General features: G+C 68.3%; 270 protein-coding genes, 1 other RNA gene and 1 pseudogene. 122 read left to right on the top strand and 150 right to left on the bottom strand.

Annotated elements, in window-relative coordinates; genetic code table 11:
- A partial coding sequence (locus ACJ8AT_RS20340) for a tetratricopeptide repeat protein (protein WP_407739429.1) occupies positions 1–1,804 on the top strand: 1,804 nt, incomplete at its 5' end.
- 138 nt (positions 1,805–1,942) lie between these two features.
- Here the strand turns inward: ACJ8AT_RS20340 and ACJ8AT_RS20335 are convergent.
- The 7 genes from ACJ8AT_RS20335 to ACJ8AT_RS20305 form a co-directional block, all read right to left on the bottom strand.
- On the bottom strand, positions 1,943–3,001 hold the full coding sequence (locus ACJ8AT_RS20335) for a hypothetical protein (protein WP_407739428.1): 1,059 nt from the start codon (positions 2,999–3,001) through the stop codon (positions 1,943–1,945).
- Between the two features lie 35 nt (positions 3,002–3,036).
- Positions 3,037–3,924, bottom strand: coding sequence for an ion channel (locus ACJ8AT_RS20330; protein WP_407739427.1), 888 nt, complete (start codon positions 3,922–3,924; stop codon positions 3,037–3,039).
- Between the two features lie 79 nt (positions 3,925–4,003).
- Positions 4,004–4,615, bottom strand: a complete 612-nt coding sequence (locus ACJ8AT_RS20325) for a DUF4136 domain-containing protein (protein WP_407739426.1) — start codon at positions 4,613–4,615, stop codon at positions 4,004–4,006.
- Between the two features lie 158 nt (positions 4,616–4,773).
- Positions 4,774–5,874, bottom strand: a complete 1,101-nt coding sequence (locus ACJ8AT_RS20320; RefSeq protein WP_407739425.1) for a citrate synthase — start codon at positions 5,872–5,874, stop codon at positions 4,774–4,776.
- A gap of 77 nt (positions 5,875–5,951) precedes the next feature.
- The gene (locus ACJ8AT_RS20315) at positions 5,952–9,107 is read right to left on the bottom strand and encodes an efflux RND transporter permease subunit (protein ID WP_407739424.1); all 3,156 of its coding nucleotides are present in this window, start codon (positions 9,105–9,107) and stop codon (positions 5,952–5,954) included.
- A 9-nt stretch (positions 9,108–9,116) separates the two neighbouring features.
- A complete protein-coding gene (locus tag ACJ8AT_RS20310; protein ID WP_407739423.1) occupies positions 9,117–10,292 on the bottom strand; it encodes an efflux RND transporter periplasmic adaptor subunit in 1,176 nt (391 codons plus the stop codon).
- Positions 10,280–11,737 (bottom strand): TolC family protein, encoded by a 1,458-nt coding sequence (locus tag ACJ8AT_RS20305; RefSeq protein WP_407739422.1) that lies wholly within the window; start codon positions 11,735–11,737, stop codon positions 10,280–10,282. Before ACJ8AT_RS20305 ends, ACJ8AT_RS20310 begins: the two co-directional genes overlap by 13 nt.
- Before the next feature lie 237 nt (positions 11,738–11,974).
- Here ACJ8AT_RS20305 and ACJ8AT_RS20300 point away from each other — a divergent pair, with 237 nt between their 5' ends.
- The 6 genes from ACJ8AT_RS20300 to ACJ8AT_RS20275 all read left to right on the top strand — a co-directional run bounded on the left by ACJ8AT_RS20300 (position 11,975) and on the right by ACJ8AT_RS20275 (position 17,285).
- Positions 11,975–13,066: an endonuclease/exonuclease/phosphatase family protein gene (locus ACJ8AT_RS20300; RefSeq protein WP_407739421.1), complete on the top strand. Its 1,092-nt coding sequence runs from the start codon at positions 11,975–11,977 to the stop codon at positions 13,064–13,066.
- An 83-nt stretch (positions 13,067–13,149) separates the two neighbouring features.
- Positions 13,150–13,593, top strand: coding sequence for a hypothetical protein (locus ACJ8AT_RS20295; RefSeq protein ID WP_407739420.1), 444 nt, complete (start codon positions 13,150–13,152; stop codon positions 13,591–13,593).
- A gap of 65 nt (positions 13,594–13,658) precedes the next feature.
- Complete coding sequence (locus tag ACJ8AT_RS20290) at positions 13,659–14,249, top strand: RNA polymerase sigma factor (RefSeq protein WP_407739419.1); 591 nt, start codon at positions 13,659–13,661, stop codon at positions 14,247–14,249.
- Entirely contained in the window at positions 14,239–14,949 is a 711-nt protein-coding gene (locus ACJ8AT_RS20285; protein ID WP_407739418.1) for a hypothetical protein, read from the top strand. The genes ACJ8AT_RS20290 and ACJ8AT_RS20285 overlap by 11 nt, the downstream gene beginning before the upstream one ends.
- 69 nt (positions 14,950–15,018) lie before the next feature.
- Positions 15,019–16,500: an ABC transporter substrate-binding protein/permease gene (locus ACJ8AT_RS20280; RefSeq protein WP_407739417.1), complete on the top strand. Its 1,482-nt coding sequence runs from the start codon at positions 15,019–15,021 to the stop codon at positions 16,498–16,500.
- Positions 16,497–17,285, top strand: coding sequence for an amino acid ABC transporter ATP-binding protein (locus ACJ8AT_RS20275; RefSeq protein WP_407739416.1), 789 nt, complete (start codon positions 16,497–16,499; stop codon positions 17,283–17,285). The genes ACJ8AT_RS20280 and ACJ8AT_RS20275 overlap by 4 nt, the downstream gene beginning before the upstream one ends.
- Before the next feature lie 15 nt (positions 17,286–17,300).
- Here the strand turns inward: ACJ8AT_RS20275 and ACJ8AT_RS20270 are convergent, their stop codons facing one another.
- Together ACJ8AT_RS20270 and ACJ8AT_RS20265 are read right to left on the bottom strand one after the other, a co-directional pair.
- The gene (locus ACJ8AT_RS20270) at positions 17,301–17,750 is read right to left on the bottom strand and encodes a hypothetical protein (RefSeq protein ID WP_407739415.1); all 450 of its coding nucleotides are present in this window, start codon (positions 17,748–17,750) and stop codon (positions 17,301–17,303) included.
- A 1-nt stretch (position 17,751) separates the two neighbouring features.
- Positions 17,752–19,608: a cytochrome c3 family protein gene (locus ACJ8AT_RS20265; protein ID WP_407739414.1), complete on the bottom strand. Its 1,857-nt coding sequence runs from the start codon at positions 19,606–19,608 to the stop codon at positions 17,752–17,754.
- A gap of 479 nt (positions 19,609–20,087) precedes the next feature.
- Between ACJ8AT_RS20265 and ACJ8AT_RS20260 the strand changes: the two genes are divergently transcribed.
- Both ACJ8AT_RS20260 and ACJ8AT_RS20255 read left to right on the top strand, forming a co-directional pair.
- The gene (locus ACJ8AT_RS20260; protein WP_407739413.1) at positions 20,088–26,882 is read left to right on the top strand and encodes a S8 family serine peptidase; all 6,795 of its coding nucleotides are present in this window, start codon (positions 20,088–20,090) and stop codon (positions 26,880–26,882) included.
- Between the two features lie 210 nt (positions 26,883–27,092).
- Positions 27,093–27,476, top strand: a complete 384-nt coding sequence (locus ACJ8AT_RS20255; protein WP_407739412.1) for a hypothetical protein — start codon at positions 27,093–27,095, stop codon at positions 27,474–27,476.
- A 67-nt stretch (positions 27,477–27,543) separates the two neighbouring features.
- Here the strand turns inward: ACJ8AT_RS20255 and ggt are convergent, their stop codons facing one another.
- Complete coding sequence (gene ggt / locus ACJ8AT_RS20250; RefSeq protein ID WP_407739411.1) at positions 27,544–29,421, bottom strand: gamma-glutamyltransferase; 1,878 nt, start codon at positions 29,419–29,421, stop codon at positions 27,544–27,546.
- A gap of 129 nt (positions 29,422–29,550) precedes the next feature.
- On the opposite strand from ggt, the gene ACJ8AT_RS20245 reads away from it, so the two are divergent.
- Positions 29,551–29,985, top strand: coding sequence for a putative toxin-antitoxin system toxin component, PIN family (locus ACJ8AT_RS20245; protein ID WP_407739410.1), 435 nt, complete (start codon positions 29,551–29,553; stop codon positions 29,983–29,985).
- Between the two features lie 20 nt (positions 29,986–30,005).
- Here the strand turns inward: ACJ8AT_RS20245 and ACJ8AT_RS20240 are convergent, their stop codons facing one another.
- Both ACJ8AT_RS20240 and ACJ8AT_RS20235 read right to left on the bottom strand, forming a co-directional pair.
- Entirely contained in the window at positions 30,006–31,334 is a 1,329-nt protein-coding gene (locus tag ACJ8AT_RS20240) for an NAD(P)/FAD-dependent oxidoreductase (RefSeq protein ID WP_407739409.1), read from the bottom strand.
- A 153-nt stretch (positions 31,335–31,487) separates the two neighbouring features.
- Positions 31,488–32,564, bottom strand: a complete 1,077-nt coding sequence (locus ACJ8AT_RS20235) for an MBL fold metallo-hydrolase (RefSeq protein WP_407739408.1) — start codon at positions 32,562–32,564, stop codon at positions 31,488–31,490.
- Between the two features lie 168 nt (positions 32,565–32,732).
- Between ACJ8AT_RS20235 and ACJ8AT_RS20230 the strand changes: the two genes are divergently transcribed.
- Both ACJ8AT_RS20230 and ACJ8AT_RS20225 read left to right on the top strand, forming a co-directional pair.
- Positions 32,733–33,197, top strand: coding sequence for an SRPBCC family protein (locus ACJ8AT_RS20230; protein WP_407739407.1), 465 nt, complete (start codon positions 32,733–32,735; stop codon positions 33,195–33,197).
- Positions 33,178–33,531, top strand: a complete 354-nt coding sequence (locus ACJ8AT_RS20225; protein WP_407739406.1) for an ArsR/SmtB family transcription factor — start codon at positions 33,178–33,180, stop codon at positions 33,529–33,531. Before ACJ8AT_RS20230 ends, ACJ8AT_RS20225 begins: the two co-directional genes overlap by 20 nt.
- 53 nt (positions 33,532–33,584) lie before the next feature.
- On the opposite strand, the gene ACJ8AT_RS20220 is transcribed toward ACJ8AT_RS20225, so the two are convergent.
- On the bottom strand, positions 33,585–34,043 hold the full coding sequence (locus ACJ8AT_RS20220) for an SRPBCC family protein (RefSeq protein ID WP_407739405.1): 459 nt from the start codon (positions 34,041–34,043) through the stop codon (positions 33,585–33,587).
- Positions 34,044–34,085: 42 nt separating this feature from the next.
- Positions 34,086–35,342, bottom strand: coding sequence for an MFS transporter (locus ACJ8AT_RS20215; RefSeq protein ID WP_407739404.1), 1,257 nt, complete (start codon positions 35,340–35,342; stop codon positions 34,086–34,088).
- 112 nt (positions 35,343–35,454) lie between these two features.
- Here ACJ8AT_RS20215 and ACJ8AT_RS20210 point away from each other — a divergent pair, with 112 nt between their 5' ends.
- The gene (locus tag ACJ8AT_RS20210) at positions 35,455–36,072 is read left to right on the top strand and encodes a nucleoside deaminase (protein ID WP_407739403.1); all 618 of its coding nucleotides are present in this window, start codon (positions 35,455–35,457) and stop codon (positions 36,070–36,072) included.
- A 54-nt stretch (positions 36,073–36,126) separates the two neighbouring features.
- Complete coding sequence (locus tag ACJ8AT_RS20205; RefSeq protein ID WP_407739402.1) at positions 36,127–37,029, top strand: LysR family transcriptional regulator; 903 nt, start codon at positions 36,127–36,129, stop codon at positions 37,027–37,029.
- Positions 37,030–37,077: 48 nt separating this feature from the next.
- On the opposite strand, the gene ACJ8AT_RS20200 is transcribed toward ACJ8AT_RS20205, so the two are convergent.
- Together ACJ8AT_RS20200 and ACJ8AT_RS20195 are read right to left on the bottom strand one after the other, a co-directional pair.
- The gene (locus ACJ8AT_RS20200) at positions 37,078–38,034 is read right to left on the bottom strand and encodes a TolB family protein (RefSeq protein WP_407739401.1); all 957 of its coding nucleotides are present in this window, start codon (positions 38,032–38,034) and stop codon (positions 37,078–37,080) included.
- Between the two features lie 56 nt (positions 38,035–38,090).
- Complete coding sequence (locus ACJ8AT_RS20195) at positions 38,091–40,526, bottom strand: helicase-related protein (RefSeq protein ID WP_407739400.1); 2,436 nt, start codon at positions 40,524–40,526, stop codon at positions 38,091–38,093.
- A 147-nt stretch (positions 40,527–40,673) separates the two neighbouring features.
- On the opposite strand from ACJ8AT_RS20195, the gene ACJ8AT_RS20190 reads away from it, so the two are divergent.
- Positions 40,674–42,107, top strand: a complete 1,434-nt coding sequence (locus ACJ8AT_RS20190) for a serine hydrolase (RefSeq protein WP_407739399.1) — start codon at positions 40,674–40,676, stop codon at positions 42,105–42,107.
- An 81-nt stretch (positions 42,108–42,188) separates the two neighbouring features.
- Here ACJ8AT_RS20190 and ACJ8AT_RS20185 read toward each other — a convergent pair.
- Positions 42,189–42,458: pseudogene (locus ACJ8AT_RS20185) on the bottom strand (LysR family transcriptional regulator); the annotation flags it as partial.
- A gap of 221 nt (positions 42,459–42,679) precedes the next feature.
- On the opposite strand from ACJ8AT_RS20185, the gene ACJ8AT_RS20180 reads away from it, so the two are divergent.
- Positions 42,680–43,186, top strand: coding sequence for a hypothetical protein (locus tag ACJ8AT_RS20180; protein ID WP_407739398.1), 507 nt, complete (start codon positions 42,680–42,682; stop codon positions 43,184–43,186).
- A gap of 113 nt (positions 43,187–43,299) precedes the next feature.
- On the opposite strand, the gene ssrA is transcribed toward ACJ8AT_RS20180, so the two are convergent.
- Positions 43,300–43,660: a transfer-messenger RNA gene (gene ssrA, locus ACJ8AT_RS20175) on the bottom strand.
- A gap of 188 nt (positions 43,661–43,848) precedes the next feature.
- Between ssrA and ACJ8AT_RS20170 the strand changes: the two genes are divergently transcribed.
- Genes ACJ8AT_RS20170 through ACJ8AT_RS20160 form a run of 3 tightly spaced genes read left to right on the top strand, consistent with a single transcriptional unit; the run spans position 43,849 to position 48,730 of the window.
- Entirely contained in the window at positions 43,849–45,195 is a 1,347-nt protein-coding gene (locus ACJ8AT_RS20170; protein WP_407739397.1) for a M16 family metallopeptidase, read from the top strand.
- Positions 45,195–46,814 (top strand): M16 family metallopeptidase, encoded by a 1,620-nt coding sequence (locus tag ACJ8AT_RS20165; RefSeq protein WP_407739439.1) that lies wholly within the window; start codon positions 45,195–45,197, stop codon positions 46,812–46,814. Before ACJ8AT_RS20170 ends, ACJ8AT_RS20165 begins: the two co-directional genes overlap by 1 nt.
- A 41-nt stretch (positions 46,815–46,855) precedes the next feature.
- Positions 46,856–48,730 carry an OmpA family protein gene (locus ACJ8AT_RS20160; RefSeq protein WP_407739396.1) on the top strand — a complete coding sequence of 625 codons (1,875 nt, stop codon included), beginning with the start codon at positions 46,856–46,858 and terminating at the stop codon, positions 48,728–48,730.
- Positions 48,731–48,750: 20 nt separating this feature from the next.
- Here ACJ8AT_RS20160 and ACJ8AT_RS20155 read toward each other — a convergent pair whose 3' ends face one another.
- Positions 48,751–49,344 carry a TlpA family protein disulfide reductase gene (locus tag ACJ8AT_RS20155; protein WP_407739395.1) on the bottom strand — a complete coding sequence of 198 codons (594 nt, stop codon included), beginning with the start codon at positions 49,342–49,344 and terminating at the stop codon, positions 48,751–48,753.
- Positions 49,341–50,411, bottom strand: a complete 1,071-nt coding sequence (locus ACJ8AT_RS20150) for a CFI-box-CTERM domain-containing protein (RefSeq protein WP_407739394.1) — start codon at positions 50,409–50,411, stop codon at positions 49,341–49,343. The genes ACJ8AT_RS20155 and ACJ8AT_RS20150 overlap by 4 nt, the downstream gene beginning before the upstream one ends.
- 113 nt (positions 50,412–50,524) lie before the next feature.
- Between ACJ8AT_RS20150 and ACJ8AT_RS20145 the strand changes: the two genes are divergently transcribed.
- The 3 genes from ACJ8AT_RS20145 (at position 50,525) to ACJ8AT_RS20135 (ending at position 52,569) form a co-directional block, all read left to right on the top strand.
- On the top strand, positions 50,525–50,827 hold the full coding sequence (locus ACJ8AT_RS20145) for a hypothetical protein (protein WP_407739393.1): 303 nt from the start codon (positions 50,525–50,527) through the stop codon (positions 50,825–50,827).
- A gap of 93 nt (positions 50,828–50,920) precedes the next feature.
- Positions 50,921–52,144, top strand: a complete 1,224-nt coding sequence (locus tag ACJ8AT_RS20140; RefSeq protein ID WP_407739392.1) for a S1C family serine protease — start codon at positions 50,921–50,923, stop codon at positions 52,142–52,144.
- A gap of 143 nt (positions 52,145–52,287) precedes the next feature.
- Positions 52,288–52,569 carry a vegetative protein gene (locus tag ACJ8AT_RS20135; RefSeq protein WP_407739391.1) on the top strand — a complete coding sequence of 94 codons (282 nt, stop codon included), beginning with the start codon at positions 52,288–52,290 and terminating at the stop codon, positions 52,567–52,569.
- Positions 52,570–52,607: 38 nt separating this feature from the next.
- Here ACJ8AT_RS20135 and ACJ8AT_RS20130 read toward each other — a convergent pair whose 3' ends face one another.
- A complete protein-coding gene (locus tag ACJ8AT_RS20130; protein ID WP_407739390.1) occupies positions 52,608–53,342 on the bottom strand; it encodes an RNA methyltransferase in 735 nt (244 codons plus the stop codon).
- A gap of 51 nt (positions 53,343–53,393) precedes the next feature.
- On the opposite strand from ACJ8AT_RS20130, the gene ACJ8AT_RS20125 reads away from it, so the two are divergent.
- The 4 genes from ACJ8AT_RS20125 (at position 53,394) to ACJ8AT_RS20110 (ending at position 63,839) form a co-directional block, all read left to right on the top strand.
- The gene (locus ACJ8AT_RS20125; protein WP_407739389.1) at positions 53,394–53,978 is read left to right on the top strand and encodes a hypothetical protein; all 585 of its coding nucleotides are present in this window, start codon (positions 53,394–53,396) and stop codon (positions 53,976–53,978) included.
- 42 nt (positions 53,979–54,020) lie between these two features.
- Positions 54,021–54,977, top strand: coding sequence for a phosphoribosylaminoimidazolesuccinocarboxamide synthase (locus tag ACJ8AT_RS20120; protein ID WP_407739388.1), 957 nt, complete (start codon positions 54,021–54,023; stop codon positions 54,975–54,977).
- A gap of 116 nt (positions 54,978–55,093) precedes the next feature.
- Positions 55,094–58,672, top strand: coding sequence for an Ig-like domain-containing protein (locus ACJ8AT_RS20115; RefSeq protein WP_407739387.1), 3,579 nt, complete (start codon positions 55,094–55,096; stop codon positions 58,670–58,672).
- A gap of 130 nt (positions 58,673–58,802) precedes the next feature.
- Entirely contained in the window at positions 58,803–63,839 is a 5,037-nt protein-coding gene (locus tag ACJ8AT_RS20110) for an Ig-like domain-containing protein (RefSeq protein WP_407739386.1), read from the top strand.
- A 66-nt stretch (positions 63,840–63,905) separates the two neighbouring features.
- Here the strand turns inward: ACJ8AT_RS20110 and purB are convergent, their stop codons facing one another.
- The 6 genes from purB to ACJ8AT_RS20080 all read right to left on the bottom strand — a co-directional run bounded on the left by purB (position 63,906) and on the right by ACJ8AT_RS20080 (position 70,754).
- A complete protein-coding gene (purB, locus tag ACJ8AT_RS20105) occupies positions 63,906–65,219 on the bottom strand; it encodes an adenylosuccinate lyase (RefSeq protein ID WP_407739385.1) in 1,314 nt (437 codons plus the stop codon).
- Positions 65,216–66,154 (bottom strand): ABC transporter substrate-binding protein, encoded by a 939-nt coding sequence (locus ACJ8AT_RS20100; protein WP_407739384.1) that lies wholly within the window; start codon positions 66,152–66,154, stop codon positions 65,216–65,218. Before ACJ8AT_RS20100 ends, purB begins: the two co-directional genes overlap by 4 nt.
- The gene (locus tag ACJ8AT_RS20095; protein ID WP_407739383.1) at positions 66,151–68,316 is read right to left on the bottom strand and encodes a protein kinase domain-containing protein; all 2,166 of its coding nucleotides are present in this window, start codon (positions 68,314–68,316) and stop codon (positions 66,151–66,153) included. The genes ACJ8AT_RS20100 and ACJ8AT_RS20095 overlap by 4 nt, the downstream gene beginning before the upstream one ends.
- A gap of 95 nt (positions 68,317–68,411) precedes the next feature.
- Entirely contained in the window at positions 68,412–68,870 is a 459-nt protein-coding gene (gene dut / locus ACJ8AT_RS20090) for a dUTP diphosphatase (RefSeq protein ID WP_407739382.1), read from the bottom strand.
- Between the two features lie 63 nt (positions 68,871–68,933).
- Positions 68,934–69,944: a M23 family metallopeptidase gene (locus ACJ8AT_RS20085; protein ID WP_407739381.1), complete on the bottom strand. Its 1,011-nt coding sequence runs from the start codon at positions 69,942–69,944 to the stop codon at positions 68,934–68,936.
- A 9-nt stretch (positions 69,945–69,953) separates the two neighbouring features.
- The gene (locus ACJ8AT_RS20080; protein ID WP_407739380.1) at positions 69,954–70,754 is read right to left on the bottom strand and encodes a hypothetical protein; all 801 of its coding nucleotides are present in this window, start codon (positions 70,752–70,754) and stop codon (positions 69,954–69,956) included.
- Between the two features lie 140 nt (positions 70,755–70,894).
- Between ACJ8AT_RS20080 and ACJ8AT_RS20075 the strand changes: the two genes are divergently transcribed.
- The 4 genes from ACJ8AT_RS20075 to ACJ8AT_RS20060 all read left to right on the top strand — a co-directional run bounded on the left by ACJ8AT_RS20075 (position 70,895) and on the right by ACJ8AT_RS20060 (position 78,835).
- The gene (locus ACJ8AT_RS20075) at positions 70,895–72,274 is read left to right on the top strand and encodes a serine/threonine-protein kinase (protein ID WP_407739379.1); all 1,380 of its coding nucleotides are present in this window, start codon (positions 70,895–70,897) and stop codon (positions 72,272–72,274) included.
- 123 nt (positions 72,275–72,397) lie between these two features.
- On the top strand, positions 72,398–73,777 hold the full coding sequence (locus ACJ8AT_RS20070; protein ID WP_407739378.1) for a serine/threonine-protein kinase: 1,380 nt from the start codon (positions 72,398–72,400) through the stop codon (positions 73,775–73,777).
- 39 nt (positions 73,778–73,816) lie between these two features.
- Positions 73,817–74,767, top strand: coding sequence for a hypothetical protein (locus tag ACJ8AT_RS20065; protein WP_407739377.1), 951 nt, complete (start codon positions 73,817–73,819; stop codon positions 74,765–74,767).
- Positions 74,768–74,869: 102 nt separating this feature from the next.
- Positions 74,870–78,835, top strand: coding sequence for a serine/threonine-protein kinase PknK (locus ACJ8AT_RS20060; RefSeq protein ID WP_407739376.1), 3,966 nt, complete (start codon positions 74,870–74,872; stop codon positions 78,833–78,835).
- A gap of 48 nt (positions 78,836–78,883) precedes the next feature.
- On the opposite strand, the gene ACJ8AT_RS20055 is transcribed toward ACJ8AT_RS20060, so the two are convergent.
- The 11 genes from ACJ8AT_RS20055 to rimP all read right to left on the bottom strand — a co-directional run bounded on the left by ACJ8AT_RS20055 (position 78,884) and on the right by rimP (position 93,225).
- Entirely contained in the window at positions 78,884–82,066 is a 3,183-nt protein-coding gene (locus tag ACJ8AT_RS20055; RefSeq protein WP_407739375.1) for a protein kinase domain-containing protein, read from the bottom strand.
- 120 nt (positions 82,067–82,186) lie between these two features.
- Positions 82,187–84,355: a polyribonucleotide nucleotidyltransferase gene (gene pnp / locus ACJ8AT_RS20050; protein ID WP_407739374.1), complete on the bottom strand. Its 2,169-nt coding sequence runs from the start codon at positions 84,353–84,355 to the stop codon at positions 82,187–82,189.
- 375 nt (positions 84,356–84,730) lie between these two features.
- Positions 84,731–85,000 carry a 30S ribosomal protein S15 gene (rpsO, locus tag ACJ8AT_RS20045; RefSeq protein ID WP_224245426.1) on the bottom strand — a complete coding sequence of 90 codons (270 nt, stop codon included), beginning with the start codon at positions 84,998–85,000 and terminating at the stop codon, positions 84,731–84,733.
- Between the two features lie 127 nt (positions 85,001–85,127).
- Positions 85,128–85,454 (bottom strand): hypothetical protein, encoded by a 327-nt coding sequence (locus ACJ8AT_RS20040; protein WP_407739373.1) that lies wholly within the window; start codon positions 85,452–85,454, stop codon positions 85,128–85,130.
- Positions 85,455–85,465: 11 nt separating this feature from the next.
- Entirely contained in the window at positions 85,466–86,335 is an 870-nt protein-coding gene (truB, locus tag ACJ8AT_RS20035) for a tRNA pseudouridine(55) synthase TruB (protein WP_407739372.1), read from the bottom strand.
- A 34-nt stretch (positions 86,336–86,369) separates the two neighbouring features.
- Entirely contained in the window at positions 86,370–86,729 is a 360-nt protein-coding gene (gene rbfA, locus ACJ8AT_RS20030) for a 30S ribosome-binding factor RbfA (protein WP_407739371.1), read from the bottom strand.
- Positions 86,726–87,298 (bottom strand): DUF503 domain-containing protein, encoded by a 573-nt coding sequence (locus tag ACJ8AT_RS20025; RefSeq protein ID WP_407739370.1) that lies wholly within the window; start codon positions 87,296–87,298, stop codon positions 86,726–86,728. Before ACJ8AT_RS20025 ends, rbfA begins: the two co-directional genes overlap by 4 nt.
- A 79-nt stretch (positions 87,299–87,377) precedes the next feature.
- Positions 87,378–90,554, bottom strand: coding sequence for a translation initiation factor IF-2 (infB, locus tag ACJ8AT_RS20020; RefSeq protein WP_407739369.1), 3,177 nt, complete (start codon positions 90,552–90,554; stop codon positions 87,378–87,380).
- 101 nt (positions 90,555–90,655) lie between these two features.
- On the bottom strand, positions 90,656–90,961 hold the full coding sequence (locus ACJ8AT_RS20015) for a YlxR family protein (protein ID WP_407739368.1): 306 nt from the start codon (positions 90,959–90,961) through the stop codon (positions 90,656–90,658).
- Positions 90,962–90,981: 20 nt separating this feature from the next.
- Positions 90,982–92,679, bottom strand: coding sequence for a transcription termination factor NusA (gene nusA, locus ACJ8AT_RS20010; protein WP_407739367.1), 1,698 nt, complete (start codon positions 92,677–92,679; stop codon positions 90,982–90,984).
- 60 nt (positions 92,680–92,739) lie between these two features.
- Positions 92,740–93,225: a ribosome maturation factor RimP gene (gene rimP, locus ACJ8AT_RS20005; RefSeq protein ID WP_407739366.1), complete on the bottom strand. Its 486-nt coding sequence runs from the start codon at positions 93,223–93,225 to the stop codon at positions 92,740–92,742.
- A gap of 210 nt (positions 93,226–93,435) precedes the next feature.
- On the opposite strand from rimP, the gene ACJ8AT_RS20000 reads away from it, so the two are divergent.
- The 6 genes from ACJ8AT_RS20000 to ACJ8AT_RS19975 all read left to right on the top strand — a co-directional run bounded on the left by ACJ8AT_RS20000 (position 93,436) and on the right by ACJ8AT_RS19975 (position 99,659).
- A complete protein-coding gene (locus tag ACJ8AT_RS20000; RefSeq protein ID WP_407739365.1) occupies positions 93,436–94,242 on the top strand; it encodes a carbon-nitrogen hydrolase family protein in 807 nt (268 codons plus the stop codon).
- Positions 94,243–94,317: 75 nt separating this feature from the next.
- Positions 94,318–94,785: a FecR domain-containing protein gene (locus ACJ8AT_RS19995; RefSeq protein ID WP_407739364.1), complete on the top strand. Its 468-nt coding sequence runs from the start codon at positions 94,318–94,320 to the stop codon at positions 94,783–94,785.
- Complete coding sequence (locus ACJ8AT_RS19990) at positions 94,782–95,675, top strand: LysM peptidoglycan-binding domain-containing protein (protein WP_407739363.1); 894 nt, start codon at positions 94,782–94,784, stop codon at positions 95,673–95,675. The genes ACJ8AT_RS19995 and ACJ8AT_RS19990 overlap by 4 nt, the downstream gene beginning before the upstream one ends.
- Before the next feature lie 19 nt (positions 95,676–95,694).
- On the top strand, positions 95,695–97,401 hold the full coding sequence (locus tag ACJ8AT_RS19985) for an HD domain-containing phosphohydrolase (protein ID WP_407739362.1): 1,707 nt from the start codon (positions 95,695–95,697) through the stop codon (positions 97,399–97,401).
- 77 nt (positions 97,402–97,478) lie between these two features.
- Positions 97,479–97,817, top strand: coding sequence for a DUF971 domain-containing protein (locus ACJ8AT_RS19980; protein ID WP_407739361.1), 339 nt, complete (start codon positions 97,479–97,481; stop codon positions 97,815–97,817).
- Between the two features lie 21 nt (positions 97,818–97,838).
- Entirely contained in the window at positions 97,839–99,659 is a 1,821-nt protein-coding gene (locus ACJ8AT_RS19975) for a protein kinase domain-containing protein (protein WP_407739360.1), read from the top strand.
- Between the two features lie 490 nt (positions 99,660–100,149).
- On the opposite strand, the gene ACJ8AT_RS19970 is transcribed toward ACJ8AT_RS19975, so the two are convergent.
- The 9 genes from ACJ8AT_RS19970 to ACJ8AT_RS19930 form a co-directional block, all read right to left on the bottom strand.
- A complete protein-coding gene (locus ACJ8AT_RS19970) occupies positions 100,150–100,650 on the bottom strand; it encodes an imm11 family protein (protein WP_407739438.1) in 501 nt (166 codons plus the stop codon).
- An 84-nt stretch (positions 100,651–100,734) separates the two neighbouring features.
- Positions 100,735–101,451 carry an AHH domain-containing protein gene (locus ACJ8AT_RS19965; protein WP_407739359.1) on the bottom strand — a complete coding sequence of 239 codons (717 nt, stop codon included), beginning with the start codon at positions 101,449–101,451 and terminating at the stop codon, positions 100,735–100,737.
- A 319-nt stretch (positions 101,452–101,770) separates the two neighbouring features.
- Positions 101,771–102,424, bottom strand: coding sequence for a glutathione S-transferase family protein (locus ACJ8AT_RS19960; protein ID WP_407739358.1), 654 nt, complete (start codon positions 102,422–102,424; stop codon positions 101,771–101,773).
- A 49-nt stretch (positions 102,425–102,473) separates the two neighbouring features.
- Entirely contained in the window at positions 102,474–103,619 is a 1,146-nt protein-coding gene (locus ACJ8AT_RS19955) for a sterol desaturase family protein (protein ID WP_407739357.1), read from the bottom strand.
- A gap of 39 nt (positions 103,620–103,658) precedes the next feature.
- The gene (locus ACJ8AT_RS19950; RefSeq protein ID WP_407739356.1) at positions 103,659–104,177 is read right to left on the bottom strand and encodes a ClpXP protease specificity-enhancing factor SspB; all 519 of its coding nucleotides are present in this window, start codon (positions 104,175–104,177) and stop codon (positions 103,659–103,661) included.
- A gap of 30 nt (positions 104,178–104,207) precedes the next feature.
- Positions 104,208–104,693, bottom strand: a complete 486-nt coding sequence (smpB, locus tag ACJ8AT_RS19945; RefSeq protein ID WP_407739355.1) for an SsrA-binding protein SmpB — start codon at positions 104,691–104,693, stop codon at positions 104,208–104,210.
- A 12-nt stretch (positions 104,694–104,705) separates the two neighbouring features.
- Complete coding sequence (gene panC / locus ACJ8AT_RS19940; protein ID WP_407739354.1) at positions 104,706–105,560, bottom strand: pantoate--beta-alanine ligase; 855 nt, start codon at positions 105,558–105,560, stop codon at positions 104,706–104,708.
- A 5-nt stretch (positions 105,561–105,565) separates the two neighbouring features.
- Positions 105,566–106,480: a 3-methyl-2-oxobutanoate hydroxymethyltransferase gene (gene panB / locus ACJ8AT_RS19935; protein WP_407739353.1), complete on the bottom strand. Its 915-nt coding sequence runs from the start codon at positions 106,478–106,480 to the stop codon at positions 105,566–105,568.
- Between the two features lie 151 nt (positions 106,481–106,631).
- A complete protein-coding gene (locus ACJ8AT_RS19930; protein ID WP_407739352.1) occupies positions 106,632–107,279 on the bottom strand; it encodes a deoxynucleoside kinase in 648 nt (215 codons plus the stop codon).
- Positions 107,280–107,392: 113 nt separating this feature from the next.
- Here ACJ8AT_RS19930 and ACJ8AT_RS19925 point away from each other — a divergent pair, with 113 nt between their 5' ends.
- A complete protein-coding gene (locus tag ACJ8AT_RS19925; protein WP_407739351.1) occupies positions 107,393–107,665 on the top strand; it encodes a hypothetical protein in 273 nt (90 codons plus the stop codon).
- A 55-nt stretch (positions 107,666–107,720) separates the two neighbouring features.
- Here ACJ8AT_RS19925 and ACJ8AT_RS19920 read toward each other — a convergent pair whose 3' ends face one another.
- From ACJ8AT_RS19920 to ACJ8AT_RS19895, 6 genes are all read right to left on the bottom strand, one after another.
- A complete protein-coding gene (locus tag ACJ8AT_RS19920) occupies positions 107,721–109,283 on the bottom strand; it encodes a hypothetical protein (RefSeq protein ID WP_407739350.1) in 1,563 nt (520 codons plus the stop codon).
- Positions 109,284–109,496: 213 nt separating this feature from the next.
- Positions 109,497–110,339, bottom strand: a complete 843-nt coding sequence (gene rsmA, locus ACJ8AT_RS19915) for a 16S rRNA (adenine(1518)-N(6)/adenine(1519)-N(6))-dimethyltransferase RsmA (RefSeq protein ID WP_407739349.1) — start codon at positions 110,337–110,339, stop codon at positions 109,497–109,499.
- A gap of 11 nt (positions 110,340–110,350) precedes the next feature.
- The gene (gene tsaD / locus ACJ8AT_RS19910; protein ID WP_407739348.1) at positions 110,351–111,349 is read right to left on the bottom strand and encodes a tRNA (adenosine(37)-N6)-threonylcarbamoyltransferase complex transferase subunit TsaD; all 999 of its coding nucleotides are present in this window, start codon (positions 111,347–111,349) and stop codon (positions 110,351–110,353) included.
- 42 nt (positions 111,350–111,391) lie between these two features.
- Positions 111,392–114,220, bottom strand: coding sequence for a response regulator (locus ACJ8AT_RS19905; protein WP_407739347.1), 2,829 nt, complete (start codon positions 114,218–114,220; stop codon positions 111,392–111,394).
- A 152-nt stretch (positions 114,221–114,372) separates the two neighbouring features.
- Complete coding sequence (locus tag ACJ8AT_RS19900) at positions 114,373–119,670, bottom strand: DnaJ domain-containing protein (protein ID WP_407739346.1); 5,298 nt, start codon at positions 119,668–119,670, stop codon at positions 114,373–114,375.
- A 33-nt stretch (positions 119,671–119,703) separates the two neighbouring features.
- Complete coding sequence (locus ACJ8AT_RS19895; RefSeq protein ID WP_407739345.1) at positions 119,704–120,207, bottom strand: tRNA (cytidine(34)-2'-O)-methyltransferase; 504 nt, start codon at positions 120,205–120,207, stop codon at positions 119,704–119,706.
- Positions 120,208–120,224: 17 nt separating this feature from the next.
- On the opposite strand from ACJ8AT_RS19895, the gene ACJ8AT_RS19890 reads away from it, so the two are divergent.
- Both ACJ8AT_RS19890 and ACJ8AT_RS19885 read left to right on the top strand, forming a co-directional pair.
- A complete protein-coding gene (locus ACJ8AT_RS19890) occupies positions 120,225–120,608 on the top strand; it encodes a DUF192 domain-containing protein (RefSeq protein ID WP_407739344.1) in 384 nt (127 codons plus the stop codon).
- Between the two features lie 114 nt (positions 120,609–120,722).
- Complete coding sequence (locus ACJ8AT_RS19885) at positions 120,723–121,487, top strand: Stp1/IreP family PP2C-type Ser/Thr phosphatase (RefSeq protein WP_407739343.1); 765 nt, start codon at positions 120,723–120,725, stop codon at positions 121,485–121,487.
- 19 nt (positions 121,488–121,506) lie between these two features.
- Here ACJ8AT_RS19885 and ACJ8AT_RS19880 read toward each other — a convergent pair whose 3' ends face one another.
- The 3 genes from ACJ8AT_RS19880 to ACJ8AT_RS19870 form a co-directional block, all read right to left on the bottom strand.
- Positions 121,507–122,304, bottom strand: coding sequence for a hypothetical protein (locus ACJ8AT_RS19880; RefSeq protein WP_407739342.1), 798 nt, complete (start codon positions 122,302–122,304; stop codon positions 121,507–121,509).
- A gap of 122 nt (positions 122,305–122,426) precedes the next feature.
- Positions 122,427–123,455, bottom strand: a complete 1,029-nt coding sequence (locus tag ACJ8AT_RS19875) for a sugar phosphate nucleotidyltransferase (protein ID WP_407739341.1) — start codon at positions 123,453–123,455, stop codon at positions 122,427–122,429.
- 10 nt (positions 123,456–123,465) lie between these two features.
- Positions 123,466–124,506 carry an aminoglycoside phosphotransferase family protein gene (locus ACJ8AT_RS19870; protein WP_407739340.1) on the bottom strand — a complete coding sequence of 347 codons (1,041 nt, stop codon included), beginning with the start codon at positions 124,504–124,506 and terminating at the stop codon, positions 123,466–123,468.
- A 293-nt stretch (positions 124,507–124,799) separates the two neighbouring features.
- Between ACJ8AT_RS19870 and ACJ8AT_RS19865 the strand changes: the two genes are divergently transcribed.
- Positions 124,800–126,167, top strand: a complete 1,368-nt coding sequence (locus ACJ8AT_RS19865) for a cystathionine beta-synthase (RefSeq protein ID WP_407739339.1) — start codon at positions 124,800–124,802, stop codon at positions 126,165–126,167.
- 22 nt (positions 126,168–126,189) lie between these two features.
- Here the strand turns inward: ACJ8AT_RS19865 and ACJ8AT_RS19860 are convergent, their stop codons facing one another.
- From ACJ8AT_RS19860 to grxC, 3 genes are all read right to left on the bottom strand, one after another.
- Positions 126,190–127,578 (bottom strand): serine/threonine-protein kinase, encoded by a 1,389-nt coding sequence (locus ACJ8AT_RS19860; protein WP_407739338.1) that lies wholly within the window; start codon positions 127,576–127,578, stop codon positions 126,190–126,192.
- A 948-nt stretch (positions 127,579–128,526) separates the two neighbouring features.
- Positions 128,527–129,165, bottom strand: a complete 639-nt coding sequence (locus tag ACJ8AT_RS19855; protein ID WP_407739337.1) for a hypothetical protein — start codon at positions 129,163–129,165, stop codon at positions 128,527–128,529.
- Positions 129,166–129,413: 248 nt separating this feature from the next.
- Positions 129,414–129,689, bottom strand: coding sequence for a glutaredoxin 3 (gene grxC / locus ACJ8AT_RS19850; protein WP_407739336.1), 276 nt, complete (start codon positions 129,687–129,689; stop codon positions 129,414–129,416).
- A 140-nt stretch (positions 129,690–129,829) separates the two neighbouring features.
- On the opposite strand from grxC, the gene ACJ8AT_RS19845 reads away from it, so the two are divergent.
- Complete coding sequence (locus ACJ8AT_RS19845) at positions 129,830–130,231, top strand: hypothetical protein (RefSeq protein WP_407739335.1); 402 nt, start codon at positions 129,830–129,832, stop codon at positions 130,229–130,231.
- A 75-nt stretch (positions 130,232–130,306) separates the two neighbouring features.
- On the opposite strand, the gene ACJ8AT_RS19840 is transcribed toward ACJ8AT_RS19845, so the two are convergent.
- A complete protein-coding gene (locus ACJ8AT_RS19840; RefSeq protein WP_407739334.1) occupies positions 130,307–131,452 on the bottom strand; it encodes a cystathionine gamma-synthase in 1,146 nt (381 codons plus the stop codon).
- Between the two features lie 62 nt (positions 131,453–131,514).
- Positions 131,515–132,204 carry a UdgX family uracil-DNA binding protein gene (locus ACJ8AT_RS19835; protein WP_407739333.1) on the bottom strand — a complete coding sequence of 230 codons (690 nt, stop codon included), beginning with the start codon at positions 132,202–132,204 and terminating at the stop codon, positions 131,515–131,517.
- On the opposite strand from ACJ8AT_RS19835, the gene ACJ8AT_RS19830 reads away from it, so the two are divergent.
- The 3 genes from ACJ8AT_RS19830 to ACJ8AT_RS19820 all read left to right on the top strand — a co-directional run bounded on the left by ACJ8AT_RS19830 (position 132,203) and on the right by ACJ8AT_RS19820 (position 135,485).
- Positions 132,203–133,195 carry a class I SAM-dependent methyltransferase gene (locus ACJ8AT_RS19830; RefSeq protein WP_407739332.1) on the top strand — a complete coding sequence of 331 codons (993 nt, stop codon included), beginning with the start codon at positions 132,203–132,205 and terminating at the stop codon, positions 133,193–133,195. The genes ACJ8AT_RS19835 and ACJ8AT_RS19830 overlap by 2 nt on opposite strands.
- 153 nt (positions 133,196–133,348) lie before the next feature.
- Entirely contained in the window at positions 133,349–134,959 is a 1,611-nt protein-coding gene (locus ACJ8AT_RS19825) for a hypothetical protein (RefSeq protein WP_407739331.1), read from the top strand.
- A gap of 25 nt (positions 134,960–134,984) precedes the next feature.
- The gene (locus ACJ8AT_RS19820) at positions 134,985–135,485 is read left to right on the top strand and encodes a hypothetical protein (protein ID WP_407739330.1); all 501 of its coding nucleotides are present in this window, start codon (positions 134,985–134,987) and stop codon (positions 135,483–135,485) included.
- A gap of 108 nt (positions 135,486–135,593) precedes the next feature.
- Here ACJ8AT_RS19820 and ACJ8AT_RS19815 read toward each other — a convergent pair whose 3' ends face one another.
- Positions 135,594–136,367: a hypothetical protein gene (locus tag ACJ8AT_RS19815; RefSeq protein WP_407739329.1), complete on the bottom strand. Its 774-nt coding sequence runs from the start codon at positions 136,365–136,367 to the stop codon at positions 135,594–135,596.
- Between the two features lie 251 nt (positions 136,368–136,618).
- Between ACJ8AT_RS19815 and ACJ8AT_RS19810 the strand changes: the two genes are divergently transcribed.
- Positions 136,619–137,200, top strand: a complete 582-nt coding sequence (locus tag ACJ8AT_RS19810) for an RNA polymerase sigma factor (protein WP_407739328.1) — start codon at positions 136,619–136,621, stop codon at positions 137,198–137,200.
- Positions 137,187–137,441 (top strand): zf-HC2 domain-containing protein, encoded by a 255-nt coding sequence (locus ACJ8AT_RS19805; RefSeq protein WP_407739327.1) that lies wholly within the window; start codon positions 137,187–137,189, stop codon positions 137,439–137,441. The genes ACJ8AT_RS19810 and ACJ8AT_RS19805 overlap by 14 nt, the downstream gene beginning before the upstream one ends.
- 32 nt (positions 137,442–137,473) lie before the next feature.
- On the opposite strand, the gene ACJ8AT_RS19800 is transcribed toward ACJ8AT_RS19805, so the two are convergent.
- Positions 137,474–138,205 carry a DUF1499 domain-containing protein gene (locus ACJ8AT_RS19800; RefSeq protein WP_407739326.1) on the bottom strand — a complete coding sequence of 244 codons (732 nt, stop codon included), beginning with the start codon at positions 138,203–138,205 and terminating at the stop codon, positions 137,474–137,476.
- A gap of 41 nt (positions 138,206–138,246) precedes the next feature.
- Positions 138,247–138,702 carry a hypothetical protein gene (locus ACJ8AT_RS19795; protein WP_407739325.1) on the bottom strand — a complete coding sequence of 152 codons (456 nt, stop codon included), beginning with the start codon at positions 138,700–138,702 and terminating at the stop codon, positions 138,247–138,249.
- A 91-nt stretch (positions 138,703–138,793) separates the two neighbouring features.
- Between ACJ8AT_RS19795 and ACJ8AT_RS19790 the strand changes: the two genes are divergently transcribed.
- The 4 genes from ACJ8AT_RS19790 to ACJ8AT_RS19775 are packed head-to-tail and all read left to right on the top strand — an operon-like array spanning position 138,794 to position 142,136.
- On the top strand, positions 138,794–140,080 hold the full coding sequence (locus tag ACJ8AT_RS19790) for a class I SAM-dependent rRNA methyltransferase (RefSeq protein ID WP_407739324.1): 1,287 nt from the start codon (positions 138,794–138,796) through the stop codon (positions 140,078–140,080).
- Positions 140,081–140,128: 48 nt separating this feature from the next.
- The gene (locus tag ACJ8AT_RS19785) at positions 140,129–140,626 is read left to right on the top strand and encodes a YkgJ family cysteine cluster protein (protein ID WP_407739323.1); all 498 of its coding nucleotides are present in this window, start codon (positions 140,129–140,131) and stop codon (positions 140,624–140,626) included.
- Positions 140,623–140,967 (top strand): hypothetical protein, encoded by a 345-nt coding sequence (locus ACJ8AT_RS19780; protein WP_407739322.1) that lies wholly within the window; start codon positions 140,623–140,625, stop codon positions 140,965–140,967. Before ACJ8AT_RS19785 ends, ACJ8AT_RS19780 begins: the two co-directional genes overlap by 4 nt.
- A complete protein-coding gene (locus tag ACJ8AT_RS19775) occupies positions 140,964–142,136 on the top strand; it encodes a glycerate kinase (protein ID WP_407739321.1) in 1,173 nt (390 codons plus the stop codon). Before ACJ8AT_RS19780 ends, ACJ8AT_RS19775 begins: the two co-directional genes overlap by 4 nt.
- Positions 142,137–142,163: 27 nt before the next feature.
- Here the strand turns inward: ACJ8AT_RS19775 and ACJ8AT_RS19770 are convergent, their stop codons facing one another.
- Entirely contained in the window at positions 142,164–143,135 is a 972-nt protein-coding gene (locus ACJ8AT_RS19770) for a nicotinamidase (protein ID WP_407739320.1), read from the bottom strand.
- Between the two features lie 103 nt (positions 143,136–143,238).
- Between ACJ8AT_RS19770 and ACJ8AT_RS19765 the strand changes: the two genes are divergently transcribed.
- Positions 143,239–145,935 (top strand): ERAP1-like C-terminal domain-containing protein, encoded by a 2,697-nt coding sequence (locus tag ACJ8AT_RS19765; protein WP_407739319.1) that lies wholly within the window; start codon positions 143,239–143,241, stop codon positions 145,933–145,935.
- Between the two features lie 30 nt (positions 145,936–145,965).
- On the opposite strand, the gene ACJ8AT_RS19760 is transcribed toward ACJ8AT_RS19765, so the two are convergent.
- From ACJ8AT_RS19760 to ACJ8AT_RS19745, 4 genes are all read right to left on the bottom strand, one after another.
- Positions 145,966–147,570, bottom strand: coding sequence for a GlcNAc transferase (locus tag ACJ8AT_RS19760; protein WP_407739318.1), 1,605 nt, complete (start codon positions 147,568–147,570; stop codon positions 145,966–145,968).
- Between the two features lie 18 nt (positions 147,571–147,588).
- Positions 147,589–150,807: a fused MFS/spermidine synthase gene (locus tag ACJ8AT_RS19755; protein WP_407739317.1), complete on the bottom strand. Its 3,219-nt coding sequence runs from the start codon at positions 150,805–150,807 to the stop codon at positions 147,589–147,591.
- Between the two features lie 170 nt (positions 150,808–150,977).
- Positions 150,978–152,423, bottom strand: coding sequence for a nicotinate phosphoribosyltransferase (locus tag ACJ8AT_RS19750; protein WP_407739316.1), 1,446 nt, complete (start codon positions 152,421–152,423; stop codon positions 150,978–150,980).
- Positions 152,424–152,453: 30 nt separating this feature from the next.
- Positions 152,454–153,281, bottom strand: coding sequence for a crotonase/enoyl-CoA hydratase family protein (locus ACJ8AT_RS19745; RefSeq protein ID WP_407739315.1), 828 nt, complete (start codon positions 153,279–153,281; stop codon positions 152,454–152,456).
- 752 nt (positions 153,282–154,033) lie between these two features.
- On the opposite strand from ACJ8AT_RS19745, the gene ACJ8AT_RS19740 reads away from it, so the two are divergent.
- From ACJ8AT_RS19740 to ACJ8AT_RS19730, 3 genes are all read left to right on the top strand, one after another.
- Positions 154,034–154,672, top strand: coding sequence for a DUF6310 domain-containing protein (locus ACJ8AT_RS19740; RefSeq protein WP_407739314.1), 639 nt, complete (start codon positions 154,034–154,036; stop codon positions 154,670–154,672).
- A gap of 1 nt (position 154,673) precedes the next feature.
- Positions 154,674–155,435, top strand: a complete 762-nt coding sequence (locus tag ACJ8AT_RS19735; RefSeq protein WP_407739313.1) for a DUF5953 family protein — start codon at positions 154,674–154,676, stop codon at positions 155,433–155,435.
- 684 nt (positions 155,436–156,119) lie between these two features.
- Positions 156,120–156,866, top strand: a complete 747-nt coding sequence (locus ACJ8AT_RS19730) for an energy transducer TonB (protein WP_407739312.1) — start codon at positions 156,120–156,122, stop codon at positions 156,864–156,866.
- Between the two features lie 10 nt (positions 156,867–156,876).
- On the opposite strand, the gene ACJ8AT_RS19725 is transcribed toward ACJ8AT_RS19730, so the two are convergent.
- Genes ACJ8AT_RS19725 through epmA form a run of 3 tightly spaced genes read right to left on the bottom strand, consistent with a single transcriptional unit; the run spans position 156,877 to position 159,274 of the window.
- Entirely contained in the window at positions 156,877–157,542 is a 666-nt protein-coding gene (locus ACJ8AT_RS19725) for an inorganic pyrophosphatase (protein ID WP_407739311.1), read from the bottom strand.
- Entirely contained in the window at positions 157,539–158,273 is a 735-nt protein-coding gene (locus ACJ8AT_RS19720) for a lysophospholipid acyltransferase family protein (RefSeq protein WP_407739310.1), read from the bottom strand. Before ACJ8AT_RS19720 ends, ACJ8AT_RS19725 begins: the two co-directional genes overlap by 4 nt.
- Entirely contained in the window at positions 158,270–159,274 is a 1,005-nt protein-coding gene (epmA, locus tag ACJ8AT_RS19715) for an EF-P lysine aminoacylase EpmA (RefSeq protein WP_407739309.1), read from the bottom strand. The genes ACJ8AT_RS19720 and epmA overlap by 4 nt, the downstream gene beginning before the upstream one ends.
- Before the next feature lie 30 nt (positions 159,275–159,304).
- Between epmA and ACJ8AT_RS19710 the strand changes: the two genes are divergently transcribed.
- The 4 genes from ACJ8AT_RS19710 (at position 159,305) to ACJ8AT_RS19695 (ending at position 164,272) form a co-directional block, all read left to right on the top strand.
- A complete protein-coding gene (locus tag ACJ8AT_RS19710) occupies positions 159,305–160,996 on the top strand; it encodes a chromosome segregation protein SMC (protein ID WP_407739308.1) in 1,692 nt (563 codons plus the stop codon).
- 89 nt (positions 160,997–161,085) lie between these two features.
- A complete protein-coding gene (locus ACJ8AT_RS19705) occupies positions 161,086–162,588 on the top strand; it encodes an RAD55 family ATPase (protein ID WP_407739307.1) in 1,503 nt (500 codons plus the stop codon).
- Between the two features lie 2 nt (positions 162,589–162,590).
- Positions 162,591–162,956 (top strand): response regulator, encoded by a 366-nt coding sequence (locus ACJ8AT_RS19700; RefSeq protein WP_407739306.1) that lies wholly within the window; start codon positions 162,591–162,593, stop codon positions 162,954–162,956.
- A 47-nt stretch (positions 162,957–163,003) separates the two neighbouring features.
- Positions 163,004–164,272, top strand: a complete 1,269-nt coding sequence (locus ACJ8AT_RS19695; RefSeq protein WP_407739305.1) for an alpha-amylase C-terminal beta-sheet domain-containing protein — start codon at positions 163,004–163,006, stop codon at positions 164,270–164,272.
- 29 nt (positions 164,273–164,301) lie between these two features.
- Here ACJ8AT_RS19695 and ACJ8AT_RS19690 read toward each other — a convergent pair whose 3' ends face one another.
- From ACJ8AT_RS19690 to ACJ8AT_RS19665, 6 genes are all read right to left on the bottom strand, one after another.
- Positions 164,302–165,165 (bottom strand): transglycosylase domain-containing protein, encoded by an 864-nt coding sequence (locus tag ACJ8AT_RS19690; protein ID WP_407739304.1) that lies wholly within the window; start codon positions 165,163–165,165, stop codon positions 164,302–164,304.
- A 21-nt stretch (positions 165,166–165,186) separates the two neighbouring features.
- Positions 165,187–165,810, bottom strand: a complete 624-nt coding sequence (locus tag ACJ8AT_RS19685; RefSeq protein WP_407739303.1) for an alpha-ketoglutarate-dependent dioxygenase AlkB — start codon at positions 165,808–165,810, stop codon at positions 165,187–165,189.
- A 112-nt stretch (positions 165,811–165,922) separates the two neighbouring features.
- Entirely contained in the window at positions 165,923–166,984 is a 1,062-nt protein-coding gene (locus ACJ8AT_RS19680; RefSeq protein WP_407739302.1) for an SPFH domain-containing protein, read from the bottom strand.
- Positions 166,985–167,170: 186 nt separating this feature from the next.
- Complete coding sequence (locus ACJ8AT_RS19675; protein WP_407739301.1) at positions 167,171–167,971, bottom strand: ABC transporter permease subunit; 801 nt, start codon at positions 167,969–167,971, stop codon at positions 167,171–167,173.
- Positions 167,972–167,973: 2 nt separating this feature from the next.
- Positions 167,974–168,891: an ABC transporter ATP-binding protein gene (locus tag ACJ8AT_RS19670; protein WP_407739300.1), complete on the bottom strand. Its 918-nt coding sequence runs from the start codon at positions 168,889–168,891 to the stop codon at positions 167,974–167,976.
- Entirely contained in the window at positions 168,888–171,152 is a 2,265-nt protein-coding gene (locus tag ACJ8AT_RS19665; protein ID WP_407739437.1) for an ArnT family glycosyltransferase, read from the bottom strand. Before ACJ8AT_RS19665 ends, ACJ8AT_RS19670 begins: the two co-directional genes overlap by 4 nt.
- Before the next feature lie 499 nt (positions 171,153–171,651).
- Between ACJ8AT_RS19665 and ACJ8AT_RS19660 the strand changes: the two genes are divergently transcribed.
- Both ACJ8AT_RS19660 and ACJ8AT_RS19655 read left to right on the top strand, forming a co-directional pair.
- Positions 171,652–173,004: a hypothetical protein gene (locus ACJ8AT_RS19660; protein ID WP_407739299.1), complete on the top strand. Its 1,353-nt coding sequence runs from the start codon at positions 171,652–171,654 to the stop codon at positions 173,002–173,004.
- Positions 173,005–173,016: 12 nt separating this feature from the next.
- Positions 173,017–173,916, top strand: coding sequence for a hypothetical protein (locus ACJ8AT_RS19655; protein ID WP_407739298.1), 900 nt, complete (start codon positions 173,017–173,019; stop codon positions 173,914–173,916).
- Between the two features lie 26 nt (positions 173,917–173,942).
- On the opposite strand, the gene ACJ8AT_RS19650 is transcribed toward ACJ8AT_RS19655, so the two are convergent.
- Positions 173,943–175,463, bottom strand: coding sequence for a rhomboid family intramembrane serine protease (locus tag ACJ8AT_RS19650; protein ID WP_407739297.1), 1,521 nt, complete (start codon positions 175,461–175,463; stop codon positions 173,943–173,945).
- 251 nt (positions 175,464–175,714) lie between these two features.
- Here ACJ8AT_RS19650 and ACJ8AT_RS19645 point away from each other — a divergent pair, with 251 nt between their 5' ends.
- Both ACJ8AT_RS19645 and ACJ8AT_RS19640 read left to right on the top strand, forming a co-directional pair.
- Positions 175,715–177,430, top strand: a complete 1,716-nt coding sequence (locus ACJ8AT_RS19645) for an FHA domain-containing protein (RefSeq protein ID WP_407739296.1) — start codon at positions 175,715–175,717, stop codon at positions 177,428–177,430.
- Positions 177,431–177,501: 71 nt separating this feature from the next.
- On the top strand, positions 177,502–178,095 hold the full coding sequence (locus ACJ8AT_RS19640; protein WP_224245346.1) for a response regulator: 594 nt from the start codon (positions 177,502–177,504) through the stop codon (positions 178,093–178,095).
- Positions 178,096–178,107: 12 nt separating this feature from the next.
- Here the strand turns inward: ACJ8AT_RS19640 and ACJ8AT_RS19635 are convergent, their stop codons facing one another.
- The 3 genes from ACJ8AT_RS19635 to ACJ8AT_RS19625 all read right to left on the bottom strand — a co-directional run bounded on the left by ACJ8AT_RS19635 (position 178,108) and on the right by ACJ8AT_RS19625 (position 180,524).
- Entirely contained in the window at positions 178,108–178,884 is a 777-nt protein-coding gene (locus ACJ8AT_RS19635) for an enoyl-CoA hydratase/isomerase family protein (protein WP_407739295.1), read from the bottom strand.
- Between the two features lie 15 nt (positions 178,885–178,899).
- Positions 178,900–179,112: a biotin/lipoyl-binding carrier protein gene (locus ACJ8AT_RS19630; RefSeq protein WP_324956689.1), complete on the bottom strand. Its 213-nt coding sequence runs from the start codon at positions 179,110–179,112 to the stop codon at positions 178,900–178,902.
- Between the two features lie 62 nt (positions 179,113–179,174).
- The gene (locus ACJ8AT_RS19625; RefSeq protein WP_407739294.1) at positions 179,175–180,524 is read right to left on the bottom strand and encodes an acetyl/propionyl/methylcrotonyl-CoA carboxylase subunit alpha; all 1,350 of its coding nucleotides are present in this window, start codon (positions 180,522–180,524) and stop codon (positions 179,175–179,177) included.
- A gap of 155 nt (positions 180,525–180,679) precedes the next feature.
- On the opposite strand from ACJ8AT_RS19625, the gene ACJ8AT_RS19620 reads away from it, so the two are divergent.
- Complete coding sequence (locus ACJ8AT_RS19620) at positions 180,680–181,057, top strand: hypothetical protein (protein WP_407739293.1); 378 nt, start codon at positions 180,680–180,682, stop codon at positions 181,055–181,057.
- Between the two features lie 122 nt (positions 181,058–181,179).
- Here ACJ8AT_RS19620 and ftsZ read toward each other — a convergent pair whose 3' ends face one another.
- From ftsZ to mraZ, 18 genes are all read right to left on the bottom strand, one after another.
- Positions 181,180–182,409 carry a cell division protein FtsZ gene (ftsZ, locus tag ACJ8AT_RS19615; protein WP_407739292.1) on the bottom strand — a complete coding sequence of 410 codons (1,230 nt, stop codon included), beginning with the start codon at positions 182,407–182,409 and terminating at the stop codon, positions 181,180–181,182.
- A 346-nt stretch (positions 182,410–182,755) separates the two neighbouring features.
- The gene (locus ACJ8AT_RS19610) at positions 182,756–196,813 is read right to left on the bottom strand and encodes an Ig-like domain-containing protein (RefSeq protein WP_407739291.1); all 14,058 of its coding nucleotides are present in this window, start codon (positions 196,811–196,813) and stop codon (positions 182,756–182,758) included.
- 243 nt (positions 196,814–197,056) lie between these two features.
- Positions 197,057–198,289 (bottom strand): cell division protein FtsA, encoded by a 1,233-nt coding sequence (gene ftsA, locus ACJ8AT_RS19605; protein WP_044198530.1) that lies wholly within the window; start codon positions 198,287–198,289, stop codon positions 197,057–197,059.
- 45 nt (positions 198,290–198,334) lie between these two features.
- Positions 198,335–199,189 carry a cell division protein FtsQ/DivIB gene (locus tag ACJ8AT_RS19600; protein WP_407739290.1) on the bottom strand — a complete coding sequence of 285 codons (855 nt, stop codon included), beginning with the start codon at positions 199,187–199,189 and terminating at the stop codon, positions 198,335–198,337.
- Positions 199,190–199,320: 131 nt separating this feature from the next.
- The gene (locus tag ACJ8AT_RS19595; protein ID WP_407739436.1) at positions 199,321–200,214 is read right to left on the bottom strand and encodes a D-alanine--D-alanine ligase; all 894 of its coding nucleotides are present in this window, start codon (positions 200,212–200,214) and stop codon (positions 199,321–199,323) included.
- A 47-nt stretch (positions 200,215–200,261) separates the two neighbouring features.
- On the bottom strand, positions 200,262–201,194 hold the full coding sequence (murB, locus tag ACJ8AT_RS19590) for a UDP-N-acetylmuramate dehydrogenase (RefSeq protein WP_407739289.1): 933 nt from the start codon (positions 201,192–201,194) through the stop codon (positions 200,262–200,264).
- A 2-nt stretch (positions 201,195–201,196) separates the two neighbouring features.
- Positions 201,197–202,624: a UDP-N-acetylmuramate--L-alanine ligase gene (gene murC, locus ACJ8AT_RS19585; RefSeq protein ID WP_407739288.1), complete on the bottom strand. Its 1,428-nt coding sequence runs from the start codon at positions 202,622–202,624 to the stop codon at positions 201,197–201,199.
- Positions 202,625–202,626: 2 nt separating this feature from the next.
- Positions 202,627–203,772, bottom strand: coding sequence for an undecaprenyldiphospho-muramoylpentapeptide beta-N-acetylglucosaminyltransferase (gene murG / locus ACJ8AT_RS19580; protein WP_407739287.1), 1,146 nt, complete (start codon positions 203,770–203,772; stop codon positions 202,627–202,629).
- On the bottom strand, positions 203,769–204,926 hold the full coding sequence (ftsW, locus tag ACJ8AT_RS19575; protein ID WP_407739286.1) for a putative lipid II flippase FtsW: 1,158 nt from the start codon (positions 204,924–204,926) through the stop codon (positions 203,769–203,771). Before ftsW ends, murG begins: the two co-directional genes overlap by 4 nt.
- 10 nt (positions 204,927–204,936) lie before the next feature.
- Complete coding sequence (murD, locus tag ACJ8AT_RS19570; RefSeq protein ID WP_407739285.1) at positions 204,937–206,304, bottom strand: UDP-N-acetylmuramoyl-L-alanine--D-glutamate ligase; 1,368 nt, start codon at positions 206,302–206,304, stop codon at positions 204,937–204,939.
- Positions 206,305–206,316: 12 nt separating this feature from the next.
- Positions 206,317–207,495 (bottom strand): phospho-N-acetylmuramoyl-pentapeptide-transferase, encoded by a 1,179-nt coding sequence (mraY, locus tag ACJ8AT_RS19565; RefSeq protein WP_407739284.1) that lies wholly within the window; start codon positions 207,493–207,495, stop codon positions 206,317–206,319.
- On the bottom strand, positions 207,495–208,898 hold the full coding sequence (murF, locus tag ACJ8AT_RS19560; protein WP_407739283.1) for a UDP-N-acetylmuramoyl-tripeptide--D-alanyl-D-alanine ligase: 1,404 nt from the start codon (positions 208,896–208,898) through the stop codon (positions 207,495–207,497). Before murF ends, mraY begins: the two co-directional genes overlap by 1 nt.
- Positions 208,899–208,922: 24 nt before the next feature.
- Positions 208,923–210,446: a UDP-N-acetylmuramoyl-L-alanyl-D-glutamate--2,6-diaminopimelate ligase gene (locus tag ACJ8AT_RS19555; protein WP_407739282.1), complete on the bottom strand. Its 1,524-nt coding sequence runs from the start codon at positions 210,444–210,446 to the stop codon at positions 208,923–208,925.
- Between the two features lie 51 nt (positions 210,447–210,497).
- The gene (locus ACJ8AT_RS19550; protein WP_407739281.1) at positions 210,498–212,519 is read right to left on the bottom strand and encodes a penicillin-binding transpeptidase domain-containing protein; all 2,022 of its coding nucleotides are present in this window, start codon (positions 212,517–212,519) and stop codon (positions 210,498–210,500) included.
- Entirely contained in the window at positions 212,516–212,917 is a 402-nt protein-coding gene (ftsL, locus tag ACJ8AT_RS19545; protein ID WP_407739280.1) for a cell division protein FtsL, read from the bottom strand. Before ftsL ends, ACJ8AT_RS19550 begins: the two co-directional genes overlap by 4 nt.
- Positions 212,914–213,819: a 16S rRNA (cytosine(1402)-N(4))-methyltransferase RsmH gene (gene rsmH, locus ACJ8AT_RS19540; RefSeq protein ID WP_407739279.1), complete on the bottom strand. Its 906-nt coding sequence runs from the start codon at positions 213,817–213,819 to the stop codon at positions 212,914–212,916. Before rsmH ends, ftsL begins: the two co-directional genes overlap by 4 nt.
- Positions 213,820–213,830: 11 nt before the next feature.
- Positions 213,831–214,214, bottom strand: a complete 384-nt coding sequence (locus ACJ8AT_RS19535) for an STAS domain-containing protein (protein WP_407739278.1) — start codon at positions 214,212–214,214, stop codon at positions 213,831–213,833.
- 47 nt (positions 214,215–214,261) lie between these two features.
- Positions 214,262–214,711, bottom strand: coding sequence for a division/cell wall cluster transcriptional repressor MraZ (gene mraZ, locus ACJ8AT_RS19530; protein ID WP_407739277.1), 450 nt, complete (start codon positions 214,709–214,711; stop codon positions 214,262–214,264).
- 312 nt (positions 214,712–215,023) lie between these two features.
- On the opposite strand from mraZ, the gene ACJ8AT_RS19525 reads away from it, so the two are divergent.
- On the top strand, positions 215,024–215,650 hold the full coding sequence (locus ACJ8AT_RS19525) for a hypothetical protein (RefSeq protein WP_407739276.1): 627 nt from the start codon (positions 215,024–215,026) through the stop codon (positions 215,648–215,650).
- Between the two features lie 105 nt (positions 215,651–215,755).
- Positions 215,756–216,475 (top strand): PilZ domain-containing protein, encoded by a 720-nt coding sequence (locus ACJ8AT_RS19520; RefSeq protein WP_407739275.1) that lies wholly within the window; start codon positions 215,756–215,758, stop codon positions 216,473–216,475.
- On the opposite strand, the gene ACJ8AT_RS19515 is transcribed toward ACJ8AT_RS19520, so the two are convergent.
- From ACJ8AT_RS19515 to ACJ8AT_RS19505, 3 genes are all read right to left on the bottom strand, one after another.
- Positions 216,472–218,277, bottom strand: coding sequence for an acyl-CoA dehydrogenase family protein (locus ACJ8AT_RS19515; protein WP_407739274.1), 1,806 nt, complete (start codon positions 218,275–218,277; stop codon positions 216,472–216,474). The two genes, ACJ8AT_RS19520 and ACJ8AT_RS19515, sit on opposite strands and share 4 nt — an antisense overlap.
- A 147-nt stretch (positions 218,278–218,424) precedes the next feature.
- Positions 218,425–219,252: a hypothetical protein gene (locus ACJ8AT_RS19510; protein ID WP_407739273.1), complete on the bottom strand. Its 828-nt coding sequence runs from the start codon at positions 219,250–219,252 to the stop codon at positions 218,425–218,427.
- Complete coding sequence (locus tag ACJ8AT_RS19505) at positions 219,249–220,193, bottom strand: phosphatidate phosphatase App1 family protein (RefSeq protein ID WP_407739272.1); 945 nt, start codon at positions 220,191–220,193, stop codon at positions 219,249–219,251. The genes ACJ8AT_RS19510 and ACJ8AT_RS19505 overlap by 4 nt, the downstream gene beginning before the upstream one ends.
- 158 nt (positions 220,194–220,351) lie before the next feature.
- Here ACJ8AT_RS19505 and ACJ8AT_RS19500 point away from each other — a divergent pair, with 158 nt between their 5' ends.
- From ACJ8AT_RS19500 to ACJ8AT_RS19485, 4 genes are all read left to right on the top strand, one after another.
- Positions 220,352–222,553 (top strand): serine/threonine protein kinase, encoded by a 2,202-nt coding sequence (locus tag ACJ8AT_RS19500; protein ID WP_407739271.1) that lies wholly within the window; start codon positions 220,352–220,354, stop codon positions 222,551–222,553.
- Between the two features lie 131 nt (positions 222,554–222,684).
- Positions 222,685–222,888, top strand: coding sequence for a hypothetical protein (locus ACJ8AT_RS19495; RefSeq protein ID WP_407739270.1), 204 nt, complete (start codon positions 222,685–222,687; stop codon positions 222,886–222,888).
- A gap of 70 nt (positions 222,889–222,958) precedes the next feature.
- Complete coding sequence (locus ACJ8AT_RS19490; RefSeq protein WP_407739269.1) at positions 222,959–223,906, top strand: CarD family transcriptional regulator; 948 nt, start codon at positions 222,959–222,961, stop codon at positions 223,904–223,906.
- A gap of 63 nt (positions 223,907–223,969) precedes the next feature.
- Positions 223,970–224,482, top strand: a complete 513-nt coding sequence (locus tag ACJ8AT_RS19485) for a hypothetical protein (protein WP_407739268.1) — start codon at positions 223,970–223,972, stop codon at positions 224,480–224,482.
- A 2-nt stretch (positions 224,483–224,484) separates the two neighbouring features.
- Here ACJ8AT_RS19485 and ACJ8AT_RS19480 read toward each other — a convergent pair whose 3' ends face one another.
- Together ACJ8AT_RS19480 and ACJ8AT_RS19475 are read right to left on the bottom strand one after the other, a co-directional pair.
- Positions 224,485–225,069: a serine O-acetyltransferase gene (locus ACJ8AT_RS19480; RefSeq protein WP_407739267.1), complete on the bottom strand. Its 585-nt coding sequence runs from the start codon at positions 225,067–225,069 to the stop codon at positions 224,485–224,487.
- Entirely contained in the window at positions 225,059–225,673 is a 615-nt protein-coding gene (locus tag ACJ8AT_RS19475) for a hypothetical protein (RefSeq protein ID WP_407739266.1), read from the bottom strand. Before ACJ8AT_RS19475 ends, ACJ8AT_RS19480 begins: the two co-directional genes overlap by 11 nt.
- Before the next feature lie 157 nt (positions 225,674–225,830).
- On the opposite strand from ACJ8AT_RS19475, the gene ACJ8AT_RS19470 reads away from it, so the two are divergent.
- Complete coding sequence (locus ACJ8AT_RS19470) at positions 225,831–225,965, top strand: hypothetical protein (RefSeq protein WP_407739265.1); 135 nt, start codon at positions 225,831–225,833, stop codon at positions 225,963–225,965.
- Between the two features lie 79 nt (positions 225,966–226,044).
- On the opposite strand, the gene ACJ8AT_RS19465 is transcribed toward ACJ8AT_RS19470, so the two are convergent.
- Positions 226,045–226,467, bottom strand: coding sequence for a hypothetical protein (locus ACJ8AT_RS19465; protein WP_407739264.1), 423 nt, complete (start codon positions 226,465–226,467; stop codon positions 226,045–226,047).
- A 43-nt stretch (positions 226,468–226,510) separates the two neighbouring features.
- The gene (locus ACJ8AT_RS19460; RefSeq protein WP_407739435.1) at positions 226,511–227,056 is read right to left on the bottom strand and encodes a hypothetical protein; all 546 of its coding nucleotides are present in this window, start codon (positions 227,054–227,056) and stop codon (positions 226,511–226,513) included.
- 394 nt (positions 227,057–227,450) lie between these two features.
- Here ACJ8AT_RS19460 and ACJ8AT_RS19455 point away from each other — a divergent pair, with 394 nt between their 5' ends.
- From ACJ8AT_RS19455 to tesB, 6 genes are all read left to right on the top strand, one after another.
- Positions 227,451–229,844 carry an ABC transporter permease gene (locus tag ACJ8AT_RS19455; RefSeq protein ID WP_407739263.1) on the top strand — a complete coding sequence of 798 codons (2,394 nt, stop codon included), beginning with the start codon at positions 227,451–227,453 and terminating at the stop codon, positions 229,842–229,844.
- Positions 229,845–230,022: 178 nt separating this feature from the next.
- On the top strand, positions 230,023–230,916 hold the full coding sequence (locus ACJ8AT_RS19450; RefSeq protein WP_407739434.1) for a hypothetical protein: 894 nt from the start codon (positions 230,023–230,025) through the stop codon (positions 230,914–230,916).
- Positions 230,916–232,748, top strand: a complete 1,833-nt coding sequence (locus tag ACJ8AT_RS19445; protein ID WP_407739262.1) for an ArnT family glycosyltransferase — start codon at positions 230,916–230,918, stop codon at positions 232,746–232,748. The genes ACJ8AT_RS19450 and ACJ8AT_RS19445 overlap by 1 nt, the downstream gene beginning before the upstream one ends.
- 114 nt (positions 232,749–232,862) lie before the next feature.
- Entirely contained in the window at positions 232,863–233,453 is a 591-nt protein-coding gene (locus ACJ8AT_RS19440) for a hypothetical protein (protein WP_407739261.1), read from the top strand.
- Between the two features lie 96 nt (positions 233,454–233,549).
- Entirely contained in the window at positions 233,550–234,758 is a 1,209-nt protein-coding gene (locus tag ACJ8AT_RS19435) for a cytochrome P450 (RefSeq protein WP_407739260.1), read from the top strand.
- A gap of 14 nt (positions 234,759–234,772) precedes the next feature.
- Positions 234,773–235,642: an acyl-CoA thioesterase II gene (gene tesB, locus ACJ8AT_RS19430; protein ID WP_407739259.1), complete on the top strand. Its 870-nt coding sequence runs from the start codon at positions 234,773–234,775 to the stop codon at positions 235,640–235,642.
- 63 nt (positions 235,643–235,705) lie between these two features.
- Here tesB and ACJ8AT_RS19425 read toward each other — a convergent pair whose 3' ends face one another.
- Together ACJ8AT_RS19425 and ACJ8AT_RS19420 are read right to left on the bottom strand one after the other, a co-directional pair.
- Positions 235,706–236,575 (bottom strand): DUF3865 domain-containing protein, encoded by an 870-nt coding sequence (locus ACJ8AT_RS19425; RefSeq protein WP_407739258.1) that lies wholly within the window; start codon positions 236,573–236,575, stop codon positions 235,706–235,708.
- A 66-nt stretch (positions 236,576–236,641) separates the two neighbouring features.
- On the bottom strand, positions 236,642–238,066 hold the full coding sequence (locus ACJ8AT_RS19420) for a B12-binding domain-containing radical SAM protein (protein ID WP_407739257.1): 1,425 nt from the start codon (positions 238,064–238,066) through the stop codon (positions 236,642–236,644).
- Positions 238,067–238,491: 425 nt separating this feature from the next.
- Here ACJ8AT_RS19420 and ACJ8AT_RS19415 point away from each other — a divergent pair, with 425 nt between their 5' ends.
- The 4 genes from ACJ8AT_RS19415 (at position 238,492) to ACJ8AT_RS19400 (ending at position 244,527) form a co-directional block, all read left to right on the top strand.
- Positions 238,492–239,709, top strand: coding sequence for an acetyl-CoA carboxylase biotin carboxylase subunit family protein (locus ACJ8AT_RS19415; RefSeq protein ID WP_407739256.1), 1,218 nt, complete (start codon positions 238,492–238,494; stop codon positions 239,707–239,709).
- A gap of 18 nt (positions 239,710–239,727) precedes the next feature.
- Entirely contained in the window at positions 239,728–240,960 is a 1,233-nt protein-coding gene (locus ACJ8AT_RS19410; protein WP_407739255.1) for an MFS transporter, read from the top strand.
- Between the two features lie 62 nt (positions 240,961–241,022).
- On the top strand, positions 241,023–243,254 hold the full coding sequence (locus ACJ8AT_RS19405) for a DUF5916 domain-containing protein (protein ID WP_407739254.1): 2,232 nt from the start codon (positions 241,023–241,025) through the stop codon (positions 243,252–243,254).
- A 40-nt stretch (positions 243,255–243,294) separates the two neighbouring features.
- Positions 243,295–244,527, top strand: a complete 1,233-nt coding sequence (locus ACJ8AT_RS19400) for an acetyl-CoA carboxylase biotin carboxylase subunit family protein (RefSeq protein WP_407739253.1) — start codon at positions 243,295–243,297, stop codon at positions 244,525–244,527.
- A gap of 12 nt (positions 244,528–244,539) precedes the next feature.
- Here ACJ8AT_RS19400 and ACJ8AT_RS19395 read toward each other — a convergent pair whose 3' ends face one another.
- Both ACJ8AT_RS19395 and ACJ8AT_RS19390 read right to left on the bottom strand, forming a co-directional pair.
- Positions 244,540–246,219 carry a metallophosphoesterase gene (locus tag ACJ8AT_RS19395; protein ID WP_407739433.1) on the bottom strand — a complete coding sequence of 560 codons (1,680 nt, stop codon included), beginning with the start codon at positions 246,217–246,219 and terminating at the stop codon, positions 244,540–244,542.
- Between the two features lie 111 nt (positions 246,220–246,330).
- Positions 246,331–246,597 carry a hypothetical protein gene (locus ACJ8AT_RS19390; RefSeq protein WP_407739252.1) on the bottom strand — a complete coding sequence of 89 codons (267 nt, stop codon included), beginning with the start codon at positions 246,595–246,597 and terminating at the stop codon, positions 246,331–246,333.
- Positions 246,598–246,996: 399 nt separating this feature from the next.
- Between ACJ8AT_RS19390 and ACJ8AT_RS19385 the strand changes: the two genes are divergently transcribed.
- The 3 genes from ACJ8AT_RS19385 (at position 246,997) to ACJ8AT_RS19375 (ending at position 250,797) form a co-directional block, all read left to right on the top strand.
- Entirely contained in the window at positions 246,997–249,639 is a 2,643-nt protein-coding gene (locus ACJ8AT_RS19385) for a choice-of-anchor A family protein (RefSeq protein WP_407739251.1), read from the top strand.
- 83 nt (positions 249,640–249,722) lie between these two features.
- Positions 249,723–250,109, top strand: a complete 387-nt coding sequence (gene gloA / locus ACJ8AT_RS19380) for a lactoylglutathione lyase (protein WP_407739250.1) — start codon at positions 249,723–249,725, stop codon at positions 250,107–250,109.
- 145 nt (positions 250,110–250,254) lie between these two features.
- Positions 250,255–250,797, top strand: a complete 543-nt coding sequence (locus ACJ8AT_RS19375) for a hypothetical protein (protein ID WP_407739249.1) — start codon at positions 250,255–250,257, stop codon at positions 250,795–250,797.
- A gap of 24 nt (positions 250,798–250,821) precedes the next feature.
- Here the strand turns inward: ACJ8AT_RS19375 and ACJ8AT_RS19370 are convergent, their stop codons facing one another.
- Together ACJ8AT_RS19370 and ACJ8AT_RS19365 are read right to left on the bottom strand one after the other, a co-directional pair.
- Positions 250,822–251,583: an SDR family oxidoreductase gene (locus ACJ8AT_RS19370; protein ID WP_407739248.1), complete on the bottom strand. Its 762-nt coding sequence runs from the start codon at positions 251,581–251,583 to the stop codon at positions 250,822–250,824.
- Between the two features lie 34 nt (positions 251,584–251,617).
- Complete coding sequence (locus ACJ8AT_RS19365; protein ID WP_407739247.1) at positions 251,618–251,749, bottom strand: hypothetical protein; 132 nt, start codon at positions 251,747–251,749, stop codon at positions 251,618–251,620.
- Between the two features lie 246 nt (positions 251,750–251,995).
- Between ACJ8AT_RS19365 and ACJ8AT_RS19360 the strand changes: the two genes are divergently transcribed.
- Positions 251,996–253,210 (top strand): hypothetical protein, encoded by a 1,215-nt coding sequence (locus tag ACJ8AT_RS19360; protein ID WP_407739246.1) that lies wholly within the window; start codon positions 251,996–251,998, stop codon positions 253,208–253,210.
- Positions 253,211–253,240: 30 nt separating this feature from the next.
- Here the strand turns inward: ACJ8AT_RS19360 and ACJ8AT_RS19355 are convergent, their stop codons facing one another.
- Genes ACJ8AT_RS19355 through ACJ8AT_RS19340 form a run of 4 tightly spaced genes read right to left on the bottom strand, consistent with a single transcriptional unit; the run spans position 253,241 to position 257,615 of the window.
- Positions 253,241–254,395, bottom strand: a complete 1,155-nt coding sequence (locus ACJ8AT_RS19355; protein ID WP_407739245.1) for a carboxylate-amine ligase — start codon at positions 254,393–254,395, stop codon at positions 253,241–253,243.
- Positions 254,392–255,399 (bottom strand): RimK family alpha-L-glutamate ligase, encoded by a 1,008-nt coding sequence (locus ACJ8AT_RS19350; RefSeq protein WP_407739244.1) that lies wholly within the window; start codon positions 255,397–255,399, stop codon positions 254,392–254,394. The genes ACJ8AT_RS19355 and ACJ8AT_RS19350 overlap by 4 nt, the downstream gene beginning before the upstream one ends.
- Positions 255,396–256,346 carry a hypothetical protein gene (locus ACJ8AT_RS19345; protein WP_407739243.1) on the bottom strand — a complete coding sequence of 317 codons (951 nt, stop codon included), beginning with the start codon at positions 256,344–256,346 and terminating at the stop codon, positions 255,396–255,398. The genes ACJ8AT_RS19350 and ACJ8AT_RS19345 overlap by 4 nt, the downstream gene beginning before the upstream one ends.
- Before the next feature lie 60 nt (positions 256,347–256,406).
- Positions 256,407–257,615, bottom strand: a complete 1,209-nt coding sequence (locus tag ACJ8AT_RS19340) for a S8 family serine peptidase (RefSeq protein ID WP_407739242.1) — start codon at positions 257,613–257,615, stop codon at positions 256,407–256,409.
- A gap of 92 nt (positions 257,616–257,707) precedes the next feature.
- Between ACJ8AT_RS19340 and ACJ8AT_RS19335 the strand changes: the two genes are divergently transcribed.
- The gene (locus ACJ8AT_RS19335) at positions 257,708–259,258 is read left to right on the top strand and encodes a hypothetical protein (RefSeq protein ID WP_407739241.1); all 1,551 of its coding nucleotides are present in this window, start codon (positions 257,708–257,710) and stop codon (positions 259,256–259,258) included.
- Positions 259,259–259,265: 7 nt separating this feature from the next.
- Here the strand turns inward: ACJ8AT_RS19335 and ACJ8AT_RS19330 are convergent, their stop codons facing one another.
- Positions 259,266–260,471, bottom strand: coding sequence for an acetyl-CoA carboxylase biotin carboxylase subunit family protein (locus ACJ8AT_RS19330; RefSeq protein ID WP_407739240.1), 1,206 nt, complete (start codon positions 260,469–260,471; stop codon positions 259,266–259,268).
- Between the two features lie 174 nt (positions 260,472–260,645).
- On the opposite strand from ACJ8AT_RS19330, the gene ACJ8AT_RS19325 reads away from it, so the two are divergent.
- From ACJ8AT_RS19325 to ACJ8AT_RS19310, 4 genes are all read left to right on the top strand, one after another.
- Entirely contained in the window at positions 260,646–261,095 is a 450-nt protein-coding gene (locus tag ACJ8AT_RS19325; protein ID WP_407739239.1) for a hypothetical protein, read from the top strand.
- A 110-nt stretch (positions 261,096–261,205) separates the two neighbouring features.
- Positions 261,206–261,823, top strand: coding sequence for a hypothetical protein (locus tag ACJ8AT_RS19320; RefSeq protein ID WP_407739238.1), 618 nt, complete (start codon positions 261,206–261,208; stop codon positions 261,821–261,823).
- A 379-nt stretch (positions 261,824–262,202) separates the two neighbouring features.
- The gene (locus ACJ8AT_RS19315) at positions 262,203–263,996 is read left to right on the top strand and encodes a protein kinase domain-containing protein (RefSeq protein WP_407739237.1); all 1,794 of its coding nucleotides are present in this window, start codon (positions 262,203–262,205) and stop codon (positions 263,994–263,996) included.
- A gap of 143 nt (positions 263,997–264,139) precedes the next feature.
- The gene (locus ACJ8AT_RS19310) at positions 264,140–266,053 is read left to right on the top strand and encodes an N-acetylmuramoyl-L-alanine amidase (RefSeq protein WP_407739236.1); all 1,914 of its coding nucleotides are present in this window, start codon (positions 264,140–264,142) and stop codon (positions 266,051–266,053) included.
- Between the two features lie 62 nt (positions 266,054–266,115).
- On the opposite strand, the gene ACJ8AT_RS19305 is transcribed toward ACJ8AT_RS19310, so the two are convergent.
- The gene (locus ACJ8AT_RS19305; protein WP_407739235.1) at positions 266,116–266,619 is read right to left on the bottom strand and encodes an SRPBCC family protein; all 504 of its coding nucleotides are present in this window, start codon (positions 266,617–266,619) and stop codon (positions 266,116–266,118) included.
- Between the two features lie 1,077 nt (positions 266,620–267,696).
- On the opposite strand from ACJ8AT_RS19305, the gene ACJ8AT_RS19300 reads away from it, so the two are divergent.
- Positions 267,697–268,497, top strand: a complete 801-nt coding sequence (locus ACJ8AT_RS19300; RefSeq protein ID WP_407739234.1) for a DUF6602 domain-containing protein — start codon at positions 267,697–267,699, stop codon at positions 268,495–268,497.
- Between the two features lie 101 nt (positions 268,498–268,598).
- On the opposite strand, the gene ACJ8AT_RS19295 is transcribed toward ACJ8AT_RS19300, so the two are convergent.
- Genes ACJ8AT_RS19295 through ACJ8AT_RS19285 form a run of 3 tightly spaced genes read right to left on the bottom strand, consistent with a single transcriptional unit; the run spans position 268,599 to position 272,794 of the window.
- Positions 268,599–269,783 (bottom strand): iron-containing alcohol dehydrogenase, encoded by a 1,185-nt coding sequence (locus ACJ8AT_RS19295; protein ID WP_407739233.1) that lies wholly within the window; start codon positions 269,781–269,783, stop codon positions 268,599–268,601.
- A gap of 32 nt (positions 269,784–269,815) precedes the next feature.
- Complete coding sequence (locus tag ACJ8AT_RS19290) at positions 269,816–271,273, bottom strand: glutamine synthetase family protein (protein WP_407739232.1); 1,458 nt, start codon at positions 271,271–271,273, stop codon at positions 269,816–269,818.
- A gap of 30 nt (positions 271,274–271,303) precedes the next feature.
- Complete coding sequence (locus ACJ8AT_RS19285) at positions 271,304–272,794, bottom strand: aldehyde dehydrogenase family protein (RefSeq protein WP_407739231.1); 1,491 nt, start codon at positions 272,792–272,794, stop codon at positions 271,304–271,306.
- Positions 272,795–272,913: 119 nt separating this feature from the next.
- Between ACJ8AT_RS19285 and ACJ8AT_RS19280 the strand changes: the two genes are divergently transcribed.
- The 4 genes from ACJ8AT_RS19280 (at position 272,914) to ACJ8AT_RS19265 (ending at position 275,938) form a co-directional block, all read left to right on the top strand.
- Positions 272,914–273,651: a glutamine amidotransferase gene (locus tag ACJ8AT_RS19280; RefSeq protein ID WP_407739230.1), complete on the top strand. Its 738-nt coding sequence runs from the start codon at positions 272,914–272,916 to the stop codon at positions 273,649–273,651.
- 12 nt (positions 273,652–273,663) lie between these two features.
- Complete coding sequence (locus tag ACJ8AT_RS19275; RefSeq protein ID WP_407739229.1) at positions 273,664–274,128, top strand: hypothetical protein; 465 nt, start codon at positions 273,664–273,666, stop codon at positions 274,126–274,128.
- Between the two features lie 14 nt (positions 274,129–274,142).
- A complete protein-coding gene (locus tag ACJ8AT_RS19270; RefSeq protein WP_407739228.1) occupies positions 274,143–274,613 on the top strand; it encodes a hypothetical protein in 471 nt (156 codons plus the stop codon).
- 95 nt (positions 274,614–274,708) lie between these two features.
- On the top strand, positions 274,709–275,938 hold the full coding sequence (locus tag ACJ8AT_RS19265; RefSeq protein WP_407739227.1) for an AI-2E family transporter: 1,230 nt from the start codon (positions 274,709–274,711) through the stop codon (positions 275,936–275,938).
- 11 nt (positions 275,939–275,949) lie between these two features.
- Here the strand turns inward: ACJ8AT_RS19265 and ACJ8AT_RS19260 are convergent, their stop codons facing one another.
- Both ACJ8AT_RS19260 and rho read right to left on the bottom strand, forming a co-directional pair.
- Positions 275,950–276,264: a hypothetical protein gene (locus ACJ8AT_RS19260; protein WP_407739226.1), complete on the bottom strand. Its 315-nt coding sequence runs from the start codon at positions 276,262–276,264 to the stop codon at positions 275,950–275,952.
- Between the two features lie 18 nt (positions 276,265–276,282).
- Positions 276,283–277,902: a transcription termination factor Rho gene (rho, locus tag ACJ8AT_RS19255; protein ID WP_407739225.1), complete on the bottom strand. Its 1,620-nt coding sequence runs from the start codon at positions 277,900–277,902 to the stop codon at positions 276,283–276,285.
- 477 nt (positions 277,903–278,379) lie between these two features.
- Between rho and ACJ8AT_RS19250 the strand changes: the two genes are divergently transcribed.
- The 10 genes from ACJ8AT_RS19250 to ACJ8AT_RS19205 all read left to right on the top strand — a co-directional run bounded on the left by ACJ8AT_RS19250 (position 278,380) and on the right by ACJ8AT_RS19205 (position 292,440).
- Positions 278,380–279,810 carry a hypothetical protein gene (locus tag ACJ8AT_RS19250; RefSeq protein WP_407739224.1) on the top strand — a complete coding sequence of 477 codons (1,431 nt, stop codon included), beginning with the start codon at positions 278,380–278,382 and terminating at the stop codon, positions 279,808–279,810.
- The gene (locus ACJ8AT_RS19245) at positions 279,807–281,153 is read left to right on the top strand and encodes a hypothetical protein (protein WP_407739223.1); all 1,347 of its coding nucleotides are present in this window, start codon (positions 279,807–279,809) and stop codon (positions 281,151–281,153) included. The genes ACJ8AT_RS19250 and ACJ8AT_RS19245 overlap by 4 nt, the downstream gene beginning before the upstream one ends.
- Positions 281,154–281,383: 230 nt before the next feature.
- Complete coding sequence (locus ACJ8AT_RS19240; protein ID WP_407739222.1) at positions 281,384–282,670, top strand: hypothetical protein; 1,287 nt, start codon at positions 281,384–281,386, stop codon at positions 282,668–282,670.
- Positions 282,655–283,941 carry a hypothetical protein gene (locus ACJ8AT_RS19235; protein ID WP_407739221.1) on the top strand — a complete coding sequence of 429 codons (1,287 nt, stop codon included), beginning with the start codon at positions 282,655–282,657 and terminating at the stop codon, positions 283,939–283,941. Before ACJ8AT_RS19240 ends, ACJ8AT_RS19235 begins: the two co-directional genes overlap by 16 nt.
- Before the next feature lie 445 nt (positions 283,942–284,386).
- Entirely contained in the window at positions 284,387–286,402 is a 2,016-nt protein-coding gene (gene ligA, locus ACJ8AT_RS19230; RefSeq protein ID WP_407739432.1) for an NAD-dependent DNA ligase LigA, read from the top strand.
- Positions 286,403–286,415: 13 nt separating this feature from the next.
- A complete protein-coding gene (locus ACJ8AT_RS19225; RefSeq protein WP_407739220.1) occupies positions 286,416–286,700 on the top strand; it encodes an acylphosphatase in 285 nt (94 codons plus the stop codon).
- On the top strand, positions 286,697–287,143 hold the full coding sequence (locus ACJ8AT_RS19220; RefSeq protein WP_407739219.1) for a DUF3052 domain-containing protein: 447 nt from the start codon (positions 286,697–286,699) through the stop codon (positions 287,141–287,143). The genes ACJ8AT_RS19225 and ACJ8AT_RS19220 overlap by 4 nt, the downstream gene beginning before the upstream one ends.
- A gap of 537 nt (positions 287,144–287,680) precedes the next feature.
- Positions 287,681–290,455 carry an Rne/Rng family ribonuclease gene (locus ACJ8AT_RS19215; protein WP_407739218.1) on the top strand — a complete coding sequence of 925 codons (2,775 nt, stop codon included), beginning with the start codon at positions 287,681–287,683 and terminating at the stop codon, positions 290,453–290,455.
- A gap of 126 nt (positions 290,456–290,581) precedes the next feature.
- Complete coding sequence (locus tag ACJ8AT_RS19210) at positions 290,582–291,961, top strand: YhjD/YihY/BrkB family envelope integrity protein (RefSeq protein ID WP_407739217.1); 1,380 nt, start codon at positions 290,582–290,584, stop codon at positions 291,959–291,961.
- A gap of 134 nt (positions 291,962–292,095) precedes the next feature.
- Positions 292,096–292,440, top strand: coding sequence for an HU family DNA-binding protein (locus ACJ8AT_RS19205; protein WP_407739216.1), 345 nt, complete (start codon positions 292,096–292,098; stop codon positions 292,438–292,440).
- Positions 292,441–292,446: 6 nt separating this feature from the next.
- Here ACJ8AT_RS19205 and ACJ8AT_RS19200 read toward each other — a convergent pair whose 3' ends face one another.
- From ACJ8AT_RS19200 to ACJ8AT_RS19155, 10 genes are all read right to left on the bottom strand, one after another.
- Positions 292,447–294,537 carry an FHIPEP family type III secretion protein gene (locus ACJ8AT_RS19200; RefSeq protein ID WP_407739215.1) on the bottom strand — a complete coding sequence of 697 codons (2,091 nt, stop codon included), beginning with the start codon at positions 294,535–294,537 and terminating at the stop codon, positions 292,447–292,449.
- Positions 294,534–295,580 (bottom strand): EscU/YscU/HrcU family type III secretion system export apparatus switch protein, encoded by a 1,047-nt coding sequence (locus ACJ8AT_RS19195; RefSeq protein ID WP_407739214.1) that lies wholly within the window; start codon positions 295,578–295,580, stop codon positions 294,534–294,536. Before ACJ8AT_RS19195 ends, ACJ8AT_RS19200 begins: the two co-directional genes overlap by 4 nt.
- The gene (locus tag ACJ8AT_RS19190; RefSeq protein WP_407739213.1) at positions 295,577–296,371 is read right to left on the bottom strand and encodes an EscT/YscT/HrcT family type III secretion system export apparatus protein; all 795 of its coding nucleotides are present in this window, start codon (positions 296,369–296,371) and stop codon (positions 295,577–295,579) included. Before ACJ8AT_RS19190 ends, ACJ8AT_RS19195 begins: the two co-directional genes overlap by 4 nt.
- Positions 296,368–296,637 (bottom strand): flagellar biosynthesis protein FliQ, encoded by a 270-nt coding sequence (gene fliQ / locus ACJ8AT_RS19185; RefSeq protein ID WP_407739212.1) that lies wholly within the window; start codon positions 296,635–296,637, stop codon positions 296,368–296,370. The genes ACJ8AT_RS19190 and fliQ overlap by 4 nt, the downstream gene beginning before the upstream one ends.
- Positions 296,638–296,641: 4 nt before the next feature.
- Positions 296,642–297,367, bottom strand: coding sequence for a type III secretion system export apparatus subunit SctR (gene sctR, locus ACJ8AT_RS19180; RefSeq protein WP_407739211.1), 726 nt, complete (start codon positions 297,365–297,367; stop codon positions 296,642–296,644).
- Positions 297,368–297,785: 418 nt separating this feature from the next.
- Complete coding sequence (gene sctQ / locus ACJ8AT_RS19175) at positions 297,786–298,937, bottom strand: type III secretion system cytoplasmic ring protein SctQ (protein ID WP_407739210.1); 1,152 nt, start codon at positions 298,935–298,937, stop codon at positions 297,786–297,788.
- A 33-nt stretch (positions 298,938–298,970) separates the two neighbouring features.
- Positions 298,971–299,501 (bottom strand): hypothetical protein, encoded by a 531-nt coding sequence (locus tag ACJ8AT_RS19170; protein WP_407739209.1) that lies wholly within the window; start codon positions 299,499–299,501, stop codon positions 298,971–298,973.
- Between the two features lie 20 nt (positions 299,502–299,521).
- Complete coding sequence (locus ACJ8AT_RS19165) at positions 299,522–300,322, bottom strand: flagellar M-ring protein FliF (protein WP_407739208.1); 801 nt, start codon at positions 300,320–300,322, stop codon at positions 299,522–299,524.
- Positions 300,323–300,333: 11 nt separating this feature from the next.
- A complete protein-coding gene (locus ACJ8AT_RS19160; RefSeq protein ID WP_407739207.1) occupies positions 300,334–300,819 on the bottom strand; it encodes an ATP-dependent helicase HrpB in 486 nt (161 codons plus the stop codon).
- A 10-nt stretch (positions 300,820–300,829) separates the two neighbouring features.
- Positions 300,830–301,333, bottom strand: a complete 504-nt coding sequence (locus ACJ8AT_RS19155) for a hypothetical protein (RefSeq protein WP_407739206.1) — start codon at positions 301,331–301,333, stop codon at positions 300,830–300,832.
- Between the two features lie 242 nt (positions 301,334–301,575).
- Between ACJ8AT_RS19155 and ACJ8AT_RS19150 the strand changes: the two genes are divergently transcribed.
- A complete protein-coding gene (locus ACJ8AT_RS19150) occupies positions 301,576–301,899 on the top strand; it encodes a PilZ domain-containing protein (RefSeq protein ID WP_407739205.1) in 324 nt (107 codons plus the stop codon).
- Positions 301,900–301,911: 12 nt separating this feature from the next.
- Here the strand turns inward: ACJ8AT_RS19150 and ACJ8AT_RS19145 are convergent, their stop codons facing one another.
- Positions 301,912–302,310, bottom strand: coding sequence for a response regulator (locus ACJ8AT_RS19145; protein WP_407739204.1), 399 nt, complete (start codon positions 302,308–302,310; stop codon positions 301,912–301,914).
- 83 nt (positions 302,311–302,393) lie between these two features.
- On the opposite strand from ACJ8AT_RS19145, the gene ACJ8AT_RS19140 reads away from it, so the two are divergent.
- The 3 genes from ACJ8AT_RS19140 to ACJ8AT_RS19130 all read left to right on the top strand — a co-directional run bounded on the left by ACJ8AT_RS19140 (position 302,394) and on the right by ACJ8AT_RS19130 (position 305,188).
- On the top strand, positions 302,394–303,524 hold the full coding sequence (locus ACJ8AT_RS19140; protein WP_407739203.1) for a tetratricopeptide repeat protein: 1,131 nt from the start codon (positions 302,394–302,396) through the stop codon (positions 303,522–303,524).
- A 24-nt stretch (positions 303,525–303,548) separates the two neighbouring features.
- A complete protein-coding gene (locus ACJ8AT_RS19135) occupies positions 303,549–304,835 on the top strand; it encodes an adenylate/guanylate cyclase domain-containing protein (protein WP_407739202.1) in 1,287 nt (428 codons plus the stop codon).
- Positions 304,836–304,957: 122 nt separating this feature from the next.
- Entirely contained in the window at positions 304,958–305,188 is a 231-nt protein-coding gene (locus tag ACJ8AT_RS19130) for a hypothetical protein (RefSeq protein ID WP_407739201.1), read from the top strand.
- 68 nt (positions 305,189–305,256) lie between these two features.
- Here ACJ8AT_RS19130 and ACJ8AT_RS19125 read toward each other — a convergent pair whose 3' ends face one another.
- From ACJ8AT_RS19125 to ACJ8AT_RS19085, 9 genes are all read right to left on the bottom strand, one after another.
- A complete protein-coding gene (locus ACJ8AT_RS19125) occupies positions 305,257–305,628 on the bottom strand; it encodes a hypothetical protein (protein WP_407739200.1) in 372 nt (123 codons plus the stop codon).
- Between the two features lie 165 nt (positions 305,629–305,793).
- Entirely contained in the window at positions 305,794–306,543 is a 750-nt protein-coding gene (locus ACJ8AT_RS19120) for an SH3 domain-containing protein (RefSeq protein WP_407739199.1), read from the bottom strand.
- Complete coding sequence (locus tag ACJ8AT_RS19115) at positions 306,540–308,396, bottom strand: BatD family protein (protein ID WP_407739198.1); 1,857 nt, start codon at positions 308,394–308,396, stop codon at positions 306,540–306,542. Before ACJ8AT_RS19115 ends, ACJ8AT_RS19120 begins: the two co-directional genes overlap by 4 nt.
- Positions 308,380–309,363 carry a tetratricopeptide repeat protein gene (locus ACJ8AT_RS19110; RefSeq protein ID WP_407739431.1) on the bottom strand — a complete coding sequence of 328 codons (984 nt, stop codon included), beginning with the start codon at positions 309,361–309,363 and terminating at the stop codon, positions 308,380–308,382. Before ACJ8AT_RS19110 ends, ACJ8AT_RS19115 begins: the two co-directional genes overlap by 17 nt.
- Positions 309,364–309,377: 14 nt before the next feature.
- On the bottom strand, positions 309,378–310,436 hold the full coding sequence (locus tag ACJ8AT_RS19105) for a VWA domain-containing protein (RefSeq protein ID WP_407739430.1): 1,059 nt from the start codon (positions 310,434–310,436) through the stop codon (positions 309,378–309,380).
- Complete coding sequence (locus ACJ8AT_RS19100) at positions 310,436–311,446, bottom strand: vWA domain-containing protein (RefSeq protein ID WP_407739197.1); 1,011 nt, start codon at positions 311,444–311,446, stop codon at positions 310,436–310,438. The genes ACJ8AT_RS19105 and ACJ8AT_RS19100 overlap by 1 nt, the downstream gene beginning before the upstream one ends.
- Positions 311,421–312,467, bottom strand: coding sequence for a hypothetical protein (locus ACJ8AT_RS19095; protein ID WP_407739196.1), 1,047 nt, complete (start codon positions 312,465–312,467; stop codon positions 311,421–311,423). Before ACJ8AT_RS19095 ends, ACJ8AT_RS19100 begins: the two co-directional genes overlap by 26 nt.
- Positions 312,464–313,345: a DUF58 domain-containing protein gene (locus tag ACJ8AT_RS19090; protein ID WP_407739195.1), complete on the bottom strand. Its 882-nt coding sequence runs from the start codon at positions 313,343–313,345 to the stop codon at positions 312,464–312,466. The genes ACJ8AT_RS19095 and ACJ8AT_RS19090 overlap by 4 nt, the downstream gene beginning before the upstream one ends.
- A gap of 35 nt (positions 313,346–313,380) precedes the next feature.
- On the bottom strand, positions 313,381–314,370 hold the full coding sequence (locus ACJ8AT_RS19085; protein WP_407739194.1) for an AAA family ATPase: 990 nt from the start codon (positions 314,368–314,370) through the stop codon (positions 313,381–313,383).
- Positions 314,371–314,568: 198 nt separating this feature from the next.
- On the opposite strand from ACJ8AT_RS19085, the gene ACJ8AT_RS19080 reads away from it, so the two are divergent.
- The 4 genes from ACJ8AT_RS19080 to ACJ8AT_RS19065 are packed head-to-tail and all read left to right on the top strand — an operon-like array spanning position 314,569 to position 317,159.
- On the top strand, positions 314,569–315,492 hold the full coding sequence (locus tag ACJ8AT_RS19080) for an alpha/beta fold hydrolase (protein WP_407739193.1): 924 nt from the start codon (positions 314,569–314,571) through the stop codon (positions 315,490–315,492).
- A 14-nt stretch (positions 315,493–315,506) separates the two neighbouring features.
- Complete coding sequence (locus tag ACJ8AT_RS19075) at positions 315,507–316,232, top strand: hypothetical protein (RefSeq protein ID WP_407739192.1); 726 nt, start codon at positions 315,507–315,509, stop codon at positions 316,230–316,232.
- Between the two features lie 13 nt (positions 316,233–316,245).
- Positions 316,246–316,881: a hypothetical protein gene (locus tag ACJ8AT_RS19070; RefSeq protein ID WP_407739191.1), complete on the top strand. Its 636-nt coding sequence runs from the start codon at positions 316,246–316,248 to the stop codon at positions 316,879–316,881.
- A gap of 47 nt (positions 316,882–316,928) precedes the next feature.
- A complete protein-coding gene (locus ACJ8AT_RS19065; RefSeq protein ID WP_407739190.1) occupies positions 316,929–317,159 on the top strand; it encodes a hypothetical protein in 231 nt (76 codons plus the stop codon).
- Between the two features lie 695 nt (positions 317,160–317,854).
- Here ACJ8AT_RS19065 and ACJ8AT_RS19060 read toward each other — a convergent pair.
- Entirely contained in the window at positions 317,855–319,273 is a 1,419-nt protein-coding gene (locus ACJ8AT_RS19060; RefSeq protein ID WP_407739189.1) for a serine/threonine protein kinase, read from the bottom strand.
- Positions 319,274–319,405: 132 nt separating this feature from the next.
- Here ACJ8AT_RS19060 and ACJ8AT_RS19055 point away from each other — a divergent pair, with 132 nt between their 5' ends.
- From ACJ8AT_RS19055 to ACJ8AT_RS19030, 6 genes are all read left to right on the top strand, one after another.
- Positions 319,406–320,413, top strand: coding sequence for a hypothetical protein (locus tag ACJ8AT_RS19055; RefSeq protein WP_407739188.1), 1,008 nt, complete (start codon positions 319,406–319,408; stop codon positions 320,411–320,413).
- A gap of 98 nt (positions 320,414–320,511) precedes the next feature.
- The gene (locus ACJ8AT_RS19050) at positions 320,512–322,146 is read left to right on the top strand and encodes a hypothetical protein (protein WP_407739187.1); all 1,635 of its coding nucleotides are present in this window, start codon (positions 320,512–320,514) and stop codon (positions 322,144–322,146) included.
- A gap of 218 nt (positions 322,147–322,364) precedes the next feature.
- Positions 322,365–324,050: a phospholipase D-like domain-containing protein gene (locus ACJ8AT_RS19045; RefSeq protein WP_407739186.1), complete on the top strand. Its 1,686-nt coding sequence runs from the start codon at positions 322,365–322,367 to the stop codon at positions 324,048–324,050.
- A gap of 119 nt (positions 324,051–324,169) precedes the next feature.
- Complete coding sequence (locus ACJ8AT_RS19040) at positions 324,170–324,706, top strand: MarR family winged helix-turn-helix transcriptional regulator (protein ID WP_407739185.1); 537 nt, start codon at positions 324,170–324,172, stop codon at positions 324,704–324,706.
- Between the two features lie 27 nt (positions 324,707–324,733).
- The gene (locus tag ACJ8AT_RS19035) at positions 324,734–325,984 is read left to right on the top strand and encodes an HlyD family secretion protein (protein ID WP_407739184.1); all 1,251 of its coding nucleotides are present in this window, start codon (positions 324,734–324,736) and stop codon (positions 325,982–325,984) included.
- A gap of 30 nt (positions 325,985–326,014) precedes the next feature.
- The gene (locus ACJ8AT_RS19030) at positions 326,015–327,556 is read left to right on the top strand and encodes a DHA2 family efflux MFS transporter permease subunit (protein ID WP_407739183.1); all 1,542 of its coding nucleotides are present in this window, start codon (positions 326,015–326,017) and stop codon (positions 327,554–327,556) included.
- 313 nt (positions 327,557–327,869) lie between these two features.
- Here the strand turns inward: ACJ8AT_RS19030 and ACJ8AT_RS19025 are convergent, their stop codons facing one another.
- The 4 genes from ACJ8AT_RS19025 to ACJ8AT_RS19010 form a co-directional block, all read right to left on the bottom strand.
- The gene (locus ACJ8AT_RS19025; RefSeq protein ID WP_407739182.1) at positions 327,870–328,655 is read right to left on the bottom strand and encodes a class I SAM-dependent methyltransferase; all 786 of its coding nucleotides are present in this window, start codon (positions 328,653–328,655) and stop codon (positions 327,870–327,872) included.
- A 61-nt stretch (positions 328,656–328,716) separates the two neighbouring features.
- Entirely contained in the window at positions 328,717–329,160 is a 444-nt protein-coding gene (locus ACJ8AT_RS19020) for a CBS domain-containing protein (RefSeq protein WP_407739181.1), read from the bottom strand.
- 110 nt (positions 329,161–329,270) lie between these two features.
- The gene (locus ACJ8AT_RS19015; protein WP_407739180.1) at positions 329,271–330,017 is read right to left on the bottom strand and encodes a ZIP family metal transporter; all 747 of its coding nucleotides are present in this window, start codon (positions 330,015–330,017) and stop codon (positions 329,271–329,273) included.
- Between the two features lie 43 nt (positions 330,018–330,060).
- On the bottom strand, positions 330,061–331,677 hold the full coding sequence (locus ACJ8AT_RS19010) for a mechanosensitive ion channel family protein (RefSeq protein WP_407739179.1): 1,617 nt from the start codon (positions 331,675–331,677) through the stop codon (positions 330,061–330,063).
- Between the two features lie 177 nt (positions 331,678–331,854).
- Between ACJ8AT_RS19010 and ACJ8AT_RS19005 the strand changes: the two genes are divergently transcribed.
- The 3 genes from ACJ8AT_RS19005 to ACJ8AT_RS18995 all read left to right on the top strand — a co-directional run bounded on the left by ACJ8AT_RS19005 (position 331,855) and on the right by ACJ8AT_RS18995 (position 335,833).
- Entirely contained in the window at positions 331,855–332,238 is a 384-nt protein-coding gene (locus ACJ8AT_RS19005; RefSeq protein WP_407739178.1) for a PleD family two-component system response regulator, read from the top strand.
- The gene (locus ACJ8AT_RS19000; RefSeq protein ID WP_407739177.1) at positions 332,238–333,770 is read left to right on the top strand and encodes a multiheme c-type cytochrome; all 1,533 of its coding nucleotides are present in this window, start codon (positions 332,238–332,240) and stop codon (positions 333,768–333,770) included. Before ACJ8AT_RS19005 ends, ACJ8AT_RS19000 begins: the two co-directional genes overlap by 1 nt.
- Positions 333,771–333,916: 146 nt before the next feature.
- On the top strand, positions 333,917–335,833 hold the full coding sequence (locus ACJ8AT_RS18995; RefSeq protein WP_407739176.1) for a LysM peptidoglycan-binding domain-containing protein: 1,917 nt from the start codon (positions 333,917–333,919) through the stop codon (positions 335,831–335,833).
- A 39-nt stretch (positions 335,834–335,872) separates the two neighbouring features.
- Here ACJ8AT_RS18995 and ACJ8AT_RS18990 read toward each other — a convergent pair whose 3' ends face one another.
- Positions 335,873–336,190, bottom strand: coding sequence for a hypothetical protein (locus tag ACJ8AT_RS18990; protein WP_407739175.1), 318 nt, complete (start codon positions 336,188–336,190; stop codon positions 335,873–335,875).
- Between the two features lie 889 nt (positions 336,191–337,079).
- Between ACJ8AT_RS18990 and ACJ8AT_RS18985 the strand changes: the two genes are divergently transcribed.
- The coding region (locus ACJ8AT_RS18985; RefSeq protein WP_407739174.1) for a hypothetical protein at positions 337,080–337,403 on the top strand (324 nt) is incomplete at its 3' end.

Below are 337,403 nucleotides of genomic sequence, written 5' to 3'. Positions count from 1 at the left end.
CGGCGCGGAGTTGCTGCGGCTCTGCAGTGTCAAAGGCTCCCAGGAGGAGCTTCGCGAGGTATCACGCGCCGTTCAGGGCCACGCGCTCACAATGACGCTGCTCGGCAACTACATTGCGGATGCGCTGGATGGAGATGTCCGCCGGTGGCGCGAGGTTCCACTGGGAGCGACAGAGACCCGCCCCGGCGAGCGCGCCCAGCACGTTATGGAGGCATACGACCGATGGTTCGAGCCAGGTCCAGAGCGTGCAATCCTGAGAATCGTAGGGCTGTTTGATCGTCCCGCGAGCGCTGGGTGCATTGCAGCGTTGCGGAAGGAACCTGCCATCAGAGGCTTGACCGACGCACTCGTAGCGCTCACGGATACGAAGTGGAAGCTCGCAGTGAACCGCTTGAGCAGGACGGGGCTGCTCGCCCCCACAGGGAAGAGCGATGACGGCTCACTCGACGCGCATCCATTGGTGCGCGAGTGCTTTGGCACAATGCTTGAACGCGAGAATCCTCAGGGGTACCGAGCCGCACACCGGCGGCTGTATGAATACCTGCGCGACACTACGCCGGAGCTTCCTGACACGTTTGATGGACTGCAACCCCTCTACCAAGCCGTCTCGCACGGGTGCAGAGCCGGACAGCATGAGGAGGCGCTGGACGGAGTGTTCTACCCGCGTATTCGCCGATACGACCAGCATTACAGTGTCACCGTGCTCGGCGCATTCGGAGCCGATCTCGCGACACTCGCAGGGTTCTTCGAGGGCGACTGGAGGCGGCCCGTAGCATCCTTGACAGAGGCAACTCGGTCGTTCGTGTTGAGTGAAGCTGCTTTCAGCCTTCGAGCGCTTGGGCGGCTGCGCGAAGCAGGTGCCCCGTTGAAGTCATCTCTGGACATGTGTGTCGCCCTGTCCCACTGGGTAAATGCAGCCAATGCTGCCTCCAACCTCGCCCAGCTGCATGCCTCCAGCGGGGCACTGCACGAGGCACTATCTATGGCGAAGCGCACCGTGGAACTTGCGGACCGCGCTGGAAAAGATGAATGGCCATGGCGCGTACTCAGCCGTTGCACACTGGCCAACGTCTTTTGCCACCTCGGCAACCCAGAGAATGCCCGCCTTCTGTTCGAGGAGGCTGAGCGGATGCAGATCAAGCAGCAGCCTCAGCTTCCCTTGCTGTACGCCCTCCAGGGGCGCCAGTTCTGTGAATTGCTGCTTGACCTAGGTGAGCCTCGGGAGGTCGAGCGGCGAGCGACACAGACGCTGGTCTGGATGAGAAAAGAGCGTTGGCTCCTCGACATCGCCCACGATCACCTTTCACTTGGCTGCGCTTTGGGGATGCTTGAGCAACGGGAGAATGCCCGCCCACACTTCACCCAGGCCATCGACATGTTACGGGGCGCTGGAGCGCTGGAGTTCCTCGCCTCCTCCCTTGTCTTGCGCGCGGCCTTCCTTCGCGAGGCCGGCGACCGCGACTCCGCCCGCCGAGATACAGACGAAGCGCTTGGGCTTGCAAGACGCTCTGAGTTGCGGCTTGTCGAGTGCGATGCCTGCCTCGAACAGGCCCGGTTAGCACTCGACGCGAACGACCCGGCAGCCGCGCGGGCCGCGTTTGAATCGGCGCGCTCTTTGGTGGACAAGTGCGAGTACCACCGCCGCGACTGTGAGCTAGCGCTTATTGAGGCCCGCCTCGCCCTGGCAGATGGGAATCGAACAGCGGCGCAGGTGGCCTATGAACGAGCACGAGCAGTAGCTACTGCGGAGAAACTGCGCGCGTGCGACAAAGAGCTGGCGGCGGTAGCAGCGGCGGTGGTGTGACATGTGTCGCTGCTGGAATCCCTGCTTTTCTGTGCTACCTGCCGGGTTCCTCTCCCGTTGCTTCGAGGGGATGCGCTTAGCGTTTCACCCTCCATACGGGGATTGAATACTCACTGGATACAGGAGCAGTTCCTGGGCTCAGTAAGCCCAGGCACCGAGGGAGAACGCGTGTGTCACTTTGTGGTTGAGCCACAGCGTCAAGAGCGCCACGGGCCAGCGCAGCCACGCGGGCCGCTCGGCGAACCAGTCTCCCACCCGGAAGAGGACGGGGAACAGCACCGCGCCGAAGCGGAACGCATTGCCCAGGTCCCCCTGCGGCAGCATGACGACGAGCGACAGCAGTCCATAGAGCGCCAGGGGCCGGCTCTGGCGGATCAGCGCCACGGCTCCCGCCAGCCACACGGCGGCGAAGAGATCCCTCAGCGCCAGCCACCACCCGGCCTGGTGCCACTCGTTGCCGAACCAGAGCCCTCGCACCGCGCCCCACAGGGAGTCCACGTGGTGCCAGTTCTGCTGGGCGTGCATGTGCGCGAGCGGATCCCCCACGGAGCGCCATTGGTAGAAGAGCAGCCCTCCGAACGCCGCCAGCCCCACGACGCTCACGACCGTGAACCGCGCGAGCCGGCCCCACCCCTCGCCGGGAGTCCTCGCCACCAGGAGCGCCGCGGTGATCACCACGAAGGCTCCCTGGTTGCGCGTCCACACGCAGAGGGCCGCCAAGAGCGCCGCCTGCCACACGCGCCCCTCCCAGGCGAAGGCCAGCGCTCCCAGGGACAGCAGCAGGAACAGGCCCTCGGTGTGGTGAGAGTGCAGGGCAAAGCTGGCCGGGCTGTAGAGGAAGAAGAACCACCCCCAGGCCGTTCGCGGCTCGATCGGAGAAGGAGCCGCTTGCCGGGCCCCTCGCCAGGAGACCCACGCGGCGAACGCCAGCAGGCAGAGCGAGGACAGCACGCAGCCCACCAGCGCGGGCGGCACCTGCCCCCCCAGCAAGCCGCGAAGCAGGCCCACCGTGCCTGGGTAGAGGGGGAGAAATGCCCGTAGGGCTGGATCTCCGTACCCCTCCGTGATGATGCGCGTGTAGAGGTGCGAGTCCCAGCGATCGAGGACCTCGAGCAGCGGGAAGCCTCGGCGAGCGGCCGTCAGCGCCCACAGCCCGAAGTGGTGCGCCAGCATCAGCGCCGTGAGCCCCAGCGCCACCCGTGGCCGCGGAGCTCCACGAGGAGGCGCGGGATTCACGAGGCTCTCGGGTACGGGAAGTCCGTGGTCGGCTCGGTGGGCAGGGTGTCGTGGAACTTGCTGAGATCGAGCAGCATGTTCCCGTCATCCGTCTCGGACAGGACGTCCGCGAAGCGCATGCCCCAGTGGATGTCGTTCGTGAAGTAGCGGTGGCTGGCGTGGATGGCCTGCATCGTCGTGTCATCCGTCCCCAGCACCATGACGTGGATCTCTACCTCCTGGGCCTGGACCGACTCGGGGGTCTGGCCATGCAGCGGGCTGTTCCGATCGATGACGTGCATCGCGCTCCACGAGCGAGACAGCGAGAGCGCCTTGTCTCTCACCAGCTTGAGATCATACGAGCGATAGAACGTGCCGCCCTCGGCGGTGCGCTCCGTGCGCATGAGCACGAGATGGATCTGCGCGTTGACGATCTGGTTCCCGCGCTCGTTTCCGAACCGGAACATCAGCGTGGGGACACCGTTCGATGGAGAGATGACCGCCGTCCGCGTGAACATGATCCGGGCCCGCGAGAGCGAGAACTTCGCGAACACCAGCCCCGTGGCCAGCGCGGTGAGCAGCAACCCCACGAGCGATTCGGTCACCACGAGGACGTTGGCCACCCGCGTCTCCGGATACATGGCGCCGTAGCCAATGGTGCCCATCGTCTGCACGCTGAAGAAGAAGGCGTCCGCGAACGAGCCGGGCGCGGCATGCGAGATGCCTCCGGTGGCCAGGTAGCCCAGCGCGAAGGCGGCGTTCGCCACCAGGTAGAAGGCGCTGATGACGACGAACGTCCACCTCCAGGGCATCTGGAGCAGCGCGTGGTAGAAGTCGCGCAGGGGCGTGGGTCGGTGGCCGACGACCTTGATCTGGTAGCCGGCCCCCGGGATGGTGACTTTCACGGACCTGTTCTTCACCCGCGAGAGTCTCGGGTCTGGACTCGGCCGGCGGCAAGCGCCGCGTGTCCCTGAGGGCCGCCCGCTAGTGCCGCGCCTTGGGCGGGTAGTCCTCCAGGGACTTGGCCACGGCTGTCTGGATCGTCTTCTCGGACACGGGCCGCTGGATTTCCTCCTCGGCGAACGCCCTCCAGACGGCCTGCTTGGTGCGCGCGTCGACGAGATCGATCACCAGCGAGCCTTGGTTGACATCGTGCTCGATCCACCAGTCTTCGTACCCCAGCGCCCACATCTCGGGGCCCCAGGCGAAGCCATAGTCCGAGTACATGGTGGGCCCCACGTTCTCCCACTCCTGCCGCGTCCGGGCTCCCGCCACATAGGTGACGTAGAGATCCGGCGAGGCCTCGTTCTCGGTGAGGCCCTTGGCGGTCAGATCCCGGCGGATGGCATCTTCGATGCGCTGGCGCCCCGTGGCTTCGGCCGCGGAGTCCGGCGGGCTCACCTGGCTGACGATCCGGCCCGGGCGAATGGCAAAGGTGTGGTACGCGGAGAAGTCCGTCGCGGCCTGATAGTCCGTGCGCACGGTCGGCCCGGAGGCACAGGCTCCCAGTCCAAGGGCCAGCCCCGCCACGAGGGCCACCAGCAGCCCCCTCCCGTTGCTCGCCCTGCCGTGGGCTGCTCCCCGCTCTTGCTCCATGGTGGTTCTCCCTCTCGCAGGCACGCTCCACTGCATCGCACTCCGAGAGAAAAGTAGGGTGGCGGCCACGGAGTGGGACCTGCGGCGAGGAGGAGCAGCAGAGCGCTCCCCTCCTCGGCAGGGCCAGTACCGAATATCCGGGAGCAGAGCCGGCACTCTCAGCCCGGCATCGGCCCCACGTAGCGGGACGCGGGGCGGATGAGGCGTCCGGTCGCTCGCTGCTCGGCGATGTGCCCCAGCCACCCGGCGGCCCGGCCGCAGGCGAAGGCGGGCGAGAACATCGTCCGGTCGAGCCCCACCGCGTCGAGCAGCACGGCGGTGTAGAACTCCACGTTCGCGCGCAGCGGGCGGTCCGGGTAGCGCTGGCGGAGGAGCTCCTCGGCCGCGCGCTCGACCGCTCGCGCCAGGGCGAGCCGCTCGGTCCGCAGGCCTCCGCGCTCGAGCCGCTCGATGGCGCGCTCCAGCACGGCCGCGCGAGGATCTCTCACCCGGTAGATGCGGTGCCCCATGCCCATGATGCGGCGGCCGGCCTTCAGCTCCGCCTCGAGCCACGGCGCGGCCTGCTCCGGCCGGGCGATCGCATCCAGCATGTCCAGCACCGGCCCCGGAGCGCCTCCATGGAGCGGCCCCTTCAGCGCCCCCACCGCGCCGACCACGGCCGACACGGCATCGGAGCCCGTGGAGGCAATCACCCGCGCGGTGAACGTGGAGGCATTCAGTCCATGATCGGAGACGGTGACCAGGTACGCATCGAGCCCGGCGGCTCGCTCGGGCTGGGACTCACCGGTCAGCATGCGCAGCAGGTCCGCCGCGTGGGACAGCTTCGGATCCGGCCGCACCGGTGCCAGCCCACGCCTGCGCCGGGCCCACGCGGCCGCGAACACGGCGACGGCTCCCGTGAGCAGCAGGGACGTCTCCAGCTCGCTGCCCGGCTGCGCCGGGACATGCGCCACCGAGGCCCGGAGCGCATCCATCCCATCCTCCGCCGCGAGCGCCTGGCCCAGCCCGTCCAGCCACCCGAAGGCTCGCACCCGCGCCTCGCCCAGGCCAGCCTGAAGCGACCCAGGGAGCGGCTCCTTCGCGTATGGCGCCCAGAGCCTCGCGCACACCTCTTCGAAAGAGATGGCTCCCGCGAGCGACTCCACCTCGCTGCCGGCGATGATCAGCCGGCCCTGCTCGCCATCCACCTCGCTCAATCGAGTCTCGGCGACCACCACCCCTTCGAGACCCGCCTGCGCTGCTGCCTGCGTCGTGCCCATGCTTGGCTTCCTCCGTCATGAGGATTAAGCGCGGGCCACGGGCCTCGAAACTCGATTCGACAATCGACATGGGCCGCTCAGGCCTGCTGGGGGGCCGGGCCCTGGCCGCCGCCCTTGCTGTACTCCCGGCGCTTGAGCAGCCGCGAGCGCGCCGTCTCCATCAGCGTGTACAGCACCGGGATGAAGATCAGGTTCACGAAGGTGGACAGCAGCATGCCGCCGAACACCGCCGTCCCCAGCGACTTCCGGGACGCGGCGCCCGCCCCCGTGGCCAGCACCAACGGCACCACGCCCAGCAGGAACGCGAACGAGGTCATCAGGATGGGCCGCAAGCGCGTCTGAGCCGCTTGGACGGCGGCCTCCACCACGCCGCGGCCCTGCTCGCGAAGCTGCTCGGCGAACTCGACGATCAGGATGGCGTTCTTGCTCGACAGGCCCACCAGCATCACCAGGCCCACCTGACAGAACACGTCGTTGGCCAGCCCTCGTAGGTTCTGCAGCCCCAGCGCTCCCAGCATCGCCACCGGCACGCCCAGCATCACCACGAGCGGCAGCGCGAAGCTCTCGTACTGCGCCGCGAGCACCAGGAACACGAAGACGATGCCCAGCGCGAAGATGGTCAGCACCTTGCCGCCCGCTTCCTTCTGCTCTCGGGAGAGCCCCGTCCACTCGAAGGAGAAGCCAGCGGGCAGGCCCTGCCACGCCACCTGCTCCATGGAGGTCAGCGCATCGCCCGTGCTGGCCCCGGGCGCCTGCTGGCCGTTGAGGGTCGCCGAGCGGAAGAGGTTGTAGTGCTGGATGCTCGCCGCGCTGGTGATGGGCCGCACCTTCACCAGCGACTCCAGGGGCACCATCTGCCCCTGCGCCGAGCGCACATAGAAGGACTTGATGTCCTGCGGCTCGTTGCGGAAGGGCACCGCCGCCTGCACGTAGACGCGGTACACGCGGCTGGCGAAGGTGAAGTCATTGACGTACTGGCTGCCCAGGTACACCGACAGCGTGGAGTATACGGAGTCCAGCGACACGCCCAGCGCCTCGGCCTTCTCGCGATCCATCTGCACGTCCAGCAGCGGAGTGCTCGCCGTGTACGAGGAGAACACGCCGCTCAGCCCGGGCGAGCGGTTGGCCTGGCCGACGAGCTGCTGGGTCACCTGCGCGAGCTGCTCCAGCGTGTGGGTGCCCTGCTGATCCTCGAGGATGAACTCGAAGCCGCCCACGCTGCCCACGCCGCGGATCGTCGGCGGCTGGAAGGGCAGCACGCGCGCTCCGCCCACCGAGAGCAGCTGCCCGCGCAGCCTGTCCACCAGCGCGCCCACGCCCTGCTCCGCCTTCTTGCGCTCGTCCCACGGCTTCAGGTTGATGAAGAGCGTGCCGGTGTTGGAGCCCGCGCCCAGCAGCGAGAAGCCGCCCACGGTGAAGATGTCCGACACCTCGGGCTGCTTGCGCAGCACCTCCTCCGTCTGCAGCAGCACCTGCCGGGTGTAGTCCAGGGATGTGCCCTCCGGCCCCTGCACCGCGACGATGAGGTAGCCCTGGTCCTCCGCGGTGATGAAGCCCGAGGGAGTGGAGCGGTACAGCAGCACCGTGATCACCAGGCACACGGCGAAGGCGGCGAGCACCGCCCACCGGAGCCCCCCCAGCAACCGCCCCAGCAGCCGCCCATAGAAGTTGCGGAAGGCCTCCAGCGAGTGGTCCACCCAGCGGGCCGCCCGCCACTTCTCCCCCTCGTGCGCGCGCAGCAGCCGCGCGGCCAGCGCCGGAGACAGCGTGAGGGCCACCAGCGCCGACAGGCCGATGGAGAAGGCCAGGGTGAGCGCGAACTGCTTGTAGATGGAGCCCGTGGTGCCGGGGAAGAAGGACACCGGGACGAACACCGCGGACAGCACCAGCGCCACGGCCACCACCACGCCGGCCACCTGCCGCATGCCCCGGTGGGTGGCCTCGCGCGGATCCACCTTCTCCTGCTCCATGATGCGCTCGACGTTCTCGATGACGACGATGGCATCATCCACCACCAGGCCCGTGGCCAGCGTCAGTCCGAACAGCGTGAGCGTGTTGACCGAGAAGCCGAACAGGTTGACGAAGGCGAAGGTGCCCACCAGGGACACCGGCAGCGTCGTCGCCACCACCAGGACGCTCCGCCAGCCGTGCAGGAACACGAAGACGACGAACACCACCAGCAGGATGGCCTCCCCGAGCGTGCGCAGCACCTCCTCGATCGAGGCCTGCACCGCGCGGGTAGTGTCGAAGGCCGACTGATAGGTGAGGCCCGGCGGGAAGGTGGCCTTGAGCCGCTCCAGCTCCTTCACCACATCGTCGCGCACCTGCAGCGCGTTGGAGCCCGGAAGCTGGAAGATGCCCAGGCCTACCGCCTCGCGCCCATTGAAGCGCAGCAGCTGCCCGTAGTTCTCCGCGCCCAGCTCCGCGCGGCCCACGTCCCGCAGCCGCACCAGCGATCCGTCCGCCCCACGCTGCACCACCAGCTCGTTGAACTCCTCGGGCGAGGTGAGCTGTCCCAGCGCCCGCACGGTGAACTGATAACTCTGGCCCTCGGGCGCTGGCTGCTGCCCCACCTGCCCGGCGCCCACCTGCAGGTTCTGCTCGCGCAGCGCCGCCACCACGTCCTGTGGGGTGAGTCCTCGGCGCGCGAGCTGCGTCGGATCCAACCACAGCCTCATGGCGAAGCGCCGCTCGCCGAAGATGCGCACGTCCCCTACTCCCTTCACGCGCAGGAGCGCATCTCGCAGGTAGACGTCCGCGTAGTTGCTGATGAAGCCCCGGTCGTAGCGGTTCTGGCTGTCGTACAACCCGAACGCCGCCAGGAGCTGGGACTGGGTCTTGTTGATGGTGATGCCCAGCGCATTGACCTGGGCCGGCAGGCGCGCGGAGGTGGTGGCCACCCGGTTCTGCACATCCACCGCGCCGATGTCCACGCTGTACCCGGGCTCGAAGGTGACGGTGATGGTGCTGGTGCCGTCGTTGGTGCTGGACGACGAGACGTAGCGCATGCCCTTGATACCGTTGACCGCTCGCTCGATCACCGTGGTGACAGCGCTCTCCACCACCTCGGCGGACGCGCCCAGGTACGTGGCGGTCACCGTCACCTGGGGCAGGGACAGATCCGGGTACTGCTCCACGGCCAGCCCGGAAATGGAGATGGCGCCCACCAGGGTGATGAGGATGGACACCACGGCGGCGAAGATGGGGCGTCGGATGAAGAAGTCAGTGAACATGCGCGCCCCTCACTGCCCTGCGTCCGAAGGACCGCTCGTGCCCGCATCCGCGGCCCCGCCCAGGCCTGTGCCCCGAGCACCCCTGGGCGCCGCGGGCTTGGGCTCCACCGGCTGTCCGTCCCGGAGCAACTGCACTCCGCTGACGGCCACTTGCGTGCCCTCCTTCAGGCCGTTCACCAGCTCGTAGGAGTTGCCCTCCACCCGCCCCAGCGTCACCGGCTGGCGCTGCACCACGGTACCGCCATCGCCCGGCACCACCGTGAAGGCGAAGGCCTGGCTGCCGAGCTGCGACACCGCGTAGGTGGGCAGCAGCAGCGACTGGTGCGTCTCGTACACCACCCGCGCGCGCACGAGCTGATCGGCGCGCAGCCCCACCGTGTTCTCGAAGGCGGCCTTCACCTCCACGAGCTGGGTGTTGCCCGTGGGCGTGGGGGCCACGAAGAAGAGGGGAGCGCTCACCACTGGCTCACCCTCCTCGTTCAGCAGCTCCACCACCGTGCGCCCGAGTTCGATCTGCGCGGCGCGCTCCACGGGCACCTGCACGGACACCTCGAGGGCCTGGCTGTGGTCCACGCTGGTCAGCGTCGTCTCCGGGGTGACGTAGTCGCCCACCTTCACGGGGATGTCGCCCATCACTCCCGCGAAGGGCGCGCTCACCTCGTAGTAGCCGAGCTGGACCTGCTCCGACTGGATCTGCGCCTCGGCGGCGTGGGCGGTGGCCTCGGCGGAGGCGGCCTGTGCCACGGCCTGATCATAGTCCTGACGGCTCATCAGCCCTTCCTTCAGGAGCTGTGCGGCCCGCTCGCGCGTGCGCCGGGCATACTCGCGGTTGGCCACGGCCGAGGCGCGCTGAGCCTGCGCCGCTTGGAGTCCCGCGCGCTCACGCCGGGGATCCACCACCAGGAGGACTTGACCCTGCTTCACCTGCTGGCCAGGCCGCACGCGGATGGATTGCACGGTGCCCGCCACCTGCGGACGCAGCGCCACGCTGCGCCGGGAGATGAGCTGCCCCAGGTACTCCTGGGTGTCTCTCACCTCCCCGGGCTTCAGCGCGATCACCTCGACGGGCAGAGCGCGATCGGCCCCCTGGCTCCCCTGCTGTGGCGCCTCCGCGGCCTTCTTGCCCCCGCACCCGATCAGGGCCAGGACTACCAACCCCACTCCCCCCACTCTCACCAATCGCATGCTGCCTCCGCCAGGAATGCCGCCACCTGCGCCTGCTGGAGCTGGAACTCGCGCAGCACCACCTGCAGCTCCGCCTGCCGCAGCGCGCCCGCGGACTGCACCAGCTCGAGACTCGTCCCTGTTCCCACCTCGAAGCTGCGCCGGGTGAGCCGATCACTCTCCTCGGCCAGATCCCGCGCCCGCACGGCGATGTCTCGCCCCGCCTGGGCCACCTCCACGTCGCGCCGGGCCTGGATCACCTCCACCGTCACCGAGCGCTCCCGCCCCGTGACATCCTGCCGCGCCACCTCCAATTGGGCCCGCGCCTGCCGCAGCCGCCCCTCGCGCGCGCCCCCGTCCCAGAAGGGCAGCACGAGCGCCGCGGCGAGGTTCCAAGAGGGCACCTGCGCCGTGCCCGGCCCCACCGTGATGGCCGTCGTGGAGCTCTGCAGCGCCAGCGTCGGGGCGTACTCGGTCTGCACCTGGGTGACCCCGCGCTCGGCCACCGTGAGGCGAGAGCGCGCCGCCGCGAGATCCGGCCGGTTGTCCAGCGCTTCGAGCTGGCGGCAGTCCCTCCGGGCCTGGGCGAACACCGCCTGCAGCGGCGCACTCTGCGCCAGCCCCACCGCCTGCGGCAGCCCCAGCGCCAGCCCGAGCGCCTCGCGGGCCTTGCGCAACGTCTCATCTCCGGACACCACCGCGCCGCGAGCGGTCTCCGCGTCCTGCTGCACGCGCACCACGTCGAGCTGCGTGCCCGCGCCCAGCTCGAACCGGCGCTGGGTCAGGGCCAGCCGCTCCAGCGCGGTGCGCAAGTTGACGCGATTGACCTCGGCCAGCCGCTCCGAGGCGACCACCGACACGAGCGCGCTGGCGAGCTGGCTGGTGAGCTGCCTGCGCGTCTCCGCCAGGGACCAGGAGGCGGCGCGCTCCGACTCGCGCGCGGTCCCCAGCGCGGTGTAGGCGCTGTAGTTCAGCACCGACACCGAGATGTTCAGCATGCCCACTCCCAGCGGCGCGGTGGGCGTCGGGCCCCCTCCTCCCGCCGCGCCGCCGCCGACACCGCTGATGAAGGGCGCAGAGCCCGGGTGGAGCACGTTGTACACCACCGAGGCCGTGCCCTGGACAGAGGGCAGCAGCGCGGCGAGCGCGACGCGCCACTGCCCCGCGGCGGACTCCAGCTGGGCCAGCGCCACCTGCAAATCCGTGGAGCGCTGGCGCAACAACCCGAGCGCCTCCGCCCACGAGGAGAGCTGGAGCGGTGCGGGCGGCACCGAGGCGAGCAGCGGATCCGACACCTGGGGCTGAAAGGGCGTGGACGAGGCAGGCAGCTCCGGCGGCAGGGCCGGAGGCGCGGCGGGGCTCCCAGGAGCGGGAGCCTGCGCTGCCCTCGGACCGGCCTGTGCCGTCAGCACCTCGGGCAGAAATCGAGCGGGCAACAGCAGGGCTGCGAGCAGCAGGGCGTTCATAAGGGCTGGCTTAGAGGTAGGACCCCGCCCCGCTGCCTGCCACACCCGCCAGGGTGATCCTCGTGCTGGCCAACAAACGCCAGGAGTGGGTGCTCAACAGTCGGTGCCCGGACGTCCGAGAGCTGTGTCCGGCGCCTGATAATTCCGCCGCGTGGGGCTCCTGGTAGATTCTCGCGCGAGGTGCGCTTCCGCACCCGCCCGCCTCGCGGGCTTCCACCTCCACCCCACTCGAGTTCCATGAGCCCCCTCACTCATCGCGGGCCCCGCCTGCTGATCTCCCTGCTCACCTGCTCCACGCTGCTCCTCACCTCCTGCGGTGACGACAAAAAGAAGCCCACCGGGCCGGTCGACGTGACGCTGATGACGCGCAACATCTACCTGGGCGCCAACATCTTCCTGCTCTCGCAGGCGAAGTCCCGGCAGGAGGTCCCCGCGATCGCCGGCCAGCTCTTCGCGACGGTGCAGGCGACGAACTTCCCGGAGCGGGCCGGAGCGCTCGCGGACGAGATCCAGGCGAAGAACCCCGCGCTGGTCGGGCTCCAGGAGGTCTCCCTCTACCGGACGCAGCACCCGAGTGACTTCTTCTCCAACGGGGCGGTGAACGCGCTGCAGGATGCGTATGACTTCCTCGGCATCCTGCAGCAGAAGCTGAAGGATCGCGGGCTGGACTACCGCGTGGCCGCGAAGGTGAAGAATGGAGACTCCGAGCTGCCAGCCGCGCTCTCGAGCGACCCGAATGATCTCACCGACATCCGCCTGACGGACTACGACGTGATCCTCGCGCGCGGCGACGTGCAGACCTCCGAGGAGGTGGAGCAGAACTACGTGCACAGCGCGCAGGTGGCCGTGGGCGGCAGCTCGGTCACCTTCACGCGCGGCTTCACCAAGGTGGCGGCGGACGTGAACGGCGCGAAGTTCACCTTCGTCAACTCGCACCTGGAGGGCCTCATGCCGGCCAACCAGGATCAGGCCCACGAGCTTGTGGATACGCTCCAGGGCTATCCCCGGCCCCTCATCCTGGTGGGCGACCTCAACACCGGCCCTGGCAGCTCGACGCCCGCCTACCAAATCATCAGCGACGCGGGCTACACCGATGCGTGGCCGGCGGCGAACTCGGGCCCCGGTCTCAGTTGCTGCTTCGGCGAGAAGGTGAAGGACCCGGACACCAGCGCTTTCGATAAGCGCATCGACCTGATGCTCTACCAGGGAGACACCCTCCAGCCCATCTCCGGCGAGGTCGTCGGCGACGAGCTCTCGGACCGCACTCCCTCCGGGCTGTGGCCTTCCGACCACGCCGGCACCGTGATCACCTTCCGCATCCAGCGCTGACGCGCTCCGAAAACACGCCGGCTGTCACACTTTCGCGCGGGGCCCGTACCTCCTGTCAGCACTCAACGCCCAGGAGGCGCACCATGCGCGCAAACATGTGGAGCCGTGTTCTCGTCGTCCTCAGCTTCTTCTCTCTCTCCGCGCAGGCCGCTCCGCCGGCCACCCATGAGTCCGGCACGCGCGTCACCGTCAAGCTCGCCGAGGCGAGCGGCCAGCTCCCGGATCCGGAGAAGCTGGTCGAGTCGCTCGCCAGCGTCGGCGGTGAGCACCAGGTCCAGGTGAAGCGCCGCCAGACGGCCGGTCAACAGGAGCTCACCGTGGACCTGTGGGGCGGCACCGTGCCCCCGGCCGACATCCCCCAGACGCTGCGGGAGGCGTTCCCGGTGCTGGCCTCGGCGGACATCCAGGTCACCTCGCTCGACGCCAAGGATCGCCCGAAGTTCGAGGGGATGGGCGAGCTGGAGCAGGACGCCCACGGAGAGCACGGCGTGGTCAAGAAGGTCGTGAAGATCATCAGGAAGGAGTAAGCCCAGGACTGGCCTGTCACGAAAATCGGCGGGACTCGTATTGAATGCCGGAGAGATCCTGGCCCATGCCCTCACTTCCCTGGCCCCTTCGCGATGCGTGGCTGTCACGGCTGGCCGTTCGCAGCCAGCGCGGGGACCGTGAGGCGTTCCGGGAGCTCTACCGGGCGCTGTACGAGCCCGTCTCGCGCTACGTCCGCCGACGCGTCCCGAGCCCCTCGGAAGCGGAGGATCTCGTGGGCCAGGTGTTCCTCCGGCTGCTCGAATCGCTCGACCGCATCGATCCACGCAAGGGCAGCGTGTTCACGTATGCGCTGTCCATGGCTCGAAATGCGCTCGTGGACGAGGCGCGTAGGCGGGCAAGCCTGGTGCCCGAGGAGGCCGCCGCCGCCCTCCCGGATACGGCCACGGGGCCGCTCGAGCGGCTGATGGGAGAGGAGAACACGCAGCGGATCCGCCTGGAGCTGGCGAGGCTGCCGGCCGAGACGCGGGAGTTGTTGATGCTGCGCTTCGGAGATGGGCTGCGCTTCGCGGAGATCGCCCAGGTGCTGCGCCTGAATGAGGCCGCGGTGCGGCAGCGCACCTCGAGGGCCGTGCGCGAGCTGCGAGCACGGTGGGACGCCGGACTGGCGGAAGGAGCGCTGGCCAATGACGGATGAAGAGCTTTCCCGAGCGCTGCGCGGCCAGGAGCCGCCAGCCAACCCGGAGCACCGGGCCCGGCTCGAGCAGGAGCTGCTCGCGGCGTACGACTCGCGGGTGGGGCAGCGCGCCAGGCGGGGCCGTTCTCCATGGCTGAGGTACGCGACGGCCGCCGTGTTCCTCGCCTGCCTGGTGACGGCCACCCAGGTGACGGCCGAGTACAAGGTGGAGGTGGGCAAGCGCATCCGCCTGCTGCTCCCCGCGGGCTTCGAGCCGCCCTCGGATCTGGGCGAGAAGGTGTCCCGAGCATTCGTCTCCGAGTCCAGCCACGTGGTGAACGTCGGGGTGATGCTCCGCCGCACGCCGGAGGGCTCGGCCTCCCTGGTGGTGGACGTCTGGGGCGACCAGCTCGTGCAGGATCGCGAAGGGCTGGAGCGGCTGCGCGGCATGCCCGAGCTCGCCGGGCTCGCTCCGGAGGTGACGAGCCTCAAGGGCCACGTGCGCGGCAACCTGCTGGGGGTGCTGGGGCACTCGCTGTTCCGCGCGGGCGCCTCGCCCGAGGAGCGCGAGGAGGCCCGGCAGCGTCTCATCGAGGAGCTCCGGCGCCAGGAAGGAGACGGAGCGGAGATCGACGTGGACGTCAGCGACGATCCCCAGCACTCGAAGATGCGCGTCCGGGTCCGCAAGCGGATGTCAGGGACTCCACCTCCTCCCGAGTAGGCACGCCCGCCGCCTTTCCCGCTCTTGCGGACGACGAGGGTGGCGCTCATCATCCGCGCCTTGACGCGTATGAGGCGCTCGATTCTCGCGACAGCCTGTCTCCTGCTGGGAGTCCTCCTGGCGGGCCTCGCCGCTGCCGAGGAGCCGCGGCCTACGCCGCCCGCCCCCGCGCCGGAACGCGCCCTGGCCCGAGTCCAGGCCGCTGGCGTGCTGCGCGTGGCCATCGACGCCACCTACCCGCCCATGGAGTTCCTGGAGAACGGCCAGCCCGTGGGCTTCGACGTCGATCTCGCGCGGGAGCTCGCCCGCCGCCTGGGCGTCACGGCGCAGTTCATCGTCATGGACTGGGACGGCATCCTCGCCGGGCTCACCTCGGGGCGCTACGACATCATCCTCTCGTCGATGAACATCACCCCCGCGCGAGAGCAGCAGGTGGACTTCATCGAGTACGCGCGCATGTCCCAGGTCTTCGTCACCACCCGGGGCCAGAGCATCCGCACGGAGCAGGAGCTGGCGGGCCACCGCGTGGCGGTGCAGACGAACACCACCTCGCAGCGGTGGGTGGAGCAGCTCCAGAAGCGAGGCGTGGAGGTGAAGGAGCTCCGCCCCTTCCCCGGCGCCACCGAGTGCTTCGCCGCCGTGAAGTCCGGGCAGGCCGACGTCATCGTCATCGACGAGCCCGTGGGCCTGTTCTTCTCCCGGCGGGACGACTCCTTCGTCATCACCGGCCAGGCGCTCGAGCCGGAGCCCATCGGCATCGCCATCAACAAGCAGGACGCGGACCTGACGGCCGCCCTCCGCAGGGCCTTCGAGGACATCCAGCGCGCAGGCGAGCTGAAGCGCCTCTCCGAGCACTGGTTTGGCGGCGAGCTGGGCCAGGCCGTGAAGCCACCCGGCTTCTGGACGTTCTCCCGGGAGGTGGTGCTGCCGCGCGTGCTTCAGGGGATGGGGGTGACGCTCCAGCTCACGCTCGGCTCCGGGGCGCTCGGCGTTGCCCTGGGGTTGATTGTCGCGCTGGCGCGGATCTCACGGCGCTCGGCCCTCCGCGCCGTGGCCCGGGCCTACATCACCCTGCTGCGCGGGACGCCCCTGCTGCTGCAGCTCCTGTTCATCTTCTTCGCGCTGCCGCTGATGATGGGAGTCCGCCTGGGGCCCATGGCCGCCGGGCTCACCGCGCTGTCGCTCAACGCCGCGGCCTACATCGCGGAGATCTTCCGGGCCGCCATCGAGTCCATCGACAAGGGGCAGATGGAGGCAGCCCGGGCGCTGGGCATGAGCCATGAGCTGGCCATGCGCCGGGTCATCCTGCCGCAGACGTTCCGGCGCCTCATCCCGCCGCTCGTCAACGAGCTGGCGGCGCTCTCCAAGGACACCTCGCTGGTCATGGTGATCGCCCTGCCGGAGATGCTCTACGAGACGAAGCAGCTCGCGGGCACGTACCTGCGCCCGGAGGTGTACGCCTGGGCGGCGGTGGGCTACCTGATCATCGTCCTCGCACTGACGGCGCTGGCCCAGCGGCTGGAGCGGCGGCTGGAGGCGCGGGGCACATGAGCGAGCCGATCATCCGCGTGGAGGGGCTGCGCAAGTCCTTCGGCGAGCGCGAGGTGCTGCGAGGCATCGACCTGGAGGTGGCCGCCGGAGAGGTCGTGGTCATCATCGGGCCGAGCGGCTGTGGCAAGTCCACGCTGCTGCGGTGCCTCAACTTCCTGGAGGCTCCCACGCAGGGGCGCATCTGGCTGCGCGGCGAGCTGCTGGGGCGGCAGGAGAAGGAAGGACGGCTCGTGCCTCGCCCCGAGGCCGAGGTGGATCGCCAGCGGGCGCACATCGGCATGGTCTTCCAGCGCTTCAACCTGTTCCCCCACATGACGGCCCTGGGCAACGTCATCGAGGCGCCGCTGCGAGTGAAGGGGCTGCCACGCGCCCGGGCGGAAGAGATCGGCCTGCGGCTGCTGGAGCGCGTGGGGCTGGCCGATCGGAAGGACGAGTACCCGGCCCGGCTCTCGGGAGGACAGCAGCAGCGGGTGGCCATCGCTCGGGCGCTGGCCATGGAGCCGGAGGTGATGCTCTTCGACGAGGCCACCTCCGCGCTCGATCCAGAGCTGGCCGATGAGGTGCTCCAGGTAATGCAGGGCCTGGCGCGCGAGGGCATGACCATGCTCGTGGTGACGCACGAGATGGGGTTCGCGCGAGAGGTGGCCCACCGCGTGGTCGTCCTGGACGCAGGCACCGTGCTGGAGCAGGGGCCGCCCTCGGTCATCTTCAGCCAGCCCTCGCAGCCCCGCACCCGGGAGTTTCTCCGGAAGGTGCTGCACGTGCGCCCGGGCGATGGGGAATGACGTCTCACCCGGCCCCTACGCGGGGCGGCGCCACACAGCGATCGTGTGGACGGCGACGGTGTAGAGCACGAACAGCGCCCCCACGGGCGCCAGGATGATGCCGAGCGAGGGGTCTCCCTCCGGGTGGGCAATGCCCCCGAGCAGGAACCCCAGCGGCATCGCGGCACTGCCCAGCATCAGCACCCGGGAGGCGATCGTCCGGCGCCCCACGCTCAGCGCCTGCGTGTCCGCCCACTGCACATAGATGAGGTTCAGCAGCCCCAGCGCCGCCCCGTGAAAGTGGGCCAGTGACCAGAGCCGCTGCCTCCACGGATCCGCCACCAGCGACACCCACCGGAAGCCCTCGAGCGTCTCCAGCCCCGACCCGAACGCCAGCGACACGAAGAGCAGCGTCCATCCGAACCGGGCATGAAGCCCGGCGCGCCCCTCGGCCGTGGGTGCCTCCGTCTTCTTCTGGGTCGTCACGTCACTCGCCTATTTGGATGGGAGGTTGTGCCGCGCGCTTCTGGAGGAGCTGCTCGACGACCGCTGGAACCGGCTCCAGCGCGGCGTCCAGCGGGACCGATGCGTCCGGGCGCGAAATATCACCCTTGTCCAGAGCCGCCCACCACTGCCGCCAGCGCTGCACCACCCGGGCCCGCTCCTCGGCGGAGGCCTGAGGCTCGAAGCGCGGCACCTGCGCCACCGAGGCCGCCAGCGCTGGCTTCGCCTCACCCGCTCGCGTCACCAGCGCCTCGAGCGAGAGCCACGCCAGGCGCCGGATGGAGGAGTAGTTGTCCTCCATGGCCTTCAGCAGGAAGGGCACGGCCCACAGCCGAGCCAGCGGCTGCGCCGTGTAGCTGCGCGTGTCTCCCAACGCCGTCGCCGCCACCGCCCGCTGCACCACGTCCCCCGCCAGGAGCGTCCGCACGCTCTCCGCCACCGCGAACGCCGGATCCGTGGGGAGTTCCTCCGGCGGTGGCTGCCCCTGCTGCTTGCGCAGGGACTCGGCCGCCCACGTCGCGCTCCGATCCGTGTGGCAGAGCGTGCACGCCTCGGGCATGTCGTAGCGCCACGCCCGCGAGGGATCCGGCGTCTGGATGCGGTGCGTGGGGTGGATCCGCATGATGCCGTACGCCAGCTTCGGCATGTGGCAGGAGTAGCAGTCGGTGCCCGAGGAGCCCTCGCGATGCCGGCTGTGCTCGGCGGCCCGGGCCACGATGTCCGCGTGGCAGCCCTGGCAGGCCGCGGGCCCGCGCTTCTCCTGGGTGATCATCCCCTTGGGGTCTCCGCCGTGCATGGTGTGGCAGTGCTGGCACGTGAGCCCGCCGCGCTGAAAGTCCTTGGACATCAGCAGCCCCTGGTACTCGTACGCGGTCAGCCGCGGCGTCCCGTCCTTCCAGAAGCGCAGCGACACATCCACCCCCTGCAGGTGGCTGTCGCGGTAGAGCGGCTGCGTGTAGCGGGAGAGATCCTCCCCCGCGGTGTACGGATCTCCCTCGGACAGGAACTGACGGATGCGATCGATCGGAGACGGCATGCGCTGCCCATGGCAGTGGCCGCAGACCTGGATCCGCCGCAGCGGCTCCAGGCGCATCGGGTCGACGATCGAGAGATCCTCCGCGCCCGAGTAGTGCAGGTAGTAGCGGCGCAGCGGGAAGCGGTTGCGCGCGGCGTGCTCCGTGCCCGGCCCATGGCAGGCCTCGCAGGAGATGCCCAGCTCCGCCACGTGGCTGTCGAACCGGGCCCGGTCCCAGTCGTAGCCCGGCCGCGGCTTCACGTTGTGACAGAAGATGCAGTTGGCGTCCCACAGCGCGCGGTGGGTGTTGAAGTCCATCCCGTCCGGATCCAGGAAGCCACCGGCCAGGTGGAACCAGCGCTTGCCCTCGATGTCCCACGCCAGCGGCAGCCGGATGTACCGGTCTCCCTCGTGCACCAGGTACTGCTGCACGCGCCGCGAGCCCACGGTGCGCACCACCTCCTGGCGCCGCAGGTGGCCCTGCCCGTCCAGCGTCTCGATGAAGAAGCGCTCGCCCTCGCGCAGGAAGCGGGACGTCACGCCCTCGAAGGTGAAGCTCACCCCGCTGAAGTCCCCCACCACCGTGGTGGGCAGCGCCTCCTGCGTCATTGTCCGGTGGAAGGTGCGGCGCCAGCTCTCGTAATGATCCGGGTGGCACGGCTGGCACGAGGCAGCGCCCGTGTACGAGACGGGCGCCAGCGGCACCGGAGTGCGCACCTCGGCGGCGGTGGCCCGGAGCGCAAGCCCAGCCACGATCGCCACAACCCCGAGGCCCAGCCCCCAGGCGACATAGGGGCTGCGGAGGCGCGCTGCCACCGGCTTCATCGCCCGATGCATAGGCGCTTCACGCTGTCGAGTCGACCTCCGTCTCCGTAGCAAGGCCGCTCGCCTGCACAGCCAGACGTCCCCGCCACCGGTCCGGGAGGGAGGCCCTCATCTCCCAGCGGATTCTCATGATCCGAGAACCGCCCTGTGGGCAGGGCCTCTTACGTCAAGAAACCGTTTTCCCCGGATCTTTCGGGACCACAAAATTTGTCGACGATTTGAAACTTCTCATCTCGTTGTGCTACCTCGTCAACAGCTCGAAGTGGGTGTTCGACATACGCGGCCACCCATTTCACCGGATCCACATCGAGCGCGTGTGGGGCTCCGCTCACCGCCGCGCTCGCATGTCGGGGCAAAACACAATGAAACAACGAGTAAACCGGCTGCCCAGCGTTGGGCTGCGAGCCGCGAGCACGCGAGTGCTCGGACTGGTCGGAATGATGTCCCTGCTCGCCTGCGAAGGCGCGGGGAATGCGCCCATGCAGCGTGAGGCCGAGGAGGCTCGCCCGAGCTCCGCGACCCATAAGGTGCAGCTCACCCAGGAGCAGGCCAAGCAGCTTGAGGAGCGCGGCGTCCACGCCGAGCTCATCGGCGACTACGGCGCCTTCAAGGTGATGAAGGTCGATGAGCAGGTGCTGGCGACGCTGCCCGCGGAGGCCCAGCGCGATGACTACAACCAGATCCTGCTGAACGCGGGTGTGATCGACACCGCGTCGGCGCACGGGCAGTCGCTGCGCGGCATCAAGCAGGACGCCACGGGCAAGCGCCTCCACATCGTGCAGTTCAACGGCCCCATCAAGCCCGAGTGGGTGACGGAGCTCGAGTCCACCGGCGTCAAGGTGGTCACGTACATCCCCAACAACGCCTACATCGTCTATGGCGACGCGCAGGCGATGACGGGCCTGCAGCGGGAGGTCACCGCCGCCAACTCGTTCATCCAGTGGGACGGCGCCTACCTGGATGACTACAAGCTCAACCCCGCCATCAACACCGTCAAGACGAAGACCTACGCCATCCAGCTGGTCAAGGATGCCGAGGCCAACGGCCCGACGCTCGATCTCATCCGCAACCTCGAGTCGCGCAATGGGACGATCCGGGAGGTGCTGGACTACGTGAACGTGGTGGCCGACCTGAAGGAGAAGGATCTCTACGAGATCGCCACCCGTCCGGACGTGCTGTCCATCATGCCGCGCCCCACGCCGAAGAAGCTCGACGAGCGGCAGGACATGATCATCTCCGGCAACCTGAATGGGAACCTCCCCACGGGCCCGGGCTACCTGCAGTGGCTGGCGAACAAGGGCTTCACCCAGGCCCAGTTCACCGCGTCCGGCTTCGGCGTGGACGTGAGCGACAGCGGCATGGACAACGGCACGCAGACGCCGAACCACTTCGGCCTGTACACGGGCGGCAGCTACAGCAGCCCCAGCCGCGTGGTGTACAACCGCCTCGAGGGCACGCCGAACTCCGGCAGCACCATCCAGGGCTGCGACGGCCACGGCAACCTGAACACGCACATCGTCGCGGGCTACTCCAACAAGACCGCGGCGCCGTTCACGGACACCACGGGCTTCACCCACGGCCTGGGCGTGGCGCCCTTCGTGAAGGTGGGCTCCTCGGTGGTGTTCGATCCGGACACCTTCACGGATCCCGTGTACGCCGACCTGCAGTCGCGCGCGTACCGCGACGGCATGCGCATCAGCACCAACAGCTGGGGCGCCAGCTCCAACCTGTACGACGCGGATGCGCAGGCGTACGACGCGCTGGTGCGTGACGCGCAGCCGTCCGGCTCCGCGGTGCCCAACGCGGGCAACCAGGAGATGGTCATCGTGTTCGCCGCCGGCAACTCCGGTTCTGCCGCCAACACGGTGGGCACGCCTGGCACCGCGAAGAACATCATCACCGTGGGCGCCTCCGAGAACGTCCGGGCCTTTGGCGCCGCGGACCTCTGCGGTATCGCCGACACCGGCGCGGACAGCGCCAACGACATCATCAGCTTCTCCAGCCGCGGTCCCGCCTCGGACGGCCGCAAGAAGCCGGAGATCGTCGCCCCGGGCACGCACGTCTCCGGTGGCGTGGCGCAGGTGGACACCCAGCGCTCCGACACCCCGGCCAACCCGAACGGCCAGGCGCTCTCGTGCTTCGACGCCGGCGGCGTGTGCGGCGGCCCCAACAACAACTTCTACCCGGTGGGCCAGCAGTGGTACACGGCCTCCTCCGGTACCAGCCACTCGACCCCGGCCGTGGCCGGCGGCGCCGCGCTGGTGCGCCAGTACTTCATCAACCAGAACGTCGCCCCGCCGAGCGCGGCGATGACCAAGGCGTACCTGATGAACTCCGCCCGCTACATGACGGGCGTGGGCGCCAACGACAGCCTCTGGTCCAACAGCCAGGGCATGGGCCTGATGGACCTGGGCATGGCCTTCGACGGCATCCCGCGCCTGCTGGATGACGAGAACCCGGCCAGCCTCTTCACGGCCACCGGCCAGACCCGCACCTTCAGCGGAGTGGTCGCGGACTCCAACAAGCCCTTCCGCGTCACCCTGGCGTGGACGGACGCGCCGGGCGCCACCTCCGGCAGCGCGTGGAAGAACAACCTGGACCTGAGCGTCACGGTCGGCGGCAACACCTACAAGGGCAACGTCTTCACCGGCGCCAACTCGGTCGTCGGCGGCACGGCGGACGCCTCGAACAACGCGGAGAGCGTGTTCCTGCCCGCGGGCACCACCGGTGCGTACACCGTCACGGTGACGGCGGCGAACATCAACTCGGACGGCGTGCCGGGCAACAGCTCCGCGCTGGATCAGGACTTCGCGCTCGTCGCGTACAACAGCTGCACCGCCGCGGCTCCTCCCGTCTCCGGTACGACCGCCGTCGCCAACGGCAACAACCAGATTGACGTGTCGTGGGCCCCGAACGGCTCTGCCTCGTACAACATCTACCGCTCCACCACCGCGGGCGGTCCCTACACCCGCGTGAATCAGCAACCCGTGACGAGCTCGCCGTACCAGGACAAGGGCGTCTCGGGCAGCACCACCTACTACTACGTGGTGCGCGCGGTGCAGTGCGCCGAGTCCGTGAACTCCAACGAGGCCTCCGCCACCGCCACCGGTCTGTGCAAGCTGCCGCCCACCTTCGCGGGCCTGACCAACGCGAACAACGGCGCGCAGTCCACCTGCACCGACACGCTGACGTGGGCCGCGGCCACGCCGATCTGCGGCGGGACGCTGAGCTACTCGGTCTACCGCAGCACCACGCCGGGCTTCACCCCGTCGATCGCCAACAAGATCGCCACGGGCATCACCAGCACCAGCTTCAACGACAACCTGAACGTGGCCATGGGCAGCACGTACTACTACGTGGTGCGCGCCACCGAGACGAGCAACGCCACCAACGAGGACACCAACACCGTCCAGAAGTCGGCCTCGCCCACCGGTACGATCACCCCGGGCGTGAACTACTTCGACGACTTCGACGGCAACCGCCCGGCGAACGCCTCCTCGTACTGGATCGCCACCACCCAGAGCGGCACCTCGGGCACGATCAACCTCACCTCGGGCTGCCACTACCAGTCGGCCAACACGTCGTACCGCTGGGGCGCTGCGGCCACCACGTGCGGCGGCACCTACCCGGTCAGCACCACGGCCACGCTGTCCCTGGGCGGCAGCGGCGCGGTGGCGGGCATCAACGGCTTCTCCATCCCGTCCACGGCCAACAACAACCCGTCGATGACGTTCAACCTCTGGTACATCATCGAGAGCGGGTACGACGGGGCCTGGCTGGTCTACAGCACCACGGGCTCGGCGGGTCCGTGGACCAACGTGGGTGACTCGGTCTCCACCACGGCGCCGTACATCACGGCGGGTGGCTACGACGGCACGCTCAACAGCAGCACCACCACGCGGATCTGGACGGGCGCGCCCGCCGCCGCGGGTGGCGCCAACGGCGCGCTGAAGCCGGTCACCGTGAACCTGAGCCCGATCGTGGGCCAGAAGGTGTGGTTCGGCTTCAAGTTCTCGGCGGACTTCACCGTCAACAAGGAGGGCTTCTACGTCGACGACGTGCGCATCCTCGCGCAGACGTACCAGACGTGCTCCACCAACACGCCTCCGCCGGGCCCGGCCGTCTCGTACACGCTCTCCGGCCTGCCCGCCACGATTGGCGCGGGTGCTCCGGTGAGCCTCACCCTCACGGCGCTGGATTCGGTCGGCCAGACGGCGACCGGCTACAACGGGACCGCCACGATCACCAGCACGGACGCGCAGGCGCAACTGCCGGCCAACGTGTCCTTCACCGCGGGTGTCGCGTCGGGCGTGAACCTGTCCTTCCGGACGCTGGGCACGCAGTCCATCACCGTGACGGATACGGCGACCCCGGCGATCACCGCCAGTGGTAGCACCAGCGTGACGCCGGGTGCTCCGGCCGCGCTGAAGTTCCTCACGCAGCCCGCCGCCAGCACCAAGGCCGGTAACACGTTCTCCCCGGCCGTGGGCCTGACCGACCAGTTCGGCAACGCGATCACCACGGGCAACATCCCCGTCACCATCGCCCTGGGCGCAAACCCGGGCAATGGCACGCTGAGCGGAGTCACCACGGTGAGCGCCGTCAACGGCGTGGCCACGTTCAACCTGTCGCTCGACAAGGTGGCCCAGGGCTACACGTTGGTCGCCAGCTCTCCGGGCCTGACCGGCGCCACCAGCGCGGCGTTCGACATCATTCCGGGAGTGCCGGCGCAGCTGGCCATCCTCACCCAGCCCTCCACCGCTCAGGCGGGCGCGGCCATCAACCCGGCGGTCCAGGTCATCCTCCTGGACAAGTTCGGCAACACCACGAACGGCAATGACTTCGTCAGCGTGGGCGTGAGCACCAACCCGACCGGCGACAGGCCGTCCGGCACTCTCACGGTGCCAGCCGTGAATGGCGTGGCCACGTTCAGCGATCTGTCGTTCCAGAAGGTGGGCAGCGGCTACACGCTCGAGGCCGCCGCGAACGCGCTGACCAGTGTGATCAGCGATCCGTTCGACATCACCCCGGCCGATCCGTACAGCGTGGTCATCACCCGCCAGCCGAGCAGCATCGTGGCCGGCGCGACGATCACCCCGTCCGTCTCGGTCACCCTGCTGGATGCGTTCGGCAACGTCGCGACGCAGGCCACCAACTCGGTGGCGGTGTCGCTGGGGAACAACCCGACGGGCGCCAGCCTGCTGGGCACCACCACCGTGGCGACCTCGAAGGGTGAAGCGACCTTCGACGATCTGACGGTGGACCGCGTGGGTGCGAACTACACCCTGGTGGTGGGCAGCGAGGGCCTCTTCACGGCCACCAGCGTGGCCTTCAACGTCACGGTGGGTTCCGCGGCGCAGCTCGCCTTCACCTCTGCCCCCACGGGCAACGTGGGCTCCAACTCGCCCTTCACCGTGAAGGTGACGGTGCGGGATGCGAGCGGGAACGTGATCACCAACGCCACGGCGCCGGTGACGCTGTCGCTGGCCAACGCGCAGGGCGCCACGCTGAGCGGCACCCTGACGGCCAACCCCGTCAACGGCGTGGCCACCTTCACGGGCCTCACCGTGGACAAGGCGGGCACGGGCTACACGCTGCAGGCAGACGCTCCGGGGCTCACCTCCGCGACGTCCTCGGCCTTCGGCGTGACGGCGGGCTCTGCCACGAAGCTGGCCTTCCTCAGCCAGCCGCTCAACGGCACGGCGGGCGCGGCGCTGGCTCCGGCCATCCGCGTGGCGGTGCTGGATGCCCAGGGCAACACGGTGCAGGCCAACGCGACCATCTCGCTGGCGCTCGCCAGCAACGCGGCGGGCGGCACCCTGGGGGGCACGAAGACGGTGAACGCCATCAACGGCGTGGCCACCTTCGATGAGCTGACCATCGCCCGCGCGGCGACGGGCTATCAGCTCGTGGCCCACACGGCGAGCCTGACGGATGCCACCAGCGTGGCGTTCGACATCGCTCCGGCGGCGAAGGCGGCGCTGGCCTTCACGGTGCAGCCTGGCTCCGCCCAGGCGGGCGCGGTGATCAGCCCGGCGGTCCGGGTGTCCATCCTGGACGGCTTCGGCAACGTGGTGGCCAACGCCACGGACGCCGTCACGGTGGCCATCGGCAACAACCCGCGCAACGGCACGCTGTCTGGCACGAAGACGGTGAACGCCATCAACGGCGTGGCCACCTTCGCGGGCCTGTCGATCAACCGCAATGGCAAGGGCTACACGCTCGCGGCGAGCGCAGGTTCGCTCGCCGGGGCGACGAGCTCGGCGTTCGACATCACCCCGGGCAATGCTCCGAAGCTGGTCTTCCACACCACGCAGACCCAGGTGGCGGCGGGAGAGACGCTGACCTCGATCGAGGTGGAGCTGCAGGACGATACGGGCCAGGTGTTCACCGCCAGCACGGACACCGTGACGCTGAGCCTCGGCGACAACGCCGCGGGCGGTCAGCTCTACGGCACGCTCTCGGCCCCCGCCGTCAACGGCGTGGCGACGTTCGACGGGCTGTCCCTGCGCAAGGCCGGCAACGGCTACACGCTGGTGGCCAGCGCCCAGGGCTTCGCGGGTGCGACGAGCACCGCGTTCACCGTGGCGCCGGGTGCGCCGGCCAGCTACGCGCTGTCGCTCGTGCCGAGCATCACCGCGGGCCAGGAGGCCTCGCTGTCCGTCAAGGCGTATGACGCGTACGGCAACCTCGCCTCCAACTACGGTGGCGCGGCGAAGGTGACCAGCTCCGACGCGAAGGCCACCTACGCGGCCAACGCGCAGTTCGTCGAGGGCGTGCTGCAGGGCTTCAAGGTGATGTTCAAGTCGCCGGGCCTGCGCAGCATCACCGTGACGGACTCGGAGAAGGCCACGCTGACGAGCACGGTGGAGCTGAACGTCACCGCGTTCGCTCAGCCGACGGTGACGGTGACGGATCCGGCGGGCGGCACCACCGTCTCCGGCAAGGTCAGCATCTCCGTCAAGGGCGCGGTGGCTCCGGGCACCACGCTGGACAAGCTCTCCATCCTCGTGGATGGCGTGGAGATCGCCAGTGGCTCGGATGAGACGGTGAGCGGGAGCTGGGACAGCAGCAAGGCCCAGTCCGGCTCGCACATCATCACCGCCGTCATCACCGACGGCGCGGGCAACATGGCGGCCTCCGCTCCGGTGGTGGTCTCCATCGACGGCGGCTGCGGCTGCGGTGCTACCTCCAACACCGAGGCCGGCGTCTACCTGGGTCTGCTGGTCCTGGCGTGGTACGCGCTGGGTCGGCGCCGGGCGAAGGTGGCCTGAGCCATGACGCAAGGCCCCGGGCGCCTGTAGCGGGCGGCCCGGGGCGGAGCGGGCGGAGAAGCATGTTCCGCCCGTTCAGCTCGGAATCCAGCAGTTGACACGAATGCGCCGGCGCGGATCCTTCCCGCCGGCGCATTTGTTTTATGAGGTGAGGAGCGCCTGGCGGGGAGGCTCCCTTCCCTGCCCTGGCTCGGAGCAAGGAGGCACGTCATGGCGTTGCTGGCAGGCAAGCTGAGCGCGTGGGCGGCGGTCCTGGCCCTCACCGCGAGCCCGACGAAGACAGACAGTGCCGCCGCGCTGAAGCAGAGAGCGGATCAGCTCGCGAGAGAGGCGCGGGCGCTGGCGAAGCCGGCGGGGTGCAAGCAGGTGGAGGAGTGCGAGGTGGCGGGCTTCGGCCACAAGGCGTGTGGCGGCCCGCGCGAGTACATCGCCTATTGCTCGCGGACGACGGACGTGAAGGCGCTGCAGGGCAAGCTCGCGGAGCTCGAGCAGGCCGAGCAGGCCTGGCAGCAAGAGGCGCACATCATGTCCAACTGCGGCCTGACGCGAAGGCCGTTGCCCCGGCTGGAGGCGGGAGAGTGCCGAGCCCGGTGAGCCTCGGCGCACCGGGCGGGCAGTGAGCCCCAGCAGGCGGGTTAGACTAATGACGTTAGCGGGGGCCTCATCGAGCCGTTCCCTCGACGACCATGGCGCTGCCTCCGCCGCGGCGCTTGGGCTCGGCGACGGCCGTGAAGGTGCCGTCCGGGTTGACGCGGATGGCCGTGACGGCGCCAATGTCGTTGAGCCCAGGAAAGGGGCTCGCGTTGCCGAAGACGTGGCCCTTCTGCTTCAGCGCCGCCGCCTCGGGCGAGGCGCGGAACTCAGGCTCGGCCTGGCTCACGCCATCAGGCGAGTTGCGCTGCGAGACTCGCGGCGCCGCGACCGCCTCCAGCAGCGTCATGTGGAAGTCCAGGTAGTTCACCAGTGTCTGCAGCACGGTGGTGATGATGGTGCTGCCCCCGGGGCTGCCCAGCGCGAGCACCGGCACCCCGTCCTTGAACACCAGCGTGGGGGTGATGCTGCTGCGGGGGCGCTTGCCCGGCTCGGGGACGTTGGCGTGCGGGGCAGCGGGGTTCTTGGGCGCATCAAAGTCCGTCAGCTCGTTGTTGAGCAGGAACCCGTAGCCCGGGACCACGATGCCGTCACCGCCCTCGAACTCGATGGTGCACGTGTACGTGACGATGTTGCCCGCCTTGTCCGCGGTGGTGATGTGCGTGGTCTCCCGGTCCGGCGCGGCCAGGTCCAGCGACGCCAGCGCCGTCTGGCTCATGGCGGCGGACAGGGCGTCCGCGGTCCGAGGCGAGCTCGGATCCTGCTGATAGGCGAAGGGGTTGCCCGCGGGCGACTCGTGCAGCGTGGCCTTCTCGGGATCGATCGCCTTGCGGCGCTCGGCTGCAAAGTCCTTGGAGAGCAGCCCGGCGGTGGGCACGTCCACGTACTCCGGGTCGGCCACGTAGACGGTGCGGTCCGCGAAGGACAGGCGCGAGGCCTCCAGGTAGCGGTGGAGGAAGTCCGCCCGGCTCATGGAGGCCGGATCATCGCCCTCGAGGATGTTCAGCGCCTCGGCCACGGCCAGCCCGCCGCTGGTGGGCGGGCCCATGCCGTAGATCGTGTAGCCCCGGTAGGTGCTCTGCACCGGCTCGCGGATGCGCGCCTCATAGTCCCGCAGATCCGAGAGCTGCATCACCCCCGAGCGCACCTTGCGCGGAGCCCCCGGCGCCATGGGCGGCTTCGCCAGCGTGTCCACGATGGCCTGGGCGATCTCCCCTTGGTAGAAGGCCTGGCTGCCGCCCTCGGCCACCCGCCGATACGTCTTCCCCATGTCCGGGTTGGTGAAGAGGGAGCCCACGGGAGTCGGCTTGCCATCGGCCGGCAGGTAGACCCGAGCCGTGCTGGAGAACTGCTTGAAGCGCTCGGCGTTGCGCGAGGTCTGCTCGAAGAAGGTCTGATCCACCTCGAAGCCGCCCTCGGCGACGCGGATCGCGGGCTGGAGCACCTCGTTCAATCCGCGCGTGCCATAGCGCGACAGGGCCGCCTCCCAGCCTCGCACCATGCCCGGCACCCCCGCGGACAGCCCGCTGGTCAGCAGCTCCGGGAAGGGGATGGGTGCGCCGTTCTCGTAGAACAGCTCCCGGTGCATGGCTCGGGGAGCCGTCTCCCGGTGGTCCACGGTGACAACACGCTTCTCGTTGGCCAGGTAGATGACCATGAAGCCGCCGCCGCCAATGCCGCAGGAGTACGGATCCGTCACCCCGAGCACGGCCGACGCGGCCACCGCCGCATCGACCGCGTTGCCGCCGCCCTTGAGGAGCTCGATGGCGGCCGCCGTGGCGCGCACATCCACCGTGGCCGCCGCGCCACCGCGCCCGGTGGCCTCGGGCGTCACGGGCGGAGTGGGAACAGGCGAGGCAGAAGCCGCCGAAGCCGAGGCCGCCTTGTCGTGCGAACAGGCGACGGACAGCAGCAATCCGGTACACACCGAGAGGAAGAGTCTGCGCATGGGGGTCCTGTCGAGATGACTGGGCCCTACCCTACCCCGCTCGCGCGCCCCGGGAAGAGGCAGATGCGGCATGCTGCAAAACCGGACATGCCTCCCCCCTCCTCGCCCCCGCTCTCATTCCCTCTGCCCGTGGTCCTCGACACCAACGTGGTCCTGGACGTGCTGGTGTTCGATGATCCTGTGACTCGCCCGCTGGGCGCGGGCCTGAGAGGAGGCGCGCTCGTCGCGTGGGCTGACGGCGACACCCTGCTGGAGCTGGAGCGAGTCCTTCCCCTGCCCGCCTTCAAGCTGGCGGAGCCAGCGCGGCGAGAGGTCTTCGCCCGCTACCGGAGCCTCGTGCGTCTCGCCCCCGAGTCGCCCTCTGCGCCCGTCCCCGAGCTGCCTCGGTGCCGAGACCGTGACGACCAGAAGTTCCTGCTGCTCACGGCCCAGGTGGGCGCCGCATGGCTCGTGAGCAAGGACAAGCGGGTCCTCTCCCTGGCCGATCGCCACGGCCTGCCGTTCGAGATCCTCACGCCCAGGCAGGCCGCGCAGCGGCTCCAGCTCGCGCGGGCCACCGAGTGAAGGGGTAACGCTCCGAGGCCTCAGTGCGCGGGGAGCTCCTGCTGGCTCCTTGGGGCCACGGCAGCCGAGGACGAGATCGGCGGCAGCTCATGGTGCACGCCGCCGGTGATGAGCCGCACCTCGCGACGCCGGGTGAAGAAGTAGTAGGTCCACTCGAGCATCACCGAGACGCGGTTGCGGAAGCCAATCAGGAAGAAGACGTGGATGCCCGCCCACGCGAGGTAGGCCGGCCACCCGCTCAGCTTGAGCTTCTCGCGGAGGGTGACCCCCACGGCCGCGCCACGCCCGATGACGGCGAACGAGCCCCGATCGTTGTAGCGGAAGGGCAGGAGCGATTGCCCTCGCAACCGGCGGAGGATGTTCTTCGCCACGTGCTTGCCCATCTGCATGGCCGCTGGAGCCACACCGGGCACCGGGCGGCCCTCCTGCTGGATCGAAGCCACGTCCCCGATGACGAAGAGGTCCTCGTGCCCCGGCACCGTCAGCGTGGGCTCCACCTTGACCCGGCCCGCCTTATCGAGCGGCACACCCAGCGAGCGCATCAGCGGAGAGGCCGCCACCCCCGCTCCCCAGAGCACCGTATGGGCCTGGATGCGGGTGTTGCCAATCTGCACGCCCGTGGCATCCACGCCCGTCACCATCGCGCCCGTGTGCACCTCCACCCCGCGCTCGGCCAGATCCCGCTGGGTACGGGCAGAGAGTGGCTCCGGATACTGGGTGAGCACGCGCGGCAGCCCCTCGACGAGCAGGATGCGGGCCCGGGTGGGATCGATGCGGCGGAACTCCTTGCGCAGCGTGATGTGGGTCAGATCCGCGAGCGCTCCCGCCAGCTCCACGCCGGTGGCGCCTCCGCCGATGACGACGAAGGTGAGCCACTCCTGCTGGCGAGCCGGATCCTGCTCGCGCTCGGCGGCCTCGAAGGCCAGCAGCACGCGGCGACGGATCTCCAGCGCGTCGTCGATCGTCTTCAACCCGGGAGCGTGCTCGGCCCACTCGGGGTGTCCGAAATAGGAGTGCGTGGCTCCGGTGGCGAGCACGAGCAGATCATAGGGCAGCTCGCCCGCGTCGCAGACAACCACCTTGCGGGCCGCGTCGATGGAGCGAGCCTCGGCCAGGAGCACGGTGGTGTTGGGGCTGCGCAGCACGGTGCGGATGGGAGCCGTGATGTCCGCGGGGCTCAACACGGAGGTGGCCACCTGGTAGAGCAGCGGCTGGAAGAGGTGATGGTTGTAGCGGTCCACGACGGTGACTTGCACCGGCGCACGGCTCAAGGCGCGCGCGGCCAGCAACCCGCCGAAGCCCGCTCCCACAATCACCACGCGCGGTTCCTGTTCCATCGAGCGTTTCATGGGAGAAAGGTAGGGAGTCCCCGCGGAATAGCAGTGGGAGTACCGCTCCAAGCTCGCACGCCGCTCAGGGAGGAATGCGCGCACCTGGCTGCCCCGCCCTACCCCTCCTCGGGCTGGCTTGTCATGGCTCGCTTCCTCGGCAGCAGACTGTCCCTATCCGCCTGTCACGGGCCGCAGGGACAGCGCTGGCGCGCCCACCTCGCGCCACCAGTGCGTGGGCTGCTCCACATGGGCAGGCTCGATGGCGGCGCCCAGCCGAGGGGTGAGCAACCGCACGCGCTGCTCGGAGGCCAGCCGCACGAGCATCTCGGCCGGCTCGTCCCACGCGTGCAGGGCCAGGTTGAAGGTGCCCCAGTGGATGGGCATCAGCGTGCCGCCCCCAAGCATCGCGTGCGCCTTGAGGGCGTTCTCCGGCCCCAGGTGGATGCCACCCCAGCTCGGGTGGAACGCGCCCACCTCGAGCATCACCAGATCAAAGGGGCCGTGCCGCTGGCGGATCTCCTCGAACTCCGTGGTCAGCCCGGTGTCGCCGCTGAAGAAGAGGCGGTGCTTGTCGGTCGTCAGCACCCAGGAGGCCCAGAGCGTGTGGTTCCGATCGCCGAGGCCTCGCCCGGAGAAGTGCTGCGCGGGCGCCGCCGTGAAGCCCACGGGCCCCACGCGGGTCTGCTCCCACCAGTCCAGCTCGGTGATCAACTCCGGTGCCACCCCGAAGGACTCGAGGCGCGCCCCCACGCCCAGCGCGGTGACGAACGGCACGCGCAGCTTCGCGAGTGCCTCAATGGTAGGGCGGCAGAGATGATCGTAGTGATCATGAGACACCAGCACTGCATCCAACGGGGGCAGCGCATCGAGGGGCACCGGCGCGGGGTGGAAGCGCTTCGGTCCGGCGAAGGACATCGGAGAGGCCCGCTCGCCCCAGACCGGATCCGTGAGGATGCGAGCGCCATCCACTTCCAGGAGCAGCGTGCTGTGGCCGAGCCATGTCACGCGAAAGCCGCTGTCCGGCTTGCGGCCCCACGTATCCAGCGGGTTCTCCAGCGGCAGCGCCCCCGGCGGCGTGCGCTGCGATCCCTTGAAGAAGTACTCACCGAGCAACGGCAGCGGGCTGCCCTGAAGGCCCGGCTTCACGGGCGCCGTGTTGCGGAAGAGACCGTCCGCGAACTGCCGGGAGGCGCGCGCTCGCTCGAGTCTCAGCCCTGCAAGAAGTCCATCGCGGCGGGAGGAAGGCATGCCTCCTGTCTAATCGCCTCGGGGCGGGGAAGAAAGCCCCCCTCGCCCCGCCTGGGAGCGCGGTGTGCCATGGCCACGAGCGGCTGTAGAGGGACTCGGGACACGCAACTTACGGGTTGCATATTGGGACGGGGCGCGGTATCTCTACATGCAACCAGGAGGTTGCACATGGCTACTTCGAGCACAGATCGGATTGAAAAGAGAATCGAGCTTCGCGCCCCCGTCGCGCGTGTCTGGCGGGCCCTCACCCACCACGAGGAGTTCGGCCAATGGTTCGGCGTGAAGATCGAGCAGCCCTTCGCTCCCGGAGCGAGGACGCGGGGGCACATCACCCACCCCGGCTACGAGCACCTCACCATGGAGGTCACCGTTCAAGCGATGGAGAACGAGCGGCGCTTCTCCTTCCACTGGCACCCCTACGCGGTGGATCCGAAGATCGACTATTCCAAGGAGCCGCCCACGCTCGTGGAGTTCGTGCTGGAGAAGACGCCCACCGGAACGGTGCTGCTCGTCACGGAGTCGGGCTTCGACGCGATTCCGCTGGCCCGGCGTGCCGAGGCGTTCCGGATGAACGAGGGCGGCTGGACTCAACAGGTGAAGAACATCGAGGCCCATGTCCGCTCAGCCGCATAGTGGCGCCGTGAGCGCCGCGAAGCTGCGCGCTCACGCTCCCGTGTTCGCGGCGCTGGGAGACGAGACACGGCTGGCGCTGGTCGCCAAGCTGTCGAGTGGAGCCTCCCTGTCCATCACCGAGCTGACGACTGGCGCCAGCGTCACGCGTCAGGCGATCACCAAGCACCTCCGGGTCCTGGAGGAAGCGGGGCTCGTCCATGGCGTGCGGCGAGGCCGCGAGAGCCGCTACCAGCTGTCGCCCGAGCCGCTGGAAGAAGCGCGCCGGGTGCTGAACCTCATCTCACAGCAGTGGGATCACGCGCTGGCACGGCTGAAGGCATTCGTCGAGGAGTGAGGGACGGCTCACGCGGGCGGCTGGGAGAGCTCAAGCCGGAGCCACGGCGCGTCCTAGCCCGCCTCGACGAGCGCCGCGAGCTTATCGAGTGACAACCGCCAGCCGAGCTCGTTGTCGGCGGGCTGTAGGCCGCGCGGGAGCCCGTCGTGCACGGCGAGGATGTCGGTGCCTCCGTCTGCGTCGATGAGCGAGATCGTGATCGTCATCTCGCCGCGCAGCGCGGGATCTGCCGTCTCGAACTCGACCACCTCGACCACCTGCTCGTTCGGCACGAGCTTCACGAAGCGGCCATGGTGCGTGTCGGTGTGCGCGCTCGTTTTGCCGGTCCCGGTGGGCGCGTCGTACGTGAGTGAGATCCGGAACGCGCCACCTTCGCGGGCGTCGAACGCATGCACATGGCTGGTCATGCCAGTCGGCACCATCCACGTCGCGACCTCGCGCGCATCGAGAAGCGCTCGGTAGACGCGTGCGCGGGGCGCATTCACGTGACGACGGATGCGGGTCGAGCTCATGCCCCGCGCCTTACCATGTGGGCCTGAAGGCCAACAGTGCCCTTACCCCTCCTTGGCGCCCTGCTGGCCTCGACGCAGCAGCAGCAGGCCGGCCACCGTCACGAAGGCCGCGGCGGACACCGCGAGCGACGTGTGAGTGTTGGTGACGCTCCCCAGGAGCCCCACCGTCACGCCACTGAACGCCCGCAACCCCGAGGCCGACATGCTGAAGAGCCCCAGCACGCGGCCGCGGATGGTGTCCGGCGCATTCATCTGCACGAGGGCCTGGGTCATGCTGCTGAAGGAGAGCTCCAGGAACCCGGCCATGAAGAGCACGACAATCGCCGCCGGATACGAGCGCATGAACGAAAACGTGAAGAGCGCGCAGCCCCACAGCAACGCAATCTTCATCGCGGAAGCGGGCGCCGTGCGCAGCCACGTCCCCCGCGTCTCGAGCAGAACGCCCGCGAGCAGTGCCCCCGCCGCATCCGCGCCCAGCAGGAGCGTATAGGCCGTGCCCGGGTCTCCATGGCCCAGGTCATGCGCGAAGCCCGGCATCTGCGCCTGGTAGCTGTTGCCGATGAAGAAGGAGGCCGCCCCCGCCAGCAGCACCATGGCCGCGACCACGGGCATCTCGCGCACCTCGCGCAGGGTCTGGACAATGTCGGCGAAGCCTCGGACGGCCCGCTTGGGGCCTGTCGTCACCCCACGGAAGTGCCGGCCATAGGGCGCGCTCATCAGCCAGAGCAGCAGGGGCAGATAGAACACCGTGTTGACGAAGATGCCCTGGGTGGGCCCGAGCGTCCGCATGATGAGGCTGCCCACGCCGGGGCCCACCAGGACGCCGAGATACCGCGCCGTCGCGTTCAGGCGGACCGCGCTGGCGAGGACGCCGGGCCCCACGATGTCGTAGAGCAGCATCTGGCTGGAGGTGCTCCACAGGACGCCCGCGCATCCATGAATCGTGAGGAGAACCATCGCGTGCCACAGCCGCAGCGAGTCCGTGACGAAGAAGTATCCCCACCCCACGGAGGCGGTGATGAAGAGCACCATCCCCGCCTGGATGAGGCGCCTGGAATCGAACCGGTCATTGAGCGCTCCCACCGGCACCGAGAACATCAGGAACGGCAGCCAGTGGGACACCACCGCGAACCCTCCCAGCGCCGCCGAGTGGAATTTCTGGAACGCCACCCAGTAGCTGATCACGTGCTCGATGTTGTCGGCCATCATCGCCAACATGAACGTGAGCAGGAAGGTTCGATAACCGGGGGCGCGGAGCGCGCTCGAATCAGGGGGGGCGGCGGCGGCAACGGAGGTCATGGATGTTCACGCACAGGTGAGCTGGAGGCCCACCTTACTTGAGCCTGCACCTTCACCTCACTTCTTGAGTATGTACTGCCCGGAAGACCGAGCACCCTCGGCAGGAGCGACCATGAACGCCGCACACCCCTTCGCCTCACACGTGCACGCGCAGCTGCCCGACTGGCTGCTGAGAGAGCTGCCCACGTACAACACGCTCTTGCCCACCGCCGAGGAGCGCGTCCGTCTCACCCACAGGCTCGCCGCGCGCAATTACAAGGAAGGCAACGGAGGGCCGTTCGCGGCGCTCGTCGTCGACCCTGCGACGGGCGAGCTGCTCTCCCTCGGCGTCAACGTGGTGTTGAGCTCGGGCCTCTCCTCCGTGCATGCGGAGGTCATGGCGCTCTCGCTGGCTCAGACACGCCTGGGCGCGTGGGATCTGGGCTCGGCGGGCGGGCGCGAGCTCGAGCTCGTCGTCAACTGGCGCCCGTGCACGATGTGCTACGGCGCGCTCATCTGGTCGGGCGTCAAGCACCTGCTCATCGCCGGAGAGGGCCCGGAGTGCGAAGCGCTCACCGGCTTCGACGAAGGCCCCATGCCCACGCACTGGAGAGCCGAGCTCGAGCGCCGCGGAATCCGCGTCACCTCCGGAGTCCTGCGCGAGGAGGCGATCGCCGTCTTCGCTGACTACGGCCGCTCGGGCTCGCTCGTCTACAACGCTCGCGGAACTGGCTCGCGCAGGCAGGACTGAGCGCGGCGTTTCGCCTGAGTCCTTGGAATTATTGGTAAGCTCTACTTCATAACCATGAACGCGGCTCCTTTTCCACAGCTCCAGGTGTTCCTCGCTGTGGCGCGCCTGCACAGCTTCAGCGGCGCGGCGCGCGAGCTCGGCGTCTCCACCTCCGCGGTGAGCCAGGCGGTGCGGCAGCTCGAGGAGCAGTTGCGCGTGGTGCTGCTCACCCGCACGACGCGCAGCGTGTCGCTGACGGATGCAGGCAGGCGGCTGGTGGAGAGCGCGGGCCCGGCGCTGAGACAGGCGCTCGCCGCCCTCACCGAGGTCTCCGCCCAGCCGGGAGAGACGGTGGGCCGGGTCCGGCTGTCGGTGCCGCGGGCCGCGGTGCCCTACGTCATCGCCCCGGTGGTGCCCACCTTTCGCGAGCGTCACCCACGGGTGGAGGTGGAGGTCGCCGTCGAGGAGCGCTTCGTGGACATCGTGGCCGAGGGCTACGACGCGGGCGTGCGGCTGAGCGAGGCCATTGAGCGCGACATGGTGCAGGTGCGCCTCACCGACGCCTTCCGCTTCGTGGTGGTGGGCGCGCCGGACTACCTGGCGCGCCACGGTACGCCCCAGCGCCCCGAGGAGCTGCTGCGCCACGAGTGCATCACCCTGCGCATACGGACCACCGGGACGCTCTACGCCTGGGAGCTGGAGCGGGACCGCAGGAGCTGGCGCGTGCCGGTGCGTGGGGGCGTGGTCACCAACGACAGCCAGCTGATGGTATCCCTGGCGGAGCAGGGCGTGGGGCTGGCGTACGCCTTCGAGCCCATGGTGGCGCAGCAGCTGCGCGAGGGGCGGCTGCGGCGGGTGCTCGAGTCCTACGCGCCCACGGTCCCGGGCTTCTTCCTCTACTTCCCCAGCCGGGCGCAGCTCTCCCCAGCGCTGCGCCTCTTCGTGGACGCGGCCAGGGAGCTGCTGCGGAAGGCTTAGGGTGAGCTCGGCGCGTTGTTGGCGCCCTTGAGCGTGCCGTTCTGGGGGTTAGAACCAGGTCAGCCGCCTGAACGCGTTGACGCGGCCCAGGGTAGAGCTGCTCTGGGCGTCGTCGTCGAGCGGCCACACGCTGGCGTCGTTGCGCAGCTCGGTGGGGCCGCCAGCGACGGGGACCACCGCGAGGGCGGAGTAGAAGGTGGTCTCGAAGGTGCCGAACGAGGTGCACGCGACCGAATCGCCGTCGGGGGAGAAGGCCGGAGACGATTCCTCCTTGTCACCGCTGGTGAGCTGCCGCAGGCCGGTGCCGTCGAGGCCCATCGTCCAGATGTGCGAGGCGAGCACGAACGCGAGCTGCTTGCCGTCCCGGCTCACCGCCACCTGGCGTGGGTCGGCCAGGCCGTTGTCGAGCCGGGTCATCGCGGTGAAGGCGGCGTTGGAGACGTAGAGGCCGGCCGCCGTGGGGGTGTTGGTCGGCCCGTCCGATGCCACGGCGATCGTCCCCGCCGCCACGATGCGCCCGTCCGGAGTCCACGAAGGATCGAAGACGCCCTTCAGGTTCGCGACGATCGTGCCATCGGGCTGCATGATCACAGTGCCGTTGGTCGCGTTGAGCTTCGGGGTGAAGCCGCGGGGGTAGTAGGTGAAGGCGATGAGCTTCCCGTCGGGCGACGGCACCGGGTTGAAGTCCCCCACCGCCGGGCCGGGCTCGAGGACCTTCGTCCGCCGCGTGCCCGCGGTGTCGCCGATCACGATCTGGTACGGCGCGGAGATCGAGTCCGCGTAGACGTAGACGAGATCGCCGTTGGGGAAGCGCCCCGGTGACGAGCCATTGAGGAGCTTGGCGTCCTTGTGGGCGTCGAAGTCGTACTGGTGGATGTCGTCCGGCGCGCCATAGACCAGCTTGCCCGAAGCGCCGGCCGCGCCTCCGCCGCCTCCGCAGGCCAGACCGAGCGCGCCCGCCACGGCCAGCGCCGTGAGGTGAAAGAACATTTGTCGTCGATGCATGGCGCGGATTGGAGCACAGAAGCGCCGGCCTCGCGAGAACCCGCCGCGAGCGAGCACTACCCCTGAGCGCCACCCTCCCCGGCCCCGCTGCGCCGAGGCTTCGGGTGCGCGCCCGCATGAGCCGGTGGCCCAGGGGCTCCACGCTGGCCAGGAGCTGTCCCTGGCGCCTTGCCTCCCCGCCGTCGCCGCCGCCTCTTCGACGGAGCGCCCGGCCCCCCGAGCGCGCGCAGCACCCGCGTGCGAACACCGCTCTCCAGACGCAGCTCTTGCAGGAGCGTGTGCACCTGCCGAGCCCCGTTCGGGTGGCGCAGCGCCTCGCTGAGCCGCTCGACGATGTCGATCCTCAACGCCACGCCACCGAGCACCTCATACCCGAAGGCGCGCGCATTCCGGCCGCCCAGCTCGGAGAGCTCGAGCACCGGCTCTCCCGGCACGCCCGGGGGTGAAGGGCTCTGCTGGAACAGGGCCGTCAGCATGCAGCGCCGCTCCAGCGCGGGCGGTGAGAGCGCCTCGGCGACGTAGAGGAAGCGCTGTCCCTCGCGGACACCCAGCGAGCTCAAGCGCTCACGGGCCTCCTCGTCCAGGAGCCGCCACTGCTCGTGCGCCTCCCCTCGGGAGATCACTCCCAGGCCTTCGGCCAGACGGTAGGCAAGGCCCCGCAGCGCCGGGGAGCGATCCGCTCCGGTGAGGGCCTCGGCTGGAAAGCCCCCCATGGCTTCGGTGACGAGATCCCTCGCCAGCGCCACCAGCCGGCGCTCGAGCTGCCGCCGCGCGCCTCCGGTCCACACCTCGGGTTCTGCCAGCGCGATCTGCGGCGAGCGCCGATCCTTGCCTCGAACCAGCCGGGCCAGCGGCTGCCCTTCGAACGAGATGCTTCCGGACGCTTCCACCTGGAAGCCGTCATGCGTCGCGTCGACGACCTGCTGGACGAACTGCTCCTCGGTCACGGCGCCGTCAGCGCCTGGAACCTCCCCCAGCAGTTGCCCCAGCTTGGCAAAGGGGCTGTCCGACCCGGCAGGAGGGTGTGCGGCGGCTCTCACGAAGCGGCGTGCGCTCCTGCGCGCGGCCCGCTGCACGAAGCGCTCCACGAGCCGCTCATGCAGGGCATCGCCCAGCGCGTCCTCGATGTGGCGGGTGCGCTCCTGCCACTGCTCGGCGTCGTGGAGCCAGCTCGACCGATGGCTGATGTACGTCCAGATGCGGATGGCCGCCAGCCGGTCCATCAGCGTGTGGATGTCCCCGGAGACATCATCGAGCGGCGACACCTGCTTGGTCAGCCACGCCTGTTCCAGCTTCCCGTCCCCCGCGGTGAGCTGAAGGAAGGTCTCCCGCAAGAGCGCGACATGCTGACCGAACAGGCCCTTGCGGAAATCCGGAATCTGGCAGACCTGCCACAGCAGCTCGACCATGGCGCGGCCGGTGGCCACCTCGCGAACGGCGGGAACGTGCGACAGCTCCCGGAGCGCATCGAAGTCATCCGCGCGCTCCACCCGGATAAAGGCATTGTGGCGAGGGGCTCGCGACAGCGAATCCAGCAGCGCCTCCGGGCTGGAGAAATCGAGCGCCTCATTGCGCCAGATGAGGCTGCGGACCGACGGGAACCGGTGTGACTCGATGGCCGTAACCACGCGCGGAGACAGCTCAGGGAGCGTGTTCAGGGTGCCGAAGCTGCCGTCATTCAAGTGGCGCCCGGCGCGGCCTGCAATCTGGGCCAGCTCGTCCGGGAAGAGCTCTCGCTGCTCAGCGCCGTCGTACTTGGAGAGCGCGGCGAAGGCCACGTGGTTGAGATCGAGGTTCAGCCCCATGCCAATGGCATCGGTGGCCACGAGGTACTGAACCTCCCCGGCCTGGTACATGGCCACCTGGGCATTGCGCGTCCTCGGGGAGAGCGCGCCCAGCACCACGGCCACCCCGCCTCGGAGGCGGCGCAGCGCTTCAGCGAGCTCATACACGCGGTCCGCGGAGAACGCGACCACGGCCGAGCGCGGAGGAAGGCTCTTGAGGGAGCGGCGCCCGGAGTAGCGAAGCTGGGAGAGGCGGGTGGCGCGCTTGACGGAGGCATGGGGGATGAGCGTCTGGAGCATGGGCCGCATCGTGTCGGCGCCGAGGAACCAGGTCTCCTTGCGCCCCCGCGCATGGAGCAAGCGATCGGTGAAGATGTGCCCGCGTTCGCGGTGGGCAGCGAGCTGGATCTCATCCACGGCGAGGAAGTCGACCGCCCGGTCGGTCGGCATCGCCTCGACGGTGCAGATCCAATAATCGGGGCGGGGCGGCAGGCGCTTCTCCTCCCCCGTCATCAGAGCGACGCGCCCCTCGCCCACCCGAGCGGTCACCCGGTCGTAGACTTCGCGAGCGAGCAGGCGCAGGGGCAGCCCGATGATGCCCGACTCATGCTCGAGCATGCGCTCGATGGCACGGTGGGTCTTCCCTGTGTTCGTGGGCCCCAGCTCCGCCACGACGACGGACGGTCGGCTGGATGGGCTGGAGTTCATTGGCGAAGTCTAACCCCAAGCACCGCCCTCCGCGTCCCACTCTGCCCCCACACGCCCGGGAGCGTCTCCCTGGCCTGCTCCGAGGCATGGCTGCTCTGCGGGCACCCGAGCGACGGTGTAGCATCCGCCGATCAGGTCCAACCCACCATGAAGAGTGAGATGAAAAGACCCATCAGCCTGACTGTTCTCGTTCTCGCCTTGTCGGTCTTTCTTTCGCCGCAGGCCTACGGAGCCCCAGACTCGCGCCCTCCTCCCACGAACGCGCTCGCGGAGAAGGTCGACAGCGTGATGGCGCCATGGAGCCGAGGCGAGACGCCGGGCGCGGCCATCATTGTCATTCAAGATGGGCGAATCGTCTTGAAGAAGGGCTATGGCCTGGCCAACCTCGCAAGCAAGAAGCCCATCGAGCCGGACACGGCCTTCCTGCTCGGCTCTGTCACCAAGCAGTTCACGGCCATGGCGGTCATGATGCTGGCCGAGCGCGGCAAGCTGAAGTACGACGATCCGCTGTCCAAGTTCTTCCCCGAGTTTCCGCCCTACGCGCAGAAGATCACCGTCAGCCACCTGCTCCATCACACAGCGGGCTTTCCGGAATACGAAGACCTCTTTCTGGAGAGCGGCAAGCTCGACAAAGACTATCCGCGGTCGGCGAAGACCCCACGGAGCAGCTTCGAGCCGATCTCCAGGGACGCCCTCGCCATCCTCGCCCGGGTGAAAGCGCCGCGCTTTGCTCCCGGCGAGCAGTATGAGTACAGCAACTCCAACTACGTCATCCTGGCGCAGCTCGTCGAGAAAGTGTCGGGGCAGTCCTTCGCGCAGTTCCTCCGGCAGAACATCTTCCAGCCGCTCGGAATGAACCGGACGCTCTTGTATGACGAGACGCGGCCCAAGGTTCAAAACGTCGCCACCAGCTACACGTTGGAGCACGGCGTCTACCGCGACATCGACTACACCCCGCTGAATGCCATCTACGGCGAGGACAACATCTTCACGACGGTCGAGGACATGTCCAAATGGGACCAAGCGCTCTACACCGAGAAGCTGGTGAAGGCCGCGACGCTCCAAGCGGCGTTCACGCCGGGGAAGTTGAATAACGGCAACGCCATCGGCTACGGGTTCGGCTGGAAGCTCAAGGAACTCCTCGGCCTCCACGCGGTCGCGCACGGCGGTGCGTGGGTTGGCTTCAGGACGCAGATCCTGCGCTTCCCGGATCAGCACTTCACGGTGGTCGTGCTTGGCAACCTGCATCAACTCGGCGTGGACGACATTGCAGCCAGGATCAGCAAGCTCTACCTGGCCGACAAAATGACGTGGCCCACCGCCATTCCAGTCGCGCCCGAGGCGATGCAGAGATGCGTTGGCCAGTATGCGCTCGGCCCCGGCTTCATCGTCGAAGTCAGCCTGGAGAAGAATGACTTGTGGTTCAAGATGCCGGACGGAACGAGAGGGAAGCTGCTGCCGGAATCCACGACGAAGTATTTCCTCGTGGGCCGAGAAGAAGAACAGGTGACGTTCAACCTGGACGAGAAAGGCAACACCGTGAGCCTCTCCGGTTTCGGGCACACCCTGAGAAAGCAATGAACCGGGTTGAAGCCCGGTCCGAGCGCCCTTGTCCTTCTTGGTCGGGCTCAGACGAGCGGGCGAAGCGCCTCCTCCAGCCTCGATGCGCAGCGTGCCCTGGGGCGTATCGCGAGACTCGCTCAGCGCCCGGTTCACCTCCCGAGCCTCGGCGACCAGGCGAGCACACTCCGCGTGGTACTGCCGCCCCACCTCGGTGAGCCGCAGCCTGCGCGTGTTGCGCTCGAGCAGGCGTGTGCCCAGCCGCTCCTCGAGCGCCGCGAGCCGGCGGCTCACCGTGGACTTGCGCAGGCCCAGGCGCTGCGCGGCGGCGGTGATGCCGCCTGCCGTGACGAGCTCGGCGAAGAGCAGCATGTCATCCAGCAGCGGAGGGCTCGGGGACACGGCGCGAGCCTATGTGCCATGCGAGCGGAGCGCGAGCCCTCCGGGAGGGCGCTTGACGTGTCGGCTGATCGCGTTCTACGACTCCCCTGCACCTGCTTGAAGCTCGAGATTCCACCTCAAGGGGCGAGGGGAACTCCCGGACAGTTGACGCGGGTCCAGCCGCAGCCCTGCCCCGACAGCTGGAGTGACCCATGCAGCTCACGCACATCCTGACCCCCGACGAGGTGCAGGCGCTCGTCACCGGCTATGCCGAGAACCGCGCCGCCCTCGCCAACTTCGCGAAGAAGCAGGCCTCTGCGGAGCTGTATCCCCCCGGAGCGGCGTTGATGAACGCCCTGGTCGACACCTTCTACGTCCAGGGTTCTCCTCCGGTGGCGCCGCCCACGATCCTCAGTGGCAAGGACCGCGAGCGCAGCATCATCTCGATCCTGGCGTCCCACTCGGCCAGCCTGCCGCTGGCGATCCACTTCTACTGGGGCCTGGGGGAAGGACTCACCGTCGCCGAGCTGGCCGAGCACCTGGTGCTGGTGGGAGGGTACGCCGGCATGGACTGCTACACCGGCGGCATGGGAACGCTGCGCACGACGCTGACTGCGCTGAAGGGCCTGTTCCAGGACGGCATCCACCCGGTCGATCCGATCACGGCGCTGGGCGCCATCCAGAGCGCGTTCTCGCTCCCGAAGCCGAACCCGTCGTAGGTGGCAGCGCCGAAGACCGCGGGCCGCATGTGGACATCCGGCTGGGCCTGGCGGCCTCGGGCGAAAAAGAAAACCCCGTGGCACCTTGGTGGCGCCACGGGGCTCGGTGCTGCTTGGAGGCGGCGGGAATCGAACCCGCGTCCGAAAGCCTTCCGCCCTTCGACCCTACGTGCGTAGTCCGCGCTTTGCTACGTCCCGAAGGCTCCCACGGACGGGATCCTCCGAGCCGGTCCTGGAAAGATCTCGCCACCTCGGGCCCAGGCACCCTCGGCAGCCAGCCCGCATTATGACGGTCCTGCCCCGCCCCACGGGCCGAGAGCGGGAGGACCGCGCGCTAAGAACTGTTGTTAGGCAGCCAGCGCGAGCTCAACGTTGTCGTTGGCTTTTGTGTCTTTGTCAGCGGTTTTACGAGTCACTAACAAGCTCGGCACGCGTCTCGGGCTTCTATGCCCCCGTCGAAACCAGGTCGCCCCCTTTTCGTTCGACGCTTCTACGTTAACCGCTGACGGGGGCGCGTCAATCCTCCTGACCACCTGTCCCCCCCGTCTCCCACACGATCCCCAACACATCGGCTCATACCTGCCTCCCCACCAGGGGGGCTGGCGCCGTAGGGTGCCCTCCCCGCCGGGTTGTCCTCCCTCTCCGGCCCATGAGGTCACCGCATGCACAGACTCTTCCCACTCCTGCTGCTCCTGCTGAGCGCGGCCCTCCCCGCCGCCGCTCAACCGAGCGCCGAGACCTTCCCCTACCCGCTCAAAGTCGATCGGCTGCCCAACGGCCTCACCGTCGTGCGCGTGCCGTTCCGCTCGCCGGGGCTCGTGGCGTACTACACCGTGGTGCGCGTGGGCTCGCGCAACGAGGTGGAGCCCGGCAAGACGGGCTTCGCTCACTTCTTCGAGCACATGATGTTCAAGGGCACGAAGAAGCACCCCGAGGGCGAGCGCGACCGCATCGTCGCCAGCTACGGCTACGACGACAACGCCTTCACCACGGACGACTTCACCGTGTACCACGCCTACGGTCCCTCCTCGGGCCTGGACGCGCTCATCGAGCTGGAGGCGGACCGCTTCCGCAACCTCGAGTACGCCGAGCCCTCGTTCCGCACGGAGGCGCTCGCGGTGCTCGGCGAGTACCACAAGAACGAGGCGCACCCGGAGCTGAAGATGGAGGAGAACCTCCTGGGCACCGCCTTCAAGGAGCACCCCTACCGGCACACCACGCTCGGCTTCTACGAGGACATCAAGGCCATGCCCGAGGCCTATGCGTACAGCCGCTCCTTCTTCGAGCGCTGGTACACCCCGGACAACACCCTGCTCTTCATCGTCGGAGACTTCGATGACGCGGCCGTCATGAAGCAGATCCGCGAGCAGTACGGCCCCTGGGAGCGCAAGCAGGCCAACGTCCCCATCCCCACCGAGCCGCCCCAGAAGGAGAAGCGCACCACCCACCTCGATTGGCCCTCGAGCACCCTGCCCCGCCATGTGCTCGCCTGGCACACGCCCGCGGCGACCCTCACCACCCCGAGCGCCGCGATCCAGTCCGTGCTCGCCGCCTACCTCGTGGGCACCACCAGCCCGCTCTACAAGGAGCTCGTCCTCGAGAAGCAGCTCGCGGAGTCCATCGGCAACGAGTCGTACCCGCACCGGGATCCGTCTCTCTTCACCCTCAGCGCCACCCTCAAGTCCGAGCAGAGCCGCAGCACCGTGGACACCGCGTTCACCCGCGCCGTGCAGGAGCTGGCCTCCGGCAAGGTGGACGCCGCCCGCGTGAAGGCCATCCAGAGCAACCTCCGCTACGGCCTGCTCATGGACCTGGAGTCTCCCGACGACGTGGCCGGGCAGCTCGCCTGGTACGCCGGCGTCTTTGGCACTCCGGACGGCCTCTCCCACCACCTGCAGAACGTCGCCAAGGTCCAGCCTGATCAGCTCGTCTCCTTCGCCAAGCGGTACCTCGTCGACACCAACCTCACCGTCCTCACCCTCACGCCGGCCGACGGAGGCAAGCCGTGATGACTCCCTTCACCCGAACCGCCCTTGCTGTCGCCTCCGCGCTGTGGCTCGGCGCCTGCGCCAGCGCGCCCCAGCCCACGCCTACCCCCGAGCAGCCTCCCGCGCCCGCCCAGCCGCCTCCGACTCCTGCGCGGGCCCAGGCTCCCGCGGCGCCGCTGCCCCCCGTGCCGGCCGTGCCGTTGAAGCAGCCCGAGCCCATGCAGCTCGTCGTCCAGGCCACTCCCGAGAACCCCATCGTCAGCTTCCGGCTCGTCTTCCACTCCGGCTCCGTGGACGACCCGAAGGGCAAGGAGGGCCTCACCGCGCTCACCGCCCACCTGCTCGCGGAGGGGGGAACTCAGAAGCTCACCTCCGCTCAGCTGCTCGAGGTCCTCTTCCCCATGGCCGCCGAGCTGGAGGTCTTCCCGGACAAGGAGTTCACCACCTTCTCCGGCCGCGTCCACAAGGACTTCCTGCCCCGCTTCCTGGAGATCTTCACCGACGTGCTGCTCGCGCCCCGGTACGATCCCAGCGAGTTCGAGCGCCTGCGCACCGACGCGCTCAACACCATCCGCAACCAGCTGCGCACCGAGAACGACGAAAAGCTTGGCCAGGTCGCGCTCGATGCGCTCCTCTACCGCGGCCACCCGTACGAGCACTTCGTGGGCGGCACCGTGCAGGGGCTCCAGGCCATCACGCTCGATGACGTGAAGGCCCACGCCCGCCGCGTCTTCAGCCAGGATCGGCTCGTCGTCGGGCTGGCCGGCTCCGTGGATGACGCCCTGAAGAAGTCCGTCACCTCTCGCCTGTCCGCGCTGCCCGCCACCGGCGCGCCCCGCGTGGAGCTGCCTCCCGTGCCCGTCGTGCCCGGCCGGGCGATCGTCATCCAGAAGCCCACGCTCTCCACCGCCGTCTCCATGGGCTACGTGACGCCGATGCGCCGAGGCGATCCGGACTTCTTCCCGGTGGCCTTCGCGCTCTCGTACCTGGGCGAGCACCGCCAGTCCCACGGTGTGCTCTTCCAGGAGCTGCGCGAGCTGCGCGGCCTCAACTACGGCGACTACGCCTATGCCGAGCACTTCATCGAGCAGCCGGGCACCACCTACAACCGCACCAACATCGGCCGCACCCAGCAGGATCTCACCCTGTGGCTGCGCCCCGTGGTCCCCGCCAACGCCGTGTTCGCCACGCACGGCGCCGTCTACTACCTGGATCAGCTCGTGCGCGAGGGCATGCCTCGCGACCGGTTCGAGCTCGTCCGCGGCTTCCTCATGAACTACACGCGGCTGTGGGAGCAGACGGATCAGCGCCGCCTGGGCTACGCCATCGACTCGCTCTTCTTCGGCACGCCCCACTTCCTCGAGGAGTACCGCAAGGCCCTCGGCGACATGACGCCCGAGTCCGTCCAGGAGGCCGTGCGCCGGCGCCTGCGCCCGGAGGCGCTCGACTTCGTCTTCGTCACCCAGGACGCGCCAGCCCTGGTCAGCACGCTGAAGGCCCAGACCGTCTCGCCGCTCGGCTACGCGTCCCCCAAGCCCGCGGACCTGCTCCAGGTGGACAAGGCCATCCTCCAGCATCCGATCCCTCTGAAACCGGACACGATCGAGCTGCTCCCCGCGAGCGCCTTCATGGAGCAGTAGCGATTTCTTTTTGATCGCCTGATCCGGGGTATAAGCGACCCATGCGAGGTCTGCTCCTCGAGCCCTCTCTCCGAGGGCTCCTGCGCCATGCCGCGATTCGCCTGGTGCTCGTGTGTGCGCTGGCTGGAAGCCTGACGGCCCGCGCCCACCACGATCCGTTCGAGCGTAGCTTCGATGCCGTCCCCGTGAAGGCCACCGCGGCCCAGGACAGTGGCATCGCGCTCGAGGGGGCTCGGCCCGCGCCCGTGGGGAGCAAGCGCGCCGCGCTGCTGCTGGATCTCAACCTGAGCATCCTCTCGCTCAAGCTGGGCGAGGAGCGGCTGGGAGATCTGATCCCCTACCGGCTGGATGCCCACGCCCTCTTCGCCTACCAGGTGCACCCTCGGGTGGAGCTGGGCGTGGACCTGCCCTTCACCCTGCTCCAGGGCGACAACTTCCAGCTGCTGCGCGACGCCCTGGCTGCTCCGGACTTCCCCGGCGCCGCCAGCGTGAGCCACTACGGGCTGGGGGATCTGCGCCTGCTTCCGCGCGTCAGCCTGCTGGATCCCGCACAGTTCCCCGTGGGGCTCGCCGTGGTGGGCGAGCTGAGGCTGCCCACGGGGGATGGCTACAGCTTCCTCGGCGAGCGCGCGGTGCTCTTCGCTCCTCGGCTCGCGGTGGAGCGCTCCTTCGGGCCGGTGCGGCTGCTCGGCAATGTGGGGTGGCGCTTCCGCTACCACGCCCAGTACCTCAACCTCCTCGTGGATGACGAGTTCACGCTCGGCGCGGGCGCGGTGGTGGACCTGCCGGACCTGGGGCGCTTCACCAACGTCCAGGCCCTGGCGGAGATGCACCTGTCCACTCCGTACTCCTCGCCCTTCAACTTCAGCCAGGCCGACTCCCTGAAGACTCCGTGGGAGGTGCTGGCGGGTGCTCGCACCCAGCTCCATGGCCCGTGGGGCCTGGCGCTCACCGTGGGCAGTGGCGTCGGCCTGCACGGCGGCTACGGCCGCGAGGCCTTCCGCGTCATGCTCGCCCTCTCCTACGAAGAGAGCGCGTCGGACTCGGACCACGACGGGGTGCCCGACAATCGCGACAAGTGCCCCAACGAGAAGGAGGACCTCGACGGCTTCCAGGATGACGACGGCTGCCCGGATCTCGACAACGACGGAGACAGCGTCCCCGACACCGAGGACCATTGCCCCAACATCGCCGGGCCCAAGGAGCTCAAGGGCTGCCCGGAGAACACGGACAGCGACGGCGACGGCATCCCCGATCACCTGGACACCTGCCCGGACAAGCCCGGCCCCAAGGAGTACGACGGCTGCCCGGATACCGACGGGGACGAGGTGCCCGACAACGAGGACGAGTGTCCGGACGTGTTCGGCCCGCCGGAGAACAACGGCTGCCCCTATGACGCGCCGCCGTACGTGGTCGTCGAGTCCGACCGCATCCGCATCAAGGGCAACATCCTCTTCGAGACCGGCCAGGCGAAGATCCGCAAGCAGTCGTACAAGCTGCTGGATGAGGTGGCCTTGGTGCTCGCCAAGAACCCCACGCTGGGCCCCATCCTCATCGAGGGCCACACGGACAACGTGGGTGCGCGCGCCCTCAACCTCGACCTGTCCAACCGCCGCGCCAGGGCGGTGTTGGAGTACCTCGTCGGCAAGGGTATCGACCGCAAGCGCCTGCGCTCGCAGGGCTTCGGCTTCGACCGGCCCATCACCACCAACGCGACGCCGCTGGGCCGCGCCAAGAACCGCCGCGTCGAGTTCCGCCTCGTGAAGTCCGAGGTGGAGACGCCGCCCCATGAGGTGCCCACGCCCTCGAATCCGCCCGCCGCTCCCAACGGCGCGGCGACGGAGACGAAGCCGGACACGAAGAAGGAGCCCGCTCCGGCGCAGGCCTCGCCGCCCGCGCCCCAGAAGCCTCACTGAGCCGCGCGCTCCTCAGCGCCTCACTGCTGCTTCAGCGCGCTCTCGATGCGGCGGCGGATGGAGGACTCGGGCATCATCCCGCGCACCGCGTCCGTCACCTTGCCGTTGCGATCCAGGAAATAGAGCGTGGGCAGCGCTTCGATCTGGAAGGCCCGCGCCATCTCGTCGTCGGCGTAGACCGCGTAGGGCGCCAGGTCCGGCAGGTTGCGCTTGACGAACTGATCCACCAGCTCTTCCTTCACGTCGTCGTCATCCCGGCTGGCCGCGACGAACACCAGCCCCTTGCCCTCGTACTCCTTGGCCAGCTTCACCAGCGAGGGCAGCTCCTCCTGGCACGGCGGGCACCACGTCGCCCAGAAGTCGAGCATCACCACCTTGCCCCGCAAGTCGCTCAGGGCCACGTTGCCCCCGCCGTAGCGCTTCATCTGGAACGAGGGCGTGGAAGCCCCCTCCGGCACCAGCTTCGAGCGGTGCGCCTCCATCACCCCGAGGTACACCAGCCCCGCAAGCCCGAACACCGCCGTGAGCACCAGCAGCGCCTTGGATGCGAAATCTCCCCCGCGCCGGGCCGGCGGCGGAGCTCCCTGGGGTGGTGTCGTCACCGGGTCCGTCACGTGTGTCCACTCCTCGTCAAGCCACGGTGCACCCGCGTCAACACGGCGCGCACTCCCGTCCTCACCCGCGGATGGTGCGCCACCCACCGCGCGAGCCCCGGACCATATCGATAGTAGCCACGAATGAACGCCCGTCCGAGCCCATGGCGGCGCAGCACGTCGTCCCGGAACGCACGGAAGGCCACCAGCTCGGACGCGCCCTCTCCGAAGGCCGCCGTCGCCAGGAAGCACGAGGCCGCCGGGCTGATCCACATCAGCCGGCCGTTGGTGATGTTCACCACCACCTTCAGCTCCCGCGCCTCCGTATAGAGGAAGGCCAGCAAGTCCCTGCGCGCCGCGGGGAACTCGGCGCCGCTGGCCTCCTCGAAGTCGATGCGCGCGCTGCTGGCGCCGCCCACCTCGTCCACCGTGAAGAGGTAGCGGTTGGAGCTGCGCTGCGCCTCCACCTCCAGCGCGCGCAGCTCACCGAAGTACGCCAGGAAGGGCGTGTTGCACGCCGGGCACACATAGCGGTGGTACGCGTGGCTCGTGGTGAACTCGAAGTCGCCGATCCGCTTGCACCCCGTGTTCGGGCACACGAGCTTCACCTTGACGTGCGGCGCCTCCCGCGGATCGTACCGGGACATGCCCGTGGCCTTGTCGAACACCGGTGGCGGCGCCGGCGCCTCCGTCACCAGGCTGCGCGTGGGGTGGGCCGAGCGCTCCAGCTCCAGCGCCTTGCGCCACGCCGTCTCCGCCTGCCCCAGCCGCCCATCCACCGTGTGGCAGAGCGCCTCGGCGTGCGCCTGGACCGCCGCCAGGATGCCGTGCGCCGCCGGGGGGACCTCGGGCAGCCACGTCACCGCGATGGCCTCGGCCAGCACCTTCTCCGCCTCGGGCAGCAGCGCCTCGGCGGCCTTGCGCGCCGGATCCTCCGCGCGCCGGTACAGCGGAGGCTCGGGGATGCGCGCGAACAGCGCCGAGGCGTCCGTCCTCAAGCGCTCCAGCGCCGCCGGCACCCCGTTGCGTTTCACGTCCATCTGCGCCGCACGCGACTGGGCGGCCTGCAAGAATTCTTCGGGCTGCAAGGCCGCGCACATTAGAGGCGCCCTGCCCCCCTGTCAGCGCCCTTTCCGCCCCGCGTTGGAAACTGGCTGCCTCCTCTCTTTCGGTGTACGAGAGGGTAGGAGGATGTAAACACATGGGTCTGCTGAAGTTCGTGGTGTGGACTGCGTGCGCGATCGGCCTGGGCGTCTTCCTGGCGAAGGGGGATGTCGAGGGGCGCTCGCCGTTGGATCACATGGAGCGAGCGTGGAAGCGCAACGTCCACCCCTCGCAGGTGGAGCGGGTGAAGGACGGGATGGACCGGGTGAAGGACGGGCTGGAGGACGTGCTGGACGAGGCCAAGGAGGCTGTCGGCCGGAAGACGGCCACGGCGCCACGCGAGCGCATCACCGCCGAGGATCGTGAGGCAGTGAACCGCCTCATTGCCCAGAAGAAGTAAGGGAGTTCTTCCCGCGGATTGTGCCCCGCTTCCTGTTCCCCTCCCCTCTCCTTAGCTTCGGATTGAGGTGGAGGGGTGGTGTGGAGGCGGTCCATGGCAAGGACGCAGGGCAGGGGCGTGCTGTTGGCGGCGGTGGCGTGCGCGCTGATGGTGGCGGGAGCCGCACGGGCGTCCGAGCCAGGGGCCGGGCGGGTATGGATCGAGGCGCGCAGCCAGGAGGTGCACCAGCAGCGCTCCACGCTCAGCCAGGTGGCGCGGGCGGCGATGCCCGCGGTGGTCTCCATCACCACCCGGCAGGTGAGCACGGACTCGCCCGAGGAGCAGAAGGGCATCGGCTCCGGCTTCATCATCCACCCGGATGGCTACATCCTCACCAGCAACCATGTCATCGAGGGCGCCGCGCAGGTGACGATCTCGGTGGACTCGCCGCGCGGCTACCGTGAGGACTTCCCCGCGCGGATCATCGGCCAGGACGAGCGCACCGACTGCGCGCTCCTGAAGATCGACACGGGCCGCCGGCTGCCGGCGCTGAAGCTCTCGTCGGCCTCGCGCGTGGAGGTGGCCGACTGGATCGTCGTCATTGGCAACCCGTTCGGGCTGGCGCACTCCGTCACGGTGGGCGTGGTCAGCTTCAAGGGCCGCACGGACGTGACGCCCAACGGGCGCAAGGGCGACTTCGACTATCTGCAGATGGACGCCTCCATCAACCCGGGCAACTCGGGCGGGCCGGTGCTGGATCTGCACGGGGGCGTGGTGGCCATCGCCAACGCGGTGAACGTGGCGGGCCAGGGCATCGGCTTCGCCGTCCCCATCGACATCGCCAAGTCCGTGCTTCCGCACCTCAAGGCCTACGGCCACGTGCGCCGGGGCTGGCTGGGCATCGAAGTGCAGGACTACTCGCCGTCCGTGGCCGCGAAGGTCGGCCTCTCGCACCCGGCCCGAGGTGTCGTCGTCACCGACGTGGCGGAGGACGGCCCCGCGGGACGAGCGGGCCTGCGCCAGGGGGATGTGATCGTCAGCATGGACGCCGAGCGCGTGGAGCGGGCGCACAAGATGCGCTGGCAGGTGGCCGCGCGAGGCGTGGGCCGTACCGTGGTGCTGCAGGTCCGCCGCGGGCAGCAGCCTCTGAAGATGCGGGTGAGGCTGGTGGAGCCGCCTCCCGAGGAGCCCGTGGCGCCCGCCGTGGCCGCCAGGAGCTCGCCTGCCCGTCAGCCCGCCAGCTCTCACCTGGAGCCAGCGCTCACCGGGCAGGATTGGGCCCAGCCGTCCCCCTCCTCGGCGCCCCTCCTGGCTCCGGACGCCGACCCGGCTCCCTGACAGCCGGGGGCCAGGGGTTGCCTCCTCGCTCGTCACCCGGCTTGCGTTCCCCTCGCGCGGGCGCTACACAGTGCGCCTTTTCTTTTCCGGGCGGCCCGCTGAGGCGACGCTCGGGATGGCACCGCAACAGAGAGGAACTCCCCATGGCTGAGGCCAAGAAGACCAATCCGCACAAGAGCTGGCCGCGCGTGGCCAAGGGCAGCGGCAAGAAGGCGTGCTCCGTCGAGGGCTGCAAGCGCCCCTACCGCGCCAAGAGCTACTGCTTCTTCCACTACAAGAAGTGGCGCCAGGGCGAGCTGCCCCACTCGCGCTACCGCACCTGCTCCAAGGCCGACTGCCGCACCAAGGTGCTCAAGGGCGGCCTGTGCGAGAAGCACTACAACGAGACCTACAAGAAGGAAGGGGCCGCGCCCGCGGCGGCCTAGCGCCGTCTCCGGCTCGTCTCACCGGGCGCCTCCCGCCTTCACGGAGCGGAGGCGCCCCGCTTCACTGCTCGTCCCAGGTGCTTGAAGGCCGTGAGCCACAGCTCCGCCTCGCGCTGGGTGAGCCGCGCTCGCAGCAACGTCCGCTCCAGCTCGTGCAGCACGTGCTCCGGCGCCTGCGGGTTGAGGAACTCCGCCGAGAGCAGCACCTCCTGCATCCGCTGGCTCAGGGCGTTCAGCGTGCCCATGCGCGCGCCCGGCTCGGGAGCCGCGGGCCCCGGCGCCTGGGCCCCCTCGCGGCCGCACAGGTAGAGGAGCACCGCCGCCGCCTGGGCCAGGTTCATGGACGGCTGCACCTCGCTGGTGGGGATGACGATCACGTCGGCGCAGTGGGCCAGCTCCTCATCAGACAGGCCGCGCTGTTCTCCCCCGAGCACCAGCGCCACCCTGCCCCGCGCGCTCTCCTGCGCCAGCCGTCGCACTGCCTCTTCTGGGGTAAGTGCCGCTCGCCCCTTGAGCTGGGTGCGAGAGGTGGTGCCAACCGCGTACACGCAGTCGGTGAGGGCCTCGGGCAAGTCCCTGGCCACGGCCATCCGGTCCAGCACGGCCTCGCCTTTGACGGCGAGCCGCTCGGCGCCTCGGAACGCATAGGTGACGGGGTCGGACAAGATGAGACGCGAGAAGCCAAAGTTGGCCATCACCCGAGCGACGGCCCCCAGGTTGTCTGGTGAGCGCGTCTGGTGGAGAACGACCGTGAGCTGCTCACCCAGACCCATGCCTCCGAGTTTATCTAGCTGCCCCGGGCGGTGATCGGTATATTCCGGCCGATGCGTCGCTGGGTTCCTGCTCTCCTGCTTTCCGTCGTCCTGACCGCCTGTGGCGGGACGGGCGCTCCCGCGCGCTCGTCGCTGAGCGCGCGTCAGGCGCTCACCAGCTCTCCGGAGGCGCTCGAGTTCGAGCCGGCCCCCACGCGGCAGGAGCTGTTCCGCGAGCTGGCCCGGCTGTCCGAGCAGGAGGAAGGCCAGGCCGCGCAAGCGCTGGTGCTGTTCCCCATCAGCCAGCACGGCGAGCTGGTGGCGGCGCCGGGCTTCGAGGCGCGGATGGACTTGCTCCAGGCGCCGGACGCGGGCGGTGTGCTGCAGCTCACGTTCGATGGGCGCACGGGTGAACACTGGCCCGAGGATCGCCGCGACAGCCTGCAGGGGCTCTCGGAGCGCGAGGCCGCCGAGCTGGTGGCGCGCACGCTGCTGACGCACTGGGGCATTCCGCAGACAGGGCCGGTGCAGGTGGACCGGGTGTCGGGCGCGCCGTACGCGGTGGCGTACGTGGACGGTATCCTGCGTATCAATCCGGCTTTCCTGTATCTGGCAGCGGCCTCAGGTCCCGCTTCCACCTCGGCGAGCGTTCAGTAGAGTCCGCGCCCTCCCGCACGTCCGCGGGGTTCGAGGCGCCTCGTGAACACGTCCGCTCTCTACGCGCAGCTCCCGAATACCCTGCGGCAGGTGAAGCTGCCGCTGCAGGGCACCCACTACCAGGGCAAGGTCCGCGACACGTATCGGCAGGGAGATCGCCTGATCCTGATCACCTCGGATCGGCTCTCCGCGTTTGATCACGTGCTGACCACCATTCCGTTCAAGGGGGAGGTGCTCAACCGGCTGGCGACGTTCTGGTTCGAGCGCACCCGGCACGTGGTGCCCAACCACGTGCTGGAGGTGCCGGATCCGAACGTGACGGTGGCGCGGGCGTGCGAGCCGTTCGCGATCGAGATGGTGGTGCGCGGCTACCTGACGGGCAGCCTGTGGCGCGACTACGAGAAGGGCACGCACACGGCCTACGGGCTGCCCTTCCCCGCCGGGCTGCGCAAGGACGAGGTGTTCCCCGAGCCCATCATCACGCCCTCCACGAAGGCGCAGTACGGCAAGCACGACGAGCCCATCTCCGAGGCGGAGCTCCTGGCGCGAGGGCTGGCGAGCCCCAGGGACTGGGCGCGGCTGACGGAGGCGGCGAAGGCGCTGTTCGCCGAGGGCCAGAAGTGGGCGCGCACGCGCGGCTTGATCCTGGTGGATACGAAGTACGAGTTCGGCAAGGTGGGTGATGACCTCTATGTCATCGACGAGATCCACACACCGGACTCCAGCCGGTACTGGGTGGCGGACGAGTACGAGGAGCGCTTCAAGAAGGGCGAGGACCAGCGGATGCTGGACAAGGAGAACATCCGCCAGTGGCTCATCCGCGAGCGGAACTTCTCGGGCCACGGCACGCCGCCGCAGATCCCGAACGACGTGCGCGTGGACCTGGCAACCAAGTACCTCACGGCCTACGAGCGGATTACGGGCACGGAGCTGAAGCTGGAGCCGGGCGACGTGCACGAGCGCATCGAGAAGAACCTGCGCGCGGCTGGGTACCTGTAAGCACAGCCGGAATGTAACAATCGGCCCCTTGTGCCGATGTCGCTTCATTCAGTTCTCAAATAGCCTGCCCCTGCGGGAGCTTGTTGGCTCAGACTTGAAGCCACATATGCCCTGCCATGGTCTCCCCAGCCTGGCAGCCCTCTCCTCGTTTTCAGCTCTCGGCGTTGCTCGCCGCCGGCTACCTGCTCTTCACCGCGTGCAGCGAGCCCTCGGGCCCGCGGCTCACCCCGTATGCCGTCCTCGGTGAGGACGTCAGCGCGGGAGCGACGCGCCTCCAGGTGACGGACTCCACGGACCTGGACGATCCGGCCTTTGGGCCGCTGCGCAGGGGGGACCTGCTCTCCATCAACAGCGCGGGCCTCTCCGAGCTCACCGTTGTCCGCCACATTGACGGCAACACGATCCAACTGGGCTCCGGCGGACTGCGGCACGGCTACACGAAGGCGGGGAACACCCAGGTGGTGCGCCTGCCGCGGCTCAGCAGCCTCGACCCCGCTGGCAGGGGCTCGGTGGTCGCCTCCGCCACCGCGACACCTCCTGCCTCCACGGTCTCCGCCATGTCCGAGAAGGAGACGGACCTGGTGCTCTCCCTCACCGAGTCGGCGGATCCCTCGCCGAACGACAGCCCTCTGACGTACACGCTCCATGTCTCCAACGAGGGCACCGATCCTGCCGACAAAGTCCGGTTCGAGTTCGGGCTGCCCGTGCACGCCACCTTCGTGAGCGTCAGCGCGGCGACTTGGAAATGCTCGCTGCCCGAGCCGGACCTGGTCGCCTGCACCCTTCCCAGACTGGAGCCGGGCACCGCTCCGGATATCACCATCGTGGTCATGCCCACGATCGACGATGGGATGCTCAACGCGTTCGCGGACGTGTTCTCGGACACGGGTGACCCCGTGGAGATCAACAACTACGTCCAGGAAGAGACGACGATCACTTTCCGCAACCTGCCTCCCGTGAACACGGTGCCGGGCGCGCAGAGCACGCGGGAGGACACCGCCCTGCTCTTCTCCTCGGCCGGTGGCAACGCGCTCTCTGTGGCGGACTCCGACGCGGGAGGCGAGCCGGTCCAGGTGACCCTCACCAGCACCCACGGCACGCTCACCCTGGGCGCCACCACGGGCCTGACGTTCTCCGTGGGCGACGGCATGGCGGATGCCTCGATGACTTTCACCGGCACCCTGGACGCCATCAACGCGGCGCTCGAGGGCCTGCGCTTCGCGCCCGATGGCAACTACAACGGCAGCGCGAGCCTGACTCTCACCACGAATGACCTGGGCCACTCCGGCGCCGGCGGTCCCCTGACCGATACCGATACCGTGCCCATCACCGTCACCCCCGTGAACGATCCGCCCTCGGCCGTGGATGACACGGCCCAGGTGACGCAGGGCTCGACGGAGAACTCCATCGACGTGCTGGCCAATGACACCTCCGCCCCCGAAACCGAAGAGACCCTCACCGTCTCTGGCGTGACGCAGGGCAATCACAACGGAACAGTGACCATCACGGACGGAGGCACCCGGATCCACTACACGCCCGCTCCGGGCTTCTCCGGCACCGAGACCTTCACCTACACCCTCAGCGACGGCAACGGCGGCACGGACTCCGCCACCGTCACCGTCACCGTCACTCCTCTGCCTCCTCCGACTCCGACGCCGACTACGACGCCCCCTCCGACGCCCACCCCGGTCGACGTCACGCCTACTCCAGTGGACTCCATTCCCACGCCGGTCGACATCAACGGGCAGCGAGTCGTGGGCGGTGGCTGTAGCGCCTCGGGCGACGGGGGTCTGCCGAGCGCCTTCTGGATGCTCCTGGCACTCGTGGGGCTCTGCCTCGTGGGACGCCCGAAGGTTCGGGCCTCCGGTCCGCGAGGTGCTCGCGCGCTGGTGGTGCTCGGAGCCGTAGCGGTGCTGGCAGCCTCTGGGGCCGCGCGGGCGCAGAGCTCCTCGGCCATCGACGTGCAGCAGTTCAAGCCCGGCCCCGGCAAAGCGGATGTCCTGGGCCTGGAGGGACCGGGCGTGCCCGGACACCTGAGCTGGAACACCGGGCTCTATCTCCAGTACGCCCATGATCCGCTGGTCGTCGTCAACCCGCGCAACAATTCGCTGATCCAGCACCTGGTGAAGAATCAGGTGGGCTTTGACTGGGTGGGCGCCATCGGCCTGGGCGAGCGCTTCGAGCTGGGCGCGTCGATTCCCATCAGTCTCCAGCGCGGCGAGTTCGACACGCAGTCCGCGGCCCCCCTGCAGCAGACGTGGAAGGGCGGCCTGGGAGACCTGCGGCTGATCCCCAAGGTGCTGCTGCTGGAAGGCGAGAGCCTGCGCCTGGGGTTCGCGGCGCCAGTGGTGCTTCCCACCGGAGGCAGCACGGCCCTGCGCAGCGAGAAGGGCGTTGGAATGCAGCCCCGCCTCGCCGCGGACTACACCTTCGACGGCGGTACCCGGCTGCTGGCCAACGTGGGCGTCAACCTGCGCAGCCGCCAGGAGCTGCTCAACCTCTCGGTGGGCAATGAGCTGAGCTACGGCCTGGGCGCCGCCATTCCGTTTCAACTCCGGGGCCATCCGATGGTGGGGCTTGCATCGGTGGCGGGGGCCTTCGGCCTGGGAGCCACGGGCGGAACGAACGAGGAGGAGATCCCGCTGGAGTTGCAGGCCGGGCTCCAGCTCCCCTTCAGCCAGAGCATGCTGGGCACCCTGGGAGTGGGCCGAGGCCTCACGCTCGGCTACGGCATGCCCGTCTTCCGAGTCTTCACCGGCGTCACCTGGGGCGCGGTGCAGGAGCCCCGCTCCCACGCGAGGGACTCGGACAACGATGGCCTGCCCGACGTGGCGGACCAGTGTCCCAACGAGCCGGAGGACAAGGATGGCTTCCAGGACGAGGACGGCTGCCCCGACCTGGACAATGATCAGGACGGCATCGCCGACGTGGCGGACAAGTGCCCCAACGATCCGGAAGACAAGGATGGCTTCCAGGACGAGGACGGCTGCCCAGACCCGGATAATGATCACGATGGCATCGCCGATGCCGAGGATCAGTGCCCGAACCAGCCAGAGGACAAGGACGGCTTCCAGGACGAGGACGGCTGCCCGGACCCGGACAATGATCAGGACGGCATTGCCGACGCGGCGGACAAGTGCCCCAACCAGCCCGAGGACAAGGACGGCTTCCAGGACGAGGACGGCTGCCCAGACCCGGACAACGACCATGACGGCATCGCCGACACGGAGGATCAGTGCCCGAACGAGCCCGAGGTCATCAACGGCGTGGATGACTCGGACGGCTGCCCGGACATCGGCGAGAGCAAGGTCCAGCTCGAGGCCAACAAGATCGTGATCCGCGAGAAGGTCTACTTCGCCACGAACAAGGACATCGTCCTGGCGCGCTCCTTCCCGCTGCTGCAGCAGGTGGCCTCGCTGCTCCGGGCCAATCCGGAGATCAAGAAGGTGCGCATCGAGGGCCACACCGATAGCCGCGCCGATGACGCCTTCAACCTGGATCTGTCCCAGCGGCGCGCGGGCAACGTGCGCAAGTATCTGGTGGAGCAAGCGAACATCGCTCCCGAGCGCCTGGACGCCGTGGGCTTTGGAGAGACGCGCCCGGTGGACACCAACTTGACCGCCGCGGGCCGCGAGAACAACCGCCGCGTCGAGTTCATCATTGTCGAGCAGGAAGGGGTGAAGCCGGCTCCGTGAATCCCGAGCAGATGGGTGCGGGCCCAACTTTCGGTGCAGACAACTTCTGGAGGAACAGCCTGGGGTGTGCGCACCTGACTGGTAGCGCTGGCCCTTGTGGGCGAAGCCACAACCGTTGCATATCCGACGTATGGCCTCCCCACCCAGGCTGTCCTCTCCCCGCGTCCGGCTACCGGCGCTGCTCGCTGCCTGCTGCGCGCTCTTCACCGCCTGCAGCGAGCCCCTGCCGGAGGCTCCCCCTCTCACGAGCCAGAAGCCGTCTCTGGCCGGAGTGGACGGCGACCTCACGGTCACCGAGGTGGGCCGGGCGCTCAATCAATATGCCATCCTCGGTGAGGACGTCAGCGCGGGGGCCACCAGCCTGGTGGTGACGGCCGCCACGGATCTGAATGCTTCGGACTTCGGCCCCCTGAGCAGTGGCGATCTGCTCTTCATCATCCAGATGCAGGGGGCGTCCATCGACATCTCGGACAGCCCGGACTACGGCACCGTCACCAACCTCAACGGCACGGGCCTCTACGAGTTCGCCGTCGTCCGCCAAGTCGTAGGCAACACGATCCATCTGGCCTGCAGTGGGCTGAAGAACAGCTACACGAAGGCAGGACAGACCCAGGTGGTCCGAGTGCCCCAGTTCCGCAGCCTCACCATTGCCGAAGGGGCCTTGGTGGTGCCCGTCCCCTGGACTGGGCAACGGGGTGGCATCGTGGTGCTCCACGTCGATGGCACCACCACCCTCTCCGGGGACATTGACGTCAGCGAGGATGGCTTTCGCGGCGGCCTGCGCCACGACTCCTCGAATATCTCCAGCAACCAGATCACCCTCTACCGCACGAGCGACGCCCAGCTCGGCGCCGCGAAGGGCGAGAGCATCGCGGGGTATGCGTCCGCCTACGCGGGCCTGGGCGGAGGCTACGGCCGTGGCGCCCCAGCCAATGGCGGTGGCGGTGGTAACAGCCACAACGCGGGTGGCGGCGGCGGCGCCAATGGCAACAACAGCCATGCCTGGCACGGGCAGGGAGTGATGCGCGACTCCGTCACCGGGGCCCAGGCCTGGCAGCTCGATCCGGCCTACCTGGCCAACGGCATGCTGACGGACGAGTCCGGAGGCGGCCGCGGCGGTTACAGCTACTCCTCTCTGGACGAGGACGCGTTCAGCAAGGGCCCGGGCGAGACCTACTGGGGCGGTAACTTCCGCGCGGAGGTCGGCGGGCTGGGCGGGCGTCCGCTGGACAATGATCCTGCCTCGCGTCTCTTCATGGGCGGGGGTGGAGGCGCGGGCGATGGCAACAACAGCGCGGCCGGCTCGGGAGGCACTGGCGGCGGCATTGTCTACCTCATCTCCACCAACGTGAGCGGCACCGGCCGCATCCGCGCCAACGGCGGACCTGGCCAGCAGGCGCTGCTCTCCAACAATGATGCGCCCGGCGGTGGAGCCGCTGGCGGCACCGTCATCGTCCTCAGCAGCAACCTCTCGGGCATCTCCGTGGAGGCCAATGGAGGCACCGGCGGCAACCAGAACATCGGCCTGAACGAGGCCGAGGGTCCTGGCGGCGGCGGCGGCGGCGGTTACATCGCGCTGAGCGGAGGCACCGTGACGGCGTCCGCCAACGGCGGAGCCTCAGGCACCACGACCTCGCCCTCGCTGTCCGAGTTCCCCGTCAACGGCGCCACCTTCGGTGCCGACGGCCAGGTGCTCAGCACGCCCGCCCTCCCCCTGCCGTGGCTGTCGTGCGCTCCGATCAATCTGGCCATCACCATCACCGACGGGCAGTCCTCCGCCCACCCGGATGCGACGGTCCGTTACACCGTGACCGTCACCAACTCCGGGCCTTCCACCGCGACGAATGCTCCCGTCTCCGTGCCGGTGCCCGCGGACACCTCGGGTGCCACGTGGACATGCGCGGCTTCGGCGGGCGCTTCCTGCCAGACGGCCGGCGGCTCGGGAGCCATCGCCACGAGCGTCACGGTGCCCCCAGGGGGCAAGGCCACCTTCACGCTGGAGGTGCACGTGAGCCCCACGTCCACGGGTCCCCTGGTCGCGACAGCCACCGTCTCCGAGCCAGCCCCACTGCTCGACGGCAACCCGGCGAACAACTCCGCCACGGACACCGACACCGTCGTGCCGGAGGCGGACCTCGGCGTCACCCTCACCGAGTCGGCGGATCCCGCGCCGAACGACCGGCCGCTGACGTACACCGTCCATATCTCCAACGACGGTCCCAACGCGGCGGCCAACGTCGAGGTCTCGTTCGGGCTCCCCTTGGATGCCACCTTCCTTAGCGCCAGCGGCGCAGGCTGGAACTGCTCGCAGCCCACGTCGGACTCCGTCCTCTGCACCCGTCCGAGCGTCGCCAACGGCGGCGCCCCGGATATCTCCATCGTGGTCATGCCCACCATCGCGAGTGGGACGCTCAACGTCTTCGCGGAGGTGTTCTCGGACACGCCGGACCCGTCGGAGAACAACAACTCCGCCCAGGAGGAGACAACGATCGCTGCCCCCAACGAGCCGCCTGTGAATACGGTTCCGGGCGCGCAGAGCACGCCGGAGGACACCGCCCTGCTCTTCTCCTCGGCCGGTGGCAACGCGCTCTCCGCCGCCGATCCCGACGCGGGAAGCGAGCTCGTCCAGGTGACCCTCACCAGCACCCACGGCACGCTCACCCTGGGCGCCACCTCGGGGCTGACGTTCTCCTCGGGCGACGGCACGGCGGATGCCTCGATGACTTTCACCGGCACGCTGGCCGCTATCAACGCGGCGCTCGAGGGCCTGCGCTTCGCGCCTGATGGCAACTACAACGGCAGCGCGAGCCTCACCCTCACCACGAATGACCTGGGCCACTCCGGCGCTGGCGGCCCCCTGACCGATACCGATACCGTGCCCATCACCGTCACCCCCGTGAACGATCCGCCCTCGGCCGTGGATGACACGGCCACGGTGACGGAGGGCACGACGGAGAACCCCATCGACGTGCTGGCCAATGACACCTCCGCGCCCGACAGTGGCGAGACCCTCACCGTCACCGGCGTGACGCAAGGCGATCAGGGCGGGACCGTGGCTGTCACGGATGGAGGCACCCGCATCCACTACACGCCCGCTCCGGGTTTCTCCGGCACCGAGACCTTCACCTACACCCTCAGCGACGGCAACGGTGGCACGGACTCCGCCACCGTCACCGTCACCGTCACCAAGCTCCCCGAACCCCCCGAGCCCATCGAGCGCCGGGTGGTAGGTGGCGGCTGCAGCACCTCGGGCTCCGGGAGTCCGCCGAGCGCGTTCTGGATGCTCCTGGCGCTCGTGGGACTCACCCGCGTGGGGCGCCAGGGCGCTCGGACGTCCGGGCCGCGAGGGGCCCGCGCCGTGCTGGCCCTCGGAGTCGTAGCGGTGCTGGCCGCCTCCGGGCCCGCGCAGGCGCAGAGCTCCTCGGCCATCGACGTGCAGCAGTTCAAGCCTGCCCCTGGCAAGGCGGATGTCCTGGGCCTGGAGGGACCGGGCGTGCCCGGACACCTGAGCTGGAGCACCGGGCTCTATCTCCAGTACGCCCATGATCCGCTGGTCATCATCAACCCTCGCAATGAAGCCCTGCTCCAGCACCTGGTGAAGAACCAAGTGGGCTTCGATCTGGTGGGAGCCATCGGCCTGGGCGAGCGCTTCGAGCTGGGCGCGTCGATTCCCATCAGCCTCCAGCACGGCGAGTTCAACGAGCAGGCCTCGGGCTCCCTGGAGCAGACGTGGAAGGGCGGCCTGGGAGACCTGCGGCTGATCCCCAAGGTGCTGCTGCTGGAAGGCGAGAGCCTGCGCCTGGGGCTTGCGGCGCCGGTGGTGCTTCCCACCGGAGGCAGCACGGCCCTGCGCGGCGAGAAGGGCGTCGGAGTGCAACCGCGCCTCGCCACGGACTACACCTTCGACGGCGGTACCCGGCTGCTGGCCAACGTGGGCGTCAACCTGCGCAGCCGCCAGGAGCTGCTCAACCTCTCGGTGGGCAATGAGCTGAGCTATGGCCTGGGCGCCGCCATTCCTTTCCAGGTGCAGGGTCATCCGCTCATAGGGCTCGCATCGGTGGCGGGGGCCTTCGGTCTGGGAGCCACGGGCGGAACGAACGAGGAGGAGATCCCCCTGGAGCTACAGGCCGGGCTCCAGTACCCCTTCAGCAAGAGCATGGTGGCCACGCTGGGGGCGGGCCGAGGCCTCACGCTCGGCTACGGCATGCCCGTCTTCCGAGTCTTCACCGGCGTCACCTGGACCGCGGAGGAGCAGACCCATTCCCGCCCGAGGGACTCGGACAACGATGGCGTGCCAGACGTGGCGGACAAGTGCCCTGACCAACCCGAGGACCGGGATGGATTCCAGGACGAGGACGGTTGTCCCGACCCGGACAATGATCAGGACGGCATCGCCGACGTGGCGGACAAGTGCCCCAACCAGCCCGAGGACAAGGACGGCTTCCAGGACGAGGACGGCTGCCCAGACCCGGACAACGACCACGACGGCATCGCTGACACGGTGGACAAGTGCCCCAATGAGCCGGAGGACAAGGACGGCTTCCAGGACGAGGACGGCTGCCCGGACCCGGACAATGATCAGGACGGCATTGCCGACGCTGCGGACAAGTGCCCCAACCAGCCGGAGGACAAGGACGGCTTCCAGGACGAGGACGGCTGCCCAGACCCGGACAACGACCACGACGGCATCCCTGACGCGGAGGACCAGTGTCCCCTCGAGCCCGAGGTCATCAACGGCGTGGATGACTCGGACGGCTGTCCGGACATCGGCGAGAGCAAGGTCCAGCTCACGGCCACCAAGATCGTCATCCGTGAGAAGGTGTACTTCGCCACCAACAAGGACGTGGTCCTGGCGCGCTCCTTCCCGCTGCTGCAGCAGGTGGCCTCGCTGCTCCGGGCCAATCCGGAGATCAAGAAGGTGCGCATCGAGGGCCACACCGATAGCCGCGCCGATGACGCCTTCAACCTGGATCTGTCTCAGCGGCGCGCGGGCAACGTGCGCAAGTACCTGGTGGAGCAAGCGAACATCGCTCCCGAGCGCCTGGACGCCGTGGGCTTCGGAGAGACGCGCCCGGTGGACACCAACTTGACCGCCGCGGGCCGCGAGAACAACCGCCGCGTCGAGTTCATCATCGTCGAGCAGGAGGGCGTGACGCCGGCTCCATAAGCCCTGGGGAGACTGTCACGGCGTCCAGCGTATCTGGGCGCCGTGACGGCGAGGCTCGACCCGGGCCTACTCGCTGCGCCCGAACACGCGGCGGAAGATGTCGTCCACGTGCCGCGTGTGGTAGCCCGTGGAGAAGCAGTCGTTGATCTCCTCAGGCGTCATCATCTTCAGCAGGTCCGCGTCCTTGAGCAGCGACTCCCGGAAGCCCACGCCCTCCTCGTACATCTTCATCGCGTTGCGCTGAACGATGACGTAGGCGGCCTGCCGATCCATCCCCTTGCGCGCCAGCTCCAGGAGAATCCGCTGTGAGTTCACCACCCCGCCCAGCAGCTCCACGTTCTTCGCCATCTGCTCGGGGTAGACGCGCAGGTTCTCCATCAGCCCCGCGAAGCGGTGCAGCATGAAGTCCGCCAGGATGGTGGCGTCCGGACCGATGACGCGCTCCACGGAGGAGTGGGAGATGTCCCGCTCGTGCCACAGCGCCACATCCTCCAGCGCGCTCACCGCGTAGCCGCGCAGCAGCCGCGCCAGCCCCGTCAGGTTCTCCGAGAGGATGGGGTTGCGCTTGTGCGGCATGGCGCTCGAGCCCTTCTGGCCCGGGGTGAAGGGCTCCTCCGCCTCGCGCACCTCCGTGCGCTGCAGGTGGCGGATCTCCACCGCGAACTTCTCGATGCTCGCTCCCAGCAGCGCCAGCGCCGAGAAGAACTCCGCGTGCCTGTCTCTCTGGATGATCTGGCTGGAGGCCGGCTCCGCGTGCAGCCCCAGCTTGCGGCACACGTGCTCCTCCACCGAGGGCGGCAGGTGCGCGAACGTCCCCACCGCGCCGGAGATCATCCCCACCGCGATGGCCTCCCGTGCGTGCTCCAGCCGGGCCCGGCCGCGGCTCAGCTCGTCGTACCAGATGGCCAGCTTGTGCCCGAAGGTGATGGGCTCGGCGTGGATGCCGTGGCTGCGCCCCATCATCACCGTGTTCTTGTGCTCGAAGGCGCGCTTCTCCACCGCCGCCATCGCCCGCGTCAGCCCCTGGAGGATCAGATCCAGCGCGTCGCGCATCGTGAGCCCTAGCGACGTGTCCAGCACGTCCGAGGACGTCATCCCCAGGTGCAGCCAGCGGGCGCTCGGGCCAATGCGCTCCTCCATGAAGGTGAGGAACGCGATCACGTCATGCTTGGTGGTGCGCTCGATCTCCTCGATGCGCGCGGCATCCTGCGGCGTGAAGTCCCCGGCGCGCGCCCGGCAGTCCTCCAGCGCCTCCTTGGGGGCCAGCCCCGCCTCGGCCATGCCCTCCAGCGCGGCGAGCTCCACATCCCGCCAGCGGCGGTAGCGAGCGACGTCGGACCAGAGCGAGGCCATCTCCTGTCGGCTGTAGCGTGGGATCACTCGAAGACCTTCACGGGAAAGTCCCGCTTGGCCGCGTACCGGAGCAATTCCATCGCGACGTCGCAGGAGGAGCTCAGCTTCCGGGTGGCGGTGAGGCTGATGGCCAGATCCATGCCCTCCGGCTGCGCCACCGCCAGCGCTCCGGGGTCCACCTTCTCGTGGACGATGCGGTTGGCGAGCCGTCCCGCCTGCTGCCCGATGGACGTGGGGCTCGGAGCGAGCGAGAGCGTGGCGCCCTCCTTCACCTGGCTGGGAGTCAGCCCCACCAGGGGGATCTTCTGCGCGGTGGAGAAGGCGATGAGCGCCTGGACCACGGCGGTGTTGGCCACCGTCTTGTCCGCCACCATCAGCAGCGCGTCCACCTTGTTCGCGGAGCGCTCGAGCACCTTCTCCACCTTGCCCTGCCCGTCCACCTCCAGCGGGACGATGGTCAACCCCACCGAGCTGGCCGCCGCCTGCGCCGTCTGCACCTGCTTGGCCGAGAAGCGCGGATCATGCAGGATCCCCACCCGCGTCGCCTTGGGCACCATCGCCTTGAGCGCTCCCAGCTCCGGCGTGTAGTCGCTCGTCAGCGCGATGCCGGTGACGTTGGGCCCCTCCAGGCCATACTTCTCGAAGTAGGGCACCATGACGAAGAGGACGGGGATGTCCTCGCCCAACGAGCGGCGCGCGGCGTTGGCCGCCAGCGGCCCGATTGCCAGCACCAGGGCCGGCTTCTGCATCGCCACCGCCTTGAAGACACGCGCGGCGGTGGCGGGGCTCTCGTCGAGCACCACCTCCTGCACATCGGCGTCGGCCTCGGCGCGGAAGCCCGCGATCACGGACGCGTACGGCGCGAGCGCCGAGGACTTCACCGCCACCACCTTCGGGCGCGCCTGGGCGGAGGCCACCACTGGCAGCAGCGCAAGCAGGAGGATGGCCCGAGCGCTCCTCACGGCTGCACCTCCGCGCAGCAGCGGAAGCCCACGTCCGGCTTCTGCTCCGTGGGGATGCCGTTGATCCGAGCCGAGCAGCGCACCGCATAGCGGCCCCGGTCGAAGGCCCCACCCTTCTGGGTCTTGTTCTCGCTGCTGCCCTCGAAGGGCGAGGCCGTCCACTCCGCCACGTTGCCGGAGAGATCCGCGACCTGGTAGGCCGAGCGGCACTGCTGGAAGCGGCCGGCTGGGACCAGCGCTCGAACCTGCCCCGAGCCATCGTCGGCATTGCAGCGGCTCGCATCGAAGGTGTTCCCGTAGGGGAAGCGCGCGTTGCCCGGCCCCTTGCACGCCTTCTCCCACTCCTGCTCCGTGCACAGCCGCTTGTGCGCGTCGTTGCAAGCCTGCACCGCCTCCGTCCAGCTCACGTTGACTCGAGGATTCACCCCGGCCTTGTTGGGGTACTCGTACTCATCGACGCAGAAGGAGCCCACCTCGACGCTCTGCAGCGGGTGCTCATCCGACAGCTTGTCCGAGTCGCTCGGATCCGCGCCCAACTTGAAGGTCCCTCCGCTCACCAGCTTCATCCCGGAAGGACAGCGGATCGCGGGAGCCATCGGATCCACCTCCGCGGACTCCGGGGGTGTCGTGAGCGGCCCTGGCCCTGGGCTGGGCGGCTCCACGGGCAGGGTTCCTCCCTGAGTGCCCGTCCGCAGCCGCTTGAGCAGCAGATAGCCACCGGCCGAACCCACCACCAGCCCGGCGATCGTCAGCAGCACCAGCCAGATGACCGGCATGGGCCGCTTCTCCACCTTCTTCCCGGAGCGGGAAGCAGCGACTCCAGGCTTCGGAGGCTGCCGAGGCGCGGGGGCCGCGAGCCCGGGCGCCCGGGGAGAATTCGCGGCCGGTGCCGGTGACGAAGAGGAGGACGGCTCTCCCGCCGAGCTCTTCCCGGAGCGCCCCTCCGCCGCGGGACGGGAATCGGGAGGCTTGCCTGTCCCATCCGGCTTCGCGGCGGGCACGGGCGGAGCCGCCATGATGGCCTCCAGCATCGCCGCATCCATTGGCTGGGTGGCGTCGACGGGCGCTTCCTCCTTCGCGGGCGGACGTGCCACCACCGGCGGCGAGACACTGGCGATGGGGAGCTGATCCGTGGGCACCGGCGGCGGGGGCTTCTCCGCGTTGCGCGCAGTGGAGGCCAGCGCCGAGTTCCCCAGGGACGGCATCGTCCGGGACGGGCGCTTCAGCGCCGCCGGGCCCTTCGCTGCGATGGCGGAGAACTCGGCGGCGAACTCGCCGGCGGTCTTGGGCCGCGCCAGCGGATTGGCGTTGAGCGCGCGCCGGTAGAGGGCCTCGAACGCGGGCGGCAGGTCCGGGTTCTTCATCAACAGCTGGGGGATGCCGTCCGCGTCCGGCATCAGCCCGGTGAGCATCTCGCCGACGATGACCGCGAGCGAGTAGATGTCCATGCGCGCGTCGATCTCGCCGCCGGACACATACTCGGGGGCGATGTAGGCCTCGGCGCGGTAGCCCTTCTGGGCCTGGACGAAGGGCGGACGAGGGATGCCCAGCGCGAGCCCATAGTCCGTTACCTTGAGCACGTCCGGCAGGACGATGACGTTCTCCGGCTTGAGGTCCGAGTGCGGCCCATACCGGTGCGCGGCATCAAGCGCGGCCCCGAGCTGGGTCAGCAGCGGCTCCACCTCCCGGAGGGTGAAGGGCTGCCCCTTGGCGCCCCGCATCTCCATCATCCGGCGCAGCGTCATGCCCTCGATGAGCTGCGCGGTGAAGTACGGCCGGTCCTGATCAAAGCCCTCCTCGTACACGCGGGACAGGTACGGGTGGTTGAGCTTCTTGCCCACCTTCAGCACCAGCGAGAACTGGGTGCGCTCCTCGGGCTCCTGGAGGAGCCGGGGGTTGATGACCTTGAGGGCGACCTCGACGTCATGCGTCGTGTCGAGGGCTCGGAAGACGTAGCCCACGGGCCCGGCGCCGACGAGCTCCCGGATGGTGAAGCGCTTGGCCAGGGTGTCCCCCGCCTTGTAGGGGGCTCCCTCGACGCCTCCCCGCTTGCGCGCGGACGCACCCGCCGCCTGCCGGGCCGCCGCGTCGAACTTCTGGCCGCAGGTCGGACAGGTATCGGTCGTATCAGGGACGTGGCTGCCGCAGCGGTAGCAGAGCACGGGGGAGGGACTCCAGCTCCTTCAGGGGCCTGGGGAGGGCGGCCCATACCTTCCTTATCCTGCTCTCTCCCAGGGCAGCAAGGAACGAGCCCATGTCATCTTCCAGTCGAGCCGAACCCACCCTCCCCCCGCGAGGTGGCGTCCAGGACGGCGACCTCCTGGATCTCGGCCGTGGTGACGGGCGCCACCACGAGCTGGGCCACCCGGTCCCCCCGACGCAGGGTGAAGGGTTCCTGGGAGAGGTTCACCAGGATGACGTGCACCTCGCCCCGGTAGTCCGCGTCAAGGGTGCCCGGCGCGTTGAGCAGGGTGACGCCGTGCTTGAGCGCCAGCCCGGAGCGGGGGCGCACCTGGCCCTCGTAGCCGGCAGGCAGCGCGAGGGCGAGTCCGGTGGGGACGGCCAGGCGCTCCAGGGGCCGCAGCGTCCGCTCTCCTTCGATGTCGGCTCGCAAGTCCATCCCGGCGGCCTGGGCCGTCTCGTAGCGAGGCAGCGGCAGCGGATCCGGCTGGTCAGGTCGCACACGGCGGACCTGGAGGGTCAGGCGAGCAGACATGGCCGCCGGGAGTAGCACGCACCCTCGCCTTCGTCAGCAGCGATATGCCGGCCTTGATCCTCCTCAGAGGTGAGAGTCGCTGGCCACGGCGTGCGGGCCGGCGTGGAAGCGCAGCGGATCCACGGGCTGCGAGGACAGCTCGAGCTGGTAGTGGACGTGCGGCCCCGTGGAGCGGCCCGTGTTGCCCGAGTGGGCGATGATCTCGCCCCGCTTCACGTGCTGGCCCACCTTCACCAGCAGCTCCGAGTTGTGGCAGTAGGCCGTCGACACGCCTCGGCCGTGGTCGATGATGAGCACCCGGCCGTTCACCGAGTCCTCGCTCGCCCGGCGCACGATGCCGTCGTCCACCACGTGGACCTCGGTGCCCTGAGGCACGCTGAGGTCCACGCCCGTGTGCATCTTCCGAGTGCCCAGCGTGGGGTGGATGCGGTAGCCGAAGGGGCTCGTGATGGGCGTGCTCTCCGGAACGGGCCATGCCAGCCCGAACGCCGTGGTGAGCGCGAGCGCCTGGGCCGCCGCCACCGTCGCGTCCTCGAAGCCGGGCGGGAGCTGTCGAGAGATCCGCTCCAGCGTGAGCGCACCGCCCTCGGCCGACACCCGATCCAGGGCATAGCGCGCGGGGATGCGCCCCGCGAACACGGCGGTGAGGCGGGCCTCCTCGCTCGGGAAGTCTCCCGAGAGGGCCTCCAGGAGCTTGCGCGCGGCGACGGGCCCCTGGGCCTCATCCAGCAGCGCCTCGGAGGACACGCCCAGCTCGGCGGCCAGCGCCAGCGCGGGCCTCTGCGCCTTCGGCTGGAGCCCCCTCAACGCGAGGTGGGTGCCATAGGCGAGCGGACCCACCTCGGCGATCGGACGCACGAGCGGTGACTCCGGCACGAGCGCGGAGGTAGTCACCCCCGAGCTGCTCACCCCATCGTAGTAGGCCAGCAGCGGGCGAGCGGTGCTCCGGGTGTGGAAGGCCCAGGCGGCGCCTCGCCGCACCAGCGCTCCGGCGGGAGTGTGGTGGTAGGCCGTCCAGAGACACAGGGCGGCCATGAGGAAGTCGAGCAGGCCGCGTGCGTTGCGAGAGAACACGGGGCCACCTCAGCGCAGGAAGGAGAGGAGGGGCGAGGCATCCAGCACCGCGGCGATCGCCAGGGGCACCGCCAGCGCCGAGCCCACCAGCCCATACGAGAGCGCCTGCAGCCGGTTGTGGACGTTCTCCTGCGAGGCGGTGTCCGCGTGCTGCAGGTTGCGCAGCACCGCGCGCCACCCCAGCGTCACGAGGATCCCCACCAGCGCCCCCAGCGCCAGGCCCCGCGCCGCCGCGTCCGCCGCCCGCTCTCCCAGCAGCTCGCGCCAGGAGAGGTACACCGAGCCCTGGAGGAGCCGCGCCACCGCGCACGCCCCCGCGAGCACCACGCCCGCCGTGGCCAGCGGGCGCGTCCAGCGAACCGTGGTGGGCTTGCGCAGCGAGCGAAGGAAGAGCTGGCGCCAGGTGGGGCGCGTGTCCTGCGCGAGGTACTTGCGCCAGGGCTCTGCCTCCGGGGAGGCCCTGGACTCGCGATAGCCGAGCGCCGGCAAGGCCAGCACCAGGTCCACGGACAGCTCCCACGACAGGGCCAGCACCCGGGCGATGAAGGTGCGCCGCTCCAGCGAGATGAGATCCACCAGCCCCTCGGAGAAGCTGTAGGCCCCCACGAGCCGGTCGAACGTGGCATCCGCCATGTCCACCAGCGACAGGAGCCGGTCATCGAGCGTGTCCGCCGCGGCATGGACTCCCACGGCGATGAGGGCCAGCAGTCCCAGCGGCATGAAGGCCCAGCGGAACCCTCCGATGAAGCGCGAGAGCCCCGAGAGCGGGCCGGAGGGCTTGGCGGGAGGCGTCAGGGGGGACAGGGACACGGAGGCTCCGGGGACGTGCTCGCGCCTTCAACGCGCGAGCCAGCCGGACGATCTTTCCCCGTTCTGCTGGCTACTCGACAGTTGATTCGCCCCGGAGGGCGATCGCCGTCACAGGCGCACCCGTCCCTACAATGACAACCATGGAAGAGACCTCCAGCTCGTCATTCTGGGCCTCGGATGGCGCTCCTCGCCTGTCGAGAGAAGAGCGGGCCGCGTGGAGAACCGGTCCTGGCTCGCTCGCGGGCGAATACATGCTCCAGACGGTCATCGGCGTGGGAGGCCACGGCGCCGTGTATCAGGCCGAGCACCGCATCCTCGGGCAGCGCGTCGCGCTGAAGGTGTTGCACTCCCACCTGAACGACAAGGAAGAGATGCTGCATCGCTTCGTGCGCGAGGCGCAGCTCATCAACCGGATCCGCCACCCCAACATCGTGGACATCTATGACTTCGGCGTGCTGCCGGACGGCAGCCCCTACTACGTCATGGAGCTGCTGCCCTCGCGGACGCTGAGTGATCTCCTGGTGCAGCGTGGCCGGCTCTCTCCCGAGCGCGCGCTGGAGTTCATGAAGCCGATCTGCGCCGCGCTGGAGGCCGCTCACCGGGCCGGCGTGGTGCACCGCGATCTCAAGGCCAGCAACGTGGCCATCGTCTCCGAGGCGCAATCCCCCGTCGTGAAGCTGCTGGACTTCGGCATCGCCAAGATCCTCCACCCCGAGCCCGGCGAGCCCGGCCTCACCACGGACGGCGAGCGCCTGGGCACTCCCCACGCCATGTCGCCCGAGCAGATCCGCGGCGGCCTCATTGGCCCCGCCACGGACATCTACTCGCTGGGGATCCTGCTCTACCGGATGCTGACCGGTGAGCACCCCTTCCATTCACCGAACCCGCTCGAGGTGGAGCAGATGCACCTGGAGGCTCCTCCGCCTCGGGCGAGCGCCCGCGCTCCGGTGTCTCCCGCCGTGGATGCCGTGGTGCTGCGCTGCCTGGAAAAACAAGCGGACCGGCGCTTCCCGAGCGTCTCGGCGGTCCTCGCGGCGCTTCAGGAGGCGGTGGCGCCACCCACCTCCGAACAGGCCGCCTCCGAGAGCCGGAGCGCTCGCGCCTTCGTCATCCATGCGGAGGGAGTGCTGGCTCCGGGAGACGAGGACGATGCGGCCTACACCACCGTCTCCGAGATGCTCGACGCGCTGGAGCAGGAATTGCGCGACGCGGGCTTCATCCTGGCCGAGCAGACAGGCATGGCCCTGCTGGGCGTGCGGCTGCTCGACGACCCTCCCCCGTTGAAGCCTTCCCTGCTGCTGGAGGTGGCCCGTGAGCTCCATCAGCATGCGCAGCAGCGGGTGGCCAACTCACGCGTGAGCGTCCACCTCTGTGCCCACATGGGTCAGGTGGAGGCACGGCAAAGCCCTGATGGCCTCGAGGTCACCGGAGGCCCCTTGGCTGACACCACAGGCTGGCTCGTGCGCGATGCCAGCGGGTTTGCCATCACACCCGACGCCCAGCGTGCCTGCGATTGCTGAAGCAGCGCTTGGAAACACAAGGTGTCCAAGAGGACCGCCTGCTCCTGTGATGGCTAGTCGACAACCAGCCCTCCCCACGGGGCCATCGCGGGTAGCTGCCTGCACATTCGTACAATGGCAGCCATGCCAGACACGTTGAGCACTCGCTTCATGCAACCGGGCGGCACCCCGCTCCTGTCGAGGGAGCAGCGGCCTGCTTGGAAGCCAGGCCCCGGCTCGCTCGCAGGTGAATACGTGCTGCAGGCCGTGCTCGGAGCGGGAGGCCATGGCACCGTCTATGAGGCCGAGCACCGCATCCTCGGGAGGCGCGCCGCGCTGAAAGTGTTGCACTCCCACCTGAGCAACAAGGGAGAGATGCTGCAGCGCTTTGTCCGCGAGGCCCAGGTGGTGAACCAGATCCGCCACCCCAACATCGTGAACATCTATGACTTTGGCCTGCTGCCAGACGGAAGCCCTTACTACGTCATGGAGCTGCTGCCCTCGCGGACGCTGGGCCACCTGCTGCAGGAGCGTGGACGGCTCGCGCCTGATCGCGCGCTGGAGTTCCTGGAGCCAGTCTGTACCGCGCTCGAGGCGGCTCATCGGGCCGGTGTGGTGCACCGCGATCTCAAGGCCAGCAATGTGGCCATCGTCTCCGAAGCGCTGCCGCCCCAAGTGAAGTTGCTGGACTTTGGCATCGCCAAGATCCTTCACCCCGAGCCCGGCGAGCCCGGACTCACCACGGATGGCGAGCGCCTGGGCACCCCCCACGCCATGGCTCCCGAGCAGATCCGTGGCGGCGTCATCGGTCCCGGCACGGACATCTACGCGCTCGGAGTCTTGCTTTACCGGATGCTGACGGGCCAACACCCCTTCCAGTCGGAGAACCGGCTCGAGGTCGAGCGAATGCATCTGGAGGATCCGCCACCTCGGCCGAGCGCCCGCGCTCCCGTGTCTCCCGCCGTGGATGCCGTGGTGCTGCGCTGTCTGGAGAAGGAGGCGCACCGGCGCTTCCCGACCGTCGCCGCTGTCGTCTCCGCGCTCCGAGAGGCCGTGACCTCCACTCCTGCCGAGCAGGCCTCCGCTGACAACCGGAGCGCGCGCGCCTTCGTCATCCATGCGGAGGGAGTGCTGGTCCCGGGAGACGAGGATGATGCGGCGTACACCACCGTCTCCGAGGTGCTCGACGCGCTGGAGCAGGAGCTGCGCGATGCGGGCTTCATCCTGGCAGAGCAGATGGGCATGGCCTTGCTGGGCGTGCGGCTGCTGGATGCGCCCCCGGCCTTGAAGCCCGCCGCGTTGCTGGCCGCCGCCCGCGGGTTCCACCAGCGGGCTCAGACGCGAGCCGCGGGCTCACGCGTGAGCGTCCACCTCTGTGTCCACGTGGGCCAGGTGGAGGCACGGCAGGGACCGGACAGCGTCGAGATCACCGGAGGCCCCCTGGCGGACACCGCGGGCTGGGTCGTACGCGATGCCAGCGGGTTCGCCACCACGCCCGAGGCCCGGCGCGTCTGCGCCTCCTGAGCACACTTCACCAAACACTCATCCCCCCGGAGGTTGTTCATGGCAAGGTATTCCTCGTGCATTCACCGGTCGCTGTTGGACCGGCAGACCTGCTTGCGTGTGCTGCCGGCGGTCCTGCTCGCGCTCCTGGCAGGTGGCTGCGGGGATCCCTCCCTGGAAGAGCCGGACGCCCCTCAGGAGCTGGCGAGCCAGGCCTCTGAGTTGAGAGAGGGCAATGGCCTGGGCTCCAACGGCCTGGGCTCCAACGGCCTGGGCTCCAACGGCCTGGGCTCCAATGGCCTGAGCCTGAGCACTTTGAACAGCGCTTCGTTCGTCGACTGGTTCAACCAGGATCCCGCCCTGGCGGATATGGTCATGTCGTACGTCACGGCGTGTGCCGTCTCCCATGGCTCCAGCCTCACCTGGACCAACCCCGTGACGAACACCACGCATAAATGGAATGGCAACCTGGGCCTGACGCCCGGCTGGGCAGGCGGCGCTCCCGCCACCGAGCTCGAGCAGCAGCTCATCACGGCCTGCCTCGCGGCTCACACCAACAAGTATGGCGTCAAGGTGAACATCTCCATCCAGGGGCTGAAGGCCAATAACTCTCCGATTCCCGTGGGGTGGGGCGAGTTCAGCATCTTCGCCCAGAAGGAGGCCTGCTTCTTCGGCAACCTCTTCCAGAATGAAGGCATCTTCGCGGGCAATGACTCATACCTGCTCAGCACGCAGAGCAGCGTCCGGGCCTGCGGGCTGGAGGTTGCGGGCGCTGGGGATCAGTGTGCGCCCATCCACCACGTGAGCAACTGCTCGGCGCTCTGCACCCCCGACTACGCACATAATTACTTCCAGACCTGCTACTACAACGGGAAGTCCTATCGGGCGTTGACCACTCGGATCAAGAAGTCGGATGTCTATGTCTGCGGCGACGGCGTCTGCCAGATCAGCGAGTCCTGCGGAACGGGCTTCACCCCGAACAACTGCAGGGATTGCGGCCCTTGCCCCTGAAGTTCTCCCCCACCTGGGCAGAATGGGCAGACTGATGGCAAACTGAATGGACACTCTACGGCTCGCGGTCGGCGGGCCGTGTCTGATTCCAGGGAGCAGCGCATGCCACGCTGCCTGACATGCGGACAGCGCTGGGAGGGAGGCCATCTCTTCTGCCTCCAGGGGGCCTCGCCTTCGAGCGAGCCTCCCGCCACGCCCAAGCCCCTGCCTGCGCTGGCCTTCCCCGGCTATGAGCTGGAGCACACGGTGGCCCAGGGCGGCTTCGGCACCCTGCTGGCGGCCCGGCGTCGGCGCGATGGCTTGCGCGTCGCCATCAAGGTGTTGCACCGCGCCCACCCACCGGCTGGGAATGCTTTTACTCTGGAGTTCGAGGCACTGCGGGCCGTCGGCCCTCCCACCGTGCCCGAGGTCTACGAGACGGGCTGGCTGGCCGACGGGCCTCCCTACTTCGTCATGCAGTTCATCCCCCATCCGCTGCTCGCCCAGCGGCTGGCGCAGAAGAATGGTCCGCTGCCCGAGGCGGGCCAGGCCGCGCTCGCCCTGGCGCAGGCGCTCGACACCGTCCATCGTCGTGGCTTCATCCACTGCGATCTCAAGCCGGAGAACATCTTCCTCGACGAAGCGAAGGGGGCGCTGGGGCTCTTCGATTTCGGCCTGGCACGGCCGTTGTCCCCGAGCCCTCCCGAGGCGGATTCCGCGCGAGGGCTCGCCCAGGCCGGCACCGCCGAGTACATGGCTCCCGAGCAGTGCGCCGGTGAGGAGGACCTGGACGAGCGCACGGATGTGTACGCGCTGGGCGTCATCCTCTACGAGATGCTCACCGGCCGGACTCCCTTCTTCGGTGCCGCGGCGGATGTCCGTCAGGCCCACCTCTCTCGCCGTCCCCCGCGCCCCTCGGAGCTGGCGCCCGTGTCCGCCACCCTCGAGGAGGTGGTGCTGCGCTGCCTGGCCAAGGAGCGCTCCCGCCGCTACGCCTCCGCCCAGGAGCTGGCCGCCGCGCTGCGGTACGCGCTCGAGCACCCCTCCGCGGCACCCTCGCATGCCTCGGGCGCGCCGGCTCGCCCTGCCGCCTCGCAGCACCGCTCCGTGGCCCTGCTCTTCCTGCGCTCGGGCGCCAATCCCCTCGCGGTGCAGAAGGCGCTGGCGCGGAGCGGAGGACAGCTCGCCTTCCGCGACGGGACCCGCTTCGCCGCCGTCTTCGATCCGGAAGCGGAGGCCAATCCCCTCCAGCGCGCCCACCTGTGCGCCGAGCACCTGTGCGCCGAGGGCGTGGCCGCCAACGCCCTGGTGGACGTGGCCTTGGTGAGGGTGCAGCGCCGCCCCCAGGGGCCCCCGCGCTACCTCACGCCGCTGTTCTCCCAGTGGGAGCGCTACCCCACGGAGGAGGATCCTCCCACCCTGCTGCTGACAACGGTGGCACTGGAGGGCCTCCCGGAGCTGAAGTGCGTGCCCATCCCCGAGCGCCAGGGCCTCTTCCGCCGGGCCCTGCCCGAAGCGGCCCGCGAGGACACCAGCGTGGTGCAGCTGGCCAACGGCGTACTGGTGGGCCGCCAGGGAGAGCTGGCGGAGTTGGTGCAGAGCGCTCGGGGGGCAGTGCATGGGCGGGCCCCGACGCTCGCCTCCGTGCTGGGAGACAGAGGCCAGGGCAAGAGCCACCTGGCCACGGCGCTCGTCCACCTCCTCCGAGAGCAGGAACCCGAGGCCCGGGTGGTCTCGCTGCGCGCGCGGGAGCCCGTGCAGGGCGATCCCGAGAGCACCCTGCGCCTGCTGCTGCACGAGGTGCTGGGGGAGTGCGCCGCCCAGCCGGAGGGAGATGGGAGCGCCTGCCGCACGCGGTGCGAGGAGCTGCTGGGAGCGCCTCTGGCGCAGGAGCTGTGGCCCTCGGTGTCCTTCTACCTGGGGTGGCGAGCCTCCGCCGACCTGCGAAGCCTGGCCGCCGCGCCGGGCGCCCTGCGCTCGCTGGCGGTGCGTGCCACGGGTGAGCTGCTGGCCGCCACTGCCCGTGTCCGCCCCCTCCTGTTCCTGCTGGATGACGCTCACTTCGCCGAGGACGTGGCCCTGGATGCGCTCGAGTACGCCACCCGCGCCGAGTCCGAGCTGCCCCTGTGGATCTGCGTGCTAGCCCGCCCCGGCTTCGAGCGCAGCCGGCCTCGCTGGGCCACGCGCGCCGCCCGCCGCACCACCTTGAGCCTGGGCCCCCTGCCCTTGCCAGAGGCCATGGAGCTCTGCCGCACCGGGCTGCGCCCCGCCGAGAACGTGCCCGCCGAGGCCCTGGAGCAGCTGGCCGAGCGCGCCCAGCGCACGCCCCTCTTCATCGTGGAGCTGGTGCGCGGCCTCAAGCGCCAGGGCATGGTGCGTCAGCGCTCGGGCGGGAGCTGGTACCTGGCCACCGACGAGCTGGACCGGATGCCGGAGCTCCGGCTGGTGGAGTGGCTGGCCCAGCACGAGCTGGGAGCCCTGCCCGCGGAGCTCGTCTCCCACGCCCGCCTGTGCGCAGTGCTCGGCGGTGACTTCACCCTCGGCGAGGTGGAGGGCGTGGTGAGCGCGCTGGAGCGCGAGGATGGGGCAGCCGACTTTCCCTTGGATGCACGCCACGCCACCCGCCGGCTGGTAGAGCTGGGGCCCTTGGTGGACCATCCCCAAGAGGGCCTGCGCTTCCGCAACGAGCTGATCCGCCAAGAAGTGGCCCGCTCCCTCCCCGAGACGCAGCGCTGGCGCCTCCACCACGCGGCCCACCTCTTCTACATGGAGGCCAGCGCCCGCGAATCGCGCTTCCTTCCCCGGCTTGCCTTCCACGCGGCCTGCGCGGGCCTGCACTCGGAGGCTGCCTCGCTCTACATCGATCTGGCCGAGTCGGCCCGCGGCCGTCACGCCTACCTGGAGGCGGAGGCCACCTACAGCCGGGCCCTGGAGCTGCTGCCGCAGACCGCCGACTCCCGCTGCCTCACCGCGCTCCGGGGCCGCGGGCTGATGCGCTACCGCGTGGGCCGCTACGAGGACTCGCTGGCGGACCTGGCCCGCGCCCGGCAGATGGCGCGGGAGCTCGGCAACACGCGCGAGGAGATCGAGGTGATGCTGGACGAGGCCACGGCCTTCGACTGGAGCAACGACTGGGTGCGCTCCGAGGAGCGCGTCCTCCAGGCGATGGCCTTGGCTACCACCTCGATGCAGGACTCGCGCATGCTGCAGGTGCGGCTGCTGCTGGGCATGGGCCGCGCGCAGTGGCGCCTGGGCCAGTGGGAGAACGCTCGGGGTCTGCTGGCAGCCGCCTCGGAGCAGGCGCGCGATCTGGGAGATGCCGGCTACGAGTCGCGCATCGTCTGCCTGATACTGCTGGGCTTCATCCTCCCCAACCTGGGCCGCATCGACGACGCCCAGCGGGTGCTGGAGGAGTGCATCACCGCGTGCACCGAGCGCGGAGACAGGCTGCACCTGGGCGCCGCCATCAACAACCGCCGCAACCTCTGGGTGGCGCTCGACAACCTTCCACGGGCACTGGAAGACCAGCACCGCTTCAAGCAGCTGGGCCGCGAGCTGGGCATGGTGGGCTGGGAGTACTTCGCCGAGCACAACCTGGGAGAGCTGCACTACCAGGCAGGAGACACCCGGACGGCCATGGCCCACATCGCCCGAGCGATGGAGCTGGAGCGGCACCACCCGGAGGTGGCACCGCGGCCCTGGGGGCTGCTGCTCTACGCGCGGGTGCTGGCCTACGAGGGCAAGGAAGTACCAGCTCGACACGCCCTGGACACCATCCGCCAGGTGCTGGCGGAGCGCCCGGGAGCGGAGTGGAGCCCCTCCGAGTCCGTCCTCCTGTCGTTGGTAGAGCTGACCACCCGCCCGGCATCGGCCGAGGAGTGGCAGGCGCTGCAAGCACGCTCGGACAAGTGCTCCGTGGAGCAGGAGCCGCTGGAGGTGCTGGAGGTGCTGGCCCTCGCGCGGCTCAAGAGGGGCGAGCGCCAGGAAGCCGTGCGGCTGCTGGAAGAGGCGCTGCGGCGCGCGGAGCACACTCCCACCATCATGCGCCCACGGCTGCGCCACAGCCTGCGGCAGGCGCTCGGCACGTAGCGGGCGGAAGCGCCAGTGCCCGGCGGTACATTCCCTGCCGTGCCGATCTCACCGCCGCGTGGCCGCTTCGGCCCTTCTGGCGATGGTCATATACCCAAGTTGGTTCGCGTCCCCCGCGATGGCCAGGTAGGTGGCTTGGAGCGATACCTCTCCCACTGTTTCCTCAAGCTCCGCCAGCGCGAGCCTTGCCTGGAGCTCAACGCTCTTCAGTCCTCCCTGCCGGGCCCGCGCGAAAAGGGCCTGGAGGTGCCGCGATGTCTCTTCCCGCTCCAGCAACGTTCCACTCCGGCTCAAGCAGCGGGCATAGGTGAGCGCCACTTCCGCCATGATGACGAAGTTCTCACTCTGGCCAGCCAGGCTGCGTGCCTGCACTATCGCTTCGCGGGCCGCGCCGAGGCTCTCTTTCGCCAACAGCGCCTGGGCCATGATTGCTCGCGCCAGCCCCTCCTTGTCAGGGGTACGTGGCTCCGCATAGGCGGCAAGCACCTGCTCCAGCACGCGGAGCGCCTCATCAGGTTTCCCCTCTTCAACAGCCACCCTGGCCAGGCTGAGTTCTGTCTCCGCCGCAAAGGCTTGAAGCCTCCGCCCTCGCCGCAGCAAGAGCGCGCGATCCAAGTGAGCGCGTGCCCGTGACAGCTCACCCTGATCGAAGAAAAGCTGACCCAACTCATACTGTGCCCAGGCTTCCGTGAATTCGTCCCCCACCGCTTCCCGGGCCGCCTGAGCTGCTTGCTCCAGGAGGTGTCGGGCTTCTTCCATCGCGCCCTGATGTCGGCGCACCATGCCGAGCTGGATGCTGTAGTGGGTGACCTCAGGGATCAACTCCAACCGCCGGTAAAGTTCCATCGCCTCGCGGATGAGCCGCAAAGCCTCGGCGAGATCTCCAAGATGGCAGTAGACCCAGGCAGCATTCGCCAGGATGTCCGCCTCGAGCTCCGAGCCCCGAAAGCTCGAGACCCGGCGAATCGCCGTGCCATAGACACTCTCCGCTTCTCTCAGCTTGCCCCGATCCACCAGCGTGATGGCACGCTGGTACATGGCACGCAACGCTCCCCCATGATTTCCGCTCTCAAGGAACAACCGCTCTGCTTCTTCCAAGAGGCTCGCGGCGTGCGTGACATTGCCAAGGTTGCGCAGCGAGCCCGATTGCATCAAGAGCGCGGTAGCTGCGATTCCCCCCTGCCCTGCCTGACGTGCCTTGTCCACCGCGACGGAGGCGTAATGATAGCTCCCAGTGAAGTCCGAGGAGAACGCCTGAGCGTTCGCTGCTGCCAGATCGATACGGGAGTCATTTCCCATGGGCGGAGGCAACCGCCGCAGCGCCTCGACCGTTGCCAAAGCGTCCCGAACCTGTCCCGCGCACACCTGGGCTGACACGAGCGCCACGCCATATTCCACCGTATCGGGGGAGCACTCCAGGAGTTGCTGATAAGCCTCGATGGCCTGAGTCCACTCTGCCTGGGCTTCGTGGTGGCGGGCGCGGACTAAGAGGCGCTCCTCGGGTGGCAAACCCTGGGACAGCTCAAAGGCACGGCGTGCGGCCACCTTCGCGCGCTCCATGAAGGACGAGCGCTGATACGCCGCTGCCAGCGCGGAGTGGGCGAGCGCGAAGGTGGGCTCCCTCTCTGTTACCTGCTCGAGCCACTTCACGGCAGCCGCCACATCATGGGCCCGCAGACAGGCCAATCCCTCAGCGTAGAGCCGTGTGACCTCGGCGCTGGCAGGCATGGTGTGACGAACCTGGTGAACCTCTTCGGAGGTGAGCGGCATCAACCCCAGCCGCTCTCGCAGGGTGGAGCCCACACGGGAGAGGAACGTCAGCAGTTCGCGCTCCGTTCCTACCTCCGTCAGCCGGATGCTCGCTTCGCCCGTCGAGCTGTCCTGCAGGCGCAGGTCCATCCTCAGGGTCGAGGACTCTCCATGCCCAAGGGCGAGATAAGTGCCCGAGAGCACCAGGTCTGCCCCAGAGTGGGCTCGGATTCGCCGCAGAGTGTCCGCGGAAAAGCTCTCACTCTCAGGCAGCGCTAGTTCCCGTCGCATCTGGGCGACTTCCTCCCCGGAGAGCAGGCGCACCTGTCCGCCAGCAGCCAACTCCGCGGACAACATCTCCGCGAACGCCGTGGACATCCACGCTGTCTCCGCGCGGGCCCAGAGGCTGTGAGGCGCAAGCACCGCCACGACCTTTCGTGTCACGGGAACCGGGGCCGGGTTGGCGGGCGCCGCTGGCCCTGGCAGGGGAGGAGCAGCGACGAAGGTGCCGCTCTTCCCCCGGAGCGCGTCGACAACCTCAGAGGCGGTGGCAAAACGCTCCCGAGGACTCTGCGCCAGACAGCGCAGGAGCACCTGGTCCCAATGCGGCTCCAACTCTGGAGCCCACGTCCGAGGAGGAGGTGGTGGCCCTTGGAGCCGTTGAAGGGCGGTGGCCATGACCGTCTCCGCGATGAACGGGAGGCGCCCGGTGGCCATCTCGTAGAGGACTACTCCGAAGGAGTAGATGTCTGAAGCCGGGGAGACGGCCTCACCTCTCACCTGCTCGGGGGCCATGTAGCTGGGAGTTCCGATGAAGCCACCCCGCCAGGACTCCGAGGTGTCTTTCCACGCCATGCCCAAAGCCAGACCAAAATCGGTCACCACCACGCGAGCGTACGTTGAGGATGGACGGGACTGAAGCAGCACCACATTGCTGCTCTTGAAGTCCCGGTGGACAATCTGGGCCTCGTGAGCTGCATCGAGCGCCGAGGCCATCTGCTCTGCCAGTGGCAGGAGCTGAGCTGGCGGTATCCGCCCATTCCGCGCCACGTACTCATGGAGGGTCTCCCCCTCCAGCATCTCCATGGTGAGAAACGTCACGGGCTGGGACTGCCGCCCGAGTTCCAGTTCGCCGCGGTGCTCGCCCAGATCGAACACCCGGCAGACATTCGGATGCGTCACGCGGCGCGCCAGACGCAACTCGTCCTTGAATCGCTTGAGCACATCCGGTCGGGAAGCCAATTCCATACGGATGGTCTTCAGGGCGACGCGTTCGCGTAGAGCGGTATCCTCCACCGCGTACACCTCGCCTTGGCTGCCCTGTGCAACGAAACGTACCACATGGTAGCGCCCGGCGACCATTGCACCGTCCAGAAAGGTCCGGCCCCGCAGGCCGGATTCCTTCCGAGTCTCATTCTCCTCTGCGTCTTCCCGGACGAAGGTACTCGTTGAGAGAGCTTCCTCGCTGGGCGGCCGCTTCATGCCAGGAGCAAACCACCAAAATGCCGGAACTGGCTACCCAGCCGAGTGGCGCCCAGAAACACGAACGCCCTCCCCACCCGGAGGTGGAAGAGGGCGCCGTGGGTGCTACCCGGCCTCGAATCAGGCCTTGGCGTTCGGCTGCGTGGGCGCGGGCGCCCCGTCACCCGTGGTGGGCGCGGCGGCCTGCTGCTGAGCGGCGGCGCGCTCGGCCATGGCCTCCTTGCGCGACAGGCGGATCTTGCCCGTCTTGTCGATGCTGACCACCTTCACCAGCACCTCGTCCCCCTCCTTCAGCACGTCCGACACGCTCTTCACGCGCTTGTCGGACAGCTCGGAGATGTGGATCAGCCCGTCGGTGCCCGGGAACAGCTCCACGAAGGCGCCGAACTCGGCGATCTTCCGCACCGTGCCCGTGTAGATCTTCCCGATCTCCGCCTCGCGCGTGAGCGCCTGGATCATCGCGATCGCCGCCTTCACCGCATCCGAGTTGGCGCTGGCGATGTCCACCCGGCCCGAGTCCTCGATGTTAATCGAGGCGCCCGTGCGCGCGATGATGTCCTTGATGACCTTGCCGCCCGGCCCGATGACGTTCTTGATGTACTCGGGACGGATCTGGATGGTGGTGATGCGCGGGGCGTACTGGCTGATCTCCTTGCGCGCCTCGGGCATCGCCTTGAGCATCTCGCCCAGGATGTGGATGCGGCCCTGACGCGCCTGCTCCAGCGCGCGGCTCATGATCTCCGTGGTCAGCCCGGTGATCTTGATGTCCATCTGGATGGACGTGATGCCCTTGCTGGTGCCGCACACCTTGAAGTCCATGTCGCCCAGGTGGTCCTCGTCACCGAGGATGTCCGAGAGGATGGCGATCTTCTCGCCCTCCTTCACCAGGCCCATGGCGATGCCCGCCACCGGCGCCTTGATGGGCACGCCCGCATCCATCAGCGCCAGGGTGCCGCCGCACACGGAGGCCATGGACGAGGAGCCGTTGGACTCCAGGATGTCCGAGACGATCCGGATGGTGTACGGGAAGCTCTCGCTCTTGGGCGCCATGTTGCGCAGCGCCCGCTCGGCCAGCGCGCCGTGGCCTACCTCGCGGCGGCCCGGGCCGCGCAGCGGCTTGGTCTCGTTCACGCTGAACGGCGGGAAGTTGTAGTGCAGCATGAAGCGCTTGAAGGCCATGCCGCCCAGCAGCTCCAGCCGCTGCTCGTCCTCGCTGGTGCCCAGCGTGGTGACCACCAGCGCCTGCGTCTCGCCACGGGTGAACAGCGCGCTGCCGTGGGTGCGCGGGAGCACGCCCACCTCGCAGGTGATCTTCCGGACCTCCGCGTGCCCACGGGCGCCGATGCGGCCCCCATCCACGGTGATCTGCCGCATGTGCTCGTACTTCAAGTCCTCCACCACGGACTTGGCGTGCTTCTCCACCGTGGGGGTGAAGGCCTCGGCCATCTGCTCCTTGAGCTTGGCGATGGTCTCCTTCTTGGCCTTGCCGAGCGCCTCGTAGCGCGCCGCCTTCTCCTTGATGGTGTAGCCCTTGACGATGCCGTCCCAGGCCAGCTCGCGCACCTTGGCCTTGAGCCCCTCGTCCACCGTGGGCGCCTTCTCGTAGGCGCGCACCTGCTTGTTCAGCTCGCGGCGCAGCTCGTCCTGGATGTCCAGCGCCGGCTGCACGGCCTGCTTGCCGAACTCGAGCGCGGCCACCATGTCCGCCTCGGTCACCTCCTCGGCGCCACCCTCGACCATGACGATGGCCTCGCGGCTCACCGCCATGACCAGGTCGATGTCACTCTGCTCGCGCTGCTTCATGGTGGGGTTGGCCACGAACTTCCCATCCACGCGGCCCACGCGGATGCCCGCGATGGGACCGTTGAACGGGATGTCCGAGACCCACAGCGCCGCCGAGGCGCCCGTAATGCCGTGGATGTCTCCCTCGTTGTCCGGGTCCGCGGAGATGACGCTGGCGATGACCTGCGTCTCGTACGCGTAGCCCTCGGGGAACAGCGGGCGGCAGGAGCGATCCACCAGACGGCTGGCCAGGGTCTCCTTCTCCGTGAGCCGGCCCTCGCGCTTGAAGTAGCTGCCGGGGATGCGGCCGGCCGAGTACAGCTTCTCCTGGTACTCCACCGTCAGCGGGAGGAAGTCGACGTCCTTCTTCTCTCGCGCGCTCACGGCCGTAACGAGCAGCATCGTGTCGCCGTAGCGGACCACGACGGAGCCGTCGGCCTGCTTGGCCATGCGGCCCACTTCAATGCTCAGCTCACTGTCGCCAATCTTGACGCTCTTCTTCAGCATGTCCTTGCCTTTGCTTCCTGAAAGGCCCCTGCCGTGCGCGGCCCCTCCCTCGCCTTTCGAGAGTGGGTCCACGCCCCGGAGGGGGCCCCGGGTGATGAGCGGTCGCCGGGCCTTGGGACAGGCGGAATCGGGCAACCGCGGTCTGACTGCATGGGGCGCCTGGGAGCGCCGGAGGGATCCTGCGAAGTTTTGATCCCTGATCGCGAGGGCCGACTTCCAACCTCAGTCAGCCCCTCCGAACGGAAACCAAAACCTCCGCCTGCACCCGCCCTTGCTCCTACCTCGCCCCGCTTCTTTCCAAACGACACCGACTGAAAACGACACCAACAAACGCGAGGGGCGCTGGTGATTGCCAGCGCCCCGGGTGCTACGGGCCTACTTGCGGATACCGAGGCCCTCGATGAGCTTGCGGTAGCGGGCCGTGTCCTTGGTCTTGAGGTAGTCCAGGAGACGGCGGCGCTGACCGACCAGCTTCAGAAGGCCCCGCCGCGAGTGGTGGTCCTTCTTGTGGGTCTTGAAGTGCTCGGTGAGCATGTTGATGCGCTCGGACAGCAGCGCCACCTGCACCTCGGGGGACCCGGTGTCCGTCTCGTGGGTCCGGAACTTCGTCACGAGCTCCGATTTGCGTTCCTGATGAAGCGACATCGTTCTCTCTCTTCGTCTCTCCCGCTCCGGTGGAACTTCCTGAGAAGCCGCGGTCCGCGGAGGGGTACAGACCGGGCATTGCCCTACTAACAGGCGGGGGGCTTATAAGCTTCACGGACCTACAGGGTCAACCTTCTAGGCCCGGTTGGTTGCTCGCTGGAGGACGGGACAGGGCGAAGACGAACACCTTGTGTCCAGCAGAGAGCGATCCCCGCCCCTGGGCCGGACTCTGAACCGAGCCCGCATCCAGCACGAGGTGCATGTAACGCCCGCCCGGTATGCCCCCATCCCCGGCCAGCAGGCTCCGGGTGCGCGGGTAGAGCCGCAGCAGGGTCTCCACCACATCCCCCATGTCGGCGGTGGAGGGCAGGCCCAGGCTGACCTGGGAGCGCCCCTCGAAGGCGTTGCGGAGCGTCGGGGCCACCACCACGGTGATATCGAAGGCTCTGGCCAAGAACGCCCCTGTCAGGCGAGCACGCGCAGATAGCTCAGCCGGCCCTTCACCACCTCGGCGACGGCCAGCAGCGCCCCGTCCGGCCCGAGCACCCGGATGCGCCCCGGCATGGGCGGGGCCTCCAGCGGCACACCATGGGTAACGCGGGCGGCGTCCGCCGCGCTCACGCGCAGGGAAGGAAGGTGGGCGAGCGCCTCGGAGATGGGCAGCAGCTTGCGCGCCACCACAGCCCGGTCCTGGGCCAGCGTGGGCAGCTCGGCCAGCGGCAGCGCCTGGGCCAGCACGAAAGGCCCGCTCACCGTGCGGCGCAGCGCCTCCAGGTGGGCCCCGCAGCCCAGCGCCCGGCCAATGTCATACGCCAGCGTGCGGACGAAGAAGCCCTTGGAGCAGCGCACCGAGAGCTTCAACCGGTTGGAGGAGAAGTCCCTCAGCGTCAGCTCGTAGACGGTCACCTGACGGCTCGCCCGCTCTATCTCCTCACCAGCCCGAGCCAGCTCGTACAGGCGCTTCCCGGCCACCCTCACCGCCGAGTACATGGGCGGAACCTGCGCGAAGGTGCCTCGGAAGGGCGCGAGCGCCTGCTCCAGCAGCGCGACCGTCAGGGGCGGCACCGGCGCCTCGGCCGTCACCTTGCCCTGAGCGTCCTGGGTGTCCGTCTCCACGCCCAGGTGCACGGTGGCCTCGTAGGCCTTGTCTCCCTCGGTGATGAGGCCCGCCACCTTGGTGCCTTCCCCCAGGCAGATGGGCAGCACGCCCGTCGCCATGGGGTCGAGGGTTCCGGTGTGCCCGGCCTTCTTCACCTTCAGCAGCGCGCGCACCTGCCGCACCACGTCGAAAGAAGTGGGTCCCGAGGGTTTGTCGATGACGAGGACGCCGTCCATGAACGCCTTACATCATGGATGCCGCGGGACGCGGTTACCAGCCCTCCTTCTGGCGGACCTCGCGCAGAAGGCGGTCAATCTTGTCCCCTTCACCCACGGACTCATCGAAGCTGAAGAAGATCTCGGGAGAGACGCGCAGGTTCACGGCGGCCGTCACCTCGCGGCGCACGTAGCCCTTGGCGGCGTCCAACCCCTTCTGCGTCTCCTCACGCTCCTGCTGGGTGCCGAGCATGGAATAGAAGACGCGGGCCACGCGCAGATCCGGAGAGACCTTGACGCCGGTGATGGTGATGTAGCCGATGCGCGGATCCCTCAGCTCGCCGCGGGCGAGGATCTGCCCAATGGCGACCTGGATCTCCTGGCCCACGCGCTCCGGTCGAGAATGCGTACTCATTTCTTCTCCCAATCCCGGGGGTTGCGCAGGTTGCGAGCGCGCGCCCGGGCTTCATCCAGCGTCAACGGGCCCCCACCCGAGGGCGCCGGCTTGCCAACGCTCTCCCGGCCTTCGTGCCGGCGATCCCAGTCCGCCATCCCCTCGGCCTCCGCCATGGAGCGCTCCGCCCGGTTCAAGCTGGCAATCAGCTCCTCGGTGCTCAAGCCCTCCGCTTCTTCTTCCGTCTGCTCGTCGTCAGCCTGGGAGGGGGCGGGCGCCACCTCGTGGGCGAAGAGCTTGTCCCCGAAGGCGAGGATCTCCTTCTCCCGGGTCATCAGCGGGGCGACGTACATCTCCTCCACGAAGTGGATGATCTTCTCCATCTGCTCATCCACGTGGGCGCGCTCGTTGCCCACGACTGCCAGGCCAATGGTGGCCTTCTGCCAGAGATCCTGGTCGGCCACCTCGGCAACCGCGACGTTGAAGCGGGCCTTCACCCGGTCGGTCACCCGGCGGAGGACCTGGCGCTTGGCCTTGAGCGAGCCGCTCTCGTGAATCTGCAGGGTGAGGCGTGCGACACAAACGAACATGAGAGACCCTCAGCCCGGCGGCGGCACATGGGCCAGCCGCCGGGGCCACCGGTGAACAACGCCGAAGGCGACGAGGGGCTTACGTCAGGCTCTGGCGCGTCTCTTCGATTTCGTAGGCCTCGATGATGTCGCCCGGCTTGAGGTCGTTGAAGTTCTCGATGCCGATACCGCACTCGAAGCCCTGAGCCACTTCCTTGACGTCGTCCTTGAAGCGGCGCAGCGACGCCATCTTCCCGGAGAACAGCTGCTTGTTCTCGCGCATGAGGCGGACGAAGGCGCCGCGCTTGATGACGCCGTCCAGCACGGCCGCGCCAGCGATGGTGCCCAGCTTCGGAACGTTGAACGTGTTGCGGACCTCCGCGCGGCCCAGCTTGCGCTCGGTGCGGATGGGCTCCAGCAGCTCCTCCATGGCCGTACGGACACCATCGATGAGCTCGTAGATGATGCTGTAGGTCTGCAGCGCCACCTGCTGAGCCTTGGCCGCGGACTCCGCGCCGGACTCCGGCTTCACGTTGAAGCCCACCACCAGCCCCTTGGAGGCGGCCGCGCGCATGACGTCCGACTCGGTGATGGCGCCCACGCCGGTGTCGATGATCTCCACCCGCACCTTCGGGCCGGTCAGCTTGGTCAGGGCCTGCTTGACGGCCTCGGCCGAGCCCTGCACGTCCGCCTTGATGACGACGCGCAGCTCCTTGGGGCCTCCGCCCGCCTTGGTCTTGGCGAAGAGCTGATCCAGCGTCTCGCGGCTGACCTTGCTGAGCTCGGTCTGACGCTCCTTCATGGCGCGGTGGTCGCCGATCTGCTTGGCCGCCTTCTCGTCCGCCACCACGTTGATGGCGTCACCCGCGGTGGGCACGCCCGACAGGCCAATGACCTCGGCGCAGTAGCCGGGCAGCACTTCCTTGACCATCTCGCCACGGCTGTTGTTCATGGCGCGCACGCGGCCGTAGTGCGTGCCGGTGACGATGGCGTCGCCCAGCTTGAGCGTGCCCTCCTGCACCAGCACGGTGGCCACGGGGCCGCGGCCGCGATCCAGCTTGGCCTCGATGATGGCGCCCACCGCCGGACGGCTGGGGTTGGAGGTCAGCTCGAGCACCTCGGCCTGGAGGACCACGTTCTCCAAGAGCAGGTCCAGGCCCATCTTCTGCTTGGCCGAGACGGGCACCATGATGGTGTCGCCGCCCCACTCCTCGGGGGTCAGCTCGTGGTTGGCCAGATCCTTCTTCACGCGGTCCGGGTTGGCGCCCGGCACGTCCATCTTGTTGATGGCGACGACAATGGGCACCTCGGCGGCCTTGGCGTGCTTGATGGCCTCGACCGTCTGCGGCATCACGCCGTCATCCGCGGCGACCACCAGGATGACGATGTCCGTCACGTTGGCGCCGCGGGCGCGCATGGACGTGAAGGCCTCGTGGCCCGGCGTGTCCAGGAAGGTGATGTCGCCGCGCGCCGTGGTGACGCTGTAGGCGCCGATGTGCTGGGTGATGCCGCCGGCCTCACCCGAGGCCACGTTGGCGGCGCGGATGGCGTCCAGCAGGCTCGTCTTGCCGTGGTCGACGTGGCCCATGACCGTGACGACCGGCGGACGGGTGCGCTCGTCCTCGGGCTTGGCCTCCAGCTCGGGCAGGTAGTCTTCGACCTCGAAGCCCACCCGGTCCACCTTCCAGCCGTAGTCGGTGGCGATGAGCTCCGCCGTGTCGGCGTCGACCATCTGGTTGGCGGTGGCCATCTTCCCCAGCCCCATCAGCTTCTTGATGATGTCCGAGGTGCGGATACCCATGCGCTGCCCCAGGTCGGACACGCTGATGCCCTCCTGGAGCTTGATGACCTTCTTCTCCTCGGCCATCTGGGTGATCTGCGTCTTCGCGCCCTTCTTCGTGGGCTTCTTCTTCTTGCCCCGGATGGGGATGTTGACGCGGCCCCAGACGAGATCCGACAGCTCCTGCTTGGAGACGGCGGTCTCGGCGGCCCCGCCACGCTTGCGCGGTGCCTTGTCCTTGTTCTTCGAGACGTCGACCAGCTCGCGGCCCCGCCCGGCGTGATCCGGGACGACCCTGAACTCGCGCACCTCGCCAATGGCCTTCTTGCCCGGCGCCATCGGGTACTGCTTCTGCTGCGTGGTGGTCGGCGTGACGCGGCGGACCTGGATCAGCGGGCGCGAGATGACGACGGCCTGCGTCGCCGTGGGGCGCATCTGACGCCCCTCCTGCTGCGAGGAAGCGTGAGGCACCCCTCCCACCATGGTGACGTTCTGCCCCGGCTGGGCCGAGGCCTGAGCCCCTCCGGCAGGCGAGGTGGGACGCACCGGACCCGAGCCCGGACCCATGGAACGGCCTTGACCGCCCGGACCCCCGGGACGGCCTTGACCGCCTGGACCCCCAGGACGGCCTTGACCGCCCGGGCCACCGGGACGGCCACCAGGACCCATGGGACGGCCACCCTGCGGCCCCCCGGGACGGCCAGACATGCCTCCCGGAGGAGGCCTGGAGATGACGGTCGCCTGCGTACCGGGCGTCCGGACTGTCGGAGGAACCGACGTGCGCGGCGGAGTCGAGGGCAAGTGAGACCTCTCCTGCGTAGGGAAGCGCTGCGGAGGAGCCGCCGGCGGCTGGGCGGCCTGGGGAACAGCCGGGGCCTCGGGACGCGCGGGAGCGGCCCTCGGAGCCTCGGCGGCAGCGGCAGGCTGCTCGGGCTGGGCAACCTGAGGCGCCTCGGCGGCGGCGGCGGGCTGCTCGGGCTGGGCAGCCTTCGGAGCCTCGGCGGCAGCGGCGGGCTGCTCGGACTGGGCAGCCCTCGGAGCCTCGGCGGCGGCGGCGGGCTGCTCGTGCTGGGCAACCTGAGGCGCCTCGGCGGTAGCGGCAGGCTGCTCGTGCTGGGCAGCCTGAGGCGCCTCGGCGGCGGCAGGCTGCTCGTACTGAGCGGCCTGAGGCGCCTCATGGGACTCAGTCTGAGCGGCGTGGGCCTCGGCGGCGTGCTGCGCCTCGTGGGTCCCATCGCCGGACGGGCCCGAGGGCGGGCCGACCTTGCGGCGCACCACGAAGCCCTTGGCCGTTACCGGCGCCGCGGCCTGCTTCGGCTTGCGCTTGTCCAGGATCTTCTGGACCGCGGCGGTAGCCTGATCGTCATCGAGCGAAGACGAGTGGCTCTTGACGTCATACCCGAGCGCCGCCAGCTCGGTGACGACCTCTTTGTTATCGAGCTCAATGCCGTGGCCCTTGAGCTCTTTCGCGATTTCGTGAACGCGCTTCTTCGACATACGTTGCTTGGCCTTCTGCTCCGCCTACTTCCGAGGGCGCAGCACCCTAATCCAAAAATGTCCGCGAATGGTCCTTAACACCCACTCCCCCACCCGACCGCTCATGGCCCCGAGCCAGACTCCCACGCCTGCCCGAGCCTCAACGGGTCAACCTTGCCCGCCTTTCCGCGGAAGGCTCGCCCGAAGGCCTTCCGTTTGAGCGCCGCCGCCAGACATCCGGCACCGCAGAGGTAGGCGCCACGTCCGGGCAACCTCCTCTCTCTGTCCACCACCACCTCGCCCCCCGGGTCCAGAGCGACCCGCGTCAACTCCCCTTGGGCCTTGCGGGCCCCACAGCCGACACAGCTGCGAACGGGCCCGTCGGGGAGCGGGCCCTGCGGCGAACCGGAATGGGACTTCGGGCTCATCCCCCCTCCGGTCCTCTAGCTTACGGCGACTTGGCGACTTCCGCGCTCCCTGTCGCGGAAGGAGGCGGCATGCCGCGCTCGGCGTTCAGCTCGGCCCGGAGCTTGGCCTCCTCCACCAGATAATTCTCGGCCGCGCTCTTGAGCTGGCGCGCCTTCTTGATTCCGACGCCCGGCACGTCGCCGAGTTTCTGCAGATCCTTCTCGTTGGCGATGTCCTCCACGGTCTTGTAGCCGGTGGACATGAGGGCCTCGATGGTCTTCTCGCCCAGGCCCCTCACGCGAGCCATGCGCTCGGCCTGACTGAGCTCGTCCGGGTGGCGGCGGGCCTCGGCGATGCGCGCCTGCTCGCGCTCATGGTCCATGCGCGACAGCTCGGCCGCGTCATCCACCATCTGCTTGCGCGCGGCCTCCTGCATCGCGGGGATGCGGGAAGGATCCAGGCCGGGGATCTGCGCGAGCACCTCGGGGCTGGCCTCGGCCACGTCCTTGGCCTGACGGAAGCCGTGGGCGTAGAGCGTCTCGATCAGCATCTCGTTGACGCCCGGCAGCGCCCCGAGCGAGCGGTTGGCGAACTCGCGCATCTCGCGCACGCGGCTCTCGCTGTTGATGTCCAGCTTCCAGCCCGTGAGCTGGGCCGCCAGGCGCACGTTCTGCCCGCGCCGGCCGATGGCCAGGGAGAGCTGGTCGTCCGGGACGATCAGCTCCATGGCGTGGTTGGCCTCGTCGATGATGACGCGGCTGACCTCGGCGGGCGCCAGCGCGGCGCACACGAAGCGAGCGGGGTCCTCGTCGTAGGGGACGATGTCGATCTTCTCGCCGCGCAGCTCCTGCACCACCGCCTGCACGCGGCTGCCCTTCATGCCCACGCACGCGCCCACCGGATCCACGTCCGAGTCCCGGCTGCTGACGGCGATCTTCGCCCGGCCGCCAGGCTCACGAGCCGCCGCCTCGATGACGACGATGCCCTCGGCGATCTCGGGCACCTCCATCTCGAACAGCTTGGTCAGCAGGTTCACCGAGGCGCGGCTCAGGACGATCTGAGGACCCTTGGACTCGCGCAGCACGTCCAGCACGTAGGCCTGGACGCGGTCGCCCGGGCGGTAGGTCTCCCGGGGGACCTGCTCGCGCACCGGCAGCACCGCCTCGGCGCGGCCCAGGTCCACGATGATGTTGCCGCGCTCGAACCGGCGGGCGATGCCCGTGACGATCTCGTTCTTGCGGTCCTTGTACTCGTTGAAGACGTTCTCGCGCTCCGCGTCCCGGGTGCGCTGAAGGATGACCTGCTTGGCCGTCTGGGCGGCGATGCGGCCGAAGCCGCGGCGGAACGTCTTCAGCCGGAGGATGTCCCCGTACTGATCGTCCTGCGCCTTGGCCTCGGCGGCGTCCTCGTCCCGGTAGAAGATCTGGAACACCAGCTCGTCCCCGGCCTCCACCTCCATGCCCTTCCTGCGGGCCTCGGCCATGAGGATCTGGTTCACGGCCTGGACCGGGTCGGTGATCTCGTCCACCACGACGATGGCCTGGAACAGCTCGACCACGCCCTTCTCCGGGTCATACTTGGCCTCGAGGTTGCGGTCCTGGCCGAAGTGCTTCTTGGCCGCGGTCTTCATCGCGTCCTCGAGGGTCGCGATCAGCACACCCCGCTCGATGCCCTTGTCCTTGGCCACCTGGTCGAGGACGAGGTTCAGATTGATGTTGGGGTTGGCTTGAGTAGGCATGGTCTTCTCCGAAAGGGTCCACGGGCCCGCCGCTCGAGGGCGGGCCCTGTATGTCGACGTCTAGAACTCGAACTCCAGGTTGGCCTTGGCGATGTCCCTGAAGGGGATGCGGAAGTTGCCCGCTCCCTCCACCTCGACCGCGATCTCCTCGCCTGCCACCTCGGTGAGCGTGCCAGTGAAGTTCTTGCGGGGCGGGTCGCCGATGGGGCCGTAGGTCTTCACTTTGACCTTCTGCCCCTTCACCCGCTCGTAGTGAGCCCGCTTCTTCAACGGGCGGTTCACCCCGGGGCTGGACACCTCGAGGTTGTACTCGTGGGGGATGAAGTCCTCCACGTCCAGCGCCGGATCCACCGCCCGGGACACCTGGGAGCACTCATCCAGGCCCACCCGGCCCCCCGGCTTGTCGATGAACAGGCGGAGCACCCACCCTTCACGCTCGCGGACGAACTCGAGGTCGACGAGCTCGAGGCCTTCGCCCGCAACGATGGGATCGAGCAGGCTCATCGCCTTCTCCTCCACCGTCTGCTTGAAGTTGCTCTCCACCATACGAACGAAACCTTGGCTCCAAAAAAAGAAAAGCGGGCACCAAGGCCCACTTTTCGAGAAACGACCTTCGAAAAATGTCGGGCGGGTCCCCTAGCACACGGCCAGACGGGGTGTAAAGGATGACGCACCCGGCCCAGCGCTGAAACAGAGCAGGTAAGGACAATGATTCCCGAGAGTTCCGCGCCTCGGGCAACGCGTTATAACGCCCCCATGCACCTCATTGCTGCCGCTCAGATGGTGTCCACGGAGGACAAGGCTCACAACCTGGATGCCGCTACCCGGCTCGTCCGGCAGGCGGCCGGGCTGGGGGCTCGCCTGGTGGGCCTGCCCGAGAACTTCTCCTGGATGGGCTCGGAGGCCGAGCGCCCCAGCGCCGCCGAATCCCTGGAAGGCCCCACGCTCGCCCGCATGGCCCAGCTGGCGCGCGAGCTGCGCATCACCCTCCTGGCCGGCTCCATCCTGGAGGCCGGCGCCCCGGGCGGCCGTCTCTACAACACCAGCGTCCTCTTCGGGCCGCAGGGCGAGCGCCTGGCCGTCTACCGGAAGATGCACCTGTTCGACGTGGATGTGGGGGACGGTGCCACCTACCACGAGTCCGCGGCGGTGGCCCCTGGCACGGAGGTGGTGGCGGCCGAGACGGAGCTGGGCCGGCTGGGGCTCTCCGTCTGCTATGACTTGCGCTTCCCCGAGCTGTACCGGCGCCTCTCCAAGGAGGGGGCCACGCTGCTGGCCGTCCCCGCCGCCTTCACGCTGATGACGGGCAAGGACCACTGGGAGGTGCTGCTGCGCGCCCGGGCCATCGAGAACCAGTGCTACCTGTTTGCCCCCGCACAGGGCGGGCGTCACTCGGACAAGCGCATCACCTATGGGCACGCGATGGTGGTAGACCCCTGGGGGCTCGTCACCGCGAGAGCCTCCGAGGGCGAGGGACTGGCCATCGCCCCCGTGGATCCGGCGCTGCTGGCTCGGATCCGTCGCAACCTGCCCTGCCTCCAGCACCGTCGCCTGCTGGACTAGCAGGTACCCTGTGGCCCTCCCCCGTGCGAGGGGGCCAGTTCCCCGGCTAGACTGCACATCCTGGAAACCTCACTTGTGAACGGACGCTGGACCTACATGCTCCTCGCCCTCGCGCTCCCGGCCATGCCCATCGGCTGTACCGCCGATGAGAAGCCGGCTGCGCCTGCCCCGCCCCCCGCTCGTGCGCCAGAGCCTCGCGCCCACCTCAAGGAGGTGCGCGGCGATGTGAAGCTCAAGCGCGCCACCGGCGACGAGTGGCTCCCCGCTCGCGAGGGGATGGGGCTCTTCGAGAATGACAAGGTACGCACGGCCTCGGGCGCGAGCGCTCGAGTCCTCTTCCCCAACGGGAGCCTGGTGAACATGGGCGAGGAGGCGCTGATCGGCATCGCCGAGACACGGCCCCGCCCCGGCCAGGAGCGTACGGATCTGACCGTGCTCAAGGGCCAGGTGGACGCGGCGCTGGAGACTCCCACCACCCAGTCGCTGTCGGTGTCCACGCCCGCTGCCACCATCCAGGCCGGAAGGGAGATCGTGTTCCGATGAGAAGTGCCCTCTTCCTCCTTGTCTGGCTCGCCGCCACTCCCTCGGAGCGGGAAGTGGTCGTCCAGGAGCGCGAGTCCCTGGCCCAGGTCGCCCAGCGCACGCTCGGAGATCCCCAGGGCGCCAGCGAGCTGAAGGCGCTCAACGGGCTGACCTCGGACGCCGTGCCCGCAGGCACCACGCTGAAGCTGCCGTCCGAGGCGGACCGCAGCAAGGCCATGAGCGCGCTGGCGGCGGCTCGCAACGCGGTGGCCCAGGCGGATCGCAACGCCGCTCGGCGCGAGGAGGCCTCCGCCAAGCTCAAGGAGGCCGAGGCCCACTTCGCCTCCGCCGACTATGACTCCGCCGCGAAGACGGCCGACAGCGCCTGGGCGCTGCTGTCCCCGGGCGCGGGCCAGCCCTCCACCTTCCGGGTGAAGGTGGACGAGGGCGGGGACACCACGGTGTCCGTGCAGACGGGGCCGCCGGTGCGGGTGCGCTCCGAGAACAAGACCCAGCCGGTGAACTCCGGCCAGATCATGAAGGTGGCGAAGGGCCAGCCACCCCCGGTCCCCGAGGCGATCCTCGCGCCGCCCCAGCCCCGCACCCCCAACGACGGCTCTCACTTCAAGTTCGTGCCCGTGAAGGGGCAGTTGGGGCCGGTGACGTTGACGTGGAGCGCCGTCACGGGAGCCAAGGAGTATCTGGTGGAGGTGCAGCCCTCGGAGGGCACACCCCTGCGCCACACCGTCAGCGCCACGCAGTGGCAGTTGCCGCCGCTGGCCGCCGGCCGTTATCGCTGGACAGTCCGAGCGCTGAACGGCAGTCAGCAATCCAACGCATCCGCTGAGCACCTCTTCGAGCTCGCCGAGGATCAGGTGAAGCTCCAAGTGGGCAAGCCCACCTGGCAGTAGCATCGGGGACGAGACCACCGTGCGCCTCTTCAAAGCCATCCTCCTGTTGATGCTGATCGCCAGCATCATCCCCACGGTGATGGTGGGGTGGCTGTCCGTCTCCCACACCCGAGAGCTGCTCGTGCGCGACGCGCAGGAGCTGGCCCAGGAGCACGTGAAGCAGCTGCGGCTGAAGCTGGGAGAGCTGCTCTCCGAGCCCACCCAGCCCGTGCTGTCGCTGGCCAACAGCGCGTTCTTCTCGCAGACGCAGACGCAGCAGCGTGCCCTGCTGGCCTCGGTGCTCATCCAGCGCCGCGAGGTGCTGGCCATCACCGTCTTCTCCGCGACGAAGGAGCGGCTGCCGGGCCTGCAGGCCTTCGCCGTGAACGACATTCCCCCCACCGCCGTGGCCGAGCACGAGGCTCGCGCGCAGGCGCTGCTGGAGGGCCTCGCCGACGTGCGCTACTCGGAGGTGGCGCACCAGGGGCCCCAGGGCATGCCCGTGCTCACCATCGCCTTCCCCGTGGGAGATCCGATCAAGGGCTACATCGCCGCGGACATCTCGCTGGCGGCCCTCCAGAAGCTGATCCAGGAGGAGCGGCTGGGCTCCAGCGGCTTCTTCTACGTGGCCGATCGCCATGGCCACCTGGTGGCGGGCGGGGCCGCGCTCGGAGACCAGACGGATGTGTCCCACCGCGGCCCGGTGGAGCACCTGCTCCAGCAGCTCGCCCAGGCGCAGAGCTCGGACACGGAGCACTTCCACGTCGGCAACTTCGGCACCGGCAAGGACGCCGTCGTCGCCGCCTACACGCTCATCCCCGGCGTGGACTGGGGCATCATCTCCGAGCAGCCGGTGCTCCAGGCCTACCGCCAGGTGGAGTCCATGGAGAAGCGCATCCTCCTGGGGCTGGGCGCCGCCATCCTCGTGGCGTGCGTGCTGGCGGCCACCTTCTCGCGCAACCTCACCCGCCCGCTGAAGAACTTCACCGCCAAGGCGCTGGAGCTGGCCAACGGCAAGTTCGGCGCCGAGGTGAACATCCGCCAGAAGAACGAGCTGGGCGAGCTGGCGCAAACGTTCAACTACATGAGCAAGCAGCTCATGGCCTACGACATGGAGAACCGCCGGCTCTACGAGAGCCTGGAGCAGGGCTACCTGGAGACCATCGTCGCGCTGGCCAACTCCATTGACTCCAAGGACGCGTACACCCGCGGCCACAGCCAGCGCGTGGGAGACGTGGCGGTGGAGATCGGCCGCGAGCTGAGCCTGCCCGAGAACCAGCTCAAGCAGCTCCAGTACGGCGGCATCCTCCACGACATCGGGAAGATCGGCATCGTCGAGTCCATCCTCTGCAAGCAGTCGCGGCTGACGGACGCGGAGATGGCCATCATGCGAGAGCACCCGGCCATTGGAGACTCCATCATCGGGCCGGTGAGCTTCCTGTCCGGGGTGCGCTCCTGCGTGCGCAGCCACCACGAGCGGTGGGACGGCAGCGGCTACCCGGACAAGCTCAAGGGCGAGGACATCCCCATGCTGGCCCGCATCGTCGCGTGCGCGGACACCTTCGACGCGTGCACCTCCACCCGGCCCTACCAGAAGGCCATGCCGCTGGAGCAGGCCATGCAGATCCTCGACAAGCTCAGCGGCGCGCAGCTGGATCCCCGCGTGGTGCTGGCCCTGCGCGGCGTGCTCCAGAAGAAGGGCGTCCGCCTGGAGGGCCACCGCCAGCCGGTGAAGCTCGCCTCGTGACGTGGCACCTCCTCCCCTGCGCGCCCGGTGAATGGTAAGCACCTCTGCGCGCTGTTCTGCCTTCGGAAGGTGAACCGTTGAGCTTCTGGGATCGCATCAAGCCCGCCCCCAAGCCCGTCTCGGCCACGGACGTCCAGCTCTCGCCCGAGGGCGCGGGGCTGTCGCTGGCCTGGGAGGATGGAGCGCGCACGGCGGCCACCGCGCAGGTGCTCCGCCAGCAGTGCCCCTGCGCCGCCTGCGTGGACGAGTGGACGAACCGCCGCACGCTGGACCCGGCCCGGGTGCCGGCGGACGTGCGCATCACCGCCCTGCACCCGGTGGGCAACTACGCGCTCACCCTCACCTTCAGTGACGGCCACGGCACCGGCATCTATCCTTGGCCCCTCCTGCGGGAGATCACCCAGCCCCAGGGCTGAAGCCACACCGGAGGGCATGCCGTGAATGAACGCTATCGGCTCGTGAGGCCCCTGGCCTCTGGAGGCATGGCGGAGCTCTTCCTGGGCATCGCTCGCGGCGCCGAGGGCTTCGAGAAGCCCGTGGCCATCAAGCGCATCCTCCCGTACCTGGCCAAGGACGAGGCCATCGCGAGCATGTTCCTCTCCGAGGCGCGGCTGGCCACGCACCTGCACCACCAGAACCTCGTCACCGTGTATGACGTGGGCACCGACGCCACCGGCCTGTTCCTGGTGATGGAGCTGGTGAACGGGTGGGATCTGGGCGTGCTGGTGCGCCGGGTGAAGCGGCAGGGCGCGCGCTTCCCGCCCCATCTGGTGGCCTTCATCGGAACGCAGGCGCTCGCCGGGCTGACGCATGCGTACCGGCGCACGCACAACGGGCGTCCGGTGCTCACGGCCCACCGCGACATCTCTCCCTCGAACATCCTCGTGTCGCGCGAGGGCGAGGTGAAGGTCACCGACTTCGGCATCGCCAAGATAGAGGGGGTCTCCAACGGCACTCAGCCCGGCGTGTTCAAGGGCAAGCCGTCCTACGCGGCGCCCGAGGTGATCACCGGCGGGCCCGCCACGGCCATCAGCGATCAGTTCTCCCTGGGGATCGTCCTCTACGAGCTGCTCACCGGTCAGCACCCCTTCAGCGACTCGACCGAGGCGCTCATCGTCGCCATGGCCATCGCCAACGGCACGCCTCCGCCCCTCACCGGCGTGCCCGAGCCGCTGGCCGAGGTGGTGATGCGCGCGCTCCAGAAGCAGCCCGAGGCGCGCTTTCCCCAGCCCGAGGCCATGGCCGAGGCGCTCGCGCGCTACCTCGCGCGGGCCGGCGAGCCCGCCTCGTCTCACTCGCTGGCCGCCTTCCTGGAGGGGCTGAAGCTGCCCCCGACCCTGCTCGAGCAGGCCCAGACCGCGGCGGCTCAGGTTTCCATCCCCACCCTGGCCTCGGCTCCTGCGCTGGCTTCAGCCGCCTCGGCCAAGCTCATGTCGCCCGGACGAGGCGTCGCACTGGCCGCCCAGTCCGCGGCTCCCGAGCCCACCCCACAGCCGCCTGCCGGTGCTCCCCCTTTGGAGCCCTCCGCGGAGTGGCTGGTTCCCGAAGGCGGGCGGGCGCTGAGCATGAGCGGGCGGCTCGTCACCCCGGCTCCCCCGGGGAGCCTCGACAATACCCAGCTTCGTTTGCAGCAGACGGCTCCGGCGGGGCTCGAGGCCCCCGCGCGTCCGCTGTCCTCTGTGGAGCCTGAGCTCTCGCCGCAGCCCACCTTCCGCTGCATGCGCTGCGAGGCGCCTCTGCGGTCGGCTCACGCGCCGTGCGATCGTTGCGCCCTGGAGCTGACGTCGCCGGGGACCGCATCGCTCGCCCCGAGCCCCAGCGTGCTGGAGACTCCCGCGGATCAGCTCCACCTGGAGACCCGGGCTCCTCGCGAGGAGACGCTCTGGGAGCCGAAGCGGCGCTCGCCATGGCTCCGCAGGGTGCTCTCCTTGGTGGCGGTGGGAGCCCTCGCGGCGGGTGGATTCCTGGCGTGGCCCTACCTCGTCCCCCTGCTGCCGCGCGCCGAGAGCGTGGTGCGGAGCGCGCTGACGGAAACTCCCTCCAAGCCTCCACCGCTGATCATCAACAGCCAGCCCGCCGGAGCCCGCGTGGTGATCAACGGGCAGGACAAGGGAACGACGCCCTTGCTGATGGACAACGACTATCCGCCAGGCCAGGAGATCACCTTCGAGGTGACGCTGCGCGGGTACAAGCCCTGGAAAGGCTCGTTCATCGGCAGAGCGCCCGGCCAGTTCGAGGTGGAGCTCCAGAAGCGCTGAGGCGCCTGGGGGTAGGACTCGCATGAGGTGAGCCACTCCTTCCACCCGCGGGGGTGGCTCTCCGCGCTGTATGAGCTCACGCTCCAAGTACTACTTGGCCATTTCGGGATTCCGGCTCTGAGGGAAGTGACCGAGTAGCAATAGTGGATAGAGCAGGCGCATGCCTACGACCCTCCTTTTGATCTTCGCGGGCGCATCAGATAGAGAGCCGCCCGGCTGTTCGGCTGGCTGGCTGGTCTCTCGTAATCCTGCTCGTGAATTTCAACATCTATTTCTTCCGCACCAGTTGATGTTGAGAGCATCGCGTCGCTGATTGGCGTTGACCTCGTCGCAGTCCGACCGGATCAGCTTGCAGACATGCTGCCATGGGATGAAGTGAAGGACGGCGCCGCGAAGGTGTTGAACGAGGTTGTAGGCGTGCCCCTGACACACTGGCGTTGAGCGCTGCCCTTGCGAGCTGACGTAGCAGGTAGGCGGGCACCTGGGCGCATCAAACCTCCTCGAACCGCGTGCCGGTGGCGCCCATGCGCTCCAGGGCGTCCTTGATCACCTCGGAGACGATCAGCGGGCCCGTCCACCCCTCAATGCGAAACACTTGGGCACCTCCCACCTTGCTCTTATCGATGCGCAGTTCGTACATGATCGAATACCGCCGGACGTCGTGCAGCACTCCCTCCTTGGGCGTCCGAGGAACGAACCGGGAAGTCTGCTCGTCGATGCAGTCGATGAGGCGTACAGCTACGAGGATGAGGTACTGATCCGGTTGGCCCTCGATGTCCACGGGGAGCAGTTGCACATCCGCCGGTGCTAGCTGCGAGATCAAGGAAGCGACCCGGACATGAACCACCGGGATCATGATGCCAGCCTCCGTGTAATCCAGTGGCTTACCCGCTACTTCCACGGGGATACTCAAGCGGCCCTTGATAGGGACGGGGAGCCCAAGCCTGAATTGCCCGTCATCCACTTTGCGGCCCCGACGGTCCTTGGGCATTGCTAAATGCCAGCGGTGCGGCACATTCACGTCGTCGGCGAGTCTGAAGAAACGCTGGGACATGGACTTCATTTAGCGCGTGGGCTACCGGGTGACGAGTTGGTTCAGCTTGGTTCCTGGGGTGGCGATTTGCTCCGCCAGTTCCTGAAGAGCCTCTTGCAGCTTCGCCCGGCACACAGCGACGCTGCGACAGGTCCTTGTTGCATCGGCGAGCGTGTCCATGACGATCTGGTGGTATTCCTCGGGGTGCGGTCCGTAGTGCCCCGGAAGAGGCATCTTGTTCGCCGGGTCCTCTATTGACATGCCCGCCTTGGCGAAGATCTCCCGGAATCTCGGCGTCCACGGGCCACCACGCGAGCTGTCCTTGTCGTTGCAGACGGTGGCGATGTGGTGCGTCTCGATGCAGGGCCCCTTGCCGCCGCCGGGACGCGCAGCCATGGCCACCGCCGTGGCCGGCAGGGTGATGGTGGCGCCCTCGGCGCTGACCTCCAGTTCCTCCACCGCCCCCAGCGCGGGCAACGAGAGGCCCGCCTGCTCCTCGGCCTGCACGGCCACCTGCGCCGAGCCGGGCAGCGTCGGCACCTTCGCCGCGAACTGCTGCGCCGTGGCACCGATAGCCGCCACCAGCAACATGACGAGAGCTCGCGCGGACTCGCGCCCGAGGAGCTTCCCGAAGCGCTCGCCCGCATCGCGGAGCTGCTCGAAGGTGGTGGCTCCCTTCGCCGCCTCCGTCAACTCACCCCAGCCCGTCACGAGGTCGCGGAGCGTGTCATAGCCCACATCTTCGTGCGACGAGGCCATCAGCGTAGCGGGCTGCCACGGGAAGAGGAGGAGCCGCCGGGTAGCGCCCGTTCTTCATCTCCAAAAAAGCAGAAGAATGCCGGCAACTTACGCAGCATCGCCCAAGAGGGAGCGCAGAGGCTGGGATCCGTAAGCCCCTGAAAGGACAGGGAGACCCCCCAGTCACCCGTCCGACGACTGTCTGGGAACGCGGACCGTGCTCAGCCCAGTTCTGGTCTGGATCCAGACTTCCAACCCGTTGGAAGTGTGCAACCACGGATCCAGACTTCCAACCAGTTGGAAGCGTGCAACCACCGCTGGAACCCAGGACAGAGCGCCATCAGCCGGTCGATGGCTTGCCGGTGTTAACCGCCAGTTGAGCGTCGAAGGCTCGCTTGTAGGCGGGCCGCGCTTCGCCGCGGGCGACATAGGCGGCCAGGTTTGGAAATTCGTCCAGAATGCCCGAGGATTTCAGCCTGAGCAGCACTGACACCATCAAAAGGTCGCCCGCGCTGAACGCACCCTCGAGCCAGTCGGCATCACCCAAGCGAACGGAAAGTGGGTTTAGCCTGCCGCGAACGCGATCTTCCACCAGAGGAAGGCGCTCCGCATACCAGGGCTTGTCGCTCTCGAGCAGCCTCGCGGTTGCAAGTTCAAGGATCGGCGGTTCCACCGTGTTGAGCGCGGCAAACATCCAGGTGATCGCACGCGCCCGGGCCTTGGCATCGTCCGGCAGCAAGCCTGCATGCCGCTCAGCGATGTGAAACACGATCGCCCCTGTCTCGAACAGCGCGAGATCGCCTTCCTCATAGGTCGGAATTTGGCCGAAAGGATGAAGCGCCAGATGCGCGGGTTCCTTCATCGCACGAAACGAAACAAGGCGAACCTGGTAGGGTTGGCCCACTTCCTCAAGCGCCCAGCGAACGCGCGTATCACGCGCCAGTCCCTTGCCGCCATCGGGTGAGCGTTCAAAGGCGGTAATGGTGATCGTCATCGAGAGGCCCCTCCTCGGCGAACATCATCGGCTGCGGAGGCAGACCATTTCAACCCAGGCCCAGGCCCTGGGCTCCAAAACGCGCGGAGAGGCCCCAAAGACTTGCAATCAAGAGCAGGACCCTGAGCGCCTCCCATCGAACCGCGTTCTTCCGCCCATCCAGCAGCCCGCCCAGCGTGGTCAGGCTCAGCAGCACCTGCCCGCTGATCAAGGCCTTGGGCCAGGGGCTCATCAGCTCGCCTCGGTGAAATATGAAGATCGCCAAGGCACACATCACGAAGAATTGGATCGCCGCATAGGCTTTCAGGCCGGTGCTGAGCGCCGCATCGGAGCGCGCCGGGGGCTGCCTCTCCAGCCTTGTCCCAGGAGGTGTCCACCCGGGCCGGCCGAAGACCGCCTTGAGCTTCTCAGGCCAGGTCTTCGCCAGCTTGAAAGCGCTCGCGATGTCCCGGAAGAAGATCCACTGCGCCTTGGCTCCGTCGTGGGTCTCATAGCCGCGCGGTGTACCCAGGAGCGGCGGATCCGCCGGATCCACCTCCACATAGGTGCCGAACATGCGGTCCCATAAGGTGAACAGGGCTCCCAGGTTCTTGCCCAGATACCGCCGATTGCGAGAGTGATGGCAGATGTGGATCGCAGGCGTCACGAACGCATAGAGGCTCGGCCGATTGAAGATCCTGGAGTGCACCGAGAGCGAATAGAAGGAGATCACCGAGATCGCCACGAAGAACTGCGGCGCGGTAATCCCCAGCATCGGGAGTGGGATGTAGAAGAGCGCCGAGTAGAAGTCCGAGAACCATGGATGTCTCATGGCGATCGTGACGTTGAACTCCTCGGCCTGGTGGTGCACCCCGTGGATGGCCCAGAACACGGCCACCGTGTGCCCAGCGCGGTGATACCAGTAATAGCAAAAGTCAGCCGCGAAGAAGGCCAGGATCCACGGGATGAGGGAGTCCTTGGGCCAGTGAATCAGCGCGAGCTTCTCGTAGCCGAACTCGTAGAGCGCGAAGAGCAGCGGCCCCAGGAAGAACCCGATGACAACCTCGCCCAGGCCCCCCGAGAGATTGCCCAAGGAGTTGGCGAAGCCATACGCGCGCAGCCCCTTGGCGCGGGTGAAGTAGAGCTCCAACGCGACGGCCAGGACGCAGACCGGGATCCCCAGCGCGTAGTAGCCATTCGTATCGAGCTGGGTCATGCCGGAGGTACCGCCGCGGAAGCGCCGAGGCGCCTCGGTTCACTTCACCAGACGCAGGTGGCCTTTGCGCGGAGTGGGCGGCTCATCCCTCGGGCCCTCGGGCGGCCCCTCGGGCGGAGCCTCCTTCTCACCCGGCACCTCGCGGAGCACCGCCCGCGGCCGAGCCTCCACCGGAGGAGCCGAAGGGGCGACCACCTCCTGGGCGGGCACCTTGGAGGTCACCATCGTCTGCTGGACGAGCTCCGGAGGCATGTCGTCCGGGTACATCCAGAACAGCTCCTTGGTCACATGGCTGGCGATGGCGAACAGCGCGGACCACGGCACGGCGATGGTGAAGCGCGTACCCGAGAAGCTCAGCGTCGAGCGGATGCCCCAGTCGTTCACCGAGAGGTCCTGCGGATCAAACCGGTACGAGAGGTTGAGCCGCAGGTGGGACTCGCTGCGCAGGTGGGCCGGGACGAGCACCCCGGGACGGCGCGCGTCCAGGTGGATCATCACCATCCCCTGCTCCAGGGCCTCTAGCAGCCGCTCCTTCTTGTCGGGACCCTTCGTGTCCATCCTGTCAGCGGCGGGGCTCTGGGAGTGCGCTCAGCGGCGTCGCGTCTCCCGTTCGATCTCCCGCTTCGTCTCCCGTTCCTTGATGTCCTGGCGCCGGTCTTCGTGCGTCTTACCCCGGCAGAGCCCCAGCTCCACCTTGGCCCGTCCGTTCTTGAAGTACAGCATAAGCGGGATGATGGAATAACCCCGCTCTCGCACCTTTGCTGCCCAGCGGTCGATTTCCGCACGATGCATCAGCAGCTTACGGCCTCGAACAGGCTCGTGCGTGAAGAGATTCGCGGGTTTGTAAGTGCCGATGTGGGCGTTGAGCAGATACAGCTCGCTGCCCTTGGGGAGCGCGTAGGCGTCCGACAGGTTGGCTGTGCCTTCGCGCAGGGCCTTCACCTCGCTGCCCTGGAGTTGCAGGCCCGCCTCCAGTTTTTCGTCCACGGTGTAGGCGGCGCGAGCCTTGCGGTTCTCGGCGATGATCTTCACGCCCGGCCCCGTCCCTCCACCCTTCGCCTTGCCGCCGGACATACGCGCGTTCCCCTAGCCTCCGATGGGCTGGTTATCGATCAGCCGAGTGGCCCCACAGAAGGCGGCCACCAGCAAGCGCGCGAGCTGACCGGGCTGGAGGGTGGACAGCGGCGTGAGGCGCTCGGCATCTACCAGTTCCACGTAATCCTCCCGGAGGTCCGCGGCTCGCAGCTCTCGACGGACCGCTTCCGTGAGCGCTGACGCCCCAGAGGTGCCGGCCCGGGCCAGGGCTTGGGCCGCCGCCAGCCCCCGCGAGATGGCGAGCGCCCGCTTTCGCTCCTCGGGAGAGAGGTACGCATTGCGAGAGCTCATCGCCAGCCCATCCGGCTCGCGCACGGTGGGCATGCCGAGGATCTCCACGCCCAGGTGCAAGTCCCGGTTGAGCGCCTTGATCACCTGGAGCTGCTGGTAGTCCTTCTCGCCGAAGAGGGCCACGTCCGGCCGGAACAGGCACAGGAGCTGGGTGACGATGGTCGCCACGCCTCGGAAGTGGCCGGGGCGCCGATCGCCGCACAGCCCCTTGCTCACCTCCGTCACCTCCACATACGTCTGATAGCCCGGCGGGTACATGGCGCCCGCCTCGGGCGCGAAGACGACGTCCACGCCCGCGCTGCCGCACTTGGCCAGGTCCCCTTCCATGTCTCGCGGGTAGCGAGCCAGGTCCTCCTTGGGACCGAACTGGGTGGGGTTGACGAAGATGGAGGTGGCCACCACGTCCGCGTGGCGGCGGCCCTCGCGCATGAGCGACAGGTGCCCCTCGTGCAGATAGCCCATGGTGGGCACCAGCGCGAGCCGGCGCCCCGAGCGGCGCAGGTCCGCCGCCCAGGCCTTCACCTCAGCGAGGGTGCGGAGGACCTGGGGAGCCATGGCGCTCAGACCGGCACCCCGTAGATGGGGCCGACCTTCTCCGCGCCCTCGGCGGGCTCGCTGGACTCATTGCTGCCCGGAGCCGGCGCGTTGGAGGCCACCAGCCGCAGCGTCTTCGAGTGGAACGAGTGGTCCTCGTCCGGGAAGGTGCCGGCGCGCACCTCGTTGAAGAAGGCGCTGGCCGCTCCGGTGATGGTGCCGTGGAGATCCGCGAAGCGCTTGACGAACTTGGGCTTGAAGTGCGGGTTCATCCCCAGCAGGTCGTAACAGACGAGCACCTGCCCGTCGCAATCCACGCCCGCGCCGATGCCAATGGTGGGGATGGAGAGCCGCTGGGTGATCTGCCGCGCCAGCTCCGTGGGCACGCCCTCGAGCACCAGCGCGTAGCAGCCGGCGCGCTCCAGCGCGAGCGCGTCCTGGAGGATCTTCCGAGCCGCCTGCTCGTCCTTGCCCTGCACCACGTAGCCGCCCATCTTGTGCACCGACTGAGGGGTGAGCCCCAGGTGCCCCATGACGGGGATGCTCGCGCGGACGATGGCCGCCACGGTGTCGGCGAACTCGGCGCCACCCTCGAGCTTCACGCTGCCCACGCCGCCCTCGGCCACGAGCCGCCCGGCGTTGCGCACCGCCGCCTCCACCGAGGTCTGATAGCTCATGAAGGGCATGTCCCCCACCACGTGGGCCCTCTTGGCGCCTCGGGTGACGGCCATGCAGTGGTAGATCATCTGGTCCATCGTCACAGGGAGCGTGGACTCATGTCCCTGGACGACCATGCCTACGGAGTCGCCCACCAGCATTACATCCGCGCCCGCCTCATCGAGGATGCGGGCGAAGGTGGCGTCATAGGCCGTGACCATGCAGATCTTCTGGGCGGCCTGCTTCAAGCGCTTCAGGGTGTGGATGGTGACCTTGTCCTTCACGGTTCACCTCCTCGTGCGGTGATGAGGTTCAGGTGCTGCGGTGTCGCCTCTCGCCGTCCCCGAAGGGATCGCCGGAGGTTCGCCCGTACTCTAACGCCCTCGCAGGTCCCGTGGGGATCCCTTGTAGGGCAGGCAGGCAGAAACGTGGGCGCTACGCCCGCCTGGCCGGCTGTGGATCATAATGGTGCGTACCGCCCTGGCGCGCCTTCTGGATGGCGGCCATCAGCCCCTCGCGGTCCGCCTCATTGTTCACGAAGTCGATGTCCGAGGTGTTCACCACCAGAAGCGGCGTGTCGGTGTAGTGCGCGAAGAAGTCGTTGTAGGCGTGCACCAGGTCTTCCAGGTAGCCGGCGTCGAACTTGCGCTCGAACTCGCGCGCCCGCTTCTTGATGCGGTGCAGGAGCACGTCCAGGCGGGCCTGCAGGTAGACGACGACGTCCGGCTTGGGCACCTGGGGCCCGAGCGCCTCGAACACCCGGTCGTAGAGCGCCAGCTCGTGCGAGTCCAGGGTGAGGCAGGCGAAGATGCGGTCCTTGGCGAACAGGTAGTCGCTCACCGTGACGGCGCTGAACAGATCCTGCTGGAACAGCTCCTGCTGCTGCCGGAAGCGCGAGAGCAGGAAGAAGATCTGCGTCTGGAACGCGTACTTGTGCCGGTCCGTGTAGAAGCTGGAGAGGAATGGGTTCTCCTCCACCACCTCCAGGATCCGGCGCGCACGGAAGCGCTCGGCCAGGAGGTTGGAGAGGCTCGTCTTGCCCACGCCAATGGGCCCCTCGACGACGATGTACCGGTAGTCCATCCGCGCAAGGCGGATAGCACAGATTCCGAAGACGTGCCTGCTTGACGGTCCGGGCGCTCTTTCCGTACGGTCCGCCCGCCGTTCCACCATGCGGGCGTGGGGTGCGTCGGGAGATGAGCGGAAGGCAGCGCGCGAAGACGGTGGTGAAGCTGGAGGAGCGCAAGGCCGCCCGGCCCAAGGCGCCGGCCGCACCCTCCGTGGAACCAGATCCCCTCTATGGCGTGGTGCTGCTCAAGACGGCGCTGGAGCTCAAGCGCCGGAAGGAGGGCAGCCCGGAGGAGATCCTGCGCGGAGTGCTGGCGCGCATGCGCATCCCCGAGTCCGAGTTCCGGGTCTTCCTGGAGCAGCGCGGGGACTTGCTGAAGCTCCTGGGCCTGCACAAATGAACACGGCCCCGCTCAAGTGAGCGGGGCCTGGGGCCCACTTCAACCTCTCGCTTCGCTACTGGCAGTCCGCGCTGCAGGTGGCGTGCGTCTCCCAGGCGTCGCACACCTTGTCACCGCACGAGGCGCTGAGGAACGTGTCGAGCACCTGCTTGCGGTGCGGGATGAAGGTGCCCACGAGCGCCGGGGAGAGCCGGTGGCGCGGGCCATCCGGACCCTGATCGGTCTGCTCGGAGGTGTGGGTGAAGTCCAGCGAGGGAGGCCAGATCAGCCCGCCGCCCAGGTTCGCCCCGTTGCTGAGGTGGTGGCAGCCCGCGCACGAGAGCGCCTGCGCCCGCGCCACCACCTGATCCGGAGTCAGCGTGCTGGAGATCGCGCTCAGCTCGTTCTGGATGTTCGTCCGGAAGGTGCTGGGCGCCGTGCCGAACTGGGCCACGTACTGGTTCTGCTGCGGAGCCTGCTGATCGCTCTGGCCGCTGTTGAACGCGTCCGGCACGGTGAAGGTGAAGCGGTTGATGTCGTTGACCGCGAGGCTCGCCACCTGATCCGGGAAGATGACGTTCTGGAAATCCGAGGCCAGCGGGTGCGTGGAGGCCGGGTTGAAGAGCGCGCCGCCCGGGTTGGTCTTCACCGTGACCGGGGTGAACTGGACGGTGCACGGGCCCGCGCTGCAGCTCGTCTGGACCTTGAACTCGCGCAGGTTCCAGGTGGGCTGCATGAACTGGTTGATGCGCACCTGCCCCGTGTTGCTCGCGCGGTTGCCCAGGTTGTCCGCGTGCACCACCGGCATGAAGCCGGAGAGCCCCAGGAAGTAGAAGTCGTGCAGCTTGGTGCCGCGCGAGCTCACGTCCGCGTCTCCCGTCAGCCCGGCCCAGAAGTTGGTCACCGGCCGGCAGCCCTCCAGGCCCAGGTTGGGCGAGGGGTTGGGCAGCACCGCCTCGAAGATGATGAAGGCCCGATCCCTCGGGCTGGTGATGCCCGAGCGCTTGGCGAAGGCGATGCGGTACTCGCCGCAGTTGGCGCCGTTGGCGGGGGCCAGATCGAACCGGTTGAAGAGGCCCACGGGGAGATAGGCGTTCGGGTTGGTGGCGGCGTTGGTGAACGGATCCACGAGGGCCTGGCCGCCCTCGGCCTGACGGCACGTGTACGGGAAGCCGTTCATGTTGGCGATGCCGGAGTCGGTGCAGTGCGGCCCGGCGCCCAGGCCCGGAGCGGGCCGCTCCGTGTCCCACAGCTGGTGGAAGAGCTCCAACGCCGTCGAGGGCACCGCGCTCGTGCCGACGATCTGATCCATCACCTCCTGCAAGGTGAACTTGTTGAGGATGGCGTCATCGGTCACCACGAGCGAGCGCTGCGGATCCACCCCGCCCGTCGTCGGCGGCGGAGGCGGGGGCTGCTGCGTCGGCGGGGGGGGCTGCTGCCGCGGAGGCGGAGGCGGGGGGAGCATGCCGACCCCTCCGCGCTCGGGCTGCGAGGGCTGGGAAGGCGTGCCGGACACCACCGGATCCGTGGTGGCCGAGGTGTCCTCGGGCCCAGTCGCCGTTGAACCACAACCGCTCGCCCACATCGACAGGATGCTTCCCAGCACCACCGCTCGTCCCTGCTTGTTCAGAGTCTTCATGGCTCCCTCCCAATCTCGTTGTCTCTCTTGGAGGAGCACCCAGGCCGTGCTCCTGACCTGGGCTACAGCAAGGCATGCGCCAGCCATGGCGAACCGGTGAGTTCGCACGGTTACGGCCTCAGCTCGTGCGTGTGGATGCAGGAAGCGCAGAAGCCACTGCGGATTCCGCACGGCTCGTCGCACTGGCGCCCGAAACGACGTTCTTCTCTGCGTTTACCTGGTGGGCTCAGCGCCCACCGGCCCCAGGGCGCGCTCCAGCGCGGCGAACTCCTGGGGCGCCAGCGTCTCGGCTCGACGCATGGGGTCAATGCCCGCCGCCTCCAGCGCCTTCGCGAACTGCTCGGGCGTGGCCAGCGACTTGTCCGACTTCAGCGAGTTGAGCAGCGTCTTGCGCCGCTGGGCGAAGGCTGCCTTCACCACTCGGATGAAGCGCTCCTCACTCACCACCGGGGCCCGCGGCGACTTCAGCCGCGTCAGCCGCACCACCGCCGAGTCCACCTTCGGTGGCGGGTGGAACAGGTGCGCCTCCAGCGTGAACAGGTGCTCGATATCGAAGTACAGCCCGAGCAATACCGTCAGCAGCCCGTACTCTCGCGTGCTCGGCTCCGCCGCGAGCCGCTCCACCACTTCCTTCTGCAGGGTGAAGACCGCCCGCGTCACATGCGCGCGCTGCTCCAGAACCTGGAACAGGATGGAGCTCGTCAGGTGGTACGGCAGGTTGCCCACCACCGCCACCTCGGGCTCGCCCGCTGCCTGCGCGAAGTCCACCGTGGCCGCGTTGCCCGACACCACGCGGACTCCCGGGATGGCCTCCTTCTCCAGCACGGAGATCATGTCCCGGTCCTTCTCGACCGCCGTTACGCGCGCTCCCGTGGCCGCCAGGAACCGCGTGAGGTGCCCTAATCCCGGCCCCAGCTCCACCACGGGCTCGCCCGAGCGCAGCTCCAGCGCTTCGACGATCTCCCGGAGCGCTCCCTCGTCCCCGAGGAAGTTCTGGCCCCAGCTGTACTTCGCATGCAGCCCGTGGCGCTTGAGGATCTCCCGCGGCGATTCCACGTTCCCCTCCCTCACATCCGCCAGGCCGGATCCGCGGCCAGCCTGAAGTCTCCGCGCAGACCGCGCCGCCAGGCCTCGTACCCAGCCACCGCGATCATGGCCCCGTTGTCCGTGCACAGCCGCACCGGCGGCAGGTAGAGCTTCAGGCCGCGCTCCTCGGCCCGCTCCAGGCACAGCGAGCGCAACCGCGAGTTCGCCGCCACGCCTCCGCACACCACCATCCGCTGCAGCCCCAGCCGCCGCGCCGCCGCCACGAACTTCTTCGACAGCGCGTCCGCCACCGCCTCCTGGAACGAGGCGCACAGGTCCGCCAGCGCCTGCCCCTCCGGCACGCCGTGCTTGCGCACGTGGTTCAGCACCGCTGTCTTCAGCCCGGAGAAGGACACATCGAACGTGTCCGGATGCGGCAGCGCCCGCGGGAAGTGGATCGCCGCCGGATCGCCCTTCTGCGCGAGCTGATCAATGGGCAGCCCACCCGGGTACGGCAGGCCGAGAATCCGCGCCGTCTTGTCGTAGGCCTCGCCCGCCGCGTCGTCGCGCGTGCTGCCCACCAGCCGGTAACGCCCGTAGTCCTGCACCTCGTAGAGGCTCGTGTGCCCGCCGGAGACGACCAGCCCGAGGAACGGCGGCTCGGGCGCGTCCTCCAGCAGCCGGATGGCGAGCAGGTGGCCCTCCAGGTGGTTGGCTCCCACGAAGGGCTTGCCCGTCGCCAGGCTCAGGGACTTGGCCACCTGCACACCCACCAGCAGCGCGCCAATCAGCCCCGGCCCCGACGTGACGGCGATCAGGTCCACGTCGTCCAGCGTCTTGCCCGCGCGTGTGAGCGCCTCGTGGAGCACGGGCATCACCTGGACGATGTGATTGCGGCTGGCGAGCTCCGGCACCACTCCGCCCCAGCGGCGGTGGATGTCCACCTGCGTGGAGACGACGTCCGAGAGCACCCGCCGGCCGTCCTCCACGAGGGCGGCGGCGGTCTCATCACAGCTGGTTTCCAGTCCGAGTACGAGCAAGGCAGTGACCTTCCAGGCCAGCGATGGCCCGAGCCCCCGCCTCTAATTGCTGCCCAACTGCTTCAACGCGAGGCGCACGTCGTTGGAGAACTTCCCGGAGGGCTCCATGGCAAGGTACTTCTTATAAGCCGAGACCGCCTGGTTATTCTGTTGGCTCACCTGAAGCGCCATGCCCAGCGCAAACCAGGCCCGGGGGTTGGCGTCCTTGTCCTTGACCACTTCCTGAAGCAGCCGCGCCGCCTCGCGCATGGCGGAGTTGCTCGTGCTGCCCATCACCAACGAGAAGCCGAGCCCCTCCTTGGCCTCGCTCGAGCCCGGCTTGGCCTTCAGGGCCTTGCGATAGTTCGTCGCGGCGACCTTGTAGCGCGACGAGACAATGGCCGACCTCGCCTGCTTGATGGAGCTGGCGTACTCGACCTCCGGATCCACCGGCTTGTCGCTGTCGGGAGGCGTCGTGTCGGCGGTATCCGCCGTGTCATCGGGCTCGGGCGTCTTGGGCGTCTCGGCCACCGTGGGCTGAGGCGTCTCCGGCGGCTTCGCCGTCTCCGAGGGCTTGCCCGGATCCGGCGGAGGCGAGGCCTTCGTCCCCGGATCCTGCGCGGTCGGCGTCGGATTGGGCGTGGGAGTGGGCGTCACGACCGGGTCGGGAGGCTTCGGCGTGGGCACGTCCGGCGGCTTCGTCGCCTGCGGCTGGGTCTGCTCCGGAGGCTTCGTCGTCGTCCCGGAGGAGCCCGAACCCCGCGTCCTGATCACCACGGCGGCCACGGCGATGAGCGCCACGATGCCCACGCCAATGAAGAGGCCCGTCCGCTTGGGCTTCTCCGGCGGGGCCGGCGTCGCATTCCCCGTTGCCCCGTTCTTCTTGGGGGCCTCGGTGTTCTTGGGCTGTGGCGACGCCGCCGGCTTCGGGGGCGTGGGAGTGGGCGCCGGCGTGGTCTTGAAGTCCAGCGTGGGCAGCGGCGGGTCCTCACGCTGGGCCGGCTTGGGCGCGGGTGCCACCGGCGCGGGCTTGGCCGCGGGCTTGGCCGCGGGCTCCGGAGCCCCATGGCCCGGGTACGGAGGCAGCGCGAGCTGCGCGGGAGTCTCCGGCTCGCTCTTCTCCACGGCGGCTGGCGCGGCCACTGCCGCGGGCCCGGACACCAGCGTCACCTCGGAAGACGGAGGCGCAGGCGTGGGCGGAGGCACCGGCGGGAAGAGGTTCGGCCCGACGGCGGCCCCACCGAAGATGGGAGGCTTCCCGGGCGCACCCGGCTCCTGGGCCGCCGCGTCCGCTTCGGCCTTGGGGGCGGCGGGAGGCGGCTCGGAAGGCGGCGTCACCCCGTTCGGCTGCGGCGCGGCACTCGGCGCGCCAGAGGCCCGGTTCTGAGACCACGAGGGAATCGGTGCCCAGGTGCTCGCCGAGCCCAGGCCGTCCGTGTCCACGCGGCTCCAGTCCAGCAGCAGGCTGCGCCGCGCGTGCTCCTGCGCGCGGTGCTCGGGCGGAGGCTCCACGAGGAACTGCGAGCTCTCCTCCGGAGGCGGGGACGGCTGAACGGTGGGCAGCTCCACCGTGGGCGCGTTGTGGGCGCTGTAAGCGTTCTGGGAGCGCTTGGGCCGCGGCTGGAAGACGACGACATTGGCCGGCTGCGCCGCGGCCGGCGGCGGAGCGCTGCCAGGAGAAGTCGGCGTGGGCTCATCGGCGGCGATCACCGCGGGCCTGGGCCTGGGGACCGGAGCAGGCGTCGCGGCCTGCACGGCGGCAGGCGGAGGAGGCGGCGGCGCGACCGCCGAGATGGGCGGAGGCGGAGGCACAGCGGCCGTGGCCACGGCGGGATCCACCACCGGCTCGGCGGCAGGCTCGGGCGGCGGCATCGGCGGGACCGGCGGAGCCGCCGCGTTGAGCCACTCCTCGATGCCGGGCTTGCCGCTCTGGATGGGCTCCTGCGGCACGTTGCCCAGCTCGCGGATCAGCCCCTCGAAGTACAGCTTGCTGATGATGCCCAGCGCGGCCAGATCCTCGAAGTCCGAGTCCTCCACCACGCGGCTCAGGGTGCGCTTGCCGTCGAACAGGCGCAGCAGCCCGTTCACCTCGTCGGGGATCTCCGACAGGCGCTCGGCCAGCTGGTGGTAGTCGATCTCGAACACCGTCTCGAGCGGCGGCAGCTGCTCCAGCATGCGGCCCCACTCGTCCAGCCGGCGCATGCCCTCCATCAGCAGGCCCTGGGTGGAGACCTCGATGCGCTCGGGCCGATCCAGCGGGGTGAACTGCACCTCGAACTGGCCCTCGAAGGTGTTCAGCATCCGGTAGAACGCGTTCTCACCCTTGAGGCGCCCCAGCTCCGCGTCGATGACGCGGCCCTCCTTGAAGTAGATGGCGCCGACCCGGTCGCCCTGGATGTTGATGGTGCCCGTCTTGCGGCCGATCTCGAACGTCTGGACCAGGTCCACCACGCCCATGTCGGCCAGGCTGCCGCCAAAGCCGCCCTTGGTCGTCTCGCGCTTCTCGATCCTCTCCTTCTCCGCCTTCTGGAGGATCATCTTCACGCGGGTGACGATCTCTTTGATGTAGATCGGCTTGGTCAGGTAGTCGTCACCGCCGAGCTCCAGGCCGCGCACCTTGAACTCGACCGACTTCTGGTTGGTGAGAAAGACGAAGGGGATGTGCTTGAAGCGCTCGTCCGACTTGAGCGACTTGCACAGCTCGAAGCCATCCATCTCCGGCATCTTCGTGTCGGCCAACACGAGATCCGGCGGACTGATCTGGACCTTCTCGAGCGCGTCCTTGCCGTGAATGGCTGTGGTTACGGAGAAGCCCGCCTTCTTGAGGCTGACCTCCATCACGCGAAGGCTCTTCGCGTCCCCATCGACCAGGAGCAGGTGCTGCTTGGCCACGTTCGGTTGCCTTTCTCTACGGACGGCTCGCGGGGAGCCAGACGCCGAGGAGTCGCGCGATGATCATGCCCCTTCTCCAGGCATGTCAATGGTTTGGCCCGCCCCTCCCCCCGCCCGCTGGGCAGGGGAACGGATGCCTGGCTGGTGGGTGTTCAGCGGAAGAAACCCTTCTTGGACGCAGGGGAGTTCTTCTTCCGCATCTCGATGAGGCGCAGCTCCTGGTTGGCTTCCAGGTGCTTGGGGTTGGCGCGCACGGCCTCGCGGAAGTGGCGCTCGGCCCGGTCCGCGTCTCCCTCCACCCGGGCGATGACCCCGAGCTGGTAGTGCGCCCGGTCGCAGTTGGGGTCGCCCTGGAGGGCCTCGGCCATCAGCTGCTTGGCCCGAGCCACCTCCGCCTTGCGCTGGGGATCCATGTAGATCGTCCAGCCCAGCGCGGCCAGGTAGAGCGGCTTGGGCTCCAGCGCGTGGGCGCGCTCGAAGTGATCCGCGGCCACCGCGAAGTCACGCTTGCGGAAGAAGACCTCGCCCATCTTGAAGAGGTCTCCCGGGTTGCTGGCCGCCATGCCTCGGCCCGTGGGGCTCATGCCCGGCGCCGAGGGGGCCGCCGAAGGCTTGGGAGCTGCCGCCTTCTTGAGGCCCTCCAGGTACGCGGCGCGCTTGGCGTCGTCGTAGAGGATTTCGTACGCCTCGCGGATGGCCTCGAAGACGGAGGTCATCTTGGGCGCCAGGTGCGGCAGCGAGGGCGGCAGGCGATCCGGGTGGAAGACCTTGGCCAGACTGAGGAACGACGCCTTCACCTGATCCTTGGGCGTCTCCGGGGTGATGGCGAGGATGGCGAAGTGATCGCGCTTGTTCTGCAGCTCGGCGTAACGCTGCTCGATCTGCTGCACCAGCCCCGAGTCCTCCGCCGCGGGCGTGGGAGCCGCGGCAGGAGCCGCCTCGGACGCTGAAGGAGCGCTCACCGGGACCGAGCCGACCGGAGCATCGGGCCGGGCCCCCAGGGCGCCCATGTTCTCCATGGCGCGGCGGAGCAGGCGCTGGCGCCGCTGCCGAGACGCTTCGTCAGGGTTGGAGGGATCTCCCGCCACGTCGTCCTCGTCAAAGTCCCAATCATCCAGCCCATCGAGTTCGTCGTCCAGGGCACTACCGGATGAGGTGTTCAGTGCAGTCTGGCCAGTTGTCGCGGCCTTGTCACCAGGGGCCGGTGGGAAAGCGCTTGGGGTGGACACCGGCGCGGGGGCCGCTGGGGGCTGAGCCACCGCTGGAGGCGCTCCCTCATTGCCTCTCGCCTGGGAGGCCTCCGGCTGGACGAGCGACTCCAGCTGGGACTCCACCTTGTTCAGCGCGGCCTCGAAGGACTCGGAGAGGTTCGAGGGAGCCTCCGCCTGATCGAAGGTGACAATGCGCCAGAGATCCTCTTCGCCGGACGAGCGGGTGTCCTGCCCCGGGCTGGGCGCAGGCGGGGGCTCGGGCTGGGCGAGGGCGGCAGGTGCTGGCGGGAGGGGCGCTGGCGTGGGCGCGAGAGGCGGAGCGGCGGCCAAGCTCGGAGCCACCGGCGTGGGCGGCACAGGCGTTGGAGCCACCGCGCCCGGAGCATCCTTGAGGGGAACGAGGTCGCTCCAGATGTCCTGCTCCAGATCGACCCGCGGTGCGGGCCCTGCGGCAGCCTCGGTGGAGGGCTTGGGAGCCGGAGTGGGTTCCTCGACGAGCCAGGAGTCGACAGGGGCCGCCACCGAGCGGCGCTTCACCTCTTCGAGCTCATGCTGGAGCGCGGCCTCCGCCTGCTGCCGCGCGTGGAGCAGCGCATCCTTGTTCTCCGGGAGCAGCGCGTCCTGGGGCTGCGCCTCGGCCTGAGGGATGGCATCGGACCAGGAGAACTCGGCGATGGGCGCCGGGGACGTGGCGGGGGCCTCGGCCTCCACGGTGATGAAGTCTCCATCATCGAGCGTCAGCGGAGGAGCTTCCGCGAGCGCCTCTTCGGCTGGCGGAGCCGTCTCCGCGGCGCGGCGAGCCTTCTCCGCAAGCCGGGCTTCCTTGGCTCGACGGCGCTCCTCCGCTCGGCGGGTCTCTTCATCCTCGAAGGGATTGGGGGGCGAGGCGGGTTGCTCGGCCTGGGGCTCGTCGTGCCAGTGCGCGGCTTCCGCGGCCTGACGCGCCTCGGAGGCCTGGCGCAGTTCCTCGGCCAGCCGCGCCTCTTCGGCCTGACGTGCATCCTCCGCGAGCCGGGCTTCCTCGGCCTGGAGCTCCGCCTGACGCGTCTCCTCCATCAGGAGGACGGCATCGTCCAGAGGGACTTCTTCGATGTGCCGAGCTTCCGGAGGCGGCGCCTCGGCGGGGCTGGGCTCCTCGGTGAGCTGGGCCGCCTCGGCGATGCGACGCGCCTTCTCCGCCAGCCGCGCTTCCTTGGCCCGGCGCCGCTCTTCCTCCCGGCGAGACTCCTCGTCTTGGAGGGGTTCGGGCTGGGAGAGGGGCTCGGCGGGCTCTGGGGATTGCTCGGCCTGCCGAGCCTCTTCGGCGGCACGGCGCGCCTTCTCCAGCAGCCGCGCCTGCTTGGCTCGTTGCCGCTCCTGCTCGAGCCGGTCCTCCTCCATCTGTTGAGCCTGCTGGGCCTGACGTGCCTCCTCGGCCTGTCGGGCCTCGTCTTCCAGCCGAGCCGCCTCCGCGGCCTGATGCAGATCCTTCGCGAGCCGCGCAGCCTCCGCGAGTCGGCGCGCCTCTTCCTGACGAGCCTCTTCGGCCAGTCGAGCGTCTTCGGCCAAGCGCGTCTCTTCGGCCAGTCGAGCCTCTTCGGCCAACCGCGCCTCCTCGGCGAGGCGGGCCTCCTCAGCCAGCCGTCGCTCTTCAGCCAACCGCGCCTCTTCGGCCAGTCGAGCCTCCTCAGCTCGACGCGCTTCCTCGGCGAGGCGGGCCTCTTCGGCCAAGCGGGCTTCTTCGGCCAAGCGGGCTTCTTCGGCCAAGCGGGCTTCTTCGGCCAGCCGACGCTCCTCCGCGAGCCGAGCCTCCTCGGCCAACCGCGCCTCTTCCGCCTTGCGGGCTGCCTCTTCTTCCGCCAAACGGCGCTCTTCGGCCAACCGCGCCTCTTCAGCGAGACGCGCCTCTTCAGCACGACGTGCTTCCTCAGCCAACCGAGCCTCTTCGGCCTGACGTGCTTCCTCGGCGAGCCGTGCCTCCTCAGCCAGACGGGCCTCCTCAGCCAGACGGCGCGCTTCCTCGAGACGGGCTTCTTCAGCCCGACGAGCCTCCTCGGCCAAGCGCGCCTCTTCCGCCAGACGCTGCTCTTCAGCCCGGCGAGCCTCTTCCGCCCGGCGGGCTTCCCCGGCCAAGCGCGCCTCTTCCGCCAGACGCCGCTCTTCCGCGAGGCGGGCCTCCTCAGCCAGACGCGCTTCCTCGGCCAACCGAGCCTCTTCGGCCTGACGTGCTTCCTCGGCGAGCTGTGCCTCCTCAGCCAACCGAACCTCTTCTGCCTTGCGCGCTGCCTCTTCCTCCGCAAGACGGCGCTCTTCGGCGAGGCGAGCCTCTTCAGCGAGGCGAGCCTCTTCGGCTAGACGTGCTTCCTCCGCCAGACGCCGCTCTTCCTCAAGACGACGAGCTTCCTCAGCTCGACGGGCATCCTCGGCCAGCCGAGCCTCCTCGGCTAGACGCCGCTCTTTCTCAAGACGGGCTTCTTCGGCGCGGCGCGCTTCTTCGGCCAGACGCTGCTCTTCGGCTCGGCGAGCCTCTTCAGCGAGACGGGCCTCTTCAGCGAGGCGGGCCTCCTCGGCCAACCGCGCCTCTTCGGCCAAGCGACGCTCCTCCGCGAGCCGAGCCTCCTCGGCCAACCGCGCCTCTTCCGCCTTGCGAGCTGCTTCTTCCGCCAAACGGCGCTCTTCGGCCAACCGCGCCTCTTCAGCGAGACGCGCCTCCTCAGCCAGCCGAGCCTCTTCGGCCTTGCGTGCAGCCTCTTCTGCCTTGCGTGCAGCCTCTTCGGCCTTGCGTGCAGCCTCTTCGGCCAACCGAGCCTCTTCAGCCTTGCGTGCAGCCTCTTCTGCCAATCGCTTCTCTTCAGCGAGGCGAGCCTCTTCTGCCAGCCGAGCCTCTTCTGCCAGCCGAGCCTCTTCTGCCAGCCGAGCCTCTTCAGCGAGACGCGCCTCCTCAGCCAGTCGGGCCTCTTCCGCGCGACGAGCCTCTTCCGCCAGCCGAACCTCTTCCGCGCGGCGCGCCTCCTCTGCCAAGCGAGCCTCTTCAGCAAGGCGCGCTTCTTCCGCCAATCGGGCCTCTTCAGCGCGACGAGCCTCTTCAGCAAGACGCGCTTCTTCCGCTAGCCGACGCTCTTCGGCCAGTCGTGCCTCTTCGGCAACGCGCGCCTCCTCCGCGAGACGTGCCTCCTCCGCCAGACGACGCTCTTCGGCGAGGCGAGCTTCCTCGGCTCGACGGGCTTCCTCCGCCAGCCGAGCCTCTTCAGCGAGTCGAGCCTCTTCAGCGAGTCGAGCCTCTTCTGCCAGCCGACGCTCCTCGGCCAGTCGAGCCTCTTCTGCCAGCCGAGCCTCTTCTGCCAGCCGACGCTCCTCGGCGAGACGCGCCTCCTCGGCCAGACGCCGCTCTTCCGCCAGCCGAGCCTCTTCCGCCAGCCGTCTCTCCTCTGCCAGCCGGGCTTCCTCCGCCAGGCGCCTCTCCTCCGCCAGCCGAGCCTCTTCCGCCAACCGGGCTTCCTCCGCCAGCCGAGCCTCTTCTGCGCGGCGAGCCTCTTCGGCCAGCCGAGCCTCCTCCGCCAGCCGGGCCTCTTCCGCGCGGCGCGCCTCCTCCGCCAGCCGGGCTTCCTCCGCTCTCCGTGCCCGCTCCCGCTCCTCCCACTCCTCGACACTCAAGGACTCGACGAGCCCCTCCCGCTCCAGCAGATGCAGCAGCACCTCCTGAGCGGGCGTCACCGTCTCCGGCTGCCGGAAGGCCGCGAGCGTCCCCAGAAAGGTCCGCTCCTCCTCGCTCGACAGCCACGGCGCACATGCAGCCACATCCGCACAGCGGTACACGCGAGCCCCTCGCCCAGCCCCCACCGCCGGCTCCAGCGCGGCGCGAACCACCCGAGCGCCAGCAATGGGCCGGAACATCTCCTCCACCGCTCCCGGCTCGAAGGCGGAGCGCTCGGCAAGCTGGCTCAGCCGCCGCACGTGGGCGAGCACCTGCAGCTCCGCCACCGCGCCCTCCTCCATCCCCAGCTCCTCGAGCAGATCCTCATCCGGCCGGCCCGCCCCGCCTCGGGCCCAGAGCGCATCCAGCGCCTCCACCTTCAGCCGCCCGCCCAAGAGCAGCGCCTGCGCCGGGCTCTGGAACCCGAACCCGAGCTGCGTGCCCACCAGGTTCCCTTCCTGGAGGAACAGGCGCGACTCCCTGCCGCCCGCATGCAGCGTGAGCTGGCCGGTGGCGCGAGACTTGTGGGCGGAGTACAGGGCTTCAGCGACGAGCGAGGGCGGCATTCCGCCCCGAGTCTAGTCCCTCCGCTCGGGCCCTCAACTTGCCGGGGGTGTCTGCCTGGCCGCCTCCCCCAGCTGCACCTGACGCAGTGCTTCGTAGGTGGCAATCCCCACCGAGGTAGACAGGTTCAGGCTCCGCCGCTCCGGCAGCATCGGAATCGTCACCGGCTGCCCGGAGCCCCCCTCCATCAGCTCGGCCGGCAGCCCCGTCACCTCCGAGCCGAACACCAGATGATCCCCCGGCTCGAACCGCGCGGCATACAGGGATGTAGTGGCCCGCGCCGAGAACAGCCACCGCCGGGCCTCCGGGTAGTCCTCCAGGTACGCCGCATAGGTGGGATACAGCTTGAGGAACACCTTGTCCCAGTAGTCCAGGCCGGCGCGCTTGAGCTCCCGGTCGGTAATGGAGAACCCCAGCGGCTCCACGAGGATCAGCCGGCTGCCCGTCACCGCGCACAGCCGGGCCACGTTGCCCGTGTTGGGGGGGATCTGCGGCGACACCAGCACCAGGTGCAGCGGACGCGCGAGAGGCTCAAGCATGGGGTAGAACGCTCGGCATGCGCTGGAAGGTCACCAATGTCACTCGGGGCAAGCTGCTGGCGGACCAAGCCGAGCGGGCCGCCTCGTTCGTGGACCGCTTCATGGGGCTGATGGGGCGGCGCTCGCTCGCGTTCGGCGAGGGCATGCACATCCTGCCCTGCAACTCCATCCACACCTTCTTCATGCGCATCCCCATCGATGTGGCCTTCCTGGATCCAGACGGGCTCATCGTCAAGCAGATCCCGGCCATGCCCCCCTGGCGAGTCAGCTCCGTGTACTTCAAGGCCCACTCGGTGCTGGAGCTGCCGGCGGGCACGCTGGCGGGCAGCCAGACCCAGGAGGGGGACCGGCTGCGCTTCGAGCCCTCGGACCCGGCCGGCCAGCGGCCGTCCCCGAAGTAAAGCGGCGCCACCCCTGCATGATCGGTTTTGCCCCCTCAGGGGCGCTTTGTTAACCTGTCGAACTGTCTCCAACGCGCCCACGTCCACACCGGCGCGTCACACGAGTTCCCCAGCATGCGCATCGAGGTAGCAGGCATCACCCACGTCGGGATGAAGCGCAACCACAACGAGGACAACTATCTCGTGTTGCCCGAGGAGAACCTCTGTTGCGTCGCCGACGGCATGGGCGGCCACTCCTCTGGAGAGATCGCCTCGAAGATCGCCGTGGAAGAGCTGGGCGAGTTCTTCCGGATGACCTCGCGGGACGCGGACGCCACCTGGCCGTTCAAGATGGACAAGACGCGCAACTACGACGAGAACCGGCTGGCCACCGGCATCAAGCTGGCGAACTCGAAGATCTTCGAGCGGGCCAGCGGCGACTCCAAGTACAAGGGTATGGGCACCACGATCGTCACGGTGCACTTCGCCAACTCCACGGCCTATGTGGGGCACGTGGGCGACAGCCGCGTCTACTTCTTCCGCGAGGGCGTGCTCAAGCAAGTCACCGAGGACCACTCGCTGCTCAACGACTACCTCAAGGCGAAGAAGCTCACGCCCGAGGAGATCGAGAACTTCCCCCACAAGAACGTGATCGTCCGCGCGCTGGGGATGAAGGAGTCGGTGGTGGTGGACGTCTCGCGCATCGAGCCCAAGGAAGGCGACATCTTCCTGCTGTGCTCGGACGGCCTGTCCGGCATGGTGACCGATCCGCAGATCCAGGACGTGCTCACCCGCACCTCCGAGCTGGAGAAGGCGTGCAGCCAGCTCATCGATCTGGCCAACGCCGCGGGCGGCAACGACAACGTCACCTGCGTGCTCGCCCGCTACCACCATAGCTGAGCGTCTGCCCTCCCCGCGGTCAGAACCGCAGATCGAAGCTGGGCAGCGGCACCGGCCCTGACCACCGCAGGCCCACCACGAGCTGCATGGTGGGCAGCGGCGCCACCCGGGCGATGAGGCCGGTGACGAGCACTGCCGCCATCAACGCGATGACCCGCCGGGCCCGGCTCACCTCATGCACGGCGCCGAGGCCCCGAGCGAGCGTGAAGAAGAAGGCGGAGAAAGCGCCGCTGATGAGCACGCCCAGGATGATCCGGGCCCAGGCCGGAACCGCTTGGAACGGAGAGACATCCTCCGGGAGCCCGTGGAACCAGTACACGCCGAGCACCACGCCCAGCGAGAGCAGCGTGGCAATCGTGGGGAAGATTCCCCCGGCGAAGAGCGCCACTCCCACCGAGCTGGTCCAGCGGCGGCGGCTCCCGAGCAGCCGGAGCACCGCATGCGCCACCAGCCCGAACTGGGCGTAGTAGAGCTGTGGAGCCAGCGCCAGGAAGAGCTGTGAGAAGAAGGTCGGCGCCATGTGGCGCCCGGTTGTGTCCCCCACCGCGCGCATGGCGAAGACAACGAGGGCCGTCGCTGTACCGATGAAGGTGACAGGGTTCATCGCCTCCTGCCGGCCGGACATCCAGTCCCCGCAGAAACGCGCTGGACCGCGAGTGAAGGCCCACGCCGTCCTGAGAAACCTCAGCACCGGCTCCAATGCCTCGGTGAGCCACGGTGGCTCGTGGACGGCGTCCTGCTCCGCGGGAACCAGAGCGGTGGCGGCGGGCGCCAGGGGCTCTGAGCCCTCTGGGGTGTTCGAGCGCGCGGGGTGCATGGCAGGGACAGTCTAGCGCGCCGAGCGCACGTGAGCCGAGGGGGGGGGCCTGGCCCCGCCAGCCTCCCAGCTCCTGCGCGAGAAGAAGGCGGCCGCGAAGGAACGGGCTCCACGCGTCGGACTCAAGGCGCGATCGGCGCGGGCACCCGGTGGGCGCCCCAGGCGAGGACCTCGACCAGCTCCTCGCCCGGCGCGATCTCGGTGTCCTCGAAGACAGCCACGCGGTTGAGCCGCGCTCCATCTCCCACGCGAGCCCTCGGGCCCACCGCCACGGCCGAGCCAATGCGCGCGCCATCGTCCAGCACGCTCCCGGCTCCGAAGTACGCAGGGCCCGCCACCTTCGCGGCGCCCAGGTGCGCGCTCGCGTGGGCCCACCAGTTCCCCGTCCCCCGAGGCGCCGAGAAGAACGGAGACGCCTTGCCCAACCCCTCCAAGGACACGTGGCCAAACAGCACGTCCCGCACCGTGGACAGGTAGCGCGAGGGCGTGCCCAGATCCGACCAGTACGCCTGCACCACCTCGCCGCGCACCGCCAGCCCTGCCTCCATCACCCGCACGTAGATGTCGCGGTTGATGTCCTCGGGGCCCGAGGGAGCCATGAAGTCGAAGACGCGCGGAGAGATCACGTGCACGCCCGTGAAGTGCCACGGGCTCAGCGCGGCGCCGCCCGGCCCATGCCCGGCGATCCTGCGCACCTGCCGCTGGGGATCCATCTCCACGGCGGCGTACTTCTCATCCGCGGGCATGGGCATCAGCACCATCGTGGCCGCCGCGCCCGAGCTCTTGTGCGCCGCCACCACCGGGCGCAGATCCACCGGAAAGAGAATGTCCCCATTGAAGACGATGAAGTCGTCATCCGAGAGGAAGTCCCGCAGGCCTCGGATGCCGCCGCCCGTGCCCTGGATGACGGGCTCATGCACCACGTGCAGCGGGAGCCGGGCGCGCTCACACTCGGCGCGGGCCGTGTCGGTCATGACCTCTGGCAGGTGGTGCGTGTTGATGCCCACCGCGGAGACCCCCGCGGCCTTGAGCACCGCCAGGTGGTAGCGCAGCAGCGGCTGGCCGAGGAACGGCAGCGCCGGCTTGGGCCAGCGCTCGGTCAGCGGCCGCAGGCGCGTGCCCAGGCCCGCGCAGAGGATCATCGCCTTCATACAGAGCCCTTCACGCGGAGAGTTCGGGGACGTAGCGGCTGATCAGCTCCTGCAGCTTGCGCAGCTCCGGGCGCCGCGCGAACGCGGCCTTCACGTAGCGCAGCGAGGCGGGGATGGAGACCAGGAAGCCCGGGTTGCCCTTCACCCGGTTGATGAACTCGAAGCGCCCCGCGTCCTTGAGCTTGCGCTGGATGGTGAGCAAGTCGAAGAAGTCCTTGAACGGACCGCGCTCGATCTTCCCGCCGCCCGCGTCCGCGAAGGCGTCGATGTAGCGGTCCAGCATCGTGTCCACGAAGTCCCGGTCCAGCTCCACGTAGCTGTCGCGCAGCAGCGCCACCAAGTCATACTGCCGCGGCCCCTGGAGCGCGTCCTGGAAGTCGATCACCACCAGCTCGCCGTCCTTCACCATGATGTTGCGGCTCTGGTAGTCGCGGTGCGTGAAGCCGCGCGGGGCGGCCGCCAGCGTGCGCGCAATCTCCCGGAAGGTGCGGTCCAGCTCGGCGCGCTCGGCGTCCGTGGGCTTCTTGCCGCTCCAGGCCTCCAGGCCCCACTCGCGGAAGTGGTGAAGCTCCCAGTCGTACAGGTCCTCGTCGAAGGCGCGGGTGAAGGCCAGGCACTCGGCATCCGGCTTGCGCTCGGCCTCCACGCGCAGGCGCGCCAGCAGCTCCACCGCCCGGCTGTAGAGCGCGTGCCGGTGCTTGCCGCCCTCCAGCGCCGCCTCGAAGGTCTGGTCCGTGAGATCCTCGAGCACCATCATCCCCGCCGGCTCGTCGTAGCGCAGGATGCGCGGCACCCGGACGTTGAGCTTCTCCAGGTAGCGGTGGACGTTGACGAAGGGCAGTTCCTTGGGCGGCTCGCCCTTGGTGGCCTCCTCGCTCTTCTTCGTCGCATCCAGCGGCATCACCATCACCACCCAGCTCTCCGGGGGCGTGCCGACGCGGTAGTAGGAGCGATTGCTCGCATCCCCCTTCAGCTTCTTGATGGGGGCGTTAGGAACGGGGCGGCCAATGGCCTTCCCCACCTGCTCGCGCAGGGCGGCCTCGAGTTCCATCGGGACGGGTCTCCAAAGGTTTGGAACGGACACCCAGTATGGGGGCCGGGGGGAGGTGGGTCAAAGGAGGAGATGCAGGCCCGTCTGGCGAGCACCCAGGCTGTCGCCTACGCGACGGGCTCCCGCATGACGGGGCGCGGCAGCGCCAGGAGGCTGAGGCTGCCGGAAGGCCCTGTGCCGGCGAGGTGTTTTCCAGGGACGGCCCGAGCCACTGGCGTCGGTGTCGACTCCGCTCGGAGCCACAGCATATAAGGGCCGCGCGCAGAGCAGACCCCTCTCCCAGAGAAACCACGATGGACATCCACGAGAACATCCTCACGGCCATTGGCCACACCCCCCTGGTGAAGCTCAACAAGATGGTGGGGCCGAACGACGCCACGGTGCTGGTCAAGTGCGAGTTCATGAACCCGGGCGCGTCCATCAAGGACCGCATGGCGCTCTACATCCTCGAGAAGGCCGAGCGGGAGGGGAAGCTCAAGCCCGGCGGGACGATTGTCGAGAACACCTCCGGCAACACGGGCATGGGCGTGGCGCTGGCGGCGGCGGTGAAGGGCTACAAGTGCATCTTCACCATGCCGGACAAGATGTCGCTGGAGAAGATCAACCGGCTGAAGGCGCTGGGCGCTCAAGTCGTGGTGACGCCGACGAACGTGCCGGCCGAGGATCCGCGCAGCTACTACGAGACGGCCAAGCGCATCCACCGCGAGACGCCGGGCTCGTTCATGCTCAACCAGTACCACAACCCGGACAACATCGAGGCGCACTACAAGCTGACGGGCCCGGAGCTCTACGAGCAGACCGAGGGCAAGTTCGACTACTTCGTGTCGGGCCTGGGCACCGGCGGCACGATGAGCGGCGCGGGCAAGTACCTGAAGGAGAAGATCCCCGGGCTGAAGAACGTGGGCGTGGATCCAGAGGGCTCGGTGTACGAGGGCTACTTCAAGACGGGCAAGCTGACCACCCCGCACGTGTACAAAGTGGAAGGCATCGGCGAGGACATGCTGTGCGGCGCCATGGACTTCAAGGTGGTGGACGAGGTGCGGCAGGTGGATGACCGGCAGTCCTTCATCGCGGCGAGGCGGCTGGCGCGCGAGGAGGGCATCTTCGTCGGCGGCTCGGCGGGCGCGGCGGTGCACGTGGCGGTGCAGCTGGCCAAGGAGGTCGGCAAGGGGAAGACGATCGTCGTGGTGCTGCCGGACTCGGGCATGGCCTACATCAGCAAGTTCCACTCGGACGAGTGGATGCGCGACAACGGCTTCCTGGAGGAGAAGGGCGCGGGCACGGTGCGCGACATCCTCGGGGAGAAGCGGCGCGAGGTGCTCACGGTGCGCAAGGGCGACAAGGTGGATCAGGTGGTGGAGCTGATGCGCAAGCACGGCATCAGCCAGATGCCGGTGCTCAACGGCGAGGGCCGCGCGGTGGGCATGGTGCACGAGTACGACTTGCTCAACGCCCTGGTGGCCAACAAGGCGAGGTTCAACGACGCGATCGACAGCATCGTCGCGCCGATGCAGGGCGCGGTGTCTCCGGACACGAGCATCAACCGGCTGCGGGAGATCTTCGCGCAGGACAACGTGGCGGTGGTGAAGGAGGGCGAGAAGATCGTCGGCATCGTCACGAAGATCGATCTGATCGACTACATGCACCGCATGGGCGCCTGAGCGCCGCGTCAGGAACGGAGGTTCACCGCTGTTCCTCCGAGGAGGGCTGGCGGGGAGCGTCGTATGAGGCGAAGTAGCAGTGGTCCTCGTAGTCAAACATCTTCGGGCCGCAGGGGGGCTTCTCCTTATCCACTGCGACCCAGCAGGCCCCGTTGATGGCCGTCTCTCCGCGTTCGCAGGGTGGCTTGCGCTGGCCAGGACGGGGCGTCTTCGGCATGGGGAGCCCCATCGCGGAGGCTGGTACTCCCGCGCGCGGCACGTTCACAGCGGAGGTCAGGACTTCGTCCCCTACACCACCATCTGGCGCCTCGTGAGCGGGCGTCTTGTGCACGTGCTCGGCGAGGTCGGGAGAACGCTCTGGAGCCGCCGGTGAGCGAGGCCCAGGGCGCTGGAGTGCTGATAAGGCCATTGCCAGCAGGCCTCCCGCCACAGCCGCCGCACTCACCGAGAGCCATACAGGCACCGCGAACCGGCGCCGAGGCCCTGGGTGGGAAGTCTCGTCGGTGCTGGCTGCGGCGGACGTGGGGGCAATCGGGTTCGAGGCCTCCTTTTCCCCGGCAGCGGCAGACAGGCTGACGGCCAACGCCGCGGAGGTGGGGCGGGCGCTCGGATCCTCGGAGAGACACGCCAACAGCAGGCGCTCCAGTCCCACGCTCACGGTGGCAAGCTCTCGCGGCGCAAGGAGCCGCCGCTGGGGCTCACTGCTCTCGTCGGGTGCGGGCGGATAGGTACCCGTGCACACGCGATACGCCGTCACCCCGAGCGCATACACGTCATCAGATGGGTTGGCCTGGTAGGACTCTCCCTTGGCCCTCCGGTGAGCCCAGGCCCAGCGCACCGCCTCGGGGGCCCGGTAGATCGAGGTTCCTGGAGGCAGCAGCGTGTCCGTCAGGGCCTTGGCACCTGCGTAGGTGCCACCTCCCCAGTCCAGCAACACGGCGCGGCCCCCGGCAGTCACCAGGATGTTGTCTCCCTTCACGTCCCGATGAACTCCCCCGTCCGCATGCACGAGTGCGAGCGCCGAGGCCAGCTGCGCCAGCACCCGCAGCACCTCGCGCGAGGTGGGCTTGTGCACGCGCGTCCACTCGTACAAGAGCCGGCCCTGCACCCACTCCATGACGACATAGGGGAAGACTCGCCCATCAGGTCCGGTCCACCCGCCCCGGTCCTCGAAGCGTGGAATGGAGGGATGCACCCCACGCTGGAGTAGCTCCACTTCTCGTGAGAAGCGCGGATCCTCGGGGTACAAGGCGATCTTGAGCGCGAAGGGGCCGGCTTCTGGATGCTCGGCGCGCTCGACTCGGTAGATGGCGCCGAAGGAGCCGAAATCATGGAGTTCGATGATGCGCCAAGGGCCCACCAACGAGCCGGGGACAAAGGCGCGCGGGTCTATGGACGAGAGGTGAGACACGGGGAGGCTCCGAGGGCAAAGCGAGCACGCTCGCCAGGAGCACTCTACCCCATAGGTGGGGTTCCGCACTAGAGACGGCATAGGTTGCCCCTTCGCGGGTACCGCACGGGGGCCTGGGAGTCACGACCGTCACGGAAGCACGGAGGGCCTCCAGGCTGCCCGGAAACCGGGGAGCGGGAGGCCCTCGGTGTTTCTAGCGTCCACTCCCATCAAGTGCTCGCCTGAGGATCCGCCCGTCCACGCCGATGGCGTACGTCACCCCATCATCGAGCATGCCGATTAGCCCTCCAGGTCTGCGTCGACTGGCACGGTGCTGTCAAAGACCGGCATCATCTGGAGGAGAGCCTCCATCAGGTACCAAAGCCTGCGGAGGTCGAGACACCGGGCCCGCAGGACCAACCCCGCCGTCCAACCACCCCGGAGGCAAGGCGTTCGGCACTGGTTCGCCGTAAATACTTCCCAGAGAGGAGAGGGGGACCGGAGTGCCTTTGAATTGCTGGTCACCGGCGTCGGGGGACTCTGGACCAACCGGTCCCTCGGGTTCGCCATCAAATAGCCGCCGGAGGATACGGCCGTCGGTACTGATTGCGTATCTCACTCCGCCATCCAGTATCCCGAAGTTGACCTGGCAATACCTGGGATCCCAACTGATATCAACAAAGATGATGTCGCCCCGGCGAATGACCCGATAGCGGTGAGCTTCTTGCCTTTGCCAACAGGGCCGCTCTTTGGTGCCTGGGGGTATGAAGTCATTGGCGGCAATCGCGATGGCCCGAAGCGTTACCCCATCAAGTTCATACGGTTGGCCTTGCTCTTTGCCAACCACGACCGCGAAGCGATCGTAGAACTCTGGGAACGCGATGGATGTATCCTCATCCCGGGAGGGTGGGACGCTGGGGTTCCGCATACAACTCGAGAGAACGATGATAACCAAGAGGGACAGATTTCTCATGGTACACCCTGGCCAGGACAGGGAAGACTTTCCTTTTCGATTGAAAAGTTCGTCTCATCCTCCCACGTGACGATACCCGTCTGCTCGCAACTCCACTTGCCTTCTTTATTGGTATACTTGAACAGCTTGCCGGAGGCCGGAACATACTGATGAAAGCCATCACACGTGGGGACTTCGACATTATTCGAGAAGAACGCGACGATAGAAAGTGCGCGCACCCCATCCGCAGTCGTGCTTTCAAAGCCATGCCTCAGTCCCTGCGAGACAATGAATCCAATATCCCTGCGGGAAAGGGCGTCATCAAAAAGATGGTTATGCAGAGAGCAGATGTATTTGATGCTGTCAGGCGGGTAGCGCCGATCCTCGACACGCGAAGGGAGGAGACAAGTCCTGCTTCTATCCGCAGGATCTATTTCCGACTGGTCTGTGAGTCTGCTGACCTCGTATTTGTCGTCCGGAGTATAATATATCCAGGCGCAATATTCGGTTGAGACTCGCCACCGGGTCCAGAAATCCTGATGATCTTTGCGGCCAGCGGTTGCATTCGGCTTCTGGATGATTTTTCGGCAGGACGCGAGTAGCGCGTCCTCGAAGGAGTCGAACGATCCGAGCATCGGTCCAGGAAGTGCTGCCAAGGGCGGTTCTCCAGCGCTTGGCCGCACAATATCCGGATCAATGGGCCTGGGAGATGAGCACCCCCAAGCGACCAACACCCAGCAGAGAGAGTGCCGGAACCACTTCCCTTCAAGCATGGTGCAGCATTGTACACTTTGCCAGGGGACCCCACCGGTGCTGACGCCGTCAGCAATGGACCCCTGCTGCTGGAGCCTTCAACAACGGCCCCCCGATGCTGAACCTTCAGGATCTTCGTGCCCACAAGAACTCACACCCCTGGCTGCACTCCGAGCCCCAGCATGCCGTCAAGCTGGCCAGAGTCCTCGAGCGCGTACAGATCGTCGCACCCGCCCACGTGCCGACCTGCGATGAAGATCTGCGGCACCGTGGTCCTCCCGTGGGCGGCGGCGATCATCTCGCTGCGCCTGGCGGCGTCACCCTCGATGACGATCTCTTCATAGCGCACACCCTTGCTGTCGAGCAGCTGCTTGGCCCGGACGCAGTAGGGACACGTGGGCTTCGTGTAGAGCTTGACGGGGTTCATGGGAAGCAAGGTGCGCACCGCCCCTCGCCCCGGGAACTCGATCCCGGAATAGGCGAAGGCCGCCACCTTGCCCTCCAGCCGTACGGAGGAGCATCCCCACCGCGCTGGCTGCTCCTTAGCTTTGAGGCACAGGAGGAATCATGCCGCGCGGATACAGCTACGATCACTTTCAGGTTCCGAAGCGCGAACCGCGGGAGCGTGCCACCCCGCCGGACTCGCTCAAGGCCGCCACTTCCCACAAGGGGGACATGGCCCCTCTGGTGGAGTCCCAGGAGGGCCTGCACTATGGCCGGAAGAATGCCGAGACGGTGACCCGCCTCCGGGCGCGGGCCGAGAAGCGCAAAGCCGCCCAGACTGAGGCCCCTGCCCGAGCCACTCGCGCCAAGGCCAAGAAGGCGGCGCCTGCGGGCCGAGCGAGCGCCAAGGCCAAGACCCCCGCGCGTGGCGGAAAGCTCCTGAGCCGCGTAGCCGCGGCGGCGAAGACGTCCGTGAAACGCGTGGCCAAGAAGGTCACCGCGCGCAAGACGCCGAAGAAGGGCTGAGCGCGCGGGACAGGGAAGGCGTGGGCGCTGGGCAGGAGGGCCACATCACTCCTGCCCAGGAACCCGTGACGCGGGCTACTTCGCCACGTCGAGCGCCTGTGCCAGATCGTCGATGAGGTCCTGCGCGTCCTCGATGCCCACCGAGAGGCGGATGAAGCCATCGGCGATGCCGAGCTTCTCGCGCGTCTCCTTGGGAATGGAGGCATGCGTCATGATGGCCGGGTGCTCGATGAGGGACTCCACCCCGCCGAGCGACTCGGCGCAGGCGAACACCTTCACCGTCTTGAGGAAGGTGCGCGCCGTCTCCAGCCCGCCCTTGATGTCGAACGTCAGCATGCCGCCGAAGCCCTTCATCTGCTTGCGCGCCAGGGCGTGCTGCGGGTGCGACTCCAGGCCCGGGTAGGTGACCTTCTGCACCTTCGGGTGCGAGGCGAGGTACTGGGCCACCTTCATCGCGTTCTGCGCGTGGCGCTCCATGCGCACGTGCAGCGTCTTCAGGCCGCGCAGCACCAGGAAGCTGTCCAGCGGCCCCGGCACTCCGCCCACCGCGTTCTGCAGGAAGTACATCTTCTCGGCGATCTCCTGGCGGCTGGTGCCCGAGAACCCGCCAATCACATCGCTGTGTCCGTTGAGGTACTTCGTCGTGGAGTGAGTGACGACGTCGAACCCCAGATCCAGCGGGCGCTGGAAGTACGGCGTCATGAAGGTGTTGTCCGCCACCGAAAGGATGTTCCGCTTCTTGGCGACCTCGGCGATGCGCGCCAGATCGATCAGCTTGAGCATCGGGTTGGTGGGGCTCTCCACCCAGACCATCTTGGTCTTCGGGGTGATGGCCGCCTCGAAGTTCTCCGGCTTGGACAGGTCCACGAAGGAGAACGAGAGGCCGTGGCGCTTGAAGACCTTGTCGAAGATGCGGAAGGTGCCGCCGTACACGTCATCCGAGACGACGATGTGGTCGCCCGCGTCCAGCATGTGCATCAGGCAGTCGGTGGCGGCCAGGCCCGAGGCGAACGCCGCGCCGAACTTGGCGCCCTCGAGCGAGGCCAGACAGTCCTGGAGCGCGTTGCGCGTGGGGTTCTGGGTGCGGCTGTACTCGTAGCCCTTGTGCTCCCCAGGGCCGGCCTGGACGTAGGTGGACGTCATATAGACCGGCGTCATGATGGCGCCGGTGGTGGGATCCGGCTCCTGGCCGGCGTGAATGGCGAGCGTGTCGAAGCGCATGGCCCGGGGCCTACCACACTCGTTCCGCCTCGGGGAGGTGCAGTTGGCTCCTGCCTACACCGTCACAGGTGGGCCGAGGCCCCCTCCCCTGCCCTCAGCCCGTTGAGAACCTCCGCCACCACCCGCAGATCCTCGATGAAGGCCCGGAGCGCGGCCTTGCGATCCTCTTCCTTCGGAGCTCGGAGGATGGATGACGGGTGCACCGTGGCCACCACCACGGGGGCGTATTCGGAGTGCAGCGGCCGCCCGCGCTGCTTCGTCACCCGGAAGTCCTTGCCGAGCAGCGCCTGCGCCGCCGTGGCTCCGAGGCAGACGATGACGTCCGGCCGGAACACGCGGATCTCCGCCTCGAGCCAGGGCTTGCAGGCGCGAATCTCGCCGTAGCTCGGCTTGGCGTGGATGCGCTTCTTGCCCTGCGTCTCCTCCCACTTGAAGTGCTTCACCGTGTTGGTGACGTACACCTGCCGGCGGTCGATGCCGACCACCTCCAGCGCCTCGTTGAGCAGCCGTCCGGACGGGCCCACGAAGGGCTTGCCCGCCTTGTCCTCCTGGTCGCCCGGCTGCTCGCCCACGAACATCACCCGAGGCCCCGGACGCGGCCGGCCCTCCTGTTCGCCGAAGACAGTCTGCGTGCCCGTCTTCCACAGGGGACACGCCCGGCAGCCCGCGGCGGCTTCTCGGAGCTTGTCCAACGTGGGGGACTCGGGGATGAGGGGGGCAGCGGTTTCCAGGGAAGAGGGTCGCTTGGGCATGGCTACTCCACAGGGTAAGCACACACCTCAGAATCCAACAGGTATGTTCGAGAACCGGCTGCGCAAGAACGCCCGGCACTTCCGGAAGTGGGCGCACTCGCACGGCCTCACCTGCTTCCGCGTCTATGACCGTGACATCCCCGAGTACCCCTACGCGGTGGATCTGTACGGAGAGCGGGTGCACCTGGTGGAGTACCCTCGCCGCCGGGCCCTCCAGGCAGGCACCGTGGAGCAGCAGCGCGAGGAGGTGCTCGCCGCTGTGGCCCTCGTGCTCGAAGTCCCTCCCGAGCACATCCACGTCAAGACGCACACGCCCCAGCCCTGGGGCCGCAAGCAGTACGAGCGGCAGGGCCAGGGCAGCGAGCGCCTCGTCGTCGAGGAGCAGGGCCTGAAGTTCTGGGTGAACCTGGGCGACTACCTCGACACGGGCCTCTTCATGGACCACCGGCTCACGCGGGCGCGCGTGCGTGAGGAGGCTCGGGGCAAGCGCTTCCTCAACCTCTTCGCGTACACGGGCGCCTTCACCGTCTACGCCGCCGCGGGAGGCGCCTCGCGCACGGTGACGGTGGACCTGTCCAACACGTACCTGGACTGGGCCGAGGAGAACCTCGCGCTCAACGGCCTGGGGGACGCGCGCCACAGCCTCATCCGCGCCGACGTGCTCCCCTGGCTGGAGGCCCAGGCCGAAGAGCCGGATCGCTACGAGCTCGTCGTGTGCGATCCGCCCTCGTTCTCCGCCTCCAAGCGCATGAGCCGCACCTTCAACGTCCAGCGTGACCACGGCCGCCTGCTCTCCGCCCTCCGAGCGGTGCTCGCGCCGGGGGGCGTCCTCTACTTCTCCACCAACTTCCTGGGCTTCGAGCTCAATGACGCGGCCGTCCGAGGCCTGGAGGTGGAGGAGCTGACCCCCGCCTCCATCCCCGAGGACTTCCAGCGCAAGGAGATCCACCGCTGCTGGCGCATGGTGGCGCCTCGCGCGGCCCGGCCGTGACGGGGCGCCAGTTGAACTTTGGCACGCGGCCCGTCGAGAATGAGCGGCACACCTGCTCCGTGGCCCTCACAGGCGATGGAGCCGAGCACCACCACTCACGTTCTCCGTCGAAAGAGAGCGGCAAGGGGTCAGAACGCAATGCGTGCGTCTCGTATGGCCGTATGGGGCCGAACGTTCAGTCTGTTGGCACTCGCCACCACGGTTGCCCTGACAGCCGGGTGCCCGGGAGATGACGGCGGAGGGCCCGATGGAGGGCCTGATGGCGGCGGCGGCGGCGGCCCGCTCACCGTAAGTGGCCGGGTGACGTACGACTTCGTCCCGGCGACCTACTCTCCGGCCACGGGCACGGGCACACTCGAGTTCGCCAAGGCCACCGAGAGGCCCGCGCGCAACGTGAAGGTGCAGGCCATGCAGGGCACCACGGTCCTCACCTCCACGACCACCGACGAGCAGGGTAACTACCAGCTCAGCTTCACCCTGGGCGCCACGGGCACCGCCTCCATCGTCGCGCTGGCGCAGACCACCACGCCTTCGATCCAGATCGGAGACAACACCGCCGGGGGCGCGATCTGGGCGATCAGCGACTCGGTCTCCGCCGGGACCACGGTGAAGAACCTGCACGCCACCCACGGCTGGACGGGCTCGGGCTTCGACGCCACCAAGCGGACCGCGGCCCCCTTCGCCATCCTCGACACCATGTACACCGCCAGCAAGGCGTTCATGGCGGTGCGCCCGGTCAACTTCCCTCCGCTCAAGGTGAACTGGAGCCCAAACAACGTCCCCGAGACGGGCGTCAAGTCGCAGGGCTTCATCGGCACCTCGCACTATTCCTTCCAGGAGAAGCAGATCTACGTGCTGGGCAAGGTGAACGTGGACACGGACGAGTTCGACACCCACGTCATCGCCCACGAGTGGGGGCACTACTTCGAGGACAACCTCTCGCGCTCGGACAGCCCCGGTGGCCCGCACGGCCCGGGTGACAAGCTGGATCCGCGCATCGCCTTTGGTGAGGGCTACGGCAACGCCATCGCGGCGATGCTGCTCCCCGAGTCGATCTACGCGGATACCAACTGGGGCGGCAGCGGGGGCACGCTGACCGCCTTCGGCTTCGACGCCGAGACCGCGCCCGCTTCCACCGATGATCTGGTCCCGGGGCCGTTCTCGGAGATGAGCGTGCTCCGGGTGCTCTATGACATCTACGACTCCGGCACCAACGAGGCGTATGACCAGGTTGGGGTGGGCCTGGGTCCGATCTATGACGTGCTCGTGGGCGGCGAGAAGACGACGGAGGCGCTGACCACCATTGGCTCGTTCATCTCGGTGCTCAAGGCGCAGCCTGGGGTGAACGCGGCCGCGGTGGACACCCTGCTCGCCCACTATCAGCTCGGCGCCATCACCTCGCCCTTTGGAGATGGGGACTCCCAGCTGCGCGCCATGTACACCGATGTGACGTCGTTCCCGTACTCCACCAGCGGGTTCACGTTCGGCGGCGGCTTCGAGTACAACACCTGGGAGCAGAACCAGTACTTCGTCTTCACGGGCAACGGCTCGAGCATCACGGTCACCGCGAACTCCAACTCGGACGTGGCGATCGGGGCCTATCTCAAGGGCGTGTTGGTGCGCCAGTCCGACAACAACACCAGTGGCACGGAGAGCTTCACCTTCACCAGCCAGCCCAACGCGAAGTACGTCCTGGTGCTCACCGGCTTCGAGAAGCAGGTGAAGAGTGAATACGCTGTCTCCCTCTCCATCAAAAGCCCGTGACCCTTCCCACGAATCCGGAGCGCACATGAAACGCATGGCACTCGCAGTCTTCTCGAGCCTCCTCACGCTGCTCTCGGTGGCCTGTACTCCCACGGCGAAAGCGGCCCCCAACTCCAGCGGCCCGGCGGAGTCCGCCAAGGTCTCGGCGCCCGTGGCGGTCGAGGCCCAGCTCGGCGACGGGCAGGCGCATGTCACGGTCCGCTTCACCGCTCCGGCCAGCGACGTGAAGATCAACGTCCATGGCGTGGATGGCCTGGTGGTGAAGAGCGCCGGGACGCCCGTGGACGGCTCGGCCTTCACGGAGGGCTCCGTCACGAGCTTCGACGTGGCGTTCACTCCCGGCCCTGGCCGCTCGCACCTGGTCGTGGCCGTCAACGGCTCGTTCCGGGGCGCGCAGCGCTCGAGCGTCTCGAGCTTCGCCGTCGGCACGCCCTCGCCCGAGCAGCAGCAGTCCGTGGGCAACGTCGTGACGGATGACCAGGGTCAGCGCATCAAGATCATGCCCGCCAACGGGGACACGAAGTAGCCACGGCGCTTCAGGCCGGCCCACCGTGGCTGGGTGGGCCGGCCGTGGAGCTGCCCGCGTGAGGCGTGGGTGCTATGCGCCCGGCGCCTCCGCGGCTCGTCCTTGCCGCTAGGGTGCGCAGGCCCCGTTCGTGCAGCGCTCGCCCGAGGCGCAGTCGTAGTTCGAGGTGCACGCCGTGCTGGAGCCCGAGCCCGGCTGGCAGTAGCCAATCTGACACATGAAGCCGGAGGCGCACTCCGCGCCCGTGATGCAGTGCGCGCGGCACTGGCCATTCACGCAGTCGTGCTGATCGGGGCATTGGGTGTTGGTGACGCACTGGTTGGAGGGTGCCGGGCGGCACAGCCCCGACTGGCACGTCTTCCCAGCCGAGCACTGCGAGTCCGCGCTGCACCCGTGGTAGCAGGCGGCGTTGATGCAATAGTTGCCATAGCCACAGTCGCTGTTCTGGCGGCACGAGCCCGCATCCGGCGCCGGAGGTGGGGGGGGTGGCGGGGGTGGCGGCCTGCCCGCATCCCCGTCGTGCGACCACCCGCCTCCCTGCTGGGGAGGAGGCGCCGGGTCGCAGTAGCTGTCATTGCTGCACGAGCCGCCGCTGCTGCAATCCCTGTCGCGAGCGCAGGACTGGCAGCACACGCCGTCGATGCACATCTGCGCCCCGGGGCATTGAACGTTGGAAGTACAACGCTGCGCGTCCCGGGCGACATCTCGACACGTGCCGTGGCGGCAGTACTGGTCGGCATGACAGTCGGCGGAGTCGTGGCAGGACAAGTACTCTTCCTGACACCAGTATTCATCGTCATAGCCATACATGACGCACCCGGAAGACAGCGTGAGTGCGACAAGAGACACCAGCCATGACAGGCGGGCGGGGGTATTCGGCATGGGGAGCTCCGAACGAGGCGGGGGTTCCGGCCAACAGTCCTCGGTTTGACTCCCTGGGTCTCCGGAGCCGTCGAAATTGATCAAAATTCTTTTGGGATCCCTTTCGGCCCATAGCGGCCTGGAGAGGCGGCATTAGGTTGCTCGCCATCTTTCCTGGGGGGTCCAGGTTGCTCATCCACAGCGCACCATCCCTGCAGCCGGCACCGGCGCTCGGTGAGCGGTCCGATCTGGCATCTCCGCCCGAGCCGCCCGTGGAGGAGGCCCTGCTGCTGGCGCTGGTCTGGCGCATCCAGCAGGGGGACATCACCGCCTTTGACCGGCTCTACCACCTGACGCGGATGGAGGCGGCGGGCACGCTGCACCATCTGGTGGGCAACCGCACGGAGGTGGAGGATCTGCTCCAGGAGACGTACCTGCGGCTGCTGTCGGCGGTGAAGGGGTTCCGAGGCGAGTCTCGCTTCCGCACCTTTCTGTATGGAGTGTGCGCCAACGTGGCGCTCTCGCATCTGCGGTGGAAGCGGCGCCGGCCCGAGGATCCGATGGCGATGCCTCCCGAGGTGCAGTCGCTCGGGCAGGATCCGGAGCACGAGGCGGCTCGGCGGCAGGCCGCGCGTCTGGTGCAGCAGGCCCTGGAGCGGCTCAAGCCCAAGAAGCGCATCGTCTTCGTCTATTACGAGTTGTGTGGGATGAGCCCGGACGAGATCGCCGAAGCGGTGGGAAGCTCGGCGAATACGGTCCGCAGCCGCCTCCACCACGCGAGGCTGGAGTTCACCCAGGCCATGCATCGACTGCTCGACAAGCCCCGCGCTGGAGCCCTCCATGGCTCGACATGAGTGGGAGGCGCTGTGGGCCTTCGCCTCGGAGGAGCTGGAGGCCGCTGAGCGGACTCGCGTGGCGGAGCACGTCGCCGGGTGCGAGGACTGTGTCCGCGAGCTCACAAAGGTACGGCAGGCCCAGGTGCTGCTCCGCGCGGTGCGGGATGAAGTGCCGGGCTTGGACTGGAACGAGACGGATGCTCGCATCCAGAGCGCCGCCGCGCGCCGGATGGACCGGATGAAGTGGAAGCCGCGTTGAGCGAGGGGCCTTCGCCTCGCCACGCCTCTTAATTAATGCCCCGCCTCCGGCTTTTCCGTCCCCGCCCCCACCCGGGGAGCGAGCGCTTGGAGGAACTGCTCGATGCGCTGCGCGTTGGCGCCCAGGTCCCCCTTGCCCACCCGCGACTTGGAGCGCATGTCCACGCGCGAGCCCTGCCCGTCCGGGCGGACCCTGACGACGAAGTCATCTCGGAAGCGGAACAGGCGCGACTCGGCGACGCCCTCGAAGGTGCGGGCCTGCGGGTCCACCACCGTCACCTGCCAGCGCGGCTGCTCGCGAGCGAGCGCCAGCGCCTGCTGAAACACGGCGTCCGGAGGAGCACTCGCCCGCAGCGGCCCCACCTTCTTGTAGAACTCGCGCACGGTGGGCTTGAAGTCGGCCGGGTAGCCCATGTCCCGTCCCTTGTTCTCAGGAGCGGAGCCGGCCTGGGTGAAGGCGGGCACGTCCTCCAGGTCCGTGCTGATGTCATTGATGGGCGGCCGCCCGCCGGACGCGAAGCCCGGGTACACCACCACAAGCATGACGGCGAGGCCGATCGCCACCGCGGTCATCCCCTGCCGGACCCGCCGGAGGAGCGCGGAGATGATCCCCGCCACCACGCCGAGGAAGCCCACCATCGCCCCGAGCCCGTAGAGGAAGAACCCATACAGCCCGGGCAGCGCGCCGAGGAAGGAGAGCAGCGGCCCCAACAGGGCCAGCAAAACCGAGAAGAGAGAGATCCGGACCGACCAGGAGCGGAGCATGTCCCCAGGCATGCTCCACCCGAGGCCAGAAATCCAGCCCTTCAGCCTCCGAGCTTCTCCAGGAGCGAGCTCACCAGCAGGTACAGCAGGAAGCCGCCCCCGGCGAGGGCCAGGAGGACCTTGAACCCCACGGGCATTCCCTCGGGCGGAGCCGCGTAGCTGGCCGCCACGGCCTCGGAGACGCCCATCATCTCGCCCGCGTAGCGCGCGGTGCGCAGGAACTGGTCCGCCACCGCCCCGCTGTCATTGGCCGTCAACGAGCGCCCCAGCTGCGGATCAATGAGCCGGGCCTCGGCGGCGGTGGCCAGCGTGGCGCCCTCCTCCACCGCCTCGCGCACCAGCTCCGTCTTGTCCGACAGCGGCACGCGCAGCTCCGTGGCGATGACCTCGCCGTTCTCGCGCACCAGGCCCACCTCCACATCCCCGCTCTTGAGGCGCCAGATGCGCTGGCCGTCCGGGCGTGCGAGCACCCCCCGCTCCGAGAGGAGGGCATCCACCCGGGCGCTGTCATAAGGCGTCCCGGGAACCATTGTCTGAAGGAGCAACTCGTATCTCACGCGGCTTGGCAGTATACGCCGCCCCACGATCATGCCCATGCCGCCCGGACAGAAGAGGGGAAGGCCCCCGCGCTCGCAGCCCGGCCGAGGACGCCCACACCACCGCCAGGACACCCCTGCGCCCGACCGCACCACCCCCGAGCTCGGCCCGGATGGGCTGCCCCAGGTCTCCCTGGTGCGCCGCGGCGTCGAGCGCTGGCAGGTCGGCCACCCATGGATCTACCGCGCCGACCTGAACGGAGATCCCGCCCTCGCCGGCGGCGAGGTGGTGCGCGTCACCGACTCGCGAGGCTGGTTCCTGGGCAAGGCGTTCTACTCGAAGCACTCGAAGATCGCCCTGCGCTGGCTGAGCTACGAGGACATCCCCGTCGACACGGACTTCTTCCGCCAGCGGCTGGCCGCGGCTGACGCGATGCGCCGCAAGGCCCTGCCCGGAGAGACCACCTACCGCCTGGTGCACGGCGAGGCGGACCAGCTCCCCGGGCTCGTGGTGGACCGCTACGGGGACTACCTCAGCGCGCAGTTCCTCGTGCCGGCCATGGAGAGCCGCAAGGCGCTGATCACCGACTTGCTCTCCGAGCTGTTCAAGCCGCGCGGCATCGTCAACCGCTCGGACGTGGGCGTGCGCGTCCTGGAGGGCTTGCAGCCGGAGAAGGGCCTGCTGCGCGGAGAGCTGCCCGGCCCCGTGTCCTTCGACGAGGGGCTGGTGCGCATGCGCGCCGACCTGCTGGAGGGCCAGAAGACGGGCGCCTTCCTGGATCAGCGCGAGAACCACGTCATGGCCTCCCAGTACGCCTCGGGCGAGGCGCTGGACTGCTTCTCGTACGTGGGAGGCTTCGCGCTGCAGCTGGCCGCGCGGGCCCAGAAGGTGACGGCCGTGGAGATCTCGGACGCGGCCGCCGCCCAGCTGCGCGAGAACGCCGCCTCCAACCGCCTCACCAACCTGGACGTCGTCGTGGCCAACGCCTTCGACTTCCTCCGGGACGCGGTGGACGAGGGCCGGCACTTCGACACCATCGTCCTGGATCCGCCCTCGTTCGCGAAGAACAAGGACGCCGTGGCCGCCGCCCTCCGCGGGTACAAGGAGATCAACCTGCGCGCCATACAACTGCTGCGGCCCGGCGGCTACCTCATCTCCGCGAGCTGCACCTATCACGTCGATGAGCAGGCGTTCGAGGACATGCTCGCCTCGGCGGCGGCGGATGCTCGCAGGCGCGTGCAGATCATCGAGCGCCGGGGCGCTGGCAAGGATCACCCGGTACTCCTGAATTTGAGGGAAACGCGCTACCTGAAGTGCTTCGTCCTGCGCGTCCTGTGAGCCGGCCGGTTCGACCGCGGCCCCTCCCTTGTGAGAAAACAGGAGGGGATGCCACCGCGGAGCTGGGACGAAGAGGACGAGGCCCCCACGGCCACCGGGGCTGTCGCGGAGGTACGCGCGCTGCGTGAGCTGCGCGCCATCTACCGCCAGGCTGACGCGGCCTACGCGCCCTTCTCCTGTCCCGCCAGCGGCGAGTGCTGCCAGCTCGCCAAGACGCGGCGCCAACCCTGGCTCTGGGAGCCCGAGTGGAAGCTGCTCGCGAGCCGCCGCCCGCTCCCGCCGCCGCGGGAGGACGGGGGCTGCCCGTACCTGGACGCCGCGGGCAAGCGCTGCACTGTCTACGCGGATCGGCCCTTCGGCTGCCGCACCTTCTTCTGTGAGCGGATCCGCGGCCCCGCCCGCCAGCCGGCAGCCACGGTGGACGCGCTCCTGCGCCGCCTGGAGGCCGTCTCGCAGCGGGTGAGGCCTTCCCTGACGGGCCCCCGGCCCCTGCTGGAATGGCACACCGAGGCCCTGTCTCAGTCTCCCCAGGAGGAACGGTCATGAACCTTCGTTGGAAGCAGTGGATGGCGTTGGCGTTGGTGGCGCTGCCAGTGGGCTGTGCCACGGGCGGCTCGGGGGATCTGGCCTCCGCGGTGATCAACACCACGATCGCGGTGGCCTCCTCGGGCGTCTCGCGCTCTCAGGGTGGCTGCTACGCGGCGTGCCCCACGGGCACCACCTGCGATCACAACACCGGCTACTGCGTCTCCCTGCCCTGCCGCGGCCAGTGCAAGGCCAACGAGCAGTGCATCGAAGACGGGCTCCGGAGCCGATGCATCGTGCTCGGGCTGCCGGGCGGCAACGTCACCGTGGAACCTCCCCAGGAAGCGAAGACCGAACCGTGATCCTCCGTTGGCTCGTCGCGCCTCAAGAGTTCAAGGGAACCCTCACCGCCTCCGAAGCCGCCGAGGCGCTTCGAGCAGGGCTACGGCAAGAGGCTCCCGACGTCCTTCTGGACATCGCTCCCCTGGCGGACGGGGGCCCCGGAACCGTCGAGGCCCTGCTCGCGGGCACCATCGGTGAGCGGCGCGTGCTCACCGTGCAGGGGCCACTCGGAGCGCCCGTCCAGGCGGCCTACGCCCTGCTGGAGTCCGGACAGACGGCCATCATCGAGATGGCCGCGGCCTCGGGCCTGTCGCTGCTGCGCCCGGAGGAGCGCGACGCGCGGCGCGCCTCCACGTACGGCACGGGCGAGCTGATCCGGGCGGCACTCGATGCGGGCTGCACCCGGCTCATCATCGGGCTGGGTGGCAGCGCGACGAACGACGCAGGGGCCGGGGCGCTCACGGCGCTAGGCTTCCGCTTCCTCGATGCGGAGGGGCAGCAGCTGCCTCCGGGCGGGGCCGCGCTGAGACGGCTGGCGCGCGTGGAGAGCAGCCAGGCGCACCCGCGGCTGACGGAGGTGGAGATCCTCGCGGCCACGGACGTGACGGCGCCGCTGCTGGGGCCCAACGGAGCCTCGCGCCTCTTCGGGCCACAGAAGGGCGCGGATCCGCAGGCCGTGGAGGAGCTGGAGGAAGCGCTGGCGTGCTTCGCCCAGGCGCTGGCGCCCGAGTTCATCCGCGTCCCCGGCTCGGGAGCCGCGGGAGGCCTGGGGTACGGGCTGGCGGTGCTCGCCGGAGCGAACATCGTGTCTGGCTACGCGCTGGTGGCGCAGGCGCTCCACCTGGAGCGGCGGGTGGCGGTGGCGGACGCGGTGCTCACCGGCGAGGGGCGCTTCGATCGGCAGACTGCGCTGGGCAAGGGGCCGTCCGCCCTGGCGCGCTCGGGCAAGGAGCTGGGAAAGCCCGTGGTGCTCTTCGCGGGCTCGGTGGTGCGCGAGGAGGGGCTGGACACGTCCATGTTCCACGAGATCATCGACGTGGGGACCCCGGCGCTCGACAAGGAGGCCGCCATCCTGGCGCTCCGGGAGGCCGCCGCGCGCTGGGCCTCCACCGCCCGCCACATGAAGCCCCACGACGCCCGGGACCGGTCTCGCAGGAACGAGCTGGTGGACTCGGGCGACGCGCTGTAACGGCGCGAGGGCCAGCTCAGCCCCGGCTCACGGCGCGAGAGGCTCCGTGCTCTTCACCACGCGCATCCCCGCCTGCTGGAGCTCGCGGAAGGCGGCGTCCGCCACGCGGGGGTAGTCGAGCGAGGGAGGCAGCGGATCCAACGGCGGCGCGGGTATGGAGCTCATCGCGTCCTCGAGGATGAAGATGCGGCCCATCTTCTCGGGCGCCTTCTTCTGGATGTGCTCGCGCAGGTCCATGAGCGTGGACAGCACGCAGTGGGACTTGGCCTGCCCGAAGACGTAGACGCGATCGAAGGACAGGAGGTGCTCGAAGAGGCGCGAGTTGAACTCGCCGACCTTCTGGCCGCGCACCTCGGTCACCTCGGGAGAGAGGACGGAGTAGTTCTCGGTGAGGGGGTGCTCGCCCTTGATCTCGAACCAGGTGGGCGAGTCCCGCACGAGCGCGTGGAAGAGGCTGGCCTCGTACACGGCGGGCACCAGCGGGTGGCTCAACCCTCCGAGCAGCGCGTGGTACGGCCAGACGGTGAGGGTGTACTTGCCGCTGGTCTCGAGCCGCTCGCAGTAGGCGAGGCTCTCCTCCGGGTGGCGGGTGGGCCGCCAGCGCCCGGAGCGGATGTCCGCGGCGGTGATGGGCGTGAGCGGCGGCGGCGGCTTTCCCTCGGCATCCTGCCACCACGAGGGATGGAAGATCTGGAACGCGCGGTGCGTGTCGAGCGAGAACACGAGCCCGGTGACGCGATCCAGGTTCGAGTAGAGCCATCGCAGCGCGCGCTGGGTGTCCTCGACGGCGCCTTGGACGAAGAGGCTGGCGCCCGGGGTGCAGAAGGCCACCTGCACGTCGATGCCGAAGGCGGCGATGCGGACGCCGTCTTCCCGAGCGGGACGGATGCGGTTCGCCTCGGCGTAGCGGCGGGCCTCCTGGGAGATCTCCGCGGCTCGCTCCAGGTAGAGCTGCCCGGCGCGGGCGTCCTCATGAAAGCGGGGAAGGGGCAAGGCCATGACGTTCTCCGAGGTGATTTCCAGGCGGGTTCCACCCCATCCTAACCGCCCTCGAAGCCGCCACGCTTCTATTGGCCCCCACCTGAGGCTAGCTTCGCGCCCCATGCGCTGGCTCCTCCTCCCGCTCCTTGCCCTCGCCTCACTCCACTGTGCCCACGCTCCCGAGGCTCCTCCTCCGGCAGCGCCCGCGCCCTCGGCCACCGCCACCCCGAGCTGGCCCGAGCCCCAGCCCCCCGCGCTGCGCCTGAGCGACGCGGTGCGCCCGGTGCGCTACGCGCTGGACCTGAAGCTGCTCCCCGCCGAGCCCACCTACTCCGGCACCGTCACCATTGATCTCGACGTGCGCGAGTCCGTGCAACAGGTGTGGCTGCACGCCCAGGATCTCGAGGTGACGCAAGCGCACGTGCTCAGCGCAGGCCGCTCGGTGGAGGCCAAGGCCGTCACCGCCAGCGAGGGCCGCTTGGGCGTGCTGCTGGCCGAGCCGCTCGGCCCCGGCCAGGCCCAGCTCACCCTCTCCTTCCAGGGCCACACGGACCGAGAGCGCAGCCGGGGCCTCTACTCGGTCGAGGAAGGGGGGCAGCCCTACCTCTACACCTTCTTCGAGCCCATCGACGCGCGGCGCGCCTTCCCGTGCTTCGACGAGCCGGGCTTCAAGGTGCCCTGGCGGCTGCGCTTCACCGTGAAGCAGGAGCACGTGGCGCTGGCCAACTCGCCCATCGCCTCGGAGGAGCCGCTGCCCGAGGGCCTCAAGCGCGTCACCTTCGCCGAGAGCCGCCCCCTGCCCAGCTACCTCGTGGCCTTCGTGGTGGGGCCGTTCGAGCTGGTGGACGGGGGGCCCGTGGGCCGCAACCACGTGCCGCTGCGCTTCATCGTCCCCCACGGCCGAGGCGCCGAGACGGCCTACGCCGCCAAGGTCACCCCGCGCGTCATCACCCTGCTCGAGGACTTCTTCGATCAGCCCTACCCCTACGAGAAGCTCGATGTGGCGGTGGTGCCTCGCTACTGGGGCACCATGGAGCACCCGGGCATCGTCGCGCTCGGCCAGCCCCTCACCCTCATCCGCCCCGGCGAGGAGAGCGTCATGCGCCGCCGGGCCTACGCGAACACCGCCATCCACGAGCTGGGCCACTACTGGTTCGGAGACGTCGTCACCTGCCGGTGGTGGGATGACATCTGGCTCAACGAGTCCCTCACCACCTGGCTCGACCAGAAGCTGACGGATCAGTTCGAGCCGGCCTGGAACTTCGCCCTGGATGGCCAGGCGAACTCGTTCTCGTTCGCGCTCCAGGTGGACTCGCTCACCGCCACGCCGCCCGTGCGCAAGCCCATCACCAGCAACGACGACATCGTCGGCTCGTTCGACAATGGCACCACCTACGCCAAGGGCGCCTCGCTGCTCTACATGCTCCAGGGCTGGCGCGGCGCGGCGCCCGTGCGCGACATGCTGCGCGCCCATGTGCGGGAGCATGCCTGGGGTGTGGCCACCTCCGAGGACTTCCTCGCCACCGTGGGCAAGTCGCTGGGGCCTGATGCGGCCCGCGTCTTCCAGAGCTTCATCGATCAACCCGGAGCGCCTCGTGTCTCCGCCACGCTCGAATGCAAGGCGGGGGCGGCCCCCCTGCTGAAGCTCTCGCAGGAGCGCTTCCTGCCCGCGGGCTCTGGCGGCGCGGCACCCCAGCGCTGGACCATCCCCGTGTGCGTGCGCGCGGGCCGAGGCAAGGACTCCACTCGCGCCTGCACCCTGCTGTCCGAGACCACCGGCGAGCTGCCCTTGTCTCTCTCCGGCTGCCCCTCGTGGCTGCTGCTCAACGCGGACGGCAGTGGTTACTACCGCTCGGGCTACTCGCGGGAGCAGCTCTCCCAACTCCTCGCCACGCCCTCCGGCACGTTCACCACCGCCGAGCGGCTGGCGCTCCTGGGGGATGTGAAGGCAGGCGTGGACCGCGGGGATGTGCCCCTGGGCGAGGCCCTGAAGCTGGTCCCCTCCACTGCGTCGGATCCCAACCGCCTCGTCGTCGAAGGGGGCACGGAGCTGCTGTCCTCCGTCCATATGGATCTGCTCCCCGAAGCGGACCGGCAGCGCTACCGGGCGTGGCTGCGCACCACCTACGGCTCACGGGCCCTCGCGCTGGGCTGGAAGGCTCCAGCGAGTGAGAGCGACGACGTGAAGGACCTGCGCAGGACGCTGCTCATGCTCGCGGCTGCTGGGGGCCGGGAGCCCACGCTGAGCCAGGAGGCGGACCGGCTCGCGAGGGCGTGGCTGGCGGATCGCAAGTCCGTGGACGCGGAGCTGGCCCGGACGGCCCTGTTCGTCGCGGCACGAGGCGGAGACGCGAGCCTCTTCGAGCTGATCCTCGCCCAGGCACGCAAGGCGCAGAGTCCCAACGAGCGCGTCGAGCTGCTCTCCGCGCTCGGAGGCTTCCGGGATCCCGCGTTGGCACGCAGAGCCCTGGCGTTGGTGGCCGGGGAAGAGTTCGACGTGCGCGACACGCAGCGCATCCTCGCCATCGCCTTCTACACGTCGGAGACGCGTGCGCTGGCCTGGGAGTTCTACCGCCAGAACTTCGACATGCTCGCGAGCAAGCTGCGCTCGGATGAGCTGGGCTGGCTCATCGGAGTGACAGGGACCTTCTGCGAGGAGTCACGGCGGGCCGAGGTGGAGGCCCTGCTGAAGCCTCGCGTGGCGAAGATCGAGGGCGGCCCGCGCGAGCTCAATCGTGCGCTCGAGTCCATCCGCGTGTGCACCGAGTCGGAGCGCCGCAACCAGCCGAGCGTCCTGGAGTTCCTTCGCCACCCGTGAGCCCGCGGTCCTGACGCCCGCTCCACGGTCTTACGGCTCGCCTCCGCGCGCCGCGCCGTGGAGCCGGGCGAGCCGCTCTCGCAGCAGGTGCTCCTGGGGGTACCAGCGCAGCAGTGTCTCGTAGGCCTGAGCCGCTTCGCTGGTGCGGCCCAGGCGCTCCAGCGCGAGCCCCATGTTGAAGCCCGCCTCCAGGTAGTCGGGCCTGCGGAGCACGGCCCGGCGCCACGCCTCCACCGCCCCCGCATCATCCCCGAGCCGGGCGAGCCTTCCGCCGACCGCGTAGTGCAGCTCCGCCTCGAAGTCGACGGAGTCCACCGCCAGCCTCACGGGCCACACGGACAGCGCGAGCACCGCCAGCGCCACGCCCACCAGCACGGCGCGCGAGGCAGCCCGAGTCCACAACAGGTGCAGCCCCAGCGCCGCCAGCACGCACAGCACGGGCGCCAACGGCGCGCGGTAGCGTCCGGAGACGAAGAAGAGGATCGAAGGCGCCGCGAGCACCAGTGCAGAGCCAGCCACGATGAGCGCCACGCGAGCCTCTTCCATCCCTGAGCGGCGCTTCCGCCAGAGCGCCACTCCTCCCACAGCGGCCAGTGGCCACAGCAACGCATAGGGCAGCGCCACGCCCCCGGGGCTCGCCGTCAGCGCCCAGAGCACAGGGGACTGCGAGCGGACGACATAGAGATCCTCATTGCGAGGCAGCTCGCGAGCCACCAGCAACAGCCGGGCCTTCCACAGCAAGTTGCCCACGCAGGTGAGCGGCCGCTGGCCGCAGAACGCGAGGGCCTTCTGGGTGAAGTACCGGTCCTGGGAAGCCGGCGTCTGGAAGCCGTGGCGCGAGGGCTCGTCCACCAGCGCCTCCCAGGCCGCCCCCGGGCGGATGGCCATGCTGCCGTCCACGTCCGCGTTGTTGCCCAGCCACAGATTGATGCCGCCATTGGCGGAGATGAGCAGCCACTCCCCCGTACGCGCTCGGTTGAAGAAGGTGGCGCAGAGCACCAGGGCGGCACAGGCCGCCACACAGAGCGCCGCACGGATCGGCCGCCCCCGCGCCAGCGCCCACGCCAGCGGAAAGACGAGCAGCAGCATCGGCGCCACCGCGAGCGCGCCCAGCCCGATGCACACGCCGCACGCGAGCGCCGTCCTCACGGAAGGAGACTCCCGCACGGCGAGCCACAGCGCCGCGGCCCCTAGAAAGGTCCCGAGCGAGGTGGACAGCAGCTCTCCGTCATAGAAGACGAGCGGCCCGTGCAGCGCCACCAGCAGGCCGGCGATCAGCTCCACCTCGCCGCGCCCGGAGACCCGCCGCGCCACCCGGGCGGCGAGCACGGCGGTGAGCGAGCCGAGCCCCCCTTGCAGCAGCCGCGGCCACCACAGGCTGTGCCCGCCCAGCCAGTACAGAGCGCCCAGCACCAACGGATACAGCGGAGGCTGCCAGAAAGGCCCCTCGGGGAAGCCCTCGCCGCGCGCCAGCCGCTCACCGAGCGCGTCGTAATAATCCGCGTCGATCAGCGGCGCGTCGAAGGCCGGGCCGTGCGCGGTGAGCAGATACGCCACGCGCACGACGAGCGCCACGCCCAGCACCAGCGCCCACGGGGGCACCCGAAGCGCTGGCTGGGGCGAGGGCCGCGTCATGCCGAGGCTCGGAGCGCTCTAGGGCGCGTCCTCGTGAGACACGGACGAGGATCTGTCGGGCTCATCCGGCGGCGGACTGCTGGCATCCGAGGCGTCCTGATCGAAGAGCACAGGGGGCTCGTCGTCCAGGAAGGTCCGGAGCGTCGCCTCGGCCTGCTGGCGCCGCGGATCCTTGTTGGCCTCGTAGCACTCGTAGCGATCCACCAGGAAGTTGCGCTGCCACATGGGGTGCTGCTCGTACGGCTCGAGCGCCTTCTGGCACAGCCCACGCCAGTCGAGCATATGGGCCATGGACAGGCGCGCCTTCTCGCGCTTGAGCTGGAGCGCATAGCCGGCAAACGGCTGCTCCAGCTGGGCATACAAGCGCTTGCCCAGGGAGCGCTCCCGCTGAGCCAGCACCTGGGTGGCCTCCAGGAGGATGTCGGCCACGCTGCGCTGTCCCCACGGCTCGCGGTGGAGCGTGACGTAGGCCCGCTCCAGCGCCTGGGCGGACTCCGTCCACCGCCCCTGCTGCAGCCGCAGGGCTCCGAGCAGCGCATCCGCCTCCATGGGCGCAAGCGCCCGGAGCTGATCCAACACCGGCACCGCGGCCTCATCTCCTCGCTCCGCCAGCGCGCGCCCCACCAGCGTCAGCTCCACCACGCCCCGGGGCTGCCACCCGCCCTCGCGCCACTTGCGGATGGCGCCTGAGACGTCCCCGCTCGCATACAGCTGGGCGAACTGCTGACGGCTGGACGGGGAGCGCGGCGCCATGGCGGTCAACGGCAAGAGAGTCTGGCGGGTCGCGGCCGCCACCAGCATTCGCTGCTCCTCCACCCGCTCCCAGTCGACCGTGCCTCGGCCCACCTGCGGCCGAGACGTCTGGAGCGCGACGGCCCCCTGGCGCAGCGGGATGGACAGCTTCGTGGGCCCGCTGCGCCCCACCGTCCGGGCGATGCCGAACTCCATGAAGGAGAGATCATCCGTGTTGATGAGGGCCTCCTGGCCCTCCGCCACCTTCCGGGCCAGCGCGTCCCCACCCACGTAGTGGGCGAGCACCCCCTCCAGCTCATCGGTGTCCCACGCGATGAGGGTGGCCTTGTGGTAGGGCTCCTGGGCCAGCCGCGCCCGCATCCGCTCCGCGTCGTACACCAGCGGAGCCTCGGTGCCGATCAACAGCAGATCCCCACTGTTGGTCTGCCACGTCTCCACCGCCGGGAACACCGAGGCGAGCGTGACGTAGGCGCTCTTCATCGTCGTCGCGTCGATCTCGTAGGCCTGCAGCCACTGGACGAAGACGGCTCCGGGCGCCATCCGCTGCCTCACCGCCTGGTAGAAGTCCTGGGTGAAGAGGCTGGAGATGCCAGCCCGGTAGGGGTTGGAGGGCTCGGAGAAGATGACGTCGTACTGCTGGCGGGAGGCGAGCAGCACCTCGCGCGCATCCCCGATGAAGGTGTGGACCTTGGGGTTGTTGAGGACGTTCTGGTTCACGGCCGAGCAGTGCTCGGCGACCTTCAGGATGGCCGGCTCGATCTCCACCACATCCACCCGCTCGACGTCCGGCACGGAGCCCATCCACCCCGCGGTGCTGCCCGTGCCCAAGCCAATGACGAGCGTCTGCTTCGGCTGCGGATGGAGGAGCATCCCCACCAGCCCGCTCATCACCTGGGTGGAAGCATCCCCGATGCTGCTGCCGTCCGACTTGCCGTTCACGTAGAACGAGGGGCCATCCACGACGACCACGCCTACGCTGCTCTCGACACCCTCGTACTCCCAATAGGCCTCACGCCGCGGGTCCTCGAGCCAGTTGCGCAGCTTGTTCAGGGACGGCCGCTCCAGCTTGGCCCGGCCTGCGCCAATGGGGTTTTGGCGCCAGGCCGCCGTCGGGCCGGGGTAGGTCAGCATCACCACGGCCAGCGCCCCCGCGGCGGCGGGCAACCATAGCCGGCCGAGCTGGCGCTCCAGCCGCAGCGACAGCACCAGGGCGGACGCGCCCAGCACCAACAGCAGCGCCACCGCGAGCCGCCACGTCCCCGGCGCCGTCAGCAGCGGCATCAACCCGAAGCCACCGGCCAGTGAGCCGAGGATGGAGCCCACGGTGTTCCACGCGTACGCCAGGCCCACTTCCCGGCCCACGTTCTCCCGGCCGCGCCCCAGCAACGCCAGGAGCAGGGGGAACTGGACACCCGAGACGAAGGCCGCCGGAACGATGACGATCGTGGCCACCACGGCCCAGCCCAGCACCAGCCCCATGAAGCCGTAGCCCTCGAGCGAGCGCAGCACCACGGCGAGCACCGCCAGCCGGTCTCCGAGCGCGTAGGGCACGGCGATGAAGAGCGCCTCCGCGAGGCACGTGAGGGCAAAGCCGCGCAGGGTGGCGGGCCGGTCCTGTCTCCACACCGAGTAGGCCGCGCCGCCCAGGCCAATGCCCAGCAGCGCGACGATGAGGATGAGGCCGAAGGTGAAGGTGGAGCCACCCAGCAGCGGGCTCAGCATCCGGTACCAGACCAGCTCCATCAGCAGGAAGGCGAAGCCCACCACGGCGGCCGCGGCCAGCACGAACCGGCGCGGCGGAGGAGCCACCGTCTGGGCCTCGATGGCGGGCGCCGGGACCGCGACGGTGGAGGTGTCCTGCTCCGGCATCCTGCGCGAGGCAACCCGCGCCGCCACGGCGATGAGCCCATTGAGCAGACACGCCAGCCACAGCGTCTGCTGGGTGCCGAAGACCTCGAACAGGAAGAAGGTGGACAGGGCCGCGCCCGCCACCGCGCCCAGGGTGTTCACGCCATACAGCACGGCGAGCGCGCGCCGGCGCACGTCCTCGGAGGTCTCCACCGCGCGAGCCGCCGCGGGCAGGGTACCGCCCATGAGCAGCGTGGGCACGGCCAGCAGCAGCGCCGAGAGGATGAGCCGCACCACGCTGCCGCCCACCATGCCCAGCGCCACGGTGCCGCCCAGCGCGATGTAGACCTTGCGCGCCAGCCACACCAGGGCCGGAGTCACCGCCGCGCTCAGGGCGATGAGCCCCTCCAGGTTGCCGTACAGCTCCAGCGGGCGCCGGTGCTTGTCCGCGCGAGGCCCCAGCAGCGCTCCGCCCAGCCCCAACCCCGCCATGAAGATGGCCAGCACCGCCGCCGACGCCGCGGTGGAGGCACCAAAGATCAGGCGCAGCTCGCGCTGCCACGCGGTCTGGTACACCAGCGCGCACAGCCCCGAACCAAAGAGGAACGGAGCGATCTTCAAAGCACGTGCGTTCATTCAATCTCTCGTAGGCGCGGGAGCCCTTGTGGGCCATCGCGGCGCGTCAAGGCGTGGATTAAACCGCAGCCCCCCCGGCACGGCCAGAATCGAAAACACGCCTTCCTGCCTGGGCCACGAGCACCCAGGGTCCCCGGAAGGCAACCCCGGGCCGAGAGACGCCCGGCGGACTAGCGGCCCCGGGGAAAGTGGCGGCGGCGCAGCTCGTCGACGAGCCCCTGGGTCGCGGGCGTATAGGCCACGCGCATCTCCTTGGGATCGGAGCCCTGCGAGGCGACGAACGAGGGCGCCTCGGCGGCGCTGTCCGTGAGCTGGAAGTAGCCCTCGGGCGCCGGCTCGCCCTCCTGGCCGATGAGGCCAATGGGGCCGGAGCCATGGCGGCGCCGGAAGAGCACGGGCGAGCCGGGGATGCTCGCCTTGCCCTCGGCCAGCTCGTTGCCGAACTTCATGGTCGGCGTGCTGCCCGTCATCGACAGCTTGTAGACGGCGGCGACGCGATCCCGGGTGTAGGGGCAGTCCATGGGGCGCGCGACGATGTGCCCGCCGTAGCCATAGAACTGGGCGGAGGGCTCCCAACCTACCTGGCGGCGCAGCTCCTCGAACTCGCGAGTGGCCTGTGCGTCCAGCCCGTCCTCGAGGATGTTGACGGGGCGGACGCCCAGGTCGCGCGCCTGCGTGACGGCATAGAGGTACTGGAGCTTCTTGTTGCCCGAGTCGAAGCGAATGGAGTCGCCGGAGCCGGGCTCCTCGAGGATGAGACGGAAGGCGGCGGGCAGTCCGGAGGCGAGCGTGTCGAAGGTATCCAGCAGGTAGCTGGAGCGCTGGGGGCGGCGCTCGCGGATGGCCCGGAAGGCGACCTCGTCCGAGCCGTAGCGCTGCACATGCTCGTGGCCCATGGTGCCCACGGGGATCATCCCCAGCTTGCGAGCCCCCTCCACGTTGGAGGTGCGTATCACGCCCGCTTCCTTGCAGGCGCGCAGGGCGATCTCGTGCTGCTCCAGGCAGGTGGCGGCGCGCAGGCCCACCTCGAAGATGCGGCTGGGATCCTCCACGGCCTCCACCAGCTCGCGCACCTGGGCGCGGACGCGCTGGTAGTAACCCTCGGAGTCCACGCGGATGGGCCCGGCCTTGACGCCCACCGCATCGAGCGTCTCCAGGGCAATGCGCTTCTGCTCCTCGCAGGTGACGGCGGCGAGCCCCCGGACCAGCTCCTCCCGATCGGCGAGCGCCTGGGTGGCCACTTGGATGCGGAAGTTGAGCTGGATCAGCAGCGGCTCCACCCAGGACACCATGGCCGACGGCCCGGTGAGCGAGAGCACCGGCTCCTTCGGATAGAAGAGCGCGCCTCGGGGCAGGGCGTGAACGACGAGCCGATCCGTGCGCAGGATGGCCGACTTGAAGCCGATCCCCATCTCGTAGTCGTTCCGAGAGAGGAAGTCATAGTCCTCGGGCCGCGGCTCGGGGAGCAGGCTCCGGACGAAGGCGGCGATGTCCAGCGGCACCACCTGAAGGCCGCCCTTGCGGTGGGTGTAATAGAAAGTCTCTCGGCGCAGGGGCCACCCTGCCTCCGCCATGCTGAACTTGTAGCCGTCCGTCGCGAGCAGCGAGGTCGCCATGTCGGTATCTGCCTCCTGAGGCAGAGCGTATCAGGGGGAGCCGGTGTCCCGCTCGCGGACTGCTTGGGCGAAGCCCACCTGCTCGCAGCGGGTCTTGAAGGCCACCCCCTCGGGGGTGTGCCGGGCGATGCCATCGAAGAGGGTGGCGATGAGCTGGGTCGAGGCCAGGCCCATGTTCTCGTAGGCCTGGTTCACCATCAGCTTCTGCATCATGAGCTGGTTCTTGGGCACGGAGGCCATGCGCTTCACCAATGCCTCGACGCGCGTCTCCAGCTCCGCGGCGGGGGCGGCGTCGGTGACGAGCCCCAGGGCCTTGGCCTCCCGTCCGTCGATGAGATCGCCGGTGAGGAGCATGCGCTTGGCACGCTCGGCCCCTACCCGGTAGATCCACATCGCGGTGGTCGGGCAGCCCCAGACCCGAGCAGGCGGGTAGCCGATCTTCGCATCCTCGGCCATGACCACGAGATCGCAGCACAGGGCGATGTCGCTTCCCCCTGCGACGGCGTAGCCATGCACCTGGGCCACGGTGGGCTTGAGCGAGCGCCACAGGCTCATGAAGCACTCGGTGTTCCGGCTCATGAGCTGGTAGTCGATCAGCGGATCCCACGGCATGTCCTGGCTGCCGGGGACGGGGCGTGGAGTCTCGGCGTAGAGGCGCAGATCATAGCCCGAGCAGAACGCCTTCCCGGCTCCGGAGAGGACGATGACGTGGACCTCCGGGTCAGCGTTGGCACGCTCCACCGCGGCCCGCAGCTCTCCGGGCAGCTCGTCGTTGATGGCATTGAGCGCATCGGGCCGGTTCAGGGTGAGGCGGGCGACGCGCCCGTCACGCGCATAGAGGACAGTGGGTTGGCTCATGGGGGCTTTTTACTCCGCGCAGAGCCCCATGGCGGCATCAGCCCCAGCGGCCCGTCGTCTTCACGCGGGTCAGCTTGCCCTGGATGCGCTCCTGTTCGTCCGTCCACCAGCGAGATACGTGACAATTGGCGTGGCTGTAGAGGTGAGTGAAGATCTCTTCGTTTGACTCAAGGATGCAGACGGAGCGGTCCGGGTTGGAGTGGACACGCCCCGGATGAAGCGGCCGTTCCTCGCCGAGACGTGCCCGAGCTTCGCTCTCGCCACGCCGTGCCCTGGCTTGCTCCACCCGGCCCGACCTGAGGCTGCCGAGCCTCTGGTGCCCTCCACAGCGCAGAGCTGCTCTACCGTCCCGAGCTTCGGCTGTCGCTCCCCTCGTGCAGCGCCACCCTAGCCGTCAGCGGGGCGGGCATATTCCAGAGGGAGAGCCTTGACCCACAGCACCCACGCTTGATTGAAAGGACGTGCCCATGCTCCATCGAACTTGCAGCGCCCCCCTGCTCCTGCTCCTGCTCTCGGCCTGTGCAGCGACGGAGCCGAGCTTGGGAGAACCGGAGGTCCCAAATCCGAGATTCGCCAACCTTCAGCGGGCAGCGCAGTACCCCTGGACGGATGACGGGCACTGTGTGGTGCGAGAAGCATCCAATGAATGGCCAGTTCTAGCAGAGAGGTGCTTTCACGCACTCGACCGTGACAGGATCAAGTTTCGTGATGTCACAGGAAGATGCGCTGTCGCCTCTGCGGGTGCGGCTGCCGTGGGCGTGGGACTCTGCGTCTTTGTGGCACCTGAGATCGTGGTTGGCGCGGTGGTTGTTATTGGCGTCGTGGTGGTGGCGGTTGCCATCAAAGAAGAGCTCGATGCATATGAGCGGAGTGCATCCCGTGAGCGTGGGAGGCCCAAGACTCAGACATGGCCATCCACTCAGCAGGATCCCTCGACGAATCGGAAGCCCGAACCAGAAGGGTCCCCGTTGGGTAGGGACTGGTTCCCCCCAGACCCGCCAGTATCCGCGGACCCGCGTGATCGCCGTCCGGAATGCACGCCCAGACGGGCGCCACATCGTGGCGGCAATGACCCGCACAACAAATGCGCCGACCAGATTCCGCAGAACAGCTTCCCCGGCTGGGATGTGCTCGTCAACGGCAAGCACTTCGACGCGCTGCAACTGGCCACGCGCACGCTGTGGGAGGTCAAGACCGACAATTTCGACACGTACCCGCCCGACCTTCGCGAGATCGTGCTCGAAGACCAAGTGCCGAAGATGCAGGCCGAGCAAGCACTCGCCAATGCCTGCGGATTTGACTTCAAGGTCGCCGTGCGTAGCCCAGCGCATAAAGCCGCGCTGCTTCAGCTAGACCGCAACCTCAAAGTTGTCGTCATGGATTGGTGCTGAGGTGACAGCCACGTCAAGTTCCCTCATCCTTATCGCCTACGCTCCTGAGCTAACTTGGGACGACAACCGTCCTTTGACCGTTGTCCATGGAATGGAACGCGCGTTCCCTGGCTTGCGCCTGGAGTGGACGATTTCCGGCGAGGGGAAGTTGATCCCGCTACCGCAGCGTGAGGAATGGCTCGCCCAAGGGAGGCCGACTGGGAGAGGGTTTCGGCTCATTTGCAATGGCGACGAGAGCTACCGGGTAACACTTTCTGGATGGGAGAGACCGGCAGGAAGTTCCCCGGGAGGGCAGGCACAGTTTGAGGTCCATGCAAAGCTACCGGTCGACGCAACCGGCCTCGCGGCGGCAGCGGAGGTGCTGGAGGCCATTGGAGAGGGTGCTCGCGCGTTCTGGGGGTACGTGGATCCAGAGGGGGTGGCCGTGACAGTGGCGGAGCAATTTCGCCACCCGGGGGATGATCCGCATGTCCCGCCTAAAGGGCTGCCCGCGCTCAAACTCCCATGGGAACTGCCCGCGCCTGAGATGCCGCACTACCTCGCGTGGCTGAACTATTGGTCTGCCGCTGCCGCACGAGCCATCGGGTTCCCAGACCCGAAGCGCGACGCCGATCTGCTCACGCGGGCGCGGCGCACGCCATCGGGCGGGTGGATTGTGCAGCTCACGGATGGACCGCTCGATCTCGACAACCCCGCCCACCTGGACGCTCTTAAGCGGACCTACGAGCGCTTCCCGGAGATCGGTGGACGCTCGGAGCCTTGACCCCTCAGCTCGGGGCGCGCTGCGTGGGTGCCGCCGATGGTAGGGTGCGAATCCAGGAGGTCACTCACCTTGCCCCGCTCGCGCCTCCAAGAGAGTGCTCGTACCCGTAAGCATAGGCGGGCGGGGGCTGTGATCCGTCTGCACTCGGAGACAGGGGGAAGTAGGCAAGGTCGCTTCAAGGTTTCCCACTCCTCGTGGGAGACTTGCTGAGTCGACTTCATCCTGTCCCCTTGACGAAGACTGGCCCTCATGTCGCCAGCCCCCCGCCGCTTGCTGCTCGCCGTCGCCGTCAGCCTCGGCGCGCATGCGCTCGTGTGGCTCGTGCTGATGGCCAGAGCGCGCGAGGCCGCCGAGCAGCGTCCGCATCCACCGGCCCCAGCGACCCTCGAATTCGTGGACGTGGAAGTGGCCACGCCAGCGCCGAAGCCTCCCGAGCCCTCTCCTCCTCCATCCCGCAAGCCCTCGCACCCCCCACGTTCCACGCCGAAGCCCGTGGTGAAGGCCCCGCCTCCACCTCCTGAGCCCACGCGGCCTCCACCGCCCGAAGCAACGGCTCAGGCACCAGCGCCCACTCCTCCTGCCAGCGATGTCCCGCGAGCCGACGAGCCACTTGCTACCCACACTCCTCGCGCCGACGGCCTTCGCCTCACGCCTTCGCCCCGACTCCTTCCCTCTCCCGCCCTCATGCCGGGAGGCGAAGTCGCCACGGAGCCCATCGATGCCGGCGTGCCCGGAGGGCTCCCCGCACAGTCCGCGCAGCAGATCGTGGACACCCTGGCCCTCGACAGCCTGGGCAAGGGCAAGGTGCAGCGCGGCCTGGTCCACCCCTACTTCAGCCAGCTCGGCAAGAGCCTGCTGAAGGCCTGGGATGCCGAGCGCGCCGTCTCCTCCCAGGGCTTCAAGGGCTTCCTGGAGCAGGCCCAGGAGAACAGCAAGGCATGGAACGCCGTCTGGCGCGATCGCGCCGCGGCCTATGGCGCCTCGGGCTCTCCACTCGCGGCGGACGCCTCCCTGAAGCCCAACCGCAGGCCCCCCGGGCCCAATGCGAACCTCGATGCCCGCAGGGCCATGAGCCAGCAGATGCGCGATCAGTTCCTGGCCACCCGCCGCGCCACCATCCGCGTGGTGCAGGACGCGCAGGGCCGGCTGCTCGAGGTGACGCTCATCTCCCCCAGCAACAACGTCCAGGTGGACAAGGAGGCGCTCAAGGACGTGCGCGCCGCCGCCGAGCAGCTCCCTCCCCCACCCGCCGAGGCGCTCGCGGGAAGGCAGACCCTCACGAGCCTCTGGGAGTTCGAGCTGATCATCTCCATCACCCCGCCCGTGCCCACGCTCAGCTTCGAGTTCGACGAGGCGCTGCACTTCGTGGACATGCGGCTGCCGCTGGATCGCCGCATCTACAAGCGCGTGCGGCTGCTCTCGGTCCAGTGAGCGCGGGGGCTCAGCGCTTGCGGCGAGCCGAGCGCAAGGTGCCCGTCGGGCCCTTCCCATAGAGGCTCTGGTAGTCCTTCATGCTGCGCCGGATGACCTCGAGCGCCTCGGGCCGATCGTACACCTCGGCGATCTCCACCTTGCGCTTCCCCTCTCCGGGGATCTGCTTGTAGGTGAGGAAGTAGTGCTTGAGCCGGTTCACCATCGCCACCGGCGCCTGGACCATGTGCTGAATCTCGCCGTAGGCGAGGTCCGACTCCAGCACGGCGATGATCTTGTCGTCGGCCTCGTCGCCGTCGATCATCCGGAAGCCGCCGATGGGCACCGCGTGCACCAGCAGGTTGCCGCTGGTGATGACCTTCTCCGTCAGCACGCAGATGTCCATGGGGTCTCCATCTCCCCGGATCTCCTTGCGGCCCGTGCGCTCGGCGGCGCGCCTGGCCACCAGCGGGCCACAGAACGTCTGCGGGATGAAGCCGTAGGGCGAGGGGCACTGGCTGGAGAACAGCTGGGGCCGGTCCAGCCGCAGGATGCCCGTCTCCTTGTCCAGCTCGTACTTCACCGCGTCCGTGGGGACGAGCTCGATGTACGCCGTCAGGGTCGCCGGCGCGTCCTCGCCGGGGCTCACGCCGTGCCACGGATGGGCCTGGAACGCGTGCTGCGGAGGCTTCTTCATGGTCTGTCTCCCGAGAGTTCGCACGCCCTGGCATACAGCCGCGCCACGGTCTCCTCCAAGCGGTGCGTGAGGGCTTCACGATCGTCCGCGGTGAGCCCCTGCGTCGGGATGGGCTCGCCAATCACCAGCGCCGCGCGCTTGCCCCAGCGGATCGCCAGGCTCCCCTTGGGTAGGATGAGCCGAGTGCCAGACACCGCCATGGGGACGATGGGCACTCCGGCCTGGATGGCGAACACCGCGGCGCCCTTCTTGAAAGGCTTCAGCTTGCCATCCGATTCGCGTGTGCCCTCGGGGAAGAACATGACGCTCACGCGCTCGCGCACCGCCGTCACCGCCTCCGAGAGCCGGCTCTTGTCCGACTCGCTCCCATCACGGTCCACGGGGATGTTGCCCGCAAGCCGCATCGTCTGCCCGAAGATGGGGATCTTGAAGAGCTCGCGCTTGGCCACCCACCGCGTGTGCTTGCGCACGTGCGCGAAGAAGAGGATCACGTCGTAGTTCGACTGGTGGTTGCACACGAAGACGACGTTGCCCTCGGGCAGGTGCTCCAGGCCCTCGGCGGTGTGGGTGGCTCCCGCCGCGGCCATCATCGAGCGGCCCCAGCGGTACAGCAGCGGGTCCGCGTTGCGCGGATCCTTGATGGACAGGATCGACGTGAGCGGCGAGGTGACGCCGGTGAGGCCCGCCGCGACGACATCCGAGAACACGGTCTTGAGGAAGTCTGGAATCACACGAACTCGTGGGCGGGGAAGAGGAGGACGTCCGTAATGCTGCTCACGCCCATCAGGAGCATCAAGATCCGGTCGAGCCCCACCGCGATGCCCGCCGAGGGAGGCATCCGCCCCACCGCCTCCAGGAAGCGCTCGTCCAGCGGGTACACGGGGCGGCCCAGGGACTTGCGCAGCGCCTGCTCCTCCACCAACCGCGCGCGCTGCTCCACCGCGTCCGTCAGCTCGGAGAAGCCGTTGGCCAGCTCCAGGCCCTTGGCGTACAGCTCCACGCGCTCGGCCACGGTGGCGTCTCCAGGCTTCAGGCGCGACAGCGAGGCCATGGAGGCCGGGTACTCGATGAGGAACGTGGGCCGCTCGTGCCCCAGCCCCCGCTCCACCTTCTGCAGGAACAGGTGGAAGAAGACGTCATCGAAGGCCGTCGAATCTCCCGTGTAAACCCCCGCCTTGTCGGCCGCGCGCTTGAGCGACGGGCCATCCGGGCAGGCGCGCAAGTCCACTCCGGTGGCGCGCAGCACCGCGTCTCGCACGGTGACACGCTCGTAGGGCACACGGGTGAAGAAGGCCGGGTCCGCTCCGGGCTCTCCGCCCGTCACCGAGCGCCCCGCCTCGGCCAGCGCCTGCTCCGTGTCCGCCATGATGGCGTGGTAGTCCGCGTGGGGACGGTAGAACTCCAGCATGGTGAACTCGGGGTTGTGCGTCTGAGACACCTCCCCGTTCCGGAACACCTTGCAGATCTGGAAGAGGGGGCCTGCCCCCTCGGCGAGCAGCCGCTTCATGGCGTACTCGGGGCTGCTGTGCAGGTAGAGCGAGCGGCGCTGGCCTACGTCCGTCTCGGGGATGAAGGGCGCCTCGAAGGCGTTGATGTGGGGCTCCATGCCGGGGACGGGCACCAGCAGGGGCGTCTCCACCTCAAGGTACCCCTGGCTGGCGAAGAAACGCCGGAGGGCGGCGTGAAGCGCCTGACGACCCGCGGCGGCTCGCCATCGGACAGAATTGGGCATAGGCCCGGCGGAAGTTACATTGCCCCCCACATGTCCCCAAGGGTTCCCTTCCTCCTGGCTGTTGCCTTCTGTATCAGCGCCTGTCCCAAGGCGCCTCCGCCCCTGCCTCCTCCGGTGCCCACGGAGACGCAGCGCCTCGCCACCGAGGTGAAGGAGCTGTCCGCCCAGGCCCAGGCGCTGCTCGAGACCCAGAACCGGCTGGTGTGGAATCTCTGGACGGAGGGCAAGCCGGTGGACATCGCCGCCACCTACAAGGGGAAGGAGACGCTGTTCTCCGTCGAGAACATCCGGAAGATCGATCGGCTGCGCCAGCTCACCCAGGATCCGCGAGAGATCCGGGCGTTCACGGCGCTCAAGTCCCACTTCGCGGGCGAGTACCTGGCGCGCGAGCTGGCCGAGTACAACGACGCCATCGCCAACCTGGAGGCCTCGCTCACCTTCCCCCTGGAGGGCCGCGAGGTGCGCTACCGGGATCTGGAGCGGCTGCTGGCCAACGAGAAGAGCGCGGTGAAGCGGCGCGCGCTCTCCGCCGCGGCGGTGCCGGCCATCGAGCGGCTGAGCCAGTCCCTGCGCCGCCGCGAGGAGCGCACCGAGGCGCTGGTGAAGGAGCTGGGCTATCCCTCGTACGAGGCCTTCGGAGCGGAGCTGCGCCAGACGGATCTGAGCAAGCTGAGCGTGCTGGCGGAGGAGATCCTCAAGGCCACCCAGGAGCCGTACCGCACGGTGATGGAGCGGCTGTCGCAGCACGAGCTGGCCATGCCCTTCTCCAGCATCACGCGAGCGGACATCCCCCGGCTGTTCCGCTCGCGCGAGGTGGAGGACGCCTTCCCCAAGGCGGAGGCGATGCTGCGCGTGCATGGCTCGCTGCAGGGCCTGGGGATCGATCTGACCGGGATGTCCAACATCTACATCGACGCCAGGGAGCTGCCGCGCAAGAACCCGCGCCCGCTGACGCTGGCCATCGAGGTGCCGAAGGACGTGCGGCTCTCGGAGAAGCCGGCCTCGGGGGTGCTGCACCAGGAGCGGCTGCTGCATGAGGTGGGGCACGCGCTGCACTACGGCTTCACGCGCGAGCAGCGCTTCGAGCTGGCGCGGCTGGGCAACCCCACGGTGGGCGAGGCGTACGCGTCCCTCTTCGAGGATCTGCTGGAGGATCCGGTGTGGCTGGAGGAGCACGCCGGGGTGAGCGGGGACCAGCGGGCGCAGTACCTGGCGGCCACGAGCGCGTACAAGCTGTTCCTCATCCGTCGGGCCGCCGGAAGGCTGCTGTACCAGCTGGAGCTGCACCGCCAGGAGGGAGCGGACGCGAAGGAGCTCTACAAGGCCATCATGGAGCGCACGGACGCCATGCCGATGAAGCCCGAGGATGAGGCGCGCTACCTGGTGGATCAGGAGGACTTCTTCGAGTCGGCGGACAACTTCCGGGCCTGGTTCCTGGCGGGGCAGCTCCAGGGCCAGCTCAAGGCCCGGTTCGGCCCGGCGTGGTGGCGCAGCGCGCAGGCGGGCACCTTCCTCAAGGAGCTCTGGGCCAGCGGCAACGCCCTGTCCGCGACGGAGGTGGCGCAGGCCATCGGCGAGCATGGTATCGAGCCGGACGTGCTCCTGCTGCGCCTGGGCACCACGCTCCAGGTCCCCATCACCCTGGACACGAAGACGGGCGGGCAGCCACCCGCCCCCGCGCCCAAGCCCGCTCCCACCCCGCCATCCAGTATCCAACCCTGACTGTCCGCCGCGCTCACTCCCCGCACTTCCGGGGATGACCAGGCGCGGCATGCGTGCCATAGGTGAAGCCATTGCCCCTTCCGCACGAGATGACCGAGACCAAGCCCCTACAGACCGAGCGTGTTTCCACAGGCATCCAGGGCCTCGACACCCTTCTCCATGGAGGGTTCGTCAAGGGCGGCGTCTATATGGTGCTGGGCATGCCAGGCGCCGGGAAGACCATCCTCGGCAATCAGGTGTGCTTCCACCACGTGCGCACCGGCGGCCGGGCCCTCTATGTCACCCTGCTCGCCGAGTCGCACGCGCGGATGATCGCCAACCTCGGCCCCCTGGACTTCTTCGATGCCTCGCGCATCCCCGAGGCCATGGTCTACCTGAGCGCCTACTTCGTGCTCGAGGAGGGTGGGCTGGACGCTCTCATCGATCTCATCCGCAAGGAGGTCCGGGCGCGCGGCACCACCCTGCTGATCCTGGACGGCCTAGTCGCGGCCGAGGAGCTCGCTCCCTCGGAGCGGGCCTTCAAGAAGTTCATCCACGCGCTCCAGGTGATGACGAGCCTGGTCGGCTGCACCACGCTCCTGCTCACCACGGGGCAGGGCAAGGGCCTCAAGGCCGAGCACACCATGGTGGACGGCCTGCTCGTCCTGCGCGAGCGCACCTTCGGGGTGCGCACGGTGCGCGAGCTGATCATTCGCAAGTTCCGGGGCAGCGCCCACCTCCGCGGCCAGCACAGCTTCGACATCACTCAGCAAGGCCTCGTCGTCCATCCGCGCCTCGAGGCGCTGGTGGAGCAGAGCAACGTTCAGGCCCCTCCCCTCACGGATGAGCGCAGGGCCTTTGGCATCCCGGGGCTGGACGAGATGCTGCACGGGGGCGTCTTCCAGGGCTCCAGCACGATGCTGCTGGGCTCCCCTGGCAGCGGGAAGACCCTGCTCGGGCTGCACTTCCTCGCGGAGGGCGCCCGCCAGCGGGAGCGCGGGCACTACTTCGCCTTCCACGACTCGCCCCACCGCGCGCGCGAGCAGGCCGCCAGAGTGGGCCTCCACCTGGATCCCCTCATCGAGCAGGGCCTCTTCGAGCTGAGCTTCCGCCCGCCCACGGAGAACCTGCTCGATGCGCTCGGGGTCCAGCTCGTCTCGATCATCCGGGAGCGTGGGGTCCGCAGGCTCTTCCTTGACGGCTTCGATGCCCTGCACAAGGCGGTCGTCCACCCGCCGCGCATCACGCGCTTCATGGCCGCGCTCGTCAACGAGTGCCGCGCCCGGGGTGTGACGATGCTGTTCTCGGTCGAGACGGAGTCGCTCTTCGGCCTCGAGCTGAAGCTGCCCGTGAGGGGCGTCTCGATGCTCTGTGAGAACATCATCCTGACCCGCTGCACCGAGCTGCGCGCGGAGCTGCGCCGCTTCATCTACATCCTGAAGCTCCGCACCAGTGCTCACGATCACACGCTGCGCGAGTTCCACATCCGCGATAAGGGCCTTGAGGTGGGCGAGCCCTTCGCGGAGGCACAGCTGTTGGTGACAGGCCTGTCCGTGCAGTCCCCCGGCAAGGGAAAGACTCGCAAGGGCCTGCTCAAGCGCCGGGGCAAGTAGGTATGGGGCCCATCCTCATCGTCGATGACGAGTTCGGCATCGTCGAAGCCCTCTCGGACTTCCTCCAGGACGAGGGCTACCCCACGGCCATCGCGCTCAACGGCCAGCTGGCGCTGGAGCAGATGGCGGTGGAGCGCCCCGCCCTGATCCTGCTCGACTACATGATGCCGGTGATGAACGGCCCCGCCGTGCTGGAGGCCATGAAGGCGGATCCGAACTTGCGCGACGTCCCAGTGGTGCTCATGAGCGCCAGCCCCCCGAAGGCCTGGAGACACCTGCCGGCCGCCGGCTTCCTGCCCAAGCCCTTCGGGTTGGCGCAGCTCATGGACATCATCCACCGTATCGTCGGTCCCCCTGGCGCGCGGTAGCGTACCCGCGTCACCAATTTGTATTCTGCCGCTTCCAAGGAGCCGACATGCTGACGCACCTGAAGAAGACCCTGGTGGCCCTCACGGGCCTCCTCTCGCTCGTTCTGGCCGCCCCGGTGGCCCACGCGGGCGCGCTCGATGGCAACAGCAGTGACGTCATGCTGCAGGGCTTCCACTGGTACTCGTACCAGACCTATCCGTGGTGGGGCGTCATCAAGAACAACGCGGCCACCATCAAGAGCGCTGGCTTCACCATGGTGTGGCTGCCGCCGCCCAGCGACTCGGCCGCCAACGAGGGCTACCTGCCGCGCCAGCTCAACATCCTCGACAGCAAGTACGGCTCCACGGCGGATCTGAAGGCCGCCCTCTCGGCGCTGAACACCAACGGGGTGAAGCCCATCGCGGATCTCGTCCTCAACCACCGCGTGGGCACCAACAACTGGGCGGACTTCACCAACCCCACGTGGGGCTCGGACGCGGTGTGCCAGGGGGACGAGTGGACCGGCGCCACGGGCGCTGCCGACACCGGAGATGGGTACGGCTCGGCGCGAGACATTGATCACACCAAGCAGTACGTGCAGGACAGCATCGTCAGCTGGATGAACAACACGCTGAAGCCCGCGGGGTTCGCCGGGTGGCGCTATGACTACGTGAAGGGCTACGGCGGCTCGTACGTGGGCTCGTACAACACGCGCACCGCGCCGTACTTCTCCGTGGGCGAGTACTGGACGACGCTGGACCTGAACAACGTCGACCCGCACCGTCAGTTGATCATGAACTGGATTGACGCCACGGGCGGCAACTCGGGGGCGTTCGACTTCACCACCAAGGGGCTGCTCCAGCAGGCGGTGCAGTACAACGAGTTCTGGCGGCTGAAGGACGCGGCGGGCAAGCCGGCGGGCGCCCTCGGCTGGTGGGCGGCCAAGTCCGTCACCTTCATCGACAACCACGACACCGGCCCGAGCACCCCGAGCGGCGGCCAGAACCTCTGGGCCTTCCCGAGCGACAAGATCCTCCAGGGGTACGCCTACATCCTGACGCACCCGGGCATCCCCTGCGTGTACTGGGTGCACTACTTCGACTGGGGCACGGCCAACCAGAGCGCCATCAAGACGATGATCAGCATCCGCAAGTCCAAGGGCATCACCAGCACCTCGGCGGTGAGCATCCAGGCCGCGGACAGCTCCAAGTACGCCGCCATCATCACCGGCACCACCGGCAAGGTGGCGATGAAGATCGGCTACGGCGCGTGGTCTCCCACGGGCACCTGGACGCTGGCCACCTCCGGCAACAACTACGCTATCTGGACGCAGTAGGCACAGAGGGCGTTCGAGCGAGGAGCCTCTCAGGGCTCCTCGTCTTCACCCGAGTCGTCGGTCTCTGGCTTGCCGCCGAGGAGCTGGTCGATCTCCGCCTGCGCGGCGGCGGCCTCCTCGGCGGAGAGGCGATGGGCCTCCAGCATCTGATCGATGATCCAGTGGGCGTGCCGCTTCAGCGTCTTCGAGCCTGACTTGGGCGTGCGCTTCCTCGGAGCGGGCAGCATCGCCGCCAGGATGGCGCCCTGGGCGGGCGTGAGGCTCAGGGCGGACACGCCGAAGTGCTCGCGCGCTCCGGCCTCGAGGCCGTAGACCCCGTCACCCCACTCGGCCACGTTCAAGTACAGCGCCAGGATGCGGCTCTTGGGCAGCGCCTGCTCGAGCCGGTACGTCAGCACCAGCTCCTTCGCCTTGCGCAGCAGGCTGCGATCCGTCGACAGCCAGAGGTTCTTCGCGAGCTGCTGGGTGATGGTCGACGCCCCGCGCCCCAGCTTCCCCTTCTGCCACGCCTCCTCCACTGCCTTCCCCAGCTCCACCGTGTCCACGCCGTCGTGGAGATAGAAGCTCGAGTCCTCCGACGTCAGCACCGCTTCGATCACGTGCTTGGGGACGTTCGACAGCGAGATCCAATACTGCTTCCGCCTCGGCTTGTGCCCCGCCTCCCGGGCCTCAGCCGCCCGCTGTTCGATGAGGGCCGTCGTCTCCGGGTTCTTCTTCAGCAAGGGCGCCGCGTCCGGGAGCCGCAGGTACTCGTAGGCGGCGAAAGCCAGCAGCGCCAGCAGCGCCAGACCCAGCAGCCGGCGGCGCCAGGACCCTCGCCGCTTTCCAGTGACCTTCACTCTTCGCGTGCTCTGCCCCGGCTCCACGGGGCCGGACTCGTGACGGCTCTCCATGAGGGCACATCTACCTCGAAATCAGTGGGAGGTCAGAGGCTCCTCGGGGGCCTGCAGCGAGCCGGCCTCGGGTGCGCGCGCCTTGGCCCATCGCTCGCGCAGGGTGCGGAAGGTGATCGAGTACCGCGTCTGCTTCACCGCGGGGATGCTGTGCTGCCACGCGCTTCGAGCCTCGCCGCTCAGCACGTAGGCCGAGCGGGGCTGAAGCTCCACCTCGAACGTGCGCCGCTCCTCGTCCTTGCCGCGCTGGAAGCGCATCCGGCACGGGCTCCCCAGCGAGACTCCCACCACCTTCGGCCCGAACATGGGCGCGTCCCGGTGCCAGCCAATGGTGGCTCCCGGCGTGTACTCGCTCAAGAGCGCCTCGACCAGCCGCTCCGAGGATTCCTCCATCAGCTCCGCGCACCGAGCCCTCAGCGGCAGGAGGAAGCCCGGGATGGGCGGTCCGGGATCCACCTTCCAGCTCTCGTAGCCGTAGAGCCAGCCGAAGTGCGCCGTGCGCCGCCGCGCCACCTGGCCCCGCATCCGGATCTCCGCGTAGCTCACCGCAGGCACGTGCTCCAGCAGCTCGCGCTCCTCCGCCTCCGTCATGAACTCGGGGACGTAGATGAGTCCCTCAGGTCGCTCTGAGTCCTTTCCTGCCATGACTCCAACATGCGCACGATCGGCTGTGCCGACATCAAGCGCTCAAAACGCCAGAGGCCCCCACCGCGCTCGAGGTGGAGGCCTCCGTGCTCTCGAAAAGCGAGTGCTGCGGCTACAGGAGCTTCATCAGCTCCGCGCGCTTGGCCTTGTACTCCTCCTCGGTGAGCACGCCCGCGTCGAGCAGCTCCTTGATCTCCTTCAGGCGCTGCGCGGGGCTGCGCGTGTCGTGGCTCGCAGCCGCCGGAGCCTCGGCCGGCGCCGCCTGAGGAGGCGGAGCCTGACGCTGCTGCGGCTGCTGGTTGTTCATGAACATCTGGGCCATGCCCATGCCCATGCCCATGCCCATGCCCGCCATGGCGCCGTCCGAGCCGCCACCGCCCTTGGACATGCCCTCGGCCGCGCCCAGCATCGCCTGGCCCTGCGCGTACTGCTGGAAGCCACCCGCCACGCGCGAGTAGGCCACGTCCTTGGAGAACTTCTTGAGGGTCGCCTCGTCCTCTTCCTTGATGCTGATGTGGAAGTTGCCCAGCCGCACCACCGTCAGCCCGTAGCTGTCCACGTGCGGCTTCACGCCGGAGATGACCTCGGTTTCAATCTCCTCGGTGTACGCGCCGCTCGTCACGTCCAGCAGCGGCCAGCGCTTCTTCACCAGCAGCTCGGCGATGCGATCCTTGGTGACCTTCTGGACCTGATTCTTGAACCAGCCCAGGAAGTCCTCGTTGCTGGAGCGGCCCATGCCCACCAGGCCCACCACCAGCTTCTCCGGATCCGTCACCCGGATGGAGAAGTCGCCGTACACCATGGTGCCGATGCCCAGGCCCGTCTCCGGATCCCTCACGTCACCGATGGGGCCGCCGAACTTCACGCCCGGGTGCTCGCGCGTGGAGACGAAGAACACCTCGGTGATGAACATGTTGCCGCCGGTGAAGCTCTCCAGCAGCCGGGACAGGAACGGGATGTTCTTGCTGTCCAGGGTGTGGCGCCCTGGCCCGAGCTTGCCCTCCACCCGGCCGTCCTTGACGAAGAGCGCGATCTCATCCGCGTCCACGGTGAGCTGGGTGAGCATCCGGATGTTCTTCTCCGGATACTTGTAGATGATCTCACCCTTGGCCTCGTCCGCCCGGGCAATGAAGTTGCGCTTCGCTTCGCCCTTGATCGAATCGAATAGACCCATCGTGTTCGCTTCGCCTCCGTTCGGACCGCGTCACCTATGAAAACCCATGCCGCCGTGCCTTCCATACGGATAGCGGCCAGGGCGATTCCATGCTCGCCCTTCGGCGAGGGAGCCTCTGCCCACAACATGCCAGTTTCACTGGGGTTTGCCTAGCCGAGCAGGCGGGCGCTCGTGCGCCCTTCCCGGTCAGCCCCAGCGGCTGATCAACCGCTCGCGATCGAGCAGGCGGATGCTGGCCAGCAGCAGCACCGCGTCCAGCAGCAGCACCACCGCGCCCTGTATGGCGTAGTAGCCCATGCCCGCGGTGAGCCAGCCGGCCACCTGGCCTGCCACCATCCCCACCAGCGGCAGCACCACGAGCGCGGAGAACTGCTGAGCGGTGCGGGCCTCGGACACGCGCGCGGAGATGAGCACCGCCACCCCGTTGCCGAAGAAGGCGAACAGGGGCGCCAGGATGAAGATGCCGAAGGACCAGAGCACGTTGGGCATGAGCGGGCCCTTCACCAGCGGCCACGCCACGAAGTCCACGCCCGCGCAGAAGAGGAGAAAGGCGATCCAGGAGATGCCCACCGCGGGCACCAGCGAGGCCAGGCTCTTGCCGGCCACCAGCTCCGCGGCCGTCACCGGCGAGGCCAGCAGCGGCTCCAGCGTGCGGCGCTCCTTCTCGCCCGCCACGCTCTGCGAGGAGATGAGGATGGGCACGAAGACGGGCATCACCAGGAACATGCCGAACCAGTCGGTGAGCGTGCGATCGATGAGGAAGCGCGCCGCGTTGGCTCCGAGCGGCAGGCCTCGGTCGTAGTACTGGGCGATGACGCGCAGGTTCGGATCATCCGGCCGCTGCACGTACGTCCACACCACGCCGATGGGCACGAAGATGAACACCAGCGGCAGCATCGACATGGACAGCAGCAGCCCAATGTTCTTGCGCAGGTCCAGGAAGTCCTTCCAGAAGACCGCCAGCGCGCGCTTCGGACGGAACGCCATGCTCACTCCCTCCCCTGTCGGATCAGCTCCAGGTACACTTCCTCGAGTGGCCGGTGCGAGGGCACCGCGCTGTGCACTCGCGCTCCCGCGTTCACCAGGCACGCCAGCACGCCCGGCGCCTGGGCGTCGTCCGTGAGCATCACCCTCAGGCGCCCGCCCTCGTTCATCACTCCCGGGGCGAAGGGCAGCGCGGCCAGCGCCGGGAGGAAGCGCTCGGCGTCTCCCTCCACGCGGATGTCCAGCGCCTGCCCCGCGCGGCGCAGCTCTCCCAGCGGCGCCAGGGCCAGCAGCCGCCCCTGGATGATGGCCACCCGCGAGCACAACCGCTCCACCTCCGCCAGGTTGTGCGAGCACAGCACGATGGTGCGCCCCTCGGTGGCCAGCTCCGCCACCGCGTCTCGCACGGTACGCGCGGACTCGGGATCCAGCCCGGAGGTGGGCTCGTCCAGGAAGATGACCTTCGGGTCGTGCACCAGCGTGCGGACGATGGCCAGCTTCTGGCGCATGCCCTTGGAGAAGGCGCCCACCGGCTCGTCCTCGCGGCCCGCCAGCCCGAAGCGCTCCAGGTAGGCGCGCACGCGAGGCCATGCCGCCGCCTCGTCCAGCTCGTGCAGCTTGATGAAGAAGCGCAGGTTCTCCCGCGCCGTCAGCCGGTCATAGAGCCCGGGCTGCTCGGTGAGCAGGCCCACCGCGCGCCGCAGCTCCTCGCCCTGGGTGCGCGCCGAGTAGCCCCACACGTGGGCCTCGCCCTCGGAGGGCTTGAGCAGCCCGGTGAGCATGCGCACCGTGGTCGTCTTGCCGGCGCCGTTGGGCCCCAGCAGACCAAACACCTCGCCGGGGCGGACGTCGAACGTCAGCCCCTGCACTGCTATCCGCTCGCCGAAGCGCTTGGCGAGCCCCTGAACCTGTATGCCGCTCAATCGATGGTCACCAGGACGAACTTGTTGTTGATGTCGCGGTCGATGACGGTGACGTGCTTGTCAGGTCCCACCGCGCTGGAGAGCACGCCCAGGCGGCTGTGCTCCACGAGCGCCCACTCCCGGCCCGGCTGAGCGGCGAAGTTGCGCATGCGCGCGTTGGCGTCGCCGGCGCGGAACTGCTCCACCGTGTTGCGCGAGTAGAACGTCTCCCCGCGCCAGTTCATCATGAACGCGGCGATGGGCTCGCCCGGCTTGTGCTGGCGCCAGTAGCGCCAGAACAGATCCCGCTGCGTCCAGTGGTGGGACAGGCTCACCCAGTGGTTCCAGTTGAACCAGAGCGCGAAGCTGCACACGAACACCCAGAAGGTGCTGAAGAGCATCACCTTGGACTGCTTGAGCGCGGCCACCGTGCTGATCGTGCCGCCCAGGGCGAAGCCGACGCCCAGGGCCATCTTCACGTTCACCGGCTCCATCATCACCCGCAGCAGCGAGTCCCCGCCCAAGGAGTGAGCGAAGCCCTGCCACGCGAGCCCGGCTCCCGCCAGCAGCCAGCCGGCCGCGAAGATGGCGTTCCAGAGGCGATCTCCGGGCTTGGCGCGCACCACCACCCACGCGTTGAAGAGCCCGATCAGCCCCAACGCCACGCCGAGCAGGCCCGTGGCGGACACCGCGCCCTGGGTGGAGACGGCGACCTCCGCCACGCCTCCGCCCAGCAGCATCACGAGCGCCCCCGTGCGGCTGGCGGGGGTGCGGCGCTTGCTGTCCTTGGTGAAGAACGCCTCGCCGGTGAAGTACGCGCCCAGCGCGAGCAGCACCATCGCCGCCACGTCACCGCTCCACAGCGACCGGCTCCAGAAGTACGGGATGGGCTTGGTGACGAGCTCCGTGGGGTAGGGCCGATCGTAGTTGTAGACGAACAGATCGGTGAAGGCCTTGGGGTTCTCGGCCATGTCCTTGCCCACGAGGATGAAGAGCACGAGCCCGAAGAGCAGGCTCACCGCGTGCTCGGCGGGGCCTTCCTGCCAGAGCCGATCGATGAAGAGCGCGATGAGGATGGCCAGCCCGGGGAGGATGGGGAAGGTGTAGTGGTGGAACTTCGTGGCGCTGGAGGCCAGCAGGTAGAAGCTGAAGGCCACCCACAGCACCGCGAGCAGCGCCAGGTGGTCCGCCTTGGACGCCGAGCGCAGCCTCAGCCGGGACACGGCCGCGAAGGCACCCGGCAGCAGCGCCACCCAAGGGAAGATGGCGTAGCCACCCTGCTCGATGAAGTAGATGAAGGTGCCGCCCGGCGTGGTGGTGTGCACGCCCGCCGTGAGCCGGTTCAGGTGATCGTGGATGAAGAAGCGGTAGAAGAAGCCCTTGCCCTCGTCATCCACGCCGTCGAACAGGCTCAGCGTGAGGTACCAGGGCACGGCCACCGCGCAGAACACGAGGAAGCCGGTGCCCAGCCGCATCCGGAACATCTGCCCCCAGAGCACGGGCATGGGCTGCTTGCCCTCGCGGACCTCCTTGCGGACGGAGCGCTTCCACAGCCAGCGCAGGTGCTCGCGCCCCGCGTCCCAGCTCCAGGGGATGACGGCCAGCCCCGCGTAGATCAGAAGGAAGGCCGCCGGCAGCAGCCCCAGCAGGCCCTTGGCCAGCACCGACACGCCCAGGAAGACATAGAAGGCGTACCACCACGCGGTGCGGTGCTTCGTCGTGTCATCGAGTTGGCCGATGAACGCGCACGCCATGGCGCAGATCATCGAGGTGACGAACGGCGTGTCCGTCACCGTCTGCCGGGTGAGCAGGAAGTACAGCGGCATGGTGCACAGCACGAAGGCCGTGGCCAGCCCCGCCCTCAGGCTCACCACCCGCGACACCGCCAGCGACAGCAGCGCCACCGCGGCGACGCTCAGCAGGGCGAAGGGCATCCGCATGCCCCACTCGGTGTAGCGGGCCAGCTCGCCCGGCTCTCGCAGCGCGCCCACCACCTGCATCCCCAGCGCCTGCATCCACATCGTCATCGGCGGCTTGGAGAAGAACCACGCGTTCTCCCACCAGGGGTACACGTAGTCGTGGCGCATCACCATCATCCGCGCCACCTCGCCGTAGTGCGTCTCCCAGGGATCCCATAGCCCCACGGCTCCCAGGTAGGGGATGAACAGCAGCGCCGCGAACCCGCCCGACACCAGCAGCACGCGCACCGTCAACGGCAGCGCGCTCCAGCGCTTGATCCAGAGCTCGTCGCGGAACTTCTTGCCGAAGACCCCTTCGAGCAAGGTCTCTGGCTCCGGCTCCGGCTGCGGCGGTGCTGCCGGCGACTGCTCCGCCTTCGCCACCTGCTGCGGCTCCGCGGCCTGCGGCGGCTGTGCCTGCTCCGCCTGCGACGACTTCTCCGCCGGCTGCGGCTTGTCCGCCGGCTGCGGCTCCGCGGCCGGCTGCGGCGGCTGCGCCGGCTGAGGCTCCCCGGCCTTCTGCGTCTCTGCCTGCTGTTGCTGCTCGCCGTCACTCGCCACGGAAAGGAGTGCCTCCGTCTGGATGCGGCCCGCCTACCCTTCGGGACGCGACCGTATTCCCCCCGTATATCCCCCGTGCCGCCCCGGGTCGACCTCCACCGGTGGGCCTGGACCGCGCCACGGGCGCCGTGCATTGTGCCGGACGCTGCACACCTGGCGCGCACCAACCCCGCGAAAGCTCGCTCCTTGAGCGGGGGCACGCGGTTTGAAGAGGCCTTGCGAGCCGGCCCCGCCTGAAACGGGGTCTGATGTGGGAGGCGAGATGATCATCCAGGCAGCAGCGCTGAGTTGGGCCCTCCTGCTCTCGCAGGTCGAGAGCCCGGAGAGCGCTCCCCCACCCGAGACGCATCAGGGCGGGGAGAATTCGAGCGAGGGCACGATGCAGCTCAAGCTCCCGGAGTTCCCAGAGCAGGGAAAGCCCCCGGCTCCGAGCCCACAGCCAACCCGCTCGGAAACCGACCTGACGGGGCTGCTGACGCCGGAGGAGCCGCGGCCCTCGCTCCGCTATGACCAGCCCATCACCTGCACGAAGCTCCCGTCCACCCGGCAGGTGCCCTCGGGGATGTACCGGATGCAGTGCGACCCGGTGACGCGGCGGTGCCTCATCGCCCCGGCCAACGAGCTGGACTCGGACGGCCAGGAGACGGACCGTCCCTTGCTGCGCACCTCCTACTGCGACCCTTCCCAGGTGAGCGTCGACGCACGCGTCCAGGAGGGCTACCGCTTCGTCCCAGCCATCGCCGAGGCGCCTCCGGGCTGGTACCGCGACGAGCAGGGCCGGGTGATGCAGTTCAACTTCGATCTGCACCGGCGTGTCTACCTGGGCGGCGCGTGGGCCCCGCTCTTCCGCCAGGGCGAGGGCGCGGTGACGCATCGCATCCGGGTGGACTTCGGTATCCAGACGGAGTTCTCGGACGATGACGAGGACCGCAAGCTGCACCGGCTCACGTTCATGGACACCGAGCTGTTCCTGGGTGCGTCGAGCCTGGACTTCACGCTCCTGCGCTATGACTTCAGCGTCGAGCGCAAGGTGCCCCTCTTCCGCATCACCACGTTCTTCGGCAAGCCGCGCCGCTTCGACGTCGGGCTCAACCTGGGCACCTGGATGGAGGCGCTCCACCAGGAGACGATCCAGCGAGAGGGCACCGAGCTGAGCCTGCTCACCTGGGGCACCCTGCATGGCACGCTGGATCTATGGCACTCGCCGGACCTGGTGTCCTTCGTCCGGCTGCGCGCGGGAGCGGCCATCGAGCGCGACCGCACGCACGCCATGAACACGCTGGTGCCCGCCGCCGCGCTGGAGGGAGATCTCACGCTGGACTCGGACGGCTTCCACCATCTGATCTTTGGCGCCGAGGCGGAGCGGGTGCTCCTGGCGGACGAGTTGGCAGGCCGCCCGCTGGCCCCCGTGCGCATGAGGGTCCGCGCCGGCTACGAGGTCATCCTGCTGGCCATCAACGATCAGCCCGTGAGCCTGCTGCTGGATGGGCGGGGAGTGGAGCGCAACGACATCCCCTTCGTGGACCCGAGGTGGGAGTGGTCCGCCAACATGGGCCTGCGTGTCTCCCTGTGGGCGCCGGCGCGCCGGAGCGCCCCGCTGGCGAGTGCTCGGTAGGGACCCGACGGAATGCTCGCGCTCGGACTCACCGCCCTGCTGTTCGCCCTGCCCCCTGCCCCTCAGGGGTCGGTGGTCTCGGCGGCGCCGCAGGCGGCGGACTGCCGGGCGGAGGATGATGCCGGTGAGCCCTTCCCCACCTGCTTCGATCCGGGCAACGCGCTGCTGCTCGGGACGGGGATGCAGGTGCGCGAGGGCGTGGCGCTGCCCACGCTGCAAGCGGGCCTGCTGCTGCGCACCGAGCGCACCAGCCGCAGCAAGGGCATGCTCTGGTTCAACACCCACCGCATCCTCGTCACCGAGGCCACCCCGGGCAACGTGCGGCGCGAGCTCACCACCACCTTGTATGAAGGCACCTTCCGCCGGCACCTGGAGGAAGGCTTCATCCTCATTCCCACCTCGAAGCCCCTGCGCATCCCCTTCCCGTTCGATGTGACGCTCGCGGTGCGCGCGGGGCACCTGGAGCGGCGTGTCTGGGAAGGCCCCGGGCTGACGGTGGAGACGGGGCGGGCCGCGCTGCTGCTGGATCCCCTCCGCTCGGCGAGCGGGCGGCTGTGGCTGGGCTTCGGGCCCGCGGCGAGCCACTCGCTGCGGCGCATGCCGGATGGAGCGCTGGTGCAGGAGATCTCGCCCTTCACCTCCGCGGTGCTCGAGACCGGGTACGAGACGGCGGATGGGTGGTGGACGCTGCGCGCCTCGGGGCTGGCGGGGTGGATCAACAGCTTCGAGGGCGACCGGCGCTTCCGGGTTCGCGCGGACGCGAGCGTCGAGCGCATCCTGTTCGCCGTGAACAACCAGCCGCTCTGGCTCCAGCTCTACGGCACCTACGCCTATAAGGATGTGGGGCTCTCGAACCAGACCGAGTGGGCCGCGGGCGCGCGGCTCCTGCTGCGGACGTTCAGCGCGCTCTGAGTTGAGCCACGCGACGGGCTCCCGCGTTACCGGCCTCCAGCCTTCACGGTCGCGCGCAGAGCCGCTTCCGCCGCTCGCAACCGGGGATCGCGCGGATCCACGCGCCGGGCCTCCTCCAGCCGCTGGAGCGCCCGCTCGGTGTTCCCCCTCGCCAGCTCACAGCGCACCCCCGCCTCGAGCGCTCCCGTCTCCAAGGGCCCGTACACCTGGGCCTCCTCGGCGGCGCGGCAGCCCTCCTCCACGCGCCCGGACTCGAAGAGCGCTCGCGCCAGCTCCACCCGCGTCCCCACCTGCGAGGGAGCCAGCCGCACGGCCTCCGTGAGGGGCTCCACTGCCTCCTCCGGCCGGCCCCACCGCCGCAGCGCCGTGCCCAGCTCCGCCAGCGGCTCGCTCGCCCCAGGTACGAGCAGCGCCCGCGCCCGGGCCTCGCGCAGCATCGCCGGCTCCTCCAGCCGCAGCTCCGCCACCATCCGATCCACCACGTGGACATATCGCGGGAACGCCTCGGGCCAGGTGAACACCAGCTGGTACACGAACTCGCCGCGCGGCACGAAGAGCGCCCTCAGGTGGGTGGCCCCTCCAGGCCCCTGCAGCTCCGCCTGGACCTGCTGCGCGCGCCCGCCACTCACCCAGGCAGGCACCGGCCCCCGGACATTCACCGGCCGTCCCTCGGGCGCGGCCACCCCGGGCGACAGCGTCGTCTCCATGAAGTGCACCGCCTGGAGCTCTCCATCCCCCGGCTCGCCGGCCTCGATGGCCTCCGCGGCGAAGCTCGCGCGCCCCAGCCCGGGCAGCCCGTTGGAGAAGGCCAGCCGGCCCAGCCGATCCGCTCCCTGGCGCCAGCTCCCCGGCATCGCCACCGACACGCCGAACACGTCATCCCGCTCCACGCGCCACAGGGAGCGCCCGAAAACCCCCGCCGCCGCCAGCACCACCGACACCGCCACCACGCTCCCGGCCCGCGCCAGGCTCACGCTCCGGGGCTCGCTCGCCAGCAGCCGCTCCGGCTTGACGAAGCGCCCCACCAGCAGGCCCGTGACGAAGCCGCCCAGGTGTCCCGCGTTGTCCACGCCCACGGAGGTCCACCCCATCCACAGGAAGACGAGCACCGTGGGCAGCACCCCCTCGCCCGCCAGCCGCCGGCCCACCGGGGACAGCTCCGCGCGGTAGCGGCGCCCCAGCACGATGAGCGCCCCCACGCAGCCATAGGCCACGCCCGAGGCCCCCACGCTCACCTCCTCGGCCCACAGCAGCGAGCACGTCATCGTCGACAGCCCCGCCGCCAGCAGCAGCGCTCCATAGTCCAGCCGCCGCCAGGTGCCCTCCAGCACCGAGCCCACCGCCACCAGCACCAGCAGGTTCAGCCCCAGGTGCAGCCCATCCCGATGGAGGAAGTTCGCCGTCAGCAACCGCCAGGGCTCGCCCGCCTCGGTCATCAGCGGCCCCACCTTGGCGCCGAAGCGCACCATCCCATCCACATCCAGCGGCCCGGCCCAGGCCGTCCACCCGTAGATCCCGGCCAGCACCGCCGCCAGCCCCAGCGTCACCCAGGGCAGCCTCCCCAGTCGCCCTCGGACGGTCGCTGTCGCTCCAACGGGGGGTGCGGTGGCCAGGGGAGAGCTCACTCGGGTTGATCCTCCTGCCCCCTCCCCAGGAAGACGGGCAAAACGTCCACCTGTCCGATGGACAACGGTGCCCACTTTCCCCCATCCATCTGGAAAAGCGCTGTCATTTTCGGGGGATGCATGCCTTGTAACGGTTCTGCCCCTTCTGCTATAGCTGTAAGCGGATCCGACCCGTGCTGAAGCTCATCATCGAAGACGACGAGGGGCGCAAGACCGTTGTTCCCTTCGTGCGCGAAGAGATCACGATCGGCCGTCAGGAAGGCAACACCATCCGCCTGACGGAACGAAACGTGTCCCGCCGCCACGCTCGCCTCATGCGCCTCAACGGGCATGTCGTGGTGGAGGATCTGGGCAGTTCCAATGGGACTCGCATCAACGGCGAGCGGATCAGCGGCCAGTCGCCCGTCAAGGACGGCGATCTGATCCAGATCGGCGACTACGATCTGGCGCTGCAGAGCGACACCTCGGCGCAGGCGACGTTGCCTCCGCGCTCGATGCGTGGGGCTTCCGGGACCGAGGACTCGGCCGATGGCCACTCGGAGCCCGAGACCGAGGCCGAGGCTCCCGTCCAGGACGAGGAGCCGAACACCTCTCCCGCCGCGGGCGCCGCCGAGCGCCGGCACTCCACCGCCATCATCAAGATGGACCAGGTGGAGGGCAACCGGAGCCGCAAGGTCCAGGAGCTCGAGGCCGAGGAGGCGCCCCGCTTCGTGGTGGTGAGCGCGGAGCTGCGGGGCCAGGAGTACTCCTGCATCCGCACGGAAATGAAGATCGGCCGGACCGATGACAACGACATCGTCATCGACCACCGCTCGCTGTCGCGCACGCACGCCAAGGTGGTCCGCGAGGACAACGGCGAGTGGCGCATCATCGACATGCAGTCGGCCAACGGGCTCACCGTCAACGGAGAGAGCTACGCCCAGGCGCCGCTGAACCACGGGGACGTGGTGGAGCTGGGCCACGTGAAGCTGAAGTTCGTCGCCGCTGGCGAGGCGGTGGGCTCGCTGGGCTCCCTGGGCCGCTCGAAGCTGCCCCTGGCGCTGGGCCTCATGGGAGTGCTGCTGGCCGGTGGCGCCGGTGGCGCCTGGTTCCTCAAGGTCGGCCCCTTCAAGGAAGGCCCCGGGCCGAAGCACCCCGAGGTGGTCCACCAGGAGAATCCCCCGCAGCCGCAGAGCGGGACTCCCGAGCCCCCCGAGAAGTCCAACCCGGGCACCGCCACGGCCGATCCGGCCAAGGCGCTGCAGGGCCGCCTCCAGAGCGCCCAGCAGGCCTATGATCAGGGCGACTTCGACAAGGCCATCGACGAGCTCAAGAACTTCAACGGCACGCTGCCGGCGGAGGGCCAGGCCCTGCTGGACAAGGCCTCGCGCGAGCAGGAGGCCCAGCGCGCCCTCGCCGAGGCCCGCGAGGCCTTCAACCAGAAGAAGTACGATCAGGTCCCGAAGCTGGCGGAGCCCGCCAAGGGTTCGGAGCACTTCGGCGCGAAGTACGACGAGCTGATGGCCTCGCTCCCCCAGGAGCCCACCCCCCAGGTGAAGACGGCCGAGCCGGTCAAGCCGCCGCCTTCCCCGACGAACAAGCCGCCCGCGCCGCCGGAGGCCAATGCCCAGGAGCAGGCCAAGCAGTTCTACAGCGACGCGGCCAAGCTGCTCCGGGCCCGGCAATATGATCAGGCGCTCACCCTGGCCTCGAAGTGCACGCAGCTCACCCCGGAGAACGCCGACTGCCATATGGTGCTGGGCGCCGCCTATGCCGGGCTCTCCAGGTGGGATGAAGCGGCCAAGCACTACCGCGAGTTCCTGAAGCTGGCGCCGGATCACCCCAACGCGCCCAAGGTCCGGCAGTCCGTGGAGAACTACGAGAAGTCCAAGGGCAACGACTCAAAGTAGCGCGCCCCTGGCTCGGTTCCGGAGCGCGCGAGTGCAACCAGAAGGTTCTCAACCGCAGGTGAGGAGAGGCTGTGCAGATTCGCATCCTGGTGGTCGATGACGAGCAGGACAACTGCGACTACCTGAAGCTGGTGCTGACCCGCGAGGGCTATGAGGTCGTCACCACCACGGATCCCACCCAGACGGTGGAAATCCTGCGGGGGTCCGACTTCCACCTCGTCATCCTCGACATGATGATGCCGCAGATGTCCGGCACCGAGGTGCTGGATCAGATCCGCAAGTACGACACGGACGTCGCCGTCATCGTCGCCACCGCGTACCCCACGGTGGACACGGCGGTGGCCTCGCTCAAGGCGCAAGCCTCCGACTACGTGAAGAAGCCCATGGAGCCGGAGCAGTTCATCACCGCGGTCCGCAACGCCCTGCAGAAGAAGGGGCTGTCGCAGGACCCGGAGGCGGACCTGCACCGCGCCATCGGCCGCGTCATCCGCGACGCGCGCAAGACGCAGGAGCTCACGCTCAAGCAGCTGGCGCGGCGCACCGGGCTGTCCGTGTCGCTGCTGTCGCAGATCGAGCGCGCCGAGTCCTCGGCGTCCATCTCGTCGCTCTACAAGATCGCCTCCGCGCTGCAGCTGCGCATGGGCGAGCTGTTCGGCGACACCTGAGCCGGCGGTAGGCTACCGGCCCTGGAAGCGGGGCGCGCGTTTCTCCAGGAACGCCGCCCTGCCCTCCCGAGCGTCCTCGCTGCCCAGGACGGCGACCCTCAGGGCTCGCACCCGGATGCGCTCTTCCTCGGAGAGCACGGGCTGGCCGATCAGCCCGAACACCTGCTTCATCCCCGCCACGGCCAGCGGCGCGTGCGCGGCCAGCGTCTGGCACAGCTCCAGGGCGCGGGCCTCCGCGGCGGCCGCGGGCGGGCACTCGTCCAGCATGCCCCAGGTGAGCGCCGTCTCCCCGTCCAGCTTGAGCGCGGTGAGGAAGAGCGCCCGGGCCCGCGCCAGACCCACCAGCCGCGCCGCCCGCGCCATGCCCTCCGCGGAGTACATGAGCCCCAGCCGCGCCGCCGGCATACAGAAGACGGTCTCCGGTGTCCCCACTCGGAAGTCACAGGCGCATGCCAGGTCGAAGCCTCCGCCGAACGCGGCCCCCTGCACCAGCGCCACGCTGGGCACCTCGTGGTGCTCCAGCCGGGAGAGCATCGCCATGAGCAGATCGTCCGGGAGGCTGCCATCCGCCGCTGGCGGCCCGAGGATCGTCAGATCGAAGCCGGAGCAGAAGGTGCCGCCCGCCCCGCGGATCAGGAAGGCGCGGATGTGGGACGGCGGAGAGAGCGCCGCGTCCAGCAGGCCCACGAGCCGCTCATCCAGCGCGTTCTTCCGCGCCGGGTTGACGAGCGTCAGCACCCGGACGCCGTCCTCGCGGTCCTCCACCTCCACCGTGGGCTGCATGTGCATGGCGGACGCTCGCGCCTAGCCGAGCACCACGAGGACATCGCCCTCGTTGACTGGCTGAGACTCCTTGCAGCGGATCTCCTTCACCGTGCCGTCCTCGGTCGCCTCCACTGGCATCTCCATCTTCATGGACTCGAGGATGACGAGGGTGTCCCCCGAGGAGACCTTCTGGCCGACCTTCACCTCGATCTTCCACACAGTGCCAGTGATGTGCGCCGCCACGTCCGCCATACGGTGTTGCCTCCTCGCGCTGAAGCGTCGAAGTTGGGAAGGGTGCCGCTGCCGCGCGCAGCCTACGGCTTCGCGTGGTTCTCCAGGAAGCGCGTATCCAGCTGGCCCTCGCGGAAGGCGGGATCCTTCAGGATGCGCAGGTGCAGCGGGATGTTCGTCTTGATGCCCTCGATGCGGAACTGCTCCAGGGCCTTGATGGAGCGCTCGATGGCCTCCGCGCGGGTGGCGCCCGAGACGATGAGCTTGGCGATCATCGGATCGTAGTTCGGGGTGACGGTGTTGCCCTCGGCGTAGCCCGAGTCCAGGCGCACGCCCTCGCCCTGGGGAGGCACGTACACCTTGAGCGGCCCGGGCGACGGGAAGAACTTCACCGGATCCTCCGCGTAGATGCGGAACTCCAGCGCCGCCCCCTTCCGCTTCACGTCCTCCTGGCGCACGGTGAGCCTCTCTCCGGCGGCGATGCGCAGCTGCCAGCCGATGAGATCCAACCCCGTGGTCAGCTCCGTCACCGGGTGCTCCACCTGGAGCCGGGCGTTCATCTCGATGAAGTAGACGTTGCCGTCCGAGTAGAGGAACTCCACCGTACCCGCATTGGCGTAGCCGAACGCCTTGGCCGCCGTGACGGCCGCGGTGAACAGCTTCTGCGCCACGTCCGCGTTCTTGCCGTCCGCGAACAGCGGCGAGGGCGCCTCCTCCACCACCTTCTGGTGGCGCCGCTGGATGGAGCACTCGCGCTCCAGGCCGTGGATGAGGTGGCCGTGGTGATCGCCGAGGATCTGCACCTCGATGTGGCGCGGCGCCGGGAAGTAGCGCTCCAGGTACACGCCCTCGCGCCCGAACGCCGCCTTTGCCCGGTCCGTGCACTGGCGGAAGACCTTCTCCAGCTCGGCCGGATCCTTCGCCGCGGCCATGCCGATGCCGCCGCCTCCTCCCGCCGCCTTGCAGAGCACCGGGTAGCCAATGCGCTCGGCCGCCGCGACGGCGCTGCCCACGTCCGGCACCACGTCCTCGGTGCCCGGCACCACCGGCACGCCCGCGGCCGCCACCAGCTTGCGCGCCTGGCTCTTGTCCTTCATCCGCAGCATGGCCTCGGGCGGCGGGCCCACGAAGGTGATACCGGCCTCCGTGCAGGCGCGGGCGAACTCCGCGTTCTCCGACACGAAGCCGTAGCCCGGGTGGACGGCTTGCGCGCCCGTCTTCTTCGCCGCCTCGAGGATGGCGGGGATGTTGAGGTAGCTGTCCTTGGCCGGGGCGGGGCCGATGCGCACCGCCTCGTCCGCCTCCTTCACGAAGGGCAGATCCGCGTCCGCATCCGAATAGATGGCGACGGTGGAGATCCCCATCCCTCGGGCCACCACTCCGATACGACGGGAGATCTCCCCCCGGTTGGCGATGAGCAGCTTCTTGAACATGGCTGGCACCCTGGCTCGGAAGGGCGGCCAACCTAATCCCCACCCCCTGCCCTGACAAGCTGCCAGCCGAGCGCTCGCCACAGGACCGTACAGAGCCGTACAGCCGCGTCGCACCATTGCGATCCTTCGCGGCCCTGGCGTACCTTGCCGGCACTTTGAAGCGGAACGACACAGGCGCGGGGACGGTGGTGGATCTGCTGGGAGCCCGGCGCGAGCGGAGGCTGGAGCTCTATCGCGCGAGGGCCGCGGATCGTCTGGCGACCAACCGCGTGGCCCTGGAGACGCTGTACCAGGGCGGCACCCTCTTCTCTCCCGAGGGCACCCGGCAGGGCCGGGCCCTGCTGAAGGCGCGACAGATATTGCAGCGCGTCAATTCCCTGATCGAGCTGCTCGCCGGCGAGGGCGTCACCCCCGCTCCCCGCCTGCCCGAGCGCATCGAGGAAGTCTACGAGGAGCTGGACACCCTGCTCTCTCGCAGCGACGCGCTGTCCGGCCGGGATGAGGCCAGCGTGGCGCACCTCCCGCGCAGCTAGCGAAGCCGCCCTCATGGGCGAAACGAACGAGGCACCTCGCGCGGGCTGCGGGAGGTGCCTCGATTGCTTCCAGGGACTGCAAGGGCTCAGCGGGGGCGAGCCTCATGGCCCCGCCCGTCCGCTCAGGGCATCTCGGTCTGGCCCTGGCGCCGCAGGAAGGTGGGGATGTCGAACTGATCCTCGTCCAGGGGCAGCGCCGCGTCCTTCACCACCGCGGTGCGCGGGGGCGTCGTCACCGCCTTGTTCTCAGAGGAGGACATGGTGCGAGCCCCGGCCTTGGCGGGCACCAGGCTGGCCACTTCCTCGCGAGCGGCGTTGAGCACCGAGGGCGCCGGGCGGGTGACGAGCGGCACTGGCGTCGCGGGCACCGCCACCACGCGCTGCGGCTGCCGGCTGTCCCGGTGCACGAAGCCCGTGGCGATGATGGTGATCTTCACCTCGTCCTTGATCTCCTCGTCGATCAGCGAGCCGAAGATGATCTCCGCCTCGCTGTCAGCGGCGTCATGCACCAGCGTGAGGGCCTCATTCACCTCCTGCAGCGTCATGTCCCGGCCGCCGGTGATGTTGATCAGCAGGCCGGTGGCGCCGTCGATGGAGACGTCCTCCAGCAGCGGGCTGGAGATGGCCTGCTGCATGGCGTTGAGCGCGCGGTTGGTGCCCGAGGAGCGGCCGGTGCCCATGAGCGCCAGGCCCTTGTCACTCATGATGGTCTTCACATCCGCGAAGTCCACGTTGATGTAGCCGTGGTACTGGATGAGATCCGAGATGCCCTGCACCGCGTTGAGCAGGACTTCATCCGCGCGCTTGAAGGTCTCCAAGAGCGGCATGGGCTCGGTGCTCAGGGTGAGCAGCCGCTGGTTGGGGATGGTGATCAGCGTGTCCACCGCGGCCTTGAGCTCCACCAGGCCCTGCTCGGCCTGCTTGCGGCGCTTGTTGCCCTCGAAGAGGAAGGGCTTGGTCACCACGCCCACCGTGAGGCAGCCCAGGCTCTTGGCGATGTCCGCGATGATGGGCGCGGCGCCCGTGCCGGTGCCACCGCCCATGCCCGCGGTGACGAACACCATGTCCGCGCCCTCGAGCACGGCGGCGATCTGCTCCTTGGACTCCAGGGCGGCCTCGCGGCCCATCTCCGGGTTGGCGCCCGCCCCCAGGCCCTTGGTCAACGTCTGTCCGAGCTGCAGCCGCGTCGGCGACTTGTTGGCGGCCAGCGCCTGCACGTCGGTGTTGGCAGCGATGAAGTCGACCCGTTCCAGCTTGGCCAGGATCATCGTGTTCACCGCGTTGCAGCCGGCTCCACCCACGCCGACAACACGGATCTTCGCGGCCTGCTTGTTCTGCTCGAACTGGTCCATGGTGATCCTTTCGGCGGAAGCCGCGCACCTGGGCGTGCGCGTTTCCAAGGCCACCAATCATCAGCAAGTCGGGATCTTTGGCAAGTATTCCGCTACTTGCCTGTAGCAGCCGCCCTCGCACCCGAGTCCTGACAGGCACTTACGCGAATCCTGAACATCCATTCCGTATCCGGGAAGGTGCTCGGGCGCCATCTTGACGTGGGATCGAGACTTTGTCCCAAACGTGTTTGCCGCACTGCGTGACCGCCCTGGCGGGCGCGCTCCGGAGATCCACCCCGAAGTGCGCACCGCAGGACGGGCACAGGCCGCAGTCTCCACCGGGGGTCTGACATGCCCCCGGAGCTGATCAGGGCTGCTCGACCTCGATCTCCTTGGGCTTCACCTTGAGGATGGTGAACTCCACGCGGCGGTTCTGCTCGCGGCCCTTGGCGGTCTTGTTCGAGGCAATCGGCTTGGCCTCGCCGTAGCCCACGGCCTCCAGGCGCTCGGCGGCGATGCCCTCCATGACGAGGCGGTCGCGCACGGCCTCCGCGCGGGTCCGCGAGAGCACCAGGTTGGCCCCATCATCACCCTGATCATCGGTGTGGCCCTCCACGCGGACCTTCTCGATCTGCATGTTGCCCTTGAGTACCTGCGCCACCTGCTTCAGCAGCGGGAAGGACTTGGGGAGGATGGTGGCCTTGTTGGTGGCGAAGAAGATCTTGTCGAGGATGACGATCTTCTCGCCCTCGACGAGCACCTTCACCTTGCCCTTGTCCGGGCAGCCGTCCTCGTCCTTCACGCCGTTGATGGTCTCCGGCTCGTTGGGGCACTTGTCATCCGCGTCCAGGATGCCGTCGTGATCGTTGTCCGGATCCGGGCAGCCGTCCGTGTCCTCGAAGCCGTCCTTGTCCTCGGGCGCGTTCGGGCACTTGTCCTTGTCGTCGGTGATGCCGTCTCCGTCCGTGTCCACCGGCGGCGCCACGTCCGGGCAGCCGTCCTCGTCCTGGAAGCCGTTCTTCGTCTCCGGCTCGTTGGGGCACTTGTCGTTCGTGTCCGCGATGCCGTCCTGATCATTGTCCAGGTCCGGGCAGCCATCCTCGTCCTGGAAGCCGTCCTTGTCCTCGGCCTCCTGCGGGCACTTGTCCTTGTCATCCGTGAGGCCGTCCCCATCCGTGTCCACGGGCTTCTTGGGCTCGACCTTGGGCTCGGGCTTCGGCTCCGGCTTGGGCTCGGGCTTCGGCTCGGCCTTGCTCTCGGGCACCACGTAGGTGAGGGCCGCGAACACCCGGAAGCCCGGCGTTCCGTAGCCCTGGCTGAGGCCCGGGCCACCGCCGAGCTGCGCGGCGATCGCATCCGAGATGCGGTACTTCGCCGTGGCCAGCAGCTCCAGCGGCTTCTCCTCGGAGCCCGACTGCCCCAGCCCCATCGCGCCCATCAGGGTGCCACCCACCGAGAGCTCACGGGCTCCCACCTGGAAGGGCACCTCCGCGCCAACGCCGTAGGCCAGCTCGTTGGACACCACCAGGTTGCGCAGCTGCTGCTTGGAGCGGAGGTTGAGGCCCAGGTTGGCCAGCACCCGCAGGCCGCTGCTGCTGCTCCACTCGCCGAGCACCTTCGGACGCACGGAGAAGCCGCCTCCGAGGAAGCCCGTGCTGCCGCCCGTGGGCAGGTGGATGGGCACCGCGGCGCCCAGGCTCAGCCCGCCGTCGGAGTACAGGTTCGCCTTGGGCACCACGCGCACGTCGCCCAGGCCGCTCTTGCCCCCGCTCGTCTCCGCGAGCGCCGCCACGCTGGCGGTCCCGGAGCCTTGCGAGGTGAAGGGGATGGCCAAGCCGAGCTCGAACCGATCGAACAAGGAGATGGCGCCCATCACGTCCGCGGTGATCTGGCTGTCCACCAGGCTGTAGACGGTCGTGTTCTCCCGCGGATCGCGGAAGGCGAGCGGGTCCTTGGCGTAGTTCAGCGACAGGCCGAAGTTCCAGCTCTTGCCCACCCTGGCGCTGTGGAGCCCCAGCAAGTCATACGCGCCGGGGGCCGGCTTGTACTGCTGCACGTCGATCTTCTCGGAGGCCGAGGTGGCGGAGACCTGGGCCTTCGCCGGAGCCGCCGCGAGGACGGCCAGCAGGCCCAGCACGCCCCAGGTGCCAGCACGCGAGGCCAGGTGCGAGCCCGCCGCCCGGCGCCGCCGCAGCAGCGGCAGGCCGAGCAGCATGAGCAGCGGCACGAGGCTGGTGGTGCCCGTCGAGGCGCACCCGCCACCGGCGATGACGAAGTCGTCGTTGGGGTCCAGCGGGTTGGTGCCGCCGTTGACCTCGGCACCATCGTCCGCGCCACCGTGATCCGTGTCGGCCTCGTTCGGGTTGGTCTCGCCCGTGTCGAGGCTGCCGTTGTGGTTGGCGTCCTCGGAGCCGTCCACCAGTCCGTCACCGTCCGTGTCGGCCTGGGTCGGATCCGTCGGGTTCTCGCCCTTCACCTCGACACCGTCGGACAGGCCGTCGTCATCCGTGTCGGCCTTGTTCGGATTGGTCTCCTTCGCGTCGACGCGGCCGTTGTGGTTGGCGTCCTCCTCGCCGTCCTTCAGCGTATCGGCATCCGTGTCCACGAGCCGCGGGTTGGTCTTCGTGGTCGGATCGAGGTCCGCCACGAAGCGGGACATGTCGGTGCCCGTGCCTTCCGGCTGCGCCAGACCGCGCTCCAGACCGTCGCTGAGCCCGTCACCATCCGTGTCGAACTTGCGAGGATCGGTCTCGCCCTCGTCCACGATGCCGTTGCGGTTGGCGTCCTCGGTGCCATCGCTGATGCCGTCGTCGTCGCTGTCGGCGTCGTTCGGGTTGCTCCCCGTCTCCACCTCGAGCACGTCGCTCAAGCCGTCTCCGTCGGAGTCGACGTCCACGCGGACGACATGGACGGTCACCGTGGCCGTGTCCGCGCCGCCATTGCCATCCGACACCGTGTACGTGAAGGTGACGTCGCCCACGAAGTCCGTGGCCGGAGTGAACACCACCGCCGAGCTGTCCGTGGCCACCGTCACCGTGCCACCGCTGGCGGGCTGGGTGACGGCCGTCACCGTGAGCGTCTCGTTGGTGTCCGGCGCCGTGCTGTCGTTGGCCAGCACGTCCAGGCTCTTGGCGCCCGCGTTCATGGTCACCGTGAACGTGTCATCCGTCGCCGTCGGCGGGGGGTTCGTGCGCGTCACCGTCACCGTCACCGTGGCCGTGGCCGTGCCATCGTTGCCGTCGGAGACGGTGTACATGAACGTCGTGGTGCCGAAGAAGCCCGGTGCCGGGGTGAAGCTGACGTTGGAGGCCGTGAAGGTCACCGTGCCCTTGGCCGGCTGAGTCACCGCGGTGATGGTCAGCGTCTCGCCCGTGTCCGGCGCCGTGGTGTCGTTGGCCAGCACGTCCAGCACCGTGGCCGCGCTGTCCTGGGCCACCGTGACGGCGTCGTCCTTGGCCGTGGGCAGGGTGCCCATCCCCGTCACGTTCACCGTCACCTTGGCGCTGGCGTTGCCGCTATTGCCATCGGAGATCTTGTACGTGAACGTCGTGGTGCCTCGGAAGCCCGCGTTGGGCATGAAGCGCACCACGCCATTGATGAGCGTCACCTGGCCGTTGGCCGGCTGGCTCACCGACACCACCGTGAGCGTCTCGCCCGTGTCCGGCGCCGTGCTGTCGTTGGCCAGCACGTCCAGCACCGTGAAGCTGGTATCCCGAGCCACCGAGAAGGTGTCGTCGTTGGCCACAGGCAGGTGGTTGGGTCCCTTCACCGTCACAGTCACGCGAGCCGTGGCCGTGCCACCGTTACCATCCGACACCGTATAGGTGAAGGTGGTGGTGCCGGTGAAGCCAGCGGCGGGCGTGAAGCGCACCACGCCACCCGTCAGCGTCACCGTGCCGCTGAGCGGCTGAGTCACCGAGGTGATGGTGAGCGTCTCACCCGTGTCCGGCGCCGTGGTGTCGTTGGCCAGCACATCCAGCACCGTGGCGGAGCTGTCCTGGGCCACCATGAAGAAGTCGTTGTTGGCCACAGGCAGGTGGCCGCTACCCGTCACGGTCACCGTCACCGTGCCCGAGGCCGTGCCGCCGTTGCCGTCGGAGATGGTGTACGCGAACGTCGTGGTGCCGCTGAAGTTCGGCGCCGGGGCGAAGCTGACGTTGGTGGCGGTAAAGGTCACCGTGCCGTTGGCCGGCTGGGTCACCGCGGTGATGGTCAACGTCTCGCCCGTGTCCGGAGCGGCGGTGTCGTTGGCCAGCACATCCAGCGCCACGGCCGAGCTGTTCACAGCCACCGTGAAGCTGTCGTTGTTGGCGGTGGGCGGATCGTTCACCGGCGTCACGTTCACGGTCACCTTGGCGCTGGCGTTGCCGTTGTTGCCATCCGAGATGGTGTACGTGAACGTCGTGGTGCCGTTGAAGTTCGGGGCGGGAGTGAAGCGCACCACCCCACCCGTCAGCGTCACCGAGCCGTTGGCCGGCTGGCTCACCGACACCACCGTCAACGTCTCGCCCGTGTCCGGAGCGGCGGTGTCGTTGGCCAGCACGGTCAGCACCGTGGCGCTGCTGTCCTCGGCCACCGTGAAGCTGTCGTTGTTGGCCGTGGGCGGGTTGTTGGTGCCCGTCACGTTCACCGTCACCGTGCCCGTGGCGAAGCCGCCGTTACCGTCCGAGACGGTGTACTGGAACGTCGTGATGCCGCTGAAGTCCGTGAACGGAGAGAAGCGCACCACGCCACCGATCAGCGACACCGCGCCGTTGGGCGGCTGGGTCACCGAGGCCACCGTCAGCGTCTCGCCGGTGTCCGGATCCGCGGAGTCATTGAGCAGCACGTTCAGCTCGTTGCCCGAGCTGTTGATCGCCACTTGGAACGCGTCGTCATTGACCGTGGGCGGATCGTTCACCGGCGTCACGTTCACCGTCACCGTGGCCACGGCCGTGCCGCCGTTGCCATCGGACACCGTGTACATGAACGTGGTGAGGCCGTTGAAGTTCGGCGCCGGCGCGAAGCGCACCACGCCATTGGTCAGCGTCACCCTGCCGTCGGCCGGCTGGGTCACCGCGATCACCGTCAGCGTCTCGCCCGTGTCCGGCGCCGTGCTGTCGTTGGCCAGCACGTTCATCGGCGTGAGCAGGCTGTCCTCCGTCACCGTGAAGACGTCGTCGCTGGCCGTGGGCAGGCTGTTCATATGCTGCACCGTCACCGTCACCGTGCCCATGGCCGTACCGCCGTTGCCATCCGAGATGGTGTACGTGAACGTCGTGGTGCCGCTGAAGTGGGCCGCGGGCGTGAAGTAGACCAGGCCCGACGAGAGCGTGACCGTGCCGTTGGCCGGCTGGGTCACCGACACCACCGTCAGCGTCTCGGGCCCGTCCGGCAGGTAGGTGTCGTTGGCCAGCACGTCCAGCACCGTGGCGCCGCTGTCCTGAGGCACCAAGGCGCTGTCGGCGTTGGCCGTAGGCGGATCGTTCACCGGCGTCACGTTCACCGACACCGCGGCGGTGGCCGTGCCGCCAAGGCCGTCCGACTCCGTGTACGTGAACACCGTGGTGCCAAAGAAGTTCGGCGCCGGGGTGAAGCTCACGTTGGACGAGGTGAATGTCACCGTGCCGTGGAGCGGCTGGCTCACCGCGGTGATGGTCAGCGTCCCGCCCGCGGTCGGATCCGTGCTGTCGTTGGCCAGAACATCGAACACCGTGGCGCTGCTGTCCTCGGCCACCGTGAAGGTGTCGTTGTTGGCCGTGGGCACGCTGTTGCTCGACACGGTGACCGTCACCGTGCCCGTAGCCGTGCCGCCGTTGCCGTCCGAGATGGTGTACGTGAACGTCGTGGTGCCGGTGAAGTTCGTGTTGGGAGTGAAGCGCACCACCCCACCGCTCAGCGACACCGAGCCGTTGGCCGGCTGAGTCACCGCAGTGACGGTCAGCGTCTCGCCCGTATCCGGATCCGTCGTGTCGTTGCCCAGCACGGTCAGCACGTTGTTCGAGCTGTTGACCTTCACCCAGAACGAGTCGGCGTTGGCCGTGGGCGGATGGTTCACGTGCTTTACCGTCACCGTCACCGTGGCGCTGGCCGTGCCGCCATGGCCGTCCGAGACGGTGTACCGGAAGGTCGTCGTGCCGGTGAAGTTCGTGTTGGGCGTGAAGCTCACCGCCCCGCCGCTCAGCGTCACCGTGCCGCTGGCCGGCTGAGTCACCGAGGTGACGGTCAGCGTCTCGCCCGTGTCCGGCGCCGTGCTGTCGTTGGCCAGCACGTCCAACACGTTGGCGCTGCTGTCCTCGAGCACCATGAAGGCATCGTTGTTGGCAACAGGCAGGTGGTTCACGGGCGTCACCGTCACCGTCACCTTGGCGCTGGCCGTCAGGCTGTTGCCGTCCGTCACCGTGTACTGGAACGTGGTCGTGCCCACGAAGCCCGCGTTGGGCGTGAAGTGCACCACCCCGCCGCTCAGCGTCACCAGGCCATTGGCCGGCTGGGTCACCGACATCACCGTCAGCGTCTCGCCCGTGTCCGGCGCCGTGGTGTCGTTGGTCAGCACATCCACCACCGTGGGCCCGCTGTCCTGGAGCACCGAGACGAAGTCATCGTTGGCGACAGGCGGGTGGTTCACGTGCCTCACCGACACCGTCACCGTGGCCGTGTCCTGGCCCCCGTTGCCATCCGACACCGTGTAGATGAAGGAGGTGGTGCCAAAGAAGTGGGCCGCCGGGGTGAAGCTGACGTTGGAGCCCGTGAAGGTCACCGTGCCGTGGAGCGGCTGAGTCACCGCGGTGATGGTCAGCGTCTCGCCCGTGTCCGGCGCCGTCGTGTCGTTGCCCAGCACGTCGAACACCGTGGCGCCGCTGTCCTCGTCCAGCGTGAAGCTGTCATCGTTGGCGATGGGCGGATTGTTCGGGCTGCCGATATAGACGGTCACCGTGGCCGCGGCCGTGCCGCCGTTGCCATCGGAGATCTTGTACGTGAACGTCGTGATCCCCTCGAAGCCGGCCGCGGGGGTGAAGGTGACGTTGGTCCCGGAGAAGCTCACCGTGCCGTTGGCCGGCTGAGTCACCCCGATGATGATGAGCGTCTCGCCGGTGTCCGGCGCGGTGGTGTCGTTGGCCAGCACATCGAACACCATGGACCCGCTGTCCTTGGCGATCGCGAAGCTGTCGTTGTTGGCCGTGGGCGGATCGTTGAGCGGGTTGACCGTGACCGTCACCGTGCCCGTACCCGTGCCGCCGTTGCCGTCGGAGACGGTGTACGTGAACGTCGTGGTGCCGAAGAAGTTGGGCGCCGGCGTGAAGCGGACGTTCGAGGCGGTGGAGGTCACCGTGCCATTGGCCGGCTGGGTCACCGAGAGGATGGACAGCGTCTCGCCCGTGTCCGGCGCCGTGCTGTCGTTGGCCAGCACGTCCAACACGTTGGCGCTGGTGTCCTCGTCCACCACGAAGCTGTCGTCGTTGGCCGTGGGCGGATCATTCACCGGCGTCACCGTCACCGTCACCGTGCCTTGAGCGGAGCCGCCATTGCCGTCCGAGATCCGGTACGTGAACGTCGCGGTGCCGTTGAAGTTGGCCGCCGGAGTGAAGGTGACGTTCGAGGCCGTGAAGGCCACCGTGCCGTTGGCCGGCTGGGAGACGGAGGTGAGGGTGAGCGTCTCGGGCGCGTCCGGCAGGTACGTGTCGTTGGCCAGCACGTCGAACGTGGTGGGCCCGCTGTCCTCGGCCACCGAGAAGCTGTCGTTGTTGGCCTTGGGCGGATCGTTCACCGGCGTGACGGTGACCGTCACCGTGGCCGTGGCCGTACCGCCATGGCCGTCCGAGATCGTGTACTGGAACGTCGTGGTGCCGTTGAAGTCCGGCGCCGGCGTGAAGTTGACGATGGAAGAGGTGAAGGCCACCGAGCCGTTGAGCGGCTGAGCCACCGAGGTGATGGCCAGCGTCTCATTCGTGTCCGGCGCGATGCTGTCGTTGGCCAGCACGTTCAGCCCCACATCCACTCCATCCTCGGGCACGCTGAAGCTGTCGGCGTTGGCCACGGGCGGGTGGTTCACGTGCGTCACGTTCACCGTCACCGTGGCCGTGGCCGTGGCCCCGTTGCCGTCGGAGATGGTGTACGTGAACCGGGTGACGCCGCTGAAGTTCGTGGCCGGCGTGAAGCGCACCACGCCACCCGAGAGCGACACCGTGCCATCGGTCGGCTGAGTCACCGAGATCACCGTGAGCGTCTCACCCGTATCGGGCGAGCTCGAGTCGTTGGTCAGCACGTCCAGCGCCGTGTTCGAGCTGTCCTCGGCCACCGCGAAGGTGTCGTCGTTGGCGGTGGGCGGATCGTTCACCGGCGTCACGTTCACCGTCACCGTGGCCGTCGCCGTGCCGCTGTTGCCATCGTTCACCGTGTACGTGAACGTCGTGGTGCCGTTGAAGTTGGCCGCCGGAGTGAAGGTGACGGAGAAGTCCGTGAACGTCACCGTGCCGTTGGCCGGCTGCGTCGCCGCCGTGATCTTCAGCGTCTCGCCGGTATCCGGCGCGGTGGTGTCGTTGGCCAGCACGTTCATCACCGTGGGCTGGCTGTCCTCGCCCACCGTGAAGCTGTCGTTGGTGGCGACAGGCAGGTGGTTCACGTGCGTCACGTTCACCGTCACCGTGGCCGTCGCCGAGCCCCCGTTGCCATCCGAGATCGTGTACGTGAACCGGGTGGTGCCGGAGAAGTTCGGGGCCGGGGTGAAGCTGACGTTGGAGGCCGTGAAGGTGACGGTGCCGTTGAGCGGCTGAGCCACCGAGGTGATGGTCAGCGTCTCATTCGTGTCCGGCGCGATGCTGTCGTTGGCCAGCACGTCGAACACCGTGGCGCCGCTGTCCTCGAGCACCGTGAAGCTGTCGTTGTTGGCGACAGGCGGGTGGTTCACTCCGCCGACGACCACGGTCACCGTGGCCGTGGCGGTACCGCCGTTGCCGTCGGAGATGGTGTACGTGAACGTCGTGGTGCCGAAGAAGCCCGGGGCCGGGGTGAAGCTGACGTTGGAGCCCGTGAACGACGCCGTGCCGTTGGCCGGCTGAGTCACGTTCGTGATGGTCAGCGTCTCGCCCGTGTCCGGCGCGGAGGTGTCGTTGGCCAGCACGTCCAGGATGTTGGCGCTGCTGCCCTCGGTCACTGGGAAGCTGTCGTTGTTGGCCGTGGGCGGATCATTCACCGGCGTGACGGTCATCGTCACCGTGCCCGTGGCCGTCCCACCATTGCCATCCGAGATCGTGTACGTGAACGTCGTGGTGCCGTTGAAGTTCGGCGCCGGGGTGAAGCTGACGTTGGAGGCCGTGAACGACACCGTGCCGTTGGCTGGCTGGGTCACCGAGGTGATGGTGAGCGTCTCGCCCGTGTCCGGAGCGATGCTGTCGTTGGCCAGCACGTTCAGCACCGTGGCGCCGCTGTCCTCGGCCACCGTGGAGCTGTCGTTGTTGGCCTTGGGCGGATCGTTCACCGGCGACACGTTCACCGTCACCGTGCCCGTGGCCGTGCCACCGTTGCCGTCCGAGATCCGGTACGTGAACGTGGTGGTGCCGTTGAAGTCGGCGGCCGGGGTGAAGGTGACGTTGGAGCCGGTGAAGGTCACCGTGCCGTTGGCTACCGGGGACACGGAGGTGATGGTGAGCGTCTCGGGTGCGTCCGGCAGGTAGGTGTCATTGGCCAGCACGTTCAGCGCCGTGGGACCGCTGTCCTCGGCCACTGCGAAGGTGTCGTCGTTGGCCGTGGGCGGGTCGTTCAACGGGTTGACGGTCACCGTCACCGTGCCCGTGGCCGTGCCGCCGTTGCCATCCGACACCGTGTACGTGAAGGTCGCGGTGCCAAAGAAGTTGGCCGCCGGAGTGAACCGCACGCGGGTCGCGGTGAAGCTCACCGTGCCGTTGGGCGTCGGAGTAACGGCCGTGACGGAGAGCGTCTCGCCCGTGTCCGGCGCGAAGGAGTCGTTGGCCAGCACATCAAACAGCGTGGGGCCGCTGTCCTCGTCCACCGCGAAGGTGTCGTCGTTGGCCGTGGGCGGATCATTCACCGGCGTGACGGTGACCGTCACCGTGGCGGTGGCCGTGCCCCCGTTGCCATCCGAGATCGTGTACTGGAACGTCGTGGTCCCGTTGAAGTTGGCCGCCGGCGTGAACTTCACGTTGGTGGCGGTGTTGGTCACCGAGCCGTTGGCCGGCTGAGTCACCGCGGTGATGCTCAGCGTCTCGTTGGCATCCCCCTGGGTCGAGTCATTGGCCAGCACGTCCAGGGTGTTGGCGCCGCTGTCCTCGGGCACCGAGAAGCTGTCGTTGGTGGCGATGGGCGGGTGGTTCACCGGCGTGACGGTGACCGTCACCGTGGCGGTGGCCGTGCCGCCGTTGCCATCCGACACCGTGTACGTGAACGTCGTGGTGCCGTTGAAGAAGGGCGTGGGCTTGAAGCTCACCACGCCGCCGGAGAGCGTCACCGCGCCGTTGGCCGGCTGGGTCACCGCGGTGACGGTCAGCGTCTCCGGCGCATCCGGCGCGGAGGAGTCGTTGGTCAGCACGGTCAGCACCGTGAACCCGCTGTCCTCCTGGACCGAGAAGCTGTCGTCGTTGGCCGTGGGCGGGTCGTTCACGGGGTTGACGGTGACTGTCACCGTGGCGGTGGCCGTGCCGTTGTTGCCGTCCGAGACCGTGTACGTGAAGGTCGTGGTGCCAAAGAAGTTGGGCGCCGGGGTGAACTTCACGGTCGTCGCGGTGAAGGTCACCGAGCCGTTGGCGGGCTGAGTCACCGAGAGGATGCCCAGCGTCTCGCCCGTATCCGGCGCGGTGCTGTCATTGGTCAGCACGCTGAACGAGGTGGCCGCGCTGTCCTCGTCCACCGCGTAGCTGTCGTTGTTGGCCGTGGGCGGATGGTTCGTGTGCGTCACGTTCACCGTCACCGTCGCCGTGTCCGTGCCGCCGTTGCCGTCCGAGACCGTGTACGTGAACCGGGCGACGCCGCTGAAGCCCGCGGCCGGCGTGAAGCTCAGCACGCCGCCGCTGAGCGTCACCGTGCCACTGGCCGGCTGCGCCACCGAGCTGATGGTCAGCGTCTCGCCCGTATCCGGGAACGTGGTGTCATTGGCCAGCACGTCGAACGTGGTGGGCCCGCTGTCCTCGGCCACCATGTAGCTGTCATCCACCGCGTCCGGCGGATCGTTCACCGGCGTCACGTTCACCGTCACCGTGGCCGTGGCCGTGCCGCCATTGCCGTCCGAGATGGTGTACTGGAACGTCGTGGTCCCGTTGAAGTTCGGCGCGGGCGTGAACCTCACGGAGCCGGTGTTGGAGGTCACCGTGCCGTTGGCCGGCTGGGTCGCCGAGGTGATGCTCAGCGTCTCATTCGTGTCCGGGGCGATGCTGTCGTTGGCCAGCACGTTGAACGTGGTGACACCGCTGTCCTCGGCCACTGTGAAGGAGTCGTTGTTGGCGACAGGCGGGTGGTTCACGTGCGTCACCGTCACCGTCACCGTGCCCGTGGCCGTGCCGCCGTTGCCGTCGGAGATCGTGTACGTGAACGTGACGGTGCCCTCGAAGTCCGTCGCGGGCGTGAAGGTGACGTTGGTGCCGGTGAAGCTCACCGTGCCACTGGCGGGCTGAGTCACCGCGGTGATGGTGAGCGTCTCGGGCGCGTCTGGCAGGTACGTGTCGTTGGCCAGCACGTTCAGCACGTTGGCGCCGCTGTTCGCGGGCACCGAGACGGAGTCAGCGTTGGCGACGGGCGGATCATTCACCGCCGTCACGTTCACCGTCACCGTGCCCGTGGCGGTACCGCCATTGCCATCCGAGATGGTGTACGTGAAGGTCGTGGTGCCAAAGAAGTTGGCCGCCGGCTTGAAGCTGACGTTGGAGGCCGTGAAGGTCACCGAGCCGTTGGCCGGCTGGGTCACCGAGAGGATGCTCAGCGTCTCGCCGGTATCCGGCGCCGTGCTGTCGTTGGCCAGCACGCTGAACGGCGTGGTCCCGCTGTCCTCGGGCACCGAGAAGCTGTCGTTGTTGGCGATGGGCGGGTTGTTGCCCACCGTCACCGTCACCGTGGCGCTGGCCGTGCCGCCATGGCCATCCGAGATCGTATACGTGAACGTCGTCACGCCCTTGAAGCCCGCGACCGGGGTGAAGCTGACGTTGGAGCCATTGTTGGTCACCGTGCCGTTGGCCGGCTGGGTCACCGAGGTAATGGTGAGCGTCTCGGGCGCGTCCGGCAGGTACGTGTCGTTGGCCAGCACGTCCAGCGCGTTGCCGCTCGTGTTGGCCCCCACCGAGAAGCTGTCGTTGGTGGCGACGGGCGGGTCATTCACCGCCGTCACGTTCACCGTCACCGTGCCCGTGGCCGTGCCGCCATTGCCGTCCGAGATGGTGTACGTGAACGTCGTGGTGCCGAAGAAGTTGGCCGCCGGCGTGAACTTCACGTTGGGGCCAGTGGTGGTCACCGAGCCGTTGGCCGGCTGGGTCACCGAGGTGACGGTCAGCGTCTCATTCGTGTCCGGAGCGATGCTGTCGTTGGCCAGCACGTCGAACGTGGTGGCCGTGCTGTCCTCGGCCACCGAGAAGCTGTCGTTGGTGGCGGTGGGCGGGTGGTTCACCTTCGCCACGTTCACCGTCACCGTGGCGTTGGCCGAGCCCCCGTTGCCGTCCGAGATCGTGTACGTGAACGTCGTGGTGCCGAAGAAGAGGGGCGTCGGCGTGAAGGTGACGTTGGTGCCATTGTTGGTCACCGAGCCATTGGCCGGCTGAGTCACCGCGGTGATCGTCAGCGTCTCGGGGCCGTCCGGCAGAGAGGAGTCGTTGGCCAGCACGTCCAGGACGTTGGCGGTGCTGTCCTCGAGCACCGGGAAGGTGTCGTTGGTGGCCGTGGGCGGATCATTCGTCCCCGTCACCGTCACCGTCACCGTGGCCGTGGCCGAACCGCCTCGGCCGTCCGAGATGGTGTACGTGAACGTCGTGGTGCCGAAGAAGTTCGGGGTCGGCGTGAACCTCACGCTCGTCGGGGGCGACCCGAGGGTCACCGTGCCCCCCGCCGGCTGCGTCACGCTGGTGATGGTCAGCGTCTCGCCCGTGTCCGGCGCCGTGCTGTCATTGGACAGCACGAAGAACGTGGTGGCCGAGCTGTCCTCCACCACCGTGTAGCTGTCGTTGTTGGCCGTGGGCGGGCTGTTCGGTTGGCCGACGTTGCAGGTCACCGTCGCGCTGGCCGTGCCGCCGTTGCCATCCGAGATCGTGTACGTGAACGTCGTGGTGCCGCGGAAGCCCACGGGCGGCGTGTACTTGATGCCCGTCCCGGTGAAGGTCACCGAGCCCGTCGCCGGCTGGGTCACCGCGGTGATGGTGAGCGTCTCGGGCCCGTCCGGCAGGTACGTGTCGTTGGCCAGCACGTCGAGGGGGTAGTCCGTGCTGTCACCCGGCACCGAGAAGGTGTCATTCACCGCGGTGGGCGGATCATTCACCGGGGTGATGGTGATGGGGACGATGTTGACGGTCTGCTTCACTCCTCCGAGGCCGCTGTTCCCCAGGTCGACGACCGTGAAGACGATGGAGGTGGAGCCGAAGAAGTCGGCCTTCGGGATGAACACCATCCCATTGAGCGCGGCGTTGACGTTGGTCAGGTTGCCGTCGAAGACCATGCTCGAGTCAGCAGTGCCATCGCCACCCAGGAAGGTGAGGCCCGTAACGCCGCTCAGCGTCAGCGTGCCGTTGTTCTTGTCCACGCCCAGGGTGATGCGGACGGGCCGGGTGAACGCATCCGGGTCCGTCGTGGCGAACTTCTTGCCCGCGGCCCCGAAGGTGACCTGCGTGTCCTCGGGGATGGTGAACGGAACCGGCGCCGTGTTCACCGGCGCGTCGTTGTTACCGACGGCCGTCTCATCCGTGGCCGTGTTGTTGCCCGGAGTGGGATCATTCGTGTCGGAAGTGATGCTGACGCTGGCCACCATCAGGACGTCTTCCTGGAAGGGCGCCTGCATGCTGAAGGTGATGAACTGCGCCGAGTTCACCGCGAACGACGCCGTCGTGCAGATCCACTTGTAGATGCTGCCCGAGGGGTTGCACGTCCAACCCGTCGGAGCCGCAGAGGCGCTCTGGAAGAACGACTGAGGAGGCAGGTTCACCGTCAGCGTGACGTTGCTGGCGGCCTGGGGCCCCACGTTCTGGAAGTCGACCCTGTAGTTGACGACAGTGCCCAGAGCGACCGCGGTGGACGCGTCACTGATCGTCGCCGAGAGGTTCGCGTCCGCCGCCAGCATCCACATCAGGTTCTGGTCGGGCGTGGGCATCCACTCGCCCAGCAGCGGCTGCTCTTGCGGAATGATCGTCGGCTGCGAGGGATTGGAGGGCTCGGAACTCTCGGGAGCCTCAACCGGCTCGGGACCACACGAGGCGCCCAACAGGCCCAGCACCAGCAGCGGCGCCAGCAGTCGGAAGTTCATGGAACGGAGAGAAGGCAAAGTGGAACCCATCATGGTGGATGTTCCGGGACCGGGACGGAGCCACTCGAGAGCGGCCTCATTCTTCGGTCTGATCGGATGCGGGTATTGGCGGGGTCGGCGGATTACGACTTTCGGACGGAAACGAATCGCGCAGAGTCTACCCAAGAACTGTTGATCAAAAAAAAGAGGGATCCCCTTTCGGGATCCCTCTCCGCGCTTTCCGGGTTTCGAGGCGCAGTCTGGCTAGAAAATTTCCTCAAGCCACTCGCGCATGCGGCCTTTGACCTTCTTGTACACGTTCTCCTCGCGGATGCGGAACATGCGCCGGTCCAGGTTGCGTGCCCCATAGACGACCAGGCCCACGCCGGTGGCGTACATGGGGCTCTTCACCACGTCTACCAGGCCGCCGATACCGCGAGGCATACCGCGCCGCACGGGCAGTCCGAGTACCTCCTCGGCCAGCTCGGGCATGCCCGCCAGCAGCGTGGAGCCGCCGGTGATCACCACGCCCGAGGCGAGCAGATCCTCGTAGCCGCACTTCTGGATCTCCCGGTGGACGAGCTGGAAGATCTCCTCCACGCGCGGCTCGAGGATCTCGCAGAGGATCTGCCGGCCGAGCACGCGCGGCTGGCGCCCGCCCACGCTGGGCACCTCGATGGTCTCATCCTTGTTCACCATGCTGGCGAGCGCGCAGCCGAACTTCTGCTTGATCCGCTCGGCCTCGTGCGCGGGGGTGCGCAGGCCAATGGCGATGTCGCTGGTGAGGTTGTTGCCGCCCAGGGCGATGACGGCGGTGTGGACGATGGAGCCGCCGGAGAAGATGGCGATGTCCGTGGTGCCGCCGCCGATGTCCACCAGGCACACGCCCAGCTCCTTCTCGTCCTCGCTCAGCACGGCCTCGGCGGAGGCCAGCGGCTGCAGGACGATGTCGGCCACGTTGAGCCCGGTGCGGTTGGCGCACTTGACGATGTTCTGCGCGCTGGAGACCGCGCCCGTGACGATGTGCACCTTGGCCTCGAGCCGCACGCCCGCCATGCCGAGCGGCTCCTTGATGCCGCCCTGATCGTCGATGATGAACTCCTGCGGCAGGACGTGGATCACCTCCCGGTCCAGGGGAATGGCCACGGCCTTGGCGGCGTCGATGACGCGGGCGATGTCCGCCTCGCGCACCTCCTTGTCCTTCACCGCGACGATGCCCTGGGAGTTGAAGCCCTTGATGTGGCCTCCGGCGATGCCCGTGTAGACGTGGGAGATCTCCGCCCCCGCCATCAGCTCCGCCTCCTCCACCGCGCGGCGGATGGAGGACACGGTCGCCTCGATGTTGACCACGACGCCCTTGCGCAGCCCCTTGGAGGGGTGGGTGCCGATTCCGATGATGTCGATCCCGCTGTCGGTGAGCTCACCGACGATCGCGCAGATCTTCGTCGTGCCGATGTCGAGGCCGACGATGATCTCCCCAGACTTCTGCTTCGCCATGAGAACTGCCTCCCCGCTGCCCCCACTCTCGTGAAAGGGCTGCCCTTACTGCGTCGAGCTCCCGTTCCTCTCGGAGACGGGACTCGAAAGCTTCACTGCCACCCAGCCGGGCCGGGCCCGGTTGTCCAGGTGGATGACATCCGCCGCCAGGCCCTTGGCGCTCAGCTCGCGCCGCACGCGCGTCAGCTTCGAGAGCTTGGCCTCCGTGTTCCCCTCGCCCATCAGCACCTCCTGCCCGCCCACCGTCACCAGGGCCAGGGACGCGCCGTCCAGCCGCAGCTCGGACAGCCGCTCGTGGCGGCCGATCTTCAGCGCCGAGTACGAGCGCGCCACCTCCAGCGCCGCCTTCAGCCGCTCGCGCACCGCGGCCGGCTCCTTCACGTAGTCCTCGCGCACCACGCCGGTGACGAGCGGCAAGTCCAGCCCGTCTCCGGGCGTCACCCGCTTGAAGGGCTCGCCCTCCCCGTTCAGCACGTACAAGTCCCCGAGCACCACCAGCGCCTCGGGGGTGTGCTCCACCACCTCCACGGACACCGAGGCCGGGAAGTGCCGCGTCACCTGCACGCTGTGCACCCACGGGTGCTGGAGCATGGCCTTCTCCAGCACGGGCACCTCCAGGGCGAACAGGTTCTGCCCCAGGGCCAGGCCGGACAGCTTCACCAGCTCGGCGCGCGAGGCGCGGTTGAGCCCGGTGAAGTTGACCTCCTGGAGCTGGAAGCGCGGCGAGGCCAGGGCCCAGGCGCGCAGCTCCAGCCCACCCCAGACAAGCCCCGCCGTCAGGACCGCGGCGAGCAGGCCCTTGAGCACGGAGGGACCGTGCGTGCGCACGGCGCCTTTCACCGCCTCCTTCTGCTGGGCGGTGTCGACGCGGCGACGGTTCTTGGACTTCCCGAAGGCCATTGGAGAAAACAGGTCGGCATGCTGCGCCGGGTTGGATCGACGCGCCAGTTTTTGGCTACTGGTATGTAGCTGTAGCGCCCAGCCTCAGGGAAACCCCTTAGGTTTCCTGGGGACGCGGGGATGTGGGGACCTCAGGCCTTGAGCGAGGCGCTCAGGAGGATCCGCTCACACAAGGTGGGGAAATCAATACCCCTTCCGGAGGCGATCTTCGGCAGCAGGCTGGTCTCGGTCATGCCCGGCAGGGTGTTGATCTCCAGCACGTAGACGTCTCCCGACTCGGTGGCGATGACGTCGGAGCGAGACGCCCCCTTGCACCCGAGGGCCTTGTGAACGGCGAGGCACACCTCGTTCACGCGCGCATACTGGTCCGCGGGCAGCGGTGCCGGGAAGAGGTACTTGGTCCCGCTGCCGGCCTTGTACTTGGCCTCGGCGTCGTAGAACTCGCGGGCCACCACGACTTCGATGACGCCGAGCGCCTCGTCATCCAGCACGGCGCCCTGCACCTCGCGGCCCTTGATGAACTGCTCCACCAGGAGGAAGCCGGCGTACTTCGAGGCGTCCTCCACGGCGGCCAGGTACGCCTCCTTCGTCTTGCAGACGTGGACGCCCACGCTGCTGCCCTCGCGGCTGGGCTTCACCACCACGGGGAACGGGAAGGGCAGCGAGTCCACCGCGGCCTTGGCGGCTCCGGCTTCGGAGAAGACCTTGTAGGGAGGCGTGGGGATGCCGTGATTCGTGAAGATCTGCTTGGCGTAGACCTTCTCCATGCCCAGCGCCGAGGCGAGCACGCCGCTGCCGGTGTAGGGGATGAACAGGGACTCGAGCAGCCCCTGGACGGAGCCGTCCTCGCCGTAGCGGCCATGGAGGGCGATCCAGGCCACGTCCACCTTCTCCGTCACGAGGCGCGCGGCCAGATCCTTGCCGACGTCGATGTCCACCACATCGTATCCGAGCGAGCGCAGCGCCTTGGACACGGCGGCCCCGGTGCGCAGCGACACGTCGCGCTCCGCGGACAGGCCACCCATCAGCACGCCGACGCGCTTGTTCTTCAGATCGGACTTGGACAGGACGCTCACGGAAGGAACTCCCCTACTCGTTTGACTTCGGGTTTGAGCTCGACGCCCGTCTCCGCCTTCACCCGCTCCTGCATCAGGGTGATGAGGCCGAGGACGTCGCGGGCGGTGGCGCCGCCCAGATTGACGATCCAGTTGGCGTGCAGGGTGGACACCTGCGCGCGGCCGAGGGTGTGACCCTTGAGCTTCACCAGCTCGATGAGCCGCCCGGCGAAGTCACCCGGCGGGTTGGTGAAGACGCTGCCAAAGTTCGGCTGGCTGAGCGGCTGGGTGCTCTTGCGGTAGGCCAGATCCTTGTCCATGGCCTGCTTGGAGGCCGCGAGGTCTCCCTTGGGCAGCCGGAAGCGCACCCGCGTCACGACACTGCCCGGGGGCAGCTCCGAGTGCCGGTACGCATGGGGGATCTGCGCCTTCGTCAACCACCCTACCCCGTCCACGGTGGCGACCTCGACGGCCTCCACGACGCGGAAGCACTCGCCGTTCTTGGTGCCTGCGTTCATCGACACCGCGCCGCCCAGCGTCCCAGGGATGCCCGCGAGGAACTCCGCGCCGACGAGGCCGTTGGCGCGCATCACGTTGATGAGCCGGACGATGGCCGCACCGGCGCCCAGCGTGAGCCGCCCTTCCTCCCCGGTGACCTCGGCCACCTCGGGGAACAGATCTCCCGGCAGGCGCAGGGTCATTCCCTTCACGCCGCCATCTCCCACGAGCGTGTTCGCTCCGCCGCCGATGATGGTGACCGGAGCGCCCTCCTCGCGAGCCAGCCGCAGCAGCGCCACGAGCGCCTCGGGCGTGCGCGGACGCACGAGCGCCTCCGCCGGGCCGCCCACCCGGACGCTGGTGAGGGGCGCGAGCGGCTCGCCCGCCTTCACCTCACAGCCGCCCAGGAGCGCCACCCGCTCCGAGAGGGACGATGCAGTCCGCGCTGTCATGATCACGCGCCCTTGGCCGCTCCGGGCTTGCCGAGCTGGGCCAGCAGGTCCGGCCCCACCTGGGTGATGTCGCCCGCCCCGAGCGTGATGACGATGTCACCCTCGCGCAGCCGAGGAGCGATCGCCGAGGGCAGGTCCACTCGCTTCTCCACGTACGTCACATCGCGGTGGCCGTGGGCGCGGATGGCCTCCGCCAGCGCGTCGCTGGTGGCGCCGGGGATGGGATCCTCGCCCGCCGCGTAGACGCTGGAGAGGAAGAGCACGTCCGCATCGTTGAATGAGGTGGCGAACTCCTTCATCAGATCGTGCGTGCGCGTGTAGCGGTGTGGCTGGAAGGCCACCACCAGGCGCCGGCCAAAGGCCCGCCGAGCCCCCGCCAGCGTGGCCATGACCTCCGTGGGGTGGTGCCCGTAGTCGTCCACCACGGTGATGCCGTTCACCTCGCCGCGCACCGTGAAGCGCCGCTGCACGCCGCCGAACTCGGCCAGCGCGCCGCGCACGATGTCGAGGGGGATCTCCATCTCCTCGGCCACGGCGATGACGGCCAGCGCGTTGAGGGCGTTGTGCGCGCCCACCATGCGCACGCGGAACTCGCCCAGCGGCTCGTCGCGCCGGAACGCGTTGAAGCGCGTGGTGAAGCCCTCCAGCGCCACGGCCTCCAGCCGGTAGTCCGCCATGTGCGAGCTGCCGTAGGTGACGACGCGCTTCTCCAGCAAGGGCAACAGCGACTGCACGTTGGGGTGGTCCAGGCACAGGACGTTGAGCCCGTAGAACGGCACGCGGTTGCAGAACTCCACGAAGGCCGTCTTCAGCGCCTCGAGCGTCCCGTAGTGGTCCATGTGCTCGGGATCGATGTTCGTCACCACGGTGATGGCCGGGTGCAGCTTGAGGAAGCTGCCGTCGCTCTCGTCGGCCTCCACCACCATCAGCTCGCTCTTGCCGAGCTTGGCGTTGGAGTCGAGCACGTTCACCTTGCCGCCCACCACCGCCGTCGGATCCAACCCCGCCGCCGAGAGCACCGTGGCCACCATGGACGTGGTGGTGGTCTTCCCGTGGCTGCCGGCCACCGCCACCGCGTACTTGAGGCGCATCAGCTCGGCGAGCATCTCCGCGCGAGGGATGACGGGGATCTTCCGCTGGCGCGCCGTCACCACCTCCGGGTTGTCCTTCTTCACCGCCGAGGAGATGACCACCACGTCCGCCTGCACCAGGTTCTGCGCCTTGTGGCCCTCGTAGATGGTGGCGCCCATGGCGGCCAGCCGCTTGGTGATCTCGCTGCCCTTCAGGTCCGAGCCCGACACCCGGTAGCCCAGGTTCAGCAGCACCTCGGCGATGCCGCTCATGCCGATGCCGCCGATGCCCACGAAGTGCACCTGCGCCGCATGGCGCGTCTTGAAGAGGCTCTGAGGCTTGCCGCCGGCCTTCGTCATACTCACTCGCTCCTGGAGGGCTTGGGCGCCTCGACCTTGGCTGGGCGCTCCCGGCCGTTCGGCCCGTATGCCGCCACCATCAGATCCACGCACACGTCCGCCAGCTCCTTGGCGGCCTCGGGGCGGCCCAGCAGGCCCGCCTTCTTCTCCATCTGCTTGAGGCGCGCGGGCTCCGTCTTCAGGAGGCGGAGCTGCTCGGCCAGCTTCTGCCCCGTCAGCTCCGACTCGCGGAACATGATCGCGGCGCCCGCCTCCACCAGCGCCCTGGCGTTGACCGCCTGGTGATCATCCGTGGCGTACGGGAAGGGAATCAGGATGCTGGCCTTCTTGCACACCGTGAGCTCGGCCAGCGTGGTGGCGCCCGCCCGGCAGATGACGAGATCCGCTCGGGCGTAGGCATCGGACATGTCGTCGATGAACTCGCGCACCTCGGCCTGGAAGCCCTTGTCCGCGTAGCCCTTGCGCACCATCTCCAGATCGTTCTTCCCCGTCTGGTGCACGAAGCTGATCTGGTCCTTCAAGTCTCCAAGGGAGTCCAGCGCCTCCACCACGCGCTGGTTGATGCCCTTGGCGCCCAGGCTGCCGCCGAACACCAGCACCGAGAAGCGCTCGTGCGCCACGTGCGAGCGCAGGTAGTTGTCCATCAGCTTGCGGCGGATGGGGTTGCCCACCAGGTGCACCTTGCTCTCGGGGAAGAAGCGCCTGGCCTCGTCGAAGGCGATGAAGACCACCTTCACGAACTTGCCCAGCGTCTTGTTGGTGAAGCCCGGCAGCGCGTTCTGCTCCTGCACCGCGGTGGGGATGCCCATCAGCCACGCGGCCATCACCACCGGCCCGCTGGCGTAGCCGCCCACGCCCACCACCACGTCCGGCTTGTGCTTCTGGAGGATTCGGAAGGACTCGATGAAGGCGAACGGCAGCGCCAGCAGGCCCTTGATGAACTGCCACAGGCCCTTGCCCTTGAGCCCCTGCGCTCGGATGAACTCGAGCGGAAAGCCCGACTGCGGCACCACGCGAGCCTCGAGGCCTCGCTCGGTGCCGACGAAGACCACCTCATTCTTGTGGTGGCGCGTCACCACCTCTTCCGCCAGGGCGATGCCTGGAAAGAGGTGACCGCCCGTTCCACCACCGGCGATGAGGACCTTCACGCCGTCACCTCCCGCATGTCGGCGCCCGCTCGGGCGGGCCGGTTGGCGCCTTGCGAGGCGGTGCTCAATGACAACAGCGTCCCCGCCGCTCCCATCAACACCACCAGCGAGGTGCCTCCATAAGAGACGAACGGCAGCGTCAGCCCCTTCGTGGGCAGCAGCCCCATGGCCACGCACATGTTCACCGCCGCCTGGAAGGCGACGATCGAGGTGATGCCCAACCCCAGGTACGTGCCGAATGGCTCGGGCGAGTTCAGCGCGATGCGCACCCCGCGCCAGATGATCACGGCATAGAGCGCCACCAGCAGCGTGACGCCAATCAGCCCCAATTCCTCGCCGATGATGGCGAAGATGAAGTCGGTGTGAGCCTCGGGCAGGAAGAAGAGCTTCTGCCGCCCGTCGCCCAGGCCCAGGCCGGTGAGCCCTCCCGAGCCGATGGACATGAGCGACTCGGACACCTGGTAGCCCACGTCATGGCGGTGCGCCCAGGGATCCAGGAACGCCAGCACGCGCTTCATGCGGTAGGGGCTGGAGGCGATGGCCACGTACGCCATGGGCAGCGCCATCAGCACCGAGCCCACCAGATAGCTCAGCTTGGTGCCCGCGGCGAACAGCAGCACGAACAGGAGGAACACCAGCAGCACGGAGCTGCCGAAGTCCGGCTGGCGCATGCACAGCAGCACCAGCACGCCACACAGCAGCAGGTGCGGCAGGAAGCCCACGGAGAAGGTGGCCACCTTCTCGCGCTTCTTCGCCAGCGAATAGGACAGGTAGACGACCCAGGCGAACTTGGCCACCTCGGCCGGCTGCAGGCCGAAGCCCGGGAAGCGGATCCACCGCCGAGCGCCGCCCGCCGTGGTGCCGATGCCCGGAATCAGCACGGCCACCAGCAGCACCAGGGCGACGATGAGCAGCGGCCAGGCCAGGCGCGCCAGGCGGCGCCAGCCCACCTTCATCGCCACGGCCATGGCCACCACGCCCATGCCGGCCGCCATGAGCTGGCGCTTGAGGAAGTAGAGGCTATCGCCCAGCTTGTCCTGCGCGAGGATGGCGCTGGCCGAGTACACCATCACCAGCCCCAGCGACACGAGCGCCAGCACGGCAACCAGGAGGATGGGATCAAACCGGACGGCGGGCGCGGCGGGTGTCTTCATGAGCTGGACCTCAGAGCGCCTGCACGAACCGCTTGAACGTGTCGCCGCGGTCCTCGAAGTTCTTGAACTGATCGTACGACGCGCACGCGGGAGACAGCAGCACCGTGTCTCCGGACTTCGCCAGCTCGCGTGCTCTCCTCACGGCCGACTCCAGCGTACCGCACGGGTGCACCGGCGCCTGTCCCTGGTACGCGGCGGCGATCTTCTCCGCGTCCTGGCCGATGGTGAGCACCGCCTTCACCTTGCCTCGGCTCTCGTCCACCATGGGCTGGTACGGGGCGCCCTTGCCCTTCCCACCGGCAATCAGCAGCAGGTTGCCCGGGAAGGCCCGCAGCGCCACCAGCACCGAGTCCACGTTCGTGGCCTTGGAGTCGTTCACCCACTCCACCCCGTCCAGCACTCGCACGCTCTCCAGGCGGTGGGGCAGCCCCGGGTAGCTGTCCAGGCCGGCCTGCACCGCCTCGCGAGGCACTCCCCCCAGCCGCGCCAGCAGCGCCGCCGCCATGGCGTTCTGCGCGTTGTGCGCCCCGCGCAGCGCTCGGTTGGTCAGCGTGTAGTCCTCGCCCAGGAAGTCCAGCCGGAAGCCTCCCTGGCGCGCCACCGCGAGCCCCGTCAGCTTCGGGCCGCCCGGCTCCACCTTCCCCGTGAGGCTGAAGCCGTAGACGGGCACGTTCGCGTGGTTTCCCAGCCGCACCACATGCGCGTCCTCGGCGTTCACCACCGCGAAGTCGCCCGGCCCCTGGTTGAGGAAGATGCGCGCCTTGGCCTCACCGTAGGCCTCGTGGCTCGGGTAGCGATCCAGGTGGTCCGGCGTCAGGTTGAGGATGACGGCGCCCTTGGCCCGCAGCTGGTGGATGCCCTCGAGCTGGAAGCTGGACAGCTCCACCACCAGCGTGTCCCAGCCGTTCGGCTTGAGCGCCGCCTCGGCCAGCGGCAGCCCGAGGTTGCCTCCCACGAAGGTGCGGCCTCCACCCTTCTTGAAGAGCTCCCCGGCGAGTGCCGTCGTGGTGCTCTTGCCATTGGTGCCCGTGATGCCGATGAGCGGCACGTGGGAGAGCGCGCGCCACGCCAGCTCGATCTCGCCCCAGATCCGCACACCCTCCTTGCGAGCGGCCTGCAGCTCCGGCAGCGCCAGCGGCACGCCCGGGCTCACCACCACGAGCTCCTGCTCCTCGAGCAGCCCCGGCGGCGTCGCCCCCGTCACCAGCTTCACGCCCTGGGACTTCAGCTCGCGGGCCACATCGCCGAGCGCCGCCTCGTCGCGCGCGTCCAGCGCGGTGACCTGGGCTCCTTGCGCGAGCAGCAGCCGGAGGGCCGCCACTCCGCTCTTCGCCAGCCCGAACACCAGCACCTTCTGACCGGACAGCGAGGATGGCATGGGACGCGACTCCTAGCGCAGCTTCAGGGACAGCAGCGCCACGCCGCCACACAGGATGGCGACGATCCAGAAACGGACGATGATCTTCGGCTCGGCCAGGCCCTTGAGCTCGAAGTGGTGGTGGACCGGGGCCATCTTGAAGACGCGCTTGCCTGTCGTCTTGAAGCTGATGACCTGAATCATCACGCTGAGGGCCTCGGCGAAGAAGATGCCGTGGATGATGGCGGAGACCACCTCGTTCTTGGACAGCACCGCCAGCCCGCCCAGCGCGCCGCCCAGCGCCAGCGAGCCCACATCGCCCATGAACACGGACGCCGGGTAGGTGTTGAACCAGAGGAACGCGATGCCCGCGCCCACGATGCTGGCGCAGAACACGGACAGCTCCGCGCCGCCCGGCACCAGGAGGATGCCCAGGTACTCGTGCAGGGGCTTGGCGATGATGCGCGTCACCCCGCCCACCGTGGCCGAGTCCGCGATGTTCAGCGTGGTGCCCGCCACGTAGCAGAGGATGGCGAACGTGGTGGCCGCGATGATGGTGGGAACAATCGCCAGCCCATCCAGGCCGTCCGTGAGATTCACCGCGTTGGAGGTGCCCACCACGACGAACCAGCCGAACACCACGTAGAACCAGCCCAGGTCCGGGCTGAACCAGTGCGAGGGGATGAACGGCAGCGTCAGCTTGCTGCTGATGAGCAGCGTGGGCCCGAAGGAGCCATCCGCCTTGGTCCACGTGCACATCAGCCCGAAGATGGCCACCAGGTAGAAGAAGGTCTGCAGCACCATCTTCTTGCGCCCGGCGAGCCCCTTGGAGTTGCGCTTGGACAGCTTGAGCCAGTCGTCCAGGAAGCCGATGAAGCCATAGCCAAAGGTGAGCAGCAGGCTCACCCAGACGGCGCGGCTCTTGATGTCCGCGAACAGCAGCGTGGACGTGCCGATGCACAACAGGATGAGCTGGCCGCCCATGGTGGGCGTGCCCTTCTTCTTCTGGTGCGTGTCCGGGGTGTCCTCGCGGACGTTGCTCTGCCCGTGCTGCTTCAGGCGCAGCCGGGCGATCAGCTTGGGGCCGACCAGCATCCCCAACAGCAGCGCGAACACCCCCGCCGCGATGATGCGGAAGGTGGGGTAGCGCAGGAAGTTGAGGATCCGGCCTGCTCCCGTGTCCTTGAGCCACTCGTAAAGCAGGAACAGCACTAGTGCGCACCTCCAGGTGCCGAGGCGCCCGTGAGGGCCGCCACCACCCGCTCCAGCCGCATGCCGCGGCTGCCCTTCACCAGGACCACGTCTCCCGCCTTCAGCTTCGGCTGCAGCCAGGCCACCAGCGGCTCCACCTCCGTGAAGTGCGCCGCCGCTTCACCCAGGCGGGAGGCGGCCCGGAAGCCCTGCTCCGAGCGCGGGCCGAAGAAGGCCACCACCTGCGCCTTGCCCACCACGCGAGAGCCCAGCGCCTGGTGGTCCTCCAGCTCGCCGGGCCCCAGCTCCAACATGTCTCCGAGCACCGCCACCGCGCGCCCGCCCTTCGGAACCAGCGTGCGCAGGGTGTCCAGCGCCGCGTCCATCGAGGCCGGGTTGGCGTTGTAGCAGTCGTCCACCACCGTGATGCCGTGCAACCCGTCCACCACGTTGAGGCGCCGTGCGTAGGGCCGCGCCGTCTCCAGGCCCCGCGAGCACTCCTCGGGCGAGTAGCCCAGCGCCAGCCCCACCGCGAACGCCCCGGTGGCGTTGAGCGCGTTGTGCTCGCCGATGAAGTGCAGCCGCACCGGCCAGTCCTTGCCCTGGTAGCGCACCGTGGTCCGCATGCCGTCGCGGCCCAGCGTCTCCACTCGCGACAAGCGCACCTCCGCGGCCTCCGCGCGCCCGAACGTGAGCTGGCGCGCCTTGCCCCGCTTCGCCTGCGCGGGGATGAGCGCGTCATCCAGGTTCACCACCGCCACGGACTTGTCGCCCAGCTCCTGGAACAGCTCGCCCTCGGCCTCGGCCACACCCTCGATGCTGCCCAGCCCCTCGAGGTGCTCGGGCTGCACCACGGTGATGACGCCCGCGTCCGGCTGGACGATGCGCGCCAGGCGGGTGATCTCTCCCGGGTGGTTCATCCCCACCTCGATGACGGCCGCCACGTGCGCCGGCTCCAGGCGGAAGAGCGTGAGCGGGACGCCGATCTCGTTGTTGAGGTTGCCCTCGGTCTTCAGCGCCGGCCCGCGGGTGGCGAGGATCGCCCCCACCATCTCCTTGGTCGTCGTCTTGCCGTTGGAGCCGCCCACCGCCGCCACGGGGATGCGGAAGCGCTGGCGGTGAAAGCGCGCCAACGCGCCCAGCGCCTCCAGCGTGTCCGGCACTCCGTACAGCGGAAAGCTCCCCGGCAGCGGTGGCAGCGTCCGGTCATCCCGCACCACCGCCGCCGCCGCGCCACCCGCCCGAGCCTGAGCCAGGAAGGTGTGCGCGTCGAAGCGCTCGCCCTGGAGCGCCACGAAGAGGCAGCCCGGCGTCAGCGCCCGAGTGTCGGTGCAGACGTCGGTGAAGGCCGCCGGAGCGCTCACGAGACGCCGTTGGGCCCCGGTCGCCTTCACCACCTCTTCATCGGAGAATCGAGCGGCCATGAGGGCTCCGGCTTCGCGCTACCGTCAGCCTTGCGGACGGCTCGCGAGCGCCTTGGTGGCCGCCTCACGGTCATCGAACGCGCGCTTCTCGCCGCCGATGAGCTGGTACGTCTCGTGGCCCTTGCCGGCGACGAGCACCACGTCATCCGCCGAAGCCAGGCCAATCGCCGTCTCGATGGCGGCGCGGCGATCCAGGTCCACCAGGTAGCCCTTCTCGCCGCTCTTGGCCTTGCCGGCCGAGATGCGCCGCAGCCCACCCTTCTCCAGCCCCGGCGTCACCTGGGAGATGATCTCCTCCGGATCCTCCGTGCGCGGGTTGTCGCTGGTGACGACCACGAGATCGGCCCCCTCGGCCGCCGCGGTGCCCATGAGCGGGCGCTTGCCCTTGTCCCGGTCTCCGCCGCAGCCGAACACGACGATGACGCGGCCCTTGGCCAGCGAGCGCGTGGCCTCCAGCGCGCGCTTGAGCGCGTCATCCGTGTGCGCGTAGTCCACCAGCACCGCGGGCGCGGGGCCCGGCATGTAGTTCTCCACGCGCTCCATGCGGCCGGGCACCCGGGTCATCCGCTCGATGCCCGTCTGCACGTCGCGCCGAGCCATGCCCGCCCCCAGCGCCACGCCGGCCGCCGCCAGGATGTTCTCCAGGTTGTGGGGCCCCAGCAGCTTGCTCTTCACGGGGATGTCGCCCGCGGGGGTCTTCAGCGTGGCCTTGATGCCCTGCAGCGAGTACGAGACGTCCGTGGCGGAGATCTCCCCCGCGCCCAGGCGGCTGAACTTCCACGCCATGCGCTTCTGGCCGCGCAGCTCGTTGTAGATGCGCGAGGCGAACGTGTCGTCCCCGTTCACCACCGCGACGCCGGTGGGCGACAGGTGCTCGCCGAACAGCCGGCGCTTGGCCTGGAAGTAGTCCTCCAGATCCTTGTGGTAGTCCAGGTGGTCCCGGCTCAGGTTGGTGAAGGCCGCGGCCTTGAAGGTCAGCCCGTGCACGCGCTCCTGCACCAGCGCGTGGCTGGACACCTCCATCACCACCGTCTCCACGCCCGAGTCCACCATCTCCCTGAGGATCCGGTGCAGCTCCAGCGCGTCCGGCGTGGTGTTGGCCAGCTCCACGGTGCGGCCCGCCACCTTGTAGCCCAGCGTGCCGATGACGCCGGTGGAGGCGTACGCCGCGGTGCTCATGGCCTCCAGCAGGTACGTCACCGTCGTCTTGCCATTGGTGCCAGTGACTCCCAGCAGCGTGAGCTGCTGCGCGGGGCGGCCATAGAAGTTGGCCGCGATGAGGGCCAGCGCCTTGCGGGCGCTGCTCACCTTGAAGAACGGCACCTGCGAGGAGCCCACCGGCTTCTCGGAGACCACCGCCACCGCGCCGCGAGAGACCGCCTCGCCAATGTACTGGGCGCCATCTTCCTTCGTCCCAGGCACGGCCACGAAGAGATCCCCCGCCTTCACCCGGCGCGAGTCCTGCGTCACCCCCGTCACATCCACAGAGGAGCGACCCCCCGAGATCTGCTCGGCTCCACACCCTGCGAGGACATCCGTCAGCTTCATCGTTTCCCCTTCAAACGCAACTGCAAGCGCGGGGCCTGGAGTGGTGCGGCCTCATGGCCGCGACGCCAGCTCCAGCGTCACCCTTGCCCCCTTTTCCACCAGAGCACCGGCGGCGGGGGTCTGCGATACCACGCGTCCACTGCCCAACAATTGTGGCTCCAAAGCCGCGGCGAGCAGTTTCACCACGGCCTCGCGCCCGACCTGCCCCTGCACGTCCGGTACACGCACCGTGCCCTCCCCTGCTCCCTCCTGCTCGGCCACGACGGGCCGCTCGGGAGTGGGCTTGGGAGGCTGAGGGGGTTTTGCCGCCGCCGGGGGCGCGACCGGTGCTACCGCCACCTCTGGCGCGACCGTGCGCGAAGGCGGCACGGCCATGTGAGCCATGGCGGCGGTAGCGATTTCCTTGAAGGCGGGGGCAGCCACAAGTCCCCCGTACACGTCCGTCTTGGGCTCGTCCACCACTACGAGTATGACGACGCGCGGATTGTCGGCCGGTACCATGCCGGCGAAGGAAGCGATCCGCTTGTCCGAGTACCCCCGGGCCACCGGATCCGCCTTCTGGGCGGTGCCCGTCTTTCCGGCTACACGGTAGTCCTCCATGGCGGCCTTCGGAGCGGTGCCCTCCTTGGTCACCACGCTCTCGAGCATGCCCACCACCTGGCGGGCGACTTTCGATGACACAACGCGGCGAACTTCGGTGGGGCGGTTCTCCAGCAGCACCACCCCGTCCGGGTCCACCACCTTGGAGATGAGGTAGGGCCGCATCAGCACGCCATCATTGGCCAGCGCGCCGTAGGCGGCGGCGACCTGCACGGCGGTGGCCGTCATGCCCTGGCCGAACGATTGGGTGGCCAGGGACACTTCGGCCTTGGGGAAAGGAACCACGCCCTTGCCCTCGCCGGGCAGCGCCAGGCCGGTGCGCTCGGCGAAGCCGAACGCGTGGTAGTAGGCCACCAGCTTCTCGCGCCCCAGCGCCTGGCCCACCTTGGCCGCGCAGATGTTGGAGGAGACCTGGAGGATGCCCTTGGGCGCGAGCCACCCGTGCGGGTGGGTGTCGTTGATGGTGTAGCGGCCAATGGTCCACGCGCCGTTCTCGCAGAAGAAGACGTCGTCCGGCTTGATGGCCTTCTCCTCGAGCGCGGCGGCGACGACCATGGCCTTCATCGTCGAGCCCGGCTCGAAGGTGTCCAGGGCGGCGCGGTTGCGCAGGGCCTCGTGCTGCATCGACTCGGGCGAGTTGGGGTTGAAGCTGGGAGAGCTGGCCAGCGCGAGCAGCTCGCCCGTCTTCGGGTCGAGCACCACCACCATGCCCGCCACCGCCTTGGACTCCTCCACCGCGTGGTACAGCGCCTTCTCCGCCACGTACTGGAGGTGGCGATCCAGCGTCAAGGTGACGGCGGCGCCCTCGCGCTCGATCGGATCCAGCGTGCCCTGCACCAGCAGCTTGCGGCCCTTGGCGTCTCGGAAGCCGGACAGGCGCGAGTTCTGCCCAGACAGCTCGTCGTCGAAGGCCAGCTCCAGCCCCTCAAGGCCACTCCCGTCCGTGCCCACCACGCCCACCACCTGGGCGGCCAGCTCGCGCTGCGGATAGAAGCGCTTGGGCTCCTTGGTGAAGCCCAGCCCGGGCATCCCCAGCGCCTGCACCGCCTCCACGTCCTGCGGCTTCGTCTGCCGCTTCACCCACGCGAAGCGCTTGGCGCGCTGGAGCCGGTTCTGCAGCTCCTCCGACTCCTCCGCGCTCATCTTCAGCGTCTTCGCCAGCGTCTTCGCCGCCTTCTTCACGTCCGGCAGCATGGAGGGATCCACCCAGATGGAGTCCACCTCCACGCTCTGCGCCAGCGGCGTGCCGCGCCTGTCGAAGATGTCGCCGCGCCGCGCCGGAATCTCAATCTGGCGGACGTACTGGTCCTGGGCGAGCTCGCGCAGCTTGTCCTGCTCGTGGACCTGCAGGTAGACGGCACGGCCAAAGACCAGCGAGAGCAGGCCCAGGAAGAGCCCGCCCATCACCATCACCCGGAGCCGCAGCCACTTGGTGTTGGTCTCGGGGACACGCGCTGCCTTGAGATCCCTCACCGGGCGTTCTCCCGCTCGGCCACCTTCAGCCCCGCCGGAGTCCGCGCCTCGGTCTTGGGGTTGTGGCGCACGCCCGGCAGCTCCGGCTGCAGCGACACCACCGCCGAGCCCGGAGGCATCATCATCCCCAGCTGCTCGCGCGCCAGCCGCTCCAGCCGCGCCGGGGCCTTGAGCGTGGCCAGCTCCAGCTTGAGCCGATCGTTCTCGCGCGTGAGGGTGTTGGCCTCGCCCTGCGCCTTGGAGAGCCGGTAGCCCATGTCCACCACCAGCACGCGGCTGGTGACGTGGAGGATGCCCACCGCCACGAACAGGGCGGACAGCATCACCGCGGGCAGCAGGTGCAGCAGCACGCGGCCCACCGACACTCCACTGCGCGAATTGGGGCTCACCTGGGTCATCGAATCTTCTCCACCACGCGCAAGTGCGCGCTGCGAGAGCGGGGGTTGACCTCCACCTCGGCCTCCGAGGCGGACACGGCTTTTCTCGTCACCAGGGCGAAGTCTCCCTGGCCACCACAGACGCACACCGGCAGGCCCGGCGGGCAGCGGCACTGCCCCACCAACCCGCGGAACGCCTCCTTCACCCGGCGATCCTCCAGCGAGTGGAAAGAGATGACCGCCGCCCGTCCGCCCACCTTGAGCAGCATGGGCAGCGCGGAGAGCAGCGAGTCCAGCGCCTCCAGCTCGCCGTTGACGGCCATGCGCAGCGCCTGAAACGTCTTGGTCGCCACGTGGATCTTCTTCGGCCACGCCTTGCGAGGCACCGCGCGCTTCACCACCTCGGCGGCCTCCAGCGTGCGCGTGGGCCGGGCGCGCTTGAGCTCCCGGGCGATGGGCCGCGAGAAGGACTCCTCGCCCAGCTCATAGATGATGCGGGCCAGCTCGCGCTCGTCCTCCTCGGCGATCAGCTCGGCGGCGGTGCGGCCCGTATCGCCCATGCGCATGTCCAGCGGCCCGTCCTTCATGAAGGAGAAGCCCCGCTCGGCCACATCCAACTGCGGAGAGGACACGCCCAGATCCACCAGCACCCCATCCACCGGGAGCACGTCCGCCGCCACCCGGGGCAGCTCGCCGAAGTTGCCAGCGCGCGCCTGGAAGCGAGCGTTGGAGCCCAGCCGCAAGGTGGCCGCCTCCAGCGCCACCGGATCGCGGTCCACGCCCACCACGGTGGCGCCTCGGGAAAGGAGCGCCTCCGTGTGGCCACCGCCGCCCAGTGTGCCGTCGATGATCACCTTCCCCGCTCCGGGTTGCAGCAGTTCCACCGTCTCTGCCAGCAGGACGGTCTGATGGCTGAAGGCCAAAGAAGATCGCTCTAGACGAAAGGCGCCCGCATCAACGCGAACGCGGCCCGGGCATCGTTCATATGCGGGTACATCTCGAACCGGTCGTGTGCCCCCGCGGCCCGGAAGATGGCCGCCACGTACGGAGACAGGCCCGACAGCTTGATGTCCCCACCGGCGCGCCGGAACGACTCGCCGCGCGCCATCAGCGGCCGCACGCCGCGGTAGTCCAGGTGCGCCACCTCGCTGAAGTCCACCACCACCTGCCGCACGCCGCGCTGCAGCCGGTGCGAGAGCTCCTCGCACACCTGCCCCAGCTCCTTCTCCCCCAGCTCGCCCTCCAGCATCAGCGTCTCCACCCGGTCGCTCCCCGCGACCGCCGTGGCTGCCCGCCTCGCCTCCGATACCTGGTTCATACACCTCCCTACACTCACGGGTTTTCCGTATTCCGTCGAGAAATTGGCTACTGCCGCAGCTCGGAGAGCACGCGGGCCACATCCGCCGAGTCCGCCGCCGCGCGGGCCTCTTCCTGGGCCTTGGCCCAGCCCGTGCGGCTCCACAGCTCGATCACCTTCACCATCCCCACCCATACGACGTCCTTCTCCAGCGCCGCGTGAGCGCGCAGCGAGGGCGGCACGAGGATGCGGCCCATCTTGTCCAGCGGGCACTCCTGCGCGCTGGCCACGTACAGCCGCATCAGCGTCTTCACCCCTGGCTCCATGGGGTTGCGCTTGCCCAGGGCCGTCTCGAGCGCCTCCCACTCGCGCACCGGGTAGGCGTGCAGGCAGGCATCCAACGCGGTGGTGAGGATGAGGCGCTCGTCGTACGCGCCCGCGAGCGTCTCCCGCAGCCTGGCCGGGAGGCTCGTCCGCCCCTTCGCGTCGATCTGGTGCTCATAGACGCCACGGAACACGCCGAGCGCTTCCCCTCAGGAGCGTGCTCCGCCCCACCACGTCATGGGATTTACCGCCACGCCTTCCCACTTCTTGCCACCGCGGCGCGGAAAATACGCGCGGCTTCCCACCCGGTCAAGAAATGCAACAGGCCTGGAGCGCCCCGACGCGGCGAGCCAGAGGCGCCATGGCGCAGTGCGTGAATTGCCGCGTGCTCCAGGCCTCTGGTAAGTCGCGGACACCTTCCCTGGAGGGGGAAGCCGCGGGTCCTCGCCGGGAGGGCCCACGCATGAGGAGGGTGCCTTCGCACCGTCCTTCAGGAGGCTCAGTCCATGTTGCGTACCATTCGTCTCTCGCTCGTTGCCGCCGCTGCCACCGCTCTCGTCGCCTGTGGAGGCGGAGCCAAGATCGGTGGAGGCAAGGAGGGCGCCGCCAAGGCCGCGTTCCAGGCGGGCCAGCCCGCTGGCAAGGGCGCCAACACCAGCGGCCAGGACCTGCTCCGGCAGATGGCCGCCGGCGCCGCCACGGGCAGCGCCGAGTTCTCCGCCGACTGCGCCAAGGGCGGCTCGGTGAAGCTCAAGCTGGACCTGACGTCCACGGGCAGCCAGGACGGCTCGGTCAAGTACAAGGCCGACTACAACAACTGCAACCAGGACGGCATCAACAGCTACGACGGCAGCATGGAGATTGAGTTCAAGATCGCCGGCACCGCGACCTCGCTCGAGATGTCCCTCCGCCTCAAGGGCAAGGTCGACATCAGCGGCACCATCTCGGACTCCATCGACGCGGACGTGACCGAGACCTTCGCCGCCACGGCCACCAGCGCCACCGCGGGCATGGTGACGATCAAGGTGGACGGCTCGATCAAGACCTCGAGCGCCAGCTACACCTACGCCAACGAGACCCTCAACATCACCGTGGACGGCGGCCTGCCCGTGGACAACAGCGGCAAGACCTGAGCAACCGGGTCTAGCGGCTCAACATGAAAAGGCCGGGCTACCCGTGAGGGCGGCCCGGCCTTGTCTTTTTCAGTCATGCGCCCGAGCATACGGGAGAGCCCACGCATGCAGATCTCTCCGCACGACTCCAGTGTCCGCCTGAAGGTGAACTACAAGACGCCCGAGGCGCTGATCGACGAGTACACCCGCAGCGTCGGCCAGGGGAGCGTGACTCTGGAGACGCGCCGCAGCCTGACGCGAGGCACGCGCTTCGTGTTCGAGATGCAGGCGGAGGGCGTGGCCCAGCCGGTGGAGGTGGTGGGCGAGGTGGTGCATGTCACGCCGCGGCCGGGAGGGCGCTTCCAGCTGACGGTGAAGTACGCCACGGAGGTGGACCGGGCGGCGCTGGACGCGGTGCTGCAGCGCATCTTCGCCGCCGAGCACGAGAAGCTGCGGAAGTATCCGCGCGTGCCGCTGAACGTGCGCGCCATCGAGGCCACCCCGTTCTCGCCCGCCTTCTACGTGAGGGATCTCTCCCGGGGCGGCGTGGGCATGGAGGTGGACGCCGGGACGCTGCCGCCCATCGTGAAGGTGGGCACGCCGTTCCTGCTGGAGATGGAGCTGGCGCCGGGCCCGCTGCTGCTGCCGGGCGAGGTGGTGTGGACCTCCACGGCGTTCCGCGCGCACTCGCCGGTGACGCCCGTGTTCGGCGTCTCCTTCCGGGAGAACCTGCCGGCGGACACGGCCGAGCGGCTCGACGCCCTGCTGGGGCTGGACGCGCTGCCCCCGGGCCCCTGGTGGGCGCGCGTGAGCTTCGGGCAGGAGGCCCTCTCGCGCATCCCCTAAACCGGGGACAGCGGGTAGCCGCCGGCCTGCTCCAGCGCTGTCACCACCGTCTCCCGCAGCTCGGCGGGGTTGTACGGCGTGAAGAGCTGGAGCGGCGCCACCCTGGCCAGGTGCTTCTGGAGCGCCTCCCCCTGCGCCGAGCCGCACAGCGCGCGCCGGGTGCGCTCGAAGGACCGGGCCGTGGCGTCCATTCCATACAGCCGCGTCATGGCCACCCGGGTGGCGTCCAGCGTCCCGTTGGCCGCGGCCTGCCGCGTGCGCGTCACCATCGAGTCGAGCGCGAACGCGTCCATCACCACGTCCGACAGCCCGGCGAGCACCTCCTGGTGCTGCTCCAGCTCGGTGCCGAACGTCTCCGCCGCTACCTTGAGGCCGTAGAGCGCCATGCGCTTGAGGCACTCGGCGGCCCGCTCCTCCGCGGCGAGCGCATCTTCCCGGCGCGCCCGGGGCAGCGTCCCCTGGGTGAGCTCCTGCTCCACCGACTGCGCCACCGCGAGCAATGGCAGCTCGCTCTTCACCGAGCGCTTCAGCAACAGCCCGGTGATCAGCATGCGGTTGATCTCGTTGGTGCCCTCGAAGATGCGGTTGATGCGCGCGTCGCGATAGGCCCGCTCCACCGGGTACTCCTCGATGTAGCCCGCGCCGCCGTGGATCTGCACCGCGTCATCCACGAGCTGCCCGAGCGCCTCCGAGCCGAACACCTTCATGATCGACGACTCGATGGCGTACTCCTCGATCGAGGCGATCACGTGCGCGTCGTGGTCCTTCGCCTGCCTGTCCCGGCCCGAGAGCCGCGCGTCCACCAGCCCCGCCGTGCGGTACGTCATGGTCTCCAGCGCGTAGGTGAGCATGGCCATGCGCGCCAGCTTCTCGCGGGTGAGCGGGAAGCGGGCGATGGGCGTGCCGAACTGCTTGCGCTCCTGCGCGAAGCGCAGCGCGTTCTCGAGCTGGTACTTCATGGACCCGATGACTCCCGCGCCCAGCTTGAGCCGGCCGTAGTTGAGGATGTTGAAGGCGATCTTGTGCCCTCGCCCCACCTCTCCCAGCACGTTCTCCACCGGCACGCGCGCGTCCTCGAAGAACAGCGGACACGTGGACGAGCCGCGGATGCCCATCTTGTGCTCCTCCGGCCCCACCGTGAAGCCGGGCGTGTTCCGCTCCACGATGAAGCCGGTGAACCGATCTCCATTCACCTTGGCGAAGACCACGAACACATCCGCGAACGCCGCGTTGGTGATGTACAGCTTCGAGCCGTTGAGCACGTAGTGCTTCCCATCCGGGGACAGCACCGCCTTCGTCTTCGCTCCCAGCGCGTCGCTGCCACTGCCCTGCTCGGTGAGGGCGTACGCGGCCACCCACTCGGCGACGGCCAGCTTGGGCAGGTACTTCGCCTTCTGCGCCTCGTTGCCGAACCAGACGATGGGCAGCGTACCGATGCCCGTGTGCGCGCCGAACGTCACCGACCATGAGCCTTGAGCGCCCATGGCCTCCGCCAGCAGCAGCGAGGTCGTCTTGTCCAACCCGAGCCCGCCGTAGGCCTCCGGGATGTCGATCATCAACAGGCCCAGCTCGCCCGCGCGGCGCAGCAGCTCGCGCAGCAGCGCCGGATCCTTCGCCTCGATGCGGTCGGTCTGCGGCAGCACCTGCTCACGAATGAACTGCCACGCTGTCTTCAGGTACAGGCGCTGGTCCTCGGTGAACAGCTCCGGCGTGACGATCCGCTGTGTGCCCACCTCCTGCAGCAGAAAGGCGCCTCCCGTGGGCAGCTCGGTGGACTGCGGAGTCTCGGAAACGGCGGCCATCTGAACCTCCCCGGCTGTGCACCGTGCCATGCCGGCTCGCACGGTGAGCTCACCGCGCTGCAAGGTAGGGCGCGTCGCGTCAGGGGGCTAGTAAGCACCGGCCCTTTCCTGCTCAACCCTTCCACCAGCCAGCAGAGCCCTCGGCCTCTACCCCCCGTCCTTGCGTCGGGGAGGCGTGGGGTAGATCAGACAGAGCGACTCGAAGAGCGGCTCGCCGGGCGCGGTGTAGATGCCGCTCAGGGCTCGGGCCGCCTGCGCCACCTCCGTACCGAACGAAGGGACCAGGCAGATGTCTTCCGCCGTCTTGAACCGCCCCTTGAGCCGCTCCAGTCCCCGGCGCAGCGTGGCGATGTCCTGCTTGCCGCCTCGCACCGGCACGGACGGTCCGTTGGGATCTCCTCCGGGCAGCTTGCCCACGCTGGTGGACAGCTCGAGCCCATCCGCGCGCTGGATGATTCGCAGCTTGCCGGGCGCCACCTCCGCCAACCACGCGCGGAAGCCCTCCTCGTCCCTCAGCACGAGCCGGTAGGCCACCGCCGCGTCCGGGTGCTTCAGCCACACCTGGCTCGCTCCGTCTCGCAGCGCCTCGAACAGCTCGGAGGTCTGCGCCATGAAGGTGTCCGCGTCCGGAACCACCAGCACGGCCTGCCCCTGGATGCGCTCGGCCAGCTTCGCCAGCTCCGCGGGCCGGACCGGCGTGAAGGTCTCTCCCGCAAGCCGCACGGACTCTCCCGCCAGCTCCAGCCTCAGCGCCTTGTCCGGCACCGGCTCGCCATACACCGGCGCGGGCGCGACTCGGAACAGCGGATCATCCCCGGCTCCCGCGTCCCCGGCTCCCGCATCCATCCGCTCGGCGGTCAGCGGGGCCAGCGGTGCGGGCGCGAGCGAGGTGAGCGGCTCCACCGGCTTGTCCTCCCGGCACCCCACCCCCAGCACCCACGCCGCCAGCAGCAGCCCCGCCCGAGCCTCCCTCATGGAGCCGTCTTCTCCACGGTGGGCGCCTGAGCGGGGAACGCTCCGGCGACACACGTGGGATCCGCCAGCCCGTTCTTCGCGGCGTGCGCGGCGGCCTCGCTCGCTTCATGGAAGAGCACCATGTCCGTGAAGCGGCTCGCGTCCTCGGCGTGGCCCGCGTCGCGGATGTAGATGGCCTTCACCCGCCCGGGGAACTCCTGGCGGATCTGCGCGTAGACCTCGGGGTCATGCTCGCCCGAGTCCCCCACCAGCACCACCGGCTGCGGGAACTGCTGCATCAGCCGGCGGATGATGGGCTGCTTGTAGTCGGAGAGCGTCCCCGGGCCCAAGTCCCGCAGGTACAGCCCGAGCGGCGGGAAGCCGTTGCGCGTCAGGAACGAGGCCACCCGCGGCGCGTACTGCACGGGCGAGCCGCTCACCAGCGCGAAGGACGGCGCCCCCGGAGCCTTCAGGCACCCATAGAAGGCCGCCATGCCGGGCACCGCCTGCTGCGTGTCCGAGTCCTTGAGGAGCGCGTTCTCGAGCAGCTTCGCCGTCTTGACCACCTGCGTCACGGCGATCGTGTCATCGAAGTCGGAGATGAGCAAGAACGGAGCAGTGTCCGCGACCACCTCCACGCGCGCCTGGGCGCTCACCCCGGCCACCTTCGCCTCGGCGACGGAGAACCCCGAGGGGAACGCCTCCCCCTTCGCCGGCTGGAGGTTCACCTCGAAGTTCCCATCGTGGCCGCTCGTCACCAGCGTGGTGAGGCCGCGGAAGGACACCTCCACCTTGGCTCCCTCCCAGTTTGGCGCGGTGAGTCGTCGCAGGTTGCGCGCCAGCACGGAGCTGCCCTCGGTGGGCGCCTCCTTCAGCACCCGGCCCTGGAGCAGCACCCCATTGCCCCGGCCCAGCGCCGGGAAGAGCAGGACCGCGGGCCCCGCTGACGCAGCGCAGGACACGAGCAACAGGGTTACGGCAAGAAAGCGTGCAGGCAGGTTCACTGGAGATCTCTCGAGACAGGACGGTCGGGTTCGCATGATAGCTTCTGCCGCCCTCGCGCGAGGGCATCCAGTGGAACGAGCGCTGCGCGGGCCTGCCCGAAGGAGCCGGAGAGAACGTGCTGCTGCCTGCCGAGGGCCTGGAGTTCGGCAAGTACCTGCTGCTCGACCGCATCGCGGTGGGCGGGATGTCGGAGCTCTATCTCGCGCGGATGACGGCCGCCGCCGGCGTCACCAAGCAGGTGGTCATCAAGAAGATCCTCCCGCTGTTCGCCGGCAACCCCGCCTTCGTCTCCATGTTCATCAACGAGGCGCGCATCGCCGTGGGCCTGAGCCACGGCAACATCTCCCAGGTCTTCGACTTCGGAGAGGTGGACGGCGAGTTCTACCTGGCCATGGAGTGGGTGCACGGCCAGCCGCTGTCGAAGGTGCTGCGCCGGGCCCGGGAGAAGGAGCTGGCCCGGCTCCCGGTGCCGCTGGCGCTGCGGGTGGCCACCGAGATGCTCCAGGGGCTGGCGTACGCGCACAACCGGCTGGATGACAGCGGGCGCCCGCTCAACATCGTCCACCGGGACGTCAGCCCGCAGAACCTGCTGCTGGGCTACGAGGGCCAGGTGAAGCTGGTGGACTTCGGCATCGCCCGGGCCCGGCTGGCCAGCCGCGGCGAGACCGAGGCCACCGCCGTCCAAGGCAAGTACCTGTACTTCTCGCCCGAGCAGGCCCAGGGCCGCGAGCTGGATGCCCGCGCGGACATCTTCGCCGCGGGCGTGGTGCTCTACGAGATGCTGTGCGGGCAGCTGCCCTGGCAGGGCGAGCGCATGGAGGTACTGCCGCGCATCGCCCGGGGCGACTTCCCGCCCCCGCGCGCCCTCCACCCGAGCCTGTCCCCGGAGCTGGAGCGGATCCTCCTCACCGCGATGGCGGTGGAGCGAGAGCGGCGCTACCCCTCGGCGGAGGCCTTCGGCGAGGCGCTCGAGAAGTACCTGCACACGGCGGTGCCGGGCTTCTCCGCCAGCGCCCTGGCCCACTTCATGGGCTACCTCTTCGAGTCGGAGCTGGTGGCCGAGGGCCGTCCGGTCCGGCTCCCCCCGGACTTCCTGAGCCAGCTCTCCCAGTGGAGCCAGGAGCTGCCCGGTGAGCCCGCTCGCGCCGGCGCTCGCCCGAGCTCGCGCCCCCCGCTCGCCGCGCTGCCGCCCGCCGAGAGCCCGGAGCCTGCTCGCAGGTGGCTGTCGCCCTGGTCCTGGGTGCTGTTTGGCGCTCCGGTGGTGGCCGCGCTGCTGGCCACCGTGTTCATCCTCACCGGAGACGACGACAAGACCTTCGCGGTGGAGCTCACCTCCAACCCCCAGGGAGCCTCCGTCTGGGTGGATGGGCAGATCTTCACCGACCACACGCCCACCCATATTCCCCTGTCCACGGATCGCGAACACCTGATCGAGGTGCACGCCATCGGCATGGAGTCCTGGAGCCAGCGCTTCCACGCGGACGAGGGCGCCACCCTGGCCGTCCGCGCCGAGCTGCTCCCCGCGCACCCTCGGCTCGCCCAGTCCCGAGCGGGCGGCGCCGGTCCGGCTCCCGCGTCCCTCGTGCCCACCGAGGGCCGCTTCCCTCTGGCTCCCTTCCAGCTCCGGCCCTCGCAGCATGCCTTCCTCGTGCCCCCGTCCCCCGCCGCCCGCCTGCGCCTGGATCCCTCGCGGACCTACTTCCTGAGCACCGAGGGCACCCTGGCGCCGGGCTCCAATGGCGCGGCCCCCATCGACACCGTCATCTACTTCCTGGAGGGCGGTCCAGGGCTGCCGGCGCGAGCCTCCTTCGGCCTGGTGGGCCCCCAGCAGATCCAGGTGAGCAACGCCTTCGCGCTCTACCTCTTCCTGCCCGAGACCGCGGGGCCCAATCCCGCGGGCAGCCTCCGGGTCCAGGTGCGCGAGACGACGAGCGGCACCGGCGCCACGGTGATGGTGGATGCGCGCCAGCATGCGTTCATGCCGCGGCCGGGCGAGAGCTTCACCCTGCACGGCCTGAATGCCTCCACCCTCTATGAGGTCCACCTCCGGGACACCGGCCGGCCCGCGCTGACTCGAGGCGCCCAGGGTGAGGCCGTGGGCCGGGTGCTCGTCCTCCAGGATGGGGGCTGCGGCGCGGAGGCCGGCGGTCCCTGGAAGCCGGGACGGGCGCGGGTGCTGGAGCTGGGCCACCCTACCCGCTTCACCGGCGCCACCTGGCTGCGCTTCAGCTTCCCGGATGATGACCTGGAGGACAATGCGGGGGGCCTCTTGGTAGAGGTAACGCCCGTAGCAGGCCCTCGGCCGCAGGGCTGCTGAGCTACCCGCAACCGTGTGGCTGCCTGTAGCAAGGTGGAGCATTCTGTAGCCGAAAAATTGATCCACCCAGCGCCTTCCCTACCCTGTCGCGCATCCGGCCCGCTTCCGGCGGGCGCGACAGGAGGCCTCACATGAAGAAGTGGCTCACGCTCATGGTGTTCGGCTCGGCGGTGGCGGCGACGGTGGGGCTGTCCTCCCGCGTCTCGGCCCAGCCGGACCGGGGGCCGACCGATGCCGAGCTCTACGCCCAGGTGGACGCGCGGCTCCAGGAAGTCATGCACGCGGTGCTGGCAGGCCAACGTTCGGAGACGCCCACGGCGGCCCCCCACCGGTAATCTCGTAGCGTCCGGCGCCGCTCGGTGCTACGACCGGCGTCTGCGCTCGTTGCTCTCGCACGAGGGGGACATGCCAGAAGGACTCCAGCTCGCGGTCGGCGACCGGGTCGTGTACCCCAACCAAGGGGTGTGCGTCGTCTCGGCCATCGATGTGAAGGAGGTGGCGGGTCAAAAGCTGACCTTCGTCACCATGCGCCGCGAAGAAGATGGCGCCGTGGTGATGGTGCCGCAGGCCAAGGTGACCGCCATTGGCGTGCGCAAGGTGGCCACCGCCGAGGAAGTGGAACAGATCTACTCGTTCCTGCGCTCGGACAGTGACAAGGCCGACCTGGATTGGAAGCAGCGCGCCCGCACCAACCTGGACCGGATGACCGCCGGGGGCATCCTCGGGCTGGCCGAGGTGGTCAAGGGCCTGCAGGTGCTCAGCGAGCTGCGGCCGCTGCCCACCAAGGAGCGCGAGCTGTACGACAACGCGCGCCACCTGCTGGTCTCCGAGGTCGCCGCCGCGCTCAACATCCCCGAGGTCAACGCCGAGGACTCGGTCGACATCGTCCTCTTCCCGCCGGGCCGCGAGCGCCCCAAGCGCACCGTGGCCGAGTTCAAGCCGCGCGGCGAGGACGAGGAGGATCTGGGGCTGGAGGGCGGGCTGCTGGGGCTGGAGGGCGATCTGGAGCTGCCGCCGGACGAGGAGGAGGCTCCGCCCGAGGAAGAGGAGGCCAGCGAGGAGGCTCCCGCCGAGGAAGAGGCCGAGGCGGAGGAGGCTCCCAAGGCCAAGAAGAAGGCCGCCAAGGAGGCCGCGCCCGCCGAGGAGGCTGGAGCGGAAGAAGAGGCGCCCAAGCGCAAGCGGGGCCGTCCGCCCAAGCCGAAGCCCGAGGGTGAGGCCGCCGCGGCGCCTGCCGCTCCGAAGAAGCGAGGCCGTCCGCCCAAGCCGAAGCCCGAGGGTGAGGCCGCCGCGCCCGCGGCTCCGAAGAAGCGGGGCCGTCCGCCGAAGAAGAAGCCCGAGGGTGAGACCGAGTAATGAGCCGCCCCGCGGCGGGCACGTCCCCGCCGGGCGAGGGCCCTGCCGCCGAGGTGAAGCTCCGTGATTCGCGTGGTGACGTTGGACTCCTTCGATGAGAAGCAGCTGGCCAAGTTCAGCCGGACGCTCTACACGGCGTTCGGCGTGGGCAGCGAGCACTCCGGCCAGCTGGAGCTGCCCGCGGGCCTGAGCGAGCCGTTGGATGCCGAGAAGGTGCTGGACGCCGTGAAGGGCGTGCGCGCCTACAAGGACGACAAGGTGCTGTACCTGACGTCCCGGAAGCTGAAGGAGCGCGAGCTGCCCAGCGGCACCGCGCCCACCAACGGCTTCTCGCGCTTCGGCAAGGACAAGGCGATCATTACGAGCGCGGGCTACAAGGATCTGGAGGTGGGCTTCAAGCCGGTGGCCCGGCACGCGCTGCACCAGCTCGGCCACCTGTGGGAGCTGCACCACTGCTTGGATCCGCGCTGCTCGATGTACCCGCCCTGGACGCCGTCATTCGGCGCGGGCGAGCCCACCTTCTGCACCTTCTGCCGCGAGAAGAGCGAGCAGAAGATCCGCCTCGCGAAGTCCTGAGCTCAGGAGCCTTCGAGGAGGATGAAGTCCCCGCTGCCCTTGTAGCTGATGAGCTGCGCGGGCACCCCAGCGACGACGCCGTTGGCAGGCACGTCGTCAACGACCACGGCGTTCGCACCAATCGCCGCGCCATCGCCGATGCGCACGTTGCCGACGATCTTGCACCCCGCTCCGAGATAGACGCGCTCGCCAATCACGGGCGCTCCGCTGCCGTCTTCCGCGGCGGCGATGAAGCACACCTGGCTGATGTTGCAGTGCCGGCCAATCCGCACGCCGGGGCCGACGTAGATCGAGCCGAAGTGGCCGACATAGAAGCCGGGCGCGATCTCCGCCTGGCTGTCCAGATGAATGCCGCTGAAGAAGCGAAGCGCCACCTCGAGCGACCCGTGCACCGCGCGGAGCAGCGGCTTCAAGGGCCCCAGCCTCGCCGTCTCGAGCGCCCGGCCCAGCCGATACACGCTCGCCGCCCAGATGCCATCGAGCGTCACCGCATACGTGAGCTTCCGGCCCAGGCTCGCGTTCGGGAGGTAGGCGAAGTAGCGCCTGAGGTCTTCCCGGAAAGCATGCCAGAACGATTCAGATTGCATACGGGCTCCCTGAAAATGGAACTTGCGCCAGCCGTCGAGAGGGGAGGAAGCGGGGCGAGCCGTGGGTCGCTCTGGCCGGCACGCCGAACCAGGTGGAGCCCCCTTCCACCTTGCGAGTGACGACGCTGTTAGGGCCGACCACCACGCCCTCGGGCACGGCGGTGGGACCGATGATCGAGGCACCCGGGCACACAGTCACATTCGCCTCGAGCTGGGGCGCGCCCCGGCGTTCGCCTCGCCCCGCGACTCCGAGCGTGGTGCCGCCGTACAGAGCGCAGCCCGGCCCCACCCTCGCCAGCCGCGACACGATGATCGGCCCGTGCGCGCCCAGCCACACGCGCTCACCGACCTCCGCATCGAGTGGCAGATAGATGCGGGTGATCCGATACATGAGCTGATAGCTCACCGCGTAGAGGATCCGTCCAAGCCTGGCACCGGCCGAGGGGTGGCCGCGCCAGGAACGCCCCAACCGGTAGAGCACCAGGGCCCACAGGCCGGGCGATTGACACAGCACGCGCGCCTTCGCTGCCAGGCTCCGCGCCTCGTGCACGTGGAAGTAATGCGTGACATCCGCTCGCGCGGCGCTCAGTCCTTTGGGACTCATGCCTTCACGCCTCTCCTGCTGGAATCTGCGGAGTAGGTTAAGAACGGCCCTGGAGGGCGAGAAGCCAGTCAGTGTCCGCTAATTCCCACATCGCTCGGGTGAGCTCAGGCCTGCCACCAGGGCAAGCAAGCAGCCTGCTCACCGGTGAGGCCCGGAGTTGTCCGAACCCTTCCGGGATGAGCACGGCACCTGGCACCTGCAGGGCGTGCGGCTGCCTCGCGCGCTGAGGAACCACCTCGTCGTGGAGCCCTCTCTGCGCCCCCTCATTCTGCGCCTGCTCTCCCGGACGTAAGCATCCCCCCACCTCCGCTCCCGTGAAGAATCCGTAAGCGGTAGACATGACTCAGGGCGCCAGTCCATGGGCACCAGCATCAATGAACTTCGAGAATCCGGCCTTCCCCATCCACCGCATACTCTGCTCCAGCGTCCATGATGAGGGAGTCATCCAAGCCGCATCGGGCGAGGATGGGAAAGAAATAGATGAAAAACAGATCATCACTAGCACGCTGAATATAGATGTCATACGTGTCCCACCGAGAGAGGCACTGTGCTACGTGCTGATTATCCCCTGTGAGCTTTGCGCCAGGCGGTAGATAATCATTCATTGCCACGGCGAGGGCCCGTGTCAGGCGTCCATCCGTGTGGATGCCCCCTTTATATGAATCAGGAAACTGCACCTTCTCGGCCAGACTGGGTGGGGCTCTCACCGCTTTCTCATACTTGTAATAGCCAAAGTACGAGCAACCGGGTAACAGCGTCGAGCAGAAAAAAAGAAAGAAAAACAATCTCTTCATTCTCAATGTCTCGCTTGAATTACATTGGCCTCATCCAAGAGCTTCACTGGAACCATCCCTTCCCCTCGAACATCTGGACATCTCCTTCGTCGTCAGCTTTACCAATGGCGATCCACTGGCCGTCACGCAACGCGGTAATCACCCGGGTAGCGTTGTTAAAATTATAGGCCTTGCACGTCCCCGTCCTCTCCCGGAAGAAGACCATCATGTCGCGCTCCCTTATCTGGCGAGTGACAGGGTCAACGAACCGCACGGGAGTCCAGCGCGCCTTGCTGCTGAGATCTTTCTTCGAGAAGCCTCGGGGGTAGGGATGTGTATGATCACTGCCGAGCAGCAGCGCATCTCCGTGCTCGGGGTCCCTCAGCGCTTGGGGCATCTCGCAGTACTTCGTACCACCCGCTTTATCTCCTGCGATGTTGGAAAGGTAGCTCAGGAAGAATCCTCCTCCCGAGGCCGAGTAGTAGTGTAGCGCACAGTATTCAAACCCGTAGGCACCATTTGACGCTCCAGGCTGGCTCGTCATCAGCTCACATGCATTCTGGGCCAGTTCCTCCAGCGTCTTGAAGGGGCCGGCCAATGGCCCGTCCACTTCCAAGAGCCTGTTCTCCAACCGCCGCACTCGGACGTTCGGATTCGGAGCGGAGCACCCCCACAGTCCGCTCAACAGCCATAGCACTCCAGCCCAGCACAACCTCCTGAACATGCTGCCTCCTGGAAGACCGAGAGGCATCTTGAGCCCCACCCACCTGGCCTCCGAAAGGACCCGGCGGGTGAAGCCCTTGAGGAGAAGCCGGCAAGTAGCCGCCCCCACAACGCGGCGCAGCAATTCTTCTGAATCTCAGCGGCCCAGGAGTGTGCGCGTTCGGAACGGGGCGTCCCATTTCCGGACACTGTCCCGCGCTGGCTTGCTCGCGGCCCCGCTCTGGCGTGAGGGGCTTCAGGCCCTCTCGCGGGTTGGTGCGAAACCTGCTTGATACCACTCCATGGAAGCCTTCCTCCGAGATGTCCGGTTCGCCTGGCGCGGCCTGCGCCGCACCCCCGGCTTCACCCTCGCCGTGGTGCTCACGCTCGGGCTCGCGCTGGGGGCCAACACCGCCATCTTCAGCATGGTGCATGCCCTCGTGCTGCGCCCGCTTCCCTTCCCTCACAGCGAGCAGTTGGTGCGCCTGTACTGCACCATGCCCCAGAAGAACGACGCGAGCCCCTCCCCTCCCGAGACCGCGGCGTGGAGCGAGGAGACCAGCGCCTTCAGCAGCGTGACGGGCTTCCATTACACCTCCGTCAATCGCACCGGGGGCGAGGTGCCCGAGCGGCTCACCGCCGTCGAGACCACTCCCAACCTCTTGTCCACCGTGGGCGTGGCGCCCGCCGCCGGCCGCTCGCTGGAGCCCGAGGACGCCAAGCCCGGCGCCGCCCCCACCGCCCTCATCTCGTATGCGCTCGCCACCCGGCTGTTCTCCACCGCCGCGGCGGCCCCCGGCCAGACGCTGTGGCTGGATGGCAAGTCCGTCCACGTCGCGGGAGTCATGCCCGCGGGCTTCATGCTGGGAGACTCCAGCCGCGAGGCCGACGTCTGGCTGCCGCTCCTGCTGGACACCTCCCCAGAGGCCCAGGGCGAGCACTTCTTGACAGTGATTGCCCGGCTGAAGCCCGGCGTGTCGCTGGAGTCCGCGCGCCAGGCCGCCATCCACCGCAGCGCCCTGATTCGCCCCCCTCCAGAGGAGGACACAGGCACCGAGCCTCCGCACAGCGTGTACGCCTTGTCCTGGCAGGAGGCCGTCACCGGACGCATCCGCCCCATGGTGTTCGCCCTCTGGGGCGCGGCCGCCTTCGTCCTCCTCATTGCCTGCGCCAACGTGGCCAACCTGCTGCTGGCTCGCGCGGTGCACCGGCGGCGCGAGGGCGCCATCCGCGTGGCGCTCGGGGCGGGCCTGGGCCACCGCCTGCGGGAGGCGCTCGCGGAGAGCCTGCTGCTGTCGCTCATGGGCGGCGCCCTGGGGCTGATCCTCGCCCTCTGGGGCACGGATCTGCTGACCGTGCTGCTCCCGGCTCAGCTGCGGATCGTCGCAGCGCCCGAGCTGCACCTGCCCGTGCTGCTCTTCGCCGCCGGGCTGTGTGGCGGGGTCGCGGGGATCCTCGGGCTGGTCCCCGCCATCGATGCCTCCCGGACCGGGCTGCTGCCCTTGCTGGCCGGCGGCCATGGCTCCACCGGCGCTCGCCAGCCGCTGCGCGCCGCGCTCGTGGTGGTGCAGCTGGCGCTGGCCCTCGTGCTGCTCACGGGCGCGGGCCTGCTGGTGCGCACGCTCTCGCACCTGGCCTCCGTGGAGCTGGGCTTCCATCCCGAGGGCGTGGTGTCCGCGGCGCTGCAGTTGCCCGCCCAGCGCTACCCGGACGACGCCGCTCGCGCCCAGGTCTCCGCCCGGCTGGAGCAGGCCGTGTCCGCCATTGCCGGCGTCAAGTCCGTGGGGCTGCAGCGGGAGCTCCACCTGGCAGGCTCCACCACCTCGTCGAGCATCACGATGGAGGGCATGGATGACTCGGGTCCGCCCCAGTACGCCGAGGACCGCATCGTCAGCCCCGGCGCCTTCGAGGCGCTGGGAGTGCCGCTCAAGCGCGGCCGCCTCTTCACCGCGGACGACACGAAGGGCGCGCTCCCGGTGACCGTCGTCAACGAGGCCTTCGTGCACGCCTTCCTCAGCGGCAAGGAGCCGCTGGGCACCCGCTGGTCGTTCGGCGGGGACACCCGGTGGACGGTAGTGGGCGTGGTGGGAGACGTGCGCCACGGAGATCTCACGGAGACTCCCGGCCCGGCCTTCTATGTCCCCGTGGCCCAGCAGCCCACGCCGCAGCTGTTCCTCCTCATCCGAGGCTCGCCCGTGCCCACGCTGGCGCAGGTGCGCGAGGCGGTGCGCAGTGTGGACCCCGAGCTGCCGGTGCCCGCGCTGGAGCAGTTCGAGACGCTGGTGGCCCGGAGCCGGCAACGTCACGAGCAGCTGCTCACCCTACTCTCCTGCCTGTCGGGGCTCGCCCTGCTGCTGGCGGCGCTCGGCATCTGGGGCGTCATGTCCTACAGCGTGACCCAGCGCATGCGGGAGCTGTCCATCCGCCGCGCGCTGGGCGCCACCGAGCGCAGCCTGGTGGGGCTGGTGGTGGGCGCCGCCGGGCGGCTGGTGGGGTTCGCGCTGCTGGTGGGCGTCCCCGCGGCGGTGGGGCTCGGGCAGGCGGTGCGCAGCCTGCTCTATGGCGTCACTCCCTCGGATGTCCCCACGCTGCTGGGAGTCGCGGTGCTGCTGGGCTCGGTGGGCCTCGTCGCCGCGTGGCTGCCGGCGAGGCGTGCGGCCAAGGTGGACCCGGGCCTCAGCCTCCGGGGCGAGTAGCGGCTCGGGCAAGCCTCGTGCAGCGGCCCAGGGTCTGATACTTCGAGAGCTTCCAGGCCGCTGGTAACGTCTGGACAGTCCCCTCTCCCCTTGGGAGAAGGCGGGGATCAGGCTCTTGAACGACACCCCTGCCCACAAGCCGCTGCCGCGCACGCTTCCACTCGTAGAGCTTGGGGTGATGCTCGTTGTCGCGCTGCTGTGCCTGCTGTTCTACGCGCGGCTGCCGGGGACGTTCCCCAGCGAGGCGGACTACCGCGCCGTGAGCGAGCGGCTCCGGGCGGAGCTGAGGCCGGGCGACGCGGTGCTGCTCTTTCCCTGGTGGACCGAGCGCGCGCGGCTGTACCTGCCGCCGGAGGTGCCGGTGTATGGCTACTTCGGCTCGGACCGCGATGACCTGAACGCGCACCCGCGCATCTGGGTGCTGGGCGAGCCGCAACTGCCCAACGCGGACGAGCAGGGTTTCCTGGCGACCTTCCTGCCGGGACGCACCGCGGCGGGGCAGCCCTTCCAGGCCGGCAACCTCATGCTGACGCCGTACACGAATGGCCGCTACCGGCCGCACCTCTTCGTGGCCTCCGAGGCGTACGCCCGCGCCCGGGTCTACCTGGAGTCTCCCGACGGCACGCGGCGGCCCTGCCCGTTCGATGGGCACGCGCACCGCTGCCCCGGCCCGCCGCACCTCTACGTGGCGCCCGAGTGGCATGAAATCCTCTACGAGCCCCGCCACTGCCTGTGGATGCACCCCCCCGGCGGAAAGGATCGGCTGGTGGCCGAGTTCGACAACGTCCCGGCCGGCACGGGGTTGCGGCTCGAGGGAGGCATCACCTTCGAGTACACCTACAGCCGTCCCCACCTGAGCAACATCCACATGGGCGTGGATGACGCGCGCAGCGGCCAGCCCCTGCTGGACGTGGTGGTGCCGCAGGGCGTGCCCGGCGTGCAGAAGGCGGAGGTCACCCTGCCAGCGGGAGCGCCTCGCACGGTGAAGATCTGGTCCCAGGCGGACAACCCGGAGCTGCGCCACCTGTGCCTGGATGTGTTCGCGCTCGGCCCGGCGGGAGGGAGCCTGTAATGCGGGGACGGCCTGCCACTCGAGACGAGCGGCTCATCGCCGTGGCGCTCTGGCTACTGGCCTTCGTGACGCTCTTCCTCACCGAGCGGGCCGTGGGCTTCGTGCGCGACGAGGGCATCTACTTCGCCGCCTCGGAGAGCTACGCGAACTGGTTCCGGATGCTCTTCCACTCTCCCTCGGTGGCGATGACGGACCCGGCCATCGTGGGCGCGTGGGACGTCAACCACGAGCACCCGGCGTTGATGAAGGAGCTCTACGGGCTGTCGCACCTGCTGTTCCACCAGGCGCTGGGGTGGCTGCGGCCCGCGACGGCCCTCCGCCTGCCCGCGCTGGCGATGGCGGCCCTGGTGCCGGCGCTCACCTTCCTGTTGGGCAGCGCCGTCTACGGGCGCGCCGTGGGCCTGTTCGCCGCCCTCTCGTTCCTGCTGGTGCCTCGCCACTACTTCAACGCGGAGCTGGCGGCGTTCGACATGCCGGTGGCGGCGATGTGGCTGCTCGTCATCTACAGCTTCTGGCGCGCCATGGAGGATAGGCGCTGGGGGGTGTGGTGCGGGGTGGCGTTCGGGCTGGCCATCGCTACCAAGCACAACGCGCTGTTCATGCCGTTCATGCTCGTGCCGTTCGCCCTGTGGCGCGCGTGGCAGGAGAGCAAGGCCTCGCCGGCGGCGCGCGAGGGCGCTTGGCGCTTCGTGGGCCTGTTCGCCGCGGTGACGGTGCTCTACGCGCTGCTCTACGTGGCGCAGAACCCCGTGGGCTTCCAGAAGAAATTCATCCCGCTGAGCCCGCATGTGCTGCTCTTCGTGGGGCTGGCGGTGGGCGCCTTCTGGGTGCTGCGCGAGCTGTACCGTGTGAGCGAGCCCACCGCGCGCGCGCTGATCCCCATCGCCACCATGGCGCTCTTCGGGCCCATCCTCTTCTACCTGCACTGGCCCTACCTCTGGCACCACCCGGTGGATCGGGTGGCCTGGTACCTGAACTTCCACGCCACGCACGAGCACTACGCCTGGTTCTACCTGGGCGAGCTCATGCGCGCCCCGCCCTTCCCCCTGAGCTACGTGGTGGTGAAAACGGCGCTCACCGTGCCCACCAGCCTCTTCGTCCCCATGGCGCTGGGCTGGCTCACCGTGGTGGGCCGAGGGCTGCTGAGCCTGCCCGCACGCACCCGGCCGTGGGTGAGCCGCCCCTCCACCCCGGAGTTGCTGGTGGCGGCGAATGCGGCGTTCTCCATCCTCATCATCAGCCACCCGCAGGTGCCGCACTTCGGCGGGGTGAAGCACTGGCTACCGTCCATGCCCTTCCTGGGCCTGCTCGCGGGCACGGCCGTGGTCCGCGGCTGCTCGGCGCTGGTGGAGGTGCTGCGAGCGCGCCGCCCCTCCCTGCCCTTCGCGGCGGTGGCGGCGCCGGTGTTCGCGCTGCTGATGGCGCCCGCGCTGCTCGGGCTGGTGCAGGTGTTCCCGTACGGCACGGCCTTCTACTCGGAGCTGGCGGGAGGCATCCCCGGCGCGGCCTCGCTGGGCATGCAGCGCCAGTTCTGGTCCAGCCACGTCACCAGCGTGCTGCCGTGGATCAACGAGCACGCCAGGCCCGGCGCGCGCCTCTACCTGCACGAGGTGACGGGCTACTCGTTCCAGCACTACCAGCAGAACGGCATGCTGCGGCCGGACTTGCAGATGGTGTGGAGCCCGTTCGACGCGGACATCGTCGCGTACCAGTACCACCAGGAGTTCCGCGAGCAGGAGTTCAACATCTGGCAGGCGTTCGGCACCCGGACTCCCGTCACCGGGCTCTACCTGGACGAGACGCCCCAGATCGTCGTCTATCAACGTCCCTGAGCCACGGGAGCGCTCGCCAACGTCCTCCAGGGAACGAACATGCCTCCCTCAGGGGTTACGTCCAGGGTAGGCTGCCGGGGGCAGACGCAGATTCCATGCCTCAGGGAGGGACACATGACGCGGTGGTCATGGGCCGTGGCAGTGTTGGCGCTCGGAGTGGGCTGTAGCAAGGGCACGGAAGCGACTCATTCACGCGCGGAGGTCCGCAAGGTGAGCGGCTCCACGATGGAGGTCGTTCCGAACGAAGGGCAGCTGCCCTACTGCTTGCTCTATACGGTGTCGCAGAAGGGCATCATCCGGCAGCTCACGATGACCCGGGAGAACCGCTCCATCAAATGCGATGCGGGCCGGCCCATCGCCAACTCGAGCTTCCGCGTCCCGCCCGAGGAAGGGACGGTGAAGGTCTACATCATCTTCTCGGATCAGCGCATCCAGGCGGGCTCGGTGGCGCAGCAGCTCTTCGAGCTTCAGGGCCGCGAGCGCGTGACGGGCATGGACTTCCGCCTGCCGGGCCAGGCCTTCGTGGAGATGCTGGAGTTCACCCCCGAGGAGGGCGGCGCTCCGGTCACCGGTGGCAGGGTGGGCGCCGGGGGCGAGGTGGCCAACGGCGCCGCGCCCGCGGAGGCTGGCTCGACCGAGGAGGGGGTCGGCGGCAGCACCCCCGCCACGGACGGCGGCACGCCCTCAGGGGATGCTGGGACCTGAGGCGAGCCGTACGCGCTGAACCCTGAAGACATGGCGCCAGGGAGGCCCGCCTCGGGCCTCTCGGGGGGTTGTCGTGCCCGCGCTCCGTGAAGTCTGATGAGCGCCATGTACGCCACCGCCTCGCTCTCACCCGACGTGCTCGGCACCCCCGAGGGGATCGCCAACCCCTACCCCGCCTATCTGGCCTTCCGAGGCCCCAACCCGGTGCGCTACCTGCGGCTGCCGCCGGGCCCTATGACCGGGCGCAGCGAGCCGCTCTACGCCTGGGGGCTGATGCGCCACGCGGACGTGCTCGCCGCCATCCGGGATCCCGCCACGTTCTCCTCGCAGAACACCACCGTGCTCAAGGCGATGCCCAAGATGACCCTGCTGCACGATGATCCGCCCCTGCACACCCACCTGCGGCGGCTCGTGAGCAAGGCGTTCAGCCCGCAGCGCATCGCCGAGCTCTCGGAGTGGATCCGCGGCATCGCGAGCCAGCTGCTCGACACCGCGGGCCGAGGCCCCGTGGAGCTCATGGCGGCGTACGCCATTCCCCTCCCCATGCGCGTCATCGCCGAGATGCTCGGCGTTCCGGACAGCGACTACCCGTCCTTCAAGCTCTGGTCGGAGGGAGTGATTGGCTACGTGGGGATTCCAGCGGAGGAGCGCGCCCGCAGGTTCCAACAACTGATGGGCTACCTGGGACAGTCCGTCGCCGCGCGCCGCGCGCAGCCGGCTTCGGATCTGATCTCGGCGCTCGTCCAGGCCGAGGTCGAAGGCGCCGCCCTCTCCGATGCGGACATCCGCAGCTTCGCCGCGCTCCTGCTCATCGCCGGCAACGAGACGACCACCCACCTCATCGGCAACATGCTGGCCCTGCTCGCCGATCGCCCGGAGCTCTGGCAGCGGGCGCGCGAGGATCGCTCGCTCGTCGAGCCCCTCATCGAGGAGACGCTGCGCTACGAGAGCCCCGTGCAGCGCTTCCCCCGGGTGACGACGCGCCCCGTGCGCATCGGCGAGGTGGAGATCCCCGCGGGCGAGCTGGTGGACATCTTCTACGGCGCGGCGAACCGAGATCCCGCCCTCTTCGAGGATCCCGAGTCGTTCCGGCCCGAGCGGCCAACGAACCACCAGCACCTGGGGTTCGGGCTCGGCACCCACTTCTGCCTGGGGGCGCCCCTGGCGCGGCTCGAGGCTCGCATCACCCTGAACGCGCTGCTGGATCGGTTCCCCACGCTCGCCCGGGGAGCGGGGCCCGCGGTGAGACAGAACACCGCCCCGCTCAGCCTCGGCTATAAGGCGCTGCCTCTCGTGCTGGGCTGAAGGTGAATCCGAGAATGAGCCGTGTCCTGAATGATCTGTTGGCGCTCCTGGAGCTGGAGCCCATCGAAGAGAACCTGTTCCGAGGCCGCAGCCAGGACCTGGGCTACCGGCAGCTCTTCGGCGGCCAGGTGCTGGGCCAGTCGCTGTCGGCCGCCAGCAAGACGGTGGAGCATGCGCGTCACGCGCACTCGCTGCACGGCTACTTCCTGCGCCCCGGGGATGCCACCCTGCCCGTGGTCTACACCGTGGACCGCGTGCGAGACGGAGGCAGCTTCAGCACCCGGCGCGTGGTGGCCATCCAGAAGGGCCAGCCCATCTTCACGATGATGGCGTCCTTCCAGGGCGAGGAGCCGGGCGCCTCCCACCAGGCGACCATGCCCCAGGTGTCCGGCCCCGAGGGCCTCCCGACGGACATCGAGCTGCTGAGCCGCCACGCGGACCGCATCCCCGAGCGGCTGCGCGAGAAGTTCCTGGGGGACAAGCCCATCGAGATGCGCCCGGTGGACTATGTGGATCCGTTCGCGCCCCATGTGGCCGAGCCGCGCAAGGCCATCTGGTTCCGGGCCCACGGCGAGATGCCGTCGGATCCGCAGGTGCACAAGTACCTGCTCACCTATGCCTCGGACTTCAACCTCATCAGCACCGCGATGCTGCCGCATGGGAAGAGCTTCATGCAGCCCAACCTGCAGATCGCCAGCCTGGACCATGCGCTCTGGTTCCACGGCGACCTACGCATGAACGACTGGCTGCTGTACTCCATGGCCAGCCCCTGGGCCGGCAATGCGCGCGGCCTGGCGTACGGGCACATCTTCACCCGCGACGGCCGGATGGTGGCCAGCGTGGCGCAAGAGGGGTTGGTTCGCGAGAAGCAGGCGGCGAAGTAGCGTCTCGCCGCCGCTGACAGCCGCCCCGGACAGGACGACTGTCCCTGCTGGCCGCTCGAGCCGCTACGCCCGGACTTCCGCCGCGCGAGCGGGCGGGGCGTGCGCCTCATTCCCTCTGGGCTCGGCCTGGGTCCGCCGGGTCAGCCTGTTGACGTAGACCTCGATCGCGAGCTGCTCCCACCAGGCGTTGAGCGCGGTGCAAACGGACACGAAGCCGCGGACCAGATCCGAGGCATTCTCCGCCGTCACGTACTTCCCGATCGCATTCCGCATGCCTGCGTAGTGGTCGTCCTCGGGGTTCCCGCCCGGGGCCGCATCGGCCACATGCCCCTGGATATAAATCCCCGTCAGGGAGTTCTTCGCGATCTCCCCTCCCTGACGCGCCTTGAGCGTCTTCAGGATCTTCTCCACGCCCTTGAACTCGAAGGTCGCGGTGGCCTCGAAGGCCAGCAGCGCGCCGCAGACGAACGCGTTGTTGGCGTTGCGGAAGCAGCTGCGCATCCGGTCGAGGAACCCACGAGTGCAGGCGGAATACTCCACGCCATCGGTCTCGACGCCCAGGTCCTCGCGATACCCACGGCGCATCAGCTCCAGGTGCGGAATCCCATCCGTCAGCGCGCCCATCTCCTCCGCCACGTTGCGGTCGACCTCCGCTTTGACGCCATCCCACCGGAGCCGGATGGTCGCATCGTAGAACATGTGGATGGACTCATTGGAGAAGCCCGAGTACTCCTTCACGAGGAACTTCAGATCATCGATGTCCCAGTGCGGGAGATTGGTGATGACGGGGTTGGTATCCGTCCTCAAGGCCCCGTAGGTATCGCTGATGAGGGCCTCCAGCTTCGGCGCCAACGTCGCATACTGCTTGTTGGGCATCTGCAGCAGCGCCTGGATTTCACTGTCAACCTTCGTGTACTGGGCCTCGCTAATCATGGCGACCTTTCATGTGAGGGTGAGATGCTGAGGGACGTGTGAGTCTATTTTGTCTCCGGATCAGGCTCAGACGTGGGAGCCATGCCAGAACGAGCCGTATTGCCCCTCGTGAACGTCCGGGGGCGGAGCCAGCAGCGCCGACCTCCCGCTCATGGCCTGGGCAAGCTGGCCGAGCCCCTTCAAGAACATTTTGTGGCTCTCCTCGGGGCGGGCGAACGACGTCTCGTAAACGGGTACCATCTCCTCATGATACAGGCGGTAGTCATGGTGCAGGAGCTTCATCCCGTACCGTTCAGGGTTCTCGTAGAGATCGCTCCCGGGATAAGGGACGAGCCCAAACAGGTATGACGCCTGGAGGAGGTCCTTCTCGATCAGCGAGCAGGCGTAATCGATGGAGCGCTGCATGTCGTCGAGGGACTGATTGGGGAAGCCATTGACGAGGAACGAGCACACCGCCAGACCCTCGTCGCGAATCCGCGCGAGGGTCTCCTCCACCTCAGACAGCTTCATGCGCTGCTTGTGTTGATCCTGGGTCTCCTGGTTAAAGGTCTCGATTCCAATCTCGATCCAGCAGCACCCACTCCCCTTCAAGGCCTTGAGGACGTCGCGATCCATGAGGCAGTTCAGGCGTGTCTGGATATCGTACTTGATGGTCCCGTCCTGGCGCAGGGCCGCGCACATGTCCAACGTCCGGGGCTTGTTGACGGTGAAGGTCTCGTCGCCGAAATAGACGTTGTGATGCTCGCCATAGTGCGCACGATAGTCATGTATCTCGGCGATCGCGCGGTCGGTGTGGAAGTAATCGGCTTTCTGGCCAATCGTCTGGATCGTGCAGAACGAGCACTTGTACGGACACCCCAGGCCATAGACCTGGCGTAGGTACCGGATGTCCTCACCGACAGAGCGGTCGAACAGATCGATCTTCGGCTTGGGGATCTGGTTGACGGGCATCCAGGGATAGGTGCGGTGGGTGGTCACCACCGTCCCATCGGGAGCCTTGAAGGAAAGGTGCCCGACCTTCTCAATGTCAGCCCCCCGTTCGATCGCCCGGACGAGATCGGGCAACGCATGCTCGCCGCGGCCATGGATGACATAGTCGACATGGGGGTGGCTCGCGATCTGCCGATGCAGCGGGGTCGCGATGACGCCCCCCAGGACTGTCTTGCTTCGAGGATAGAGCTCCTTGATGAGCGTGGCGATCTCCAACGCGAAGTGGAGATTCGGTGTCATGGGGGAGAGCAGGTAGATGTCCCCGGGACTCTGACGCAGCGCTTCCTCGAGGCGCCCGCGATGGATGCCCTCGAGCGTGCACTCGGAGGTGTAGAGATCAATGGCCTCCAAGGACGTATAGCCCGCGTCGACCAGAACCCCGCCGAGCCAATGCATCCAGTGCGGCAGTTCCCAGAGGACATTCTTCATGTGTCTCAGTCCCGGGTGGGCCGCGTGATATCGAATATCGAAATTTCTCCAGAAGTCCTTGCGCTCGGACACGGGGACAGTTGCCATGGGGGTATGCACAAAGACGATATGCATTCGACATCTCCCGGCTGAAGGCCAGCATTGATGAAGTCAAACTCGCGGGGTGCCTCTGGATAACGCAGATGTGCCACGGTTCTCCGTTCCCGGAGGAGCCAGCACATCACTGAATTGGGAGCGGCATCTTTCCACTGGAAAACATGCAAGTCAAGCCACTTGTGCAAATCACGCAAGACCCACATTTCAAGCAACTCATGAGGTATTGCTGACACGCTCAACTGTCTGAGTAGGCTTCAAGATCCCTCGTCCTCGTAAATGCACATAGCAATTGGCGATTCATCTCGCGGCCGCGGATTGGCACCGCGCCAGAAGGGCTTTGGCCTTTTTCTTTCCCAGTCCCTATGGTATGTTCCGCCCCTCGTGCTTCCTGTGGAGATGACATGAGAATCTGCGTCTTGCACCGTGTCCCGTTTGCCGAGGTCGGCTACGACAAGGTCATCGATCACGATGTACACGAGGTGCTCTACATCGGTCCGAAGGCAGCCTTGGCGGACATCCCGAGTGGACTCCGTTGCCAGAAGCTGGAGCGGCCGGGGATTGCCGCCACCTGGGAAGAGGTGCTCGCCGTCCTGGTCGGCAAACCCACCCCGGAGCGAGTGGTCTCACTGTCCGAGTTCGAGCTCCTCGACGCCGCCCGCGTGCGCGAGCGGCTCAACATCCCCGGCAAGCGTCCCGAGGAGATCCTGACCGTTCGCGACAAGGTGAAGATGAAGGGCGCGATCCATGCGGCTGGGCTGCGCGCGCCACGTTTTATCTCGTGCGAAGCGCTCGTCTCCGGAAGCGCGGGGACGCCTCCGTGGACAGGGAAGACCGTTCTCAAGCCGCGTGACGGAGCGTGCAGCCGGGACACCCTCACGTTTCCCACGGCGGCCGATGCAGTGGCGGCGGTTGGCGCGGGGACGACGGGGATTCGGTCCTTCCGGATCGAGCAGTTCGAGCTCGAGGAGTTCGTCGAGGGGCCAGTGTTCCATGTCGACGCCGCCATCGTGGATGGCCGGCTGCAGGTGGCGATGGCCAGCCGCAACCTCAACACTCCGCTCGAGTACGCTCGGGGGCTGCCGCTGGGCTCGGTGGAGCTCGGCCCGCGTCCGGACCTGGAGCGCTTTGCCGAGGCCTGCTCCCGCGCGCTGGGGCACCACAACGGCGTGTTCCACCTGGAGGGGATCCTTTCGGGCGAGGGGCCGGTGTTCATCGAGATGGGAGCCCGCGCCGGAGCCTGCTCGATCGTTGACGTGGTGGAGCTTGGGCGCGGCGCGCACCTCTACCGGGTCATGCTGTCGGTCGAGGTCTTCGGGCGGGTCGACTTGACGGCGGCGGCGCGCCACCAGCGCACTGCGCCGGCCTATGGCTGGTTTGTCTTTCCCGGACACAACGTTGGGCGCGGTGGGATGAAGATCGTGGGAGCGGAACGGTTCGCGCGTGATCCGCATGTCGTGCGTTGGGTCCAGCTGCCCGACGGCCACCCCTCGCCGGACCACATCACCTATGCGCCCGAGGACTCACCCATCTCCGGCATCATTCAGGGGAGAGACACCGCGGACGTGGAGGCGTTCCTGACCGAGCTGTTCCGGACCGTGCGCATCCAGGCCCAGCCATGAGCTCGAGCAGGTGACGAGATGAAGAGACTGCTCCCCGCTCACCCGGGCTTTCGCCTCCTGTTTTTGTCCTCATTGGCTACGTTGTTTGGGGATGGGCTGTTCATCCTCTCCTCGATCCTGATCGTCAAGAAGATCTCCAACAACGTCACGGCGCTGAGCTGGATGTTCATCCTGACGATGGTGCCATCGATCGTGCTGGCTCCGTTCGCGGGTGCCGTGATCGACCGGCTGGAGAAGAGGACCCTGGCGCTCGCGTCTCTGGTGGCCCGAGCGGCGTTGATCGCGACAACGGCGGGCCTGCTCCTGACGGACCATGCCTCGTTGGTCTTCGTCTATGCGGCGATCATCCTCAACGACACGTTCTATTACTTTCTGTCTCCAACGACAGACTCGATCACCCGCGAGCTGCTCGGTGAGGATGAGTATGTGCGCGGTGAGTCCTTCATGCAGGGGGCCTGGCAGGTCGGCCTGATGTTCTCGTCGCTCGCCGCCGGCGCGCTCATGACCTACCTGGGGACGGCGCAGACGATGCTCTGCGCGGCGGTGGCCTACGCACTGGCCGCGCTCATCCTCTGGCGCCTGCGCCTCAGCAGCCGCCCGCAGGCGCGCGAGCCCGTGGCAGCCGCCGAGGCGGGCTGGCTTCGCGACATCCAACAGGGGTGGCGCTACGTGCAGGGCCGCGGTCCGCTCTTCTACGCCAGCCTGGCGGCGAGCCTCTCCCTACCGCTCATGCAGGCGCTCAACATCCTCATCGCGCCGTTCAACGAGGATCTGCTCCACGGCACTCCCATGACGCTCGGGTTCATCGACGCGGCGGTCAGTACGGGAGGAATCCTGTCCGCCATGATCTGTGTCGGACTGGCACAACGGCGGCAGCTGGGCGGCGTGACGATGATCGCCCTCGCGCTCCTGGCGGGTTCGCTGGTCCTGTTCGTGTCTTCCCGGTCCGTGCCCCTGGCGATCGTCACCTACACCGCCGTGGGGACATTCGCGGGAATGTTCAAGGTGTTGTCGAAGTCCATCGTCTACCGTCACGTCGAAGCGGCCTTCGTGGGCCGGGCCATGACGACCATCTCGATGGCCAGCCTGATCATCTCCATTGGAGTGTCCCTCCTGGTTGGCTTTGTGGGGGAGCGCAGCCTCTCAGGCGCATACTTCCTGCTCGCGGGCTTTCTGTTCGTGCCGGCGGGCCTCATCGCCCTGGCCCAGCGCAAGGTGGCGGCCACGGCGGATGCGAGCGGGGTCGTCTGATACAGGAGGTCTCCCGCCCTTCCAGGCGTGATGGCGTCGAGAACATGTTGAAGGCGATCTTCTTGACATGCCTCATCGCGGGAGGAGCGCTCGCCGGGGAGCCCGCGCTGGCCCCACCGAGCGCAAGCGCTCAGTTCATCACCCCCTCGGAGGTCGCCATCGCACGGCTCGATGGGCGGGCGATCTCCCTCGATGGACTCTTGAAGGAGGGGCTCTGGGCGCAGGCCTCGGTCGTCCGAGGCCTGACGCGCCTCGAGCCTGTCGAAGGCGGTCCTGGGTTTGGCGATGCGGAGTTCCGCATCTTCTATGACGAGCAGGCCCTGTACGTCGGGGCGCGGATCACCCAGCCTCCTGGCATCACGCATGCGCACATCTTCCAGCGAGACCAGCTCGGGAATGATGACGCCATCCTCGTCTACCTGAAGCCCTTCTCCAGCAGCGACAACGCATATGTCTTCAAGGTCAACCCCTTGGGCATCCAGCGGGACTCCTTTGTCGTCCAGGATGGCAATGTCGCCATTCCCTGGGATGGAGTCTGGGACTCCGAGGGCCAGGTGCTCGCGGATGGGTACTCCGTGGAGCTGCGCATCCCTTTCCGAACGGTGCGCTTTCCCATGACGGAACGACAGGATTGGGGGGTCATCCTGGCGGTGGAGACAGGCTCCAGGGCTCAGTTCGACATCTGGCCCGCCAGCAGCGCGGATCGCGGTCCCCCGCTGGCCCAGGTGGGTACGCTGCAAGGGATGTACGGCCTCCAGAGGGGGTATGATCTCGACCTGCTCCCCAGCGTGCGCATGCGCTACTCGGGAGAAGGCAGCGCCCACGAGCCGTTCACCTGGGACCAGGGGCGGCTGCTCGGTGGGAAGCAACCGGGCGTCATCGACCCGGGGTTGGACGTCCGCTACGGCATCAGCGGGGGGACTGTCCTCAACCTGGCCCTCAACCCGGACTTCAGCCAGGTGGAGGCGGACAGCGACCAGCTCGACTACAACCTTCGCTACCCCCTCTACCTCGAGGAGAAGCGCCCCTTCTTCCTGGAGGGATTGGATATCTTCGAGACGCCCATTCCCCTGCTCTACACGCGCTCCATCAACGACGCCGAGGCCGGGCTGAAGCTCACCGGCAAGGAGGGGCGGTACGTGATGGGAGTCCTCAGCGCCTGGGACGTCACCCCTCCGCCCTCGCGGATTCAGGAAGATCCCACGCTCCCCGGCGGGACAGGGCGTGCCTCCGGCTTCGAGGACTCGAGCGGGAAGGAGGCGCTGACGACTGTCGGCCGGTTCAGCATGGATCTCCTGCCGGGCTCCCGGGTCGGTCTCTTCGTAGCGGACAAGCAGATCCTCGAGCCATCGTTCGAGCGCAGGGCGGCTCAACATGATCTCGTGTCGCTGGATGGGAAGCTGCAGCTCGCGGACCTCTACTCGGTCACCGCCCAGGCCTCCTTCTCGCGCACCGGGGAGGTGGGGCGGCGAGGGCTGCTCGGAGGGCTCTACTACCTCAAGGCCCGGAGGGAGGACCGCCGCCTGCTCCTGGAGGCCGAGGCGGCGTACTATGCGGCGGGCTTCCGGGCGGAGGCGAGCGCGCTCACCCGCGTCAATTACATTCCCACCCAGGCGCTGGCTGCCTACAAGTTCGAAATCAATAGCAACTGGCTGATGTATGTCAAACCCGAGGTGCTGGGCCTCATCACCCACGACGCCACCACGCGCGAGCGGCTGGACTGGTTCGCCAAACCCGCCGTGAGCTTGCTGCTGGCAGGCAACACGTCCGTCAAGGGAGGGTACAACCTCGGTGAGGAGGCCTTCGCCGGTCAGCACTTCCCCGTGAGATCGGCTTACGTGAACCTGGAGACCTCGCCTCTCCCCTGGCTGGCGGCGTCCGTCGATGTCGAGGGGGGACGTCGCATCAACTACAAGGTGGAGGATCCGTTCCTGGGCCGGGCGCTCGATACGGGCTTGGCGTTAACGCTCCGCCCCTCCACCGCCGCGCAGGTGGAGCTGAGCTACATCAAGAGCCTGTTCTGGCGCCGGGCAGAGGAGGCGCCGCTTGCGAACGTGAACCTGATGCGTGCTAAGGTCACGTACAACTTCAGTGCGAAGTGGTCGGTGCGGACAATCGTGCAAGTCAATACGTATTACAGCTCCATCCAGAGCAACCTCCTGCTCGCGTATGTCTACCGCCTGGGCACAGCGGTCTACCTGGGGCTGCAGGACTTCGAGCCGCTGAAGGCGGCTTCCGAAGAGAAGACCCAGCGAGGCGTCTTCATGAAGTTTTCGTATCTCTGGCAGTTGTGAGTATTTTCTGGCATCTGTTGCAAGGAGAAGGAGCCGTCTCATGAGCCAAAAGACAGTTGTTTTCGTCGAGAGTTCTTGCGTTGGAGCCGGCTACCTCGCCGCCGCAGCCATCGAGCTTGGCTATTCCCCGCTGTTCCTGACGAGCCCCTCGTTCAGCCAGGGAGACACGCGGGCCAACATCGTCAAGCACCGGTTCATCGAGTGCGACACGAGCAGCGTCGAGGCCATGCAGGCGGCGCTGACGCGCGAGATCGATCTCCGGGAGGTGGAGTTCGTCACCTCGTTCGCGGACACGTGCCTGGGGCTGGCCTCGAACCTCGCACGGCGGCTGTCCGTTCGCGGGCTCGGCGAGGTGGTGGATGCGCTCAAGGACAAGGGGGCCGTCTATAACTGGGTGCCGGAGTACAGCCCCCCGTCCGTGGTCTTCTCCGCTCGGGACATCCCCGAGGGGGCGATCCGGGAGCTGCTCGCCCATGGCCCCATCATGGTCAAGGGGCGGAGGTCCTCCGGAGGGCTGGGGGCGTTCGTTCTGCGCTCCCCCGATGAGGTCGGAAAGCTGGGGCAGCTCATGGCCTCATCGACGATCCCCGGCCACCTGGCGCCCGACCTCTGGATTGCTCAAGCCTTCGTGGATGGCAAGCTCGTGAGCCTCGAGGGCTATGTCTCCGGCGGGCGCCCGGAGTTCCTGGGGTTCTCCGGCCGCAAGAAGGTGGGGATGTCCGAGTCCATCATCATGTTCCCCTGGGAAGAGGGGCTCACCCAGGCGGCGATGGACCGCGCGAAAGAGGCCATCACCACCCTGGTGAAACGCTCCGGCTTCGACAACGGGTACTTCCATGTCGAGTTCATGTGCAAGGATGACAAGGCCTACATCATTGACGCGAACATGGGCCGCATCGGCGGTGGCGGGCTTGGCCAGCAGTTCGCGCTCGCGTTTGGGACGACGCCTGAAGCGGTCCACCGCCACGCGCTGGAGTTGGAGCTCACCGGCAAGCCCCTGAGCACGAAGTCCCCTTATAAAGGTGCTCCCCGGCCCACCAGCTCGGTCATGTATGGAGTGCCAGTCCAGGCGACGATCCAGGACGTGAAGCTCCCGGAGACGTTCGAGAGCTTCCACACGCGGATCCTCGACCATCACCAGGTCGTTCCCCCCATGGGGCAGGACAACTACGCCTGGATAGGCATTACCAGCGGCCTGCGCGGGAAGGTCGAGTCGGAGACCTCGAAGATCGAGATCCAAACGGACAAGGGCCGATTCTCCGCCACCTTCTGATGTCCGTCGGACTCAGGAGATCCGCACGGGCTCTTCGATGAGCTCGGGCTCGGTGGCCTTCGGATCGTCCGGATCGAACGCGGGCGCATAGGGCCCGGCATGCGTCTCCTTCCACCGGCGAGGCACGCGGGCGACGCCCACCGGGAAGATGATCAGGCTGCCATCCGGATCGATGCGCAGCCGCAGGAAGTTCTTCCAGTCCGCTATCGCCAGCGCACCGAACGCCTCGTTCGAGTGCGCGAGGAAGACGTTGACGCTGATCCACAGATAGAAGCCCGTCACGAAGGGCCCTACGAAGAAGCCCGCCAGGAAGGTCAGCAGCGAGCTCAACATGAACCTCCCCGCCAGGTGCCACCAGCCATCCGTGCACGTCATGCCATCCGCCGCGAGCCGGGGACAGAGGCCCAGCACGCTCACGACGAAGTACGTTGAACCCCAGGCACAGAGGAACGCTCCCAGGATGTGGCCCAGCCCGTGCAGCGTGCCCGCCAGCGTCCGCCACCGGCCGAACGCCACGTCCGCGAAGGCGACCATGCTCCCGATGAGCGCCACGCCCAATACCATCGTCAGCGGCCGGAGCACCATGTTGTGCGCCACCGCGGCTAGCACCTCCCGGAGGTGGGACACTCCCAGCGAGCCCACCTCCGCGTAGGCCGCCAGCGCCAGCAGCAGGTACAGCGTGCCGGTGATCCACCCGAACCCCGGGCTGTGGCGCAGGAGCATCAGGTTCCTCCGCGCCAGCGCCCGCGAGGTCTTCTCGTCCGGGAAGCTCTTCTTCTCCACGTAGTCGTCCAGCAGCACCTTCGCCTCGGGGGCGTGCGTGGGGTGCAGGAAGGCGCCGCCTCCTCCCGCGGTGATCTTCTGCCGGCCCTCGGGATCCTCGTGCCGCCGGTAGTGGTGGAGATCTCCCGCGATGAAGACGCTGATGCGCTTGCCCAGCACCTTCTCCTGAAGGTACTCGAGGTTGCTCTCCAGGTAGCCGCGGCGGCGCTTCGTCGCGGTGGCACGGATCCACGCCGGCTCCGCGTTGCACAGAATCACGCGATCGTTCGGCCCCATCAGCGCCGCCACCGAGCGGAAGTACTCCACCTGCGGCACGTCGATGTCGCTGTCGAGCTGCACGTCCGTGCCCAGCAGCCACCAGTTCTGCGGCAGCTTCAGCGCGAAGTAGCTCCGGCCCTGCCGCGTGCGCCGGCCCGCCACCCACCGGCGCGCGCAGAACAGCCGCATGAAGGCCGCCAGCCCGTCGTACCAGTCATGGTTGCCCGGGATGACGAACAGGTCCGGGCTCGGCGGGTGCGAGCGCCGCATGGCCGCCTCGTAGGGCTGGATCAGCCGCTCCTCGTACACCTCGCGGCTGGCGCCCGGGTACACCTCGTCCCCACCGAAGATGAGCACCCGGCCCCGCTGCGTCTCATGCGGAGCGCCGCCCTTCGTCGCGAGCTTCATCTCCGGCAGCGCCAACAACCGGGCGATGCAGTACGTGGAGTCCCAGCCGTCCCCCGTGTCCGCCACGTAGTCGAGCCAGAAGCTGCCCTCCTCGTCTTCGAGCTGCGAGTAGTCGAAGTAAGGCTCCTGGGGACGCACCACCGACTCGATCAGCCGCTGGTCGGCGCGGATGCCGAACACCGCCGAGACGATCGCGTCCATGCTCGTGCGGATGAACTGCGCGGGGTGCAGCCAACGCACCATGCCCGCGTGGCGCTGCGGGTTCGTCGCGGTACCGCTCTCCGGAGTCGTCACAAGAGCTTCACCGTCACCCAGCACCGCCCACAGGTCAATTCCCTGGCAGGGCGCGCTCCGCTAGACGTGGGCGCTCCTCCTACTGAGGCTGGCCACCACGAAGACCGCGATGGCCGCTCCCACGAACGCGCCGATGAGCGTGGGCACATCCACCCGGAAGGCCTCCTGGTGGGCATAGAAGGTTCCGGTGAACATCCCACCGGCGCCGCCTCCTACCGCGCCCACGATCAGAAAGCGGACCAGCCCCATCCGCACGTCCTGCGGAAGGATGACGCGACAGAGCAGCCCGGTGGCTGCTCCAATAAGAAGGTACGCGATGAGCTCCATGCTCGCTCCCTTGGCTGCTTGGGGGTGTTCCCCTGCCGGTAGACATAGAGATGGGCAGAGCGCGGGCCCGATACCAAGCCAGGACAGAACGCGTGAGCCTGCTCCCTTGCTCTCCTGCCGAGGATGTTGGTGGCTGATCAGCGCCCGGCGTGGAGCCCGCTCTCCAGACCAGGGGGAGTGATCGCGTCCAGACAGAGAAACAGGCAAAAGCAGAAAAGCATTCTACCTCTGAACACACATCTACCGCCGGAGGTTGCCGTTCTTCCCTGGTGAACCCACTTCTTCCACAAGCTCCAACTGAAAGCGGATTCCTGGCTGTTGGAGAAACCGCGCTGTTCACCAGTGCGGGGTGGCTTCAACCGGACCTGCCGTGGTCCAGCGCATCGTGGGGGATGCCAGATGATGAAGAAGACCGAATGGAAAGCCTTCCTGTGGGCCGCCGCTCTGGCGGCGAGCGCTTGTGGCAAGGCTCCCGACGAGAACTTGAACGCGCCTGCCCAGGAGACCGTGCAGACGGTTCACCAGCAGATCAACAGCACCAACAAGGTGCTGATCCTGGGCAGCAGCGTGAACGGCGGGCTGTCCAGCCGCGAGGCCCAGGCGGTGGCGGCGATCGATCCCACGACGCAGATCGACGTGGTGAGCCCGGGCCAGTGGAAGAACCTCACCGCTCAGCAGTTCATGGCCTACAAGGCGCTGATCATCGGCGACGACGGGTGCAAGGCCAATGACTCCGCGTTCCAGGCGGCGGTGGAGAACCGCTTCGTCTGGGGCGACGTCGTCGACGGCGACATCGCCATCCTCAGCACCAACCCCACCAGCAACAACACGCCCCAGCTCGTGGAGAACGCGATCAAGTTCGTGCTCAACTCCCAGCAGAAGCGCACCGGCATGTACATCTCGCTGGGGTGCGCCTACCAGAACGCCACCACGGCCATGCCCGTGGCGCTGCTGGAGCCGTTCGGCAGCTTCATGGTGCAGGGCGTGCCGGGCTGCGCCGACAGCGCGCACATGATCGAGATGCACAGCAATGACGTCTCGAACTCCATCTCCGATCCGGCGCTCGCGGCCAACGGGTGCGCGGCGCGCTCGGTGTTCACCCAGTACCCGGATCACAACTTCTCGTTCGCGGGGCTGGCGATGAGCGCCTCCGGGAAGAAGGTGCCCGGCGCGCGCCCCTACCCGGACTTCGTCGTGGATCCGGGCCAGGAGACGCACTTCGTGAGCACGCCCTACGTCCTGGTGCGCGGCGCCATGCCCCAGGCCTCGGGCTGCGGCACCCCGGACCAGCCGGCCACGGAGGAGTGCGATCTGGGGGATGATCTCAATGGCCAGCCCCAGGATCCGGCCCAGCCGCTCACGGAGACGTGCTCGTATTCGTGCCACCGCCACTGGTGCGGCGACGGCATCGTGGATGCCAGCCTGGGCGAGGAGTGCGACCAGGGGCTCAACAACGGCCGCAGCATGGATGCCTCCGGCAACCCCGGCACCTGCACCGCGTCCTGCAAGCTCCCGCACGCCGCGCCGCCGCCGCCGCCGCCGCCCGCCAGCCATGCGCCTGTCGCGCTCTGCCACAACGTGACGGCCGTGGCGCAGTACTCCTGCAGCGAGAGCGCCAACATCGACAACGGCTCGTATGATCAGGACAACGATCTGGTGGGCTGCACGCAGAGCCCCGCCGGCCCGTATGGCGTGGGCAAGACGGCGGTGACCCTGACGTGCACGGACCGGGCGAACAACTCCTCGACGTGCACGGGCGAGGTGACGGTGCTGGACACGCTGCCGCCCACGCTGAGCCTCAACGGCCCGGACGCCGAGCAGGTGGAGTGCGCGGCGGGCGGCACGTACCACGATCCGGGCGCCACCGCGACCGACCTGTGCGAGGGCTCGCTGCCCGTCAAGACGACGGGCTCGGTGAACCTGGGCATGCCGGGCAGCTACACGCTGACCTATGGCGCGACGGACTCGTCCGGCAACCAGGCCGCGCCCCTGTCGCACACGGTGATGGTGGAGGACACCCAGCCCCCCCAGCTCCAGGTGCGCCCCGGGCCGTCCGACATCTCGTGCAACTCGACGTACGTGGACCCGGGGGCCACCGCCTCGGATGCCTGCGCCGGGGATCTCACCTCGAAGATCGTCACCACCAGCAACGTCGACACCACCCAGTCCGGCCAGTACACCGTCACCTACCGCGTGACGGACGGCGTGGGCCACCAGAGCACCGCGTCGCGTCAGCTCACCGTGGGCCCCTGCGGCAGCGGCAACTGCCTGGAGCTCCACTTGAGCGACTACAACCTGTTCCTGCTGGAGAGCTACACCGGGGGCCATGACGTGGAGGGCAAGGTGGCCGCCGGCGGCGACATCACCATGACCGACTTCTCGGTGGGCTGGGCGCTGCCCAGCGCCGACACCGCCAACACGCTGGTGGCGGGCGGCAAGCTGAAGCTCTCGCGCGGCGGGATCTGGGGTGACGCGCGGTACGGGGACCAGCTCCAGTCCGACAAGAGCGTGGTCTTCCCGCGAGGCGCCGCCGCCCAGGGCACGCCCATCGACTTCGCCGCCCGGTTCGCCGAGCTTCACGGCGTGTCCTCGCAGCTCGCCAGCCGCGCCGCCAACGGCAGCACGGTCCGCACGGGCTGGGGTGGCATTCTGCTGCACGGCACGGACGCGAACGTGAACGTCTTCAACGTGGACGCCAGCGCCTTCACCGGTGCCAAGCTGCTGTCCATCGACGCCCCGGCGGGCTCGCTGGTGGTGGTCAACATCCGCGGCGCCTCGGCCACCTTCACCGGCTTCGGCATCCAGTTCAGCGGCGGCATCAACCAGCACGGCGTGGTCTACAACTTCGTGGACACCACCCACATCACCGCCAACGGCTTCGGCTTCTGGGGCACGGTGCTGGCGCCCCTGGCGGATGTCAGCTTCAGCAATGGCAGCTGGGACGGTGGCCTCTACGCGAAGTCGCTCTCGGGCAACGCCGAGGGCCACCTCAACGGGCTGTACGAGCACAGCGTGTGCCCTCCCCCGGCCCCCATGCCGTGAGGGCGCGGGAGCAACTGGTGACGGAAGGACGGGAAGCGCCGTAGGGGCTTCCTTCCCGCCCTCCCGCCGCCTAAGCAGGCGGCATGCGAATCCTCCACACCATGCTGCGCGTGGGAGACCTCGAGCGCTCCCTCGACTTCTACACCCGGGTGCTCGGAATGAAGCTGCTGCGGCGCAAGGACTACCCGGACGGCAAGTTCACCCTGGCCTTCGTCGGCTACGGCCCCGAGGAGACACACCCCGCCTTGGAGCTCACCCACAACTGGGACACCTCCAAGTACGAGCTCGGCAATGCCTACGGCCATATCGCCCTGGGCGTTCCGGACATCCGCGCCACTTGCGAGTCCATCCGCCAGGCTGGAGGAAAGATCGTCCGCGAGCCGGGCCCGATGAAGCATGGCACCACGGTCATCGCCTTCGTCGAGGACCCGGATGGCTACCGGGTGGAGCTCATCGAACAGAAGGCCTGAGCCGCTCGCTCGGGCATGAACGGACGCGCGGCCAGGCCTCTGCCCAGCTCACTGGCTGCCGGGCAGCAGAGCGCCAAGCCCCCTTGGCCGCCCGGGTTGGCGTTCCTTGCGGTCACTCCCACCCTCCAGCCAGGAGGAGCACTTCATGGGAGAGCAGCGGCTGGCGCGAGGACTGGGCTGGTTGAGCATCGGGCTGGGACTGACCGAGTTCGCCTTCGCGGAGGGCCTCTGCAGGCTCCTCGGGGTGCGCGGACGCGCCGGGCTGGTGCGCGTGCTCGGAGCCCGCGAGCTCGTCACGGGCATGGGCCTCCTCTCCCAACCCAAGCACCGCCCCTGGCTCTGGGGACGTGTGGCCGGTGACGCCATCGATCTCGCGCTGCTGGGAGCCCTGCATGACAGGTCCAGAGTCACCTCGTGGCGGATCGCCTCCACCGTCGCCGTCCTGGGAGTCACCCTGGTGGATGTCTTCGCGGCCAGTGGCGCCCGCCTCCGCGCCAGGCGCGCCGCGCCTCTCGGGCCCATCGGCACCACCTTCGGCATTCCCGGAGAGAGCTGGCGTGGCAGCGGGCTCGCGGAGGACGTGGGCGAGCAGCAGCGCGGGCAGGAATCGGAGGAGAATCCCGCGGTGCGAGAGCAGCGGATGCGCGAGGCCGAGCGTCAGCTTGGCCTGCCCAACCCGGACGCCTGAAGCCGCGCCGCTCGCCGGCCAGGGCTATCGGCGCTTGACGTTGAAGGGCCCGAAGCCCTGGTCCGCCGGCATGACCTCCACCACGTTGAGGTTCACGTGGGCCGGCCGCGTCACGCAGAACAGGACAATGTCCGCGATGTCCGTGGCGGTCAGGGGCTCCATGCCCTCGTACACCTTGTTGGCTCGCGCGGCGTCGCCTCGGAAGCGCACGAGCGAGAAGTCCGTCTGCACCATGCCGGGCTCCACATCCGTCACCCGCACGCGCGTGCCCACCAGGTCCGCCTTCAGGTTCTGCGAGAACTGGCGCACGAAGGCCTTGGTGGCGCCGTACACGTTGCCGCCCGGGTACGGGTAGATGGCCGCCACCGAGCCCAGGTTCACCACGTGCCCCCGGTTGCGCTGCACCATGCCGGGCAGCAGCGTCCGCGTCACGTACACCAGGCCCTTGCAGTTGGTGTCGATCATCGTGTCCCAGTCATCCAGCGACGCGGTGTGGGCGGGCTCGAGCCCCAGGCCCAACCCGGCGTTGTTGACCAGGATGTCCACCTCGGAGAACGGGGCGGGCAGCGCCGAGAGCGCGGCTTCGACTTCACTGCGTGAGCGCACATCCAGCTCGACGACATGCGAGGGGGTGCGGAGCTTCGCCGCCACGGCTTCGAGCCGATCCCTCCGGCGGCCCGTCAGCACGACGCGAGCCCCCGCCTGGGAGAGCATGAGGGCGCAAGCCTCGCCGATGCCCGCGCTGGCGCCGGTGACAAGCGCCGTCCTTCCGTTGAGAGGTTCCATGGGGCGCGGACTCTAACAAGCCCCGGCGCCCACCTCAGCCGGACTCCTGCAGGACGGCCTCCAGGTTACGCCGGCCCGCGGAGAGCTTTGCGAAGGCGCTCTCGAGCCGCTGGCTGATCATCCTCTTGTCAGCGCGCTCCTCCGTGCTGAGTTCGCTGAGCGCCACTTCCAACTCCCGCTCCGCGACGGAGATGAGCTCCTTGGCTTCCGTGATGCGCTTCTGAAGGTCCGGACTGATTTTGGGTGAAATGGGCGCCGTCCTTGGATCGTGGGTCCGAAAGCTTCTGCCTGTAGCCCAAAGCCCCGGTGAAGTCGAATCAGGCCGTTGGGACTGCAAGCAAGCGAACAGGGACCCCCTGCCCCGCCGGACCTGCTTTGGGAGCTGCGGACGCGTGGTAATTTCCGGCCCCGCATGCACGCCGCCTTCCGACGCGTCTACAACCAGAGCTTCTCGCCCGAGTTCTATGAGCAGTACCGCAACCGGCTGCAGGCCGCGGTCGGCCCGATTCCGTACCGCCTCGCCGAGTCGCCGCTGTTCATCCCGCCGGCCACGCGAGATCGCCTCTTCCGCTACACGCAGGAGATCATCTCCCAGCTGGCCGAGCCGGAGCGCATCGCCCGGGCACGCACCGCCGTCCCCGCCGAGTACGACGTTCCGGGCCAGGACAATGCCCCGGATGTGATGACCGTGGACTTCGCCGTCATGCGAGGCGAGGACGGCGAGCTGGACGGCCGGGTGGTCGAGCTGCAGGCCTTCCCTTCCCTGTTCGCCTTCACCATGGTGCAGGCGCGGATCTTCAACGAGATGCTGAAGGCGAAGCTGCCCGAGGCCTCCCACGGCTTCCACTGCTTCGCTCCCGGGTATGACTTCGACAGCGCGCACGCGCTCTTCCGGTGCGCGCTGCTGGGCGGCTTCGCTCCGGAAGAGGTGGTCCTGCTGGAGATTGAACCGCAGAAGCAGAAGACGCTCCCGGACTTCGTGGCGACCCAGATGCTCACCGGGATTGATCCCGTCTGCGTGACGGAGGTCCTCCGCGAGGGCCGGCAGCTGTTCCGCATGAAGGACGGCCGGCGCATCCGCATCCGGCGCATCTACAACCGGGTCGTCTTCGACGAGCTCCAGCAGAAGAAGCCACCCATGGTGTTCAAGTTCACGGACGATCTGGACGTGAGCTGGTTCCCCCACCCCAACTGGTACTGGATGTGGTCGAAGTTCTCGCTGCCCCTGCTCGATCACCCGGCGGTGCCCAAGGCCACGCCCCTGTCGAAGCTCCAGGAGGTGCCGGCGGATCTCGAGAACTACGTGCTCAAGCCGCTGTTCTCGTACGCGGGAGCGGGTGTGAAGGTGGACCCGACGCCCGCGGACGTGGCCCAGGTTCCGGCGGATCAGCGGGACGGGTGGATCCTCCAGCGGAAGATTCAGTACGCGCGCGAGCTGTTCACGCCCGAGGGCGCGGGGGTGGCCGCGGAGATCCGCGTGCTCTGCCTGCGCGACAAGGGCCAGGGCCTGCCCCAGCCCTTCATGAACCTGGTGCGGCTGTCCCGAGGGAAGATGCTCGGGATCGACTACAACAAGGGCATGGACTGGGTGGGCTCTTCCGTGGCGCTCTGGCCGAAGGCGGAGTAGCCGCCCTCGGCCGCAGAGCGCGGCCCGGAGCTACCCGGTCTGGGAGGCGGACGCGGGCGGGGCTCCCACCCCGCGCATCGTCTCCTCCACCAGCCAGCGCGTGACTGCGTGCGTGTCGTTGTTGCTGTTCTTGTAGATCTCCAGCTGGCGCTCCGCGGAGGTCCCCTCATGGAGGATCCGGCGGACGGCGGCGACCTCCTCCGTGGTGCCGAGCATGTCCGAGGCCTCGGAGACGAAGGCGATCATCTCCTCGAGCAGCTCGGCGTACGGCCGCTCCTTCTGCTGGCCGAAGTCAATCAGCTTGCCGCGGATGCCGTAGCGGCTGGCGCGCCACTTGTTCTCTTCGATGAGCGGCGACATGTAGTGGCGCCAGGACATGTTGCGGCGCAGCAGCAGGTAGAGCTGCGCCACCAGCGCCTGGATCAGCGAGACGATGGCGATCTCCTGATTCAGGTTGGTGGGCATGTCGCAGATGCGGATCTCCACCGTGTCGAAGACGTGGTGGACGCGCACGTCCCACCAGATCTTCTTCCCGTTGTCGATGCAGTTGGTGCGGATGAGCAGATCCACGTACTCCAGGAACTGGGAGTAGCTCTCGAACGTGGGCGGAATACCGGTGCGCGGGAAGCGCTTGAAGATCAGCGTCCGCTGCGACTGCTGGCCGGTGGCGCGCCCCAGCCAGAACGGCGACGAGGTGGACAGCGCCAGCAGGTGCGGCAGGAAGTAGCGGATCTGGTTCGCCAGGGCGATGGCCGTCTCGCGGTCCTTGATGCCCACGTGGACATGGAGCCCGAAGATCAGGTTGCCGCGGGCAATGTCCTGCAGATCCTCCACGATCACGTGGTAGCGCGGGTTGGGGGTGATCTCCTGGTTCTTCCAGTCGCTGAACGGGTGCGTCCCGGCGGCGACGATGTTCATGCCGCCCTTGCGCGCCAGCCGGTCCAGCTCGATGCGCATCTCGGTCAGCTCGGAGCGCACCTCGCCAATGTTCTTGCAGATGCCGGTGCCGACCTCGACCACGGACTGATGGAGCTCCGCGCGGACGCGCTCGCGGAGCACCGTCTTCCCATCATCCAACATCTTGGAGATGTAGGAGCGCAGCTCGTGGGACTGCCCGTCGATGATCTGGAACTCTTCCTCGACGCCCAGCGTGAACTGACCATCCAGCAGAGTCGGTGCCTTCATTGTGAGGACCTCGCCTTCGCGACGGCGGAAATGGCGGCAGCACGCGGCGCGGCGGGGGAGGCCGCCGGGCGTGACGTCTTCTTCTCCAGGTACTGCTGCCAGGAGTGATGGGCGTCGTTCTTGCGGCCCTCACGCGCGGCGCTGATGCACAGCTCCGACATCTTCTCCAGGCACCACTCGTAGTTGTCCGCGAGGATGTGGTGCGGATACATGTCCGGCGCCGGGTTGGTGAAGTCGATCGCGTAGGGCACGCCATCCTTGATGGCGAACTCCACCGAGTTCATGTCGTAGCCCAGCGCCCGGTTGAGCTCGCGTGCGCTGTCCAGGACGCGCTTCTCCAGCGCGGCGGGCAGGAAGTTCTTGTCCGGCAGGTAGCTGCGCGTCTTCACGTCGTAGCGGATCATCCGCACGTGCTCGCGGCCAATGCACAGGCAGCGCACGTAGTCATCGAACTCGATGAACTGCTGCAGCGTGAGCACGAGCTGTCCGGACTCGTTGTAGACGCGCATCAGCTCGTCCATGGAGTCCACGCGGTTCACGTTGCGCCAGCCGCCGCCGTCCGCCGGCTTGCAGATGGCCGGGAAGCCCACGTGCCTGACGATGGCCTCCCAGTCCAGCGGGTAGACCAGGTTGTTGAGCGAGCGGTTCAGGTCGATGGACGGCATGTACTCTCGCTGCGGGAGCATCATCGTCCTCGGCACGGTGACGCCGATGCGGTGGGCCAGCGAGAAGCCGAAGAACTTGTCATCCGCCGAGAACCAGAACGGATCATTGATGACGTAGGTGCCGGCCAGCATCGCCGCCTTGAGGTGGAACCGGTAGAACGGCACCTCGTGGCTGATGCGGTCGACGAGCACGTCATACTTCGCGGTGAAGTCCTCGGGGGTGGCGTCGATCTTGGCCAGCTCCGCCTCGAAGCCCGGGACTTTGTTGATGCGCTCGATGAGCGCCATGGGGAAATGGTCCCACTCCATCCCCGCCAGAATTCCAATCCTCTTGTTCACGAGCGGCTCTCCACCGAAACCGGTGCATCCATGGGACGGCCGAAGGCATCCAGGCCCAGCGCCGCGTCGTAGGTGGGCAGGTCCACCGGGGCCCAGTCGCGATCCAGCGCCAGGGTGTTGAAGGTGCGCGCCATCCAGCCGGGCAGCAGCAGCGCATAGGTGAGCGCCAGCCGGGTCGGGTCATCCACCGTCTTGCGCATGCGCTGATAGACGAGCTCGCCGTAGGCGTCGGTGACGGCCTTGGCCTGCTCGGGGCGGTCCAGCCAGTTGAGCACGCCCGGGCGATCAGCCTCGGGGTGGAAGATGGTGCCGTCCACGCCACGGGTGAAGCGGAAGGCCATCAACCCCCGGCCCTTGCTCATGCCGTCCCGGCTCTCGCGGGCCAGGAGCATTCCGCCCAGCTCGCTCAGCTTCTTCTCATCCAGGTCCACCGCCTGCCAGCTGCGGTGCTCCCACACGAAGAGCCGGTCCCCGAACGGGGCGAACATGGGGGAGGCCAGGCCCTCGTCCGTGGGATAGACGGGCATGATGCCGAACTTGCGCTCGCGGGGGATCATCTGGGCGATCCCGAAGTGCAGCACGGCGAGCTCGAACGAATAGCAGACGGCGAACAGCGAGGGGGCGGTGGTGCCGTGCTGGAGCTGCCCGTCCACCACCTTGTCGAAGAAGGTGCGGAGGTGGGTGGCCCAGTGCTCCTTGAAGCCGTCCACCGGGGAGTCCGGCCCGCCAGTGCTCAGGTAGAGATCGCAATCCGGAGGAGGTACCTCTCCCAGGTTGCGAGGTTGCACGTGCGTGGTGGTGACGGTGAGCCCGGGGTTACGGGCCCGCACGCGCTCGGTGAACGTGGCGATGATCGACCGGAACGAACGGATGGCCTGGTTGGGCACCCCGTTGTTCATGTCGATCAGGCCAATGCGGAGGTTTCGAGAACGGCCTGCTGGAATCATGTGCTCCCCCTCTACCCGTTTTCTCTTGGGGGTGGAAAGGGGGGGATGCTCCGAAGAGCCTTAACGACGACGCTCCGCCTCGGTGATGGCCGCCGCCGGCTGCACCACTCCCCACCCCTGCCGCTCTACCGCCACGCTGGGCAGCCGCCGCGCCGTCGCAATCAGAATCCGTTTGACCTCAGACGGAGTCAGCTTGGGGTTGGCCTCGAGCATCTGCCCGACAATGCTGGTGACGATGGGGGCGGCGAAGGAGGTGCCGTCCACGTGCTTGTAAGCCCCTGAAACCACTTTCTGATCTCTCAGCTTGGAGCCAATCAGCTGTCGGATGAGGTACGGCTCGTCATCCTTCACTGAGTCCAGCTCCTGGATGACGCCCTTGTGCTGGGCCAGCACCTTGCCCAGCTCGGCGTCCGGGGTGGAGTCCAGGAGCGTGAGCAGCTCCGCCTCCTGCGCGGTGGGGGTGTCCGGGAGGATGGGGGCGACAACCCAGATGGCCGGCGCCATCACCTCGGGCTTCTGCAGCCCGTCAATGGTGGGGCCGAAGCAGGACCAGTAGGTGCCCATCTTTCCGCGCCGGGGATCGCCGCGATCATCCAGCCCGCCCACGGTAATCACCGCCGGGGTGCTGGCCGGGGCGATGACGCGGTGCTTGCCCTGGGCGGCGTTGCCCACGGCGCAGACGACGGTGATGCCGGCCCGGACCGCCTCCTCCGCCGCCTGGCAGATGGGGTCCACCAGGTAGCTGGCCTCGTAGTCGCCACCGGCCGAGATGTTGAGCACGCGGATGCCCAGCTCCTCCCGGCGCTCAATCACCCAGCGGATGCCTCGGGCGATGTCATCGTGCTTCACGCGCGACAGGTGGCCTACCTTCACCAGCACGACGTCCATCTCTGGCGCCAGGGACTTGTACTTCCCGCTCGAGAGGAACCCGTTCCCGGCGGCCACCGTGGACGTCATCATCCCGTGCCACATGGAGTTGTCCGGCTTGAGGATGAACTCCAGCCCATACTTGTCGTTCACCAGATCGTAGTAGCGGCGGATGCGGCAGCGCGGCTGCATGAGATCGGGGTGAGCGAAGAAACCCGAGTCGAGGAACGCCGCGGTGACGCCCCGGCCCTGGTAGTGCGGGTTGACCGCGAGCCGGCTGGCGATGGGGAGGATCTCCTCCAGCGCGGGCTCTCCCTGCGGCCAGACGGTGGGGGGTTCCTGCTCGAGGAGAGGACGCTCTCCGTAGACGACGTCACCAGGGCTCTTGGGGGTGTCGGACATGTGGGGGCGCCGAAGATAACCGATCGTCTTCCAAGGCTGCTCAGCGGTTTTCCAGGTCCCACCCCTCCACGAGCTGTGGGATGGTCCGGCCCGTGAATCCGAAAGTCATCATCGAGGGCGCCGCGCAGGTCTCCGCGGCGGCGAAGGACACGGACGCGCTGGTGATTGTGGCGCCCGCTCCCTTGAGGGCCGCGCTGGAGGGGCTGGAGCTGCCGCAGGAGTGGAAGCGCGCCGTGGAAGGCGCACTCGCCGCGGACCGGGCGCTGGCCGAGGGAAGCCCCGCGCCCACCGTCGTGGCCGTACCCTCCGCGCCGGGCGGAAGGATCGTCGTGGCGCCGACCGCCTCCATTGCCCACGACACGGACGATTGCCGTGTGCTGTCCGAGGCGAGCGCCACCGCGATTTCACGGGCAGTGCTTGCCGGTGCGTCCCATCCCCTCCTGGCCATCGCCGTGCCGAAGGAGGCGCGCTTTGCTCGCACCCTGGAGGTGAGCACCCTCTCCGCGGCGGCCACCGCGTGGGAGCCGCTGGAGGCCCGGGAGTCCCCTGCGCGCCGGGCGCCGCCCACGCAGCTGCGCAAGCTCACGGTGTTGAACCTGTCGAGTCAGGCGGCGGCCTGGGCCTCCGCGCTGGAGACGGGGCGAGCGCTCTGCCGGGATCTGGTGACGGGCGGCCCCGAGCGGCTCACCCCGCTGCGCTTCGCCGCGTACTGCGAGGAGGCCTTCGCGGGGACGGGAGTGAAGGTGTCGGTGCAGAGGGACGTGTCCGGCTATCCGCTGCTCGCGGCCGTGGCGCGGGCGTCCATGGCGGTGGAGCACCACAAGCCGTGCGTCGTCTCCCTGGAGCTGGTTCCTGAAGGCCCCGTGACGCGCACCGTGCTCTTCGCGGGCAAGGGCGTCACCTACGACACGGGCGGCGCGGACCTGAAGACGAACGGCGGCATGGCCGGCATGTCGCGCGACAAGGGCGGCGCCGCCACGGTGGCGGGACTTGTCCGGGCGCTGGCCGAGCGGAAGGTTCCAGGACTGCGAGTCATCGCGTTGCTGGGCATGGTGCGCAACAGCATCGGCGAGGAGGCCTTCGTCTCGGATGAGATCATCACCGCCCGCTCCGGCGTGCGTGTGCGCATTGGCAACACGGACGCGGAGGGCCGCCTGGTGCTGGCGGATCTGCTCGCGGCGCTCAAGGAGGGCGCGGACCCGGCGTCCTCCGTGCTGGTGTCGGTGGCGACGTTGACGGGCCACGTCTACCGGGCCTTCGGGCCCTACGTGGGCGCCATCGAGAACGAGCCAGCCCGAGCGCAGGGCTTCATCCGGACGCTGGAAGAAGCGGGAGAGCTGCTGGGCGAGCCGCTCGAGTTCACGCGGCCCCGGCGCGAGGACTACCTCTTCGTCGCGCCCAAGGCTCCCACGGAGGACGTCTTGTCGAGCAACCGGCTGGCCAGCGTCGACACGGCGCGAGGGCACCAGGGCCCCTTCGCCTTCATCGACGTGGCGTCCGGGCTGCGCGCCACGCGGCTGCCGTTCGTCCACCTGGACATCTCGGGCGTCGTGGTGACGCCTCCGGACTGGCAGGCGGGAAAGCCCACCGGCTCGCCCATCGCGGCGCTGGTGGAGGCGCTCGAGGCCGGGCAGCGCCGCTGAGCGGCGCCTACGAGGTGGACTTCACCGGCGCGGGGAGCGAGGCGTGGAAGTCCCGCGCGATGCGCTCCAGGTACGTCTTCAGCAGCTCCTCGACGCGCGCCTGCTTCGGGGAGCGCACGACGAACCCGATGTGGTTCTTCTTCCGGAGCCTGTCGACGATCTCCGAGTCCGTGAACGAAGAGGTGTCTGGGAACTCGTCTCGGGCGAGTGAGATGACGACTCCGCCGAACTCCTCGCGAGCCCTCGGCGCCTTGTAGGCGTAACCCTCGCCCTCAATCTCGAGCTTCGCCCACTCGCTCCACAGGTTCACGCCCGTAGCGGCCTCCACCATGTCCGAGATGTTCGCGCCGCCCACGCGGGCCGACGTCTCGATGAAGTAGGGCTTGCCGTCATCCCGGCCGATGATGAACTCGGTGTGAGAAGCGCCGCGGCGCAGCCCGAAGCCCTCGAGCACGGCGGCGTTGAGCTTGATGAGCTCGCGCGCCTCCTTCGAGTCGCGAGGCTGCGTGCGAGTGACGTAGATGCCACCCTCGTGGGCGACTTCCAGCAAGGGGCGGCCGTAGCGGCCCACCTCCACGAAGGCGATCTTGCCATCCTGCGTGAGCGAGTCCACGTGGTACAGGTCCCCGGGGATCATCTGCTCCAGGACGTGGAACGACTGACGATCGCCAAGCTCGTGGATGGCCGCCCACGCCTCGTCCGCCGAGTGCAGCTTCTTGATGCCCACGGCAGAGGCCTCCGAGCGCGGCTTGATGAGCCAGGGCGCCGGCACCTCGGAGAGGAACTTCGCGACATCCGGGTGATGGAAGACGGGCGTGAAGCGCGGGACATTGATTCCCAGCTCGCGCGCCTTCACCCGCATGGCCAGCTTGTCCCGGAAGAACCGCGCGGCCGAGTCGCCCATGCCGGGGAGCCGGAAGTGCTCGCGCAGGGAGGCGCCGACCTCCACGTCGAAGTCGTCCAGGGCGATGATCCGGTCGATGCGCCGGTTGCGGAACAGCCACGCGACGCCATGAAGCAGCGCCGTGCGGTCCTCGAAGGAGGCCACGGAGTGGAACTCGTGGATGTACTGCCGGGCCCAGTCCTCGTCCTTGAAGCGGTCCGAGGTGATCAGGGTGACATGGCAGCCCTCCTCGTGCAGCCGCTGGAAGAAGCGATTGCCCTTGAAGAAGCTGGCGAGGCACAGCACGTTCAGCCGAGGAGAGGAGTTCATTCCCCTCCACCTCACCCCGACTTCACTCCGAGATCAACCGGCGCGTGTCGCTATCGGCCCTATGCGGGCTCACCGGTGAGCCCGGCCTCCCGCGCCGAGGAGCCCTGGCCCGCTCGTGGGTAGGGCTTGCGAGCGGGCAGGCACGTTCTATTCGCGTCACCCACCTTTGAGGGCATGACGGACGTCTTCCAGCTCTTCGCCGTGTCCGCGGTGGTGATGGGGATCTCCCAGACGATCTCGAAGGAGCGCATCTTCGCTCCCATCCGTGAGCGGCTGGGCGGAAAGGACACCTGGTTTGGCTACCTCCTGTCCTGCCCCTACTGCGTCTCGCACTATGTGGCCTTCGCGCTGGTGCCGCTCACAGGCACCTATGCCATCCAGGTAGCGGTGGGAGGCTGGGTGGGCTCGGTGCTGAGATGGTTCCTGTCCTCCGTCCTGCTCACCGTCATCGCGGCGTTCTTCCGGGTGCTCTTCTGGTTCGTGGATGAGGCCCAGGGGCTCACGCGCCGTCGCCAGCAGACCGAGGAGGAGGAGACCGCCACCAAGCGCCTCGTGCGCAAGAAGGCGGCGCAACAGCTCCCTCCTGAGACGCAGGAAGCGCCTCCCCCGGCCGATCCGCACTGACTCAGTGGGAGCTCAGTGCCCGTGGTCCCGCTGCCAGTCCAAGAGCAATGCGCGAACAACGCACCCTGCCGTGGCATGCTGCGCGGCCTTCCCCCCTGACAGGAGTCCCCATGAAGAACTGCTCCATCGCCTTCCTCGCGCTCGCAGGGCTGACCGCCGCCAGCGCGCTCTCCTGCGCCAGTCAGAGCGCTGCCACCACGACTCCCGCCGAGTCGCACAACGCCACCGAGGCTCCCGCCAACCCGAGCACTGCCACCGCCGCTCCCACCAACCCGGGCGGAGGCCCTCCCCCGCCGGGGGCCGAGCATCAGGGACCGCCCCCTGGGGGCCAGGAGCCCGTGGTCGGCCCGCCGCAGGTGGCGTGGAAGGACATGACGAAGCCGCAGCGCGGCCGGTACATGTTCATGGTCGTCATGCCGAAGATGAAGGAGGTGTTCCAAGCCTTCGATAACAAGAAGTTCGCCCAGGTCACCTGCGCGACCTGCCACGGCCCGGACGCGAGGGACCGCTCCTTCTCGATGCCCAACCCGGAGCTCTTCGCGCTCCCGCCTCCCGAAGAGTTCGGCCCGGTCATGCAGAAGGAGCCCGAGTGGGTGAAGTTCATGGCCGAGAAGGTGAAGCCCCAGATGGCCACCCTGCTCGGCGTGAAGGAGTACGATCCGCAGAACTCCAACCCCCAGCCTGGGACGTTCAGCTGCAACAACTGCCACACCGTCAAGGGGCCCTGAGGCAGGGGACGAACACCCTCCCTGCCGTCCTGGGGCCGCGCGGCAGGGAGGCTTGAAGCTGAAAATTCTTCCGCCGCGCAGGCTGGCGTTCTTACAGGGTCAGTCCTCCGGCGCTCCCCCCCGCGCGAGCGCCCGGTTCCCGACACTGTCCAAAATCCGAATCCAATCAACGGGTTGAAGGTGTCCCTGGAAACAGTGCGAGGAGCCTCGGTATCGGCACGCTTGTCGCATCGAGGGGGCGAGTTCGGGCCAGGCCGTATGCCCGAACACCCCTCATTGTCCCCGGGCCCCCGTGCAAGCTCCTCTGCCCCTCTGCCGTTGCGCGAGTCCACACCCTGAGGTGGCGGACTGTCCCACCCTCATCCGCTCGGGAGAGGGCTTGTCGGACACGTACCGGGGGCCGACCCTGGTGCCCCCTGCGCCGGACCGGGAGGACTACACCGGGCAGAAGTTCGGCAGCTATCAGATCGTGCACGAGCTGGGCCGAGGCGGAATGGGGGCGGTGTGGATGGCCGAGCACGCGCTGATCCAGAAGCGCGTGGCGGTGAAGGTGCTGCACGCGCACCTGGCGCGGGAGCGGCGGCTGGTGTCCCGCTTCCTCTCCGAGGCCCGCACGCTGACACTGATCCAGCACCCGAACGTCGTCACGCTGTACGATCTGGCGCTGAGGGACGGCCGCCCGTACTTGGTAATGGAGTACCTGGAGGGCGAGAGCCTGGCCTCCTTCACGAAGGGGCCGCTGGAGCCGGCGCTGGTGGTGGAGCTGCTCTCGCAGGTGTGTGACGCGCTCGGGGCCGCGCACGCGCATGGCATCGTCCACAGAGATCTCAAGCCGGCCAACGTCTTCCTGGTGCCCGGCAACGGCGAGCGCCTTCGGGTGAAGCTGCTGGACTTCGGCATCGCCAAGCTCTTGACGTACCCCACGGGCATGACGCCCACGCAGAACGGGACGCTGCTGGGAACGCCGGAGTACATGGCCCCCGAGCAGTGCTCTGGAGCGCCGGTGGACGCGCGCGCGGACCTGTATGCGGTGGGGGTGATGGGCTACCTGCTCGTCACCGGGAGCCTGCCCTTCACCGGGCAGCACCCGGCGGAAGTCCTCCTGGGGCACATGCTGAAGCCGCCGCGCCTGGCCCACGAGGTACGCTCGGAGGTCTCTCCAGAGCTCTCTCGCGTCCTGGCACGAGCGATGGCCAAGCGCCCGGAGGACCGCTTCGCCACGGCCGAGGAGCTGCGACAGGCGCTGCAGTCCTCCTTGCGGCCGGAGCAGCAGCCCCCGCCTCTCCTCACGGCGCGGGTGCGGGTGAGCGGAGGCAGCGGCTCGGCGGAGCTGCGCTGCGAGCGCATGGGACGCGCCGGCCTCTTCCTGCACACCGAGGCGCCGCCGCCCGCGCTGCTCGAGGACGTGGGGCTGCTGCTGAAGCTGCCGGGGGGAGAGCTGGCCTGCACGGCGCAAGTGGTGCGGCACGTGTCCGCCCAGCAGGCGCGGCAGTGGAACATGGTGCCGGGCTTTGGGGTGCAACTGCGAGACAGCGCGCCCGGCTTCCTGGAGGCCTTCGAGCGGCTGCTGGCCGGCGAGCGGGTGGCTCCGCAGACTCCGCCCTTGAGCAGCGTCGCGGAGGATCCACAGGCGGAGGCGGCGCTCCAGCGCTTCCGGAGCCGGCTCCTGGGGGACCACTACCTGGTGCTGGGCGCGACATGGGACGCGGACTTCGACACGGTGCGGGTGAACGCGCGCGAGGCGCGGCTGACGCTCGAGCCGCTGCTGAAGCACCCCCTGTCCCCCGGCCAGCGGGCCCAGGTGGAACGGGCGCTGGCGCGCGTGGCGGAGGCGTTCCACGTGCTGGGCCACCCGGAGCGCCGCGCGGAGTATGACGCGAGCCTGCGCAACCTGGAGGGCCTGCTGCGGTGCCTGTCCGGAGGGCTCACCGTCACGGACCTGGAGCAGTGCCGCCACAGGTTCCTCGCGCGGCACCGGGTGCCGGAGGGGCACGCCACCCTCCACCTCGCCACGGGGGATGCGTTCGCCGCGCAAGGCCAGCTCCCCGAGGCGTTGATCTCCTACGAGGCCGCCCTGCGCGTGGATCCGCTGGACCTCGAGTCGCTCAAGCGCTGGCGCTCGGCACGAGCCCGGCTGCGGAGCCCCCACCCAGGCACAGCACCGCTTAAGTAGAGTTCCCATCTTTTACATGGATTCCAGATAAACTAGACTCGGGCTCGACAGCGCGAATGCCGTCGCGTGTCATCGCAAAGGAGCCTGGAGTGAACGCGAACCGAGCTGAACCTGGCGGTACTTCCTGGTGGTCTCTCATCGGTGTGTGGACGAGCGTCGCCTTCGCCCTCCTCTCGCTGCCGGCGCTCGGGGCCGAGGGCGCCGCTGCCGAGAGCCTGAGCACCCCCACCTCGCGGCAATCGGCGTTCACGGCTGCCTCGCGCGAGTTCGGCGTGCCCGAGAGCGTGCTGCTCTCCGTCTCCTACAATGTGTCGCGCTGGGAGCACCACGCCGGATCGCCGAGCGCCTCGGGCGGGTACGGGCCCATGCACCTGACCCATGTGGACGGTCCCCGGCTGAGCCAGCTCAAGGGTGACGACATTGACCGGGTCAGCACGCCTGACGCCGACGACCCGAGCTTCCACACCCTGGACACCGCGGCTCAGTTGTTGGGCGTGGAGCCCGAAGAGCTCCAGCGGGATCCCACCCAGAACATCCGCGGCGGCGCGGCGCTCCTGGCACAGTACGCGCGCTATACCCTGGGCAAGCTGCCCCAGAGCGTGGCGGACTGGTACGGCGCTGTCGCCCTGTTCAGCGGCTCCTCCGAGCAGGCCACCGCGCTCGACTTCGCCGACACGGTGTACACCACCATCCAGCAGGGCGCTGCGCGCACCACGCTCGACGGGCAGATCGTCGCGCTGCGGGCCGAGCCCCTCATCCCCAACACCCTCACCGCCTCTACGCTGCTGCTGCACGTCAGCCCGAACAGCGGCACCGAGTGCCCGCCCTGGCTCTCCTGCGCCTTCATCCCGGCCGCGTACGCCCAGAACTCCGCCAGCCCGTCGGACTACGGCAACTATGACGTCGCCCTCCGCCCGGCCGATGGGCTGGATATCCGCTACATCGTCATCCACGACACCGAGACGGACTACACCCGCACGCTCTCGCTCTTCCAGAACCCGAAGTACTTCGCCTGCGCGCACTACGTGGTGCGCGCCTCGGACGGCTTCGTCGCGCAGATGGTGCCGACCACGCACGTGGCCTGGCACGCCGGCAACTGGTGGGTGAACATCCACTCGCTCGGCATCGAGCACGAGGGCGAAGCGATTGAAGGGGCCACCTGGTACAACGAGCAGATGTATCAGGCGTCGGCCCGGCTGGTGCGCTACCTGGCCCTGCGGTTCAACGTCCCCATCGATCGCGAGCACATCATCGGCCACGACAACGTCCCGGGCACGTCCACCACCAACCAGGGCACCATGCACTGGGATCCGGGTCCGTTCTGGGACTGGGACCACTACATGGAGCTGCTCGGGGGCAATCTCGAGCCGGTGGAGCACGCGAACCCGAACATCGTGAAGATCTCTCCGGACTTCGCGACGAACATGCCGACGGTGACGTACTGCTACAACGCCTCGGGCTGCCACGAAGTTCCAGCCCAGGCGTCCAACTTCGTGTACCTGTACACGCAGCCCAGCTTCGACGCGCCGAAGATCACCAATCCCTTCCTCACGCTGGATCCCATTCGCGCGGAGAACTGGGGCAACAAGGCGGCGACCGGCATGCAGTACTACCTGGCCGATCACCTGGGAGACTGGGACGCCATCTACTTCAGCGGCCAGAAGGCCTGGTTCTACAACCCGGGCCGCGCAAACACCCGGCCGGGCCATGGCCTGGCGGTGACGCCCAAGGCGGGCAAGAGCTCCATTCCGCTCTACGGCAGGGCCTACCCGGAAGCGGCGGCGTACCCGCCTCCCCTCGTCGCCAACGGCTTCATTCCGCTCACCCCGTACAGCATCCCCGCGGGCCAGCGTTATGTGGCGGAGGGCCCTATCCGCAGCGACTACTACTACTCGCCCACGTACGCGCCCAGGGTCGAGGGCTCCAATCACAAGGTGGTGCCGGGGCAGTTCCTCTATTACCAGGTCAACTTCAACCATCGCATCGCCTACGTGCTGGCGAGCGACGTGGACGTCGTCTCCGGCGACACGAGCGGAGGTGGCTTGCCGACGGAGTAGGGCCGGGACGGAGCGGGGGCAGGAAGCCGCTGAGCGCTCAGGGGCTTCCGCCTCGCACGCCCTCACCGCGCTGGGGCGGAGGACTCCAGCTGCTGGAACTGGCGGGCGAGGCCCGAGAAGAAGGCCACGCGGAAGCGGTCGAGTTGGGCGAGCGACGCCTCCGAGGCGCGATACTCGCCCTGCCAGCGCAGGGTGGTCTTCCCCGCGGAGCTCTCGATGGACACGACGGCGCCGCCCGCGAGGTGGTGCCCCTGCAGCGCGGCATACTCCAGCAAGCGCGGAGGCTCGAAGCGCATCAGGCGGTAGTGCACCATCATGCCGGTGAGGGTGATGCGCTCGGCGAGCACCGAGCCCTGGGCGATGGGAAGTTGCAGCACGCGCACGGTGGACACCTCGTTGGGCCAGAGCGGGCCCTCCTGCGAGTTCTTCAGCGTACGCGTGAACTCCGCCCAGACGAGCTCGGGAGGGAGCGTCGTCGAGATGGTCTCGGTAAAGTGGCGGACGCTGGCGCCAGGAGCGGGCGTCTGCAGCGGCAGCGAGGAGGGATCGAGCGCGGCATCAGGCATGGTGCCCGTGACTATAGCCTGCTGGAGAGGTGCCCCCGAGGCTCAGTAATGCGGAGTTGGGCGCGAAGTCGGCATCGCTTCGGCGAGAGGAAGTGCGAGGGCTCCTCGAAGGCTTTGGCGTCCAATCCCGCATCTTCTGCGGTTGTAGGGTCAGTGCATCACCTCTACAGTCCTCCGAATGCAGAGGCCCCTTGCCCTCACCTTCCTGGCTGTACTTGCAATATCGGGTTGTGCGGTCCAGTCCAGCGGACGCACGGGCGCCCTTTACCAGAAGGCGCAGGCTTCCGGCCCTGTGCTGCCACCCACGGAGAGACACGAATCCGAGTTCTGCAAGTTGAACCCCGAAGCCTGTCCGGAGTTGCTGCCCGAACCGGAACCCGGTGAACCCACGACCACAGCAGATCCGTGGAAGTCCTTCGCGTGCATTCAAGCCTGTAACGCTGGGGGTGATGCCATGGAGGAGTTCTGCAGAATGCTTCCTGGAAGAACGAAGCGAGAGCAGAAGCTCAAGGCGGTGTGCTGGGGCGTGTGCCGTACCGGAAAAGCTGCATGTAACGTGTTCTGCCGAGCCTACTTCGGTCCTCCGCGGGACCCATGAGGTGATGCCCCATGCCACGGAATGAAGACTGGCGCCCCAAGCTGACCCGGATCGAAGATCCCATCGCGGATGATCATTGGGAGTACGTCACCCCCAAGGGTCAGCAGCGTATCTCACGGCTCACGGTGGGTCGGCCGCTTCACTACCCCCAGGAACGGGTCTGGTACTGCCCTGTACTCATTGAGGGCTACACCAAGCCGCGAATCAAACCGATCTTCGGGAGCGGGCCCGTGGACTCGCTGATGAACGCGATGAGCTTCGTCAGAAGCTTCTTTGAGGAGAACTCCGACGTCCTGCCTGGAGTGAAGCCGAAAGGCGCCAGTCGCACCTACTCAAAGGGCCAGGGCAAGAAGCCAGTTCTGCGGAAGCGCCCGCGAAAGGCTCGTCAAGCAAAGACTCGAAGATAAACCAGCCAGCCAATCCTACCCACCCAAAACCCTTTACTATTTCAACATCTACAAAAAATGCTTCGCACACATATGGCGGCCATGGAGCAACATTTAATCGCGAGTGGCAGGATCCCGGCTTCGACAGGTCACACGATTCACAAGGGGACCCCGCGCGAAACCTTTATTCGCGAATACCTCCAAAACCACCTGAGTGAGCGGCTCGCAATAGGAAGCGGAGAAGTCATTGATGCCGATTCTCAACCGGGTCAGGCTCGCCCACAGATTGATATCGTTCTGTATAAGAGAGAGTATCCCCGTCTTGCCTTTGGAGGCAATATCCATGGCTTTCTTGCCGAGTCGGTAATAGCCACAATCGAAGTGAAATCTCTATTGGATCAAGCCGCATTCGAACAGGCAGCGAAAGCGGCCCACAGCTTAAAGTCATTAAAACGCAATACAATTCAAAGCTTCAGTTCTGGCTACGTCCCGCCCAATATCCTCAACTTCCTCGTGGCGTATGATGGCCCCGCCTCGATCTCAACGACTTACGGCTGGGTTGGTCCCGCTTATCGAAAGCTTGGCATCCCAGACACGGCGCTACCAATCAAACCCGATGCCAGAATCTCCACCTCAAGTCCTGCGCTTGATGGAGTTTTCGTGCTTGGGAAAGGCTTCATGTATTACGACAATGTCCCTTATGGGCTCATTAGAGACGAAGCTCGCACGCAGAACCCCAACTGCAAATGGGTTTTTGCAGATACCGCAACCGACAACTTACTGATGCTGTTCCTCTTCTTGACCGTAGCAGGTAGCAACATTCAGGGGAGTTGGCTCAACCCTTTGCCGTACGTAGCCGGTGTAAACATGCCAGGCACTCGGTTCGCTCCATAGAGCGACTCGCCGCGTGCATGGGATGACAAGGAAGACCGATTCGGCGTGCCCCAGCAGGATTCGATCCCATCGGGGATTCTAATCACCCACTCAGCGTCTGGTTAGAACGCCTCGCGGGCCATCATCAGCAGGTCCTCCTGGGTGCACTTGCGCGGGTTGCTCAGGTGCGAGGCGTCCTCGAAGGCCTTGGCGGCAATCTTCTCCAAGTCCTTCTCCTGCACCCCCACGTCCCGCAGCCGCGCGGGAATTCCAATCGCCGCGTTCAGCTTGCGCACCCGCTCAATGGCATGGCCCGCGAGCACATCGTCGCGCATGTTGACGAACTCGCCCAGCGCCACCGCCACGCGCGCCAGCCGCGCCGTGGTCATCGGCCGGTTGAACTCCATCACCACCGGCAGGACGATCGCGTTCGCCAAGCCGTGGTGCACCCCGGAGATCGGCGTCAGCGCGTGCGCCAGCGCGTGGCAGGCGCCCAGGCCCTTCTGGAAGGCCATGGCCCCTTCCATCGCGGCCACCATCATGTCCGCGCGCGCCGAGACGTTGCTCCCCTCCTTCACCGCCGTCACCAACGAGCGCCCCACGCGGATGATGCCATCGATGGCCACCGCGTCCGCCAGCGGGTGGAAGCCGTTGGCCAGGTACGCCTCCAGGCAGTGCGTGAAGGCATCCATCCCCGTCGCCGCCGTCACCCCCGGCGGAAGCCCGAGCGTCAGCTCCGGATCGCAGATGGCCGCCTTGGGCAGCAGGAACGGGCTGAAGATGACCGTCTTGCGCCCCGTGTCCTGCAGCGTCGCCACGCCCGAGCGGCTCACCTCCGAGCCCGTCCCCGCCGTGGTCGGAATGGCGATCAGCGGCGGCAGATCATCGCGCACGTACTGGTCCCCGCCCTTGGCGTCGTCGTAGCGCGACAGCGGCGGCTCGTGCGTGGTGAGCAGCTGGATCAGCTTCGCCGCATCCAGCGGGCTGCCTCCCCCGAGCGCGATGATCCCATCGCACCCGCCGCTGCGGTAGGCCTCCAGCCCCGCGAACACGTCCTTCTCCGTGGGGTTGGGCTCCACGCGATCGAACACCGCGTAGTCCACGCCGGCGGCCTTCAGCTCGGCGAGCACGCGCTCGGCGAGCCCTACCTTCACCACGCCCGCGTCCGTCACCACCAGCGGGCGCTTCATCTTCAGCCGCGCCACCTGCGCGGGCAGACGCTTCAGAGCGCCCACGCCGAAGACAATCTTCGTGGGCCAGGCCATCTCGGTGACGCGCGCATCAGTGGGCATATCGAAGGGATGCATCGTATTCGGAACCAGTCCTTCCCTGTAACGGCTCAGATGAGCTCCATGTAGCGCTCGAGCTCCCAGTTGGTGACGGCGCGCTCGTACTGGCGGACCTCCCACTTGCGCGTGCGCACGTAGTGGTCCACGAAGTCCTCGCCGAGCAGCTCCCGGGCGCGCTCGGAGCGCTCGAGCAGCTCCACCGCCTCCTTCAGGTTGCGCGGCAGCGGCTGGGCGCTGGCCTCATAGCCGTTGCCCGAGCACACCGGCGGCGGCTCCACCTTGTTCTGGATGCCCCACAGGCCCGCCGCCAGGCTCACGGCCATGCCGATATACGCGTTCATGTCCGCGGCGAGCTGCCGGTACTCCAGCCGCATGGACTTGGGGCTGTCGCCAATGACGCGGATGGCGGTGGTGCGGTTCTCCCGGCCCCACGTGGCGGTGGTGGGCGCCCACGTGTTCTCCACGCTGCGCTTGTAGCTGTTCACCGTGGGCCAGTAGAGCGCCGTCAGCTCCGGCATCAGCTCCACGAGGCCGCCGATGTAGTGCCGCATCGTCTGGCTCATGCCGTCCGGCGAGGCCTCGTCGTGGAAGAAGTTCCGGTCCCCCTTGGGCGTCCACAGGGACTGGTGCACGTGCCCCGAGCACCCCGGCAGCTTCGCGTTCACCTTCGCCATGAAGCACGCCGTCAGCCCGTGCCGGGCGCAGATCTCCTTCACCACCGTCTTGAAGAGCACCGCCTTGTCCGCGGACTTCTCCAGCTCGTCGTAGCGGATGGCCGCCTCGAACACGCCCGGGCCCGTCTCCGTGTGGAAGCCTTCAATCTCCAGCCCGAAGGCGTTGCACCCATCGATGAGCGCGTGCACCAGCGACGAGTTCATCGACGTGCGCAGCCACGAGTAGCCGAACATGCCCGGCGTGAGCGGCGTGAGGTTCTGGAAGCCCTTGTCCTTGAGCGACTGGGGCGTCTCCTTGAAGATGAAGAACTCGTACTCGGCACCGAACTTCGGCAGGTAGCCCATGTCCCTCGCGCGCCGGGCAATCTTCTGCAGCAGTTGCCGCGGGCTGGGGCCAAAGGGCGTGCCGTCCGGGTTCACGAAGTCCAGCAGGAAGGCCGCCGTGTCCGGCTCCCAAGGAATGATGCGCCCCGAGGACACATCCACCCGCGCCTGGGCGTCCGGGTAGCCGGTGTGCCAGCCCGTCACCTTCGTGTTGTCGAGCAGCTCGTCGCCCAGATCCCACCCGAAGACGACGTCACAGAAGCCCAGCCCGCTCTTGGCCGCGGAGAAGAACTTGTCCAGGGAGATGTACTTGCCGCGCCACACCCCGTCGATGTCCACCGCGCCCAGCTTCACCTTGCGGACGCCCTTCTCCTCGAACCACTTGCGCAGGAAGTCCACGCCGCCGGGCTCGCGGTGCAGGGCGCGCACGTTGTCACCCTTGTCCTTCGCGCGGGCGCGCCGCGCCATCGCCGGGTGGGAGATGATCTTCGCCTTGGGACGGATTGCCATGGGTTACGCGTCCTTGTCTTAAGAGAGGAATCAGAGGCTCGTCGGCAGCTTCGTCCACACGGCCTTGTATTGGAGGTACCCCTCCAAGGCGTGATGGGACAGATCCCTGCCCCAGCCGGACTCCTTGTAGCCGCCGAACGGCGCCGCATCGTCGAACTCGTTGAAGCAGTTGATCCACACCACGCCACTCTTCACCTTGCGCGCCATCGCGTGCGCCTTCGCCACGTCGCGCGTCCAGATGGACGCCGCCAGGCCGTAGCTGGTCCCGTTGGCGATCTCCAGCGCGTGCGCCTCGTCCCGGAACCGGATGCAGCTGAGCACCGGGCCGAAGATCTCCTCCTGGGCGATCTTCATCTCCGGCTGCACGTCTCCGAAGATGGTGGGCTTGACGAAGTTGCCCTTGGCCTTGACGCCTTGCGTGTCCCGCTCGCCGCCGGCCAGCAGCTTCGCGCCCTGCTTCTTGCCGCTGTCGATGTAGCTGAGGATCGTCTCGAGCTGGCGCGGGCTGATCTGCGAGCCCATCTCCGTGTCGGGATCCAGCGGATCTCCCACGCGCATCTTCTGGGCGCGCTCGGTGAGCCGGCCGACGAACGCCTCATAGGCCTTCTCGTGGACGAGCACGCGGCTGCCCGCGTTGCAGATCTCCCCCTTGTTGCCGAAGATGCCCCAGAAGCACGCCTCCACCGCGGTGTCGAAGTCCGCGTCCGGGAGGATGATCTGCGGGCTCTTGCCCCCCAGCTCCAGCGTCAGCTTCTTGAGGTTGCTGGAGGCCGAGGCCTGCAGCAGCCGGCGCGCCGTGCGCCCCGAGCCCGTGAAGGAGATCTTGTCCACGTCCGGGTGCCGGGCGATGGCCTCGCCGGTGGGGTCTCCATAGCCGGTGACGACGTTGAGCACGCCCGGCGGGAAGCCCGCCTCCAGGGCGAGCGCGCCCAGCTTGAGCGCGGTGAGCGGGGTGAGCTCCGAGGGCTTCACCACCACGGTGCACCCCGCGGCGAGCGCCGGGCCCAGCTTCCAGCACAGCAGGCACGTGGGGTAGTTCCAGGGGACGATCGCCGCCACCACGCCCACCGGCTCCTTGAGGCAGTAGGTGAGGAAGGGGCCGTCCACCGGCAGCACCTCGCCGGTGATCTTGTTCGCCCAGTCGGAGAAGTAGGCCAGCGTCGCGGCGCCCGGAGACACGTCTCCGCGGATGGCCTCGCGGAACGTCTTGCCGTTGTTCATCGACTCCAGGAGCGCGAACTCCTCGCGGCGCTGCCACAAGAGCTCCGAGAGCTTGCGGATCAGCTTGCCACGCTCGCTGGGGTTCAGCTTGCTCCAGGGACCGGACTCGAAGGCGCGGCGCGCGGCCTTGACGGCCTTGTCCACATCCGCGCCGGTGGCGGAGGGCACGTCGCAGATCTTCTGCCCGGTGGCAGGGTTCACCACCGGAAGGGTGCCGCCCTCCACGGGGTCCACAGGCTGGCCATCAATGAGCAGCTTGAGGGCGGGAAGTTGAGGAGTGAGCGAGCGAGCGTCGGTCATGGAGACTCCAGGAAAAGCCCGGGCGCCAAGGCGCGAGAAAGCGGGCACCGACTCGGGATCGGCGACGAACGGTAGGGATGGCCCCCCAGGGGCGGCAACCCACGCCGGAGTGAGGTGAGATGAAGAACGTTCTGTTGCTGAAAGCAGGAGAGGCCGCGGCCTCGGTACGCCTCTCGGTGGGCGACTACGACCGGTGGTTTCTACAGACCCTTGGACTGTCCGGTTATCGATTCGACGTGGTGCCCGCCTTCCAGGGCGCGAAGCTGCCGGAGGATGCGGCAGGCTATGACGCGGTGCTGATGTCGGGCTCGCCGCTGTCGGTGACACGCCTGGAGCCGTGGATGGAGCGCGCGGCGCGGCTCATGGTGGATGCGGCGGAGAAGGGCGTCCCGGTGCTCGGAGTGTGCTTTGGCCATCAACTCCTGGCGTATGCGTATGGAGGCCGCGTGGTGCGCAGCCCGCTGGGCCGGGAGATCGGCACCGTGCAGGTGGACCTGACCGAGCACGGCCGGGCGGATCCGCTCTTCCGAGGGCTGCCCGAGCGCCTCACCGTGCAGGCCACCCACGAGGACATCGTGCCCGAGCCTCCTGCGGGAACGGTGGTGCTCGCGGGCAACGCCCACACGGCGGTCCAGGCGCTGGCCTTCCGGCCGTGCGCTCGGGGCGTGCAGTTCCACCCAGAGGTGCAGCCGGACGCGATGCGAGCCCTCATCCAGGCCCGCGCCGAGCGGCTGGAGGCCGAGGCCACCGAGCGCGGCCAGCCTCCGGGGGAGCGCGTGCCCCGGCTGCTCGCGGGCATCGCTCCGACTCCCAACGGCCGGCAGATCCTGGTCAACTTCCTGGAGCACTTCACCTGATACGAGGTCCCCGTGTCCCGAGCCCTCTTCCTCGCGCCTCTCTTCCTGCTGTTCTCCTGTTCTCACGACGACTGCGCTGATGCCCCGCTCTGCGAGAACGGCAAGGCCACCAACTGCGAGCGCACATGCTCGGTGGGCCCCTGCTCCACGGGGGTAAACACCCTGGACTGTGGTGACTCCGCCACGTGCTCGGTGGTCGTCGGAGACGTCAACTCGCCGCGCTTCTTCCACTCTCGGGCGCTGTGCATCGAGAATGGCTCCGCGTCTTGCGATCCGGGCACCTATGGCGCTCCGGTGTGTGATGGGCAGGGCCTGGTGATGGGCTGCAGCGGCTACAACCACGTCATCCGCGCCTCGTGCTCGCAGGCGGGCTTCTACTTCACCAGCTCCGACTGCTGCCGGCAGAGCAACCTGGGCGACGGCGGCATACCGGATGGCAGCACACCGGACGGTGGAGCCCCGGACGCCGGGCCTTGAGCTAGGGTGCGCCAATGCCTTCGCGCTGGGATCATCTCATCGAGGTCAAGACCGTTGGCGTGCTGGAGCACCTCCTGGAGGAGGTGGCGAAGCTGGTGGCCAAGGATCTGTCGGCGTGGCCACCCCCCGTCCAGGAGATCGATCTGGACGTGGGAGGCACCTTCGCGCCGCTCTTCCTGGAGCCCACGCCGCGTCCCTCGCAGGCCGTCTACGAAGAGGCGCTGCGGCTGTCGCGCTGGGAGCTGGCGCGCGAGTTCGACGCCTACGACGACTACATGCGCAACAAGCGCTACCTGGAGCGGGGGCTGGCGCCGACGGATCGCCTGGCGCTGCTCTTCCTCAACCGCTGGCTGGTAGAGCAGATGCTGGGCCTGGGCGAGGCCACCCAGAGCCGGGTGAAGCGCCCGATGATGGGCCAGATCCTCGACAAGGTGGAGGCGCGGCTGCGCCAGGTGCAGTCACCGCCCTCGGGGCTCCTTCTCTGAACGGTAGGGGCACCAACGAACGGGCCTTCCCTGTGCTCCACCTGTTGGGGGGAAGGCTTGTACGGAGGGAAAAACCTCTGCCATAAGCCGCGCCCATGTTGCAGCCCCACGATGCCTCTGCACTCGCCGAGCGCCGGAAGCGACTCGTCATCCTCGCCTGCCTGTGGGCAGCCATCGCGGCGGTGCTCTTCCTCTTCCACTCGGTGGTGCTGCCCTTCGCGGGGGCGGCGCTCATCGCCTACCTCGTCCAGCCGCTGGTGGCGCGCATCACCCGGGTGCGGCTGGCGGGGCGTGGGGTGCCGCACTGGGTGGCCATCCTCCTCATCTACGCCGTCTTCTTCGTGGGCCTGTACCTGTTCTTCATCGCGCTGGTGCCGCAGCTCTACCGCGAGCTGCTGCGCATCAGCCGGGACGGGCTGGCCTTCGCCAACACGCTCACCCCCGAGTACCTGCAGTCGCTCGCGCGCCGCGCCGAGGACTGGCTGAGCGGCTACGGCATCCCCATCGCCTTGTCCAACCGGGGCGTGGAGGGAACGGATGTGCCTCCCAGCTCCTCCTTCAGCTTCGCGGTGGATCTGGCGCAGCTGCTCAAGGACACGGTGGCGCGCCTGTCCGTGCTGGTGCGAGAGAACCTGGGCAACATCGTCGGCGTCTCGCGCAGCATCATCGCCGGGGTGCTCGCCACCGTCTTCGGCCTGTTCTTCATGCTGATGGTGGCCGCGTTCTTCTCCATCGACGCGCAGGCCATCCGGCGCTACTTCGGCACGCTCATCCCCCCCGAGTACGCCAGCGACGCGCGCGTGCTGCTGGGGCGAATCGATCGCTCGCTGTCCGGCGTGGTGCGCGGGCAGGTGACGATCTGCGTGGTGAACGGCACGCTCACGGCCATCGGGTTGCTGGTGTTCGGGGTGAGGTTCGCGTTCCTGCTGGCCACCATCGCCACGTTCCTCAGCCTGATCCCCATCTTCGGCACCATCATCAGCTCGGTGCCCATCGTGCTCATTGCGCTGACGGACGGCTTCCAGAAGGGGTTGATCATGCTGGCGTGGATCTGCGGCATCCACGCGCTGGAGGCGTACTTCCTCAACCCGAAGATCATGGGCCAGGCGGCGCGGATCCACCCTGTCATCGTGGCCTTCAGCCTGATCGCCGGGGAGCGGCTCTACGGGCTGGTGGGCGCCCTGTTCGCGGTGCCCATCGCCGCCATCTTCGTGGCGTGCTTCGACTTCGCGCGGCTCAAGGCCCAGCCGGCGCCGGCCGAGCCGCCCACGGCCCTCCCGAGCTCCTCACCGGCGGTGGAGCCCGCTCGGCCACCGGCGCCTTGAGCTGAGAGGCGTTACTGGCAGGCCGCGGCGCAGCGCGAGTCCCGGCACACGGCGATGCAGCGCCCGCAGTCGATGGTGTTGGCGGCGCACGTCCCATCGCACCGCACGTTGGAGCAGTTGGGCGCCTCCGAGACGTGCGTGGGGTTGGTGGCCTCACCGCAGCAGCCGTTGGGCGCGCAGTCGCTGTCGCGGTAGCAGATGGCGTCGGAGAGTCCGGCCGGGATGTCTCCCCCGTCCGGATCAATGGGCTCGCACCCCACCCCCACGAAACCGAGTGCCACTCCCAAGGCGAGTGCAGCCAGTCGTCCAACGAAGGGGCGGGGCATGAGCTTGCTCCTAGCTATTTAGCGGTTCATCGAACCGAGGAACTCGGTGTTCGAGGCGGTGGGGCGCATGTGCTTGAGCACGAACTCCATCGCGTCGATCGGCGTGAACGGGTGGAGCACCTGCCGCAGCGCCGTAATCCGGATGAGATCCGACTGGGGCAGCAGCAGCTCCTCCTTGCGCGTGCCGGACTTGTTGATGTCGAGGCACGGGAAGATGCGCTTCTCGAAGAGCTTGCGGTCCAGGACGATTTCCGAGTTACCGGTGCCCTTGAACTCCTCGAAGATGACTTCGTCCATGCGGCTGCCGGTGTCGATGAGCGCGGTGCCGATGATGGTGAGGCTGCCGCCCTCCTCGATGTTGCGCGCGGCGCCGAAGAAGCGCTTGGGCTTGTGCAGGGCGTTGGCGTCCACACCGCCGGAGAGGATCTTCCCGGAGGCCGGCACCACGGTGTTGTAGGCGCGCGCCAGACGGGTGATGGAGTCCAGCAGGATGCACACGTCGTGCTTCTGCTCGACCAGGCGCTTGGCCTTGTCGATGACCATCTCGGCCACCTGCACGTGGCGCGTGGCGGGCTCGTCGAAGGTGGAGGAGACCACCTCGCCGCGCACGCTGCGCTCCATGTCGGTGACTTCCTCGGGGCGCTCGTCCACCAGCAGCACCATGAGGTAGACGTCCGGGTGGTTCCTGGCGATGGCGTGGGCAATGTTCTGCAGCAGCACCGTCTTACCGGCCTTCGGCGGCGCGACAATCAGGCAGCGCTGGCCCAGGCCGATGGGGCAGAACAAATCAATGATGCGGGTCGTCATCTCCGACCCCTCGTGCTCCAGCTTCAGCTTGCGCGTGGGGTAGAGCGGCGTGAGGTTGTCGAAGAGGATGCGCTCGCGAGCGGCCTCGGACAGCGGATCCACGAAGTTGACCCGGTCCACCTTCTGGAGCGCGAAGAAGCGCTCGCCCTCGCGGGGCTGGCGGATGGGGCCCGTCACCGTGTCGCCGGGCCGCAGGTTGAAGCGGCGCACCTGGGACGGGGAGACGTAGATGTCGTCCGGGCTGGGCTGGTAGTCGCTGTCGGCGCTGCGCAGGAAGCCGAAGCCGTCGCTGAGCAGCTCCAGCACGCCCTCGGCGTGGACCTCGAAGCGCTTGTCGGCGATGCCGGAGAGCAGCGCGAAGATCAGGTCCTGCTTCTTCAGGCCCTGGTAGCCCTCGATGTTGAAGTCGTGGGCCATCTTCGCCAGCTCGGTGATCTTCATCCGCTTCAGGTCATTGAGCTTGATGACCTGCATGGGAGTGCCATCGCGAGTCACCTCGGTGACGGCGGGCGTCTCGGAGGGCTCGGCGGTGGCAGCGGGCTCGGCGGCGGCGACGGCGCGAGCCTCCTGGAACTCCTCGTCGCGCACGGGGCGCGGCATGGGGGTGAGCACGGGGCGGGGGGCCTCGGCAGCCTCCTCACCGGCCTCGGCGGCGGGCTCGGGGGCCTCTTCCCCGTCCGTGCGGCGGGGGGTGCGGCGGCGCGCGGGGCGCTCGGGTTCTTCGCGATCGCTGGCCTTAGCTGAGGCGGTGCTCCGGCGGCGCTTGGGGCGCTCTTCCTCGGCGGTCAGATCGGTCTCAACCTTCTCTTTGGTGGAACGGGCTTTGCGCATGATGGGGGCTGCGATGCTGAGAGGCGCCCGAGGGACCGAGCGCGTGGCTGTTGTCGGGAGGTTTTCGCGGGGTGCGGAAATGCACCGTCCTGGCGACACTGAGCGACCCGCCCGAGTCCAGAAGAGGACCATGGGAGAGTCGAGGGTGGTTGGGAAGAAAGGGCACCAGGGGAACCCTGACGCCTTGAACCGCCGGGCAGGTTATTGACGCCCCCTGGGGCTGTCAAGGCGTCGTTGCCTCGCCTGCTCCCGGACGTTCGCCAGGAAGCAGGTCCTCCCCAGGGGTGGAACAGGGTATCTCCCGGGTATCTTCCCACGAGCCGAGGCTTGCGGCCAACCCGCCGCGTGAGCATCGCCGCGCTGGGTACGGCACCGCCCCACGGAGCAGGTATGCTCCGAGCGGTGCGACCTTTTACGTTGCCGCCAGCTACGCCCGGGGCTGCGAGTGGTTGGATCGGACGCAGCCTGCGCCTGGGCTTGGCGCTGGCAATGGTGGCCATGGCCTCCGGGTGCGGCACCACGCAGTCCGCCTTGCCGTTCGTCCCCGCGGATGCGCCCCTGCGTTACTCCACCTATCTCAACTCCCACGGACAGCTTCGCGGTGAGGACTGGGCGTTGGTGCTCATGGGGCACCCAGCTCACCGCGAGCAAGTGTTCCTCCAGGCGCGCCAAGGGCTCTTCCCCGCCTCCGAGGCCTGGCTGTACCTGGAGGCTGTCTGCCGAGGGGCTGGCGCGGTGGTGGCGCAAGAGAACGCCCAGACTACGTGCACAGTGTTCCCCGCGGAGGCCGGATGCGAGTTCAACTGGAAACCCGTGGGCGTCCTCATCCCGGGCGCGGGCCCTGGCCGCGATCGCCTGTTCGAGGTCTACAAGCAGGGCTACGACGAGCGCTGGGAACGGTTGCGGCGCGGCTTCCATGCCCGGGCGGAGCTCGTTCGTGCCGGCACGCTCATGGCGGGCCCCCTGTTGGGGCGCACGCCGGCGGCGGCTGAGGGCAGCACCACGGCGACCGAGAGCAACGCCACGGCGGCAGAAGGCAGGGCACTGAGTGCGGAGACTGGCGCCCTGGCGGCCGAGGGAGAACTCGCCGGAGTGCGCGCCACCAGCCTGCTGTCCGCGGAGTCGCTTGGGCTCGGCAGAGCCTTGAGCGCCGAGGAGGCCAGCGCCCTGGAGTCGCGGCTGCTCGAGCTGGAGGCCGAGTCCCCAGGTAAGCGCGAGGCCTTCTCCTCAGAGGAGCTCCGCAGCGGCAAGCTGGCTCCCAAGCCCACGCCCTCGGAGTTGCCCGAAGAAGAGGCCCTCCGCTGGAATGAGTTCGAGGCCTACCGCCAGCGCCGTCTCCAAGAGGTGCGTTCCCAGCGGCTCGGCACGATGGGCTCACTCTCGGTAAAGCCTCCCCTGCGGTGGGAGGCCTATCGCGACCTGCGCCACCACTTTGAGAGTTGCTACGAGTTTGAATCCAGAGTGGGCGGCATCCTGCTTCAGGAACTGGAACAACCCGCGGGCGCTCGCAGGCTGCTCACCGGCTCACGCCAGCCGCTGCTGGCCCGCCACGTGGGGACGAAGAAGAGTGGCCAGCAAGGAGTGCGCTACCCGGACTACCTCGCGGTGGACGAGGCCACGCTGAAGGAGGGCAGTGTGCCTCGCGTGGAGACCGTCAGCGTCAAGCTGCGCAACTTCTCGAAGATGAGCGCAACCGAAGTCGCACGACAGGTCAGAGTCGACCTTGAGGAAGCCATGGACAAGTATGGAGGCAGGTTGGAAGTGCGGCGCCCTGAGCATCCGCTCTACGGTCGTACCGTCCAAATCTCTCGGCTCCACCTCGTCTATGAAGCGCAAAGCGTAGGAGCTTGGCAGAGCGTGATTCAGGACCTCTGCCAGAAAGCCGGGGTGGAGGTGCACTTCGAATGACGAGTTACGAGGACTGGAACCGCTCCGACACCCTGGCTCTGCAGTTGTACTTCCCGTCCAATCCACTGGCCGCCGGCACCGAGGGGCTGGACACGGTCCTGGATGTCATCGAACAAGAAGCCGGCATGCTCATGCCGGACAAGGTGATGGGGAAACGAACCTATCGCTACTCGCGCCAGCGTGCTCGCGAACAACTCATGCGAATCACCCCCACCTTCCACTCCCTTCTCCTGCCTCAGAAGAAAGGTGACCTCCAGGGGCACTGGGGGCTGGACTTCGGGGGAGTTCGAGGGGGTTTCAACCTCAGCCTAGACTACCCATTGCGCTTCTTCCGCCAGGAAGGGACAGCCGAAGCCTGGTGCCAGCATCTGGTACGTGTGGTGCGCGCGCTATGTCAGCGTCTGGGTCCTGTGAACTATGGCTTCGCTCACAGCGACACGGACACATCCCTCGGCAATGATCTGTACAAGACGAAGCCCACCGCTCCCCTGGGTGCCTACGAAGCCTATTGGCTCAACGTCTACGGCAAGGCCCTGGTGGACTCTCTTGGGCGCGAGCGCGTGCTCTCCCTCCCTGCCCACTCCATCGAGCCCCTCCCCTGCGGCGGCGTGCTGTGGCTTTCACGCCCCACCCTGGCTGACTTCGACAGTCCACAGGGCCGCAGCGCCCAGGCGCGCGGCCTCGTCCACCTGCGCCCCGAGCTCCGCCTCGAAGACGTCGAGCGGTCCCTGCTCGAGCGCAGCCTCGCCTTTCAGCCTGTGGAGAAGAACTTCGACCCCGACATCGCGGGCCTCATCGAACGCATCCTCCAGCGCTCGACAAGGCTGTTCAACCTCAGGAAGGAGATCGAGCGCTACAACCTCTACCGTCCTCCTCCCGTCTCCGAGTGGCGTCCCACCCACGAAGTCCAATCAGACGTGGAGGATCCTGCCAGCAAGATCACCTTCTACGAGGTGCAGGCCGAGTCCCTCATCGCCATCCTCCACACCCAGTTCTCCTCCGTCGCGGGCCAGGAGCCCGGCTCCATCATTGAAGTGGATGACTACGTGGACCGGGAGCGCTGGGCCGAGTTCAAGGAGTACATGGTCCCTGCCAAGCGCGACAGGCTGGTCCCCATGCTCGGCGCCTACCTGGGGGAACTGCTCATCAAACACCTTAGCGGGCGCTGGGTGCCGCGACGCTCCTTGCTGGAGTCCGCCGTGGTGGTGGGGTCTCGCGCATGGCTGCCCTTCCTTCGCGCCCACCACCTGCTCCAGGTCCCCGGCAACGTTCTGGGCAAATCCCTGGACTTCACCCTCTCCCAGCTCTTCCACCAAGCCGCCCGCCTCGCCAGCGACGCGTGAGCCCAGTTCCTCGTGCTCGAGGCGCTCAAGCCGCTCACCCGAGGATGCTGTGTGGCGGCAGGCGCCGGGTGCTGGAAGTATAGTGAGAAGCTGATCACGAGAGGGACACGCCTGCCCATCTTGCGGCTTCGGCTCTGCTCCCGCTTGAGAGAGCCGTCACTGAATAGGAATGCGAGCGGTGCGTCTGTACAGCGGCGCCGGCCGGAAACTTCGCAGCGGAGGTCCCCTCGATGAGCCGCACCTTTCTGTTCCTGTTGAGCGCGGTGCTCATAACGGGCATCGCCCGAGCGGAGGGTGTCGGTGACCGGGACGCGCTGCCCAGCTCCGCGACGCGCCTGCGTGGGACCTCGTCGCTAATGCCAATGCCCGACGGCGGGCTGCTCTCCCTTGGCGGCTCCAGCCTGCGGCTCCTCCCGCCGGGATCGAAACGCTGGGAGACGCTGCACCAAGTGCCGAAGGGCAACCTCTACCGCGTCGCGGTCAATGACGCGGGTGGAGTGCTCGCCGCCTGGGAGAGTGAGCCGGTCGTCCACTATCTGCTGCCGCAGTCGAAGCGGCACCTCACCCTGCCCCTCCCGAGCGTGCCGCCGCCGGGGATCTCCGGGTTCGGGCTCCAGTACCTCGCCTTCGCGACGAACGGACGGGACGCGCTGATCCGCATGGAGGGCTCGACACCGCACCGCACCGGCCCGAGTCGCGGAGCGCGCAGGGTGTATATGGTGTACCGCGTCCCGCTGGACGGGACCGGCGCCCCCGAGCTGCTGTACATGGTGGATGGCGCGCAGCTGGTCCAGATGGGCCCCCGGGTCGCGGCGTACTTGATCCCCACCGTCCTCGGCCCCGCCTGCAACGAGCACATGCTCTGTGAGTTCTCCTCGCTCATCGCGTACGAGCTCACCGCCACCGGGGTGACTCAGAAGACGCTGCTCACGAAGGAGCAGGTGCGGATGGCCGGGGCGCGGCGCGTCAATGGCAGCGATGACGACCGGCTGGTGCTTCAAATCGAGGCCAGCGGGACGCGCCATGAGCGCGGGCTCCTCACCTGGCGCCGAGGCGACGCCAAGGCCGACTACCGCCCGCTTCCAGGGAGGATCGACGACGCCAACCGCTTGTTGGTCATGAAGTCGGGCGCGCTGGTGGAGCTGGTCAAGCTGGAGGAGGACGCGCTGGAGATTCGCCACACGCTCCCGGACGGGCGCCAGACGACGACCCGGCTCCGTGCGCCGGAAGATCCAGACATCGTGGACTCGGACCCCCACGGCATCGGCGAGCGCGGCGACGGAACCCTCTGGGCGCACTGGGGCGACTACGTGCTGCTGTTCCCCCCAGGAAAGCCGCCGCGGGCCTCTTCCATCGTGTCGCTGCTCGGCCGGCGTGACGACTGGGCGGGCGTGGACCTCTACGTCTCCAGCCCGGAGTCCCTGTGGATCGGAGTGGAGATCGGCGCGGGCCGAGACTTCGTGCGAGTGCCGTTCGCGCAGCTCGAGAAGGGAGCGAAGCCGTGGCCAACCGAATGATCTGGTTCCCTGTGGCGCTGGCGCTGGCCGCGGCCGGAGCGCGCGCAGAGGGCGTGGAGAAGCGGGAGCGGCCTCCGAGCCCGGCGGAGCGCATCCGCGACGCCTCGAACCTGCAGCCGATGCCCGGCGGGGGTTGGGTCTCGGTGGGCTTCTCGACCCTGAGCGTGCTCTCGCCAGGCGCCCGGCAGTGGGAGAAAGTGCACCGCATCCAGGGCGACAGCCTCTACCGGGTGGCGGTGGGCGGCTCCGGCGCGCTCCTGGCGGCCTGGGAGCAGGATCCGTCGCTCCACTACTTCCCCGCGCAGTCCAAGGAGCACCTCACCCTGCCGCAGCCGCAGCCGCCCTCGCCGGAGGTGTTCCACTTCCACGTGGAGTTCATCGGGTTCCTGCCGAACGGCCGCGACGCGTTCGTGTTCATGGAGGGAGAGGCGCCGCACATGAACGGGCCGTACCGCGAGCACCACCCCTTCGGCGCCACCTATCGTGTCGCGCTGGACGGGACCCGGCCCGCCGAGCTGCTCTACACGGTGGTCGGCGGGCGCCGCATCTACGTCTCCGAGCGCCTCGCGGTGTTCGTGATGCCGAAGAAGCTCGGGCAGATGTGCGAGCACCTCACCTGCAATCCGGTGGATCAGCTCGTGGCCTACGAGTACTCGGACCGGGGCGTCACCCAGCGGACCCTGCTCTCCTCCGCCGAGCGGGCGATGAGCAACGTCCAGCTGATCTGGGGGAGCGACGACCAACACCTGATGTTCGAGGTGCACCTCGGCGGCCAGGAGCGCGGGATGTTCGCGTGGCGGCCGGGCGAAGCAAAGGGCGCGTTTCGGCCTTTCCCCAAGGAGAATTACACGACCGCGCAGTTCCGGCTGCTGAAGAACGGGGACCTGCTCGAGGTGGTCCGGACGCACGACTACGGGGATCTGGAGCTCCGCCGGCACCCCTGGGCCGGAGCTGTGCAGGTGACCGCGCTCCAGGGGACGCGGGAGAAGGGCTCCTGGGACCACAACGTGCACGCGCTCGGGGTGCGGGAGAACGGCTCCCTCTGGCTCCACTGGGGCGACTACCTGATGCTGATCCCACCCAAGGGGCCCCCGCGCGCCTACAACCTCGAGCCGCTGCTGACGCGACGGACGGAGTGGGCCGACGCCGAGCTGTACACCGCGAAGCCGGAGACGCTGTGGGTCGGGATCGAGCACGGCGGAAGCCGCGACTTCGTCCGGGTGAGCTTCGACGACGTAGAGAAGAAGGCGAAGCCGTGGCCGCCGCGGTGAGGTGCCTCACGCCACGGTGGACCCCGCGGGCATTGTAGATGTAGGACCACCTCCGCCAAGCCGGGCCTGCTCATACAGCAGGAGTGCACGAACGAACGTCCGGGCATCGCCGCAGCGCCAAGAGCCCATGTCTGAACGTTCAGACATGACCAAGCCCCAAAAGTCTCCGCGGTGGCCCGTCTTCCTGGCCGGCACCTCCCGACTTCATGGGTAGGCCCCAGCTGTGCTATGAAAGTGGGGGCCACCCGTCCCCGCTCTTCAGAGGGTTGAAGCCTCGCCACCCAACCTGCCACGTCCTGTCTCGCGCGCCGCCACCCAGGGTCTCTCAGGCTCTGCCCTGGCACACCCGGCTTGCGCGGAGCCGGGGAAGATCGCCATCCTCGCGCCCAATTGGACCGGGGATGACGTGCCCCTCCCCCGCCCCGGTGAGGCTCCACTCGTGGATTTGAAGACCGCCGAGAAACGCGCGCGCGAGCTCCGCCAGGAGCTGGCCCACCACAACTATCGCTACTACGTCCTCGACTCCCCCGAAGTGAGCGACGCCCAGTACGACCGGCTCATGCGCGAGCTCCAGGAGCTCGAGGGCACCTTCCCCCAGCTGGCCACTCCGGACTCCCCCACCCAGCGCGTGGGCGGCGAGGCCGCCGAGAAGTTCGAGAAGGTGGTCCACCGGGCGCCCATGCTCTCGCTGGCCAACGTCTTCAATGACGAGGAGTTCTCCGACTTCCACGAGCGCATCCTCAAGCTCTCGGGCGAGTCCGACGTCACCTACGTCTGCGAGCCCAAGCTCGACGGCCTGGCCATCACCCTGCGCTACGAGAACGGCGCCTTCGTCCAGGGCGCCACCCGCGGCGATGGCACCACCGGCGAGGACGTCACCGGCAACCTGCGCACCGTGCGCAGCCTGCCCCTGGAGCTCTTCCCCCAGGACGGCGTGAAGGTGCCGCCCGTGCTCGAGGTCCGCGGCGAAGTGTTCATCCGCAAGGAGGACTTCAAGAAGCTCAACGAGAAGCGCGAGGAGGAAGGCGAGCCGCTGTTCGCCAACCCGCGCAACGCCGCCGCCGGCAGCCTGCGCCAGTTGGATCCGAAGATGACGGCCTCGCGCCCGCTCTCCATCTACCTCTACGAGTACGTGCCCACCGAGGGCCTGCCCGCCTTCAAGACGCACACGGACAAGCTCGAGCACCTGAAGAAGCTCGGGCTGCCGGTGAACCGCCACGTGTGCGCCAAGGGCCTGGACGGCGTGCGCGCCGAGTACGAGGCCTCGCGCAAGGGCCGCCACGCGCTGCCGTTCGAAGTGGATGGCATGGTGGTGAAGGTGGATGACGAGGACCTGCGCCTGCGGCTCGGCCAGGTGTCCAAGAGCCCGCGCTGGGCCGTGGCCTACAAGTTCCCTCCCGAGGAGGAGTCCACGCTGGTGGAGGCCATCGAAGTCCAGGTGGGCCGCACCGGCGCCCTCACCCCGGTGGCCCACCTCAACCCGGTGAAGGTGGGCGGCGTCACCGTGTCGCGCGCCACCCTGCACAACGAGGACGAGCTGCGCCGCAAGGACGTGCGCAAGGGCGACACCGTCTTCGTCCGCCGCGCCGGAGACGTCATCCCGGAGATTGTCTCCGTGGTGCTCTCCAAGCGCCCGGCGGACTCCAAGCCCTACGAGTTCCCCAAGCACTGCCCGGTGTGCGGCGCGATGACGGCCAAGGATGAAGAGGGCGCCATCATCCGCTGCACCGGCGCCTCGTGCCCCGCGCAGCTGGTGGAGAAGATCCGCCACTTCGCCTCGCGCACGGCCATGGACATCGACGGCATGGGCGACAAGCTGGCCTCGCAGCTCGTCTCCAGCGGCCTGGTGAAGGCGTTCGCGGACCTGTACGCGCTCAATCAGGAGAAGCTCCTGAGCCTGGAGCGCATGGGCGAGAAGAGCGCGGAGAACCTGCTGGCCGCCATTGAGCGCTCCAAGCAGACCACGCAGCGCCGCTTCCTCTACGCGCTCGGCATCCGCCACGTGGGCGAGGCCACCGCCAAGGCCCTGGCCGAGGCCTTCCCCGACGTGCGCCAGCTCTACACCGCGGACAGCGACGCCATCACCCGCGTCAAGGACGTGGGCCCCACCATGGCCCTGGTCATCCACGAGTTCTTCCAGGAGCCGCAGAACCGCGCCGCCATTGACGCGCTGCTGGCCGCGGGCGTCACCCCGGCCCCCCCCCAGGTGGCCACCGGGGGCCCCTTCGCGGGCAAGACGGTGGTGCTCACCGGCGGCATGTCCGGCATGTCTCGCGAGCAGGCCAAGGAAGAGATCGAACGCCGCGGCGGCAAGGTCTCAGGCAGCGTGTCGAAGAAGACCGACTTCGTGGTGGCGGGCGAGGACGCCGGCAGCAAGCTGAAGAAGGCCCAGGAGCTCGGAGTGCGCATCCTGGACGAGCAGCAGTTCCTGAAGCTCCTGCAGGGCGAGGCCCGAGGCTGAGGAGGCGGTAACCATGGGCATGCGGCGAGCCACGCTGCGCATCCGCGGCAAGGTGCAGGGCGTCTTCTTCCGGGAGAGCACCCGCATCGAGGCCACGCGCCTGGGCCTCACCGGCTGGGTGCGCAACCACGAGGACGGCTCCGTGGAGGCCCTCGCCGAGGGCGAGCCCGCCGCGCTCGAGGAATTCATCCGCTGGTGCCACCGGGGCACCCAGGCCGCGCGCGTGACGGACGTCGAGCGCTCGGACTCGGAGCCCTCCGGTGAGTTCCGCACCTTTATCGTGGAGCGCATGTCATGACGTCGTATGGGATGGGCTCGCTGCCCGTGATGCTGGGCATCCGGGCCGGCTCCAAGGTCTCCGTCATCAACCCGCCCCGAGGCTTCGTCCAGCGCCTCAACCCGCTGCCGGACGGCGTCGAGTTCCTCATCACCGCCCAGTCCGGCCTGGACGTCATCCTCTTCTTCACCTCGGATGCCCACGAGCTGGTCCAGCGCCTGCCTGCCCTCTCGCGCGCCATGGCGCTCACCGGCGGCATCTGGATCTGCTGGCCCAGCGGCGAGGGCATCAAGAGCTCGCTCTCCGAGGACTTCGTGCGCCAGGCCGCGCTCGACATTGGCCTGGTGGACAACAAGATCTGCCTCATTGACGAAATGTGGACCGGCCTGCGGCTGGTGCGAAGGCCCCGCGGCCGCATCGACAAGCCCGAGTCACGCAAGCAAGCGCCTACTGCACAGGCCTGAAACCCGGGAAGCCAGGAACCACCTGTGCCATCGGGTCGACATTCTCTACTTCTCGCCTTTACACGGCCTTCGAAGGCATGAAAAACTCCATGTGTTTCTGGACGGTTGTGTGACGCCACGCGTCGGGCGCGGCGTTGAAGTCCAGGTGACTTTTTGAGACGGGTTGCGTTCCCGGCTTCCTCCAGGCGCGCCGGCTGCACCGAAATTCTCCTGTCGCCCCCCCAAGGCGCCCGCGGATGGGCTCCGACCGGGTGTGGAGGGCAGGAGCGGACAGCCCGCGCGAGTGAAGGACTGAGAACGCTCAGAAGAAAAAGGCCTCGCCCGGCACGGTGCCGGTGGTCGCGAGGCGCATGAACTCAGAGGAGCAGGCGGTGTTCCCCTCAACCCCCACCCCCGAGACGCGAGCCGAACCTGGATCCGCCTTGGCGGGAGGGTCTGGGGCCCCCCTTCCTCTCGCAGCGCGCGTGGAAGCGCGAGGCCACGTCGCCTCCCGTCCGGTGGGGCACGCCCGTCCGCGCGCGCGTCCAGGATTCGCCCATGGGCAGCATCCTTGTAATCAACGCCTCGGGTCGGGAGACCCGGGTCGCCCTCGTCGAGGGCGGCCACATCGCGGAGTTCTACCTCGAGCGTAAGAAGGACAAAGGCGTCGTCGGTAACATCTACAAGGGCCGCGTCGTCCGGGTGCTCCCGGGCATGCAGGCGGCCTTCGTGGACATCGGACTCGAGAAGGCCGCGTTCCTCTACGTCAGTGACGTCGTCTACGACCCGGACTTCGCTCGCTCCCAGTTCGAGCTGACCGAGGGCGAGCACGAAGACTTCCCGGATGTGCCCTCGGAGATGGAGGCCGAGGCCGCCGAGGCCGCCGCCAGCAGCCCCGAAGCTCCTCATGCCGAGGCCCCTCATGCCGAGGTGGAGCTGGAGGTGCAGGAGTTGGCCCCCGGCGAGCTGGCCCCTCCTCAGGGTGAGCCAGTGGCTCCCACCGCCACGGCTCCGGCCCCCGAGAGCCCCCCGAGCGGCGACGCCATTGCTCCCATGGAGTCGGGGGTCATCGCCGCCGCCGCGGTGATGACCGTGCCGCCGCCCTCGCCCACGGAGAGCCCGGAGGCTTCCGCTGCTCCTGCCGCCGCGCTGGCCGAGCCTGCCGCCCCGCCCGCTCCCGCCGCCGCGCCGGCCGAGAGCGCTCCGGTGGCCACCGCGCCCGAGTCCGCTGCTCCCGTGGCCGCTCCTTCCGAGGCCACCGCTGGCGCTCCTTCCGAGCAGGCCTCCGCGGCGCCCGTGGCCGAGGGCGCTGCCCTCGAGAGCCCGCAGGCGGAGCCCCCGCCTCACGACGCCACCGCGCTGGGAGAGATCATCCCCCCGGCCCCGCACGCCGAGGCGGTGGCCGCGGCGCCTCGTCCCGAGGTGGCCACCGGTGAGCGCCGCGCCCCTCGCGAGGGCCGGGAGGCGCGTGAGTCCCGCCACAGAGATCGCGAGAAGGATCGCGACTCGCGCGACAAGGACAAGGCCCGGCGCCAGCGCGACGAGCAGCAGCGCCGCGAGAAGGACGAGAAGGGCAAGTCGCGCAAGAGCTCGCGCATCGAGGACTTGCTGAAGGTGGGCCAGGAGGTGGTGGTTCAGATCTCCAAGGATCCGATCGGCACCAAGGGCGCCCGCCTCACCTCGCACATCTCCATCCCCGGCCGTCACCTGGTGTTCATGCCCACCGTGGATCACGTGGGCATCAGCCGCCGCATCTCCAACGAGAAGGAGCGCAAGCGGCTGCGTGAAATCGTGGACCGGCTGCGCCCACCCGGGACGGGCTTCATCGTCCGCACCGTGGCGGAGAACGTGCCGCAGGAGAAGCTCGAGAGCGACATCCGCTTCCTCATCGAGGTGTGGAACCAGGTGGTGCGCCGCAACGAGAAGCGCGGCGGCTCCGGGCTGCTCCACGGGGACCTGGATCTCATCCTGCGCGCCACGCGCGACCTGTTCGCGCATGACGTGGAGAAGCTCGTGGTGGACGAGCGCGAGGAGTACGAGCGCATCCTCGCCTTCGTCACCGCGCAGGATCCCGCGCTCGCCGACCGCGTGGTGCTCCACGAGAGCGACGAGCCCATCTTCGACGCCTACGGGATTGAGCAGGAGATGCACCGCGCCACCCAGCGCAAGGTGTGGCTCAAGAGCGGCGGCTACCTGATCGTCGATCAGGCCGAGGCGCTCACCGCGATCGACGTCAACTCGGGGCGCTACGTCGGCAAGAAGAGCCTCGAGGAGACGATCACCAAGATCAACGTCGAGGCGGCCAAGGAGATCGTCTACCAGCTCCGGCTGCGCAACATCGGCGGCATCATCATCTGCGACTTCATCGACATGGAGAAGGCGCAGAACCGGGACAAGGTCTTCAAGTCGCTCCAGGAGGCGCTGGGCCGCGACAAGGCGAAGACCAACGTGCTGCGCATCTCCGAGCTGGGCCTGGTGGAGATGACGCGCAAGCGCGTGCGCGAGTCCATCGGCCGCGTGCTCCACGAGGACTGCCCGTACTGCGACGGCAAGGGCTTCGTGAAGACGGCCACCACCGTCTGCTACGAGATCTTCCGGGAGATCCGCCGCGAGGCGCCGGGCTACAAGGACTCCACGCTGGTCATCAACTGCAGCGCGGAGGTGGCTCGGCTGCTCCAGGGCGAGGAGCGCCAGGAGCTGCGCCACCTGATGGACCGCTACAACAAGTCCATCCAGGTCAAGGCGCAGCAGAACTACCACCGCGAGCAGTACGACATCTACGGCCGCTCCGCGCAGGGCCCCGAGCACAAGGTGGCCTCGTCTCCGGGCTCCGGTGATGGCGAGCTGGCCATGCAGCGGCGCCCCGAGAGCTCGGGCCCCAACGAGCGCTACCGCCAGGACCAGGGCCGGCGCGGTGGAGGCCGGGATCGGGATCGCGGCGAGCGCGGCGGCGAGCGCGAGCGCGGCGGCGAGCGCGAGCGAGGTGGCGAGCGCGAGCGCGGCGGTGACCGGGAGCGCGGCGCGGACCGGGAGCGCAGCGGCGACCGCGAGCGCAGCGGCGACCGGCGAGAGGGCCGTCGCCCGGATCGTGATCAGAACCGGGGTGACCGCAACCGCGGCGGCGAGCACCGCCGGGACGACCGCCGAGGCGAGGAGCGTCGTGGAGACGACCGCCGGGGCGAGGAGCGTCGCGGCGAGCAGCGCCAGTCCCAGCCCCAGACTCAGGCCGGCACCGAGCCCTCCTCGGGCGGAGGCACGCCTCCCTCTTCCTCGAGTGGAGGAAACGGTGGCAACGGTGGAGGCGGCACTCCCACCGGGGGCTCCGAGTCCTGACAGCCCCCGCCTGAGAGGAGCTCTGCCTGCCGGTGGGTGTGCCCGGCAGGTTGCTTCCCAGGCGAGCACCACCGGGGCAAGCTGGCCGAAGGGGCATGGCTTTGACTAGCCTTGCCCCTTCCTCGCATGGCCCTCCCCCAACCCTTACGGCAACTGCGCGCGAAGCTGGCCGGCTGGACCCAGAAGACCTGGGAGCCGGTGGCGCAGACCTCCGTGGGCCGCTTCGCGACGGACGTCTACCTGGCGGCGCGCGCCCTCATCCGAGACTTCCAGGGCGAGAACATCAGCCTCCGGGCAGCGGCGCTCACCTACATCAGCGTCTTCTCGCTCGTCCCATTGATCACCGTGGGCCTGGTGCTCCTGCGAACCCTCCACCAGGAGGAGTTCCAGCGGCACATGCGCAGCGCCATCTTCATGGCGCTCGCTCCGGGCTTCCGTGAGCAGTCCTCGGAGTTCCTCGAGCGCTTCCTGACCCCAGCCAACTCGATCGCCCTCGGCAGCGTGGGCTTCATCGCGCTGCTGTTCTCGGCGTCCTCGCTGCTGCGCAACATCGACGGGGCGGTCAACGAGGTGTGGGGCATCCGGCGCCAGCGCCCCATCCTCATCCGCGCGCTCATCTACCTGGGGCTGCTGCTGCTGGGGCCCGTCTTCCTCGCCGCCTCGTTCTCGGGGACGGGGGCCGTGCGCGAGCTCATCGTGAACGCGGGCTACTCCATCGCGCCGCAGATCGTCCTGTGCACCATGGCGGGCAGCGCCGTCACGGGGTTGACCCTGCTCTACTACTGGACGCCGTACGCCAAGGTGGCGGTGCGCTCGGCGCTCGCGGGCGGGATCGTCGCCGGCCTGGGGTGGGTGATCGCCAAGATCCTCTATCAGGAGTTCGCCGAGCAGATCTTCCGGTACGACAAGCTCTGGGGCTCGCTGAGCGTGGTGCCGCTGTTCCTGGCGTGGATCCACGTCAGCTGGCTGCTCGTGCTCAGTGGTGCGCGCCTGTCCTACGCGGTGGAACATTCCTCCTTCCGGGACTCGCTCTGGGCCTTTGGAAACCACCCCCGCGCCCTGGAGCTGGTCGCCACCCGGGTCGCCATGGAGGCCACCCTGGCCTGGGTGGAAGGACAGCCACCTCCGCTCGCCGACCAGCTGGCCCTGCGCCTGCGCGTACCCGAGTCCTTCGTCCATGACGCCATCGAGCGGCTGGTGAACGCCCAGCTGCTGGAGCAGGGCCGCAAGGGAGGCATCCAACCCGCTCGCGATCCATCCGACATCTCCGTGGCGGAGCTGGTCGGCGCGCTCCATGGGCTCACCATCCTGGGGGGGCCGGAGACCTGGACGGGGCCTCGAGCCGCCCCCGGCTTCGAACAGGTGGAGGCGCTCTTCCACACCGCCGACTGCGCCACCGCCGATGTGCTTCGCCTGACCAAGTGGACCGATCTGATCGCCCACCTGCGCCCTGGCCTGGCGGCCCCAGCGGCCCCTGCCCCACCGGCGGCCACCGCCCAAGGCTGAAATCCGTAAGGTTTCCAAGAGGTTCGAGCACGTGGCTGCTTGCAACGGCCCCTCGTTCTGTTATGTTTTCTGGATTCGATCACGGGCCAAAGCGCCCTCCTTCCGAGGGGTCACGCGGTTTGCGGGAGCGTCCGATGCTCAAGTCCGATTTGATCAACATCCTCGTCGCCAAGCGGGGCGTGACCCAGAAGCAGGCCGAGGCCACCATCGAGACGATCTTCGAATCGATGAAAGAGGCCCTCTGCCGCGGCGAGAACATCGAGATCCGCGGACTTGGCGCCTTTCACGTCAAGAACTACCAGGGATATCAAGGCCGTAACCCGAAGACGGGCCAGGTCATCCCGGTGAAGCCCAAGCGGGGTCTGCTCTTCCGGACTGGCAAGGAGCTGCGCGACCGGGTCAACCGGCCGGCCCCGCAGTCCGCCCAGCCGGACCTGGCCGACCCCACCAAGGGCAACACCGGCACTGGAAGCCTTTGATTTCCCTCATGCGGTGACGGACACGGGCGCCAGGCGCCCCAGTGGCCGGATCTGCAGGTCCACGTCCAGCTCGCCGTAGGTGAGCACGGCCACCTCAGGGAAGGCTCCTTCGATGAGCCGCCGGAGTGTCCTGCGCACATCCGGCGCCGTCAGGAGCACGGCCCTTCCGCCCGAGGCGATGCGCCGGACCCCTTCCAGGATCTCCGCGACGTGCTCGGGAGACGGAGCCGGCCCCCGAGTTCCCCCGCCTCGCAGCGCTTCCTCCACCTCGGGATCGACCAGGTAGGCGTAGAGCGGCCCCGCGGGAGCGAACTTGTGGCTCAGGTAGCGGTGCAGCGCCTGCCGGCAGCGCTCCGCGAGGGAGGTGGCATCCCCCTCCGTAGCGGGCGAGACGAGCGCCTCCAGGAGCACCCGGATGTTGCGGATGCTCACCTGCTCCTGGACGAGCTTCCGCAGCACATCGGTGAGCAGCGGCAGCGGGACCTTCTGCAGCGCCTCCTTCACGAGCATGGGCGCCTGCGCCTCGAGCCCCTCCAGCAGCCCCTGAACCTCCTGGAGTCCCAGCAGATTCGCGGCACTGGCCCGGAGGATGGCCCGGAAGTGGTCCACGATGAGCTCCCCCGGCCGGCGCACGGGGACCTGAGCCATCTCCAGCCGCGTACGCTCGGCCTCCGGCAGCCGGCTGATCGGTCTGCCCGTGGCGGGCTCCACCACCGGTTCGAGCGGAACCCCGAGGAACGACAGCTCGTCTGGAGGAGACAGGACGTAGAGGGCTCCCGGCACCACCTGCCCCGTTCCAGCGGGGACCTCATCCACGAGGAGGGCGTATCCCCCCGAGGGCAGGTAGGCCGCATGGGTTCGCACTCGGATGCCAGGGACTCGGACTCCGAGTTCGTAGAAGAGATCGTCCCGAAGCTGGTTGAGCAGTTGGTGGACGAAGGCGCCCCCCTGCTCCTCCGCGATCGAAGTGAGGTCTGGCGCGAGATCCACGGTCAGCGGGGAGACTCCCACCGGAGCCGCCGTGCTCGCTGGCACCGCCCCCATGCCGGGCGGCCCTGCTGTCGCGCCTTCTGGGGTGGCCTGGGGCTTCTCGGCAGCGGCAGCGTCCTTCTCACCCGCGGCCTTCTTCATCTGCCCGAGCGAGTACGCGACAGCCCCGAGCAGGGCCCCCAGCCCCAGGAAGGTGAGAAACGGCATCCCCGGCATCAGGGCGAGCGCCCCGCACAACCCCGCGACGACCCAGAGCGCCCGGGACTGCCCGAAGAACTGGGCGCCAATCTCCGAGCCGAGCGAATCCTCCTCCTTCTCCGAGGCCACGCGCGTGACCACGAGCCCCGCCGCCACCGCGATGCACAGCGAGGGAATCTGCGACACGAGCCCATCACCGATGGCGATGAGGGCGAACGTGGAAGCGGACTCCGAGAGGCTCATCCCCTGCTGCAGGACACCAATGGTGATGCCTCCCAGGAGGTTCACCGCCACGATGACGAGGCCCGCGATGACATCGCCCTTCACGAACTTCATCGCGCCGTCCATGGCGCCGAACATCTGGGACTCGCGCTCGAGGTTGCGCCGGCGCTTGCGGGCCTGCGCCTGATCGATGGCCCCCGCGCGCAGATCGGCGTCGATGGACATCTGCTTCCCGGGCATCGCGTCCAGGGTGAAGCGCGCGGAGACCTCGGCGACGCGCTCGGCGCCCTTGGCCACCACGAGGAACTGGACGAGGGTGAGGATGGCGAAGAGCACGGCCCCCACGACGTAGTCCCCACGGACGACGAACTCGCCGAACGCCTGGATGACCTCACCCGCATGGCCCTCGGCCAGCGCGAGCCGCGTCGATGACACGTTGAGCGCGAGCCGGAACAGCGTGGTGAACAGCAGCAACGTCGGGAAGGCCGTCACCTTGAGCGCATCCTGGGCATAGAGCGCCGCGACCAGCAGCGACACCGCCGCCGCCAGGTTGATGGCAAGCCCCAGATCCAGCAGCCAGGGCGGCAGGGGAATGATCAAGGCGCCCAGCACGGCGGCCATGGCCACCGCGAGCACCACATCCGATGACTTCCGGGCTCTCGAGAGGATCTTCGCAAGCGGGTTCATGACATCTGCCTCCGTGGGCTCCTGTCCGTGTCGTGAGACTCCATCGCCACCCGCAGCACGACGGCCGCCGTTTGATAGAGCTCCTCGGGGATCTGCTCTCCGACGTCGTAGTGGATGAGGCTGCGGGCCAGCGGAACGTCCCGAACCACCGGGATTCCGAGCCGTTGGGCCTCACGCCGGAGCGAGAGCGCGTCCTCCTCGTGCCCCTTGGCGACGAGGTAGGGCGCCTCGCATTCCTTGCTGTCGTAGCGGAGCGCGACCGCGATGTGCGTAGGGTTGACGACCACGGTCGTGGCCTTCTGCACTCCGCGGGCCTGCCCGCCTTGCGCGAACTGCCGGTGGAGCGCCTTGCGCTGGGCCTTGTGGTGCGGATCGCCCTCGCTCTCCTTGTACTCCCGCTTCACCTCCTCGCGGGTCATCATCAGGTCCTGGAGGTGCCGCCTGCGTGCCAGCGCGTAGTCACCCACGCCCAGCACGAGCAGCACCCACGCGATGCGGCTCGCCAGCGGCGCGAGGTGCGCCACGAGCTGGCTCATCCCCACGGCACCATCGAGCCACACCGCGCGCAGCGCATCCGGGCCGGCATCCTCCGCCTCGCTCCACACGAGCGCTGTGACTACGCCCATCACCGCCAGCGCCTTGGCCACCTCCACCAAGGATCGAACGCTGAAGAGTCGCTTCAGGCCCGCAACGGGGTTGAGGCGCTCCAGCTTGGGTGTCAGGTGCTCCGGGTTCAGCTCGAAGCCCACCATGGCCACGGAGACGCCGAAGGACGCCACCAGCGCCCCACTCAGCGCGGGACCGGACAGGCGCGCGAGCATCCACCATCCGTCCTCCCATGCGCCGGAGCCCTGCTGCTCCAACAGCAATTGGGAGGTCCACGCCTTCAACCGCTCGAAGCCCTCCGGCGCGACGGCCGTGAAGCCGAGCAGCCCCCCCAGCGTCACCGCGCTGGAGGCCAGCAGCCGGCTGCGCGGAATCTGCCCCTTGCGGCGCGCGTCACGCAGGCGCTTGGCAGAGGGCTTCTCCGTCTTCTCGCTCATCGCGCCAACTCCCCCAGCAACAGCAGCGCGCTCTCCAGCCCCGCCACGCCACCGAGCAGCCGCTCGCAGAGGACACCCACGCTCAGCCACAAGAGCGCGCCGCCGCCAAGAATTCGCAGCGGTGCACCGAGCTCGCGCAGGTTCACCTGGGGAGCCGCACGGGACGCCATGCCCAGGAGGCAGTCCACCGCCAGCGCCGCCGCTGCGATGGGAGCCCCTACCGCCAACCCCGTGGCCATCGCGCCGCCCGCGAGCGTCACGACGTACAGCGTCGCCGCCTCCGAAGGAACGAACGCTCCCAGGCCCACCACACCAAAACCTCGTAGCACTCCAGAGAGGACAACCGGGAACAGCCCTCCCGTCACCACCTGTGCGACGAGGAGCTGGTACAGGCCATCTCCCGTGGCGGACTCTCGGACGCCCGCGAAGGGAAGGCTCGCCTCGGCGGACGTGCCTCGGAAGAGATCGATGAAGCGCCCACCCATCCGCGCCGCGTCGAATGGCAACGCCGCGATGAGCCCCACGGAGGTTCCATAAACCAGCTCCTTGAGCACCAGCGCCACCAACGCCACGGGTGTCTCCACCGGCGTCGGCAGCCCCACGCCCGCGACCAGGTGCAGAAAGAGCGAGATGCTCAGCACCAGCGAGAGCTTGACGGTCGTCGGAGCAGCCTGCCCTCCCAGGAGCGGGCAGAGGAAGGCCACGGGCACCAGGCGGGAGCAACAGAGCGCCACCGAGACAATATGCGGCCCCAGCAGCTCGAGCTGCGCACGGAGCAGGTCGAGGTTCATATCGCCACCTCGGCGATGGCCACCAGCAACTGGTGCGTGAACTGCGTGAGCTGCCCGGCGATCCAAGGCCCAGCGAGCACGAGCGCCAGCACCGCCGCGCACAGCTTCGGCACCACCGAGAGGGTGCTCTCCTGAAGCTGCGTGGTGGCCTGGAACAGGCTCATGATCAACCCCACCACCAAGCTCGCGCCGACGGGTGGCAAGGACGCGAGGACCATCAGGAGCAGGGCCTCGCGGCCGAGGGCAAGCAGGACATCCTGGGTCATGGCATCACCGGTAGCCAAGGATGAGCCCGCGTGCGAGCAGCGACCAGCCATCCACGGCGACGAAGAGGAGGATCTTGAAGGGGAGGCTCACCTGGCTCGGAGACAGCGTCTGCATGCCCAGGGCGAGCAGGACATTGGCGATGACCATGTCCAGCACGAGGAACGGCAGGAAGATGAGGAAGCCAATCTGGAAGGCCTCCTTCAGCTCGGTGATGACGAAGGCTGGGATGACCACGAAGAGGTCCGTCTCCTGGACCTGTCCCGCCTCCTCCGGAGGCCGCAGCTCTCGCCCGAGCTCGACGAAGAGGGCCCGCTCCTCGGAGCTGCCGTGCTTGAGCAGAAAGGCGCGCAGCGGCTCCGTCACTCGAGTCACCGCGGAGAGGATCTGCGCTCCAGACTCCACCTCCTGGTAGGCGGCCTGTCCCGCGTCGTACATGCGCTCCATCACCGGCGACATGATGTGCGCCGAGAGCACCGCCGCCAGCCCTGTCAGGACGATGGTCGGTGGGGCCTGCTGCGTGCCCATCGCCGTTCGTGCGAACGAGAGCACCACGGAGATCTTCGAGAAGCTCGTCAGCATCAGCACCGCGAAGGGAAGCAGCGACATCACCGCGAGCATCCCCATCATCACCAGCGGATTGCCGGCATAGGATGCTTGCGCGAGGGTCTGCCCACCTGCCCAGGCCCACGTCGGCGCGAACAGCAGACCGATCAGAAATCCCCGCTTCATCGCGCGCCTCCGTTCGCCTGCGACGAGGCTCGACGGCGAGGAACAGGCCTGCGCGCCTGTCCGAGCGCACGCCGGGACACCGGAGCGCGATGGATCTCGGCGAACGAGTCCCCAAAGGCCACGAGGAAGCTTCGGCCGTCCGCCTCCACCAGCGCGATCCCGCAGCGCTGAGAGAGCCCTGCCCGGGAGACAACCTTCAGGCGCTCGGGAAGAGTGAACCGGGGTCCCGCTGGGCTGCGCCGCCACAGCCACCCAACAAGCCCTGCGACAGCCACGAGGCCCAGCACCCCTCGAGCGGCACCCGAGGCCGGCCAGCCCCCGAGCGGAGCCACCACCACGAGGCAGAGAATCAACCCACACGCGATCAACAAGCGTCGCCGAGGAGTGAGAGAGGCAGTCATGACATTTCCCCGGGAGCTCACGGCAGCAGGTTGAGGATGCGAGCACCGACCTCGCCATCGATCTCGACCAGCTCGGCCCGGGCCACCGCGCGATCACCGACGCGCAGCAGCACTGGCTCGCTGGCGTTGATGCGCAGCGGAAGCAGATTCCCAGGCTTGAGAGCGGCCAGCTCCGACAGCGGCAGCATCAGCCGCGTCAGCTCGATCTCCACATCCACGGGGAGCGGAGGCATGCCTCCGCCCTGCTCAGTTACGGTTGCCATGTTCGACTCCAGGGGAAGAGCGCGCCGGAGCGCGCGGGTTACGGAAAAACCGTCGGGGGTGAACTCCCCCACCAGCTCGAAGCCACGAGTCACCAGGCGCCCTCGGCCGAAGAGGTGAGCGCCGCCATGACGGGCGCCCTCGAAGACGACGACATCCCCCGCCGAGAGCTTCTCCAACGCCGACGGAGGCAGCCGGGCACATCCCAGAAAGCACCTCGCCCCCATGGACGCCGCGAGGATCTCCGGCGCGATGGCCGAGTCCCGCTCCACCGGCAGGCCCTTGCAGACGGACTCGAAGACCACTGCGGGCAGCAGCAGCCGCCCTCCCGCGGACACCTCTCCCACCGACAGAGAGAGCTCCACGGCGAGGTGAGGCTTGCGGCCATCCAGCCGACCCAGCGCCTCCGCTCGATCCATCGTCACGCCCGCGAACCGGGGCCCCAGCCGGCGGTGCAGCTCCGAGCGAGTTCGGAGCGCCGCGAGCCCGGACAACATCAGGAAGGCGAATGTCGCCTCCTCCAGACGAACGAGGCGCATCACGGGACTCGGGCGCTGGCGGCTTCCGGCGAAGCGCTCCAGCGCGGCGAAGACCACGGGAAGGTCCAGCTCCAGCACCGCACAGGCTCCCACCATCGACAAGTCGAGCAAGACAAAGGCCACGGTGTGCGCCAGCCCTGTCGCCGGAGTCACGATGGCCCCCACCAACTGGCCAGAAGCGCGGACCGGACTGCCAAGCTCGCGCCCCAAGGCCTCACAGAGGACCTGGAGCAGCTCGCGTCCCCAGTGCGCGACCTGGGGGCGCTCGCCCAACGTCACATGTGCCCGGGCAAGCCGGCGTGTGCCCAGCCGGGTCAGCTTGGAAGGCTTCAGAGATTGGGACTGGGGACTACGGGGTTGGGTATGCATGGGAACTCCTGCGCTCTGGACAGCGAGATGGGGTCAGCGCGTGGCTTCGCGAATCAGCCGCTCCGCGAGCGCGGCCAGCGCTGGGTTTGTGGGGCCATCCGGTGGCTCCATGCGCCTCTTGGGGAACAGGCTTCGGTGGTAGGGCGGCAGCCTTCGGAAGATCTCCCGCCGCAGCGCTTCGGAAGCCTCCGCCATCAGCTCGCGGAGCTGGTCCGAGGGGTCGCTCCGGATGCCGAACTCCAAGGCCACCTTGGCCTGCCGCTGCGCCGAGGTGAGCGCCATGAAGCCCGCCAGGTGCTCCTTCGCTCGCGCTGCCTCGCGGGGCCCCAGGCCCTCGAGCAGCTCCGCGGCTCGCTCCCGGCCGAACACCAGCGCCACCAGGGCAAACCTCGCCAGGGGAAGCAGCACGGGAGGCGTCTTCGGAGCCGCTTCCTTCCCAGCGGGCGTTCTCCGCACGGGAACGGGCACGGTCTTCGGCCGAGGAACGGGCTTCCGGGTGATGCGAGTCTCCTGCTCGGAGATCGCCTTCGCCGCGGGCCGCCGGATGATTCGAGTGGCATCCATGGAGAGCACCTCTCAGCGGCTCACGCCACCTTGCGTGCGGCACTCGCCGCCACCACGGGCCGAGCGGGAACAGGCGGAGCAGCCGGCGGTATCGCGGCCTCGGACTGGTAGTGCCGCAGCCGCATCGCCAAGAACACCAGCGCTCCCGCCAACCCGGTGAGCAACACTCCCATCACCGCCAGCAGCACCCTCAGCCGCAGGAGCGGCGAGCTCCCCGGGACTGTCACCTCCACCCGGGTGACAGCCTCGTCCACCAGCAGCGACACGGCCTCCGGCGACAAGCCCTCCACGCCTCCCGCGATGAGCGCCTTGAGCTGCTCCTGTGACTGGCGGACCCGAGCCGCATGCCCAGGCGCCGTGCGCAGCATCGCCGAGGCCTTCGCGGGCATCGCCTGCTGCCCAGGCCGAGGGGGAGGCGGCACCATCAGGTGCACTCTGGCGATGAGCACCCCCTCCACCCCTTGCAGCGTCTTCTCGATGCCTCGCTCGAGCACCTGCACCCGGCAGAGCTGTTCCTCCGTCGGAGAACGGATGAGCCCGCCTCCGCCGAAGACGTCACAGCCCGTCTCGCTCAGGGGCCTCGGCAACCCCAGCTCGGCGAGGATGCGCACCGCGTCCGAGGCCTGCTCCTCCTCCACCTCGATGGACCAGGTGGGCTTCTTGCCCGCCTCTGGGACCTTGCGAGCGTCCAGTCCGCGCTCGACCAGGACCGTCTGCAGCTCGTTGGCCTGGCGCTCGTCGAGCCCGTGTTGGATGCGCTCCCGGCACGCGGCGGTGCCCAGGAGCAAAAGCAGAAGACAGCGTCGAAGAGAGAGAGACATGGAGGGATTCCTCAAATCTGGGTCTGAAGGACTTGCTTGATGCCGCCGGTGGCCTTCTCGACGACCTTGCCGGCCAGATCGAGCTGCTGGCTGGCGGCGTACACGTGGGCCTGGAAGGCGAGCAGCTCCGCCGGGGTGAACGTCCGGCCGGACTCGGCCAGCGCGAGGATGTGGTCCAGCCGCTTCTGCGCTTGACCCACCCGATCCAACGCCCGCGCGACTTGCTGCTCCCGCGCCGACTGCACCGAGTCCACCCTCGCCCCGGCCTTCACCTCCAGCTGGCCCGCGGCGGCGCGATCCACCGCCTGGGCCCGCTCTGTCCCTCGCGTTGCCTCTGGGGACCCGGGGCGCGTGGGCCCCTCTGACGAGACAGGTACGCCCGGCCCACCGCCTCCGCCCTTCACCCCTTGAAGCACCTTGCCGAACTGCTGCTTGCCGGTCTCCAGCGCGGGAGTGGCTCCCGAGCCTCCGACCGAGCCCACCTTGTCGATGGCCATGGCGCCGCCCCTAACGGATGTTGTTGATGGCGGCCTTCGCCGAGTCGTGGCGGACCTTCATGATGTTGGAGATGGCGTTCTGCTCGCGGCTCTCCTGCTGCATCTGGTTCTGCAGCGCGAGGTACGCCATGTTGAACTTCTGCCCGTCCTCGGCCATCAGCCGCTGGGCCTCGAGCATGTCCCACGCCTCCCCCTTCCCCGTGGTTCCTCCCGGAGTAGTCGCCGGGCTCGAATTCGAGGTGCCGCCCGTCCCGGGGATCGGGGCGCCTCCCGTTCCTGGAACCGAGTTGATGGTGGCGTTCGTCGAGGCCACCGATGCCACGGTCGAGCGGACACTCGCGACCGCGGCGCTCGTCACCGGCCCGCCGGGAATCATCCCGCTGACGAGGCCAGCTCCCGTCTTGACGACCTCTTGAGCGGTGCGCGCCAGGACGGCGCCGAACTCGTTCTGCGGCGTCTGCCGCGCCACGGTGGGGGTGATGGACAGCAAAGCGATACGGTTGTTGTTCTCCACGTCGGGTCTCCTTGGGTTGGACTGCGCGGAGAGCCCTTTTCAGTTGTCGTGCCAACGTGAGGTTTCCTGGAAGCTCGCGGGGTTATCCGCGCTGGGAGCTCTCGCGGCAGTCCCGCCGCTCCCGCCCGAGTCCACGCACCGAGACGGCGGTGGACGGTGCGGGCTGGCCGCCCGAAAAGTTGCGTCCCCGGCTTCCTGCTCCAGGATTGTCACGCCCTGTCGCACCCAGGAGAGCTTCGGACATGACGCCCGCCCCCAACTCCCACCAGGCTGAGCGCTACCACCCCCGCGTGGAGGCCAACCTCATGGTCAAAGTCGTCCTGCCGGGACGCACCGTGTCCGCCAAGGCACGCGATCTGTCCATGGCCGGCCTCTTCCTCCACGCCCAGCCCGCGGACGTCCTGCGCGAGCTCACCCTCGCCATCCCGCTGCCGGGAGACCGGGAGATCACCGCCACGTGCGCCATCCTCCGCCGCGAGGTGGATGGCGTGGCGCTCGAGTTCGGCACGCTCGACTGGGATGACTTCCTCGCGCTCGCGCGCTACCTGCACCCGCGCCTGCCCTGAGCGGGCCGCGGCTCAGCCGGCCGAGGCCGCCGCGCGCAGCCGATCCACCAGCGCCATGAGCTCGGTGCCTCGGAACGGCTTCTGGATGTAGCCGTCCGCCCCGGCCGCCGTGGCGCTGTCCATGTCCGCCTTCTTCGCCTTCGCGGTCAGCATGTAGAGCGGGACGTTCGCCGTCGACGGATCCTTCTTGAGGATGCGGCACACTGAGACGCCGTCGAGCTGCGGCAGCACCACGTCCATGAGGATGAGCTGGAAGGGGCGGCTCTTGGCGAGCTTCAGCCCCTCGACGCCGTCCGCCGCGCACACCACATCCACCTCGCCATCGCTCAGCATCGAGCTGACCAGCTCGCGGATGACGGGCTCGTCCTCGACGAGCAGGATGTGGAAGGAGGTTTGCGGTTCAGCGGCCATGGGTCTCGACGGCGTTCGAGACTATCCTAGCCGGGACCATTCGCCCATGCCCGCCAGCCTCCATGGGGTTAGAATGCCCGGTAATGGCCGAAAACCTCGAATGTCCCGAGTGTCACGCGCCGATCGCGCCGGATGACTTCCAGTGCGAGCACTGCGAGCTCCTGCTCAACCCGCAGCTGGCCTCGGGCGAGTACGTCATCAGCGACCCGTCCATCATCCGGGCCCTCCTGTCTCCGCCGCAGCGCACCTCGTCGCGGGAGATGCCAGCCATCCCGTCACGCTCCCGGGTCGATGACGCCGTCACGGTGCGCTTTACGGTTCCGCTGGATGAGGACACCGTTCCCTACCTCACGGCGGGGCTTGATATTGCCCTGCAGCCCCTCCATCCGTTCGAGGCCTACGTCGCCTCCTTCATTGATGGCACCCAGACGGTGGCGGCGCTGGCTCGCTCCGCCCGGCTGCCGGAGATCGAGATCAAGGTGGTGCTCAAGGCGCTCTTCGAGCTGGGCCTCGTGGAGTTGCACCGCCAGCCCGCGCCTCCCACTCCAGAGGATGCGCTGCCGCTCCTCAACGGCACGGACTTCCTGGAGGAGGAGGGCTCCCGCGCTCCCGCGCCCGAGACGGCCGCACCTCCGCCGCCTCCGCCTCCGCCCCCTCGCACCGAGCCTCCGCCTCCTCGCAACCCCTTCGCCCTGGTTCCCCCGGTGGCCCGGTCCGCCCCGGCCGGTGCGCCGGGACGGCCTACCGGTCCCGCGACGCCTCCGCCCGTGGCTGCCAAGGCTGCCGCGACGCCGGCTCCCGTCTCGACGCCCGCGCCTGTCAGGCCGCCGTCTCGCTCGACACCCACGGTGGCGCAGCCCCCGGCACCCACCGCTCCTGCCCAAGAGCGGACCGAGGACTTCCTCCAGCGCGTGGTGCGGCTGGAGCGCGAGGGCCAGGTGGACCGAGCCATCGAGCTGCTCAAGCGCGGGCTGGCTCAGTCCTCGGCGCCCGCTCCGCTCTACAACAAGCTCGCGCTCATCCTGGTGAGCCAGCGCAAGGACTACCTGCGGGCCTCGGAGCTGCTCGAGCAAGCCGTGGAGCTCGAGCCGCACAACGCCGTCTTCCAGCAGAACCTGCTCAAGGTGGTGAGCCTCGCCACGAGCGCCCCCGGTGGGCCGCGAAGCAAAAAGCCACGCGGCCTCCTCGATCGCATCACCGGCCGCGGAAGCTGAGCCCACGGCTATGCTGCGTGGGACATGCGTCCCCACGTCGAGCCTCACCCCTCTCATGGCCCGGAGGCCCCTGCGCCGCCCCTGGCCCCGGGGGCGGACACCACCGCCCAGGAGATCGAGCAAACGCTCGCCGAGAGCCGCGCCTCCTCCGAGCAGCGCACCGCGCTCTACCGGGTCTGGGTCGTGGGGGCCGTCAGCGTGCTCGCGCTCTGGCAGACCCTCAAGGGAGAGTCCGCGTTCCCGTTGATCATCTGCTGTGGCTATCTGGGGTACTCGCTGGGGGCGCTGTGGTGGACCCACCGCGGCATGCCGCGCTGGATGGGCGAGACCTCGCTGCTGGTGGATCTGGTCACCATCACGGCCTTCTTCGCCGTGCTCCCGCGCTTCGACCACTCCGGCGAGGCGCCGCGGTGGACGTTGTATGTCCTCCCCTCGCTGATGATGGCCACGCTGCTCAGCAACTTCATGCGCTACTCGGACAGGTTCGCCATCGCCAGCAGCGCGATCGCGGCGGTGCTGTTCCTGGGGGTGATCCACAGGCAGCACGGCTTCCACCCCGCGCAGATCTCCACGGCGGCCATCCTGCTGCTCTCCGGCTTCATCGCCTCCAACAGCGGCTCGCGCGCCCGGCAGAGCCTGGACACCTTCGCCCGCCTGCTGCTCTTGCGCCGGTACCTGCCCAAGCTGGCCGTGGAGCGCGTGCTGGAGGATCCCCACTCCGGCATGGCGCTGGGAGGCCGCTCCGTCACGGTGACGCTGCTGGTGGCGGACCTGCGAGGCTTCACCGCGATGAGCGAGAAGCTCCCGCCCGAGGAGGTGGTGCGCCAGCTCAACACCTACCACGGCAGCATGCTCGAGCAGGTGGAGCGGCATGGCGGCACGCTCGACAAGTTCATTGGGGATGGGGCGCTGGTGGTGTTCGGGCTCGGGGCGCAGGAGGCGCCTGGGACGGATCACGGCGCCAGGGCTGCGCTGGCCTGCGCTCGCGACATGCTGAGCGCACTGGAGCGCCTCAACCGCGATCGCGCGAGTGCGGGCTTGCCGCCGCTGCGGATGGGGATCGGGCTGCACACTGGCCCGGTGGTGGCGGGGAACATCGGCGTGCCCGGCGTGCGGCTGGAGTTCACGGTGATCGGCGACGCCGTCAACACCGCCGCGAGGCTGGAGGGGCTCACCAAGGACGCAGGGGTCCCGGTGCTCCTCTCGGCGGAGACCGTCGCCCGGCTCGATAAACCAGCGCTGCGCGAGCTGCCCGCGATGCGCGTGCGTGGCAAGGACGAGCCGGTGAGGCTCTTCACGCTCCCGGAGTGAGCCCGCGGCGCGTCATGCGGAGGCGCGCAGGCGGCAGGCCATCGGACAGGACGCCTTCCTGGTCAGAACCGCTCCTTCGCAAATTCCGTGCGCAAGCGAAAGCGCGGGGCTAAGACGCGCGCATGCACGTTTACATCTTCCGAGCCGTGGGGCGCGTGTTCGGCGTTCTCGCCAACAATGACGTTTCAAGGCTGCCCACCGTGTACGGGCCATGGACCGCGTTCAAGGAGATCGATCTGCAACGCGGCGTGGCCACACCCGGCCTCAACGTCGACGAATGCCTCGACGATCTCGAGAAGCACGGCATGCATCTCACCGACGCGCACGTCCGCATCACCGAAAAGCACGTTTAGCGCATCCAGAAGCGGCCTCCGGGGTTGCTTGCCCGGACACCGCGGTACGAGAGACCCCGCGAGCCCGCTCAGGGCAGCAGCCCGTCCAGCAGCCGCTCCGCCTCCTCGAGCGAGAAGGCCAGGTAGGGCTCGTGGTGGAACTCCTTGCTCTCCCGCGCGAACTGGACGGCCACCGCCGCGGACTTGCCGACAATGCGCACCGCGCGGCCGTACTTCCGCTCACGCTGGGCCTCCAGCACACGCTTGAGCGCGGCCGCGCCCGCAGGCCCCATGGGCTCCGCCTTGGTCAGGTCCGACACCACGTCGAAGCCCGGCCTCAGCCGATCCATCTCCTTGATCATGGCATCGGCGGCCATGCGCGCCTGATCGCCATCGAGCCGGCCTTCAATCCGGATGAAGAGCCGGTTCTTGCCTACATTGGCATGGATCTCGACGACCACGTCCGGTGACCCCCAGGTGCGAGGATGGCAGGCCCCCCTACTCCTCCCTTCAGTCTACCTGCTTGCGGCGCGTGTCAAGCTGCCTGCTTGCTCAGCGGCCCCTCTCCACCCATGACGCTGCCCGCCAAACGGACGGTATGAACTCCCACTTCCGCGATGGGGGGCTCAGATCTCCGCCACGCCTTCACGCTCCGTCCATCCCTCCAGGCCATTGGGCAGGCGGATGCGCACGTAGCGTCCGGTGTCCTCCAGCAGGCGCACCTTCAGGCCGGCGTGGACCTCGAAGAGCGCCTTGGCATCCCCCTTGGGGAACTCGCGAGCCACCATCGTCTTGGAGAGCACCACCGCCTCGTGCACCGTGCGCTCCACCCACACGTGCGCGGCGAGCAGCGCGCCGGTCGGCAGCGCCACGATGAGCGAGAACGCCGCGAGCACCCCCACCCACGTGCGGTGGCCCGGCTTCAGGAAGCGGAAGAGCAGCAGCAGCAGGAAGCCCGCCGCCCAGGAGGCCAGGAACACCCCGGCGACGGCCACCCCGGGAGTGGCCCGCACCAGGCGCGTGACGAAGTCCTCCTCCACCGCCGCGCCCTCCACCTTGTCCTTCTGCTGCGCGCGGGCGAGCGCGAGGTTGGCCTCCAGGTCCGGCGCGCGGCCCCCTTCCTTCCAGGCTCGCTCCAGCGAGAGCACCGCGTGGCCCAGGTCGCCCTGGGCCAGGTACGTGGTGCCCAGGTTGTAGAGCACGTCCGGCCCACCCTGGCCGTGGGAGAGCAGCTTCTCGTAGCCCTCCTGCGCGGCCTTGTAGTCCTCATGGGTGTAGGCCTCGTTGGCCTGGGTGAAGAGGGCCTGCGCCTCCTCGGGCGTGTAGTAGCTCTGCCCGAGCAGCGTGGCGACGAGGATTCCGGTGAAGGCGCTCACTTCTCCCACCCCTCCATCACGGCCTCGGCCTGGTCGAGGATGCGATTGCGTTCGGACACTTCCGCGCCTCCGCCGAAGCGGCCCATGTCACAGGCCTCCAGCACGAAGAGCACCTGAGAGTGCCGCTCGGGATCGACTCCCGAGGCCGCCATCTTCTCGCCCAGCGCCTCGCGGGTAAGGCCCACCACGGGCGTGTGCAGCTTCGCCTCCAGGAAGCCCATCAGCGCCTTCTCCACCTCGGCGTAGAAGGCGGTGGTGCTGCCCGCGCCGGCCAGCTTCTCCGCCGCGGCCAGCCGCTTGCGCGCCGCCCTCGCCTGCTGCCGGGTGCGGCCCGCCTCGGTCTGCGCGAAGAGCCGCCCGCGCACCTGCCCCAGCAGCATCACCCCGAACAGCAGCCCCACCGGCGCCAGCACCGCGGGCAGGAAGAAGGCTTGCTGCCACAGCGGCGTCGCCGGAGCCATGAAGCGCGCTTGGTATCGCAGCGGACGCAGGCCCCCCGCGCTGAGCACGTTCTTCTGCTCGTTGGCCGAGTCCTGCAGCGGCGCCGGTGCCGGGCCCGTCGAGGCCACCCCGCCCGAGCCCGCCTCCACGGTGACGGTGATGGGGTCGGTGCGCGTCACGTCATACTCGCGGCGGCGCGGGTCGAAGTAGGGGAACTCCAGGGCGGGCAGCGTGAAGGTGCCCGTGCGCTGCGGCATCACCAGGTACTCCTGCACCCGGCGGCCCTGGATCTTGCTCTTGTTGGGCGTGAGCCGATCCGTGGTGCTCGGATCGTAGACCTTGAGCGCCGAGGGCGCCGTCAGCTTGGGGGGCGTGACGTTCTTCACGTTGCCGGTGCCGTCGAGGATGACCTTCACGGTGATGGGCTGGCCCAGCTCCACGCGCGTGGGGGACACATCCATGGACAGCTGCCAGCTGCCCACGTTGGCGTTGGCCATGCCCGGGGGCGCTCCTGGCGGCAGGGGCTTCACCTTCACCTTGAGCCCGTTGGACACGCGGTGCACCCGGTGGCCGGCGAAGAGGAAGCCGGTGGTGATGTCCGCCTCCGCGGGGGTGATGGCCAGCGCGCCCGCCTTCACTGGGAACAGGGCCCGGCGGCGCAGCAGGTAGGCGCGGTAGGGAATCCCGTTGACGACCTTCTGCTCGGCGGAGAGCTGGGTGGGGCTCTCGACGTCCTCGCTCCAGAAGCCCTCCAGCTTCGGCATGGTGACGGCGTCCACGCTGGACAAGTCCACCCGCGAGTAGATGTAGAGCGACAGCGTCGTCTGCTCGCCCACGAACACCTCGTCCCGGTCCAGGCTCGCGCGCAGGAACAAGTCCGAGTCCCCGCGGGGAATGACGGGCTCATCCCCCTCCTCATCCATCTCCGCGAAGGGATCCGCGGTGGGGAAGTTGCGGAACGGATCCGGCAGCGACGGGCGCGTGGCCTGTCCCGGAGGAGGCCCCAGACGGCCGGCCTTCACCGTCATCTCAATGGGCTCGGTGCGGTAGGTTTTTCCGGAGGTGGTGAGCACCGCGGGCGGGAGGGTGAGCCTCCCCGTCCGGGTGGCCCGGAGGATCATCAGGTGCTTGGTGACGTCCTGGATGACCGCGGGCCCGCCGCCCGACAGCTGGATGGAGCGCTGGGTGCTGCGCGAGCTGGAGAGGACCTCGAAGTCCCTCGGCGCCGGCAGCTGCACCTGGGCGGACGGAGGCGCATCCACCACCACCACCGTGAGGCGGAAGGTGTCCTCGGTGCCGACCTCGTTGCGGTCCACCGATTGGTAGAACTCGATGTCTGCCCAGGCTGGCGACGCGGCCAGCAGGGCGAGGCCGGCGAGCAGCGCCGTCCGGCCGCTACCAGTCCTTCTCATTGGGCTTCCTCTGCTTCTTCTTCTGCTGCTGGAAACGCCACAACTGAAGATTCTTCTCGTTCTGCTTCATCGCATCCAGCAGGCGCTCGGCGTCCTGCCGATCGATGTCCTGCGGATTGGTGCCCGCATCCACCTGGGACTCCTCGCGCGCCTCGGTCTGGCTGCCTCCATCTGTCCCGCCATCCTGCCCCTCGCCCTCGCCTTCTCCCGAGCCCGCGTCGGAGCCAGCATCCGAGCCTGCATCCCCCTGGCCCTGCCCCTGCCCGGCATCGCCGCCGCCGTCACTCCCCCCGTCGCCGCCGCCGTCACTGCCTCCATCCCCGCCGCCGTCACGCCCACCGTCACTGCCCCCATCCGAGCCACCATCGCCCTGCTGCCCCGCGTCCGAGCCCCCATCCCCACCATCCGTGCCGCCGTCTTGCGGCCTGCCACCGTCCTGCGGTCTACCCCCATCCTGCCCCGCATCCGGACGGCCGCCATCGGAGCCGCCATCACTGCCGCCATCCACGCCCCCATCCGCCCCGTTCTGCTGCGGCGGAGGCAGGTTGCGCAGCACCACCTCATAGTTGTGGCGGGCCAGCTCATCATTGGGGTCCAGCTTGAGCGCTCGCCGGTAGGCTTGCAGCGCATCTTTGCGCGCACCTGTCGTCGCGTGGATGTTGCCCAGGTTGTACCAAGCCTTCTCCTGCAGGTCCGGCCGGTTGGAGTCGGCGACGCGTTGGAAAGCCGACTTCGCCTCCTCCGCCCGGCCGAGCTGGGCCAGCGCGACGGCGCGGTCGTACTCCACCGCGGGATCGTCCGGCCGCTCCTTCTTCGCCTCCTCGAAGGCCGCGAGCGCATCCTCGTACTTCTTGGCGTCGTACGCCTGGCGGCCCTTGGCCACCAGCGGGTGGTCCACCTCGAGCGGCCCGGCCGCCCACGCCGGGGACGCCAGCCCCCAGACGAGCACCCACGCCAGCCTGCGCATGCCCGGGCCCCGTCTCACGACGGCCTCCTGCGCGAGGAGGGCACCAGCATCATCCCCGCCACCAGCAGCGCCAGGCCCGCGATCGCGTACTCCTGGAAGCGCTCGTCGTAGCGCACCGTGACGCGGCTCTCGAGCTCGCTCTTCTGCATCTTGTCGATGCGCTCCACCACCTGCCCCATGGCCACTCCGCGAGGCTGGTAGAAGAAGGAGCCCCCGGTGGCCTCGGCGATGGCCGTCAGCCCCGCGCGATCCAACCGGGTGATGACCGTCTCCCCGTTGCTGTCCTTCTTGTAGTCCACGAACTCGCCGCGCCGGTTGTAGATGGGGATGGGCTCGCCGCTCTCCGAGCCCACGCCCAGGGCCAGCACCTGCACGTTGCCATCCTTGAGCTGGTCCACCGCCTCGTTCACCTCGCCAAAGAGATCCTCCCCGTCCGAGAGCAGGACGATGACGCGCTCCTTGGCGCCCCGGTCCGCGTTGTCCAGCACCTGCTTGGCCAGCGTGAGCGCCGAGCCGATGTTGCTGCCGCCCTGAGGCATCTGCTCGGGATCCACGGCGCGCAAGAACAGCTTCACCGCCGAGTAGTCCGAGGTGAGCGGCGACTGGATGAAGGCATCGCCCGCGAAGACGACGAGCCCCACGCGATCGCCCTTCAGCTCATCCAGCAGCGTGGTCAGCTCCAGCTTCGCGCGCTCCAGGCGGCTGGGCTGCACGTCCCGCGCGAGCATGGACTTGGAGGCATCCAGCACCACCACCACGTCGATGCCCTTGCGCTTGGTCAGCTCGCTCTTGCTGCCACACTGCGGCTGGGCGAGCGCGAAGCCGAAGAGCAGCAACCCCAGCCCGTACAGGCCGCCTTGCAGCGCCGGGCGCCACTCGGAGACGCCGGGAGCCAGCTTGGGCGCCAGCCGCTCGTTCAACAGCGCGCGCACCCGGGAGCGCCGCCGCAGCGCCAGCACCAGCGCCAGCGCGCCCAGCAGCAACCCCACCGCGCAGAGCACGAGGAAGAGCGGCTGGGCCAGGCCGAGCTGGTAGCCAAGAAGCGTGAAGCGCCAGGGGCCCACGTTCGGAATCACGGGAAGACCCTCAGGAGCGTGGCGCGCATGAGCAGCTCCAGCGCGGCGAGGCCAAAGGCGAGCAGCAGGTACGGGTGATAGTCCTCGCGGTACGTGGCCGAGGCCCCACCCTCCATCAGCTTGGAGCGCTCCAGCGAGTCGAGCACCTTCTGAAGGCCCTGCTTGAGGGTCTCGGGGTCGGTGGCCCGGTAGTACTCGCCGCCGGTGATGGACGCGATGTCCTGCAGCAGCTCGGGGTTGATGGGGATCTCGGTGTCGCGCCAGACGACGTTGCCGAACAGGTCCTGCCCCTGCGGGAACGGCACCTTGCCGCCCTTGCCCACCAGGATGGTGTAGACGGGGATCTTCAGCGACTTGGCCATGTTGGCGGCATCCAGCGGAGAGATCTTCCCCGCGTTGTTGTCGCCGTCCGTAATCAGCACCACCACGCGGCTCTTGGCGTCCGAGTCCCTCAGCCGGTTGAGCGAGGTGGCCAGCGCGTCGCCAATGGCGGTGCCATCCTCCAGCACCCGGGTGCGCAGCTGCTTGATGACCTCGCGGAGCACGCCGTAGTCCAGCGTGAGCGGAGCCTGGGTATAGGCCGCGCCAGCGAACACCACCAGACCGATGCGATCATTGACGCGGTTGGAGATGAAGTCGGAGAGCACCTCCTTGGCGACGAAGAGGCGGTTCTGCGGCCGGAAGTCGCCCGCCTCCATGGAGGTGGACAAGTCCAGCGCGACGACGATGTCGATGCCCTCCACGTTCAGGTCCTTCACGCGAGCGTCGCGGACCTGGGGCCGAGCGATGGCGATGAGGGCCGCCGCCACGGCGACGACTCGGAGCAGGGGCAGCAGCGGCAGCAGGTACGTGCGCAGGCCGCGGCCCTGCTGGGCGAGGATGTGGGCCGCGGAGAAGCGCAGCACGGCGCGGCGGCGGCGCTCGCGCCAGGCCTGGTACAGCAGCACGGGCACCAGCAGGAGCCCCCAGAGCGCCTGGGGGCTATGAAACGCGAGATCCAGGGGCATGGGCGGGGGGAGTGGGAGAAGCGGGAGCGGGCGGAACGTAGGTCTTTTCGACGAGCTCGTAGCCGAAGGCGAGCGACTGGGCGCAGGACTCCGGAGGGGCCTCGGCCTTGGCGTACTTCACCATGTCCGACTCGGAGATGAAGCGCATCAGCTTGTCCTCGGGCAGCCCGGGCGTGCGCAGCTTGCGCAGCGAGGCGATCAGCTCGGGGCTGGTGCACTCGAGGGCCTCGAAGCCGTAGCGCTCACCGAGGTAGCCACGGAGGATCTCCGAGAGCCGGAAGTAGAAGTCCTTCACGCGGCCATGGGCGGGCAGGTCCTCGGCCTTGAGCTTGTCGAGCGCCTCCAGGGTGCGCACGTTGAGCGGCGCCAGCGGCTTGGTGACGACCACCTGGGGACGAGGGCGGCGGATCCACTTCACGAGGCCCCAGCCGATCAGGCCCGCGGCGAGCAGCCCGAGCAGCGCATACACCAGCCGCCAGGAGCGGATGGGGACCTCGGTGGGAGGCTGGAAGTCGAAGAGGTTCGCGCCCTGCTTGTCCGCGTCCTTGGGCAGCGTGGGCAACACCTCCACCTGCATGCCGGGCACCGAGACGGTCTGGTTCACACCCGGAGCGGTGAGCTCGAAGACGAACTCGGGGAGCGTGAGCACACCCAGCTCGAAGGCGGACATCTTGAGCCGGAACGTGGTCACCGAGCCGTTCGGCCCGTCCTGACGCTGGCGGGACTGCTCGATCAGCTCGAACTGCTCCAGCTCCTTGGGGGGCTGCAATTCGAAGCGCTGGTCCTTCGAGTGCGTGAGGATGATCTCGTAGACGAACGGGTCGCCAATGCGCGTCTGTTGCGGCACGACGCGGCCCTTGACGTCCCAGGGCTCCACCTCGGCGGTGCCTCCATCCGGCTGGGGCACCCCACCGTCAAGCACCTTGGGAATGAGCGACTGGGCCTCGGACGCATCGCCACCCTTGGAGCCACCGCAGGCGGCCAGGCCCACCATCAGCAAGAGGAAGCGCAGCCGTCTCATGCCGCCATCCTCCGGGCCCGCGCGCGGAAGAACTGCGCGAGCGCCTTGCCGTGATCATCTCCGGCGCGCAGCTCCACGTGATCCAACTCCAGCTTCTTGAACAGGCGCTGGCGCTCCTGGCGCTGGGCCTGCATGGCGCGAGCGAAGCGGCCTCGAATGCGCGGGTCGCTGGTGTCCACCACGAAGCGCTCGCCCGTCTCGGGGTCCTCCATCTCCACGAGCCCGAGCTTGGGGAACTGCACCTCCATCGGGTCGGCGATGACGACGGGGACCAGGTCGTGCTTGCGCCCCACGAGCCGCAGCGGCTTCTCGTAGTCGCGAGCCATGAAGTCCGAGATGAGGAACGTCACGGCCTTCCGCTTGGCCACCTGGCGCAGATAGGTGAGGCCCGCGCCCAGGTCGGTGCCGCGGCCCTGAGGCTGGAAGGTGAGGATGTCGCTGATGAGCCGCAGCACGTGCGAGCGGCCCTTGCGCGGCGGCACCACCTTCTCCACCCGATCCGAGAAGAGGATGAGCCCCACCCGATCGTTATTGGCGATGGCGCTGAAGGCGATCTGCGCGGCCACCTCGGCGGCGATCTCCGCCTTGCTGCGCTCCTGCGAGCCGAACTCCTTGGAGGCCGACACGTCCACCACCAGCATGACGGTGAGCTCGCGCTCCTCGGTGAAGACCTTGACGTAGGCCTCGTTCATGCGCGCGGTGACGTTCCAGTCGATGATGCGGATCTCATCACCGGCCTGGTACTGGCGCACTTCGGAGAAGGCCATGCCGCGGCCCTTGAAGACCGAGTGGTACTGACCCGCGAGCATGTCCGAGACCACCTTGCGGGTCCGGATCTCCAGCTTGCGGATGCGGCGGATGAGGTCCTTCGGGAGCACGGGGCGCTCGGGGGCTCGGGAGGCTCGGGGTGGACTTACGGCACTTCGACGCGATCGAACACGCGCTGGATGATCTTCTCCGGGCTCAGCTCCTCGGCCTCGGCCTCGTAGGTGACGGAGACGCGGTGGCGGAGCACGTCATAGGCCACGGCCTTCACATCCTCGGGAGTGACGAAGCCGCGGTGGCGCAGGAAGGCGTGCGCGCGAGCCGCCTGGGCCAAGGCAATCGTCGCGCGAGGGCTGGCGCCGAACTGGATGTAGTCGGCCAGATCCTTGAGGCCGTACTTGTTGGGCTCGCGCGTGGCGAACACCACGTTGAGGATGTACTCCTTCACCTTCTCGTCCATGTAGATGGAGTGGACGAGCTCGCGAGCGCGGGTGATGTGCTCGAGCGTAATCACCTTGGAGGCCTTGGGCGCGACGCCGCCGGCCATGCGGTCCATGATGACCTTCTCCTCGTCGCGAGTGGGGTAGCCCACCTTCACCTTGAGCATGAAGCGGTCCACCTGGGCCTCGGGCAGCGGGTAGGTGCCCTCCTGCTCGATGGGGTTCTGGGTGGCCAGCACGAGGAAGGGCGCGGGCAGCACGAACGTCTGATCGCCGATGGTGACTTGCCGCTCGGCCATGGCCTCGAGGAGGGCGGACTGCACCTTGGCGGGGGCGCGGTTGATCTCGTCGGCGAGGACGATGTTGGCGAAGATGGGGCCCTTGCGGACGGTGAAGTTGGCCGCCTGCTGGTTGTAGATCATCGTGCCCACCAGGTCGGCCGGCAGCAGATCCGGCGTGAACTGGATGCGCATGAAGGAGGCGCTCAGGGCGTCCGAGATGGTGCGGACGGTGAGCGTCTTGGCGAGGCCCGGCACGCCCTCCAGGAGGACGTGGCCGTTGCAGAGCAGGCCAATGAGGATGCGCTCGAGCATGTAGCGCTGGCCGACGATGACCTTGCCGGTCTCCTGGTTGAGGATCTCGACGAAGCTACTTTCCTGCTGCACCCTTTCGGTGAGCGCGCGGATGTCCGTGTTCATGTCCCCTCGATGGGCGGCAACAGTCGGAAACGGCCGGCCAGACTAGGTTTTCAGGGCGACCGGCTCAACACCGCAGAACACGGGACATTCCAGTAAGGTGCGCCCGCCACCCTACCGAACCCCCATGCCCGAGCGTCTCCCGCCCTCCACCCCGCCTTATCCCACATCCCGACAGAGCCCCTGGGGGGTGGGTCCGGCGTGAACCCGAACGAGCCCGGGCTGGTGGAGTCCCACATCGTGGCGCAGTTGGCCCCGCTGGTGGAGGCGCGCACGCACCGGCTCCCGAGCGGAGGCTCGCTCCGGGCGCTGGAGGGGGGAGAGGGCCCGCCGGTGGTGCTGCTGCATGGGCGAGGGCACGCGGCGGCCATGTGGTTCTCCTACCTGACGGTGCTGGCGCGAGGGCGAAGGGTGGTGGCGTTGGACCTGCCGGGCTTCGGGCTGTCGTCGCCGACTGAGGGCCGACTGAGCACGGCGGAGGACGGGGTGCGGTTCTTCACGGACCCGGTGGAAGAGCTGCTGCTGGCGATGAAGCTGGGGCCGGTGGCGGTGGTGGGGCACTCGCTGGGAGGGCTGGTGGCGCTGGAGCTGGCGCTGCGAGGGAAGGTGCCGGTGGAGCGGCTGGTGTTGATGGATGCGATGGGATTGGGGCCGGAGATGACGCCCCTGGCCCGAGCCTTCTTCCGCGCCGGGCCAGAGCGGGTGGCGCGGACCTTGGGGCGAAAGCTCTTCGATCGATTGCTGCCGCCGCCGGAGACACCGCTGGGCCGGAGGTTGGGAGCGCTGGGGTACGAGTTGCTGGCGGTGCCTGGGGGTCGCCCGCGTGCGACGAGGGCGTTCGATACCTTGGTACCGCTGATGGGTCGGGTGTTCCACCGGCGAGAGCGGCTGGCCTCGGTGAAGCAGCCAGTACTCCTGGTGTGGGGAGAGAAGGAAGACACCCTGCCCGTGTCATTGGCTGTGGAGGCGGCGAAGCATCTGCCCGAGGTGCGGCTGCTGCGCGTGGTGGCCGGGCATAGCCCTCATCTGGAACGGCCCGAGGTGGTGCTGCCCGCGCTCAAGGCGTTCCTGTACGATGCTCCTGGGGAGCCGAACGGAATAGCCTCCACCCCTAGCGGCGAGTGAAAAGAAAGCTTCCCATGAAGCAGCGTTTGCTCAGCCTCCTCCTTGTCGGATTGGCGTGTTCGTCACCCAAGCCTATCGACCCTGATATCTGGCGCCCCCAGCCAGGACAGGAATCGGATGACACGATCCCTGGCCCGCTCAAGAACTTCGGCCCGTTCGATTCTTTCGCGGATGCGTTGAAGGCCGCTTGCCCGCTGATCCTCTCGAAACCGAATGCCTCCGTTGTTCATCTTCTTGACAGGGATCCCCAACTCGCCGCGCGCATCTCGACTGAATACTGTGCTTGGCTGTACCTCACCCCAGAGAGCAAGTACGAGCTAAGCATGCTCACAGATCTGGCGGATACCGGCAGCGCACTCAACGGGATGACGAACTGCGCGCTCCCGAAGTACGTAGATGACCCTCGATACCCGCCCGGCAGCATCAAATACATCTTCATCCTCCATAACCACCCCTTCGCCAGGGAGATCTCGGAGAAGGACATTTACTTCGCCGCCGCCATGGCTAACGCTCACGAGCTGACAGTGACGACCAAAGACAAGAACGTCTCATTGGCTGTCATCGCGTTCTTTTCAAATTCAAGAGATCCACAGAACCCTACCTGTGATGGCTTCTACCAGTACATCCCAGCGACCCGTGAATTAATGAAATGGACTCACTCCAGAGGCGCCTGGGAAGGAACCAAGTATGGCATCGTCGTCTGGAGAACCTCCTCTCAATTCACCATTCAGAGGGAGTAGCATGACTCCTCGTATGAGCATTCCTGAGAACTCCAGGAATATAGGCAACTTCCCTCTCTTGTTAGCCGCCATTCTCTCGGCCTGTGCATGGTCCACGTCCTCCCCCCGCGTCCCCGTCGAGCATGACCCATCCATCATTTTCCCGCAGTTCTTTGACACCGAGCCCATCATGCTCGACACGCAAGGCACGACCTACGAACTTGACGGCGAGACTCTCAGGGCCTTGACGATTGCGGCCAATGACTATCTGCCCACGCAAAGCCCCGACGATCCCTGTTGGCGCAGGCACGAGGCCCAGCTCTTCCGAGTGATCCGGCGACAGAACATCATCTTCGTCTACATCCACGAAAACTTTACCTATTGCGGCCGCACCTACCCGGTCGCGGATTCAGGCGTCAAATACGCCATCAGCACGGACGGACGGATTCTCCGGCGCATCATCGATGCGCAAGAAGGGGGACTTGTCGGCGCGGCGGCTATCGAGGCTATCGAGAGGAGTGACGCGGGATTCACTGGGGAACCCGGCACCTCTCCTACGTTTGAAGCCCTCTGGAACACTCCCCCAGGTTCAGGTCCCCCAGATGCAGGAGCAGACGGTGGCGTGCCTGCGGGGCCCTTTGGGGACGGTGGCGCGTCGGTGCCTCATTGAGCCGGCCTTCGAGGCCATACCCGCAAATCAAAACACGGACTGACGACATGAAAACAATCAAAGAGATCGCAAACGACTTGAATAAACACGCACCGAAATACGCCATCGGCAATCTTCAAGAAATTAGAAAGCGCATCAAGGGTATGCAGCGCCTGCCGTTAGGCAGCGGGGCAATCTTTCATAACGACACGATTGATCCTAATGGGGATTGGGCATTTCATTATGGCGGGCGATCTGAGCTTCAGTCAAATGGTTCATCTTCTTCGGGAAATACATAAGACACGAGGATTATTCGCCTCATACGGTACTGCGAGCGTTTGATGAGTTGTTGCCGCTTTATCAGTACGTTGAGGGACCGCCTTCTGCCGAACCCCTTCAGAGCGTTGGAGCACAGCCATTCGTTTTCGAACCGGGTACGTTCGAGAGGATTGTGTCAACGAGGTATTCACTGGAACAGCGAACCATCGACGTTAGCCTGCGCCACATGGCAATACAAAGCGCGCTATTTGAGCGACTGTGCGCTGAGAAAGGCCTGGATAATGTCGCGCCTGAGAAATCGAGCGGGGTCGGCACGAGAGTTGACATCGTTGTGCGGGCAGGAGATGAATATTGGTTCTATGAGGTCAAAACGGGAAGCACTGCACGTGCTTGCCTCCGTGAGGCCCTCGGTCAGTTACTCGAGTATTCGTTCTGGCCAGGGGCTCAACGTGCGGCTCGGCTGATCGTGGTTGGTGAACCGCCTCTTGATAGCCAAGCGGCTTCTTACCTCGCAGAGCTTCAAGCTCGCTTCGCACTTCCCATTGAGTACCAGCAGCAAGTGGTCGAATGATGCCTCGCAAGACTGGATAGTCCCGCCACTATCGCTTGGCTCGACAGTCTCTTAGTACCACCCGGTCACATCAGGTGCCCACTGATCCTGATTGTCGCCGTCATGCCCTATTTGACCTGATAACGATGCGCTCCGAGAACCGGTTCATGGCTGCGCGGACTGCGGGAGTTTCACAGGTGGGTACATGGGCAGATAACAGCCTCCCTTGTACTCGTAGCCCTTGGTCTTGCACTTGTCGGCGCGCGCATCGACTTTGATCCAGCAACTGCGCGTGTCCTTCTGGCCCGCCGTCAGTTCGATCTCCACCTCGAATCCCTCTTGGCATGGCGGGAGTTGCTGATCCGGCAAAGGCTTCTTGGGCATATCCAATCCCAGTCCCATGGAGGGTGCTCGGTGGGAAGAGCTGATGTTGGCAACCAGCGGCCCTGCATCTCCCACCGCCACCACGCATCCATCCTCCGAATCCGAGTGACGCCCCTCCTGAGCAGCCCCCGGCCATTGCCAACTCGGAAGAGTCCGCCACCACGCGACGACTGCGAGGAACATGCCCACCATCGCAGCGAGGGGCACCAGTACCGTCCACACCCTGCCTCTCCTTGGTGAATGAGCACGCTGCTTGCCGGAAGAAGGCTCGATCTTGCGTGCGGCGATGGGAGCATCTGCTCTCAGGCTCGCGGAGTTCGCGGCACGTTCGAGCGCTTGCGCAAGTTCCCCCGCGCTCCCGCGGGCCTCGGGCGCGTCCGACAGCATGCGCAGGATCAGTGCATCCAGTTCCGGGGACACCGAGGCCAGTGCACTTGGAGGCTCCAACAGTGGCGGAGGAGGAACACGCGTCGGATCCGTTTCCCACTCCAGATCCACTCGACACGGCGGGCGCGTCCCCGTCACCAGGATGTAGGCCGTCACTCCCAGCGCGTACACGTCGTCCGCCGGGCCGGGCTTGTAGTGGGCTCCAGGCTCATGGCGGTGCTTCCACTCGAAACGCACTGCCTGCGGGCTGCGGTACTCGGACGTGCCCGGGGGAAGCAGCTCGTGGGTGAGCGTGCGCGCGCCCTTGAAGTCCCCGGCCCCGAAGTCCATCAGGAAGGCGCGGCCCTCGGCGCTCACCAGCACGTTCTCTCCCTTGACGTCGCGGTGCACGCAGTCGGCTCGGTGGGTGGCATCCAACGCCCACGCCAGATCCGCCAACACTCGCAGCACCTGACGGGAGGAGGGCTTGCGCTCCTCAGCCCACTCGTACAACGGCACGCCTTCGATCCGCTCCATCACGAGGAACGGAAAGGCGACGCCGCTCGGATGGGTCCACCAGCCATGGTCGTGCAGCCGTGGCACCCGCGGATGGCGGATGCGCGAGAGCAGCTCCACCTCTCGCGCGAAGCGTGGATCCTGGGGCCAGGTGGCCAGCTTCAACGCGAAGGGCCCGGCGGCTCCCGGCTCGACCCGCTCGGTGCTGTAGACGGTGGCGTAGGCGCCTCGGCCGAGCACCTCCCCCACGCGCCAGTGCCCCACCTGCGTGCCTGGAGGAAGCGCGCCCGTCACCACCTGCATCATCGGGTCGACCATGGAACGGATCCTGCGCAACGGGAGAGGCTCTCTTCTACCCGACTCCCTCGGGCCTCGGGAGCCCCGACCAGCACGGTCGCGACAGAGCCTGACAACCTGTTGGGTCAGACCCCTCCCCTATGTTGCCGCGCCATGGCTTCCATGCTCCATGAGGGGCTCCTGCTCCTGTTCCGCAACCGTCCCACGCTGGCGCCCGAGTTGCTGCAAGACGCGCTCGGCCTGACGCTGCCGGCCTGGTCCGAGGCTCGGGTGGAGTCCGCCGAGCTCACCGAAGTGGTCCCCACCGAGTACCGGGCGGACCTCGTGGTGCTGCTGTTGGAGGGCCAGCCCGTCTTCGCCATCGTGGTGGAGGTGCAGTTGGCGCGGGACGAAGACAAGCGGAAGACATGGCCGCTGTACCTCACCAGCCTTCGCTCGCGAGTCGGCTGTCCCACCGCGTTGCTGGTACTCGCACCGGATGTGGCGGTGGCTCGCTGGTGCGCACAGCCCATCGAGTTGGGCCACCCCGGTTTCATGCTCCAGCCGCTGGTGGCGGGGCCGGGTGCCATCCCCGTCATCACGGACGAGCAGGCGGCCCGCAGGGACCCGGAGCTGGCCGTGTTATCCGCCATGGCTCATGGGCAGGAGGAAGTTGGACAGGCCATCGCCCAGTCGGTGATGGGAGCCGTGGCGGGGCTTGAAGCCGAACGTGTCCGCCTTTACGTTGACCTGGCCCTGTCCTCGCTGAGCGAGGCGGCCCGTAACGCCCTGGAGGCCCTGATGCAGCGTGGCACTTACGAGTACCAGAGCAACTTCGCCCGGAAGTACGTAGCGCAGGGGCGCCAGGAGGGACTCCAAGAGGGGCTCCAAGAGGGGCTCCAGAAGGGGCGCCAGGAGGGGCGCCAGGAGGGGCGCCAGGAGGGGGAGCTATCAGCCCTGCTCGAGGTGCTCGACGCCCGAGGCCTTGAGGTGGATGCCACGGCACGCCAGCGAATCCTGGCTTGCTCGGATCTGGCGCAGCTCAAGGTCTGGCTGCGCAGGGCGGTGACGGTGGAGTCGGTACACGAACTCTTCGAGAGTGCTCCCGCGCCTGCCGCCCGCAAGGCAGGCAAACCCAGCCGGCGCGGCACGAAAGCCTCCAAGTCCCGCTCCAAGCGGTGACCGTCCTCCCCCCTGAGCTGATGGTCCGATTCCTGCAGAACCGGTGAGTGCTCGCTCGTACCCTACCCCCAGGGTCACCGAGCAAACCGGAGGAGATCATGGCTCAGTGGATCCCCATCAATCTCGATGTCGAGGCAGAGTCGTTCGTCCTTCCTCTCATTGATTTCGCGGACAAGGGCGAGCTCGCTCCGCTCCCCCCCACTCCGCTCGCCAAGGAGCTCACCGACGCTGTCTCCGGTGCGATCAATGAGACCGTGGACTCGTCCTTCTCCGTCGGCCTCTTCGGCATGGCCGACACCAGCGGGCAGGGCAGCTTCGAGACCCGCTCCTGGGACTTCGTCAACAGCCAGGACACCAGCGCTCAGGCCAACGGCTCCGTCGGATACACCCTGCGCTGGGGCGTCGGCTTCCGCGTCCACGTCCAGAACAGCAAGTTCGACAACAAGGTGCAGCTCACCGACCGCATGCCCATTGCCTGGGCCTCGGAGCTCGGCCTCAGCCAGGTCTCTTACGCCATCGAGATGTTCGGCATCTCCGAGCCCGCCGCCCTCTCGTGGATGCCTACCCCTGGGGTCTTCGATGCGCAGACTGTCCTCGGCATGGACACCAACATCCGCGGCACCGTCTCCAGTACGCTCGTTGCGTCCAATCCGGACGCGAAGATCCGCCCCGTCCCCCTCGCCCTCAAGTTCCAGGATCCCTATGCCCGCCTCGCCGTGAACAAGGCCCTCTCCGTCGCCTTCGCGGCCAACCACATCGTCGCCAACGTCTCGAAGGAGAACGCCCTGGTGAAGGCCCGCTCCAGGGGCGAGCGCATCCTCGAGGCCGAGGTCGCCCGTATCTATGATCTCTGGCAGGCCACCGGCGGCCCGTCCTCGGACGCGTTCAAGCTCGCCAGCCGCACCGCCAAATCGTGGCTCGCGGACGAGGACTCCCAGGCCCAGCTCTCCCAGGTGATCAGCCGCCGCCATGAGCTGCAGCCGACGGCCTCCTCCCCCGTCGCCGGCAACTCCGCCAGCCCCCTGTACGATCGGATCCTGCTCCGCTCGCAGTCCGTGTCCTCCACCACCTCGCAGAAGCTCGGGTACGGGGACATCGCCTCGGGCAGCGCCACGGGGGACACCTCCAAGCTCGTCTACGAGCTGTTCCTCCGCAAGGCGCTCCAGGGCACCCGCCTCCAGGATGGCATCTCCCGCATGCGCGGCGAGTTCGCCGGGTTCCGCCTGATCGCCTCGCTCGAGCACGTGGACTCGAAGATGTCGTGCAACTTCGGAGCCGTGTCCGCCGCCTCCTCGCTCGGGCTGGCGCGCGCCACCTTCAGCCTGCAGAGCTGGGGGCTGGATCCCCAGGTCACCGCGGGCGTGCTCCAGAAGAGCGCGTTCAGCGAGTCCGATTTCCCCTCGGTCAAGGCCGCCCTCGCCGAGGCCAAGGCGAAGCTCGGCGCGAACCCCTCGCTCCTTCGTCCCGAGGTGACGGAGTTCGTGGCCGGCACCGACTACGTGGAGCACAGCCTCCCCGGCGCGCGGCTCATCTACCTGGCGCTGAAGCAGCTCAAGAAGGGCCGCAAGCCCCAGGATGCCCAGGCGTTCGCCCTCAAGCTCGGCTTCGAGAAGTCGCACCTGGGCGCCGTGTACGACTACTTCTGGGATGACATGCGCCCCTCCGCCAATCCACCCGACGAGGTGCAGGAAGACGCCGAGCGACTCCTGGAGTTGGCCGAGGTGAAGAGCTAGCGCGGCGCCCCGGACTGCGGGATCCGCACTGCGGACTGCGGCTTCCGCAGCCTCCCTCCCGCGCCTGCGGAACCGGCAGGCGCGTGGGTCCGGAGCACTCCCCCCGGGGCCCGCTCTCGTGAGTCCCGGACGCGCCCATCTGTCCGCCCGCTGGAACAAGCCTTGCTCACTGACAGGTGAGCACCCCACTCGCCCCCGCCTCCAATGAGGAATCATCCATGAAGACACTGCAAGCGCAGAGCACCAACGAGGGCCTCACCGTGAAGGTCTACGGTGGAGACCGCAGCGCGCTGCTCTCCTTCGATGTCGAGCCGCACCTGACCTCGAACCTCACCGGCTTCGCCGTCAAGGTCACCACGCCGAGCGGGCAGTCCGCGTACCTGCCCAACCGGCTCAGCTATGACGAGGGGCTGCACAGCCAGTCCTCCGCCCAGGAGGGCACATACACGCCCTCCAACGAGGCCCCCTTCCAGAAGTTCCGCTGGTTCCACGCGCCCGTCGAAGTGGAGCCCGGCGACTACCGCTACGAAGTCACCGCCATGTACCTGCGCCCGGGACAGGACAAGCCGGAGCCCGGCCCGTCCACCTTCGTGGATATCGACATTCAACCCGAGCCCAGCCCCATGCAGCTCGGCTTCACCCGTGGGTATATGTCCTCCCAGGTGTACTCGGAGAAGTGGGGCAAGGATCTGGCGTTTGGCCCGATGCCCAAGTCGCTCGACTACGACTATGAGCCGTATCAGGAGAAGTACACCTGGCTCGGGTTCCACGCGCGCAAGCTGATGATCGACTTCGTGGAGGCCTGCGTGAAGGATCCCCGCTCCACGCTCGATCTCTTCGCCTACGACATCGACGAGCCGTACATCGTCCGCCAGCTGCAGGCCATGAAGAGCCGGCTGCGCGCGGTGCTCGACAACGCGCCCCTGCACACCAAGCCGGGCGCCATGGAGATCGAGGTCCTCCAGCGCCTCAAGGCCTCCGCCGGAGAGGCCAACGTGGTCAGCGGCTGCTTCAAGCGCTTCGCCCACAACAAGGTCCTCATCCGCAAGGTGGACGGGAAGCCGCACAGCGTGCTCACCGGCTCGGCCAACTTCTCCCTGCGCGGCCTGTATGTGCAGGCCAACTCCGTCCTGTTCTTCGAGGATCCGGACGTCGCGGCCAGGTACGAGGAGGCGTTCGAGGCCGCCTTCTCCAACATGAAGGGCTTCGCCAAGGCGCCCATCTCCCAGCAGTGGTTCGACTTCCAGAAGCCGGGCCTGCCGCGCTTCAGCGTGGCGTTCTCGCCACACTCGCAGGCGAGCATCTCCCTGGACCGCGTGAGCCAGGCCATCGCCGATGCGAAGAGCTCCGTCATCTACGCGGTGATGGAGCTGGACGGCTCCGGCAAGGTGCTCGAGGAGCTGCGGGGGCTGCCCAGCAAGTCCAACCTGTTCAGCTACGGCGTGACGCAGCACTCCAAGGGCCTGTCGCTCTACCGGCCGGGGGAGAAGAACGGCGTGCTGGTGGACTTCGAGTGCCTCAAGGGCCATGTCCCGCCTCCCTTCCAGGAGGAGTGGAGCGGCGGCATGGGCCAGGTCATCCACCACAAGTTCGCCGTGGTGGACTTCAATGATGGGACGCCCGTGGTGTTCGCCGGCTCGTCGAACCTGGCCCAGGGGGGCGAGGAGGCCAACGGCGACAACCTGCTGGCCATCTACGATCGCGCCCTCGTCCAGGCCTACGCGGTGGAGGGCATCCGCCTGGTGGACCACTACGAGTTCCGCGACTCGATCCAGAACGCGACCGAGGCGCAGCCGCTGGTCCTCCAGGGGGCGACGCCTGCGAAGGGCACGGCGCCCTGGTACCAGCGCTTCTACGATCCCCAGGACATCTCCTACATCGAGCGCACCCTCTTCATCCGCTGAGTGTCAACTCCCGGATCGGCCAACCCCCTGAACTCAGGGGGTACTTGGCTTCCAAAATAATTAGGCCCCAAACCATTGAGTTGCGAAAATAATCAGGTCCCTTATTAAATGCCCCCCCCGTGTCGACCCGCGCCCCCGTCCGCATGAAGGTGACCGTGCCCCGCTATGAGCGGATGCAGCGGCTCGCGCGGCGCTTCCCGGAGCTGGACGCGAGCGCCATCGAGACGTGCCTGGCCATGCTGCTCACCGCGCAGGAGCTCGGGGATGCCTACGAGGCCCACTTCGCGCGCCATGGCCTGTCCCAGGGGCGCTTCGTGGTGCTCATCCACCTGCTCTATGAGGAGGACTCCACTGGCGCGGGCCTCACCCCCGCGGAGCTGGCCGACAACTCCGCGTGCAGCCGCGCCACCATGACGGGGCTGCTGGACACCCTGGAGCACAGCGGCTTCATCTCCAGACAAGATCATCCCGAGGATCGCCGGATGTACACGGTGCACCTCACGCCCAAGGCGCACGCGTTCCTCCAGGGCATGCTGCCAGACCACTACCGCCGCGTCGCCGCGCTGATGGCGCCGCTGAGCCAGGCCGAGCGCGCCACCCTGCAACAGCTCTTGAAGAAGGTGGCCTCGGGCATCCCTGCCCTGAGAGACCCCTGAAGCCCTTTCCCACAACACCCCTCTCCCATGACGACCCAGACCGCCTCTCCCGCACCGAACCTTCCGCCTCCTCCCTCCCTCGAGGCCGTGGCTCCCCCCAAGCCCGCCGCTCCGCGCTCGCGCGCGAAGATCGTCCTGCCCACCATCCTGGGCGTGGCCGCGCTCGTGGCGGGTGGGCACTACCTGCTCACCTACGGCCGCGAGTCCACCGATGACGCCCAGGTGGAGGGCCGCGTCGCCAACGTGTCGCCGCGCGTGGCCGGCCAGGTGGCCAAGGTGCTGGTGCAGGACAATCAGCTCGTGAAGGCCGGGGACGTGATGGTGGAGCTGGACCGGAAGGATCTGGACGCGAAGCTGGAGGCGGCCAAGGCGGACGTGCTCAGCGCCGAGGCCCAGCTTGCCTCCGCCCAGGCGCAGCTCTCGCTCACGGATGCGACGGTCGGCGCCAACCTCCGCCAGGCCAAGGCAGGCGTGACGCAGGCCTCGAGCGGCATCAACTCCTCCAAGGCCGCGCTGGATCAGGCCCGCGCGGACGTGGCCTCCGCCGAGGCCCGCTTCAAGCTGACCGAGACGGATCTGGGCCGCGTGAAGCAGCTCACCTCCGAGGGCGCCCTCTCCCCGGCGGAGCTCGACATGCGCCAGGCGGCGTATGATCAGGCCCACGCGGCGCTGGAGCAGGCCCGGGCGCGGCTGGCCTCCACCGAGGCGGGCATCGAGAACTCCTCGGGCGGGTTCGAGGCGGCGCAGGGCCGGCTGGTGGCGGCGCAGGCGGGACCGGCGCAGGTGCAGGCGGCCCAGGCGGCGGTGAAGCTGGCCGAGGCGCGGCTGCAGCAGGCCCGCGCGGCGCTGTCGCTGGCGGAGCTGGCCGTGTCCTATACGCAGGTGCGCGCTCCGGTGACGGGCCAGGTGAGCCGCCGCACGGTGGAGCCCGGGCAGATGGTGGGCCCCGAGCGTCCGCTGATGGCGATCGTCCCCCAGGACGACATGTGGGTGGTGGCCAACTTCAAGGAGGACCAGGTGGGCGACATGCGCCCGGGCCAGCCGGTGGACGTGAAGGTGGATGCCTTCTCCGGCCACCTCTTCAAGGGCCACGTGGACAGCCTGGCCGGCGCCAGCGGGGCGCGCTTCGCGCTGCTGCCTCCGGACAACGCCTCGGGCAACTTCGTGAAGGTGGTGCAGCGCATCCCCGTGCTGGTGCGCTTCGACGAGAAGCCGGGCGACCTGCCGCTCAAGCCGGGCATGAGCGCCGAGGTGACGGTCGACTTGAGGAGCCGCTAGCCCCTCGGGGGTGAGCGCGCGAGGCGCACCATGCAAGAGACCATCACCGGCTCCAAGGCCGGCATCACCATCGCCGCGATGGCCGCGGCGCTGATGGCGGTGCTCGACATCTCCATCGTCAACGTGGCGCTGACCGACATCCGCGCCAGCTTCGGCACGCCGCTGGATCAGATCGCCTGGGTATCCACCGGCTACATGATGGCCAACGTGGTGGTCATCCCCATGACGGGGTGGTTCCAGCGGCGCTTCGGCTTCCGGCGCTACTTCACCTTCTCGGTGCTGCTCTTCACCGCGGCGAGCGTGCTGTGCGGCATGTCCTGGAGCCTGCCCTCGCTGGTGATGTTCCGGATTCTGCAGGGCATGGGCGGCGGCGCCATCATCCCCACCGCGCAGTCGCTGCTCTTCGCCCGCTACCCGCGCGAGGAGCACGGCATGGCGGGCGCGCTCTTCGGGCTCGGGGCGGTGACGGGGCCGCTGCTGGGGCCCACCGTGGGCGGCATGCTGATTGACGCCGCGAGCTGGCACTGGGTGTTCCTGATCAACCTGCCGGTGGGCCTGTTCGCCGCGTACATGGCCTGGCGCCACATCGAGCAGAAGAACTTCGTCCCCTCCACCGAGCCGGTGGATCGCCCCGGCATCGCCCTGCTGGCGGTGGGCATGGCGTCGCTCCAGTACGTGCTGGAGGAGGGCAACCGCGAGGACTGGTTCGACAGCCGCACTATCACCGTGCTGGCGATTGTCGCGGCCGCGGCGCTCATCACCTTCATCGTCCACGAGCTGGAGACACCCAAGCCCGTGGTGGATCTACGGGTGTTCGCCAACCGCTCCTACTCGGCGGCCACCGGGGTGAACTTCCTGGTCGGCACGGCGCTGTTCTCTGGCAGCTTCCTGTTCAGCCTCTTCTGCGGCACGGTGATGCGCTACTCAGCGCTGGACATCGGGCTGCTGTTCCTCAAGGGCAGCGCCATCCAGATCGCGATCATGCCGCTCATCGGCCGCTTCGGTAACAAGCTGGATGGACGCATGATGGTGGCGCTCGGCATCACAGGCATGTGCGCGTCCCTCTTCATCAACGGCTACCTGACGAACCGGGTGGATGAAGGCACGCTCATCCTGCCGATCTTCATCCGCGCCTGCTCCATGGGCTTCGTCTTCGTGCCCATGTCGGTGATTGCGCTCAGCGACCTGAAGCCCGAGCAGCGCGGCAACGGAGCGGGCCTCTTCAACCTCACCCGAGAGCTGGGCGGCTCTATTGGCACGGCGTGGATGAGCAGCGCGCTCAGCAGCTCCGCCAAGCTGAACACCACGCTGCTGACCTCTCACGTGGACGCCTACAGCCAGGTGGTGCAGGAGCAGCTCGCCGGCATGCAGGGGCAGTTCGCGGGCCGGGTGTTCGATCCCACCGGCGCCGCCTACGGCGTGCTGAACCTGCGCATCACCACCCAGGCGCTGGTGCGGGCCTTCAACGCCAACTTCACCACGCTGGCGGTGCTGTTCGCGTGCTCGCTGGGGCTGGTGCTGCTGCTCAAGAGGCCCGGCGCGAACGTGAAGATCGAGGGCGGCGCCCACTGAGCCGGGCCCGGCAGTGGGAGGGCTCCGGAAATGTAAAAGCGCGGAAGAAGCGGCCCCTCCTTCCGCGCTTTAGCCCCCCCAGCCTGCGATGCGAGCCCTATTGGGAACGCACACCCTCTCCCCATGCGCGTGGTGTGCCATCCCGGAAGGCATGACGCCTGTAGGCAAATCAGCCACTTAGAGAGTCGCTGGGAGAGGCGTCGCGTTCGAGTTGGACGCAACTGCGTCCGCCCTGGAAGCAGCTGCGTTCAAAGTGGACGCAAACGGGGCGAAAGAGCCACCTGTCCACTCGGTGCCACTTCCGTTCCGTAGCCTACAGCTGCGGCTGGAGGATGAAGACGCGATCCAACCGGTTGCTGCCGCGGCCGAGGGGGGCGTCCAGCCGGTAGTCGAAGTCGTACGTGGCCACGAGGCGCAGGCCCGCGGAGCGGAAGAGGCGCCGGGCCTCGGCCAGATCGTAGGTGCGGAAGAACCACGTCGTCTCGATGAGCATGTCCTTCCCTGGCCCGGTGATGCGCAGGCGGTTGCGCATGGGCGAGCGACGCAGGGGGCGATCCGGGAGGCCCTCGCGGGTGTTGCAGACGACGGTGTCACGGCCCACGCGCCCGACCCAGCGCTCGCGCTCGAGGGTGGCGCGGGCGTAGTCGGTGAGGTGGAAGCCGAGCACGTACAGGCCCTCGGGCTTGAGCATCCGGCGGGTGCTCCGCAGGTGGGCGCGGGCGGCGGCCTCGCTGTCCAGGTAGCGGAAGGTGGAGACGAGGTTGAAGGCCAGGTCCACGCGGCCCTCCCACTCGGGCGCGGTGAAGGACTCCATGCGCGACTGGAAGAGGTGGACCTGGCGGCGCCTCGCGGGCGAGAGCCTGCGGCGGGCGTGCGCGAGCATCGGCTCGGAGATGTCATAGCCCACGACGTCGAGTCCTCGGCGAGCCGCCTCGGCGACGAGCCGCCCGGCGCCACACGCGGGCTCGAACAGCAGGGAGCCTCCGGTGCCGTGGTGCCGGTTCACCGAGAGCAGGAAGTCCATCTCCTTCACGGTGTCGGTGCCGAAGATGGCCTCGTAATACTTGGGGTGGGAGTACCAGTCTGAGCGTCGTTCCATAGGGGCTGGATGCGGGGCGCGCATCCTCCAGCCCGGCGAGCCGAAAGCCAAGGGGCTCGCGTCAGTGCGGGCTCACGGGCACCTGTTCGAAGTCCGGAGCGCGAGTGTCTCGCTCTTCGAGGAGCTCCAGGGCCAGGCGCATGAAGTCGGACTCGGTGATGATGCCCACGAGCTCTCCCTGCTCATCCACCACGGGCAGACACCCGAAGCGGCGATCCAGGAGCTTCTCGATGGCCTGACGGACGGAGGCGGAGGGCTCCACGGTCTCCACCTCCCGCGTCATCACGTCCTTCACGCTGACGGGCAGAGCGCCCTGCCCCGCCGGCTGCCGAGCGAGCGCGCGGATGAGATCCCGGTGGCTCACCAGCCCCACGAGCTTGCGGCCGTGCACGACAGGCACGTGGCGGATGTGGTGCCGCTTCAGGAGGTCATCCACCTGGATGAGCCCCTCTTCCGCCTCCAGCGTGACGACATCGCGGGTCATGAGATCTGCAACCGTGAGCATGGCTGTCTCCTCCGGGCTTCCGCCTGCCCTCAACGGTGTGTGCAACTGGGAGCGAATGCACCTGCCCCATGGGCCGGCAGCCCGCCGCCCGTGCGGCTGCCCCGGGCGATTCAGTGCTCCGTGAAGCGCGCCAGCGCGAGCATCAGCAGCAGCCCAGCGACGAGCGCCACCAGGTTGCGCCCCTGCCGGTCCTTGCCATGGCGGCTGACGTGGGGGAGCAGATCCGACACGGCGATATAGAGGAAGGTGCCCGCGGAGAACGCGAGCGCCCACGGCGAGAACTTCTCGAAGTGCAGCGCCGCGTCCGAGGCAAGGTAGAGCCCGGCGCCCACGGGCACGATGAGCCCGTAGAAGGTGGCGTAGGAGAGGAGGACGGCGGAGCTCTTCCCCTCCGACTTGAGGATCGAGGCGAGCGACAGCGAGGACGGGATCTTGTGCGCGATGATGGCGATGAAGGCCATCAGCCCCACGCCCTCCTTCACGGACGAGCCCAGCGCCACGCCATCGATGAGCGTGTGCACGGAGAGGCCCACGAACGCCGTGAGCCCCAGCCCGTGGTGCGCGTGCTCGGTGCACTCGATCGGCTCCTCGCACGAGTGCGAGAGGAAGTAGCGCTCCAGCACCACGAGGCAGACGAAGCCCGCCGGCACCAGCGTGAAGGACGGATAGCCGCCTCCGCGGAACGCCTCGGGCAGCATGTGGAAGAAGGCCGCGCCCAGCATCACTCCCGCGGCGAAGGCCAGGAAGGACACCAGCCGCGTGGCTCGGTGGGTGAAGACCACCACCAGTGAGCCGACGATGGCTCCCAGCACGATGAAGAATGAGTAGGCGGCGACCGCGGCCACGACCTGCGACATTGGGGCGCGGACCCTACCTCAGATAGAGCAGGCGCGACACTTGTCAGGCCCGAGGCGTTGGAGCCGACGCCGGTGAGGTGGGCTGCTCGCCCTGGGCCAGCCCCCGCGTCTCGCTGCGCACCGTGGGCAGCCACGCCGGGTGGTTGCGCAAAAAGACGATGAGCCGCTCGCGCACCAGGCAGCGCAGATCGAACAGCTTGCTGGAGTGCGAGCTGACCAGCGCACGCACCGACAGCGTCTTCTCCAGGACGTTGAGCACCACCACGCCCTGCACCTTGCCGTCCCAGAGCTCGCGGCCCTCGTTCTCCAGGATGCGCCGCAGCTCCGCGCGCAGCGCGTCGATGTCCGTCGAGTAGTCCACCTGGAGCAGCACGTCTCCCAGCATCATCGAGCCGGACCGGCTCCAGTTCTGGAAGGGCTTGTCCAGGAACTGGCTGATGGGGATGACCATGCGGCGCTCGTCCCAGATCCGGACCACCACATAGGTGAGGGTGATCTCCTCCACGGTGCCGAACTCGTTCTCCACCACCACCTGGTCTCCCAGGCGGATGGGCTGCGTCATCGACAGCTGGATGCCGGCCAGCAGCGTGGAGATGGACTTCTGCGCCGCGAGGCCAATCACCAGGCCGGCCAGTCCCGCCGAGGCCAGCAGCGACACTCCGACGCTCTTCACCACCTCGAACTGCATGAGCAGCAGCGCCGCCGAGACAATATAGGTGGCTGACTCGAGCACGCGCCGGAGCACGGCGAGCTGGGTGCTCAGGCTGCGCAGCCGCCCCTCATCCTCCGCATGCTCGGAGACCTTGTCCTGCAGGTAGACGGTGGTGACGTGCAGGAAGCGCAGGATGAACCAGGCCACCGCGATGATGACCAACGAGTAGCAGAGCTGGTTGATCGCCCTGTGGACGGGTTGCGGCAGCAACAGGACGGAGGCGCCCAGCGCCAGCAGCGCCGCGTAGTACGGCAGCCGCAGCGGCCCCCGGCCCGCGCCCACCAGCGAGTCGTCCCACTGCATCTTGGTCCACTTCGCCAGCCGCATCGCGAACGCCAGCGTCACGCGCTCGCCCAGCAGCGCCAGCACCCAGCCGGCCATCAGCACCACCACCAGCCCCAGCCACTGCCACGGCTCCAGCCCCAGCACCGGCTTCTCGAAGAAGACCGCCGGCAGCGTCTCGGCCAGCAGCGGGCCGTACGCGTCGAAGAGCTTGTCCACCTGCTTCACCGTGGACTCGTTGAACACCCACACCAGCGCACCGTCATCGCTCCCCACCACGCGCTGGAGGCGGATGGGCACCTCCACGTCGTTCAGCAGGATGGTGCCGAGCTGGTCGAAGCGCGGCTCGGTGGGGTCTCCCTCGGGGGACTTGCTCAGCACGGAGAAGTCGATGGGCAGCTTGCGATCCAGGACGAACTTCAGCCGGCGGGCCAGCTGGGCCCCCCGCTCGGCCTGCTCGGAGCGGGGCAGGAAGTCCAGATCCAGGTAGTGCGCCGCCCGCCGGTAGTCCCCCGCGTGGGCCGCCTCGATGAAGCCGTGCACGGTGGCCACCGGGGTCTGCCGGTCCACGGTAGGTGGAGGTGCACCCAAACCGGAGTTGAGAGCCCAGGCCGGGAGGGCGGCGAGGATGAGAGCGCAGCAGAAGGCCGGAAAGGCTCGGGGCATGGCCGATCTCCTTACTCCTTCGGCGCGGCTTTGCGCGCAATGTTCACTGAAGGGGCAGAGCAGCGGACCGTATGCCCGTCGACATGGCAAGAGGGTCGTTGAGCAACCAAGCGGGCGGAAAGCCGTGGTACCTCGGGAGGCGGATAAGTTAGAACGAGGCTCCAAGGGAAGGTCGCCGTGCAAGAGAAGCGAAAAATCCTCCTCATCGACGACAGCGAGATCACCCTCGCCATGGAGAAGGCCGTTCTCGAGGCGCGCGGCTATGAGGTGGTCGCCACCTCGACGCTGATGGAGTTCGAGAAGACGCTGCGCAACTGGCGGCCGGACCTCATCCTCACCGACATCCACATGCCCGAGGCCAAGGGCACGGACATCTGCCGCACCCTGAAGAACCAGTATGGCACGCAGGACATCCCCATCATCCTGTTCTCCAGCCTGCCGGACGACGAGCTGTCCAAGCTGGCCGAGCAGGTGGGCGCCGACGGCTCCTTGTCCAAGGTGAACGGGCTGGAGGCCATGGGCGAGAAGATCGACGAGCTGGTGCAGAGCATCCTCTGGTGATGCGCTCGCTCACGGTCCTGACGCTGCTGGCGGTGGGGCTCGCGGGCTGCAAGCGCGCCCCGGATCCGGCCCCGGCGTCTCCTCCCAGCGCGGCGGAGGAGGCCAGCAGACCCTCGGGCGCCATCCTGCTGTTCTCCGCGGACACGCGCGGCTATCTGGGCCCGTGCGGCTGCAGCGAGAACATGCGCGGCGGCATTGATCGGGCGGCCTTCGAGGTGCAGGAGGCGCGCAAGAGCGGCCTGCCCGTCCTCTATATCGACGGGGGCGACAGCCTCTTTGGCGAGCCCACGCTCAAGCCGGCGCAGGTGCCTCAGGAGGAGCGCAAGGCGCAGGCGCTGGCCGAGTCCATGAAGAAGATGGGGCTGGCCGTCCGCGCCACGGGCGAGCTGGATGACGTGCGAGGCGAGGCCTTCCGCCAGAGCCTGGGCCTGCCGGAGCTGCCGGCCGGGGGCGTGAAGCTGCTGCGGGCGGGGGCTCGGCAGGTGGGCGTGGTGTCGGCGAAGGAGGTGCCGCAGCTCCTGGAGGCCAGCGCCCAGGCGCGCAAGGACGGCGCGGACTTCGTGGTGGCGCTCTTCCACGACACGGTGGAGCAGGCGCAGGCGGCGGCCGACCAGCCGGGCCTGCAGGCGGACCTGCTCATCGCTACCCACACCGCCACCGAGTTCAGCGGCGAGGACCACAAGCAGGTGCGGGCCACCGTGCCCGTGGTGGCGCTGCAGAGCAAGGGCCGCGAGCTGCTGCGCGTGGACCTGAGCTACGGCCCCCAGCAGGGGCGCTTCACCCAGGCGACCTCCCAGGCGGACACGGACCGGGAGGCCTCGCTGCTGGACCAGCGCATGGCGATGCTCAACAAGGAGATCAACCTGCCGGGCATCGATCCCCAGCGCCACCAGGGCCTGCAGGCCAAGCTGGAGGAGCTGGCCGCGCGCAAGCAGAAGCTGCTGACGGAGCCCGTGGCGGCTCCCGCGGGGGTGAACAGCTTCTCGGTGCGCTTCCTCCCGCTGGAGTCCAACCTCCCCAGCCAGCCGGACGTGCAGGCGGTGGTGAAGGCGTATGACAAGGACGTGGGGCAGATGAACCTTGCCTGGGCCAAGGAGCACGGCGAGGACTGCCCCGCGCCGAAGAAGGGCCAGGCCGCCTTCGTGGGCACCGCCGCCTGCAAGGAGTGCCACTCGGAGGCAATGCCCCCCTGGGAGAGTTCCAAGCACAGCCACGCCTGGACCACGCTCGAGGAGAAGGGAAAGCAGTACCACCTCAACTGCGTGGGCTGTCATGTCACTGGCTACGAGAAGCCCGGCGGCGTGTGCCGGCTGGACAAAGTGGCGGGGCGAGAGGGCGTCGGCTGCGAGAGCTGCCATGGCCCGGGCTCGCTCCACGCCGAGAACCCCACGACGAAGAACATCGTCGCCGAGCCCACGCGCGAGGTGTGCGTCACCTGCCACAACCCGGAGAACTCGCCGCACTTCGACTTCGCGACGTACCTCCCCCAGATCCTCGGGCCCGGCCACGGCCAGCCCACCGGCAAGAAGTAGGCGGTATTCCCAACTGGCGGTGAAACTTCCGGGCTGCGAATGCCTGCTCGGGAAGCAGGCCGCCGGGTTGGTTGTTTGACTGTCAAGGGAAATCGCGGAAACTTGGGTCTTCTCCTGCTTTCCGGGCGCCTGCCCTCAGGGTCTCCATGCCGTCTCTCTGCTTGATGCTGGTCACCCTCGCCTCGGTTCCCTCCTCGAAGGAAGAGCTGCCGATGCCGCCTCCGCCTCCCGGCATGCACGTGCTCGGGGCCGAGGAGAAGAAGCAGCTGCTCGGCAGCAATGCGGCGGAGGAGACGGCGGACGAGCCCGAGGAGGCCAACGAGGACGTGGAGTCCGAGTCCGCCGAGATGGAGGAGCTGCGCGCCCTGGAAGGGGCGGCGTTGGATCCGGCGGCGAAGCCGAACGCGGAGGTGCTCCAGTCCCTGCGCCGGCTGGGCGTGGCCAACCCGCTGCGCCTGCGGATGCTGGACGCGCTGGAGGAGCCCATCCTCCGCGAGGACGACACCCCGCCCGAGCTGCCCCTCATCAAGGACCTGGAGAACTTCGACGTCGCGCAGATCCAGGACCGGTACGACATCCCCGTGGAGATGCAGCCGTTGGTGGCGCAGTACATCCAGTTCTTCCAGGGCCCGGGCCGCAAGTGGTACCGCAAGTGGGTATCGCGCTCCACGCGCTACCTGCCGGTGATGCAGCCCATCCTCGAGCAGAAGGGGCTGCCTCGCGACACGGTGTACCTGGCGATGATCGAGAGCGGGTTCTCCTCGAGCGCGTACTCGTGGGCGCACGCGGCGGGGCCGTGGCAGTTCATCTCCGGCACGGCGCGCATGTTCGGCCTGCGCGAGGACTTCTGGGTGGATGAGCGAAGGGATCCGATCAAGTCCACCTACGCGGCGGCGGCCTACCTCAAGCAGATGCACGATGACCTGGGGCACTGGTACCTGGCCTGGGCCGGCTACAACACGGGCGGCGGGCGCGTGCGGCGGATGATGGATAAGTACGGCACCTCGGACTTCTGGGCGCTGTCCGAGGAGAAGGGCTTCGCCAAGGAGACAAAGCACTACGTGCCCAAGCTGATCGCCGCGGCGCTCATCGCCAAGAACCCGAGCGCGTTCGGCTTCCGCGAGGAGGAGTTCGAGTACGAGCCGCCGATGGCCTTCGACGAGGCGAAGCTCGTGGACGCCACGGACCTGGACGTCATCGCCCGCGCGGCGGGGATCAGCGTCAAGGACGTGCAGGAGCTCAACCCGGAGCTGAAGCGCTGGTGCACCCCGCCGGCCACGGAGAAGCAGCCGTACGTGCTCCGGCTGCCGAAGGGCACCGCGGAGCAGTTCGCGAAGAACTTCAAGCAGATCTCCCCCAGCGAGCGCCTGGCGTTCCGCATCCACAAGGTGAAGCGCGGGGACACGCTGTCGAAGATCGCCCTGTCCTACGGCAGCGCGCAGGAGGCCATCCTTCAGTTCAACCGCCTGAAGAACGCGCGCTCGCTGCGCATCAACGCGGATCTGGCCATCCCCGTGCCGGCGGGCCGCAACGGCTCGGCGGCGCTGGAGCGCAAGGTGGCTCAGGCGCGCCGCAGCGGCGTGACGGCGACGCGCCCCGAAGAGGAGATCCCCGCGGGGACGCCTCGGGCGCCGGTGGCCACGGGCGCCATCAAGACGGAGGTCATCGACGGCCGCACCCGCGTCACCTACGGCGTGCAGGACGGAGACAGCCTGTGGGCCATCGCCCAGCACTTCAACGTGACGGTGGAGGATCTGCGGAAGTGGAACGAGCTGCCCCGGAGCAAGCGCGGGCTGCAGGTGGGCACGCTGATCCAGGTGTGGCCGGGCACTCCCGCCACGTCGCCGGTGCAGGAGCGCGCGGGCACGGTGCTGGCGTCCACCCGCGAGCCGGTGAAGCCCCAGGACGGCCGTCACGCCACGCACACGCTGGCTGTGGGCGAGACGCTCTGGTCCGTGGCCCAGCGCTACGGCATCACCGTGGATGACATCAAGCGGTGGAACAACATCAAGGACCAACGCACTGTGCCCGCCGGCAAGCAGCTCGTGGTGGCCGCGCCCTGAACGAATCGCAGGAAAACACCGCCCATACGCTCCCGTGCATTACGGAGGGGGTGGATTGGGCGCGATCATTGCTCCGTTTTTTAAAAACGCATACACCTTGAACCAGCCGGGCTGGGGCTCCACGCCGGGCACCACCTGGGTGCACCGCTCCGCGCGAGCGTCGATCCGGACGTAATACAGGGGCTCCTGGTACCCCAGGGTGGCCTTCAACGACTCAGCGGAAGGCTCGCACTCGGCTGGATACTCTTTTTGCGCTAGCACGTGCCTCACCGCTGTATTGGCCACAACGATAGCAGGCCCATCCAACACCGCCAGGGGAGTCAGGTTCTCGGGCCAACGGATCGCAGTGGACGCCACGATGTCTCCATTCACGGGAGGCACACTGGCAGGGACCGGCAAAGCTTCAGCCAATGGGGCTTGCTCAGGTGTGGGGCCCTGCCCAGGCGGAGGGACAACCGTCCCCTCCGTGGCGGCGGGTGGCTCTGCTCTGGCCACGACCTCGCCTTGAGGCGTAACCGCGTAGATGTATTGCCAGTCGAGGACGCGCCCGCTCGGGCCACCGCAGCGCTGAAAGCGCTGATCAAGCACCACGTAATACAGGCCTTCGTCGGCCCGGTGAAGACGGCAACATCCATTCCTTGTGCAGGGCTGGTGCACCCTCGGAAGAGACCTGGATCCGTGTTGGTGTTCACCATCTCGCGGATGGCGGCTGCAGCCGCGAGCGTGGCAGCCGCCTCGGTGAAGGGAATGCACACTTGCGAGCCGGGGTAATCGCCGTCGATCACTGAGAAGAACGGCCGGCATGACGCGTGATTTCCCGCGACTGGTTCCGATACTCGCCAGGACAAGGAGTCATGGGTTCCAGCGACGTAGATCGTCGAGCAGTACTCCGTGGACAGGCCGATGATGGGCTTCTGCGAGACCGGGTCACACACCTTGGCGCCGGGCAGTTTGAGCAGCGCGTCCGCCACATCCCTGAGCAAAGTGATGGGGATGGAGGTGTCTCCGCTGGGCATCTCGAGCGCGGGCACTTCTGACCATGGCCCCACGGGGTCTTTCTGCGTCTTGTTCGGTGAGAACAGGCGGGGCTGCGGTAGCGCACCCCATGATCAGTAGCCCCCATAGCGAGGCACTCTTCATGGGAAGAGACAGTAGCCTATCCGATCTGCGGGGCACAACGCGAAGGCGACGTCCAGCCGCGACGTAGACCTCCCGCTATAAGAGTCCATCGTAGGATGGCGGCCACATGGCCTCCTCCGACGCCCTCGGGACCCTCGACTTCGCCACCCCGCTCCTCTGCCAGCAGCTCTGGAATGGGGCGCATCAGGCGTTCCCCGTCGCCGCTCCCTCCCTGACGAGCCACGCACCCACCCAGGAGGCCTGTCTGGCGGAGCAGCGGCTCTTCCTCGAGGAGTATCTCTCTCGGGCGGAGCCCGACGTCCTCGCCCACTTCGCCCTGCCCGAGCAGGTCCGCATCGAGATGATCGAGGTGCTGGCACCTCGCGCGGACCTGCCCAAGCGCCTCTTCAAGCCGAAGACGCTCGAGCTGGCCACGCTCGTCGTGCCACTG

Source organism: Hyalangium sp., assembly GCF_045802625.1.
In the GTDB taxonomy this organism is placed as follows: Bacteria; Myxococcota; Myxococcia; order Myxococcales; family Myxococcaceae; genus Hyalangium.
This window is presented reverse-complemented; position numbering and strand designations above follow the sequence as displayed.

Bases quoted from the DNA above. Each gene is read 5' to 3' on its own strand.
- ACJ8AT_RS19475 (WP_407739266.1), bottom strand. From the start codon at position 225,673: ATGAGTCCCAAAGGACTGAGCGCCGCGCGAGCGGATGTCACGCATTAC.
- ACJ8AT_RS19280 (WP_407739230.1), top strand. From the start codon at position 272,914: ATGAAGAACGTTCTGTTGCTGAAAGCAGGAGAGGCCGCGGCCTCGGTA.
- ACJ8AT_RS19465 (WP_407739264.1), bottom strand. From the start codon at position 226,467: ATGAAGAGATTGTTTTTCTTTCTTTTTTTCTGCTCGACGCTGTTACCC.
- ACJ8AT_RS19010 (WP_407739179.1), bottom strand. From the start codon at position 331,677: ATGCCCCGAGCCTTTCCGGCCTTCTGCTGCGCTCTCATCCTCGCCGCC.
- ACJ8AT_RS19015 (WP_407739180.1), bottom strand. From the start codon at position 330,017: ATGTCGCAGGTCGTGGCCGCGGTCGCCGCCTACTCATTCTTCATCGTG.
- ACJ8AT_RS19135 (WP_407739202.1), top strand. From the start codon at position 303,549: ATGCGTCCCCACGTCGAGCCTCACCCCTCTCATGGCCCGGAGGCCCCT.
- ftsL (WP_407739280.1), bottom strand. From the start codon at position 212,917: ATGACCCAGGTGAGCCCCAATTCGCGCAGTGGAGTGTCGGTGGGCCGC.
- ACJ8AT_RS19260 (WP_407739226.1), bottom strand. From the start codon at position 276,264: ATGCCCCGCCCCTTCGTTGGACGACTGGCTGCACTCGCCTTGGGAGTG.
- ACJ8AT_RS19955 (WP_407739357.1), bottom strand. From the start codon at position 103,619: ATGACCCAGCTCGATACGAATGGCTACTACGCGCTGGGGATCCCGGTC.
- ACJ8AT_RS20280 (WP_407739417.1), top strand. From the start codon at position 15,019: ATGAGGCGCTCGATTCTCGCGACAGCCTGTCTCCTGCTGGGAGTCCTC.
- ACJ8AT_RS19170 (WP_407739209.1), bottom strand. From the start codon at position 299,501: ATGGATGCCACTCGAATCATCCGGCGGCCCGCGGCGAAGGCGATCTCC.
- smpB (WP_407739355.1), bottom strand. From the start codon at position 104,693: ATGTCCGGCGGCAAGGCGAAGGGTGGAGGGACGGGGCCGGGCGTGAAG.
- ACJ8AT_RS19920 (WP_407739350.1), bottom strand. From the start codon at position 109,283: ATGAAGACTCTGAACAAGCAGGGACGAGCGGTGGTGCTGGGAAGCATC.
- ACJ8AT_RS19685 (WP_407739303.1), bottom strand. From the start codon at position 165,810: ATGGCAGGAAAGGACTCAGAGCGACCTGAGGGACTCATCTACGTCCCC.
- ACJ8AT_RS19925 (WP_407739351.1), top strand. From the start codon at position 107,393: ATGAGCGGAAGGCAGCGCGCGAAGACGGTGGTGAAGCTGGAGGAGCGC.
- ACJ8AT_RS19930 (WP_407739352.1), bottom strand. From the start codon at position 107,279: ATGGACTACCGGTACATCGTCGTCGAGGGGCCCATTGGCGTGGGCAAG.
- murD (WP_407739285.1), bottom strand. From the start codon at position 206,304: ATGCCATCCTCGCTGTCCGGTCAGAAGGTGCTGGTGTTCGGGCTGGCG.
- ACJ8AT_RS19490 (WP_407739269.1), top strand. From the start codon at position 222,959: ATGCCAGAAGGACTCCAGCTCGCGGTCGGCGACCGGGTCGTGTACCCC.
- ACJ8AT_RS19660 (WP_407739299.1), top strand. From the start codon at position 171,652: ATGATCATCCAGGCAGCAGCGCTGAGTTGGGCCCTCCTGCTCTCGCAG.
- ACJ8AT_RS19435 (WP_407739260.1), top strand. From the start codon at position 233,550: ATGAGCGCCATGTACGCCACCGCCTCGCTCTCACCCGACGTGCTCGGC.
- sctR (WP_407739211.1), bottom strand. From the start codon at position 297,367: ATGAAGCGGGGATTTCTGATCGGTCTGCTGTTCGCGCCGACGTGGGCC.
- ACJ8AT_RS19345 (WP_407739243.1), bottom strand. From the start codon at position 256,346: ATGATTCCAGCAGGCCGTTCTCGAAACCTCCGCATTGGCCTGATCGAC.
- ACJ8AT_RS19075 (WP_407739192.1), top strand. From the start codon at position 315,507: ATGAAGCAGCGTTTGCTCAGCCTCCTCCTTGTCGGATTGGCGTGTTCG.
- ACJ8AT_RS19065 (WP_407739190.1), top strand. From the start codon at position 316,929: ATGAAAACAATCAAAGAGATCGCAAACGACTTGAATAAACACGCACCG.
- ACJ8AT_RS20210 (WP_407739403.1), top strand. From the start codon at position 35,455: ATGAACGCCGCACACCCCTTCGCCTCACACGTGCACGCGCAGCTGCCC.
- ACJ8AT_RS19875 (WP_407739341.1), bottom strand. From the start codon at position 123,455: ATGAAGGCGATGATCCTCTGCGCGGGCCTGGGCACGCGCCTGCGGCCG.
- ACJ8AT_RS19965 (WP_407739359.1), bottom strand. From the start codon at position 101,451: ATGGCCTCGTCGCACGAAGATGTGGGCTATGACACGCTCCGCGACCTC.
- ACJ8AT_RS19400 (WP_407739253.1), top strand. From the start codon at position 243,295: ATGAGCCAAAAGACAGTTGTTTTCGTCGAGAGTTCTTGCGTTGGAGCC.
- ACJ8AT_RS19295 (WP_407739233.1), bottom strand. From the start codon at position 269,783: ATGCATCCCTTCGATATGCCCACTGATGCGCGCGTCACCGAGATGGCC.
- ACJ8AT_RS19555 (WP_407739282.1), bottom strand. From the start codon at position 210,446: ATGAAGCTGACGGATGTCCTCGCAGGGTGTGGAGCCGAGCAGATCTCG.
- ACJ8AT_RS19285 (WP_407739231.1), bottom strand. From the start codon at position 272,794: ATGACCGACGCTCGCTCGCTCACTCCTCAACTTCCCGCCCTCAAGCTG.
- ACJ8AT_RS19495 (WP_407739270.1), top strand. From the start codon at position 222,685: ATGAAGAAGTGGCTCACGCTCATGGTGTTCGGCTCGGCGGTGGCGGCG.
- ACJ8AT_RS19370 (WP_407739248.1), bottom strand. From the start codon at position 251,583: ATGGAACCTCTCAACGGAAGGACGGCGCTTGTCACCGGCGCCAGCGCG.
- ACJ8AT_RS20115 (WP_407739387.1), top strand. From the start codon at position 55,094: ATGGTCTCCCCAGCCTGGCAGCCCTCTCCTCGTTTTCAGCTCTCGGCG.
- ACJ8AT_RS19790 (WP_407739324.1), top strand. From the start codon at position 138,794: ATGCCCATGCCGCCCGGACAGAAGAGGGGAAGGCCCCCGCGCTCGCAG.
- ACJ8AT_RS20025 (WP_407739370.1), bottom strand. From the start codon at position 87,298: ATGTTCGTTTGTGTCGCACGCCTCACCCTGCAGATTCACGAGAGCGGC.
- ACJ8AT_RS20230 (WP_407739407.1), top strand. From the start codon at position 32,733: ATGGCTACTTCGAGCACAGATCGGATTGAAAAGAGAATCGAGCTTCGC.
- ACJ8AT_RS19220 (WP_407739219.1), top strand. From the start codon at position 286,697: ATGACGTCGTATGGGATGGGCTCGCTGCCCGTGATGCTGGGCATCCGG.
- rimP (WP_407739366.1), bottom strand. From the start codon at position 93,225: ATGGTGGAGAGCAACTTCAAGCAGACGGTGGAGGAGAAGGCGATGAGC.
- ACJ8AT_RS19705 (WP_407739307.1), top strand. From the start codon at position 161,086: ATGACCGAGACCAAGCCCCTACAGACCGAGCGTGTTTCCACAGGCATC.
- ACJ8AT_RS20325 (WP_407739426.1), bottom strand. From the start codon at position 4,615: ATGGAGCAAGAGCGGGGAGCAGCCCACGGCAGGGCGAGCAACGGGAGG.
- ACJ8AT_RS19520 (WP_407739275.1), top strand. From the start codon at position 215,756: ATGCAGATCTCTCCGCACGACTCCAGTGTCCGCCTGAAGGTGAACTAC.
- ACJ8AT_RS20220 (WP_407739405.1), bottom strand. From the start codon at position 34,043: ATGAGCTCGACCCGCATCCGTCGTCACGTGAATGCGCCCCGCGCACGC.
- nusA (WP_407739367.1), bottom strand. From the start codon at position 92,679: ATGCCTACTCAAGCCAACCCCAACATCAATCTGAACCTCGTCCTCGAC.
- ACJ8AT_RS20295 (WP_407739420.1), top strand. From the start codon at position 13,150: ATGCGCGCAAACATGTGGAGCCGTGTTCTCGTCGTCCTCAGCTTCTTC.
- ACJ8AT_RS19700 (WP_407739306.1), top strand. From the start codon at position 162,591: ATGGGGCCCATCCTCATCGTCGATGACGAGTTCGGCATCGTCGAAGCC.
- ACJ8AT_RS19165 (WP_407739208.1), bottom strand. From the start codon at position 300,322: ATGTCTCTCTCTCTTCGACGCTGTCTTCTGCTTTTGCTCCTGGGCACC.
- ACJ8AT_RS19110 (WP_407739431.1), bottom strand. From the start codon at position 309,363: ATGCGCAGGCTGGCGTGGGTGCTCGTCTGGGGGCTGGCGTCCCCGGCG.
- ACJ8AT_RS20165 (WP_407739439.1), top strand. From the start codon at position 45,195: ATGACTCCCTTCACCCGAACCGCCCTTGCTGTCGCCTCCGCGCTGTGG.
- ACJ8AT_RS20205 (WP_407739402.1), top strand. From the start codon at position 36,127: ATGAACGCGGCTCCTTTTCCACAGCTCCAGGTGTTCCTCGCTGTGGCG.
- ACJ8AT_RS19765 (WP_407739319.1), top strand. From the start codon at position 143,239: ATGCGCTGGCTCCTCCTCCCGCTCCTTGCCCTCGCCTCACTCCACTGT.
- ACJ8AT_RS19595 (WP_407739436.1), bottom strand. From the start codon at position 200,214: ATGGGTGGCCTGTCCGCGGAGCGCGACGTGTCGCTGCGCACCGGGGCC.
- ACJ8AT_RS19245 (WP_407739223.1), top strand. From the start codon at position 279,807: ATGACGAGTTACGAGGACTGGAACCGCTCCGACACCCTGGCTCTGCAG.
- tesB (WP_407739259.1), top strand. From the start codon at position 234,773: ATGAGCCGTGTCCTGAATGATCTGTTGGCGCTCCTGGAGCTGGAGCCC.
- ACJ8AT_RS20200 (WP_407739401.1), bottom strand. From the start codon at position 38,034: ATGCATCGACGACAAATGTTCTTTCACCTCACGGCGCTGGCCGTGGCG.
- ACJ8AT_RS19630 (WP_324956689.1), bottom strand. From the start codon at position 179,112: ATGGCGGACGTGGCGGCGCACATCACTGGCACTGTGTGGAAGATCGAG.
- ACJ8AT_RS19385 (WP_407739251.1), top strand. From the start codon at position 246,997: ATGATGAAGAAGACCGAATGGAAAGCCTTCCTGTGGGCCGCCGCTCTG.
- ftsA (WP_044198530.1), bottom strand. From the start codon at position 198,289: ATGGCGAAGCAGAAGTCTGGGGAGATCATCGTCGGCCTCGACATCGGC.
- ACJ8AT_RS19865 (WP_407739339.1), top strand. From the start codon at position 124,800: ATGGACATCCACGAGAACATCCTCACGGCCATTGGCCACACCCCCCTG.
- ACJ8AT_RS19410 (WP_407739255.1), top strand. From the start codon at position 239,728: ATGAAGAGACTGCTCCCCGCTCACCCGGGCTTTCGCCTCCTGTTTTTG.
- ACJ8AT_RS19895 (WP_407739345.1), bottom strand. From the start codon at position 120,207: ATGCTTGAGCCTCTCGCGCGTCCGCTGCACCTGGTGCTGGTGTCGCCG.
- ACJ8AT_RS19815 (WP_407739329.1), bottom strand. From the start codon at position 136,367: ATGCCGAATACCCCCGCCCGCCTGTCATGGCTGGTGTCTCTTGTCGCA.
- ACJ8AT_RS19785 (WP_407739323.1), top strand. From the start codon at position 140,129: ATGCCACCGCGGAGCTGGGACGAAGAGGACGAGGCCCCCACGGCCACC.
- ACJ8AT_RS20060 (WP_407739376.1), top strand. From the start codon at position 74,870: ATGCCACGCTGCCTGACATGCGGACAGCGCTGGGAGGGAGGCCATCTC.
- ACJ8AT_RS19225 (WP_407739220.1), top strand. From the start codon at position 286,416: ATGGGCATGCGGCGAGCCACGCTGCGCATCCGCGGCAAGGTGCAGGGC.
- panC (WP_407739354.1), bottom strand. From the start codon at position 105,560: ATGGCTCCCCAGGTCCTCCGCACCCTCGCTGAGGTGAAGGCCTGGGCG.
- ACJ8AT_RS19825 (WP_407739331.1), top strand. From the start codon at position 133,349: ATGGCCGTATGGGGCCGAACGTTCAGTCTGTTGGCACTCGCCACCACG.
- ACJ8AT_RS19820 (WP_407739330.1), top strand. From the start codon at position 134,985: ATGAAACGCATGGCACTCGCAGTCTTCTCGAGCCTCCTCACGCTGCTC.
- gloA (WP_407739250.1), top strand. From the start codon at position 249,723: ATGCGAATCCTCCACACCATGCTGCGCGTGGGAGACCTCGAGCGCTCC.
- ACJ8AT_RS20320 (WP_407739425.1), bottom strand. From the start codon at position 5,874: ATGGGCACGACGCAGGCAGCAGCGCAGGCGGGTCTCGAAGGGGTGGTG.
- ACJ8AT_RS19045 (WP_407739186.1), top strand. From the start codon at position 322,365: ATGAAGACACTGCAAGCGCAGAGCACCAACGAGGGCCTCACCGTGAAG.
- ACJ8AT_RS19425 (WP_407739258.1), bottom strand. From the start codon at position 236,575: ATGATTAGCGAGGCCCAGTACACGAAGGTTGACAGTGAAATCCAGGCG.
- ACJ8AT_RS19375 (WP_407739249.1), top strand. From the start codon at position 250,255: ATGGGAGAGCAGCGGCTGGCGCGAGGACTGGGCTGGTTGAGCATCGGG.
- murC (WP_407739288.1), bottom strand. From the start codon at position 202,624: ATGACGAAGGCCGGCGGCAAGCCTCAGAGCCTCTTCAAGACGCGCCAT.
- ggt (WP_407739411.1), bottom strand. From the start codon at position 29,421: ATGCGCAGACTCTTCCTCTCGGTGTGTACCGGATTGCTGCTGTCCGTC.
- ACJ8AT_RS19440 (WP_407739261.1), top strand. From the start codon at position 232,863: ATGACGCGGTGGTCATGGGCCGTGGCAGTGTTGGCGCTCGGAGTGGGC.
- ACJ8AT_RS19535 (WP_407739278.1), bottom strand. From the start codon at position 214,214: ATGAACCAGGTATCGGAGGCGAGGCGGGCAGCCACGGCGGTCGCGGGG.
- ACJ8AT_RS20225 (WP_407739406.1), top strand. From the start codon at position 33,178: ATGTCCGCTCAGCCGCATAGTGGCGCCGTGAGCGCCGCGAAGCTGCGC.
- ACJ8AT_RS19215 (WP_407739218.1), top strand. From the start codon at position 287,681: ATGGGCAGCATCCTTGTAATCAACGCCTCGGGTCGGGAGACCCGGGTC.
- ACJ8AT_RS19760 (WP_407739318.1), bottom strand. From the start codon at position 147,570: ATGACGCGGCCCTCGCCCCAGCCAGCGCTTCGGGTGCCCCCGTGGGCG.
- ACJ8AT_RS19200 (WP_407739215.1), bottom strand. From the start codon at position 294,537: ATGAACCCGCTTGCGAAGATCCTCTCGAGAGCCCGGAAGTCATCGGAT.
- ftsZ (WP_407739292.1), bottom strand. From the start codon at position 182,409: ATGGACCAGTTCGAGCAGAACAAGCAGGCCGCGAAGATCCGTGTTGTC.
- ACJ8AT_RS19515 (WP_407739274.1), bottom strand. From the start codon at position 218,277: ATGGCCGCCGTTTCCGAGACTCCGCAGTCCACCGAGCTGCCCACGGGA.
- ACJ8AT_RS19355 (WP_407739245.1), bottom strand. From the start codon at position 254,395: ATGAAGGCACCGACTCTGCTGGATGGTCAGTTCACGCTGGGCGTCGAG.
- ACJ8AT_RS20315 (WP_407739424.1), bottom strand. From the start codon at position 9,107: ATGTTCACTGACTTCTTCATCCGACGCCCCATCTTCGCCGCCGTGGTG.
- ACJ8AT_RS19100 (WP_407739197.1), bottom strand. From the start codon at position 311,446: ATGCCCCTGGATCTCGCGTTTCATAGCCCCCAGGCGCTCTGGGGGCTC.
- ACJ8AT_RS20290 (WP_407739419.1), top strand. From the start codon at position 13,659: ATGCCCTCACTTCCCTGGCCCCTTCGCGATGCGTGGCTGTCACGGCTG.
- ACJ8AT_RS19025 (WP_407739182.1), bottom strand. From the start codon at position 328,655: ATGGAACGACGCTCAGACTGGTACTCCCACCCCAAGTATTACGAGGCC.
- ACJ8AT_RS19950 (WP_407739356.1), bottom strand. From the start codon at position 104,177: ATGGACACGAAGGGTCCCGACAAGAAGGAGCGGCTGCTAGAGGCCCTG.
- ACJ8AT_RS20300 (WP_407739421.1), top strand. From the start codon at position 11,975: ATGAGCCCCCTCACTCATCGCGGGCCCCGCCTGCTGATCTCCCTGCTC.
- ACJ8AT_RS20215 (WP_407739404.1), bottom strand. From the start codon at position 35,342: ATGACCTCCGTTGCCGCCGCCGCCCCCCCTGATTCGAGCGCGCTCCGC.
- ACJ8AT_RS19020 (WP_407739181.1), bottom strand. From the start codon at position 329,160: ATGCTCACGGTTGCAGATCTCATGACCCGCGATGTCGTCACGCTGGAG.
- ACJ8AT_RS19600 (WP_407739290.1), bottom strand. From the start codon at position 199,189: ATGGCCTTCGGGAAGTCCAAGAACCGTCGCCGCGTCGACACCGCCCAG.
- ACJ8AT_RS19160 (WP_407739207.1), bottom strand. From the start codon at position 300,819: ATGGCCATCGACAAGGTGGGCTCGGTCGGAGGCTCGGGAGCCACTCCC.
- ACJ8AT_RS19070 (WP_407739191.1), top strand. From the start codon at position 316,246: ATGAGCATTCCTGAGAACTCCAGGAATATAGGCAACTTCCCTCTCTTG.
- ACJ8AT_RS19880 (WP_407739342.1), bottom strand. From the start codon at position 122,304: ATGCACCCCGCGCGCTCGAACACCCCAGAGGGCTCAGAGCCCCTGGCG.
- ACJ8AT_RS19130 (WP_407739201.1), top strand. From the start codon at position 304,958: ATGCACGTTTACATCTTCCGAGCCGTGGGGCGCGTGTTCGGCGTTCTC.
- ACJ8AT_RS20235 (WP_407739408.1), bottom strand. From the start codon at position 32,564: ATGCCTTCCTCCCGCCGCGATGGACTTCTTGCAGGGCTGAGACTCGAG.
- ACJ8AT_RS19830 (WP_407739332.1), top strand. From the start codon at position 132,203: ATGGCTACTCCACAGGGTAAGCACACACCTCAGAATCCAACAGGTATG.
- ACJ8AT_RS19330 (WP_407739240.1), bottom strand. From the start codon at position 260,471: ATGAACTCCTCTCCTCGGCTGAACGTGCTGTGCCTCGCCAGCTTCTTC.
- ACJ8AT_RS19360 (WP_407739246.1), top strand. From the start codon at position 251,996: ATGCACGCCGCCTTCCGACGCGTCTACAACCAGAGCTTCTCGCCCGAG.
- ACJ8AT_RS19870 (WP_407739340.1), bottom strand. From the start codon at position 124,506: ATGGAACTCGAGGCCGCCCTGCGCGAGCAGGTGGGGAAGGCCATTGGC.
- ACJ8AT_RS19270 (WP_407739228.1), top strand. From the start codon at position 274,143: ATGCCTTCGCGCTGGGATCATCTCATCGAGGTCAAGACCGTTGGCGTG.
- ACJ8AT_RS19900 (WP_407739346.1), bottom strand. From the start codon at position 119,670: ATGCCGCCCTCGCTCGTCGCTGAAGCCCTGTACTCCGCCCACAAGTCT.
- ACJ8AT_RS19050 (WP_407739187.1), top strand. From the start codon at position 320,512: ATGGCTCAGTGGATCCCCATCAATCTCGATGTCGAGGCAGAGTCGTTC.
- ACJ8AT_RS19195 (WP_407739214.1), bottom strand. From the start codon at position 295,580: ATGAGCGAGAAGACGGAGAAGCCCTCTGCCAAGCGCCTGCGTGACGCG.
- ACJ8AT_RS20130 (WP_407739390.1), bottom strand. From the start codon at position 53,342: ATGGGTCTGGGTGAGCAGCTCACGGTCGTTCTCCACCAGACGCGCTCA.
- ACJ8AT_RS19395 (WP_407739433.1), bottom strand. From the start codon at position 246,219: ATGGTGCGTTGGCTGCACCCCGCGCAGTTCATCCGCACGAGCATGGAC.
- ACJ8AT_RS19320 (WP_407739238.1), top strand. From the start codon at position 261,206: ATGAAGAACTGCTCCATCGCCTTCCTCGCGCTCGCAGGGCTGACCGCC.
- ACJ8AT_RS20265 (WP_407739414.1), bottom strand. From the start codon at position 19,608: ATGAAGCCGGTGGCAGCGCGCCTCCGCAGCCCCTATGTCGCCTGGGGG.
- rpsO (WP_224245426.1), bottom strand. From the start codon at position 85,000: ATGTCGCTTCATCAGGAACGCAAATCGGAGCTCGTGACGAAGTTCCGG.
- ACJ8AT_RS19675 (WP_407739301.1), bottom strand. From the start codon at position 167,971: ATGGCGTTCCGTCCGAAGCGCGCGCTGGCGGTCTTCTGGAAGGACTTC.
- ACJ8AT_RS19000 (WP_407739177.1), top strand. From the start codon at position 332,238: ATGCGCTCGCTCACGGTCCTGACGCTGCTGGCGGTGGGGCTCGCGGGC.
- ACJ8AT_RS20195 (WP_407739400.1), bottom strand. From the start codon at position 40,526: ATGAACTCCAGCCCATCCAGCCGACCGTCCGTCGTCGTGGCGGAGCTG.
- ACJ8AT_RS19190 (WP_407739213.1), bottom strand. From the start codon at position 296,371: ATGAACCTCGACCTGCTCCGTGCGCAGCTCGAGCTGCTGGGGCCGCAT.
- epmA (WP_407739309.1), bottom strand. From the start codon at position 159,274: ATGCCCAATTCTGTCCGATGGCGAGCCGCCGCGGGTCGTCAGGCGCTT.
- ACJ8AT_RS19055 (WP_407739188.1), top strand. From the start codon at position 319,406: ATGGCTTCCATGCTCCATGAGGGGCTCCTGCTCCTGTTCCGCAACCGT.
- ACJ8AT_RS19680 (WP_407739302.1), bottom strand. From the start codon at position 166,984: ATGGGTCTATTCGATTCGATCAAGGGCGAAGCGAAGCGCAACTTCATT.
- ACJ8AT_RS20065 (WP_407739377.1), top strand. From the start codon at position 73,817: ATGGCAAGGTATTCCTCGTGCATTCACCGGTCGCTGTTGGACCGGCAG.
- ACJ8AT_RS19115 (WP_407739198.1), bottom strand. From the start codon at position 308,396: ATGAGAAGGACTGGTAGCGGCCGGACGGCGCTGCTCGCCGGCCTCGCC.
- dut (WP_407739382.1), bottom strand. From the start codon at position 68,870: ATGTCTGCTCGCCTGACCCTCCAGGTCCGCCGTGTGCGACCTGACCAG.
- ACJ8AT_RS20110 (WP_407739386.1), top strand. From the start codon at position 58,803: ATGGCCTCCCCACCCAGGCTGTCCTCTCCCCGCGTCCGGCTACCGGCG.
- ACJ8AT_RS19625 (WP_407739294.1), bottom strand. From the start codon at position 180,524: ATGTTCAAGAAGCTGCTCATCGCCAACCGGGGGGAGATCTCCCGTCGT.
- ACJ8AT_RS20170 (WP_407739397.1), top strand. From the start codon at position 43,849: ATGCACAGACTCTTCCCACTCCTGCTGCTCCTGCTGAGCGCGGCCCTC.
- ACJ8AT_RS19960 (WP_407739358.1), bottom strand. From the start codon at position 102,424: ATGACGATCACCATTACCGCCTTTGAACGCTCACCCGATGGCGGCAAG.
- ACJ8AT_RS19610 (WP_407739291.1), bottom strand. From the start codon at position 196,813: ATGAACTTCCGACTGCTGGCGCCGCTGCTGGTGCTGGGCCTGTTGGGC.
- ACJ8AT_RS20000 (WP_407739365.1), top strand. From the start codon at position 93,436: ATGCACCTCATTGCTGCCGCTCAGATGGTGTCCACGGAGGACAAGGCT.
- ACJ8AT_RS20310 (WP_407739423.1), bottom strand. From the start codon at position 10,292: ATGCGATTGGTGAGAGTGGGGGGAGTGGGGTTGGTAGTCCTGGCCCTG.
- ACJ8AT_RS20285 (WP_407739418.1), top strand. From the start codon at position 14,239: ATGACGGATGAAGAGCTTTCCCGAGCGCTGCGCGGCCAGGAGCCGCCA.
- ACJ8AT_RS19390 (WP_407739252.1), bottom strand. From the start codon at position 246,597: ATGGAGCTCATCGCGTACCTTCTTATTGGAGCAGCCACCGGGCTGCTC.
- ACJ8AT_RS20305 (WP_407739422.1), bottom strand. From the start codon at position 11,737: ATGAACGCCCTGCTGCTCGCAGCCCTGCTGTTGCCCGCTCGATTTCTG.
- ACJ8AT_RS20125 (WP_407739389.1), top strand. From the start codon at position 53,394: ATGCGTCGCTGGGTTCCTGCTCTCCTGCTTTCCGTCGTCCTGACCGCC.
- ACJ8AT_RS19805 (WP_407739327.1), top strand. From the start codon at position 137,187: ATGGCTCGACATGAGTGGGAGGCGCTGTGGGCCTTCGCCTCGGAGGAG.
- ACJ8AT_RS19710 (WP_407739308.1), top strand. From the start codon at position 159,305: ATGTCCCCAAGGGTTCCCTTCCTCCTGGCTGTTGCCTTCTGTATCAGC.
- ACJ8AT_RS19690 (WP_407739304.1), bottom strand. From the start codon at position 165,165: ATGGAGAGCCGTCACGAGTCCGGCCCCGTGGAGCCGGGGCAGAGCACG.
- ACJ8AT_RS19265 (WP_407739227.1), top strand. From the start codon at position 274,709: ATGTTGCAGCCCCACGATGCCTCTGCACTCGCCGAGCGCCGGAAGCGA.
- ACJ8AT_RS20140 (WP_407739392.1), top strand. From the start codon at position 50,921: ATGGCAAGGACGCAGGGCAGGGGCGTGCTGTTGGCGGCGGTGGCGTGC.
- ACJ8AT_RS19240 (WP_407739222.1), top strand. From the start codon at position 281,384: ATGAGCCGCACCTTTCTGTTCCTGTTGAGCGCGGTGCTCATAACGGGC.
- fliQ (WP_407739212.1), bottom strand. From the start codon at position 296,637: ATGACCCAGGATGTCCTGCTTGCCCTCGGCCGCGAGGCCCTGCTCCTG.
- ACJ8AT_RS19655 (WP_407739298.1), top strand. From the start codon at position 173,017: ATGCTCGCGCTCGGACTCACCGCCCTGCTGTTCGCCCTGCCCCCTGCC.
- infB (WP_407739369.1), bottom strand. From the start codon at position 90,554: ATGTCGAAGAAGCGCGTTCACGAAATCGCGAAAGAGCTCAAGGGCCAC.
- ACJ8AT_RS20070 (WP_407739378.1), top strand. From the start codon at position 72,398: ATGCCAGACACGTTGAGCACTCGCTTCATGCAACCGGGCGGCACCCCG.
- ACJ8AT_RS19455 (WP_407739263.1), top strand. From the start codon at position 227,451: ATGGAAGCCTTCCTCCGAGATGTCCGGTTCGCCTGGCGCGGCCTGCGC.
- grxC (WP_407739336.1), bottom strand. From the start codon at position 129,689: ATGAACCCCGTCAAGCTCTACACGAAGCCCACGTGTCCCTACTGCGTC.
- ACJ8AT_RS19970 (WP_407739438.1), bottom strand. From the start codon at position 100,650: ATGCCCAAGGACCGTCGGGGCCGCAAAGTGGATGACGGGCAATTCAGG.
- ACJ8AT_RS20145 (WP_407739393.1), top strand. From the start codon at position 50,525: ATGGGTCTGCTGAAGTTCGTGGTGTGGACTGCGTGCGCGATCGGCCTG.
- sctQ (WP_407739210.1), bottom strand. From the start codon at position 298,937: ATGCATACCCAACCCCGTAGTCCCCAGTCCCAATCTCTGAAGCCTTCC.
- ftsW (WP_407739286.1), bottom strand. From the start codon at position 204,926: ATGAAGACACCCGCCGCGCCCGCCGTCCGGTTTGATCCCATCCTCCTG.
- ACJ8AT_RS19300 (WP_407739234.1), top strand. From the start codon at position 267,697: ATGGCGGCCATGGAGCAACATTTAATCGCGAGTGGCAGGATCCCGGCT.
- ACJ8AT_RS20135 (WP_407739391.1), top strand. From the start codon at position 52,288: ATGGCTGAGGCCAAGAAGACCAATCCGCACAAGAGCTGGCCGCGCGTG.
- ACJ8AT_RS19635 (WP_407739295.1), bottom strand. From the start codon at position 178,884: ATGCACATGCAGCCCACGGTGGAGGTGGAGGACCGCGAGGACGGCGTC.
- ACJ8AT_RS19780 (WP_407739322.1), top strand. From the start codon at position 140,623: ATGAACCTTCGTTGGAAGCAGTGGATGGCGTTGGCGTTGGTGGCGCTG.
- ACJ8AT_RS19415 (WP_407739256.1), top strand. From the start codon at position 238,492: ATGAGAATCTGCGTCTTGCACCGTGTCCCGTTTGCCGAGGTCGGCTAC.
- truB (WP_407739372.1), bottom strand. From the start codon at position 86,335: ATGGACGGCGTCCTCGTCATCGACAAACCCTCGGGACCCACTTCTTTC.
- ACJ8AT_RS19060 (WP_407739189.1), bottom strand. From the start codon at position 319,273: ATGGTCGACCCGATGATGCAGGTGGTGACGGGCGCGCTTCCTCCAGGC.
- ACJ8AT_RS19145 (WP_407739204.1), bottom strand. From the start codon at position 302,310: ATGGCCGCTGAACCGCAAACCTCCTTCCACATCCTGCTCGTCGAGGAC.
- ACJ8AT_RS19030 (WP_407739183.1), top strand. From the start codon at position 326,015: ATGCAAGAGACCATCACCGGCTCCAAGGCCGGCATCACCATCGCCGCG.
- ACJ8AT_RS18995 (WP_407739176.1), top strand. From the start codon at position 333,917: ATGCCGTCTCTCTGCTTGATGCTGGTCACCCTCGCCTCGGTTCCCTCC.
- ACJ8AT_RS19140 (WP_407739203.1), top strand. From the start codon at position 302,394: ATGGCCGAAAACCTCGAATGTCCCGAGTGTCACGCGCCGATCGCGCCG.
- ACJ8AT_RS19035 (WP_407739184.1), top strand. From the start codon at position 324,734: ATGACGACCCAGACCGCCTCTCCCGCACCGAACCTTCCGCCTCCTCCC.
- ACJ8AT_RS19525 (WP_407739276.1), top strand. From the start codon at position 215,024: ATGTTGCGTACCATTCGTCTCTCGCTCGTTGCCGCCGCTGCCACCGCT.
- ACJ8AT_RS19890 (WP_407739344.1), top strand. From the start codon at position 120,225: ATGCGCTGGAAGGTCACCAATGTCACTCGGGGCAAGCTGCTGGCGGAC.
- ACJ8AT_RS19800 (WP_407739326.1), bottom strand. From the start codon at position 138,205: ATGCTCCGCTCCTGGTCGGTCCGGATCTCTCTCTTCTCGGTTTTGCTG.
- ACJ8AT_RS19510 (WP_407739273.1), bottom strand. From the start codon at position 219,252: ATGAGGGAGGCTCGGGCGGGGCTGCTGCTGGCGGCGTGGGTGCTGGGG.
- ACJ8AT_RS19730 (WP_407739312.1), top strand. From the start codon at position 156,120: ATGCCGGGAGGCGAAGTCGCCACGGAGCCCATCGATGCCGGCGTGCCC.
- ACJ8AT_RS19835 (WP_407739333.1), bottom strand. From the start codon at position 132,204: ATGCCCAAGCGACCCTCTTCCCTGGAAACCGCTGCCCCCCTCATCCCC.
- ACJ8AT_RS20255 (WP_407739412.1), top strand. From the start codon at position 27,093: ATGGCGTTGCTGGCAGGCAAGCTGAGCGCGTGGGCGGCGGTCCTGGCC.
- ACJ8AT_RS20015 (WP_407739368.1), bottom strand. From the start codon at position 90,961: ATGAGCCCGAAGTCCCATTCCGGTTCGCCGCAGGGCCCGCTCCCCGAC.
- ACJ8AT_RS19085 (WP_407739194.1), bottom strand. From the start codon at position 314,370: ATGAACACGGACATCCGCGCGCTCACCGAAAGGGTGCAGCAGGAAAGT.
- ACJ8AT_RS20055 (WP_407739375.1), bottom strand. From the start codon at position 82,066: ATGAAGCGGCCGCCCAGCGAGGAAGCTCTCTCAACGAGTACCTTCGTC.
- ACJ8AT_RS19845 (WP_407739335.1), top strand. From the start codon at position 129,830: ATGCCGCGCGGATACAGCTACGATCACTTTCAGGTTCCGAAGCGCGAA.
- ACJ8AT_RS19755 (WP_407739317.1), bottom strand. From the start codon at position 150,807: ATGAACGCACGTGCTTTGAAGATCGCTCCGTTCCTCTTTGGTTCGGGG.
- ACJ8AT_RS19340 (WP_407739242.1), bottom strand. From the start codon at position 257,615: ATGTCCGACACCCCCAAGAGCCCTGGTGACGTCGTCTACGGAGAGCGT.
- ACJ8AT_RS19990 (WP_407739363.1), top strand. From the start codon at position 94,782: ATGAGAAGTGCCCTCTTCCTCCTTGTCTGGCTCGCCGCCACTCCCTCG.
- ACJ8AT_RS19770 (WP_407739320.1), bottom strand. From the start codon at position 143,135: ATGGCCTTGCCCCTTCCCCGCTTTCATGAGGACGCCCGCGCCGGGCAG.
- ACJ8AT_RS19450 (WP_407739434.1), top strand. From the start codon at position 230,023: ATGCTCGTTGTCGCGCTGCTGTGCCTGCTGTTCTACGCGCGGCTGCCG.
- ACJ8AT_RS20240 (WP_407739409.1), bottom strand. From the start codon at position 31,334: ATGAAACGCTCGATGGAACAGGAACCGCGCGTGGTGATTGTGGGAGCG.
- ACJ8AT_RS19305 (WP_407739235.1), bottom strand. From the start codon at position 266,619: ATGCCTGATGCCGCGCTCGATCCCTCCTCGCTGCCGCTGCAGACGCCC.
- ACJ8AT_RS19885 (WP_407739343.1), top strand. From the start codon at position 120,723: ATGCGCATCGAGGTAGCAGGCATCACCCACGTCGGGATGAAGCGCAAC.
- ACJ8AT_RS19205 (WP_407739216.1), top strand. From the start codon at position 292,096: ATGCTCAAGTCCGATTTGATCAACATCCTCGTCGCCAAGCGGGGCGTG.
- ACJ8AT_RS20275 (WP_407739416.1), top strand. From the start codon at position 16,497: ATGAGCGAGCCGATCATCCGCGTGGAGGGGCTGCGCAAGTCCTTCGGC.
- murB (WP_407739289.1), bottom strand. From the start codon at position 201,194: ATGACAGCGCGGACTGCATCGTCCCTCTCGGAGCGGGTGGCGCTCCTG.
- ACJ8AT_RS19695 (WP_407739305.1), top strand. From the start codon at position 163,004: ATGCTGACGCACCTGAAGAAGACCCTGGTGGCCCTCACGGGCCTCCTC.
- ACJ8AT_RS20180 (WP_407739398.1), top strand. From the start codon at position 42,680: ATGCAGCTCACGCACATCCTGACCCCCGACGAGGTGCAGGCGCTCGTC.
- ACJ8AT_RS20260 (WP_407739413.1), top strand. From the start codon at position 20,088: ATGCAGCGTGAGGCCGAGGAGGCTCGCCCGAGCTCCGCGACCCATAAG.
- rbfA (WP_407739371.1), bottom strand. From the start codon at position 86,729: ATGAGTACGCATTCTCGACCGGAGCGCGTGGGCCAGGAGATCCAGGTC.
- ACJ8AT_RS20075 (WP_407739379.1), top strand. From the start codon at position 70,895: ATGGAAGAGACCTCCAGCTCGTCATTCTGGGCCTCGGATGGCGCTCCT.
- murF (WP_407739283.1), bottom strand. From the start codon at position 208,898: ATGGCCGCTCGATTCTCCGATGAAGAGGTGGTGAAGGCGACCGGGGCC.
- ACJ8AT_RS19750 (WP_407739316.1), bottom strand. From the start codon at position 152,423: ATGGCGACCTCGCTGCTCGCGACGGACGGCTACAAGTTCAGCATGGCG.
- ACJ8AT_RS19840 (WP_407739334.1), bottom strand. From the start codon at position 131,452: ATGCGCTTCGACACGCTCGCCATTCACGCCGGCCAGGAGCCGGATCCC.
- ACJ8AT_RS19480 (WP_407739267.1), bottom strand. From the start codon at position 225,069: ATGCAATCTGAATCGTTCTGGCATGCTTTCCGGGAAGACCTCAGGCGC.
- ACJ8AT_RS19095 (WP_407739196.1), bottom strand. From the start codon at position 312,467: ATGAGACGGCTGCGCTTCCTCTTGCTGATGGTGGGCCTGGCCGCCTGC.
- ACJ8AT_RS19325 (WP_407739239.1), top strand. From the start codon at position 260,646: ATGACGGACGTCTTCCAGCTCTTCGCCGTGTCCGCGGTGGTGATGGGG.
- ACJ8AT_RS19150 (WP_407739205.1), top strand. From the start codon at position 301,576: ATGACGCCCGCCCCCAACTCCCACCAGGCTGAGCGCTACCACCCCCGC.
- pnp (WP_407739374.1), bottom strand. From the start codon at position 84,355: ATGCTGAAGAAGAGCGTCAAGATTGGCGACAGTGAGCTGAGCATTGAA.
- ACJ8AT_RS19725 (WP_407739311.1), bottom strand. From the start codon at position 157,542: ATGAAGAAGCCTCCGCAGCACGCGTTCCAGGCCCATCCGTGGCACGGC.
- ACJ8AT_RS19445 (WP_407739262.1), top strand. From the start codon at position 230,916: ATGCGGGGACGGCCTGCCACTCGAGACGAGCGGCTCATCGCCGTGGCG.
- ACJ8AT_RS20190 (WP_407739399.1), top strand. From the start codon at position 40,674: ATGAAGAGTGAGATGAAAAGACCCATCAGCCTGACTGTTCTCGTTCTC.
- rho (WP_407739225.1), bottom strand. From the start codon at position 277,902: ATGCGCAAAGCCCGTTCCACCAAAGAGAAGGTTGAGACCGATCTGACC.
- ACJ8AT_RS20160 (WP_407739396.1), top strand. From the start codon at position 46,856: ATGCGAGGTCTGCTCCTCGAGCCCTCTCTCCGAGGGCTCCTGCGCCAT.
- ACJ8AT_RS19290 (WP_407739232.1), bottom strand. From the start codon at position 271,273: ATGGCAATCCGTCCCAAGGCGAAGATCATCTCCCACCCGGCGATGGCG.
- ACJ8AT_RS19745 (WP_407739315.1), bottom strand. From the start codon at position 153,281: ATGAGCCAACCCACTGTCCTCTATGCGCGTGACGGGCGCGTCGCCCGC.
- ACJ8AT_RS19210 (WP_407739217.1), top strand. From the start codon at position 290,582: ATGGCCCTCCCCCAACCCTTACGGCAACTGCGCGCGAAGCTGGCCGGC.